Annotated in this window: 412 protein-coding genes, 5 tRNA genes, 1 other RNA gene and 2 pseudogenes (2 of these 420 cut by a window edge); 178 read left to right on the forward strand and 242 right to left on the reverse strand. The window is 69.0% G+C overall.

Annotated features, from left to right (window positions below):
• From xseA to R3I40_RS07140, 3 genes are all read left to right on the forward strand, one after another.
• Positions 1-258, forward strand: partial view of an exodeoxyribonuclease VII large subunit gene (xseA, locus tag R3I40_RS07130; protein WP_285261894.1) — the 3' portion only. Its footprint begins 1038 nt before the window's first position; the window shows 258 of its 1296 coding nt (coding positions 1039-1296); its start codon lies beyond the left edge, outside the window; it ends in the stop codon at positions 256-258.
• Positions 255-521, forward strand: a complete 267-nt coding sequence (locus R3I40_RS07135; protein ID WP_183375471.1) for an exodeoxyribonuclease VII small subunit — start codon at positions 255-257, stop codon at positions 519-521. Before xseA ends, R3I40_RS07135 begins: the two co-directional genes overlap by 4 nt.
• A 137-nt stretch (positions 522-658) precedes the next feature.
• Positions 659-1630, forward strand: a complete 972-nt coding sequence (locus tag R3I40_RS07140; RefSeq protein ID WP_285261893.1) for a diaminopimelate dehydrogenase — start codon at positions 659-661, stop codon at positions 1628-1630.
• Between the two features lie 18 nt (positions 1631-1648).
• Here R3I40_RS07140 and R3I40_RS07145 read toward each other — a convergent pair whose 3' ends face one another.
• Positions 1649-2239 (reverse strand): DUF4245 family protein, encoded by a 591-nt coding sequence (locus R3I40_RS07145; protein ID WP_183375475.1) that lies wholly within the window; start codon positions 2237-2239, stop codon positions 1649-1651.
• Between the two features lie 91 nt (positions 2240-2330).
• Between R3I40_RS07145 and R3I40_RS07150 the strand changes: the two genes are divergently transcribed.
• From R3I40_RS07150 to R3I40_RS07160, 3 genes are all read left to right on the forward strand, one after another.
• Complete coding sequence (locus R3I40_RS07150; RefSeq protein WP_285261892.1) at positions 2331-3362, forward strand: carbohydrate kinase family protein; 1032 nt, start codon at positions 2331-2333, stop codon at positions 3360-3362.
• Positions 3359-4765: a class II fumarate hydratase gene (locus R3I40_RS07155; protein WP_183375479.1), complete on the forward strand. Its 1407-nt coding sequence runs from the start codon at positions 3359-3361 to the stop codon at positions 4763-4765. Before R3I40_RS07150 ends, R3I40_RS07155 begins: the two co-directional genes overlap by 4 nt.
• 225 nt (positions 4766-4990) lie before the next feature.
• The gene (locus R3I40_RS07160; RefSeq protein WP_259923589.1) at positions 4991-5461 is read left to right on the forward strand and encodes a hypothetical protein; all 471 of its coding nucleotides are present in this window, start codon (positions 4991-4993) and stop codon (positions 5459-5461) included.
• A 115-nt stretch (positions 5462-5576) separates the two neighbouring features.
• Here R3I40_RS07160 and R3I40_RS07165 read toward each other — a convergent pair whose 3' ends face one another.
• Both R3I40_RS07165 and uppS read right to left on the reverse strand, forming a co-directional pair.
• Positions 5577-6863 (reverse strand): RNA 5'-3' helicase PhoH2, encoded by a 1287-nt coding sequence (locus R3I40_RS07165; protein ID WP_396349464.1) that lies wholly within the window; start codon positions 6861-6863, stop codon positions 5577-5579.
• A 107-nt stretch (positions 6864-6970) separates the two neighbouring features.
• A complete protein-coding gene (gene uppS / locus R3I40_RS07170) occupies positions 6971-7753 on the reverse strand; it encodes a polyprenyl diphosphate synthase (protein ID WP_259923591.1) in 783 nt (260 codons plus the stop codon).
• A gap of 210 nt (positions 7754-7963) precedes the next feature.
• Between uppS and trhA the strand changes: the two genes are divergently transcribed.
• A complete protein-coding gene (trhA, locus tag R3I40_RS07175) occupies positions 7964-8698 on the forward strand; it encodes a PAQR family membrane homeostasis protein TrhA (RefSeq protein WP_183375494.1) in 735 nt (244 codons plus the stop codon).
• A gap of 19 nt (positions 8699-8717) precedes the next feature.
• Here the strand turns inward: trhA and R3I40_RS07180 are convergent, their stop codons facing one another.
• Both R3I40_RS07180 and mca read right to left on the reverse strand, forming a co-directional pair.
• A complete protein-coding gene (locus R3I40_RS07180) occupies positions 8718-9089 on the reverse strand; it encodes a hypothetical protein (protein ID WP_183375496.1) in 372 nt (123 codons plus the stop codon).
• Positions 9089-9973 carry a mycothiol conjugate amidase Mca gene (gene mca / locus R3I40_RS07185; protein WP_239374017.1) on the reverse strand — a complete coding sequence of 295 codons (885 nt, stop codon included), beginning with the start codon at positions 9971-9973 and terminating at the stop codon, positions 9089-9091. The genes R3I40_RS07180 and mca overlap by 1 nt, the downstream gene beginning before the upstream one ends.
• Before the next feature lie 47 nt (positions 9974-10020).
• Here mca and R3I40_RS07190 point away from each other — a divergent pair, with 47 nt between their 5' ends.
• Together R3I40_RS07190 and greA are read left to right on the forward strand one after the other, a co-directional pair.
• Positions 10021-10431 carry a DUF4307 domain-containing protein gene (locus R3I40_RS07190; protein ID WP_183375498.1) on the forward strand — a complete coding sequence of 137 codons (411 nt, stop codon included), beginning with the start codon at positions 10021-10023 and terminating at the stop codon, positions 10429-10431.
• A gap of 322 nt (positions 10432-10753) precedes the next feature.
• Positions 10754-11257 (forward strand): transcription elongation factor GreA, encoded by a 504-nt coding sequence (gene greA / locus R3I40_RS07195; RefSeq protein WP_285261890.1) that lies wholly within the window; start codon positions 10754-10756, stop codon positions 11255-11257.
• Positions 11258-11339: 82 nt separating this feature from the next.
• Here greA and R3I40_RS07200 read toward each other — a convergent pair whose 3' ends face one another.
• Positions 11340-12614 (reverse strand): AI-2E family transporter, encoded by a 1275-nt coding sequence (locus R3I40_RS07200; protein ID WP_239374014.1) that lies wholly within the window; start codon positions 12612-12614, stop codon positions 11340-11342.
• A gap of 176 nt (positions 12615-12790) precedes the next feature.
• On the opposite strand from R3I40_RS07200, the gene R3I40_RS07205 reads away from it, so the two are divergent.
• Genes R3I40_RS07205 through R3I40_RS07215 form a run of 3 tightly spaced genes read left to right on the forward strand, consistent with a single transcriptional unit; the run spans position 12791 to position 16478 of the window.
• Positions 12791-13936: a glutamate--cysteine ligase gene (locus tag R3I40_RS07205; RefSeq protein WP_239374011.1), complete on the forward strand. Its 1146-nt coding sequence runs from the start codon at positions 12791-12793 to the stop codon at positions 13934-13936.
• 53 nt (positions 13937-13989) lie between these two features.
• Complete coding sequence (locus R3I40_RS07210) at positions 13990-14745, forward strand: ABC transporter ATP-binding protein (RefSeq protein WP_239374008.1); 756 nt, start codon at positions 13990-13992, stop codon at positions 14743-14745.
• A complete protein-coding gene (locus R3I40_RS07215) occupies positions 14730-16478 on the forward strand; it encodes a hypothetical protein (protein WP_239374006.1) in 1749 nt (582 codons plus the stop codon). Before R3I40_RS07210 ends, R3I40_RS07215 begins: the two co-directional genes overlap by 16 nt.
• Before the next feature lie 7 nt (positions 16479-16485).
• Here R3I40_RS07215 and R3I40_RS07220 read toward each other — a convergent pair whose 3' ends face one another.
• From R3I40_RS07220 to glmS, 5 genes are all read right to left on the reverse strand, one after another.
• Complete coding sequence (locus tag R3I40_RS07220) at positions 16486-16953, reverse strand: GNAT family N-acetyltransferase (protein WP_183375505.1); 468 nt, start codon at positions 16951-16953, stop codon at positions 16486-16488.
• Positions 16950-17636, reverse strand: a complete 687-nt coding sequence (gene tsaB / locus R3I40_RS07225) for a tRNA (adenosine(37)-N6)-threonylcarbamoyltransferase complex dimerization subunit type 1 TsaB (protein ID WP_285261889.1) — start codon at positions 17634-17636, stop codon at positions 16950-16952. Before tsaB ends, R3I40_RS07220 begins: the two co-directional genes overlap by 4 nt.
• The gene (gene alr, locus R3I40_RS07230) at positions 17633-19933 is read right to left on the reverse strand and encodes an alanine racemase (RefSeq protein WP_285261888.1); all 2301 of its coding nucleotides are present in this window, start codon (positions 19931-19933) and stop codon (positions 17633-17635) included. Before alr ends, tsaB begins: the two co-directional genes overlap by 4 nt.
• Positions 19926-20357 carry a holo-ACP synthase gene (locus R3I40_RS07235; RefSeq protein ID WP_183375511.1) on the reverse strand — a complete coding sequence of 144 codons (432 nt, stop codon included), beginning with the start codon at positions 20355-20357 and terminating at the stop codon, positions 19926-19928. The genes alr and R3I40_RS07235 overlap by 8 nt, the downstream gene beginning before the upstream one ends.
• 128 nt (positions 20358-20485) lie before the next feature.
• Positions 20486-22354 carry a glutamine--fructose-6-phosphate transaminase (isomerizing) gene (gene glmS, locus R3I40_RS07240; protein WP_239374000.1) on the reverse strand — a complete coding sequence of 623 codons (1869 nt, stop codon included), beginning with the start codon at positions 22352-22354 and terminating at the stop codon, positions 20486-20488.
• A gap of 152 nt (positions 22355-22506) precedes the next feature.
• On the opposite strand from glmS, the gene coaA reads away from it, so the two are divergent.
• Positions 22507-23475, forward strand: coding sequence for a type I pantothenate kinase (coaA, locus tag R3I40_RS07245; protein WP_396349465.1), 969 nt, complete (start codon positions 22507-22509; stop codon positions 23473-23475).
• 59 nt (positions 23476-23534) lie between these two features.
• On the opposite strand, the gene R3I40_RS07250 is transcribed toward coaA, so the two are convergent.
• The 6 genes from R3I40_RS07250 to truA all read right to left on the reverse strand — a co-directional run bounded on the left by R3I40_RS07250 (position 23535) and on the right by truA (position 29140).
• On the reverse strand, positions 23535-23714 hold the full coding sequence (locus R3I40_RS07250) for a hypothetical protein (RefSeq protein WP_183375516.1): 180 nt from the start codon (positions 23712-23714) through the stop codon (positions 23535-23537).
• 112 nt (positions 23715-23826) lie between these two features.
• Positions 23827-25179, reverse strand: a complete 1353-nt coding sequence (gene glmM, locus R3I40_RS07255) for a phosphoglucosamine mutase (protein ID WP_183375518.1) — start codon at positions 25177-25179, stop codon at positions 23827-23829.
• Positions 25180-25449: 270 nt separating this feature from the next.
• Positions 25450-25941: a 30S ribosomal protein S9 gene (gene rpsI / locus R3I40_RS07260; protein ID WP_183375520.1), complete on the reverse strand. Its 492-nt coding sequence runs from the start codon at positions 25939-25941 to the stop codon at positions 25450-25452.
• A 40-nt stretch (positions 25942-25981) separates the two neighbouring features.
• Complete coding sequence (gene rplM / locus R3I40_RS07265; protein ID WP_239373996.1) at positions 25982-26428, reverse strand: 50S ribosomal protein L13; 447 nt, start codon at positions 26426-26428, stop codon at positions 25982-25984.
• Positions 26429-26708: 280 nt separating this feature from the next.
• Complete coding sequence (locus R3I40_RS07270; RefSeq protein ID WP_285261887.1) at positions 26709-28265, reverse strand: FGGY family carbohydrate kinase; 1557 nt, start codon at positions 28263-28265, stop codon at positions 26709-26711.
• Positions 28262-29140 carry a tRNA pseudouridine(38-40) synthase TruA gene (gene truA / locus R3I40_RS07275; protein WP_239373992.1) on the reverse strand — a complete coding sequence of 293 codons (879 nt, stop codon included), beginning with the start codon at positions 29138-29140 and terminating at the stop codon, positions 28262-28264. The genes R3I40_RS07270 and truA overlap by 4 nt, the downstream gene beginning before the upstream one ends.
• A gap of 127 nt (positions 29141-29267) precedes the next feature.
• Between truA and purD the strand changes: the two genes are divergently transcribed.
• The 7 genes and pseudogenes from purD (at position 29268) to pflA (ending at position 36017) form a co-directional block, all read left to right on the forward strand.
• The gene (gene purD, locus R3I40_RS07280) at positions 29268-30554 is read left to right on the forward strand and encodes a phosphoribosylamine--glycine ligase (RefSeq protein WP_317699914.1); all 1287 of its coding nucleotides are present in this window, start codon (positions 29268-29270) and stop codon (positions 30552-30554) included.
• Entirely contained in the window at positions 30551-31456 is a 906-nt protein-coding gene (locus R3I40_RS07285) for a phosphoribosylaminoimidazolesuccinocarboxamide synthase (RefSeq protein WP_285261886.1), read from the forward strand. Before purD ends, R3I40_RS07285 begins: the two co-directional genes overlap by 4 nt.
• An 81-nt stretch (positions 31457-31537) precedes the next feature.
• A complete protein-coding gene (locus tag R3I40_RS07290; protein WP_183375532.1) occupies positions 31538-31870 on the forward strand; it encodes a hypothetical protein in 333 nt (110 codons plus the stop codon).
• A gap of 135 nt (positions 31871-32005) precedes the next feature.
• On the forward strand, positions 32006-32602 hold the full coding sequence (locus R3I40_RS07295) for an HhH-GPD-type base excision DNA repair protein (protein WP_259924146.1): 597 nt from the start codon (positions 32006-32008) through the stop codon (positions 32600-32602).
• A gap of 125 nt (positions 32603-32727) precedes the next feature.
• A complete protein-coding gene (locus R3I40_RS07300) occupies positions 32728-34854 on the forward strand; it encodes a pyruvate formate lyase family protein (RefSeq protein WP_259924147.1) in 2127 nt (708 codons plus the stop codon).
• A gap of 121 nt (positions 34855-34975) precedes the next feature.
• Positions 34976-35158, forward strand: a pseudogene (locus R3I40_RS07305) (glycine radical domain-containing protein); the annotation flags it as partial.
• Between the two features lie 10 nt (positions 35159-35168).
• Positions 35169-36017: a pyruvate formate-lyase-activating protein gene (gene pflA / locus R3I40_RS07310; RefSeq protein WP_285261885.1), complete on the forward strand. Its 849-nt coding sequence runs from the start codon at positions 35169-35171 to the stop codon at positions 36015-36017.
• Between the two features lie 84 nt (positions 36018-36101).
• On the opposite strand, the gene R3I40_RS07315 is transcribed toward pflA, so the two are convergent.
• Positions 36102-37808 carry a metallophosphoesterase gene (locus tag R3I40_RS07315; RefSeq protein ID WP_285261884.1) on the reverse strand — a complete coding sequence of 569 codons (1707 nt, stop codon included), beginning with the start codon at positions 37806-37808 and terminating at the stop codon, positions 36102-36104.
• Between the two features lie 116 nt (positions 37809-37924).
• On the reverse strand, positions 37925-38683 hold the full coding sequence (locus tag R3I40_RS07320) for an MBL fold metallo-hydrolase (protein ID WP_285261883.1): 759 nt from the start codon (positions 38681-38683) through the stop codon (positions 37925-37927).
• Positions 38684-38779: 96 nt separating this feature from the next.
• On the opposite strand from R3I40_RS07320, the gene purS reads away from it, so the two are divergent.
• The 3 genes from purS to R3I40_RS07335 all read left to right on the forward strand — a co-directional run bounded on the left by purS (position 38780) and on the right by R3I40_RS07335 (position 40381).
• Positions 38780-39037, forward strand: a complete 258-nt coding sequence (gene purS, locus R3I40_RS07325) for a phosphoribosylformylglycinamidine synthase subunit PurS (protein ID WP_285261882.1) — start codon at positions 38780-38782, stop codon at positions 39035-39037.
• Positions 39037-39771: a phosphoribosylformylglycinamidine synthase subunit PurQ gene (purQ, locus tag R3I40_RS07330; RefSeq protein WP_183375546.1), complete on the forward strand. Its 735-nt coding sequence runs from the start codon at positions 39037-39039 to the stop codon at positions 39769-39771. The genes purS and purQ overlap by 1 nt, the downstream gene beginning before the upstream one ends.
• 205 nt (positions 39772-39976) lie before the next feature.
• Positions 39977-40381 carry a DoxX family protein gene (locus tag R3I40_RS07335; RefSeq protein ID WP_183375548.1) on the forward strand — a complete coding sequence of 135 codons (405 nt, stop codon included), beginning with the start codon at positions 39977-39979 and terminating at the stop codon, positions 40379-40381.
• 158 nt (positions 40382-40539) lie between these two features.
• Here R3I40_RS07335 and R3I40_RS07340 read toward each other — a convergent pair whose 3' ends face one another.
• The 7 genes from R3I40_RS07340 to R3I40_RS07370 all read right to left on the reverse strand — a co-directional run bounded on the left by R3I40_RS07340 (position 40540) and on the right by R3I40_RS07370 (position 47006).
• Positions 40540-41007, reverse strand: a complete 468-nt coding sequence (locus R3I40_RS07340) for an OsmC family protein (protein ID WP_285262272.1) — start codon at positions 41005-41007, stop codon at positions 40540-40542.
• 223 nt (positions 41008-41230) lie between these two features.
• Complete coding sequence (locus R3I40_RS07345) at positions 41231-42547, reverse strand: class I SAM-dependent methyltransferase (RefSeq protein WP_285262271.1); 1317 nt, start codon at positions 42545-42547, stop codon at positions 41231-41233.
• A 9-nt stretch (positions 42548-42556) separates the two neighbouring features.
• A complete protein-coding gene (locus R3I40_RS07350) occupies positions 42557-43618 on the reverse strand; it encodes a pirin family protein (protein WP_285262270.1) in 1062 nt (353 codons plus the stop codon).
• A gap of 28 nt (positions 43619-43646) precedes the next feature.
• Positions 43647-43850, reverse strand: coding sequence for a sulfurtransferase TusA family protein (locus R3I40_RS11585; protein ID WP_239374072.1), 204 nt, complete (start codon positions 43848-43850; stop codon positions 43647-43649).
• A 160-nt stretch (positions 43851-44010) separates the two neighbouring features.
• Complete coding sequence (locus tag R3I40_RS07360) at positions 44011-45108, reverse strand: YeeE/YedE family protein (RefSeq protein ID WP_183375556.1); 1098 nt, start codon at positions 45106-45108, stop codon at positions 44011-44013.
• Between the two features lie 295 nt (positions 45109-45403).
• Positions 45404-46657 carry a formamidase gene (gene fmdA, locus R3I40_RS07365; protein ID WP_239373960.1) on the reverse strand — a complete coding sequence of 418 codons (1254 nt, stop codon included), beginning with the start codon at positions 46655-46657 and terminating at the stop codon, positions 45404-45406.
• A 61-nt stretch (positions 46658-46718) separates the two neighbouring features.
• Entirely contained in the window at positions 46719-47006 is a 288-nt protein-coding gene (locus R3I40_RS07370) for an FmdB family zinc ribbon protein (protein ID WP_183375560.1), read from the reverse strand.
• 747 nt (positions 47007-47753) lie between these two features.
• Here R3I40_RS07370 and R3I40_RS07375 point away from each other — a divergent pair.
• A complete protein-coding gene (locus R3I40_RS07375; RefSeq protein WP_239373954.1) occupies positions 47754-48071 on the forward strand; it encodes an HNH endonuclease signature motif containing protein in 318 nt (105 codons plus the stop codon).
• Between the two features lie 67 nt (positions 48072-48138).
• Here the strand turns inward: R3I40_RS07375 and R3I40_RS07380 are convergent, their stop codons facing one another.
• From R3I40_RS07380 to R3I40_RS07395, 4 genes are read right to left on the reverse strand one after another with little or no spacing between them, the layout of a single operon-like run.
• Positions 48139-48411, reverse strand: coding sequence for a ribosomal L7/L12 family protein (locus R3I40_RS07380; RefSeq protein ID WP_239373952.1), 273 nt, complete (start codon positions 48409-48411; stop codon positions 48139-48141).
• Between the two features lie 55 nt (positions 48412-48466).
• The gene (locus R3I40_RS07385; RefSeq protein ID WP_285262269.1) at positions 48467-49387 is read right to left on the reverse strand and encodes a MaoC/PaaZ C-terminal domain-containing protein; all 921 of its coding nucleotides are present in this window, start codon (positions 49385-49387) and stop codon (positions 48467-48469) included.
• A gap of 4 nt (positions 49388-49391) precedes the next feature.
• Positions 49392-50729, reverse strand: a complete 1338-nt coding sequence (locus R3I40_RS07390; RefSeq protein WP_285262268.1) for a 3-oxoacyl-ACP reductase — start codon at positions 50727-50729, stop codon at positions 49392-49394.
• A complete protein-coding gene (locus R3I40_RS07395; RefSeq protein ID WP_183375566.1) occupies positions 50729-52054 on the reverse strand; it encodes an acetyl-CoA C-acetyltransferase in 1326 nt (441 codons plus the stop codon). Before R3I40_RS07395 ends, R3I40_RS07390 begins: the two co-directional genes overlap by 1 nt.
• Positions 52055-52101: 47 nt before the next feature.
• On the opposite strand from R3I40_RS07395, the gene R3I40_RS07400 reads away from it, so the two are divergent.
• The 6 genes from R3I40_RS07400 to R3I40_RS07425 all read left to right on the forward strand — a co-directional run bounded on the left by R3I40_RS07400 (position 52102) and on the right by R3I40_RS07425 (position 61904).
• Positions 52102-52719, forward strand: coding sequence for a TetR/AcrR family transcriptional regulator (locus tag R3I40_RS07400; protein ID WP_259923631.1), 618 nt, complete (start codon positions 52102-52104; stop codon positions 52717-52719).
• Positions 52720-52743: 24 nt separating this feature from the next.
• Positions 52744-54837, forward strand: coding sequence for an acyl-CoA dehydrogenase family protein (locus R3I40_RS07405; protein ID WP_285262267.1), 2094 nt, complete (start codon positions 52744-52746; stop codon positions 54835-54837).
• Between the two features lie 119 nt (positions 54838-54956).
• On the forward strand, positions 54957-57245 hold the full coding sequence (purL, locus tag R3I40_RS07410) for a phosphoribosylformylglycinamidine synthase subunit PurL (RefSeq protein ID WP_285262266.1): 2289 nt from the start codon (positions 54957-54959) through the stop codon (positions 57243-57245).
• Positions 57246-57439: 194 nt separating this feature from the next.
• Positions 57440-59437 (forward strand): S-layer homology domain-containing protein, encoded by a 1998-nt coding sequence (locus R3I40_RS07415; RefSeq protein WP_285262265.1) that lies wholly within the window; start codon positions 57440-57442, stop codon positions 59435-59437.
• Between the two features lie 67 nt (positions 59438-59504).
• Complete coding sequence (locus R3I40_RS07420) at positions 59505-61208, forward strand: polysaccharide pyruvyl transferase family protein (protein WP_285262264.1); 1704 nt, start codon at positions 59505-59507, stop codon at positions 61206-61208.
• 63 nt (positions 61209-61271) lie between these two features.
• Positions 61272-61904 (forward strand): glycosyltransferase family protein, encoded by a 633-nt coding sequence (locus R3I40_RS07425; RefSeq protein ID WP_285262263.1) that lies wholly within the window; start codon positions 61272-61274, stop codon positions 61902-61904.
• Between the two features lie 171 nt (positions 61905-62075).
• Here the strand turns inward: R3I40_RS07425 and rplQ are convergent, their stop codons facing one another.
• The 19 genes from rplQ to rplN form a co-directional block, all read right to left on the reverse strand.
• Positions 62076-62567: a 50S ribosomal protein L17 gene (rplQ, locus tag R3I40_RS07430; RefSeq protein ID WP_183375578.1), complete on the reverse strand. Its 492-nt coding sequence runs from the start codon at positions 62565-62567 to the stop codon at positions 62076-62078.
• A 27-nt stretch (positions 62568-62594) separates the two neighbouring features.
• On the reverse strand, positions 62595-63596 hold the full coding sequence (locus R3I40_RS07435) for a DNA-directed RNA polymerase subunit alpha (RefSeq protein WP_183375580.1): 1002 nt from the start codon (positions 63594-63596) through the stop codon (positions 62595-62597).
• A 75-nt stretch (positions 63597-63671) separates the two neighbouring features.
• On the reverse strand, positions 63672-64079 hold the full coding sequence (rpsK, locus tag R3I40_RS07440; RefSeq protein ID WP_183375582.1) for a 30S ribosomal protein S11: 408 nt from the start codon (positions 64077-64079) through the stop codon (positions 63672-63674).
• Between the two features lie 83 nt (positions 64080-64162).
• The gene (gene rpsM, locus R3I40_RS07445; protein ID WP_183375584.1) at positions 64163-64537 is read right to left on the reverse strand and encodes a 30S ribosomal protein S13; all 375 of its coding nucleotides are present in this window, start codon (positions 64535-64537) and stop codon (positions 64163-64165) included.
• Between the two features lie 172 nt (positions 64538-64709).
• Positions 64710-64823 carry a 50S ribosomal protein L36 gene (gene rpmJ / locus R3I40_RS07450; protein ID WP_183375586.1) on the reverse strand — a complete coding sequence of 38 codons (114 nt, stop codon included), beginning with the start codon at positions 64821-64823 and terminating at the stop codon, positions 64710-64712.
• A gap of 15 nt (positions 64824-64838) precedes the next feature.
• Positions 64839-65060, reverse strand: a complete 222-nt coding sequence (infA, locus tag R3I40_RS07455) for a translation initiation factor IF-1 (protein WP_183375588.1) — start codon at positions 65058-65060, stop codon at positions 64839-64841.
• Between the two features lie 233 nt (positions 65061-65293).
• A complete protein-coding gene (gene map / locus R3I40_RS07460) occupies positions 65294-66124 on the reverse strand; it encodes a type I methionyl aminopeptidase (protein WP_183375590.1) in 831 nt (276 codons plus the stop codon).
• A 5-nt stretch (positions 66125-66129) separates the two neighbouring features.
• Positions 66130-66720 carry an adenylate kinase gene (locus R3I40_RS07465; RefSeq protein WP_183375592.1) on the reverse strand — a complete coding sequence of 197 codons (591 nt, stop codon included), beginning with the start codon at positions 66718-66720 and terminating at the stop codon, positions 66130-66132.
• A gap of 1 nt (position 66721) precedes the next feature.
• On the reverse strand, positions 66722-67999 hold the full coding sequence (gene secY, locus R3I40_RS07470) for a preprotein translocase subunit SecY (RefSeq protein ID WP_183375926.1): 1278 nt from the start codon (positions 67997-67999) through the stop codon (positions 66722-66724).
• A 122-nt stretch (positions 68000-68121) separates the two neighbouring features.
• Positions 68122-68574, reverse strand: coding sequence for a 50S ribosomal protein L15 (gene rplO, locus R3I40_RS07475; protein WP_183375594.1), 453 nt, complete (start codon positions 68572-68574; stop codon positions 68122-68124).
• A gap of 3 nt (positions 68575-68577) precedes the next feature.
• Positions 68578-68760: a 50S ribosomal protein L30 gene (rpmD, locus tag R3I40_RS07480; protein ID WP_183375929.1), complete on the reverse strand. Its 183-nt coding sequence runs from the start codon at positions 68758-68760 to the stop codon at positions 68578-68580.
• Positions 68757-69431, reverse strand: coding sequence for a 30S ribosomal protein S5 (rpsE, locus tag R3I40_RS07485; RefSeq protein ID WP_183375596.1), 675 nt, complete (start codon positions 69429-69431; stop codon positions 68757-68759). The genes rpmD and rpsE overlap by 4 nt, the downstream gene beginning before the upstream one ends.
• Positions 69432-69466: 35 nt before the next feature.
• Complete coding sequence (gene rplR, locus R3I40_RS07490) at positions 69467-69853, reverse strand: 50S ribosomal protein L18 (protein ID WP_183375598.1); 387 nt, start codon at positions 69851-69853, stop codon at positions 69467-69469.
• A 2-nt stretch (positions 69854-69855) separates the two neighbouring features.
• Complete coding sequence (gene rplF, locus R3I40_RS07495) at positions 69856-70401, reverse strand: 50S ribosomal protein L6 (protein ID WP_183375600.1); 546 nt, start codon at positions 70399-70401, stop codon at positions 69856-69858.
• A gap of 19 nt (positions 70402-70420) precedes the next feature.
• Positions 70421-70822, reverse strand: coding sequence for a 30S ribosomal protein S8 (gene rpsH, locus R3I40_RS07500; RefSeq protein WP_317699928.1), 402 nt, complete (start codon positions 70820-70822; stop codon positions 70421-70423).
• Positions 70823-70879: 57 nt separating this feature from the next.
• On the reverse strand, positions 70880-71065 hold the full coding sequence (locus tag R3I40_RS07505; protein ID WP_183375611.1) for a type Z 30S ribosomal protein S14: 186 nt from the start codon (positions 71063-71065) through the stop codon (positions 70880-70882).
• A 1-nt stretch (position 71066) separates the two neighbouring features.
• Positions 71067-71636 (reverse strand): 50S ribosomal protein L5, encoded by a 570-nt coding sequence (rplE, locus tag R3I40_RS07510; RefSeq protein ID WP_183375613.1) that lies wholly within the window; start codon positions 71634-71636, stop codon positions 71067-71069.
• Complete coding sequence (gene rplX, locus R3I40_RS07515) at positions 71636-72052, reverse strand: 50S ribosomal protein L24 (protein WP_183375615.1); 417 nt, start codon at positions 72050-72052, stop codon at positions 71636-71638. The genes rplE and rplX overlap by 1 nt, the downstream gene beginning before the upstream one ends.
• Before the next feature lies 1 nt (position 72053).
• Positions 72054-72422: a 50S ribosomal protein L14 gene (gene rplN / locus R3I40_RS07520; RefSeq protein ID WP_183375617.1), complete on the reverse strand. Its 369-nt coding sequence runs from the start codon at positions 72420-72422 to the stop codon at positions 72054-72056.
• 429 nt (positions 72423-72851) lie between these two features.
• On the opposite strand from rplN, the gene R3I40_RS07525 reads away from it, so the two are divergent.
• Complete coding sequence (locus R3I40_RS07525; protein WP_239373933.1) at positions 72852-73139, forward strand: antibiotic biosynthesis monooxygenase family protein; 288 nt, start codon at positions 72852-72854, stop codon at positions 73137-73139.
• Positions 73140-73244: 105 nt separating this feature from the next.
• On the opposite strand, the gene rpsQ is transcribed toward R3I40_RS07525, so the two are convergent.
• The 11 genes from rpsQ to rpsJ are packed head-to-tail and all read right to left on the reverse strand — an operon-like array spanning position 73245 to position 78866.
• Complete coding sequence (gene rpsQ, locus R3I40_RS07530; protein ID WP_183375621.1) at positions 73245-73523, reverse strand: 30S ribosomal protein S17; 279 nt, start codon at positions 73521-73523, stop codon at positions 73245-73247.
• A gap of 20 nt (positions 73524-73543) precedes the next feature.
• Positions 73544-73777 (reverse strand): 50S ribosomal protein L29, encoded by a 234-nt coding sequence (gene rpmC, locus R3I40_RS07535; RefSeq protein ID WP_183375623.1) that lies wholly within the window; start codon positions 73775-73777, stop codon positions 73544-73546.
• Positions 73777-74196 (reverse strand): 50S ribosomal protein L16, encoded by a 420-nt coding sequence (rplP, locus tag R3I40_RS07540; protein ID WP_183375625.1) that lies wholly within the window; start codon positions 74194-74196, stop codon positions 73777-73779. The genes rpmC and rplP overlap by 1 nt, the downstream gene beginning before the upstream one ends.
• 5 nt (positions 74197-74201) lie before the next feature.
• Positions 74202-75026: a 30S ribosomal protein S3 gene (rpsC, locus tag R3I40_RS07545; protein WP_239373930.1), complete on the reverse strand. Its 825-nt coding sequence runs from the start codon at positions 75024-75026 to the stop codon at positions 74202-74204.
• Positions 75026-75391: a 50S ribosomal protein L22 gene (rplV, locus tag R3I40_RS07550; RefSeq protein WP_183375629.1), complete on the reverse strand. Its 366-nt coding sequence runs from the start codon at positions 75389-75391 to the stop codon at positions 75026-75028. The genes rpsC and rplV overlap by 1 nt, the downstream gene beginning before the upstream one ends.
• Before the next feature lie 60 nt (positions 75392-75451).
• Complete coding sequence (rpsS, locus tag R3I40_RS07555; protein WP_183375631.1) at positions 75452-75730, reverse strand: 30S ribosomal protein S19; 279 nt, start codon at positions 75728-75730, stop codon at positions 75452-75454.
• 15 nt (positions 75731-75745) lie between these two features.
• Complete coding sequence (gene rplB / locus R3I40_RS07560) at positions 75746-76582, reverse strand: 50S ribosomal protein L2 (protein WP_183375633.1); 837 nt, start codon at positions 76580-76582, stop codon at positions 75746-75748.
• A gap of 49 nt (positions 76583-76631) precedes the next feature.
• Positions 76632-76934 (reverse strand): 50S ribosomal protein L23, encoded by a 303-nt coding sequence (gene rplW, locus R3I40_RS07565; RefSeq protein ID WP_183375635.1) that lies wholly within the window; start codon positions 76932-76934, stop codon positions 76632-76634.
• A complete protein-coding gene (rplD, locus tag R3I40_RS07570) occupies positions 76931-77857 on the reverse strand; it encodes a 50S ribosomal protein L4, sunset domain variant (RefSeq protein WP_239373928.1) in 927 nt (308 codons plus the stop codon). The genes rplW and rplD overlap by 4 nt, the downstream gene beginning before the upstream one ends.
• A 5-nt stretch (positions 77858-77862) precedes the next feature.
• Positions 77863-78546 carry a 50S ribosomal protein L3 gene (gene rplC, locus R3I40_RS07575; RefSeq protein ID WP_317699929.1) on the reverse strand — a complete coding sequence of 228 codons (684 nt, stop codon included), beginning with the start codon at positions 78544-78546 and terminating at the stop codon, positions 77863-77865.
• 11 nt (positions 78547-78557) lie between these two features.
• Entirely contained in the window at positions 78558-78866 is a 309-nt protein-coding gene (gene rpsJ, locus R3I40_RS07580) for a 30S ribosomal protein S10 (protein WP_183375641.1), read from the reverse strand.
• A gap of 403 nt (positions 78867-79269) precedes the next feature.
• Here rpsJ and R3I40_RS07585 point away from each other — a divergent pair, with 403 nt between their 5' ends.
• On the forward strand, positions 79270-80223 hold the full coding sequence (locus R3I40_RS07585; RefSeq protein WP_239373925.1) for a YflT domain-containing protein: 954 nt from the start codon (positions 79270-79272) through the stop codon (positions 80221-80223).
• A gap of 541 nt (positions 80224-80764) precedes the next feature.
• Here the strand turns inward: R3I40_RS07585 and tuf are convergent.
• The 10 genes from tuf to rplJ form a co-directional block, all read right to left on the reverse strand.
• Positions 80765-81952 carry an elongation factor Tu gene (gene tuf / locus R3I40_RS07590; protein ID WP_317699932.1) on the reverse strand — a complete coding sequence of 396 codons (1188 nt, stop codon included), beginning with the start codon at positions 81950-81952 and terminating at the stop codon, positions 80765-80767.
• Positions 81953-82082: 130 nt separating this feature from the next.
• Positions 82083-84230, reverse strand: coding sequence for an elongation factor G (gene fusA / locus R3I40_RS07595; protein WP_183375647.1), 2148 nt, complete (start codon positions 84228-84230; stop codon positions 82083-82085).
• A 66-nt stretch (positions 84231-84296) separates the two neighbouring features.
• The gene (rpsG, locus tag R3I40_RS07600) at positions 84297-84767 is read right to left on the reverse strand and encodes a 30S ribosomal protein S7 (protein WP_183375649.1); all 471 of its coding nucleotides are present in this window, start codon (positions 84765-84767) and stop codon (positions 84297-84299) included.
• A complete protein-coding gene (rpsL, locus tag R3I40_RS07605; RefSeq protein WP_183375651.1) occupies positions 84767-85141 on the reverse strand; it encodes a 30S ribosomal protein S12 in 375 nt (124 codons plus the stop codon). Before rpsL ends, rpsG begins: the two co-directional genes overlap by 1 nt.
• A gap of 480 nt (positions 85142-85621) precedes the next feature.
• Positions 85622-86902 (reverse strand): resuscitation-promoting factor, encoded by a 1281-nt coding sequence (locus tag R3I40_RS07610; RefSeq protein ID WP_285262262.1) that lies wholly within the window; start codon positions 86900-86902, stop codon positions 85622-85624.
• A 330-nt stretch (positions 86903-87232) separates the two neighbouring features.
• Positions 87233-91120 carry a DNA-directed RNA polymerase subunit beta' gene (locus R3I40_RS07615; protein ID WP_259923621.1) on the reverse strand — a complete coding sequence of 1296 codons (3888 nt, stop codon included), beginning with the start codon at positions 91118-91120 and terminating at the stop codon, positions 87233-87235.
• Between the two features lie 65 nt (positions 91121-91185).
• Entirely contained in the window at positions 91186-94674 is a 3489-nt protein-coding gene (gene rpoB, locus R3I40_RS07620) for a DNA-directed RNA polymerase subunit beta (protein ID WP_183375657.1), read from the reverse strand.
• Positions 94675-95000: 326 nt separating this feature from the next.
• Entirely contained in the window at positions 95001-95885 is an 885-nt protein-coding gene (locus R3I40_RS07625; protein WP_285262261.1) for a hypothetical protein, read from the reverse strand.
• A 302-nt stretch (positions 95886-96187) separates the two neighbouring features.
• Positions 96188-96577 carry a 50S ribosomal protein L7/L12 gene (gene rplL / locus R3I40_RS07630; protein WP_183375661.1) on the reverse strand — a complete coding sequence of 130 codons (390 nt, stop codon included), beginning with the start codon at positions 96575-96577 and terminating at the stop codon, positions 96188-96190.
• 56 nt (positions 96578-96633) lie between these two features.
• On the reverse strand, positions 96634-97152 hold the full coding sequence (gene rplJ / locus R3I40_RS07635) for a 50S ribosomal protein L10 (protein ID WP_183375663.1): 519 nt from the start codon (positions 97150-97152) through the stop codon (positions 96634-96636).
• A gap of 413 nt (positions 97153-97565) precedes the next feature.
• Between rplJ and R3I40_RS07640 the strand changes: the two genes are divergently transcribed.
• Positions 97566-98810, forward strand: coding sequence for an NRAMP family divalent metal transporter (locus R3I40_RS07640; RefSeq protein ID WP_246370825.1), 1245 nt, complete (start codon positions 97566-97568; stop codon positions 98808-98810).
• 14 nt (positions 98811-98824) lie between these two features.
• The gene (locus tag R3I40_RS07645; protein WP_285262260.1) at positions 98825-99715 is read left to right on the forward strand and encodes a putative hydro-lyase; all 891 of its coding nucleotides are present in this window, start codon (positions 98825-98827) and stop codon (positions 99713-99715) included.
• Between the two features lie 42 nt (positions 99716-99757).
• Here R3I40_RS07645 and R3I40_RS07650 read toward each other — a convergent pair whose 3' ends face one another.
• The 10 genes from R3I40_RS07650 to R3I40_RS07695 form a co-directional block, all read right to left on the reverse strand.
• On the reverse strand, positions 99758-100435 hold the full coding sequence (locus R3I40_RS07650; protein ID WP_285262259.1) for a GntR family transcriptional regulator: 678 nt from the start codon (positions 100433-100435) through the stop codon (positions 99758-99760).
• Positions 100432-102195, reverse strand: a complete 1764-nt coding sequence (locus R3I40_RS07655; RefSeq protein WP_285262258.1) for an acetyl/propionyl/methylcrotonyl-CoA carboxylase subunit alpha — start codon at positions 102193-102195, stop codon at positions 100432-100434. Before R3I40_RS07655 ends, R3I40_RS07650 begins: the two co-directional genes overlap by 4 nt.
• Positions 102192-103895: a 5-oxoprolinase subunit B/C family protein gene (locus tag R3I40_RS07660; protein ID WP_285262257.1), complete on the reverse strand. Its 1704-nt coding sequence runs from the start codon at positions 103893-103895 to the stop codon at positions 102192-102194. Before R3I40_RS07660 ends, R3I40_RS07655 begins: the two co-directional genes overlap by 4 nt.
• Positions 103892-104650, reverse strand: a complete 759-nt coding sequence (locus R3I40_RS07665) for a LamB/YcsF family protein (RefSeq protein ID WP_183375673.1) — start codon at positions 104648-104650, stop codon at positions 103892-103894. The genes R3I40_RS07660 and R3I40_RS07665 overlap by 4 nt, the downstream gene beginning before the upstream one ends.
• A gap of 106 nt (positions 104651-104756) precedes the next feature.
• A complete protein-coding gene (locus tag R3I40_RS07670; protein WP_285262256.1) occupies positions 104757-106397 on the reverse strand; it encodes a peptide MFS transporter in 1641 nt (546 codons plus the stop codon).
• 231 nt (positions 106398-106628) lie between these two features.
• Entirely contained in the window at positions 106629-107348 is a 720-nt protein-coding gene (gene rplA, locus R3I40_RS07675) for a 50S ribosomal protein L1 (RefSeq protein WP_259923616.1), read from the reverse strand.
• Positions 107349-107354: 6 nt separating this feature from the next.
• A complete protein-coding gene (rplK, locus tag R3I40_RS07680) occupies positions 107355-107786 on the reverse strand; it encodes a 50S ribosomal protein L11 (RefSeq protein WP_183375678.1) in 432 nt (143 codons plus the stop codon).
• 71 nt (positions 107787-107857) lie between these two features.
• On the reverse strand, positions 107858-108679 hold the full coding sequence (gene nusG / locus R3I40_RS07685) for a transcription termination/antitermination protein NusG (RefSeq protein WP_285262273.1): 822 nt from the start codon (positions 108677-108679) through the stop codon (positions 107858-107860).
• A gap of 55 nt (positions 108680-108734) precedes the next feature.
• Complete coding sequence (gene secE, locus R3I40_RS07690; protein ID WP_183375680.1) at positions 108735-108989, reverse strand: preprotein translocase subunit SecE; 255 nt, start codon at positions 108987-108989, stop codon at positions 108735-108737.
• 50 nt (positions 108990-109039) lie between these two features.
• Positions 109040-109112, reverse strand: a tRNA-Trp gene (locus R3I40_RS07695).
• A 195-nt stretch (positions 109113-109307) separates the two neighbouring features.
• Between R3I40_RS07695 and R3I40_RS07700 the strand changes: the two genes are divergently transcribed.
• Positions 109308-110510: a pyridoxal phosphate-dependent aminotransferase gene (locus R3I40_RS07700; protein WP_285262255.1), complete on the forward strand. Its 1203-nt coding sequence runs from the start codon at positions 109308-109310 to the stop codon at positions 110508-110510.
• Between the two features lie 11 nt (positions 110511-110521).
• A complete protein-coding gene (locus R3I40_RS07705; RefSeq protein WP_239373898.1) occupies positions 110522-111541 on the forward strand; it encodes an adenosine deaminase in 1020 nt (339 codons plus the stop codon).
• Positions 111542-111597: 56 nt separating this feature from the next.
• On the opposite strand, the gene galK is transcribed toward R3I40_RS07705, so the two are convergent.
• Complete coding sequence (gene galK, locus R3I40_RS07710) at positions 111598-112830, reverse strand: galactokinase (RefSeq protein ID WP_183375684.1); 1233 nt, start codon at positions 112828-112830, stop codon at positions 111598-111600.
• Positions 112827-114302, reverse strand: coding sequence for a threonine/serine exporter family protein (locus R3I40_RS07715; protein ID WP_183375686.1), 1476 nt, complete (start codon positions 114300-114302; stop codon positions 112827-112829). The genes galK and R3I40_RS07715 overlap by 4 nt, the downstream gene beginning before the upstream one ends.
• Before the next feature lie 34 nt (positions 114303-114336).
• Between R3I40_RS07715 and R3I40_RS07720 the strand changes: the two genes are divergently transcribed.
• On the forward strand, positions 114337-114936 hold the full coding sequence (locus R3I40_RS07720; protein WP_183375688.1) for a carbonic anhydrase: 600 nt from the start codon (positions 114337-114339) through the stop codon (positions 114934-114936).
• A gap of 50 nt (positions 114937-114986) precedes the next feature.
• On the opposite strand, the gene R3I40_RS07725 is transcribed toward R3I40_RS07720, so the two are convergent.
• Entirely contained in the window at positions 114987-115271 is a 285-nt protein-coding gene (locus tag R3I40_RS07725) for a DUF3017 domain-containing protein (RefSeq protein ID WP_285262254.1), read from the reverse strand.
• A 75-nt stretch (positions 115272-115346) separates the two neighbouring features.
• Between R3I40_RS07725 and aspA the strand changes: the two genes are divergently transcribed.
• The gene (gene aspA / locus R3I40_RS07730) at positions 115347-116792 is read left to right on the forward strand and encodes an aspartate ammonia-lyase (RefSeq protein ID WP_285262253.1); all 1446 of its coding nucleotides are present in this window, start codon (positions 115347-115349) and stop codon (positions 116790-116792) included.
• 248 nt (positions 116793-117040) lie between these two features.
• Here aspA and ppk2 read toward each other — a convergent pair whose 3' ends face one another.
• The 3 genes from ppk2 to purN are packed head-to-tail and all read right to left on the reverse strand — an operon-like array spanning position 117041 to position 120381.
• On the reverse strand, positions 117041-117949 hold the full coding sequence (gene ppk2 / locus R3I40_RS07735; protein ID WP_183375692.1) for a polyphosphate kinase 2: 909 nt from the start codon (positions 117947-117949) through the stop codon (positions 117041-117043).
• A gap of 54 nt (positions 117950-118003) precedes the next feature.
• The gene (gene purH, locus R3I40_RS07740) at positions 118004-119716 is read right to left on the reverse strand and encodes a bifunctional phosphoribosylaminoimidazolecarboxamide formyltransferase/IMP cyclohydrolase (RefSeq protein WP_285262462.1); all 1713 of its coding nucleotides are present in this window, start codon (positions 119714-119716) and stop codon (positions 118004-118006) included.
• A complete protein-coding gene (purN, locus tag R3I40_RS07745; protein WP_239373890.1) occupies positions 119713-120381 on the reverse strand; it encodes a phosphoribosylglycinamide formyltransferase in 669 nt (222 codons plus the stop codon). Before purN ends, purH begins: the two co-directional genes overlap by 4 nt.
• 68 nt (positions 120382-120449) lie before the next feature.
• On the opposite strand from purN, the gene R3I40_RS07750 reads away from it, so the two are divergent.
• Entirely contained in the window at positions 120450-120833 is a 384-nt protein-coding gene (locus R3I40_RS07750; protein WP_183375696.1) for a hypothetical protein, read from the forward strand.
• An 18-nt stretch (positions 120834-120851) separates the two neighbouring features.
• On the opposite strand, the gene R3I40_RS07755 is transcribed toward R3I40_RS07750, so the two are convergent.
• Positions 120852-122138: a cell division protein PerM gene (locus R3I40_RS07755; protein WP_285262461.1), complete on the reverse strand. Its 1287-nt coding sequence runs from the start codon at positions 122136-122138 to the stop codon at positions 120852-120854.
• A 108-nt stretch (positions 122139-122246) separates the two neighbouring features.
• Here R3I40_RS07755 and R3I40_RS07760 point away from each other — a divergent pair, with 108 nt between their 5' ends.
• Positions 122247-123536 carry an isochorismate synthase gene (locus R3I40_RS07760; RefSeq protein WP_285262460.1) on the forward strand — a complete coding sequence of 430 codons (1290 nt, stop codon included), beginning with the start codon at positions 122247-122249 and terminating at the stop codon, positions 123534-123536.
• 337 nt (positions 123537-123873) lie between these two features.
• On the opposite strand, the gene R3I40_RS07765 is transcribed toward R3I40_RS07760, so the two are convergent.
• From R3I40_RS07765 to R3I40_RS07775, 3 genes are all read right to left on the reverse strand, one after another.
• Positions 123874-124998: a S1C family serine protease gene (locus R3I40_RS07765; protein WP_285262459.1), complete on the reverse strand. Its 1125-nt coding sequence runs from the start codon at positions 124996-124998 to the stop codon at positions 123874-123876.
• A gap of 93 nt (positions 124999-125091) precedes the next feature.
• Positions 125092-126840, reverse strand: a complete 1749-nt coding sequence (gene menD, locus R3I40_RS07770; RefSeq protein ID WP_317699935.1) for a 2-succinyl-5-enolpyruvyl-6-hydroxy-3-cyclohexene-1-carboxylic-acid synthase — start codon at positions 126838-126840, stop codon at positions 125092-125094.
• Positions 126841-126848: 8 nt separating this feature from the next.
• On the reverse strand, positions 126849-127811 hold the full coding sequence (locus R3I40_RS07775; RefSeq protein WP_239373880.1) for an o-succinylbenzoate synthase: 963 nt from the start codon (positions 127809-127811) through the stop codon (positions 126849-126851).
• 46 nt (positions 127812-127857) lie between these two features.
• Here R3I40_RS07775 and R3I40_RS07780 point away from each other — a divergent pair, with 46 nt between their 5' ends.
• From R3I40_RS07780 to R3I40_RS07795, 4 genes are read left to right on the forward strand one after another with little or no spacing between them, the layout of a single operon-like run.
• Positions 127858-128202, forward strand: a complete 345-nt coding sequence (locus R3I40_RS07780; protein WP_285262457.1) for an MGMT family protein — start codon at positions 127858-127860, stop codon at positions 128200-128202.
• Positions 128199-129179, forward strand: coding sequence for a 1,4-dihydroxy-2-naphthoyl-CoA synthase (locus R3I40_RS07785; protein WP_239373874.1), 981 nt, complete (start codon positions 128199-128201; stop codon positions 129177-129179). Before R3I40_RS07780 ends, R3I40_RS07785 begins: the two co-directional genes overlap by 4 nt.
• Before the next feature lie 57 nt (positions 129180-129236).
• Positions 129237-130475 carry an AMP-binding protein gene (locus tag R3I40_RS07790; protein ID WP_285262456.1) on the forward strand — a complete coding sequence of 413 codons (1239 nt, stop codon included), beginning with the start codon at positions 129237-129239 and terminating at the stop codon, positions 130473-130475.
• A gap of 9 nt (positions 130476-130484) precedes the next feature.
• Positions 130485-131390, forward strand: a complete 906-nt coding sequence (locus R3I40_RS07795; RefSeq protein ID WP_183375712.1) for a 1,4-dihydroxy-2-naphthoate polyprenyltransferase — start codon at positions 130485-130487, stop codon at positions 131388-131390.
• Between the two features lie 41 nt (positions 131391-131431).
• Here R3I40_RS07795 and R3I40_RS07800 read toward each other — a convergent pair whose 3' ends face one another.
• Entirely contained in the window at positions 131432-131746 is a 315-nt protein-coding gene (locus R3I40_RS07800; protein ID WP_183375714.1) for a DUF4229 domain-containing protein, read from the reverse strand.
• A gap of 299 nt (positions 131747-132045) precedes the next feature.
• Here R3I40_RS07800 and R3I40_RS07805 point away from each other — a divergent pair, with 299 nt between their 5' ends.
• The 3 genes from R3I40_RS07805 (at position 132046) to R3I40_RS07815 (ending at position 135172) form a co-directional block, all read left to right on the forward strand.
• Complete coding sequence (locus tag R3I40_RS07805; protein ID WP_239376595.1) at positions 132046-133560, forward strand: HNH endonuclease; 1515 nt, start codon at positions 132046-132048, stop codon at positions 133558-133560.
• An 81-nt stretch (positions 133561-133641) separates the two neighbouring features.
• Positions 133642-134253, forward strand: coding sequence for a PLD nuclease N-terminal domain-containing protein (locus R3I40_RS07810; protein WP_239376594.1), 612 nt, complete (start codon positions 133642-133644; stop codon positions 134251-134253).
• 28 nt (positions 134254-134281) lie between these two features.
• Positions 134282-135172, forward strand: a complete 891-nt coding sequence (locus tag R3I40_RS07815; RefSeq protein ID WP_239376593.1) for an alpha/beta fold hydrolase — start codon at positions 134282-134284, stop codon at positions 135170-135172.
• Here the strand turns inward: R3I40_RS07815 and R3I40_RS07820 are convergent.
• The 8 genes from R3I40_RS07820 to R3I40_RS07855 all read right to left on the reverse strand — a co-directional run bounded on the left by R3I40_RS07820 (position 135163) and on the right by R3I40_RS07855 (position 142880).
• Positions 135163-135921, reverse strand: coding sequence for a fructosamine kinase family protein (locus R3I40_RS07820; RefSeq protein ID WP_285262455.1), 759 nt, complete (start codon positions 135919-135921; stop codon positions 135163-135165). The genes R3I40_RS07815 and R3I40_RS07820 overlap by 10 nt on opposite strands.
• Positions 135922-135966: 45 nt before the next feature.
• Complete coding sequence (locus R3I40_RS07825; RefSeq protein ID WP_285262454.1) at positions 135967-137457, reverse strand: DEAD/DEAH box helicase; 1491 nt, start codon at positions 137455-137457, stop codon at positions 135967-135969.
• 228 nt (positions 137458-137685) lie between these two features.
• Positions 137686-138624 (reverse strand): c-type cytochrome biogenesis protein CcsB, encoded by a 939-nt coding sequence (ccsB, locus tag R3I40_RS07830; protein WP_239376590.1) that lies wholly within the window; start codon positions 138622-138624, stop codon positions 137686-137688.
• The gene (gene resB / locus R3I40_RS07835; protein WP_285262453.1) at positions 138621-140300 is read right to left on the reverse strand and encodes a cytochrome c biogenesis protein ResB; all 1680 of its coding nucleotides are present in this window, start codon (positions 140298-140300) and stop codon (positions 138621-138623) included. The genes ccsB and resB overlap by 4 nt, the downstream gene beginning before the upstream one ends.
• 13 nt (positions 140301-140313) lie before the next feature.
• Positions 140314-141063, reverse strand: coding sequence for a cytochrome c biogenesis CcdA family protein (locus tag R3I40_RS07840; RefSeq protein WP_375544855.1), 750 nt, complete (start codon positions 141061-141063; stop codon positions 140314-140316).
• 5 nt (positions 141064-141068) lie between these two features.
• On the reverse strand, positions 141069-141650 hold the full coding sequence (locus tag R3I40_RS07845) for a TlpA family protein disulfide reductase (RefSeq protein ID WP_259923595.1): 582 nt from the start codon (positions 141648-141650) through the stop codon (positions 141069-141071).
• Entirely contained in the window at positions 141647-142294 is a 648-nt protein-coding gene (locus tag R3I40_RS07850; RefSeq protein ID WP_183375734.1) for a histidine phosphatase family protein, read from the reverse strand. The genes R3I40_RS07845 and R3I40_RS07850 overlap by 4 nt, the downstream gene beginning before the upstream one ends.
• Before the next feature lie 85 nt (positions 142295-142379).
• Positions 142380-142880 carry a MarR family winged helix-turn-helix transcriptional regulator gene (locus R3I40_RS07855; protein WP_183375736.1) on the reverse strand — a complete coding sequence of 167 codons (501 nt, stop codon included), beginning with the start codon at positions 142878-142880 and terminating at the stop codon, positions 142380-142382.
• A 101-nt stretch (positions 142881-142981) separates the two neighbouring features.
• Here R3I40_RS07855 and R3I40_RS07860 point away from each other — a divergent pair, with 101 nt between their 5' ends.
• Positions 142982-143512, forward strand: a complete 531-nt coding sequence (locus tag R3I40_RS07860) for a YceI family protein (RefSeq protein WP_285262452.1) — start codon at positions 142982-142984, stop codon at positions 143510-143512.
• Positions 143513-143555: 43 nt separating this feature from the next.
• Positions 143556-143855, forward strand: a complete 300-nt coding sequence (locus R3I40_RS07865) for a glutaredoxin family protein (RefSeq protein WP_285262451.1) — start codon at positions 143556-143558, stop codon at positions 143853-143855.
• A gap of 72 nt (positions 143856-143927) precedes the next feature.
• Here R3I40_RS07865 and R3I40_RS07870 read toward each other — a convergent pair whose 3' ends face one another.
• The 4 genes from R3I40_RS07870 to R3I40_RS07885 form a co-directional block, all read right to left on the reverse strand.
• Complete coding sequence (locus tag R3I40_RS07870) at positions 143928-144026, reverse strand: 30S ribosomal protein bS22 (RefSeq protein WP_005504750.1); 99 nt, start codon at positions 144024-144026, stop codon at positions 143928-143930.
• A 142-nt stretch (positions 144027-144168) separates the two neighbouring features.
• Positions 144169-145929 (reverse strand): GTPase, encoded by a 1761-nt coding sequence (locus R3I40_RS07875; protein WP_285261810.1) that lies wholly within the window; start codon positions 145927-145929, stop codon positions 144169-144171.
• Complete coding sequence (locus R3I40_RS07880) at positions 145926-147701, reverse strand: dynamin family protein (RefSeq protein WP_285261809.1); 1776 nt, start codon at positions 147699-147701, stop codon at positions 145926-145928. Before R3I40_RS07880 ends, R3I40_RS07875 begins: the two co-directional genes overlap by 4 nt.
• A 104-nt stretch (positions 147702-147805) precedes the next feature.
• Positions 147806-149035: an acetoin utilization protein AcuC gene (locus tag R3I40_RS07885; RefSeq protein WP_285261808.1), complete on the reverse strand. Its 1230-nt coding sequence runs from the start codon at positions 149033-149035 to the stop codon at positions 147806-147808.
• 106 nt (positions 149036-149141) lie between these two features.
• Between R3I40_RS07885 and R3I40_RS07890 the strand changes: the two genes are divergently transcribed.
• The gene (locus R3I40_RS07890; protein ID WP_183375753.1) at positions 149142-150530 is read left to right on the forward strand and encodes a TrkH family potassium uptake protein; all 1389 of its coding nucleotides are present in this window, start codon (positions 149142-149144) and stop codon (positions 150528-150530) included.
• A gap of 17 nt (positions 150531-150547) precedes the next feature.
• Positions 150548-151213 carry a potassium channel family protein gene (locus R3I40_RS07895; RefSeq protein ID WP_183375755.1) on the forward strand — a complete coding sequence of 222 codons (666 nt, stop codon included), beginning with the start codon at positions 150548-150550 and terminating at the stop codon, positions 151211-151213.
• A 33-nt stretch (positions 151214-151246) separates the two neighbouring features.
• On the opposite strand, the gene proC is transcribed toward R3I40_RS07895, so the two are convergent.
• The 4 genes from proC to R3I40_RS07915 all read right to left on the reverse strand — a co-directional run bounded on the left by proC (position 151247) and on the right by R3I40_RS07915 (position 157875).
• Positions 151247-152059, reverse strand: coding sequence for a pyrroline-5-carboxylate reductase (gene proC, locus R3I40_RS07900; RefSeq protein WP_285261807.1), 813 nt, complete (start codon positions 152057-152059; stop codon positions 151247-151249).
• 64 nt (positions 152060-152123) lie between these two features.
• Positions 152124-152324, reverse strand: coding sequence for a hypothetical protein (locus R3I40_RS07905; RefSeq protein WP_285261806.1), 201 nt, complete (start codon positions 152322-152324; stop codon positions 152124-152126).
• A complete protein-coding gene (locus R3I40_RS07910; protein ID WP_285261811.1) occupies positions 152317-156969 on the reverse strand; it encodes a PDDEXK-like endonuclease domain-containing protein in 4653 nt (1550 codons plus the stop codon). Before R3I40_RS07910 ends, R3I40_RS07905 begins: the two co-directional genes overlap by 8 nt.
• Before the next feature lie 87 nt (positions 156970-157056).
• Complete coding sequence (locus R3I40_RS07915) at positions 157057-157875, reverse strand: DeoR/GlpR family DNA-binding transcription regulator (protein WP_259923787.1); 819 nt, start codon at positions 157873-157875, stop codon at positions 157057-157059.
• A gap of 137 nt (positions 157876-158012) precedes the next feature.
• Here R3I40_RS07915 and R3I40_RS07920 point away from each other — a divergent pair, with 137 nt between their 5' ends.
• The gene (locus R3I40_RS07920) at positions 158013-158207 is read left to right on the forward strand and encodes an antitoxin (protein ID WP_239373605.1); all 195 of its coding nucleotides are present in this window, start codon (positions 158013-158015) and stop codon (positions 158205-158207) included.
• 132 nt (positions 158208-158339) lie between these two features.
• Here the strand turns inward: R3I40_RS07920 and R3I40_RS07925 are convergent, their stop codons facing one another.
• Both R3I40_RS07925 and mobA read right to left on the reverse strand, forming a co-directional pair.
• Positions 158340-159029, reverse strand: a complete 690-nt coding sequence (locus R3I40_RS07925; RefSeq protein WP_285261805.1) for a copper resistance CopC family protein — start codon at positions 159027-159029, stop codon at positions 158340-158342.
• On the reverse strand, positions 159026-159703 hold the full coding sequence (gene mobA, locus R3I40_RS07930) for a molybdenum cofactor guanylyltransferase (protein WP_285261804.1): 678 nt from the start codon (positions 159701-159703) through the stop codon (positions 159026-159028). The genes R3I40_RS07925 and mobA overlap by 4 nt, the downstream gene beginning before the upstream one ends.
• A gap of 164 nt (positions 159704-159867) precedes the next feature.
• Here mobA and R3I40_RS07935 point away from each other — a divergent pair, with 164 nt between their 5' ends.
• The 7 genes from R3I40_RS07935 to R3I40_RS07965 all read left to right on the forward strand — a co-directional run bounded on the left by R3I40_RS07935 (position 159868) and on the right by R3I40_RS07965 (position 168309).
• Positions 159868-160038 carry a hypothetical protein gene (locus R3I40_RS07935; RefSeq protein ID WP_285261803.1) on the forward strand — a complete coding sequence of 57 codons (171 nt, stop codon included), beginning with the start codon at positions 159868-159870 and terminating at the stop codon, positions 160036-160038.
• A 26-nt stretch (positions 160039-160064) separates the two neighbouring features.
• A complete protein-coding gene (locus tag R3I40_RS07940) occupies positions 160065-161141 on the forward strand; it encodes an MFS transporter (RefSeq protein WP_285261802.1) in 1077 nt (358 codons plus the stop codon).
• Between the two features lie 9 nt (positions 161142-161150).
• Positions 161151-164915, forward strand: coding sequence for a nitrate reductase subunit alpha (locus R3I40_RS07945; protein ID WP_259923801.1), 3765 nt, complete (start codon positions 161151-161153; stop codon positions 164913-164915).
• Positions 164915-166585 carry a nitrate reductase subunit beta gene (gene narH, locus R3I40_RS07950; protein ID WP_285261801.1) on the forward strand — a complete coding sequence of 557 codons (1671 nt, stop codon included), beginning with the start codon at positions 164915-164917 and terminating at the stop codon, positions 166583-166585. Before R3I40_RS07945 ends, narH begins: the two co-directional genes overlap by 1 nt.
• Positions 166582-167382, forward strand: coding sequence for a nitrate reductase molybdenum cofactor assembly chaperone (gene narJ, locus R3I40_RS07955; RefSeq protein WP_239373617.1), 801 nt, complete (start codon positions 166582-166584; stop codon positions 167380-167382). Before narH ends, narJ begins: the two co-directional genes overlap by 4 nt.
• Position 167383: 1 nt before the next feature.
• Positions 167384-168100, forward strand: a complete 717-nt coding sequence (gene narI / locus R3I40_RS07960) for a respiratory nitrate reductase subunit gamma (RefSeq protein ID WP_183375777.1) — start codon at positions 167384-167386, stop codon at positions 168098-168100.
• A 136-nt stretch (positions 168101-168236) separates the two neighbouring features.
• Positions 168237-168309, forward strand: a tRNA-Arg gene (locus R3I40_RS07965).
• An 88-nt stretch (positions 168310-168397) separates the two neighbouring features.
• Here the strand turns inward: R3I40_RS07965 and R3I40_RS07970 are convergent.
• From R3I40_RS07970 to sucC, 6 genes are all read right to left on the reverse strand, one after another.
• The gene (locus R3I40_RS07970; protein ID WP_285261800.1) at positions 168398-169150 is read right to left on the reverse strand and encodes an EcsC family protein; all 753 of its coding nucleotides are present in this window, start codon (positions 169148-169150) and stop codon (positions 168398-168400) included.
• 93 nt (positions 169151-169243) lie between these two features.
• Positions 169244-170251, reverse strand: coding sequence for a hypothetical protein (locus tag R3I40_RS07975; protein WP_285261799.1), 1008 nt, complete (start codon positions 170249-170251; stop codon positions 169244-169246).
• Positions 170252-170390: 139 nt separating this feature from the next.
• Entirely contained in the window at positions 170391-171395 is a 1005-nt protein-coding gene (locus tag R3I40_RS07980) for an NlpC/P60 family protein (RefSeq protein ID WP_239373665.1), read from the reverse strand.
• A 226-nt stretch (positions 171396-171621) separates the two neighbouring features.
• Entirely contained in the window at positions 171622-172335 is a 714-nt protein-coding gene (locus R3I40_RS07985; RefSeq protein WP_285261798.1) for a metal-dependent transcriptional regulator, read from the reverse strand.
• 231 nt (positions 172336-172566) lie between these two features.
• Entirely contained in the window at positions 172567-173454 is an 888-nt protein-coding gene (gene sucD, locus R3I40_RS07990; protein ID WP_183375787.1) for a succinate--CoA ligase subunit alpha, read from the reverse strand.
• 18 nt (positions 173455-173472) lie between these two features.
• Positions 173473-174636: an ADP-forming succinate--CoA ligase subunit beta gene (sucC, locus tag R3I40_RS07995; RefSeq protein WP_285261797.1), complete on the reverse strand. Its 1164-nt coding sequence runs from the start codon at positions 174634-174636 to the stop codon at positions 173473-173475.
• A 216-nt stretch (positions 174637-174852) separates the two neighbouring features.
• Here sucC and R3I40_RS08000 point away from each other — a divergent pair, with 216 nt between their 5' ends.
• The 7 genes from R3I40_RS08000 to R3I40_RS08030 all read left to right on the forward strand — a co-directional run bounded on the left by R3I40_RS08000 (position 174853) and on the right by R3I40_RS08030 (position 181889).
• Positions 174853-175116, forward strand: a complete 264-nt coding sequence (locus tag R3I40_RS08000) for a hypothetical protein (RefSeq protein WP_239373671.1) — start codon at positions 174853-174855, stop codon at positions 175114-175116.
• A gap of 69 nt (positions 175117-175185) precedes the next feature.
• On the forward strand, positions 175186-175644 hold the full coding sequence (locus R3I40_RS08005) for a hypothetical protein (RefSeq protein ID WP_239373673.1): 459 nt from the start codon (positions 175186-175188) through the stop codon (positions 175642-175644).
• A 53-nt stretch (positions 175645-175697) separates the two neighbouring features.
• The gene (locus R3I40_RS08010) at positions 175698-178661 is read left to right on the forward strand and encodes a multicopper oxidase domain-containing protein (RefSeq protein WP_239373675.1); all 2964 of its coding nucleotides are present in this window, start codon (positions 175698-175700) and stop codon (positions 178659-178661) included.
• A gap of 19 nt (positions 178662-178680) precedes the next feature.
• Positions 178681-179283: a flavodoxin domain-containing protein gene (locus tag R3I40_RS08015; RefSeq protein WP_285261796.1), complete on the forward strand. Its 603-nt coding sequence runs from the start codon at positions 178681-178683 to the stop codon at positions 179281-179283.
• A gap of 109 nt (positions 179284-179392) precedes the next feature.
• Positions 179393-179635 (forward strand): FeoA family protein, encoded by a 243-nt coding sequence (locus tag R3I40_RS08020; protein ID WP_183375799.1) that lies wholly within the window; start codon positions 179393-179395, stop codon positions 179633-179635.
• The gene (gene feoB / locus R3I40_RS08025) at positions 179635-181605 is read left to right on the forward strand and encodes a ferrous iron transport protein B (RefSeq protein ID WP_285261795.1); all 1971 of its coding nucleotides are present in this window, start codon (positions 179635-179637) and stop codon (positions 181603-181605) included. Before R3I40_RS08020 ends, feoB begins: the two co-directional genes overlap by 1 nt.
• 20 nt (positions 181606-181625) lie before the next feature.
• Positions 181626-181889, forward strand: coding sequence for a FeoC-like transcriptional regulator (locus R3I40_RS08030; protein ID WP_183375803.1), 264 nt, complete (start codon positions 181626-181628; stop codon positions 181887-181889).
• Between the two features lie 64 nt (positions 181890-181953).
• Here R3I40_RS08030 and pntB read toward each other — a convergent pair whose 3' ends face one another.
• The 4 genes from pntB to R3I40_RS08050 form a co-directional block, all read right to left on the reverse strand.
• A complete protein-coding gene (pntB, locus tag R3I40_RS08035; protein WP_285261794.1) occupies positions 181954-183408 on the reverse strand; it encodes a Re/Si-specific NAD(P)(+) transhydrogenase subunit beta in 1455 nt (484 codons plus the stop codon).
• A gap of 2 nt (positions 183409-183410) precedes the next feature.
• Positions 183411-184976: a Re/Si-specific NAD(P)(+) transhydrogenase subunit alpha gene (locus tag R3I40_RS08040; protein WP_183375807.1), complete on the reverse strand. Its 1566-nt coding sequence runs from the start codon at positions 184974-184976 to the stop codon at positions 183411-183413.
• Positions 184977-185082: 106 nt separating this feature from the next.
• Positions 185083-187896 carry an ATP-dependent helicase gene (locus R3I40_RS08045; RefSeq protein ID WP_183375809.1) on the reverse strand — a complete coding sequence of 938 codons (2814 nt, stop codon included), beginning with the start codon at positions 187894-187896 and terminating at the stop codon, positions 185083-185085.
• 1 nt (position 187897) lies between these two features.
• Positions 187898-188239, reverse strand: coding sequence for a hypothetical protein (locus R3I40_RS08050; protein WP_183375811.1), 342 nt, complete (start codon positions 188237-188239; stop codon positions 187898-187900).
• Positions 188240-188307: 68 nt separating this feature from the next.
• Here R3I40_RS08050 and R3I40_RS08055 point away from each other — a divergent pair, with 68 nt between their 5' ends.
• Positions 188308-189333 carry a flippase-like domain-containing protein gene (locus R3I40_RS08055; protein WP_285261793.1) on the forward strand — a complete coding sequence of 342 codons (1026 nt, stop codon included), beginning with the start codon at positions 188308-188310 and terminating at the stop codon, positions 189331-189333.
• A 71-nt stretch (positions 189334-189404) separates the two neighbouring features.
• Here the strand turns inward: R3I40_RS08055 and R3I40_RS08060 are convergent, their stop codons facing one another.
• Positions 189405-189596: a BldC family transcriptional regulator gene (locus R3I40_RS08060; RefSeq protein ID WP_239373686.1), complete on the reverse strand. Its 192-nt coding sequence runs from the start codon at positions 189594-189596 to the stop codon at positions 189405-189407.
• 405 nt (positions 189597-190001) lie between these two features.
• Between R3I40_RS08060 and R3I40_RS08065 the strand changes: the two genes are divergently transcribed.
• On the forward strand, positions 190002-190187 hold the full coding sequence (locus R3I40_RS08065) for a DUF3073 domain-containing protein (protein WP_317699943.1): 186 nt from the start codon (positions 190002-190004) through the stop codon (positions 190185-190187).
• A gap of 152 nt (positions 190188-190339) precedes the next feature.
• Here R3I40_RS08065 and purM read toward each other — a convergent pair whose 3' ends face one another.
• From purM to R3I40_RS08110, 9 genes are all read right to left on the reverse strand, one after another.
• Complete coding sequence (gene purM / locus R3I40_RS08070) at positions 190340-191464, reverse strand: phosphoribosylformylglycinamidine cyclo-ligase (protein WP_239373688.1); 1125 nt, start codon at positions 191462-191464, stop codon at positions 190340-190342.
• Positions 191461-192939 (reverse strand): amidophosphoribosyltransferase, encoded by a 1479-nt coding sequence (purF, locus tag R3I40_RS08075; RefSeq protein WP_285261792.1) that lies wholly within the window; start codon positions 192937-192939, stop codon positions 191461-191463. The genes purM and purF overlap by 4 nt, the downstream gene beginning before the upstream one ends.
• A 37-nt stretch (positions 192940-192976) precedes the next feature.
• A complete protein-coding gene (locus tag R3I40_RS08080) occupies positions 192977-193333 on the reverse strand; it encodes a hypothetical protein (RefSeq protein WP_285261791.1) in 357 nt (118 codons plus the stop codon).
• A gap of 51 nt (positions 193334-193384) precedes the next feature.
• Entirely contained in the window at positions 193385-194248 is an 864-nt protein-coding gene (locus tag R3I40_RS08085) for a copper homeostasis protein CutC (RefSeq protein ID WP_285261790.1), read from the reverse strand.
• The gene (locus R3I40_RS08090; protein WP_183375827.1) at positions 194245-194712 is read right to left on the reverse strand and encodes a sterol carrier family protein; all 468 of its coding nucleotides are present in this window, start codon (positions 194710-194712) and stop codon (positions 194245-194247) included. Before R3I40_RS08090 ends, R3I40_RS08085 begins: the two co-directional genes overlap by 4 nt.
• Positions 194713-196020, reverse strand: a complete 1308-nt coding sequence (locus tag R3I40_RS08095) for an adenylosuccinate synthase (RefSeq protein WP_183375829.1) — start codon at positions 196018-196020, stop codon at positions 194713-194715.
• Positions 196021-196095: 75 nt separating this feature from the next.
• Positions 196096-197175 (reverse strand): hypothetical protein, encoded by a 1080-nt coding sequence (locus tag R3I40_RS08100; RefSeq protein ID WP_285261789.1) that lies wholly within the window; start codon positions 197173-197175, stop codon positions 196096-196098.
• Positions 197172-197609 carry a PadR family transcriptional regulator gene (locus R3I40_RS08105; RefSeq protein ID WP_239373698.1) on the reverse strand — a complete coding sequence of 146 codons (438 nt, stop codon included), beginning with the start codon at positions 197607-197609 and terminating at the stop codon, positions 197172-197174. Before R3I40_RS08105 ends, R3I40_RS08100 begins: the two co-directional genes overlap by 4 nt.
• Positions 197610-197758: 149 nt before the next feature.
• A complete protein-coding gene (locus tag R3I40_RS08110) occupies positions 197759-198247 on the reverse strand; it encodes a DUF3151 domain-containing protein (RefSeq protein WP_183375832.1) in 489 nt (162 codons plus the stop codon).
• 48 nt (positions 198248-198295) lie between these two features.
• Here R3I40_RS08110 and R3I40_RS08115 point away from each other — a divergent pair, with 48 nt between their 5' ends.
• From R3I40_RS08115 to R3I40_RS08135, 5 genes are all read left to right on the forward strand, one after another.
• Positions 198296-199990: a phosphotransferase gene (locus tag R3I40_RS08115; RefSeq protein WP_259923833.1), complete on the forward strand. Its 1695-nt coding sequence runs from the start codon at positions 198296-198298 to the stop codon at positions 199988-199990.
• A 13-nt stretch (positions 199991-200003) separates the two neighbouring features.
• Positions 200004-200447, forward strand: coding sequence for a D-aminoacyl-tRNA deacylase (dtd, locus tag R3I40_RS08120; RefSeq protein ID WP_183375834.1), 444 nt, complete (start codon positions 200004-200006; stop codon positions 200445-200447).
• Between the two features lie 24 nt (positions 200448-200471).
• On the forward strand, positions 200472-201218 hold the full coding sequence (locus R3I40_RS08125; RefSeq protein WP_259923834.1) for a phosphoglyceromutase: 747 nt from the start codon (positions 200472-200474) through the stop codon (positions 201216-201218).
• Positions 201219-201505: 287 nt separating this feature from the next.
• Entirely contained in the window at positions 201506-201757 is a 252-nt protein-coding gene (locus R3I40_RS08130; RefSeq protein ID WP_285261788.1) for a hypothetical protein, read from the forward strand.
• 9 nt (positions 201758-201766) lie between these two features.
• Complete coding sequence (locus tag R3I40_RS08135) at positions 201767-202234, forward strand: hypothetical protein (RefSeq protein ID WP_285261787.1); 468 nt, start codon at positions 201767-201769, stop codon at positions 202232-202234.
• 84 nt (positions 202235-202318) lie between these two features.
• Here R3I40_RS08135 and R3I40_RS08140 read toward each other — a convergent pair whose 3' ends face one another.
• Both R3I40_RS08140 and R3I40_RS08145 read right to left on the reverse strand, forming a co-directional pair.
• A complete protein-coding gene (locus R3I40_RS08140; RefSeq protein ID WP_285261786.1) occupies positions 202319-203236 on the reverse strand; it encodes a DUF2382 domain-containing protein in 918 nt (305 codons plus the stop codon).
• A gap of 390 nt (positions 203237-203626) precedes the next feature.
• Positions 203627-204271 (reverse strand): TetR/AcrR family transcriptional regulator, encoded by a 645-nt coding sequence (locus R3I40_RS08145; RefSeq protein ID WP_285261785.1) that lies wholly within the window; start codon positions 204269-204271, stop codon positions 203627-203629.
• Positions 204272-204402: 131 nt separating this feature from the next.
• Between R3I40_RS08145 and R3I40_RS08150 the strand changes: the two genes are divergently transcribed.
• The gene (locus R3I40_RS08150) at positions 204403-206064 is read left to right on the forward strand and encodes an MDR family MFS transporter (protein WP_239373718.1); all 1662 of its coding nucleotides are present in this window, start codon (positions 204403-204405) and stop codon (positions 206062-206064) included.
• A 160-nt stretch (positions 206065-206224) separates the two neighbouring features.
• On the forward strand, positions 206225-207259 hold the full coding sequence (locus R3I40_RS08155) for a GNAT family N-acetyltransferase (RefSeq protein WP_183375840.1): 1035 nt from the start codon (positions 206225-206227) through the stop codon (positions 207257-207259).
• 112 nt (positions 207260-207371) lie between these two features.
• Here the strand turns inward: R3I40_RS08155 and R3I40_RS08160 are convergent, their stop codons facing one another.
• From R3I40_RS08160 to R3I40_RS08175, 4 genes are all read right to left on the reverse strand, one after another.
• Positions 207372-208301 (reverse strand): DUF559 domain-containing protein, encoded by a 930-nt coding sequence (locus R3I40_RS08160; RefSeq protein WP_239373721.1) that lies wholly within the window; start codon positions 208299-208301, stop codon positions 207372-207374.
• A 286-nt stretch (positions 208302-208587) separates the two neighbouring features.
• Entirely contained in the window at positions 208588-210222 is a 1635-nt protein-coding gene (gene guaA, locus R3I40_RS08165) for a glutamine-hydrolyzing GMP synthase (RefSeq protein ID WP_183375844.1), read from the reverse strand.
• A 1-nt stretch (position 210223) separates the two neighbouring features.
• Positions 210224-210640: a DUF3817 domain-containing protein gene (locus tag R3I40_RS08170; protein WP_183375846.1), complete on the reverse strand. Its 417-nt coding sequence runs from the start codon at positions 210638-210640 to the stop codon at positions 210224-210226.
• Complete coding sequence (locus R3I40_RS08175; protein ID WP_183375848.1) at positions 210627-211595, reverse strand: SURF1 family protein; 969 nt, start codon at positions 211593-211595, stop codon at positions 210627-210629. The genes R3I40_RS08170 and R3I40_RS08175 overlap by 14 nt, the downstream gene beginning before the upstream one ends.
• A 144-nt stretch (positions 211596-211739) precedes the next feature.
• On the opposite strand from R3I40_RS08175, the gene pta reads away from it, so the two are divergent.
• Together pta and R3I40_RS08185 are read left to right on the forward strand one after the other, a co-directional pair.
• Positions 211740-213851, forward strand: a complete 2112-nt coding sequence (gene pta / locus R3I40_RS08180; RefSeq protein WP_285261784.1) for a phosphate acetyltransferase — start codon at positions 211740-211742, stop codon at positions 213849-213851.
• 9 nt (positions 213852-213860) lie between these two features.
• Entirely contained in the window at positions 213861-215072 is a 1212-nt protein-coding gene (locus tag R3I40_RS08185) for an acetate kinase (protein ID WP_285261783.1), read from the forward strand.
• 102 nt (positions 215073-215174) lie between these two features.
• Here R3I40_RS08185 and R3I40_RS08190 read toward each other — a convergent pair whose 3' ends face one another.
• On the reverse strand, positions 215175-216287 hold the full coding sequence (locus tag R3I40_RS08190) for a GuaB3 family IMP dehydrogenase-related protein (protein ID WP_285261782.1): 1113 nt from the start codon (positions 216285-216287) through the stop codon (positions 215175-215177).
• Positions 216288-216422: 135 nt separating this feature from the next.
• Entirely contained in the window at positions 216423-217124 is a 702-nt protein-coding gene (locus R3I40_RS08195; RefSeq protein WP_239373732.1) for an exonuclease domain-containing protein, read from the reverse strand.
• 358 nt (positions 217125-217482) lie between these two features.
• Between R3I40_RS08195 and R3I40_RS08200 the strand changes: the two genes are divergently transcribed.
• Positions 217483-218439 (forward strand): hypothetical protein, encoded by a 957-nt coding sequence (locus tag R3I40_RS08200; protein ID WP_183375858.1) that lies wholly within the window; start codon positions 217483-217485, stop codon positions 218437-218439.
• A gap of 22 nt (positions 218440-218461) precedes the next feature.
• On the opposite strand, the gene R3I40_RS08205 is transcribed toward R3I40_RS08200, so the two are convergent.
• Positions 218462-218641, reverse strand: coding sequence for a hypothetical protein (locus R3I40_RS08205; RefSeq protein ID WP_285261781.1), 180 nt, complete (start codon positions 218639-218641; stop codon positions 218462-218464).
• A gap of 14 nt (positions 218642-218655) precedes the next feature.
• On the opposite strand from R3I40_RS08205, the gene R3I40_RS08210 reads away from it, so the two are divergent.
• Positions 218656-219384, forward strand: a complete 729-nt coding sequence (locus tag R3I40_RS08210) for an SRPBCC domain-containing protein (RefSeq protein ID WP_239373736.1) — start codon at positions 218656-218658, stop codon at positions 219382-219384.
• A gap of 4 nt (positions 219385-219388) precedes the next feature.
• Here R3I40_RS08210 and guaB read toward each other — a convergent pair whose 3' ends face one another.
• The 7 genes from guaB to groES all read right to left on the reverse strand — a co-directional run bounded on the left by guaB (position 219389) and on the right by groES (position 228143).
• Positions 219389-220885 carry an IMP dehydrogenase gene (gene guaB, locus R3I40_RS08215; protein ID WP_259924178.1) on the reverse strand — a complete coding sequence of 499 codons (1497 nt, stop codon included), beginning with the start codon at positions 220883-220885 and terminating at the stop codon, positions 219389-219391.
• 114 nt (positions 220886-220999) lie between these two features.
• The gene (locus tag R3I40_RS08220) at positions 221000-221818 is read right to left on the reverse strand and encodes a hypothetical protein (protein WP_285261780.1); all 819 of its coding nucleotides are present in this window, start codon (positions 221816-221818) and stop codon (positions 221000-221002) included.
• Positions 221815-222837, reverse strand: coding sequence for a pseudouridine synthase (locus R3I40_RS08225; protein ID WP_183375867.1), 1023 nt, complete (start codon positions 222835-222837; stop codon positions 221815-221817). The genes R3I40_RS08220 and R3I40_RS08225 overlap by 4 nt, the downstream gene beginning before the upstream one ends.
• Positions 222838-222855: 18 nt before the next feature.
• Entirely contained in the window at positions 222856-223518 is a 663-nt protein-coding gene (locus R3I40_RS08230; protein WP_183375868.1) for a hypothetical protein, read from the reverse strand.
• A gap of 143 nt (positions 223519-223661) precedes the next feature.
• Positions 223662-225911 (reverse strand): choline BCCT transporter BetT, encoded by a 2250-nt coding sequence (betT, locus tag R3I40_RS08235; protein ID WP_285261779.1) that lies wholly within the window; start codon positions 225909-225911, stop codon positions 223662-223664.
• A 337-nt stretch (positions 225912-226248) separates the two neighbouring features.
• The gene (gene groL, locus R3I40_RS08240) at positions 226249-227838 is read right to left on the reverse strand and encodes a chaperonin GroEL (protein ID WP_285261778.1); all 1590 of its coding nucleotides are present in this window, start codon (positions 227836-227838) and stop codon (positions 226249-226251) included.
• 8 nt (positions 227839-227846) lie between these two features.
• On the reverse strand, positions 227847-228143 hold the full coding sequence (gene groES / locus R3I40_RS08245) for a co-chaperone GroES (protein WP_183375871.1): 297 nt from the start codon (positions 228141-228143) through the stop codon (positions 227847-227849).
• Positions 228144-228575: 432 nt separating this feature from the next.
• On the opposite strand from groES, the gene R3I40_RS08250 reads away from it, so the two are divergent.
• Entirely contained in the window at positions 228576-228770 is a 195-nt protein-coding gene (locus R3I40_RS08250) for a hypothetical protein (RefSeq protein WP_183375872.1), read from the forward strand.
• A gap of 187 nt (positions 228771-228957) precedes the next feature.
• Here R3I40_RS08250 and R3I40_RS08255 read toward each other — a convergent pair whose 3' ends face one another.
• The 6 genes from R3I40_RS08255 to R3I40_RS08280 form a co-directional block, all read right to left on the reverse strand.
• Positions 228958-229815: a metallophosphoesterase family protein gene (locus tag R3I40_RS08255; protein ID WP_285261777.1), complete on the reverse strand. Its 858-nt coding sequence runs from the start codon at positions 229813-229815 to the stop codon at positions 228958-228960.
• A 9-nt stretch (positions 229816-229824) separates the two neighbouring features.
• Positions 229825-230382, reverse strand: coding sequence for a hypothetical protein (locus R3I40_RS08260; protein WP_239373750.1), 558 nt, complete (start codon positions 230380-230382; stop codon positions 229825-229827).
• A 147-nt stretch (positions 230383-230529) separates the two neighbouring features.
• Entirely contained in the window at positions 230530-230901 is a 372-nt protein-coding gene (locus R3I40_RS08265; protein ID WP_375544864.1) for a molybdenum cofactor biosynthesis protein MoaE, read from the reverse strand.
• Positions 230902-231029: 128 nt separating this feature from the next.
• A complete protein-coding gene (locus R3I40_RS08270; protein WP_183375876.1) occupies positions 231030-231515 on the reverse strand; it encodes a MogA/MoaB family molybdenum cofactor biosynthesis protein in 486 nt (161 codons plus the stop codon).
• Entirely contained in the window at positions 231512-232063 is a 552-nt protein-coding gene (gene moaC / locus R3I40_RS08275; RefSeq protein ID WP_183375878.1) for a cyclic pyranopterin monophosphate synthase MoaC, read from the reverse strand. Before moaC ends, R3I40_RS08270 begins: the two co-directional genes overlap by 4 nt.
• On the reverse strand, positions 232060-233391 hold the full coding sequence (locus tag R3I40_RS08280) for a molybdopterin molybdotransferase MoeA (RefSeq protein WP_285261776.1): 1332 nt from the start codon (positions 233389-233391) through the stop codon (positions 232060-232062). The genes moaC and R3I40_RS08280 overlap by 4 nt, the downstream gene beginning before the upstream one ends.
• A gap of 124 nt (positions 233392-233515) precedes the next feature.
• Between R3I40_RS08280 and moaA the strand changes: the two genes are divergently transcribed.
• Positions 233516-234613: a GTP 3',8-cyclase MoaA gene (moaA, locus tag R3I40_RS08285; protein WP_375544863.1), complete on the forward strand. Its 1098-nt coding sequence runs from the start codon at positions 233516-233518 to the stop codon at positions 234611-234613.
• Positions 234614-234615: 2 nt separating this feature from the next.
• Complete coding sequence (locus R3I40_RS08290) at positions 234616-234870, forward strand: MoaD/ThiS family protein (RefSeq protein ID WP_221187236.1); 255 nt, start codon at positions 234616-234618, stop codon at positions 234868-234870.
• Here R3I40_RS08290 and R3I40_RS08295 read toward each other — a convergent pair whose 3' ends face one another.
• A complete protein-coding gene (locus R3I40_RS08295; protein WP_285261775.1) occupies positions 234871-236079 on the reverse strand; it encodes a HesA/MoeB/ThiF family protein in 1209 nt (402 codons plus the stop codon).
• 325 nt (positions 236080-236404) lie between these two features.
• On the opposite strand from R3I40_RS08295, the gene R3I40_RS08300 reads away from it, so the two are divergent.
• The 4 genes from R3I40_RS08300 to R3I40_RS08315 are packed head-to-tail and all read left to right on the forward strand — an operon-like array spanning position 236405 to position 242194.
• The gene (locus tag R3I40_RS08300; RefSeq protein ID WP_183375885.1) at positions 236405-237394 is read left to right on the forward strand and encodes an ABC transporter permease; all 990 of its coding nucleotides are present in this window, start codon (positions 236405-236407) and stop codon (positions 237392-237394) included.
• Between the two features lie 3 nt (positions 237395-237397).
• Positions 237398-238363 carry an ABC transporter permease gene (locus R3I40_RS08305; RefSeq protein WP_183375886.1) on the forward strand — a complete coding sequence of 322 codons (966 nt, stop codon included), beginning with the start codon at positions 237398-237400 and terminating at the stop codon, positions 238361-238363.
• Positions 238356-240455 (forward strand): ABC transporter ATP-binding protein, encoded by a 2100-nt coding sequence (locus tag R3I40_RS08310; protein WP_285261774.1) that lies wholly within the window; start codon positions 238356-238358, stop codon positions 240453-240455. Before R3I40_RS08305 ends, R3I40_RS08310 begins: the two co-directional genes overlap by 8 nt.
• Before the next feature lie 23 nt (positions 240456-240478).
• A complete protein-coding gene (locus R3I40_RS08315; protein WP_285261773.1) occupies positions 240479-242194 on the forward strand; it encodes an ABC transporter family substrate-binding protein in 1716 nt (571 codons plus the stop codon).
• A 96-nt stretch (positions 242195-242290) separates the two neighbouring features.
• Here the strand turns inward: R3I40_RS08315 and R3I40_RS08320 are convergent, their stop codons facing one another.
• From R3I40_RS08320 to R3I40_RS08330, 3 genes are read right to left on the reverse strand one after another with little or no spacing between them, the layout of a single operon-like run.
• Complete coding sequence (locus tag R3I40_RS08320) at positions 242291-242935, reverse strand: hypothetical protein (protein WP_285261772.1); 645 nt, start codon at positions 242933-242935, stop codon at positions 242291-242293.
• A complete protein-coding gene (locus R3I40_RS08325) occupies positions 242925-243215 on the reverse strand; it encodes a DUF6457 domain-containing protein (RefSeq protein ID WP_239373768.1) in 291 nt (96 codons plus the stop codon). The genes R3I40_RS08320 and R3I40_RS08325 overlap by 11 nt, the downstream gene beginning before the upstream one ends.
• Positions 243216-243235: 20 nt before the next feature.
• Positions 243236-244534: a molybdopterin molybdotransferase MoeA gene (locus R3I40_RS08330; protein ID WP_285261771.1), complete on the reverse strand. Its 1299-nt coding sequence runs from the start codon at positions 244532-244534 to the stop codon at positions 243236-243238.
• 68 nt (positions 244535-244602) lie between these two features.
• On the opposite strand from R3I40_RS08330, the gene R3I40_RS08335 reads away from it, so the two are divergent.
• From R3I40_RS08335 to msrA, 12 genes are all read left to right on the forward strand, one after another.
• Positions 244603-245922 (forward strand): ABC transporter substrate-binding protein, encoded by a 1320-nt coding sequence (locus tag R3I40_RS08335; protein WP_239373773.1) that lies wholly within the window; start codon positions 244603-244605, stop codon positions 245920-245922.
• 96 nt (positions 245923-246018) lie between these two features.
• On the forward strand, positions 246019-247338 hold the full coding sequence (locus R3I40_RS08340; RefSeq protein WP_239373775.1) for an ABC transporter substrate-binding protein: 1320 nt from the start codon (positions 246019-246021) through the stop codon (positions 247336-247338).
• Positions 247339-247458: 120 nt separating this feature from the next.
• Entirely contained in the window at positions 247459-248403 is a 945-nt protein-coding gene (locus tag R3I40_RS08345) for a carbohydrate ABC transporter permease (protein WP_239373777.1), read from the forward strand.
• A complete protein-coding gene (locus tag R3I40_RS08350) occupies positions 248400-249332 on the forward strand; it encodes a carbohydrate ABC transporter permease (protein ID WP_183375898.1) in 933 nt (310 codons plus the stop codon). The genes R3I40_RS08345 and R3I40_RS08350 overlap by 4 nt, the downstream gene beginning before the upstream one ends.
• Positions 249333-249352: 20 nt before the next feature.
• Complete coding sequence (locus tag R3I40_RS08355) at positions 249353-250582, forward strand: class I SAM-dependent methyltransferase (protein WP_285261770.1); 1230 nt, start codon at positions 249353-249355, stop codon at positions 250580-250582.
• Complete coding sequence (locus R3I40_RS08360; protein ID WP_239373783.1) at positions 250582-251316, forward strand: DUF4129 domain-containing protein; 735 nt, start codon at positions 250582-250584, stop codon at positions 251314-251316. Before R3I40_RS08355 ends, R3I40_RS08360 begins: the two co-directional genes overlap by 1 nt.
• Positions 251313-251843, forward strand: coding sequence for a hypothetical protein (locus R3I40_RS08365; protein WP_239373785.1), 531 nt, complete (start codon positions 251313-251315; stop codon positions 251841-251843). Before R3I40_RS08360 ends, R3I40_RS08365 begins: the two co-directional genes overlap by 4 nt.
• Positions 251840-252970 carry an AAA family ATPase gene (locus tag R3I40_RS08370; RefSeq protein ID WP_285261769.1) on the forward strand — a complete coding sequence of 377 codons (1131 nt, stop codon included), beginning with the start codon at positions 251840-251842 and terminating at the stop codon, positions 252968-252970. The genes R3I40_RS08365 and R3I40_RS08370 overlap by 4 nt, the downstream gene beginning before the upstream one ends.
• Positions 252967-254217 (forward strand): DUF58 domain-containing protein, encoded by a 1251-nt coding sequence (locus R3I40_RS08375; protein WP_183377112.1) that lies wholly within the window; start codon positions 252967-252969, stop codon positions 254215-254217. The genes R3I40_RS08370 and R3I40_RS08375 overlap by 4 nt, the downstream gene beginning before the upstream one ends.
• The gene (locus R3I40_RS08380) at positions 254214-254789 is read left to right on the forward strand and encodes a hypothetical protein (protein ID WP_259923276.1); all 576 of its coding nucleotides are present in this window, start codon (positions 254214-254216) and stop codon (positions 254787-254789) included. Before R3I40_RS08375 ends, R3I40_RS08380 begins: the two co-directional genes overlap by 4 nt.
• A 224-nt stretch (positions 254790-255013) precedes the next feature.
• On the forward strand, positions 255014-256519 hold the full coding sequence (locus R3I40_RS08385) for an HNH endonuclease signature motif containing protein (RefSeq protein ID WP_285261768.1): 1506 nt from the start codon (positions 255014-255016) through the stop codon (positions 256517-256519).
• Between the two features lie 35 nt (positions 256520-256554).
• Positions 256555-257229 carry a peptide-methionine (S)-S-oxide reductase MsrA gene (gene msrA, locus R3I40_RS08390; protein ID WP_285261767.1) on the forward strand — a complete coding sequence of 225 codons (675 nt, stop codon included), beginning with the start codon at positions 256555-256557 and terminating at the stop codon, positions 257227-257229.
• A 7-nt stretch (positions 257230-257236) separates the two neighbouring features.
• Here msrA and R3I40_RS08395 read toward each other — a convergent pair whose 3' ends face one another.
• Positions 257237-258079, reverse strand: coding sequence for an SDR family NAD(P)-dependent oxidoreductase (locus R3I40_RS08395; protein ID WP_285261766.1), 843 nt, complete (start codon positions 258077-258079; stop codon positions 257237-257239).
• Positions 258080-258263: 184 nt separating this feature from the next.
• Here R3I40_RS08395 and R3I40_RS08400 point away from each other — a divergent pair, with 184 nt between their 5' ends.
• Both R3I40_RS08400 and mgtE read left to right on the forward strand, forming a co-directional pair.
• Positions 258264-259763 (forward strand): MFS transporter, encoded by a 1500-nt coding sequence (locus R3I40_RS08400; protein ID WP_285261765.1) that lies wholly within the window; start codon positions 258264-258266, stop codon positions 259761-259763.
• A gap of 18 nt (positions 259764-259781) precedes the next feature.
• Positions 259782-261128 (forward strand): magnesium transporter, encoded by a 1347-nt coding sequence (gene mgtE / locus R3I40_RS08405; RefSeq protein ID WP_183377107.1) that lies wholly within the window; start codon positions 259782-259784, stop codon positions 261126-261128.
• A gap of 1 nt (position 261129) precedes the next feature.
• On the opposite strand, the gene R3I40_RS08410 is transcribed toward mgtE, so the two are convergent.
• Positions 261130-261888 carry a dienelactone hydrolase family protein gene (locus R3I40_RS08410; RefSeq protein WP_285261764.1) on the reverse strand — a complete coding sequence of 253 codons (759 nt, stop codon included), beginning with the start codon at positions 261886-261888 and terminating at the stop codon, positions 261130-261132.
• Positions 261889-261990: 102 nt separating this feature from the next.
• Here R3I40_RS08410 and R3I40_RS08415 point away from each other — a divergent pair, with 102 nt between their 5' ends.
• The 3 genes from R3I40_RS08415 to R3I40_RS08425 are packed head-to-tail and all read left to right on the forward strand — an operon-like array spanning position 261991 to position 264641.
• On the forward strand, positions 261991-262755 hold the full coding sequence (locus R3I40_RS08415; protein WP_285261763.1) for an ABC transporter ATP-binding protein: 765 nt from the start codon (positions 261991-261993) through the stop codon (positions 262753-262755).
• Positions 262752-263573: an ABC transporter permease gene (locus R3I40_RS08420; protein WP_285261762.1), complete on the forward strand. Its 822-nt coding sequence runs from the start codon at positions 262752-262754 to the stop codon at positions 263571-263573. Before R3I40_RS08415 ends, R3I40_RS08420 begins: the two co-directional genes overlap by 4 nt.
• Before the next feature lie 48 nt (positions 263574-263621).
• Positions 263622-264641, forward strand: a complete 1020-nt coding sequence (locus R3I40_RS08425; protein WP_239373801.1) for an ABC transporter substrate-binding protein — start codon at positions 263622-263624, stop codon at positions 264639-264641.
• Here the strand turns inward: R3I40_RS08425 and R3I40_RS08430 are convergent.
• Positions 264633-265064, reverse strand: coding sequence for an Lrp/AsnC family transcriptional regulator (locus R3I40_RS08430; RefSeq protein WP_239373804.1), 432 nt, complete (start codon positions 265062-265064; stop codon positions 264633-264635). The two genes, R3I40_RS08425 and R3I40_RS08430, sit on opposite strands and share 9 nt — an antisense overlap.
• A gap of 92 nt (positions 265065-265156) precedes the next feature.
• On the opposite strand from R3I40_RS08430, the gene ddaH reads away from it, so the two are divergent.
• From ddaH to R3I40_RS08450, 4 genes are all read left to right on the forward strand, one after another.
• Positions 265157-265963, forward strand: a complete 807-nt coding sequence (ddaH, locus tag R3I40_RS08435; RefSeq protein WP_246371017.1) for a dimethylargininase — start codon at positions 265157-265159, stop codon at positions 265961-265963.
• A 190-nt stretch (positions 265964-266153) separates the two neighbouring features.
• Positions 266154-267008 carry a pyruvate, water dikinase regulatory protein gene (locus R3I40_RS08440; protein WP_183377101.1) on the forward strand — a complete coding sequence of 285 codons (855 nt, stop codon included), beginning with the start codon at positions 266154-266156 and terminating at the stop codon, positions 267006-267008.
• A gap of 31 nt (positions 267009-267039) precedes the next feature.
• Complete coding sequence (gene ppsA / locus R3I40_RS08445) at positions 267040-269421, forward strand: phosphoenolpyruvate synthase (protein ID WP_259923284.1); 2382 nt, start codon at positions 267040-267042, stop codon at positions 269419-269421.
• 207 nt (positions 269422-269628) lie between these two features.
• Complete coding sequence (locus tag R3I40_RS08450; RefSeq protein WP_285261761.1) at positions 269629-271197, forward strand: DUF2079 domain-containing protein; 1569 nt, start codon at positions 269629-269631, stop codon at positions 271195-271197.
• Here R3I40_RS08450 and R3I40_RS08455 read toward each other — a convergent pair.
• From R3I40_RS08455 to thiM, 6 genes are all read right to left on the reverse strand, one after another.
• Positions 271138-272412, reverse strand: coding sequence for an alpha/beta fold hydrolase (locus R3I40_RS08455; protein WP_285261760.1), 1275 nt, complete (start codon positions 272410-272412; stop codon positions 271138-271140). The genes R3I40_RS08450 and R3I40_RS08455 overlap by 60 nt on opposite strands.
• Positions 272413-272416: 4 nt before the next feature.
• Positions 272417-274567, reverse strand: coding sequence for a prolyl oligopeptidase family serine peptidase (locus tag R3I40_RS08460; RefSeq protein ID WP_285261759.1), 2151 nt, complete (start codon positions 274565-274567; stop codon positions 272417-272419).
• A gap of 99 nt (positions 274568-274666) precedes the next feature.
• Entirely contained in the window at positions 274667-275389 is a 723-nt protein-coding gene (locus R3I40_RS08465; RefSeq protein WP_285261758.1) for a TenA family protein, read from the reverse strand.
• The gene (gene thiD, locus R3I40_RS08470) at positions 275386-276231 is read right to left on the reverse strand and encodes a bifunctional hydroxymethylpyrimidine kinase/phosphomethylpyrimidine kinase (protein WP_285261757.1); all 846 of its coding nucleotides are present in this window, start codon (positions 276229-276231) and stop codon (positions 275386-275388) included. The genes R3I40_RS08465 and thiD overlap by 4 nt, the downstream gene beginning before the upstream one ends.
• A gap of 5 nt (positions 276232-276236) precedes the next feature.
• Positions 276237-276944: a thiamine phosphate synthase gene (gene thiE, locus R3I40_RS08475; RefSeq protein ID WP_285261756.1), complete on the reverse strand. Its 708-nt coding sequence runs from the start codon at positions 276942-276944 to the stop codon at positions 276237-276239.
• On the reverse strand, positions 276934-277800 hold the full coding sequence (gene thiM / locus R3I40_RS08480; RefSeq protein ID WP_285261755.1) for a hydroxyethylthiazole kinase: 867 nt from the start codon (positions 277798-277800) through the stop codon (positions 276934-276936). Before thiM ends, thiE begins: the two co-directional genes overlap by 11 nt.
• A 186-nt stretch (positions 277801-277986) precedes the next feature.
• Between thiM and R3I40_RS08485 the strand changes: the two genes are divergently transcribed.
• Positions 277987-278748, forward strand: coding sequence for a hypothetical protein (locus tag R3I40_RS08485; protein WP_183377093.1), 762 nt, complete (start codon positions 277987-277989; stop codon positions 278746-278748).
• A gap of 3 nt (positions 278749-278751) precedes the next feature.
• Here the strand turns inward: R3I40_RS08485 and cls are convergent, their stop codons facing one another.
• From cls to R3I40_RS08515, 6 genes are all read right to left on the reverse strand, one after another.
• Positions 278752-280254 carry a cardiolipin synthase gene (cls, locus tag R3I40_RS08490; RefSeq protein WP_239373824.1) on the reverse strand — a complete coding sequence of 501 codons (1503 nt, stop codon included), beginning with the start codon at positions 280252-280254 and terminating at the stop codon, positions 278752-278754.
• 93 nt (positions 280255-280347) lie between these two features.
• Positions 280348-281217 (reverse strand): Bax inhibitor-1/YccA family protein, encoded by an 870-nt coding sequence (locus tag R3I40_RS08495; RefSeq protein WP_183377092.1) that lies wholly within the window; start codon positions 281215-281217, stop codon positions 280348-280350.
• Between the two features lie 70 nt (positions 281218-281287).
• Complete coding sequence (locus R3I40_RS08500; RefSeq protein ID WP_285261754.1) at positions 281288-282562, reverse strand: MFS transporter; 1275 nt, start codon at positions 282560-282562, stop codon at positions 281288-281290.
• Between the two features lie 5 nt (positions 282563-282567).
• A complete protein-coding gene (locus R3I40_RS08505) occupies positions 282568-283272 on the reverse strand; it encodes a YggS family pyridoxal phosphate-dependent enzyme (RefSeq protein WP_285261753.1) in 705 nt (234 codons plus the stop codon).
• 28 nt (positions 283273-283300) lie between these two features.
• Positions 283301-283374: transfer RNA gene (locus R3I40_RS08510), tRNA-Leu, on the reverse strand.
• Between the two features lie 143 nt (positions 283375-283517).
• A complete protein-coding gene (locus R3I40_RS08515; RefSeq protein ID WP_183377089.1) occupies positions 283518-284711 on the reverse strand; it encodes an RDD family protein in 1194 nt (397 codons plus the stop codon).
• A gap of 80 nt (positions 284712-284791) precedes the next feature.
• Here R3I40_RS08515 and R3I40_RS08520 point away from each other — a divergent pair, with 80 nt between their 5' ends.
• The gene (locus R3I40_RS08520; RefSeq protein ID WP_285261752.1) at positions 284792-286804 is read left to right on the forward strand and encodes a helicase-associated domain-containing protein; all 2013 of its coding nucleotides are present in this window, start codon (positions 284792-284794) and stop codon (positions 286802-286804) included.
• Positions 286805-286814: 10 nt separating this feature from the next.
• Here R3I40_RS08520 and gndA read toward each other — a convergent pair whose 3' ends face one another.
• Positions 286815-288284, reverse strand: coding sequence for an NADP-dependent phosphogluconate dehydrogenase (gene gndA, locus R3I40_RS08525; protein ID WP_239373837.1), 1470 nt, complete (start codon positions 288282-288284; stop codon positions 286815-286817).
• Positions 288285-288495: 211 nt separating this feature from the next.
• Here gndA and R3I40_RS08530 point away from each other — a divergent pair, with 211 nt between their 5' ends.
• The 6 genes from R3I40_RS08530 (at position 288496) to R3I40_RS08555 (ending at position 297389) form a co-directional block, all read left to right on the forward strand.
• Positions 288496-289413, forward strand: coding sequence for a hypothetical protein (locus tag R3I40_RS08530; RefSeq protein WP_285261751.1), 918 nt, complete (start codon positions 288496-288498; stop codon positions 289411-289413).
• Between the two features lie 34 nt (positions 289414-289447).
• Entirely contained in the window at positions 289448-291124 is a 1677-nt protein-coding gene (locus tag R3I40_RS08535; RefSeq protein ID WP_285261750.1) for a DNA repair helicase XPB, read from the forward strand.
• Between the two features lie 81 nt (positions 291125-291205).
• Complete coding sequence (locus tag R3I40_RS08540) at positions 291206-291724, forward strand: LapA family protein (protein WP_259923295.1); 519 nt, start codon at positions 291206-291208, stop codon at positions 291722-291724.
• A gap of 493 nt (positions 291725-292217) precedes the next feature.
• Positions 292218-294929 carry a YPDG domain-containing protein gene (locus tag R3I40_RS08545; protein ID WP_317699946.1) on the forward strand — a complete coding sequence of 904 codons (2712 nt, stop codon included), beginning with the start codon at positions 292218-292220 and terminating at the stop codon, positions 294927-294929.
• Between the two features lie 162 nt (positions 294930-295091).
• Positions 295092-295814: a response regulator transcription factor gene (locus R3I40_RS08550; RefSeq protein WP_183377254.1), complete on the forward strand. Its 723-nt coding sequence runs from the start codon at positions 295092-295094 to the stop codon at positions 295812-295814.
• Positions 295815-295829: 15 nt separating this feature from the next.
• Positions 295830-297389, forward strand: coding sequence for a sensor histidine kinase (locus R3I40_RS08555; protein ID WP_285262230.1), 1560 nt, complete (start codon positions 295830-295832; stop codon positions 297387-297389).
• Between the two features lie 15 nt (positions 297390-297404).
• Here R3I40_RS08555 and R3I40_RS08560 read toward each other — a convergent pair whose 3' ends face one another.
• Positions 297405-297977 (reverse strand): DUF4031 domain-containing protein, encoded by a 573-nt coding sequence (locus R3I40_RS08560; protein ID WP_239373848.1) that lies wholly within the window; start codon positions 297975-297977, stop codon positions 297405-297407.
• Positions 297978-297999: 22 nt separating this feature from the next.
• Complete coding sequence (locus R3I40_RS08565) at positions 298000-298941, reverse strand: ribonuclease H family protein (RefSeq protein ID WP_285262229.1); 942 nt, start codon at positions 298939-298941, stop codon at positions 298000-298002.
• A 19-nt stretch (positions 298942-298960) separates the two neighbouring features.
• Here R3I40_RS08565 and R3I40_RS08570 point away from each other — a divergent pair, with 19 nt between their 5' ends.
• The 3 genes from R3I40_RS08570 to R3I40_RS08580 all read left to right on the forward strand — a co-directional run bounded on the left by R3I40_RS08570 (position 298961) and on the right by R3I40_RS08580 (position 302690).
• Positions 298961-299992, forward strand: a complete 1032-nt coding sequence (locus tag R3I40_RS08570; protein ID WP_396349466.1) for a cation diffusion facilitator family transporter — start codon at positions 298961-298963, stop codon at positions 299990-299992.
• 8 nt (positions 299993-300000) lie between these two features.
• Positions 300001-301002: an LLM class flavin-dependent oxidoreductase gene (locus R3I40_RS08575; RefSeq protein WP_239373852.1), complete on the forward strand. Its 1002-nt coding sequence runs from the start codon at positions 300001-300003 to the stop codon at positions 301000-301002.
• A 119-nt stretch (positions 301003-301121) separates the two neighbouring features.
• Positions 301122-302690 carry an APC family permease gene (locus R3I40_RS08580; RefSeq protein WP_285262228.1) on the forward strand — a complete coding sequence of 523 codons (1569 nt, stop codon included), beginning with the start codon at positions 301122-301124 and terminating at the stop codon, positions 302688-302690.
• A gap of 146 nt (positions 302691-302836) precedes the next feature.
• Here the strand turns inward: R3I40_RS08580 and pdxS are convergent, their stop codons facing one another.
• Entirely contained in the window at positions 302837-303742 is a 906-nt protein-coding gene (gene pdxS / locus R3I40_RS08585; RefSeq protein WP_259923298.1) for a pyridoxal 5'-phosphate synthase lyase subunit PdxS, read from the reverse strand.
• Between the two features lie 94 nt (positions 303743-303836).
• Here pdxS and pdxR point away from each other — a divergent pair, with 94 nt between their 5' ends.
• Complete coding sequence (gene pdxR / locus R3I40_RS08590; RefSeq protein WP_285262227.1) at positions 303837-305417, forward strand: MocR-like pyridoxine biosynthesis transcription factor PdxR; 1581 nt, start codon at positions 303837-303839, stop codon at positions 305415-305417.
• Here the strand turns inward: pdxR and R3I40_RS11590 are convergent.
• Complete coding sequence (locus R3I40_RS11590; protein ID WP_396349467.1) at positions 305402-305497, reverse strand: hypothetical protein; 96 nt, start codon at positions 305495-305497, stop codon at positions 305402-305404. The two genes, pdxR and R3I40_RS11590, sit on opposite strands and share 16 nt — an antisense overlap.
• A 319-nt stretch (positions 305498-305816) precedes the next feature.
• Complete coding sequence (groL, locus tag R3I40_RS08595; RefSeq protein ID WP_183376504.1) at positions 305817-307454, reverse strand: chaperonin GroEL; 1638 nt, start codon at positions 307452-307454, stop codon at positions 305817-305819.
• 403 nt (positions 307455-307857) lie between these two features.
• Here groL (R3I40_RS08595) and R3I40_RS08600 point away from each other — a divergent pair, with 403 nt between their 5' ends.
• On the forward strand, positions 307858-309246 hold the full coding sequence (locus R3I40_RS08600) for a hypothetical protein (RefSeq protein ID WP_285262226.1): 1389 nt from the start codon (positions 307858-307860) through the stop codon (positions 309244-309246).
• Here R3I40_RS08600 and R3I40_RS08605 read toward each other — a convergent pair.
• The 5 genes from R3I40_RS08605 to R3I40_RS08625 form a co-directional block, all read right to left on the reverse strand.
• Entirely contained in the window at positions 309221-310684 is a 1464-nt protein-coding gene (locus tag R3I40_RS08605; protein ID WP_285262225.1) for a serine/threonine-protein kinase, read from the reverse strand. The genes R3I40_RS08600 and R3I40_RS08605 overlap by 26 nt on opposite strands.
• Positions 310685-310733: 49 nt before the next feature.
• Positions 310734-311417, reverse strand: coding sequence for a potassium channel family protein (locus tag R3I40_RS08610; protein ID WP_183376501.1), 684 nt, complete (start codon positions 311415-311417; stop codon positions 310734-310736).
• On the reverse strand, positions 311410-312747 hold the full coding sequence (locus R3I40_RS08615) for a TrkH family potassium uptake protein (protein ID WP_239374922.1): 1338 nt from the start codon (positions 312745-312747) through the stop codon (positions 311410-311412). Before R3I40_RS08615 ends, R3I40_RS08610 begins: the two co-directional genes overlap by 8 nt.
• A 36-nt stretch (positions 312748-312783) precedes the next feature.
• Positions 312784-313341, reverse strand: a complete 558-nt coding sequence (locus tag R3I40_RS08620) for a LytR C-terminal domain-containing protein (protein ID WP_285262224.1) — start codon at positions 313339-313341, stop codon at positions 312784-312786.
• A gap of 76 nt (positions 313342-313417) precedes the next feature.
• The gene (locus R3I40_RS08625) at positions 313418-313663 is read right to left on the reverse strand and encodes a DUF3263 domain-containing protein (RefSeq protein ID WP_285262223.1); all 246 of its coding nucleotides are present in this window, start codon (positions 313661-313663) and stop codon (positions 313418-313420) included.
• An 84-nt stretch (positions 313664-313747) separates the two neighbouring features.
• Between R3I40_RS08625 and R3I40_RS08630 the strand changes: the two genes are divergently transcribed.
• Positions 313748-314476: a uracil-DNA glycosylase gene (locus R3I40_RS08630; RefSeq protein WP_285262222.1), complete on the forward strand. Its 729-nt coding sequence runs from the start codon at positions 313748-313750 to the stop codon at positions 314474-314476.
• A gap of 95 nt (positions 314477-314571) precedes the next feature.
• Positions 314572-315279 (forward strand): TetR/AcrR family transcriptional regulator, encoded by a 708-nt coding sequence (locus R3I40_RS08635; RefSeq protein ID WP_239374916.1) that lies wholly within the window; start codon positions 314572-314574, stop codon positions 315277-315279.
• Here R3I40_RS08635 and R3I40_RS08640 read toward each other — a convergent pair.
• The 4 genes from R3I40_RS08640 to R3I40_RS08655 all read right to left on the reverse strand — a co-directional run bounded on the left by R3I40_RS08640 (position 315264) and on the right by R3I40_RS08655 (position 319498).
• Positions 315264-316181 carry a DNA-methyltransferase gene (locus tag R3I40_RS08640; protein WP_317699948.1) on the reverse strand — a complete coding sequence of 306 codons (918 nt, stop codon included), beginning with the start codon at positions 316179-316181 and terminating at the stop codon, positions 315264-315266. The two genes, R3I40_RS08635 and R3I40_RS08640, sit on opposite strands and share 16 nt — an antisense overlap.
• 177 nt (positions 316182-316358) lie before the next feature.
• Positions 316359-316430: transfer RNA gene (locus R3I40_RS08645), tRNA-Thr, on the reverse strand.
• Between the two features lie 163 nt (positions 316431-316593).
• Positions 316594-317376, reverse strand: coding sequence for a DsbA family protein (locus R3I40_RS08650; protein WP_183376489.1), 783 nt, complete (start codon positions 317374-317376; stop codon positions 316594-316596).
• A 103-nt stretch (positions 317377-317479) separates the two neighbouring features.
• Complete coding sequence (locus tag R3I40_RS08655) at positions 317480-319498, reverse strand: serine/threonine-protein kinase (RefSeq protein ID WP_285262220.1); 2019 nt, start codon at positions 319496-319498, stop codon at positions 317480-317482.
• Between the two features lie 204 nt (positions 319499-319702).
• On the opposite strand from R3I40_RS08655, the gene R3I40_RS08660 reads away from it, so the two are divergent.
• From R3I40_RS08660 to R3I40_RS08670, 3 genes are all read left to right on the forward strand, one after another.
• Positions 319703-319927 (forward strand): heavy-metal-associated domain-containing protein, encoded by a 225-nt coding sequence (locus R3I40_RS08660; RefSeq protein WP_183376485.1) that lies wholly within the window; start codon positions 319703-319705, stop codon positions 319925-319927.
• Positions 319928-320055: 128 nt separating this feature from the next.
• Positions 320056-320739 (forward strand): AIM24 family protein, encoded by a 684-nt coding sequence (locus tag R3I40_RS08665; RefSeq protein WP_183376483.1) that lies wholly within the window; start codon positions 320056-320058, stop codon positions 320737-320739.
• Between the two features lie 289 nt (positions 320740-321028).
• Positions 321029-322537, forward strand: coding sequence for an FAD-dependent oxidoreductase (locus R3I40_RS08670; RefSeq protein ID WP_396349468.1), 1509 nt, complete (start codon positions 321029-321031; stop codon positions 322535-322537).
• Positions 322538-322588: 51 nt separating this feature from the next.
• Here the strand turns inward: R3I40_RS08670 and R3I40_RS08675 are convergent, their stop codons facing one another.
• From R3I40_RS08675 to R3I40_RS08690, 4 genes are all read right to left on the reverse strand, one after another.
• The gene (locus R3I40_RS08675) at positions 322589-323374 is read right to left on the reverse strand and encodes an amino acid ABC transporter ATP-binding protein (RefSeq protein WP_221187287.1); all 786 of its coding nucleotides are present in this window, start codon (positions 323372-323374) and stop codon (positions 322589-322591) included.
• Positions 323371-324165, reverse strand: a complete 795-nt coding sequence (locus R3I40_RS08680) for an amino acid ABC transporter permease (RefSeq protein WP_285262218.1) — start codon at positions 324163-324165, stop codon at positions 323371-323373. The genes R3I40_RS08675 and R3I40_RS08680 overlap by 4 nt, the downstream gene beginning before the upstream one ends.
• A 61-nt stretch (positions 324166-324226) precedes the next feature.
• Positions 324227-325015: a basic amino acid ABC transporter substrate-binding protein gene (locus R3I40_RS08685; RefSeq protein ID WP_285262217.1), complete on the reverse strand. Its 789-nt coding sequence runs from the start codon at positions 325013-325015 to the stop codon at positions 324227-324229.
• A 122-nt stretch (positions 325016-325137) separates the two neighbouring features.
• Complete coding sequence (locus R3I40_RS08690; protein ID WP_285262216.1) at positions 325138-326349, reverse strand: pyridoxal phosphate-dependent aminotransferase; 1212 nt, start codon at positions 326347-326349, stop codon at positions 325138-325140.
• 165 nt (positions 326350-326514) lie between these two features.
• Between R3I40_RS08690 and R3I40_RS08695 the strand changes: the two genes are divergently transcribed.
• Positions 326515-328608 (forward strand): M3 family metallopeptidase, encoded by a 2094-nt coding sequence (locus tag R3I40_RS08695; RefSeq protein WP_285262215.1) that lies wholly within the window; start codon positions 326515-326517, stop codon positions 328606-328608.
• Between the two features lie 368 nt (positions 328609-328976).
• Positions 328977-329810, forward strand: a complete 834-nt coding sequence (locus tag R3I40_RS08700; protein WP_285262214.1) for a putative endonuclease domain-containing protein — start codon at positions 328977-328979, stop codon at positions 329808-329810.
• Positions 329811-329966: 156 nt separating this feature from the next.
• Here the strand turns inward: R3I40_RS08700 and R3I40_RS08705 are convergent, their stop codons facing one another.
• Positions 329967-330620, reverse strand: a complete 654-nt coding sequence (locus R3I40_RS08705; protein ID WP_259923309.1) for a TetR/AcrR family transcriptional regulator — start codon at positions 330618-330620, stop codon at positions 329967-329969.
• A gap of 318 nt (positions 330621-330938) precedes the next feature.
• Here R3I40_RS08705 and R3I40_RS08710 point away from each other — a divergent pair, with 318 nt between their 5' ends.
• From R3I40_RS08710 to betT (R3I40_RS08720), 3 genes are all read left to right on the forward strand, one after another.
• Positions 330939-332525 carry an aldehyde dehydrogenase family protein gene (locus R3I40_RS08710; protein WP_285262213.1) on the forward strand — a complete coding sequence of 529 codons (1587 nt, stop codon included), beginning with the start codon at positions 330939-330941 and terminating at the stop codon, positions 332523-332525.
• A gap of 86 nt (positions 332526-332611) precedes the next feature.
• Positions 332612-334414 carry a choline dehydrogenase gene (betA, locus tag R3I40_RS08715; protein ID WP_183376465.1) on the forward strand — a complete coding sequence of 601 codons (1803 nt, stop codon included), beginning with the start codon at positions 332612-332614 and terminating at the stop codon, positions 334412-334414.
• A 3-nt stretch (positions 334415-334417) separates the two neighbouring features.
• Positions 334418-336463, forward strand: coding sequence for a choline BCCT transporter BetT (betT, locus tag R3I40_RS08720; RefSeq protein WP_285262212.1), 2046 nt, complete (start codon positions 334418-334420; stop codon positions 336461-336463).
• Between the two features lie 25 nt (positions 336464-336488).
• Here betT (R3I40_RS08720) and R3I40_RS08725 read toward each other — a convergent pair whose 3' ends face one another.
• Complete coding sequence (locus R3I40_RS08725; protein WP_285262211.1) at positions 336489-337085, reverse strand: DUF4126 domain-containing protein; 597 nt, start codon at positions 337083-337085, stop codon at positions 336489-336491.
• A 192-nt stretch (positions 337086-337277) separates the two neighbouring features.
• Here R3I40_RS08725 and R3I40_RS08730 point away from each other — a divergent pair, with 192 nt between their 5' ends.
• The 6 genes from R3I40_RS08730 to R3I40_RS08755 all read left to right on the forward strand — a co-directional run bounded on the left by R3I40_RS08730 (position 337278) and on the right by R3I40_RS08755 (position 344189).
• On the forward strand, positions 337278-337913 hold the full coding sequence (locus R3I40_RS08730; RefSeq protein ID WP_183376454.1) for a hypothetical protein: 636 nt from the start codon (positions 337278-337280) through the stop codon (positions 337911-337913).
• 369 nt (positions 337914-338282) lie between these two features.
• Positions 338283-338987, forward strand: coding sequence for a DUF47 domain-containing protein (locus R3I40_RS08735; protein ID WP_183376452.1), 705 nt, complete (start codon positions 338283-338285; stop codon positions 338985-338987).
• Positions 338984-340018 (forward strand): inorganic phosphate transporter, encoded by a 1035-nt coding sequence (locus R3I40_RS08740; RefSeq protein WP_183376450.1) that lies wholly within the window; start codon positions 338984-338986, stop codon positions 340016-340018. The genes R3I40_RS08735 and R3I40_RS08740 overlap by 4 nt, the downstream gene beginning before the upstream one ends.
• 124 nt (positions 340019-340142) lie before the next feature.
• Positions 340143-341093: a hypothetical protein gene (locus R3I40_RS08745; protein WP_285262210.1), complete on the forward strand. Its 951-nt coding sequence runs from the start codon at positions 340143-340145 to the stop codon at positions 341091-341093.
• Positions 341094-341227: 134 nt separating this feature from the next.
• Entirely contained in the window at positions 341228-342865 is a 1638-nt protein-coding gene (pgm, locus tag R3I40_RS08750; RefSeq protein ID WP_239374885.1) for a phosphoglucomutase (alpha-D-glucose-1,6-bisphosphate-dependent), read from the forward strand.
• 505 nt (positions 342866-343370) lie between these two features.
• Positions 343371-344189 carry a hypothetical protein gene (locus R3I40_RS08755; RefSeq protein ID WP_285262209.1) on the forward strand — a complete coding sequence of 273 codons (819 nt, stop codon included), beginning with the start codon at positions 343371-343373 and terminating at the stop codon, positions 344187-344189.
• 33 nt (positions 344190-344222) lie between these two features.
• Here R3I40_RS08755 and R3I40_RS08760 read toward each other — a convergent pair whose 3' ends face one another.
• Positions 344223-344732: an arsenate reductase/protein-tyrosine-phosphatase family protein gene (locus R3I40_RS08760; RefSeq protein ID WP_183376442.1), complete on the reverse strand. Its 510-nt coding sequence runs from the start codon at positions 344730-344732 to the stop codon at positions 344223-344225.
• Positions 344733-344949: 217 nt separating this feature from the next.
• Between R3I40_RS08760 and R3I40_RS08765 the strand changes: the two genes are divergently transcribed.
• From R3I40_RS08765 to R3I40_RS08775, 3 genes are read left to right on the forward strand one after another with little or no spacing between them, the layout of a single operon-like run.
• On the forward strand, positions 344950-345432 hold the full coding sequence (locus R3I40_RS08765; protein WP_183376440.1) for a GNAT family N-acetyltransferase: 483 nt from the start codon (positions 344950-344952) through the stop codon (positions 345430-345432).
• A gap of 37 nt (positions 345433-345469) precedes the next feature.
• Positions 345470-346936 carry an App1 family protein phosphatidate phosphatase gene (locus R3I40_RS08770; RefSeq protein WP_285262208.1) on the forward strand — a complete coding sequence of 489 codons (1467 nt, stop codon included), beginning with the start codon at positions 345470-345472 and terminating at the stop codon, positions 346934-346936.
• The gene (locus R3I40_RS08775; RefSeq protein WP_183376438.1) at positions 346936-347571 is read left to right on the forward strand and encodes a GNAT family N-acetyltransferase; all 636 of its coding nucleotides are present in this window, start codon (positions 346936-346938) and stop codon (positions 347569-347571) included. The genes R3I40_RS08770 and R3I40_RS08775 overlap by 1 nt, the downstream gene beginning before the upstream one ends.
• Here R3I40_RS08775 and R3I40_RS08780 read toward each other — a convergent pair.
• The 4 genes from R3I40_RS08780 to R3I40_RS08795 all read right to left on the reverse strand — a co-directional run bounded on the left by R3I40_RS08780 (position 347552) and on the right by R3I40_RS08795 (position 352128).
• The gene (locus tag R3I40_RS08780) at positions 347552-348364 is read right to left on the reverse strand and encodes an amino acid ABC transporter ATP-binding protein (RefSeq protein ID WP_285262207.1); all 813 of its coding nucleotides are present in this window, start codon (positions 348362-348364) and stop codon (positions 347552-347554) included. The genes R3I40_RS08775 and R3I40_RS08780 overlap by 20 nt on opposite strands.
• Positions 348364-349329 carry an amino acid ABC transporter permease gene (locus R3I40_RS08785; RefSeq protein ID WP_239374873.1) on the reverse strand — a complete coding sequence of 322 codons (966 nt, stop codon included), beginning with the start codon at positions 349327-349329 and terminating at the stop codon, positions 348364-348366. Before R3I40_RS08785 ends, R3I40_RS08780 begins: the two co-directional genes overlap by 1 nt.
• Before the next feature lie 72 nt (positions 349330-349401).
• Positions 349402-350352 carry an ABC transporter substrate-binding protein gene (locus R3I40_RS08790; protein WP_285262206.1) on the reverse strand — a complete coding sequence of 317 codons (951 nt, stop codon included), beginning with the start codon at positions 350350-350352 and terminating at the stop codon, positions 349402-349404.
• Between the two features lie 90 nt (positions 350353-350442).
• A complete protein-coding gene (locus R3I40_RS08795; protein ID WP_285262205.1) occupies positions 350443-352128 on the reverse strand; it encodes an FAD-binding dehydrogenase in 1686 nt (561 codons plus the stop codon).
• Positions 352129-352443: 315 nt separating this feature from the next.
• Between R3I40_RS08795 and R3I40_RS08800 the strand changes: the two genes are divergently transcribed.
• Positions 352444-352875, forward strand: coding sequence for a VOC family protein (locus tag R3I40_RS08800; protein WP_183376434.1), 432 nt, complete (start codon positions 352444-352446; stop codon positions 352873-352875).
• 92 nt (positions 352876-352967) lie between these two features.
• On the forward strand, positions 352968-353360 hold the full coding sequence (locus tag R3I40_RS08805) for a VOC family protein (RefSeq protein ID WP_239374861.1): 393 nt from the start codon (positions 352968-352970) through the stop codon (positions 353358-353360).
• 8 nt (positions 353361-353368) lie between these two features.
• On the opposite strand, the gene R3I40_RS08810 is transcribed toward R3I40_RS08805, so the two are convergent.
• The 3 genes from R3I40_RS08810 to R3I40_RS08820 are packed head-to-tail and all read right to left on the reverse strand — an operon-like array spanning position 353369 to position 358113.
• Positions 353369-354100 carry an MgtC/SapB family protein gene (locus R3I40_RS08810; protein ID WP_239374858.1) on the reverse strand — a complete coding sequence of 244 codons (732 nt, stop codon included), beginning with the start codon at positions 354098-354100 and terminating at the stop codon, positions 353369-353371.
• Positions 354101-354103: 3 nt separating this feature from the next.
• Entirely contained in the window at positions 354104-356293 is a 2190-nt protein-coding gene (locus tag R3I40_RS08815; protein WP_285262204.1) for an ABC transporter ATP-binding protein, read from the reverse strand.
• Positions 356290-358113, reverse strand: coding sequence for an ABC transporter ATP-binding protein (locus tag R3I40_RS08820; RefSeq protein ID WP_285262203.1), 1824 nt, complete (start codon positions 358111-358113; stop codon positions 356290-356292). The genes R3I40_RS08815 and R3I40_RS08820 overlap by 4 nt, the downstream gene beginning before the upstream one ends.
• A 94-nt stretch (positions 358114-358207) precedes the next feature.
• Between R3I40_RS08820 and R3I40_RS08825 the strand changes: the two genes are divergently transcribed.
• Entirely contained in the window at positions 358208-358900 is a 693-nt protein-coding gene (locus R3I40_RS08825; RefSeq protein WP_239374852.1) for a DUF6318 family protein, read from the forward strand.
• Between the two features lie 9 nt (positions 358901-358909).
• On the opposite strand, the gene R3I40_RS08830 is transcribed toward R3I40_RS08825, so the two are convergent.
• Positions 358910-359836 (reverse strand): class I SAM-dependent methyltransferase, encoded by a 927-nt coding sequence (locus R3I40_RS08830; RefSeq protein WP_285262202.1) that lies wholly within the window; start codon positions 359834-359836, stop codon positions 358910-358912.
• 353 nt (positions 359837-360189) lie between these two features.
• On the reverse strand, positions 360190-361083 hold the full coding sequence (locus R3I40_RS08835) for a MurR/RpiR family transcriptional regulator (protein WP_183376428.1): 894 nt from the start codon (positions 361081-361083) through the stop codon (positions 360190-360192).
• A 199-nt stretch (positions 361084-361282) separates the two neighbouring features.
• On the opposite strand from R3I40_RS08835, the gene R3I40_RS08840 reads away from it, so the two are divergent.
• The 5 genes from R3I40_RS08840 to R3I40_RS08860 all read left to right on the forward strand — a co-directional run bounded on the left by R3I40_RS08840 (position 361283) and on the right by R3I40_RS08860 (position 368035).
• Positions 361283-362794, forward strand: a complete 1512-nt coding sequence (locus R3I40_RS08840) for an APC family permease (RefSeq protein ID WP_285262201.1) — start codon at positions 361283-361285, stop codon at positions 362792-362794.
• A 62-nt stretch (positions 362795-362856) separates the two neighbouring features.
• A complete protein-coding gene (locus R3I40_RS08845; protein ID WP_285262200.1) occupies positions 362857-364158 on the forward strand; it encodes a type I glutamate--ammonia ligase in 1302 nt (433 codons plus the stop codon).
• Between the two features lie 243 nt (positions 364159-364401).
• A complete protein-coding gene (locus R3I40_RS08850; RefSeq protein ID WP_239374844.1) occupies positions 364402-365469 on the forward strand; it encodes an amidohydrolase family protein in 1068 nt (355 codons plus the stop codon).
• Positions 365466-366710, forward strand: coding sequence for a M20 metallopeptidase family protein (locus R3I40_RS08855; RefSeq protein ID WP_183376419.1), 1245 nt, complete (start codon positions 365466-365468; stop codon positions 366708-366710). Before R3I40_RS08850 ends, R3I40_RS08855 begins: the two co-directional genes overlap by 4 nt.
• Positions 366707-368035, forward strand: coding sequence for a class-III pyridoxal-phosphate-dependent aminotransferase (locus tag R3I40_RS08860; RefSeq protein WP_285262199.1), 1329 nt, complete (start codon positions 366707-366709; stop codon positions 368033-368035). The genes R3I40_RS08855 and R3I40_RS08860 overlap by 4 nt, the downstream gene beginning before the upstream one ends.
• A 118-nt stretch (positions 368036-368153) precedes the next feature.
• On the opposite strand, the gene R3I40_RS08865 is transcribed toward R3I40_RS08860, so the two are convergent.
• From R3I40_RS08865 to R3I40_RS08885, 5 genes are all read right to left on the reverse strand, one after another.
• The gene (locus tag R3I40_RS08865) at positions 368154-369590 is read right to left on the reverse strand and encodes a hypothetical protein (protein WP_285262198.1); all 1437 of its coding nucleotides are present in this window, start codon (positions 369588-369590) and stop codon (positions 368154-368156) included.
• Positions 369587-370189 carry an ABC transporter ATP-binding protein gene (locus R3I40_RS08870; protein WP_183376413.1) on the reverse strand — a complete coding sequence of 201 codons (603 nt, stop codon included), beginning with the start codon at positions 370187-370189 and terminating at the stop codon, positions 369587-369589. The genes R3I40_RS08865 and R3I40_RS08870 overlap by 4 nt, the downstream gene beginning before the upstream one ends.
• 151 nt (positions 370190-370340) lie before the next feature.
• Positions 370341-370838, reverse strand: a complete 498-nt coding sequence (locus R3I40_RS08875; RefSeq protein WP_183376411.1) for a DUF456 domain-containing protein — start codon at positions 370836-370838, stop codon at positions 370341-370343.
• Positions 370839-371013: 175 nt separating this feature from the next.
• Positions 371014-374058 (reverse strand): AAA family ATPase, encoded by a 3045-nt coding sequence (locus tag R3I40_RS08880; RefSeq protein WP_285262197.1) that lies wholly within the window; start codon positions 374056-374058, stop codon positions 371014-371016.
• Positions 374059-374080: 22 nt separating this feature from the next.
• The gene (locus R3I40_RS08885; protein WP_285262196.1) at positions 374081-375265 is read right to left on the reverse strand and encodes an exonuclease SbcCD subunit D; all 1185 of its coding nucleotides are present in this window, start codon (positions 375263-375265) and stop codon (positions 374081-374083) included.
• 209 nt (positions 375266-375474) lie between these two features.
• Between R3I40_RS08885 and R3I40_RS08890 the strand changes: the two genes are divergently transcribed.
• Complete coding sequence (locus tag R3I40_RS08890; protein WP_259923331.1) at positions 375475-375879, forward strand: VanZ family protein; 405 nt, start codon at positions 375475-375477, stop codon at positions 375877-375879.
• Positions 375880-376057: 178 nt separating this feature from the next.
• Here R3I40_RS08890 and R3I40_RS08895 read toward each other — a convergent pair whose 3' ends face one another.
• A complete protein-coding gene (locus tag R3I40_RS08895; protein ID WP_285262195.1) occupies positions 376058-378475 on the reverse strand; it encodes a 5'-nucleotidase C-terminal domain-containing protein in 2418 nt (805 codons plus the stop codon).
• 341 nt (positions 378476-378816) lie between these two features.
• Here R3I40_RS08895 and R3I40_RS08900 point away from each other — a divergent pair, with 341 nt between their 5' ends.
• The gene (locus tag R3I40_RS08900) at positions 378817-380295 is read left to right on the forward strand and encodes an NAD(P)/FAD-dependent oxidoreductase (protein WP_285262194.1); all 1479 of its coding nucleotides are present in this window, start codon (positions 378817-378819) and stop codon (positions 380293-380295) included.
• Here R3I40_RS08900 and R3I40_RS08905 read toward each other — a convergent pair.
• The 14 genes and pseudogenes from R3I40_RS08905 to R3I40_RS08970 all read right to left on the reverse strand — a co-directional run bounded on the left by R3I40_RS08905 (position 380237) and on the right by R3I40_RS08970 (position 396458).
• Positions 380237-382693, reverse strand: a complete 2457-nt coding sequence (locus R3I40_RS08905; protein ID WP_317699950.1) for a transglutaminase TgpA family protein — start codon at positions 382691-382693, stop codon at positions 380237-380239. The genes R3I40_RS08900 and R3I40_RS08905 overlap by 59 nt on opposite strands.
• Positions 382690-383880: a DUF58 domain-containing protein gene (locus R3I40_RS08910; RefSeq protein ID WP_275436499.1), complete on the reverse strand. Its 1191-nt coding sequence runs from the start codon at positions 383878-383880 to the stop codon at positions 382690-382692. Before R3I40_RS08910 ends, R3I40_RS08905 begins: the two co-directional genes overlap by 4 nt.
• On the reverse strand, positions 383874-384944 hold the full coding sequence (locus R3I40_RS08915) for an AAA family ATPase (protein ID WP_285262481.1): 1071 nt from the start codon (positions 384942-384944) through the stop codon (positions 383874-383876). The genes R3I40_RS08910 and R3I40_RS08915 overlap by 7 nt, the downstream gene beginning before the upstream one ends.
• 86 nt (positions 384945-385030) lie before the next feature.
• Positions 385031-385384, reverse strand: coding sequence for a hypothetical protein (locus R3I40_RS08920; protein ID WP_183376403.1), 354 nt, complete (start codon positions 385382-385384; stop codon positions 385031-385033).
• Between the two features lie 17 nt (positions 385385-385401).
• Positions 385402-385830 carry an ImmA/IrrE family metallo-endopeptidase gene (locus tag R3I40_RS08925; protein ID WP_317699951.1) on the reverse strand — a complete coding sequence of 143 codons (429 nt, stop codon included), beginning with the start codon at positions 385828-385830 and terminating at the stop codon, positions 385402-385404.
• A 221-nt stretch (positions 385831-386051) separates the two neighbouring features.
• A complete protein-coding gene (locus R3I40_RS08930) occupies positions 386052-387563 on the reverse strand; it encodes a sugar nucleotide-binding protein (RefSeq protein WP_285262482.1) in 1512 nt (503 codons plus the stop codon).
• A 40-nt stretch (positions 387564-387603) separates the two neighbouring features.
• Positions 387604-388620, reverse strand: a complete 1017-nt coding sequence (gene rfbB / locus R3I40_RS08935; protein WP_317699952.1) for a dTDP-glucose 4,6-dehydratase — start codon at positions 388618-388620, stop codon at positions 387604-387606.
• Between the two features lie 29 nt (positions 388621-388649).
• Complete coding sequence (gene rfbA, locus R3I40_RS08940; protein WP_285262483.1) at positions 388650-389525, reverse strand: glucose-1-phosphate thymidylyltransferase RfbA; 876 nt, start codon at positions 389523-389525, stop codon at positions 388650-388652.
• 192 nt (positions 389526-389717) lie between these two features.
• The gene (locus R3I40_RS08945) at positions 389718-390362 is read right to left on the reverse strand and encodes a TetR/AcrR family transcriptional regulator (RefSeq protein WP_285262484.1); all 645 of its coding nucleotides are present in this window, start codon (positions 390360-390362) and stop codon (positions 389718-389720) included.
• Positions 390363-390461: 99 nt separating this feature from the next.
• Positions 390462-391523: an aspartate-semialdehyde dehydrogenase gene (locus R3I40_RS08950; protein ID WP_183376393.1), complete on the reverse strand. Its 1062-nt coding sequence runs from the start codon at positions 391521-391523 to the stop codon at positions 390462-390464.
• A pseudogene (locus R3I40_RS08955) lies at positions 391520-392885 on the reverse strand (aspartate kinase). Before R3I40_RS08955 ends, R3I40_RS08950 begins: the two are co-directional and overlap by 4 nt.
• A gap of 184 nt (positions 392886-393069) precedes the next feature.
• A complete protein-coding gene (locus tag R3I40_RS08960) occupies positions 393070-394875 on the reverse strand; it encodes a hypothetical protein (RefSeq protein WP_285262485.1) in 1806 nt (601 codons plus the stop codon).
• An 89-nt stretch (positions 394876-394964) separates the two neighbouring features.
• Positions 394965-395558: a recombination mediator RecR gene (gene recR / locus R3I40_RS08965; RefSeq protein ID WP_183376383.1), complete on the reverse strand. Its 594-nt coding sequence runs from the start codon at positions 395556-395558 to the stop codon at positions 394965-394967.
• Between the two features lie 105 nt (positions 395559-395663).
• Entirely contained in the window at positions 395664-396458 is a 795-nt protein-coding gene (locus tag R3I40_RS08970; protein ID WP_285262486.1) for an LppP/LprE family lipoprotein, read from the reverse strand.
• A gap of 268 nt (positions 396459-396726) precedes the next feature.
• Here R3I40_RS08970 and R3I40_RS08975 point away from each other — a divergent pair, with 268 nt between their 5' ends.
• Entirely contained in the window at positions 396727-397278 is a 552-nt protein-coding gene (locus R3I40_RS08975; protein WP_285262487.1) for a GyrI-like domain-containing protein, read from the forward strand.
• A 45-nt stretch (positions 397279-397323) separates the two neighbouring features.
• Here R3I40_RS08975 and R3I40_RS08980 read toward each other — a convergent pair whose 3' ends face one another.
• From R3I40_RS08980 to R3I40_RS08990, 3 genes are all read right to left on the reverse strand, one after another.
• Positions 397324-400737: a DNA polymerase III subunit gamma and tau gene (locus R3I40_RS08980; protein WP_317699953.1), complete on the reverse strand. Its 3414-nt coding sequence runs from the start codon at positions 400735-400737 to the stop codon at positions 397324-397326.
• A 73-nt stretch (positions 400738-400810) separates the two neighbouring features.
• An RNA gene (ffs, locus tag R3I40_RS08985) (signal recognition particle sRNA small type) lies at positions 400811-400906 on the reverse strand.
• 128 nt (positions 400907-401034) lie between these two features.
• Positions 401035-401889 carry an alpha/beta fold hydrolase gene (locus tag R3I40_RS08990; protein ID WP_183376375.1) on the reverse strand — a complete coding sequence of 285 codons (855 nt, stop codon included), beginning with the start codon at positions 401887-401889 and terminating at the stop codon, positions 401035-401037.
• Between the two features lie 192 nt (positions 401890-402081).
• Between R3I40_RS08990 and R3I40_RS08995 the strand changes: the two genes are divergently transcribed.
• The 6 genes from R3I40_RS08995 to R3I40_RS09020 all read left to right on the forward strand — a co-directional run bounded on the left by R3I40_RS08995 (position 402082) and on the right by R3I40_RS09020 (position 408828).
• Positions 402082-403659, forward strand: coding sequence for an alanine/glycine:cation symporter family protein (locus tag R3I40_RS08995; protein WP_183376373.1), 1578 nt, complete (start codon positions 402082-402084; stop codon positions 403657-403659).
• 192 nt (positions 403660-403851) lie between these two features.
• The gene (locus R3I40_RS09000; protein WP_285262511.1) at positions 403852-405696 is read left to right on the forward strand and encodes a sodium-dependent transporter; all 1845 of its coding nucleotides are present in this window, start codon (positions 403852-403854) and stop codon (positions 405694-405696) included.
• Positions 405693-405932 (forward strand): methionine/alanine import family NSS transporter small subunit, encoded by a 240-nt coding sequence (locus tag R3I40_RS09005; RefSeq protein WP_259923347.1) that lies wholly within the window; start codon positions 405693-405695, stop codon positions 405930-405932. The genes R3I40_RS09000 and R3I40_RS09005 overlap by 4 nt, the downstream gene beginning before the upstream one ends.
• Positions 405933-406124: 192 nt before the next feature.
• Positions 406125-406210, forward strand: a tRNA-Ser gene (locus tag R3I40_RS09010).
• A gap of 780 nt (positions 406211-406990) precedes the next feature.
• Complete coding sequence (locus tag R3I40_RS09015) at positions 406991-407614, forward strand: LemA family protein (RefSeq protein WP_285262512.1); 624 nt, start codon at positions 406991-406993, stop codon at positions 407612-407614.
• Complete coding sequence (locus R3I40_RS09020; RefSeq protein ID WP_285262513.1) at positions 407614-408828, forward strand: DUF3137 domain-containing protein; 1215 nt, start codon at positions 407614-407616, stop codon at positions 408826-408828. Before R3I40_RS09015 ends, R3I40_RS09020 begins: the two co-directional genes overlap by 1 nt.
• 17 nt (positions 408829-408845) lie before the next feature.
• Here R3I40_RS09020 and R3I40_RS09025 read toward each other — a convergent pair whose 3' ends face one another.
• From R3I40_RS09025 to R3I40_RS09040, 4 genes are all read right to left on the reverse strand, one after another.
• Complete coding sequence (locus R3I40_RS09025; protein WP_285262514.1) at positions 408846-409382, reverse strand: type 1 glutamine amidotransferase domain-containing protein; 537 nt, start codon at positions 409380-409382, stop codon at positions 408846-408848.
• A gap of 23 nt (positions 409383-409405) precedes the next feature.
• Entirely contained in the window at positions 409406-410845 is a 1440-nt protein-coding gene (locus R3I40_RS09030; protein WP_285262515.1) for an MBL fold metallo-hydrolase, read from the reverse strand.
• 222 nt (positions 410846-411067) lie between these two features.
• Entirely contained in the window at positions 411068-411670 is a 603-nt protein-coding gene (locus R3I40_RS09035) for an ABC transporter substrate-binding protein (RefSeq protein ID WP_317699954.1), read from the reverse strand.
• Positions 411667-412704 (reverse strand): peptide ABC transporter substrate-binding protein, encoded by a 1038-nt coding sequence (locus tag R3I40_RS09040; RefSeq protein WP_317699955.1) that lies wholly within the window; start codon positions 412702-412704, stop codon positions 411667-411669. The genes R3I40_RS09035 and R3I40_RS09040 overlap by 4 nt, the downstream gene beginning before the upstream one ends.
• Before the next feature lie 212 nt (positions 412705-412916).
• Between R3I40_RS09040 and R3I40_RS09045 the strand changes: the two genes are divergently transcribed.
• Positions 412917-414368: a Na+/H+ antiporter family protein gene (locus tag R3I40_RS09045; RefSeq protein ID WP_285262274.1), complete on the forward strand. Its 1452-nt coding sequence runs from the start codon at positions 412917-412919 to the stop codon at positions 414366-414368.
• Positions 414369-414383: 15 nt separating this feature from the next.
• On the opposite strand, the gene R3I40_RS09050 is transcribed toward R3I40_RS09045, so the two are convergent.
• From R3I40_RS09050 to R3I40_RS09060, 3 genes are all read right to left on the reverse strand, one after another.
• A complete protein-coding gene (locus tag R3I40_RS09050; RefSeq protein ID WP_285262275.1) occupies positions 414384-416390 on the reverse strand; it encodes a hypothetical protein in 2007 nt (668 codons plus the stop codon).
• 217 nt (positions 416391-416607) lie between these two features.
• Positions 416608-417819 (reverse strand): multidrug effflux MFS transporter, encoded by a 1212-nt coding sequence (locus tag R3I40_RS09055; RefSeq protein WP_285262276.1) that lies wholly within the window; start codon positions 417817-417819, stop codon positions 416608-416610.
• Between the two features lie 6 nt (positions 417820-417825).
• Complete coding sequence (locus R3I40_RS09060; protein ID WP_259923640.1) at positions 417826-419751, reverse strand: solute carrier family 23 protein; 1926 nt, start codon at positions 419749-419751, stop codon at positions 417826-417828.
• Between the two features lie 277 nt (positions 419752-420028).
• On the opposite strand from R3I40_RS09060, the gene R3I40_RS09065 reads away from it, so the two are divergent.
• The 3 genes from R3I40_RS09065 (at position 420029) to R3I40_RS09075 (ending at position 423301) form a co-directional block, all read left to right on the forward strand.
• A complete protein-coding gene (locus R3I40_RS09065) occupies positions 420029-421216 on the forward strand; it encodes an LLM class flavin-dependent oxidoreductase (RefSeq protein WP_285262277.1) in 1188 nt (395 codons plus the stop codon).
• An 88-nt stretch (positions 421217-421304) separates the two neighbouring features.
• On the forward strand, positions 421305-422048 hold the full coding sequence (locus tag R3I40_RS09070; protein WP_183376920.1) for a CE1759 family FMN reductase: 744 nt from the start codon (positions 421305-421307) through the stop codon (positions 422046-422048).
• Positions 422049-422260: 212 nt separating this feature from the next.
• A complete protein-coding gene (locus R3I40_RS09075) occupies positions 422261-423301 on the forward strand; it encodes a Sir2 family NAD-dependent protein deacetylase (protein ID WP_285262278.1) in 1041 nt (346 codons plus the stop codon).
• 49 nt (positions 423302-423350) lie between these two features.
• On the opposite strand, the gene R3I40_RS09080 is transcribed toward R3I40_RS09075, so the two are convergent.
• The gene (locus R3I40_RS09080) at positions 423351-426101 is read right to left on the reverse strand and encodes a PIG-L family deacetylase (protein WP_285262279.1); all 2751 of its coding nucleotides are present in this window, start codon (positions 426099-426101) and stop codon (positions 423351-423353) included.
• A 261-nt stretch (positions 426102-426362) separates the two neighbouring features.
• Between R3I40_RS09080 and R3I40_RS09085 the strand changes: the two genes are divergently transcribed.
• The 7 genes from R3I40_RS09085 to R3I40_RS09115 all read left to right on the forward strand — a co-directional run bounded on the left by R3I40_RS09085 (position 426363) and on the right by R3I40_RS09115 (position 437257).
• A complete protein-coding gene (locus tag R3I40_RS09085) occupies positions 426363-427460 on the forward strand; it encodes an ROK family protein (protein WP_285262280.1) in 1098 nt (365 codons plus the stop codon).
• 73 nt (positions 427461-427533) lie between these two features.
• Positions 427534-428601, forward strand: a complete 1068-nt coding sequence (locus R3I40_RS09090; protein ID WP_239376491.1) for an extracellular solute-binding protein — start codon at positions 427534-427536, stop codon at positions 428599-428601.
• Positions 428602-428641: 40 nt separating this feature from the next.
• Positions 428642-429733, forward strand: a complete 1092-nt coding sequence (locus R3I40_RS09095) for an ABC transporter ATP-binding protein (RefSeq protein WP_239376490.1) — start codon at positions 428642-428644, stop codon at positions 429731-429733.
• On the forward strand, positions 429730-431487 hold the full coding sequence (locus R3I40_RS09100) for an ABC transporter permease (RefSeq protein ID WP_239376488.1): 1758 nt from the start codon (positions 429730-429732) through the stop codon (positions 431485-431487). The genes R3I40_RS09095 and R3I40_RS09100 overlap by 4 nt, the downstream gene beginning before the upstream one ends.
• A gap of 11 nt (positions 431488-431498) precedes the next feature.
• Positions 431499-433967 carry a PfkB family carbohydrate kinase gene (locus R3I40_RS09105; protein ID WP_285262281.1) on the forward strand — a complete coding sequence of 823 codons (2469 nt, stop codon included), beginning with the start codon at positions 431499-431501 and terminating at the stop codon, positions 433965-433967.
• Between the two features lie 193 nt (positions 433968-434160).
• On the forward strand, positions 434161-435573 hold the full coding sequence (locus tag R3I40_RS09110; protein WP_285262307.1) for an APC family permease: 1413 nt from the start codon (positions 434161-434163) through the stop codon (positions 435571-435573).
• A gap of 187 nt (positions 435574-435760) precedes the next feature.
• Positions 435761-437257, forward strand: coding sequence for a hypothetical protein (locus tag R3I40_RS09115; protein ID WP_285262282.1), 1497 nt, complete (start codon positions 435761-435763; stop codon positions 437255-437257).
• Positions 437258-437314: 57 nt separating this feature from the next.
• Here the strand turns inward: R3I40_RS09115 and R3I40_RS09120 are convergent, their stop codons facing one another.
• Entirely contained in the window at positions 437315-437812 is a 498-nt protein-coding gene (locus R3I40_RS09120; RefSeq protein WP_183376900.1) for an NUDIX domain-containing protein, read from the reverse strand.
• Positions 437813-438049: 237 nt separating this feature from the next.
• On the opposite strand from R3I40_RS09120, the gene R3I40_RS09125 reads away from it, so the two are divergent.
• Positions 438050-438706, forward strand: coding sequence for a transaldolase family protein (locus tag R3I40_RS09125; protein WP_285262283.1), 657 nt, complete (start codon positions 438050-438052; stop codon positions 438704-438706).
• Positions 438707-438890: 184 nt separating this feature from the next.
• Here the strand turns inward: R3I40_RS09125 and putP are convergent, their stop codons facing one another.
• From putP to xylB, 3 genes are all read right to left on the reverse strand, one after another.
• Positions 438891-440444: a sodium/proline symporter PutP gene (gene putP, locus R3I40_RS09130; protein WP_285262284.1), complete on the reverse strand. Its 1554-nt coding sequence runs from the start codon at positions 440442-440444 to the stop codon at positions 438891-438893.
• Between the two features lie 256 nt (positions 440445-440700).
• Positions 440701-441360, reverse strand: a complete 660-nt coding sequence (locus R3I40_RS09135) for a hypothetical protein (RefSeq protein ID WP_285262285.1) — start codon at positions 441358-441360, stop codon at positions 440701-440703.
• A 32-nt stretch (positions 441361-441392) separates the two neighbouring features.
• Positions 441393-442760 carry a xylulokinase gene (gene xylB, locus R3I40_RS09140; protein ID WP_285262286.1) on the reverse strand — a complete coding sequence of 456 codons (1368 nt, stop codon included), beginning with the start codon at positions 442758-442760 and terminating at the stop codon, positions 441393-441395.
• Between the two features lie 127 nt (positions 442761-442887).
• On the opposite strand from xylB, the gene R3I40_RS09145 reads away from it, so the two are divergent.
• The gene (locus R3I40_RS09145; RefSeq protein WP_285262287.1) at positions 442888-443835 is read left to right on the forward strand and encodes a sugar-binding transcriptional regulator; all 948 of its coding nucleotides are present in this window, start codon (positions 442888-442890) and stop codon (positions 443833-443835) included.
• Between the two features lie 36 nt (positions 443836-443871).
• Here the strand turns inward: R3I40_RS09145 and R3I40_RS09150 are convergent, their stop codons facing one another.
• The 3 genes from R3I40_RS09150 to R3I40_RS09160 are packed head-to-tail and all read right to left on the reverse strand — an operon-like array spanning position 443872 to position 446958.
• On the reverse strand, positions 443872-444618 hold the full coding sequence (locus R3I40_RS09150; protein ID WP_285262288.1) for a GolD/DthD family dehydrogenase: 747 nt from the start codon (positions 444616-444618) through the stop codon (positions 443872-443874).
• On the reverse strand, positions 444611-446152 hold the full coding sequence (locus tag R3I40_RS09155) for a mannitol dehydrogenase family protein (RefSeq protein ID WP_285262289.1): 1542 nt from the start codon (positions 446150-446152) through the stop codon (positions 444611-444613). Before R3I40_RS09155 ends, R3I40_RS09150 begins: the two co-directional genes overlap by 8 nt.
• Positions 446140-446958 carry a triose-phosphate isomerase family protein gene (locus R3I40_RS09160; protein ID WP_317699958.1) on the reverse strand — a complete coding sequence of 273 codons (819 nt, stop codon included), beginning with the start codon at positions 446956-446958 and terminating at the stop codon, positions 446140-446142. The genes R3I40_RS09155 and R3I40_RS09160 overlap by 13 nt, the downstream gene beginning before the upstream one ends.
• Before the next feature lie 207 nt (positions 446959-447165).
• Here R3I40_RS09160 and R3I40_RS09165 point away from each other — a divergent pair, with 207 nt between their 5' ends.
• The 4 genes from R3I40_RS09165 to R3I40_RS09180 all read left to right on the forward strand — a co-directional run bounded on the left by R3I40_RS09165 (position 447166) and on the right by R3I40_RS09180 (position 451947).
• Positions 447166-448251, forward strand: coding sequence for a zinc-binding dehydrogenase (locus R3I40_RS09165; protein ID WP_183376881.1), 1086 nt, complete (start codon positions 447166-447168; stop codon positions 448249-448251).
• Between the two features lie 44 nt (positions 448252-448295).
• The gene (locus R3I40_RS09170; RefSeq protein WP_183376879.1) at positions 448296-449666 is read left to right on the forward strand and encodes an MFS transporter; all 1371 of its coding nucleotides are present in this window, start codon (positions 448296-448298) and stop codon (positions 449664-449666) included.
• Between the two features lie 39 nt (positions 449667-449705).
• Positions 449706-451418, forward strand: coding sequence for a dihydroxyacetone kinase family protein (locus R3I40_RS09175; RefSeq protein ID WP_285262291.1), 1713 nt, complete (start codon positions 449706-449708; stop codon positions 451416-451418).
• A gap of 70 nt (positions 451419-451488) precedes the next feature.
• Positions 451489-451947, forward strand: a complete 459-nt coding sequence (locus R3I40_RS09180) for a ribose-5-phosphate isomerase (RefSeq protein WP_183376875.1) — start codon at positions 451489-451491, stop codon at positions 451945-451947.
• Between the two features lie 60 nt (positions 451948-452007).
• Here the strand turns inward: R3I40_RS09180 and fdhD are convergent, their stop codons facing one another.
• Positions 452008-452976 carry a formate dehydrogenase accessory sulfurtransferase FdhD gene (fdhD, locus tag R3I40_RS09185; protein ID WP_285262292.1) on the reverse strand — a complete coding sequence of 323 codons (969 nt, stop codon included), beginning with the start codon at positions 452974-452976 and terminating at the stop codon, positions 452008-452010.
• 70 nt (positions 452977-453046) lie between these two features.
• Positions 453047-454237, reverse strand: a complete 1191-nt coding sequence (locus tag R3I40_RS09190) for a carbohydrate kinase family protein (protein ID WP_285262293.1) — start codon at positions 454235-454237, stop codon at positions 453047-453049.
• Between the two features lie 181 nt (positions 454238-454418).
• On the opposite strand from R3I40_RS09190, the gene R3I40_RS09195 reads away from it, so the two are divergent.
• A complete protein-coding gene (locus R3I40_RS09195; RefSeq protein WP_285262294.1) occupies positions 454419-455819 on the forward strand; it encodes a family 4 glycosyl hydrolase in 1401 nt (466 codons plus the stop codon).
• A 59-nt stretch (positions 455820-455878) separates the two neighbouring features.
• Here the strand turns inward: R3I40_RS09195 and R3I40_RS09200 are convergent, their stop codons facing one another.
• Positions 455879-456541, reverse strand: coding sequence for an Ltp family lipoprotein (locus R3I40_RS09200; protein WP_285262295.1), 663 nt, complete (start codon positions 456539-456541; stop codon positions 455879-455881).
• Between the two features lie 271 nt (positions 456542-456812).
• Between R3I40_RS09200 and R3I40_RS09205 the strand changes: the two genes are divergently transcribed.
• The 4 genes from R3I40_RS09205 to R3I40_RS09220 form a co-directional block, all read left to right on the forward strand.
• On the forward strand, positions 456813-458264 hold the full coding sequence (locus R3I40_RS09205) for a sugar porter family MFS transporter (RefSeq protein WP_285262296.1): 1452 nt from the start codon (positions 456813-456815) through the stop codon (positions 458262-458264).
• 144 nt (positions 458265-458408) lie between these two features.
• On the forward strand, positions 458409-459359 hold the full coding sequence (locus R3I40_RS09210) for an endonuclease/exonuclease/phosphatase family protein (RefSeq protein ID WP_285262297.1): 951 nt from the start codon (positions 458409-458411) through the stop codon (positions 459357-459359).
• Between the two features lie 165 nt (positions 459360-459524).
• Positions 459525-460898 (forward strand): acyltransferase family protein, encoded by a 1374-nt coding sequence (locus R3I40_RS09215; protein WP_285262298.1) that lies wholly within the window; start codon positions 459525-459527, stop codon positions 460896-460898.
• An 83-nt stretch (positions 460899-460981) separates the two neighbouring features.
• On the forward strand, positions 460982-461373 hold the 5' end (the start) of the coding sequence (locus R3I40_RS09220; protein WP_285262299.1) for an FGGY-family carbohydrate kinase. The gene runs 1159 nt beyond the window's last position; 392 of the gene's 1551 nt are visible here — the first part of the coding sequence; the start codon lies at positions 460982-460984; the stop codon falls past the right edge of the window.

Genomic DNA, 461373 nt, shown 5'->3' on the forward strand with positions numbered 1-461373 from the left:
CTGCAGCGCGCCGGTGACGAGATCACGCACCTGCGGCGGCAGGCGCGGAGCCTGTCACCGCTGGAGACGATGCGGCGCGGCTACGCGGCCGTGCAGCTGAGCGATGGCACCGTCATCACCGACCCCGTCAGCGCCCCCGACGGCACCCGCCTGTCCATCCGCATGGCCGAGGGCCGCATCGGTGCGGTCAGCACCGGCTCTGATGACCGCACGGCACCCGTCGGCCCCACTGATTCACCCGAGGAGGACCCCGCATGAGCACCAGCACCCCCGACGACCCCCAGTCCCCCGAGCTGCCGGAGGACATCCGCGCGCTCGGCTACGAGCAGGCGCGCGACGAACTCGTCGGCATCGTCCAGCGCCTCGAATCCGGGCAGGGCGGGCTGGAGGAGTCCATCGCACTGTGGGAGCGCGGCGAACTGCTGTCCACGCGCTGCCAGCAGTGGCTCGACGGCGCCCGCGAGCGCCTCGACGCCGCCGTGCAGCGCCAGCAGGCGCAGAGCACCGACCAGCAGAACTGACCCGCAGCAGTGCCGACCGGCAGCCGTGTCCGGCCGGCGTCGCCGCTGCGGCAGGGCGCGGCCCGCTCAACGGTGCGCGTCTCACTCCCACCGGGCGCCTTTGGCGAGCGAGTACGGCTGGGGCATAGGCTCGTGCCATGACTGAAACGAAGCGGATCCGCGCCGCCATCGCGGGCTACGGCAATCTCGGACGCAGCGCGGAGAAGCTCATCCGCGCCCAGGATGACATGGACCTGGTGGGCATCTTCTCCCGCCGCAGCTCCCTGGACACCGACACCCCCGTGTTCCCCGCCGATTCCGCGGCCGAGCACACCGACGACATCGACGTGGTGCTTCTGTGCCTGGGATCCGCCACCGACATCCCCGAGCAGGCCACCGGCTGGGCGGAGCTGTTCACCACCGTGGACACCTACGACAACCACGCCGACATCCCCGGCCACCGCGCCCGCATGGACGCCGCGGCACGTGCGAACGGGAACACCGCCATGGTCGGCACGGGCTGGGACCCGGGCCTGTTCTCCGTAAACCGCACCATGGCCGAAGCCCTTTTCCCCAGCGCGCAGCAGAACACCTTCTGGGGCCTCGGCGCCTCCCAGGGCCACTCGGATGCGGTCCGACGGGTGCCGGGTGTGCAGCGCGCCGTGCAGTACACGATCCCGTCGGACGGCGCCCTGCAGGCCGCTCGCCGCGGTGACGGCGCCGACATCACCGCGCACACCGCTCACCGCCGCGAGGTCGTCGCGGTGGCGGAGGAGTCCGAGCAGGAGCGGATCCGCGAGCAGATCGTGTCGATGCCGAACTACTTCGAGCCGTACGAGACCACGGTCGAGTTCGTCAGCACTGAGGAGTTCGAGAAGAGCCATCAGGGCCTTCCGCACGGCGGCCGCGTCATCACCACCGGTGACCTCGGCGGTTCGCTGTCCACGGTGGAGTTCTCCCTGGAGCTGGAGCGCAACCCGGACTTCACCGCGGCCGCGCAGGTCGCCTACGCCCGCGCCGCCGCCCGTATGAACCGCTCGGGCCAGGTCGGTGCGTTCACCGTGCTGGAGGTGGCGCCGTACCTGCTGTCGCCGATTCCGCTGGATGAGCTGATCGCCCGCGACGTCTGAGAGTGCGCCCTCGGCGCGTCACTGCGCGGTTCTCGCCGCCTTCTCGGCGAAGGCGGCCGTGTCCTCCCGGTTCGTTCCCCCGTAGACCACGAAACCGGAGTCGCCGGTGTCGCAGCCGAGGGCGATGCGCTTGTCGTCGCCGTCGAACCATTCGCAGTCGGCGCCGCCGATCTGCTGCTCCTCACCACTGGCTCGGTATTCCCCGCCCATCAGCTGGGTGATCGCGGGCCCGTATTCGGATCCCTGCACGAAGGTCAGCAGTTCGCCGCTCGCTGAGCGCTGCTGCACGGTCCACGTGCCGGACTCACCGGAGCCGCCCTGCCGCGCTTTGATGGGCCGCCACCCCTCCCCCATCTCGGGCTTCGCCACGGGGAACGGGAGTGTCTCCTGGGCGCGGCCGGCGGACTCGGCGATGTTCACGGTGGTGACGGACCCGGCCGACGGCTTCTGCTCATTGTCACGGCCCAGCCCCACCACGGCCACGGCGATGATCGCCACCAGGATGAGGTTCAGGCCCATGGCCCACGCCATGTTCTTGACGGAGGTGTTCTTCTTCGTGGGCAGTTCCCGCTTCTTCGGCGGCGCCTGATCAAGCGATGGGTCGGACATGGCTGACATTGTGACAGCACCACCGGGCGGTGGGCGACTCCGTGCGACCCGCTCCACGAACCGCCGAGCCGGTGAGACAATCACCGGTGTGATGACTGATTCCTCTTCCGACCAGCACCCCGTGCAGATCCTGACCATCGGCGAGGCCCTCACCGACATCGTCCACCGCCCCGGCCAACCCCCCGAGGAGCACCCCGGCGGCTCTCCGATGAACGTGGCGGTCGCGCTGGGGCGCCTCGGCCACGACTCGCACCTGCTCACCCACCTCGGCACCGATGAGCGCGGCAGGCGGATCCGCACCCACCTCGCCGACTCGCGCGTCACGCTCACAGCCGGATCCGTGCAGGAGGGCGCCACCTCCACCGCCCGCGCCGACATCGCAGAGGACGGCGCCGCCGAATACGAGTTCGACCTCGACTGGTCCCCGAACCCCGTCGGCCTCCCCGACTCCCCCGCAGCGGTGCACACCTCCTCCATCGCCGCCACCCGCTCCCCGGGCGCTTCCGTGGTGCGCGAGGAGATCCAGCGCCTCCACCCCCACGCGCTGATCTCCTACGACCCCAACGCCCGCCCCGCCCTCATGGGCGAAGCAGCCGATGTCCGCGGCGTCATCGAAGCGAACGCCGCTCTCGCCGACGTGGTCAAGGCGTCCGACGAGGATCTCCAGTGGCTGTACGGCGCCGGCGAGGAGGAGCGCGCGTGTGCGGCGTTCCTGCAGCGCGGTGCGCTCCTGGCCGTCCTCACCCGCGGGGCCGACGGAGCCACCGCGTTCACCGCTGCCGGTCGCATCGACGTGCCCGGTGCTCCCACCGACGTCGCGGACACCATCGGGGCGGGCGACACCTTCTCCGCCGGCCTGATCGACGGCCTGGTGCGGCTCGGTGTGCTGACTCCGTCGGCCGGCGGCGCTGCCGACGGGGCGGGCGAGGCCGCCCGTGAGCGCCTCACCGCCCTCGGCGCCGAGCAGGTGACGGCCCTTGTCCGGCATGCCGCTCAACTCGCGTCGGTGACGGTGAGCCGCACCGGCGCGAACCCGCCGTGGCTGCACGAGATCGGGGATAGGCTGGATGGGTCGCTCGCCGGCCCCTCCGGCACCAGCACCAGTAAGAAAGTTGAGCAATGACGCAGGCTGACCAGACTGACTACCGCATCGAGCACGACACGATGGGCGAGGTGCGGGTGCCCGCTTCGGCCCTGTACCGCGCGCAGACCCAGCGCGCCGTGGAGAACTTCCCGATCTCCGGCCAGGGGCTCGAAGCCGCCCACATCCACGCCCTCGCCGAGGTGAAGAAGGCCGCGGCCCGCGCCAACGCCGAGCTCGGCACCGTGGACCAGCAGATCGCCGACGCCATCGTCGCCGCGGCCGATGAGGTCATCAGCGGTGAGCACGACGACCAGTTCCCGATCGACGTCTATCAGACCGGCTCCGGCACGTCCTCGAACATGAACATGAACGAGGTGCTGGCGACCCTCGCCTCGAAGGCGTCCGGCCTGGAGGTCCACCCGAACGACCACGTCAACGCCTCCCAGTCCTCCAACGACGTCTTCCCGACGTCCGTGCACGTCGCCGTCACCGCGTCCGTGGTGCGCAACCTGCTGCCCGCGCTCGACCACCTCGCCACCGCGTTCGAGGACAAGGCCGAGAAGTGGAAGTCCGTGGTGAAGGCCGGCCGCACCCACATGATGGATGCGACCCCGGTGACCCTCGGTCAGGAGTTCGGCGGCTATGCCGCTCAGATGCGCTACGGCATCGAGCGCGTCGAAGCGGCTCTGCCGCGCACCGCTGAGGTGCCGCTGGGCGGCACCGCCGTCGGCACCGGCATCAACACCCCGGTCGGCTTCCCGCAGGCCGTCATCAAGCACCTCGGCGGCCAGACCGACCTGCCGCTGACCGAGGCCCGCAACCACTTCGAAGCGCAGTCCGCCCGCGACGGCCTCGTGGAGATGTCCGGTGCGCTGCGCACCATCGCGGTGTCCCTGACGAAGATCAACACTGACCTGCGCTGGATGGGCTCCGGACCGAACACCGGCCTCGGCGAGATCGCCATCCCGGACCTGCAGCCCGGCTCCTCCATCATGCCCGGCAAGGTGAACCCGGTGGTGCCGGAGGCCATGATGATGGTGTGCGCGAAGGTCGTCGGCAACGACGCCGCCGTCGCCTGGGGCGGCAGCCAGGGCGTGTTCGAGCTCAACGTGCAGATCCCCCTCATGGGCACCTGCGTGCTCGAGTCGATCCGCCTGCTCTCCAACGCGATGCGGGTGCTCGCGGACAAGACCGTGGACGGTCTCGTCGCCAACGAGGAGAAGGCCCGCTTCTACGCGGAGGCCAGCCCGTCGATCGTGACGCCGCTGAACAAGCTGATCGGCTACGAGAGCGCCGCGAAGATCGCAAAGCACGCCGTCGCGGAGCGCATCAGCGTCCGCGAGGCCGCCCTCGACCTCGGCTTCGTGGAGCGCGGCGAGCTGACCGAAGAGCAGCTCGATGATGCTCTGGACGTGCTGTCGATGACCGCGCCGAAGGCCTGATAGCCCAGCGCTGGTCACCCGGCGCCGAATCCACCAGCGGCCGCCTGCAGGGATTCTGACGGCGGCCGCTGCGCTGTTCCCGGCAGCGGAGGAGCCCCGTACGCCGCCGCGAAGGACCCGTGCTGCGAGGCTCCGAACCGTGCACGTTCATAGAATCGTGACCTGGGCGGCAGGGCGCTGCCCACCGCGCTGATCCGCGCGGACCGCGTTGGAAGGACTCATCGCATGGCCACCGCAAGCACTCCGTCCCACACCGCCCACCTCGGCGCCGTCGCCGACCGGCAGCCCACCCAGCCCGGCATCGCCCCCTACACCCCCGTGGAGGAGATGGAGTTCGCCGACGGATCCACCGCCCGCTGGGGCGACGGTGACTTCCTGGTCACCCTCGACGTCCTCATCTCCGCCGGCACCGACTCGCAGGCGCTGAGCGACGCTGCGGACCGCATGGATCAGAGGTTCCGCACCCTCACCCAGAACCCGGAGCACCCGGACACAGGCCGTCACGGCCTCGACGGCGGAGCGTCACTGGAATGGACGGAGCACCCGTCGGGCACCGCCCTGGAGGCGAGGATCACCTCCGGCGGCGAGGACGGCCTGGACTCCGCCGAGGCCGCCTACGAGTGGCTGGTGTCCCACTGCGAGGGCCACCCCCTGACCGTCACCTACGGCGAGACCTGGACCCACCGCAAGGGCTGAGCGCCCACCACAGCACCTGGCGAGCCGAGCAGCCGCATCTCATCATCGCGACGAGGTGCGGCTGCTGTGCACGCAGCCGGCGGCTCACCACCGTGATCATGCTCGAGCGCTCCGATCAGGGAGCCGGCTGGTCGAGGACACGGGTGACGAGCTCCGCCACCGGGGAGCGCTCGGAGCGTCGCAGCGTCACGTGTGCGAACAGCTCCTCGCCCTTCAGCGCCTCCACGACCGATGCGATGCCGTCGAAGCGGCCCACCCTGAGGTTGTCGCGCTGGGCGACGTTGTGGGTGAGGACCACGCGGGAGTTCTGACCCACACGGCTCATCATCGACAGCAGCACGCCTCGCTCAAGCGACTGCGCTTCGTCCACGATCACGAACGCGTCGTGGAGGGAGCGGCCGCGGATGTGGGTCAGCGGCAGCACTTCGAGCATGCCGCGGGAGATGACCTCATCCACGACCGAGTCGGACACCATCGAGCCGAGGGTGTCGAACACGGCCTGCGCCCACGGCCCCATCTTCTCGTCCTGGTCGCCGGGGAGGTACCCGAGCTCCTGCCCGCCCACCGGGAACAGGGGGCGGAACACCATGATGCGGCGCTGGGTGCGGCGCTCCATCACGGCTTCGAGGCCGGCGCAGAGGGCGAGGGCGCTCTTGCCGGTGCCGGCACGGCCGCCGAGCGACACGATGGAGACGGCGTCATCCAGCAGCAGGTCCACCGCGATGCGCTGCTCCGCGGAGCGGCCGGTGACGCCGAACAGGGTCTGATCCGGGGGGATGACCCGCATCTGGTTCATGTGGACCACCCGGCCGAGGGCGTTGCCGCGACCGGAGTGGATCTTCAGACCGGTGTGCAGCGGCAGGTCCCGCTTGTCCTCCGGCAGGTCGATCGTTTCGCCGGCCCACAGGCCCTGCATGTCGTCGTCGCTGATGTGGACATCTTCGATGCCGGTGTAGCCGGCGTTGTGGGCGAGCTCCGCGCGGTACTCCTCGGCGCGCAGGCCGGAGGCGCTGGCCTTGATGCGCATCGGGACGTCCTTGGAGACGAGGGTGACCTCGTGCCCTTCGTCGAGGAGGTTCTTGGCGGCGGCGAGGATGCGGGTGTCGTTGTCGGCGAGGCGGAAGCCCGGCGGGAGGCTGGAGGTGTCCTGGTGGTTCAGCTCCACGCGCAGGGTTCCGCCCTCATCGGAGATGGGGACGGCGGTGGCGAGGGACCCGTGCTTCTCGCGGAGGCGGTCCAGCGAGCGCAGCGCCTTGCGGGCGAAGAACCCGAGGTCGGGGTGGTGGCGCTTGGCCTCCAGCTCCGTGATCACAATGATCGGGAGCACGATCTCGTGCTCTGCGAAGCGGTACAGCGCGCCTGGGTCCGAGAGGAGGACTGAGGTGTCCAGAACATAGATCATGCCCTGAGCGTAGGTCGGCGCGAAGGGGCTCCCGGACATGTCCCGGTGGGCGCCGATGAGAGTTCATGGGGGCTTGGGCCCCGGTTAACCGGGGCGGTGGGCCGGGTTCAGGCTCCGTAGCGGCGGTCGCGGCCGGCGAACTCCTCGAGGGCCGCATCCAGGTCCTGCTCGCTGAAGTCCGGCCAGAGCGTCTGGGTGAACACCAGCTCGGTGTGGACGCACTCCCACAGCAGGAACCCGGACAGGCGCTCCTCACCGGAAGTGCGGATGATGAGGTCCGGGTCGGGCTGGCCGGCGGTGTACAGGTGGTCGGCGACGTCCTGTTCGCTCAGGCGCGCGATCGCCTCCATCGGGTCGGCGCCGGCGGCGACGGCATCGCGCAGCGACGTGCGCACGGCGTCGACGATTTCGCGGCGGCCGCCGTACCCGACCGCGAGGTTCACCTGCATGTCCCGGCGGATGTCTGCGCCGTCGATCGCGGCGCCGATCCGCTGGCGGGAGGCGGCGGGGATCAGGCTGAGGTCGCCGATGATGCGGATGCTGAACCCGTCGGCCGCGATGTCCTCCACGGTCGCGGCGATGATCCCGAACAGCGCCTGGAGCTCGTCGGCGGGGCGGTTCGCGTTGTCGGTGGACAGCATCCAGATGGTGCCCAGGGCGATGCCGCGCTCGTCCATCCAGCGCAGCACATCGCTGATGCGGCGGGCGCCCTCCCGGTGGCCATCGGCGGTGGAGAGGCCGCGGCCCTGCGCCCACCGGCGGTTGCCGTCGATGATGACCCCGACGTGCTCGGGCGCGGTGCTCGCAGCCGGCGCTGCCGGCTCCTCGGCGCCGCGGGCGTGCTGCGGTCCAGCCGCTCGGGTGCGGGGCGCGCTGGCGGGTGCTGCCACGGGTCCTCCTGTCGGCGCGTCGGATGGGGTGGGGCCCATTCTTCCCGATCGGGGCGGCCGACGGGTGCCGCTCCCCCATCCGTGCCCCGGGCGTGCACAACATGCTCACAAAAAAAGGGGGGCCGGGGCCGCTGAGCGGACGGGCGTGCACCGCGGACCAGGCGGTGGTCCCCGGCGGCCGGGCGGGGTGCGGTCGGCTAATATGACCACATGGTCACCACACCGCACGAGGGGTCCCACCCCGTTGTTTCGGCGCGCGCCGGAGCGAACCGGGCGCGCGACTTCGCCGCGCAGAAGTTCAGCATCGCCGCGGGTGTGGTGCCGAAGCCGAAGCTGCGCGGCTGGATCCACCTGTTCGCGTTCCCCAGCGCCATGATCGCCGGGCTGATCCTGGTGGCCCTCGGCGGGAGCCTCGCGGCCCGCCTGTCCACTGTGGTGTTCATCGCGACGGCCGGTCTGCTGTTCGGCGTCTCCGCCACGTACCACCGCGGCACCTGGGCGCCGAAGCGGGCCCTGATGCTCAAGCGGTTCGACCACGCGAACATCTTCATGATCATCGCCGGCACGTACACCCCGATCGCGGTGTCACTGCTCAACCGGCATGACGCCACGGTGCTGCTGTCCGTTGCGTGGGCGGGCGCCGCGCTCGGTGTCGCGTTCCGCCTGCTGTGGACCGGTGCGCCGCGCTGGCTGTACGTGCCGGCGTACGTGGCGCTCGGCTGGGTGGCCGTGCTGTACATGCCGCAGCTGCACGCCGGCGGAGGTTGGCCGGTGGTGGGCCTGCTGATCGGCGGCGGCATCGCCTACACGCTCGGTGCGGTGGTCTACGGACTGAAGCGGCCGGACCCGGTGCCGGAGGTGTTCGGCTTCCACGAGATCTTCCACAGCTTCACCGTGATCGGCTTCGTCTGCCACCTCATCGCGGTGTGGATCTCCGTGGTCTGAGCGAAGGCGCTCAGTCGGATCAGGCGCGGTCCTCGGGGCCGTCGGGCAGGTCGACGTCATTCTCCTCGGACCGGAGCTCGGGGCCTTCGCCCTCGTCAGCAGCGCGCGCGGGCTCGGAGCCCTCGGTGGAGCTTGCCTGCGCATCGCGGGCGGCCATGCGCGCCGCCACGTTCTCCCGCGCCGAGGACCGACGGATGCGGCGGCCCATGTCCCACGCCAGCAGCACAAGAGCGCACGCCATGATGAAGAACACGATGAACCCCGGCAGGCCGGGGGTGATGGTGGCGGCGTTCATGTCCTCCGGCGGGACCGTGGAGGACGGCGACGGCGACGGGGTCGAGTCCGCCAGAACGGTGCCGGCGGTGACGAGCAGGCGATCGGCGATCATCATCACGAACGGAGTCCTTCGAACAGGTCGTCTTCCGGAATCGTCACCGGAATGCGGGAGAAGTGCAGGGTGTAGGCCTCCCACGGCCACACGAGGCGGCGCACCTCATTGGAGACCCAGAAGAACATGCCCTCCGGATCCACCTGGGTGGCGTGCGCCAGAAGCGCCCGGTCGCGGTACTCCAGGTAGTCGGAGACGTCCACCTTGGTGGTGATCGGGTTCTGCCGCAGCCCCTTGTACCAGGACAGGCGCTCCTCGTACGGGGAGTCGAGGCCACGCTCCAGGTAGTACTCGTGGAACTCGTTCGCCTCCACCGCCGACATGCTCATGTTGTAGTACAGCTTCGAGATCTCCCACGGCTCGCCGAGCTCCGGCCGATAGGTGGGATCGGCGGCGAGCTCCCACGCCAGGATCGAGATCTTGTGGGTCATGATGTGGTCCGGGTGCGGGTAGTGCCCGTTCTCGTCATACGTGGTGAGCACGTGCGGGCGGCGCTCACGGATCAGCTGCACGAGGGGGCGTGCCGCCTCTTCGGTGCGCAGGAGCGCGAAGCACCCGTCGGGCAGGTCGGGGACGGGGTCCCCTTCGGGCAGGCCGGAGTCCACAAAGCCGAGCCACACGTGGTCGGCGCCGAGAACGTCGCGGGCCGCTTCCATTTCGCGGCGGCGCACGGCCGTGAGGTCCGCGAGCGCGTCGGGGTCATCCGCCATCGCGGGGTTGAGGATGTCTCCGCGTTCGCCGCCGGTGCAGGTGACGATGGTGACGTCCACCCCCTCGTGCACATATTTGGCGACGGCTGCCGCACCCTTGGACGCTTCGTCATCCGGGTGGGCGTGCACGGCCATCATGCGCAGCTTCTCGCGTGCGGGGCGGCTGTCAGCGCTCAATGTCTCTCCTAGCAGCAGAGGTCCTGGTCCCATGACACAATAGCCGCATGCACGCCACCGAGTCCCGTTCCGAACGCCTGGCAGAGCGCTACGGCACGTCTCGCTCCGCTGGCCGCACCCTCGCCGCCCGGATCGGCATCGGGATCCTCGCTCTGGTGTTCCTCGCGACCGTCATCTGGGTGGGTCTGGTGGTCTCCTCCTCATCTCCGGTGAAGGTCACCACCACCGGCTACACCCACGTGTCCGATACGCAGATGCGGGTGAGCTTCGAGCTGAACACGAAGCCCGGCACCGCGGTGCGCTGCAGTGTGGAGGCGCTGAACGGGAACCGCGGCCAGGTGGGCTTCACCTCGGTGGAGGTTCCGCAGCAGAGTGAGCGGGTCTCCCACCATTCGGTGGTGGTGACCACTCAGCAGCCGGCGGTGTCCGGCGTCGTGAAGTCCTGCACTCCCCTCTGATCCGCACCTGCGCGTCCGCGCTGCGCCCGTGCCGGGCCGCGCGCCCGGATCCCTGTCCGCTCGCGGGAGTCCACCCCGTCGGCCGACGGGTTCTGTGACGAGGATCAGGGTCATTCGGACACATGTGCGCTACAATGGTCGTCAACGCGGAAGCGAAACCTCAGGACGCATGCTTCGTCATGTGTCCTTTTTCGTTGGCATGCTGACCGCGATGCCGCGGGCGCACGGCCGCCCTCCCGCCGCACAGATGCGAGGGAGCTGTCGTGGGTGCGCACCGCCACTCAGACTCGACTGTCCATTGAACTGACCCAGGAGAACAACGATGAGCGAGAACCAGCAGGGTGCCTGGCTGACCCAGGACGCCTTCGACCGACTCGAGGCAGAGCTTGCGGAGCTCGAGGGTCCGCGCCGCTCCGAGATCGTGGAGCGCATCTCCGCTGCTCGCGACGAGGGCGACCTCAAGGAGAACGGCGGCTACCACGCCGCCCGTGAGGAGCTCGGCAAGCTGGAGGGCCGCATCGAGGAGCTCACCCACCTGCTGAAGACCGCGGTGGTCGGCGAGACCCCGAAGGATGACGGCGTGGTGGAGCCCGGCATGGTCGTCACCGTGGAGATGGACGGCAAGGAGCGCACCTTCCTGCTCGGCAACCGCGAGATCGCCGACGATGACGAGACCCTGGAGGTGTTCTCCTCCGAGTCGCCGCTCGGTCAGGCCATCTCCGGCTCCAGCGTCGGCCAGAAGATCGACTACACCGCACCGAACGGCAAGTCGATCCCCGTCACGATCGTGCGCTGCAGCCCGTACGATCCGAAGCGCGCCAAGTGACGCACCGATGAACTGACGAGCAGAAGGGCCGCATCCCCACGGATGCGGCCCTTCTGCTCTGTCGGCGGCTGGTTCGCCGGTGTCAGGACTGGTCAGCGGCGTGCACACCGGTCGCCAGGAACTCCTTGTGGCGCCGCTCCAGTTCCCTGTAGTGCTGCTGCGCGGTCTCGTCCACGCCGAGGTCCGGGGCGGGGTCACGGCCGGTGAAGAAGAGGTACAGCGCGTTGATGAACGCCAGGAACGGGATCGCGAACAGGGCGCCCGTGATGCCGGCGATCATCGCGCCGCCCGCGACGCCGAGGAACACGGCCAGGGGGTGGAGCTCCACAGCGTGTCCCATCAGCAGGGGCTGCAGCACGTTGGATTCGAGCTGCTGCACCAGGATCACCACGCCCACCATGATGAGCGCGATGATCGGGCCCTGCAGCACAAGGGCGATGAGGCAGGCGATCGCACCGGAGGCGACCGCACCGACCAGCGGCACGAAGCTGAACAGGAACACGATCAGCCAGATCGGCACCGCATACGGAGTCAGCGGGGCGGAGCTCGGAGCACCGGTGGCGCTGAGCACCAGGTCGATGATCACGAAGCCGAGTGCGATGCCGGTGGCATCCACAGCCGCCACCAGCACCTGGGTGCGCACGTAGGCGCTCAGCGCCTTCCAGCCGCGGCGGAAGCCCTCGTGCACGGTCGGGCGGGACTGTGCCGGGAACAGGCCCACGATCCAGCGCCACACGCTGTGGCCGGAGCTGAGCAGGAAGAACAGGGTGAACAGGGCGATCAGCAGGCCGGTGCCGACATTGCCGACCGTTGCGGCGGTCGCGACCGCACCGTTGACGATGGCGCCGGAGTTGGCCTGCAGCTTGTCCACCAGTTCACGCTGAGCCTCCGACACGGCCCCGCTGTCGATGTTGAGGGTGGTGGTGGCGAAGTCCCACAGCTCGTTGAAGCCCTTGACGGCGGCATCGGAGATGTCCTGCCAGGACGCGACGAGCTGACGGCCCGCCAGCACGAACATGCCGACCACCACGATGATCAGGCTGAGCAGCGCAATGGCGGCCGCGGCGGCGCGCGGAAGGAACGTGTGCTGTGTGAGCATCCGCACCAGGGGGTTCAGCAGGGAGGTGAGGAGGATCGCGACCAGGACGGGGATCACCAGTCCGGACAGCATCCCCATGCCCTTCACGATGAGCCAGAGGCTGGCGACGATGACGATGAACCGCCACGCCCAGGCCCCGGCCCGGCGGATGCCGAGGGGAATCTCACGGGTCTCCTGACCGGCCGCGCCCTGGATCGAGGTGACCGGCTGCGCCAGGCGCTGGACCTGCCGCTGACGCGAACGCTTGGCTGCTTGCATGGAATCATGCTCCTTCATCTGCGGGAGGCCATCCTACCGCTGGGGCCCGTGGTGTCCGGACCCCATCGGCCGCCCACCGCGACGTGCTGACGCGAGGCGGCGCATACGGCGCCACAGGCGATTATGACAGAACGGACACGGCGTCCTCATGAGGGCCGATGATGGACAATGGCACCATGACCATCAACATCGCCCCCTCCCAGCGCTCCACGGTCGGCATCGAATGGGAGATGCTGCTCGTGGATCGGGACTCCGGTGAGTCGCGCCAGTGCGCGCCGTCGCTGCTGCAGTCCGTCCGTGACGTCCACGCGGGCACCTCCGGTGTGGTCGGCGAACTGCTGCAGAACACCGTGGAACTCGTCACCGACGTGTGCAGCACCGTCGCCGAAGCCGGTGAGGACCTCGCCCGCTCCCTGCAGCGCGTCCGCGAAGCGGGCGAACCCCTGCGGGTGGACGTCACCAGCATGGGCGCGCACCCCTACTCGCGGTGGGCCGACCAGATGGTGACCGACGATGCCCGCTACTCCACTCTCGTGGACCGCACCCAGTGGTGGGGCCGGCAGATGACGATCTACGGCGTGCACGTGCACGTCGGCATCGACCACCCGGCGAAGATGCTGCCGATCACCAACGCGCTGCTCACGTACCTCCCCCACCTGCTGTGCCTGTCGGCCTCCTCCCCCTACTGGCAGGGCGAGGAGACCAGCTACGCCTCCAACCGGTCCCTCATGTTCCAGCAGCTGCCGACAGCGGGCCTGCCGCACATGTTCACCGAATGGCCGCAGTACGAGGCGTACATCAACGACATGACCACGATGGGGGTGATCGAGGAGGTCAACGAGATCCGCTGGGACATCCGGCCGGTCGCCGCCTTCGGCACCATCGAAGTGCGGGTCAGCGACGGACTGCCGTCCCTGCAGGAGGTCCTCGCCGTCGCCTCCCTCGTGCAGTGCCTCGTGGACGACTTCAGTGAGCGCCTCGACCGCGGAGAGGAGCTGCCGGTGATGGCGCCGTGGCAGATCGCGGAGAACAAGTGGCGCGCCGCCCGGTACGGGATGGACGCGATCCTCGTGCTCGACCGCAACAACCGCGAAGAGCTGATCACGGACGCCCTGCCGGAGCTGATGGACCGCCTCGCCCCCGTTGCTGAACGCCTGGGGTGCACGCGCGAGTTCGAGGGGCTGAACCGCATCACCGAACTCGGTGCGTCCTATCAGCGACAGCGCAAAGTGGCGCACCAGCGGGGCCTGCCCGCGGTGGTCAAGCACCTCGTGGCCGAGACGGACGCCGGTCATCCGCTCGCACCAGAGCAGACCGCCTGATCTGCGACCTTCGGACGACGGCTCCGCCGGTGGCTGCTTCCTAGACTGAGAGCATGACCGATGCTGCTCTTCAGATGCAGGACCTGCAGAAATCCTTCGCCGGTGTCCCTGTCGTCCACGACCTGTCCCTGTCCATTCCCCGCGGCTCGCTCTACGGGATCGTCGGCCCGAACGGCGCCGGCAAGACCACCGCCCTGTCGATGGCCACGGGTCTGCTGCGGCCCGATGCGGGCACCGCGCTGATCCTCGGCACCGATGTGTGGCAGCAGCCGACGGAGGCGAAGCGCCAGGTGGGCGTCCTCGCGGACGGCCTGCCCGTGTTCGACCGCCTCACCGGCCGCGAACTGCTCACCTACACCGGTCTGATCCGCGGCATCGATCCCGCGACAGTGGAGCAGCGCACCGATTCGCTCCTGGCAACCCTCGGCCTCGCCGATGCCGAGGGCAAACTGATCGTCGACTACTCCGCCGGTATGACGAAGAAGATCCTTCTGGCGAACGCGCTGCTGCACGCGCCGCGCCTGCTGGTGCTGGATGAGCCGCTCGAAGCGGTGGACCCGGTCTCAGCGCAGACGATCCGCTCCGCACTGTCCAGCTATGTCGCCTCCGGCGGCACCGTGGTGATCTCTTCCCACGTGATGGAACTGGTGGAGGGGCTGTGCAGCCACGTCGCCATCATCACCGACGGCGCTGTCCGCACCGCTGGCACCCTCGATGAGGTCCGCGCCGGCGGCACCCTGCAGGAACGCTTCCTCGAACTCGCCGGCGGTCAGGCCTCCCAGGGGGATCTGTCGTGGCTGAACCAGTGACCCCCGCTCCCGCCGAGGGCGGCTCCTCCGCTGCCGTGCACACCGCCGGGCCCGTTCCGCTGCCCGGCGAGGGCGGCGACGCGCCCGCGAACGGGAAGGCGCCGTCGCTGACACCGCTGCTGATGAAGCTGCGGTGGACGATCACGCTGCGCCGCGCCCGCGCCACGCTCGCCGCCACGATCGGCGGCGCGATCGGTGTGCTGTATGCGCTGGGCGCGCTCGCGTTCGGCGGCCCCGCCCTGATCACGTCCGCGTCGGTGTCGGAGATCGGCGGGACGTTCGCGCCGACCGCGGTCGGCATCGGCGCGCTGCTCGTGCTCACCTGGCTGCTCGCGCCGGCCGTGGTCTCCGGCGCTGAGGACGCGCTCTCGCCCGCGAAGTTCGCGATCCTGGGCCGACGCGGCCGCGACCTCCAGCTGCCGATGCTGATCGCATCGCTCATCTCCCCCGCGATCATCCTGACCGCACTGGCGATCGGTGTGCTCGGCGCCGCGCAGACGGTCATGCTGGTGCGGTTCCTCGCGGAGCGGCCCGCCGGTGCGATCAGCGGACTGGTGCTGCTGCTGCCGTCCCTGCTGGCAGGCCTGGCGATCTGCATTCTGCTGCCGCGCGCGATCGACGCGTTCCGCTCCACCCGCCAGTCCAGTCGCCGCAGCCGCGAGCTCGCGGCAGGTCTCGGCATCATCGGCCTCCTGGTGGGGCTGTACGGGTTCTCCCTCATCTCCAACGCGATCGCGGAGAGCCCGTCGGTCATCGACACGATCGTCCACTACGCCCTGCTGGTCCTGGGCGTCATCGCCTGGACCCCGCTGGGGGCGCCGTTCGCGATCCCGATGGACCTGCTGGAGGGCCGGTACGTGGCCGCTGTGGTGCGGATGCTGATCGCCTCGGTGACGATCGCTGTGCTGTGGCTGTGGTGGCGCCGCTCCCTGGAGCAGGCGCTGACGCAGGCGCTGCAGGGCGACAGCGCCGCGAAGTCGGAGAAGGTGACGGCGCTCGTACCGCGGTTCCTGCGCTCCGCGCCGTTCGGAGCATCCGTCGGCCGGTCGCTGAAGTACATGCGCCGCGACGCCCGCTACTCCATGGGCCTGCTGGTCCAGCCGGTGATGGTGGCGTTCATGGTGGGCATGTCGGTGATGTCGAACAATCCGTCGATGGCGATCCTCGCAACCGTGGTGGTGGCGTGGATGGCGGGTCTGCTGATCTACAACGACATCGGGATGGACGGCCCCGCGAACTGGGTGAACATCGTGGCCGGCATCCGCGGCCGCACCACCCTGGCGGCCCGCGCCGGAGTGTCGCTGATGTGGGCGGTTCCGATGCTGATCATCGTGACGGCCGTGATCGGTGTGCTGCACGATCTCGGCGGATACGCGGGTGTTCTGCTGCTGAGCGCGCTGGGCGTTGCCCTGTCGGGGACCGGCATCGGTGTGGCGACGGCCGCGTTCCTTCCGTTCGCGGCGCCGAAGCCCGGCTCGATGAAGAACTCCTCACCGATGGCGGCGTGGCTGCCCACCCTGGTGTCGATGCTGGTGACGTGGCTGCCGATGCTGCCGGCCATGGCGCTGATCGGTGCGAGCTTTGCGTTCGGCCAGTACCTCGCCTGGATCGGTGCCGTGATCGCCCTGGTGCTCGGTGCTGTCACCCTGTGGGCCGGCATCGTGCTCGGCGGGCGTCAGCTGGACCGTCACTGGCCGGAGGTGGCGCAGAAGGTGAAGACCTTCATCGGCTGAGGGGTGCTCAGGCAGTGCGGGGCAGGTCCGCTGCCATGACAATGGCGTCCATGGCGCCGGCCGCGGTCCGGTAGTAGCCGCGGCGCACCCCGAGCTCCTCGTAGCCGGCTTCCCGGTAGAAGGCGCGGGCGCGCTCATTGTCCTCACGGACCTCCAGCAGCATGCGCTCTGCGCCCTCGGACAGCGCGGTCTCCTCCAGGTTCGCCAGCATCGCCTGCCCGATCCCCTGCCCGGGGCGGGTGGTGCCGATGGTGTGCAGGTCCGCGGTGTCGCCGGCGAGCATGATGCCGGCGTAGCCGATGATCTCCTCGCTCTCCGGGTCCACGGCCGCAATGTAGCGGCGGTCGCGGTGGCCGATCTCTTCGGCGAGCATGAAGACGTCCCACGCTTCGTCCGGGAACAGCGCGAGTTCGAGGAACGCGATCGCTTCGATGTCCTCGGGCTCCACAGGGCGCAGCAGCGCCGGGACGCTCATCGCTTCCCGAGCGTGGATTTGCGGCCCGTGGGCTTCGCCGCGTCCGGCTCGCGCAGGTACAGCGGGTCCGTGGAGCCGAGCTCGTCACCGTCGCGCGCCTGCTGGTTCGCGGCGCGGATGAGGAAACCGGCATCAACATGCCGCAGGTCCGCGGTCGGCGGCAGCTGCTCGGCGTACAGGTGGGCGCCGGCGCCGACGAGCGCGTCGCACCCCGTCAGGTCAGCGGCTGCATCGGCGGGTGCGGCGACCGTCGGCCCCAGAGTGCGGTGCACACGCACCTGCTCCCCCGCATGCTCGATGCGGTACGCGGCGGCGTACACCTCGCGCCGGCGGGCGTCCAGGGCCACACCGACGGTCCCCGCGAGGGGATCCTGCTCGGCGGCCTGCAGCGCCAGCGCATCCAGGGAGCACAGGCCCCGCAGGCGCAGCCGCAGGACCGCGGCGATCGACCGGGCCGTCACGAGGCCGACCCGCAGGCCGGTGAACGGGCCGGGCCCGCGGCCCACCACGACCTCGGTGAGGTCGGAGCGGGCGGCTCCGGCATCATCCATCGCCGATTGGATCAGCGGCAGCAGCACTTCGTCATGGTGGCGGGCGCGGTCATCGGTGCGCACAGCGAGGATGCGGTCCCCGTCGGCCACCGCGACCGACACGGCACCGGAGGTGTCGATGCCGAGGATCATGCGCTCGTCTCCTGGTGGTGGTCGCGGACTGTCAGGCCGGCCCCGCGGAACCGGTCGGCGAGGTGCGCGAGGTCGATGTCCTCATAGCGCGGCCCCGTCTGGGTGATGACGATGGTGCGCGGCTCCTCCGGGTCATCGACGTCGCCCGCCGGGTCCGCACCCTCGGCGCGGGTCAGCTGCACACTGCGGTAGGAGTCGGTCAGATGCTCCACCCGGTCGCGGCCCCACTCCACGAGCATGACGGAGTCCTGCAGGTCGGAGTCGAGGTCGAGGTCCTCGATGTCCCAGTCGTCGTCGAGGCGGTAGGCGTCCACGTGGACGAGGCTCGGCCCGTCCCCGAGCGGCGGGTGCACGCGGGAGATGACGAACGTGGGCGAGGCGATGGTGCCGCGCACGTTCATCTGCGATCCGAAGCCCTGCGTGAACGTGGTCTTGCCGGCGCCGAGGGGGCCGTCCAGCACGATCAGGTCACCGGCCTGCGCCTGCTCAGCGAGGATCTGCGCGACTCGGCGGGTCTCCTCGGCCGTGCTGGTGTCGACCTGGACGCTGGTGGCGGTGATGGGGATCTGCGCGGTGTCATCCGCCGGCGAGCCCGCCGCACCGGACGCGTCAGTGCCGGCCGAGGGGGCGGCCGACGGGTCCGTCAGCGTGGACTGGTCCACGATCGTCCACGTCTTCTGCTCCCGCGGTTCCAGTGCGCCGGGCAGGGCGTCGTCGTGGACCGGTGCGGGGCCGGCCTCGTCTGCGATCGGCTCAAGGTTCTCGGTGGGGGGCTCCTGGCCTGTCCGGACGGGGCGCTCCGCGCTGGCTGCAGAGGGGACGGTGACGCGGGTGCCGCCGGTGACCGGCGTCGGCGGGGACTGCACGTAGTCGGCGTCGCTCGAGGCGCCGCCCGGCATCACCGGGGCGGGTGCGGCGTCGGGCGCTGCGGTGGCCCCCGCAGCCGGAGCGTCTCCGACCGCGGTCGGCGCAGGGTCAGCGGGCTCGGTCGGCGCGGCGCCACCCTCAGCGCCGGCCTCAGCGTCAGGGCCGGCAGTCGCGGCGGGGTCAGCGCCCGAGTCGGAGTCACCGGCCGTGGATGAGTCATCTGCGGCGCCGGTGTCCTCGTCCTCGTCGGTCAGGTCGAGGACCACACGGCTCACCCGCGCATTGATCGAGGTCAGCACCTCGTAGGAGATGGTGCCGGCGGCCCTCGCCCAGTCCTCCGCCGTGGGAACGTCCGGGTTCGCGGCCGGGTCACCGAAGACGATCGCCTCATCACCGGCGTGCGCCGTGGAGGAAGGGCCGAGGTCCACCACCATCTGGTCCATGGAGATCCGCCCCACCTGCGGGACCACCTTCATGCCCTCATCGGTGCGGACCGCGACCCAGCCGCGACCGGACGCCGCCCGGTGCAGGCCGTCCCCGTAGCCGATGCTGAGCAGGCCCAGGTCCGTGCTCTCCGCACAGGTGTAGGTGGCGCCGTACCCGGAGGTCTGGCCCGCCTGGACCGTCTTGATCTCCGCCACGCGCGTGGTCAGCGTCATCGCCGGACGCAGGTCCAGGTCCGTCTCCACCGGCGGGTAGCCGTACAGCGCCACGCCCACCCGCGCCATGTCGCAGTGCGTGTCCGGGCGGGTCAGGGCGGCGGCGGAGTTCGCAATGTGGCGCAGCGGGATCGGGCCGACTTCGTCGGCGAGGGCGTCGCACGCCTCTGTGAACACCCGCATCTGCTCATCGATGGAGGGGTCGCCGGGAACGTCAGCGGAATGGAAGTGGCTCATCGCGCCGATCGCATGCAGGTAGTCGCTGCCGCGGATCATCGTCGCCATCTTCGGCAGGTCCTCCGGGAGCACACCGCCGCGGCCCATCCCGGTGTCGATCTTCAGGTGCACACGGGCGCGGCGGTCCGCGGTGCGTCCCGCGTCCGCGACCAGCTCGAGCAGTTCGTAGGAGCCGACGCCGATGTCGATGCCGGCGCTGATCAGCTCCGGCAGCACGTCCAGAGCGGTCGTCGGGTCGAACAGCCAGGTGAGGATCGGAACATCGAACCCGGCGCGGGTCAGCGCGAGCGCGGATCCGGGATGCGCCACCCCGAGCCAGGTGGCGCCGCCGGCGATGGCGGCCTCGGCCGCAGCCATCATGCCGTGGGAGTACCCGTCGGCCTTCACCACCGCCATCAGCGCGGTCTGCTCATCGAGGGCGGAGCGGATCTGCCGGGCGTTGTGCCGGATCGCGTCCTTGGAGATGCGGGCCTTCGGAGGGGCGATACCGGGCTCCTCGGCAAACGGGGCGGGTGACGCTGCGGTCTCAGTCATCGAGTGATTTCCTTCTTTCCGCTGCAACAGATGCCACAGCAAGACGACCGTCATGGCTCAGCGAGAGGTGCAGGGCGCTCACGCCCTCCCGTACGGCGGTGGCCAGCGCGTTGCCGCGCAGAACCAGGTAGGGGCGGTCCGTCGCGGTCTTGCGGACGATGACGTCCTGCCACGAGAGCTCCCCCGGGTTGCCCAGAGCCTTACCGGTCGCTTCCTTCGCGGCGGCGCGGGCCGCCAACGATGCGAGGGACAGTCCGCGCTCTTCGGGCGCGAACAGCCGTTCCTTCAGTCGTGGAGTCCGGGCGAGCATCGCCTCGAACCTGTCGATGTCGACGATGTCCACACCCACCCCGGCGAGCCGGGACTCGGGTTCGGGTTCGAAGGCGAGCTCCTCGCCATCTCGAACGTCGTGGGCCCGTGACATGCCGCCAGTGTAGCCAGCACGGCGTGGGGACGACAGCGGCGCCGCCGGGCACCCGTCGGCTCCGTGGCCGAGGGCACCTCCAGCGGCGCCGGTCGTGAGCACCCCGCAGGGCGCTCAGAAGGGTCGGATCACTCGACGGTGACGGACTTGGCGAGGTTGCGCGGCTGATCCACGTCCAGGCCCTTCGCGGTGGCGAGCTCGCAGGCGAAGATCTGCAGCGGAATGATGGTCAGCAGCGGCGCGAACAGGGTGCGGGTCTGCGGGTAGCGGATCACCACATCCGAGTACGGCAGCACGTCCTCGTCGCCCTCCTCCGCGATCACGAGGGTGCGGGCGCCGCGGGCGCGCACCTCCTGAATGTTGGAGACGACCTTCGAGTGGAGGGAGTCGCGGCCGCGGGGGCTGGGCACCACCACGAACACCGGCTGACCGTCCTCCACCAGGGCGATCGGGCCGTGCTTGAGCTCACCGGCGGCGAAGCCCTCCGCGTGGATGTACGCGATCTCCTTGAGCTTCAGCGCGCCCTCCAGCGCGGTCGGGTAACCGACGTGCCGGCCGAGGAACAGCACGCTGGTGGCATCGACCATGTCGCGGGCGAGCTGCTCCACCTGCTCGGAGCCGTCCAGAACCTGCTGGATCTTCGCGGGGATCTGCTCCAGGTCGTCCAGGACGGCCTGGATCTCGTCGCCGTAGAAGTTGCCGCGCACCTGCGCGAGGTACAGGCCCAGGAGGTAGCAGGCGGAGATCTGCCCCAGGTACGCCTTCGTGGAGGCGACGGCGATCTCCGGGCCCACATGCAGGTAGATCGCAGCATCGGACTCGCGCGGGATGGTGGAGCCGCGGGTGTTGCAGATCGCGACGACCTTCGCGCCCTGCTCCTTCGCGTGCCGCACCGCCATGAGGGTGTCCATGGTTTCGCCGGACTGGGAGATCGCCACCACAAGGGTCTTCGGGCTCACGATCGGGTCGCGGTAGCGGAACTCATGCGCGAGCTCCACCTCCACCGGGATGCGGCACCAGTGCTCGATGGCGTACTTGACGACCTCACCGGCGTTCGCCGCGGTGCCGCAGGCGACCACGATGATCTTGTCGATGCTGCGAAGCGTGGACTCCTCGATGAGCATGTCCTCGAGGGTGAGGCGGCCGTTCTCAAAGCGGCCCACGAGGGTGTCGGCGATGGCCTCGGCCTGCTCGTGGATCTCCTTCGCCATAAAGGAGGCGTAGCCGGACTTCTGGGCTGCTTCGGCGTCCCATTCGATGGTGTAGGTCTTCGGGTCGGCGACGGGCGTGCCGTCGAACTCGATGACGTCGACGCTGTCGGCGGTGACCGTGACGATCTGGTCCTGGCCGATCTCCATCGCCTGCTTCGTGAAGTCCACGAACGCGGCGACATCGGAACCGAGGAAGTTCTCGCCCTCGCCGAGGCCGATCACCAGCGGGGAGTTGCGGCGGGCGGCGACCACGCGGTCCGGGGCGTCCTCGTGGATCGCCAGGAGGGTGAAGGCGCCTTCGAGGCGGCCGACGGTGTTCTTCATCGCCTCGGTGAGGTCACCGGTGGCGGCGTATTCGCGGGCCACGAGGTGGGCGGCGACCTCGGAGTCGGTCTGGGAGGAGAACTCGTAGCCGTCGGCCAGCAGTTCGTCCTTCAGCGGCGCGAAGTTCTCGATGATGCCGTTGTGCACGAGGGCGAGCTCGCCCTTCTTGCCGCCTCGGTGCGGGTGGGCGTTGGCATCCGTCGGCCCGCCGTGGGTGGCCCAGCGGGTGTGCCCGATGGAGACGTTCGAGGGCGTCTGCTCGGAGCCGGCGACCTCCTCCTTCAGGTTCTTGATCTTGCCGGCCTTCTTGAAGACGTCGACCTCGTCCTCACCGAGGACGGCGACACCGGCGGAGTCGTATCCGCGGTACTCCAGCCGGGTGAGACCGGCGAGGACGACGTCGATGGGGCGGCTCGAGGCCTCGGGGCCGACGGGCCCTGCGTATCCAACAATTCCACACATGCCAGAAACGATAGCGGTGCCGCACCTGTGCGCAGCCGGATGGAAGCGGGCGCGTCGGAGTGATAGATCACGGATCGCCCCCGGCCTGCTCGAGCCTGCGGAGCGCTTCGCGCGAGCGTGCAGAAGTGAGCATCCGCCGCGTCCGTGGAACAATGGTGGCTGTGACTGTGCACGACCATGCGAGCCCATCCCTCTCCCCCTTCACGGAGATCGCCCGCGACGACTGGGCCTCCCTGTCCGGTGAGACGCCGCTGCCGCTGACCGCGGACGAGATCGAGACGCTGCGCGGCCTCGGCGACCGGCTCGACATGGACGAGGTCAACAAGGTGTACCGGCCCATCTCCCGCCTGCTCAACCTGCAGGTGCAGAACGCGCAGTCCATGCGGGACGTGCGCAACGAGTTCCTCCATCAGAACGCACGGCGCACCCCGTACATCATCGGGGTCGCCGGCTCCGTCGCCGTCGGCAAGTCCACCACGGCGCGCCTGCTGCGGGAGCTGACGGCGCGCTGGCCGGAGACGCCGCGCGTGCAGCTGGTGACGACCGACGGGTTCCTCTATCCCACCGCGGAGCTGAAGCGCCGCGACATCATGCACCGCAAAGGGTTCCCCGAGTCCTACGACCGCCGCGCGCTGCTGCGGTTCGTCGCGGATGTGAAGAGCGGCCAGGGCGAAGTGCTGGCGCCGGTGTACTCCCACATCAGCTACGACATCCTGCCGGACGAGTTCGTCCGCGTGCAGCGGCCGGATGTGCTGATCGTGGAGGGCCTGAACGTGCTGCAGGCGCCGCGGGTGCGCGCCGACGGCCGGGTCGGCATCGCCGTCTCCGACTACTTCGACTTCTCCGTGTACGTGGACGCCCGCGAGGACGATATCCGCCGCTGGTACATCGAACGCTTCCTGTCGCTGCGCGCGACCGCGTTCGCGAAGGAGGACAGCTACTTCCGCCGCTACGCCGACCTCGGTGACGATGAGGCGCGCGCAACCGCCGCGCACATCTGGGACACGATCAACGGTCCGAACCTGCGGGAGAACGTGCAGCCGTCCCGCGGCCGCGCCGACCTGATCCTGCGCAAGAGCTCGGACCACGAGGTCCGCTCGGTGCTGCTGCGCCGCATCTGATCACCGCAGCCGCCTCGGCGTGCGCGGCGCCGTCCGAAGCGGGCCGACGGCTCCCGGCCTCAGTGGTCGCTGGCCAGCGCCAGCACCCAGAACCCGGCGATGCCGAACAGTGCCGCGGACAGCCCGATGATGCGCAGACGGCGCACCACCTCCGGCGGCAGGCCCAGCAGCCGCGCAGCCGCACTGAGGAGGACGCCGAGGACGGCGATGACGAGGAACGCGATGCGCAGCGGCTGCATGGGGTGAACTCCCGAGTGCTCGAAAAGAAGGGGCAGGGTGCGGGGACAGATGTGTGGGCGGGCCCGAACCGGGCCCGCCCCACGGATGATCGGGTGCGCAGGCCCGTTCGGATCAGAGCGCCAGGCGCTCCTTGACCACGGCGGCGAGCTTCTCGCACACCTCGCTGGCCTGCTCATCGGTCGGGGCCTCGACCATGACGCGCACCACCGGTTCGGTGCCGGACGGGCGCAGCAGAACACGGCCGGTGGTGCCGAGCTGCTTCTCCGCGTCCTTGATCGCGTCCATGACCCCGGCGTCGATGTTGGCGCGGGTCTTGTCCACGCCCTTGACGTTGATCAGCGACTGCGGCATCCGCGTCATCACCGTGGCGAGCTCTGCCGCGGACCTGCCGGAGGTGACGAGGCGCTGCAGCAGGTGCAGGGCGGTGAGCTCGCCGTCACCGGTGGTGGCGTACTCGGTCATGACCACATGGCCGGACTGTTCGCCGCCGAGGCGGTAGCCGGCGAAGTTCATCTCTTCGAGCACGTAGCGGTCGCCGACTGCGGTCTGGGCGAGCTGGATGCCGTGCTCCTGCATGGCGAGCTTCAGGCCGAGGTTGCTCATCACGGTGACCACGAGGGTGTTCTGCGGCAGCTTGCCGCGCTCCTGGAAGTCGACGGCGAGGATCGCCATGATCTGGTCGCCGTCGATGACGGTGCCGTCAGCATCGACGGCGAGGCAGCGGTCGGCGTCGCCGTCGAAGGCGACACCGAGGTCGGCGCCCTTCTCCTTCACGGCGGCCTGCAGCTGCTCCAGGTGGGTGGAGCCGATGTCCTCGTTGATCTGCTTGCCGTCGGTGCGGTCACCGATGACATGCACGGTGGCGCCGGCGGCTTCCAGCACCTTCGGGCCGGTCTCGTAGGCGGCGCCGTTGGCGCAGTCCGCCACCACGGTGACGCCGTCCAGGCGCGAGTCCAGCGTGGACAGCAGATGGTTGACGTAGGCGTCCACGGCGCCGTCGAAGCGGGTGATGGAGCCGACCGCGGTGCCCTGCGGACGCTCCCAGTCCTCCCCCATACGCGCTTCGATGGCGTCCTCGACCTCGTCGGGCAGCTTGGTGCCGCCGCGGGCGAAGAACTTGATGCCGTTGTCCGGATGCGGGTTGTGGGAGGCGGAGACCATCACGCCGAGGTCGGCACCGGTGGACTCCACCAGGTACGCGAGGCCCGGGGTGGGCAGCACACCGGCGTCCTCCACGTCCACGCCGGCGGAGGCGAGGCCGGCGGCGATGGCGGCGGAGATGAAGTCGCCCGACGGCCGCGGGTCGTGCGCGATGATCGCGCGGGGCTTCGTGCCGTCCTCGTGGAATGCGCCGAGCTGGCCGAGCACGTGCGCTGCGGCGACAGCGAGCTCAACCGCGAGCTCCGCGGTGATGTCCTTGTTGGCCAGTCCTCGCACACCGTCGGTGCCGAACAGTCGCGCCATTGTCTCCTCCATCTGGTGGGGCAGTCGTATGCCGTCGCGGCGCCCCGGTGGGGGCGTCGCGTCAGGTCCGGTCCGGGGTGCGGACACGGACGCACTCATCGTAATGGGACGGGCCGGGTCCGCCCTGGGGCCGCCGCCGCGATCCACGGGTCGATGTGGGATATGGCGCGCTCGCCGGGGCGATTGAACACAGAACACCGCCCGCGGAATGCGGACGGTGTTCGTGCTGCAGTCAGGTGCCGGCGGACCGGCACCAGCGGAAGGGCTGGATCAGCGCTTCGAGAACTGCGGAGCCTTGCGGGCCTTCTTGAGACCGGCCTTCTTGCGCTCCGGGACGCGGGCGTCACGGGTCAGGAAGCCGGCCTTCTTGAGGGCCGGGCGGTTGGACTCGGAGTCGACCTCGTTGAGGGCGCGTGCCACGCCGAGGCGCACGGCACCGGCCTGGCCGGAGGGGCCACCGCCGATGACGCGGACGAAGACGTCGAAGCGGCCCTGCAGGTCGAGCAGGGTGAACGGGTCGTTCACTTCCTGCTGGTGCAGCTTGTTCGGGAAGAACTCCTCGAGGCTGCGACCGTTGACGACCCACTCGCCGGAGCCCGGCTTGACGTGGACGCGCGCGATGGCGCGCTTGCGGCGGCCGGTGCCGTAGCCCGGACCGACAGCGGACTTGCCCTCGCCGACGGCGGCGTTGGAGCTCGACTCGGTGGTGTAGTTCGAGGTCTCGCCCTCGAACTCCTCAACTGGGGTGGTTTCTTCTGCCACTGTAAACCTCAGATTTCTTTCAGCGCGCGGGCCAGGGCCGTTACTGCGCGACCTGGTCGGCGACGTTGAACTGAACCGGCTTCTGGGCCTCGTGCGGGTGCTCGGCACCTGCGTAGACCTTCAGCTTCTTGATCTGCTGAGCAGCGAGCTTGTTGCTCGGGAGCATGCCCTTGATCGCCTTCTGGATGGCGCGCTCGGGGTTCTTCTCCAGCAGCTCGCTGTACTTCACGGAGCGGAGGCCACCCGGGTAACCGGTGTGGCGGTACGCGAGCTTGTCCTCGCGCTTGTTGCCGGTCAGGGCAACCTTGTCCGCATTGATGATGATGACGAAGTCGCCTGCATCCACGTGGGGTGCGAAGACCGGCTTGTGCTTGCCGCGGAGCAGCTGGGCAGCCTGGGAAGCGAGCCGGCCGAGGACGACATCAGTTGCGTCGATGACGTACCAGGAACGCTCGACATCGCCGGGCTTCGGGGTGAACGTACGCACTCGTGCCTTCTTCTCTCGTTGGTTGTGCCGCGACGCGGAGCGCCGCTGACACGGTTCGAATGGACCGTGGACACGCTTCCTTTGGTTCAAAGCATGGCCATAGATTGCAGTGCTTGGCCCTCGCGAGCGGGGGCCGGAATGCGTGTGAGGAGCCTTTCGCGCCAAGCGTGAGATCATCGGCAGCGTTGGGCGCGCATTCATGGCACAACAGCAGTCCACTCTACCGGCGCGCTGTTCAGGCGGTCAATGAGGCCCGTTCACTTCCACGACAGGATATGGCTCACATCTCGTCGCTGAGGGCGGCGACTGCGCGGAACAGCTCGAGCTGCCGCGCCCGGAGCACGTCCCACCGGTGATCGCGGCCGGCGGGTGCCGGGATCACGTCGGCGCTCGCCCCGTCGGCCCGCTCCCCCGCAGCGGCGTCGCGGACCGGATCCTCGCGGCGGGCGTCTCCGGCGGCGAGCGCTGCGCCGAGGAGGGCGGCGTCGGCAGCGGTGGCGGGCAGGGCGTCCCGGCCGGTGATCGCGGCGATGAGGCGCATCCAGGGCCGGGAGGCCGCTCCCCCGCCGACGACGGGCAGCAGGGCCGCTTCGGGCGACTGCTCGTCTGCGGCGCCGCTCGGCGGGAGCGCGTTCGCGAGGGCGAGGCCGACGGATTCCAGCACCGCCTGGTACATAGTCACCTGGTCGGTGTCCGGGCGCATGCCGATGATGGCGGCGCCGATGCGGTCGGCGCGCACGGGGAACCGCTCACCGCGCAGGGACGGCAGGGCGAGCAGACCCGACGGCGTGCAGCCGGTGGCATCGAGCCGGGCCTCCAGGAGCGCGTCGGCCTCCTGCGGGGAGGCGCCGCCGAGGAGGGTGCGGCGAGCCCAGGCGGCGGTGTCGCCTGCGGACAGGAGCGCGCCGATGCGGAGGACATGCTGATCCAGCGGCGGGTCGAGGAGCAGGGCGTGTTCGGCCTCCGGCCGTGCCGGTGCGGCGCCGAGCGGCTGGATGCTGGCGACCCAGCCGGACGTGCCGAGCGAGATGTACTCGGTGGGCCCGTCGGAGCCCCCGACGATGCCGAGCGTGGCGGCGGCTGCGTCACCGGGCGCGAGGTGGATCCGCAGACCGGCCGGGACGCCGAAGCGCGACTCCCCCTCGGTCGTGACGCTCCCGATGTCGCCGCCGCCCACGGCGGGCAGCACACCCATCGGCAGGTGCGCGGCGCGGGCGATGGCCTCGCTCCACGTGCGGGTGCGGGCATCGAGCAGACCGGTGGCGCTGGCGGTGGTGATATCGCAGTGGGCGTCGCCGCCGAGCATCCAGGCGAGCAGACCCGCCGGGGAGAAGAACACCCGCCGCACCGCGCCCGTGTCGGTGGCGGGCTCACGGGTGCTCTCCAGGCGCAGCCACTGCGCCGGGTTCGCGGTCGGGCCCTGCAGGTTCCCGGTGATCTCGTCCCAGTCGGGCACGGCGCGGCGGATCTCGTCGGCCTCCGCGGCGGCGCGGGTGTCGCTGTAGAGAACGGCGCGCCCCGTGCACGGGGCTCGATGACCGGCTCTGGCCGGATCCGCGCCGGCCGGGCCGGAGCCTGCAGCGGTCTCCTCCGCGAGCACCAGGGTCTGCATCTGCCCCGTCAGCGCGATCGCTTCGACATCGGACCACGCCGGGTGCGCCAGCAGGTCCGCCACCACCGCGGTGAGGGCGGCGCACCAGTCGTCCGGGTCCTGTTCGGCGGCGCCCGTCCCCGGCGCGTGGGTCGCGTAGGCGCGGCTCGCTGCTGCGAGGACTCGGCCACGATCCACGAGGGCGGCCTTCAGCGCCGTGGTGCCGACGTCGACGGCGAGGATCATGCCGGCCTCACCCACGTGTCGCCGCGCTTGCCGCGGGTCTGCTGGGCCCGCGCGGCGAGCTGGTCATCCTCCGGGTAGCCGACTGACTCCAGCGTCAGTCCGTGCGGCGCGAACATGGGGGCGCTGCCGGCGGCGTCGCGGCGGGGCGTCGCGACGAGGGCCGCCATCCAGGCGGCGTCGGCCCGCCCCTCCCCCACGGCGACGCTCGCACCCACGATGGAGCGGACCATGTGATGACAGAACGCGTCGGCCTCCACCACCGCGACCACCAGTCCCGCATCCGCGAGAGGGTGGCCGGCGCCGTCGGTCAGGGGGACGCGCTCCCACGAGATCGACAGGAGGGTGCGGATGGTGGTGGCGTCCTCGCGGGGGCGGCAGAAGGAGAGGAAGTCGTGTTCACCGATGAGGGCTCGCGCGGCAGCGTCCATCGCCTCCGCGTCCAGGGGGCGCTTGTGGTTCATGACGTCGCGCCGCAGCGGCGAGCGGGTCGCGATCGAATCGGCGATGCGGTACCGGTAGCGGCGGGACAGCGCGGAGAAGCGGGCGTCGAAGTCATCGGAGACGGCGCGGGCGTCCGTCACCACGATGTCGCGGGGCAGCACAGCGGCGAGGCGTTCGCACATGGCGCGGCCGGGGGTGCGGTCGCTGCGGCCCGGCATCCGCGCCCACGCCTCCTCGGGGACGTCGACGTGCAGCACCTGGCCGGTGGCGTGGACGCCGGCGTCGGTGCGGCCGGCGACATGCACCCGCACCTCGTGGCGGAGGATCCGGAACAGCCCCTTCTCCACCTCACCCTGGACGGTGCGCAGGGCCGGTTGGATGCCCCAGCCGCTGAAGTCCGTGCCGTCGTAGGCGAGGTCCAGGCGAATGCGCATCAGCGGGGCGGTCCTTCCGGGCGGAGCAGCGGGCGAGATGGGGCGCGACTGAGACTACCGGAGACCGGTCACAGGCCCCGCCTGCCCGGTGGCCCGACGGGTGCTCCAGCGCGATAGGCTGGCGCCTGTGAAGATTCTGGTTGTTGGTCACGGAGGCCGCGAACACGCGATCGTTCGCCGTCTCTCCCTCGATTCCCCTGCCCCTGAGATCCACGCCGCGCCGGGCAACCCCGGCATCGCCGAGCTCGCCACCGTCCATGACATCGCCGTCACGGACCATCAGGGCATCATCGCCCTTGCCCGCGACCTCGCGATCGACCTCGTGGTCATCGGCCCCGAAGCGCCCCTGGTCAACGGCCTCGCCGATGACCTCACCGCCGCCGGCATCACCGTGTTCGGCCCGTCGCAGGCCGCCGCGCAGCTGGAGGGCTCCAAGGACTTCGCGAAGTCCGTCATGCACCGCGCCGGCGTCCCGACCTCCCGCTCCGTCACCGTCACGAAGCTGCAGGATGTGGAGGCGGCGCTGGATGCGATGAACCCGTCGGGCCGCGTCCCCTACGTGGTGAAGGACGACGGCCTCGCCGCCGGCAAGGGCGTGGTGGTCTCCATCTTCAAGGAGGACGCCCTCGACCATGCCGAGGCGGCCCTGTCCGCACCGGGCGGCCGCGTGGTGATCGAGGAGTTCCTCGACGGCCCCGAACTGTCGGTGTTCTGCATCTCCGACGGCACCACCGTGCGCGCCCTCGCCCCCGCGCAGGACTTCAAGCGCGCCTTCAACTTCGATCAGGGGCCCAACACCGGCGGTATGGGCGCCTACTCCCCGCTGCCGTGGATCGAGACCGAATCTGTGCTGGAGGAGGTCGTGCGCACCGTCGCGCAGCCCACGGTCGATGCCATGCGGGAGGACGGCACGCCGTTCGTCGGCATCCTGTACTGCGGGCTGTCCCGCACGAAGCAGGGCCTGCGCGTCATCGAGTTCAACGCGCGCTTCGGCGACCCGGAGACCCAGGTGGTGCTGGAGCGCCTCGCATCCCCGTTCGCGCCGCTGCTGCTGGCGGCCGCGAAGGGCGAACTGGACCAGGCGGAGCCGCTGCGCTGGCACAACCACGCCGCCGTCACCGTGGTCCTCGCCTCCGAGGGCTACCCGAAGTCCGCCCGCAAGGGCGATGTCATCGGCGGGATCGAGAAGGCGGAGGAGTTCGGCGCCCACATCATCCACGCCGGCACCGCCCTGAACCCCCGCGGCGAGCTCGTGTCCGACGGCGGCCGCGTCCTGTCCGTCGTGGCGGTCGGCGAGTCGCTCGAAGACGCCCGCTCCCGCGCGCAGATGGCGATCAGCCACATCACCCTGCCGGGGTCGCACTTCCGCACCGACATCGCCCAGCGCGCAGCCGCCGGTGAGGTGGAGGCATGAGCGAGGCGCTGCTGGACGCCCCGCGCCTCGACGGCTGGGACCACGCGGTCAGCGGCAAGGTCCGCGAACTGTACGTCCCCGCCGGCGAGTCGCTCAGCACCGCGCGGGAGGTGCTGGTGCTGGCAACGGACCGCATCAGCGCATTCGACTTCTCCCTGCAGCCCGGCATCCCCGACAAGGGCCGCATTCTCACCCGCATGTCCGTGCTGTGGTTCGACCTGCTGAAGGACGTGGTCCCGAACCATGTCATCAGCGCCGAGGACGTCCCGGAGCCGGTGCGCGGCCGGGCCCTGCGCTGCCAGGGGCTCGATATGCTCCCGCTGGAGTGCATCGTGCGCGGCTACCTGACCGGGTCGGGGCTCGCGGACTACCGCGGATCGGGATCCGTCGGCGGGCATGCGCTCCCGGCGGGGCTCGAGGACGGCTCCCGCCTGCCGGAGCCGATCTACACCCCGTCCACGAAGGCGGAGGTCGGCGGACACGACGAGAACATCACGGTCGCGCAAGCACGCGAGCTGGTGGGCGAGGACCTCGGGGCGCAGGCGGAGGAGGCGTCGCTGGAGGTGTACCGCCGGGCCGCTGACTTGGCCCGCGAGCGCGGCATCATCCTCGCGGATACGAAGCTGGAGTTCGGCACCTCGCGGGCCGACGGCTCGCTCGTCCTCGGCGATGAGGTCCTCACCCCGGACTCCTCCCGCTTCTGGGACGCTGACGGGTACCGGGTCGGCCAGGCGCAGCCGAGCTTCGACAAGCAGTTCGTGCGCGACTTCCTGACGAGCGCCGAGTCCGGCTGGGACCGCGCCTCGGGTGAGGAGCCGCCGGTGCTGCCGGAGAGGATCGTGGAGGCCACGCGCGCGAAGTACATCGACGCGCTGGAGCGGCTCACGGGCGAGCGGTTCTGACCGTCCCACACTGATGCGGCCCGGGCCGCTGGTTCATGGCACAATGTCCGCAGATCGTTACGAGGAGGACTCACCCCAATGATGATGGCGCTGATTGTCAACACGCTCGGCCTGTCCCTGATCGGCATCATTATGGCCGCTGCAGGCATCATGCTGCGCCGCTCTGCTGATTCCCACGCCGAGCACCGCCGCGAGCAGAACCTGGCTCTGTCGCCGATGCTGGTGGTGGGCGGTGTCATCACCCTGCTGATGGGGCTGACCTTCCTGTTCCTCGCCGTGTTCATCCACTGGCCGCACCAGTTCCCGTCGATGGCCGGTGCCGTGCTGGCCACCTTGTTCGCGCCGTACCTGGTGCCGCTGCTCTTCGCCTGGCTCGCCCGCGGCCGCGCCGAGAAGGCCGTGTACCCGTACTGAGCGCCGTCGCACACTGACGCTGAAGGCCCCGCTGGCATCCGCCGCGGGGCCTTCGCTCTGCCCGGTCCCCGGCGCCCCCCGCCCGGCGAGAGACCCTCAGCGCTCCGCGGTCGCGCGGTGGTGCACACTGGAGGCATGACCACTTCAGCCTCCTCCGCCCCGGCGCCGCTGCGCATCACCGACGACCGCGACGCCGATTCCCTCCTCACCGAGAACCCGCTCGCCCTGCTCATCGGCATGCTGCTCGACCAGCAGGTCCCGATGGAGACCGCGTTCGCCGGCCCGCTCAAACTGCAGCAGCGCGTCGGTGCCCTCGACGCCGCCACCATCGCGGACCAGGACCCCGAGCAGTTCCTCGCGGCGTTCCGCGAAACCCCCGCGGTGCACCGATTCCCGAAGTCGATGGCGGAGCGTGTGCAGAAGCTGTGCCGTCAGATCATCGAGGACTACGACGGTGACGCCGCCGCGATCTGGACCGACGGCGACCCGGACGGCCGCGAGGTCCTCAAACGGTTGAAGGCCCTGCCCGGCTTCGGTGACCAGAAGGCCCGCATCTTCCTCGCCCTGCTCGGCAAGCAGTACGGCTACACCGGTGAGGGGTGGCGGGAGGCAGCCGGTGACTACGGCGCCGACGGCACCACCCTCAGCGTCGCCGACATCACCTCGCCGGAGTCGCTCATCGCTGTGCGGGAGACGAAGCAGGCGATGAAGAGGGCAGCGAAGAAGAAGTGAAACCGCAGGTCCTCGTCACATCACGTGACGGGGGCCGCCCTGCATGCCGTTGGTCCCACCATCCTCTCGATCCGGCCCCATAGCCTGGTGGTGCACCAGAGAGCAGAGGAAGGGAACCGACTGCGATGACTGCCACTGACAACAAGGCCCCCACCACCGGCCCGTCCGGCTCGGAGGGCACCGCGAGGGCATGGGACGGCTTCACCACCGGTGACTGGACCGAGCAGATCGATGTGCGCGACTTCATCCAGCGCAACTACCGCACCTACGAGGGCGACGCCTCGTTCCTCTCCGGCCCGACCGACAAGACCCTGCGCGTGTGGGACACCCTGGAGAAGGAGTACCTCTCCGAGGAGCGCAAGCGCCGCGTCTACGACGTCGACACCCACACCCCCGCCGACATCGATGCCTTCCCCGCCGGCTACATCAGCGAGGACGACGACGTGGTGGTCGGCCTGCAGACCGATGTGCCCCTCAAGCGCGCCATGATGCCCAACGGCGGTTGGCGCATGGTGGAGACCGCCATCAAGGAGGCCGGCAAGGAGGTGGACGAGGACGTCAAGAAGGTCTTCACGAAGTACCGCAAGACCCATAACGACGGCGTCTTCGACATCTACACCCCGCGCATCCGCGCTGCCCGCTCCAGCCACATCATCACCGGCCTGCCCGACGCCTACGGCCGCGGCCGCATCATTGGCGACTACCGCCGGGTCGCCCTCTACGGCGTGGACCGCCTCATCGAGGACAAGATGCGCGCGAAGGACGCCGTGGCGGACCTCGGCTTCTCCGAGCACTGGGCCCGCTACCGTGAGGAGCACTCCGAGCAGATCAAGGCGCTGAAGAAGCTGATCACCCTCGGCGACCTGTACGGCATCGATGTGCGCCGCCCTGCGGAGAACGCCCACGAGGCCGTGCAGTGGACGTACATGGCGTACCTCGGCGCGGTGAAGAGCCAGGACGGCGCCGCCATGTCCATCGGCCGCCTCTCCCCGTTCTTCGACATCTACTTCGAGCGCGACCTCGCCGCCGGCACCCTCACCGAGGAGCAGGCGCAGGAGATCATCGACCAGTTCGTGATCAAGCTGCGCATCGTGCGGTTCCTGCGCACCATCGACTACGACCAGATCTTCTCCGGTGACCCCTATTGGGCGACCTGGTCCGACGGCGGCTTCTCCTCGGACGGGCGCGCCCAGGTCACGAAGACCTCGTTCCGCCTGCTGCAGACGCTGAGGAACCTCGGCCCGGCCCCGGAGCCGAACATCACGATCTTCTGGGACCCGGAGCTGCCGGCCGGCTACAAGGAGTTCTGCTCGGCGATCTCGATCGAGACGTCCTCGATCCAGTACGAGTCGGATCAGCAGATCCGGGGCCGCTGGGGCGATGACGCCGCGATCGCGTGCTGCGTGTCCCCGATGAAGGTCGGCAAGCAGATGCAGTTCTTCGGCGCCCGCGTCAACGCCGGCAAGGCGCTGCTGTACGCCATCAACGGCGGCCGCGACGAGGTCACCGGCAAGCAGGTCACCGAACCGGGCCTGCACACCCCGATCGAGGGCGACGGACCGCTGGACTTCGACGAGGTGTGGCAGAAGTACGAGCTCATGCTCGACTGGGTGGTCGGCACCTACGTGGAGGCGCTGAACATCATCCACTACGCGCACGACAAGTACGCGTACGAAGCGATCGAGATGGCGCTGCACGATTCGGAGATCATCCGCACGATGGGCTGCGGCATCGCCGGCCTGTCGATCGTGGCGGACTCCCTGTCCGCGATCAAGTACGCGAAGGTCACCCCGATCCGTGACGAGACCGGTCTGATCGTCGACTACCGCACGGAGGGCGACTTCCCCGCGTACGGCAACGACGATGACCGCGCTGACGACATCGCGGCGACGATCGTGCACACCGTGATGCAGAAGATCAACGCGATTCCGATGTACCGCGACGCGATCCCGACCCAGTCGGTCCTGACGATCACGTCCAACGTGGTGTACGGCAAGGCGACGGGCAACTTCCCGTCGGGCCACCGCGCCGGCACCCCGTTCTCCCCGGGCGCGAACCCCGCGAACGGCATGGACACGCACGGCATGGTCGCCTCCATGCTGAGCGTGGGCAAGCTCGACTACAACGACGCGCTGGACGGCATTTCGCTGACCAACACGATCACCCCGCAGGGCCTCGGACGCACCGAGGAGGAGCGGATCACGAACCTGGTCGGCATCCTGGACGCCGGCTTCATCATGGAGGAGGACTGACATGACCACCACCGAGAACAACCGAGCAGCAGCATCCACGACAGGAGACACCGACATGGTCCCCACGTTCGAGGAGCGTCTGGCTTCGATGAAGGCCAACCGCGCGGAGAACAACATGGACTCCGGCCTGTACCACGCGAACATCAACGTCCTGAACAAGGACACCCTCGAGGACGCGATGGAGAACCCGGAGAACTACCCGAACCTCACGGTTCGCGTGTCCGGCTACGCCGTGAACTTCGTGAAGCTCACGCGCGAGCAGCAGCTGGACGTCCTCAACCGCACGTTCCACCAGAACGCCTGAGGCGGAACCGATGAACCAGCCCCACGCAGTGGATCTGCTCACCGGCGCCGAGCGTCGCCTCGGCGCCGGCATCGAAGGACTCGAGGAGACGGTCCTGGACCGCCCTGACCGCCTCGCCTCGATCCGTGCCGGTGAGATCGCAAGCATCCACTCGTGGGAGCTGGTCACCGCGGTGGACGGCCCCGGCACCCGCTTGACCGTCTTCTTCTCCGGCTGCCCGCTGCGCTGCCTGTACTGCCACAACCCGGACACGATGGTGATGCGGGACGGGCAGGACATCTCCCTGGACGAACTGGTGAAGCGGATCCGCCGGTACCGCTCGGTGTTCCGCGCCTCCGGCGGCGGCATCACCCTGTCCGGCGGAGAGGTGCTGATGCAGCCGGCGTTCGCCGCGAACCTGCTGCACGCTGCCCACGAGATGGGCGTGCACACCGCGATCGACACCTCCGGGTTCCTCGGCCGGCATGTCAGTGACCAGATGCTCGAGGACATCGACCTCGTCCTGCTGGATGTGAAGAGCGGCGACGAGGACACCTACAGGACGGTGACGGGCCGCGACCTGCAGCCCACCATCGAGTTCGGTGACCGCCTCGCAGAGGCCGGCACCGAGATCTGGGTGCGGTTCGTGCTCGTACCCGGCCTGACCGATGATCCCGCGAACATCGAGAAGGTCGCGGACATCGCGTCCCGCTGGTCCACGGTGTCCCGGGTGGAGGTGCTGCCGTTCCACCAGATGGGGCAGGACAAGTGGGAGAACCTGGGACTGGCCTACCAGCTGAAGGACACTCCCCCACCCACCAACGAGCAGGTGGAGGCCGCCCGGGAGGTCTTCCGCGCCCGCGGCATCACCACCTACTGATATCAGCACCGCTGAACCGCAGCGGCCCACCGAGCAGATGCTCAGTGGGCCGCTGTTCTGTGAGCGGCAGCGCGGGGCGCCGCCTCAGGCGGCGGTGAAGCCGTCGGCCGAGAACGCGGTGGTGCGGTCCTGGAACTGGATCGGGACGCGGAAGTCGTCCTCCTTGCCGTTGTACCGCTTGGCGGTGTCGTGCTCACTCGCGCCGAAGTCGTCCAGCAGCGGCGAGTAGGTGTCCACGCTCATCTCGCCGCGGTCGAGATCGAACTGGAGGAGGCGGAAGTAGCTCGCACCGAAGCGCAGCTGGCGGTTGATCAGGTAGCCGCCCACATCGGTGATGCCGAGCTCATCAGAGCCGACCGTGTAGAACTGGTAGTCGGCGAGCAGCTCCACCACGTGGTTGCCCGGCTGGCCCACGTTCCGGTTCACCGCGATGTTCACGCCGTGCTCGTGGCCGGAGAGGACCAGTGCCACGTTGGGGTTCTTCTCCACGATGCGGCTGCGGATGACTTCACCGTCGTGCGAGTCGTGGTCGCCGCGCCCGTCGGCCTGCTTCGACGGCTTGTCGTTGGCGTGCGTGGTGATGAAGGCGTTGCGGGTGGGGTACTGCTGGAGGACGCTGTGCGCCCAGTCGGCTTCTTCGTCGGTGACGTCGTAGCCGAGGTTGATGACGATGAAGTCGCGGCCGGAGGCGGTGAACAGGTTGTAGCTGTTCTGGTTGTCGCCCTCCTTCCACGGGTGGTATTCGGCGCTGCGTTCGCGCCAGCCGTCGGTCTGCTCGAGGGCCCTGTAGCGGTCCGGGCCGAAGTGCTCGTTGAACATGGAGTCCGGGCCGGTGTCCTTGCCGCCGCGGTTGTCGTGGTTGCCGGGGATGACGGAGTGGGGAACGCCGGAGTCGTCGGCGATGCGCTCGGCTTCGGAGGCGAAGCGGTACTCGCCTTCGGCGCGGCGGGTGCCGTACGGGCCGGACGGGTCGGTGGGGTGCCAGTTCTCGATGACGTCACCGGTGTGGGCGGCGAAGGCGATCTTGTGCTTGTCCTTGTTCTTCGCGAGCCAGCGGTAGGTGTCCTTGTAGCCGTTCTCCCAGACGCGCCGCTCCTTCGGGCTGGGGCGGCTGGTCGCGCCTTCGGTGATGTACTGCGTGTCGGTGAGGTGCATGATCGAGAAGTCGAAGCCCTCGGTGTTCTCGAACGCGTCGTCGACCGGTTTGTCGAGGTCGTCGGCGAACGGGTCGGTGCCGACGACCATCACGGTGGCGCGGCCGTTCGAGATGGTGCCCGCGGGGGCTGCGGCGGCCAGTTCGGTGTCTCCGTCGGCGCTGCCGCGAGCGGTGTCGAGGACCTCGTAGCGGCCGGTGTCGTGGTTGAGGGCGAGCAGGGTGACGCTGCGGGCGGGGTCAACGGTGCCGCTCCAGGTGAGGGCGTTCCCGTCGGCTGCGGCGAGGTCGGCGCGGATCACCGGCAGGTCGCCGGGCGCGGCGGCGGGGGTGTCGGCGCTGCGGTGATCGCCCGGGGTGAGGGGGTCCTTGACCGCGGTGCGGCCTGCGATCTGCACGTCGGCGGGCAGGCCGCTCTCCTCGTCGAACGCGTCGGCGGGGATGGTGCCGGTGACGGCGTTGGTGACGGGCTTGGTCTTCTTCGAGGCGGCGGCGCCGAGCGTGGGCGCGGTCGGGGCGGCGCCGACGGAGCTGGCCGCAGAGGGCACGGCAGCGGTGCTGGCGGGGACGAGGCCGACGGCGGCGGCCGCTGACAGGGTCAGTGCTGCCGCGCTGATGCGGGTGCGACGGGAGAGCATGGAGGGATGCCTTCTGTGCGGGGTCAGGAACGCCTGCGTGACGCTACAGAAGGGCGTTGACAAGAACCGAACCAGAAGGTTTCCCTCAGGTAACCTCCGGACTGGGGGGGTCGGGCTCAGTCGTCCGGGTCCCCCGTCCACGGGCGCCACTTGTGGCTGGTCTCGCTCACCTTGCGGCCCAGCACGATCACTCCATCCATCGGCCAGTCCCGCACCTCCGTGCCCTCGGGTGCGAGGTTCGTGGCCTGCCGCATGAAGATCTCACGCCCCGCCGGGGAGGCGATCGCGTCATGGACCGGCATGCCGATGGCGGGCTTCACCTCGCGCAGGAAGTCGATGGTCTCCTGCATCTTCGACCACGGTGCGCACACCGGGAAGCTGAGAGCGTCGATGCCGCGCCACTCATCGAGCGGCTCCAGGCTGTCCCCGGTGTGTCCCACGGTGGGGAACCCGTCGGCCTCGAACACGTACCCGACGTTGCCCACGCTGGGGATATCGGGGTGGATGGTGGCGTGCTCGCCGCCCACGGCGCGGATCCTGACCGTCACCTGGCCGCCGAAGCTGGTGCCGACCTGGAACTGCTTCCCGGGTTCCACGCGCCGCATCGAATCGCCGAGGCTTCCGGGGCCGGCCTGCTGGCGCATCTCATCATAGGCGCCGGCTTCGAGGAAGAGATCGGCCGACGGGTTCTGGTCGACCAGCACCTGCAGGTTGTCGAGGGTCACGTGGTCCGGGTGCTGGTGGGAGACGAGCACAGCGGTGATCCCGGTGGTCTGCAGGAGTGCTGGGTCGGCGAGATTGCCGGGGTCCACGATGATCCGGGTCCCGGGGTAGTCCAGCAGCAGCGCGGAGTGCTTGAAATGTGTGACACGCATGAGTCGAACAACTCCCTTCCTGGCAATAGACTAGGAGAGACCGCAGAGAATGATGCGCGGAAACGCCTGTGAGCCGCGCAGAGCAGGGAGAACTGAATGCCACGCGTGATTGTTGACGTGATGCTCAAGCCGGAGATCCTCGATCCCCAGGGGAAGGCTGTCGCCGGTGCGCTTCCCCGTCTGGGCTTCGACGGCATCTCCTCCGTCCGCCAGGGCAAGCGCTTCGAGCTCGAGGTCGACGGCACCGTCGATGAGGCGAAGCTCGCCGAGATCCGCAGCGCAGCCGAGACGCTGCTGTCGAACCCGGTGATCGAGGACGTCGTGTCCGTGCGCCTGGCTGAGGAGACCGCCTGATGCCGAAGATCGGTGTTGTCACCTTCCCGGGCACGCTCGACGACCGCGACGCCCTGCGCGCCGTGAAGCTCGCAGGCGCTGAGCCGGTGGCCCTGTGGCACAACGAGGACGACCTCCACGGCGTGGACGCGATCATCCTCCCCGGCGGCTTCTCCTACGGCGACTACCTGCGCGCCGGCGCCATCTCCCGCTTCGCTCCCGTGATGGAGCGCGTGGTCGATGCCGCGAAGGGCGGGATGCCGGTCCTCGGCATCTGCAACGGCTTCCAGATCCTCACCGAGACGCACCTGCTGCCCGGTTCGATGATCAAGAACGCGCACCGTACCTTCATCTGCCGTGACCAGCCGCTGCGCGTGGAGACCTCCCGCACCGCCTGGACCACGGACTACACGGACGGTGAGGTCATCCGCATCCCGCTGAAGAACCAGGACGGCCAGTACGTGGCCGACCAGCGGACCCTGGACATGCTCGAGGCGGAGAACCGCGTGGTGTTCCGCTACGTGGAGGGCGCGACCCACGGCCCCGCCGGGTTCGAGGAGAATCCGAACGGCTCGGTGAACGCGATCGCGGGCATCACCAACGAATGGGGCAACGTGGTGGGCCTCATGCCACACCCGGAACACGCGGTGGAGGCGGGCTTCGGCCCGGATATGCCCGGTGAGGGCACCCGCTCCGGCACCGACGGCGCCCGCTTCTTCAGCTCCGTGCTGACCTCGCTCGTCGCCGCGAACTGACGACGGCCCGGCCCGGCCCCCGCCGGCCAGCCCGACCGGCAGAGCCCGGTTCCATGCGTTTCAGCGCTCATTCTCGTCGGAATGGGCGCTGAAACGCATTCAACGGGAGTCCGCTCCGCCCCTACCACCCAGCGACAGTGGAGACCGCCTGATTACGATTCGGTATCGTCCAACACTTCGACGATCCGTCTGAAAGGACGTGACCATGAGCAAGCTCCTTCGCGCCATCGGCAGGGCCGGCCTCGCCTCCATGTTCATCAACAACGGCTACAACACGTTCAAGAACGCCGACGCCATGGCCCCCATGGTCGAGGACAAGCTCAAGGCGTGGATGCCGGAGCAGACCCAGCAGTACGGCGCCGCCACCATGGTCCGCGCCAGCTCCGGCACCATGGTTGCGGGCGGCACCGCCCTCGCTCTCGGCATCGTCCCGCGCCTCGCGTCGCTCGCTGTTCTCGGCGCCCTCGTCCCGACCACTCTCGCGGGCCACGCCTTCTGGGAGTCCACGGACAAGGACGAGAAGACTCAGCAGCGTCTGCAGTTCCAGAAGAACCTCGCGATGGCCGGCGGCCTGCTGTTCGTTGCCGCCACCGGCAAGAAGCACCGCTGATACACCAGGCACCGCCGACACTCGAGGCCCGTCTGGCCTCAGCGCTCGCGCAACCGCGCGGCGCACGTGACGAAGCGCCGGCCCGCTCCCCACTCAACGGGGGACGGGCCGGCGCTTCTGTGTTGGCGGCTCGACGGGGGCAGGCCGAGCCGACGGCCTCAGGCGCTGGCGGTGCCCTTGCCCTCACCGGCGGGCGCGACCTCCGCAGCGATCCGCGGGGTGTTGACGAGCGTATCCAGAACCGGGCAGGTCGCTTCGATGAACTCCACGAACTGCTCGATCTCCTCCTGGGTATTGTCCGCGTCGATCCGGAAGCGGCTGGTGATGGCGGAGAAGCCGAGCTTGGCGTCGGGGTTCTTGCCGAGGAAGCCGTCGGGGTCGAGGGTGCCGGTGACGTCGATGGCGACGTCGCGCAGGTTGATGCCCCTAGCCTCGGCATAGGCGCGGGCCACGATCACCTGGCAGGAGCCGAGCGCCGCGAGCAGCAGCTCCACCGGGTTGGCGCCGAGATCGGTGCCGCCGAGTGCAGCAGGTTCATCGATGGTGATGGTGTGCTGCCGTGATGAGGCGCGCACCTGCAGTCCCTCGATGGACTGGGCGGTGGCGGTGAACTGGGTGTCGGCCATGGTCATCTCCTAGCTCTGGGTCAGGCACCGCAGAAGAGGCGTCGCCGCCCGAGGATCATCCCTGCGGGGCACTTCCACTCTGACACGCCGAACACCATCGACCTGAGGTCTGTGGTCCAGTGCGGCCGAGTGTTAACCCGCATGTCAGGTGCCGTCAGTCCGCACCGTGGACTTCACCGACGCGGAGAAGAAGAGGCTCGGGCTCGACTGACCGCGAGCGCGGTCACTTCACGGCGCGCAGCACCGTGAACATGCGGTCGCGGTGCAGTTCGTTCACCGACGCGAACCGCGCCTCCAGCGCCGGCCGGTACCGCAGGTGGGAGTTGTGCACGAACAGCAGTTCACCACTGTCCACCAGCACACGTTGCGCAGCATCCAGCAGGCCCTGCACGAGCGTCATATCGATGCGGGCGCCCTCATGGAACGGCGGGTTGAGCAGCACCAGGTCCATCGAGGCGTCCTCGACCTGCGAGGCGGCATCATCCCAAGTGACGCGGGCGCGGTCACGGTAGCGGGCGAGCGTGGACTCAGCGGAGCGGACTGCGTCGATCTGGTGATCAGTGGCGATGACGTCAAGAGCAGCCGCTCCCCCATCTCTCGCCTTGTCGCCGCGCTTCGCCGCACCAGGGCCGTGCTTCGTCGCAGCGGCGTGCAACAGGCGCAGTGACACCAGGCCGTTGCCGCAGCCGAGGTCCAGCACCCGCGCGGGGGCGGCCCCGTCGGCCCCTCCCCCGTTCTCCGCGCCGGCCGCACGCTCGCTCCGGGCCGTGAGCCAGCGGATCGCCTGGTCAGCGAGAGCGGAGCCGCCGCGGTCGGGCTTCGCACCGGAGAACACACCGCCGATTCCGGTCAGCATGCCGACGCCGAGCACCTCCTGCCGCTGCGCCTCATGCGCCGCCGCACCGGCGATGGGGCCGGTCGCGATGAGGCAGCGGTGCTTGCCCTTGCCGAAGCCTCCGCGGACGTTCTCGAACGCGCCGGCGAGGACGTCGTTCATGGAGCGGGCCATGTGCTTCTGGTTGCCGCCGAGAACAAGCCGGGCCCCGTCGGCCGCGATCGCTGCGGTGCCGCGGGCGAGCAGGTCGAGCTCGGCGAGCGATTTCGGGAGCCGCCCGAGGGCGGTGGTGATGCGGGGGCCGACGGATGCCGGCACCAGCTCGGCCCCACCCGGGAGGTCGGTGTCGAGGCCGACCACGACCACGCGGCCCGCGACCTCCGGCCCCGCCTGGTCGGCTGCGGCGCGCACACGCTGCGCCGCGTCGACGGCGCCGCAGCGGACGATCACCCGCGCCGCGGCCGCGTGCTGGAGAGTGCCGAGGGTGAGAGCGCCGGTGTCGTCACCGAGCACGAGCACATCCCCCGCTGAGGCATCGCCGCTGCTTGCCGGGGCGGCATCGCCATCCGCGGAGTCAGCGGCGTCGCCGAAGGCGTCGTGCAGGATGAGGCGCTCGAGCGCGTCAGGAGCGGTGGCGGCCAAGGCCGGGGCGTCAGCGGAGTCGGCGATGAACGAGTGCGCGGCGGAGCGGGAAGCGTCGGTCATGCCCCGAGACTACGTGCCTCGGCCCTCGCGACGCTCCTGGGGGCGGCGCCCGCGTGACCGCAGACGCCCACCGGGCAGGCGCGGTGCCGGCAGCGGCCGCGGCGTGTTCGGAGGGAACGTCCCGAACAGCAGGTCCCCCTCAGTCGCCGGCCGCGCTGCGTCCGAGTCGGGGTCGAGTGCCTCGCCGTCGGCGCCTTCGAAGCCCATCTCCTGCTGGTAGCGGGCACGGAACTCGGCGATCTCCTCGTGGGAGCGGCCCACGAAGTTCCACCACATCACGATGTCCTCACCGAGCGGTTCCCCGCCGATCAGCAGCACGCGCGCCCCGGCCTCCCCTGCCGTGAGCCGCACCGACTCGGAGCGTTCGGGGACCAGGACGAGGTCGTACCCGTCGGCCTCCACCACGGGACGCTCCCCCGCCCCGACCGTGACGGGCCCTCGGTCCACCACGACCGCGTACTCGTGCCCCGCATCCAGGTGAGCGGTGACCTCGATGTCGGGGTCGAGCGTGATCTCGAGGAAGTCGAGCGGGACGCCCATCTGCAGGTCGCCGCGGGCCGTGACAACCTGGTCACCCGGGCCGGTCACCGAATGCTCGCCGAACCCGGCGCGCAGCGCGAAGGCGTCGGCTTCGATCCGTTCGGTGGAGGCGAGCGCGAACGCCGGGTCGCCGAAGCGCTGGGCATCGGGCTGCGCGAACCACAGCTGCACTCCGTGCAGGGTGGTGGTGTCGTTCGTGGTGAATTCGGAGTGCGTGATGCCGCGACCGGCGGTCATGACATCGACCGCGCCTGGGGTGACCAGAACATGCGAGCCGATCGAGTCGCGGTGCGTGATCGCCCCTTCGAACAGCCAGGAGACCGTCGCGAATCCCGTGTGGGGATGGCGCGCCACCTGCATGCCGCCCGTTGCAAAGACGTCATCCGGGCCGAACTGGTCCACGAAGCACCACGGCCCCACCAGCGAACAGTCGCGGTGGGGCAGGGTGCGCATGACGGTCATGCCGCGGGGCCCTCCGAGGGGGACCTCGCGGCCGCGCAGCACGTGCAGGCGGGAGGTGAGGTCGTCCATGCCGACAGTGTGACCCACCCGACTGGATTCATCCCTTCTGGACGGTGATCGACCAGGTGGCGGCATCCAGCTGACGGAACTCGGTGACGTCGTGGCCGGCGGATGCGGCCCAGGCGGGGATGGAGTCGGTGGCCTGGGTGCAGTCGAAGTCGATCTGCAGACGGTCACCGCGGTCGATCTGTTCGATGGCGCGCTTGGCCTCCACCAGCGGGAACGGGCACACCTGGCCGATGGTGTCGAGGCGGTAGGTGGCGCCCGAGTCGGTCTGCGGCGCCTGCGCTTCGGCGTCCGCGTGGGCGGCCGACGGGTTCTGCGGAACCTGCCGCTCCACGGTGGGGCGGCGCTTGGGAAGCGTAATGAAACCCATGGTCTCGGTCCTTTCTGTCGTTGGGTCAGCTGATGCGTTCGAGCGTCACAGCGGGCTTGTCCGATGCGGCACCGTCGGCCTGCAGGCGGACGGGCTCGGCCCCGACGCGGCGGTGCGTGACGATGAACAGGCGGGAGGCTGCGCCGACGCCGAGGAAGGTGAACATGAATGCGATCCAGCCCTGCCAGGAGAACAGCGCGGTCTCCACCAGGGAGTTGCCGATGGTGCAGCCACCGGCGATGGCCGCGCCTGCACCCATCAGCACACCGCCGATGACCGCGCGCACAGCGGTGCGCGCGTCCGGGGCGCGCAGGCGGAACTCACCGGACGCCTTCGCGGCGATGTAGGACCCGGGGATGAGCCCGAGGACGAACAGCACGCCCCAGTCGAGCGTCGAGACGTCACCGGCGGTGAGCATCTGGACGATCTTCGCCGACGGGGTCGTGATCCCCAGGCCGCCGGGACGGCCAGCCGCCTCCGACAGCGGGAACGCGGCGGCGGCGATGAGGCCCACCACAACAGCGGTCGCCAGCGGCGCCCACGGCTTCTCCAGAAGCAGGTGCGCAAGCCCGGTCCTCTTCGCGGGCAGCCCCACGAAGCTCGGGGCCGGGCGGGACAGCTGACGCGCCACGAGCGCGATCGTGACGATGCTGAGCAGGCCCAGCGGCACCCACACCGGCACACCGAGGGTGCCGTGGATGGTGGTGGCCTGGGTGGAGGTGTCGCGCAGGGAGTCGGTGATCTGCTGACCCGCGCCGAACTTCATCACGGACGCGGTGAAGGCGTAGAGGCCGAGCGCGATCCAGGAGCCGATGAGGCCCTCACCGGAGCGGTAGTAGGTGCCGGTGGCGCACCCGCCGGCGAGGACGATGCCGATGCCGAAGAGGAAGGATCCGGCGGCGACGCCCAGCAGCGCGAGCTTCGGGATCTCCGGGTGGATGATGTCCGCGCCGATGAGGACGTTGACGATGACCGCCTGGATGGTGACGGCGACGAGGAAGGCGGTGAGCCAGCGCAGCGAGCGGCTGAGCCACACGTCGCGGAATGCGCCGGTGACGCAGAACCGGCCGCGTTGGAAGACGAAGCCGAGGACGACGCCGACGGCGAGTCCGGTGAGAAGCATGAGGAGGGCTCCTTGGGGTCGGTGATGAGGATGCCCGCGGCGGGTCGCCGCCGCGGGCCGGACGCCGACACGCTACACAGATTGCTTATGACCCCCATAAGCAGATGTCGGCAGATGGCTCCCGATGACGACTCAGCAAGCGCGACGTCACATCCCGGGACCCCGCGGACGGGCTCTCCCCTGCCCGGCTCCTCCCGGCGCACAGAACAGGGCGGGGCCGGCGGCCTTCGCCGCCGACCCCGCCCTGGGATCACGGTCAACCCGGCCCGTCAGGCCGAGCCGATGTGTTCGCCGATCACTTCACCTCGAACTTCGGCGCGCCGATGCCCGGATCGATCGTCGGGACGTCGCCCGCGGTCGGGCGGATGTCGATGTCGAAGATGTCCAGCGGCAGGTACACGGTCGCGCAGGCGTTCGGGATGTCCACCACGCCGGAGAAGCGGCCCTCGATCGGTGCCGCGCCCAGCAGCAGGTACGCCTGCTCCTTCGACCAGCCGAACGTGGACAGGTACTCGATCGCATGCAGGCACGCCCGCTGGTATGCCAGGTGCGAGTCGAGGTAGCGCTGCTCGCCGTCAAGGGTGACGGACGTGCCGGAGAAGCTCAGCCACTGGCTGTGCTGAGGCGGAGTGTTGCCCGGCATGAAGATCGCGTTCTCCTTCACGCCGTACTTCTCCATACCGCCCGGGATCACATCCACGTGCAGGTCGATGAAGCCGCCCATCTCGATGCCGCCGCAGAAGGTGATCTCACCGTCGCCCTGCGAGAAGTGCAGGTCGCCCACGGAGAAGTTCGCGCCGTCCACGAACACGGGGTAGAACACGCGGGTGCCCTTGGTCAGGTTCTTAATGTCCTGGTTGCCGCCGTTCTCACGCGGCGGTGCGGTGCGCGCACCCTCGGAGGCGACACGGTCGAACTCCTCGCCCTCGAGGCTGCCGAGGACGGCACCGTTCGGCTCCGGCGGGAGCGCCAGGGCCGGAACGCGGTTCGGGTCGGTCGCGATGAGGTCGCCCTCGCGCTTGTTCCACTTCTTCAGCAGCTCGGCCGAGGGCGCGGTGCCCATCAGACCCGGGTGCACAATGCCGGTGAACTTCACGCCCGGCACGTGGCGGGAGGTGCAGGTGCCGCCCTGGAAGTCCCACACGGCCTTGTACGCGTCGGGGAACTGGTCGGTGAGGAAGGAGCCGCCGTTCTTCTTCGCGAAGATGCCGGTGTAGCCCCAGCCCTGGCCGGCGAGCGGACCCTCCTCCTGCGGGATCGGGCCCACGTCGACGATGTCGACGATAAGGAGGTCACCCGGCTTCGCACCCTCGATCCGGAATGGGCCGGACAGGGTGTGCACAGTGTGCAGCGGCGCGGTGGCGATGTCCTCAGCGGAGTCGTCGTTCTTGATGTGGCCGTCGAACCACTCGCGGCAGTCCACGCGGAAGGTGTCGCCGGGCTTGACGGTGACCTGCGCGGGGATGTCGGGGTGCCAGCGGTTGTGGCCGATCTTCTCCTGCTCGGTGAACTTCTTGGACGAATCGAGGGGGAACAGATTCTTCGGCATGGTGGCCTTCCTTTGGGGAGGGGTTGGAATCCGGGGTCTCAGTGCTGGGGCACGGCCCAGGTCACGGCCGGGGCAGCTTCTGGTGCTGCGGGTTCCGAGTGACCGGGGTGGAGCGCTGAGACGGTCCGCTGGGGACGCTCGAGACCACCTGCGGCTGATGCGCGGTGGCCTGCGTGGAGTCCATCAGCTTCATGCGGGTGGGGTCCGCGGTGGAGACCGCGGGGGCGCTGATGCGCCGAGTCGCCTCCCCATCGCAGGCCGGACACGCAATCGATCGAGTCTCCGAGCTGATCGGCAGCAGCTTCTCGGTGAGGTGGCCGCCGTCGCAGCTGAACTCGTACAGGGGCATCGATACTCCTTTGTGACGCGCCTTACTGGTGTCGCCACTATCTCGAAGATGTCTGGGCCCTTCCTGCCGGTTTGCAGCACTCGGCCGTCGCCCCGCCCGGGGCGTGTCCGGGGGAGCAGATTCAGCGCTGGAAATGGGGCTCGGGGCCGGCTGCCTGGCCTGGTCGCGGGGGCGGGCAGACAGAATTCGACGGATGTTCGCTATTCGCGGCGAATACGGAACATCCGTCGAATTCTGTGGCGGGGTGGGCCGGGCTGGGCGGATCACGGACAGTGTCGCTGAGGATTGCGCGCGACAACGAGTCCCCAGCACAGGCAGATGGAGTGAACCTCAGTCAGCCATGGCGCAGTGGCTGCCGCCCGGGCCGGGCACTGCAGGCGGACTCGCTGTTCTTGCTCTCGGCACCGTTTTCGCTACGTCATTTCGTGACCCGATCGCATTCATGCCCTTCGCAGCGCTGAGCGGCGTCGTGGCAGCGCGTCGGCCCGCCTCGCCGCCGGCGGCAGCCGCTCCCATCCCCGCCTGAGGCACTTCGAGAGGAAAGACCGCCGCGGAGGGGGTGTGTCATGACTGCGATCAACGAGAACGTGGACCGGATGCAGCCTGATACGGATGCGCAGCGGGACCGGCTGATCCGGCATCGACTGCTTGTCCGTGCCCGGTGGGAGGCCGACGCGTTCACGCACGCGATTCGGTCCAGCGCGCTGCGGTTCGGCGACGGGGTGGAGACTGGCGGGGCGGCAGGACGTGAAGCAGGCACTGGCGTTGCCGACGGCGCTGAACGGAACAGTGGCCCGCTGCCCTGGCCGCGCACACGCCTGCCAGAAGCCGTTCTGCAATGGCACCCTGCAGCGCACCGGCGTCACTGACCACATCGATCATGTGCGCCCGCACAGCCGGGGCGGCCCTGCGTCAATGGCGAACGGCGCCGCGCTCGACGCGTTCTGCAACCTCAGCAAAGCCGACCGCGACATCGCCGAGCCGCTGCAGGGTGGAACCGGCATCCGATGGCGCTCACGCAGCGGACGCGGGATCATCACCAAACACCGTCGATTCCGCACCTGAGCCGAGAGCTCACGGAATAGATCCGAGTTGGCTCGCCCACGTCCGTGTCGGTTCGGCGCAGACTCGTTCAGATCTGGTCGATCGCCGTCTTCGCCTCGCGCAGTCCTGCACCGGTGCGCAAACGGTACTCTTTGATCGCTTCGATCTTCCGCCCCGCAGCCGCCAGCTCCCGCTCGGACTGAGTCGGTGCGTACGGATCTGTCGGGGGAGACTCCGCAGGCAGCTCCTCACCAAGGATCTCCGTCATCAGCGCGGTGAGGTGATCCACTCGCTGATGCAGGCGCTTCACCTCCGCCTCAAGACGAATCACATCGCCGCTCTTGCCACCGAAGAAACCCATCGCTCACCTTTCGCATCCGCGCAGGCTCAATGCTCGTCCGGACCTCGCCACGGCCTCAGCCGAGGGTCTCGACCGAGCCGCTGAAGTTCTTCCGGGCCGGGCGGTCCTTCCGTGGCGCGCGATAGCCCACGAACTCGGTGCGCCGCTCCGATTCCGCATCATACGCTACCCACACCGTTCCCGGGATCATCACAGGCGCCGCAAACTCCACATCCCACCGCAGCGGCCGTGACAGATCCGGCAGGCACTCGCTGAATGCGCGAGACGCCGTGTACATCCCGTGCGCGATCGCCCGGTTGAAGCCGAACAGCTTCGCCGACAGGGCAGACATGTGGATCGGGTTCGCATCACCGGACACGGCCGCGTACCGGCGGCCGGTGTCCCCATTGAGCTTCCAGCGGGCCGACGGCTTCGGCGGCTGGAACTCCTCACGCTTCGCAGCACGGTCCTCGGAACGGGACCCGTCGGCCGACGCGCCCTCCTCCTGCAGCGCGGCGATCTTCCGTGCCGTCTCCCCGCGGGCCAGATAGGTGGAGACGTCCGTGGCGACGATCTGCCCGTCAGCGGACAGGGTCGAGACCGCTTCGAACGTGGCGCCGCGGCGGTGCGGCTGGATGTTCCGCACGCTGCACTCCACATCCACCGTCTCCCCCACGCGCACCGGGCGATGCTGCAGGATCGAGTTCTTCACGTGCACGAGCCCCAGCAGCGGGAACGGGAACCGCGGATGTGCCATCAGCGACAGCGACACCGGGAACGCGAGCACATGCAGAAGGCCCGGGTGGACGTAGTCGGACGCCGCGGCGCCCACCAGGTGGTCGAACCGGGCGGACTGCTCCGCCCCGACTTTCACTCCCCGGACCCGGTAGCGGCGCTCCGGAAGACTGGTGGCGCGGGGCACCAGCGGTGGGCGGCCGAGCGCGGCCGCCCAGATCGCGGGGAAGCTGGGGACGCTGGAGAGTTCACGGACGCTCATGGGATCACCGTCCCACAAGGTTCTGGCCGCACACCCGCAGCGTCTCCCCGCGGATGCCGCCGGCGGCGGGCGAGAGCAGGAACGCGACCGCCTCGGCCACGTCCTGCGGCAGGCCGCCCTGGTGGAGGGAGTTCAGCAGGCGCGCCACCTCGCGCGTCACCACGGGCATCGTCGCGGTCATCTCCGTTTCGATGAACCCGGGCGCGACCGCGTTCGCCGTGCCGCCGGATTCGGCGAGGTCGCCGGCGAGCGCATCCACGTACGCCATCACACCGGCCTTGGAGGCGGCGTAGTTGGTCTGGCCGCGGTTGCCGGCGATGCCGGAGGTGGAGGCGATGCCCACGTGGCGGTAGTCGGCGCCGAGCGCATCCTCATCCCGCAGGGCGCGGGTGATCGCCAGCTGCGAGCGGAGGTTCACGGCGATGACGGCCTCCCAGCGGTCCTGCGTCATGTTCGCGAACAGTTTGTCGCGGGTGATGCCGGCGTTGTGGACCACTCCGTCGATCGGGCTCCCGTCGGCAGCGGCGATGAGGGCGGCGGCGGTGCGCTCCTGGGTGACGTCCGCGAGGACGGGGCGACCACCGAGTTCGGTGGCGAGGCGGGAGAGCTCGGTGCCGGCGTTCATCATGTCGACCAGGATGAGGTCGGCGCCGTCAGCCGCGAGGATGCGGGCGATCGCTTCGCCGATGCCGCGGGCGGCGCCGGTGACCACGATGGTGCGGCCGGCCAGCGGCTGAGTCCAGTCGGCGGGGGCGGTGCCGGTGTCGGCATCGATCCGCAGCAGCTGCCCGTCCACGAAAGCGGAGCGGGCCGAGAGGAAGAACCGCAGGGCGTGCTCCACGCTGACGGTGCTGAGCGGGACCTCGGGCGCGACCTGGATGCCGTTGGCGGTGGCGCCGCGGCGCACCTCGTGACCGAGCGAGCGCAGCAGGCCCTCGACGGCGCCCCGGGCGGAGTCGACCACGGGGTCGGCGCCGTCGGGGGTGCGGGAGACGGTGATGATGCGGCCGCCGGGCTGCAGCTTCTTCACGGCGGCGCGGGCCTGCTGGATGAGGCCCGCGATGTCCTCGGGGCGGCGCAGGTCGTCGAGGACGAGCAGGAGGGAGCCGACGCTGCCGGTGTCGTCGGCGCGGCGGCGCACATCCGCGCCCCAGTCGAGCAGGCGGGCGGCGATGTCGTCAGCGCCGGTCGAGTCGCCGAGGACGACGGCGGGGCTGAGGACGAGCTCGTCGCGGTCTGCGCGGCGGGGCAGGTGGGCGGGCCTGGGCAGGCCGAGCTGCTTCGCCAGCAGACCGCCGACGGGGCTCTTCACGAACGAGCCGTACAGGTTGGGGGCGGCCATCACTTGTCCTCCTGTCCGACGGGCTCGGCCTGCAGCAGGCACACCACGCCCTGCCCGGAGGCGGCGCACACGCTGATGACGCCGCGCTGGGTGCGGCCGGTGTCGTCCGCTGCGGTGCGGAGCATGGTGGCCAGCGACGCGACGATGCGGCCGCCTGTGGCGGCGAAAGGGTGCCCGGCGGCCAGCGACGAGCCCTTCACGTTGAGCTTCTCGCGCGGGACCGTGCCGAGCACGTCGTCGAAGCCGAGGCGGTCCACCATGTACTCGCGCGACTCCCATGCCTTCAGGGTGGACAGGACGGTGCCGGCGAACGCCTCGTGGATCTCGAAGAAGTCGATGTCGTCGATGGTGAGGCCGTTGTCGGCGAGCAGTCGCGGCATCGCCTCCACCGGGGCCATGAGGAGGCCCTCGTCGCCGTGGACGTAGTCGGTGGCGGCGGCGCGGAAGTCGACGACCTCCGCGAGCGGGGTCAGGCCCCTGGCGGCGGCCCATTCCTCGGTGCCGACGAGGACCGCGGAGGCGCCGTCGGACAGGCCCGTGGAGTTGCCGGCCGTCATGGTGGCCTGCTCCTTGCCGAAGACGGTCTTCAGCCCGGCGAGCTTCTCCACGGTGGTGTCGGGGCGGAGGAATTCGTCCCGGCCGCAGCCGCGGTAGCCGGTCATGAGGGTGTCGAAGAAGCCCTCCTCGTAAGCGGCGGCGAGGTTCCTGTGGCTGGCCGCGGCGAGCTCATCCTGCTCCTCGCGGGTGATGCCCCATTCGCGGGTGGTGATCGCCTGGTGCTCACCCATGGACAGGCCCGTGCGCGGCTCACTGTTGCGCGGGGCGAGGGGGGCGAAGTCTGACGGGCGCAGGGAGCCCACGAGGCTGAGGCGCTGGCCTGCCGTCTTCGCGCGGGAGAGGGTGTGGAGCTTGCGGCGCAGGGAGTCGGACACTTCGATGGGGGCATCGGAGGCGGAGTCGACGCCGCCGGCGATGCCGGAGTCGATCTGGCCGAGACGGATCTTCGCGGTGACGAAGTTGAGGGTCTCGAGGCCCGTGGCGCAGGCCTTCTGCATGTCGATCGCCGGGGTGTGGGGGTCCAGTGCGGTGCCGAGGACGCTTTCGCGGGTGAGGTTGAAGTCCGCTGCTCGTTTGAGGACGGCGCCGCCGGCGACTTCGCCGATGCGTTCGTTCTGGAGGGAGTACCGGGCGATGAGGCCGTCGAGGGCGGCGGTCATCATGTCGCGGTTGGAGACGCCGCGGTAGGCGCCACCGATCTTGCCGAAGGGGATGCGGTTGCCGCCGAGGACGTGCACGCGGCGCGGGGCGTTCTGAGGAGCTGTCACAATGACCTCTTTACATAGTACTGCCAGTACTTGATACTCTAGGTTTCGTGAACACGAACGCGCAAGCCCCTCAGCCCGACGGCCGCTCCACCCGGTGGGCCCGCCACCGCGAACAGCGCCGCTCCGAGCTGCTGGCAGTCGCCCGCACCGAGATCCATCGCCAGGGCCCCTCCCTCACCATGGAGGACATCGCCGTCGCCTCTGGAACCTCGAAGTCCATCGTCTACCGCTACTTCAAGGACAAGGCCGAACTGCAGCGCGCCCTCGGCGTGCAGATCCTCAACGAGATGGTCCAGCAGCTCACCCGCGTCCTGCGCGCCACGAACGATGAGCACCCGTCGGCCGAGACCTCCATCCGCGCCATGACCACCTCGTTCGTGCACACCGCCGCCACCTCCCGCAACCTCTACGAGTTCGTGGTGCAGCCCAGTGCCGGGCTCAACCACTTCCTCACCTCTGTGGGCCGCCTCGTAGCCGCCTCCCTTCCCCAGTCGATCGACGCCCAGACCCGCACCCTGTGGGCCAGCGGCGCCGTCAGCTTCGTCCAGGGCGTCACCAGCCAGTGGATCCGCGCCCGCGAGGGCGATGCCCTGTTCGAGAAGACCCCCGATGACATCGCCGACCACCTCGTGACGTGGCTGCTCGCCGGCCCGCCCACCGAGTGACACACACGCACTGAAAGGACCGCCATGCCGATCACTGACAGCATCAGGGCGCTCACCGCTGAGCAACCCGAGACCACCGCCCCCGTCGCCCCTCCCTACAGCGACGAACCGCTGCAGGTGGACGTCCCCCTGCTCACCGACCTCCTGCTCGGCACCTACGCCGACTCGCGCCGCCTCGCCCGCGAGCGCATGAAGGACGAGCGCCTCCACGACCACCTCGACCAGACCGTCGCCCAGCACCGCGAGCGCGTCCTTGAGCAGCTGCACCTCATGGCGGAGATGGGGGTCGCAGACAACATGGTCCCCACCACTCTCGGCGGCCCCAACAAGCAGGGGGACAACGTCGCCCAGTTCGAGGAGATCGTGGTCGGCTCCCCGTCCCTGCAGATCAAGTCCGGTGTGCAGTTCGGCCTGTTCACCTCCGCCATCGTTCAGCTCGGCAGCGAAGAGCACCATCGCCGCTGGGTGCCGGACGCCATGGCGATGCGCCTGCCCGGCGCGTTCGCCATGACCGAGATCGGCCACGGCTCCAACGTCCAGGCCCTCGCCACCACCGCCACGTTCGATCCCGAGACCGACGAGTTCGTCATCAACACCCCGTTCCGGGCCGCGTGGAAGGACTACCTCGGCAACGCCGCCTGCCACGCCCGCGCCGCCACCGTGTTCGCCCGCCTCATCACCCGCGGCGTGGACCACGGGGTGCACTGCTTCTTCGTGCCCGTGCGGGACGAGAACGGCGAGCTGCTGCCCGGCATCCGGTCCGAGGACGATGGCCCGAAGGGCGGCCTCAACGGCATCGACAACGGCCGCTTTGCGTTCGAGAACGTCCGCATCCCCCGCACCAACCTGCTGAACCGCTACGGCGATGTGGACGCCGACGGGGTCTACACCTCCCCCATCGAATCCCCCGGACGCCGGTTCTTCACCATGCTCGGCACCCTCGTGCAGGGCCGCGTGTCACTGGACGGCTCCGCTCTGCGCGCCACCCAGCTGGCGCTGACCATCGCCATCACCTACGCCTCGCAGCGCCGCCAGTTCACCTCCGCGGACCCCAACCGCGAGACGGTGCTGATGGACTACCAGTCCCACCTCAACCGGCTGCTGCCGGCGCTGGCGGAGACCTACGCCGGGCAGTTCGCGCACGACGAGCTGCTGCGCGCCTACGACGACGTGTTCTCCGGCGAGGGCGACACTCCCGAGGCCCGCGAGGACTTGGAGACCCTCGCCGCCACGCTGAAGCCGACGTCGACCCGGCTCGCCCTGGACACCATCCAGGAATGCCGCGAAGCGTGCGGCGGTCAGGGGTTCCTGGCGGAGAACCGCCTCGTCGGCCTGCACGCCGACCTCGACGTCTACGCCACCTTCGAAGGCGACAACACGGTGCTGCTGCAGCTGGTCGCGAAGCGTCTGCTCGCTGACTACTCCTCGGAGATGAAGAGCATCGACCGCGCCGGCATCGGCCGGTTCATCGCCGGTCGCGCCGAAGCCCTCTCCAAGCGCCACACCCCGTGGAACCGCCTGGTGCAGACCGCGCAGGACGCCGGCAGTGCGAAGCGCGCCGCCCTGTCGATGCGCGACCCCCAGTTCCAGGAGTCGATGCTGGCGGCCCGCGCGAAGTCCACCGTGGAGGAGGTGGCGCTGGCGCTGCGTCCCGCCGCGAAGATGAGCCCGCAGGAGGCGGCCGCCCTGGTGAACCGCCACCAGGTGGAGATGCTGGAGGCGGCGAAGGCGCACGCGGACCTGGTGCGCTGGACCGCGTTCACCACCGCCATCAACGACATCGAGGACCAGCAGACCCAGCACGTCATGTTCCGCCTGCGGGACCTGTTCGCCCTCACCCGCATCGAAGCGAACCTGTCGTGGTACCTGCTGAACGGGCACATCTCCCTGCAGCGCGGCCGCACCCTGCGCGGGTACATCAACCGCCTGCTGTGGAAGCTGCGCCCGGTGGCGCTGGACCTCGTGGCGGCGTTCGATCTGGCGCCCGAGCATGTGCGCGCCCCGATCGCGCTCGGCGCGGAGCGGGAGCGCCAGGATGAGGCGGAGGAGCACTACCGACAGCAGCGCGCCAGCCGGAACGCACCGGTGAGCGAGAAGTCCCTGCACCAGGCGCGCTGAAGCGCCCCGCACCCGAGGGCTCGGCGGGGCTGCGCCCATGGGTAGGATGGGGCTGGGTCGGCTGCGGGCCGCACCCAGCCCCGTTTTCTATGCGCTCGAGCCAAAGGACACTTCCGTCAATGCCTGACATCGACACCGTCGAGAACGCTGCCGCCACCCCTGATGAGCAGCAGCCCTGGGCCGACCTCGGTCTGAAGGGGGATGAGTACCAGAAGATCCGCGAGATCCTGGGCCGCCGCCCCACGAACGCCGAGCTCGCCATGTACTCGGTCATGTGGTCGGAGCACTGCTCGTACAAGTCCTCCCGCAGACACCTCTCCCAGTTCGGCGAGAAGTCCACGGAGGCGATGAAGAAGAACCTCCTGGTCGGGATCGGTCAGAACGCCGGCGTGGTCGACATCGGCGACGGCTGGGCCGTCACCTTCAAGGTCGAGTCCCACAACCACCCGAGCTTCGTGGAGCCGTACCAGGGCGCCGCAACGGGTGTGGGCGGCATCGTCCGCGACATCATCTCCATGGGTGCGCGCCCCGTCGCGGTGATGGACCAGCTGCGCTTCGGCGCCATCGACCACCCGGACACCGCCCGCGTGGTGGAGGGCGTGGTGGCCGGTGTGGGCGGCTACGGCAACTCCCTCGGCCTGCCGAACATCGGCGGCGAGACCGTGTTCGATCCCTGCTACCAGGACAACCCGCTCGTCAATGCGCTCGCCATCGGCGTGATGCGCCACGAGGACATCCACCTCGCCAACGCAGAGGGCGTGGGCAACAAGGTGGTCCTGTTCGGTGCCCGCACCGGCGGTGACGGCATCGGCGGCGCCTCCATCCTCGCCTCCGAGTCCTTCGATGACGAGGGTCCCGCGAAGCGCCCCTCTGTGCAGGTGGGCGACCCCTTCATGGAGAAGCTGCTGATCGAAGCATGCCTGGAGATGTACCGCGAGGAGGTCGTCGAGGGCATCCAGGACCTCGGCGCCGCCGGCATCTCCTGCGCCACCAGCGAACTCGCCTCCAACGGCGACTCCGGCATGCACGTGGACCTCGACACGGTCCTGCTGCGCGATCCGTCCCTCACCGCCGGCGAGATCCTCATGAGCGAATCGCAGGAGCGGATGATGGCGGTGGTCTCCCCCGAGAAGCTCGACCGCTTCCTGGAGATCGCCGACAAGTGGGGTGTGGAGTCCGCTGTCATCGGTGAGGTCACCGGCGATGGCCGCCTCACCATCGACCACGGCGGCCAGCGCATCGTCGATGTGGACCCGAAGACGGTCGCGCACGACTCCCCCGTCTACGACCGCCCGTACGCCCGTCCCTCCTGGCAGGACGCGCTGGAGGCCGACGCCGCTGAGAAGCTGCCGCGTCCGGCGGATGCCGCCGCTCTGGTGGAGCAGCTGTGGACCGTGACCACGTCCCCGAATCTGGCCTCGACCCACTGGGTCACCGATCAGTACGACCGCTACGTGGGCGGCAACACCGCCCTGGCGATGCCGGACGACGCCGGCGTGCTGCGCGTGGATGAGGAGACGGGCCGCGGCATCGCGCTCTCGACCGACGCGAACGGCCGCTACGCCATGCTGAACCCGTACACCGGTGCGCAGCTGTCGCTGGTGGAGGCGTACCGCAACGTCGCCACCACCGGTGCGCAGCCGATGGCGGTCACGGACTGCCTGAACTTCGGCTCCCCGGAGGACCCGGACCGCATGTGGCAGCTGGTGGAGGCCATCACGGGCCTGGCCGACGGGTGCCGGACCCTGGAGGTCCCCGTCACCGGCGGCAACGTGTCCCTCTACAACTCCACCGGTGAGCCCGGCACCATCGACTCCGCGATCCACCCGACCCCGGTGGTCGGCATCCTCGGCGTGTTCGATGATGTTGCGCGCCGCACGCCGTCGGGCTGGAAGGACGAGGGCCTGGCGATCTACCTGCTCGGCTCCACCGCTGAGGAGCTGTCCGGGTCGGCCTGGGCCGGCGCCGTGCACGACCACCTGGGCGGCCAGCCGCCGAAGGTCGACTTCGACGCGGAGCGCGAGCTCGCCGAGATCCTCGTGTCCTGCTCCCGCGACGGCCTCATCGACGCCGCGCACGACCTCTCCCAGGGCGGCCTGTTCCAGGCTCTGGTGGAGTCCTGCTCCCGCTTCGGCACCGGTGCCCGCATCGTGCTGGACGAGCTGAAGGAGCGCTACGGCCTCGACGATCTGACCGCGCTGCTGTCGGAGTCGCAGGCCCGCGCGATCGTGACGCTGCCGCGCAGCGAAGAGGTCCGCTTCACCGACATGGTGACGGCGCGGAAGTTCCCGGCCGTGCGCATCGGTGTGACCGATGGCGATGCCCTCGACATCCAGGGTGTGGGGTCCTTCCCGATCGCTGAGCTGCGCGAGAAGCGTGAGGCGGTGCTGCCGAAGCACTTCGGCTGATCCCATCGGCCACCACCCCGAGGGGTTCGACGATCAACTACCGCAGGGGCGGCAGCCGGGCGACCGGTCTGCCGCCCCTGATGTGCAGTACGGGCTTTCTCTCACACCGCGTGGAACCCCAAGTTACCGGCCTAGCACTTTCGATGGATCCGATATACGTTCGTAATGTTCGCGTTTCCCACCCGAGGACCATCATGTCTCTCCTTCCCCGCCGCTCCCTGATCCGCACCGGTGCCGCTCTCCCCTTCGGAGCAGCCGCCGTCCCCGCTGCGTCCGCCGCCCTCCCCGCAGCCGATGGCACCCAGGGCGACTCGGGCACCACCATCACCGATGAGGACCTGGCGACACCGGAGTCCGCGAAGAACGCGTCCTCCGCCGCTGACGACGACGCTCCCGGACGCTCCGTCGCCGGCACCGCGACGATGGCCGCCGCCACCTGGACCGGGGAGGACCCGGACACGGTGGAGGTGTCCGCTCGGGCCGCTGACGGCACCTGGTGCCCGTGGCGCCGCCTCGAACTGCTCACCGACATGGGGGCGAAGGCCACCGACCCGTCCTGGTTCGGTCCCTCCACAGCGGTGCGCTTCCGCGCCGCGCGCGACGGTCAGGACGTCACCGCTGAGCTGACGGCGCACCTGATCGAGACCTCGGAGGACCCGTCGGACCACGAACGCGTGGGCAATGGGCCCAGCGGCGGCGGCACCGGCCTCACCGGCACCGTCCCGGCGACCAAGGTGCTCGCCACCGCGGCGCCCGCGATGTTCACCCGCGCCGAATGGGGCGCGAACGAGTCCTGGGCGCGCAACTCGAGCGCCGACAGCGAACTGAAGTCCGTGGTGGTGCACCACACCGCCGGCTCCAACAGCTATTCGCGCGCTGATTCGATGCAGATCATGCGCGGCATCTACAGCTACCATACGCGCACGCTCGGTTGGGCGGACGTCGGCTACAACGTGCTGGTCGACAAGTACGGCCAGATCTTCGAGGGCCGCCGCGGCGGGATCCACCGCAACATCCGCGGCGCCCACGCGCTCGGTTTCAACCACAGCACGTTCGGCATCTCGATCATGGGCGACTACGAGGTCGCGTCGGCTCCGTCGGCCGGCATCGACGCCCTCGCGCGGGTGGCGGGCTGGAAGCTCGGCTCCGCGTTCATCGCCGACGTGCGCGGCACCTCGGTGCACCAGCCCCGCAACACCGATTCGCCTGCCGTGCGGTACAAGAGCCCCGTGTCGCTGCCGCGCATCTTCGGCCACCGCGACGTCAACTACACCTCCTGCCCCGGCAAGAACGTGTACTCGAAGTTCGAGAACCTGCGCACCCTCGCCCAGCGCTACCGCGACGCCCACCCGACCGGGCACTACCTCGCGTTCCACCGGAACGGAGGCTTCACGCGCTTCGGCACCGTCACCCACGCCCAGCGGCTGGAGGGCTCCTACCACGTCACCCGCGCCACTCGCGGCCTCGTGGTCACCGCCGGACAGTCCACCGTGGCGCACCAGAGCCCGTACGCCGCTTCTTGGACCCCCGAGTGGGGCCAGCCGCTGGAGTCCAAGACGAGCGGGCCGCAGCGCTTCGCGAACGGTATCGCCGACAAGGTGAACGGCAAGGTCGTGTTCACCGCCGGCGGCCCCGGGCAGACCTTCAAGGACGTGCCGCGCTCGCACATGTTCTCCACCGAGATCGAAGCGCTGGCGAACAAGGGCATTCTGCGGGGCTGGCCGGACGGCACGTACCGCCCGTCCGTCGCGGTCAACCGCGACGCCATCATCGCGTTCATGTACCGCGTCGCCGGCTCCCCCGCTTACACCCCGCCGGCCCGCTCCCCGTTCGTGGACGTCCCGACGAACTCGCAGTTCTACCGTGAGATCTCCTGGGCGTACGCGACAGGCCTCTCCACCGGCTGGACCACCCGCCGGGGCCGCGAGTTCCGTCCCCTGCAGCCGGTGAACCGCGATGCGATCGCCGCGTTCCTGTTCCGTTCCAGCGGCGATCCACTGCCCGTGGCGAAGACCGCCCCGTTCCGGGACGTGCCCCGCACCTCGCAGTTCGCCCGTGAGATCACGTGGATGAAGAGCGCGGACATCTCCACCGGCTGGCCGGACGGTACGTTCCGCCCGCTCGTCGCGACGAACCGAGCAGACATGGCCGCGTTCATCTATCGTCTGATGAAGAGGCAGGGCAAGCTCTGATCCCGTCGACCGCCGCGGTCAGGACGGTGCCCTGCCGACGCCGTCGACGCTGAAGAGAGTGTGAAGCATGAGAGTCGCCCTGCTGTGCGATGTGGACCAGACCGTCTACCACGTGGGCGATGAAGCGATCGCGTCCGCTGAACGGGAGCAGCTGGAGCGCCGTGGCTTCACTGTGGTCCCGGTGTCGCGGCACGAGAAGTACGGCCCCGGCGGCACCGCCCCCGCGGACGCGATCGACGCACTCACCTTCCCGCACGATCCGCAGGACCGTGAACGGTACGCCGAGGAGATCCAGCAGGTCCTCGGCGGCAGCGATGCCGCTCTGCCGGCCGAGGACAAGCTGTTCCGCATCCGCGAGCAGCTGCGCGGCGTGGACGCCCTCGTCATCGGCGGCGGCGGCAACCTGAACTCCCGGTTCGGGTGGCTGCTGCTGGAGCGGTGGGCGATGGGTCTGCTGGCGCACAGCCTCGGCCTGCCGGTCGTGGTCGCGGGCCAGACCCTCGGCCCTGACCTCACGGCGGCCGACCGTGCCCGCCTGCGCGATCTCTTCGCCATCGCGCGAGTGGTGGCGGTCCGCGATGAGGCGAGCGCCGCGCTCGCCCGCTGCGTGGGGCCGACGGGTTCCGCCGCGTCAGCAGTGCTGTGCAGCAGCGACGATGCGGCCGCGCCGATCCTCGACCAGCGCATCACCGGCCCCGCTGACGGCGCGCACGGGGCCGGTACCGAGGGCCGAGCGGGCACTGACGACCGGACGGGCACCGTCCGCGGCCGCACCCTCTCGGTGACGCTCGGGTCGGCGGCTCCGTTCGATGAGGACGAGTACGTCACCGCCCTCGCCGGCATCATCGACCGGGCCGCGACGGCACTGGACGCGACAGTCGAATTCGTACCGCACATGGCGGATCAGGACGACCCCGATTCCGGCGACTGCCGAATCAATGCGCTGGTTGCGGCGCGTCTGGATGCCCCGCACCGGCTCGCCCCGATCGAACTGGCGGCGGCGTCCGCTGCCCGCACCTGCGCGGCCGACGCAGTCCTCACCACCCGGTTCCATCCCCTGGTCTTCGCGCTGGCCTCGGCCACACCCGTGCTGCCGATCCACCTGGACCGGTACGGCCGCGTCCGCATGGACGGCGCCCTCACCAATGCCGGGGCCGACCAGCGCAGCCTGAGCCTGGAGCACCTGCTCGCCGATCCGGCGGCTGTCGACGCCGCGATCGCCGATCTCGCCCACTGCGCCGACGCGCCCGACGCCAGCGGCCCGTCGCACGGCGCAGCCGCGCTTGAGGCGATCACCGGCACCTGGGACGCCATCGCGGACGCCCTGCAGGGCCGGGACCCGTCGGCCCCCTCCCCCAGCGGCGACGCCCCTGCAGCAACAGACACCGGCGACCGTTCCGCCACCGCGGCCGCAGCCGGTACCCGCGCCCACTCCCCTGCCACCGCCGCGTCCGGTGAATCAGCTGGGACCACCGGCGAACCGGCACAGACCGCGATCATTCTGCGCACCAAGGACCGGCCCCTGCTCCTGGACCGCGGCATCCAGGACATCCTCGGGCAGACCGTCACCGACTGGCACCTCGTCATCGTCAACGACGGCGGCGACACCGACGACCTGACCGCCGTGGTCGACCGCTACCGGGACGAACTGGGCGAGCGCATCACCGTTCTCCACAATGAGCAGTCGCGCGGCATGGAAGCCGCCACGAACCAGGGCCTGGCCGCCACCCGCAGCGAATTCGTCGCCGTCCACGACGATGACGACGTCTAGCACCCGCGCTTCCTCGCCCGCACCACACGCTTCCTCGCCGACACCGACGACGCCGCTGTCTCCGTGCGCACGCACATCGTGCTGGAGCGCCTCGCCGGTGAGGAGCCCGGCGTGTACGTCCCCTACGAGACGTTCCCGGTCTGGCCGGAGATGCACAGCATCACCCTCGCGCACTTCATCCGCATCAATCGGATGGTACCGATCTCCCTGCTGTACCGCCGCAGCGTCCACGACACCATCGGGCTGTTCAACGAATCGCTCCCGGTGATCGGCGACTACGAGTTCCATCTGCGGCTCCTGCAGTCGATGACGGTCGGATTCCTGGACGAACCGCTCGCGTTCTGGCATCAGCGGCCCGGCTCCACCGGCGCCTCCAGCAACTCTATGGTGGCGGGCCTGCGCGACCACCACCGCTTCGACGCACTGCTGCGAGACCAGTACTTCACCACCTGGGTGGAGAAGAACGGGCTCGGACTGCCGATGTTCATCACCGCGGCGCTGCGGGAGGAGGCCGACGGGCTCCACCGCGAACTCGCCGACACCCGCCGTGAGCTGGCCGACATGCGCCACCAGGTCGATGCGATGGCCCACCAGCTCGAGGTCATCGAGCACGGGGTGCTCAACGGCGGCACCATCAACTTCGTGAAGCGCACCGGCCGGCGTGTTCTGCGGCGCCTGCCCGGCCGGGGGCGCTGACGCAACCGCAACCGCCACGGCCGCCGCTGTCGCTGTGGCGGGCGCGGGCCGCGCCGTGAACGCTGCCGCCGCCCCCGCGTGCGGGCATGACGAAGGGCCGCTGGGAATCAACCCAGCGGCCCTTTCCTTCGTGATCCGAAGCGGATCAGACCTCAGTCGCGATCCAGAGGATCAGTCCTCGGTCTTCTCCTCGGCGGCTGCCTCGGTGGTCTCCGGGGCCTCGTCGGCCTTCGCAGCGTCGTCAGCCTTCGCGGACTGCTTGGCAGCGCCCTCAGCCTCCTTCACCACGGACTCCTTGGCGGAGTACGGCTCGTCGACCAGCTCGATCAGCGCCATCGGGGCGTTGTCGCCCTTGCGCGGACCGATCTTGGTGATGCGGGTGTAGCCGCCCGGACGCTCAGCGAACTTCGGGGCGATCTCGGTGAAGAGCTCGTGGACGACCGACTTGTCGAGCACGGAGCGCATGACGCGGCGGCGTGCAGCAAGGTCATCCTTCTTCGCGATGGTGATGAGGCGCTCGGCCACCGGCTGCAGGCGCTTCGCCTTGGTCTCGGTGGTCTTGATGGCGCCGTGCTCGAACAGAGCGGTGGCCAGGCCGGCCAGCATCGCCTTCTCGTGAGCGGCGGAACCGCCGAGACGAGCTCCCTTCGTGGGTGCAGGCATTGTTGTTCTCCTTGGAAGTGTGAAGTGTCAGAACTGGTCGCCGAAGTCGCCGTCGCCGTAGGACTCGAGCACAGTCGACGGGTCGAAGCCCGCCGGCGAATCCTTCAGGCTCAGGCCGAGCTCAGCGAGCTTCGCCTTCACCTCGTCGATGGACTTCTGACCGAAGTTGCGGATGTCCAGCAGGTCCGCCTCGCTGCGGGAGGTGAGCTCACCGACGGTGTGCACGCCCTCGCGCATGAGGCAGTTGTAGGAGCGGACCGTGAGGTTGAGGTCGTTGATCGGCAGAGCCAGATCAGCTTCCATCGCCTGGTCGGTCGGGGACGGACCGATCTCGATGCCCTCAGCCTCCTCGTTCAGCTCCTGGGCGAGGCCGAAGAGCTCCACGAGGGTCTTGCCGGCCGAAGCGATGGCATCGCGCGGGGCGATGGCCGGCTTCGTCTCGACATCGATGATCAGACGGTCGAAGTCCGTGCGCTGCTCGACACGGGTCGCCTCAACCTTGTAGGTCACCTTGAGGACCGGCGAGTAGATCGAGTCGACCGGGATGCGGCCGATCTCGCCCTCGACGCCCTTGTTCTGCTGGGCGGACACGTAGCCGCGCCCGCGCTCGACGATCAGTTCGATCTCGAGACGACCCTTGTCGTTGAGAGTTGCGATGTGCAGATCCGGGTTGTGGATCTCCACGCCGGCCGGCGGGGTGATGTCACCAGCGGTGACGGTGCCCTCGCCCTCCTTGCGCAGGTACATCACAACAGGCTCGTCGTTCTCGGAGGAGACGACCAGGTTCTTGATGTTGAGGATGAGCTCGGTGACATCCTCCTTCACACCCGGAACCGTGGAGAACTCGTGGAGAACGCCGTCGATGCGGATCGACGTCACCGCTGCGCCCGGGATGGACGACAGCAGCGTGCGACGCAGCGAGTTGCCGAGGGTGTAGCCGAAACCCGGCTCCAGCGGCTCGATGACGAACCGGGAGCGATTGTCCGAGACTGTCTCCTCGGTCAGCGTGGGGCGCTGTGCAATGAGCACGTTGTGTCCTTTCTGCGAACGTCCGCTATATGACGTTCAGGTGGCGGTATGACACGGAGATGGACGGGGGACAGATCAGTTGCGGCGACGCTTCGGCGGACGAACGCCGTTGTGCGCCTGCGGGGTGACGTCCTGGATCGAGCCGACCTCGAGGCCGACAGCGGTCAGGGAGCGGATCGCGGTCTCACGACCGGAGCCGGGGCCCTTGACGAAGACGTCGACCTTCTTCAGGCCGTGCTCCTGGGCGCGGCGGGCAGCGGCCTCAGCAGCCATCTGCGCGGCGTACGGGGTGGACTTGCGCGAGCCCTTGAAGCCGACCTGGCCGGCGGAGGCCCACGAGATCACGGAGCCGGCGGGGTCCGTGATCGACACGATGGTGTTGTTGAAGGTGCTCTTGATGTGCGCCTGGCCGGCGACGACGTTCTTGTTCGCCTTGCGACGCGGCTTGCGGGCCGCGGCAGTGGCGCGGGACTTGGTAGCCATGTGGCTGAACTCCTTGGGATTCGTGAAGGTGATCGGAGCGACCGGACCTGACGGTCGATCGCGGCGCAGCTTCGGCTAGTGCCTCAGCGCGCCTTCTTCTTGCCGGCGACGGTGCGCTTCGGGCCCTTGCGGGTGCGAGCGTTCGTCTTGGTCTTCTGGCCGTGGACGGGCAGGCCACGACGGTGACGAAGGCCCTGGTAGGAGCCGATCTCCACCTTGCGGCGGATGTCCGCTGCGACCTCACGGCGGAGGTCACCTTCGATCTGGAAGTTCTCTTCGATGTAGTCGCGCAGCTTCACGAGGTCCTCATCGGACACCTCGCGCACGCGCTGGTCGCCGTCCACACCGGTGGCGGCGAGGGCTTCGACGGCACGGGAACGACCCACGCCGAAAATGTACGTCAAGGCGACTTCCAGGCGCTTTTCGCGCGGGAGGTCAACGCCAACGAGACGTGCCATTGTGCAGTTCTCCTATTTTTCTCGGAGGCCTGAGTCATCATCTCGCCCATACTCGTTCGAGCGCCGCAGCCTCCGCACCGCGGGTCACCGCCTGATCGGCGGTCGATGATGCCTCTTCAATTGTTGGTGCGGGGATGATCCCGCGGGGTGTCGCGGCAGGCCGCGGGCCGGATCAGCCCTGGCGCTGCTTGTGACGGGGGTTCTTGCAGATCACCATGACGACGGAGTGGCGACGAATCACCTTGCAGTCGTCACAGATCGGCTTGACACTCGGGTGAACCTTCATGCTGTCCTCACTGGCTTACTTGTAGCGGTAGACGATGCGACCCTTCTCAAGGTCGTACGGGCTCAGCTCCACCACGACCCGATCCTCGGGAAGGATGCGGATGTAGTGCTGGCGCATCTTGCCGGAGATGTGGGCGAGGACCTTGTGGCCGTTGTCCAGCTCGACACGGAAACGCGCGTTCGCGAGTGCCTCCGTGACAACACCTTCGACCTCGATCACTCCGTCTTTCTTCGCCATAACCTCACGTACTCTCTACCCGTTCACGGGCATCGATTGCAGGCGCGTCGTCTACGCCGGTTGTTCAAGGGTGCAGAACACACCCAATCGTCTACCTTACACGGGCTGGAGAAGGCTGATAAGAGCGGGATCGCGTGTGGTCGCTCACCTCACGCACCCGTCGGCCGACGGGTTCCGCCGCCCTGGATGCCGGCCCCTCCCCCGCCGGTCCCGGCGCATCGGCGGGGCGGGCGTCAGAGAACGGGTTCGGCGGCGATCTCCACGCCGCGGGCGCCGAGCTGCTCGCGGCCCCCGTCGGCGGCGGTGAGTACGAAGATGCCGTCCTCGAGGATGGCGAACGCGTGCTCCACGTGCGCGGCGACCGCGCCGGAGAGGGTGACCACGGTCCAGTCGTCGTCGAGGATCTCGCAGTCAGCGCTGCCGATGGTGAGCATCGGCTCCACGCACATCGCCATGCCTGGCTTCAGCTTCGGGTGGCGGCCGCGGGTGCGGAAGTTCATGACGTCCGGCGGCTGGTGCATCGCGGACCCGATGCCGTGCCCGCCGAAGTCCTCCAGGTGCTGGAACCTCTCCCCCACTGCGGCGAGCACGGAGTCCTCCACGGCTGCGCCGATGTCGTCGACCGTGCGGCCAGTGGCGGCGGCGGCGATGCCGTCCCACATGGCCGCTTCGGCGACGTCGATCAGCCGGCGGTGCTCCGGGTCCTTCGCGGTACCCGCGATGTGGGTGCGGGCGGCATCGGAGTGCCAGCCGTTGATGATGCAGCCGGCGTCCACGGACACGAGGTCGCCGTCGTTGATGACGCGGTCACCGGGGATGCCGTGCACGATCTCCTCGTTGACGCTGACGCAGATGGTGGCGGGGAAGCCCTGGTAGCCGAGGAAGTTGGGGGTCCCGCCGCCGTCGGCGATGACCTCGGCGGCGATGCGGTCGAGGTCGCCGGTGGTCATCCCGGGCTGCAGCGACCGCTGGATCTCGTCATGGAGGCGGTCGACAAGAAGCCCGGCAGCTCGCATGTGCGCGAACTGCTCGGGCGTCTTGTATTCGATGCGGCTGCGGGCCATACCCGTCAGCGGTTCACACCGAGGGTCCGGAGGATGTCCGCCGAGACCTCGTCGATCTGCTGCATGCCGTCGATGCGGCGCACGAGGCCGCGCTCGTCGTACACGGAGATCAGCGGGGCGGTCTGCTCGCCGTACACGTCGATGCGGCGGCGGATGGTCTCCTCGTTGTCGTCGGAGCGGCCCTGCTCCTTGCCGCGCTGCACCAGGCGGTCCACGACGGCGTCGGTGTCGACCTCGAGCAGGATGACGGCGTCGAGCTCCCGACCGGAGTCCTTCAGCATGCCGTCCAGGGCGGTGACCTGGTCGGCGGTGCGGGGGTAACCGTCGAGCAGGAAGCCAGTGGCGGTGTCGTCCTGGGCGAGGCGGTCCTTGACCATGGAGTTGGTGACCTCGTCGGGCACGTATTCGCCCTTGTCCATGTAGGACTTGGCGAGGACGCCGAGCTCGGTCTCCTGCGAGACGTTGGCGCGGAAGATGTCACCGGTGGAGATCGCCGGGATGTTCAGCGCCTCGGCGATGCGGGCGGCCTGCGTGCCCTTGCCGGCGCCGGGGGCGCCGATGATGAGCAGGCGGGTGGCGGTGGGGGTCTGAGTCATGTCAGAGGATCCCTTCGTAATGGTGCTGATGGAGCTTGGCGGAGATCTGCTTCACCGTGTCGAGGCCGACGCCGATGATGATCAGCAGGGAGACGCCGCCGAACGGGAAGTTCTGATCCGCGCCGAGGAACGCGAGGGCGAGGATCGGGATGAGCGCGAGCACGCCCAGGTAGACGGCACCCACGGAGAGCACGCGGTTGATGACGTACTGCAGGTAGCGTTCGGTCGGCTTGCCGGCGCGGATGCCGGGAATGAAGCCGCCGTACTTCTTCATGTTGTCGGCGATCTCCTCCGGGTTGAAGGTGATGGACACGTAGAAGAACGCGAAGAACACCACCATCAGGAAGAACGTCACGGAGTACACCCAGCTGAAGCCGTTGCCCTGGGTGAGGTTCGTCTGAATCCACTGCACCCAGCCGTCGTTGGGGTTGCCGAACGTGGTGGCCAGCTGCGGCAGCGCCAGCAGCGACGACGCGAAGATCACGGGGATCACGCCGGCCTGGTTCACCTTGATCGGAATGTAGGTGGAGCTGCCGCCGATGAGACGACGACCCACCTGGCGCTTCGCGTACTGCACGGGGATGCGGCGCTGGGACTGCTCCACATAGATGATCAGAACGCACAGCACCAGGCCCACCAGGAACACGAGACCGAAGATCAGCCAGCCCTGGAGCTTGAGGATCTGGCCCAGCGAGCCGGGGAAGCCGGCGGCGATGGAGGTGAAGATGAGCAGGGACATGCCGTTGCCGACGCCCTTCTCCGTCATCAGCTCACCGAACCACATGATGACGATGGTGCCGGCGGTCATGGTGAGGATCATCAGCGACAGCATCAGGGCGGACTGGTCCGGCACGAGCGGCAGGGTGCAGCCCTGGAAGAACTGGCCGGAGCGCACGAGCGTGATGATGGTGGTGGACTGCAGCACGGCGAGGCCCACGGTGAGGTAGCGGGTGTACTGCGTCAGCTGCGCCTGACCGGACTGGCCCTCTTTGTGCAGCTCCTCGAACCGGGGGATCACCACGCGCAGCAGCTGCACGATGATCGAGGCGGTGATGTAGGGCATGACGCCGAGCGCGAAGATCGACATCTGCAGCAGTGCGCCGCCGGAGAACATGTTGACGATGCCGAGCACGCCCCCGCCGCCGGCCATCGACTGGTCGATGCAGGCGTTCACGTTGCGGTAGTCGAAACCGGGGGTCGGGATGAAGACGCCGAGCCGGTAGATCGCGATCAGTGCGAGGACGAAAAGGATCTTGTTGCGCAGCTCAGGCGTGCGCATGGCACGAATGACGGGGTTGGACACCCGGTTCCTCCTTCTGGTGCCAGATGAAAAGAGGCATCGCGGCTCAGAATAGGTGAGCCGCGATGCCTCGTCAAAATGCTTGACCGGCGATGCCGGGATCAGGCAACGGTCGCGCTGCCGCCGGCGGCGACGAGCTTCTCCTCGGCGGATGCCGAGAACTTCTGCGCGGTGACGTCCAGCTTGACGCTGATGTCGCCGGTGCCGAGGACCTTGACGGGCTGGTTCTTGCGAACAGCCTTCTTCGCCACGAGGTCATCGACCGTCACGGTGCCGCCCTCAGGGAACAGAGCCTGGAGGGTGTCCAGGTTCACGACCTGGTAGGTCACCTTGAACGGGTTCTTGAAGCCGCGAAGCTTCGGCAGACGACGGTGCATCGGGGTCTGACCGCCCTCGAAGCCTGCGGGCACCTGGTAGCGGGCCTTGGTGCCCTTGGTGCCGCGGCCGGCGGTCTTGCCCTTGGATGCCTCACCGCGACCCACACGGGTCTTTGCGGTCTTCGACCCGGGGGCCGGGCGAAGGTCGTGCAGCTTGAGCGGGTTGTTGTCAGGCATAAATCAGTCCACCTCTTCAACCGTCACGAGGTGACGGACGGCATTGACCATGCCGCGGATCTCGGGGCGGTCTTCCTTCACCACAACGTCGCCGATGCGCTTGAGGCCGAGGCCGCGCACGGTTTCACGCTGAGCGCGGTTGCCGCCGATTGTCGACTTGATCTGAGTCACTTTGAGCTGCATCAGGCACCGACCTTCTCTTCACGTGCGGCACGAGCCTCGGCACGGCCTTCGGCCTGTGCGCGGAGCAGGTAGCCGGGAGCGACGTCCTCGAGGGGCAGGCCGCGGCGTGCTGCCACTGCCTCGGGCTCCTCGAGCTGCTGGAGAGCCGCGATGGTGGCGCGAACGATGTTCAGGGCGTTCGCGGAACCGAGCGACTTGCTCAGCACGTCGTGCACGCCAGCGCACTCGAGGACTGCACGCACCGGACCGCCGGCGATCACACCGGTACCCGGGGCTGCCGGGCGCAGGAAGACCACGCCGGCCGCGTCCTCACCCTGCACGGGGTGAACGATGGTGCCCTTGATGCGCGGGACGCGGAAGAAGTTCTTCTTCGCCTCCTCAACGCCCTTGGAGATGGCCGCGGGAACTTCCTTGGCCTTACCGTAGCCGACGCCGACGGTGCCGTCGCCATCGCCCACCACAACGAGTGCGGTGAAGGCGAAGCGGCGGCCGCCCTTGACGACCTTCGAGACGCGGTTGATGCTCACCACGCGCTCGAGGAATGCGGACTTCTCCTCCTGGCGGCCGCCGCGGTTGTCGCGACGCCCGCCCTGACGGTCGTTGCGACCGCCCTTCTGCTTGTCGTCCCTCCGGCCGGAGGCGGCGGGACCGTTGTTCTGCTGCTCAGCAGTCATGTGAATCCTCTTCTCGTCCTGGTTCCGGGGGTTGGTCACAGAGTCAGTCCGGCTTCGCGGGCGCCGTCGGCGACGGCGGCCACTCGGCCGTGGTACTTGTTGCCGCCGCGGTCGAAGACCACGGACTCAACGCCGGCTGCCTTGGCGCGCTCGCCGACCAGCAGGCCGACCTTCTTCGCCTTCTCCGTCTTGGTGACGGAGTCGCCGCGCAGGTCAGCTTCCATGGTGGAGGCGGACGCGAGGGTGTGGCCCTTGGCGTCGTCGATGACCTGAACGAACACGTGACGCGCGGAGCGGGTCACGACGAGGCGGGGACGCTCGGCGCTGCCGATGATGCGGCGGCGCAGGCGCAGGTGACGGCGGCCGCGTGCGCGGACCCGGCTCTTGCGGTCACCACGAGTGTGCTTCTCAGCGAAACCCATAATCACTTACCAGCCTTTCCGGCCTTGCGGATGACGGTCTCATCCGCGTAGCGGATGCCCTTGCCCTTGTACGGCTCGGGGGCCCGGAGCTTGCGGATCTTAGCCGCCTGCTCGCCGACCATCTGCTTGTCGTAGCCCGACACGGAGAACTTGTTCGGGCTCTCCACAGCGAAGGTGATGCCCTTGGGCGGCTTCACCAGGATCGTGTGGGAGTAGCCGAGGCTGAACTCGAGGTCGGAGCCCTTGGCGATGACGCGGTAACCGGTGCCGACGATCTCGAGCTTCTTCTCGTAGCCGTCGGTCACACCGACCACCATGTTGTTGATGAGCGTGCGTGCCAGGCCGTGCAGAGCGCGGGTCTCGCGCTCCTCATCGGGACGGCTCACCATGATGGCGCCGTCCTCGTCGCGACGCTCAACGGTCAGCGGTGCGGGAACCGTGTACTCGAGCTCGCCCTTCGGGCCGGCGATCTGAACGCGCTGGCCGTCGATGGTCACACCGGTGACAGCAGCGGGCACGGGAATGGGACGAAGTCCAATACGGGACATGTTCCGGTCTCCTTTCCGATTACCAGACGTAGGCGAGGACTTCCCCACCCACGCCCTTCTGTGCTGCCTGCTTGTCGGTGAGGAGGCCGGAGGACGTGGACAGGATGGCCACGCCCAGGCCGCCGAGGACCTTGGGCAGGTTGGTGGACTTCGCGTAGACCCGCAGGCCCGGCTTGGAGATGCGGCGCACACCGGAGATCGCACGCTCGCGTGCGACGTGGTTGTACTTGAGGGTGATGACGAGGTTCTTGCCGACCTTCGCCTCCTCCTCGCGCCAGTCGTTGATGTAGCCCTCGGTCTTGAGGATCTCCGCGATGCGGGCCTTCAAGTTCGAGTACGGCATGGTGACGTCGTTGTGGAACGCGCCGGAGGCGTTCCGCACACGAGTCAGCATGTCCGCAATGGGATCAGTCATTGTCATGTCGAATGCTTCTTTCTCACCGTGGTTTCCCTCTTCAGGGACCTGTGGCGATAGTCCTTACCAGCTGCTCTTCGTCACGCCGGGGAGCTCACCGCGGTGGGCGAGCTCGCGCAGGCAGACTCGGCAGATTCCGAACTTGCGGTACACGGAGCGCGGACGTCCGCAGCGACGGCACCGGGTGTAAGCGCGAACCTGGAACTTCGGCTTGCGCTGCTGCTTGTTCTTGAGCGCTGTCTTCGCCATCTCACTTCTCCTTGAACGGGAAGCCGAGCGCCTTGAGCAGCGCGCGTCCCTCTTCGTCGGTCTTCGCGGTGGTCACAATCGTGATGTCCATGCCGCGAACGCGGTCGATCTGGTCCTGATCGATCTCGTGGAACATGACCTGCTCCGAGAGACCGAAGGTGTAGTTGCCGGCACCGTCGAACTGCTTCGGCGACATGCCACGGAAGTCGCGGATGCGGGGCAGGGCAGTGGAGATGAGGCGGTCGAGGAACTCCCACATGCGGTTGCCGCGCAGAGTCACATGAGCGCCGATCGGCATGCCCTCGCGCAGCTTGAACTGTGCGATGGACTTGCGTGCGCGGGTGACCTGCGGCTTCTGGCCGGTGATGAGGGTGAGGTCCTTGATGGCGCCGTCGATGACCTTGGAGTCACGAGCGGCGTCGCCCACGCCCATGTTCACGACGACCTTGGTCAGGCCGGGGATGAGCATGGGGTTCGCGTACTCGAACTGCTCCTGCATCGAGGACTTGACCTCGTTGCGGTACTGGTCCTTCAGGCGCGGGCTGGGGACGGTCTGGGTCGTCTCAGTCATCAGATGTCCTTCCCGGTGCGCTTCGAGATGCGGACGCGCATCGTCTTGGTGCGGCCGTTCTCGAGCTCAACCGTCTCTTCGCGGAAGCCCACGCGAGTCGGCTTGTTGTCCTCGGGATCCACGATGGCCACGTTGGACACGTGGATCGGGGCCTCGACCTGCTCGATGCCACCGGCCTGGCCGTTCATGCCGGGCTTGTTGTGGCGGGTGATGCGGTTGACGCCCTCCACGATCACGCGCTGCGTGTCGGGGAAGACTTCGAGGACGCGGCCCTGCTTGCCCTTGTCACCCGGGGTGAGTTCGGACTTGCCCTTGTCGGCGCGGGTCTTGTTGCGGGCTGCGATGCGGTCTGCGTCGCTGGTGCGCCCGGAGATGACCTGCACGAGGTCACCCTTCTTGATCTTCATACTTGCCATGTCACAGCACCTCCGGTGCCAGCGAGATGATCTTCATGAACCGCTTGTCACGCAGCTCGCGGCCCACGGGGCCGAAGATGCGGGTGCCGCGCGGCTCGCCGTCGGTCTTGAGGATGACGGCTGCATTCTCGTCGAAGCGGATGTACGAACCGTCGGCACGGCGGGTCTCCTTCGTGGTGCGAACCACGACGGCCTTCACAACATCGCCCTTCTTGACGTTGCCGCCCGGGATGGCGTCCTTGACGGTCGCCACGATCTTGTCGCCAATGCCGGCGTAACGGCGACCGGAGCCACCGAGAACACGGATGCAGAGGATCTCCTTCGCACCAGTGTTGTCGGCGATCTTCAGTCGCGACTCCTGCTGAATCACTAACGTTCTCCTTGCGTCTCGCCGGTTCTCTTGCCGTCTGCCCCCGTGGGGGCCGGCAGCTGTCGAGCCTTGCGGAACGGATATCGGACAATTGCCTCCGCGCGGGCATAAAAAACCCCTCTGTCGGACTCAGGGGCTCTCCCAATGAGGGGAACCCAAGGTCTCCGACGAGGTTCGCGTACCGCGAGCGGAGCGTGGGCCGAGGCCCACAGCAACTGCTCTAGTCTACGCGGACCCGCCGCGGATGGGAACAGCTCGGGCTCGCCTGAGCGTGTGTGGTTGGTTACGCGCAGCACTTTTCCAGGGGGCCTCGAGTGGACGCTCCCCCGTCGGCTGGACGGTCCTCTTCGGGCGGGCGCCTACGCTGGGCTCATCCGGCCGTCAGCACCCGTCGGCCGACGGATCCCCACCTGCCAGGAGGCTCACCCGATGACCGTCGTCAAGATCAATCAGCTGTCCGTTCCCGTCGACCGCGGCGCCGACCTCGAAGCGAAGTTCGCCGCACGCCGGAAGTCCGTGGACTCCGAGCCCGGCTTCGAAGGCTTTGAGCTGCTGCGGCCCGCTGAGGAGGGCCAGCCGTACTTCGTCGTCACCCGCTGGGCCGACGACGCCTCCTTCGACGCGTGGGCCGCGAAGAGGCAGCCGCGCGCGGAGGGCACGACGGTGTCGAAGGCGGAGGGTCTCCTCAGCTTCGAAGTGGTCGACCTCGACGGCTGACGCTGCCGAGCTCGACCGCACGGCGCCGCCTCTCCCCCACCGAACGACGAAACGGCCGGCATCCCCCGAAGGGAATGCCGGCCGTTTCCGTGAGAGATCAGCGCATCACTTGGCGCGCTCGATGATCTCCACCAGACGCCAGCGCTTGGAGGCGCTCAGCGGGCGGGTCTCCATGATGCGGACACGGTCGCCGATGCCGGCGGTGTTCTCCTCATCGTGGGCCTTGAACTTCTTGTGCTTCTTCATGACCTTGCCGTAGAGGGAGTGCTTCACGCGCTCCTCCACCTCGACAACGATGGTCTTGTCCATCTTGTCGGAGACAACGAGGCCACGGAGCTGCTTGCGGTCGTTCCGCTCGTCAGCAGCCTGTGCGTTTTCGTTCATCGTCTTTCCTCGTTCTTCGATCACTCGGCCGAGCCCGGAGCCTGGCGGATGCCAAGCTCGCGCTCGCGCAGGATCGTGTAGATCCGTGCGATGTCTTTCTTGACCGAACGCAGGCGGGAGTGGGACTCCAGCTGCTGCGTGACGGACTGGAACCGAAGCTTGAACAGTTCATCCTTGGCCTTCGCGAGCTCCTCCAGGAGCTTCGCATCGTCCATCTTGTTCAGTTCGTCGGCAGTGAGCTTTGCGGCAGCCATCAGATGTCGTCACCCTCTCGACTGAGAACTCGGCACTTCATGGGGAGCTTGTGCATCGCCAGGCGCAGTGCCTCACGAGCAACCTCGTCGGAGACGCCGGCGACCTCGAACATGATGCGGCCGGGCTTGACGTTGGCGACCCAGAACTCCACCGAACCCTTACCGGAGCCCATGCGGACTTCGGCAGGCTTCTTGGTCAGCGGACGGTCCGGGAAGATGGTGATGTACACCTTGCCGCCACGCTTCATGTAGCGGGTCATTGCGATACGAGCAGCCTCGATCTGACGGTTGGTGATGTAGGCCGGCTCGAGAGCCTGAAGGCCGTAATCACCGAACGCGAGGTCGTAGCCGCCCTTGGCGAGACCACGACGGCTCGGGTGATGCTGCTTGCGGTGCTTGGTCCTACGCGGAATCAGCATTGGACTCAGGCCTCCGTTCCATTGTCACTGGGAGCGCTCGCTGCAGCGTTCTCGGCCTGGGGGGCCCGATCCTGCTGCTGACCGCGCTCACGGCGAGCGGCGTTCCGCTCGTTGCGACGACCACGCGGACGGTCGGCACGGCCGCCGCGACCCGCACGAGGCGCCTGAGCGGCCTGCTGCGCGAGCTCCTTGTCGGTGAGGTCGCCCTTGTAGATCCAGACCTTCACGCCGATGCGGCCGAAGGCGGTGCGCGCCTCGAAGAAGCCGTAGTCGATGTTCGCACGGAGGGTGTGCAGGGGCACACGGCCTTCGCGGTAGAACTCGCTGCGGCTCATCTCGGCGCCGCCGAGGCGGCCGGAGACGGCGACGCGGATGCCCTTGGCGCCGGCGCGCTGCGCGGACTGGATGCCCTTGCGCATTGCGCGGCGGAAGGACACGCGGCTCGCGAGCTGCTCAGCGATGTTCTGAGCGACGAGCTGTGCGTCGGCCTCGGGGTTCTTGACCTCGAGGATGTTGAGCTGGATCTGCTTGCCGGTCAGCTTCTCAAGCTTTCCGCGCAGACGCTCGGCCTCTGCACCACGGCGACCGATGACGATGCCGGGACGTGCGGTGTGGAGGTCGATGCGGACACGATCTCGGGTGCGCTCGATCTCGACCTTGGAGACGCCTGCTCGCTCGAGATCCTCGGTGAGCATCTCGCGAATACGGACGTCCTCCATCACGTAGTCGCTGTAGCGCTGACCTTCCTTGGTGGAGTCAGCGAACCAGCGGCTGGTGTGATCGGTCGTGATGCCGAGGCGGAACCCGTTCGGATTGACCTTCTGGCCCACTAGCGGGTCTCCTTCTTCTTCGCGGGAGCGACCGCCACGGTGATGTGGCTGGTGCGCTTCTTGATCTGGAATGCACGACCCTGAGCGCGGGGCTGGAACCGCTTCATGGTCGGGCCTTCGTCGACGTATGCAGCGGAGACGACGAGCTCGCGCTCATCGAAGCGCTCCCCTGCCTGGTCGGCCTTCACGCGGGCGTTGGCAATCGCGGACTGCAGGAGCTTCAGTACGGGCTTGGATGCTGCCTGCGGCGCGAACCGCAGGATCTCCAGTGCCTCGACGGTGCTCTTGCCACGGATGAGGTCAACGACGCGCCGGGCCTTCATGGGCGAAATACGGATGAACCGCACCTGCGCCTTGGCTTCCATTGCTGTCCTGCTTTCTTTCGAAACTGTGGGTGTCATCGATTCTGAACATCACTGAGGAGCTCAGCGACGACCCTTCCTGTCATCCTTGTCGTGGCTGCGGAACGTGCGCGTGGGAGCGAACTCTCCGAGCTTGTGGCCGACCATCGACTCCGTGACGAAGACCGTCACGTGCTTGCGACCGTCGTGCACAGCGAAGGTGTGGCCGAGGAAGTCCGGCGTGATGACCGAACGACGCGACCAGGTCTTGATGACGTTCTTGGTGCCCTTCTCGTTCTGAGCGTCCACCTTCTTCTGAAGGTGGTCGTCGATGAAAGGACCCTTGGCGATACTGCGTGGCATATCTGGATCTCCCTATCAGCGCTTCTTGCCGGTGCGGCGGCGGCGCACGATGAGCTTGTCGCTCGGCTTGTTCGGACGGCGGGTGCGGCCCTCGGGCTTGCCCCAGGGCGAGACCGGGTGACGACCACCGGAGGTCTTGCCCTCACCGCCGCCGTGGGGGTGATCCACCGGGTTCATGACGACACCGCGCACGTGGGGACGACGTCCCTTCCAGCGCATACGGCCTGCCTTGCCCCAGTTGATGTTGACCTGCTCGGCGTTGCCGACCTCGCCGATGGTGGCGCGGCAGTCAGCGAGAACGTTGCGGATCTCGCCGGACGGCATGCGCAGCTGAGCGAAGCGGCCCTCCTTCGCCACGAGCTGCACGGACGAGCCGGCGGAGCGGGCGATCTTCGCACCGCCGCCGGGGCGCAGTTCGATGGCGTGCACAACGGTGCCCACGGGGATGTTGCGCAGCGGGAGGTTGTTGCCGGGCTTGATGTCGGCCTTCGGGCCGTTCTCCACCCAGTCGCCCTGGCGCAGCTTCGCCGGAGCGAGGATGTAGCGCTTCTCGCCGTCTGCGTAGTGCAGCAGGGCGATGCGGGCGGTGCGGTTCGGGTCGTACTCGATGTGCGCGACCTTCGCGTTCACGCCGTCCTTGTCGGCGCGACGGAAGTCGATCACACGGTACGCACGCTTGTGGCCGCCGCCGCGGAAGCGCGACGTGATGCGACCGTTGCTGTTGCGACCACCGGTCTTGTGCAGCGGACGAACCAGCGACTTCTCCGGGACACTACGAGTGATCTCGACGAAGTCGGCGACGCTCGAGCCGCGACGGCCCGGCGTGGTCGGCTTGTGCTTACGAATTCCCATGATGGGGTTTCCTCAGATTCTCTCGTGAATCTTCGTCGTCTCGATCGCCTCAGGCGACCGAGCCTCCGAAGATGTCGATGGATCCGTCCTTCAGCGTGACGATGGCGCGCTTGGTGTCGTTGCGCTTGCCCATGCCGTAGCGCGTGCGACGCGCCTTGCCTTCACGGTTGATGGTGTTGACCGAGGCGACCTTGACGTCGAAGATCTCCTCGACGGCGATCTTGATCTCGGTCTTGTTGGCGTTGCGGTCGACGAGGAAGGTGTACTTGCCTTCGGCCATCTGACCGTAGCTCTTCTCGGAAACGACGGGCGCGAGCAGAATGTCGCGCGGGTCCTTGTTGATCGCGGTCACTTCGCGTCCTCCTCAGCGGACCGAACGGCGTTCACGAAGCCGGCAGCCTGAGCGGCTTCCTCGCTTGCGAACCACACTTCGGCCTTGGTGCGGCCGTACCACGGCGACTGCTCGGTGTGGTACTTCATCGAGTCCTTGTTGCCCTTGATGGTGTAGCCCTCGGGTGCGGAGCCGTCGGCCAGCGCAGCAGCGGAGCCCTCACCGAACGGCGCCTCAGCAACCTCGGCGGACTCAGCAGCAGGCGCAGCCTGAGCGGAGACCGACGCGGCGGCCTTGGACTTCGAGGCGGTCAGCATGGCAGCGGCCACGAAGTCCTCGAGAGCACCGGAGGTGAAGACGACGTCGTCGGAGAGCATGACATCGTAGGTGTTGAGCTGGTCCGCGAACAGGACGTGGGAGTCCTTCAGGTTGCGGCTGCTCAGAGCGCCGATCGTGTCGCCGCGGCGCACCACCAGCAGGAGGTGCTTGCGGTCGGAGATGGCGGACAGGGTCTTCACAACTGCCTTGGTCGACGGGGTGTCGCCCTCGAGCAGTGCGGTGACCACGTGGACGCGGCCGCAGCGTGCGCGATCCGAGAGGGCACCGCGCAGTGCGGCGGCCTTCATCTTCTTCGGGGTGCGCTGGCTGTAGTCGCGCGGGGTCGGGCCGTGGACGATGCCACCGCCGGTCCACTGAGGAGCGCGGATCGAGCCCTGACGAGCGCGACCGGTGCCCTTCTGCTTCCACGGCTTGCGGCCGCCGCCGGCGACCTCGCCGCGGGTCTTGGCCTTGTGGGTGCCCTGGCGTGCAGCGTTGCGCTGCGCCGTGACGACCTGGTGGATCAGTGCGACGTTCGTCTGAACGTCGAAGATCGCGGCGGGCAGCTCAGCGGTGCCAGCCTTCTTGCCTGCGGGGTCGAGAACATCGACAGTCAGGTTCGCCATGGTTCTCAGGCCTCCTTCTTCGCCGAAGTCTTCGATGCGGAGCGGACCAGGACGATGCCGCCCTTGGGGCCGGGGATGGCGCCCTTGACGAGCACGAGGCCCTTCTCTGCATCCACCGCGTGAACGGTGAGGTTCTGCACGCTGGTGCGGTCGCCGCCCATGCGTCCGGCCATCTTCTGGCCCTTGAAAACACAACCCGGGGTCGATGCGCCGCCGATGGAGCCCGGCTTGCGGTGGTTGCGGTGCTGGCCGTGGGTGGCCGACACGCCTGCGAAGCCGTGGCGCTTCATGACGCCAGCGGTGCCCTTGCCCTTGGAGGTGCCGACGACGTCGACCTTCTGGCCGGCTTCGAAGACCGAGGCGTCGATCTCCTGGCCGAGCGAGAAGTCAGCGGCGTCGGAAGTGCGCAGCTCGACGAGGTGACGGCGCGGGGTGACGCCGGCCTTCTCGAAGTGGCCCTTCAGGGGCTTGGTGACCTTGCGGGGGTCGATCGCGCCGTAGGCGATCTGAACAGCGTCGTAGCCGTCGGTCTCGACGGAGCGCACCTGCGTGACAACGCACGGACCAGCCTGCACAACGGTCACGGGAACGAGAACGCCGTTCTCATCCCAGACCTGGGTCATGCCGAGCTTGGTGCCGAGCACGCCGGAGACGTTGGCTGCGCGCTGCCCTGTCAGTTCGTTACTCATGTTCCGATACCTCAGAGCTTGATCTCGATGTTGACGTCCGCCGGCAGGTCGAGGCGCATCAGCGAGTCCACAGCCTTCGGCGTGGGATCGACGATGTCGATGAGGCGCTTGTGCGTGCGCATCTCGAACTGCTCACGGGAGTCCTTGTACTTGTGCGGCGACCGAACAACAACAAAGACGTTCTTCTCGGTCGGCAGCGGCACCGGGCCCACAACCGTTGCACCAGCGCGGGTGACAGTATCGACAATCTTGCGTGCCGAGCTGTCAATCACCTCGTGGTCATACGACTTGAGCCGGATGCGGATCTTCTGTCCCGCCATAGCTTTGGTCTGACTCTCTCTCTTCATAACCGCGTTGACATGGTCAGGGACCCACCCGACACCCGCGGTCGGGTGTGTCGAGTGTGCCGCGGGCATCGAAACGCCGTGGGCAGATCCCATTGCACCTACGACTGGTCCCTCGACCGATGCGCACTCAGGGTCAAGACCGCACTGTTCGCATCCTCGGGCTGAGCCTCATCCGGTGATCATTCCCCAGAGACGGGAATGGAACCGGGCATGTCGACTCGCGCAGGCAACTCATCCATTCAACCATCATGCGAACGGCCCGCCAAGGGGTTCGCACTAAGGAGCAGGTCACATCACACCGCGGGCGCCGTCGGCTCGCCCTGCGCCCTGAGCGGACACCCAAGGCGCCGACGGGTGCTCCCTATACCCTGGGGCCATGACTCAGCATCCCAGCAGCCAGGGCCAGATGGCCGCATCCAGCCGACTCATGCAGAGCGCCTTCCGCCTCGAGTTCCCGCAGTCCCTCGGGATGGTGCGGGACTATGTGGAGGTGCAGCGGATGGTGGATGCCCTCGCCGATGAGGACTTCCCCGTACAGCACACCCTGATCGTCGGCACGGACCTGAAGCTCGTGGAGCGCGTGACCGGCCGACAGACATGGGGCAGGGTCATCATGGGAGGCATTCTCTCGGGCCTGTGGATGGGCACGTTCATCGGCCTGCTGTTCGGCCTGTTCACCAGCAACTGGCTGTCCATGCTCGGCACGTCGGTGCTGATGGGCATCGTGTTCTTCACGGTGTGGGCGATCATCCGGCATGCCTCGAACCGGGGCCAGCGCGATTTCACCTCGATGGTGTCGACGATTCCCATGCAGTACGAACTGCTGGTGGAGCATCGCCACTTCGCTGACGCCCGACGCATCCTCATGGAGAAGGGCATCGCGCTCGGCTATGGCGCATTCGGCACCGGCGACTCGGCGCCGATCAGCCCGGAGATGCACAACCGGTACGGCCAGCCCTCCTCCGGTCGCTCGCGTCAGTCAGGAGACCCGGCGCAGTCCTCACACTCCCCTCACTTGGCGCACTCGCCGTCCGGTGCAGCGCACCAGCCGCGCCACCGCGCCCCGCACCCGGACGATTCCGCGCCGGTCTCAGCCGGCGGTTCAACCGCAGCCGCGCCGGACGGGCAGACCCACGATCCGCGCTTCGGCACCGACGATGACGCGCCGCGCCGTCCCAGCTTCGGACTGCCCGCGCAGCCCGGACGGCACGCCGCATCAGGCAACGCAGCAGACGGCGCTGCGCCCGCACCCGGAGACTCGAATCGCGGCGCAGCCTCCGCATCCGGCGCCGACGGGTCCCCGTCGGGTGAGGATCCCCGCTCGCGCTGACCTCCCCCGCTGACTCCCCGAGCCGGCATCTGCTCTGCTCGGCTCAGCACCATGAGGCCCCCACCACCCGGTGGGGGCCTCATCGTCATCCAGGACCCGAGCGTGCTCCCGTCGGCTACCGGAATGGGTACGAGTGCGCTGCTCCGAGCTCGCATGCGAGGGCCGCAGCTCAGACAGTAAGCGGTCAGCAGGGCGCCGCTCGTACGCCGCCCTCGGCGCGCCGCCGGCCGCCGCACACACTCGGCGGAGGCCGCACGCACGACTCGGCGGGTGCGGCACCGATCCGTTGACGTATGCGCGCATCGATCGCCTTCCCCCCGAATACGACGACGATTCGTCCCGGCGGGTGCGGCAGGCGCACGGGGCTGCCAGCCCCTTAGTCCCGGGGCTGCCGGCACCGCGGTCGCGGGGACCCGGCACCGGCGCCACAGCGCCGACGGTACAGAGCTCCGGCCGCGAATCGGGCATGAAGAAGCGGCCCCGGGAACGAATCCCGGGGCCGCCGCTATGCGTCAATCAGACGCTGAGTCTCTCAGGAGAATCAGGCGTTGATCTTGGTGACACGGCCGGAGCCCACGGTGCGGCCACCCTCACGGATAGCGAAGCCGAGGCCCTCTTCCATGGCGATCGGCTGGATGAGCTCGACCGACATCTCGGTGTTGTCGCCCGGCATGACCATCTCGGTGCCCTCGGGCAGCTCGATGACGCCGGTGACGTCCGTGGTACGGAAGTAGAACTGCGGACGGTAGTTCGAGTAGAACGGGTTGTGACGGCCGCCCTCGTCCTTGGACAGGATGTAGACCTGAGCCTCGAACTTGGTGTGCGGGGTGATGGAGCCCGGCACGCAGACGACCTGGCCGCGCTCGACGTCCTCACGCTTGGTGCCGCGCAGGAGCAGACCACAGTTCTCGCCGGCCCATGCCTCGTCCATCTGCTTGTGGAACATCTCGATACCGGTGACGGTGGTCTTCTGCGGCTCGCGAATGCCGAGGATCTCGACCTCGGAGTTGATGGCGAGCTTGCCGCGGTCGACCTTACCGGTCACCACGGTGCCACAACCGGTGATGGTGAAGACGTCCTCGATCGGCATGAGGAACGGCTTGTCCATGTCGCGCTCCGGCTCCGGGATGTACTCATCGACGGAAGCCATGAGGTCCTGCACGGACTTGACCCACTTCTCATCGCCCTCGATGGCCTTGAGAGCGGAGACCTGGTGGACCGGTGCGTCCTCATCGAAGCCCTGCGAACCGAGCAGCTCGCGGACCTCCATCTCGACGAGCTCCAGGATCTCCTCGTCGTCGACCATGTCGCACTTGTTCAGCGCAACGATCAGAGCCGGCACGCCCACCTGGCGGGCGAGGAGCACGTGCTCACGGGTCTGAGCCATCGGGCCGTCGGTGCCGGCGACCACAAGGATGGCGCCGTCCATCTGAGCAGCACCGGTGATCATGTTCTTCACGTAGTCGGCGTGTCCGGGGGCGTCGACGTGAGCGTAGTGGCGCTTCTCGGTCTCGTACTCGATGTGCGAGACGTTGATGGTGATGCCGCGCTGCTTCTCTTCGGGAGCGTTGTCGATCTGGTCGTAGTCACGGCTCTCGTTGAGGTCCGGGTACTGGTCGTGCAGCACCTTGGAGATGGCAGCGGTGAGCGTGGTCTTGCCGTGGTCGACGTGACCGATGGTGCCGATGTTGACGTGCGGCTTCTTGCGCTCGAACTTGGCCTTAGCCATAGTGATGTCCTCCTAGGACGTTGTTGGTTGTTCTGTTGAACGGTGGGTGGGGCCCGCCGCAGCGGGCCCCGACCGAATGTGATCCGGACACCGACATGCAGACAGAAGTCTACGTGTCAGAGATGGAAGCTCATTCGCCCCTGGTCTTCGCGATGATCTCCTCGGCGATGCTGCCGGGGACCTCCGCGTAGTTGTCGAACTGCATGGTGTACATTGCGCGACCCTGCGTGAAGGAACGCAGGTCACCGATGTAACCGAACATCTCCGACAGCGGAACGAGAGCACGGACGATCTTGACCCCGCTCGCGTCCTCCATCGACGAAACCTGACCACGACGCTTGTTCAGGTCGCCGATGACGTCGCCCATGTACTCCTCAGGAGTACGGACCTCGACGTCCATGATCGGCTCGAGCAGAATCGGCTGGGCCTTCTTGAGGGCCTCGCGCGTTGCCATGGAGCCTGCGATCTTGAACGCCATCTCCGAGGAGTCCACGTCATGGTAGGCACCGTCGATGAGGGTTGCCTTGACGTTGACCACCGGGTAGCCGGCGAGGACGCCGGACTCGAGGGCGCTCTGGATGCCCGCGTCCACGCTCGGGATGTATTCGCGCGGGATGCGGCCACCGGTCACCTGGTTGTCGAACTCGTAGAACACGCCGTCCTCGGCGTCCACGAGCGGCTCGAAGGTGATCTGGACCTTACCGAACTGGCCGGAGCCGCCGGTCTGCTTCTTGTGCGTGTAGTCGAACTTCTCGACAGTGCGCTTGATGGACTCGCGGTACGCGACCTGCGGGGAGCCCACGTTGGCCTCGACCTTGAACTCGCGGCGCATACGGTCCACGAGCACATCGAGCTGCAGCTCGCCCATGCCGCGGATGACCGTCTGGCCGGTCTCCTCGTCCAGCTCGACCTGGAAGGTCGGGTCCTCCTTGGCGAGGCGCTGAATAGCAACGCCCAGCTTCTCCTGGTCGCCCTTGGTCTTCGGCTCGATGGCCATCGAGATCACGGGCTCCGGGAAGGACATGGACTCCAGCACGATCGGGTTCGACGGATCGCACAGGGTGTCACCGGTGGTGGTGTCCTTCAGGCCGATGAACGCGTAGATGTGGCCGGCGAAGGCCTCCTCGACCGGGTTCTCCTGGTTCGAGTGCATCTGGAAGAGCTTGCCCACGCGCTCCTTCTTGCCGGTGGTGGCGTTCAGGACCTGATCGCCCTGCTTCACCTGGCCGGAGTAGACGCGCACATAGGTGAGCGAGCCGAAGAACGGGTGCGCAGCGACCTTGAAGGACAGCGCTGCGAACGGCTCGTTCCAGTCGGCCTTGCGCTCGATCTCCTTGGACTCGTCCTTCGGGTCGTGACCGATCATCGCGGGGACGTCCAGCGGGGACGGAAGGTAGTCGACCACAGCATTCAGAACCGGCTGCACACCCTTGTTCTTGAATGCGGAGCCGCAGAAGACCGGGTACGCCTCGGAGTTGATCGTCAGCTGGCGGATGCCGGCCTTGATCTCCTCGATGGTGAGGTCGCCCTCTTCGAGGTACTTCTCCATGAGCTCCTCGGAGCTCTCGGCGACGTCCTCGACGAGCTTGGCACGGTACTCATCGACCGTGTCCTTCAGCTCAGCGGGGATCTCGATCTCCTTCTGGTACTGACCGAAGGCGTCGTCCCCCTTCTTCTTGCCGAGCTCCGGTGCGTCCTCTTCGAAGACGTCCGGCCACTCGTAGGCCTTCATCTCGACGAGGTCGATGACGCCGCGGAAGTCCGCCTCGGCACCGATCGGAACCTGCATGATGATGGGCTTCGCCTTCAGACGGTCGACGATCGTCTTCACGGTGAAGAAGAAGTCGGCCCCCATCTTGTCCATCTTGTTGACGAAGCAGATGCGCGGGACATCGTACTTGTCAGCCTGACGCCACACGGTCTCCGACTGGGGCTCCACGCCCTCCTTGCCGTCGAAGACAGCGACGGCACCGTCGAGGACGCGGAGCGAACGCTCCACCTCAACGGTGAAGTCGACGTGCCCGGGGGTGTCGATGATGTTGATCTGGCTGTCGTGCCAGTAGCAGGTCGTCGCGGCAGACGTGATCGTGATGCCGCGCTCCTTCTCCTGCTCCATCCAGTCCATGGTGCCGGCGCCGTCGTGGGTCTCGCCCATCTTGTAGTTGACGCCGGTGTAGTAAAGGATGCGCTCGGTCGTGGTGGTCTTACCGGCATCGATGTGGGCCATGATGCCGATGTTGCGGACCTTGCTGAGGTCACTGAGCACTGCAAGTGCCACGGGCTGCTGCCTTTCTGGCTAGGGGGCGACTTCTTCTCGTCCCCGCTGCCAATTCTTCGGTGTGAATTACCAGCGGTAGTGAGCGAACGCCTTGTTGGCCTCCGCCATCTTGTGAGTGTCCTCGCGACGCTTCACTGCGGCGCCCAGGCCGTTGTTGGCATCGAGGATCTCGTTCATGAGGCGCTCGGTCATGGTGTTCTCGCGGCGGGCGCGGGAGTAGCCCACGAGCCAGCGCAGAGCCAGGGTGGTCGAGCGGCCGGCGCGGACCTCGACGGGCACCTGGTAGGTGGCACCGCCGACGCGACGGGAGCGGACCTCGAGCGACGGGCGGATGTTGTCGAGAGCCTTCTTCAGGGTCACGACGGGATCCTGGCCGTTCTTCTCGCGGCAGCCTTCGAGAGCGTCGTAGACGATCTTCTCGGCGACGGTCTTCTTGCCGTCGAGGAGGACCTTGTTGATCAGCTGAGTGACCAGCGGGGAGCCGTAGACGGGGTCAACGGCGAGCTGGCGCTTGGGAGCTGCACCTTTGCGTGGCATTACTTCTTCTCCTTCTTCGCACCGTAGCGGGAGCGCGCCTGCTGGCGGCCCTTCACTGCCTGGGTGTCCAGGGCACCGCGGACGATCTTGTAGCGAACGCCCGGGAGGTCCTTCACACGGCCGCCGCGGACGAGCACAATGGAGTGCTCCTGCAGGTTGTGGCCGACGCCCGGAATGTAGGCGGTGACTTCGATGCCGGAGGAGAGGCGGACACGCGCAATCTTGCGCAGCGCCGAGTTCGGCTTCTTCGGGGTGGTGGTGTACACACGGGTGCAGACGCCGCGGCGCTGGGGCGAGCCCTTGAGCGCGGGAGTCGACGATGCCGCCGACTTGTCCTGGCGACCCTTGCGCACCAACTGCTGAATGGTAGGCACTGGTTCTCTTTCCTATCGCTTCCCGCCCTGTTCGGGCGGTCAGATCAACTTCTTTCGGATGCTCGCACGTGCGTGCGCCACCCGGGCGACCCGGAGCTCTCCGGCCCGCACAGCGGACGGATCCGCTGGTGTCCCGGCTACCGTGACGCCCGCCTTCGGCCTGCGAACAGGCACGAGTCGGGTCGCACAGAGGGCAACCATGACACAGTTTGTCAGTTTACCGACGGCCATCACGGCCGGTCAAAGGTCTTCCCTCGTTCTGTTGCACATCACATTGCACCCCGAACGGGACCGCGGACGGCCGGCACCCGTCGGGCGCATTCCGGCCGCCCCCTCAGCCGCAGGACCCCGCGGGGTGCACGAAGCCCCGCCGCCCTCCGAAGAGGAGCCGACGGGGCCGTGCGTTCACTGATATGAAGGATGTGCCGCGGCCCCGAATTCAGGGCGTGCGGGGTGCTGCCGCAGCAGCGGACCGAATGCTCAGCGCAGGCCGAGCTTCGCGGTGCAGGCCGGCCATGCGCCCCAGCCCTGCCTGGCCTGGACCTTCTTGGCGATGTCGATCTGCTGCTCGCGGGTGGCGAGGTTGGCGGTCGGGGCGTACTTGTCGCCGCCGTAGGCCAGCCACGTGCCGCGGTTGAACTGCAGGCCGCCGTAGTAGCCGTTGCCGGTGCTGATGGACCAGTTGCCGCCGGACTCGCACTGGGCCAGCTTGTCCCAGGTAGAGCCGTTGGAGACCGACGGAGCCTTCGGAGACTTCTTCGGCGCCTTCGACTTCTTCGGCGCCTCCGACTTCTTCGGCGCCTCCGACTTCTTCGGCGCCTTCGACTTCTTCGGTGCCGGCTCGGAGGAGCGCGACGGGCTCGGGGACGCCTTCTTCTCCGCCTTCTGGGTCGGCTTCGGAGCCTGAGTCGGCTGCGGCGCCGGGGCCTTCTTGGTGCCGACGACGACGACCTCGTCCACCGGCTCCTTGGTCACCGTCGAGGAGACCTCCTTGGTCTCGGTGACCTTGCCGTCCACGGTGACCTCCTGGATCACGGTGGTGCGCGCACCCTTCTCACCCTTGGTGACGACCTTCTTCTGGCCCTCGGGCAGCGAATCGTCCTTGCGGGTGATGGTCTTGAAGTCGATGGCTTCGACCTTCTCGGTCGTGCCGGAGCGGTGGCGCTCGATGGTGATGACCATGCCGTCGGTCAGGGGGGTGTCGCGGCCCGGCGTGATGGTGTCGGCGTCGGTGACGGAGTCGGAGAAGTACTTCTTCAGAGCGGCGTCGACGGTCGGCTCCGTGGTGCCCTCAGCGGTCCACGAGCCGTTCTGGCCCACGAATGTGACGTCCTTCGGGGTGGTGACGGTGATCTCCATGCCATCGGTGAGCTTCTCGGAGGGCGCCGGGCTGATGACGGCTCCGTCGGCCTTGACCTCGGCGGTGTTCAGAGCAGCCTCCACGGTCTCACCCTCGGTGAGCACGGTGCGGGGCTTGCCGTCGACCACCACGGTCGCCTCGGTGCGGTCGACCACGGTGATGGTGTCGCCGGAGCTGACGCTGGAGTCCAGAGCCGGGCTGACACGGTCCGTGTCCTTCACGTCGAGGCCCTGCTTCTCCAGGATCTTGTCGACATCCGTCTCGTAGGTGCGGATGGTGGTCTGCTGACCGTAGTGGTCCACAGTGACTTCGTTGGAGAGGGCGAATGCGGCGGTGCCGCCACCGCCGGCGAGCAGAACGCCCGCGACGGCGGAGATGATGATGGGGGACTTCTTCTTCACGACACATCCTCAGGTCTGATCGGTGAACATCCCCTATCCTCTGCACCCCTGCCGCGGAGCACGAGGGACATGGTCGCTTCTTAGATGCGGCCAGGCGGACTCTTTACCCAAGGTTGACGGTTCGTGTAACTGCGGCCATAGGGGCCATGTGGCCCAGGCGACCGTGCCGCGGCCAGCACCCAGCGGCGGCGTCCAGCGGCGGCCCGCTGCCGGACGGTGGTGCGCCAGGATGAACGAGAGCGGCCACTCCCCCACCATGGTGGTTGAGCGGCCGCTCTCGTCCCGACCCCGCCGGCTCAGAGGGCCGACGGGTGCGAGGATCGCATCGGATCAGATCGTGTTCGTGCGGAACGGATCACCGAAGTCGAGGTCGTCCAGGTTCAGCGAGGAGCCGGAGCCGTTGTAGTCGCCGAAGCCGAAGTCGTCCAGGCCGGGGACCTGGTACATCGAGGCCTTCGCCTCCTCGGTCGGCTCAACATCGAAGCTGCGGAACCGCGGCAGGCCGGTGCCGGCCGGGATGAGCTTACCGATGATGACGTTCTCCTTGAGGCCCATCAGCTGGTCGCTCTTCTGGTTGAGAGCAGCCTCGGTGAGCACGCGGGTCGTCTCCTGGAACGATGCCGCGGACAGCCATGACTCGGTCGCCAGCGACGCCTTGGTGATGCCCATGAGCTCCGGACGTCCGGCTGCGGGCTCGCCGCCCTCAGCCACCACGCGACGGTTCTCGGCGACGAACGCAGCGGATTCCACGAGGTCGCCCGGCAGCAGGTTCGTGTCACCGGAGGAGACGATCGTGTTGCGACGCAGCATCTGGCGCACGATGACCTCGATGTGCTTGGCGTGGATGTCCACACCCTGCGACACGTACACCTTCTGAACCTCGTCCACGAGGTGCTTCTGCACGGCGCGGGGACCGAGGATGCGCAGCACCTGCTTCGGGTCGACCGAGCCCTGGGAGAGCTGCTGGCCGGCCTCGATGTGGTCGCCGTCGAAGACGAGCATCGACACGCGCTTGGACAGGGTGTAGCTGACGGGCTCGGAACCGTCGTCCGGGGTGACAGTGAGCTTGCGCTGCTTGTCCGTCTCCTCGATGCTGACGCGGCCGGCGACCTCGGTGATCGGCGCGAAGCCGGCCGGGGTGCGTGCCTCGAACAGCTCCTGCACACGGGGAAGACCGTGCGTGATGTCGCCGCCGGAGGACGCGACACCACCGGAGTGGAAGGTCCGCATGGTCAGCTGCGTGCCGGGCTCACCGATCGACTGTGCGGCGATGATGCCGACGGCCTCGCCGATGTCGACGATCTGGCCGGTGGCCAGGGAGCGGCCGTAGCACATGGCGCAGGTGCCGACAGCGGAGTCACAGGTGAGCACGGAGCGGACCTTGACCTCGGTGACACCGGCGGCGACCAGCTTCTCGATGAGGACGTCGCCCACATCGGCGCCGGCTGCGGCGAGCTCGGTGCCGTCCTCCGCGAGGACCGGCTGCGCGAGGGAGCGGCCGTAGGCGGTGATCTCCACGTTCTCGGCCGGGACGACGACGCCGCCCTCCTCCACACCGATCGGCATGGTGAAGCCCTTGGTGGAGCCGCAGTCGTGCTCGCGGACGATGACGTCCTGCGAGACGTCGACCAGACGACGGGTCAGGTAGCCGGACTGGGCGGTCTTCAGAGCCGTATCCGCCAGGCCCTTACGGGAGCCGTGCGAGGCGATGAAGTACTCCAGCACCGACAGGCCCTCTCGGTAGTTCGAGAGGATCGGACGCGGGATGATCTCGCCCTTCGGGTTGTTCACCAGGCCGCGCATACCGGCGATCTGACGGATCTGCATCCAGTTGCCTCGTGCGCCCGAGTCCACCATGCGGTAGATCGAGTTGTCGCGCTCGAAGTTGGCGCGCATCGCGGCGTCCACCTCGTTGGTGGCTTCGGTCCAGATGTCGATCAGTTCGGAGTTGCGCTCCGCCTCGGACACGAGGCCGAGGTCGCGGTTCTCATCGACCTGGGCGGCCTTCGCCTCGTACTTGGCGATGATCTCCGCCTTGTTCGGCGGGGCGACCACGTCGGCCAGACCGAACGACACACCGGAGAAGGTCGACCAGTGGAAGCCGTAGGACTTCAGCGCATCCAGCGATGCGGAGACCTGCACCTTCTCGTAGCGCTCGGCCAGGGCGTTGACGATCGTGCCGAGGCGCTTCTTGCCCACCTGGCCCTGCACGAACGGGAAGTCCAGAGGCAGGGTCTCGTTGAAGTACACGGTGCCGAGGGTGGTGGTCAGGCGGATCGGGTCGCCCTCGCTCCAGCCCTCCGGCGCCTCCCAATCGGTCGGCGCGACGATGTCCTCGAAGCGGATGGTGATCGGGGCGTTGATGTGCAGCTCACCGGCGTCGAACGCCATGATCGCTTCGGCGACGGAGCCGAAGGTGCGACCGGCGCCGAGCGCGTCCTCGTTGACCGTGGTCAGGTGGTACAGACCGATGATCATGTCCTGCGCCGGCATGGTGACCGGGCGGCCGTCCGACGGCTTGAGGATGTTGTTCGAGGACAGCATGAGGATGCGGGCCTCGGCCTGCGCCTCCGCGGAGAGCGGCAGGTGCACAGCCATCTGGTCACCGTCGAAGTCAGCGTTGAACGCTGCACAGACCAGCGGGTGCAGGTGGATGGCCTTGCCCTCCACGAGCACCGGCTCGAACGCCTGGATGCCGAGGCGGTGCAGGGTGGGTGCACGGTTCAGCAGCACCGGGTGCTCGGTGATGACCTCTTCGAGGACATCCCACACCTCGGGGCGTGCGCGCTCCACCATGCGCTTGGCGGCCTTGACGTTCTGAGCGTGGCCGAGGTCGACCAGGCGCTTCATCACGAACGGCTTGAACAGCTCCAGCGCCATGCCCTTCGGCAGGCCGCACTGGTGCAGGTTCAGCTCCGGACCGTTCACAATGACGGAACGACCGGAGTAGTCCACGCGCTTGCCCAGCAGGTTCGCACGGAAGCGGCCCTGCTTGCCCTTGAGCATGTCGGACAGCGACTTCAGCGGACGGTTGCCCGGACCGGTGACCGGGCGGCCGCGGCGTCCGTTGTCGAACAGGGAGTCCACGGACTCCTGCAGCATCCGCTTCTCGTTGTTCACGATGATCTCGGGCGCACCAAGGTCCATCAGGCGCTTGAGGCGGTTGTTGCGGTTGATGACGCGACGGTACAGGTCGTTGAGGTCGGAGGTCGCGAAGCGGCCGCCGTCCAGCTGCACCATCGGGCGCAGGTCCGGCGGGATCACCGGGATCGCCTCGAGGACCATGCCTGCGGGCTGGTTGGAGGTCGACAGGAAGGAGGAGACGACCTTCAGGCGCTTCAGGGCGCGCGCCTTGCGTTGGCCCTTGCCGTTGGCGATGGTGTCGCGCAGCGTCGCGGCTTCGGCCTCGAGGTCGAAGTCCTGCAGACGCTTCTGGAGCGCACCGGCGCCCATGCCGCCCTCGAAGTACGTGCCGTAGCGCAGCTTCATGGCGCGGTACAGCTGCTCATCGCCCTCGAGGTCGGCGACCTTGAGGTTCTTGAAGCGGTCCCAGATCGCCTCGATGCGGGCGATCTCGGTGTCGTACTTCTTGCGGATCTGCGCCTGCTCGCGCTCGGAGGAGTCGCGGACCTTGCGCTTGGCGTCGGCCTTGGCACCCTCCTCCTCGAGCTGGGCGAGGTCCTTCTCGGCGGCGAGGGCGCGGTCGTTGATCGCGGCGTCGCGCTCGGAGGCGAGCTCCTTGATCTCGAGGTCATGGCGCTGCTGCAGCTCCGGCATGTCCTCGTGGCGAGCGTCCTCGTCCACCTCGGTGATCATGTACGCCGCGAAGTAGATGACCTTCTCGAGGTCCTTCGGGGCGAGGTCCAGCAGGTAGCCGAGGCGGCTCGGGACGCCCTTGAAGTACCAGATGTGGGTGACCGGGGCGGCGAGTTCGATGTGGCCCATGCGCTCACGGCGCACGGCCGACTTCGTCACCTCGACGCCGCAGCGTTCGCAGACGATCCCCTTGAAGCGGACGCGCTTGTACTTGCCGCAGTAGCACTCCCAGTCCCGGGTGGGACCGAAGATGCGCTCGCAGAAGAGGCCGTCCATCTCGGGCTTGAGGGTTCGGTAGTTGATGGTCTCTGGCTTCTTGACTTCGCCATGGGACCACGAACGGATCTCATCGGCCGTTGCGAGGCCGATTCGCAGCTCGTCAAAGTGGTTGACGTCGAGCACGTGTGTCCTTCTCTCGTTCGAAAAAAGCAGGTGAAAGTTGGATGGGTCGGGGTGTCTGAGCGGGCTCAGAGTTCCTCGACGGTGCCGACGCCCTCATGGGGACGGCGGGACAGGTCGATGCCGAGCTCCTCCGCGGCGCGGAAGACCTCCTCGTCATCCTCCGGGACCTCGACGCTGTTGCCGTCCGAGGACAGCACTTCGACGTTGAGGCAGAGCGACTGCATCTCCTTGAGGAGCACGCGGAAGGACTCCGGGATGCCCGGCTCGGGGATGTTGTCACCCTTGACGATGGCCTCGTAGACCTTCACACGTCCGTTGATGTCATCCGACTTGATGGTCAGCAGCTCCTGCAGGGCGTGAGCGGCGCCGTAGGCCTCCAGGGCCCACACCTCCATCTCACCGAAGCGCTGGCCGCCGAACTGCGCCTTACCGCCCAGCGGCTGCTGGGTGATCATCGAGTACGGGCCGGTCGAGCGTGCGTGGAGCTTGTCGTCCACCAGGTGGTGCAGCTTCAGGATGTACATGTAGCCGACCGAGACGGGGTCCGGGAACGGCTCACCGGAGCGGCCGTCGAACAGGCGGGCCTTGCCGTCGTTGCCGACGACGTGGTCGCCGTCGCGGTTCGGCGAGTGCGCCTCGATCAGGCTGTTGACCTCGGGAGCGGTGAGTCCGTCGAACACGGGCACGGCCACCGGGGTGCCGGGCTCGCCCTTGTGGGACGCGACCGGCAGCTCCTTGGCGTGCTCGGACTCGGGGTCGAGCTCCCAACCGGACTTGGCGACCCAGCCGAGGTGGGTCTCCATCACCTGGCCGATGTTCATACGGCCGGGCACGCCCATCGGGTTGAGGATGATGTCCACGGGGGTGCCGTCCTCGAGGAACGGCATGTCCTCCACGGGCAGGATCTTCGCGATGACGCCCTTGTTGCCGTGACGGCCGGCGAGCTTGTCGCCGTCGGTGATCTTGCGCTTCTGCGCAATGTACACGCGGACCATCTCGTTGACGCCGGTGGGCAGGATGTCGGAGTCCTCGTCCTCATTGAACACGCGGACGCCGATGACCGTGCCGGACTCGCCGTGCGGGACGCGCAGGGAGGTGTCGCGGACCTCGCGGGCCTTCTCACCGAAGATGGCGCGCAGCAGGCGCTCCTCCGGGGTCAGCTCGGTCTCACCCTTCGGGGTCACCTTGCCGACGAGGATGTCGCCCGGCTGCACTTCTGCGCCGATGCGGATGATGCCGCGCTCGTCGAGGTCGGCGAGGACGTCCTCGCCGACGTTCGGGATGTCGCGGGTGATCTCTTCCTTGCCGAGCTTGGTGTCGCGGGCGTCGACCTCGTGCTCCTCGATGTGGATCGAGGTGAGGACGTCGTCCTGGACCAGGCGCGAGGACAGGATGATGCCGTCCTCGTAGTTGTGGCCCTGCCAGGACATGAACGCCACGAGCAGGTTCTTGCCGAGCGCGAGCTCACCGGAGTCGGTGGAGGGGCCGTCGGCCAGAATGGAGCCGGCTTCGACACGGTCGCCCTCGTCGAACAGCACGCGCTGGTTGTAGCAGTTGCCGGCGTTGGAGCGCTCGAACTTGTTCACGCGGTAGGACTGCGAGGTGCCGTCGTCCGCGAGGACCTTGATGAAGTCGGCGGACAGTTCGTCGATGACACCGGCCTTCTCAGCGACGATGACGTCACCGGCGTCGACAGCGGCGCGGCGCTCCATGCCGGTGCCGACCAGCGGCATCTCGGTGCGCAGCAGCGGCACGGCCTGACGCTGCATGTTCGAGCCCATGAGGGCGCGGTTGGCGTCGTCGTGCTCAAGGAACGGAATCATGGCGGTCGCGACCGACACCATCTGACGTGCGGACACGTCCATGTAGTCGACGTCCGACGGGGCCACGAGGTCCGGCTCGCCGCCGGCGAGGCGCACCAGCACGGCTTCCTCGAGGAAGCGTCCGTCCTCATCGATCTTGGCGTTGGCCTGCGCGATGATGTGGCGGTCCTCGTCATCGGCGGTCAGGTAGACGACGTCGTCGGTGACGACACCGTCGACGACCTTGCGGTACGGGGTCTCCACGAAGCCGAACGGGTTGATGCGCGCGAAGGTGGCGAGCGAGCCGATCAGGCCGATGTTGGGGCCTTCCGGGGTCTCGATCGGGCACATGCGGCCGTAGTGGGACGGGTGGACGTCGCGCACTTCCATGCCTGCGCGGTCACGGGACAGACCGCCCGGGCCCAGCGCCGAGAGGCGGCGCTTGTGGGTGAGGCCCGACAGCGGGTTGTTCTGGTCCATGAACTGCGACAGCTGGGAGGTTCCGAAGAACTCCTTGATCGCAGCGGTGACCGGGCGGATGTTGATCAGGGTCAGCGGCGTGATCGCCTCGACGTCCTGCGTGGTCATGCGCTCACGGACGACGCGCTCCATGCGGGACAGGCCGGTGCGGACCTGGTTCTGGATCAGTTCGCCGACCGCGCGGATGCGGCGGTTGCCGAAGTGGTCGATGTCGTCGGTCTCCACGCGCACCGTGCGGCCGCCTTCGGCGGTGAACTCGGTGAGGCCCGCGTGCAGGGCGACGATGTACTTGATGGTGGTGACGATGTCCTCAACGTTGAGAACGCTCTCGGAGAGGCTGACCTCCAGGCCGAGCTTCTTGCCGATCTTGTAGCGGCCGACCTTCGCGAGGTCGTAGCGCTTCTCGTTGAAGAACATGTTGTTGAGCATCGTCTCGCCCGCATCGCGGCTGGGCGGCTCGCCCGGGCGCTGCTTGCGGTAGATGTCCATGAGCGCTTCGTCCTGCGAGGAGATCCTGTCCTTCTCCAGGGTGGAGCGGATCGACTCGAACTCGCCGAACTCCTCGAGGATCTCAGCCTTGGACATGCCGAGGGCCTGCAGGAGGGTGGTGACGGACTGCTTGCGCTTGCGGTCGATGCGGACGCCGACCTGGTCGCGCTTGTCGACCTCGAACTCGAGCCATGCGCCGCGGCTCGGGATGATCTTCGCGTTGAAGATGTGCTTGTCGCTGGTCTTGTCGATGGACTCCTCGAAGTACACGCCCGGGGAGCGGACCAGCTGGGAGACGACGACGCGCTCGGTGCCGTTGATGATGAACGTACCCTTGTCGGTCATGAGCGGGAAGTCGCCCATGAAGACCGTCTGGGTCTTGATCTCATCGGTCTCGTGGTTCATGAACTCCGCAGTGACGTACAGCGGTGCGGAGTAGGTGAGGTCCTTGTCCTTGCACTCCTCGACCGTGTAGGTCGGGGCCTCGAAGGAGTGGTTGCGGAAGGACAGCGACATGTTGCCGGCGATGTCCTCGATGGGGGAGATCTCTTCGAAGATGTCCGCGAGACCGGAGGTCTGGGGGACGTCTTCGCGACCGGCGGCGGCCGCTGCGGCGGCGCGCTCCTCCCAGTTCTCGTTGCCGAGAAGCCAGTCGAACGAGCTGGTCTGCAGACTCAGAAGGTCAGGTACTTCAATGGGGTCGCCGAGCTTTGCGAACGTCACGCGAGGCGACTGCGTCAGCTGGGCTGTGGTCTTCTTCAGATCGGTGCTCGAGGCAGCCAAGGGTGATCCTTCCACGGGCCGAGGATGAATGGGCGCCGCTGCTGTGACCGCACCCACCTTCTCGACCAACCCCGCTATATGAGTCGAATTCTGAAAATGGGCGCGCTGATCACTGGGCGCAAAGAACCAGCATAAGCCGCGCCCGATACCCCGTAAAGGGGCCCCGCGGAAAATGTGACGGCCGTTATCCCTGACACACTCGCTCCTGCGCGCCCCGCAGCCGGTGCGGCTGGCGCCCGGGGCGCCGCTGGGAGGACGACGGCTTCCGCGGCTCGGCAGAGCGAAGCGGCGGGCCCCGTGGGCGCCGCCGCTTCCGGAACGGGAGGTCAGCCGTTCATATGCTCCTCGAGCGCACTCGCGTACTTCAGCGCAGAGGCCTCATCGAGGTTGATGGCGAGGATGTAGCCGTGCTCGGTGCCCTTGTCCACGCCGGACATGAGCATGGTGAGCTTCTGCTCGCCGAGGGTCATGGTGGTGAAGGACGTGTTGGGGTTGTTCCCGAGCTGTTTGACGGTGGCCTTCGCCGCGCCGCCCTGGCCGGACATCTCCTCCGTGCATGCGGCGGCGACTTCCTTCAGGGGGTCGAACAGTGTGGTGTCCTCGTTGGTGGTGGCGAGTGCGGAGACCACGTTCGGCTCATCGGTTGCGCCGTCGACGGCCTCAGCACTGAAGTCACCGTCGTAGTTGACGACGACGAGGCCCGTGGCGTCCTGCTTGGAGTTGTTGACTCCGTCGATCGCCGCCTGGCATGCGGGCGGGATGTCGACGCCGTCGAGGGTGTAGGTCATGGTGAAGTCGAGAGGCTGGTCTGGGCCGGGGGAGCTCTGCTCCTGGACTGAGGCCTTCACGTTCGTGCCGATGCCGATGTCCTCGGCCATCATCGCGCCGTCGGGGCCGCCGGAGGAGTCGTCGGACGGGCTCGCATCATCGGACGGGCTCGCATCATCGGACGGTGTCGCGTCGTCGCTCGGGGCGGCGTCATCCGACGGGCTCTGGTCGCCCGCGGGGGTGGATCCGTCAACCTCGTCGCTCGCTGTCTCACTGGGCTTCGCGGTGGGGTCCGGCTCGCTGCCGAAGCCGCTGATCGCACCGCAGCCGGTGAACAGCAGCGCGGAGGCGGCGAGCGCGGTGGCGGCGGTGACGCTGCGGCGCACCGTGCGGGTGCGGCCAGCGCGGGTGCGTCCGGGACGGGTGAGGACTGAGCGGGTCATGGGATCTCCTGGTGGTCGGGCCCGTCGGCGACACTGCAGACAGCGGCCCGGGGCTGAGCGATTGAGCCCATCATCTCCCAGCGCATCCCTCGCCGCCACCGGAACGAGCGGGTACCCGTGCCCTGGAGACCTCTCCCCCGCCGGCCGCACACGCTGCGGCCCGACGGATGCCGTCGCGCTCCGATGCCGCCCATACAGGAACCGCCCGCCTCCTCATGGGAGACGGGCGGTTCCGTCACGAGCATCGGGCGCTGTTCGTGCCCGGTCGGCTCGGGGTCAGGCTGCGCTTCTCAGCGCGGAGGTCACTTGACCTCGACAGCGGCGCCTGCGCCCTCGAGCTGCTCCTTGGCCTTGTCGGCGGCGTCCTGGTCGACACCCTCGAGGACCGGCTTCGGTGCGCCGTCGACGAGCTCCTTGGCCTCCTTGAGGCCGAGGCCGGTGAGGGCACGGACTTCCTTGATCACGGCGATCTTGGCGGAGCCGGCGGAGCTGAGGATGACGTCGAACTCGGTCTTCTCCTCAGCGGCGCCACCGGCGTCGCCGCCTGCAGCGCCACCGGCTGCAGCGACGGCCACGGGAGCGGCGGCCTCAACGTCGAAGACCTCCTCGAACTCCTTAACGAACTCGGAGAGCTCGATGAGGGTCATTTCCTTGAAAGCTTCGATGAGCTCGTCCTTGGTGAGCTTAGCCATGGGGCTTAGTCCTTCCTAAGTTGGGGTGGTGCGCGCAGCACCGTTTCGTCAGAGTGTCAGGCGTCTTCGTTCTTGGCACGCAGAGCGTCGACGGTACGGGCGGTCTTCGTGAGCGGCGCGTTGAAGACTGCCGCGGCCTTGGACATGGATGCCTTGAGGGCACCGGCCGCCTTGGCCAGAAGAACCTCGCGGGACTCCAGGTCTGCGAGCTTCTTGACATCGTCAGCCGTGAGGGCGGAGCCCTCGAAGTAGCCGGACTTGACGATCAGCTGTGGGTTTTCCTTGGCAAAGTCACGCATGGCCTTTGCCGGCTCGACCGGCTCGCCCTTGATGAAGGCGATAGCGGTCGGGCCATTGAGCTCGCCGTGGAAAGCATCGACTCCTGCTTCCTTGGCGGCGATCTCAGCCAGCGTGTTCTTCACCACGGCGTAGGTGGTATCAGCACCGAGCGAACGGCGCAGCGTCTGCAGCTGCCCCACGCTCAGGCCGCGGTACTCGGTCAGGATCGCTGCGCTGGACTCGCGGAACAGATCCGCGACCTCAGCAACAGCTGCTGCCTTGTCAGGCCTCGCCATGGCCCTCCTTCCAGAGGTTGTGCTGCCGGCCTTGAAGGATTCGTGTCCCGCAGCATGAGAAAAGCCCCGACGCAGGCGTCGAGGCTCATCGCCCACTGGAGTCCAGCCCCGGTGTGCGGAAGAATCGTCACCTGCGCAGGCCGTTCCTCAGTGCGACTGGGAAGCCTTCGGTCGATCCTGATGGCAGGACCGACGACCGGCGGTCTTCGGTAGCTGTCACACTACCCGATCCCGCCGCCTTCTCCCACCCTGATGTGGCGCGGATCAAATGCGACCCGGCAGCCCGCCGGGACGACCCGGGGAGGCGACGGCCCGTGGGCACCGCTTGAGCGGATTGTTCAACAACTGCTAGTGTCGTGCGACTACGCGACCCAGTGTGACCCCTCTCACCCCTCCAACGGAACGGACGGTCCATGTCCAGCACTCCCTCCCAGACCGACGCAGCCGCCCACAGCAGCGACGACCGCACAGCCCGCCGCGGCCGCCGGACAGCGCTCCTCGGCGCCATGTTCCTCATGGCCACCAGCGCCATCGGTCCCGGCTTCATCACCCAGACCACCGTGTTCACGGCGCAGCTCGGCGCCGCGTTCGCCTTCGCGATCCTCGTCTCGATCCTGATCGACATCGCCGTCCAGCTGAACGTGTGGAAGATCCTCGGCATCTCCGGCCTGCGCGCCCAGGAGCTCTGCAACCGGGTCCTGCCCGGCGCCGGCTGGGTGCTCGCCGCCCTCGTCTTCATCGGCGGCGCGGTGTTCAACATCGGCAACATCGCCGGCACCGGCCTCGGCCTCAACGCCATGCTGGGCCTCGACCCGACCATCGGCGGCGGCGTCTCCGCCGTCCTCGCCATCCTCATCTTCCTGTCCAAGCGGGCCGGGCTCGCCCTGGACCGCATCGTGGTCATCCTCGGCGCCGTGATGATCCTGCTGATGATCTACGTGGCAGTTGTGTCCGCTCCCCCGGTCGGTGAGGCGCTGAAGAACACCGTACTGCCGGAGCAGGTCGACTTCCTCATCATCTCCACTCTCATCGGCGGCACCGTCGGCGGCTACATCACCTACTCCGGTGCCCACCGCATGATCGACTCCGGCGTCACCGGCCCCGAATCGGATCGGGAGATCACCCGCAGCTCGGTGGTCGGCATCCTCGTCACCTGCGTGATGCGGGTGCTGCTGTTCCTTGCGATCTTCGGCGTGGTCGCCGGTGGTGTCGCGCTCGCCGGTGACAACATGGCCGCCGACGCGTTCCAGGCCGCGGCCGGGCAGATCGGCCTGCGCCTGTTCGGCGTGGTGCTGTGGAGCGCCGCCCTCACGTCCGTGATCGGCGCGTCCTTCACCTCCATCTCCTTCATCACCACCCAGGCCACCGCGGCGCGCACCCGCAACCTGATGACGGTCGCGTTCATCGCGGTGTGCGGCATCCTGTTCGTGGTGCTCGGCCAGGCCCCGCAGGCACTGCTGATCTTCGCGGGCGCGTTCAACGCCCTGATCCTGCCGTTCGGCCTCGCGATCCTGCTGTACGCCGGGTGGCGCCGCCGCGACCTGCTGCACGGCTACCGCTACCCCGCCTGGCTGCTGCTGCTCGGTGTCCTCGCCTGGCTGGTGTCCCTCGGCCTCGCCTGGACCTCGCTCGCGAAGATCCCCGGCATCTTCGCCTGAGAAGGAGGCCAGCCATGCGCGCAGAATCCGTCGGCCCCGCGGACCGCGACGCGCAGCCCGCCGCCGCGCCGGATGCGTCGGCCCCCGCGCAAGCGGCCGGACCTGCTTCCGACTCCCCCGGCGGCGACTGGGCGGACCTGTCACCGGCCGATGCGCGTTCGCGCTTCCGCGTCGGCGAGGTGCGCCCCACCTCCGGGATCGCCGACGCCTTCGCGCAGGCCAACCTGATCGCGGTCCCACAGGAGCTCGCCTTCGACGTCCTTTTGTTCGCGCAGCGCAACCCCAAGCCCTGTCCCGTTCTCGGCGTGCTGGAGCCCGGGCAGGTCACCAGCGATCTGCTCGCCGGCGGGGACATCCGCACGGACATCCCGCGCTACCGCGTCTTCGAGAACGGGGTGGAGGTCGCGCGGCCGACGGATGCCACCGACTATTGGCGCGAGGACCTGGTGGCGTTCCTCGTGGGCTGCTCGTTCACGTTCGAACGGGCCCTGCTGGAGGGCGGGATCGCGCTCGCGCACCAGGACCAGGGCGTGAACGTGCCGATGTTCCGCACCACGCGCCGCTGCGCATCAGGGGGCCGGATCGGCGGGCCGCTGGTGGTGTCCATGCGGCCCATCCCCGCCTCCCAGGTGGCCGACGCGGTCCGCATCACCTCCCGCTACCCCGCCGTGCACGGCGCCCCGGTGCATGTGGGCTCGCCGTCGGAGCTGGGAATCGCCGACCTGTCCCGACCCGATTTCGGTGACCCGGTGGACATCCCCGCCGGGCACATCCCCGTGTTCTGGGCCTGCGGGGTCACGCCGCAGGCAGCGGTGATGGAATCGCGGCCGTCGTTCGCGATCGCGCACGACCCGGGGCACATGCTGATCACGGACGCCCGCGACAGCGACTACCTCGTGCCCTGACCGCGGCTGCTGGGCGCCGCACGGGCGCGTGGCCCGCGCGCCTTAGCGGCGGGGTGCCTGAGCGCCGTAGCCGAGGAAGTCGAGGACCTCGGTGCGCGCATCCACGAGGTAGCGGCGCAGCTCCTCCGCGGCGTCTCGGCGGCGTCCCTGCATCACCATCGCCCACAGCTCGGCGTTGCGGTGCACATAGTTCGCGTGGAACGTGGGGCTGTGGTCCTTGCACAGGAACATCAGCCGCATCCGCGCCAGCAGCTGATCCATCGCCCCCATCACGATGGTGGACCCGGTCATCTGCACCAGACCGTCGTGGAACAGCTGGTTCTGGTCGCCCACATCGTGCATGCGCCCCTCGCCCAGCGCCTCCTGTGCGGCGGCGAGGACGCTCTCCTGCCGGGCGGCCAGCTGATCCGTGACCTCACCCCACAGGACGGCGCTGGGCTCCACCGCGAGCCGCGCTTCGTAGATCTCCCGCACGTCCGCTTGGTCCGGCCGGGCGACGCACACGCCCCGGTGCGGCCGCCGATCGATCAGGTTCTCCTGCGCGAGAGTCGCGAACGCCTCCCGCAGCGTATTGCGGGAGATGCCGAGCTCCGCCGCCACCGCCACCTCGGACAGCTTCGATCCGGGCAGGAGCCGGCCCGCGGAGATCTGGGCGCGCAGCGACGCGGCCGCCCGGCTCGAGGCCGAGCGGGTGTCACGGTGGGGCGGGCGAGCGGTCATGCGATCCTCGCGATCTCCTGACCGCGCGTCAGCGCTTCCCCGTCGCTGATGTCGGCGCGGGTGAGGCGTCCGGCGCGGTGCGCGCGCACCGTCGTCTCCATCTTCATCGCCTCCATCACGAGCACGGCGTCGCCGTCCTCGACCTCGGCGCCGTCCTCCACGGACCAGGACACGACGGTGCCGGACATCGGTGCGGTCAGCTGCGACTCATCGCGCTCCTGGGACCCGTCGGCCCCCTCGCCGCCGGCGGCGCAGCCATCGGCACCACCAGCGCCGCCCTGACCGCCCCCGCCGCTGAGCAGGGCGCGGTGCAGATCCGCGGGCAGACCGAGCTGCACGGCCCGGCCGTCGATGTCGATCATCACGGTGGTGCGGGTGCGCTCCGGCGCGGCCACGTACGGCGAGGTCTCCAAGTCCGGCGCGAACTCCGACTCGATCCAGGTGGTGAACACGCCGAAGCGATCAGCGGCGGTGTAGGCGGGGTGGTCCATGACCGCGCGGTGGAACGGCACCACGGTGGGCAGGCCCTCGATCCGCAGTTCCGCAAGAGCGGTGCGGGCTCGCCGGATCGCCTGCTGCCGGTCCTCACCCCACACGATCAGCTTCGCCAGCAGGGAGTCGTACTCCGCGGGGACGGTGAAGCCACTGCGCACACCGGTGTCCACGCGGACCCCGGGACCCGTCGGCGCCTCGAACACCTCCACCAGGCCGGGGGTGGGCACGAAGCCGAGTGCAGGATCCTCCGCGTTCAGCCGGAACTCGAACGCGTGGCCCGACGGCTGCGGGTCCTCACTGACGCTGAGCCGCTCGCCCGCCGCGATGCGCAGCTGCTCGCGCACCAGGTCCACCCCGCTGGTCGCCTCGGTGACGGGATGCTCCACCTGCAGGCGGGTGTTCACTTCGAGGAAGGAGATGACACCGTCCTCGGAGACGAGGTACTCCACCGTGCCGGCGCCGACGTACCCGGCCTCACGGGCGATCGCGCGGGCCGAATCGTGGATGCGCATCCGCTGCTCATCGGTGAGGAACGGCGCCGGGGCCTCCTCCACGAGCTTCTGGTGGCGGCGCTGCAGGGAGCAGTCGCGAGTGCCGATGACTGCGACGCTGCCGTGGGTGTCGGCGAGCAGCTGCGCCTCCACATGGCGGGGCCGGTCGAGGAACCGCTCCACGAAGCATTCGCCGCGGCCGAACGCGGCGGTCGCCTCGCGGGTCGCGGAGAGGAAAGCATCCTCCACCTCATCCATGGTGCGGGCGATGCGCATGCCGCGGCCGCCGCCGCCGAACGCCGCCTTGATCGCGATCGGCAGGCCGTGCTCCTCGGCGAACTCGCGCACCTGAGCGGCGTCCTTCGCGGGCCCGTCGGTGCCAGGCACGAGGGGCGCACCGACGCGCACGGCGACCTCGCGGGCGGCGACCTTGTCACCGAGCGTGGCGATGACGTCGGCGCTGGGCCCGATCCAGGTGAGGCCGGCGTCGACCACGGCGCGGGCGAAGTCGGCGTTCTCCGACAGGAACCCGTAGCCGGGGTGGACCGCGTCGGCGCCGGAGCGGCGGGCGATCTCGAGGATCTTCTCCTGGTCGAGGTAGGTCTCGGCGGGGGCGGAGCCGTTCAGCGCGTAGGCCTCGTCGGCGAGGGTCGTGTGCATCGCGTCGGCGTCCGGGTCTGAGAACACGGTGATCGAAGTGAGGCCTGAGTCGGAGCAGGCGCGGATGATGCGGACCGCGATCTCGCCTCGGTTGGCGATCAGGACCTTCTTCATGCGTTCTCTCCTACGGGTCGAGGGGAGTCTGCGAGCTCGAAGCGCACATGCGCTCCGGGCGGGAGCTGTCCGGCCAGCGGCAGGTCCTCCGGCACTACGACGGCGATCACGGGGTAGCCGCCGGTCACGGGATGGTCGGAGAGGAACAGCACGGGCACGCCCGAGTGCGGCACCTGGAGGGAACCGGTGACAGCGCCTTCGCTGGCGAGTTCGCCGTCGCGGGCGCGAGTGAGGCCGCCGCCGGCGGGTTCGTCGAAGCGGACGCCGACGCGGTTCGACTGGTTCGACACCACCCAGGTGCGGGAGGTCAGCTCCTGCATCGCCTCGGGGGTGAACCAGTCGTCGCGCGGGCCGGGCAGGATCCGCAGCACCGCCGTGTCGTCCCGCGGGGGCAGCGACACCGCCGGCTCGGCCCGGTCCTCCGGGTCGGGCAGGACCGGCAGCGACCCGGTGGTGGGGGCGCTGACGGCGGGGACTTCGGGGGCGCCGACGTGTCCGCCGCGGCGGTGCACGGCGAGGACGTCCCCGGCGGCGAGGGGCTCGGGGCCGATGCCGGAGATGATGTCGCGGGAGGCGGAGCCGAGCACCACGGGCACGTCGAAGCCGCCGCGGACCGCGACGTAGGTGCGCAGTCCCGTGGTCGGCATGTCGATGCGGAGGGTCTCCCCGTCGTACAGGGGGATCGCGGACCAGCGCACTGCGGTGCGCGTCCCGTTCGGCCCGTCGATGCGGAGGGGGCCGGCGGCGCCGGTGACGGAGACGACGTGGTGGCCGCGGGCGGTCAGCGCGAAGCCGTCCAGGAGCGCTTCGACGACGGCGCAGCGGGCGTCGTTCCCGACGAGGCGGTTCGCCTGGCGGGCGGACGCGCGGTCCACCGCACCGGAGGCGACGACGCCGAGGTCGCCGTGCCCGGGCCGCCCCATGTCCTGCATGAGTGCCTGCATCCCCGGGTCGGTGACTTCCAGGGCGTAGTCGGCGTCGGGCCGGCTGGCGGTGACGGGGCGCTGCGGGACCGCCGGGAGCTGCGAGGGGTCCGCGGCGGGCTCGTCCTGGTGGGCTGCCGACGGGTCCTGCACACGGATCTGTTCGGTGACGGCGCGGTAGCGGACCGTGTCACCAGGACGGATCAGCGACGGCTCCTCCCGGCCGAGGTCCCACAGGACCGCGTCGGTGTGTCCGATCAGCTGCCAGCCGCCCGGCGACTTCTGTGGGTACACCGCGGAGAACGCCCCGGCGAGGGCCACCGACCCTGCGGGCACGGCGGGGCGCGGGGAGGTGCGGCGCGGCACCTGCAGGGGGTCACCGTCGGCCGCCAGGTAGACGAAACCGGGGGCGAAGCCGCCGAACGCGGCGGTCCACTCGGCGCCCGTGTGGGCGGCGATGACCCCGTCGGCTCCGAGGCCGGTGAGCTCCCCGACCTCCCGGAGGTCCTCCCCACTGTAGACCACGTCGATGTCGATGATCCGGCCCGCGACGGCCGCCCGTTCATCGAGCTGCAGCTGCTGGAGCGCGTCGGCCCCCTCTGCGGCGCGGGGCGCGGACTCGAACTCCACCAGCACGGTCTCGGCGGCAGCGAGCACCTGCACCTGGCCCGGCAGCGGATGCTGGGACAGGTGGGCGTGCAGGCGCATCACCTCGGGCAGGTCCGTGCACTCCACGAGGAACGCACGGGCACCGGCCCAGCGCAGCGGGCGGCTCATGCGAACGCCTCGATCCGGATGCCGGCGGCTTCCAGCCCGGCGCGGACCTGCCCGGCCATGGCGGCGGCGCCGGGGGTGTCGCCGTGCAGGCAGATGCTGTCGGCAGCGATGCGGATGTCGGTGCCGTCGATGGCAGTGAGGGTGCCGGTCCGCACGAGCCGCACCATGCGCTCGGTGACGGCGTCGCCGTCATGCAGAACCGCACCCGCTTCCCGGCGGGACACCAGGGTCCCCTCCGGGGTGTAGGCGCGGTCGGCGAACGCTTCGGCGACGCCGCGCAGCCCAGCGGCCTCCGCCTTCTGCAGGGCGATCGAGCCCGGCAGGAGCAGCAGAGCGAGATCGGGGCTGAACGCGCGGACGGCGTCCACCACCGCCTGCGCGTGCTGCTCATGGTGGACGATCGTGTTGTAGAGGGCGCCGTGCGGCTTCACGTAGCGGACTTCGCCGCCTTCGCGGCGGGCCACGGCGTCGAGGGCGCCGAGCTGGTAGAGGACGTCGTCGGCCAGTTCGGTGGGTGAGCAGTCCAGGAAGCGGCGCCCGAAGCCGACGAGGTCGCGGTAGGCGACATGCGCGCCGATGGTCGCACCGGCTGCGACCGCGCTGCGGCAGGTGGCGGCCATGACGCTGGGGTCGCCGGCGTGGAAGCCGCAGGCGATGTTGGCGCTGGAGACGGCGGCGAGCACGGCGGCGTCATCGCCCATTGTCCAGCTGCCGAAGGATTCACCGACGTCACTGTTGAGATCGATGACGCTCACGGGGGGACCTCCGAGGGATCGTGCGTTCGCGGAGCGGGGGCATCCGCGAATTGTTCAACGATCCTACGGCATCACGGTCCTCCCCGTGAGGCGGACCACGTGGCGGTCAGGCGACGTCGGCGGGCTCGCTGCCCTGCTCAGCCCTCTCCATGGAGGCCTTGCCTTCGCGCTCACGCTGGTCGATGTCGTCCATCTTCGACTGCACCCACGGTGCGATCACGAACATGCCGACGCTCACCACGAGCGTCACCACACCGAGCATCGTGTAGAAGACGCCGTCGCCCACGCCGCTGGCCATCTGGATGACCACCGAGGTCAGGCCCATGCCCACCGCCGGGGCCAGCAGCCACAGCGTCATCGTCTGCGACGCGAAGTAGCGCGGCGCCAGCTTCGTCGTGACGGAGAGACCCACCGGGTTCATGAACAGCTCCGCGACGGTCTGCACGAAGAACACGGCGGCGAGGAACCAGAACGGCGCGAGCGCGGCGCCTCCCGGCCAGGTGCTGAAGCCGTAGCCCATCATCAGCGCGGACACACCGATGATGACCAGGGATATCGCGAACTTGGCGGCCGTGTTCGGGAAGCGTCCGGCACGGCGGGTGAACAGCCAGCCGAGGACCGGTGCGAGCAGCAGCACGAACAGCGGGTTGAACGACTGGTACATCGCCGGCGCCAGCTCGAACAGGCCGAACACGCTGCGGTCCGTGTTGTCCAGCGCGAAGGTGGCCATCTTGCCGGCCGCCTGCTCGAAGATCACCACGAACAGCACGTTGCCCACCCACAGGGGCGTGAACGCGCTGAGGTGCGACCGCTCCTGCGCCGTGACGCGGGGGCTGCGGAACATGGTGAGGAAGTAGCCGAGCGCGGTCACGAAGGCGAAGATGAACAGGGACCAGGAGATCGCACCGACCAGCGGGTCCTCGGAGTCGGCGAACACCACGAGGGAGAAGAACGCGACGAGGCCACCGGCGAGGGCCGCGATTCCGAGTCCCAGCAGGGCCATCTTCTTTCCCTCGCCCGGCTGCAGCGGGTTCGGGATGGTGAACGCGAATTCGCCGAGGCGGCGGCGGCCGTAGAAGAACGCGATGAGGGCGAACGCCATTCCGACCGCGGCGGCCATGAAGGCGATGTGGTAGCCGAACATGCCGCGGAGGAAGGAGATCAGCAGCGGCGCTACGAGGGAGCCCACGTTGATCGACATGTAGAAGTACTGGAACCCCTGGTCGCGGCGCGGGTCGTTCTTGTCGTACAGGCCTCCCACCACGGTCGACAGGTTCGGCTTGATGAAGCCGGTGCCGATGGCGATGAGGATCAGACCGACCCACGAGGTGGGGACGCTGGGGATGGCGAGGACCACGTGGCCCGCCATGATGACGGAGCCGCCCACGAGGGTGGACATCCAGGGGCCGAGGACGCGGTCGGCGACGATGCCGCCGGGGATCGTCATGAGCAGCACCGCGGCGCCGTAGGCGGAGACGACCACCTGGCCGGCGGTGGTGGACAGTCCCAGGCCATGGTTGGCGAGGGTGTCGGTGAGGAAGTACAGGAGGATGGCGCGCATCCCGAACCAGGAGAAGCGCTCCCACATCTCGACCTGCAGCATCCACGGCAGGCCGCCGGGGTGGCCGATGAACGAGCGGTCGTTCACGGACGGACCGGTGCGCAGTCCCTCGGGGACGTACGCGGCGCGGCGGGAGATGGTCTCCTCGCCGATTGCCGTGCCTGCTTCGTTGCGGGCAGTGGACATGGAGGGTGTCCTTTCCGAGCGGGCCGACACGGGGTGTGCGTCGGTTCTGAGTGGAGGGTCGTCGCGGCCGGGTGGGCCGCGCTTCGAGTGAATCATGCGCCGCCGCTGGCCGACGGGGTCAGGAGTCCCGATGGCGCGGACTGTGCCCGCCCTCACAGCGGGGCGACTGCGATACGGACGAGCCCCGCCCTGCATCTGCAGAGCGGGGCTCGTGTGAGAGGACGAGGGGGCTCAGGCCTCCGAGGTCTCCTCGGTGAGGTTGCGGGTGCGGTTGACGTCGATCGCGATACCCGGGCCCATGGTGGTGGACATGGTGATCTTCGAGATGTAGCGGCCCTTCGCGCTGGCCGGCTTGAGTCGCAGGATCTCCTCGAGCGCTGCCACGTAGTTCTCGATCAGCTGGGTGTCGGTGAACGACGCCTTGCCGATGATGAAGTGCAGGTTCGAGGCGCGGTCCACGCGGAACTCGATCTTGCCGCCCTTGATGTCCTCCACAGCCTTGGCGGTGTCCATCGTGACCGTGCCGGTCTTCGGGTTCGGCATGAGGCCGCGGGGGCCGAGCACGCGGCCGAGTCGGCCGACCTTGCCCATGAGGTTCGGGGTGGCCACAGCGGCGTCGAAGTCGGTCCAGCCGCCGGCGACCTTCTCGATGAGCTCGTCGTCGCCGACCTCATCGGCGCCTGCTGCGCGTGCAGCCTCGGCCTGGGGGCCGGTGGCGAACACGATCACGCGGGCGGTCTTGCCGGTGCCGTGGGGCAGGTTGACGGTGCCGCGCACCATCTGGTCCGCCTTGCGGGGGTCGACGCCGAGGCGCATGGCGACCTCGACGGCGGCGTCGAACTTGGTGACGGAGGTCTTCTGGGCGAGGCGCACAGCGTCGAGCGGAGCGTAGAACTGCTCGCGGTCGATCTTGGCGACTGCGTCCTGGTAAGCCTTGGAACGGTTAGCCATCGTGTATCAGCCCTCCACCGTGATGCCCATGGAACGCGCGGTTCCGGCCACGATCTTCGCGGCTGCATCGATATCGTTTGCGGTGAGATCCGGCATCTTCGTCTCCGCGATCTCCTTGACCTGCGCCATGGTCAGCTTGCCGACCTTGTCGGTGTGCGGCACAGCCGAGCCCTTGTCGAGGCCAGCGGCCTTCAGGATCAGCTTCGCTGCCGGCGGGGTCTTGGTGATGAACGTGAACGAGCGGTCCTCGTACACGGTGATCTCAACGGGGATGACGTTGCCGCGCTGGGACTCGGTGGCAGCGTTGTACGCCTTGGTGAACTCAACGATGTTCACACCGGCGGCACCGAGGGCGGGGCCGATCGGCGGCGCAGGCGTGGCCTGGCCGGCCTGGATCTGGAGCTTGATGACGCTCGAGACCTTCTTCTTGGGAGCCATTGCTCTTCCTTACTGTGTTGTGGTTCGGGCGGAGTCCGCCAGGACCCCTCCCACGTACGACTCGCGGTGGATCAGATCTTGGCGACCTGGTCGAACGCGAGCTCGACCGGGGTTTCGCGTCCGAAGATGGACACGAAGACCCGGAGCTTCTGGTTGGTCGAATCGATCTCCGAGATGGTGGCGGGCATCGTCTCGAACGGACCGTCCATGACGGTCACCGACTCACCGACGCTGAACGCCGGAACAGCGGCGCTCTTGGACGCCTTCGCACTCGAGGACTTCTTCTTCTCCGGCAGGTTCACCGACGGAGCCAGCATCGAGTAGATCTCATCGAACGACAGCGGAACAGGATCCGTGGCGTTTCCCACGAATCCGGTGACGCCGGGAGTGTCGCGGACCACGCGCCAGGACGCTTCGGTGAAGTCCATGCGCACCAGGACGTATCCGGGCATGCGCACGCGGCGGACGATCTTCTTCTGACCGTTCTTGACCTCCGCGGCGTCCTCCATCGGGACCTCGATCTGGAAGATGAACTCCTCCATGTCCTGGGTCTCGATACGAGTGGTCAGCTGCGTCTTCACGCGGTTCTCGTGACCGGAGTAGGAGTGCACGACGTACCACTCACCCGGGGCACTGCGCAGATGGCGCTTGAGCGCCACGGTGGGGTCCTCGACAGTGGACTCGGAGTCGGCATCGAGAACAGCCGGGGCATCGTCCTCGTCGGCAGCGACCCCGTCAGAGACGTCTGCGGAGACCTCGTCGACGGAGGCCTCGTCGACTGCGGGCACGTCAGCAGCCTCGTCGACTGCGGGCTGCTCGGCGGCGGTGTCCTCAGCGGCGGCCTGCTCCAGAGCGCTCTCGTCGGCGCCGGTGAGGGCGTCGTCGGTGGTCATGTCATCGGACACGGATGAACCAACTTCCTTTGCTATCGGTGAGTTCGCGGCTGCGTCAGCCCACGAAGACAAGACGGCTGAGCGCGGCGAACGCGAAGTCCAGGCCGAAGATCAGCGCGATCATGACGACCACGAAGAGGACCACGATCACTGAGTAGGAAGCGAGTTCGCGACCCGTGGGGGTGACCACCTTGCGCATCTCCGCGAAGACTTCGCGGATGAAGGTCAGCAGCGCCGTGATCGGGTTCCTGCTGCGAACGGGTTCGTTCTCGAAGTCGCCCCGCGTGCGGTCCGTCTCCAGTTGTGACATAGAAACCTCGGTCCGTCGTGGGTCTGTGTGCATCGTGAGGCGGATAGTAGCAGGGCAGACAGGATTCGAACCTGCAACCGACGGTTTTGGAGACCGTTGCGCTACCAATTGCGCCACTGCCCTGTGTCCGGACGTATCCGAACGCGGCCACCGCGTGAGTGACCGCCATCGATCATACGCACATCCGGGGCCCCGGGGCGAATCCTTCGGCCGAGTGTGAGCAAGCATGCAGGATTCCCCAGCTGCATGCGGGGTGCTCTGGAACAATGACAGAGCCCTCATCTGTGCCCCGTGACCACCGGAAAGGTGCTGACCTCCATGACTGCTCCCTCTCGCCGTCTCTCCCAGCGCATCGGCTCCATCGCCGAGTCCGCCACCCTCGCCGTGGATGCGAAGGCCAAGGCGCTGAAGGCCGCCGGCCAGCCCGTCATCGGGTTCGGCGCCGGGGAGCCCGACTTCCCCACCCCGCCGCACATCGTGGAGGCGGCGAAGGAAGCCGTTATGGACCCGAAGAACCACCGCTACTCCCCCGCCGCCGGTCTGCCGGAGCTGCGCGAGGCCGTCGCCGAGGCCGCGAAGACGTACAGCGGCGTGGAGGCGGACGCCTCCCAGGTGCTCATCACCAACGGCGGCAAGCAGGCCGTCTACCAGGCGTTCGCCGCACTGATCGACCCGGGCGACGAAGTCATCGTCCCCGCCCCGTTCTGGACCTCCTACCCGGAGGGCATCCGCCTCGCCGGCGGCACCCCCGTCAGCGTCTTCTCCGGCGCCGACCAGGACTACCTGCCGACGGCTGCGCAACTGGAGTCGGTCCGCACCGACCGCACGAAGGCCGTGCTGATCTGCTCGCCGTCGAACCCGACGGGGTCCGTGCTGAGCCGCGCCCAGATGGAGGAGATCGGCCGCTGGGCGCTGGAGAACGGCCTGTGGGTCATCACCGATGAGATCTACCAGCACCTCACCTACGAGGGCACCGAGTTCACCTCCGTGCTGCAGGCCGTGCCGGAGCTCGCGGATCAGACCGTTGTCCTCAACGGCGTCGCCAAGACGTTCGCGATGACGGGCTGGCGGGTGGGCTGGATGATCGCCCCGAAGGACATCCTGACCGGCGCCGCCAACATGCAGAGCCACCTCACCTCGAACGTCAACAACATTGCGCAGCGCGCTGCGCTGGCTGCTCTGACGGGCCCGATGGACAGCGTGGAGGACATGAAGACGGCCTTCGCCCGTCGGCGCACCACCATCCTCGACATGCTCAGTGAGATCGACGGATTCTCCGTGCCCCGTCCCACCGGCGCGTTCTACGCGTTCCCCGAGGTCAGCGGGGTGCTGGGACGCACCATCGGCGGGCAGAAGGTGGAGACCTCCACCGACCTCGCCACGGTGATCCTCGACCAGGCGAAGGTCGCCGCCGTTCCCGGTGAGGCGTTCGATGCGCCCGGGCACCTGCGCTTCAGCTACGCCCTCAGCGATGCCGATCTCACCGAAGGCATCGAGCGCGTGCAGAAGCTCCTCGCCTGAAGGGCGGACCCGTGGAGGCGGTCCGGGACCTGAGGGCGCTGCCGAAGGCGCATCTGCACCTGCACTTCACCGGGTCGATGCGGCAGGACACCCTGCTGGAGCTCGCCGAGGAGCAGCGTCTGCGTCTGCCGTCGCAGCTGCAGACGGGCCAGGCGCTGCGGGTGGAGCCGAGCGCCCGGGGCTGGTTCCGCTTCCAGCGGTTCTACGACACGGCGCGGCGCGTGGTGAACTCCGAGGAGATCATGCGCCGCCTGCTGCGCGAAGCGGCGATCGATGACCGCGCGGAGGGGTCGGTCCGCCTCGAACTGCAGATCGACCCCACCAGCTACGCCCCGTTCGCGGGCGGTCTCACACCCGCGCTCGAGCTGATCCTCGACGAAGCGGAGGCGATCGAGCAGGAGGAGGGCATCTCGCTGGGCATCGTGGTGGCGGCCTCCCGCATGCGGCACCCGTTGGAGGCGCGCACCCTCGCCCGCCTCGCCGCCCGGAACGCGGGTCGGGTGATCGGGTTCGGCCTGTCGAATGATGAGCGCCGCGGTGACACGCGCGAGTTCGCGCCCGCGTTCCGCATCGCCCGGGATGCCGGTCTCGCCGCGGTTCCGCACGGCGGCGAACTGCTCGGCCCCGGCCACATCACCGAGGTGCTCGACTCCCTGCGGCCCACCCGGTTGGGCCACGGGGTGCGGGCTGCGGAGGACCCGCGCCTGGTGGAGCGCCTGGTGGCCGACGGGATCGCCTTCGAGATCTGCCCCGCCTCGAATGTGGCTCTCGGGGTCTACTCCGAATCCGGGGACGTGCCCGTGCGCACCCTTCTGGAGGCTGGTGCCACGATCGCGCTCGGCGCTGATGACCCGCTGCTGTTCGGCTCCCGCCTGCTGGAGCAGTACGAGAAGGCGCGCGAGCACGGCTTCAGCGATGCTGAACTCGCTCGGCTCGCCGAGGGCTCCATCATGGCCTCAACGATGAGCGATGAGGCGAAGCAGCAGCACCTCGCCGGCGTTCAGCGCTGGCTGGAGACCGAGCCGTCCTGATCCAGCCCGGCTCTCCAGCCCGGCTGACCGGGACCGCGCCTCGGGGCCCGGTCCTCTCAGATGTCTCGGCCGGCCCCGGTCGACGGCTGCGCCGCGAACGCCACCGGTGCGGTGAAGCCGTGCTCCGCAAACGCCGTCGCCACCGCCGCAGCGGTCGCCTCCATCTGATCCGCATCCACGAGCGCGATGATGCTGCCGCCGAAGCCGCCGCCGGTCATGCGGGCACCATGCGCGCCAGCATCGCGCGCCGCTCCCACCGCGACATCCAGTTCCGGGACCGTCACCTCGAAGTCGTCCCGCAGCGAGTCGTGCGAGGCGTTCATCAGTTCACCGAGGCGGCGCAGGTTCTCCCCCACTCCCCCGTCGGCGAGCAGGTCGGCGAACTCCCGCACCCGGCAGATCTCCGTCACAACATGGCGGGCGCGCCGACGGATCACGTCATCCTCCAGCGCATCCAGCTGATCGCGGACGCCGTCGGCCCCCGCATCGGCGACCTCGCGCAGCGTCGCCGCGCCGAGCGCCTCGGCCGCCGACTCAGTCTGGCCGCGCCGCTCCGCGTACTCCCCTCCGATCAGCGAATGCTCCGCGCGGGTGTCGACGATCAGCAGACCGAGCCCGTGCTCCGACAGGTCCCACGGCTCCAGCTCCACGGCGCCGTCCGCGCAGTCCAGCAGCAGGGCGTGGCCCTGCGCCGCTCGCACAGACGCCGACTGGTCCAGCCCGCCCGTTGCTGCGCCGACGAACTCGTTCTCCGCGCGGATGCACGCAGCGATCCGTTCCTGCTGCGTGGTGCCCAGGCCGAGCAGCTCCTCCAGCGCCTGCGCCACGGAGCATTCGAGCGCGGCCGACGAACTGAGCCCCGCCCCCAACGGCACCTGGCCGTCCACCAGGATCGCCAGGCCCAGCTCTCCGCTGCGCAGCTGCGGATGGGCGTCGGCGAGCGCCCAGATCACGCCGGCGGCATAGCCAGCCCACACGGGCACGGCACCCGGCGCCAGGTCCGCGAGCGCAACGTCCACGGCATCGTCCGGCATCTGCCGGGACCGCAGCTGCAGACGGCCCGTTTCGGTGACGCGGACGGCGGCGAAGCAGCGGTGGCCGATCGCCATCGGCAGGCAGAGCCCGTCCTGGTAGTCGACGTGCTCACCGATGATGGTGACGCGCCCCGGGGCGGAGAAGACTCCGTCGGCCTCGGTGCCGAACGCGTCGGCGAAGGCCCGGCCAGCGGCGCGGGCCGCCTCGGCTCGGTCGGGGGCGCGGTGCAGGCGGGTCGTCGACGTCTCGGTCACGGATTCTCCTCATCGGTGCTGCCGAGCACGAGACGGCTGAGCACGCTCTGGCTCTCCGTGGTCGCTTCCGGCTCGGTGGGGTCGGCTTCGCCCGGTTCCAGACGGACCACGGGAATCGCCAGAGTGTAGTTCGTGGCCTTCGCGGCGGCGGTGCGGGAGTTCAGGACCCGTCGGCGCCTCGCCGTGCTGAACGGTGCGGACATCACCGGGATCCAGGTGGTGGACGCCGCCTGCAGGCCCAGCAGCAGGCGTGCCATCAGCAGCTGCCCGAACACCACGCCCGCGCTGATCGCGACCGCGACCGACACCGCGGTGAACAGGGACAGCGCGCCCGCCTGCGGGTCGTCGCCGAGCGCGAGGAGGCCGCGGTAGATGATGGAGCCCGGCACCAGCGGCAGCACCCCGACGATCACCATCGACACGGCGGGAGTGCGCAGACGCTGAGCCCCTATCACGGCGAAGCAGCCGACCAGCAGTGCCGTCACCCCGACGTTCCAGGGCTGCTCCAGGCCGACGGTGCGCAGCGCGAAGCTCACCACCGACGACATCGTCGCCAGCAGGGTCGACACCGCGATCACGCGCCGCGGCGACTGCACACCGATCGAACTTCCCAGGCCCATCACCGCACCGGCGACAAGCACCACGATCACGGACGCGAGCGTGCTCGGCAGGGACGAACTGACGGAGATGTCCACCCCCACCCAGGTGGAGAACATCAGACCGGCGCGCACGCCGATCACCACGCCGATCGTCAGCATGATGGTCTGCAGGATCCGCGCCGAGGCCGTGATGTACCAGCCGGTGATCGCGTCCTGCATCGCGCCGATGGAGGTCAGGCCCGCCAGCAGCAGGATGATGCAGGCGATCACCACGATGGAGGCGTTCACGCTTGGGTCGATGACGTACGCGAGGATCGCCGCCATCACCGACAGGAAACCGCCGATGACCTGCGCGAAGAACATGGGGATGCCGCGGCGGGCGAGTGCGCCGAGCAGGTTGTAGATGATGCCGGCGGTGATCGCCGCGAACAGCATCACCATGGTGCCGGCACCGAAGCCGACCGCGGCGGCGCCGCTCATGATCGCCCAGCCCGCGGTCGTCAGCGCGTTGGAGTAGCGCTTCGGGGCGGAGCGGGTGCGCTCAGCCGCGGTGATCGCTTCGGCGAGGGCGAGTTCGCCGTGGATGTAGTCGGAGGTGATCTTCTCCGCCTCGTCCAGCTTGGAGAAGTCCATGTCCGCGTCTGCGACTGCGCGGATGCGGGTGAACGGGGTAGATTCCTCGTCGGGCAGGTAGCTGACGCTCAGTTCGTTGAACGTGACCTGCACAGAGACGTTCCGGATGCCGGAGGACGCAGTGATGCGCAGCATCGTGGCGGTGACTTCGGATGCGGCCGCGCCACTGGCCAGCATGATCTCGCCGATCCTCATAGCGAGGTCGAAGACATCATGCAGTCTCGACAGGGAAGTGCTCACCGACCGATGATCCCACACCACAAGGAGACTTTTCATGCCCGCTCCCGCGCGCACCCCGGCCGACGCCCTGGACAAGCTTCTGCGCGGCAATCGCCGCTTCGCGGACAACGCCGCCCTGCACCCGCGGCAGCACGCCGACCACCGCTCCATCCTCACGGAATCGCAGGAGCCGTTCGCGTGCGTAGTGGGCTGCTCGGACTCCCGCGCCAGTGTGGAGCTGCTGTTCGACCAGGGCTTCGGCGACCTGTTCGTGATCCGCAACGCCGGGCATGTGGCGGGCCGTTCCGTCCGCGCCTCCATCGAGTTCGCGGTGGACGTCCTGGGCGTCCAGATCGTATTCGTGCTCGGCCACGAGAACTGCGGCGCCGTCAAGGCCACCATCGCCGCGATCCGCGACGGTGAGCAGCTGCCCGGCTCCATGCCGGTCCTGGTGGAGCGCCTGCGCACGCACATCAGCGACCCGGACGACCCGCGCCCCATCCGCCACCACGTGGCCGGCACCCTCGCGGACCTGCCGCAGGAGTCGGAGATCGTGCGCCGCGCTGTGGAGGAGGGCCGCATCGCCCTGGCCGGCGGCGTGTACCAGTTGGACTCCGGTCTGGTGGAGCTGGTGGAGGCGCCCGACGGAGTCTGACCCCGTCGGCCGGGCGAGCATTCCTCCGCCCTCGCCGCGCAGGCGGGCCGTCAGAGGTTCGGGCTGGACGACAGCAGCAGCAGACCGCCGGCGAGGACGAGGAGGATCACGGTGTCGATCACGCGCCGACGGATTACGAGCCCGCCGAGGCGCCGCGCCGGCACCACCAGCCGCACCACCGCGAGGCAGAGCAGCAGGCCCGCGAGCGCGAAGCCACCGGTGGAGACGTCCACCAGCAGGGCGATCAGCACCGTGGCCAGCAGGCCGATGAGAGCGAGGATCAGTGCCCGCTGGCGCACCATGGCGGCCCTCAGGGTGTACGGCGACTGATTCACGCTCCCATGGTAGACGGACGCGCTACCCTGGTGGATGTCAGCGTTGACACCACCTGAAAAGGACAATCGAAGAATATGACTGAGGTTCGCACCGAACACGATCTGCTCGGTGATCGCGACGTCCCCGCCTCCGCCTACTACGGGGTGCAGACCCTGCGGGCGCAGGAGAACTTCCACATCACGGACGTGCCCCTGAAGCACTTCCCCCCACTGGTCGAAGCCCTCGCGTACGTGAAGCATGCGGCGGCCCGCGCCAACCAGGAGCTCGGCATCCTCGACGATGAGAAGGCCGACGCCATCGGCGCCGCCTGCGAGGAGATCGTGAACGGCCAGCTCCACGACCATTTCGTGGTGGACATGATCCAGGGCGGGGCCGGCACCTCCACCAATATGAACGCGAACGAGGTCATCGCCAACCGGGCCCTGGAGATCCTCGGCCACGAGAAGGGCCAGTACGAGCACCTCCACCCCAACAACGACGTCAACCTCGGGCAGTCCACGAACGACGTCTACCCGACCGCCCTGCGCCTGGCGATCCTGCTGTCCTTCCCGGAGCTCACGGCCGCGATGGAGAACCTCATCGAGTCGCTGAAGGCGAAGGGCGAGGAGTACAAGGACATCCTCAAGATGGGCCGCACCCAGATGCAGGACGCCGTCCCGATGACCGTGGGGCAGGAGTTCACCGCCTGGGCCACCACCATCGCCGAGGACGTCCAGCGCCTCACCCGCACCGCGCGCCTCTTCCACGAGATGAACATGGGCGCCACCGCCATCGGCACGGGCATCACCACCGACCCGCGCTACGCGAACCTGGTGGCGAAGAAGCTCACCGAACTGACCGGCATCGAGTTCGTCACCGCGGTCGACCTCGTGGAGGCGACCTCCGACACCGGCGCGTTCGTCACATTCTCCGGCATCCTCAAGCGCGTCGCCGTGAAGACCTCGAAGATCTGCAACGATCTGCGCCTGCTGTCCTCCGGTCCCCGCGCCGGCTTCAACGAGATCAACCTGCCCGCTGTGCAGCCCGGCTCCTCCGTCATGCCCGGCAAGGTCAACCCGGTGATCCCGGAGGTCGTCAACCAGGTCGCGTACCAGGTCATCGGCAACGACATGACGGTGACGATGGCGGCGGAGGGCGGCCAGCTGCAGCTCAACGCGTTCGAGCCGGTCATCGCGTACAACATCCTCAACTCCACCCGCATGATGACCCGCGCGATGGACACCCTGTCCGAGCGCTGCATCAAGGGCATCACGGTGAACGAGGACGTGCTGGGCGACCATATCCGCCGCTCCATCGGCGTCATCACGGCCCTCGTGCCAGTGATCGGCTACGCCGCGTCCACGGAGATTGCGGCGGAGGCGCTGAAGAGCGGCCGCGGCGTGGCCGAGCTCGTCATCGAGCGGGGCCTGCTGGACGAGGCGCACCTGCGCCACATCCTCGCGCCCGAGCGCATGACGAAGCCGTACCGCGCCACCGGCAAGACCGACATCATGCCGGTCATCACCGACGCTGACCTCTAGCTCTGAGCCTCAGCGCCTGCTGAGCGCAGCACCGGCTGCCGGCTGAGCGCGATGGGCGAGAACAGTGAAGCGGCGCGGATGCCCCATCGGGGTGTCCGCGCCGCTTCTGTCTGCGATCGGCGATCCGTCTGCGCATTCGGGGATCTTCGCGCCGCTTTCCCCGCATACGTCGACCGATCGTCGCTGGCGGCGGGGGCTGCGGGGCGCGAGGCGGGCCGACGGGTCAGCGCGGCGCGCTCAGCGCACCGTCACTCGTCGGCGACTTCGTGCTTGCCGCGCATCACCAGCAGCGGGTCCGGAGTGCCGACCACGGCATGGTCCTTGCCCTCGTATTCGAACTGCGAGAGGAAATAGCGCATCGCGTTGAGGCGGGCGCGCTTCTTGTCGTTGGAGCGGATGATGATCCACGGCGCGTACTTCTTGTCCGTGCGGCGGAACATCTCCTCCTTCGCTTCGCCGTACTGCTCCCAGCGGTCCAGGGACTCCAGGTCCATCGGCGACAGCTTCCACTGGCGCACCGGGTCCAGCTGACGGATCGCGAAGCGGGTCCGCTGCTCCTTCTGCGACACCGAGAACCAGAACTTCGTGACATGGATGCCGGCATCCACCAGCATCCGCTCGAACTGCGGAGCCTGGTCCATGAAGCGGTGGTACTCGTCATCGGTGCAGAAGCCCATCACGCGCTCCACACCGGCGCGGTTGTACCAGGAGCGGTCGAACATGACGAGCTCACCATCGGTGGGCAGGTGCTGCACGTAGCGCTGGAAGTACCACTGGCCGCGTTCGCGGTCGCTGGGCTTGTTGAGCGCCACCACGCGCGCCATGCGCGGGTTGAGGTGCTCGGTGAACCGCTTGATGGTGCCGCCCTTGCCGGCGGCGTCGCGGCCCTCGAAGATGATGATGGCCTTCTGGCCCTCATCCTCCATCCAGTACTGCAGCTTGAGCAGCTCCACCTGCAGGCGGTACTTCTCCAGCTCATAGGCGTCGCGCTCCATGCGCTCGTCGTACGGGTAGCCCTCCTGCCACGTGTAGACGGGGTTGCCCTGCGGGTCGATCAGGTCCGGGTCCGGGGACTCTCCGCCCTGGACGGAGTACCCCTCTTCACGGAGGTGCTCGATGAATTCGCGGAGGTTCTGGTTCGTGGGGACGTCCTTCATTGACTGGCTCCTTCGTTGGGCGGCGGGGCGGGCACCGGGCGGTGCCCGGGTGGGTCAGTGGGCGAAGTGGCGGGTGCCGGTCACGTACATGGTGACGCCGGCCTTCGTGCAGGCGTCGATGACCTCCTGGTCGCGCACGGACCCACCGGGCTGCACGATGGCGGTGATGCCGGCATCGATGAGCTGCTGGGGCCCGTCGGCGAACGGGAAGAACGCGTCGGATGCGCAGACGGATCCGCGGGCGCGCTCCTCCCCGTCGGCGAGCGTGTTGGCGCGCTCCACAGCGAGGCGGCAGGAGTCCACACGGTTCACCTGGCCCATGCCGATGCCGACAGCGCCGCCGTCCTTCGCCAGCAGGATGGCGTTGGACTTCGGGGCGCGCACGGCCCGCCACGCGAAGGCGAGGTCGGCGAGGGTGGCGTCATCGGCGGCGTCGCCGGCGACGAGCTGCCAGGACGCCGGATCGTCGCCGTCGGCCTGGAAGCGGTCCTTCTCCTGGACGAGGGTGCCGCCCCAGATGTCGCGGGTCTCCCCCAGTTCGCCGTTCTGGCCGTCGATCTCCAGCAGGCGGATGTTCTTCTTGCGCGTCAGGATCTCGAGCGCACCGTCCTCGTAGCCGGGTGCGACCAGCACTTCGGTGAACACCTCGGCGACCTGGTTCGCCATCGCCACCGTGACGGGGCGGTTCGCGGCGATGACGCCGCCGAACGCGGACACGGGGTCGGTGGCGTGCGCCTTCCGGTGGGCGATCGCGATGTCCTCACCGTCGTCGGCGACGGCCACTCCGCACGGGTTGTTGTGCTTGATGACGGCGACGGCGGGCTGGTCGAAGTCGAAGGCGGCGCGGATGGCGGCATCGGCGTCGACGTAGTTGTTGTAGCTCATCTCCTTGCCGTGCAGCACCTCGGCGGAGGCGAGGCTGCCGTCCTCACCGGCGGTGTCGAGCAGGGCGCGCTGGTGCGGGTTCTCGCCGTAGCGCAGCGTCCGCATGCCGATCTCCTCCATCTGCTCGGCGGGCATGTCGAAGATGCTGACCTCCTCGACCTCCCCGTCGAGGGCGTCGTCGTGGCCGTCGGCGCAGCAGTCGCAGTCCTCACCGTCGGAGTCCGGGGCGTAGCGCTCGGAGATGGTGGCGAGGTCGAGTTCGGTGCCGGCGAGTTCGTCGCCGAGGTCGGCGAGCTGCTGCTGGGTCCAGTCGTCGATGGCGGCGTCGTACATCGCGATGCGGGCGAAGGCGACGGCGCTGAGGGCGTACCGTTCGGCGCGGGTGAAGCCGCCGCGGCCGGCGGCATCGGCGGCGAGGGCGTAGTCCTTCTGCTCCACGACCACGGCGCAGGTGGAGAAGTTCTTCGCGGCGGAGCGGACCATGGCGGGGCCGCCGATGTCGATCTTCTCGATGATCTCCTCGAAGGCGCCGCCGTCGGCGACGGTCTGCTCGAACGGGTACAGGTTGACCACGACGAGGTCGAACGGGGCGATGCCGTGCTCCTGCAGCGCCGCCTCGTGGGATTCCTTGGTGCGGTCGGCGAGGAGGCCGCCGTGCACGGTGGGGTGCAGGGTCTTGACGCGGCCGTCGAGGATTTCGGGGAACCCGGTGACGTCGGCGACGTCGGTGACGGGGAGGCCGGCGTCCCGGATGGTCTGGGCGGTGGATCCGGTGGAGACGATCTCGGTGCCGGCTCCGTGGAGGGCTCGGGCGAGGTCCTCCAGGCCGGTCTTGTCGAAGACGGAGATGAGGGCGCGCTTGATCGCTCGCTGGGTGGTCACTTCTGCTGTGTTCCTGTCTGCTTCGAGGGTGCGAGGGTGGTGGTCGGTGGGCCGACGGGTGCTGCCTGCAGGAGGTCGCGGATGACATCGACGATCATCACGCGCTCCACCTCCTTGATCCTTTCATGGAGGGTGTCCTCGGTGTCGCCCGGTTCGATGAGCACGGGCCGCTGGTCGAGGATGCGGCCGGTGTCGATGCCGGCGTCGACCTCGATGACGGTGGCGCCGGTGACCTTGACGCCGTAGGCGAGGGCGTCGCGGACGCCGTGGGCGCCGGGGAACGACGGCAGCAGCGCGGGGTGGGTGTTGATGATGCGGCCGCCGAAGCGCTCCAGCATGGGGGCGCCGAGCAGGCGCATGAACCCAGCGAGGACGATGAGGTCCGGTGCGTGGCTGGCGACCTCGTCGGCGAGGGCGCGGTCCCAGGCGGCGCGGTCCTCATGGTCGGCGAGGCGCACGACCGCGGTGGGGATGGAGCGGCTGCGGGCGTGGTCGAGACCGGCGGCGTCGACGTCGGCGATGACGGCGACGACCTGGGCACCGGTGAGGGTCCTCTGCTCGATCGCGGCGAGCACCGCGGCGAGGTTGGATCCGGTGCCGGAGATCAGCACAACGAGGCGAGCGGGACCGGCGGGACTGGCGGAGGCGGTGTTCTCGTGGGGCACACCCCCAGCGTAGTCGACCCGTGCGGGGTGGTTGGGGGTCCTCCGTCTCGGGCACAATGGGGTGCGTGATGGATGAGAAGAACCTGCGTGACTACACCCGATGGACCACTCGAGCACTGCTCTGCTTCGCGGTGGCGTGGGCGCTGTCCCTGGTCCCGCTGCCGTTCTCGCTCCTCTCGGGCGTGGTGGCGATTGCGGCGATCGTGATGCTGGTGCGGTCGATCATGGCGGGGCTGCGCACTGAGCGCCGTGCCCGGGCCGTCATCATGGGTGCGCTCGGCATCCTCGCGTCACTGCTGCTGGTGGCGATGGCGGGTCTGTCCGCGATCTTCTACCAGCCGATGCACGCGATCCAGCAGTGTCAGGAGAACGCGATCACGGAGCAGGCGCGCGCCGCCTGCAAGGACTCCGCGCAGGACGAGGTCATCGACTGGCTGCGCGGCGGTCGCTGAGCTGCGCTCTGCTGCGCGTCAGTCCTCGTCGGTGCGCTCAGACGCATCCACGCGGTCCCGCAGACGCTGCGTCGCATCCGCGGTGCGCTGCCCCAGCCCCATCAGCTCCCACACGGCGACCGAGCCGGCGCCGAGGACGATGATCCCCAGCAGCGGCAGCGCGAGCGAGCTGAGCTTCGGGCCGAGCTCACTGAGCTGATCCGCGCCGATCGCACCGCCGGAGAACGCCGCCAGCAGCATCAGCGCGCAGAACAGTCCGCCGACGAACCCGCCCCAGATCACGGCGATCTCGCGGCCGTCCAGGGGCGGCTCATCAGCAAGCGGCCGGGTCTCGCGCGCCAGCAGAACAGCACCCATCCCCACCGCGATCACCGGCAGGATCATCAGCGCGAGCATCCAGCGGGGGAACACACCGGGCTGCGGCAGCGCCGCCAGCACCGGCAGCACCGGCAGCACACCGACGGTCGCGCCGCCGAGGGAGATGCCGGTGCCGATGCCGGTCAGGACGGTGCCGCCGAGCAGCACCACCATCGCCCACACGATCAGGCTCGGCAGCACCAGCAGCTGCGCGAGGATCAGGACTGCCCCGCCGAACGGTCCGGGCTTGAGGCTGGTGAACATCTCCATCACGGACGGGAAGGCGACAGCGAGCATGACCGTGGTGAGCAGGGCGCCGAGGCCGAGCAGCAGCAGGACGGTCGCGCCGATGGCACGGATGATGGCGTCGAACGGGTGCGGGATGAGGGCGAGCATCCCGACGGCGGGAATGCCTCCGTCGGCCGGCCGCTTCAGGCTCGCCATCGTGCCCACCGCGCCCGCGACCAGGGACAGCACCAGGGCGGCGAGGGTGGTGGGGATGGTGGTGACGCGGACGTCTGCGCTGGTGATGAGCATCATCGTCACCATGGTCGCGACGGTGTACGCGGCGGCGAACGCGCCGATGATCACGCCGAGGCCGGCGATGGCGCCCGGGTGGAGGCCGCCGTCGGCCCGCGTGAACTCGATGAGGCGGGCGCGGCTGCGCATCGTGAACGCGAGCACTGCGAAGAACACCACGGTGAGGCCGACGGGTGAGATCGTGACCGGCCCCGTCATCCCCGTCACGGTCAGGTGGATCGCGCCGCCGTTGCCGAGGGCGAAGAACGACAGCGCCACCATGATCGCGTCCAGCAGGCTCAGCGAGGTGCGGGAGTCGGCGGTGTGGGCGGCGATGGCGGGCACGATCACGGTCGCGGCGTTGACCGCGAACGCGATGAGACCGGCGATGATCCCGGCTGCGGCCGGGGATGACGGTCTGCGAATCACTGGCTTACCTCTTCCGGCCTGCTCGACGGCATAATGGTGATCATCATGGCCACCCTAGTGAACCGCCCGGGGACCGCTGGCTCAGATGCATCCGCGTCCCGGCTCAGTGTGACGACTCTCCGCCTCGACGGCCCTGTGGACCTCGCCCAGCATATTCCAGCGGACCCCTCCGGCCTGTTCCTCCACCGCGGCGACGGCCTGCTCGCCCGCGGCGAGGCCCTCGTCCTCACCGCCACCGGCGAGGACCGCTTCACGGACCTCTCCCAGGCGTTTCAGCAGGTCAGTGCCGCCGCCACGGTCGATGACGCCGCCGGTGTGCGCGGCAGCGGACTCCTCGCCCTCGGCTCCTTCTCCTACTACGCCGCCTCCGAGCGGCCCTCCCGCCTCGTGATCCCCCGCGCCGTCCTCGGACAGGCCGACGGGTGCGCCTTCCTCACCCTCATCACCGCCGATGGCGAGGATCCAGTGCGCGGCCTCGGCGCAGCGGATGGCCGGGACCCGTCGGCCCTGCTCGCGGAGCTCTTCCCCACCGCTGACGCCGAGGCGAGCGCAGCCGATGCGCCGGCACCGCCCGTGCCGCACATCGAGGTGGCCAGCGCCCACACCCCCGCCGAGTATCAGGCGCTGATCAGCCGCGCCGTGGACGAGATCCGCGCCGGCGGTGCCGAGAAGCTCGTCATCTCCGAACGCCTCGACGCGCGGTCCAGTGACCCCGTCTCCATCCCTGCGCTCGCCCGCCGCCTCGCCGCGATGTATCCCATGACGTGGGTGTTCCGCGTGGGCGATGTCATCGGCGCATCCCCCGAGATGCTGGTGGAGACCGAAGGCTCCCGCCTCTTCTCCCGCGTCCTCGCCGGCACCCGGCCCGTCGCCGACGGCGGGGAGCTCACCGCCGAGGACCGCGACGCCTTCTTCCACGACCCGAAGGAGCGCGCCGAACACGAGTACGCGATCCGCTCCGTCACCGGCCCGCTCGAAGCCGTCACCGAATGGATCTCCGCCCCCGCGGAACCGTTCGTGCTGCGCCTGCCCGGCCTGGAGCACCTCGCCTCCGACGTCTCCGCGAAGCTGCGGCCCGGCCTGACGAGCGTGGACGTGGCCGGTCTGCTGCACCCGTCGGCCGCCGTCAGCGGCATGCCCCGCGCCGACGCCGACCGCATCAACCGGACCATCGAGGAGCAGGACCGCGGCGGGTACGCCGCCCCCGTCGGGTGGATGAGCGGGCGCGGCGACGGCCAGTGGGCGATCGCGTTGCGGATGGCGCACCTCGACCCCGAGGACCCGCACTACCTGGTCCTGCAGGCCGGCGGCGGCATCGTCGAAGCGTCCGATCCGCTGACCGAGCACGCCGAGGCGCTCGCGAAGACCCGCCCTATGATGCGCGCCCTGCGCGGCTGAACGACTCGCCGACGGCCCCGACGCCACGGCATCCCCACGGGGTTCTCCCAGGGATCATCGGGCTCCCCCACCTGGCGGCGTGGACCGCCCCCGTGGTCGCACTGCTGGTCATCGTCAGCCTCATCGCCCTGAACATTCCGAGCGTGAAGAACTTCGGTGAGCTCGAGTTCTGGTTCGCGATGAGCTCCGCGAACTCCGGGACCTACTCCACGTCCCGCATGATCTTCGGCCTCGCCACCCCGTTCTGGTTCCTGCTGGTCGCGATCGGCTGGATCGTGCTGCGCCGAAGCCCGCACCACATGGAGCCGAAGCGCCTGCACCCCGAAGGGCGTCCGTGTCACATGCTGCCGAGTGTGACGCGGACGTCCTTCTTCTCATCCCCGCGGATCAGCGTGATGGTGTGCTCGCTGCCGGGCTGCAGACCCCGCACGATCGCGGTGAGGCCGCTGGCGGAGCCGACGGGGATCTGATCCACCGCGATGATCACATCACCCCGGCGGATCCCGGCCTTCTGCGCCGCTCCGCTGCCGGTGATGTCCTTGACCTCGGCGCCCCTGTAAGTGGCGTCGGCCCCACCGGTGGCGGAGTCCTGCGCCGTCACCCCCAGCAGGGCGTGCTTCACGTCCTGGCCAGCGATGATCTGCTCGGCGATCATCGTGACCGTGTTCGACGGGATGGCGAACCCGAGCCCGATCGACCCAGCGCTGCGCTCATCGGTCGCGTTCGATGCGATCGACGAGTTGATCCCGATGACCTCACCGTTGGCGTTGACGAGGGGGCCGCCGGAGTTGCCGGGGTTGATGGATGCATCGGTCTGCACGGCGGAGATGAAGGTGGCGTCGGACCCGTCGGCCTTCTCCCCCATCGTGGTGACGGGGCGGTTCAGTGCGGAGATGATGCCGGTGGTGGCGGTGTTCGCCAGCCCCAGCGGCGTGCCGACCGCCATCACGTCCTGCCCGACCTTGAGCTGATCGGAGTCGCTGAACACCGCTGGCTTCAGATCCTTCGGCGCCTGCTCCAGAGCGATGACGGCGACGTCCGTAGTCGGGTCGGCGCCGACGGGCTTCGCGGAGAACGTGCGGCCGTCCGCCAGGGTCACGGCGATCTGCCTCGCGCCCGCGACCACGTGGTCGTTGGTGACGATGCGGCCCTCCCCGTCCAGGATGATGCCGGTGCCCTCGGCGCTGCCCTCCTCCGACTTCACCTGGATGGACACCGTGGAGGGGCCGATCTGGTCGATGGTCTGCGACCAGCGGGCCGACGGGTCATCCCCGCCCTTTCCGTTGCCGGGGTTCGGCGGGGCGCTCGGCGCTGCGGTGGTGATGGCGGGCCCGCTGCGGTCCCCGGAATCGCTGAGCTCGTTGATCGCGGTGCTGCCGGCGATGGAGATGCCGGAGGCGACGAGCATGCCGGTGGCGACCAGTGCGAGCGTGCCGCACCAGCCGGGTGATCGAGGGGCCATCCGAGTTCCTGTTCTGGTCATGTCCGTCGCCGCTGCGCCGCGCCGACGGGGCTGGAGTTCCGCCATTGTTCCAGAGCCCTCCTGAGGACGCGATCAGCCCCGCTGGGCTGTGGATGACTGCACGACCAGCACCCGTCGGCCCCGCGTCTGCTCCCCCAGCGCCTCCGGAAGATCCTCCGCTGTGACAGTGCGGGCATCGACGCCGAGGGCGCGGGCCGCAGCGGCGAGGTCCGTGCCGTGCGGGGTGGTGAAGAAGCGGTCGAAGAGGCCGCGGTCGGCACCGGCGTGCTCGAGGCCGCCGAAGATGCGGCCGCCGCCGTCGTCCACGATGACGATGTCCAGATCCGGCTGTTCCTCGGTGGGACCGATGACGAGCCCGGTCAGGTTGTGGATCGCGGACACGTCCCCCAGCAGCACGCGGGTGCGTCCCCGCTCGCCGCGGTGGGCGCGGGCGAGGGCGATGCCGCTGGCCATCGACATCGTGCCGTCGATGCCGGCGAGACCGCGATTGGCGATGATGCGGGCGCGGGTGGGGCCGCCGTGCTGTTCGAGGTCGCGGATGAGCGCGCTCGCACCGAGGATGAGGACGTCGCCGTCGCGGGCCTCGTTCCAGACCGCGAGCGCGGCGCGGGTCTGCCAGGTGGTCGTGTCGCTGGTGGGGACGCCGGCCCAGGCCCGGGCGTACTCGCCGCCGGTGGTGCTTCCGGCGGCGTCCGCGTCGCCGGTGAGGCGGGAGGCCGACGGGTCCACCCGCGCGAGAACGCGGGCGGCGCGATGGGTGGGGTCCACCCAGTCGATGGTGGGTGAGACGACCGTGATGTCCACGTCGTCAGCTCCCAGGAGGCTGCGCAGGACCGGGCGGGACAGCGTCGGGTGGCCGAAGACGACCGCTGCGTCGGGCCGCAGCGGGTGCGCATCCTCGGCGAACACGGTCGCCAGCTGCTCCGGGGTGATGAGGGTCGGGCCCGGGCGGCGCGCGCTGCTGGACGGCTCAGCGGCGATCGGCAGGTCGAGGTGCTCGGCGAGGGCGGCAGCGTCGGCGCCGGTGGCCTCATCGGCGTCACCGGCCACGACGACGGTGCGCATCGGCAGGCTCAGCGGGACGCCGGGTGCCCGCTGCGCGTCGCGGCGGGCGCCGAGTCTGATCGCGCGCGAGGGCGCCAGCGCATCCTCGCCGCCCGGCCCGGGCGCTGCAGACTCGGGCGCGGTCTGCGGGGTGAGAGGGTCGCGGAAGGACAGGTTGAGGTGCACGGGCGCTCCGAGGTCGGTCCCGGGCGCTCCTCCCTCGAGCGCGGTCGCGGCAGCGCGCGCCGCGGTGGACGCCCAGGTGCGCAGCTCCATCCCGCTCGCCCGGTCCGCGGCCGGTGCGGGAAGGTCCGCACTGAGCGCCGTGAACGGCTCGAACATCCCCACCTGGTGGGTGGTCTGGTTGGCGCCCGTTCCGCGCAGCTCTGCCGGCCGGTCAGCGGTCAGCGCAACCAGGGGGACATGCGAATGGTGCGCCTCCATCATCGCGGCCAGCAAGTGCGCCGTCGCGGTGCCGGACGTGGTGGCGACGGCGGCGAAGGACCCGTCGGCCCGCCCGGCGCGGGAGATGCCGAGCGCGGTGAACGCGGCCGACCGCTCATCGAGGCGCACGTGGCACCGCAGGCCGAGCGCGTGCGCGGCGTACACGATCGGGGCGGACCGCGACCCGGGCGCCACCACGAGGTCGCTCATGCCGGCGGCCCGCAGCGCTTCCAGCAGGGCACGCGCGCACTCGACGGCCCCGGACCCGCTCGCGGGGATCACCGCGGTGCCGAGCTCGGGGCGTGCGGGCGGCACGGGCTGGGCGTCGGTCACGGCGGGGATCAGGACGCGTAGTGGCTCAGGCGCTCCATCCAGCGCTCACGCACATCCTCCGGCGCTTTCACGACCTCCAGGCCCAGCTCGTCGATGTCCTGGCGGAACGAGGTGAGGCGGCCGTTGCCGGAGATGAGCGGGTCGGCGACCACGTCGGTGGCGAGCAGGCGCGCCGTCCCCAGGCCGCACGCATACGGCAGCTCCGGCAGGGACGTGGCCAGCGCCAGCCCCATTGCGATGCCGACCGACGACTCCAGCGCGCTGGAGACGACGACAGGGACATCGGCGTCCTCAGCGATCTGCAGGCAGCGGGTGATGCCGCCCATCGGCTGCACCTTGAGGATCATGATGTCGGCGGCGTCCTTGCGGATCACTTCGAGGGGGTCATCGGCGAGCCGCACCGACTCGTCCGCCGCGATCGGCACATCAACGCGGGAACGGATCCAGGCCATGTCGGCGATCGTGCGGCCCGGCTGCTCGACGTATTCGAGGCCGCCGGCGGCGCGGTCGAGCTGCCCGATGCGCTTCACCGCTTCGGACTTCGCCCACCCGGCGTTGGCGTCGATCCGGATCTTCGCCTCCGGGCCGAGGGCATCGCGCACTGCCTCCAGGCGCGCCTGGTCCTCCTTGTGGGTGGAACCGGACTCCGCCACCTTCACCTTCGCCGTCGCCGACCCGAAGGAGCGGGCGATGCGGTGCGCCTCGTCGGGCCCCACGGCGGGGACGGTCGCGTTGATCTCGACATCGGAGCGCTCCATGCGGGGGAACTCCCGGGTGGCGGATTCCATCGCCGCCTCGAACCAGGGGCGCGACTGCTCAGCGTCGTAGTCCCAGAACGGGGAGAACTCCGACCAGCCCGCCTCGCCGTGCAGGAGGACGCCTTCGCGCACATCCAGCCCGCGGAATCGGGTGGTGAGGGGGATGCGGTAGACCTCGATCCGGTCGATGCCGTCGAACATAGTTGTGGCCATGCCTCCAGAGTAGTCTGTCTGAGTGGATCCTGAGACCAGAGCAGAGATGATTCTGAGACTAACGGAAACGCTCGCTGAGCGCGAAGCGGTCACCTACGGCGACCTGGGGGAAGTCACCGGTCTCGGCCCCCGTGAGGTGGGGCGGATCATGGCGCAGTACGGCAACGCCGTCCCCTGGTGGCGCGTCACCAACGCCCGCGGCGAGCTCCCACCCCACCTCCTGGAGCGCGCCCGGCAGCTGTGGGCGGCAGAGGGCATGCCCGTCACGGCCGACGGATGCCGCCTCCGCCTCGGCGCCGTGCGCGTCCCGCTCCCGGACCTGGCGGCGCGGTTCGCCCCCGCCGGCCGCGACCTCGCCGAGCAGGACCCACCTTCTACAGTGGAGCCATGACCACTGATGGAGCCACCCCCACCGCACTCCCCCGCCGCGTCTCCGACACGTTCGATCCCGAGCGCTGGCGCGACATCCCCGAGGCCGAACTCGGCGGCCCCGCGTTCACCGACATCACGTACCACCGCGCCGTCGCCCGCGACAGCGGCGCCGTCCGCGACCTGAACGCCGTGCGCATCGCGTTCGACCGCCCTGAGGTCCGCAACGCGTTCCGCCCCCACACCGTGGATGAGCTGTTCCGCGCCTTCGACCACGCCCGCCTCGACCCGACGGTCGGCGTCATCATCCTCACCGGCAACGGACCCGCCCCGAAGGACGGCGTGTGGGCGTTCTGCTCCGGCGGCGACCAGCGGATCCGCGGCCGCTCCGGCTACCAGTACGCCGACGGGGACACCGCCGACACGGTCCGCGCCGGCGGCGCCGGCCGCCTCCACATCCTCGAAGTGCAGCGCCTGATCCGCACCATGGGCAAGGTCGTCATCGCCGCGGTCAACGGCTGGGCCGCCGGCGGCGGGCACTCCCTGCACGTGGTGGCCGACATGTCCATCGCCTCCCGCCAGCACGCCCGGTTCAAGCAGACCGATGCGAACGTGGGCAGCTTCGACGGCGGCTACGGCTCCGCGTACCTCGCCAAGCAGGTCGGGCAGAAGCGCGCCCGGGAGATCTTCTTCCTCGCCGAGGAGTACTCCGCTGACGACGCCTACGACTGGGGCGCCGTGAACCGCGTGGTCGACCACGAGGACCTCGAGGACGAGGCGCTGCGGATGGCCGCGGTCATCGCCACGAAGTCGCCGCAGGCGATCCGGATGCTGAAGTTCGCGTTCAACCTCACCGATGACGGACTGATGGGTCAGCAGGTGTTCGCCGGTGAGGCGACTCGTCTCGCGTACACCACCGACGAAGCGGTCGAGGGCCGCGACGCCTTCCTGGAGAAGCGCGACCCTGACTGGTCGTCGTTCCCCCACCCGCAGGGCTGACCTCCCCCCCACCCGCGGGGCTGACCCGTCGGCCCTGATCCCCGCTGAAAGGACTGCATGCGCCTGCTCGCCCCCGGCCCGTTCACCGGCACCCGCGACTCCTTCTCCCGCTACGTGGACGCCCTCACCGGCATGTCCGACGGCGCCACCCTCGTGTGGCTCGCCCCGTTCGCACCACCGCAGTCGATCGGAGCCCAGTACGCCCTCGTGCTGCCGACCTCCGGCTCCACCGGCGCCCCGAAGGCCGTCGCCCACACCCTGTCGACGCTGCGGGCCTCGCAGACCGCGACCGCTGAGGCGCTCGGCGGGCACGGGGCGTGGCTGCCGTTCCTGCCGCCCACCCACATCGCGGGCGTGCAGGTGGTCGCGCGGGCGCTGCGCACCGCGGAGGAGCGGGGCCTCACCGACCCGCACGGCGCACTGGGACCGCTGCCGGACCTGGGAGCGTCGTTCACCGCGCGCGCGGTGCTGGAGGCGATGGAGCAGTGGGTCGCACCCGACGGCCCCCTGTTCACGTCCTTCGTGCCGACCCAGCTGGAGCGTCTGCTGCGCGACCCGGACCGGGCTGTTCTTGAGCAGCTGCGGCGGTTCTCGGCGATCCTCGTGGGCGGCGCCGCCACCCCGGCGGCCCTGCTGCGACAGGGGCGGGACCTCGGACTTCGCCTCGTCACGACGTACGGGTCGTCGGAGACCGCCGGCGGTTGCGTGTACAGCGCCCGCCCCCTGCCGGGTGTGGACCTGTCCCTCGATGATGAGGGCCGCCTCGTCATCACCGCGCCGTGCGTGGCCCGCGGCTATCTCTCCGACGAGGGTGAGCTCAGCGCCTTCGAATCGGTGCCCTCCACTGCGGGCGGCGCCGCCGGGGTGCGCCGCTTCGTCACCAGCGATCTCGCGGATCTGGGGGCCGACGGGACCCTCTCCATCCGCGGCCGCGCCGACCACGTCATCATCACCGGTGGCGCCAAGGTCAACCCGGTGGAGGTGGAGCAGGCGATCTGTCAGCACCCGTCGGCCGCGGCGGCGCTCGTGACGAGCGTGCCGGACGACGAGTGGGGGCAGAAGGTCGTCGCGCTGGTGGTCCCCGCCGAACCGGCACACCCTGGCGGCGCAGATGTGGAACGGCCTGGCCCGGAGCTCCTGCGGGAAACGGTGCCGGACGCGGTGCGCGCCGCAAGGCTGGGCTCTGCGAGCGTCCCCAAGATCACCCTTGTCGTGGACGACCTCCCGATGCTGGCCCCCGGTAAGGTGGATCGGGTTCGCGCCGCGGATCTCGCCCGGCGCCTCATCCGCGAGTAAGGAGCGCCTGTGGCATCGGTGAGCCAGTGGATCGAAGGGGCTCGCCCCCGCACTCTTCCCGCGGCGTTCGCGCCGGTGGCAGCGGGTGTGGGCCTGTCGATCCACCATGCGGGCTTCCTCGGCGCCACCACTGCTGTGCGCGGCCTCCTCGCCCTCGGTCTCGCGCTCGCCCTCCAGGTGGGGGTGAACTACGCGAACGACTACTCGGACGGCATCCGCGGCACTGACGAGGACCGCGTGGGGCCGTTCCGCCTCACCGGGTCCGGAGCGGCGCCGGCATCAACGGTGAAGCGAGCCGCGTTCCTCAGCTTCGGCATCGGCGGCCTGTTCGGACTCGTGCTCGTCGCACTGGCCGGCGCGTGGTGGATGCTGCTGGTCGGCGTGGCCTGCGTTCTGGCGGCATGGTTCTACACCGGCGGGAAGAGGCCGTACGGCTACCTCGGCTTCGGTGAAGTCATGGTGTTCATCTTCTTCGGCCTGGTCGCCGTGATGGGCACCAGCTATCTGATCACCGGCCGCACCAGCTGGGAGGATGTGCTGGTCGCTGCAGCGATCGGCCTGCTCGCCTGCGCCGTCATGCTGACGAACAACCTGCGCGACATTCCCACCGATGAGGTCGCCGGCAAGCGCACGCTCGCTGTACGACTCGGCGATGCCCGCACTCGGCGACTGTTCGCGGCGACACTCCTCGTGCCGTTCCTCCTGGTCATCCCGTACACGATCGTGAACATCGGTGTGGTGATCACCCTGATCGCGGTGGTTCTGACCGTGCACCCGCTTCGCCTGGTTGTCGCTGAGCACGCCACTGGGCGCAGTCTGATCCCCGTTCTCGGTGCGGCGGGCAAGTTGGAGGCGGCGGTCGGCCTGCTGCTGCTGATCGGGCCGATCCTCACGCTCGTACTCAGCCTGCGCTGATCAGCGCTCGCATTCAGCCTGAGGCGAGCAGGCCAGGATCCTCAGCGGTCTCCGGCCGACTCCCGGGCGTCCATGACGGCGTCCTCGGCTTCGGCGTCTTCGTCGGCAACAGAACGGCGGCCCGCAGCCCTCTTCTTCTCCGCCTTCGCTCGGCGCTCAGCGCCCCGGCGCTGCATCTCTTCGGTCACCTGCTGGCGCTGCTTACCCAGCAGGAGGATCGACACCAGCATGGCGATGACCGCGGCCAGGATCCCGGTCCAGATCCACGGAACCGACGGCATCAGAACCGCGAGCAGGAACCAGGCAACGGCGAAGACCGCTAGCCGGAGCAGAGAGAACAGAAGAATCGAACGCATGCCCTCCAGGCTAGCGCCGCCTCCGGCAGTCCCGCGCGGGCCCGTGACGGGTCCCTCTCGGCCACCTGGTCGCGGAACGATTCCCACTGACAGCCATCCGCACCCCCTCACTGCCTTCGAACACCTGTTGCACTAATGCTTGACGTCGATCATAGATCGGGATAGCATCGAACGCAAAACCTCCGTGACACCCCTCCTCTCTCTTCATCACGGAGCGTCGGGTCAGCGCACCCTCGCGCACCCGGCGGGTTCACCAGCGCTGGCTCCTGCCCGCGCTCGCACCGACGAGAGGAGAGCTCATGACACCCCGCAGCACGGACAGCGCCGACGACCGTCCGAACCGGCGCGAGCCGCGAGCTCCCCGTCCGGTGCAGCGCCGAGACGACACCGTCGGCGTCACCGAATTCGCCGCCCTGCCCGACACCGACCGTGCAGCCCGCGACCGAGCCCACGCCCTGTCAGCCCTCACTCGTGCTGCCGCCGAGCACGCCGCACGCGAGTACAGGCTGCTGGCCCCGCTGCATCTCGACGACACCAGCACAGAAGCGAATCTCCTCGTCGCCGCGCAGAACGAACTCATCGCATCCGTCGGCCTGCACACCACCAACGACCGCGCCACCCGGCGGATCCAGGACGCCCACCGCGCCGTCACCGCGCTGCCGACGACCCTCTCCCGGCTCGAACGCGGGGAGATCACCGCCGACCAGTTCTCCCTCCTGCTGCACCGGACCCGCCATCGGTCACCGGAGATCCTCCGCCGCGGCGATGATCTCCTGGCCGAGTGGGACTTCACGGCCGACCCCGCCGATCTCGACCACGGCATGCGCCGACTCGCCGTCTACCTGCGGGAACTCGAACGCGCCGTGGACGAAGCCCCGCCGCCCATGCGGGACGCCCGCCTTCTGCCGCCCGATCCTGAGCACCCGGGTGCTCTCTCGATGATCATCACCGGCCCGGCGCCCACCATGATCGACATGGCGGACAGGCTGGACCGAACCGCCCGCGCCGCACAGCTGCAGCAGAAGCACGCATTGGAGCGGGGTGAGGACGTCCCGTTCGACCCCGACGGGATCGCCGCGCTCAAACAGAGGCCGCTGTCCGTCAGCGCGCTGCGCAGCATCCTCATCACCAGCGCCGAATTCACGAATGACGGTCTCCGCATCCCCGAACCCCGCTTCCAGATGTTCGTCCAGGTTCCGGCGCTCACCCTCCTCGGGAAGAGCGACCTGCCCGGCACCATCAACGGGGACCACGTCATTCCGGCGGACATGGCGCGTGACCTCGCCGGTCGCAGCAGCATCTGGCTGCGGATCCTGCAGGACGAAGCCACCGGGGCGATCCTGCCGGTCCCCGCGACCCGGTACCGCCCCACGCCGCAGATGCTGCAGCACCTGCGTCTGCGCAACCGCATGTGCGCAGCGCCCGGGTGCACACGCCGAACCAACGGGGCCCGCATCGAAGCCGACCACATCGTCGAGTTCAACCACCGCGATCCCCACAGCGGCGGTCGAACCGAGATGGAGAACCTCCACCTGCTCTGCACGCGCCACCATCAGGTGAAGACAGCGAAAGCGGTGGACCCGGTTCGGATCCACGGCCCGAAGCCGGGCCGATCAACCGGTCGGACCCGGTGGACGATCGCCGACAGGCTCGTCGCCGACAGGACCGACGCCGATGACCTCATCGCAGCATCCGAGTACGCCTTCGTTCGCTCCGCCTGGGCGCATCACGCCCGCCGACACGGGCTCGACGGGTCCGGTGGAGAGGACCCGCCGCCCACATCCGGAGCAGATCCAGGTCCCCCGCCGTTCTGATGACCAGGCCGGCAGCGCGAGCCTGCCCCTGCACTGCGCGGGCCCGCCCCTGCACTGCGCGGGCCCGCCTAGACTGTCTGCATGCTGCGGCCGCTCATCATCATCGTCACCATCGCCCTGGCCATCTACGCCCTCGCGGACTGTGTGCAGTCCGAAGAGCGCGAAGTGAAGGTCATGCCGAAGCTCGTGTGGGCCATGTTCATCGTGCTCATCCCCTGGGTCGGCCCCATCACGTGGTTCCTCGCCGGCAAGGAGGGCCGCGCCCTCACCGGCACCGGCACCAGCAACGGCGGGAACGGCCCAGGGCGGCAGAACCTGTCGGCGCTCGGCTGGGGAAATCGGCGCCGTCAACGCGCACGCACCGGCCCCCTCGCGCCGGACGACGATCCCGAATTCCTCGCCAAGCTCGACCGGGAGATCCGCGCCGAACGCCGCCGACGCATCGAAGAACAGCATCGCGCGGCGAAACAGGCGGAACTCGAGCGTCGCCAACAGGAACGCGGCGGCTCCACTGCCGCGGAGCGGAGCCCAGGAGATCCGCAGGCACGAGGTCCGCAGGCGCGAGGTCCGCACACCGACGGCCCCAGGGCAGGCGATACCCCCGAGACCGGGTCAACCGGCGATACCCCCGAGACCGGGTCAACCGGCGATACCCCCGAGACCGGGTCGACGGGCGACGATCCGACTCATTGAGGACTCCCCGCCCGGATAGGGTGATGCCATGAACGACAACGAGAAGCCGCAGGTCGCCGCGGTCGAGATCGGAGACGGCGACGGGGCCCCCGTCGTGTTCATCCACGGGTTGTTCGGCCGCGGCCGCAACTTCAGCAGCATCGCCAAAGGCATGCAGCCCGGCTTCCGCTGCCACCTCATCGACCTGCCCAACCACGGCATGTCCGCCTGGACCGAGGATTTTTCCTATACCAGCACCGCCGACATCGTCGCCGAGCACCTGCGGGACGGCATCGCGGCCGGCGGCCCCGTCGACATCGTCGGCCACTCCATGGGCGGCAAAGTCGCCATGCTGATCGCCCTGCGACACCCTGACCTCGTGCGCCGCCTCGTCGTGGTCGACATCGCACCCGTCGGCGACGGCGGCCCGAACGGCGACTCCCCCTCCGGCCGCGGCGACTTCGAGCACCTCCTCGACACGCTCGCGCGCCTCGACCTCGACTCGCTCACCGGCCGCACCGACGCCGACCGCCGACTCGCCGCGGACGTACCCGACGCGTCTGTCCGCGCATTCCTCCTGCAGAACCTCAGCCGCACTCACCGCGCCGGATCCCACAAGGACAGCCCCACCGGCGACGGCTTCCACTGGCAGCCGAACTTCCCGCTCCTGCACCGCGCCATCGACCAGATCAAGGACTGGCCCGCAAACGAGATCGATGGCTCATCCTTCACCGGCCCGGTTCTATGGATCGCCGGCGCTGACTCCGACTACATCCGCCCCGAGGACCTGCCGGTCATGCGAGCCCTGTTCCCCTCCGTGCTGCAGGTGACGATCAAGAACGCCCGCCACTGGGTGCACGCCGACCAGCCCGACGCATTCATCAGCGCACTGCGCACCTTCCTGCGCGCTGACCAGAAGACGGCCGCAGCTCAGGTGTAGCGGGAGGCGACCCGGCGGGTCTGCTCCCGATACGGCCCGCCGAACAGCACCACATGCAGCATCAGCAGGTGCAGCTGGTGCAGCCCCACCCGGTCCTGCCACCCGTCGGCCAGCGGTGAGACGCTCTCATACCCGGCGATGATCTCCTCCAGGTGCGGCGCGCCGAACAGGTGCAGCGCCGCCAGGTCATCCTCCCGGTGTCCGCCGTGTGCCGCCGGGTCGATCAGAACACCGCCGCGCGGCGTCCACAGAACATTGCCGGCCCACAGGTCGCCGTGGATCCGGGCTGGCGGGGCGTCGTCACTGAACTCGCCGGCGCGCAGACGAGAACACACCGCGTCGATCTCGGGAATGCGGGCGTGCTCGTTGAGGGGTGCGAGTCGCGCATCGGCGAACATCGCACCCCAGTGGTCGAAGTCGCCCGGCGCCGCCAGATCCAGTCGAATCTGCTCCCCAGCGGGTCCCTGCAGCCCGAACCCGTGATCGTCGTCCCAGCTCGGCGGGCCGACACCGAACCCGTCGGCCCCCGCTCCGTGCGTGCGCGCGAGCGCCGCCCCGAACTGCCGCGCCTGCTCGGCCGGCGGGTGCCCGTCCTCCAGGCGCTCCAGGATCAGCGCGTCGTCGCGGATGTCGAGGACCGGGACCACGGGGGCGCCGCCGTCGGCCTCGGCGAGCCAGCGCAGCCCTGCCGCCTCCCAGCGGTGCGCACGCGACTCCCCCGGTTTACGGAACTCCTGCGGACTGTTCACGGTGGGCCTCCTTCACCGGCCGACGGTTGCTGTGCTGGATGCGGGTCAGCGGGAGCGCCGGCCGCCGCCGGCGGAGAACGACGCGAGACCGCCCGAACGTGCGGGCTGCGCACCGGAGCGGGCGGGCTGGGTGCCGGAACGGGACGACTGGGCGCTCTGTTGGCGGGTGCCGGCGGAACCAGCAGGGCCGCGGCCCCGTCGGCCCCGCGAGCGACCACGGCCGCCCTGCCCGCCGCCGCGGGCATCGCCGCCGCGGGAGGAGCCGGAACGGCCCTGACCGGAGCACGACGCACGGGACCGGCCCTGGCCGCCGCGCTGCTGGCCGCCCTGCTCCGCGAGATGCGGCTGCGCCTGCTTCTCCGCCTCAGCGCGGGTGAGGAACGTGCGCTCACCCGGTGCGAGGGCCCGCAGCGCCTCATCGTCCGCCGATGACCGGGCGGCGGTGATCTTCGCCGCGCGCATCAGCGAACGCACCTCTCCGCGCTGCTCCGGCGTCGCGATCGTCACCACGGTGCCGGCCTGACCAGCACGCGCCGTGCGGCCGGAACGGTGCAGATATGCCTTGTGCTCCGCCGGCGGATCCGAATGGACCACCAGTGCCACATCGTCCACGTGAATGCCGCGGGCGGCGATATCGGTCGCCACCAGGGTCTCCACCCGGCCGGAATGGAACGCCTCCATGTTGCGGGTGCGGGCGTTCTGGCCCAGGTTGCCGTGCAGGTCAACCGCCGGCACCCCCATCGCCAGCAGCTTCTTCGCGAGCTTCTTCGCGCCGTGCTTCGTGCGGGTGAACACGATCGTCTTGCCCGGCGCCGCCGCGAGGTCCGCCACCACGCGGACCTTGTCGCCGCCGTCGACCTCCAGCACATGGTGCTCCATGGCGGCCACCGGCGAATGCGCCGAATCCGCTTCGTGCACCACCGGCTGGTGGAGGTAGCGCTTCACCAGCACATCGATGCCGTTGTCGAGGGTGGCGGAGAACAGCATCCGCTGGCCCCGCTGCGGGACCCGGTCCAGGATCCGCTTCACCATCGGCAGGAAGCCCATATCGGCCATGTGGTCCGCTTCGTCGAGCACGGTGATCTCCACCCCGCCGAGGTCCACAGCGCCCTGACCCATCAGGTCGAGCAGGCGGCCTGGGCAGGCGATGAGGACGTCCACGCCGTCGGCGAGGGCCCGCACCTGCGGGTTCTGGCCCACGCCGCCGAACACCGTCACCCAGTTCAGACCAACGGCGCGGCCCAGCGGTTCGAACGATTCGGCGATCTGGCTGGCGAGCTCACGGGTGGGCGCGAGGATCAGCGCCCGGGGGCGCTTCGAGGTGCGTCGGGTCTCGCTCCGCAGCAGGCGGGTCGCCGTCGGCAGGAGGAATGCGAAGGTCTTGCCGGAGCCGGTGCGGCCACGGCCGAGGACATCGCGGCCTTCGAGGGAATCCGGCAGCGTCGCCGCCTGGATCGGAGTCGGAGTGGTGATGCCGCGCGTACGAAGAGCAGCGGCGAACGGCTGGGGAACACCCAGCGAAACGAAGTCAGACAAAGAAGAGGCCTATCGGGTCGGTGTCCTGCACGGAGCACACGGGCTGTCCGCCGGGCGGCGGAGCGGCGGGACTCGATCACCAGGGCCGCGGCAGCATCGGAGGCTGCGGGCGAGCGCAGACGACTGCGCCGGTGGGTCGCGCCGAGAGGCCGCAGCAGAACAGGGCGGGCCTCACTCACCCCACGGTAGTGCACGTGCAGGTCCGCACCCGAAGGGCGGAGCCGTTCATCACAGACCGGAGTACGAGTGCAGGCCGTTGATCACCGTGTTCACCACGGTGAAGTTGAAGATGACGCAGACGAACCCGACCAGGGAGAACCAGGCTGCGCGGTTGCCGCGGAAGCCCTGGGTGGCGCGGGCGTGCAGGTAGGCGGCGTACACCACCCAGATGATGAACGTCCACACTTCCTTCGGGTCCCAGCCCCAGTACCGGCCCCACGCGTACTTCGCCCAGATCGCACCGGCGATCAGGGTGAACGTCCACAGCACGAAGCCGATCGCGTTGATCTGGAAGCTCAGCTGCTCCAGCGTCTTCGCCGACGGCAGGCGCGCCAGCAGACCCCTCGACTCAGCCTCTCCACCGTGCTTCTCCTCCCAGCGGGCCCGCACCAGCTGCAGCACCGATGTGACCGCACCGAGGGTGAACAGGGCGCAGGAGAGAATGGCGACGAACACGTGGATCACCAGCCAGTACGAGTTCTGCAGCGAAGGCGTCAGGTGCGCGGCCGGCAGGTACCAGGCGGTCTGCGCCACCATCATCAGCAGCAGCATCGGCCCGTACAGGAATGCGCCCAGGTGCCGCAGGTCGCGGTTGCGCAGGCAGATCAGCAGGAACATCACGGTGACCGCGGCGGAGCCGGTCATCGAGAACTCGTACATGTTGCCCCACGGGACGCGGCCCGTGGCGATGCCGCGCATCACCACACCCGCCACGTGGATGATGCCGCCCACCACCGTGACGGTCATGGCGAACTTCAGCGCCGTCATCGCTCCCGCTTCGTCCGCGGTGGGGCGCGGGCCCTCGCCGCCGGATTCGAGGCGGGCATCGCTGCGCACCTGGGTGCCGCGCACCGCGTCCACCGTGAAGGCGATGAAGCCCAGCACGTAGATCGCGATGGCGGTGACCAGCGCGAGGGTGGAGAACTGCGCGAGCTGCTCGTTGATCACTCGTCTGCTTCCTTCCTGCCCGTGACCTCAGCCACGAGCTCCTGCACATCCTGCTGCAGGCGGTAGTCTTCGCTGCGCGCCAGGCCGGCGGCCTCCAGGCGCAGACCTTCACTGGTCTCGGCGACGCGCACGAAGATGCGTCGACGCGGAATGAACAGGGACGCCACCAGCCCCACGATCGAGGCGAGCGCCATCGCGAGGGTGAAGCCCTCCCACGGGTCGCGCTTCACATCGAACGCGGCGAAGCGCTTCACATCGGTGAACTCGATCGTGGTGCCGTCCGGCAGCTTCGTCGTTTCACCGGGCCCCAGCCGGATCAGCATCGGGGAGCCGTCGGCCTTCGTCACCGGGTCGAGCTTCTGGACATCGATCTGGAACACGTTCTGCGGAACTCCGCCGTCCAGGCCGAGGTCGCCGGTGTGGACGGTGAGGGCGATCTCCGGGTTCACCAGGCCCGCGTACTCCGAGTGGGGGCCCTTGTCGTCGATCACCATCGTGGGGGCGAAGATGCCCACCACCGCCATCTGCTTCGGTCGAGCATCCGGCATCTTCAGCACCAGCTGCGAGGTGTAGTGCAGGCCCTGCGGGACCGTGATGACGGGGCCGTCCGCGATGACGCGGCCCTTCGGGTCCGTGACGGTGAGCACGGGGGCGTAGCCGTTGCCGAGCAGGTAGATGCCGGAGCCGCCGAGGTTCAGCGGCTGGTTGACGCGCACAGTCTTCGTGAACTCCGGCTGGTCCGGGTCGGACGCGGTGACATCCGCCTCGAACTTGGTGGGCTTGCCGAACTCGCGGGGGTTGTCCGTGTCGGTGTTGAACTCGGCGCGGAACTCATCGAGCGTGAAGCGGAACGGCGGCAGGCTCGTCTCATCGAACCAGGGGCCCGCCTCGAACGAGTCGTAGCGGGTGAGGGAGTTGGCGAACCCCTCCCCCTCGACCACGGTCACCTGGCCGCGGTAGCTGGTGAGGTGGCCCATCGCCACACCGATCAGGACGCCCAGCAGTGCGACGTGGAACAGGAGGTTGCCGGCTTCGCGCAGGTAGCCGCGTTCGGAGGAGACGGCGAAGCCGCGCTCGTCCTCGGTGGTGCGGATGCGGTAGCGCGAACGGCGCAGGCGCTGGGCGAAGCGGTCGCGCAGGTCGGCGGCGCTCGTGGGGCTGCCGTCAGCGCTGGGTGCGTCGGCGCTCGTGGCGGCGGGGAGGGCCGACGGGTCCAGGGTGACGTCCGTGTAGCCGGTGAACCGCGTGAGGCGCCGCGGTGTCACGGGCGGCTTCGCCACCACCTGTCGGAGGTACACCTGCAGGCGGGGGATCACGCAGCCGATCAGGGAGACGAACAGCAGCAGGTAGATCGCGGAGAACCAGACGGAGCCGAAGACATCGAACATGCCGAGCTTGTCGAGGATTTCGGCGGTCTTCCCATGCTCCTGCAGGTACTGCTCCGTGAGGCCGGGGTTGACGGAGCGCTGCGGGTAGAGGCTGCCGGGGACCGCGGCGATCGCCAGCAGCATCAGCAGGATCAGCGCGGTCTGCATGCTGGTCAGCTGACGCCACAGGAAGCGCAGCCAGCCCATCAGCCCGAGGGAGGGCAGGGTGGGCCGCTTCTTCGGGCCTGACGCGGCGGACTCCGGCGCTGCGGAATCCGGCGCGGCCGGTTCAGGTGCGGCGGTGCTCATGCTCGTCCCCTCCTCAGATCACAGTCTCGAACGTGCCGGTCATGACGGACAGCTGATCCATCCACCTCGCCCATTGGCCCGTCAGCAGAAGGGTGCCGATGATGATGAGGATGACGCCGCCGATCGTGGTGATCGCCCGGCGATGCCGCTTCAGCCAGGAGGACACGCCGATAGCCTTGTCGAACAGGATCGCGAACAGCACGAACGGCAGACCCAGGCCCAGCGAATACGCGAGGGCGAGGATCGCGCCGCGCTCCGCGGACGCCCCGTCGAGCGCGAGGGACGTGACGGCGGCGAACGTGGGGCCGATGCACGGCGTCCACGAGAAGCCGAAGACCATCCCCATCAGGGGCGCGCCGAGCAGACCCGCGTCCGGCCGCTTCGAGATGCGCTTCTCCCCCGACAGCGACGCCGGGAACAGGCCGATGAACAGCAGGCCCATGAGGATCACGATGACGCCGGCGATGCGGTTGATCCACGTGGTGTGCGCCTGCAGCTGGTAGCCGAGGGCGCCGACGAAGCCGCCGATCACCATGAACACGACCGTGAAACCGGCGATGAACAGCAGCGCTCCGGCCACCATGCGGCCCCGTCGGCCGCCCTGCTCCCGCTGACCCGCGAGCCCCGAGACGTACCCCAGATAGCCGGGGACCACGGGGAACACGCACGGCGACAGGAACGCGACGATGCCGGCGAGCGCCGCCACGGCCACCGCGAGGACGAGGGAGCCGGACAGGATCGTGGACTGGAACGCTTCGCGCAGGCCGCTCATTCGCTGAGCACCCGATCGATCATGGCGCGCAGGATGCTGGGGTCGGCGATGCCGGAGATGCGGGCGGCGACCCGGCCCTCGTCATCGAGGACGAGGGTGGAGGGCACCGCGTTCGGCGACACCTGGCCGCGGAGCTTGTACATGATCTGCGCGTCGAGGTCGGGGACCGACGGGTACGGAATCGCGAAGTTCTCCTCGAACGCCTTGGCGGTGCCCGCGCCGTCGCGGACGTTGATGCCGAGCATGTGGATCTTCTCGCCGTAGTCGCCGGCGATCGCCTTGAGGTCGGGCGCTTCCTTGCGGCAGGGGGCGCAGGAGGCATACCAGACGTTGAGGACCACCGGCTTCCCGCGCCAGTCAGCAAGGGCGATGTCCGTGCCGTCGTAGGCGGTGGCGGTGAAGTCGACCGCATCGCCGCGGTCCGCCGGGTCGATCTCCGTGGTGACGCCGTCACCGGCGACGAAGCCGGTGTCGTAGCGGGAGTTCGTGTCGGTTCCACAGGCAGCGAAGACAGCGGTGGTGGTCAGCGCGCCGAGTGCGCCGACCAGGTGGCGGCGCGACAGGTGCGGGTTGGTCATGTGAGCTTTCCTCCAGTGGCATCGACGGCACCACTGTAGAGCTCGGCTGCGGGTTCGGCGTACTCAACGTGATCGAGATGGTCTCCGCGGAACACCAGGGACGTCACGGAGCACAGCCCGCACTGGCGCCGGCGCGGATCGTGGAACAGGGGCCGGCCTTCGGCGGCGAGGCGCGTCACCCAGATCGGCAGCTGGTGCAGCACCAGCACTGCCTCGTGGCCCTCGTTGGTGTTCTTCGCATCCCGCACGGCTGCGCGCACCCGCGCGACCTGCTCGCGGTACGGCTCGCCCCAGGAGGGGGTGAAGGGGTTGCGGAAGTGCGGCCAGTGGCGGGGGTTGGTGAGCCGACCTTCGCCGTGGCCCACCCGCAGGCCCTCGAAGTGGTTGGTGGATTCGATGATGCGGTCATCGGTGCCGACGCCCAGGCCGTGGCGCTGTGCGATCGGCGCGGCGGTCTGCTGGGCACGCAGCAGCGGGGAGGCGGTCACAGCCGTGATGTCACGGCTGGCGAGGTGGTTGGCGACCAGTTCCGCCATCTTCTCGCCGCGCTCGCTCAGCCGGTAGCCGGGCAGGCGTCCATAGAGGATCCTGTCCGGGTTGTGCACTTCGCCGTGCCGGACGAGGTGGATGACCGTGTCGACCATGCTGCCGCGGCTCCTTCTTTCCCGATGGATGACTGCCCCACGGTAGCAATCCCGGCCGGGCCGGTCCCGTCGGGGCCGACGGGGGCTACTCGGGTGTGGCGGCGATCTCGGCGCGTTCGTCCTCGGTGAGGAGGGCGGACAGGAGGGAGCCGAGGCGGACCATGCCGTCGGTGCCGAGGGGGTCGACGAGCTGGGCGCGGACGCTCGCCACGTGCACCGGTGCGGCGCGCTCGAGCAGGGCCCGCCCGTCGGCGGTGAGGAGCGCTTCGCGGCCGCGCCCATCGGAGGCGCAGCGCTGACGCTCCACCAGGCCCCGCTTCTCCAGGCGGGTCACCGTGTGGGTGAGGCGGGAGCGGGAGTGGACCACATGATCGGCGAGCTCCGACATGCGGGCGTGGCCGCCGGGCGCCTCGGACAGGCGCACGAGGATCTCGTACTCGGCGAGGGTGAGGGACACCTCGGGGTCCTGCTCGAGCGCCTGCGAGAGCGCTTCGCGCAGGCGGGTGGTGGTGTAGAGGAACACCCGCCAGGCGCGCTGCTCCTCAGGGGAGAGCCAGCGGGGCTCATTACCGTTCGTTGGTGCCATGAGTCACACTTCCTTTGCGATCGCGACGGCTCTCCGGATAGTTTAAGTTTCAATAAACCGGAGCGCAAGGCCCCGATTCCGAACTCTTCGAAGGAGACGCAATGACCACCGATCTCACCACCGGCACCTGGACCCTCGACGCCGCTCACTCCGCGGCCAGCTTCACGGTCCGTCACGCCGGCATCTCCCGAGTCCGCGGCCAGTTCGACTCCATCGACGGCTCCATGGTCGTGGGCGACGGCAAGGACGACGTGAAGTACACCGCCACCCTGCAGGTCGACTCCATCAACACCGGCAACGCCGACCGCGACAACCACCTGAAGTCCGGCGACTTCTTCGACGCCGAGAAGAACCCGACCATCACCTTCACCTCCACCGAGGTCAAGGGCGACAAGCTCGCCGGCGAGCTCACCATCATGGGCATCACCAAGCCGGTCGAACTGGACTACGAGTTCGGCGGCGTGGTCACCGACCCGTTCGGCACCAAGCGCGCCGGCGTCGCCGCTGAGACCACCGTCTCCCGTAAGGAGTTCGGCCTGACCTGGAACGCCGCCCTCGAAGCCGGCGGCGTGATGGTCTCGGACAACGTCCGCATCACCATCGAGGCCGAGTTCGTGGCCCCGACCGCCTGATCCGTCCCCCTCCGGCCGACGACGGCTGCGGTAGCGTGAGGCCATGACCTCCGCACGCATCACCATCCTCGACCGGCCCGGCTGCCACCTCTGCGTGGAGGCCTCCGCCGTGGTCCACCGTGTCGCCGACGAGCTCGGCGAGGCGGTGGACCATCGCAATATCGATGAGGACGACGACCTCAAGCGCCGCTGGTCACTGGAGATCCCGGTGATCATGGTGGACGGCGAGGTCGTCGCCGTGTACCGCGTCACCGAGCAGGAGCTGCGCCGGGCGCTGAAGAAGAAGCGCCGCCGACCCCTCATCGGGTTCCCCAGCGGCTTCGGCCGCCGCGGACCGCGCTGACCAGAAGCCCAGAACACAGCAGCGGGCGCCCCGATCAGATATCGGGGCGCCCGCTGCTTGCGTGATGGTCGATCACTTCTTGTTGCGACGCTGGTGGCGCGTCTTCCGAAGAAGCTTGCGGTGCTTCTTCTTCGACATGCGCTTGCGACGCTTCTTGATGACGGAACCCATAGTGACCTCATTTCACGATGACGAATAGCGGTTCGCTTGAACACAGACGTTGCATTATTTTACACGCCGGCAACGCGCAGGAGGCCAGGCGGTGGCGTGGTGAGACCGCTCACGACCCTCCCCGGGACGGCCGGAGGGCGGGTCACGCTCGCGCGAGCGTGCTCAGCGCCCCCTCCACGGATCGAGCGCGGTCCAGCTCCTCCTGAGCGGCGTCGGCCACTGTGTCGTCGATCGCCGAGGCGATCGATGTGCGCAGGCGGCGCCGCGCCGCCGACCGCAGGGACCCAGCCCGTACCCGCGCCAGCAGCGTGGAGAGCACCGCCAGCACGATGCCGAGGCCGAGCCCGAGGATGATCATCGCCGTTGGCACCGGCAGAGGGAAGCCCAGGCCCTGCACCATCGGCAGCTCCGGCTGCGGGATCCCGAAGAACCCCAGCGCCGACAGGCCCAGCAGCCAGCCCAGGCCCGCGAGGGCGACCAGCAGCGCCAGCCACTGGATGATGTTGAGCGGCAGCCACCACCAGGAGCGCCCCGTCCCCGGCAGCTGCGTGTGTGTCAGCACATAGTCGAGGCCGTCGGGCAGATGCTCCGCCTCCGCATCGACCACGTCGCGCAGTCGGGCGGGCCACGGCGCGGGCGCATCACCGGCGGTGACCTCCGCGAACCTGTCGGCGCCGCGGGTGATGACGGCGCGGGAGCCCGGCGCATCCAGGGACAGGGAGCTGCGGGAGACGAACTCCGGCTGCCCCTCCCCCGCGGCGGACCCGTCGGCCCCTCCGGCGGTCACAGCCCTGCCGTGGCGGGACGCGGGCGCGAAGCCGAGGCGCATCCGGGCGAGCGGGTCGGGGCGGAAGCTCCGCAGCCAGCGCGTTCCCGGCCAGCCCGTGCTCCGGGAGGCGCGGTGGATGTAGGAGTCGCCGACAGCGCGGGCGATCGCATCGACCTGGGCGGCGCGGGAGCAGGCGTCGACGAGGCCGTCGTGCGCCTCAGTCGGCACCGTGTCCGGCAGGCCCGGGACGCGGAAGTCCTGATGCTTCGTGCGGCCACCGGTGACCGCGCTGCGCAGCGCGGACCGCTTCGGCGCCTCCGGCTGGGATGCGCCGAGCATCGGCCCGACCCGTGCCGCGGTGGCCTGGAAGTCAGCGGTGAGGCGCTGGGCGATCGCCTCCTTCTGCTTCGCAACCCGCGACGCCGCCTGCAGCAGCTCTCGCACGCCCTCACCGGTGCGGGCCGAGGTGGCGAGCACCTCAGCGCCGGGGAGCCCGTCGGCCCCCAGCAGCTCGGCGAAGGACTGCACAACAGCGTCGCGATCGCGGTCGCGGACGCGGTCGATCTGGTTGATGACACTGAGGGTGACGGCGCGGTGCGACGCGAAGCGGGCGATGAACTCCTGGTGCATCACTCGGTCGGCGTACTTCTCCGGGTCGCTCACCCACACCACGACGTCGACGAGGTCGGCGAGGCGCTCAGCGACAGCTCGGTTCGCGGCCTGGACGGAGTCGAAGTCGGGCATGTCCACGAGGATCACCCGGGGATCGGCGCCGTCGGGGCTGACGATGTGCCGCTCACTCACCTCCAGCCAGTCGAGCAGGCGGTGCGCCTCATCCTCCAGCTCGGGCGACGTGCGGTTCTCCACGATTGCGGCGACCGGCTGTGCGGTGGTGGGCCGGCGCACCGCGACGCGGGAGACCTCCTCACCCGCGAGCGCGTTGAAGAGGGTGGACTTGCCGGAGCCGGTGGCACCGAACAGGCCCACCACGGTGTGCTCGGCGGACAGGCCGACGCGTTCGCGCACGCGTGCGTCCAGGGCTGTGAGCTCGCCGGTGGCGGCGTCGTCCAGCAGGGGTCCGCCCGCGGTCCGCAGATCCTCCAGGGCGCGGAGGCGGTCGCTGATCGTCGTCATCGATCGCCCCCGTCGGATGTCTGTGCGGTACCGGAGCGGAGCTGGGCGGTGAGGTCGCGCAGCTGGGCGGCGTCGGCGCGCAGAACCTCCTCGCCGACGGGGATCGGGTGCTCTGCCAGGACATGTGCGAAGTCAGCGGCCTGCGCGTCCACCAGGGCGTTGAGGCGGTCGTCGAGCTGCTGCCGGGCGACCCGGGCGAGGCGGCGCACCGCCTCATCCCCGAAGATCGACTCCAGCAGCTTCTGGCCGACGACTGCGGTGGTGGCGCCGGCGCCGACTTCGAGCCCGGTGGGGATGAACGCGGTGGAGGCGAACACCACCACCATCAGCGCAATGCCGACGACGTTCACACCCAGCGACAGGATCCGCGCCTTCTGCCGGCGGTCCTGCCCCTCCCGGGACACGAGATCGAGGACATCGCGCTGCCAGGATCGGACCTGGTCCTCCACCTGCCGACGGAACCGCTCGTCGACCGCGAGCAGCTGACGCTCCAGCCCCGGCTCGGACTGCAGGACCGAGGTGCCCGCCTCGTGCGAGCCCCACTGACGGACCGTGCGGGTGCGGGCGTTGGCGCATTCATCGATCACCACGGAGACCAGGCCCGTCTCGATCGCGCTCTGCGCATCCACCACGGGTTTCGCGGTGCCCGTCAGCGCGTTCGTGATGCGGTCGCGCATGCGGGACACCCAGCCCTGCACGCCCTTGAAGAACTCACCGGTGCCGACCACGTCCTGCCAGCGGGCAAGCACTTCACCGCGCAGCAGGGCGCCGTCGCGGGTGACCTCTGCGATCGCTTCGGCGGCGGTGTCGAACTCGGAGCGGACGATTCCCGCGAGGCGGTCCTGTTCGCTCTGCTGCTCACCGACGTGCTCCGCGACCTGCTCGAGGGCGTCGGCGGCATTGGTGAGCGCGCCCGCCAGGGTGCGGCGGGCGATGGCGGCCCGCTGGCCGGAGTCCCCGGCGAGGGACAGGATCCATGAGCGCAGAGCATCCACTTCGGGGCCGCGGATGAGGCCGTCGTCCGTCAGCGGTGCCTCGTGGATGCGGAACACGGTCGCCGCGTCGACTCCGCGCTCCGCCATCATCTCCTGCAGGTGCCCGCCGAGCTCCTCGGCGACGCCCGGCTGGTTCGGGATGCGGTTCATGACGAGGGAGACGGTGATGTCGCGTGCCGCGGCCTGCGACAGGACGTCCCAGGGGACCGCGTCGGCGTAGCGGTGGGCGGTGGTGACGAAGATCCACAGGTCTGCGGCGCGCAGCAGCTGCCCGGCGAGCTCACGGTTCTCCGCGGCGACCGAGTCGATGTCCGGGGCGTCGAGGACGGCGATGCCGGTGGGGATGGTGTCGTCGGCGACGAGGTTGAGGCCGGCGGCGGACTGCGAGCCGGGCACCTCGTCGGCGGCGGAACGGCGGGTCACGCGCGGCAGGTTCGGCAGGATGCGGGGGCCTTCGAACCAGGCGGCGTCCGTCGGATTGTGGAGGAGCACCGGCTGGCGGGTGGTGGGGCGGATCGCGCCTGAGCGGGTCACCTCGTGCCCCACGAGGGAGTTGACGAGGGTGGACTTACCGGCACCGGTGGAGCCGCCGACGACGGCCAGCAGCGGCGCGTCGAGGGAGGCGATGCGCGGTTCGATGTGGTCGGCGAGCTGGTCGCGCAGGTGGCGGGCGGTGCGCTCAGCGGCGCTGGACCCGCGGATGTCGAAGGGGATCCGCAGGTCGGCGAGGTGAGCGCGCGCCGCTTCGGTGACGGTGCGCGTGGGTGTCTCGGTCATAACACAACAGTAACGGTCGGCACCTGCGCGGCCGTCCGGCGGGGCCGGCGGTGCGGCTCAGGGCGCGGGGCGGGCGGTGCACCTCACGCCGTGGGACCGACGGATCAGTCGTACAGCGGGTCCAGGCCCCATTCGGGGAAATGCACGCGCCGCACCGACTGCACCAGGCGGTCCACCGGATGCTCCGGGTTGAACCCTGCGCTCCACGGCCTGAACACCGGCTCGGACCCATCGCCCATCGTGGTGAAGGCCCGCGGCGGCACCGCACCGGTGCGGTGCGCCCCGTCCCACATCCGCTGCAGCTCTTCCTCGGGGATCGGCGCATCGGCATCGATGTCGGCGTCCACCACGACCGCCACCAGGTGGGTCCACGAGCGCGGCACCACGTCCGCCACCGAGTACCCGCCGCCGCCGAGCGCCAGCCAGCGGCCGCCCGCCGCGATCGTTGCGAGGTCCCTGCACATCAGCATCGCTGCGCGCTGCGCTTCGATCGTCAGGTCCATGTCGGCCAGCGGATCGATGCTGTGGGAGTCGGCCCCGTGCTGGGTGACCAGCAGGGTGGGGCGAATCGCACGGATCAGGGGGTCGATCGCGCCGTCGATCGCGCGCAGCCAGTCCTCCGGGCGCGTCCCCGCCGGCATCGGAATGTTGATCGCCGTGCCGGGGGCGGCCGGCCCGCCGCTGTCCTGGATGAACCCCGTGCCGGGGTAGAGGGTGTCGCCGCTCTGGTGAATGGAGATCGTGGTGACGCGCGGGTCGTTCCAGAAGATCTGCTCCACCCCGTCGCCGTGGTGGACATCCAGATCGAGGTAGACGATGCGCTCCTCCCCCGCCGCGAGCGCCGCCGCGATGGCGGCCGCGGCATCGTTGAACACGCAGAACCCACCGGCGAAACCGGACTTCGCGTGGTGCATTCCTCCGGAGAAGCTGACGGCGCGCTCGCAGCGGCCCTCCAGGATCTCGGTAACCGCGGCGATGCTGCCTCCCACGAGCCGGGCCGAGGCCTCGTCCATGCCGGGGAAGATCGGCACCTCGGGGGTGGCGAGCCCCCACCGGTTCAGGTGCGTGCGCTCCTCAGCCGACGGGTTCAGCCCCGCAGCGGACGCATCCCGCACCGCCTGGACGAACACGGGGTCGTGGATCGTCTCCAGGACGGACCCGTCGGCCACCGGCGCGGAGATCAGGCGCACCCGCGGAAGGTCGAAGAGCCCGAACGACCGTGCGAGCGCGGCAGTGAGCTCGAGCCGAACGGGGTCCATGGGGTGCGCGGGGCCGAAGTCGTAGGCGCACAGCGCGTCATCCCAGACAACGGCTGTTTCGCCTGGTCTCGTCATGGTTACGAGGGTAGCGCAGGGCGCGTACAATCGCCGGCGACGTCCCCTGGACGTCCTGACCGGTCCGGGCCCGGCCGGTCACATCCAATGGGTCGGGAGCACACGCATGCAGAAAGCCGCGAAGAGTCGCGGGTCGAAGAGCGCGCTGGGACGGATCGTCCAGAACGCCGCGCGGACCCGCACCTCGCCTGCGCGCCTGGCGATGATCGCCTTCCTCGGCATCATCGGCCTGGTGACGCTGCTGCTGTGGCTGCCGATCTCCAACGCCGACGGGACCTCCCCGCCGCTGATCGACGCTCTGTTCACCGCCGTGTCCGCCGTGTGCGTGACGGGCCTGACCACCCTGGACATGGCGCACCAGTGGAGCCTGTTCGGCAACATCGTCATCATGGCGGCGATGAAGGTGGGCGGCTTCGGCGTGCTCACCGTGGCGTCCCTCCTCGGCCTGTCCGTGATGCGGGAGATGGGCCTCGCGCAGCGCATCGTAACGGCCCGCGAGACGAAGGCGCAGCAGCTGGACCAGGTGGGCGGGGTGCTGAAGACCATCGTCATCACCTCCACGGCCCTGGAGACCCTGACGTTCCTGTCGCTGGCCCCGTTCTTCCTGTCCCGCGGCGCGTCCGTCCCCACCGCCCTGTTCGACGCCCTCTACTACGGCATCTCCTCCTTCAACAACGTCGGCTTCGTGCACGAAGCCGAAGGCACCCTGCAGTACGTGGGCGAGCCCGCTTTCGTGCTGCCGGTCGCCGCCGCCGTGTTCACCGGGTCCCTCGGCTTCCCCGTGATCCTCGTGCTGTTCCGCCACTGGAACCACCCCGCGAAGTGGACGCTGCACGCGAAGATGACGATCGCGGGATCCACACTGCTTCTGCTGCTCGCCATTGTTTCGATCACCGCCCTTGAGTGGACGAACCCGGACACCTTCGGCGGCCTGCCGCTGAAGGATCGCATGCTGGCCGCGCTGTTCACCGGCGTGATGCCGCGCTCCGGCGGCCTGTCCGTGATCGACGTGGGCGCGATGCACCCCGAGTCGTGGGTGGTGCAGGACCTGCTGATGTTCATCGGCGGCGGCTCCGGCTCCACCGCCGGCGGCATCAAGGTGACCACGTTCGCGATCCTGATGCTCGCGATCATCGCGGAGGTCCGCGGTGACCGCGATGTGGAGGCGTTCGGCCGCCGCATCCCGGAGGACACGATCCGTCAGGCGATCGGCGTGCTCGCCATCTCCGTCATGGTCATCTTCTTCGCCACCCTGGTGATGCTGCGCCTCACCCCGTACGGGCTGGACCAGGTGCTGTTCGAGGTGCTGTCCGCGTACGGCACGGTCGGCCTGTCCACCGGCATCACAGCGGACCTGTCCACTCCGGCGAAGGCCGCGATCGTCACCTGTATGCTCGTGGGCCGACTGGGTCCCGTGACCGTCGGCGCCGCCCTGGCGATGCGCACGCGTCCGAGGATCATCCGCCTGCCCGAGGAGCGGCCGATCATCGGCTGACACATCAGAGGAGACCTATGCCCGACAATCGCAGAGGCGACGGCGTCCTCGTCGTCGGCCTGGGCCGCTTCGGCGCGTCCATCGCCCTGACGCTGGAGAAGCTCGGCACGAACGTGCTCGCGATCGACTCCCGGCCCGACCTGGTGCAGGAGTACTCCGGCCGCCTCACCCACGTCGTCGAAGCCGACGGCACGAACATGGACGCCCTCCACCAGGTCGGCGCCGCCGGGTTCGACGTCGCCGTGGTCGGTGTGGGCACGAGCGTGGAGGCGAGTGTGCTGATCACCGCGAACCTCGTGGACCTCGCCGGCCCGATCATCTGGGCGAAGGCGATCTCCGCTTCGCACGGCAAGATCCTGGAGCGGATCGGAGCCCACCACGTGGTGTTCCCGGAGAAGGACGCCGGTCAGCGGGTGGCGCACCTGGTGAACGGCCACCTCCTGGACTACATCGAGTTCGACGACGACTGGGCGATCGTGAAGATGCGGCCGCCGCGGGAGATCCAGGGCTTCACCCTCGCCGAATCGGACATCCGCTCGAAGTACGGCGTGACCGTGGTGGGTGTGAAGTCACCGGGGCGCGACTTCACGTACGCGGCACCGACAACCAAGGTGGCGGTGCATGACACGCTGATCGTGTCGGGCCACACGGACCTGATCGAACGGTTCGCGAACCGGCCCTGAGCGCCGGCGCCCGTCGGCCCCGAACAGGCCGGATCAGCCCTCCTCCATGTGGCGCGACCAGTCGGCGGCGGCGCGCATCGCCTTCGCCAGGCCCACGCGCACCCCGGCCTCTTCGAGCGCGGCGACACCGCGCACCGTGGTGCCGCCGGGGCTGGAGACCCGGTAGCGCGCCTCGGCGGGGCTGAGGCCCTGCTCCTGCAGCAGCTTCGCAGACCCCGCCATGGTCGCGATGACCATCTCGGCGGCCTGGTCGCGGGTGAGGCCCTGCATGACGCCCTCGTCGATCATCGCTTCGGCGACGTAGAACATGAACGCGGGCGCGGACCCGGCCGCGCCGATCACCTGGTGGACCTTGTCCTCCGGGACCCGCACCACGTCGGCGGACGCGGAGAACAGCTCCTCGACCGTCGCGGTCTCCTCGTCGGTGACGGCGTCGGCGGGCATCACGGCGACGACGCCGGAGCCGACGGCGACCGGGGTGTTCGGCATGGTGCGGATGATCTTCTCGTGCCCGCCGAGGTGCTCGCGCAGCGTGTCGATGGTGGCGCCGGCCGCGAGGGACACCACGAGGGTGTCCGCGCTGAGGTGCTCGGCGAGCTTCGGCAGCTGGGCGGCGAGCTGGTACGGCTTGATGCCGAGGATGATGATGTCGGCCTCGCGCACGGCGTCCTCGAGCGAGTCGGCGGGCGTGAGGTCGTACTCCTTCGCGGCGCGCTCGGTGGATTCCGGGCGGGAGTTCATGACGTGGACGTTCTGCGCGTCGATGCCGGAGCGGCGGATCGCGGTGGCGACGGCGCCGCCCATGCTGCCGGCGCCGAGCATGAAGATGGTGGGCTGCTTCGTCACGGTTCTCCTCCTGGTGGCCGGGCGTGCGCCCGGGTCGGGTGCGGTGCGGATCGAACGGGGGCGGTCAGCGCCCCCAGTGCGGCGGGACGTCCTGCCGGAGGCGGTCGTCGTTGCTGTCCACGGCCGCGTCGTCCTCGGTGCGGTTGGGCACGATGCGCGGGCCGCCGCGGCGTACGGGCTGCTCCATCGGCTTCCCGGTGACCGACGAGATCACAACGCGGCCCGGGCGCGACTCGCCGAGCGTGGGTGAGCGCCGATCAGTCATGGCTCTCCTGGTAGCGGCGGATCGCGGAGGACACGGACACATCCAGCAGCAGGGAGCGCTGCTCGAAGCCGAGGAACTCCCGCACTTCGGCGGCGAGCTGCTCGGTGAGGCGGGCACGTCCGTCACTGGAGATGTAGGCGACGACCGCGTCGAAGTCCTCCGCGCCGTAGAACGACAGCGGGTGGCCTGCCGGCACCTTGGGGCGCGGGAGGCGATGGCGGGTGGTGCCGGCGCGTGCCACCGGCTCCTGGAGGCGCTCCATCCAGAACGCGTGCGCCCGCTCCACCGTGCGCGTGACGCGGTCCGCTTCGCCTTCGGGGTCGATGAACAGGGCCCACGACCAGACGCGCTCCACGACCCAGCCCGCGGCTTCGAGGCGTTCGGTGCGAAGCCGGTCGCGTTCGCGCTGGTCAGCGGTGGTGGCGTAGCGGGCTCCGTCGGTCTCCACCGCCACGAGGAGGCGGCCCGGCAGGTCCCGGTGGCCGACGGCGAGTTCGATGCGGTCGTGGGAGAGGCCGTAGTCGAGCTCGGTGTGGAGGCCGCGCTCCTGCAGACGGTCCGCGAGGTCGGCCACGAGGGCGTCGATGTGGGAGTCGCCGCCCTCGGCGAAGCGGATCGCCGGCGTGGCGTCGGCGGTGGCGTCGTCCTCGGACACCTCAAGGGTGGGCTCTGGCAGGGGCGCGACGTCGGCGGCGGAGTGGCCGACGGGTTCCGACGCGTCCGCGGATTCACCGGCATCCTCAGCGCACTCGGTGGCTTCCTGCTCGGTAGGGTCGGGGGCTCCGTCGGCTTGCTGCTCCTCGGCTGCCTGCTCGGCGGACTCGGAGACTCCGTCGGCCTGCTGCTCGTCAGCTGCCTGCTCGGTGGGCTCGGGGGCGGCGGCTGCCTGCTCGGCGGGGTCGGGCGTGCCGTCGTCCTCGCCGAGGACCGCGGCGTCGAAGCCTGCTTCGAGGAAGCGCAGCAGATCGAAGAGGTCGCGCGCCCCCTCCGTCGTGAGGCGGTCCGGGTCGAAGTCCGCGGAGGCCAGGGAGCTGACCACGACGGTGCGCAGGCGCGATCGGGTCAGCAGGCTGACCAGGACCTTGCGGCCGTGCGGGCCGGACAGCGGCCCAAAGGAGTGGAACAGGCGGCCGTGCGGGGTGAGGCCGAAGCCGAGGGAGACGATGATGTCGTCGCGCTCCACCGCGGTCGCACCGATCGCGGGCGTCACCACGAACGCCTCCGGCACGTTCGGCTGGAAGAAGTCCCGCAGCTCCGGCATCCGGCTCACCGTCGACATGATCCGGTCCATCACGCGCTTCGCGTGCTCCGCCGTCACCGTCACCACCGCGAGCGAACGCTCCGGTGACATGCGGGCATGCTGCACCACCAGGTCAGTGATGCGGCGCAGCTCGGCTTCGGTCGACTCCACGTAGGCGGTGTCCGCGGCGACGGGGCCGCGGCCGTCCTCCACGTGGATGAACAGGTCATCGTCCGGCGGCAGGGGGCTCGGGACCGCGAGCTGGTGGGCGTCCAGTTCATCGGGGCGGCCGGCTCGGGTCACACGGGACACGAAGCGGCGCACACCACCGGTCGCGGGGTGCTGGTCCCGGCGGATCCGCACGATCGGGGCAAGGGCCCGCAGGTCGTCCAGCAGCAGGTTGTTCGCCATCGGCAGCGCCCCCGGCTCCAGCTCCTCCGCCTCCGGCTGCAGCGGCGGCTCCCCCGCGTACTCGTACGCATCACCGATGACCACGGCGCGGTCGGCGCGGGTCAGGGCGGGGACCGCAGCAGCGGTGGGCAGGCGGGCGCCGTCGGCCACAATGACGACATCGAAGTGGACGCCCGACGGGATCAGCTGCGGCACCATGTACGGCGACACCAGCCAGAGGGGGCGGGCGCGGAACATGATCTGCTCGTACTTCGCGACCACGTCCTTCACGCTCGTGGTGCCCGGGTTGTTCAGCTCCACGATCGCGGCGCGGGACGTGTCCCGGTAGCGCTTCATCGTCTCCACGAGGATGCGGTCGGCCTGCTCCCGCACCCGGTACTGCTGCGCGGCGAGGAACTGCGCATCCAGGCGGCGGTAGCGCTCCGCGATCTGCGACAGGTCCGTGCCCGTGTGCTCACTGAGCAGCGGTTCCTTCGCCGCGATGAACTCGAACACGCTGGACCACCAGGCGAGGTCGAGCTCCGCAGCGACGTTCTCCTCCTCGAGTTCGCGGGCGCGCAGATCCGCCACAAGGCGGCCCAGGCCCTCGAAGTCGAGCTCGCGCAGAATCGTGGTCTGCTCCGGCAGGTCCTCCAGCGCCTGCTTGTCCTCCACCAGTTCCCGGATCTGCGCCTGGATGTCGGTGATCGGACGGCGGCCGAACTCGGTGCCGGCGCGGGTTCCGGCGAGCAGCACCTCCAGCTCATCCAGGGCGCGCTCACAGCGGTCCACCACCGCGGTCAGGTCATCCAGATCCGCGGGTACCACAGGCTGGGAATCGGGGGCTGTCGAATGGGTGCGCCAGTCGTGGGCCACCCCGCGCACCCCGGTGAGCGCTTCGTGCAGCTCCTGCGGGGTCGCCGAGTCCTTCGCATACCCGGCGGCCTCCTGCCGCAGGGCGCGGCGCTGCCGCATCCCCTGCTTGATGCCGTGCGCCTGACGGAACTTCTTGTCGCCCGTCGCGGCGATGAGGGCATCCAGATCGGAGAGGAACACCTGGGCGTCGAACCGGGTCGTCACGGTGCGCACCCGTTCCAGGACGCGGATCTGCGTGCGCAGCGCATCGATCGATTCGGCGGGCTCGAGGTGAGCCTGCTTCGTCATCTCCCGGCTGCGGCGGATCAGCTCCGGCAGGTGCTCGTCATCGAGCGCCTCAGCGAGCTCCAGGGCTCGGTCCGCCTGCGTGCGCGTGGTGATGTGGGCACCGGCCCACGGCGTGACATCGGCCCCCAGGTAGAGGGCGCGGGTGGCGGCGGCACGCTCCAGCAGCTCGCGGTACTCATCGGGCCGCTCCCCCACTCGGCGGGCCACATCGGCCGGCAGGCGCACCTGCGTGCGCGGTGCGGGGTCACGGCGCAGCAGGCCTGAGAGCGCGTTGATCGCATCGTGCGCGGAGGCGCCCCAGGGCTCCTGGCGGCGGTGCATCGCCGTCAGATGCTCACGCAGCGACTCCGCCGCCTCCACGAGCGCCGGGTCCTCCTCCATCGAGACCGGCGGCACGAACGAGTTCGCCTTCGCCAGCGACACCAGCAGCGACTCCACCGTGGTGCGCTGCAGCTGCGGGTCCGGGCTGAGGTCCAGCAGCAGATCGCCGAGCCCGGCGGCGGCGACCGCCTCCGCGAGGTCCGCGAGGTGGCTGGAGCGCTGCGAGACCACCAGCACCCGCTTCTGCTGCGCGGCGAGCTCCGCCATCAGGTTCACGATCGTGGAGGTCGCCGGTGCGCCCGGCGCCGTCTCCACCACGAGGCAGTCGGTGTCCTCGATGGCGGACAGGGCGCGGGCCTCGTCCGGGTCGACGATCGCAATCGGCGCGGAGGAGGCGTCGGCCTCCTGGTCACCGGTGCCGGCTCGCTTCTCCCCCTCCGGGGAGAGCGCTTCGCGGGCCTCCGGGTCCCCGGCGAGCGCCGCGATCAGGTCGTTGTCCGCGAGGTCCTCCGACGGGGTGTCGAAGTCCTCCAGCATGGACACCGAGGAGTCGATGAGGCTGCCGACGACGAGGGCGTGGGAGACCCGGAAGTTCAGCAGCGGTTCGCCGAGGCTGCGGAACGCGTCGATCACCGGGCTCGGATCGAAGCCGTGAATGGACGCGGTGAGGTCCAGCAGGGACCGAGCGTCGAGGATCACACCGGCTTCGCGCATGGCCTTCAGCAGCACCGGGTTCAGCTCCACCGCGGCGTCGAGGTCGAGGTCGATGTCCTCGCGGGCGTTGCCCCGCAGGAACAGGTTGATGGGGCGCAGCATGATCGGCGCGTGGATCGCGCTGCCGCCGTCCGACGGCAGCCAGGACGCCTCACCGATGCCGAGGTAGCAGGTGGTCAGTCCCCGTTCCTCCGCGAACGACTGCGCGATCTCCCGCAGCGCACGCGCATGGCGGCGCGCCGTCGCGAGCGAGCCGGGTTCGCGCACGAGGCTGGACAGGCGGGTGGCGCCGCGGGCGGCGAACAGGTGCGCCAGACCCTGCGGGTGGGAGTTGGTCAGGTCGAGGTACTCGGGGCCGCCGCGCAGGTCCAGGAGGAAGCCGCGCCCGTCGGCGAGGTCGGACATGGTCAGGCGCCAGCGGTCCAGGGCGCGCTCCACGCGGTCCTCGCGGGTCACCTCATCGACCTGCACCGGCAGCAGGCCCGCGAGGCGGGGGACGTCCCCGGTGAAGTGCTGGATGTCATCCACGCTGGACGTGCCGGTGTCGGCGATCTCAGCGGCCGGGACGGCGGATGCGCCGGCCTGCCGTTCGCGTTCGCGTTGGGCGGCGTGCCGCTCAGCGAGAGTGCTGGGGGCGGCGTCCGCTTCCGCCGCCGGGGAGGAGGCGCTGGCGGGGGCGTCGGCGGGGCCGGTGGCGGCGCTGTCGGCGGAACCGGTGCCGCCGCGGGCAGAGGCGGCCGACGGCTCCGCTGCCTTCGTGGGCTCCTCGCCCTCAGCACCGGCAGCGTTCTTCTTCGATCGACCGAAAATCCACATCACAACTCCAGAGTATCGCCTCATCAGGTCCGATCCGGGTTCCGCCGTTCACCCTCCGCAGGGGCGGGGCACCGAACCCGACGGGAGTCACACGGCGTGCAGGCGCACGTGACGCTCAGCGCAGGCCTCCCGCAGCTGAGTCGGCACTTCCCCGGTGACGATGAGGTCGGTGAGGGCCGAGAGAGGGCAGATCCCCGCGAGCGCCCGCTTGCCGATCTTGTCGCCGGTCGCGAGGCCCACCACGCGACGGGAGTGGGAGATCATCGTGCGGGTGACGCCCGCTTCGGCGTCGGAGTCGCAGGTGATGCCGGCATCGACATCGACCCCGATGACGCCCACGAACATGATGTCCAGCCACAGGTCCCGCATGGTGTACTGCGCCAGCGGGCCGGTCAGCTCGAACGATCGCGGCTCCGCCACACCGCCGAGCACCACCGTGCGCACTGCCGGACGCAGCACCGTCTCCATCGCAATGTTGAGGGCGGCGCACACCACGGTCAGGCCGGGGACGGAGCCGCCGGTGTCGAGGTCGGAGCGGGCGACGATGCGGCGGGCCGAGGCCGTGGTGGTGCGGCCCCCGTTGAAGCCGACGATGCTGCCGGGCTGCACCATGGCGGCCGCGGCGGCAGCGATGCGCTCGCGCTGATCACCGGCGCCGTCGCCGCGCGGAGAGGCGGCGAGGTTGTAGGCGATGTCCACGGCCACGAGGCCACCGTGGACGCGGCGCGCGAGCTGCGCCTTCTCCATGTCGACGAAGTCGCGCCGCACAGTGGACTCGCTGATGCCGAGCTGCGCGGCGACGTCGGCGACGGACAGTCGCTTGGTCTGCGCGAGCTGTCCGAGGACGAAGTCCCAGCGGGAGGACTTGTCGTGACCGACGGGTGGCACGTGACGATCGCTGCTCATTTCCACGCCTCGATTATGACCGAATGCGCAGACTGGGACACAGGCTGTTCACATGTGCTCAAATCGCCCCGAGCTCATGACGGACCTGTGATCTCGAACGGAGACGGCATGTAGCGTGGGGGTCGCCAATGTTCCCGATGGAAAGGACACCCACCATGGGCTTCGACGACGCACTCAACAAGGGCAAGCAGGCACTCGACGGCCACAGCGACAAGGTCGACGGCGCCATCGACAAGGCTTCGCAGAAGGCTCAGGATGCCGCCCCTGACCAGGCCGACGGCGCGATCCAGAACGCTGCCGACAAGGCCAAGGACTCCCTCCGCAACAACTGAGGCGAATACGCCTCCCACAGCGGGACAGCTCCCGCACAGAAGAAGGACCGGCAGCCCCGCGGGGCTGCCGGTCCTTCGCTTCTCCTCCGTGGCCGCACGCGGCTCGGAGGCATCGCCCACGAGGCGCTCTGGTCAGGCCTGCGAGCCAGGACGCTGGTCGTCGCCGGCGGCAGAGCCGCGATCCGGGTTCTTGTCCTTGCGGGTCACCAGCACCACGATTCCGACGATCAGCGCCGCAGCCACAACAACAGCGGCGGCGATGAGCGACTTGCCGATGCCGCCATCGTCACCGTCCGTCCCCTCATCGGCTTCGGAAGCGGCCGGTGTGGAGCTGGAGGCATCCGCCGGCTGGGACGACGGCGAGGCAGACGCTGCCGGGGCGGATCCCTCACCGCCGCTGTCCGATGCGGCGGCCCCGCCCTCGGTGACGGTGAAGGTGGTGGTGCCCTCGATGGGGTGGCCGTCCGAGGAGACGACCCGCCAGTCGACGGTCACCGGGCCGGCGGCGGGTGCCTCAGAGAAGTCCGCGGTGACCGACGTGCCGTCGATCGTCGGCGCGCCGTCGAACAGGACGGTGCCGACGGAGTCCTTCACCACAACGCGGGCAGACAGGTCCAGCGGCTCCGCGGAATAGGTGAGCGTGATGCTGTCGGCGGTCGCAACGGACTCGCCGTCCGCCGGCGAACTGCCGGTGAGGCTGTCATGGGCCAGGGCAGCCGGTGCTGCGAACAGGGCGGCGACGAGCGCCAGCGCGGCCGAGGCCGCGGCGGCCAGCAGGAGACGCAGCCGGTTCTGCTCGGCCCGTCGGGGTGCGATGGTCATGGGGTCGTCCTTTCCACGGCGATGCGGGCGCGCTGCAGGTCCTCCGCGGTGTCCACATCCGAGACCGCATCATCGACCCCATCCAAGGCCGGTCGGATCGTCAGGCGCGCCGGTGCCAGCTGTCCGTACAGCCGGCGCAGGCTCAGCCCCATCCAATCACCGCCATTCCCGCGGACCTCGTTCAGCGTGGTGCGCAGCACGCCCAGCGGCCACGCGGCGCACAGGAACTGCAGATGGCCCGAGGAGTCTTCGATGCCGCGCACAGCAGTGCTGTCAGCCGGGGCGGACCCGTCGGCCCCCTCCCCCAGGACGTGCTGCAGCAGCTCAGCGCTGAGGGTCGGCATATCACCGCCGAGCACCAGCACATCCGCCTCACCGCCCAGATCCGACAGCTCATCGACCGCGGCCGCCAGACCCGCCACGGGACCGCTGAAGCGCGGCTCCTCCAGAGTGCGGATCGTCTCCACCCCGTCGATCGTGAACGGCGCCGCGCGCAGATCGGACCCGTCGGCCCCCACCACCACGATGCGGCAGGGCAGCCCGAGGGCCGCGATGGCCGCCCCCGCGACTCGGGCACGCATCGACAGGCCGTTGATCGACAGCTGCGGCTTGTCGATTCCGCCGAGGCGGGAGCCCTGTCCGCCGGCAATGATGATCGCAGCGCGTGAAACCATGGAAGCACCCTCGATGAAGTCGGATCGTCACCCAAGACGATATCGGCACGATATCGGCCGACCTCGGGAAACACGTCCTCAGGACAATCGTCCTGTCCACCCGATACCCCTATGATTAGAGTCATCGGGAACCCTCGAATCGGCTGCACCGAAAGGAGCACGCAGTGACCGCGTCCCCATCCCTCCGCCCTTCCGGTTCCACCGCCACCCCCCTCGACGAGCATGCCCGTGACCGCACGTTCATGCTGCTGATGGCCACCGTCGGCTTCGCCATCAACTTCTGGGCCTGGGCCCTCCTCTCCCCCTCGCCGCGACCGTCATCAAGAAGGGCCTGACGACCGACGCCGCTCTGCTCGTCGCCGTGCCCGTTCTCGTCGGCTCCATCGGCCGCATCCCCATCGGCGCCCTCACCGACCGCTTCGGCGGCCGCCTGATGTTCCCGCTCATCTCCGTCGTCACCGTCGTCCCGGTGCTGTTCCTCGGATTCTTCGGGTTCACCAGCTACATCGCGCTCCTGGTCGGCGGCTTCTTCCTCGGCATCGCCGGCACCACCTTCGCCATCGGCGTTCCGTACGTGAACTCCTGGTACCCGCCGAAGAGCCGCGGCACCGCCCTCGGCATCTACGGCATGGGCATGGGCGGCACCGCCGTCTCCGCCTTCACCACCGTGCGCATCTTCCAGGGCCTCGGCGAGAAGGCGCCGTTCCTCATCGCCGCCACCGCCCTGCTCATCTACGCGGTGCTTGCCTACCTGCTGATGCGCAACGCCCCCGGCTGGAAGCCGAAGACCGGCTCCATGATCGCCAACACCCTCGGCACCACCAAGCTGCTCGTCACCTGGCAGGCCTGCTTCCTGTACGCCCTCAGCTTCGGCGGCTACGTCGCTTTCTCCGTGTACCTGCCGACCTTCCTCATCAACGCCTACGGCCTCGGCGCCGAGGACGCCGCCCTCCGCATGGGCGGGTTCGTCATCATCACCGTGTTCATGCGCGCCGTCGGCGGTCAGCTGTCCGACCGCTTCGGCCCCGTCCGCACCCTCGTGGTCGCCAACACCATCGTGGCGGTCATGGCACTGATCGTCGCCGCCACCGGCGAACTCACCCTGGTGGGAACCTTCGCCTTCCTCGTCATGGCGATGGCGCTGGGCACCGGCACCGGCGCAGTGTTCGGCCTCGTCGGCCAGGCTGCGGACCCCGCCCAGGTCGGGTCGGTCACCGGCTTCGTCGGCGCCGCCGGCGGCCTCGGCGGCTTCGTCCCGCCCCTCCTGCTGGGCTCCCTGTGGAACTCCACCGGCTCCTACGCCATCGGCCTGATCCTGCTCGCCCTCACCGCCCTCGTCGCGGTCGGCGTGGCGATCTGGACCGGCCGCACCGGGCGCGCCGCTGCTGACTCCCCGGCTGCGGATGCTGCGCCCGCCCCGACAACCAAGGAACAGTGAGGTCCGACAATGACGACGACTGACCCGAAGCCCCAGGTCGACTCCTCGCTGATGAACTCCCTCATCAGCAAGCGCCGCCTGCTCTCCCCCACCTCGCGCGTCTCCGACGACAAGCGCGAGATCCACCACCGCGGCGGCCGTCAGGGCGACTCGTTCTACCGCGACCGCTGGAGCCACGACAAGGTGGTGCGCTCCACCCACGGCGTGAACTGCACCGGCTCGTGCTCCTGGCAGATCTACGTCAAGGACGGGATCATCACCTGGGAGGCCCAGCAGACCGACTACCCCTCCACCGGTCCCGACCGCGCCGAGTACGAGCCGCGCGGCTGCCCCCGCGGCGCCGCCTTCTCCTGGTACACCTACTCCCCCACGCGCGTGCGCTACCCCTACATCCGCGCCGCCCTGCTCACCATGTACCGCGAAGCGAAGGAGCAGGTGGGCGGCGACCCCGTCCTCGCCTGGGAGTCCATCGTGGAGGACCCGGACAAGTCCGCCGCGTACAAGAAGGCCCGCGGGCACGGCGGCCTGGTCCGCGCCACGTGGGAGGAGGCCGTGGAGATGATCGCCGCGGCGTACGTCTCCACCACGAAGAACTACGGCCCCGACCGCACCGCCGGGTTCACCCCGATCCCGGCGATGTCCATCGTGTCGTTCGCCTCCGGCGCCCGCTTCCACCAGCTGATCGGCGGCGCCATGCTGTCCTTCTACGACTGGTACGCGGACCTGCCCGTCGCCTCCCCGCAGATGTTCGGCGACCAGACCGACGTCCCCGAATCCGGCGACTGGTGGGACGCCGGCTACCTCATCATGTGGGGCTCCAACGTGCCGCTGACCCGCACCCCGGACGCCCACTGGATGGTGGAGGCCCGCTACCGCGGCCAGAAGGTCATCGCGGTCTCCCCCGACTACGCCGACAACGTGAAGTTCGCCGACGAATGGGTCGCGCCCCAGCCCGGCACCGACGGCGCCCTCGCCCTCGCCATGGGCCACGTGATCCTCCGCGAGTTCTACGAGAACCCCGACGGCAGCGCCCGCCCCGAATACTTCGACAACTACGCGAAGACCTACACCGACCTGCCGTTCCTCGTGCAGCTGGAGGAGCGCGCCGACGGCACCGTGGTGCCCGGCAAGTTCCTCACGGCCTCCGACCTCACCGCGGAGATCACCGACGAGTTCGGCACCGAGCACGACCAGTTCAAGCCCGTGCTGATCGACGGCAACACCGGCCGGCCGATGGTCCCCCAGGGCACGCTCGGCCACCGCTTCAGCGAGGACGGCAAGGGCCGCTGGAACCTGGACCTGCAGGGCGCTGACCCGCAGCTCTCCCTCCACAGCCGCGGCGAGGGCGTGCAGGAGATCCTCCTGCCCCGCTTCGACGCCGTCTCCACCCCCGCCGAGGACGAAGCGCACAACGCGCACTCCGCGCCGGGCACGATGCGCCGCGGTGTGCCGACCACGCAGGTCAACGGCCACACCGTCACCACGGTGTACGACCTCCTGCTCGCCTCCTACGGCATCAGCCGCGACGGCCTGCCCGGCACCTGGCCGACGGGCTACGACGACCCCAGCGAGGTCGGCACCCCCGCCTGGCAGGAGCGCATCACCGGTGTGCCCGCCGCACAGGTGCAGCGCATCGGCCGCGAATACGCGCAGAACGCCGTGGAGTCCCGCGGCCGCTCCATGATCATCATGGGCGCCGGCGCGAACCACTGGTTCCACTCGGACACCATCTACCGCACGTTCCTCACCCTCACCACCCTCACCGGCGGCCAGGGCGTCAATGGCGGCGGCTGGGCGCACTACGTGGGCCAGGAGAAGGTCCGCCCCATCACGGGCTGGCTGCACCTCGCCAACGCCCTGGACTGGTCGCGGCCGCCGCGCCACCAGACCCAGACCTCGTACTGGTTCATGCACACCGACCAGTGGCGCTACGACCAGATGACCGCGGACGCGTTCACCGCCGCCACCGCCGACGGGCGCCTCAAGGGCATGACCAACGCGGACGTGGTCGCGATGGCGCAGCGTCTCGGGTGGATGCCGCACTTCCCGCAGTTCGACCAGAACCCGCTCGCGCTCACCCAGGCCGCCGATGCCGAGGGCCGCAGCGTGCAGGACTTCATCATCGAGCACCTGAAGACCGGGAAGCTGAAGTTCGCCGCGGAGGACCCGGACGCGCACAACAACCATCCGCGCATCCTGTCGCTGTGGCGGGCGAACCTCCTCGGCTCCTCCGCCAAGGGCACCGAGTACTTCATCAAGCATCTGCTCGGCACGAAGAACGACGTGCGCGCCGAGGAGACCCCGGAGCATCTGCGCCCCCGCGACGTGGTGTGGCGCGAGAAGGCCCCGGAGGGCAAGCTGGACCTGCTGCTGTCCCTGGACTTCCGCATGACCAGCTCCACCCTGTTCTCCGACGTGGTGCTGCCGGCCGCGACCTGGTACGAGAAGAGCGACCTGTCCACCACGGACATGCACCCGTTCGTCCACTCGTTCAACCCGGCGATCGCCCCGCCGTGGCAGGCCCGCAACGACTGGGACACGTGGAAGGAGATCGCGAAGAAGTTCTCCGAACTGGCCCGCAATCACCTCGGCAAGCAGCGCGACGTGGTGGCGCTGACCCTGCAGCACGACTCCACCGACGCCCTCGCCTACCCCCACGGCGTGGTCCGCGACTGGAAGCACGACGAGGGCGTGGAGCCGATCCCCGGCATCACCATGCCGAAGCTCGTCGAGGTGGAGCGCGACTACCGCGAGATCTACGACAAGTTCGTGGCGCTCGGCCCCCTGGCGGAGAAGCTCGGCTTCACCACGAAGGGCATCACCTTCGATGTGAAGCGCGAAGTCGAGTACCTCGGCAAGAAGAACGGCCTCATCAAGGAGGGCCCGGCCAAGGGCCGCCCGTCCCTGGAGACCGATGTGCGGGCCGCGGAGATGGTGCTGGCGTTCTCCGGCACCACCAACGGCCACCTCGCCACCCAGGGATTCCGCACACTGGAGAAGCGCACCGGCACCCAGCTGCACGACCTCTCCGCGGAAGCGGAGGGCAAGCAGATCACGTTCGCGGACACCAAGGCCGCGCCGGTGCCGGTGATCACCTCGCCGGAGTGGTCCGGCTCGGAGTCCGGCGGCCGCCGCTACTCCTGCTTCACCATCAACACGGAGCGGCTGAAGCCGTGGCACACCCTGACGGGCCGCCAGCACTTCTACCTCGACCACGACTGGATGAGGGAGATGGGCGAGAACCTGCCCGTGTACCGCCCACCGCTGGACATGAACGCCCTGTTCAACGAGGGCGAGATCGGCTCCACGAACGAACTCGGCCTCGCAGTGCGGTACCTGACGCCGCACAACAAGTGGTCGATCCACTCGGAGTACCAGGACAACCTGTTCATGCTGTCGCTCTCGCGCGGCGGCCAGTCGATCTGGATGAGCGCGGAGGACGCCGCCAAGGCCGGCATCCGCGACAACGACTGGGTGGAGGCAGTGAACCGCAACGGGGTGGTGGCGGCGCGGGCGGTCGTCTCGCACCGCATGCCGGAGGGCACGGTGTACATGCACCACGCCCAGGATCGCGTGGTGAACGTGCCGCTGACCGAGACCAGCGGGAAGCGCGGCGGCATCCACAACTCGCTCACCCGCATCATGATCAAACCCACCCATATGGTCGGCGGGTACGCCCAGCAGACCTTCGCCTTCAACTACCTGGGGCCCACCGGCAACAACCGTGATGAGGTCACCCGCATCCGCAAGCGCACTACGGAGGTGACGTACTGATGCGCATCATGGCTCAGATGTCGATGGTGATGAACCTCGACAAGTGCATCGGCTGCCACACCTGCTCGGTCACCTGCAAGCAGGCATGGACGAACCGATCCGGCACCGAATACGTCTGGTTCAACAACGTGGAGACCCGGCCCGGGCAGGGCTATCCGCGCCGCTACGAGGATCAGGAGAAGTGGAAGGGCGGCTGGGTCCTGGACCGCAAGGGCCGCCTGAAGCTGAAGGCCGGCGGCAAGTTCCGCAAGCTCGCGCAGATCTTCTCCAACCCGATCATGCCGAGCATCGAGGACTACTACGAGCCGTGGACCTACGACTACTCGAACCTGCTGGATGCTCCGGCGCAGGAGCACATCCCGGTGGCGAAGCCGAAGTCGCTGCTGACCGGTGAGGACATGTCGATCGAATGGTCGGCGAACTGGGACGACGACCTCGGCGGCTCCACGGAGCACCTCCACGAGGACCCGATCCTGGAGCGCATCCAGACGGAGGTGAAGGCCGAGTTCGAGAAGACCTTCATGTTCTACCTGCCGCGCATCTGTGAGCACTGCCTGAACCCGTCGTGCGTGGCGTCCTGCCCCTCGGGCGCGATGTACAAGCGCGAAGAGGACGGCATCGTCCTGGTGGACCAGGACCAGTGCCGCGGTTGGCGCATGTGCATCTCCGGCTGCCCCTACAAGAAGGTGTACTTCAACCACCGGACGGGCAAGGCCGAGAAATGTCATTTCTGCTACCCGCGCATGGAACAGGGCATCCCGACGGTGTGCTCGGAGACCTGCGTGGGCCGCCTGCGCTACCTCGGCCTCGTGTTCTACGACGCCGACCGCGTCACCGAAGCGGCGTCCACCCCGAACGAGAAGGACCTGTACGAGGCGCAGCGCTCCCTGATCCTCGACCCGAACGACCCGGCCGTGGTGCAGGCCGCCCGCGAGGCGGACATCCCGGAGGACTGGATCCTCGCCGCGCAGCGCTCCCCCATCTACCGGCTCATCAACGAGTGGAAGGTGGCGCTGCCGCTGCACCCGGAGTACCGCACCATGCCGATGGTCTGGTACATCCCGCCGCTGAGCCCCGTCGTCGACGAGGTCGCGAAGACCGGTGAGGACGCGGAGAACCAGCGCAACCTGTTCGCCGCGATCGAGCAGCTGCGCATCCCTATGGACTACCTGGCGGAGCTGTTCACCGCCGGGGACGTCTCCGTGGTGGACGGTGTGCTGCGCAAGCTCGCCGCGATGCGCTCCTACATGCGGGACATCTCCATGGGCCGGGAGGGCCAGGAGGAGATCGCGGCATCCGTCGGCATGACAGGGCAGGAGATCCGCGAAATGTACCGCCTGCTGGCGATCGCGAAGTACGAGGAGCGGTACGTGATCCCGCCCGCGCACTACAGCGACGCGCACTCCCTCGAGGGCATCTCCACCGACTGCTCGCTGAACACGGACGGCGGGCCCGGCATGGGCGGCCCGTCCTCGATCTTCGGTGAGGATTCGGGGGCCGACGGCCTCACCCCCGTCGGTGTGGAGAACTTCAACATTCTGAAGAACCGCGCCCAGATGGACCGCGTGCCGCCGGTGGAGCCGGGCCGCATCAACCTGTTGAACTGGGACGGCAAGGGCACGCCCGACGGGCTCTTCCCCTCCGACAGCAGCGGGACTGATCGATCATGAGCATCCTGAAGCGACTGGCGGGCCGGGCCGTTCCCGGCCTCGCCGCCTCCCCCATCGACGGGGACGCGAAGCAGGTGGCGTGGGCGATCGGCTCGCACCTGATGGCGTACCCCGATGGGGAGATCGTGGAGCGGCTGCCGCTGCTGCGGGACGCCTGCTCCCTGCTGCCGGAGCCGTACGGCTCGGAGGTGGCAGCAGTTGTGGACCGGATGCTCGCCGAGTCCCGCACCGATGACCTCGCGGCCCTGCAGCAGGAGTACGTGGCGACGTTCGACACCCGTCGGCGCGGCTGCCTGTTCCTGACGTACTTCGGCAGCGGCGACACCCGCCGCCGGGGGATGGCGCTGCTGGAGATCAAGCAGACCATGCGCGAATCCGGGGTGGAGCTCGCCGCGGACCGCGAGGACGAACTGCCCGACCACCTGTGCGTCGTGCTGGAGTTCGCCGGCACCGTCGACGCGGAGGCCGGTGAGCGGATCCTGCTGGACAACCGCGCCGGCATCGAACTGCTGCGCACTCACCTGCAGGAGATCGACTCCCCATGGGCGCCGGTGATCCGGATGGTCTGCGCCACCATGCCTGCCCTCAATGACGACGACCGCACCGCGATCGCAAAGCTTGCTGAACAGGGCCCCGCTCAGGAATCCGTCGGCCTCTCCGGCTACGGCACGGACGCGGACTACATGGCGAGCCCGCCCACGAACGCGCCTGTCGCCTTCACCGCCCCGTCGGGCCCGGTCCCCCTGCCGACCCCACGTATCCGACCGACCCAGCCGTCCAGCGCTCGAAGGAGCTGACATGCGTGACGTGACGATCCTCGACACCCTTCTCTGGGTTGTCTTCCCCTATGTGTGCATGGCGTTCTTCGTGCTCGGGCACATCTGGCGCTACCGCTACGACCAGTTCGGCTGGACCACCCGGTCGAGCCAGATGTACGAGGACCGGATCCTGCGGTGGGCATCGCCCATGTTCCACTTCGGCATCCTGTTCGTCGCCATCGGCCACTTCGGCGGCCTGGTGATCCCGAAGTCCTGGACGCAGGCGATCGGCATCAGCGACCACGTGTACCACCTGCTGGCGATCACCCTCGGCACCGTGGCGGGCGTGTGCACACTCGTGGGTCTGCTGCTGCTGATCTGGCGCCGACGCTCCAACAAGCGCCTCATGGGCGCGACCACGCTGATGGACAAATTCATGTTCCTGATGCTCGCGGTCGTGGCCGGCCTCGGCGTGTGGGCGACCATCGCGAACAACGTGTTCGGCTCCTACGACTACCGCTCCACCATCTCCGTGTGGTTCCGGCAGATCTGGACGCTGCGCCCCGACGCAGCGATGATGGTGGACGTGCCGCTGACGTTCCAGCTGCACGCCCTGGTCGCCATCACCCTGTTCGCGGTGTGGCCGTTCACGCGCCTCGTGCACGTGTTCTCGGTGCCCGTGGGCTACCTGGGCCGCCCGTACATCGTGTACCGCTCGCGGGATGACAAGCGCGTCGCCTCGAAGGCCGGCTGGTGATCTGCACCGTCTGATTGGGTGCGCCCCGCGCATCCCGCTACACTGAACGGGTCCGAGCCGCGGCTCTTCTGCCGCAGGAGCGGACCCGTTCCGTTCAGCATCCGTCGGCCTTCCGGCCGGGTTCGCTCGGCGATCAGCCCCCGTAGCTCAGGGGATAGAGCACGGCTCTCCTAAAGCCGGTGTCGGACGTTCGAATCGTCTCGGGGGCACACATAGGACCCCAGGTCAGCGCCTTCTTCAGGCGCCGACCTGGGGTCCAGTCATCACCGCGGCGATTTCGCGCCGCGGCCGTTCGCGTCAGCGCTTCTTCTGCGCCTTCGCCGCCGCCTTCAGCTCCTTGCGGGACAGCGGCGGGAACGTCGCCTTCGCCGTCTGCGCGATCTTCTTCAGCGCGCGGCGGTCCGCCCACGCACCGAGGACGCCACCAGCGCCGGGGATCGCCTTGCCGAACAGGCGGGCGGAGCGCAGGCTGAAGCGGCGCACAGCGCGGGCGCCGATCGCCTTGGTGATGCGGGAGACGTCCGACTGCGGCAGGCGCTTCGCCACCTGGCGGCTCGCCGCGCCGGCGACCGGGCCGAGTCCGACGGAGCCGAGCAGGTCCCCCGATTCCTCCCCGACAAGGGCGGCGAGGATACGGGTGCGGATCTCCTGGTCGTTGATGTCGTAACCGCGCACGCTCGCGATCGCGGCGGTCATGCGGGTGGCGATGACGTAGAACTCGAGCACGTTTGCGGGCAGCATCACCGGCAGGGTGATGGCGCCGCCGAGACCGGTGACGAAGCCGCCGACGGTGGCGCGACGTCGGTGGCTCGCGATGATCTTCTTGACGGCGCGTTCGGTGGAGCGGCGGCGCTTCGCTCGCTTGGCAACGGTCTTTGCAGACGCGAAGGTGGCCTTGCCGTCGATGCCGATGTCGCGGAAGGTGTTGACGAGGCTTTCGAGCGCCCCCGCGTCCTTACCGGTGCGGGCTTCCTTCATCGCCTTCTTGGCGTCGTCGGTCGCGGTCTTGTCTGTGCGCAGGAAGGAGAGGACCCCCATGACTGCTCCCATCTCCCCGTCAGGGGCGTGCGTTCGAAGATGCCAGTGTAACCAGTTGATAACAATCGGACCTGGGCGGGGCCGCGCACCCGTCGGCTGCTGGTGTCAGCGACCCGGCGCGCAGCTGCCGCCCTCGGGGGCGCAGCTGCCGCCTCCCCCGCCGCCAGCGCTGCCGGGGCGGCCGACGGGTGCCGGCGCCGCAGCGTGCCCAGCCGCCGGGCCGGGCCAGCTCTGGCCTCGAGCCCCGCTCCCACTGCTGGTGGGGCCACGGCCCGTGCCGGTGCGGTTGCGGTGATCGCGGGCGGCCCGCATCGCCATCAGCACGATGCCGATGAGCGCGCTGACCGCCGCCAGGGCGATGCCGAGGCTCACGCCGTGGGGCAGGTCCTTGATCGCCTTCTCTTCGAACGCCGTCACGATCTGGCCGACGAACGGGGCCCTGTCGATCACGTTCGGCACCAGCGCGGGGAGGTTCGTCACCGTGAACCACATGAGCGCCGTGAACACGGCGGCGAAGATGCCGTACATGATGAGCGACGCTCCGCGATGGGTGGCGGTCAGCAGCATCAGCGCCAGGCCCACGAGGGCGATGGCGCCGAGAGCTGCGCGGTTCTCGGTGAGCAGGAGGATCCACTGCATCCATCCCGCATCGAACGAGGCAATGGTGGGCTGCAGGGTGCTGGGGCGCGGCACCGGCACCGGCAGGACGTCCTCGATCGGGCCGACGATCGAATCGTACGCCGGCATCAGGTCCGGCTTCACCTCGACCCTGCCGCCCTGCACCATCGACTCATGCAGGTCGCGCATGGTCTGGTCCCAGATCTGCTGGTACTCCCGTGTGCCGGTGACGGTCTTGACGCCCTTCGCGATCAGGGCATCGACCTGCCCCTTCAGGAATTCGGGGACGTCCACGAGGCTGTGGATCTGGTCGACCGCCGGGGCGGTGAGGTCCTGGCGGGTCTGCGGGGTGTCAGCGATCGGTCGGGTGACGGTGAGGAACCCGCCGCGGTCCACGATGTTGTCCTGCAGCCAGGTGGCGGGCACGAGCAGGAGTGCCGCCGCAAGGGAGACGATCCCCGCGAGCACGCTGATGAGGTTCCGGAGCAGAAGCATGGGTCTCACAGTAGTCGGGCCGGGTGCAGGCAATGCGAGAACCCCACCGGCCCGACGGGGCTACGGTGGGGTTCTCGCTGAGCGGCGGCGTGGTCAGCGCCGGAATCCGCTCGTCACAGTGTCGAAGAGGCGACTGGAATCAGCCGACGCGGTAGTAGCTCCAGTTGGCGTTCCAGAGCTTGCGCTCGGTGGTGAGCTTGCCGGAGCGGCCGGCGTCCACGATCTTGCCGTTGCCGGCGTAGATGCCGACGTGGCCCGGGGTGTAGACGAGGTCGCCGGGGCGGGCCTCGGAAGCGGAGATGCGCTTGGCGCCGGCCACCTGGCCAGCAGCCGAGTGCGGAAGGTGGATGCCGTGCTGGGCGTAGACCCAGGAGGTGAAGCCGGAGCAGTCCCAGCCGGACGGGGTGGAACCGGCCCACACGTACGGGGTGCCGATGCCGCTGCGGGCGGTGGCGAGAATGGAGCTGCCGCGCCCTGCGTTGGAGGGAGCAGAGGAGCGCTTGCTGCTGCGCTCGGAGCGCTGGTCGTCGCCGTTGCCGCGACGCTCGCTGCTGCGCTCGCGATCGTTGGTGCGCTCGCGGTTGCTGCTGCGGTTGTTCTCGCGCTCCTGGTTGCGCTCGCGGTTGTTGCTGCGGTTGTTCTCGCGCTCCTGGTTGCGCTCGCGGTTGTTGCTGCGGTTGTTCTCGCTCTCCTGGTTGCGCTCGCGGTTGTTGCTGCGCTCGCGGTTGTTGCTGCGGTTGTTCTCGCGCTCCTGGTTGCGCTCCTCGCGCTGCTGGGCCTCGCGGCGCTCCTGACGCTCCTGGCGCTCGGCACGCTCCTGGGCCTCGCGCCGCTCAGCCTCGCGGCGCTCCTGCTCACGCTGGGCGTCGGTCTTCTCGTCGGTCTTGACCTCGACCTTGTCCTGCTTCACGATCGCGCCGTAGGCCCCCTCGGCCTTGTCGCCCTCCGCGAGAGCGACCGGGATGGTCACGGTGGAGGGAGCGGTGGACGCACCGGCGTTGTTGCCGGTCTCGGAGGAACCGTTGGCCATGGCGGCCGAAGCGGAACCGGAGACGACGAAGCCGGCAGCGAGCATCACGCCGGCGGTCTTACGACCGATCGGTGCGGACAGGATGCCGCGCGGGGTGCCGCGGTGAGTGGGCATGGAGCGAGGAGCCACAGGAGACCTTCCGGATCGTTCGCGGGCCGGCGCCCATCAGGGCTGCGAGGCGGTCCGCGGAGTTCTTGAGCACTGTTGTTTCGGAACGGATTCCGACCCGGGTCGCCCCGGGAACCGACATCCAACCTACGGAAGGCGGGGACTGTTCCCCACTGGACCAGACGAACCTCTACCTGGGTTTTGACAGACCTTTACCCTCGTGGAAGGGGCCTTACCTTTGGGTCACGCAGATGTGGCCGGCATCACTGGGGGTCAGGGTGATCTCCCGGCCCGACGGCCCCGTCATCACCAGCGAATCCGCATCCGAGGCGACCGTGACTCGCGCCCCGGGAACGATCCCGCAGTCCTTCAGATCCCGCAGGAATTCGACGTCCGACTGGATGACCTCACCGATGGCGTCGACCGTCAGCTCCACCTCGCCGCCCTCCGGCAGCTCCACCTGCACGAGGCGCTGAACACCGTCGCCGAGCCGGCGACCGCCATGGGGGCCGGACCCGTCGGCCGTCACCCCCAGCGCGCCCAGGCCCGGGATGGGGTTGCCGTACGGGTCGGCGTACGGCGGCGTGAGCATGGCGGCGATCTTGCGCTCCACGTCTTCGCTCATCACGTGCTCCCAGCGGCAGGCTTCGTCGTGCACGAGCTCGTACTCGAGGCCGAGGACGTCCATCAGGTGGCGTTCGGCGAGTCGGTGCTTGCGCATGACCGCACCGGCGATCCCGCGGCCCTCCTCGGTCAGGTGGATGACGCGGGAGTCATCGAGGTACAGCAGGCCGTCGCGCTCCATCCGACCGACCGTCTGCGACACCGTGGGGCCGGACTGTCCGAGCCGTTCGGCGATGCGGGCGCGCATCGGCGTGATGCCGAGCTCCAGCAGCTCGAACACTGTCTTCAGGTACATCTCGGTGGTATCGATCAGATCGCTCACGGCGCGCCCTCCCTTTCAGCTGGTCACACTGTATCGGGTTGGGCGGCGCGTCGGCGGGAGAGCAGCGTGGCCACCACGGGAAGCGCTCTGGAAGCCGACGGTCGGCCGGGGCGCCGGGAACGGCGAACGCCGCCCTGCCCACCGGGTGCGGTGGAGAGGACGGCGTCCGACGGGTGCTGCCGCGACCAGAGCCCAGCCCATCGGGGCGCGGCCGGATGCGGCGGTGAGGGCTCAGAGGCCCTTGATGATCTCGCGCATCAGCTCAGCGGTTTCGGTGGGGGTCTTGCCGACCTTCACACCAGCGGCCTCCAGGGCCGCCTTCTTCGCCTCCGCGGTGCCGGAGGAGCCGGACACGATGGCGCCGGCGTGGCCCATGGTCTTGCCCTCCGGGGCGGTGAAGCCCGCAACGTAGCCGACGACCGGCTTCGTCATGTTCGCCTTGATGTAGTCGGCTGCGCGCTCCTCGGCGTCGCCCCCGATCTCACCGATCATGACGACCGCGGCGGTCTCCGGGTCGTTCTCGAATGCTTCGAGGGCGTCGATGTGGGTGGTGCCGATGATCGGGTCGCCGCCGATGCCGATGGCGGTGGTGAACCCGATGTCGCTGAGCTCGTACATCATCTGGTAGGTCAGCGTGCCGGACTTCGACACCAGGCCGAGCTTGCCGGGACCGGTGATGTTCGAGGGGATGATGCCGGCGTTGGACTGTCCCGGGGAGATGATGCCGGGGCAGTTCGGGCCGATGAGGCGCGTGGTGCCCTTGTCCTTCGCGTAGTTGAAGAACTCGGCGGCGTCCTTCGCGGGGATGCCCTCGGTGATGACGATGGCGAGCTCGATGCCGGCGTCAACGGCCTCGATGACCGCGTCCTTCGCGAACTTCGGCGGCACGAAGAGGACGGACACGGTGGCGCCGGTCTCCTTCATGGCGTCGGCGACGGAACCGAACACGGGCACGGAGCGGCCGCCGTCGAACTCGACGCTCTGGCCGGCCTTGCGGGGGTTGACACCGCCGACGACCTGGGTGCCGGAGTCGAGCATCCGCTGCGAGTGCTTCATGCCCTCGGAACCGGTCATGCCCTGAACGATGACCTTGCTGTTCTTGTCAAGAAAAATCGACATGCTTCTTCAGGCTCTCTTTCAGTTCGCAGCGAGTTCGGCTGCCTTGGCGGCGCCGCCGTCCATGGTGTCGGCCAGGGTGACGAGGGGGTGGTTCGCCTCGGTGAGGATGGCGCGGCCCTCATCGACCTTGTTGCCGTCGAGGCGGACCACGAGCGGCTTGGTGGCGTTCTCGCCCAGCTTGCTGAGCGCGCCGACGATGCCCTCGGCGACCTTGTCGCAGGCGGTGATGCCGCCGAACACGTTGACGAACACGGACTTCACCTGGTCATCTCCGAGGATGACGTCCAGGCCGTTGGCCATGACCTCAGCGGAGGCGCCGCCGCCGATGTCCAGGAAGTTCGCCGGCTTCACGCCGTGCTCCTCCCCCGCGTAGGCGACGACGTCCAGGGTGGACATGACCAGGCCGGCGCCGTTGCCGATGATGCCGACTTCGCCGTCGAGCTTGACGTAGTTGAGGTCCATGGCCTTCGCCTTGGCCTCCAGCGGGTCCTCGGTCTTGGTGTCGACCAGGGCGGCGTGGTCCTCGTGGCGGAAGTCGGCGTTCTCGTCGATGGTGACCTTGCCGTCGAGGGCGAGGATGTCGCCGTCAGCGGTCTTGACCAGCGGGTTCACCTCGACCAGGGTGGCGTCCTCGTCGCGGTACACGGCCCACAGCTTCTGCAGAACCGGGGCGATCTTCTCGCCGGTCTCGGCATCGAAGCCGGCGGCGTCCACGATCTCCTTCGCCTTCGCGTCGTCGATGCCGACGTTCGGGTCCACGGCGATGCGGGCGAGGGCCTCGGGGCGCTCCACGGCGAGCTGCTCGATCTCCATGCCGCCCTCCTTGGAGCACATGGCGAGGTAGGTGCGGTTCGCGCGGTCCAGCAGCAGGGAGAAGTAGTACTCCTCGGCGATGTCCGCACCGGCCGCGATCATGACGCGGTGCACGGTGTGGCCCTTGATGTCCATGCCGAGGATCTGCTCGGCGTACTGCTCGGCTTCGTCCAGCGACTTCGCCACCTTCACGCCGCCGGCCTTGCCGCGACCGCCGGTCTTCACCTGTGCCTTGACGACCACAACGGGGGTGCCGATCCTCTCGGCTGCTTCACGGGCGCTGGCAGGATCCTCGGCGACGGCGCCGGGCAGCACGGGGACTCCGTGCTTCTCGAAGATGTCGCGCGCCTGGTATTCGAACAGGTCCACGGAGATAACGTCCTCTCGTCTTGACGTGGGCGGGTGACCCTCGTTGGTCAGCGTGCCGCCTGCGTTCGGGCATAACTGTATCGCGCGCCACCGTCGTCCCACTCCTGCTTGCCGGGCAGCGGACGGGGCAGTCTCCGGCAGGGATCCGAACACCCGGGCACGGCGGTGCCGCGGTCCAGGGCGATGGGGTCCAGGGCGATGCGGCATCATGGGGGCATGTTCTTCTACTCCGGCAGCTCGCGCCGCGGCGGATGCGGCTCGAGCCTGCTGTTCCCGCTGGGCGTGGTGCTCGCACTGTTCCTGGTCCTGCGCCTGGTGGGTGTGCGCAGCACGTTCTCCTCCCTGATCCTGTCGCTTGTGCTGACGGTGGTCCTCAATGTGGGGCTGAACGCGCTGATGAACCGCCGCAGCCGTCGGCCGGGACCGCCCCGCCGCGGCGTGGACGACCAGCGCGGCACCGACATCCGCTTCCGCGACTGACCGCTGCCCACCACCGGGGGCCGGCCGACGCGCCCCCGCCATCCACCCGTTCCTGACCGAGGAGGCTCCGTGGCCGACTGGAAGACCTACGCGAAGGCTGCGCAGCGCACTGCACAGAAGCAGGCGCCCGCCGCAAAGGAGTCGCTGCGCCGCGGGGTGGACGACGCCCGTCTGCACGCCCGCGCCGCCGCCCGCACCGCCGACAAGTCCACCCGGGCCTCCCGCGCGAACGCCCGCCGCACCGCTGCCGCCACCGCGGTCGCCGCACAGAACCACTACCGCCGCGCCAACGTGGGCACCCGGCTGAAGAACGGGGTGCGCGATGCCCTGCTGATGGCACTGGCCGTGTTCGTGCTGTGGGCCGTGATCTCCCGCGTGGCGCCGATCCCGTGGCAGGCCGTGGTGATCGTGGCGCTCGCCCTCGTGGTGGTGCGCATGGGCTGGACCCTCTTCACGATCTGGAAGCCGGAGGAGGAGCCGATCGAGGAGGAGACGGACGCGCAGCGGTCTCGCGGCCGTCGCCGATGACCGGGACCTGAGCCCTCCCCTGCCCGCGTGACCGCGCGTAGCCTGAGGCCACTATGGCTTCAGCGCGCGTCCCCTCCCTCGGCTCCCCGCCCAGCTCTCCCGGCGCCCGACCGAAGCGCCGCGCCTCGTGGCATCGACAGGCCTCGAGGCCGATCATCTGGTGGATGGCGGCGCTGCTGATCTCCGTCGGGGTCCACCCGGTCATCCCGCAGTACCGGTGGCTGCTGGTGCACATGGTGACGCTGGGCCTCGTCACCACCTCGATCATGCTGTGGGGCCAGCACTTCACCGAGGCGCTCCTGAAGACCCGCCTGGCGGAGGAGTCCCGACCCACCCAGGTGCGGCGCCTGTGGATCCATACCGGGATGATCGCCGTGACGATGATCGGCATGGTCGCCGATCTGCCGGTCGTGACCGTGCTCGGCGCGGTCGGGGTGAGCGCCACCGTGCTGTGGTGGGCGGGCTTCCTCATCCAGCAGATCCGGGCCGCGGTCGCGCCCCGGTTCGCGTTCGTCATCCGCACCTACGCCACCGCCGCGATGCTGCTGCCGATCGGGGCGGCTCTCGGCGCGGTCCTCGCGTTCTCCCCCGGTGAGCCGTGGCAGGGCCGGGTGCTGCTCGCGCACCAGCTGGTGAACATCCTCGGCTTCCTCGGCCTGACTGCGTGCGCCACCCTGTTCACCCTGTGGCCCACGATCCTGCGCACCCGGATGCGGCTCGAGCGGGCGCAGCGCACCTCCGCGATGCTGATCGTGATGCTGGTCGGACTGCTGATCGCGGTCGGCGGCGCGCTGATGAACAACGTGCTGATGGGTGCGGCGGGGCTCGTGCTGTACGTGATCGGGTTCCTGGTGATCGCATCCGAGCTGGCGCGCCTGGCGGTGCAGTCGGCACGGCAGAAGCATGCGGCGGAGGTGCCGCTGTTCCCGGCGCTGTCGATGGGTGCGGGCATCGTCTGGTTCGCCGGGACGCTGGTGGCGCTGCTGGTGATGTGGATCAGTCACACGGGCGCCCCCGTGGGCGAAGCAGCCGCCTCCCCGTTGAACTTCTCGCTGCTGGCGTCCACGGTGAAGGCGCTGACGGTGCCGTTCGTGGTCGGCTTCGGCCTGCAGCTGCTGCTGGGAGCTATGAGCTTCCTGATGCCCACCATCATGGGCGGCGGGCCGCGCGCGGTGCAGGCGGGCCTGGCGGAGATGAGCCGCCTCGCCGTGTTCCGGGTGGTGGCGCTGAACCTGGCCATCGCCCTGTTCGCGCTGTCGGAGTCCGACGCGCTTCTCCCCCGCGCCCTGTTCCTCGGCCTGACGTTCGGCACGGGAGCACCGGAGCAGTTCGGGTCCGTCTCGCGGATCCTCGTGTCGCTGCTGGCACTGCTGGTGCTCGCTTCGTTCATCGTGCTGATGAAGCGGATGGTGCGGGTGAGTGTCCGCGAGCGCCTCCAGCAGCGCGCAGACCTCGGGATGCCCGCAGCGCCGCCGACGCAGACGGGGCAGCTGGCTCAGGCGGGGCGGCCGGCGGAGGCAGTGCGGCTGGCGGAAGCGGGGCGGCCGACGGAGGCTGCACGCCCGACGGATTCCGCCGCGACGAACCTGAACCGCCGCCACCTGACGGGCGCGGTGCTCGCCGTGGCGAGCGTGCTGGGGCTGTCGGCGATGGGCCGGGCCGCCGACCCGGCCGCCACCGGAAGCGCAGCAAGCGGGTCGGGCAGCTCCCCGGGCGCGGGCACCGGCGATGGGACGGCTGCGGTGCTCCCGACGGGCCGGACCACCTCCGTCACGGTCCGTGCGAAGGACACGATGCGGTTCGACCCGGACCGCATCACCGTGCCCGCGGGCGATGAGCTCGTCATCACCGTCATCAACGACGACCCCACCCAGATCCACGACCTCGTCCTCGACACCGGCGCCGCGTCCGGCCGCATCAGCGCCGGGCAGAGGGCCACCCTGAAGGCCGGTGTGATCGACCGGAGCATCACCGGTTGGTGCTCGATCGTGGGCCACCGGTCCATGGGGATGGAGCTGCAGATCGTCGCCGACGGCGCACCGAGCGGCACCGAGAGCAGCAGTGACTCCCGCACCGAAGGACACAGTCACCACGGCGCCGAGCCGGGCGATGCCGGAGCCGATCCGCTGGCCCGAGTCACCGCCGACTTCGGTGAGGTCCCATCGGTCACGGCCCGGGACCCGCGGATGCCGGAACCCGTCGGCCCCGCCCTGGAGATCACCGCCGGTGAGAAGGAGCTCGAGATCGCGCCCGGTGTCATGATGCAGGCGATGCCGTTCAACGGCACCGTGATGGGGCCGGTGATCCGCGCCGACCTCGGTCAGGAGATCGCCGTCACCGTGACGAACCGCGGCGCCATGGAGCACTCCATGGACTTCCACGCCGGCACCGTCTCCCCCAGCGTCTACATGCAGGGGATCAAGCCGGGGGCCTCCCTCCACTACCCACTGACCACGGACCACGCGGGGATATGGCTGTACCACTGCTCCACCATGCCGATGACCCACCACCTGTCCGGCGGCATGTTCGGCGCCGTCATCGTGCCGCCGCGCGGGATCGCAGCCGCGGACCGCGAATACGTCCTCGTCCAGTCCGACCACTACCTCTCCCCCACCGAGAAGTCCGGCACGGGCGCACACGCCATCAGCGCGGACAAGATCCACGCCGAGCGGCCCGATTTCACCGTGTTCAACGGCCACGCCACCCAGTACGTGCATGAGCCGCTCACCGCGAAGGTCGGCGAACGCATCCGCATCTGGGTGCTCGCCGCCGGCCCCACCCGCAGCCTGTCGTTCCATGTGGTCGGCGCCGTGTTCGACACCGTGTTCAAGGAGGGCGAGTACCTGTTGCGGCCCGACAACCCGAACGGCGGCGGCGCGCAGGCGCTTGACCTCTCCTCAGCCCAGGGCGGGTTCGTGGAGATGGTGTTCCGTGAGCCCGGCACCTACACCGCCGTCAACCACGCGTTCGCCGACATGGAGCGCGGAGCCCGCGCCCTCATCACCGTCACCCAGTGACCGCACCGAAGGAGCCCCCATGACCCCCAGCAGAAGCGCAGACCGAGGCGACGACCGCAGCGTCGCGATCCTGTTCGCCTCCTGCTACGGCCACACCCGCCGCTACGCCGACTGGCTGACCGAGCAGCTGCAGGCGACGGGCTGCACCGTCCGACTGATCGACGCCGGTGCCGCAGAGGACCCCGTCGGCCTCCTCGCCGGTGCGGAGGGCATCCTCGACGTCATCATCGGCCTCGGCGGCAACTACGGCGGCAGCGTGCAGGGGATGGGCGCCTTCGCCGACGCTGTGCGCGCCCGCCCCGACGCGCGCGCCCTGTTCGCCACCGTCGCGTGGGCGTCGCCGACCCAGACCGAGACGATCCGGAAGCTGCACGAGAAGGCGATCCCGGCCGATATCGCCCCGCGCGCCACCGCGTTCCACCTGCGCGGCGGCATCGACCATCCGCGCCTGTCGCTGAAGCACCGCACCAAAATGCTCGCGCTGAAGACCTATCTGATGTCCAAGCCGGAGTCGGCTCGCACCGAGGACGATCGTGAAACGCTGCAGTTCTGGGGGCAGACGAAGGACTTCACCGACCCGGCGGCTCTGGAGCCGATCGTGGCAGCGGCGCTCGCGGAGTGAGGACGTCAGTCCCGGATCACATCGATGGTCACCTCGGGTTTCGGGATTCTGCTCCTTTGAGGTTGCGCAGAGCCTTGCTCAGCGGGTGAGGGGAGCCTAACCTCAGGCCATGACCGATTCGACTCTGCTGAGCGCACCCCTCTTCTGCGAGCTCGTCCTCGCCGCGGCCCACCCCGATCCCGGGCTGCGTCTGCGCCTGGGTGAGATGGGGCTGCGGCCCGGGTCGCGTCTGCGGGTCGTGCAGAGAACAGTCGGCGGCGGCCGCGTCATCGAAGTCGCGTCCACCCGCATCGCGCTGGACCGGCGCACCTGCCGCGCCCTCGCGGCCGCTGAATCCGCCCACGCCGCCTGATGGCCCGCGTCTCCCCCGCCGCTCCGTCCTGCCACGGCGAATCCTCCACCCGCACCGCCCCGGCGCTCTCACCGGTGGTGGCGTTCGTCGGCGCCCCGAACGTCGGCAAATCCACCCTGTTCAACACCCTCACCGGGTCGAAGCGCACCATGGGCAACTGGCCCGGCACCTCAGTGGAGATCGGCCGCGGCGCCTGGCCCACCACGCGCGGCCCCTTCGATGCGATCGACTTCCCCGGCGCCTACTCCCTGGACCCGCAGTCCCCCGATGAGGAGCTCACCCGTGACCTGCTGATCGACGCCCCGATCCAGGAGCGGCCCGACGCTGTCCTCGTCGTCGCCGACGCCACCGCCCTCACCCGCTCCCTCTACATCGCCGCCCAGGTGCGCGAGCACCCCTACCCGGTGGTGGTCGCGCTGACGATGCTGGATGTGGCGCGCCGCCGCGGCATCCGCGTGGACACCACCGCCCTGGAGAAGCACCTGGGCTGCGCCGTCGTCGCGATCGACCCCCGCAAGGGCACCGGGCTCGACGAGCTGGAGGACGCCGTCGGCCGCGCCCTCGAGCACGCCGACCAGGCAGCGCCGCGCGAGCGGGACCTGCCCACCGGAGAGGCCGACGAGTTCGCCCTCGCCGACGAGCGCTTCGCGTGGATCGACGCCGCGGTCGAGGCCTCCACGGTGCGCGCCGCGAACGCGCCGGTCGCGCTCACCTCCCGCATCGATTCGGTCGCCCTCCACCCGATCCTCGGCCCGCTGCTGTTCCTCGCGGTCATGTGGGGCGTGTTCGAACTGACCACCACGATCGCCGCGCCGCTGCAGGACGGGCTGGATCAGCTCGTCTCCGGCCCCGTCTCCGACGGCGCGCGCTGGCTGCTCGCAGCGCTGCACATCGACCACCCAGTGGTGACCGGGTTCCTCGTGGACGGCCTCATCGCCGGCGTGGGCGCCCTGTTGACGTTCGTGCCGCTGATGGCGATCATGTTCCTGCTGCTCGCGCTGCTGGAGGACTCCGGGTACATGGCCCGCGCCGCTGTCGTCTCCGACCGCGCCATGCGCGCCATCGGCCTGCCCGGCAAAGCGTTCCTGCCGCTGCTGGTCGGCTTCGGCTGCAACGTGCCCGCGATCGCCGCGACCCGCGTGCTGCCGGACGCGAAGCAGCGCATCCTCACCAGCCTGCTGATCCCGTTCACGTCCTGCTCCGCGCGGCTGACGGTGTACGTCATGCTCGCCTCCACGTTCTTCCCCGACCGCGCCGGCACCGTCGTGTTCGCGATGTACGTCATCTCGGTGGCGCTCGTGATCGTGGTGGGTCTGCTGCTGCGCACCACCCTGTGGCGCACCATGGGGTCCAGCCCCCTCGTGCTGGACCTGCCGCCGTACCAGGCGCCGGTGCCGCGCATCATCGCCTCGGTGACGTGGGTGAAGCTGCGGGCGTTCCTGCAGACCGCCGCCGGCATCATCGTGACGTGCGTGACCCTCGTGTTCCTGCTCCAGGCCACCCCGGCTCCAGGGGCCGACGGCCGCTTCGGCACCGTGGCTCCGCAGGATTCGCTGTACGCCGCGAGCGCCGAGGTGATCACCCCGGTGTTCGCCCCGGCCGGGTTCGATGACTGGCGCACCAGCGGCGCCCTCGTCACCGGCTTCGTGGCGAAGGAAGCGGTGATCTCCAGCTGGGCGCAGACCTACGCGCTGGAGGACCCGTCGGCCCAGGACGCTGAGCAGCAGGGCCGCAGCCAGCTCGGCCGCGCCATCCACCACACGTTCGAGACCACCAGCGGTGGGCACACCACGGCCGCGATCTGGGCGTTCATGATCTTCACCCTCGCCTACACCCCGTGCGTGGCGACCCTCGCGGCGCAGAAGCGGGAGATCGGCTGGGGCTGGACCCTGTTCGGCATCGCCCTGCAGCTTTCGATCGCGTGGGCACTGGCCGTCACGGTGTTCCAGATCCTGTCGCGGGTGCTGTGATGGCCGCGGTCCGGCTCAGTATGCCCCGCACTCGCCGCGGCAGCGCCGCCGGGGGCCGACGGGGCCCGCTGTCCCTCGTCGCTGACGCCGTCGACGCCGGCGCCGGGACAGCGGAGGCCGTGCAGCGGATGACCGGTCTGGACGCCGGCACCGTCGACGCCGCCCTCGGCCACCTGGAGCGCATGGGCCGGGTGGACCGGACCCTGTCGCAGGCGAGCTGCCCGACGGGCGGCTGCCGCACCTGCCCCCTGTCCGAACAGGGCTGCGGGGCGCCGCTCACCTGAGTCGACGCCCCGCAGGGGGTGCTGGCCCGTCAGCGCCGGGATGCCCGCGCCCGAACGGCCCGGGTCACAGTGCCGCGCTGATGGCCTCCACGGAGTCCTTCGCGTCACCGAGCAGCATGTCCGAGTTCTCGTTGAAGAACAGGGGGTTCTGCATGCCCGCGTATCCGGCGCCCATGGACCGTTTGAACACGATGACCTTCTTCGCGTCCCACACCTTCAGCACCGGCATGCCGGCGATCGGCGACCCGGGCTCTTCGGCGATCGGGTTGACGGTGTCGTTCGCGCCGATCACGAGGACGGTGTCGACGGAGTCGAAGTCGTCGTTGATGTCGTCCATTTCGTGGACGATGTCGTAGGGGACCTTCGCTTCGGCGAGCAGCACGTTCATGTGGCCGGGCAGGCGGCCCGCCACCGGGTGGATGCCGAAGGTGACGTCCACGCCGCGTTCGCGCAGCTTCTTGGTGAGCGACGCGACCGGGTACTGCGCCTGCGCCACCGCCATGCCGTAGCCGGGGGTGATGACCACGTGTTCGGATCCGGCGAGCAGCTGCGCGACCTCCGCGGCGGTGGTTTCGGTGTGGGCACCGTAGTCGCGGTCGGCGCCGGAGGCGGCACCGCCGTCGGAGCCGAAGCCGCCGAGGATCACGGAGATGAACGACCGGTTCATCGCCTTGCACATGATGTACGACAGGTACGCACCGGAGGAGCCGACGAGGGCGCCGACGATGATCAGCAGTTCATTGCCGAGCATGAAGCCGGCCGCTGCGGCCGCCCAGCCGGAGTACGAGTTCAGCATGGAGACGACCACCGGCATATCACCGCCGCCGATCGCGGCGACCATGTGGAAGCCGAGCCACAGCGCGATGACGAGCATCAGCATCAGCGAGATCCAGGCGAGCACGCCGGTTCCGCCGGTGGCGACGAACACGACCCCGAGCACGAGGGTGAGGATCAGCGCCGCGAGGTTCAGCAGGTGGCGGCCGGGCAGCACCAGGGGCGCGCCCTTCATCTTCGCGGACAGCTTCAGGTACGCCACGATCGAGCCGGTGAGGGTGATCGCGCCGATGAAGATGCCGAGGAACACTTCGGCGAGGTGGAAGCGGGCGAGGTCGGCTGTGACGCCGTGCGGGTGCAGGAACGAGTTCAGGCCGATGAGGACGGCGGCTGCACCCACGAATGAGTGCAGCATCGCGATCAGCTGCGGCATCCCGGTCATCTCGACCTTCTTCGCCATCGGCAGTCCGATGGCGGCGCCGATGCCCATGGCGAGGGCGATGAGCATGAAGGTGACGAGGGGGCCGTGGAAGTTCGCCGGGTCCACGTGGGACTGCACGAGGGCGCGGGCGATGGTGGCGACCAGGGCGATGACCATGCCGATGGCGCCGAAGGTGTTGCCGCGCTGCGCGGTGGTCTGCTTCGACAGGCCGGCGAGCGCGAGGATGAACAGGATCGCGGAGGCGAGGTACGCAAGGTTGGTGAGCCGTCCGGTCCACTCGATGAGCTGCAGGGTGGTGTCCATGCTCAGGCCTCCGTTCGGAACATGGCGAGCATGCGGTGGGTGACCGCGAAGCCGCCGAAGATGTTGATGGATGCCACGACGATCGCGAGGAAGGCGAGGATCGTGACGGCGATGTTCGAGGACCCGACCTGGAGGATCGCACCGACCAGGACGATGCCGGAGACGGCGTTGGTCTCACTCATCAGCGGCGTGTGCAGGGAGTGCGTGACCGCGGTGATGACGTAGAAGCCGACGACCACGGCGAGCAGCAGCACCATGTAGTCCTGCGCGACCGCGAGCGGGGAGGCGAGCACGAGCGCGGCGCCGAGGATGCCGGCGGCACTCATCCAGAGGCGCTGCAGGGTGCGCTTGCGGGACGCTTCGGCGGCGAGGGCCTGCTCGTCCACGGGTTCCGGTTCGGGGGTGGGCGCCGTGACCGGCGCGGCGGACACGGTCACCGGGGGCGGTGGCCAGAGGACGTCGGCGGGGCCGACGGGTTCCGGGCGCGCCTGGGTGACGGTGATGGAGCGGACGATCTCGTCCTCGAGGTCGAGGGTGAGCTGCCCGTCCTTGCCGGGGGTGGTGAGGGCGAGGAGGTTCACCAGGTTCTGGCCGTACAGCTGGGAGGACTGGCCGGGCAGGCGGCTGGCGAGGTCGGTGTAGCCGATGATGTGGACGCCGCCGTCGGTGGTGTGGATTTCGCCGGGCCGGGTGAGTTCGCAGTTGCCGCCGTTGGCTGCGGCCATGTCGACGATGACGGAGCCGGGCTTCATGGCGGCGACATCGGCTGCGGTCAGCAGGATGGGCGCGGTGCGTCCGGGGATGTTGGCGGTGGTGATGACGATGTCGGCCTGCGTGGACTGTTCGGCGTAGAGCTTCGCGGCGGCGCGGGCCTGGTCCTCGGTCATCTCCTTCGCGTACCCGTCGGCTGATTTCTCGGTGGCGGCGGGGATGGCGACGAATTCGGCGCCCATGGATTCGACCTGTTCGGCGGTTTCGGGCCGGAGGTCGGTGGCTTTGACGATGGCGCCCATGGAGTTGGCGGTGCCGATGGCTGCGAGGCCGGCGACACCGGCGCCGATGACGTACACGGTGGCGGGCGGCATCTGGCCGGCGGCGGTGATCTGGCCGGTGAAGAGGCGGCCGAAGCGGGAGGCTGCTTCGACGACGGCGCGGTATCCGGCGATGTTGGCCATGGAGCTGAGGACGTCCATCGACTGGGCGCGGGAGATGCGCGGGACGGCGTCGACGGCGAGGCCGGTGATGTTGCGTTCGGCGAGCAGGTCGATCAGTTCGGGGCTGCGGCCGGGCGCCATGCGGGTGATGAGGGTGGATCCGGGCGCCATGGCGGTGATGCGGTCACCGCGGGGTGCGTCGAGGGCGAGGACGATGTCGCTGGTCCAGACGTCGTCGCCGACGATGTGGGCGCCTGCGTCGGTGTAGGCGGTGTCGGGGAAGGCGGCGGGGACGCCGGCTCTGGTCTGGACGGCGACCTCGTAGCCGAGGCCGATGAGTTTCTTGACGGTGGCGGGGGTGGCGGCGACGAGTGTGCCGCCTTCCGCCGCTTCGTTGGGGACGCCGATTCGCACGCATCTGCTCCTTTTCTCAGCGGGGGCGGCCGGAGGGGTGGCCGCTCCCCCAGAGTAGGGGCGGTGCGGCGCCCCGTTTGAGGCACAAGGTCCCCCGCTGGGAGTGTCAGAGCTTCGTGATGGGGGCGTATCGCAGCAGCAGGCGCTTGGTGCCGTGCGGGTCGCGGAACTGCACGGTGACCTGGGTCTTCTCGCCCTGGCCGGTGACCTCGGAGACGGTGCCCATGCCGAAGGAGTCGTGGGTGACGCGGTCGCCGACAGCGAGCGCGGGCAGCTCGCTGGCCTTCTTCGCCGCCCGCCCGGTTCCGAACGAGGGGCGGGACACGCTGCGGCGCCCTCCGCCGACGCCGACGCCGGTGACGGAGGGGCCGCGCTTCGCCCCTGCGGAGCCGTAGCCGGATCCCGTGCTGCCCGTGCTGTCCCAGTCGTCGCTCCAGGAGGAGCCGCCCCAGCCGCCGCTGAAGCCGCCGGTGGTGGAGCCGGCGCGGACCACGTCGAGGAGGTCCTCGGGCACTTCGTCGAGGAAGCGGGAGGCGGGGAAGAACTGGGGCTGGCCCCAGGCGGCGCGCATCTGGGCGCGGGTGATGAACAGCCGCTCGCGTGCACGAGTGATGCCGACGTAGGCGAGGCGGCGCTCCTCCTCCAGTTCGGTGGGGTCGTGGAGGGTGCGGGAGTGCGGGAAGGTGCCGTCCTCCATGCCGGTGAGGAAGACGACGGGGAACTCGAGTCCCTTCGCGGTGTGCAGCGTCATGAGGGTGACGAACTGGTCCTCACCGTCGGGGATCTGGTCGGCGTCGGCGACCAGTGACACCTTCTCGAGGAACTGTTCGACCATGCCGCCCGCCGGGTCGTCCGGCCCGGCGGTCGTGCCGTCCGCATCGGTGCCGGCACCCGCCGCGCCCTCGCCTCCGGTGCCGTCGCCCGCGGTGCCGGTGTCGTCGTCGCCGTCGAATTCGGAGGCGGCGGCTTCGGCGGCGGCCTGGTCGGCTTCGAACTCGCCGGCCACGGCGATCAGTTCGGCGAGGTTCTCCAGGCGGGACTCGTCCTGCGGGTCGGTGGAGGAGCGCAGGGCGTCGTCGTACCCGGAGTCGGCGAGGATCGATTCGAGGAGGTCGGCGGGCCCCTCCCCCTGCGCGAGCTTGTCCCGCAGCCCCGCCATCATGGCCGTGAACTTCCGGATGGCGGAGAGGGAGCGGGTGGCGATGCCGGGGGCTTCGTCGGCCCGGTCGAGGGCTTCGCTGAACGCGATGCGCTCCTGTTCGGCGAAGGCGAGGACGGCGCCTTCGGCGCGGTCGCCGATGCCGCGCTTGGGGACGTTGAGGATGCGGCGGAGGTTGATCTCGTCGGCCGGGTTGGACAGGACCCGCAGGTAGGCGATGGCGTCCTTGATTTCGCGGCGCTCGTAGAAGCGGGTGCCGCCGATGACCTTGTACGGCAGGCCGACGCGCATCAGCTGATCCTCGAGGGCGCGGGACTGGGCGTTGGCGCGGTAGAAGATCGCGATGTCGCCGGCCTTGCGGCCGTCGTCGATGAGGGAGTCGATCTGGCGGGTGATGTAGCGGGCTTCGGCGGCTTCGTCATCGGCGACGTACACGGTGATCTTGGGGCCGTCGCCCTGGTCGGTCCACAGGCGCTTGGCGCGGCGGCCGGTGTTCTCGCTGATCACGGAGTTCGCGGCGGAGAGGATGGTCTGCGTGGACCGATAGTTCTGCTCCAGCACGATGGTGCGCGCGGTCGGGAAGTCCTCTTCGAACTCGATGATGTTCCGGATGGTGGCGCCGCGGAACGCATAGATGGACTGATCGGAGTCGCCCACCACGGTGAGGTCGGCGTGCGGGTCATCGCCCACGAGCTGTCGCACCAGTTCGTACTGGGCGTGGTTGGTGTCCTGGTATTCGTCCACCATGACGTGGCGGAAGCGCCGGCGGTAGTTGTCGCGCACTCCCGGGTTGTCGCGCAGAACCGCGACGGTGAGGCCGATCAGGTCATCGAAGTCGACCGCGTTCGCCAGGCGGAGGCGCTCGGTGTAGGTGGTGTAGATCGAGGCGATGGTGCGGTCGAACTCGTTGCGGGAGTCCTTCGCCTCCTCCGCGAACTGTTCGGCGGTGATCAGCTCGTTCTTCAGCGAGGAGATCTTGTTCGCGAACGGGCGCGGCGGCATCTTCTTGGAGTCCAGGCCCATGTCCTTGGCGATGTTCGTGATCAGGCGCAGGGAGTCCTGCGAGTCATAGATCGTGAACGTGGACTTCAGACCCGCGGCCTGTGCTTCGCGGCGCAGGATCCGCACGCAGGCGGAGTGGAACGTGGACACCCACATGGACCGGCCGGCCGGGCCGATCAGCGCCTCCACGCGCTCCTTCATCTCGGCGGCGGCCTTGTTGGTGAAGGTGATCGCGAGGATCTCCCCGGGCAGGGCGGTGCCGGTGCGCAGCAGGTGCGCAATGCGCCGGGTGAGGACGCGGGTCTTGCCGGAGCCGGCGCCGGCCACGATCAGCAGCGGGGACCCGCGGTGCTCCACGGCCAGGCGCTGCGGCTCGTTGAGACCGGCCACGATCTCCTCGACAGCGCCCGCATCGGCGGCACCCCAGGCGGGCGCACCTCGGTGCAGCTGCCGCTCCGGAACGTCATCGGGAATCGGCGCGATATCGATCTCGGGCGGCATCACCGGATCGCCTTCGGGCGGGAACGCCTCGTCCGGAGGGAGATCGGAGTCCGACGGCGCTTCGCTGAAGCCCCAGTGCTCGCTCTCCGGCGGAAACGCGTCCTCCGGCGGGAACGAGTCCTCCTCCGGAGCGAACGAGTCACCCGCGGAGGCAGGGGCATCCGACGGGGTCTCGGGGTTGTCCCGATCCCCGTCGGCCTTCACCCCTTCCAGGCGGCGGAAGGATTCGGGCAGCGAGAAGTCGTCGAACAGCGACATGTCAGAGGAACGCGACGCCGAGGATCATGTTGATCACGAGGCCCACCGGGATGGCGAACCAGAGGGCGCTGCTGGTGTTCTCACGCTGCTTGATGGCGATGAACGCGGCAACGGCCACGAGGACCGCGATCAGCAGCTTGATGCCGAGGATCATGTGGTCCACCTGCATGCCGGCCATGACCGCGGTGACCATGGCGAGAGCGCCGAACACGGCGGCGCCGGCGGAGGCGTGCGCCATGCCCGGGTTGGGCTGGCGGGTCTTCGCCGCGGCGACCCAGATGCCGAACGCGGCGGCCCAGCAGATGACGTGGAGCAGAACGAGAATGGTGGTGACTGTAGCCATGGCTCCCACTGTACTGAGGGGGTGCGACATTTAAAGTCTCGGGTGCGGCGCGTGCAAGAATGACCACGATGACTGAGCCCGATGTCACTGCTCGACCCCCGCTGTGGAGGGTCGTCGTCGCCGTGCTGTCCCTCGCGCTGACGGCGCTGATCGTGCTCGTCCTGATCCCCCGCGCCGCGCGCTCCGGCTGGCCCGAGATCCTGTCGTCCCTGACCTCCACCAGCCCTCTGTGGGTGGGCGCGCTGCTGGTGGTGGCGGCTCTGGCGGCTCTGATCGACACCGCAGGGTTCTGCCGATGCTTCCCCGGCGTCGCGTTCGGGCCGGCGCTGCGCACGAACACGGCCGCCGGCGCTCTGTCCGCTGTGGTGCCGCTGGGCTCGACCCTGGCGGTGACGCTGATCGTCACCCGCATGCGCACCGCGGGCCTGCGCCGCTCGGTGATTGCGGCGGGCACCGCGGTGGCCTCCGCCGCGGACATCCTCACCTCGATCGCGCTGCCCGTGATCGGTGCGGCACTGCTCGCGACCTCCGCCCGCATCACCGGCGGCACGGCCGCGGCCCTCGCCGTCGGGGCGGTGCTGGGGCTGGTCCTGCTGGCCGCGGTGGGCGCACTGGCTGTGAACCGACGGGTCGTCGCGGCGCTGCTGAAGCGCGCCCAGGGCATTGAACAGGGCTTCTCCGAGGGGTTCGGGCGCAGCTCCGTGGACTTCACGGCCGACGGGGCCGCGATGCACGATGAGTCCCTGCGGATCGCCCGCGCCGGCGGCGGCGCCGCGGTGTGGCTGCCGCTGCTGGCCCGCATCCTGCAGGCGGCGGCGTTCGCGGCGCTGTGCACGAGTGCGTTCGGTCTGGACGTGACGGTGCTGGAGGCCGCGGCGGTGTTCGCTCTGGGCCGTCTGCTGACCCTCGTGCCGCTGACCCCGAGCGGACTCGGCGTGGTGGAGACCGGCATGACCGGGGTCCTCGTGGCCCTGGGTACCGACGCCTCCGGGGCCGCCGCGGCGGTCCTGCTGATGACGATCACGCAGACGCTGTTCCCGGCGGCTGTCGGCGCTCTGCTGCTGCCGACGGGTGCGGGCCCTGCCCGCGAATGACGAAGCCGCACAGCAGATCATCCGATGGTGATCCGTGTGCGGCTTCGATGACGGCGCGTTCAGCGCGCGGTTCAGCCGGCCTGGTCGCGCAGCAGAGCTTCCACCTCGCCGCGGCGGTAGCGCCGGTGACCACCGAGCGTGCGAATGGCCGACAGCTTGCCGGCCTGCGCCCACCGCGTGACAGTCTTGGGATCAACGCGGAACAGCTTCGCCACCTCTGATGGGGTCAGCAGTCCGTCCACGCCCTCCTGGGTATGCGGCATGGCTCAGCACCTCCGTTATTGTGTGGGTCGTTCACCACGGGGGGATGGGAACGAGCCGAACCATGGGTCGCACGGTCCGACATGTCCAACTCTAGGACACCGTGGAAGGCGCCTGACCATTGGTTTTGTCTCAGTTCTATCGTAAACCCAGGTCAGAACTGAAAATTTTTCTTTGCGAAGATGCCGTGAAGGCGATTCCGTAACTAAACCGTGATCGGAGGCCCCCGGATCGGATGACGCAGCTCACACAATGGCGCCCTGGTGATCGGCGATCGTCCGGCTGACTCCCAGCTTCCTGTCACGGTGATTACGCGTATCCAGGTACCACGGGGTACCCTTGGTGAGTGTAACTATCAATTCCCGGGGGCAGCAGCCCGATTCGTCGACGCACAGGGGGTCTTACCTATGGGTTGTGGCCGTCAGAAAGCCAAGCAGGCCAAGATTGCTCGGGACCTCAAGTACTACAGCCCGGAAACCGACTTCTCCGCGCTGCAGCGCGAGCTGTCCGGTCAGCAGTCCCAGTCGTCATGGAGTGATGACGACGATGACGAGTATCCCGAACAGTGGGCTGAGAAGTACTCCGACGAGTGAGCGCACAGCCACTCGACGATGACGCAGTCACCGAACCAGGTGCTGACGGGCGGATGGGAATCCGCCCGTCATCGTCTTAAGCACCCACTCGCTGCGGCGCCGCACCCTCACCGAGGCGGGTGCAGCCGCCGTCACCGCCGAGGGGCTGGCCGTCACTGGGAGGCGTAGTCCCCGGTGATCAGCACCGCTCCCCCGTCGACGCCCTTCGCGCCCTGGGTGAGTGAATCGCTCTCGGTGGAGGTGCCGGGCAGGTCGGATGCGGCCATGACCTCACCGACCACGCGGGAGCCGACACCGAGGCGCTGCAGGCAGGCGAGGGCGTCATCAGCAGCGTCAGCGGAGACGACGGCGACCATGCCGAGGCCCATGTTGAGGGTCGCTTCCAGGTCCAGCAGCGGCACCCGGCCCCACGCCTGCACCTGGTGGAACACCGGGGCGGGCGCCCAGCTGGAGCGGTCGATCCGCACCGAGAGGTCCGTCGGGATCACGCGCGCCACGTTCGCCGCGAGGCCACCGCCGGTGATGTGGCTGAGGGCGTGCAGCTTCTCGCAGCCGAGCTCGGCGAGCAGCGCAAGCATGTCCGCGGAGTAGATGCGGGTGGGCTCCAGCAGCTCCTCACCGAGGGTGCGGCCGAAGTCGTCGATGTGGTCCTCGAACTTCTTCCCGGCGCTGGCGACGACGGCGCGGACCAGGGAGTAGCCGTTGGAGTGGAGACCGGAGGCGTCCATGCCGATGACCACGTCACCGGCCTGGACCCGGTCGGCGCTGAGCATCTGGTCGGCTTCGACCACACCGACGGCGGCGCCGGCGACGTCGTAGTCGTCCTCGGCCATCACACCGGGGTGCTCGGCGGTTTCGCCGCCCACCAGCGGGGTCTGGGCGAGCTGGCAGCCTTCGGCGACGCCGCGGACGATGTCGGCGATCTTCTCGGGGACCACTTTTCCGCAGGCGATGTAGTCGGTCATCGCCAGGGGCTTGGCGCCGGAGACGACGATGTCGTCCACGACCATGGCGACGAGGTCGCGGCCGATGGTGTCGTGGATGTCGAGGCCCTGGGCGATGGCGAGCTTGGTGCCGACCCCGTCGGTCGAGGAGGCAAGGAGGGGGCGGCGGTAGTCCTTGAGCTCGCTGACGTCCACCAGGCCGGCGAAGCCGCCGACGCCGCCGAGGACGGTGTCGCCGTGGGTCTTGGCGATGGCGCTCTTCATGAGCTCAACGGCGCGGTCGCCCGCGTGGATGTCGACGCCGGCGCTGGCGTAGGTGACGCTGTCGTTCATGATCCGGTCTCTGCCTCCGTGATGTCGAGCTGCTCGCGGTCGGTGGAGAGCGCCTCGGGCAGCGGGATGGGATAGTCACCGGTGAAGCATGCGGAGCACAGGGTCTCGCGCGGCTGTTCGGTGGCGGCGATCATGCCGTCGTAGCTGATGTAGCCGAGGGAGTCGGCGCCGATGGAGCGGGCGATGTCCTCGGTGTCGAGTCCGTTGGCGATCAGTTCGGCACGGGACGCGAAGTCGATGCCGTAGTAGCAGGGCCAGCGCACGGGCGGCGCGGAGATCCGCACGTGCACCTCGGTGGCGCCGGCCTCGCGCAGCATGCGCACCACGGCGCGCTGGGTGTTGCCGCGCACGATGGAGTCGTCGATGACCACGAGGCGCTTGCCGTCGATCATCTCCTTCAGCGGGTTGAGCTTGAGGCGGATGCCGAGCTGGCGGAGCGTCTGCGTGGGCTGGATGAAGGTGCGGCCCACGTAGGCGTTCTTCACCATGCCCTGGCCGTAGGGGATGCCGGACTCCTGCGCGTAGCCGATAGCCGCGGGGGTGCCGGACTCCGGGGTGGGGATGACGAGGTCCGCATCGACCTTGTGCTCGCGGGCGAGCTGGCGGCCCATTTCGATGCGGGATTCGTTGACGGAGCGGCCGGCGATGCGGGTGTCGGGGCGGGCGAGGTACACGTATTCGAACACGCACCCCTTGGGCTTCGGCTCCATCACCTGTTCGCTGTGCAGGCCCTGCGCGTTGATCCAGATCATTTCGCCGGGGCGCACTTCGCGCACGAAGCTGGCGCCGACGATGTCCAGCGCTGCCGTTTCGGAGGCGACGACCCAGCCGCGCTCGAGGCGCCCGAGGACGAGCGGCCGCACACCCTGGGGGTCGCGGCAGGCGAACAGGGAGTCCTCGGTCATCATCACGAAGCAGTAGGCGCCGCGGATCATCGGCATGACTTCGCGGATCGCCTGATGCATCGTGCCGGGGCGGTTGAGCAGGGCGGTGACGACGGCGGTGTCGGTGGTGTTGCCCTTGGAGATCTCTCCGATGGCCTTGGCGCCGGCCTGGTGCTCTTCGAGCAGGCGGACCAGTTCGCCGGTGTTGACGAGGTTGCCGTTGTGGGCGAGGGCGACCGTGCCGTTCGGGCGGGGCCCGAGGGTGGGCTGGGCGTTGACCCATTCGGAAGCGCCGGTGGTGGCGTAGCGGGTGTGGCCGATCGCAATATGGCCGGTGAGGGACTTCAGGGTGCCGTCGTCGAACACTTGGGAGACGAGCCCCATGTCCTTGTAGACGAGGATCTGCTCACCGGTGGAGGTGGCGATTCCTGCTGACTCCTGGCCTCGGTGCTGCAGGGCGTAGAGACCGAAGTAGGTCAGAGTCGAGACGTCCTCGCCGGGGGCGAATACTCCGAAGACCCCGCATTCGTCCTGGGGGCGCCGATCACCGGGCAGAAGGTCGTGCGAGAGCTGTCCATCACCGCGTTTCACCCATCCATTATGCATGACGGGCGCACGCGGTGGTCATTCAGGGCCGACGGGTGCCGGCCCTGCGGGGTTCGGCGCTGCCGCGCTGGGTGCGCTTGTCCATGATCATGTCGATGATGACGGCGACGAGGGCGAGGGCGCCGCCGATGAACAGGGCGCCGTTGAGCACGCCGAGCATCAGGGTGTTGAGGGAGTCCACGCGGGCGATGAGTCCCCAGACGAGGCCGACGAGGGCGCCGATGAGCAGGGCGATGACCACGGCGCCGCCGAGGTTGAGGCGGCGGCCGCGGCGCACGAGGATGACGTCGCCGCCGTGGTCGATCGTGCCGTCCTCGGCGGTGTGGGGCTGCTGCTCGGTGGGGCGGTTGTCGGGGGTGTCAGCGGCGTGGGAGTTCATGGATCCTTCTTCTGTCTGATGGTGGACGCTCAGCAGCTGTGGCTGCGGCACTCAGAGGTCGAGCAGGTCGGCGATGGCGCGCACCTGCGCGGGGTCGGTCAGGGTGGTGGGCGCGGTTGCGCTGCGTCCGTCGGCCTTCAGCAGTGCGCGCAGCGCTGCCGGCACGTCGGTCAGTTCCTGTGGTTCGGTGCCGCGGGCGGACAGGTGCACGGCGGGCACTCCGGTGGCCTGCAGCAGGTCGCGGGTGGTTGCGGCGCGGATGCCGGCGCCGGCCTGGATGTCGATCAGGTCCTCGGCCTGCTCCACCATGGCGCGCAGGCAGTCGGCCCCGTCGGGGGCGCGGTCGGCGCCGCCGGAGGTGAGGATGCGGTGGAAGCCGGCAGCGAACAGGTCGGTGACGGCGGCGATGCGGGCCGCGTCCGTGAGGCGGTCGATGGCGCGGTGGCAGGTGAGCTGCAGGCTGCGGCCCTGGGCCTGTGCTTCGGCGAGCGCCGCGTCGCGCCAGATGGCGAGGGCGTCCATGTCGAGCGCCGGCTCGGCACTGCCGGTGAGGGCGCCGATGACGATGCCGTGCGCCCCGGCCCGGACCGCCTCAACGGCCTGGGCGCGCATCTGCTCGATCTCGTCGGCGCTGTAGACGAACGAGCCGGGCCGCGAGCGCACGAGCACGTGCACGCCGAAGAGGGGCCGGGCGTCGCGGGAGGCGACCAGGTCGTCGGCGAGGGCGACAGCGGCGCGGGTCAGGTCGATCGGCGGGGTGAGCCCGTCGGCCTCCAGGTCCACGCAGAGCTCCACGCGGTCGGCGCCGCCGTGGGCGGCGACCACGAGGCCGGGCAGGTCCTGGACGGCGATCTCCAACTGCACGCGGGCGCGCTCGGGCGTGTGGTCGAGGGCATCGGCGAGCGGGTCGGTCATCGGGGCCCCTCCCCCGCCGCGTCGGCGGCGCCGGCATCGGTGCGGCCTGCGTCGGCGGCGCCGGTGTCAGCAGCGTGGGCGCGGGCGGTGCGGCGGGCGATCGGGACGGGCAGGACGTCGGCGAGGTTCGAGCGCTCACCGGATGCGGTGATGCCCCCGCCGGGCGCGCATCCGTCGGCCCAGGACAGCTCCCCGGTGGCGAGGCGCAGCCAGGTCTCGGCAGGCATCTCCACCACGGCCGGCGGGGTGCCGCGGGTGTGGGTGGTGCCGGCGATCAGCTGGACGGCGCCGAACGGCGGGACGCGCAGCTCGACCGACCGGCCGGGGTGCTCCTCGGCGAGGACCTGCAGGGTGAAGCGGACCGCGGTGGCGCGATCGGTGCGGGTCGCATTCTCGCGCTCGGTCAGCCAGCTGCGCAGGGCGGCTGTGCCGGTGTCGATGGGGATGGGGCGAGGGGGTGCCACTCAGCTCCCTTCGCCGACGGGTTCCGGCAGCAGCGGGTGCACCTGGATGGTGGCTTCGCGGCCGGGCCCCACACCGATGGCGGAGATGCGGCAGCCGGCGAGCTCTTCGAGGCGCTTGACGTAGTTCTGCGCGTTCTGGGGCAGGTCCTCGAAGGTGAGGGCGCCGGTGATGTCCTCAGTCCAGCCCGGCATCGTCTCGTACACGGGCTGGGCGTGGTGGAACTCAGTCTGGGTCATCGGCATGTCGTGGTGGACCTCCCCGTCGACCTCGTAGCCGATGCACAGGGGGATCTCCTCGATGCCGGTGAGGACGTCGAGCTTGGTGAGGACGATGTCGGTGAAGCCGTTGATGCGGACGGCGTGGCGGATCATGAGGGAGTCGTACCAGCCGCAGCGGCGGGGGCGACCGGTGTTGACGCCCACCTCACCGCCGGTGGTCTGAAGGAACTCACCCCACTCATCGAACAGTTCAGTGGGGAACGGGCCGGCGCCCACGCGGGTGGTGTACGCCTTGACGATGCCGATGACGCGGTCCACGCGGGTGGGGCCCACTCCGGAGCCGACGCAGGCGCCGCCGGAGGTCGGGTTCGAGGACGTCACGAACGGGTAGGTGCCGTGGTCGACGTCCAGGTACGTGGCCTGGCCGCCCTCCATCAGCACCACCTCGCCCTTGTCGAGGGCGTCGTTGAGCATGATGGTGGTGTCCACGACCATGGGACGCAGGCGCTCGGCGTAGCTCAGCAGCTGCTCGGTGATCTCATCGGCGTCCACCGCGCGGCGGTTGAACAGCTTCACCAGCAGTTCGTTCTTCTGGTGAAGGGCGCCTTCGACCTTCTGGCGGAGGATCGAGGCGTCGAACAGGTCCTGCACGCGGATGCCGAGGCGCCCCACTTTGTCCATGTAGGTGGGGCCGATGCCGCGGCCGGTGGTGCCGATGGCGCGCTTGCCGAGGAACCGTTCGCTGACCTTGTCGATGGTCTGGTGGTAGGGCGCCACGATGTGGGCGTTGGCGCTGATGCGCAGGCGGGAGGTGTCCACGCCGCGGGACTGGAGGGCGTCGATCTCCTCGAAGAGCGCTTCGAGGTTGACCACCACGCCGTTGCCGATGACGGGGGTGGCGTTCTCGGAGAGGATGCCGGCGGGCAGGAGCTTCAGCTCGAACTTCTCACCGCCCACCACCACGGTGTGGCCGGCGTTGTTGCCGCCGTTGGGTTTGACGACGTAGTCGACGCGCTCACCGAGCAGGTCGGTGGCCTTGCCCTTTCCTTCGTCGCCCCACTGGGCTCCGACGATCACAATGGCGGGCATGAGAACTCCTAACGCACACACGAAACGGCGGGGCCGACCGCTGCACGTGCACCGGCACTGTGCTGCGAGCCCCGCTCACTCCTGCAGTCTACCGGTCGCTCCCTTGTCCTTTCCCTCACGAGCCTCCCGACGGTGACGGATCTGCTCCCCGACGCCCAGCACCACCAGCAGCACCCACAGTCCGATGAAGCCCCACTCCCCCACCGACGGGGAACCGTCGCTGAACGCCGTGGAGATGAGGACCCCGCCGATGCCGAGCAGCGCGATGAACCGGATCAGGGATGTGCGCCGCTTCGCGAGGCCGGGCTCTTCGATCAGACGCTGCGCGTAGCCCTCCGGACTGCCGAACTCCTCCTGCATCGATGCCCCGGTCTCGGCAACGTGGGTGCGGGCCTCCGCGAGCGCCTGCGTGCGCTGCGCCTCCCGCACGGAGCGGCGCCGGCGGGCAGCGGCGAGGAAGCGCTTCTCCCAATCGGCATCGCTGAGGGGGCCGACGGGCGCCGCTGCCGCGGATCGGCTCTCCGGCGCAGGGATGAGGGTGAGCACAACGGCGGAGACCACCGCGGTGAGCAGGGCGTATCCGGCGACCAGCGCCAGGCCCCAGAAAGTGGAGGCCTCACCGAAGCCGATGTTGCCGAACGCGGCGGCCAGGGCGATGAGACTCGCGCCTGCGAGGCCCAGCACCACGCAGACCGCGCCCGCGATCAGCATCCCGGCCCTCGCTTCGATCCGTTCGTACACGGCGATGAGGATGAGCATGAGCACGGACAGCAGGAAGGGGAACAGCACCGACATCAGGGAGTGCTGCATGCGCAGTCCGTCCTGGATCAGCTCCACCACGAAGAAGAGGACGGACAGCACGGTCGCACCGGCGGGGACGCCGATGAGGAAGGTGCGCAGGTCCACGGTGGGGCCGGCTTCGAACACGGGGGCGGCGTCCTCCCGCCACTGCGCTGCTTGGGCGTCCGCCCACTCGTCGGGATCGCCGAGGGCGTCGTCAGCGCTCTGGCCGGAGCCGTTGATGTCGCGCAGGGCTCGCTGAATCGCCGCGTCAGCGGCATCAGCGTCCGCTTCGTGGCGCATGACGAGGGCGAATTCGGCGCGTGCGGCCCACCCGGCGCCCTCGGGGCTGCGGTCGTCGCCACTGGTGCTCATGAGTCCTCTCCTTCGTGCTGATCGCTGTCCTGCCCTGTGCTGTGCGGGGCGATGGCGGATCGGACCGCGGTCCAGGCGGCGCGCTCATCGGCGAGCCGGTCGCGGCCTGCCGCGGTGATGGCGTACTGCTTGCGGCCGGGGCCGGCGTCGCCGTCGACCCAGGTGGCGGTGATGCACCCGTCGGCCTCCAGGCGGGCGAGGACGGGGTAGAGCGAACCGCCCTTCGGCTTGCCGAGACCCCGCTCGTCCAGCCGCAGCGCGAGGGCGTACCCGTGGAGGTCCTCGGCGGTGAGGCACGCGAGGATCGCGGTGGGCATGACGGCGCGCGCCCAGGCCTGCGGGACCACGGGGGGCACCGCGGCGCCCGGTGCGGCAGGGGCTGCGGGAGCTGCGGGCTCTGCTGCCCGCTTCGAGGGGCGGACGGATTCGTTCACCCACTCAGTATGAAACCTATCTAGATAGGAACGCAACCATCATGGCCCGGCATCCGTCGGCCCGCCGGGACGACGAACGGCCGCCCACCCCACAGGGTGAACGGCCGTCGGCACAGGGTCAGGCGGCAGGGACGCCGCGCAGGCAGCGGTCAGGAGCAGCAGGCGCCGCCGCAGCAGCCGCCCTCCGCAGGAGCCACCAGGCTCGGGTCGCAGTCACGGATGAAGTCGTTGATGCGGGCCACTTCATCGTCCTCACCGATCATCTCGGCGGCGCGGCCGAGGATCACCAGGCACTGCAGGAACCCGCGGTTCGGGGCATGGTCCGCCGGCACCGGGCCCTGCCCCCGCCACCCAGCGCGGCGCAGCGCATCGAGCCCACGATGGTAGCCCACCCGGGCGAAGGCGTAGGCGGCGACCACATCACCGTCGAGCATCGACTCGTCCGCCAGCATCGCCCACGCGAGCGATGACGTGGGGTGCTCCGCCGCAATGGCGCGCAGGTCACGGCCCTCACCGAACGCCTGCGACACGGCCTCATCGGGGCCGTCCTCGGGCAGCAGAGTGGGCTCGGGGCCGAGCAGATTGCCGCCCAGCTCCGGCTTCGGTGCGGACAGCTTCAGGTCATTGTCAGAACTCATGCCCGCCATCGTAGGCGGCACGGATGAAAGCCTGCCAGAATAGCCCCCATGGTTCTCTCTCTGGACGGTTCGGAACTGCTGACGAGTCCCCAAGCCGGCAGCGTTCTGGAGGCGGCCGTCACCAACGCCGGCGGCATCCTCGACTCCTGGTCCCTCGACCAGGTGGACCACCGACCCTCCCGCTCCACCAAGGCCCTGTTCCGCACCCGCGTGCGCTGGCCGAAGCTCGACGGCCCCGACGCCGAACCCCGCGACGAACTGTTCGGCGTCGCTGCCCACATCGGCGAAGCGGAGAAGAACGTCCTCAGCCCCGAGCAGTCCCTCGTCATGACCGACGGCGACATGAACGTCCGCGTCTGGCGCTACCCGCACGACCCGTGGCTGCCCGCCCTCCAGCACGTCTGCTACCCCGACGTACTGCATCGCACCCTCATCGACCTCGGCATCCCCACCGGATACGCCCCAGGCACCCCCATCCCCGTGGAGGTCGTCTCCTACCGGCCCGGCCGCCGCGCCGTCCTCAAGGCCGCGCTCGCGGACCGCACCGTGTACCTCAAGGTGATGCAGCCGCACACCTCCGGCGAAGTGGTCGCCCAGCACAACGAGCTGCTGCGCGCCGGCGTCCCGGTCCCGCAGGTCCTCGCCCACCGCTCCGGTCTCGTGGTCCTCGCCGAACTGCCCGGCACCGTCCTCGCGCAGGCCCTCGTGGAGGACGGCCCCGAGGCCTGCTCTGCGGAGGACCTCATCGCCCTGCTCGACCGGTTCCCCTCGCACATGTTCGCCGGCACCCACCGCCCGGCCTGGACCGAGTCCGCCGGCTTCTACGCCGGTGTGGTCGCCAGCTCGATGCCGCAGCTGCAGGACCGCCTCGACGTGCTCGTGCACCGCATCACCACGGGCCTGGCGCGCGTTGAGTCCCGCATCGGGCAGCAGCCCACCGATGTGGTCCACGGCGACTTCTACGAAGCGCAGGTGTTCGTGGACCGCGGCCGCGTGGTCGGCGTCCTGGACATCGACACCATCGGCCCCGGCCGCCGCGCGGACGACCTCGCCTGCATGTTCGCCCACATCTCCGTGCTCGCCGACTACGCGAACCTCAAGCGCATCCCGCTGGACGTGCACGAGCGCGTCGCCGGGGTGATCCGCCAGTGGTATCCGGTGTTCGCGCGCCGCGTGGACCCGCAGGAACTGGCGCTGCGCGCCGCCGGCGTGGTGCTGTCGCTGGCCACCGGCCCGCACCGCCAGCAGGAGCGCGACTGGGAGGTCGCCACCGAAGCGATGGTGCGCGTGGCGGAGACCTGGGTGGAGGTCTCCGAACAGGGCCGCCGCTACACCGGCCCCATGCCGGGAGGTCTCATCATCGACCCCTCCACCGCCGTCCCACCGGTCGAACCACCCGCGGAGCTCGAATCGGAGGTGCTGTCCTCCGGTGCGCCGACCACCGACACCCGGCAGGCGATGGACGAGGGCGTGCAGGAATCGGCGGACGGGCAGGGCCCGTCGGCCGCGGACTTCCACCACGACCCCACAATCCCGATGGCGCCGGTCCCCCAGCCCAGCGCGATGGAGATCCACCTCGCGGCCACCGCCAACCGCGCCGACGAACAGGACGAGCACTCTCTGTGGCGGCGCCCCACACTGTCCCCGCCGACGCCGGTCAGGGCGCCGTGGAACCGCCGACGGGTGCCACAGCCGTCCCACCTGCCGAACCCCACCACGTTCGACCAGCACCGCCAGGGCTGAGGAAGGACCACCGATGCGCGCAGTTCTGCAGCGAGTGAGCTCCGCGTCCGTCGCCGTGCTCGACGACGACACCGGAGAGCGCCGCGACCACTCCCGGATCGACTCCGAAGGCCTGCTGGTCCTGCTCGGCGTCACCCATGACGACGGCGAGGAGCAGGTGCAGACCATTGCCCGGAAGATCGCGGAGCTGCGGATCCTCTCCGGTGAGAAGTCCGCGACCGATCTGGACGCCCCGATCCTGGTGGTCTCACAGTTCACCCTGTACGCGGACGTCCGCAAGGGCCGCCGGCCGTCGTGGAACCAGGCGGCGCCCGGCCCGGTCGCCGAGCCGCTGGTGGCGCGGGTGGTCGAGGAGCTTCGCTCCCGGGGCCTCACCGTGGCGGAGGGCGAGTTCGGGGCACATATGCAGGTGTCCCTGGTGAACGACGGACCGGTGACGATCCTCGTGGAGGCTTGAGGGTGCGCCGGTAGACTGCGGGGCATGACCCACACATTGATTCTGCTCCGCCACGGCCAGAGCGACTGGAACGAGAAGAACCTGTTCACCGGTTGGGTGGACGTGCCCCTCACCGCCCAGGGTGAGAAGGAGGCCGTCAACGGCGGCCGCCTCATCAAGGAGGCCGGCCTGCTCCCGGACGTTGTGCACACCTCCCTGCTGCGCCGCGCCATCTCCACCGCGAACCTGGCGCTCAATGAGGCCGACCGCCACTGGATCCCCGTGAAGCGCGACTGGCGCCTCAACGAGCGCCACTACGGCGCCCTACAGGGCCTGGACAAGGCGGAGACGCTGGAGAAGTACGGCGAGGAGCAGTTCATGGCATGGCGCCGCTCCTTCGACACTCCCCCGCCGAACATCGAAGCGGACAGCGAGTTCGCGCAGGACAACGACCCCCGCTACCAGGGCCTCGGTGACGAGATGCCTCACGCGGAGGCGCTCAAGCAGGTCATCGACCGCTTCCTGCCGTATTGGGAGTCCAGCATCAAGCCGGACCTCGCCGACGGGAAGACCGTGCTGGTCGCCGCGCACGGCAACTCCCTGCGCGCCCTCGTGAAGTACCTGGACGGCATCTCCGATGAGGACATCGCCGGCCTCAACATCCCCACCGGCCAGCCGCTGGTGTACACGCTGGATGAGGACTTCCGGCCGACGGTCCGCGGCGGCGAGTACCTCGACGCCGAAGCCGCCCGAAAGGCCGCCGAAGCGGTCGCGAACCAGGGGCGCAAGTGACCGCATGACCGTCCCGCCGGGAACGGTGGGGCGAGTCCGACGGACGTCCTGCAACGGAGGGCCCGTGCTGCTGCGGCAGTGCGGGCCCTCCTCGCGCCTGGAGCCCACGGGGGTCTCCTTCGACCGAACTCAAAACCTTCATGCGATCGTCCTGCCCCTCTGACCTGGGGTTCTGCTCTGCTGACCACCGAGCGCCCGACCACCAAGGCGGGTAACCTTCTTTTCCGGTCGGTCGGTGAATATGGTGAGGGCGTTGCACCGCACCACCATTCCCGCCAGGAGGCACCATGTCCACACCCCCGACCACTGAGCCACGAATCCGCCGCCGGGCACTCATGCGAGGTGCGGCGTGGGCCAGCCCCGTCGTCGCCGTCGCGACTGCCGCGCCGGCATATGCCAGAAGCGGCGCCCAGCCCAGGTACGACCTGTCCACCTCCTGGTCGAGCATGTACAGCTACACCTGGGACAACTACGGCAATTGCTGTGCCACCCAGCTGCGGTACTCCAACATGGTCAACAACGAGAACACGGCCGCGTAAGGCTTCTCCGTGTTCAACCGGAGAATGGTCATCGACGGCACGGAGACCACCGACCTCTCCCCCACCGTGGACGCCACCGCAACGAACGTGACCACTATCCTGTACTACCCGTTCGGCATGGTGAACACCTCGGCACAGAACAATGGGGTGACCATCGACTCCCGGGACGCCCCCTACTGGCGATTCACCGACCTGAGGGCCGTGACCCTGTCAGACGGGCGCCGCTACAGCGCCTTCACCTTCTCCTGGCGCGGCACCGCCACGCAGAAGACGGTGACCGCAAACGAAGGCCAGCGGGTTCCCAGCTGGGCGACCACCAGTCTGCGCGTGCACTTCAGCCCCAGCAACCGCTACTGCCCCGGAAGCTCGGTCACCTGGTGGGTCGCACACACCGGCACGTTCACAACGACCAACGGCTGGTCCGCCACTGTCACCGCCAATCCGCAGAGACAGGTCATGAAGCTCGGCAGCTGGTGATTCCCCGACCACACGAAGCGCCCCACCGGACTTCCCGTCCGGTGGGGCGCTTCTTCATGTGCGCTCAGGGGCGCGTCAGTGCCATCAGATGTCGCGCTTGCCGTCGTTGTTCAGGTCGCGCTTGTCGCCCGCGACGTCGCCGCGCTGCTCGCCGGTCTCGAGGTCGACCTCTTCGTGAGCAACGGTGGTGTTGACGGTCTCGGTGTCCTCAACGGTCTTGGTGCCGAGGCGGACCTTTTCGGTCTCCACGGTCTCCTTGGAGACGACCGGGCGCTCCTCGTGGAGGGTCACGGTGACATCCTCGTCGGTGCCGCCGCCGATGGTGCCGCCGGTCTTGCCGCTGCCGGGCTCGCGCTCGAGGACGACCTCTTCGCGACGAACCGGGACTTCGACCTGCTCGGTCTCCTCGACCACGTACTTGCGCAGGCGTGCCTGGCCGGTCTCCTTGCGCTCGGTGCCGACCTCAGCGCGCTCGGCGTGCAGGGTGACACCGTCGGCGTCGTCGACGTCGGTGCGGTCACGGTCAGCGACATCGCGACGGTCCTGGTCAGCAGCATCGCGACGGTCATGGTCAGCCGCATCGCGGCGGTCGAGGTCGTTGTCGCGGCGGTCGTGGCCGAGGCCGCCGGCGACACCGGCTTCGCGATCGAGGTCGTTGTCGCGGCGACCGCCCTGGCCGGCAGCGCCGTGACCGGCGACGCCGTAGTAGCGGTAGAGCTCTTCCTCTTCCTTGTGGTCGATCTTGCCGTCGTCCTCCACGTTCGGAGCATCCTTGATGAAGGACTTCTCGTAGGGAACGGTGATGACGCCGTTGTCGAACTTGGCGTCAGCCAGCGGAATGAAGGTCTCCTTGCTGCCGAAGAGACCCAGGTTGACGGTCACCCACGACGGCTCCTGTGAACCATCGGTGAGGTACAGCTGGCCGACCTTGCCCAGCTTGTCGCCGGTGGAGTCGACGACCTCGGCGCTCTGCAGTTCGTTGATGTTGCCCTTGAAAGTCATGAGGATTCCTTCCCTCGGTAATCGTAGCGGCCCGGCGACGATCGGTGCGACACCGCGGCCCAGCACCAACCGGCGCTTCCGAAAAAGAATGTACACACCGCTTCCTGATCACGACCTGGAATCTTTCAGGGTCGAACGCGCTTTCCTGTAGGAATTGTTACGTACGCATGAATTATGCATACTCCACGGTCGAGCACACTCAGACTGCACCTAGGCCCGGCAAAGCCCCAGGCAGGAAGACCTTTTCGCGCGATCCTTCCGAGCAGCTGCAACCACTCACACATAGTCACGTTTACACAACAAGTGGGTCAACGGAACATGAACAGTCGGCTACAACATTATCACGGGACTATCACGGTGCATTCTGCGCACCATTGTTGCGAAGACGGCTCAGGCGCGCTCCTGAATGATGGCGGCGCGCACCGCTTCGATCGACTCCAGCGCTTCTGCGACCGAGACGTTCTGGCGCATAGCGGTGACGAACGCCGCCCGGATCGACGCGAACGCGTACAGGACCACCAGAGCTGCTCGCTGCCACGCTTCGTCATCACCCAGGTCAGGCGACTGCTCCAGCAGTCGCTCATGCATGATCTGGATGAGCTCCCACTGGACCTCATTGGCGGCATCCATGGAGAGATGACCGAGCGCGGGCTCGCGCTTGAGCACCGCGCGGCGCATCTCCTGCAGCTCCGGATCGTTCGGTGCCGTGTCGATATACGCACGGCTGAGCACGATCATGGAGTCCTCGGGAGCCTCGTCGCCCGGGCGCTCCCGCAGCAGCGTGCCGAGGTGGGCGATGCGGTGCGGGTCGTGCCCGAGGATCGCCTGTTCCTTCGTGTGCCAGTAGTTGAAGAAGGTGCGCGGGGACACCCCTGCCCGATCGGCGATCTGCTCCACGGTGATGCAGGTGCTGCCGTGCTCGGAGGTGAGCTCAAGGGCGGCGCGGTGCATCGCTGCGCGCGCCTGCTCCTTCTTCCGCTCCCGCAGGCTCGGGGCGGGGCGACATCCGTCGACCGACGGGTTCTGGGCGTCCATTTGGTCAGTGTCACACAAGGCCTGCACACAGTGCAATTGTGCAGTGACTGCAATAACCGTAGGGTTGGAGGCGTTCGGATCGCACGTTCACTCAGACCCTCCGCCGATCCCCCCCTAACAGAAGGACTTCGATGAACGCACCTATGGACAGGGGCGCCGTCACCGGCAGCGCCGTCCGCGCGAGCGGCACCATCAGCGGCACCACCACCTCGGACATGCCGGCGCTGACCCCCGAACAGATCGAACACGCCCCGGCGCCCGTGGAGTTCACCGGCCTGGACCGCAGCGGCAAGCTCATCTTCGCCGGCCTCATGCTCGGCATGTTCGTGGCGTCGATCTCCCAGACCATCGTGGGCCCCGCCCTCCCCCGGATCGTCGCTGAGCTGCACGGCATGGAGCACTACTCGTGGATCGCGACCTCCGCCATGCTGGCGAGCGCGGTCGCGGTGCCGATCGTCGGCAAATTCTCGGATATCTTCGGCCGCCGCGCCTTCTACATCGGGGGGCTCGTAGTGTTCCTGCTGGGCTCGATCCTCGCCGGCGCATCCCAGAACTTCTGGTTCCTCGTCTTCGCGCGCGCCGTGCAGGGCATCGGCATGGGCACCCTCATGCCGCTGTCGCAGACGATCATCGGCGACATCATCCCGCCGCGCCAGCGCGGCAAGTACCAGGGCCTGATGGGCGCCACCTTCGGCATCTCCTCCATCGCCGGCCCACTGCTCGGCGGCGTCATCACCGACGCCCTCGGCTGGCGCTGGCTGTTCTACATGACGCTGCCACTCGGCGCTCTCGCCCTCTGGTTCATCATCCGCTACATGCACCTCGACCACCGCGGTGACCGCTCCCCCATCGACTACTGGGGCATGGCGACCCTGATTCCAGGCCTCGTACTCGCCCTGCTCGCCACCTCCTGGGGCGGCTCGCAGCATCCGTGGACCAGCCCCGTCATCCTCGGCATGTACGCCGCGGCTGCGGCCCTGCTGATCGTGTTCGTCCTCATCGAGCTGCGCGTGCCCTCCCCGCTGATCCCGCTGAGGATCCTCGCGAACCGGGTGGTGGCGGTGTCGATCCTGGCGAGCTTCGCGATCGCTGTCGCCATGTTCGGCGCCATCATCTACATCCCCGTGTTCGCGCAGGCATCCCTCGGGGTGTCCGCCACGGAGTCCGGCGCCATCCTCATTCCGCTGAACATCGCCCTGGTGCTGTCCTCCATCGTGATGGGCCTCGTGATCACGAAGATCGGCCGCTACAAGATGATCCTCATCGGCGGCGCGGCAACCATGCTCGTCGGCTACATCCTGCTGACCCTGCTGGACCACCAGTCGTCCTCGTGGGCCCTGACCGGCGCGATGAGCGTGATCGGGATCGGACTGGGCATGTCGATGCAGACCTACATGCTGGTGGTGCAGAACGCGGTCGCGCAGACGGACCTCGGCGTGGCGACCTCGTCGGTGCAGTTCTTCCGCAATGTCGGATCCACGGTCGGCATCGCCGTGCTCGGCTCCGTCCTCGCCGCGAACACCGAACCGTCGATTCAGAAGCGGATCGCGGAGCTGCCCGCACCGCTGAAGGAGAAGCTCGCCGAATCCGGTGGTGTGCCCGCCGGCGGCGAATCCAACGCCGTGCTGGACCCGGGGGCGCTGTCCCACATGCCGGCGCCGCTGGTGGAGGCCATCCAGGCCGGCATGGGCGATGCAATGCACTCCGTGTTCATGGCTGCCGTCCCGTTCGCGGTGCTGGCACTGATCCTGTCGCTGTTCGTCAAGCAGCTGCCGCTGCGCACCCACAACTGACGCCAGCTCAGCGGCGCCGGAACGGGGCCGACGGGGTCCGTGGTGGCAGCGGGCTGAGCCGGGGTGACCGACCGGGTCGTCGGACACCGCTGCCCGAATTCGGTCCCGGCCGACCGCCCTCCCGGACTGCCCGGGCACCCTTCTCGGTACCCTGGAGACCATGACCAACGCTGCACCGGCCATCACTGTCCGACCGATCGATCCTGACACCGCCGGCACTGACGCCGCCCGCGAGGCCTGCGCCCGCGTCGCACGACTGAGCGCCGGCTCGCACACCATCGACGTCACCGAGAGCCTCAACAAGTTCGAATCCCGCCACCACACGATGTTCGTGTACGCCGGCGATGCCCCGGAGGTCGCGGACGAAGCGTCGATCCAGGCGGGACCGGACCCCGTCGGCTGGGCGATCGCGCAGGACCGCGCGGCCGGTCGCATCAACGCGGTGTGGGCCATCGATCCGACGCACCCGTCGGCCGACGCGGTCGCCGACGTCATGGTGCAGTGGCTGATGCAGACCGCCGGGGAGATCTCCGCGGAGCGCGGCCTCGCCGAGTCGATGCTGGTGGCGGAGGTCGAGGCTGAGCACGCGGTGCGCATGGCAGCACTGGAGCGCGCGGGGTTCGAGAAGGTCCGCACCTGGCTGACCATGCAGATCCCGCTGAGCCCCGCTGCGACCACCGAGTCCGAGCGGGACGACCCGCGCTACGCCGCCACGAACACCGCCGATTCGGGCGACCTCGTGATCCGCACGGTCGAGTCGCAGGAGGACAAGGAGGAGCTGCACCGGGTCCTCGAGCTCGCGTTCCGCGATCACTTCAACTACTACCGGGAGACGTTCGAGGAGTTCGAGGAGCGGGTCGAGATGCTCGCCGGCCACGCATGGGACCTCGATTTCGTTGCGGAGCACCCGGAGCGCGGCATCGTCGGCGCCCTCATCACGGGATCCTCGGCCGACGGGACCACGGCGCACGCCGAATACCTCGGGGTCAGCGGGGACGCGCGCGGCCTCGGCGCCGCTTCCAGCCTGCTGACCGTGTTCCAGGAGACGTACCGCGCCGCCGGGTTCACCACCGCAGAGCTGCAGGTCGATGCCGACTCCCCCACCGGCGCCGACAAGCTGTACCGCAAGCTCGGCTACACCCCGACCGCGCAGCAGTTCACCTACCACCATCCCGTGTCAGCGCCGCAGGGCTGAGGGCGGCGGCCCCCTTTCCGCGTTGCATGCGTTTCAGCGCGCTCGATCGTGAACGAGTGCGCTGAAACGCATGGAACCGGGGTCGCCCGGCGCCGGGCCCCTGACGGGCCGGTCACGCCGCTTCGAGCGCGCGTCGCACCAGCGCCACCGCCGGGCTGTTCGCGAGTGCCGCTCGGACCTGGTCGTCGGACGCATGCAACCGCGGCGCAGGCAGGTGATCTCGGAACAGACGCAGCACCGTGAAACCGAGCGCCTGCAGGTCCAGCGCCCGATCCTGATCATGGACTGCACGGTCGCTGGTGAAGTGCGGCTGCCCGTCGTACGCCACGAGCAGCCGAGCGTGTCGCCACAGAAAATCCGGTTGGAACAGCCACCGGCCGCCTGCCCCTCTCAGGACCGGGTTCAGCTCCGGCTCATCCAGCCTGCCGAAGTGGCAACCGAGCCGGCACCGCGTCTCCTGGGGCGAGTCCGACCCGACCCGCGTCAACGCCAGCGCCGACCGCGCAGCGGCGATCCCATGCTGGCGTACTCGGGACTCCACTGCGGCACGCAGATCCTCCACGGACGCATACGGCAGCGCCCGACGCTCCAGTCCCCGCCGCGGATGCCGAACCAGATGATCCGCAATGACGACCCGCGCATCCAGCGGAAGCATGGGACAGAGATCCAGCCACGTGTCCACCCGGGACGCCAGCACCACCCGGCCCGACACGAACGCGGTCCCGATGTCCACACGGCGATGGCTCCATGACACGAGACCGCTGTCCCGCCGGCGCGTGCCCGCCGGCGCGTTCAGGTGGATCGGCTGGCCGACCTGCCAGGTCTGCAGCTCCCGCGGCAGCGGCAACCGGTGAATGCGCGCCGCCGTCGGTCCCGTGATCGCCGCTCCCGGGTAGTGCTCGACCACCGCACTCGCGAGCATCGATTCGGTGACCTCGATGTCGCGGTGCGCATAGAAGCCGCATCCGAGTGACCGCAGGTCCACGGCCTTCACCCGGTGGGGGCCGAGGCCGTGCGCCTCGGCATCGGACCGGTGGAACACGCGGTGGGCGAGGGTGGGCGGCAGCGGGGGCAGAGCGGATCGACATGTCCACAGCCTCGCCGGTCCCCGGCGGCCGGCCGACGGGCTCCGCGGATGTGGGGACGGCTGGGGGTGTGGACAAACGGCGCCAGCACAATGGGCCGGCGGCACGGTTAATGCGTTTCAGCGCCCTCGATCGGAATCAAGAGCGCTGAAACGCATGGAACCGGGGCCGGGCTGGCGGTGCCGGGCCAGCGGGACCGGGGCCGGACCCCGGGAAAGCCCGGACCGGAGTCGGGTTAGCGACTCACTCCCACTCGATGGTGCCCGGCGGCTTGCTGGTGATGTCGAGGGTGACGCGGTTGATCTCGCGGACCTCATTGGTGATGCGGTTGGAGATGCGGGACAGGACGTCGTACGGGACCTTCGCCCAGTCCGCCGTCATCGCATCCTCACTGGTGACGGGCCGCAGGACCACCGGGTGGCCGTAGGTACGGTGATCACCCTGCACACCCACCGATCGGACATCCGCCAGCAGCACCACGGGGCACTGCCAGATGGACCGGTCCAGGCCGGCGGCGGTGAGTTCGGCGCGCACGATCGCGTCGGCCTCGCGGAGAACGTCCAGGCGCTCCTTCGTGACCTCGCCGATGATGCGGATCCCCAGTCCCGGCCCCGGGAACGGCTGGCGGTGCACGATCTCATCCGGCAGGCCCAGCTCCGTGCCCACGGCGCGGACCTCGTCCTTGAACAGGGCGCGCAGCGGCTCCACCAGCTCGAACTGAAGGTCATCGGGCAGGCCGCCCACATTGTGGTGGCTCTTGATGTTGGAGGTGCCGTCGCCGCCGCCGGACTCCACCACATCCGGGTAGAGGGTGCCCTGCACGAGGAACGCCTTCGCTTCGGCGTGGGCGTCGTCACCGGTGCCGGCCACCACGCCCTGCTCGCGGAGGATGTCCTCCTGCGCCTGCTCGAACACGCGGATGAATTCGCGGCCGATGGTCTTGCGCTTCTCCTCCGGGTCGGTGATGCCCGCGAGCGCGGTCAGGAAGCGCTCCTCAGCATCCACCATGACGAGCTTCGCGCCGCCGGTGGAGGCGCCGAACGCCTTCTCGATCTCCTCGGACTCGTTCTTGCGCATCAGGCCGTGGTTCACGTACACGCAAGTGAGGCGCTCACCGATGGCGCGCTGCACAAGGGCCGCCGCCACGGCGGAGTCGACGCCGCCGGACAGGCCGCAGATCGCGGAGCCGTCACCGATCTGTTCGCGGATCAGCTCCACCTGCTCCTCGATGACGCTGCGGGTGGTCCATTCGGGTTCGATGCCGGCGCCGCGCACCAGGAAGTTCTCGATGATCTCCTGCCCGCGGTCGCTGTGCCCCACTTCGGGGTGCCACTGCACACCGAACAGGCGGCGCTGCGCGTCCTCGAACGCGGCGACCGGGGAGCCGGCGGACTCAGCGATGACGGTGAACCCGTCGGGTGCTTCGTGGACGGAGTCGCCGTGGCTCATCCACACGTTCTGGTCGAGGTCCTGGCCGGCGAGGAGCACGGAGTCGCCGTCCACGCTGGTGAGGCGGGTGGCGCCGTATTCGCGGACACCGGTCTCGGCGACGCGGCCGCCGAGCGCATCGGCCATCGCCTGGAAGCCGTAGCAGAGGCCCAGCACGGGGATGCCGGCCTCGAGGATGGCGGGGTCGAGCCGGGGTGCGCCGTCGGCGTACACGCTGGAGGGGCCGCCGGAGAGGATCAGGGCGCGGGGGTTCTTCGCGAGGATCTCCTGGGCGGGCATCGAGTTGGGGACGACCTCGGAGTAGACGTTCGCCTCGCGGACCCGGCGCGCGATCAGCTGCGCGTACTGGGCCCCGAAGTCGAGCACGAGGACGGGGTTCTGAGCCGTCTGGCTGGCGGGTGCTGCGTCTGTCTGGTTCACGGTACTCATCCTATCGCTTCGCGGAGCGCTCACTGTCGCCGAGGGTGGGGCGTTCGCGCAGCTCCGTCTCGACCTTCTGGCTGGTCCACTTCTCACCGAAGAACGACAGCACCGGGACCACGCCGAACAGCATGAGCAGCAGGAGCCGGCCGATCTGCCAGCGCATCTTCAGCCACAGGTCGAAGCACAGCACCACGTACAGCATGTAGATGAGGCCGTGGATCGGGCTCCAGGTCTTCGAGATCGACTCCCACAGCTGCACATCCGACGCGCTCGCGTCAGCCCCGCCGAACACGAGGTAGCGGAAGATCATGATGACCACGAGGATCAGCAGGGCGACGCCCTCCACGATCGACGCCACTTTGAAGCGCGCGAGCGAAGTGCGGACCTGGGTCTCATCGAGCGGACGGGGTTCAGTCACCGGCATTGTCCTTTTCTTGGCGAGGGGTGGTGGGCTCGGTCCCGCCGAGCATCGCCTCCAGCTCCTCGCGGCGCGCGGCGCGCTCATCGAGGTACTGGGTGCGCACGGAGCGGTACCAGATGTAGAGGAAGAAGAGACCGAACGCGACCCACTGCAGCATGTACGACACATTCTGCAGATCCAGTCCCTCCCGGAACTGGCTGCGGGCCGCCGGCAGGGTGCGCAGATCCTTCGGCTGCGCAGCACCGGCCTTCTGGTTGTGGTCGGCGGCCTCGTCGGTCACCGCGAGGTAGCCGCCGGCCATGGGGCCGCCCCACTCGTTCACCAGCAGCGGGGTGGAGATCTCGGCGAGGACCCCGTCGCGCACGAACCCGTCGGCCGCCGCTTCGGACGCCTCCAGGCGGCCGACGAACGTGACGGTGCCCTCCGGCGCAGGGGTCACGTCAACGGCGGCGGGGTCGAGGGTGCGCGGATCAATGGGCTGCGGGACAGCATCTCCACCGGTCTCCTGCTCCTGCCCGCCGACGCCGTCGCCGACGTGCGAGCCGGCCTCACCGCCGGTGGCGGGGGCGGTGCCGTCGATGCTGTCCTGCGGGATCCAGCCGCGCGCGATCGGGATGTGCGTGCCGGCGAGCGGACCGTCGGTGACCTCGAAGTCGGTGACGATGACGGCGGCGTCCTCGCCGTCGAGGAAGCGGTTGGGGACGATCACTTCGCGCTGCGGGTCGAACCGGCCGGTGACGGTGATGAGGCGCCCCTGGTCGGCGTTCGTCACCACGTCCCCGTCCTGGAGGACCTCCTCGAGGCCGACGGGTGCCGCCGCCTGCACCTGTTCGGACGTGTCGCGGGCCCGGTTCGCGCGGTCCCACTGCCAGTTCGCCAGCAGGCCGCACACAATGGTCGCAACGACCATCAGGGCGAGCAGCCCCAGGAAGCGGGGCCGAAGAGCGACACGGAGCATGCCAGCCATGCTACTGCCGAGCCGCCGGGACGTGCCGCTCCCCCGGCCCGGCCTGAGCCGCCCCTCACACGGCACCGCCGGGCAGCGCCGCCCACCTCACAGCAGGGGACGTTCCGCCCAGCTCGCGGCGGCGCGGCCCCGCCTATGCTGGATGCCGTGAGTCACTGCGTCTACATTGCATCGCCCGAAGGCAGAACCGGGAAGTCGTCCGTCGCTCTCGGTCTGCTCGAAGCCCTCATCCCCACCTCGGAGAGCGTGGGCGTGTTCCGCCCCGTCTCCAAGAAGAGCAGCGAACCCGACCACGCGGTGGAGCTGCTGACCGGCCATCCCGCCGTGGACCAGACCTACGAGGACGCGCTCGGCGTGGACTACGACCTCGTGTTCTCCGACCCCGCCGCCGCGCAGTCCCGCGTGCTGCAGCGCGCCCAGGAGCTGCAGGAGCGCTTCACCACCCTGGTGATCCTCGGCTCCGACTACGACGAGGTCGCCAACCCCGTTGAGCTGCAGTTCAACGCCACCGCCGCCGCGAACCTCGGCGCCTCCGTGGTGCTCGTGGTCTCCGGGCTGGACCGCACCGCGGAGGAGGTCGCGACCGTCGCGGCGCTGTCGGTCCAGGAGTTCGACTCCCACCATGCGCAGCCCGTCGCCGTCATCGCGAACCGCTGCAGCCAGGACCGCCTCGCCGACGTCCGCACCGCCCTGCGCGCCCGCGTGCCGGAGGGCATCGCCGTGGGGGCGCTGCCGGAGAGCCCCATCATCATGGCGCCGACGGTCGCCGGTCTGCGCGACGCGATCGACGGCCAGCTGATCCAGGGCGCCCACGAATGGCTGTCCCGCCCCAGCCTCGGCAACGTGGTCGCCGCGATGAGCCTGCCGAACGTGCTGCGCCGCCTCACCGAGAACTGCACGGTCATCGCCCCCGGTGACCGGTACGACCTGCTGCCGGGTCTGCTGCTCGCTCAGCAGTCCGGCACGTTCCCGTCGCTGTCCTCCATCGTCCTCACCGGCGGCTACGACCTGCCCGACGAGGTCAAGCGCCTCACCGAGGGTGTGCAGCAGGACCTGCCGATCCTCTCCACCGAACTGTCCACGTTCGATGCCGCGATCCGCGTGGCCGGCGCATCCGGCCGCCTTACGGCGAACTCGCCGCAGAAGCTGGATGCGGCGCGGCGCAACGTGTCGGAGAACCTCGACCTGGACGAGCTGCTCGGCGTCATCGACGTCGCCAAGTCCGACGTGGTCACCCCCATGATGTTCCAGTTCGAACTGTTCGCCCGCGCCCGCGGCGCGAAGAAGACCATCGTGCTGCCCGAAGGCGATGAGCCGCGCATCCTCGCCGCCGCTGAGGCGATCCTCGCCCGCGGAGTCGCGAACCTCATCCTCATCGGGGACGAGAACTCCATCCGCTCCACCGCATCGCAGCTCGGCCACGACATCTCCGAAGCCCGCATCATCTCCCCCACCGACCCCGAGCTGGTGGAGAGGTTCGCCGAGGAGTACGCGCGGCTTCGGGCCCACAAGGGCGTCACCGTGGACCAGGCCCGCGAGAAGGTGCAGGACGTCTCCTACTTCGGCACGATGCTCGTCCACATGGGACTCGCCGACGGCATGGTGTCCGGGTCCGTGAACTCCACGGCGCACACCATCCGCCCCTCCTTCGAGATCATCCGGACCCGCCCGGACGCGAAGATCGTCTCCTCCGTATTCCTCATGGCACTGGAGGACAGAGTCCTCGTCTACGGCGACTGCGCCGTCAACCCGGACCCGTCGGCGGAGCAGCTCGCCGACATCGCCGCCCAGTCCGCCGCCACCGCCCAGCAGTTCGGGGTGGAGCCTCGCGTGGCGATGCTGTCCTACTCCACCGGTTCGTCCGGGTCCGGCGCCGATGTGGACAAGGTGCGCGAAGCCACCCGCATCGTCCACGAGAACCACCCGGACCTGAACGTGGAGGGCCCGATCCAGTACGACGCCGCTGTGGACGCGTCCGTCGCGAAGACGAAGCTGCCGGACTCCGCCGTGGCGGGTCGTGCCACCGTGTTCGTGTTCCCCGATCTCAACACCGGCAACAACACGTACAAGGCGGTGCAGCGCTCCGCCGGCGCCGTCGCGATCGGCCCGATCCTGCAGGGCCTGAACAAGCCGGTCAACGACCTCTCCCGCGGCGCCCTCGTCGAGGACATCATCAACACTGTCGTGATCACCGCGATCCAGGCCCAGGCCGATGCCCCGGCGGCACCCGTCGGCGACCAGAAGTAAGGACTCCCCATGACCTCGACCATCCTCGTGATCAACTCCGGCTCCTCCTCGATCAAGTTCGAGCTGGTGGACCCCGTCTCCGAGCACACCACCGCAGTGGGCATCGTGGAGCGGGTCGGGCAGCGCAACGGCACCGCCCGCATCGAGGCCGACGGCCGCACGGAGACCTATGAGGGGCCCGTCCCGAACCACGTGGCGGGCATGGAGGTCATCCAGAACCTGTTCGCGAAGATGGGTGTGGAGCTGAACGAGTCGACGGTCCGCGCCGTCGGCCACCGGGTGGTGCAGGGCGGCGCCCAGTTCGCCGAACCCACCCTGATCGACGATGAGGTCCGCGGCGCGATCTACGCGCTCGGCGCACTCGCCCCGCTGCACAACTACCCCGCGGTGGACGGCATCGACGGCGCGAAGGCGCTGCTGCCGTCCATTCCGCACGTGGCCGTGTTCGACACCGCTTTCTTCACCGCCCTGCCGGACTCAGCTGCGACCTACGCGCTCAACAAGGAGGTCGCCGAGGAGCACCGGATCCGCCGCTACGGGGCGCACGGCACCAGTCACCGCTTCATCTCTGAGCGCGTCCCGCAGTTCCTGCGCGAGCAGGGCCGGCTGGAGGGGGCCGACGGGCCCCTGCGTCAGATCGTTCTGCACCTGGGCAACGGCGCGTCCGCGTCGGCCGTGGTCGACGGCGCCCCGGTGGACACCTCCATGGGGCTGACCCCGCTGGAGGGCCTGGTGATGGGCACCCGCTCCGGCGACGTCGACGCCAGTGTGTACGTGCATCTGCATCGCCGCGCCGGCATGTCCCCCACCGAGGTGGACACCCTGCTCAACAAGAAGTCCGGCCTGGTCGGTATGCTCGGCTACTCCGATTTCCGCGACCTCGAGGCCGCTCTCGACGCCGGTGACGAGGACGCGCAGCGGGCGTTCGCCGTGTGGGCGCACCGGGTGCGCAAGTATGTGGGGTCGTACGCGTTCGTGATGGGCGGGGTGGACATCATCGCGTTCACCGCCGGCATCGGGGAGAACGCTGATTTCGCCCGCGCTGAGGCGCTGAAGGGCCTGGAGGCGTTCGGCATCGAGGTGGATCCGCAGCGCAATGCGGGCCGGGTGAAGGAGCCGCGGATCATCTCCACGGATGACTCCGCCGTCACCGTGGTGGTGTACCCGACGAACGAGGAGCTCGCGATCGCGCAGCAGACCCTCAGCCTCGTGGAGGGCTGAGCGCCGCAGCGGGGCGCAGCCCGGCCCCGCGGCGGCGACGATCCGTCGACGCATTCGGGGACGTCCGAGCTCGGATTCCCGAATGCGCAGACGGATCGCGTCTCAGGCGCTGGTGACGACCTCGACGCGCTGGAAGTCCTTCAGCTCCGTGTAGCCGGTCGTCGCCATCGCGTGCCGCAGCGCCCCCATGAGATTGGTGGTGCCGTCGGCCTCCAGACCGGGACCGAAGAGGATCTGCTCCAGGGGCGCCACGCGGCCCACCTCCACGCGGTGACCGCGCGGCAGGGTGGGGTGGTGCGCTTCGCTGCCCCAGTGGAATCCGCCGCCGGGGGCGTCCGTGGCGCGGGCGAGGGCGGCGCCGACCATGAGGCCGTCGGCCCCGCAGGCGAGTGCCTTGACGAGGTCGCCGGAGCGGCCGAGGCCGCCGTCGGCGATGACGTGGACGTAGCGGCCGCCGGACTCGTCCATGTAGTCGCGGCGCGCAGCGGCGACGTCCGCCACCGCAGTGGCGAGGGGCACGGAGATGCCGAGGGTCTCCCACGTGGTCTGGGAGGCGCCGCCGCCGAAGCCGACGAGGACGCCGGCCGCGCCGGTGCGCATCAGGTGCAGGGCCGCGGAGTAGGTGGCGCAGCCGCCAACGATGACGGGGACGTCGAGTTCGTAGATGAAGCGCTTGAGGTTCAGCGGTTCGCGGTTGCCGGAGACGTGCTCGGCGCTGACCGTGGTGCCGCGGATGAAGAAGAGGTCCACGCCGGCGTCCACCACGTGCTTCCAGTACTCCTGGGTGCGCTGCGGGGACAGGGAGCCGGCGGCGACGACGCCGGCGTCGCGCAGCTGCTGGATGCGTTCGCGGATCAGCTCCGGCTGGATGGGGGCGGAGTAGATCTCGCGCATGCGGCGGGTGACATCCGCGCGGTCGAGTTCGGCGATCTCCCTCAGCAGGGAGGTGGGGTCCTGGTAGCGGGTCCAGAGGCCTTCGAGGTCGAGGACGCCGAGGCCGCCGAACCTGCCGAGCTGGATTGCGGTGTCCGGGCTTATCACCGAGTCCATCGGTGCGGCGAACAGGGGGATGTCGAAGTTGTAGGCGTCGACCTGCCAGGACAGGGAGACGTCTTCGGGGTCGCGGGTGCGGCGGCTGGGGACGACCGCGACCTCATCGAGGCTGTAGGTGCGGCGCCCGCGCTTGTTCCGGCCGATTTCGATTTCGTTGAGCACGGCCCCATCCTATCCGGGGCCCCTGGGCTCCCGGGCAGGACGGCGGCACCGGCGCGGCGGCCGACGGGTGCGCACGGCGGCGCGGGCGGGCCGAGGAGTGGGCCGGGGCTGGCCGACGGGTGCGCGGAGCGCGGCTCAGAGGGGCCAGGTGGTGGACGCGTCCGGGGTCTTCCCCTTCTTCTTCAGGAACTCGTTGAAGTTCTCCGCCCACGCGCGGTGCAGTTCGATCTGCTTCTTGTGCAGCTCCGGCAGCTCCGTGCCGCCCACCTCCGGGAACTTCTCCGCCATGGCGCGCAGAACGTCCAGGGTCATCGAGACATCGACATCGGCGGTGTGCATAGTGCCGTCGGGCTGGACGCCGTAGTGCTCCATCACCGCGGACAGGGTGCGCTTGCCCTTGCGGAAGCGGTCGAGGCCGCGGTCCAGCACGAGAGGGTCGATGACGGGCGCGATGTCGTGGCCGAGCCGGTCCGCGAGGGTGGGCAGGTCGTGGCGGGTGAGCTCGGCTTCGATGATGCGCAGGTCGAAGCTGCCGTTGAACGCGACGATCGGGGTGCCCTGCTGCAGCGCCTCGGTCAGGCGCGCGGCGATCTCTTCGAGAGCGGGACGACTGGGCACGCCGTACTGCTGGGCGTGAGCGGTGGAGATGCCGTGGACGCGGGCGGCGGCTTCGGGGATCTCCACACCGGGGTCGATCAGCCAGGTGGCGACCGTTTCGCCGGCGCGGCCGGGCCCGGTGGAGAACACGAGGGCGGCGGTGACGATGCGGTCGGTGTCCGTGTTGGTGCCTGTGGTCTCGGTGTCGAAGCCGAGGAGGGGCCCGTTGATCCAGCTCATGGCCCCAGCCTACGCCGGCGGGTTCGGGGGCGGCGCGCCGCTGGGGAGGAGTGGCGGTGTGGACGGGCCGACGGGGCCGGGAAAAGCGAATGGCCCACCGACCCCCCGATCGATGGACCATCGCGCTCTCCTCCGCATGTGTTCGGCAGGAACGCAGTGCTGAGGAAATCTGTGTGCCGCAGCGGCCTCGTCACGGGGCCGCTCTGTGCGACTTCCACAAGTGTAGAATTCCGGTGTTCACCGTTTCCGCCCCCTGTGTGAACACCCGCGGCGCCCAGCGTGAACACCTCCACTGCGACTGTGAAAAGTCCGATTCCTCCGCAGTCCTTCGCCCGGTGAGCGTGGCACACTGTGACACGTGAACGACACCTCTGCGGGCGAGGAACACCGCCCGACAAGCGGGCCCGCCCCGTCCGGGCCGCGCCCGCCCGAGCCCAGTTCGTTCTCCACGGCCCTGCGGACGGCGATCACCCGTCGGCGACTCTCCCTGCGCGCCCTCCAGCAGCAGCTCGCGGCGCGCGGCCACTCCGTCAGCGTCGCCGCGCTCAGCATGTGGCAGAGCGGCTCCCGCTCCCCCGAACATCCCGGCTCCATCGCCGCACTGCCGGCCCTGGAGGAGATCCTCGGTCTGGACACCGGCGCCCTCTCCAACGAACTGGTCCACCCGCGCTTCCCCGGCCGGCCCATGCGCTTCCTCACCCTCGATGAGGATCTACCGCAGCGCGAAGTCCTCGAACGGATGATGCGGGAACTGGGCTTCACCGACCCGACGGACCAGCCGCACGAGATGTCCGTGGTGGAGCGGGCCGTCCTGGACAGCGCCCAGGAGCAGCTGCGGATCGACATCCACCTGATCGTGCGGGCACTGAAGGCAGGGCCGTGCATGATGCCGTCGATCCACATGTTCGCCGAGGATGAGCCGGTGATCCGCCCGGAGATCATCCCCGTAGGCGGCTGCCGCATCGGCGAGGCGATCGACTGGCCGCAGCAGCGGGTGTTCGGCGCCCAGGTGATCATCGACGACGACCTGCACCCCGGCGATCTCGCCTCCTGCCATTTCCGCGTGATCCTGTCGACCCCACCGCACCAGGTGCCCGAAGTGCTCTACTCGGTGGCGCGGCGCGCGAAGCAGGTGCTGCTGGAAGTGCAATTCGAAGAGCACGACTGGCCGGACCAGGTGGAGCAGCTGCGCGGCGAGAAGGACACGGACGTGCAGGTGCGGCCGGCGATGGTGAACGCCTCGATGCGGGCGCGCACCTTCGCCACCGATTACGGGCCGGGCATGGTGGGCCTGCGGTGGAGGTGGCCGGACTAGACCGGCCGACGGGTGCCGACCGTCAGATCCGCGCCGTGTGCTCCTGCAGCGACTCAGCGGTGACGGGCTGACCGATGCGGATGCAGATGATGGCGGCGCCCGCCATCATCGCGAGGTCCGTGCAGATGACGCCGGCACCCTTGCATTCGGGGCAGGCGCACAGCAGTGCGCGGCGATGGGCCGGTGCGGCGGGGTGACTCATGAGACACTGAGGCCATGCCCAGCAACGAGCTCCTGAACGCTCTGGACCATGTCGACGACGCCGCCCGCACCGTCTCCATCGAGCCTGCCCCCGCGACCAGCCGCGCCGCTCACCGTGCCGCCGTCCTCCTGGAGACCACGATCCACGCCCCGGCCGGAGCCGTCTGGGACGCGATCTCCACTTTCCAGCAGCTGAACCGCTGGTTCGGCCGCGTCCTGCCGTCTGAGAGGACGGCCGACGGCTACGTCATCCCCGGCAGCGCCTGGGGCGCGGTCCTCGCACGGATCCCGGAGCAGCACCTGCGGATGTCGTGGAACTTCGACGACCGCACGAGCATCGTGGACCTGGACCTCACTCCCCCGTTCGACGACTCGCACGGCCGCGGCGCCTGCGACCTATCCCTGTCGCACAGTTCCGAGCTGTCCGATGAGGACTGGCAGAGCTTCGGTGTGATCGGTGTGGGCGTCGCGTGGGACCTGACGCTGCTGCGCCTGAAGCAGTACCTGCAGCAGGGCATCGTCGAGATCGAGAAGGGCGCGTTCAGCCGGCCCGCCGAGTCCGTCCGGGCGGAGCTGGACGCGTGGACGCAGAGCCGTGAAGCCCACGAGTTCATGCGCAGCTGCGCGGCCCGCTGGGCGACGGCCACGCTCACCGCCGGCACCCCCGCGCCGGTGGTGGATGCTCAGCTGCGCGGCTGCGAAGAGGCCCTCTTCGGGCACCTGGAGGACCCCTCCGGCAGCTGACCGCTCACGCCGTGTAGTTCGGCGCCTCCATGATCGCGGCCATGTGGTGCGGGTGCGATTCCTTCAGCCCGGCCGGGGTGATGCGGACGAACTTCCCACGCTCCTTCAGCTCGTCGATGGTGTGGGCACCCACGTAGAACATCGACTGGTGCAGGCCGCCGGTGAGCTGGTGGATCACACCGCCGAGCGCACCCTTGTACGCCACGCGGCCCTCAATGCCTTCGGGGACGATCTTGTCGTCGGTGTCCACGTCGGCTTGGAAATAGCGGTCCTTGGAGAAGGACTGCTTGCCGCGGGACGCCATCGCGCCCAGCGATCCCATACCGCGGTAGGACTTGAACTGCTTGCCGTTGACGAGCACCACCTCGCCCGGGGACTCCTTCGTGCCGGCGAGGAGGGAGCCGAGCATGACGGTGTCGGCGCCGGCCACGAGGGCCTTGGCGATGTCACCGGAGTACTGGAGGCCGCCGTCGCCGATGAGGGGAACACCGGCGGGCCTGCACGCCTTGGATGCTTCGTAGATCGCGGTGACCTGCGGAACGCCCACACCGGCGACCACGCGGGTGGTGCAGATGGAGCCCGGGCCCACGCCGACCTTGACGCCGTCAGCGCCTGCGTCGACCAGCGCCTGCGCGCCCTCGCGGGTGGCGACGTTGCCGCCGATCACCTGGACGTCCCGGAAGTAGGAGTCCTTCTTGATGGTCTGGATCATCTCGCGGGCGAGGCGGGCGTGGCCGTTCGCGGTGTCGACCACGAGGACGTCCACACCGGCGTCGCGCAGCGCACCGGCGCGCTCCAGCGAGTCGCCGAAGAAGCCGACGCCGGCGCCGACGAGCAGGCGGCCCTGCCCGTCCTTCGACGCATTCGGGAACTGCTCGGACTTCACGAAGTCCTTCACGGTGATCAGGCCGGTGAGCTTGCCGGAGGGGTCGACCAGCGGGAGGCGCTCGCGCTTGTTGCGGCGCAGCATCGCGGTGGCGTCCTCGCTGGAGACGTCGCTGGGGGCGGTGAACACGTCGGTGGTCATGACGTCGCGCACCTTGGTGGTCTTCCATTCGGCGACGGGGATGAACCGCAGGTCGCGGTTGGTGCAGATGCCCAGCAGCATGTCCTGCTCATCGACCACGGGCAGGCCGGAGACGCGGAATTCGCCGCAGCGGGCGTCGAAGTCGTCGAGGGTGGCGTCGGGGCTGATGGTGACGGGGTTGGTGATGCGCCCGGTCTGAGTGCGCTTGACGAGGTCCACCTGGTGGGCCTGGTCGTCGATGGAGAGGTTGCGGTGTAGGATGCCGATGCCGCCGTGGCGGGCCATTGCGATCGCCATGCGCGCCTCGGTCACCGTGTCCATAGCGGCGGAGGCCAGCGGAATCCGCAGCGAGATCTCCCGGGTGAGGCGGGCGGTGGTGTCCGCATCCGACGGGATCACATCCGTCTCGCCGGGCAGCAGAAGAACATCGTCGTACGTCAGGCCAACAAAGCCGAAGGGATCTGCACTCGTCATGCACCTATGGTACCGGCCCTGAGCAGGCGCAGCAGGCGTGCGTGACGTGATCCATCGGGCATCCGGGGTGCTGCGGTCCGCTCCCCCGGGCGCACGGGGAGGCACGGGGCGCCGTCAGCCTCGGGGCTCTCGGCGGGCGGTGCGGTCTGCGCCGCGGCCAATGGTGCGACCGGCGCTGCGGCGGGCGTCGTCCAGCGCTGCTTCGAAGGCCGACGGGTCCTGCCATTCCGGCCGCCACCCCATGCCGAGGGAGCGCGCCATCGCCCGGTTGTCGCGGGTGCGGGAGGCGCGCAGCAGCGCCGCCATCTCCTGCGCGCGTGGGCCCGGGACGGGGCCGACGGAGGCCGCCGCGGCGAGGGCCCGGATGCCGTCGAACGAGGCGTCGTCCCAGCCGGAGAACGGCACCGTGATGCGCGCCGGTTCGGCCGCGGCGTCGGCCGGGCGGTACCAGATGTCGGTGCTTCCCTGGCGGCGCGGATCGGCATCGATCCGCAGGATCTGCTCCAGCGGAACCCGCTGCCCACGCGCGAACGGCCCGGGCCGGAGGGACACCGTGCCGGAGGCCGGGGCGAATCGGGCGTGGGGGTTGGTCAGGGCGAGCACCGCGAGCGCCAGGAGGGCCGTCACGGCCCAGGTGACTGCCCAGGCGGCGGCGAATTCGATCAGCTGTGCTGCCCAGAACGGCAGGTGGGCGCTGAGCTCCCAGCTGAGCGTGCGGATGCCGGGCGCGAATGCCGCGACCATGGTGCTGAGCGGTACGGCGAGCAGCGGCAGGCCCATCGAGGCGGCGGGGCGCCAGTGCGCGAGCACGGTGGGTCCGAGGATGATGCGGCCGGACGCGTCAGTCCGGGCGCGCACTGCATCAGGACGAGAGCGCGGGGCGTTCGTGCTGGGGCGCGACGCGTCAGAGCGCGGGTCCGGTGCGGTCGTCATCGCGGTGCCTCCGTGAGCCGGGTCGGGGTGGTGAAGGACCGCTCCTCCCCCGTGAGCGGGTCGGTGAAGGCCAGATGCACCGCCTGCAGCTGCAGGTCGATCCCGCCGGTGTCGCGGCGCTGCCGCTGTCCGGTGACCGGGTCGGGGGCGGGCTGCGGGTAGAGCTCGTCGCCGAGGATCGGCAGGCCCACATGCGTGCAGTGCAGACGCAGCTGGTGGGTGCGGCCCGTGTGCGGCACCAGGTCCAACAGGAACCGCGCGGCCCCGCCCTCGCCGGCACCGGGCGCCGCGCTCTCCCATCGGTCCACGAGGCGCATCGTGGAGTGCGCGGCCCGGCCGCCTGCATCCGAATGCGCCCAGATGTCGCCGTGGTCCTTGCGGATCGCTTCGCGCACATCCACCGCCTCCCCGGCGAGGAGGCGCTCGCGTGCGTGCCCGTGCGCGCCCGCATCCCAGCAGACCGCGCGGTACCGCTTCGTCACCCGGCCCGCCTCCGCGAACATCTGCTGGTAGGCGCCGCGCTCGGCGCGCACCTTCGACAGCGCCAGCAGGCCTGCCGTCTGCTTGTCGAGCCGGTGCAGCGGCGACAGCTCCTGGATCCCGTGCCGTACCCGCAGCCGCACCAGCGCGGAGCGCAGCACATGCTCTCCCCGCGGGATCGACGCAACGCCGGCGGGCTTGTCCACCACCAGCAGGTGCTCATCCTCGAACACCACCGGGATGTCGACCTCGTCCACCGGTTCGGGTGCGATCTCGCGGTGGAAGAAGATCTCCGAGGCGCGGGTGACGGCATCCGTCGGCCGGTAGGGGGCGCCGGAGCGGTCCACCACGTCCCCGCGCGCGAACCGCTCCCCCAGGTCCTGAGCCTCAGCGGAGACCAGCGCGGGGAAGCGGGCGGTGAGGACATCGCGGACGCTGCGGCCCGCCTCGTCGGCCGACGGCACCACCCGCACCGCATCCAGGCCGTGCCGCTGGGGCAGGGGTGAGGGGAGGCGGCGCGCCAGGCGGCGCCTGCTCATGACTCGGTCACCGGGCGATCACAGACCCCAGATCACGAACGTCAGCACATTGTGCGCCACGTAGAACAGCGCCGCCATCCCCAGCAGAACGTTCGGAAAGCGGTCCACGATCTTCAACGATCCGGGCAGCATGCGGTGCAGCTCAGCGGAGGTGATCTGCTCGACCCGCTCCACCCGCACCTGCGCGGCGGCAGCGGCATCCAGCATCTGCTCCTGGTTGGCGCCGCCGTACAGGCGGCCGGAGATGTTCGCGATGCGGCGGATGCCGGTCGCCATCACGATCACGGCGTCGTGCGCGTCCGGGGCGCCGTCCACCGCTTCGGCGGGGGCGCGGCGCACAATATCGGTGAACGCCCACACCGCGGAGACGTCCTCCCAGTCGATGCGGCGCGGCCAGCGCAGCAGGCCCCGCACCCGGATCCCACGGGAGTCCACCAGCACCGACTGCGTGGTCGCGCGGATCAGGTAGAACAGCGCGATGACCAGCATGCCCAGCCACACGAGCGCGGGAGCGGAGAACCACAGGTCGTGGAAGAGCCGCTCATCGCGCCACAGCTTCTGGCCGAGGAAGCTGATCACCACCAGGAAGTCCAGCACGATGACGAACACGAGAGCAGCGGCGAGGAACGCTGCGCGGGCGGAACGAGTCGGTCGCAGACGGATCTGGCCCTCTTTCCTCACCCTGATCCCTCCTCGTCTCTCACAGGTCACCCGGCATCGGCGGAAGCGCCATCCAGCAGTGATGGGGCCCCGCCCATCCTACGTGGACGGGTGGGGCCCCAGTCGCGAAACGCCGCGGAACGGACCGGCAGGTCAGAGAAGGATCAGACCGCTGCTGCCCCGTCCGCCGGGGGCGTCAGCACCGTGGACGCCTCGGTCGCACTCGCGTGCTGCAGGAACATCAGGTGGCCCTCGTAGTGGTCGAGGACGTCATCGATGATCTGCTGCGTGCTCAGCCCGTACACGTCGTACCCCTCGGACCCGGTCTGGGTGAACACTTCGAGGCGGTAATAGTGCTCCTCCTGGCTCTGCCGGCCGCCGAACGTCGGCACCGGCCGTTGCACGGCCGCCACCTGGTAGTGGAAGCTGCGGTCGTCCTGCATCGTCACCACGAGGGTGCGGGAGGTGACCGCCGCGGAATCGACGGATCCCGCCGTCGACCCGGTCGCGGTGGCGAGCTCAGCGGTCAGGCCGTGGCGACGGAACTCCGCGGCCACCTCGTCCAGAGCGGGCTCCACGGTGGAGTCCACGAACTTCCGCACGGTCTGCTTCGACGGGTAGGCGCGCATGGACGCCAGCCGCTGACGCCACGACCTCTCCGGCTCCCGACCGCCCGGCGCGCTGGACCGGGGAGTGCGCGGCAGGGCACCGCCCTCCCGCGCGGCCCGCTCCATCGCCAGCGCCTTCGAGAACGATGCCATCACCAGCCACGCGATGATCGTCACCGGCAGCGCGAAGATCAGCGTCGCGTACTCCATCGTGGTGACGCCGCCGGCCAGCAGCATCGCGCAGGTCAGCAGCGCAGTCAGCAGCGACCAGAGCACGCGCAGCCACTTGGCGCCGTCCTCCGACGGATCCGGAATGGTGGAGGAGAAGTTCGACATCACCATCGCGCCGGAGTTCGCGGACGTCAGGTAGAACAGCAGACCCGAAATGGTCGCCAGGATGATGAGGATCGTGGCGCCGGGGAACATCTCCAGCAGCGCGTACCAGCCGCGCTCCGGGAACTCCATCGCCAGCTGCGCGAACTTCTCATTGCCGCTGAGCACCTCGAAGATCGCGGAGTTGCCGAACAGGGACACGATCACGAAGTCGCACAGCACCGGCACGGTGATCGCCGCGATGACGAACTCGCGCAGGGTGCGGCCGCGGGAGATGCGCGCCAGGAACAGGCCCACGAACGGGCCCCATGCCAGCCAGAACGCCCAGAAGAACAGCGTCCACTTGCCCATCCAGGCGGAGCCGCCGTCCTCGTACACCATGGTCTGCATGAGTCGCTGCGGGGTGGTCCACAGGAAGCGGCCCACGTTCTCCACGAAGCCGTTGAGCAGGAACGAGGTGTGGCCGAAGACCAGGATGTACAGCATCATCGCGCCGGCGCTCCAGAGGTTGAGCTCGGACACGATGCGGATGCCCTTGTCCACACCGGAACGGGTGGCGGCCACGGTCAGCACCACCGCCACGATCACCAGCGAGACCTGCAGGCCGATCCCGTCGGACAGGCCGGGGATGAGGGTGGCGATGCCGGTGGACAGCAGCACCACGCCGATACCCATCGAGGTGGCCACGCCCATCACGGTGCCGACCAGGGCGAAGATGTCGATGACGTCGCCGGCGACACCGCGGATGCGCTTGCCGAACAGGGGGTAGAGGGCCGCGCGGATGGACAGGGGCATGCCCCAGCGGTACGCGAAGTACCCCATGGCCATGCCGAGCAGGGAGTACATGGACCAGCCGACGATGCCGTAGTGGAACATCGTCCACACCACGGCTTCGCGCAGCGCCTCCAGCGAGCGGGGCGCCTCGTTGACGGGCTCGACGTACTGCGTGATGGGGCCGGTCACCGAGTAGAAGAGCATGTCGATGCCGACACCGGCGGCGAACAGCATCGCCACCCAGGTGAAGAGCTTGTACTCGGGGCGGGAGTGGTCGGGCCCGATGCGGACCGAGCCCTCCTTCGACACGGCCACCTTGATCACGAAGCCGATGACGACGGTGACGGTGAGGACGTAGAACCAGCCGACGTTCTCCGCGATCCAGTCGACGATCGCCGCCATGGTGTTCTGCGCGTTGTCCGGCAGGAAGATCGCCCACAGGCTGAACGCCAGGATCACGGCGGAGGACACCCCGAACACGAGGCGGTTCAGGCGGGGACCGGACTCGGCGAGGTCGGTGGGGCCGCGGTGCTGCAGCTCCTCCTGGTCGCGGGGCGGGCGCTCGGCGTCCCGGCGGGCGAGGCGGGCCTCGCGCTCGGGGTTCCGACGGGTGCCGCCGTAGGACTCACGCTCGATGACGTGGGGGTCGTTCTCGGGCGGCACCGCAGCGTCGTGGTCCTCGGGATCTGTGCTTCTCATTCGACTCCTGACTTCAGCGCCGCGAGGAGGGGCCGCAGCGCAATCGGTCACTGCTGGCGCGCGGGTGCGCAGCCGTCTCAGGTCGGGCGCCCGTGCGCCTTCCGGGACGGCGGCGCAGTGGTGGGGCGCGGTGGTGAGTCGGTGGGCGCACTGAAGCGCGGACCGGCTCCCACGGTCAGCAGTGAGGGGGTTGGTTTACTGGGGGCGGCGCGTCGTCGCTGCTCGCCCGATGACTGACCCAGGCTACAGAAGGACCGAACCCCCGGCATCTTCTGCCGGGGGTTCGGATAGGGGTCTCACACGAGCGCCTCAGGCGCCTGTGCAGCGGGGGCGGAGATCAGTCCTCGTCCTCGTCCTCGCGCTTGTCGACCACGAGGGTCTCGGTGGTGAGCACGAGACCGGCGATGGAGGCCGCATTGCGCAGGGCGTTGCGGGTCACCTTCACCGGGTCGATGATGCCGGCTGCCGCCAGATCCTCGTACTCTTCGGTGGCGGCGTTCAGGCCGGTGCCGATCGGCGCCTGCTTGACCTTCTCCACCACGACGTAGCCTTCGAGGCCGGCGTTCTCGGCGATCCAGCGCAGCGGCTCCACAACGGCCTTGGCGACAGCGCGCACGCCGACTGCTTCATCGCCTTCGAGGCCGAGGTCGTCCTCGAGCACGGTGGCTGCCTGCACGATGGCGGAGCCGCCGCCGGAGACGATGCCCTCTTCGATCGCTGCGCGGGTGGCCGCAACAGCATCCTCGATGCGCATCTTCTTCTCTTTGAGCTCCACCTCGGTGTGAGCGCCGACCTTGATGACGGACACGCCGCCGGACAGCTTCGCGAGGCGCTCCTGCAGCTTCTCGCGGTCCCAGTCGGAGTCGGTGTTCTGGATCTCCGACTTGATCTGGGCGACGCGGTCGGCCACGGCCTCGTCATCGCCGGCGCCGCCGACGATGGTGGTGGCGTCCTTGGTGATGACGACGCGCGAGGCGGTGCCGAGATCAGCCAGGGTGGCGGTCTTCAGGTCCAGACCGAGGTCCGGGGTGATGACCTGCGCACCGGTGAGGGTGGCGATGTCCTGCATCATGGCCTTGCGGCGGTCGCCGAAGGCCGGGGCCTTCACGGCGGCGCCCTTGAAGGAGCCGCGCAGCTTGGAGACCACGAGGGTGGCGAGGGCTTCGCCCTCGACGTCCTCGGAGATGATGAACAGCGGCTTGCCGGTCTCGACGACCTTCTCCAGCAGCGGCAGGAGGTCCTGCACGTTGGAGATCTTGCCCTGGTTGATCAGGACGTAGGCGTCCTCGAGGACGACTTCCTGGCGGTCCGCATCGGTGACGAAGTGCGGGGAGATGAAGCCCTTGTCGAACTGCATGCCCTCGGTGAAGTCCAGCTCCAGCGCCGTGGTGGAGGACTCCTCCACGGTGATGACGCCGTCCTTGCCGACCTTCTCGAACGCTTCGGCGAGCAGCTCGCCGATCTCGCGGTCCTGGGAGGACACGGCGGCCACGCTCGCGATCTGGTCCTTCGAGGAGATCTCGATGGCGTTCTCAGCGAGGCGGTCGGAGAGCGCCTGGACGGCCTTCTCCATGCCGCGCTTGAGGCCGGCCGGGGCAGCGCCGGAGGCCACGTTGCGCAGGCCCTCGTGGACGAGCGCCTGGGCGAGGACCGTTGCGGTGGTGGTGCCGTCACCGGCGACGTCGTTGGTCTTGGTGGCGACCTCCTTGGCGAGCTGAGCGCCGAGATCCTCGAACGGGTCCTCGAGCTCCACCTCGCGGGCGATGGTCACGCCGTCGTTGGTGATGGTGGGGGCGCCCCACTTCTTGTCGAGGACGACGTTGCGGCCCTTGGGGCCGAGGGTCACCTTGACGGTGTCGGCGAGGCGGTCGACGCCGCGCTCGAGCGCGCGGCGTGCGTCCTCGTCGTAGATGATGTCTTTAGCCATGGATGGAATCAGCCTTCGATGATTGCGAGGATGTCACGCTGGCTCAGAACGAGGTACTCCTCGGAGCCGTACTTGAGCTCGGTGCCGCCGTACTTGGAGAACACGACCTTGTCGCCGAGCTTGACGTCCATGGGGACGCGCTGGCCCTTGTCGTCGAAGCGGCCCTCGCCGACGGCGACGACCTCGCCCTCCTGGGGCTTCTCCTTCGCGGTGTCCGGAATGATCAGGCCCGATGCAGTGACCTGCTCGGCTTCGAGCGGCTTGACGACGACACGGTCCTCGAGGGGCTTAATGGAGACCGACATGCGACCTCTCTCCTTTGACTCTTGATGATCAGAGATCAGCGGATCCATCGGTGGGGCGGTCGTCGTCGCGGTGCCGACCGGCCCGAATCCACTGGCTGGCACTCTCCGGCGGAGACTGCCAATGCGGTCAGCCTAGTGGCGGCATTGGCACTCATGCAACACGAGTGCCAACTGCGCCCGCACCCGTTCGCCAACGGTGAACCGACTGCCCCTGCGAGATGCTCAGCACTCCCGACCTGCGCTCCGGCAGGGCCCGAATGGGGACCCTGGTCCCACCCGGGGAGACTCGTTTCATAGAGCTGCGCCACAGACGGGGATCACAGGGTTCTGCGGCTCACAATTCGCTTGGGGCGGGCGACTCGGCCTCTTTAGAATGGAGTCACAAGCTTTGGCAGAGGCCGATGGGGAATCGGCGAGGAAGGGGCATTCGTTATGCAGAACGCAGCAGCATCCACCAAGTCCGCTCGCTGGACCGAGCGCTTCTTCGGCAACCTGAGCCGCAAGATGGTCGGCCAGGACGTGGAGCGCGGCAGCGTGGTCCCCGGTTCGCGCCACAACTCGAACGTCGCGGCCATCGCCCACAGCCACACCGCACAGGGCGTCACCGCTCTCGGCATCGGTCGCTGAGCCGCCCTCCCCGTCAGTACGCTGCAGCGCCACCTGGTTGACCCAGGTGGCGTTCTTCATGCCCGAAGCCCGGCCGAACGAATCCGCCGCACCGACTATTCGCCGCAGAGATTCTTCCCATTCATCATTCATTCATCTGAGTGAACAGATCTTCGCTGCGGGAATGCGAACCGTGTGGTTCGGGAATTCACTTCCGGCCCGCTGCTTCCACGATCCGGGTGATCGTGTCGGCATCGAACGAGTAGACCGGCTCGGTCACCTCGCCGGTGTCCCCTGCGTTCGGCCAGTGGAACGACTGAATGCGGCACCCGTCGGCCCCAACATCCACGAGGCTGGCGCCGCTGAGGCCGAGCGCGACCTCCTTCTCCCCCGCCTCGCCGGCGAGCGCGGCCGACGGATCCGTGACGTTGACGATGCCCGGCGCCACGTGCACCGGCACGCTCCCCAGCCGGCCGCTGGTCGCGGCGTGCAGATGGCCGGAGAGGATCAGGTCCACGCGGCCCTCCAGCAGCTCGCGCAGCTCGTCCAGGCCGTCGAGGCTGAGCGCCTGGAACAGTCGGGAGGTGACGGGGAAGGGCGGGTGGTGCAGCACGGCGATGGTCGGCCCGTCGACGCTCTCGGTGAGGATCGCTGCGACCTCCTCCCGCTGCTCGGCGCCCACGTGGCCGTATCCCGCGCGCGGAACTGAGGTGTCCAGAGTGATGATGCGGCCGTCGCCGACCCGTTGGCAGCGCACCGTGGGCAGCCCCGTCGCGGCATTCCAGCCCGCGGGCACATCGTGGTTGCCCATCGCGATGGTGTGCTCGGCGCCGTGGGCGCGGGCGAAGTCGCCGATCACGCGCTCGAGGTGGCGGTAGGAGTCCTCGGAGCCGTCATCGGAGGCATCACCGGAGTGGACGACCGCATCGAGCGGGCCGATGTCCGCGAGCCTGGTCAGAACGCCGTCGAGGGCGGCGCGGGCGTCGATCCGCCCCTGGTGGAGGACCGGTCCTCCACTGGGGTCCGCCGCGCTGATGTGCGTGTCGGTGAGGTGCAGGATGCGCATGGGCCCAGACTATCGACGCTGCGCGAGGCGCGCGCGGCGCCTCAACGGGTCAGCACCGTCCAGCAGGCTGGTGAGGGACACCAGCACCGGCAGCAGTCCGAGCAGCCACAGGGCGACCCCCATGAGCCGGCGCTGCGGGAACGGGACGGTGAGAAGTCGGCTGCGCCGATGCTCCGTGGGATCTGTGCTGCTTCCGGTCTCAGTTCCCGGCGGGGCGCCGAGGCCCAGGGGCGCCCCTGCCCGTGCGCGCTCGGGTTCGGGAGCGGGCGCGTCGTCGGTCTCGGTGCGGCCGGACTCGGACCGCAGCGCGTACAGCATGAAGCCCACCATGCCCAGGAGAACCGGTGCGGACGAGGGGATCTCCAGGTCCTCGCGGATCCGGGTCGGGATGCGCCTGATGATCCGCGTGATGCGGCGGATCTCGCCGATGCGGGCACGGGCGGGCCGGCGGCGCAGCCGCTGCTCGTCCGCCATTCGTCGCAGGTCCTGTTCGATCGCGGCTCCGTCGGCCCCGCGCCAGGCCTCCCTGGTGCGCCAGCGCTCGAGGTCCGCGAGCAGGCGCTTCACCCCGCGCTCGGAGAGGCCGACGACCGCCAGGCGGATGCGGTGGGCCTCGAGTGCGTCGAGGACGGCTCGGGCGAGCGGCAGGCTGCTCAGCTGCTCGGGGGCACGTCCATCGCGAACAGGACCCCGCGGACGTGGTCGAGGTTCAGATCAGCCAAGGGCCGCGACCCATTCCTGGGTGCCGTCGTCGAAGTGCTGCTCCTTCCAGATCGGAAGCCGCGCCTTCACCTCGTCGACGAGCACGTCGCACGCCTCGAACGCGCGCTTGCGGTGCGGGGCGGCGACGGCGCAGGCGAGCGCGCAGTCGCCGATGCTGAGGGGGCCGTAGCGGTGCGCCGCCGCGATGATGACGTCCGGGAACCGCCCGGTGACGTCCGCCAGCACCTCGTCCATCACCTGCTGGGCCGACGGGTGCGCCGTGTAAGCCAGGCGCTGAACCCCGCGGCCCTCGTCGTGGTTGCGGACCACGCCGTCGAACGTGACCACGGCGCCGCAGCGCTCATCCGCGACGAGCCGCGCCATCTCCTGCACGCTCACGGCCTCCTCGGTGACGAGGGCGAGGCGCATGCGGTGCTCAACGGGTCCGAGGCTGGGGTCGCGCGGATCCTGCGGCCGGACCATGTCCTCGGGCAGCACGGAGGAGTCGCTGCTCATTCGTGGCCGCCTCCGTCGCGCTGCTCCATCAGGTGGGCGAGCATCGGCTCCAGCACCACCATGCCGTCGCGCACGCCCCCGCGGGAACCGGGCAGGTTGACGATGAGGGTGCGGCCGTTGAGGCCGGCCAGACCGCGGCTGATGGCGGCGAGCGGCGTGTTATCCAGGCCGCGGTGGCGGATCGCTTCGGGGATGCCGGGCAGCTGCCGCTCCAGGTAGGGGGCGGTCTGCTCCGGGGTGACGTCGCTGGGGCTGATGCCGGTGCCGCCGGAGGTGATGATGACGTCGGCGCCGGCCTGCAGGGCGCGGCCGATCTGCTCGCCGACCTCGGGGCCGTCGGGCACGATGACGCGCTCGGGCACCGTCCAGCCGAGGGCGGTGAGCCAGTCGGTGAGGATGGGGCCGGTGCGGTCCTCGTAGGTGCCGTCGGCGGCGCGGGTGGAGGCGATGATGACCTGCGCGGTGAAGGGGTGGTCGGTCATGGTCGGGGGGTCTCCTCGTTCTCGGGGGTGCGGGACCAGTCGCCGCTCTTGCCGCCGGATTTGGCGAGGACGCGGGTCTGCTGGATCACGGCGAGGTGGTCCACGGCTTTGATCATGTCGAACAGGGTGACGGCGGCGATGCTGGCGGCGGTCAGCGCCTCCATCTCGACCCCGGTGCGGCCGGTGGTGCGCACCTGCGCGGTGACGGTGATCGCGTCCGTGCCGGTGGGCGCGAAGTCCACGCTGACCTTCGTGATCGGCAGCGGGTGGCACAGGGGCACGAGCTCACTGGTCCGCTTCGCCGCCATGATCCCCGCAACGCGGGCCACGCTCAGCGCCTCCCCCTTCGGGAGGTCACCGGTCATGATCTTCTCGATGACGTCGGCGCGGGTGACGAGAGTGGCTTCAGCGGTCGCTTCGCGGGTGGTGACGGACTTGTCGGTGACGTCGACCATGTGGCTGGATCCGTCGGCCCGCACGTGCGAGAGGCCGCCGGCGCCCGCGGCGGGGTCGCCGGCTGCTCGGGTGTCACTGTTGTCGCTGGTCATGTCAGCACCATCACCTCGAAGGAGTCGCGGTCGTGGATCGTGGTCGTGTCCGCTGGGATGATCACCAGGGCATCGGCGAGGGCGAGGGCGCCCAGCAGGTGGGATCCGGGCCCGCCGACGAGCCGGACGGTCGAATCGGTCTGGATGCGGCCGCGGCGGATCTGGGTGCGTCCCGGCGGGGAGGCCTCATCCTCTCCGGTCTGGGTGCGCACCTCCAAACGCACACGCGGCCGGGCGGACGCGCCGACGGCCTGACGCACGAACATCTCCAGGCTGACCAGCGCGGAGACGGGGTTGCCGGGCAGTGCGATCCACGCGACCTCCTCCCCGCTGGAGCGGGTGAACACGCCGAGCCCCTGCGGGCCGCCGGGCTGCATGGCGACGGTGTGGAACGCCAGCCGCAGCGGGGAGCCCTCCAATCGGGCGGCCTGCCGGATCGGCTCCACAGCGCCGGCGCTGACGCCGCCGGAGGAGACGATCAGCTGCGCGCCGGTCTCCCGCAGCGCCATGGTGACGGTGTCGATCAGGGCGCGCGGGTCGTCGCCCACGCGCACGCAGCGGACAGCGTCCACCCCCATCTCGCGCAGTGCCGTGACGAGGGCGGGGCCGTTGGCGTCGCGCACCTGCCCGGCGTCCTCCCCCAGTTCGGCGCCGGTGGAGACGACAACGGCGCGCAGGCGCTCGGTCACCTCCACGCTCTGCAGGCCGACGGAGGCCAGGTGTCCGATGAGCCGCGGCGTCAGCACCGTGCCGGCGCGGGCGGCGACATCCCCCGCTTCCGTGTCGGAGCCGGCCCGGCGGATGAACCGGCCGACCTCCCGGTGCTGCGGGCCGAGGGTGATCGTGATGGCCTCGGCGCCGATGCCGCTGGCGTCGCCGGTGCGGTGGTCGTTGAGGCCTCCGTCGGCTCCCGTGTCCTCGGGGCGGAGTGCGGCGATCTGCGCGAATCGGCCGAGGTCCGTCTCCTCCACGGGGACGATCGCGTCGCACCCCTCGGGGGTCGCGGCGCCGGTCATGATGGCGCGCGCCGTGTGGGGGTCGAGCACTCCGGGGTCATGGCCGGCGGGGATGATCGGGCCGAGCTTGAGGGTGAGGGGCTGCCCGTCGGCTGTGGAGCGGGTGCTGTCGGTGGAGATCGCGAAGCCGTCCATGGCGGAGTTGTCCCGCGCGGGGATCGCGATGGGTGAACGCACATCGGCGGCGAGGCGGCGACTGGTCGCATCCAGGAGGTTGACCGTCTCCACCGGGGCCAGATCGCGCGGGGCGATGCGGGCGATGAGGTCGCGCACCGCCTGCTGATGCTCATCGATCCGAGTGGGGGCGGACATCGTGACCTCCTCGTGGTGTGAGCCGGGATGACCGTCCCTTCAGGTTATCGCGGACCACCAGTAGGCTGGTGGGACCTCGGGGCCCGACGCGCTCCGAGCCGATCGAGAAGAGGTGAATGCGCTGATGGCAGTCTCCCTCGGCATGCCGAGGCCGCGATCGGTGGATCCGACCACCACGGACCTCTCCACTGATGGCCGCCCGAACGTCCCGGGGCTCATCGACCGATTCGGCCGCACCGCGAACGACCTCCGGGTCTCCCTCACCGACTTCTGCAATCTCCGCTGCACCTACTGCATGCCGGAGATGGGCATGGAGTTCCTGAAGAAGAACCAGCTGATGAGCGTGGATGAGATCGTGCGACTCGTCCGCATCGGCGTGGAGCACCTCGGCGTGGACCAGGTGCGCTTCACCGGCGGAGAGCCGCTCACCCGCCCCGATCTCGCGGAGATCATCGCGGGGGTCGCCGCGCTCGAGCCGCGCCCCAACATTGCGCTGACCACCAACGCCATCGGTCTGGACATCCGCGCCCAGGAGCTGGTGGATGCGGGCCTGGACCGCATCAACGTGTCCCTGGACTCCGTGGTCTCCGAGACGTTCGAGGCGATGAGCCGCCGCCCCCTGCTGCACCGCGTCCTGGCGGGGCTGGAGGGCGCGCAGGCTGCGGGCCTGGACCCGATCAAGGTGAACGCCGTCCTGCAGCCCGGTGTGAACGACCATGAAGCGCCGGACCTGCTGCAGTGGTGCCTGGACCGCGGCTTCGAACTGCGGATCATCGAGTACATGCCGATCGACGGCGGCAAGGCCTGGAACCGCACGTCCATGATCACTGCGGCCGATGTGCACGCGATCCTCTCAGGCCGCTTCCTGCTGACCCCGACTGCTGAACCGCGCGGCAGCGCCCCCGCGGAGACCTTCCAGGTGCGCCTGCGCGAGGCGGGCCCGGACTCCGAGGTGCTCGGCACCGTCGGTGTGATCGCCTCGGTCACGCAGCCGTTCTGCGCCGCCTGCACCCGCACGCGGCTCACGGCCGAGGGCCGGGTGCGCACCTGCCTGTTCTCCCATGAGGAGACGGACCTGCTGGATCTCATGCGCGGCGGCGGCAGCGATGAGGACATCGCTGACCGGTGGCGGGCCGCCCAGTGGGGCAAGCAGGCCGGTCACGGAATGAACCGGCCCGACTTCGTGCAGCCCGACCGCCCCATGTCCGCAATCGGAGGATGAGAATGTCTGAGAATCCGTCGGTCGATGTCCGCTTCTTCGCCGGCGCCGCCCACGCCTTCGGCACGCAGCAGCGCACCGTGCAGGCCGACACGTTCGGTGCTCTGCTGGCGGCGCTGCGCTCGGATGCGAGCGAGGATGCGCGCACGGTTCTGTCGCGCAGCAGCTTTCTGCTGAACTCCGCCGCCTGCTCGGATGAGTCGGCGGCGCTGAGCGCCGGTGACCGGGTGGACGTTCTGCCCCCGTTCGCCGGCGGCTGATCAGCTGGCGCCGGCCGCGTAGCCGCCGGCCATGTCCGCAACCTCGATGCCGAGCTGGGCGAGCTGCGCCTGCGTCTTCGCGCTGCGGCCGCCGGCCTGGCAGTGGATGATCGCGCCGCTGAGCTCCTGCGGATCCGAGAAGGGGCCGACGGGTGCCCCCTCGCCTGTGCGCGCGAACTCCAGCAGTCGTCCCATCGGAATGTGGATCGAGCCGGGCAGCATCCCGCCGGCGACCTCATCCGCCTCGCGGATGTCGATGAGAGTGCGCTCCCCCGCCGCCGCTGCGGCCAGGGCCTCCTGAGGGGTGAGGATCTCTGCGTGCATGGTTCCGTCGGCCTCCTTGGTGGTCGGTTCGGTGAGGTTCGGTGCGGTCGTGGTGCCGCGCTCCACGGGGGCGAAGCCGCAGGTGAGGGCCAGGTCCTCGACCTCGGTGACGGCCTCGCGGCCCGGGGTGCGGCGCAGCGGCAGGTAGTCCCATTCGCCGCGCAGCGCATCGAAGATGCCGACGCGCCCGAGCAGCGGCTCACCCACGCCGCTGAGGACCTTGACCGCTTCCATCGCCATGGACGTGCCGATCACGCCGACCACGGTGCCGATGACCCCCGCTTCGGAGCAGGAGGGGATCTCTCCCGGTTTCGGAGGATTCGGGTGCATATCGCGGTAGGTTATGCCGCGACCTGAATCGCTATAGAACACCGACAGCTGTCCGTGGAACCCCAGGATCGACCCCCATACGAGGGGGAGGTTGAGGATCTCGCAGGCGTCAGAGACGAGGTAGCGGGTGGGGAAGTTGTCGGTGCCGTCGAGCACCAGGTGATGGCCGGCGAGCTGCTCGAGGACGGTGTCCGCGCGCAGGGAGTCCGGCACGGCCGTGATCTCCACCGCGGAGTTCAGGGCAGAAACCGCGCGCACTGCCGATTCCACCTTCGGGCGCCCGACCGATTGTTCGGTGTGGAGGATCTGCCGCTGCAGGTTGGACTCGTCCACCACGTCCGGGTCGAACACCGTGATCCGGCCGACCCCGGCGGCCGCGAGGTACTGCAGGATCGGAGATCCGAGCCCTCCGGCACCCACCACCGCGACCCGCGCCCCGAGGAGCCGGCTCTGTCCGGGCTCACCGAACTCGGGCAGCAGGAGGTGGCGGGAGTAGCGCCGCGCCTCCTGGGCACTGAGGGGTTCGGGTCGGCGAGGAGCGGGGTCTGCATTCATATTCATCATCCTGCCACCGGATGACGAACGGGCAAATATAACAAGTCGGTAACGCCCGTGATCTAGGCAACGAGTGCCCCCTCTCACATGAGGTAAGGTTCATCGAGAGCTGGCCCACAGTCCCCGTCTTTCAGCGATGAAAGAGCAGGTCAACTCACCTTCGCCGCCACCGGCGCACCCCACGCACCATGGCCGGCCGGATCCGACGCCGAGCGCCCGCTGACCCAGCGGACGCTGACCCGAGAGGAGCATGCATGTCCTGCACAGCCCAGCCCCTCCCGGCGGCATCGAAGACGTCCCCTACTGTCCGAATCGGAGACCTTCCGTGATCAAATACCTCCTCAGGAGGCTCGTCAATTACCTGATCCTCACGGTGATTGCGACCCTCTTCGCGTACATCGCGGCCTCGTCGTTCTTCTTCCCTCGGCGGAAGTACCTGACGTCCAGCGAGCCGATCCCCGAAGCATCGGTGGACGCGATCCTCGACCGCGTCAACATGAACGACAAGACCCCCGTGCTGGAGCGCACCTGGCGGTGGATCACCGACGTGTTCACCAAGCCGTGGATCCAGAAGCTCAACGAGGACCTCAACGGCGACTGGGTCATGCATCAGCTCGGCCTGCGCGCCGGCGTCTCCCTGCAGCTGCTGTTCGCCGGTGTCCTCATCGGGGCGATCCTCGGCGTCACCCTCGGCGTGTGGGGCGCGGTCCGCCAGTACAAGGCGAGCGACCAGATCGTCTCCTACGCCTCGTTCGTGCTGATCTCCACCCCGACCTTCGTGCTCGGTCTGCTGCTGATGGTGCTCACCACCTGGCTGAACAACTCCCTCGGCTTCCAGCTGATCCGCTTCACCGGCGCCTACACGCCCGGGGTCGAGGACGGACTACCGAAGCTGCTGGACCGGTTGAACCACATGATCCTGCCGACCATCGTGCTGATCCTGTTCTCCGCCGCCGGCTACTCCCGCTACATGCGGTCGGTCATGCTCGATGTCCTCGGCTCGGACTTCATCCGCACCGCGCGTGCGAAGGGCGCCACCCGCAACCACGCCCTCATCAAGCACGGCGTGCGCGTGGCACTGATCCCGATGTCCACCTACTTCGCCTACGCCTTCGGCACCCTGGTGGCCGGCTCGGCGTTCCTGGAGATCATCTTCTCCTGGGCCGGCATGGGCCAGTACGGCATCAACGCGGTGCAGGTCTCCGACGTCAACGCCCTCACCGGCAACGTGTGCTTCACCGCCGTCATCATCCTGTTCTCTTCCATGCTGTCGGAGATCCTCTACGCAGCGCTCGACCCGAGAGTGAGGGTCTGACCCATGTCAACGAACAACCCCGCACCTCCTGCAGACACCGCCCCGGACCTCCCCCAGGACCTGGAGCCCACCGCACCCCTCTCGGATGAGGCGACCGACAAGAAGCGCGAGCGCCCGATCTCCCGCTCGCAGCTGGTCTGGCGCCGCCTCAAGCGCAAGCCGAACTTCTGGATCGGCGGCGTCGTGATCGCCGGCATCGCCCTGTTCGCTGCGTTCGGCGGCATGATCAACGTGTACGAGCTCAATGAGCAGGACATCTACAACTTCAACTCCCCGCCCTCCAGCCAGCACTGGTTCGGCACCGATTCGATCGGCGTGGACCTGTACGTCTCGCTCGTGCACGCCCTGCGCAAGTCCCTGCTGATCGGCTTCCTCGCGGCCCCGCTGGCCACCCTCATCGCCGCGTTCTTCGGCTCGCTCGCCGGCTACCTCGGCGGCTGGGTTGAGATGCTGATGAACTGGCTCGTGAACCTGCTGCTCGTGCTGCCGGTGTTCTACGTCCTGATGATCGTCTCGCCGATGCTCGCCTCGCAGTCCTGGCTGATCCTCGTGGTCGCGATCGGCGCGTTCGGCTGGATGATCATGGCGCAGATCGTGAAGAACCAGACCAAGTCGCTGAAGGACCGCGAGTACGTCAAGGCCGCGCGCTACATGGGCGTGGGCACGTTCACCATCCTGCACCGCCACATCATCCCGAACGTGGCTTCGCTGCTGATCGTGGACGCCGCCATCGGCGTCAGCGGCGCCGTCCTCTCTGAGACCGCCCTGTCCTTCTTCGGCCTCGGCATCCAGCCGCCTGACATCTCCCTCGGCGTGCTCATCGCCCAGGGCCAGAACGCGGCCATCACGCGCCCGTGGCTGTTCCTGTTCCCCGCCGCTTTCCTCGTCGCCCTGCTGACCGCCGTGAACCTCGTCGGCGATGCGCTGCGCGACGCCATCGACCCCACCAGTGAGGTGAACCGTGCCTGAGCCCCTGCTCCGCGTTCAAGACCTGTCGGTCTCCTTCCCCAACCAGAACGGGCTCGTCCGCGCCGTCCGCGGCGTCAACTACGAAGTCCACGAGGGCGAGTTCCTCGGCATCGTGGGCGAGTCCGGGTCGGGTAAGTCCGTCTCCTCGATGGCAGTGATGGGCCTGCTGCCCTCCAGCGCCCAGATCGAGGGCAGCATCACCTACCGCGGTGAATCGCTGCTCCACAAGAGCGATCGCGAGCTCTCCGACCTGCGCGGCCGCGAGATCTCGATGATCTTCCAGGACCCGCTGTCGGCTCTGACGCCGGTGTACACCATCGGTCAGCAGATCGAAGAGGCGCTGACGCTCCACAACAAGAACGTCTCCGCCGATGCGCTGCACAAGCGCGCGGTCGAACTGCTGAAGATCGTCGGCATCCCCGGCGCGGAGCGCCGCGTCAAGGCGTTTCCTCACGAGTTCTCCGGCGGCATGCGTCAGCGCGCCATGATCGCCATCGCCATGGCGAACGACCCGCAGCTGATCATCGCCGATGAGCCCACCACCGCTCTGGACGTCACCATCCAGGCGCAGATCCTCGAGGTGCTGCAGAAGGCGAAGGAGGTGACCGACGCTGCCGTCGTCCTCATCACCCACGACCTCGGCGTGGTCGCCGGCAACGTGGACCGCGTGGCCGTCATGTACGCCGGCAAGCTCGTGGAGAAGGGCGATGTGGACGAGGTCTTCGCCCAGCCGCGCATGCCGTACACGATGGGCCTGCTGCGCTCGGTGCCGAACATGCTGACCGCCGGCAAGGAACGCCTCGTTCCCCTCGAAGGCCGCCCGCCGAGCCCGGCCTCGCTGCCGAAGGGCTGCCCCTTCGCTGATCGCTGTCCGGCCGCGATCGACATCTGCTGTCAGGAGGAGCCCGAACTGCTCGGCTTCGAGGACGTGCCCGGCCGCACCGCCGCCTGCCACCGCGCCGGCGAGATCGCCGCCGGCACCCTCACCAGCGCTGACATCTTCCCGCGCCCCGAGTACGTGCCCCACGCGATCGAGGACTCCGATGCCCTCGCCCCGATTGTGGAGGCCGAAGGCCTCGTGCGCCACTTCCCGCTGATGAAGGGCTCGGTGTTCCGTCGCCAGGTCGGCGCTGTGAAGGCCGTGGACGGTGTGGACTTCGAGATCCGCCCCGGCCAGACCCTCGGCCTCGTGGGCGAGTCCGGTTCCGGCAAGTCCACCACCGCCCTGGAGATCATGGAGCTGGTGAAGCCGCAGGCCGGCCGCCTCGTGGTCGACGGCACGGACGTCTCCACGCTCACCGCGAAGCAGCGTCTGGCGATGCGCCGGCACGTCCAGATCGTGTTCCAGGACCCGATGGCGGCGCTGGACCCGCGCATGCCGGTCGGCGAACTGATCGCCGAGCCGCTGACCGTGCAGGGCGTGCCGAAGGCTGAGCGCCACCGCAAGGTGCGCGAACTGCTGGAGCGCGTGGGCCTGTACGCCTCGATGGCGGACCGCTACCCGCACGAGTTCTCCGGTGGTCAGCGTCAGCGCATCGGCATCGCCCGTGCTCTGATCACCGAGCCGAAGCTGCTCGTGCTGGACGAACCCGTGTCCGCTCTGGACGTGTCCGTCCAGGCCGGTGTCATCAACCTGCTGGAGGACCTGCGCGACGAGCTCGGCCTCAGCTACCTGTTCGTGGCCCATGACCTCGCGATCGTCCGGGAGATCTCGGACTACATCGCGGTGATGTACCTGGGCCGCATCGTCGAATACGGTCCGGTGAAGGACGTGTTCGAGCACCCCAAGCACCCGTATACGCGGGCCCTGATGTCGGCCGTGCCGGTCCCCGACCCGGCAACGGAGCGGTCGCGTCAGCGCATTCTTCTCCAAGGGGACCTGCCGAGCCCCACGGAGACGATCACCGGCTGCAACTTCGCATCCCGGTGCCCCCTTCGACCGCTGCTCAGCGACGAGCAGCAGTCCCGGTGCCGGACGGACGACCCCGCCGGGGTCCCCCACGGCGCATCGCGAGTGGCGTGCCACTACGCCGATGAGATCTCACGTCTCGACAACGTGGACACATCCAATCTCGTCACTGGTGCCCAGTGACGTTCTAAGGAAGAGAGAACACCATGAAGATTTCGACGAACCGTCGTCTGTTCCTCCAGGGAACCGCTGTCACCGGCGTGGCCGCAGCCGTTGCGGGCTGCTCGCAGAAGACCTCCGAGCAGCAGGCTGAGGAAGCGAAGAAGGACAACGAGAAGAAGGCCAAGGAGCAGGCCGAGCTGCCCTCCACCGCGTGGGAGAAAGTCGAGTACGCCGACGTCAAGGACGGCGGCTCCCTCAGCATGGCGATCTCCCAGATCCCCGCGAACTGGAACAACTCCCACCCGGACGGCAACGAGGTCTCGCTGACCACGATCATGGGCCCGCTCGGCGACAACAACGGCATCGCGGTCCTCGAGGACGGCAAGCTGGAGTTCCGTCCCGAGTACATCGAATCCGCCGAGATCACCAGCGAGGACCCGCAGATCGTCACGGTGAAGTACAACAAGGACGCAAAGTGGGACGACGGCAAGCCCGTCACCACCAAGGACTACGCGGCGTACGCGAAGGCGATGTCCGGCAAGGACGAGGCCTACACCGTCACCTCCACCCAGGGCTGGGAGCTCATCAAAGAGGTCCGTCCGAAGGGTGACTTCGAGATGGAGGTGGAGTTCGAGAGCTCCTTCCCCGACTGGATGGCCTTCCTCTACCCGGGCATGCAGGAAGAGGTCGCCAAGGACCCGAAGAAGTGGAACGAGGGCCACATCAGCGAGCCCATGCCGGGCAAGGGACCGTTCAAGATCGCAAACCTCGACAAGAACGGCGGCGTGGTCACCCTTGAGCGCAACGACAAGTGGTGGGGTGAGAAGGCGAAGCTCGACAAGATCATCTTCCGCGTTGTGACCCAGCAGAACGCCCCGCAGGCGTTCGCCAACGGCGAGATCGACATGATCGACATCGCTGACGGCGACACCTACGGCCAGGCCAAGGGCCGCAAGGACGCCGACATCCAGAAGTCCAACGGTCTGACCTGGACCCACCTGACCATCAACACCAAGTCCGCCGAGGGTGCGCTGGGTGACGTCAAGGTGCGCGAGGCGATGTTCAAGGCCATTAACCGCGACGCCGTCGGCCGCGCCGTGGTCGGTCCGCTGGACGCCCCGGTGGTCCTGGCGAACAACTACATCTTCATGCCGGGCCAGGAGGGCTACGAGGACTCCTTCGGCGGATCCCTCGACGCCCCTGATGCCGCTGCTGCGGAGAAGGTGCTCCAGGACGCCGGCTACAAGAAGAACGGCAAGGTCTACGAGAAGGACGGCAAGAAGCTGGCCTTCGAGATCGTGATCCCGGCCGAGACGAAGTCCAACTCGGACCGCGCCTCGCAGGTGATGAAGGACCTCAACGCGATCGGCTTCGAGGTCAAGCTGAAGACCGTTCCGCCGGACGCGTACTTCTCCGAGTACATCCTCAAGGGCTCCTTCTCCGCTGTGACGTTCTCGTGGGTGGGCAGCTACCTGCCGCAGCTCGGCGGCATCAACCTGTTCCTCCCCGGCTCGGCGCAGAACTACTCCGGCTACGAGGATCCGGCTCTGAAGGACATCGCGAAGAAGGTCCAGACCGAGCTCGACCCGCAGAAGCGCATCGACGCCTCCAATGAGTTCTCCAAGAAGCTCGCCGAAGGCTACGCGGTGCTCCCGTTCTACGCCACCCCGATCGTGGTCGGCGTGAAGAAGGGCCTGGTCAACATCGGTGCCGCGCAGTTCGAATCCACCGACTGGACCAAGGTCGGCTTCAAGGCCTGATGCCCGTCTCCAGCTGACGCGCTGACGATCAGAGCGGCCCCGCATCCGTCACGGATGCGGGGCCGCTCCTCGCTATATCAGCGCCTGCAGGCCGATCTACACCAGCGCCTGCAGGGCGATCAGGCCGACGGAGGCCGCCAGCACCGCAATGCTGATGCCGTTCAGCCGCACCTGCATCGCCCCGGTCAGCTCACCGTCCACCAGATGATGGTCCTGGTAGCCGTCCACCCGCTCCTTCAGCGGCCACGCCGCCGACGCCTTCTGCTCCGCCAGCAGCTGCGCACTGGACGTCTGCCCCATCGGCGCGGTCGGCGGCTTCTTCGAGGACGTCCGCGAGAAGGCGTCCAGCAGGCCCTGCTTCCGGATCGCCGGGGCGCTCCACGCCGTCACCGTCCGGTTCTCGCCGCGGGCATCCACCGCATCGATCTTCAGCATCGACCCGATCCGCACTCGATCCACCGCGCTGTACGGGATCCGGTAGGTGTGCAGAATGTTCCGCACCTCCATGCGGTCGGTGAACACACGCACGCCCGGCAGGATCATCACCACCACCAGCAGCGCCGCGATCAGCAGCATCACCGGGCCGAAGCGTCGGAGCCCGTCGGCCGCCCCCACCGCGAGGACGGCGTTGCCCACGAGGATGATCACCAGCGCCAGCGCAACCACGCCGATCCACAGGCTGGAGCGCGCCCGCAGCGTCTCCAGCGGCCGGTCAGTGGTTCCGCTCGGCTCAGCGGTCATCAGCGGGGTGCTCGTCCATGCGGGCGCGGACTGCGGCGCGGACCGTGTCCGCGGCGTCCTGCCAGGAGGCGGCGCGGCCGGTGCCCACGAGGTAGCCGATCAGCAGCGACGCGATCGGTCCGGCGGGGCGCACAATGCCGTGCGCGGTGACACCGGTGACGCCGAGGATGCGGTCCCGGGCGTCGTCGTCGATCGCCGGCATGCCGTCCACCTCCGCCGTGAGCGAGTCGATGAACGCCTGCAGCTCCGCCATCGTGGCGGGGTCGTCGCGTCGAGCCATAGTTCTTCCCTCCGGATCCGTCATTTCCCGGTCAGCAGGGGAATCACGAGGACCTCGTCGGTGCCCTGCAGACCGGTCACCATCATCGCATCAGCGGTGGCGTACGGCAGCAGGCGCCGGCCGGGAACCTCCCGGACCACAACGGCGCCCTCGCGGTGCTCCATCACGGCGGGCTTCACCTCCGCGCCGCGGCGACGGGGCGTGCGCGGCCCGTGCCCGGTGTTCGCCTCCTCCGCTTGTTCGGCGGGGACCATGATGTCCGAGGGGACCGTTTCGAACAGGGGCCGGATGAACAGGTGGAACCCGACGATCGCGCCGACGGGTGTGCCCGGCAGGTGCACCATCGGCACCCCCTGGTACGTGCCGACGCCCTGCGGTCCGCCGGGGCGCATCGCCAGGTGCTCGAATCGGGACGCACCCGCCGCTGGGGAGTCCGTGCCGGCGGCGAACGCGGCCTTGACGACGTCGTACGCGCCGGAGCCGACGCCGCCGGTGGTGATGATGAGGTCGCTGTCCGCGGCGCGGCGGGCCACGGCGGCGATCAGGGCGGCCGGCTCATCGCTGATGTGCTCCACGCTCGAACGGACACCGAAGTGCCGCAGGGACGCCGCGAGCGCCGGCCCGTTCGACTCCAGGACCTCACCGCTGTCACCCGCGTCCGCGGAGTGCGCGGAGACCAGTTCGTCTCCGGTCATGATGATCGCGACGCGGCGCGGCTGCTCGACCGTGACCTCGCTGGTGCCGGCGGCGAGCGCGACCGCGATCAGGGTGGGGGTGAGGCGGCGCCCGGCCTCGGCGAGTTCGGCGCCGAGCGGGATCTCCTCTCCGATGTCGCGGATGTGGCGGCCCGGGGTGAAGGTGGCCGGTTCGGCGGCGGCGTCGGGGTGGATGGTGATGGAGGCGGGTGCGTCACCGGTCTGCTCAGCGTCGGTGTGCTCGACGGGGACGACGATGTCGAAGCCGTCGGGGACGCGGGCGCCGGTCATGATCCTCAGGGCCGACGGTTGCTCATCGAGCGTGGAGTGGTCCAGGTCGAGTCGGTCCCCGTCGGCGGTGAGAATGTCGCCAGTGACGCCGGCGGGGATGTCGCCGATGACGCGGTAGGTGCGGTGCGGGGCGTCGATGCTGCGGATCGCGAAGCCGTCCATCGCGCTCTGCGGGAACTGGGGCGCAGGCCGGGCGGCGAGCAGGGGTGCGGCGAGGACCAGCCCGCCGGCCTCGACGGTGGGGAGGGTTCGGGTGCGCGCATCGGGCAGCTGCGCGACCTGCTGGACGACGGCGCGCCACTGCACGGGGCCGAGGGACGAGTGGATGGGCATGGGGCCACTGTATCCGGGTGGGCTACAGTGATGCGCACCACATCCGGCTCCGATGAGAGGACGCTCCGATGAGCACCTGGACCTCCCCCAGTCGCCGCACCATGATGGCGAGCACCGCTGCCGCCCTCGCCGCCGGTGCCGTCGCCGCCTGCGGTTCCAAAGGCTCCGGCGATGGCTCCGATCCGGGCGAGCCCGCGAAGGCGGACTTCAGCGAGCGGGGCCCCATCACCCTCGCGAAGGGAAAGGACACCACCGGGCATCTGCGCAGCCAGGTGGAGGCGTGGAACAAGGAGCACCCGGACGAAGAGGTGACATTCCTGGAACTGTCCGAAAGCGCCGACGAGCAGCGTGTGCAGCTCGTCAACAACGCTCGCTCGAAGTCCGACGCGTACACGGTCCTCGGCATGGACGTGGTGTGGATGGCGGAGTTCGCCGCCAACAAGTGGGTGGTGGAGCTGCCGAAGGACCGCTTCCCCTTCGACGACATGGTCCCGTCCACCGTCACCACCGCCACCTACTTCGACCGCCTCTACGGCGTGCCGTGGGCATCGAACGCGGAGCTGCTGTTCTACCGCAAGGACCTGCTGGAGAAGGCAGGTGCTGACAGCGCCCCCACCTCGGTGGAGGAGATGTTCGAGATCGCCGAGGCCATCACCGGCAAGGAGGAGTCAGTCTTCGGGTTCGGCTCCCAGTTCGCGAAGTACGAGGGGCTGACAGTGCAGATCACCGGCCTGATCGCCTCCGCCGGCGGTGTGCTCTTCGACGACGAGGGAACACCCCACGCCGACTCCCCCGAAGCGATCCGCGCCATGACCGAGCTGCGGTCGGCGTTCGATTCCGGAGTCATCCCGAAGGAGGCGCTCACCTACAAGGAGGAGGAGTCCCGCCAGGCGTTTCAGGACGGCCGGCTGGTGTTCATGCAGAACTGGCCGTACATCTGGGAACTGGTGAACAAGACGGACGGATCCTCGAAGGTCACCGGAAAGGTGGGCCTCGTGCCGCTGCCGGGCATCGGCGGGAAGAAGGGCGCCTCCACTCTCGGCGGTCTCAACTGGTCGATCTCCGCGTTTGCCGGCAATCACGGCACAGCCGCGGACTTCATCTCCTACCTGGTGAAGGAGGAGTCGCAGAAGGAGTTCGCAATGGCGACCGCGCAGGCACCGACCCTCACCTCCCTGTACGAGGACAAGGATCTGATCAACAGGTACGCGTTCTGGACGGCACTGAAGGAGGGCATCGACGCAGGCGTCTCGCGTCCGCCGACCGTGCGCTACGCAGAGGTGACGCAGGCGATCCAGGAGTCGGCGTACCGCATCATCTCGGGCGAGGCCGAGGTGGAGCCGGAGATGAAGGCACTGCAGAAGGCGCTGGTGAAGCTCGCGCCCTGATCCAGCGGGCGAAAGGCTCCGGATGCAGCAGATCACACGTATTACAGTATGGTCACAGAGGCGCTGTTCGGCGCCTGGATTCAAGGAGGAACCCCAATGTCATCTGGCTTCACCCCTTCCCGCCGCGGTGTGCTCGCCGCTGGCACTGCCGGCGCAGCAGCTCTCGGTCTCGCTGCCTGCGGAGGCGACAAGTCCTCCTCCGGCGGCGCCGAGCCCGCCCAGGGCAATTTCGACGAGCGCGGCCCCATCACCTTCGCGACCGGCAAGGACACCTCCGGCAAGCTGAAGGAGTTCCTCGAGAAGTGGAACTCCCAGCACCCCGACGAGAAGGTCACCCTCTCGGAGCTGCCGGAGTCCGCCGATGAGCAGCGCGCCCAGTTCATCAACAACGCGCAGGCGAAGTCCGATGCCTTCACCGTGCTCGGCCTCGACGTGGTGTGGACCGCCGAGTTCGCCGCCCAGCAGTGGGTGGTGGAGCTGCCGGAGGACAAGTTCCCGCTGAAGGAGCTCATCCCCGCCACCGTGGAGACCGGCAGGTACTTCAAGAAGCTCTACGCCGTCCCGTTCACCACCAACGCCGAGCTCCTCTTCTACCGCAAGGACCTCCTGTCCGCCGCCGGCACCGAAGAGGCGCCGAAGTCCTTCGAGGAGATGTACCAGCTGATCGACGAGATCAGGAGGTCCCCCGACGGCAAGGACACCCTCGGCTTCGGCTCCCAGTACTCCAAGTACGAGGGCCTGACCGTGCAGCTGACCGGCCTGGCGAAGTCCGCCGGCGGCGCCCTGTTCGACGACCAGGGCAAGCCCACCGTCAACACCCCCGACGTGATCGCCGGTGTGCAGGCAGTCCGCGACGGCTTCGACTCCAAGCACATTCCGAAGGAGGCCCTCACCTACAAGGAGGAGGAGTCCCGCCAGGCGTTCCAGGACGGCAAACTCGCGTTCCTGCAGAACTGGCCGTACGTGTGGGAGCTCGCCCAGAACGAGGACGGCTCCTCCTCGGTGAACGGCAAGATCGACGTCGCCCCGATCCCCGGCGTCGGCGACAAGCCCGGATCCTCCACCCTCGGCGGACTCAACTACGCCATCTCCGCGTTCGGCAAGAACCAGGGCACGGCGGTGGACTTCATCGCCTTCATGGCCGCCGAAGAGCAGCAGAAGGAGTGGGCGATCGCGACCGCTCAGGCCCCGGCGTCGGCCGCGGTCTACGAGGACGAGGAAGTGCTGAAGAAGTTCCCGTTCTTCCCGACCCTGAAGGAAGCGATCGACGGCGGCACGCCGCGCCCGCAGGTCGTGAAGTACGGGGATGTCACCCAGGCGATCCAGGAGGCCGGCTACGCCGTGTTCTCCGGTGAGAAGGAAGCGAAGGCCGCGATGGACGAGCTGCAGAAGCAGCTCGAATCCCTCGAGTCCTGACCGTGACGGAGGGCGGGGACGCCGGCAGAGCGGCCGGCACCCCGCCCTCCTCGCCCCTCCCCCGATGAAAGAAGGCCCGATGTGGCTGTGAAGTCCCGTCTGTTCGGGGCGGAGAGCAGAATGGCGTACCTGCTCCTCCTGCCCACCCTGATCCTGCTCGCCGTTGTGGTGGGCTTCCCGCTGGTGCTGTCGATCTGGCAGTCGTTCTTCCGCGCCGACGACGGCGTGGACCCCGAGACCGGCCTGCTGCAGCAGGGCGACACCTTCGTGGGCCTGCAGAACTACGCCGACGCGTTCACCTCCTCCGGCGCCGGAGCCGGCTTCTGGAACGCGTTCTGGAACACCACCCTGTTCACCGTGGTGGGCGTCAGCATCGAGACGGTGCTCGGCGTAGCGATGGCCCTGATCATGGCCCGCGCCCTGCGCGCCACCGGCCTGATCCGCGCCTCCATTCTCATCCCCTGGGCCATCCCCACCGTGGTGTCCGCCCTCATGTGGCAGCTGATCTTCGATGCGAACGGCATCGCGAACCGCCTGCTGAACTACCAGATCCTGTGGACCACAGAGGGCTGGCAGGCGAAGGCCGCGGTCCTCATCGCGGACATCTGGAAGACCGCGCCCTACATCGGCCTGCTCACCCTCGCGGGCCTGCAGACCATCGACGAGCAGGTGTACGAGGCCGCGAAGGTGGACGGCGCCGGACGCTGGCGCACCTTCTGGTCGATCACCCTGCCGCTGATCCGTCCCGTCCTCGTGGTCGCGGTCCTGTTCCGCCTGCTGGACGCGATGCGCATGTTCGACCTGCCCTACGTGCTGCTCGGCAAGCTCCGCAGCGGCCAGACCCTGTCGATGCTCGCGCAGGACGCCGCCACGAAGACCGACTACGGCATGGCATCGGCGTATTCGATGGTGCTGTTCTGCTACATCTGCCTGGTGGCGTTCCTGTTCATCAGGCTGCTCGGCGCCGATGTCCTCGGCGAGTCGTCCACCCGCACGAAGAAGAAGCGCGCGAAGGGCTCGAAGCCGAAGCGCCTCGTCACCACCAGTGAAGGGAGCATGGCATGAGCACCGCCGCTTCGACCGCGTCCGCGCAGAACCCGTCGGCCTCCTCCGGCCGCCCCGCCGCCCCCGCCCGACCCGAGAAGCGCAAGGGCGAGCGCGGCGCGAAGATCATCGTGGGCCTCGGAATCGCGTTCATCCTCATCTACTGCCTCGCGCCGTTCTACTGGATGACCGTCTCGGCGCTGCGCCTGCCCACGCAGGGCCGCTCCACCGACCTCATCCCCAACCCCGTCTCCTTCGAGAACTTCCGCGCCGTGTTCGACCCGTCGAACAACTTCATTCGGGCGCTGCTGAACTCCCTGGTGGTCGCCGGCGGCACCACCATCCTCGTGCTGATCCTCGGCATCGCCGGTGCGTACGCACTGGCGCGGCTGGAGTTCTGGGGCAAGGTGCTGGTGATGTTCGCGATCGTCGCCACGTCGATGTTCCCCGTGATCACGCTCGTGGTGCCGCTGCTGAAGATGTTCTCCGGCGGTTTCGACTGGTTCCCGTTCAACTGGATCAACACGTACCAGGCGATGATCGTGCCCACGATGAGCTTCGCGCTGCCGCTGGCGGTGTGGAACCTCAACGCGTTCTTCCGCCAACTGCCGGTGGAGCTGGAACAGGCCGCGATGGTGGACGGCACCACCCGCATGGGAGCGTTCTTCCGCGTCATCCTGCCGCTGAGCGCCCCCGGCGTGTTCACCACCGCGATCATCACGTTCATCGCGGCGTGGAACGAGTTCCTCATCGCCCTGACGATGGTGAACTCCCCGGAGATGACCACCGCGAACGTGGCGATCTCGAAGTTCACCGGCTCCTCGCAGTTCGACACCCCGTACGGCACGAAGATGGCGGCGGGTCTGATCGTGACGGTGCCGCTGATCGTGATGGTGCTGGTGTTCCAGCGCCGCATCGTGGGCGGTCTGAGCGCCGGTTCGCTGAAGTGAGGCGCCGCTAGACTGCGGGTATGTCCGCTCTCGCCCCCGTCCTCACGCCCGAGGGGTTCGCCCTGCTGAACTCCCTGCCCGCCTACGACGAGTCCCGCGTCCTGCAGCTCGGCGAGGCGCTGCGGCGGGACGGACACAGCGCGGAGACGGTGGCCGCGGTGATGACGCAGTCGCGTCTGCGGGCGAAGGCGCACGAGAAGTTCGGCGAGTTCGCGGACCAGATGCTGTTCACCCCGGACGGCCTGGAGCAGGCCACCCGCCTGCCGATCGCGGCCCACCACGCGCAGAGGTTCCGCGACGCCGGCATCGAGAGCGTCGCGGACCTCGGCTGCGGCATCGGCGGGGACACCCTCGCGAAGGCCGGCCTCGGGCTCGAGGTGATCGGCGTGGAGAAGGACGAGGAGACCGCCGCGGTCGCTACCGCGAACCTGCGCCTGTTCCCCACCGCCCGCATCGAACTGGGCGACCTGACGGCGTTCGACCCCGCGCGGGTGCAGGGCCTCTGGTTCGACCCGGCGCGCCGGGCCGGCCGCGCCCGCCTCCACGATCCGGAGCAGGCGCTTCCGCCGCTGTCCACCATCCTCGACTTCGCTCGCCGCATCCCCGCGACCGCGGCGAAGCTGGCGCCCGCGATCGACCACGCCCACCTGCCGACGGGCTCCGAAACACAGTGGATCTCCTGGCGGGGCCAGGTGCTGGAGGCGGTGCTGCATCTGGGGCCGCTCGCCCGTGAGGGCGTGGCCCGCTCCGCGCTGCTGTTCACGGGGGCCGGAGGGTCCCAGGTGCACCGGCTCGATCCGGACTCCGTCAGCCCCTCCCCCGACAGCCCCCACGCCGCGGACGACCCCGACCTCTCCGCCGACGGGGTCCGCGACCACCTGTACGAGCCGGACGGCGCCGTGATCCGCGCGGGCCTGATCGGTACCCTCGCCCGCCGGCTCGATGCGGACCTGATCGACGAGTCCATCGCCTACCTGACGGCGGATGAGCGGGTGGATTCGCCGTTCGCGCAGGGGTACGCGGTCGAGGACGTCTTCGATTTTTCGATGAAAGCCCTGCAGGCCCACCTGCGCTCTCATAGGATCGGCACGGTGGAGTTCAAGAAGCGCGGAACGGCCGTGGAGCCGGAGGAGCTGCGCCGCCGTCTGAAGCCGGCGCGCTTCGGCGACGAGTCCGCGACCGTGATCCTCACGCGGGTCGCCGGGAAGCAGTCCGTCATCATCGCCCACCCTCATCGGGATGTGCCGTGATGGGCGGTCGCCGCATCCGCATCGCCCCGCTGCTGTGGGCGGCCGGCCTCGTCGCACTGATCGCGGCGTCCCTGCACGCCCGCATGTCGCCGATCGCGGTGCTGCCGGACGGCATGGTCGCGCAGCGCCCCGTCTTCGCCGACAACCCGCCGCCGCCCCCACCGCTGCAGGAGGGGGAGCCGGAGTGGTACCAGGATGAGATCGAACCGCTGCGATCCGTTCTCGACCAGGTGCTCACGGTGCTGCTGTGGGCTGTGATCGTCGCGGCGGCGCTCGCTCTGCTGTGGCTGGTCGTGGCCCTGGTGCGCCGGGCGGTCCGCAGCGCCCGCGCGGTCCGGCCGGACGCCGGCGCGATCGACACCACCAGCCTGATCAGCCAGGACGACGCGGCCGCCACCCTGTCCCGCGCCCGCTCCCGCCTGGTGGCGGAGGGCACAGCCGCTGAGGCGATCATCGCGGCGTGGCGGGAGCTGGAGCGCGCCGCGGAGGACCACGGGCACCGCCGTCTCGCCTCCGACACACCCTCCGACCACATGCGGCGGGCCCTGCGGCACCTGCCGCTGAACGCGTCGGACGTGGACGAATTCGCCGACCTGTTCCGCCAGGCGATGTTCTCCCCGCACCCCCTCGGGGAGGTGCACCGTGCCCGGGCGGTGCAGCTGCTCGACTCCCTGCTCGCGGACCTCGACTCCGCCCCCGCCGTCTCCCCCAGCAGCCGAGGCGGTGCCCGATGACCCGCACCGCCGCCCGCTGGCTCCTCATCGCCCTGACCATCGCCGTCCTCGCGGCGCTCGGCACCGCTGCGCTCGCTGCAGCGGCGAACCTGCGCATCAACATGCTGTTCCTGGTGGTGGCGGCGGTGGCGTGCGCGGTCCTCGCTCTCTGGCTGCGGCAGGGCATCCGCCGCGCCCACCTCACCCTGTTCCCCATCCGCCACCCGGAGGTGGACGAGCTGCGCCCCGACGGGTACGACCCGCGCGTGCGCCGCATCAACGAACTGTTCTCCGGCGGCCTCACCGGGTCGTCCTACAACACGCGGGCCCTGCACGACATGGCGTCCTCGCTCGTGGCCGGCGCCGAGGCGCAGGCGGAATCCGTCGGCCGCCGCCTGGAGATCCCACCCGCACTCGCCTCCGCCGCTTCCCGCGGCGCGCCCGACCTCGAGGCGCTCGTAGACGACGCGAACGCCCTCACCGACCAGCTGCTGGCCGCACCGCCGCGGCCAGCGGACCCGACCAGCCCCGCCAGGAGCCACCGATGACCCAGCACTCCCCCGTCCAGCCCCTGCCGGTCGCCGACGCGTCCCGCCTCGCGACCCGCATCCTCGATGAACTGGAGCGCGCCGTCGTCGGCAAGCGCCGCGCCCTCGAGCAGGTCCTCACCGGGATCCTCGCCGGCGGCCACGTCCTCATCGAGGACCTGCCCGGCCTGGGGAAGACTCTGACGGCACGGTCGTTCGCGCAGGCGCTGGGCCTGCCGTTCAGCCGGGCGCAGTTCACCCCGGACCTGCTGCCCTCGGACCTGACGGGCTCGGAGGTGTTCTCGCAGGCCACGGGCACGTTCGAGTTCCGGCAGGGCCCGATCTTCACCGGACTGCTGCTCGCGGACGAGATCAACCGCACCCCGCCGAAGACGCAGGCGGCGCTGCTGGAGGCGATGCAGGAGCACCAGGTGACGGTTGAGGGCACCACGCATCAGCTGCCGGAGCCGTTCCATGTGCTCGCCACCGCGAACCCGGTGGAGACGGAGGGCACGTACCCGCTTCCGGAGGCGCAGCTGGACCGGTTCCTGCTGCGGCTCGCGTTCGGCTACCCCAGTGTGGATGACGAGTGGGGGATCCTGGAGCGCCGTCTGGGCCGACGCCAGGAGGGGCAGAGCGTGGACCGGGTGCTCGCGGACGGCGAGCTGCTGGGCATGCAGGCCGCGGTGGAGACGGTGCACGTGTCGGAGGCGATCGGCCGATACGCGGTGGAGATCGTGCAGGCGACCCGGTCACATTCGTCAGTGGCGATGGGCGCCTCGCCGCGCGGGTCGCTCGCGTTCATCACGACGGCGCGGGCGTGGGCGCTGATCCGGGGCCGCGACTACGTGATCCCGGAGGACATCAAGAATCTGGCGCACCCGGTGCTGGGCCACCGCATCCTGATCCGTCCGGAGCTGTGGCTGCAGAACATCTCGACCGATTCGGTCGTCGATGATGTGCTCGCGTCAGTGCCCGCTCCGTCGGCCGACGGAGCCCTCCCGGCCGATGAGCCCGCGCAGCCCACCACCGACCTCCGCCCCGCCGACGGCGCCCGCTCTGTTGAGGGCGCAGACCCCGTCGGCCGCACTCCAGTGGGCCGCACCCCGGTTGGCCGCACCTCGGTGGAGCCCCGGGACCAGGCGTGAAGCTCACCGCCACCCCCGCCCACACGCGCGCGCTCGGCGGTGCTCTCCTGCTGTGCCTGCTGGCGGTTGCGTACGGCCGCCTCGACGCGCTGATCGTGGCGCTGCCGCTGATCGCGTACATCGCGCTCGCCGCCGCTCTGCGCCCCCGCACCGCTGACGCCGCCCACGAAACCCCGCCAGCAGTCGCCCACGTGTCCGCTCAGCGCGTCCTCGAGGACGACCCCGTGACGGTGGAAGTGTCCACGACTGCGCCCCACACGCTGCTGAGCGTCGGCATGCCGGCGCAGGCCGCGCTGCGCATGACTCCGCGCAACGGCCTCATCACCGGCGCCGGCGCCACCCGCCTGCAGCTGCTGCCACTGAGCTGGGGCCGGTACGACATGGGTCCGCTCGTGGTGCAGCACGCGGACATCCTCGGCGCGCGCCGCGTCGCCGAAGCGGTGTCCCCGCCGACGATCAGCGTCTCCCCTGGTGACGCCGCCGGTGCCGGGCAGCGCCGACTGAACCGCGTGCTCGGCATCTCCGGGCCCCACCTGTCGGCGACGAAGGGCGACGGCATCGATCTTGCGTCCGTCCGCGCGTTCCGCACCGGCGACCGCGTCAACCGCGTCAACTGGCGCGTGACCTCCCGCACCGGCGAGATCCACGTCAACGAGATGTTCACCGAGCGCGACACCGATGTCCTGCTCATCACCGACACCGACCGCGACGTCCACGCCCTCGCCTCCGCGTTCGCCGACCGCACCGGCTCCAGCCTCGACCTGACGGTCCGTGCGGTCGCCGCGCTCGCCTCCCGCTACATCGGGCTCGGCGACCGTGTCCGCGTCCACGACTTCGGCAGCCGCATCGCTTCGATCCCCGCCGGCACCGGGCCGGGGCATCTGCGCCGCATCGTGGACCAGCTCGCTCGCGCGGACCGGATGAGCGACCCGATCCGTCGGCTCACCCCGCTCGGCCATGTCCGCAGCGGCACCCTCACCTTCGTGATGTCGCCGCTGCTGACCGACGAGGTCGCCGCCGAGATCGGCCGGCTCCGAGCCGCCGGCGCGGACGTGCACGTGATCGACACGATGCCGGCGGCCATCACCGGCCTCGCCTCCCGGGCGGCCCGCGACGACGTCCCCGCCAGCCATCGCTCCTGGGCGACCGCGTGGGGCATGCGCGTGGCCGAACGCAAGGTCCTGATCGCACAGCTGATCTCGCAGGGCGTCCCGGTGGCGCCGTGGCAGGGAGGTGACGGCCGATGAAGGGCCGGTTGAGCCGCCTCACCGATTCCATTGTGGCGATGAGCCGCTCGCAGGCGCTGCTGCGCCTCGCCGGGTTCCTCGCCGGTGCGGGACTGCTGTTCTCCCTGATCGGTGTGGCCCCGGAGGAGGGCCAGTTCGGCACCGGAGTGGTCACCCTCGGCGTTGTCGGCACCGGGCTGGCGCTGCTGATCATCCAGACTCTCTTCCCCGATTCCGATATGGGGCTGGTGATCCTACTGATCGCGATCGGGGCGCTGGGGGCGAACCCGCCTGTCAGTCTGCTGCACGCGTGCGTGCTGGCGGTGCTGATCGCGGTGGCGCACCTGTCCTGGGCATGGGCGGGGCTGACCCCGGCGCACGGTGTGCTGGCGCGCTCGGCCCGCAGGCCGATGCTTCTCGCGGGCGCGGCGGTGGTGGGGATCTCGCTCGCGCTGGGTCTCGTGGTCGCAGTGGTCAGCGGCGCGCTGGGAACTCTTGCGCTGCCGGCTGCTCTGCTCGGCGACGGTCTGATCGCGCTCGCTGCGCTGGCTGTTCTCACCGCGGCGGTGCTGCTGATGCCGCTGGAGGACTGAACGGCACGGGTCACCGACGCCTCCCTGTTCGAACACATGCGATCGACCCCCTTGACTTCTCGAACGACTGTTCGATACAGTAGCAGATAGAACACATGGATGCCCCTCTCTCCCTCGGCATCCGCACCGATCGGCGTCACGGCCGGCGCACCCGTCCCTCATGGGGCCCCGACTCGTGTGACGCCCGAGCCGCGCACGTGCGCACGCCGTGGAGAGGGGGAGGAATGTCCGCCGAACGCATCGCTGATGAGCCCGAGAAGCCGAAGCGCCCGCGCCGCCAGCCCCGGGGCCCGCGCCGCACCACGCCGATGGAGCAGCAGCTCGCCCGCGAGCGCGTCCTCTCCCCCACTGCAGCGTCCGCCTCGACGACCCCGCTCACGGAGACCGACTTCGCGGCTCTGAGCGCTGTGCGGGAGCGGACCGTCGCACGCGCTCGCGAAGCAGCCGCGGACTACCGCCTCCTCGCCCGCCTGCACGTGGAGCAGGACGGCGGTGACGAGGCCCGCCTCGCCGCCGAACTCGCCGAGATCCGCGTGGGCATTGCCCTGAACTGCTCCATCATCCGCGCCGGTCGCGCCCTCGAGGGTGCGCACCGCGCCGCCACCTGCCTCCCGGGCGCGCTGGCCCGCCTGGAGCGCGGCGAGCTCACCGCCGCACAGTTCGACTACCTGCTGTTCTCCACCCGGGCTGTCTCCGCGGAGACCCTCGCCCTCGCCGACCCGCTCATCGCCGAGTGGGAGTTCGATGGCGAGCCCGAGAAGGTGGACAAGGCGATCCGCGAGCTCGCGGCCTACCTCCGCGAACTCGATGAGGACACCCCGCCGGCGCCGGTGCAGGACGTCCGGCTGCTGCCGCCGTCGCCGGACAAGCCCGGCACCATGACCGTGCAGGTGGACGGCTCAGTCCCCGAGATGGTGTCCATGATCAAGCGCCTCGACCGCGCTGCCGAGGATGTCCAGCGCGCACAGGCCGCCGCACTCGAGTCCGGTGACCGGATCCCGCTCGACATCGACGGCGAGGTCGCCGAATCCGGTATCCCGATGCCGCGCGCGATGATCCGGTCCCTGCTGATGTCCCGCGCCGAGTTCAGTCTCGACGGCGCCGAGGCCACGACCCCGCGCTTCCAGCTGTTCGTGCAGGTCCCGGCGCTGAGTCTGCTCGGCCAGTCCCACGTGGGCGGAATGATCGACGGGATCCACCCCATCCCCGTGGCGATGGCCCGCGATCTCGCAGGGCGTTCGGCGACCTGGATGCGGATCCTCACCGATCCCGCATCAGGCGCGATCCTGCCGTTGAAGGCGGATCGCTACAAGCCGTCCACCGAGATGCTGCGCCACCTGCGGATGCGGCACGTCCTCTGCGCCGCCCCGGGATGCACCCGGAGGACTGCGCAGCGCTCCGAAGCCGACCACATCGAGGAGTTCGACCACCACTCCCCGGCCGACGGGGGCCGCACCGACCTGGAGAACCTTCACCTGCTGTGCCGCCGGCACCACCAGGTGAAGACGGCGAAGCTGATCGACCCGAAGCGGACGCGTCCGCCGCGGCCCGGACGCTCACCCGGTGCAACAGAATGGACCATCGGCACCGACCGGACCGCCGTCACCGCCACGGATGACGTCGACCTGCTCAGCGCCCACGACGCCCGCGTCTGGCTGGCCGCGTGGCGGCGCAGCCACCCCGATGACGCTGACGACCCCGGCTGTTCGCCCTCAGCGGTGGACCCTTGACGCACCCACGGGGCATGGTCGGTAGGTTGGGGCGCATGTGGCAGATCATGGATCTCATCAACGCGCACAAGAAGGTCATGGTGTCCGCCGAGGATGCCCTGCCCGGTCGCGACTCCTACCCGTACGAGCTCGCGCGCGAGCACGTCGTGCTGTCCACCGACATGCTCGGCGCCGACGCCCCGGGCGATGCCGAGGAGATCATCCTCGCCGGCGGATGCTTCTGGGGAATCGAACGCGTCGCCTGGCAGATCGACGGCGTGCACTCCACCGCCGCCGGGTACGCCGGCGGGCACACCCCGCACCCCACCTACGAGGAGGTGTGCAGCGCCCGCACCGGTCACACCGAAGCGGTGATCGTCCGCTACACCGGCGGCGACGCCACGCTGAAGCGCATCCTCGAACAGTTCTGGCAGCAGCACGATCCCACCACTGAGAATCGGCAGGGCAACGACGTCGGCACCGAATACCGGTCCGCGATCTACTGGACGAACCCCGCCCAGGAGCAGACCGTGCGCGCCTCCCTCACCATCTACCAGCAGGCGCTCACCGCTGCGGGCGCGGGGAGGATCACCACGGAGCTGTCAGCGCTCACGGACACCGGCGCCGGCGAGTTCTTCTACGCTGAACCGGTCCACCAGCAGTACCTGGCGAAGAACCCGCTCGGCTACTGCAACCACGGGTTCAACGGGGTCGCCTGCGCGCTCGCCTGAGCGCGCCTCAGCGCACCCGCTTGTGCCCCGTGACGCGGAACAGCCACTCGAACGGCGCCGGCACCGCTGCCGCGACGGGCGCGAACAGTGACCAGCGCCATGGCGCGAACGAGTCGCGGCCGGGCCGGGTGCGGACGGCGCGCAGCGTCGTCTCCGCCACCTCCTCCGGCGTCATGGTGCCGACCAGCCCCTCCACCTTCGGCACCCGGTCCACGGAGTCGGGGTTGGCGTCGAAGTAGTCGGAGTGGACGCGCGTGGGCGTCAGCGACCCCACCCGCACACCCGTGCCGTGCAGGTCCTGCCGCAGCGCCGCGGTGAAGCCGCGGATCGCCCCGCGGGCGGCGGCGTAGCCGACGGCGCCCGGCCACGCCGTGATGGCGACCGGTGAGTTGATCTGGAACACCACGCCGCGGCCGCGCGCGATCATCGGTTCGATGAGTCCGCGGGTCATGTGGAACGCCGCGAAGTACGGCAGGTCCATCTGGGCGTGCGCCTCCTCCGCGCTGGTCTCCTCAATGGAGAGGAAGCGGCCGGCGCCGGCGTTGTTGATGAGGACATCGGGGGTGCCGTGGTCGTGGAGGATGGCGCGGCACACGTCGGCGGTGGCGCCGGCGTCGGCGAGGTCCACCGCGTAGGAGTCGACGTCGCCGGAGCGGCCGGTGTCGCGGCCGATCTCGGCGACGAGGGTGTCGAGGCGGTCGGCGCGGCGGGCCAGGAGGACCACGCGAGCGCCCTCGGCGGCGAAGCGTCGGGCGATCGCCTCCCCGATGCCGGCGGAGGCACCGGTGACGACGACGAGGGGGCGGTACGGCAGAGTGCGCGAGGAATGGCGCGGGGCAGTGGTGGTCATGCCTCCAGCGTAGGGGCCGACGGGTGCCGAACCGTGGGATGGGTGGTCCACATCATGAACGAGGTGGAGATCACACCAGGGTCTCCCTAGCGTAGACGCGCACGCCGCCGGGAGAGTCCCGCCGCGGCGGGCCGCGGAAGGACCAGCTATGTCAGCCGTTCCCAACAGAGACCACCGACCCGGGATGAAGCGACGCCGATACTCCCGCCTCGCCCCGGACCATCACACGGACCCCGCCGCAGTCAGGAGGGCCACCGCCGCCTCCGCACTCGGCAACGCCACCGAATGGTACGACTACGGCGTCTACGCCGTGGCCACCAGCTACATCGCCGCCCACTTCTTCGAACCGTTCGAGAACGCCCGCCTGCTCACCCTCGCCACATTCGCGATCTCCTTCCTCGCCCGCCCCATCGGCGGCCTGGTCTGGGGACCGCTCGGCGACCGGCTCGGCCGCAAGAAGGTGCTGGCGCTGACGATCATCATGATGTCGCTGGCGACCGTCGCGATCGGCCTGATGCCCGCGTACGACACCATCGGCATCTGGGCCCCGATCGGGCTCGTGCTGCTGCGGCTCATCCAGGGGTTCTCCACCGGCGGTGAGTACGGCGGCGCCGCCACCTTCATGTCGGAGTACGCGCCGGACAACCGCCGCGGCTTCTTCGGCTCGTTCCTCGAGTTCGGCACACTCGGCGGCTTCGCTCTCGGCACCGCCATCATGCTCGGACTCGAAACGTTCACCACCCCGGAGTTCATGTCCTCCTGGGGCTGGCGCCTGCCGTTCCTGGTAGCGGCGCCGCTGGGCTTCATCGGCCTGTATCTGCGGACCAAGCTGGACGAATCGCCCGTGTTCGAGGAGGCGCAGGAGGCCCCTGCCGCGGACGGCCCCGCGCAGGACGCCCCCGGTCTCTTCGCCCTCATCGGCCGCCACTGGCGCGCCATGCTCGTGATGACGGGCCTGGTCACCGCGCTGAACATCGTCAACTACACCCTGCTGGCGTACATGCCGACCTACCTGGAGCAGCAGATCAACCTGCCGGCGCAGGAGGGCCTGCTGATCGTGCTGGTCGGTGAGGTGCTGATGATGGCGTGCATTCCGTTCGCGGGCGCCGCCTCGGACCGGTTCGGCCGCAAACGCTCCTGGTACTTCTCCATGGGCGGGCTCGCGCTGCTGGCGGTGCCGATGTTCTACCTGATGGGGCAGAGCTTCATCCTCGCCATGGTGGGCTTCGCCGTGCTGGGCCTGCTGTACATCCCGCAGCTCGCGACCATCACCGCGACCTTCCCCGCCATGTTCCCCACGAAGGCGCGGTTCGCCGGGTTCGCCATCACCTACAACGTCGCCACGTCCCTGTTCGGCGGCACCGCGGCGTACGTCAACGACTTCGCCATCGCGGAGACCGGCAACCTGCTGGTGCCGGCGTTCTACATGGTGCTGGCCTGCGTGGTGGGCCTGGTGGCGGTGTTCTTCATGCCGGAGACGGCGGGCGCGTCGCTGCGCGGTGACGATGTCCCGGGCTCCGTCGGCTCCGCTGTGGCGGCCGGCTCCCCCGCCGAGCGCGCCCTGGAGCTGGAGAACCAGCCGGACCAGCGCACCATGACCGCCGAGCAGAAGGCAGTGGTGGTGGACGATGTGACCGCCGCGATCGTGGAGGACGGCTCGGACCCGTACTGGCGCGACCACTAGGGCCATTAGGATCGGGCCGTGGCCACGGACATCCTCACCTGCACCGATCGCATCAGCCGCGCTGTCGCAGCCGACGACCTCGCTGAAGTCTCCGCCCTCACCGATCCGCTGTCGCCGGCGGAGGTGACGCGGGTCCTCGAGCGCCTCCCGCCGAAGACGCGGGCGGTGACGTTCCGGCTGCTGCGGAAGGACCGCGCGTCGATCGTGTTCGATTCGCTGGACCCGGCGCTGCGCGCGGAGATCGTGACCGGGATGCGCAGCACCGATGTCACGCAGCTGTTCGAGGAACTCGACCCGGACGACCGCGTGTGGCTGCTGGAGGAGATGCCGGCCTCGGTCGCGACCAAGCTGCTGCACGGCCTCTCCCCCGAAGAGCGCCGCGTCACCGACGCGATCCTCGGGTATGCGCCGGGCACCGCGGGGCGCCGCATGAGCCCGGAGTTCGTGTCCACGCACCCGGAGCTGACGGTTGCGCAGACCATGCTGCGGATCACCGCGCGGCTCCAGGACGCGGAGACGGTGTATCTGCTGCCCGTGCTCGATGACGGCCGACGGGTGCAGGGCGTCGTCTCGATGCGGGCCCTGCTGGGTGCGCCGTCGGACACCCTGATCGGTGAGCTGATGCGGGAGGCGATCACGGTGCCGGCGGGCCTCGATGAGGAGTCGGCAGCGCGGCGCATCGCCACGCAGGGCATCCTCGCGGCGCCCGTGGTGGACCTGGAGAACCGCGTGGTCGGCATCATGACGCTCGATGATGCGGCCCGCATTGTGGAGCGCGCGGAGGATGAGGACACGGCCCGTCAGGGCGGCACGGAGCCGCTGGACCGACCGTACCTGTCCACCCCGATCCGGGCCCTGGTGCGCACCCGCATCGTGTGGCTGCTGGTGCTGGCGGTCGGCGCGACGCTGACGGTGCAGGTGCTGGAGGTGTTCGAGTCCACGATCGAGCAGGTGACGGTGCTGGCGCTGTTCGTGCCGCTGCTGATCGGCATCGGCGGCAACATGGGCAATCAGGCCGCCACCACGGTGACGCGCGCCCTCGCCCTGGACGATGTGGAGCCGCGTGACGTTCTGCGGGTGTTCTCCCGTGAGCTGCGCACCGGCCTGCTGCTGGGCGTGCTGCTCGGCGCCCTCGGGTTCGTCATCGCGGGCCTGTTCTACAGCACGATGATCGGCCTGGTGATCGGCCTGACCCTAGTGGCGCTGTGCTCGGTGGCGGCGTCCGTCGGCGGTGTCATGCCGATCATTGCGCGGGCGCTGAAGGTGGACCCGGCGGTGTTCTCCAACCCGTTCATCTCCACCTTCGTGGACGCCTCCGGCCTCGTCATCTACTTCGTGATCGCGAAGGTCGTGCTGGGGCTGTAGGTCAGAGGGGCAGCCGACGGGTGAGGAACTCCAGCATCTGCCACCACGCGTCACGGGACGCCTGCTCGTGGTGGAACATCGGGTGCGGGTTGTCGAAGGCATGCCCGGCGCCCTCATGCAGGTGGAATTCGACCTGGTCGCGGATCCCGTCGGCGGTGACGGCCTCCCGGATGCGCTCCACCTGGTCGAGGGGGATGAAGGTGTCGGCCGTGCCGAACACGTGCAGGCTGGGGATGTCGACCTCGGCGGCGAGGTCCAGCAGGTCCGGCAGCGCGGAGCCGTAGAACGCGATCAGGGCGGCGGGGGCGGCGCCGTCGCGCGCGGACTGGGCGGCGACGTTGAACGCGAGTCCGCCCCCGTAGCAGAAGCCCATCACGGCGACCTCGTCATGGCGGACTCCGTCGGTGCCGCGCAGCGCGTGGAAGGTGTGGACGCCGTCGGCTACGGCGCGTCCCCAGTCGAGCTCACCGGTGCGCTCCATCGCCTCCGGCAGAGCGGCCTCCATGCCGATGCTCTCGTCGATCGCGGTGATCGGCGGGTCGAGCCGGGCGAACAGCTGCGGCACGAGCACGGCGTACCCGGCGGCGGCGAGGTCCGAGGCGCGGTCGAGGACGTACTCGGACAGGCCGAAGATCTCCTGCAGCAGCACGATGCCGGGGGCGTCACCGGTCCCGTCGGGGCGGAAGAGGCGACCGGGCAGGGCCTCGATATCGGTGGGGATCTCGACGGCTTCGACGGTGACGGAGCGGCGCTGGGACATGCGGTTATGGTACCGATGCGCGCCTGAGCGGGCGGACGTCTACGATGACAGCATTCCCTCCTCATCCTGTCCGCCCCACTGCACCCTCTGCGAGATCGATCGATGCCCGAAGCCCCAGCTGTCCGCACCACCGAGTTGTCCAAGGCGTTCGTGTCCGGACCGACCACCACGTGGGCGGTGGAGGACGTCTCCATCGACCTGGAGCCCGGGTCGTTCACCTGCATCGTCGGTCCCTCCGGTGGCGGAAAGTCGACGCTGCTGCGCCTCGTCGGCGGCCTGGAGGAGGCGACCACCGGGACGGTGGAGACGATGCCGTCGGCCTTCGTGTTCCAGGAGCACGGAGTGTTCCCGTGGATGACGGTGCGGGACAACGTCGCGTTCGGCCTGAAGATGGCCGGGATGCCGAAGGCGGAGCGGCGCCGCATCGCCGACGACTGGATCCAGCGGGTGCGGCTCGAGCAGTTCGCCACCGCCTACCCGCACCAGCTGTCCGGCGGGATGCGGCAGCGCGTCGCCATCGCGCGCGCGTTCGCGACCGGGTCCCCGCTGCTGCTGATGGATGAGCCGCTCGGCGCGCTCGACGCCCAGACCCGCATGCTGATGCAGGAGGAGCTGCTGGCCCTGTGGGAGGCGGAGCGCACCACCGTCCTCATGGTCACGCACGACATCGACGAAGCGATCCTGCTCAGCGACCGGATCCTCGTGATGTCGGCCCGCCCGGGGCGGGTGAAGGAGGACCTCGCGGTGCCGTTCGAGCGGCCCCGCCGCCATGACATCGAACGCTCCCCGGAGTACACCGAGATGCGTTCGCACATCTGGGAGTCGCTGCGTGACGACGCCCTCGCCGCGGAAGGAGCCGACCGATGAGCATCACACGCCGTGACCGCACCGAGGCGGCCGTCCGGGCCCAGCGGACGAAGGAGGCGCGCCTGCGCCGACGGGACCTGGCCCTCGCGGTCGCGAGCCCCGTCCTCCTGCTCGTCCTGTGGGAGGTGTGCGCCCGCGCCCTCATCATCGACCCGCGGTTCTTCCCCGCCCCGACCCGGATCCTGCAGACCGGCATCGAGATGGCCGCCAGCGGCGAGCTGTGGTCGCACGCCGGGCCGACGCTCGCGCGTCTGCTGGTCGGCGGCGGTCTCGGCGCGGTCGCCGGTGTGGTGGTCGGCCTGCTGATGGGCTCCTCACGCGCACTGAACGCCGCCCTCGGTCCCCTGTTCGCGGCGCTGTACCCGCTGCCGAAGATTGCGATCTTTCCGATCCTGCTGATGATCTTCGGCCCCACGGAGGTGCCGAAGCTGCTGGCCGTGTTCATCACGACGTTCTTCATCCTTCAGATCAACACGGTCTCTGGTGTGTGGGCGATCGACCCGAAGCTGCACGAAGCGGGGCGCGCCTACGGCGCCCGCGGGTTCAACCGATTCCGCCACGTGATCCTGCCGGGCGCGCTGCCGTTCGTGTTCTCCGGTCTGCGCACCGCGACCGGCACCGCCGTGGTGGTGATCACCGCGGTGGAGTTCACCGGTGCGTCCACCACCGGTCTCGGCTATCTGATCTGGAACTCCTGGCAGCTGTTCATCCCGGAGAAGCTGTACGTGGGGCTGGTGGTGATCGGCGTGATCGGCGCCGCCCTCACCTTCGTCATCACCCGCTCCGAAACACTGCTGCTGCCCTGGCGCCGCCGCTGACCCGCCCCGCATCCACCTGCTGACCCGCTCTGAAAGGCCCCACCTGCCATGACTGCTCTGTCCCGCCGCTCTCTGCTCACCGCCACCGCCGCCGGCACCGCTGCCGCCGCCCTCGCCGCCTGCGGCCCCGCCGTCACCGGCAAGGGGAAGGGGGCCGACGGGTCCTCCACGATCCGCGTGGGGCACCTGCCGTCGTCCCTGTTCGCGCCCCTGTACGTAGCGGATGCGACGAAGAAGTTCGCCGACGCCGGCCTCACCCTCGAGCTGGTGCCGCTGAAGTCCGGCCAGGACGGTGTGCCGATGCTCGCGAACAACCAGCTGGACGTCATGTGCGCCGGGTTCTCCGCCGGCATGTTCAACGCCCTGCACTCAGGCGTGAAGTTCACCGTGGCCGGATCCATGGGCATCTCCCCCGGCGACATCGAGAACTCCCCCACCGCCCTGGAGGTGTCGCAGAAGCTGCTGGACTCCGGTGAGGTGAAGGACGTCAAGGACCTCAAGGGCCGCAAGATCGGTGTGGCCGGCGGGCCCGGCGCCACCGGCGGCTACCTGCTCGCGGCGATGCTGAAGGAGGCGGGCCTGACCCTGAACGACGTCGAGGCCGTCAACCTCGCCACCCCGGACCAGCAGCCGGCGCTGGAGAACGGCTCGATCGATGCGGCGACCCCGTCGGCCCCCTTCTCCTCGGCGATGGAGGAGGCCGGCATCGCCTCCCCCATCGCTGTTCCGGCGAAGGGCGTCACCGGCACCGGCGTGATGTTCTCCGAGGACTTCGCGGCCGGCGACACGGCGCAGAAGTTCTTCACCGCACTGACCGAGGGGGCGCAGCAGCTCTCGGCCGACGGCCCCCAGACCGACGAGGTGTACCAGATCCTCGCGGACGCCACCGGCCAGAAGATCGAGGTGTTGAAGGCCTCCCCGATGTACACCTACCTGCCGAACCTGGCGCCGCAGCCGGAGCAGCTGGAGGCGATGCAGGCGGTGTGGATGGAGGCGAAGCAGGTGTCCTACAGCGAGCCGCTCAAGGTCGCCGACTTCGTGGACGAGAAGTTCTCCGCCTCAGCGTGATTCGATGACGCGCGAGAGGATGACGGCGCTGCGGGTGTGGTCCACGCTCGGGAGGTCGCGGACCTTCTCCAGCGCCGTCTCCAGGTCGCTGACGCTGCGGGCGCGGAGTGTGACGAGGGCATCCGCCTCGCCGGTGACGGTGGATGCTTCCACCACCTCCGGCACCTGAGAGAGGGCGCGGGCAAGGGCCTGAGGCGGGACGGTGCCGCGGCAGAACAGCTCCACCACTGCTTCGGTGGTGGTGGCGCTGCGTTCGGACCTGAGGGTGATGGTGAAGCCGGTGATGATGCCGCGTTCCACCAGGCGGTCCACGCGGCGCTTCGCGGCCGAGGCGGAGAGGCCGACGGCGTCACCGAGGTCGGCGTAGCCGATGCGGGAGTTGGCCTTGAGCTCACCGATCACACGAGCATCGATCTGATCCATGCGCATGATCGTAGCGCCGATGCCCGAAAAGACGCTCGGAACGTGCGTCGGATACGGAACAATTGCGCGCGGCCGCTGTCACAATGTGTCCTATGACAACAATCCTCATGTGCCGCCCCACCCACTTCGACGTCAGCTACCAGATCAACCCCTGGATGGACCCGAGCGCGGGAGCGAAGGCGGAGATCGCCGTCGCCGAATGGCAGAAGCTGTACGAGAAGTACCTCGAGCTCGGCTACGACATCGAGCTGATCGACCAGGTCGAGGGTCTGCCGGACATGGTGTACGCCGCCAACGGCGGGTTCACCCTCGACGGCAAGGCCTACGGAGCGAAGTTCGCCTTCCCCGAGCGCGTGGACGAGGGCCCCGCCTACATGGACTGGTTCGACGCCCACGGCTTCGAGGTCTTCGAGCCGAAGTACGTCAACGAGGGCGAAGGCGACATGCTGATGGCCGGCGAGACGATCCTCGCCGGCTGGGGCCTGCGCTCCACCATCGAATCCCATGACGAACTGCGCCGGATCTTCGACCGCGAGGTGCTGTCGCTGCGTCTGGTGGACCCGCGCTTCTACCACCTCGACACCGCCCTCACCGTGCTGGAGGGCGCCGAGGGGCAGGACGGGCCGAACGTCGCGTTCCTGCGGGAGGCGTTCGATGAGCCGTCCCTGAAGCTCCTTGATCAGCGCTTCCCGGACGCGATCCACGCCAGCGCCGCCGACGCCGAGGTGCTCGGCCTCAACATGTTCGGCACCGGCGGCGACCTCGTGGTCTCCGACCGCCTCACCGACCTGGACCGTCAGCTGGAGGACGCCGGCTACCGCACCCACGCCGTGGGCCTGCCGGAGCTGCTGAAGGGCGGCGGCTCCATCAAGTGCTGCACCCTGCTGCTGCGCCGCTGATCCCGTCGGCCCGCACCCGGCCCGCCCTGCTGGACGATTGCGCACTCAATCGGTCACGCACGGGCGGGTCGGCCGTGTCCGGTGTGATGCTCGCGTAACCAGCGGCCCGTTCTCCGGGTCCATGCACCCAAAGGCGGTATGTTCAAGGCACCCCCGCCGCAATGACGCGCACCCTGAGGAGCACCGCACCATGTCCACCGACACCCCAGGCGCCGGCCCCGAAGCCGACAAGCGCCGCATCCCGGTGTTCTTCCTGTCCGACTCCACCGGCCTCACCGCCGAAGCGATGGGCAACGCCCTGCTGGTGCAGTTCCCCGACCTGAAGTTCGACCGCACCACCATCCCCTTCATCTCCAACCCGGAGGAAGCGCACCAGATCGTCCAGGAGATCGACGACCTGGTTGAGGCCGGGGAGGGTCCACTGGTGTTCTCCACCGCCGTGGACCGCGACATCCGCAGCCAGCTGGTGGAGTGCCGCGCCCCCATCATCGACCTGTTCGAGACGCACATGGAGAAGGTGGAGAACGCCCTCGGCGTGTGCTCCTCCTCCCTGCGGTCCCAGCTGCACGGTGTGGGCAACATGGACTCCTACTACCGACGGATGCAGGCGATCGAGTTCGCGATCGAGCACGACGACGGCCAGTCCCTGCGCGCCCTGGAGAAGGCCGACGTCATCCTGGTGGCCCCGTCGCGCTGCGGCAAGACCCCGACCTCCATGTTCCTCGCCCTCCAGCACGGGCTGTTCGTCGCGAACTATCCGCTGGTCGATGAGGACTTCGAGACCGATCACCTGCCGCGTCCGCTGAAGGACCTCGGCCCGAAGCTGTTCGGTCTCATCTCCTCCCCCGAGCGCCTCGCCGCCGTGCGCGAAGAGCGCCGCCAGGGCTCCCGATATGCTTCGCTGCAGCAGGTCAACTTCGAGCTCTCCTCCGCGCGGCGACTGTTCCAGAAGAACAACATCCCCGTGGTAGATTCCTCGGCAAAATCCGTGGAGGAGATGTCCGCCATCATCCTGCAGCGGCTTGCGCACAGGACCCACCACTGAGAGCACCAAGAAAGACGAAGGAGTCATTTCTATGACGAACACCAACGTGCGCTGGTTCAGCGAACTCGGCATGTCGGACGTCGACCAGGTGGGCGGCAAGAACGCCTCCCTCGGCGAAATGGTGAAGAACCTCGCCGACCTCGGCGTGAACGTGCCCAACGGCTTCGCCACCACCGCGGACGCCTACCGCCGCTTCCTCGAAGAGACCGGCCTGGCCGGCCAGATCGACGAGCTCCTCGACGGCCTCGACACCGAGAACACCCGCCAGCTCACCGAACGCGGCGCCAAGATCCGCGACGCGATCATCACCCAGGACTTCCCGAAGGACCTCGAAGAGGACATCCGCACCGCCTACGACGAGCTCGCCGCGGGTTCCGGCGAGGAGGCGTCCTTCGCGGTGCGCTCCTCCGCCACCGCTGAGGACCTGCCCGACGCCTCCTTCGCCGGCCAGCAGGAGACCTTCCTCAACGTCCGCGGCATCGACGCGGTCCTCACCGCCATCCGCGAGGTGTTCGCCTCCCTCTACAACGACCGCGCCATCGCCTACCGCGTCCACCACGGCTTCGAGCACACCGACGTGCTCCTGTCCGCTGGTGTGCAGAAGATGGTCCGCTCCGACATCGGCGCCTCCGGCGTCATGTTCACCATGGACACGGAGTCCGGCTTCGACGACGCCGTGTTCATCACCTCCGCGTACGGCCTCGGTGAGGGCGTGGTGCAGGGCGCTGTGAACCCCGACGAGTTCTACGTCTACAAGCCGGCGCTCGAAGCGGGCCGCCCCGCGGTGCTGAAGCGCTCCGTCGGCGCGAAGGCGACCAAGATGATCTACACCGACGACGCCACGGTCGGGAAGACCACCGAGTTCGTCGACGTCGACAAGGCGGAGCGCCCGAAGCTGTCCCTCACCGACGCCGAGGTGGAGCAGCTCGCCCGCCACGCCGTCACCATTGAGAAGCACTACAAGCGCCCGATGGACATCGAGTGGGGCAAGGACGGGGCCGACGGCGGCCTCTACGTGCTGCAGGCCCGCCCGGAGACCGTGCAGTCCCGCGCCAAGGGCGGCGCCATCCAGCGCTTCAAGCTGAAGGACTCCGGCGAGGTGCTCGTCGAGGGCCGCGCCATCGGCCAGAAGATCGGCGCCGGCAAGGTCGCGATCCTCAACTCCATCGACGAGATGCACGACTTCGAGCCCGGCCAGGTGCTCGTGGCGGACATGACCGACCCCGACTGGGAGCCGATCATGAAGCGCGCCTCCGCGATCGTCACCAACCGCGGCGGCCGCACCTGCCACGCGGCCATCATCGCCCGTGAGCTCGGCATCCCCGCCGTGGTCGGCACCGGCTCCGCCACCAGCGACCTGAAGGTCGGCGACGAGGTCACCGTCAGCGCCGCCGAGGGCGACACCGGCTACGTGTACAAGGGCATGCTGGACTTCGACGTCACCGAGACGTCCCTGGACGCAATGCCGGAGATCCCCACGAAGATCATGATGAACGTGGGCACCCCGGAGCAGGCGTTCTCCTTCTCCCGCATCCCCAACGCCGGTGTGGGCCTGGCCCGCCTGGAGTTCATCATTAACCGCCAGATCGGCATCCACCCGCGCGCCCTGCTGGAGTTCGACTCCCTGCCCGCGGACCTGAAGAAGCAGGTGGGCGGCCTCATCGAGGCGTACGACACCCCGCGCGACTTCTTCGTGCAGCGCGTCGCTGAGGGCGTCTCCACGATCGCGGCGGCGTTCGCGCCGAACCCCGTGATCGTGCGCATGAGCGACTTCAAGTCCAACGAGTACGCGAACCTCATCGCCGGCCCGCGCTACGAGCCGCACGAGGAGAACCCGATGCTGGGCTACCGCGGCGCCTCCCGCTACCTGTCGGAGGACTTCGCGGAGTGCTTCAAGATGGAGTGCGACGCCATCAAGTACGTGCGCGACGAAATGGGCCTGACCAACGTCAAGGTCATGATCCCGTTCGTCCGCACCCCCGAGGAGGCGAAGGCAGTCACCGACCTGCTCGCCGAGAACGGCCTGAAGCGCGGCGACAACGGCCTCGAGGTCATCATGATGTGCGAGGTCCCCTCGAACGCTGTGGTGCCGGAACTGTTCCTCGAGCACTTCGACGGCTACTCGATCGGCTCCAACGACATGACGCAGCTGACCCTCGGCCTCGACCGCGACTCCGGTCTCGTGGCCGACGCGTTCGACGAGCGCAACGCGGCCGTGAAGTTCATGCTGGAGCGCGCCATCCGCGCCTGCCGCGACGCCGGCAAGTACGTGGGCATCTGCGGCCAGGGCCCGTCGGACCACCCGGATCTCGCCGAGTGGCTGATGGAGCAGGGCATCGAGACGATGTCGCTGAACCCGGACACCGTGGTGGACACCTGGGTGGCGCTGTCGAAGGTCGGCAAGAAGGGCTGATCGCCCGCATCTGAACCGCGCAGCCGACCCTGCGCCTCAATGGGCCGCATCCTCCGGGGTGCGGCCCATTCGCATGCCCGGACGGCCCGAGAAGTCCCGCTGCGATGCCGAAACGACGATTCGCCCACAGGACCCCCTATCCACCCGGCGAAGCCCGTGCCAGAATGTCACGAAATGGTTGACTCTCCGCACTCTCACAGGTCCTCTGTGCGTCCGGCCGCCGCCCGCGACCGCCTCCTGGCGATGCTCCCCGCTCTGCTCGCCGCCCTGGCCTACACGGCCCTGTCGGTCCAGCAGTGGAGACGATTCGACTTCCCCAGCTGGGACCTCGGCATCTTCTCCTCCCTCGCGTCCGCCTACGCCCGCGGGTCCGCCCCGATCGTGCCGATCAAGGGTGATGACTTCAACCTCCTCGGCGACCACTTCCACCCGATCCTCGTGCTGCTCGGGCCGGTGTGGGCGCTGTTCCCTTCACCACTCACGCTGATGGTTCTGCAGGCCCTGCTGCTGGCCGCCAGCGCCGTCCCCCTCACCCGCCTCGCGATCGACCGGCTCGGCCGCACGATCGGCCTGATGGCGGGTTTCGTGTACGTGTTCTCCTTCGGGCTGCAGTCCGCGCACATCGTGCAGTTCCACGAGATCGCGTTCGCGGTGCCGCTGCTCGCCCTCTCCCTCACCGCATACCTCCGCCACCGGATGATGACCGCCGCGATCTGGGCGGGCCTGCTGGTGTTCGTGAAGGAGGACCTCGGCCTCACCGTCACGATTCTCGGGCTCATCATCGCGGTGCGAGCCCTCATGGACGCACGCGAGCTGCAGGAGCGGTCCGCTGAAGCGGGCCGGCGCGCCAACACCGTCAAGCAGCTCGCCCTCAGCTTCGGCTCGGACGCGGACATCGCCGCCCGCCGCGACTTCACCATCGGCGCCGGCCTGACCCTATGGGGCGTCTTCTGGTTCCTGCTGTCCACGCTGCTGATCCTGCCGGCGCTGAACCCGCAGGGGCAGTTCGACTACACCGACAACATCGGCAGTGCCCTGGACGTGTTCGGGCCCCCGATCAAGTGGGCCACCGTCGGCCTGCTGATCCTCGCCACCGGGGTGGTGGGGCTGCGCTCCCCGCTGGTGCTGCTGGCGCTGCCCACCCTGGCGTGGCGGATGACCGGGAACGTGGAGCACTACTGGGGCTGGACGTGGCACTACAGCGCCGTGCTGATGCCGATCGCGTTCGCCGCCCTGCTGGACGCGCTGCCGAAAATCGCGCGGTTCGCGGACCGCCTGCGCTCCTCCTCCCCCGCGTGGGCGCATCGCATCCCCCGGTGGGTCCTGCAGCCCAGGGCGGCGGCGTTCCCCCTGGGGCTCGCGGCCCTCGCCACGGTCATCACGGGCGCAGCCGGTCCCACCATGCCGGTGCTGCAGCTCGCGGAGCCCGACCGGTGGTCCGTCAGTGAGCAGGCGCAGCAGGCGCGCGAAGCGATGGCGGCTCTGCCGCCGGGCACACAGGTCGCCTCGGACATCTCCACGCTCGCGCCGCTGACCGTGGACCACCAGGTGCAGTGGCTGCACGGCCCGAACCAGCGCGCCCCGTACTGCGCCCTGGTGGACCAGTGGGTGCTGAACCAGTCCCCCGCCCAGCAGCAGGTGTGGCTGGAGGACCGCTGGAACACCGTCTTCGAGCAGCGGTTCAGCAATGACCGCTACTCAGTGTGGTGCCAGCAGTCAGCTCCTCAGGGGTGGGAGCGGCCCGCGCCTGCGTCCCGCCCACAGTCTGACCGGTGAGTGCCGCTCCGCCAGCAGCGCAGCGGTGATGCCGCGGGCGATCAGCTCGTTGACGGGGATGCGCTTGAGGCTGCTGGTGTCCTTCTCGAGGAACGGGTCGATGGCGCCGGCGGCGGTCCACATCGCCGCCATCAGCGCGAGCTGTGCATGGGAGTCCAGCAGGCTGTGCCCGAGGCCCGGAACGGACAGGAACCGGGCACCGGGGATCTGTTCGGCGGCGAGGCGGGACCGGGAGGCGGGGATCATCAGGTCCCGCTCCCCGGTGATGACGAGCGTGGGGGCGGTGATCGCGGTGCGCTCCCGTTCGAGGTCGAACGCCTCCCCCGCGAACGGCTCGTACTCCTTCGCGCGCAGCGCGGTGAGGGCCAGCGGGTCCAGGGGCTGCCCGTCGGCGAGGTGGCCGAAGCCGAGTTCGGTGGAGGCGATGCGGTCCACGAGGTCGCGCTCCAGCACGAACGGGGTGGACGGCAGCGCTTCGGTCGCCGCGAGCGCCTGGTACACGGACGTCCAGGTGAGGCGGCCGCGGCCGAGCACGAGGAGGTCCACGATGTCGCGCACGGAGCTGAGGCCGCCGTACTGGTGGACGGCGGCAATGACGGGCCCGGACTCCTCGACCGGGATGGTGCCGTCCTCGACGAGGCGGCGGATCACGCGGGCGACGGATTCGGTGCGGACGTTCTCCCCGTACCAGAACAGGGAGCGCAGGGCGTGCTGCTGGGCGGCTTCGTCGGCCACGGAGGTGAACGGGGAGTCCAGCACGAGGGAGTGCACCCGGTCGGGGTGGGCAAGGGCGAAGCGCTGCGCGAGGTAGCCGCCGTAGCTGGTGCCGTACAGGACGGCCTTCTCGATGCGGGCGTGGTCGAGCACGGCGAGCATGTCCTCGAGGACGGCGTTCACCCGCATCGCGTCCGGGGGAAGGTCGGTGCCGCGGGCGTCGGAGCGGGACATGCCGACTCCGCGGTGCTCCATCATGAGGATGTCCATGCCCTTGGAGGCGCCGAGGCGGCGCACCAGTTCGTAGGGGAACACGGAGGCCACGCCCGGGCCGCCGGGCAGGATCATGATCGGCGGGTAGTCGGATTCGTAGCCGGCGCGGACGTACCGCAGGGGGAACAGGTGGTCGCGGTCGTCGTCGACGGCGTCGCGGTACACCGTCATCACGTCGTTGCGGCTGGAGAGCCATTCGTCGGCACTGGCGCGGTCCTGAGCGTCCATGGCCTCAGCTCTTCCTGCTGGTCCCGATGGTCTCCCACAGGAACGTGTACATGAGGGCGTTCATGCGGGCGGTCTGGTCGGAGGTGGAGGCGCCGCCGTGCCCGCCCTCCACGTTCTCCCAGTAGCGCACGGGGGCGCCGAGGGATTCGAGGGCGGCGGTGAACTTGCGGGCGTGCCCCGGGTGGACGCGGTCGTCACGGGTGGAGGTCAGCACGAACGTCTCCGGGTAGTCCACGTCCTCGGAGAGCAGGTGGTACGGGGAGAAGGTGCGGATGAACTCCCAGTCGTCGGTGTCGGGATCGCCGTATTCGGCCATCCAAGATGCGCCGGCCAGCAGGTGGCTGTAGCGCTTCATGTCCAGCAGCGGCACCTGGATGACGACGGCGCCGAAGAGCTCGGGGTACTGGGTGAGCATGTTGCCGGTGAGGAGGCCGCCGTTGGAGCCGCCGCGGACGGCGAGCTGGTCACTGGTGGTGACGCCGCGGTCGATGAGATCGCGGGCCACCGCGGCGAAGTCCTCGTAGGCGCGGTGGCGTTTCTCCTGCAGGGCGGCGCGGTGCCAGGCGGGCCCGTATTCGCCGCCGCCGCGGATGTTCGCGACCACGTACGTGCCGCCGCGCTGCAGCCAGGCGCGGCCGACGGCGGCGGCGTAGCCGGGGGTCATGGAGATCTCGAAGCCGCCGTAGCCGTACAGCAGGGTGGGCGTCGGGGCGGGGCCGACGGGTGCCTCGCCGTCCTCGGGGTCCGCATCGTCCGCGGCGGAGACCTCGAAGTAGGGGATGCGGGTGCCGTCCTCGGAGGTGGCGAAGTGCTGGGTCACCTGGAGCCCGTCGGCCTCGAAGCGAGCAGGCGTGGACTTGATGACTTCAAGGTCGCCGGGCCCCTCCCCTGTGGGCACGCCGGCGAGGTCGGCGAGCATGAGGGTGGTGGGGGTGATGAAGTCCTCGACCGTGACCCAGATGTCGTCGGAGACGTCGGAGTCGACGGCGGCGACGCTGATGGTGCCGCTGAGCTCGTTGAAGAGGTCTTCGCGGACCCAGGCGCCGTCCTCGTCGCGGTGGAGCACTTCGAGGCGGTGCTGCACGTCTTCGAGGATGGTGAGGATGAGGCAGCTGCGGGTCATGGTCAGGCCCTGCAGGGAGGAGGTGGCGGTCGGGGTGAACAGCGCGGTGGGGGTGAAGTCGCCGCGCAGGACGTCATCGGCGGGAGCCACCAGGAGGGAGCCCGACGGGTGCACCTCATCGCCCACTTCCCAGTCGGAGCGGAGGTCGAACACGGCGATGTCGCGCCAGGCGGAGAAGGTGGCATCGTCCGGTTTGTCGATGGCGCTGAGGCGCGGCGGCGCTTCGGTGCGGTCCACCGCGTAGGTGGTGTTGGAGTAGAAGGCGTGCATGGTGACCGCCCAGTCCCGTTCGTAGCCGGGTGTGGAGTCGTGGACGGCGGCGACGACCATGTCCGTGGGGTCGGCTTCGTGCACGAGCGCGGCGTCCTCGAGCGCCTGGCCGCGCTGCAGGAGCCGCACCTGGCGGGGGTAGCCGGAGGTGGTCATGGTGTCCTCACCGAAGTCGGTGGAGACCCAGACGGTGTCCTCGTCGATCCAGGACATGGAGCCCTTCGCGGCGGGGCGGTGGAACGGCTTCTCGGACTCCGGCACGAAGGCGCGGGTGACGAGGTCGAACTCGCGGGTCTCGTCGGCGTCGCTGCCGCCGTCGGAGAGGGAGATGAGGGCGCGGCGCCACGGCTCACCGTCGGCGGGGCGCAGCAGCTGGGCGCCGTGGAACACCCAGGTGCGGTCCTCCTCGGCGCTGAGGGCGTCGAGGTCGAGGAGGACCTCCCACTCGGGGTCGTCGCTGCGGAACTGCTCGAGGGTGGTGCGCCGCCACAGGCCGCGCTCGTGGTCGGCGTCGGTCCAGAAGTTGTAGAGGTGCTCGCCGCGCTTCACCACGGCGGGGATGCGGTCGGCGGCGTCGAGGATGTCGCGGATCTCGCCGTGCAGCTGCGCGGTGAGGGGGTTCTGGTCGAGCCCGGCTTCGGTAGCGCGGCTGCGGTCGGTGACCCAGGCGAGGGCGTCCTCACCGGTGACGTCTTCGAGCCACAGGTGCGGATCCTCGGTGCCGTCGGCGGAGGGCAGGGCGGGGCGGTTCGGGGCTGTCATGGCTGCTCCTTGGTGGTGCCGGTGCGGTGATCGGCGAATCGGGTGATGTCGCGGCCGGCGTCGGTCGCCTCCACGGAGTGCGTCCCCGTCGGCACGGTCTCAGACGACACGGCGGATGTCCTCGCCGCCCATCGGCGCCTCCCAGAACAGTTCCTCCAGGCGGGTGGCGCGGCGGAACGCCTCCATCGCGTCGTCGCGTTCAGCGGCGGTGGCTTCGGTGAGGGCGCGCTCCACGATCGCGATGGCCTGCCCGGTGATGGACTGGAACCCTTCGTCGCCGTAGGCGTGCGCCCAGGTTGCGTAGGGGTGGTCGGCGCCGGATTCCTTCACCACGGCGGCGGTGGCGGCGAGGCGGCGGCCGGCGTCGGCGAAGATCCAGTAGCAGGGAAGCACCGAGGTGGCCGCCACCGGATACGGATCGGTCGCGGCGGAGGCGACCAGGTACGAGCCGTACGCGAACGTGGGCAGGGCCTTCTGGACGTTCGTGAGGTCGAACTGCTGCAGCGTCCGATCGGTGGAGAGCGCCTTGTGCATCTCCTTCTCCTCGGCGATGGCGCCGACCGCGGACTTCGCCCAGAACCGCATCTCCTCGGCGATGGGAGCACGGGCGGCGATCAGCAGCATGGCGCGCTGGTAGTCGTCGAGGTAGTGGGTGTCCTGGCCGATGTAGTACGCGAACTTCTCGGGGTCGAGGGTCCCGTCGGCCAGCTGGGTGAGGAACGGCAGCTGTTCGATGCGGGCGCGGATGTCCGCGGTCTGCTCCCACATGCGGGCCGTGTGCTCCCCGGCGGGCTGCAGATGCTCGGTCGTCTCGGTGGTCACAGGCGATCGCTCCCGACGGTGATGAGGTGGTTGGTGGGACCGTGCCCGGTCTCGGGCTTCTTCGAGATCTCCCAGTCGATGGCGTGCTCGATGGCGGAGGCGAGGAATTCGCGGGCGGAGGCCATGACGGTCAGGTCGTCGCCGTGCTCGGTGGCGGCGAGTCGAGCGAACTGGGCAGCGATGGCACTGGAGAGGGTGCAGCCGGTGCCGTGGGTGTTGCGGGTGTCGAACATGACGCCGCGCAGCAGCTCGGTGCCGTGCTCGTGGACGAACACGTCGACCACTTCGGAGCCGCGCAGGTGGCCGCCCTTGACGAGGACGGTGCGGGCGCCGAGGCCGCGCAGGGCCTCGCCCTGGGTGTGCATCTCCTCCGCGGAGGTCGCCGGGTTCTGCTCCAGCAGGAACGCCGCTTCGGGGATGTTGGGGGTGACCACGTCGGCGAGCGGCAGCAGGCGGGTGGCGAGGACGCGAGCGGCCTCCTCGTCGAGCAGCAAGTCGCCGGAGGTGGCGACCATGACGGGGTCCAGCACGATCGTGCCGAAGTCCTCGCGGCGCGCTTCGATGACGTCGGCGACGGCGCTGGCGACATCGGCGTTGGCGAGCATGCCGATCTTGGTGGAGTCGATGATGACGTCGTCGAGGAGGGTGGTGAGCTGCTCCTTGACGAAGTCGGCGGGCGGGATGTGGACGCCGGTGACGCCGTCGGTGTTCTGGGCGGTGAGCGCGGTGATCACCGCGGTGCCGTACACGCCGAGGGCGGAGAAGGTCTTGAGGTCGGCTTGGATGCCGGCACCGCCGGAGGGGTCGCTGCCGGCGATGGTGAGGGCGATGGGCGGGCGCATAGGTGTCACTCCAGGGGTTGGTTCATCACGAATTCACGGCGGACGAAGGTGGCGGCGAGGGCGGGGTCGTCGGACCCGGCGATGGCGGAGACCACGCAGGCGCCGTCCACCCCGGTGGCGGCGACGTCGGCGGCGGTGCGGGCGGTGACCCCGCCGATCGCGACGGCCTTCAGCCCGGCCTCGTGGGCGCGGGCCGCGAGCGCGGCGAGGCCGTCGGTGCCGAGCGGAACGTCGGCGTCGGTCTTGGTGGGGGTCGCCCAGACGGGGCCGAGGCCCACCACGTCGCAGTGGCCGGCGGCGATCGCCGCCTCCAGGTGCTCGCGGCGGGAGCAGGACACGCCGATCATGGCGGCGGGGCCGACGGCCTCACGGACCGCGGCGGGGTCCTCATCGCCCTGGCCGACGTGCACGTTCAGGCCGAGCTCCGCGGCGATGCCGACGCGGTCGTTGACGAACACGTCGATGCGGCGGCCCACCTCCTCGCCCTTCTCACGGGCGGCCGCGGCGACAGCTGCGGCGAGGTCGCGGAAGGCGGCGTCGTCGAGGTGCTTGTCGCGCACCTGGATGACGTGCGCGCCGCCGTCGATGGCGTCGCGCACCTGCTGCACGACCTGGTCGGGGCCGCCGGCGAGGGCGGTGTCGGTGATGAAGTAGAGCGCCCAGTCGGCACTGGCGGCCCGCTCGCGGGAGGGGCGGCGCTGCTCAGAGCTCACTGACGCTCACCTCGTCGATGAGGGCGGCGGCGTCCAGGGAGGAGAGGGCGTCCATCCAGCCGACGGCGAAGGAGCCGGGCTGCTGGTGGGTGCGGCCGGCGATGCGGCCGGCGGCGGAGCTGTGGGCGTGGGCGGCGCCGACGGCCGCCGCCCACAGGCGGGCGCTGGGCCCCTCGCCGGCGACGGAGGCGAGGTAGGCGGCGACGAGGGCGCCGAGCGCGCAGCCGGTGCCGATGACGCGAGGCATCAGGTCGCTGCCGGAGTCGATGGCGAGGGTGCGGACCTCGCCGGTGCTGGCCCCGTCGGCCTCCTCGACCCACACGATGATGTCGCGGGCGCCGGAGACGGCGACCACGGCGCCCGTGCGGCGGGCGAGTTCAGCGGCGGCGGGGATCGCATCCTCACTGGAGTCCACGGAGTCGACACCGCGGCCGCCTTCCCCCATGCCGGCGAGCGCGGCGATCTCGGAGGCGTTGCCGCGGATGGCGGTGGGGCCGAGCTCCAGGAGGTCGGCGGCGAGGCCGGTGCGGACGGGGAGGAAGCCGACGGCGACCGGGTCGAGCACCCAGGGCACGCCGGCGTCGTTCGCGGCGCGGGCGGCGATCGGCATGGACTGCACCTGGTGCGGGGCGATGGTGCCGGTGTTGATGAGGACGCCCCCGGCGACGCCGGCGAACACTCCCGCCTCCTCCGGGTGGTCCACCATGGCGGGAGCGGCTCCGGCAGCGAGCAGCGCGTTCGCGGTGACGGTCTGCACGACCGTGTTGGTGAGGCAGTGGACGAGCGGGGCCGCCTGACGCATCGGGTCGAGGCGGGCTGACAGGTCCTGGGCGGCGAGGTGCTGGCTGGTGGGCATGGCGGTGGGCTGCGGTGCCTTTCACGGGGTGCGGACGCGGTCTCGGGCGCGGCTCGCCCGCGCTCCGTCCACACTACCCGGGGCGGTGCCCGTTGACTGGGTGTTCCGACGGGTGGGTCTGCCCGCCCCGCCGGCCCCGCTGTCATGGCAGAATCAGGACGAACCGATCGTCGATGAGGGGACACCATGAGCTCAACCGCCCGCCCGCAACCGCTGCTGGTCGGCGGTATCGCCTTCGCCATCGCCGCGGTCCTCGTCCTGACCATCGGCGGCCTCATCCTCGGCTTCTCCGGCCGGCCCGACCCGTCGCCGACGGCGTCGCCCACCTCCCCGTCGGCATCGCCGTCTTCGAGCGCTCCCCCGCCGACGACGGGCGAGGTGACCGCCCTGTACTGCTACCTGCGCAACGATTCGAACCCGAAGGTATCGCAGTCCGGCACGCTGTCCAGCCAGGACAGCACCGCAACCGTGCCGAGCGACTGGGGCGGCGCGTTCGATAGGAGTCTGATGCGCCCGCGCGGCCCGTTCATGGGGAGCATCAGCTACCGCGCCGGGTACGGCAAGCACAAGCAGTGGCCGTCGTTCGTGCAGCTCGGGCAGACCGCCTGGCAGCCCGGCATCGACTACCCCGGTGATGAGCAGGCCGCGGAACGCATGGTGGACTGCATGATCGCCTCCTCCCTGCCGCTGGACGACTATGCGCGCGGGCACTCGGTCACGGACCGCGCCACGGAGCCGGTCAGCCTCAACGGGGCCGACGGGTTCCGCTCCACCGCCACCATTGAGCTCACCGACTCCGACACGGGCGATCCGGTGACGCTGACGGTGGTGTCCACGGTGCTGAAGGGATCGAAGAAGAGCTACACGCTGCTGACCGTGGCGAACACGGCGGACAAGGACTCGGTGGCGGCCATGGAGCAGGCGCAGAAGACCTTCACGGCGAAGTGACGCTCACACCACGGCGGATGCGAGGCGGCAGATGTTGTCGATGACCTTGACCGCCCAGGAGCGGGACTCCCATTCCTCGACGGTGAGCTGACGGGAGTTCTGCCGGTACTCGTCCTCCACTGCGCGCAGCTTCGTGAGGAAGCCGTTGTCCCCCACCATCATGGAGGACTCCATCTGCAGCGAGAACGAGCGGATGTCCATGTTGGAGGAGCCGATCACGGCGACCGATTCGTCCACGGACACGTGCTTGGCGTGCAGGATGTACGGCTTGCGGTACATCCAGATCGTCACTCCCGCCTCCAGCAGCGCCGAATAGTAGGAGCGCTGGGCGTGGAACACGAGGAACTGGTCCCCGATCTCGGAGACGAACAGTTCGATCTCGACACCGCGGCGCGCCGCCACGATGAGGGCCTGCAGCATCGTCTCGTCCGGCACGAAGTACGGGGAGACAGCGACGATCTTCCGCTCCGCGTTGTAGAAGAGGTGGTTGAACAGCATCAGGTTGTTCTCGGCGACATAGCCGGGACCGGACGGCACCACCTGGCATTCGTAGGTGCCGCATTCGTCGTCGATCCCGCCGGGGGGCATCAGCTCCGCCTCTGTGATCTGCTCACTGGCTTCGTAGAACCAGTCGGTGGCGAACAGGATGTTGATCTCCGCCACGATCGGTCCGCGGAAGCGCACCATGGTCTCCTGCCATTTGAGGCCGCGCCGGATGTTGCCGCGCTTGTTGTAGTGGCGGGCGATCATGTTCTGCGACCCCATCCAGCCGATGCGGCCGTCCACCACCACGAGCTTGCGGTGGTTGCGCAGGTCGGGGCGCTGCAGGGCGCCGTCGCGGAACGGACGGATCGGCATCATCGAGTAGTTCTCGATATCGTGGTCCCGGAAGAAGCGCTTCATCCTCCGGTAATGGGTGAAGTGAGTGACGGTTCCCCAGAAGTCGTAGAGGGCGCGCACGCGGACGCCGCGGGCACGGGCACGGGCGAGGGCGGCGATGAAGTCCTCGGTGACGTGATCGAGCACCATGATGTAGAAGAGCACGTGCACGGTGTCCTCGGCCCTGTCGATGTCCGCGGTCATGCGGCGGATCGACTCCTCGTAGTCGATCTCGAGGTCGGCGTCGTTGCCGCTGGTGAGGGGGAACGCGCCGAGTTCGCGGTTGAGGTCCACGGCGGACTGCAGCCAGGACGGCTGCTCCGGGTCGATGTGGGCGTCGGGGATGTCCTCGGCGCGTGCGCGGGCGAGGCGATTGAGGATCTTCTGCTTCGCGCGGCGCTTGCGCGGCAGCTGGGCGCGGCCCAGCAGCAGGAAGAGGGGGAAGCCCAGCATGGGGAACACCATGATGGTCATCAGCCAGGCCATGGCGGAGCCGGGGCGTCGGTTGCGCGGAACCACGATCAGCGCGGTGACGCGCAGGGCGGCGTCGATGATCAGCAGGATGACCGGGAGCGCATCGATCAGCCAGGTGACGGCCGGCTTCACGGCGGCGATCAGTTCGTTCACGGCGCGGGGCCTCTCAGCTCATGAGGACAGGGAACGGGGCCCGACGCACTGGCGCGCATCGGACCCCGTCGGCCGGCCTCCAATGGGGGATGGTCAGTCCCTGAGGATCGACAGAAGGCGGAGGATCTCCATGTACATCCACACCACGGTGAGGGCGAGGCCGAGGGCCACGCGCCACGCGATGGAGCGCTCTGCACCGTTGTTGACGGCGATCTGGGCGGCCTCCAGGTCCAGCACCAGGCTGTAGGAGGCGAGCAGCACGGCGAACGCGCCGACCGCGAGCCCGAGCCACGAGAAGTCACCGTAGCGCAGGTTGGTCTGGGTGAAGATGATCAGAGCCAGGTTCACCAGGCTGAAGATCATGTACGCGCCCAACGCCACGAAGAAGATCTTCGTGAGCTTCGGGCTCGAGCGCAGCTTGCCCATGCGGAACAGCACGAGGATGGAGGCGACCACGGCGAGGGTGGCCAGGACCGCCTGGAAGACGATGCCGGGGTAGATCATCTCGAAGGTGGAGCTGATGCCGCCGAGCAGCAGGCCTTCGAACACGGCGTACGCCATGGTGAGCGGGGCGCTGCCGCGGCGCTTGAAGGAGCCCCAGATGCCGAAGATCAGGGAGCCGATGAGGCCGATGATGGTGGCGATGAACAGCAGGCCGCGCACAGCCATCTCGGCATCTTCCCCGGCGACGGCGCCGACGACCGCCGGGATCGCCATCACGACGGCGGCGATCAGCATGATGGTGCCGAGGGTGGCGGTCAGGGCGTTCATGATGTCGCGGTAGCTGACGCGGCCGGTGTCGTGTCCGGTCGCGGCGGGCTGCATGAACATCTGGTTGAGCTGCTCCGGCGAGCCCTGCTGGGGCTGGCCGAAGGCCTGGTTGTACTGGGGCGCGGGGGCGTACTGCCCGCCGCCTTCGCGGAAGGCGGGATCCTTGCCGAACAGGATGTTCTTACCTGCCATGGTGAGGGAATCCAATCTGACGTGGGACGGATGATGGACTGAGTGTATCGAAGGGGGGACGACTCGAGCGTCAGACTACGGTCGGTGCTGCGGCCGGTTTGATGGGCCGCGAGGGGGACACGTCCCCATGCGGCCTCCGTCGGCGGTCGAGGGTGAGGCCGAGCGCGGTGATCGCCCAGCCGAACACGCCGAGCCCCGCCGCCAGGATGATCGGGGCGCGGAAGCCGAACCCGGCCGCCACCACGATGCCGCCCGCGGCGACTCCGAGTGAGTTCGCAATGTTGAACGCACCGTGGTGCAGAGCCGCCCCCAGCGTCACCGACTCCCCCGCGGAATCCATCAGCCACGCCTGCAGGCTCGGGTGGATGCAGGCGTTCAGCCCCATCAGTACCACGATGCCGACTGCGAGCCCGACCGGGAAGGACGCCAGCGGGATCAGCAGGAACAGGGACGCCACGAAGAAGGGGAACACCAGCAGCGGGGAGCGGCGGAACGACCAGTCGGCGAGGTGACCGCCCACGATGTTGCCGATCGTCATGCCGAGGCCCGCGCAGGCGAGGATGAGCGGGACGTGGGCCGGCTGCATGCCCGCGACCGAGGTGGAGATGTCCGCGATGTAGCCGAACACGGCGAACATCGACAGGAAGCCGACGGAGTCGATCACCAGCACCATCCACAGACGCTTGGAGCGGAAGGCGGAGAGCTCATCGCGGATGCTGCGGCCGCGCGGCGGGGCCTGCGGCGGCAGCGCGATCAGCAGCAGCACCACGGTGAGGGCGAAGATGCCCGCGACCAGCTGGTAGGCGGTGCGCCAGCCGAGGGACTGACCGAACGCGGTCAGCAGGGGAACACCAGCGAGGTTCGCCACCGTCAGGCCGGACAGGGCGAGCGCGATGCCCTTGCCCTGGTTGCCGGGTCCCATCACATCGGCGGCGAGCAGGGCCGCGACGCCGAAGAATGCGCCGTGCGGCAGGCCGGCGAGGAAGCGCGCGATGACGGTCAGTTCGAACGTGGGCATGCTCGCGGAGAGCAGGGTGCCGAAGAGCAGGCCGATGCCGAGGCCGATGATGAGCTTCGGCCGGGACATCGTCACGCTGAGCAGGGACAGCACCGGAGCGCCGATCACCACACCGGCGGCGTAGGCGCTGACCGCGATGCCGGCCTTCGCGGTGGCGGCGTCGGGGTTCTGGGCGTAGAAGGGGGCCAGGAGGCTGCGGGCGATGTCCGGCAGCAGGCCCATGGAGATGAACTCACTGGTGCCGATGCCGAACCCGCCGATGGCGATGGCGAACAGCGCGAAGCGGCGTCCGGCGGGGGTGAGGGTCGCGTAGGAGCGCGGCGGCATCGCCGTCACTTCGTGTAGTTGCGCTCGCCGAACACGGCGGAGCCCACGCGGATGATGGTGGCGCCCTCTTCGACGGCCTGCTCGAGATCATGGGTCATGCCCATGGAGAGCTCGCGCACGGCGCCGTCGGCGAGGTCCTCGCGCAGGATCCGCAGGTCCCGCAGGGAACGGCGGACTTCGTCCTCGTCACCGGTGTGGGAGCCGATGGTCATCAGGCCCTCCACGGTGAGGGTGCCGCCATCGCGGCAGCGGTCGATCGCGTCCTTCAGCACGGCGGCATCGGGCGCGAAGCCGGCCTTGGTGTCCTCACCGGAAGTGTTGACCTGCAGCAGGATGCGCTGGGTGACGCCGTCGTTGTCGGCGCGGCGCTCGAGTGCGTCGATGAGGCCGGGGCGATCAACGGAGTGGATGAGGTCGGCGAAGCGGACGACGTCGCGCGCCTTGTTGGTCTGGAGGCGGCCGATGAAGTGGCGGGTGAGGCCGAGGTCCTCGAGGTCGACGTGCTTGGCGATCTCCTGGGCGCGGTTCTCCCCCACACCCACTCGCACGCCGCGCTCGGAGAAGATCTCGACAGCCGCGCGGATCTCATCAGCGGTGCGGGTCTTCGTGGCCAGGACGATGGCGATGTCCTCGGCGCTGCGGCCGGCGCGCTGCGCGGCCTGGGCGATGCGGTCGAGGACCTGATCGATGGAGTCGGCGAGTTCGCTCATGACGGGGCTCTCCTTCACGTGTGACGAGTACCCCCACTGGGGTTCGAACCCAGACTGTGAAGATTTTAAGTCTCCTGCCTCTGCCAGTTGGGCTATGGGGGCCGGCGGCCCCGCCATCCTATGGGCGCCCCGTGCTGTTGTGGAGGTGGGAGCGGCCGCGCGGAGACGCATTCGTCACTGCGCGGACCACCCGGCGGCGCAGCAGAGCGCCGGCGAGCATGTCGGCGATACGCCGGCCATCCCCCTCAGTCGGTACGGACCACGCGGATGCCGAGCACCCGGTCGATGACGGAGCGCTGCAGACCCTCCGGGTCGAACAGCGCGGTGATGGGGATGATCAGCAGCAGCGGCGGCATCACGATCGGCAGCAGGAACCCCAGCGACAGGACGAGCCCGGCGAGGATCAGCAGCGTCGCCGCCGCCACCGGCAGGATCGCGCGGGCGAAGGACAGCACGAGGCCGATCGCGTCCCCGTCGGCCCGCTTCACCACCTGCAGCTTCATGATGCGCTTGCCGGGAGTGCGGCCGGTCCCGGCGTGCAGAACAATGTCGTACAGCGCCCACACGACGGCGGTGAGCAGCAGGACCCCGGCGGACATAACGAGGAAGGCGACGAGCGAGTCCCACCCCGCCCACGGATCGTTCGGGTCCGGCGGGGGCGAATTCTCCGCCTGCACCCACAGGGCCCCGACCATGATCACCACGGCGACTGCGGTCGGCACGAGTCGAAGCGCGATGTCGATGACGCGGGCGAGGAATCGGCGGCCCAGCAGCGCGCGGGATTCAGGGCGGGTGGTCGCCGCCCACCGAGTCGGCAGTCCCACGGCGGGAGGCGCCTCAGCCACCGGGGTCCCGCGCGGTACCACCACGGTGCCGGCGAGGATGTCCCCGAGCTGCCGGCGGGACCGGGCAGCGACACCGAGGCCGGCCAGAGCGGCCGCGAGCGCGGGCCCCAGCAGCAGCGCCGGCGCCACGAACAGCAGGAACGGTGAGGGCCGCACAGCGTAGTAGAGGATCAGGGCGGCGAGGATCATCGCCCAACTCACCACGGCGAACAGAACCATCGGCGCTTCGCGCAGCACTGAGCGCCACCAGGGGCAGCGGGAACCGTCGGCTGCACGGACCTCGAGGCGGGCGATGCGCTTGCCAGCGGTGGTGCCGGTCAGCGCGGTGAGGATCGGCAGGATGACCACTGCGAACAGGGCGGTCAGGGGCGCACCGAGGACCACCCCAGCCAGGACAAGATCCACCCAGGTGCGGGGCCCGGAACTCGGGTCGTCCATCGCCGGCCCAGGTGCGATCAGCACCAGCCCCAGCAGCAGTGCCGCACCGACACCGATCACGGCGAGGATCGCGGTATCGATAGCGCGGGCGGCGGCGCGCGGCAGCGGACCGGCGGCGGCGCCGGGTTGGTCGGTGTGGGTGGGGCTCGGGTTCATGGCCTCAGCAGACCACACTGCGGCACGGAAGGGAATGGCCGCTGGGGGTGGAGGAGTGCCCTGTTCCGTATCCTGGCCGCATGCTGCCCACTCTCGCCGATGCCCTGCGGTCCTTCACCGACGATGACCTGCTCGAACTGTTCACCTCCCGCGATGACCTGACGGCGCAGCTGCCGCAGTCCCTGTCCCAGTTGGCGGCGCGCTCCTCCACGAAGGTGAGCGTGCGGCGCGCCCTGGACGGCCTGCACCGCCCGGCCCTGCAGCTGCTGCAGACCCTCGCTGTTCTTCCGCCACCGGTCACACTGGAGGCCGCGGCGCGGGCGCTGGGCTGTACGGCCGGCGAGGTGGGGCCGGTGATGGAGGGACTGCGGGTGCGTGCGCTCGTCATCAAGGGGGCCAACGGGTTCCGCCCCATCCGCACGGTCCTGGAACTCCTGCCGGAGAAGTCCGGTCTGGCACCCGGCGTGGTGCAGGCAGCCCAGCGGGGGCAGCGGATCGTGGCGGACTTCTGTCCGCAGCCGCCTCCCCTGCCGGACGCGACCGCTGAGCGCTTCCCCGGAGGCCGCGCGGCGCAGGCGGCGCAGCACGCCCTGGAGATGACCTCGCTGGTGGCAGGAATCGCCCGATGGGACGGCCTGCCGGGCGTGCTGCGCCGCGGTGGCGTCGCGCAGCGGGACCACCGACGGTTCGCCGCTGACGCCGGCGCAGCGCCCGAGGTGTGGTCCACCGCCATGCATGCGGCATGGTCGCTGGGACTCCTCGCGCACGACGGCGAGGACTGGCAGGCAACCGCGGAGCTCGCCGCGCACCTCGAGGCGGACGACGCCGACCAGTGGGCGCTCCTGGTGGACGCGTGGCTCTCGAGTTCACACATCCCGTCCCTCGCGGGCGAACCGGTGGACCCCTCCCCCACCGGGTCCGGTTCCCGGGCGGGCGGGCCGCGGGCGGCGCTGTCGGATGAGACGCGCCGCGCCGGTGCCCGCGAGCGCAGGCGCCTGCTTCTGCAGCACATTGCGGCCCAGGCGCGCGAGCGGGACGTGCGCGCATCGACGGACGCGGTCATGCACCTCGCCGCCTGGCTGTTCCCGCTCGTGCCGGCGCCGGGCGTGCAGCAGGAAGCGCGGTTCGCCCTCGCGGAAGCCGAGGCGTGGGGTCTGCTCGCCGACGGTGTGCCGACGGCGCTGCTCGAGTCGGTCCTCTCGGGAGAGCGGGCCGCGGAGGCGCTGCGGGCCCTGCTGCCGCCGCAGGTGGATCAGGTGATCCTCGACTCCGATATGACGATCACCGTGCCGGGCCGTCCCACGGCCGCGGTCCAGCGCCTGCTGGAGTGGGCGGAGAGCGACGGTCGCGGGCCCGCCGCCACGGGCCGCTTCACGCCGTCGTCCATCGCCGCCGCTCTGCGCACCGGCACCAGTGCCGACCACATGCTCCACGCGCTGCGCGACCGCGCGATCACCCCGGTGCCGCAGGCCCTGGAGTTCCTCATCACCGACGAAGCCCGAAAAGTGGGCCGCATCGAGGTGCGCTCCGCCCAGTCCGTCCTCACCGGTGAGGAGGCGCACCTGGACCGTCTGTTCGCCTCCGATGAGGCATCCATGCTGGGGCTCGTGCGCCTCGCGCCGACTGCTGCCCTCGCGACCGTTCGCCCCGCTCTCGCGGCGGATCTGGCGCGCCGCGCCGGCATGGTCGCCACCGGTGACACGGACGCGTCCGCTCCGCACCCGCGCAGTGCGCGCCGCGCCTCAGCACCGGCGGCGGGCCGTCCCGCTGTCCCCGCGGCCATGCTGATCAGCGCCGGGGAGGGGACTCAGGGGCCGACGGATCCCTCCCTGCGGCTGGAGCCCGCGGAGGCGGTGCGGCGGATCCGGGCCGCGGAGGAGAACCCGTCGGCCTCCCGCCACGGGGTGTCCGACCGCATCCGGGCGGCGATCGCCGACGGGGGCGAGCTGCGGCTCGGCATCGTCGACGGCCGCGGCGGCATCGTCGAGAAGCGGGCCCGTCCGCTGTCCCTGAACGCGGGCCGCCTGACAGCACGCGACGCGGCGGACGGAACGGAGTTCACCGTCCTCGTCCACCGCGTCACACTCGGCTGACCGGGCGGGGTCAGTCGCTGATCTTCGTCTCCGTGCGGTCCCCGGTCCACTCCACGTGGAAGGACCCGTCGGCATCCACGCGGCGGTAGGTGTGCGCGCCGAAGAAGTCGCGCTGCGCCTGCACGAGCGCTGCCGGGAGGCGTTCGGAGCGGACCGCGTCGTAGTACGACAGGGTCGAGGTGAACACCGGCACCGGGAAGCCGTTCGCTGCGGCGTACGCGACGACGCGGCGCCACGCCGGGATGCAGGAGGCGATCTCACCGCGGAAGTACTCGTCCGCCAGCAGCAGGTGGAGGTCGGGGTTGCGCTTGTACGCCTCGGTGATGTGATTGAGGAAGCGGGCGCGGATGATGCAGCCGCCGCGCCAGATCTTCGCCATGTCGCCGAGGTTGATGTCCCACTCGTAGTGCTCGGCACCGGCCGCGATCTCATCGAAGCCCTGCGAGTAGGACACGAGCTTCGCGGCGTACAGCGCCTTCTGCAGGTCCTCGATGAACTGCTGACGGTCGCGGTCCTCCACGGTCTGGTCCTGGGTTTCGGCGGGCAGCACACCGATCGCGGCTTCGCGCTGCTTCACGGAGCCGGAGGTGGAGCGGGCGAAGGTCGCCTCCGCAATGCCGGTGACCGGAACGCCGAAGTCCAGGGCGGTCTGCACAGTCCAGGCGCCGGTGCCCTTCTGGGCGGCGCGGTCCTGCACGATGTCCACGAACGGCTTGCCGGTGACGTTGTCCTTGTGCTTCAGCACCTCAGCGGTGATCTCGATGAGGAAGGACTCCAGTTCGCCCTTGTTCCACTCCTCGAAGACCTCACCGATCTCGGGGGCGCTCATGCCGAGGGCCTTGTTCATCATGTCGTACGCCTCGGAGATGACCTGCATATCGGCGTATTCGATGCCATTGTGCACCATCTTCACGAAGTGGCCGGCACCGTCGGCCCCCACGTGGGTGCAGCAGGGGTCGCCGTCGACCTGCGCGGCGATCTTCTCGAACATCGGCCCCACCCGCTTGTACGACTCGACGGGGCCGCCGGGCATGATCGAGGGGCCGTTGAGGGCGCCCTCTTCACCGCCGGAGACGCCGGCGCCGACGAAGTGGAGGCCGCGCTCGCGGAGGTCGGCTTCGCGGCGGCGGGTGTCGGTGAACAGGGCGTTGCCGCAGTCCACGATGATGTCGCCCTCGTCCATGCGGGAGGCGAGCTCCTCGATGACGGCGTCGGTGGCTGCGCCGGCCTGCACCATGATGATCGCCACGCGCGGCTTCTGCAGGGAGGCCACGAAGTCGTCCATCGACTCCGAGGGGAGGAACTGGCCGTCCTCGCTGTGGTTCTCGATGACCTTCTCGGTGCGCCCCACGGACCGGTTGTGGATGGCGACCTTGAAGCCGTTGCGGGCGAGGTTGCGGGCGAGGTTCGAGCCCATCACCGCCATCCCGGTGACGCCGATATCGGCGGAGTTCGCGGGTGCCGGGTCGAAAGTGGCCATGGACGACTTCTCCTTCATAGGGGGTGGGGAGGCGCGTCGACGCGCTGCGCCGTCCAGTCTAGAAGACCGCCGCTTCGGTCCCTGGGGCCGAAGGGTACCCGGACCCGTCGGTGCGGCTTTCGGCCCGGTCCGTGCCACACTTCTCATGTGGAGCGCGCGCCCACGCGGGTGCGCGCGGCCCCTCATCACATCCCAGAACAGAAGGACACGCATGACGTCGCCGACCGACGACTCCCGCTCCACCTCCTCCGCCAACGGCGCCCCCGAGTGGGGCCAGTACCCGTCGGCCCCGCAGCAGCAGGGCGCTGCGCCCTCCTGGGCGGCCGACGGCGGCTCCTCCGCCCCGTCCGCTCCGTTCAGCGCCCCGCAGTCGGCGCCGCAGCCGGCCGCCGGCCCCTCAACCGGCCCCTCGGGCTACGGCACCGCCCCGATGAGCAGTTCCGATGACCTCGGTGCGAAGATCAGCCGCACGTTCTCCTGGATGGCGGATGCCTTCGGCCGCAACTGGGTGGCGTTCATCGTGCCGTCTCTGGTGTATTCGATCATTCCGGTCATCGGCGGCGTCATCCTGCTCTTCGGGATGGGCCTCGCGGGCGCCGTGTCGGCCGGCGCCTCCAGCTCCGACTCCGGCGGCGCGGTGTTCGGTGTCACCATGATCGTGTCCATGCTCGTGTTCATGGTGGCGATGTTCGCGGTTTCAGCGCTGTGGATGTCCGGCATGGCGAACGTGGCTGCGATGTCCGCACGCGGGGAGAAGGCGTCGGTCGCTCAGGGATTCGTGGGCACCCGCCTGCTCCTGCCCATCCTGCTGACCCTCGTGCTCGGCATGGTGTCCTGGATCATCCCGGTGATCGGCCCGATCGCCGTGGCTGTGCTGACCACGTTCGTGCTGCCGTTGGTGGCGCTGGAGGGTCTGTCCACCGGTGAGGCGTTCAGTCGCTCCGCGTCGCTGGTGATCGCGAACCTGGGCCTGGTGATCCTCGTGACCCTGATCCTGACGGTGGCGATGTCGATTCTGGCGTGGCTGATCCTGCCGGCGCTGGCGTCGGTCATCGCCGGTGTGCTGCTGCAGTTCGGTCTGTACGTGGTGGCGGTGGGCCGCGACCGTGAGGCACCCCGCCTCAGTTGATCGTTCTGGGGTGCACTCCTTCTAGACTGGCCGGGTGACTGCCACCGGCGCCCTGATCGTCCAGCCCGATAGGAGCATCCTGCTCGATGTCGGGCATCCGTCGGCCGATGAGGCCCGCGCGGCGATCGCGCCGTTCGCGGAGCTGGAGCGCACCCCCGAACACATCCACACCTATCGCCTCACGGATCTGGGGCTGTGGAACGCGCGCGCCGCGGGCTTCGACGCCGCCACGGTGGTCGATTCGCTCGCGGCGCATGCTCGCTTCCCGGTGGCGCACACGCTGCTGGAGAGCATTGCGGACACGATGGACCGCTACGGGCGGCTGCGCCTGCAGTCCTCGCCCATCCACGGGCTCATCCTGGAGGCCGCCGATCCCGAGTCGATGCAGAAGGTGCTGCGGTCGAAGCGCACCGATGGGATGCTCGGCGAACGCATCGATGACACCACCGTGGTGGTGCACCCCAGTGCCCGCGGCTCCCTGAAGCAGGCGCTGGTGCGGATCGGCCTGCCGGCGGAGGACTTCGCCGGGTTCATCGACGGCGAAGCCCACCCGATCGCGCTGACGGCGTCGGCTGAGCAGGGGGCCGACGGAGCCTCCGCGTGGCAGCTGCGGGACTATCAGCAGGAGGCGGTCGACGCGTTCGAGTCCGGCGGCTCGGGTGTGGTGGTCCTCCCGTGCGGTTCGGGGAAGACCGTGGTGGGCGCCGCCTCGATGGCGCGCACGGGCCGCACCACGCTGATCCTCGTGACGAACACGGTCTCGGCGCACCAGTGGAAGCGGGAGCTGCTGCGCCGCACCACGCTGAGAGAGGATGAGATCGGCGAGTATTCGGGACGGCGCAAGCAGATCCGTCCGGTCACGATCGCCACCTATCAGGTGCTGACGGCGAAGCGGAAGGGCGTGATGCCGCACCTGGAGCTGATGAGCGCCCGCGACTGGGGCCTGGTGCTGTACGACGAAGTGCATCTGCTGCCGGCGCCGGTGTTCCGTGTGACGGCGGACCTGCAGGCGCGTCGGCGGCTCGGGCTGACGGCGACTCTGGTGCGGGAGGACGGCCGGGAGTCCGACGTGTTCTCCCTGATCGGCCCGAAGCGGTTCGATGCGCCGTGGAAACGGCTCGAGTCGCAGGGATGGATCGCTCCTGCCGAGATGGTCGAGGTGCGGGTGGATATGCCTGCCGCGGATCTGCGGGTGCTGCGGTCCGAGGAGCCGGCGGTGCGGCATCGGATGGCTGCGGTGCATGCTGCGAAGGTGCCGGTGGTGCAGCGGATCGTGGATCGACATGCGGGAGAGCCGCTGCTGGTGATCGGGCAGTACGTGGATCAGTTGGAGGAGATCGCAGAGGCGATCGGTGCGCCGGTGATGACGGGCAGGACCGCACCTGCTCGCCGCGAGGAGCTGTTCGCACAGTTCCGGTCGGGTGAGGTCCCCCGCCTGGTGGTGTCGAAGATTGCGAACTTCTCGGTGGACCTGCCGGACGCGTCGGTAGCGGTGCAGGTCTCGGGAGCCTTCGGGTCGCGCCAGGAGGAGGCGCAGCGGCTGGGGAGGCTGCTGCGGCCGAAGCCCGACGGGCGGCGGGCGCACTTCTACTCCCTGGTCATGCGGGACACCGGCGAGGAGGAGTTCGCTCGTCATCGTCAGCGGTTCCTCTCCGAGCAGGGGTATGCGTACCGGATAGTTGATCATTCCGAGATAGAGGAGTCCGGCTGATCTAAGCTGGATGAGTCCGGCACGGAGGTCGCCTCTCTGCGCGCCTTCCCCCCTCCGACCCCTTCTGCGAGGTGCACTCTGATGTCCCGACCTGACGACGCCCGTTCCCAGTACGACCACGACGGCGCCATTGCCCGCGGTGAGGTTCACGCGCAGAACCGGACCGCGCCTGCGGCTGAGTCCGTCTCCGATCAGCCCGGCCACGCGGCCGGAGAGCCCCGCCCAGGCCGCGAGCCGGAAGTGCGCCAGGACAGCCCCGCGCGCCGGACACCCGATCCTGCCGCATTCGAGGCCGTTGAGGACACCCGCAACCCGCAGATGGCAGCGCGCCTGATCATCGGCCTGGCCGTGGGCGGAATCATTCTGGCGGCCCTGCTCGCCTTCGTCGTCCAGAACCCTGATGCCCAGTCCTTCGCGTTCCTGAGCTGGCACTTCACGCTCGCCAGCGGGGTCGCCATGCTGCTGGCGGCCGTGCTCGGCGGCCTGATCGTGGCGGCGATTGCGAGCATCCTCATGGCGCAGCAGGCGTGGCGCCTGCGCAAGATGCGCAAGTCGAACGAGCGGATGCGCTCGGCAATGCGCGAGGCCCAGCGGCTGTGAGCTGACCACCGCATCCACCAGACCAGAAGGCCTCCCCCGGCATGGGGGCGGCCCTCTGCATGTCGTGAAGGACGACAGTGGGTCGATGAGGTGCACAATGCCGGGTTTCCCCGTTTGTCCCAGCGTCCGGACAGTAACTATGAACACATGGGTCGACGGTACCCGGGCCCGGAAGATCGTCACAAACGCACAACATCCGACTTCGGTCCTCACCCTGACACTGTTATCACGCGCAAGTCTCAAACTTTTCGCACTGACCAACCGGGACAATGGTCCCCTCGCCGGCTGTTCGCCTGGTTACCACCTGGAAGCGTAGGGCTTAACCGACCGATCGCCCTGGTGACGAGGTCACGGTTTGGCTACCTTCGGTCTCGACGGGGCCTCCCTGTGTGATTCGGCGCATGCTCCCTTCGAAGAAGATGGAGTTTTCATGGTTTTTGACGCTTTCCGTAACCGGAGTGCCAACGCCGCGACTGCAGGTCGTACTCCCCTGATGCGACGTGCAGTTGCCGCAGCCGGCACTACTGCTCTCCTCGTGGGCACTTTCGGCGCAACCGCAACAGTTTCGGTTGCTGCACCGACCAGCCAGCAGGCCGCGGCTCTCGCACCGGCCGCCGCGCCGACTGACCAGCCCGGCAGCTCTCAGGCCAACGCCATCCCGGCCGACGCGCTCGCCAACGGCTACATCAAGAACGAAACCGATATGACGAACGCGAAGAACACCCTGTCGGGTCGTGCGTTCATCTCGGACAGGGGCACCCCGGCGACCACCGGGAACGAGCTCTCGGCTGTTCCGGAGGGCACCGAGGTCTACCTGCAGTGGATCGACAAGGACGGCGCCGTCTCCCCGTGGTACTCCGCGAAGACTTCGAACTCTCTGCCCGGCGATGACAGCGGCCAGGCCGGCAACGGCTCCTACGCGTTCGACCTGCGTAAGGGCTGGACCGACGCGAAGGGCAAGAAGCACACGTACAACGCCACCGACGGCCAGTACTACAAGCTGGTGATCCCGGACAGCACCAACCCGGCCACCGGCAACACCATCACCATGATGCGCCAGGCCGGCGGTTTCTTCCCCGGCTCGTTCGTCAACTCGGTGACCCACAGCAACCTGGGTCAGTTCCCGCTGATCGGCACGAACATGCAGCGCACCGGCGTCTTCATGACGGAGCAGGGCGGCACCTACATGCACCGCCCGCAGGCCGAGTGGATCACGGACTCCAAGGGTCCACTCTCGGCCCCTTGGACCGACTTGCAGGCAAAGAACTCGGTGTCCGGTCAGGTGTGGCTGGAGACCGGTGACGGTGACTACGCCAACTCGGCGACCGGCCCGAACAACAACACCAAGGATCCCGAGGCCGCTGGCTACACGGTTGTGATGTCGTCGCTGACCTCCGAGGGCGCTCAGGCCTACAAGGCTCAGGTGGAGTCCCTCGACAAGTCCCAGCGCGCCGCTGCCGCGGCCAAGCTGCTGAAGGCCCACCCGGAGTACATCTCCGCGACTGTGCAGGGCAAGACCAACGATCAGGGTCGCTACACGCTGCGCTTCCCGGACGGCAAGCTGAACGACCAGTACCTGTACATGCAGGTCTTCGATAAGCAGGGCGAGCTCGTCAACGGCTACTCCGGCTACACCTCCCCCGAGTTCCGCAAGCCGAATGCCAACGTGTCGTTCACCCCGCAGGCGGCCCCGGCACAGAACCTCGTGGCGAGGCCGATGTGGTACAACGTCAACTACGCCATCGTGGCTCGGACTGACGTTGACCTGCAGATCACCAACTACGACGTGACGGAGAACCCGGCTCGCCCGGGTGACACCGCCGAGCTCGACTTCACCGGTGTCATGCCGCCGCTCGCTTCCAAGATCGAGTGGGTTGACTCCAACGGCAAGATCGTCAAGACCTGCGACCCGGTGACCTCCGAGGCTGAGGCTGAGGCCTGCACCTTCCAGGTGCCCGCCGATGCTCCGGACGGCATGGTGTACACCGCTCGCCTCGTCTCCGGCGGCAACATCATCGCGGGCGACTCCTTCATCGTCGATCTGACTCCCATCACCGACAACCTGACCCCGGCCTACGAGGACACCACGGTCGAGGAGGGCAAGGGCGGCACCGTGCCGACCCCGACCTACACCGATGCCGATGGCAACCCGGCCACCGCACCTGAGGGCACCAAGTACGAGCCGAACGGCGACCTGCCCGACGGCTTCACCGTGAACGAGGACGGTTCCATCACCATCGACCCGTCCGTCCCGGCCGGTGACTACACCATCCCGGTGCTCGTCACCTACCCGGACGGCTCCACGGACACCGTCGATGCCAAGGTCACCGTGACCGAGGCTCCGGCTGAGAAGCCGGACTGGAACGATGACAAGGGCAAGCCGGGCGAGACCGTGACCATCCCGAACGAGGGTGGCGAGGTTCCGGACGGCTCCACCGTTGAGACCGACGGCCCCGGCAAGGGCCGCATCGATGACGAGGGCAACCTCGTTGTCGACATCAACGATGACGCCAAGCCCGGTGACAAGATCACCGTCGTGGTCAAGGACAAGGACGGCAACGTGATCGACGAGATCACGGTCACCGTCGGCGAAAAGCCCGCCGACAAGCCGGACTGGAACGACGACAAGGGCAACCCGGGCGACACCGTGACCATCCCGAACGAGGGTGGCCCGGTTCCGGACGGCACCACCGTTGAGACCGAAGGCCCCGGCAAGGGCCGCATCGATGACGAGGGCAACCTCGTTGTCGACATCAACGATGACGCCAAGCCCGGTGACAAGATCACCGTCGTGGTCAAGGACAAGGACGGCAACGTCATCGACACCATCACCGTCACCGTCGGCGAAAAGCCGGGTAACGGTGGAGATGGTGGCGACGGCGGCGACGGTGGAGACGGCGGCGACGGCGGCAACGGCGGCAACGGCGGAGACGGCGGCAACGGCGGCTCCGGTGGTAACGGCGGAGACGGCGGCAACGGTGGCGACGGCGGTAACGGCGGCACCACCCAGCCGGGCAACGGCGGCTCCGGTACGCCGGGCAACGGCGGCAGCAATGCCCCGAGCCAGGGCCAGGACCAGAGCCACGCTCCGAGCGGCGACCTGGCACGCACCGGTGCCCAGGTCGGCGGCCTCCTCGCGGCAGCTGCAGCGTTCGTCGCTGCGGGTACCGCCATGGTGACCCGCCGCCGCAAGGGCGACCGCTGATCCCAGCAGTGACAGCCGGTCACTGACCGGTTGACCAACAAGCGGGGCGCAGATCCACAGGGTCTGCGCCCCGCTTCGTCATGCCCGTCCATACCCCCACGCAGCCCGTATCTCACAGAGTGCATTCAGGCCCTTCTCACTTTGACGGCTCAGTATGGATTCATGACCACTGAGGCTGAACACGACTACGAGGCCAAGCTCCTCGTCGTCGACGACGAACCGAACATCCGCGACCTGCTCGCCACGTCCCTCCGCTTCGCGGGCTTCGACGTCCACGCCGCGTCCAACGGCTCCGAAGCCGTCCGCATCGCCACCGAAGAGGAACCGGACCTGATCGTCCTGGACGTCATGCTCCCGGACATGGACGGCTTCACCGTCACCCGCCGCCTTCGCGACAAGGGCCACCACTTCCCCATCCTGTTCCTCACCGCCCGCGATGAGACCAAGGACAAGGTCGCCGGCCTCACCGTCGGCGGCGACGACTACGTCACCAAGCCCTTCAGCCTGGAAGAGGTCGTGGCCCGCATTCGCGCCGTGCTGCGCCGCACCCACCTCGGTGTGTCCGAACCGTCCGAGAGCGCACTCGTCGTCGGCGACCTCCGGCTCGACGAGGACTCCCACGAAGTCACCCGCGCCGACTCCCCCATCGACCTCTCCCCCACCGAGTTCAAGCTCCTGCGCTACCTCATGCTGAACGCCGGCCGAGTCGTCTCCAAAGCGCAGATCCTCGACCACGTCTGGGACTACGACTGGTCCGGCGAAGTCGGCATCGTCGAGTCCTACATCTCCTACCTGCGCCGCAAGATCGACGTGGTGGGCGAACCCATGATCCACACCAAGCGAGGCATCGGATACGTTCTGCGTCCCGCAGACCCCCGTTCCTGACGTACGCTGACCCCCATGAAGCTCGGCACCATCCGCCCGGGTCAGCGCAGCAAGCGACCCGTGTCCCTCTGGACACGGGTCGTTACACTCATCGCGTCCGTCCTCGTCCTCGGCACTCTCGTCACCGGATCCCTGTCCCTGTTCCTGCTGAACCGGACCCTGATCCAATCCATCGACGAGGACCTGCGGCGCAGCGTCGGCCCCACCGTCTCCCTCGCCACCGCCACCATCAACGACCAGAACGCGGACCCGAACGAACTCGCATACGCGCCCGTCGACTTCGTGGTCGAGTTCCGCTCCGCCGACGGCGACCAGCAGCAGAAAGTGGTGCGCAACCGCACCAACCAGAACGCCGACATCCGCTTCCCACACCTCAGCCGTGACGAAGTGCAGGCGCTGAACCGAGAACCGTTCACCGTGCTCGACAGTGAGCAGCAGCGGTGGCGAGTGCTCGCCATCGCCTCCGACCAGCCCGACGGATACTCCGCGTTCGTCGCGCTGCCGATGGTGTCCGTGGACTCCACCATGAACGAAATGGCGCTGATCATCGTGCTGGTCGGCACCTCCGTGGTCCTGACCGGTGTGGGCATCGGCGGGTGGGTGTCGCACCGTGCACTGGAGCCGCTGCGGGACGTGGAGTCCACAGCACGCGAAATCGCCGCCGGCAGCCTGTCGCGCCGCGTGCCCGTCTCCACCACCAGCCAGGAAGTGCACACCCTCGCCGTGGTGCTGAACGAAATGCTGGTGCGCCTCGAAGGATCGTTCCAGGCGCAGGCGAAGTCCGAATCGAAGGCGATCTCCTCCGAATCGAAGATGCGGCGGTTCGTGGGCGATGCCTCCCATGAGCTGCGCACCCCGCTGGCGGCAATCCGCGGCTTCGGCGAGCTGTACCGCATGGGCGCCCTGCGCTCCGATGACGACGTCGCCTCCGCCATGAAGCGGATCGAAGACGAAGCGCAGCGCATGGGCTCCCTCGTGGAGAATCTGCTGCGCCTCGCCCGCCTCGACGAACAGCAGACGTTCGACCTGCTGCCGATGGACATCACTCCGCTCATCCACGACGCCACCCAGGACCTCCGCGCCCTCGACCCCACCCGCGACGTCCAGATCACCGACCTCACCGGGGCGCCCCTCGACATTGAGGAGATCCAACCGACGGGTGTCCTCGGTGACGAAGCCGGGCTGCGCCAGGTGATCCTCAACCTCGTAGGCAACACGAACCGCCACACCCCCAAGGGCACCCCCGTGGAGATCGCCCTCGGCCACAACCGCAAAGGCAATGTGCTGCTGGAGGTCCGCGACCACGGTGACGGGATCCCGCAGGAGGCCCGCGAGCGCGTCTTCGAACGGTTCTTCCGCACCGACGAGTCACGCCAGCGGCAGTCCGAGCAGGGCGGCGGCGCCGGCCTCGGCCTTGCGATCGCAGCGACGATCATGGAGCACCACCACGGCATGATCTCCATCCACCAGACCGACGGCGGCGGCGCCACGTTCCGTGTCGAGATCCCGTCGGCCGACCTCGACGACGACGGCGCCTCTCCCGCCGACAGCGGCGACTCCACCGGGTCCGCCTGACCCGGCACGGGCGGGTCACTGATCAGGCCAGTCGACCGCCTGCCCGATGAACCGGTCCCGTCCCCGTGTTCGGGCGAGCTCATTCAAACGAGCGAGGAGTGCGTGTGCGGCGCGGCGGCCCGCGTCATCATGCGCCTGGATCCGCGGTGATGCGAGCGCGCTGCTGCCCTCATCGCGGGTGAGGCGGAACGCCCCCGCGAGAGCGGGCATCGGGTCCACATGGCCGCGCATGCCCCAGATGAAGTCCCGCGGCACCCGGTCACCCGTGCCCGCATCGAGGCCGAGCGCCGCGGCATCGGCGAGGGTGCGCTCGCGCCTCGCACCCGCGCGCGCATGAGCGGGGACGCGCAGCCCCGAATCGATGAGGCGGCGCGTCAGCTCCCGCGAATCCACGAAGCGCACCCCGGTCTGCTCCAGGCGGTCGCGGGCATCGACCGGCCAGTCGTAGTGGTCGAGGTCGAACGACCGCGGGAACAGGCCGGCACGCTCCGCTGCGTCATGCAGTTCGTCCAGGGACGCGTCGGAGACGAGATGGCCCCACCAGGTGCCGTGCTTCGGCCAGCGGGGAGTGTCCGCGAACACTGCCATGGTGCGGTCCCGTCGGCCCCGGTCAGCCCAGCGGCGCCAACTGGTGCAGGCGCAGCGTGGGTTCGCCGTCGCCGCTGCTCTCCCACACCGCGGTGCCTCGCATGGCCGTGCCGCCGGTGGCGGTGACCTCGAAGGTGAGGAGGGTGGCGGTGCCGACCTGCTCCTCGATGACGTCGGTGATGGTCGGGTCGGTGCCGAGGGTGTCGGTGAGGTGCGCGTCCCAGGCGTCGGCGGTGAGGACGCTGCCGTCCGTACCCAGCAGGATCGCGGCCGGGTGCACGGCGGCGACGCGCTGCCCGGCGCTGCGCGGAGTGACCAGCATGCGCTGAGCGCCGCGGACATCCACCGTGGTGAAGCAGGCGTCCGCGGGGGCGTCGGGGTCGTCGGTGAACGCTGAGAACAGGTCAGCAGGAGCGGCATCCGTCGGCCCGCCGGCGGGGGCGGCCGACGGATGCGGAGCGCCGACGGGCGCAGCGGTTGCGGTGGGCACTGCGCTGGGCAGGCCCGGGCCCTCCTTCACGGCGGTGCGCTTCTGGATCGCGGTGGCGGCGCCGTTCGCGCGGGCATCCGCCGCTTCGTTCAGGCGGTGCCCCGAATGTCCCTTCACCCACTCGAACTGCACATCGCGGCCCTGCATCGCGGCGTCGAGGGCGCGCATGATCTCCACGTTCTTCACCGGTTTGCCGTCGGCCTTCTTCCAGCCCTTCCGCTTCCAGCCCGGCATCCACGTCGTGATCGAATCGATCACGTACTTCGAATCGCACAGCACCCGCAGCGGCTCCTCAGCGCGGCCCGCATCCGCGGTCGCCTCCAGCAGGCGCAGCACCGCTGTCAGCTCACCGATGTTGTTCGTGCCGTGGTCGATGCCGCCCGCCGCCCAGGCGGAGTCGTCGATGTACCAGGCCCATCCGGTGGGTCCGGGGTTGCCGAGTGCGGATCCGTCCGCCGCCGCGATGATGCTCATAGCTTCCTACAATAGCCACGTGACAACCCCAAGCACCCCACCAGAATCCACCGCCCCCGCCGAACCGGCGCCCAGCCGCGGAAGCGTGGACCTCACCCGGTACGCGTGGCTGGCGATCTTCGCCGCCATCGCCACCATCGCGCTGAAGGCCGCGGCGTGGGCGATGACCGGATCCGTCGGCCTGCTGTCCGACGCCGCCGAATCCGGCGTCAACCTCGTCGCCGCCGTGCTCGCACTCGTGGCGCTGCGGGTCGCCGCCCAGGGAGCCACCCAGCGGTTCCTGTACGGCCGCGCCAAAGCCGAATACTTCTCCGCCGCCGCCGAGGGCGCCATGATCTTCGTGGCCGCCGCCGTGATCCTCGTGATGAGCGCGGACCGCTTCATCCATCCGCGGCCACTGGAGCACGTCGGCATCGGCCTGCTGGTGCTGGTCGCCGCCTCCGTCCTCAACGGTGTGGTCGCCGTGGTGCTGATGCGCGCCGGTCGCCGCCACCGCTCCATCACTCTCGTCGCCGACGGCAAGCACCTGCTGACCGACGTCTGGACCTCCGTCGGCGTCCTCGTGGGAGTGGGGCTGGTCGCCGTCACCGGCTGGCACCGGCTCGACGCCGTCATCGCGTTCCTCGTGGGCGTCAACATCATCGTCACCGGCATCTCGCTGATGAGCGAATCGATCTCCGGACTCCTCGACAAGGCGCTCGACGACGAGGACAACGACGCCATCACCCGGATCCTGCGCTCGCACACCTCCCGCGACGTCACCTTCCACGGCCTGAAGACCCGCGAAGCCGGCCAGGAGAAGCACATGAACGTGCACATCCAGGTGCCCGACACCTGGACCGTGAAGCGCGCCCACACCTACGCGCACGAACTGGATGAGGAACTGATGCGCGCCGTGCCCGGCCTGCACGCCGAGCTGCACGTGGAGCCGATCTCCGACCCCGCCAGCTACGATGACATCCCGAGCGCCGAGATCCCCATCTACCCGGACTCGAGCATCGGCCGCACCAGCCCCGACCGACACCGGCAGGACACCCCGCCGGCACAGTGAGGAGACCCGTGGTCACCCGCCCCGCCCTGTCCGTGCTCGACCTCGTCCCCGTCGCCGACGGGTCCACCATGCGCGAGGCCATCGACATCTCCATGCAGGCCGCCCAGCAGGCCGACGACCAGGGGTACGAGCGCTACTGGTTCGCCGAACACCACAACACGCAGAACCTCGCCTCCAACGCCACCGCCCTGCTCATCTCCCGCGCCGCAGAGCGCACCGAGCGGATCCGGGTGGGCTCCGGCGGCATCATGCTGCCGAACCACGCGCCGCTGGCCGTGGCCGAACAGTTCGGCACCCTCATCCAGTTCCACGGGGACCGCATCGACCTCGGGCTCGGCCGCGCTCCCGGCACCGACCCGATGACCGCGCAGCTGCTCGCCCGCACCAGCGCCCAGCCCGAAGCGTTCATGAGCGGCATCGCCGACATCCAGGCGTGGTCCGGGCCGCGCACCACCGCGAACTCCCGGATCGGCGCGTATGTCGCCGAAGGCACCCACATCCCGATGTGGGTGCTCGGCTCCTCCATGAACGGCGCCGCCATGGCCGCCCAGCTGGGCCTGCCGTTCTCCGTGGCGTCCCACTTCGCGCCGTTCCAGTTCCAGCAGGCGCTCGACCTCTACCGCCGCGAATTCGACCCCACCGCCGCCACCGCCCAGATCGAGCAGCCCCGCACCATGGTCGGCGTCAACGTGGTCGTGTGCGACACCGACGACGAGGCACAGTTCCAGTTCTCCGTGCTGCAGCAGATGTTCGCCGGCATCATCAAGGGAGCGCGCGGGCCGCTGCCCCGCCCCGCCCGGATCGAGGACGTGCTCGAGCCGCACATCCTCGACTCGGTGAACCAGTCCCTGTCCATCTCGGCAGTGGGCTCCCCCTCGACCGTGGTCGCGAAGCTGGAGGAGCTGGCCGCCGTCACGGGGGCCGACGAGTTCATCACCGTGTCCTACTTCCACGACCCGCAGAAGCGGTTCGACTCCCAGCGGATGCTCGCCGAGGCGTGGCACGGGTGAACCCGTCGGCCGCCCTCACCGGCCGCTCTCGGGCCGCTTCGGGTTTGAATCGGGCGCGGCACCTGACTAACCTGGCGAATCACAGTCATGTGTCCCCGATCACAGGAAGCTGATTCGTTGTGAGTTCCGCCGCCCCCACCCCCTCCGCACAGCACCGGACGGGAGGCGGAAGCACCCCAAGCAGCGAACCGCCCACCGTCACCGGCGGCTTCGACCCCAATGAGAAGGCCGTCCTCAAACGCGAGTTCAAACCCCAATGGGTGTTCGCCATCGCCCTCGGCTCCGCCATCGGCTGGGGCTCCTTCATCCTCCCCGTGGACTGGCTGAAGGACGGCGGCACCGCCGGCGCCCTCATCGGCATGGCCACCGGCGCCGTCCTCATCAGCATCATCGCCCTGTCGTACGGGATCGTCATCAAGAAGTTCCCCGTCACCGGAGGCGAACTCGCGTACTCCTATGTCGCGATGGGCCGCAGGCACTCATTCGTGGCCGGCTGGTTCCTCACCCTCGGCTACATCTCCATCGTGGCGCTCAACGCCTCCGCGCTCGCCCTCGTGGTCCGCAATGTCGCCCCCTCCCTCATGGAGCAGGGCAGACTGTGGGAGGTCGCCGGGTGGCCGATCTACCTGCCGGAGGTCGCCGTCTCCATCACCGCGCTGCTCGTGTTCACGTTCTTCAACGCCCGCGGCACCGCCCTGTCCGGCCGCGTCCAGTACATCGCCTGCATCGTCATGCTCGCGTGCGTGAGCCTGCTGCTGCTCCTCTCCGTCATCGCCTACATCCGCAAGCCCGTACCGCTGTTCCACGCCTTCCCCAGCGACACCGCGCCCTGGGCGGCGATCATGCTGATGGTCGCGATCGCCCCGTTCGCGTTCGTCGGCTTCGACAACGTCCCCCAGCTCGCCGGCGAGTTCGACTTCTCCCCCTCCAAGGCGCTGAAGCTGATCCTGTTCGCCATCGGCGCCGCCGCCTTCATCTACCTGGCGATGCTGATGGCCGCATCCATCGCGATCAGCGAAGCCGGGCACACCTTCGAAGGGCACTCCTGGGCCACGGCCGATGCGATCCGGGTCGCCATCGGACCCGTCGGCCCCGTGCTCATGGTGATCGGTGTGACGATGGGCGTGATCACCGGGCTCAACGGGTTCATGTTGTCCGCCTCCCGCGTGCTGCTCGCCATGGCGGACGCCCGCATGGTGCCCGGCCAGCTCGGCTACATCTCCCACCGCGCCGGCACCCCGGTGGTGGCGCTCCTGTTCGTGCTCGCGTTCTGCGTGGTCACCCCGTTCTTCGGCCGTGAAGCCCTCAATTGGGTGGTGGACATGACCTCCGCCGGGGTTTCGGTCGCCTACTTCTACACCTGCCTGTGCGCCTTCAAGGCGATGCGGAGGACGGCCGCTGAGGTGCGCGACGGGGTCGTCCTCACCGAACCGCGCACCAGCCCCGGCTGGATCGCGTTCAAGTCCGGTGTGGCTGTGCTCGGCTGCGTGCTGTCGGTGGTGTTCCTCGCGCTGCTGTTCATCCCCGGCTCCCCCGGGCAGCTCGATACGCCGCCGCTGATCGCGCTGGCGATCTGGATTGCGATCGGGTTCGTGTTCTATCTGTCCCGCCGCAGGGCGCTGAACGCCACAACCGAGGAGGAGATGGACCGGCTCGTGCTCGGCGAGCACGCCCACGCGAAGCTCTGAGCGGCGGGGCCGCACGGCGGGGCGGCGATTCGTTGCCCTTTTCGGGATTATCTGCGCGAAAAACCCCGAATGCGCACATCAATCGCGCTCCACGGCCATGAGACAGGGCGCGCCCCGCAGCCGCTACAGGGCGCGCCCCGCTGCCGTCACCATCCCCGCTCAGCGAGTCGGTGCGGCACCGGCAGGTCCGCCACGTTGATGCCGACCATCGCATCGCCCAGACCGCGGGAGACGTCCGCGATCACGGCCGGGTCCTCGAAGTTCTCCACCGCCCGCACCACGGCCTTCGCGCGCTGCTCGGGGTTGCCGGACTTGAAGATGCCGGAGCCCACGAACACGCCGTCGGCACCGAGCTGACGCATCATGGCCGCGTCGGCCGGGGTGGCAACGCCACCGGCGGTGAACAGCGGCACGGGGAGGCGGCCGTTGTCTGCAACGTACTCGACCAGCGCGATCGGCGCCTGCAGTTCCTTCGCGGCGACGAACAGCTCCTCGCGGTTCGCGGCGGCGGTGGCGCGCAGCTGCGCGATCTCGTGGAGGATGCGGCGGATGTGGCGGGTCGCCTCGGACACGTCACCGGTGCCGGCCTCGCCCTTGGAGCGGATCATGGCCGCGCCCTCGGCGATGCGGCGCAGCGCCTCTCCGAGGTTGGTGGCGCCGCACACGAACGGGACGTCGAACGCGCGCTTGTCGATGTGGTGCTCGTAGTCGGCGGGGCTGAGCACCTCGGACTCGTCCACGTAGTCGGCGCCGAGCTGCTGCAGGACCTGGGCCTCAACGAAGTGGCCGATGCGGGCCTTCGCCATGACGGGGATGTCGACTGCTTCGATGATGGAGTCGATGAGGTCCGGGTCGGACATGCGGGCCACGCCGCCCTGTGCGCGGATGTCCGCGGGGACGCGCTCGAGGGCCATGACGGCAACGGCGCCGGCGTCGGCGGCGATGCGGGCCTGGTCAGCGGTGACCACGTCCATGATGACGCCGCCCATCAGCTTCTCGTTGGTGGCGCGGGTCGTCTCGGACAGGGTGATGATCTGGTTCTTCTCGGTCATGCCGACCAGTCTCATCCGCCCACTGGTCCGAAACCAGATCCAGCATCCGTGGATCCGAGTGGACCAGTGGGCGCGGCGGCGGCATCATTCTGGTATGGCCGAACGCTCCACCGCTGACCTCGCCCTCACCCTCACCCGCGCGGGCCGTACTCCCCTGCCCGTCCAGGTGGCCGACGGGATCCGCGCCCTCATCATGTCCGGCGCCCTCGCCCCGGGCGACGCTCTGCCCTCCACGCGGTTCCTCGCGCAGCGCCTCAGCGTGTCCCGCGGAACGATCGTGGCGGCGTTCGACCAGCTCATCAGCGAAGGCGCCCTGCTCGCCTCCCAGGGCCGGCCCACCACGGTGCATCCGTCGCTGCCGGCGCACCTGCTGCAGCAGGTCAGCGCCGCGGCGCCGGACCCCACCGCGGCCAGCACCCGTCGGCCGGCCTCCCCCGGAGCCTCCACCGCCGCCGCGCCCGGCCGTCCCGACCCTGTCCCCGCCCCCGCACCCGCATCGGCACCGGCGGTGGATCTGCGCCCTGGCCTGCCGCGCACCACGCGGATCGGCGGCGCCGCCTGGCGGTCCGCGTGGCGCCGCGCCGCTGCCGCACCCGAGGCCGAAACCGGCGGCCTCACCGGACTGCCCGACCTGCGGGCCGGTATCGCCGAACACCTCCGACTCATGCGCGGGCTCCCCACGGACCCGGCCGCCCTGCTCGTCACCGCCGGCTCCCGCGACGGGCTCGAACTGATCCTGCACGCCCTCGCCGCGACCCGCGGCACCCTCAGCATCGGCGTGGAGACACCCGGTTACCCGGGCCTGCGGCGCGTCCCGCAGGTGCTCGGGCACCGGATCGTGCCGCTGGGCGTGGACGGCAACGGTCTGCGCGTGGATGCGCTGCCCACCGGGGCCGCCGCGCCCGACGCCGTCATCGTCACCCCCAGCCACCAGTACCCGCTCGGCGGTTCCCTCAGCCTCGACCGCCGCCTCGCCCTCCTCGAGTGGGCGCGCAACGAGGACGCCCTCATCATTGAGGACGACTTCAACTCCGAGCTGCGCTACACCGGCGCACCGCTGCCGCCGCTGTCCGCGATCGACCCGCATGGCCGCACCGTCCTGCTCGGCACGTTCTCGCGGCTGCTCAGCCCGGACCTCGCGGTCGGCTTCGTGCGGCCCACGGGTGCTGCACTTCTCGCCGAGCTGCGCGATGTCCGCGAGGTGCTGGGCATGCGCGTCTCGGCGACGACGCAGCACGCGGTGGCGCATCTGCTGGCGGATGGGACGGTGCGCCGGCACACCCGGACGGAGCGGCTGCGGCTGGGCCGACGGCGGGAGGCACTGCTCGCTGCGATGCTCGACGTTCCGGGGGTGCGGGTGCTGCCGATGCACGGCGGCAGCGACGCGGTGATCCGGTTCGACACCGCCGGCAGCCACCGCGGCCGCGCCGGCGCCGACCCGGAGGCGCGGGCGGTGGCGGCGTGCGCCGACGCGGGCATCACGGTGGGGCGCCTGTCGGCGGCGTGGGGCGCCGAGTCGCAGGCGGCACCCGTCGACCCCTCCCCAGCCGCTGCTGTGGGCGGCGTGGGCGGTGCGGGGATCGTTCTCGGGCTCGCCCGGCCGGCCGACGGGGCCTTCAGCGCGATGCTGCCGCGGCTCGCGTCAGCACTGGCGACCGTTCACCACACCCGATGACAGTGAAAAGGGGCGGTGAGGCTGACCGCGACCGCCCCGAGCAGGACCGGCCCGGCCGGCAGCTCCATGAGCTTCTTCATCGCGCCGTCCATGCCACCGGCGCTATCCGCAGACCAATCGCTCTCGAGGCGGGCGGGCGCGCGGGGAGGGTGGGCGCGCGGGGAGGGTGCGCGCTCGACGGGGCGGCGCGGCCGTCGGCGTATAGAAGCAGCCTGTTCGGTATAGCGGCCTGGTGTGCCGCTATACGCCGATGCTCGCCCAAACGAAACCGCCCGGCCCACCCCGTAAAGGGGCAGAACCGGGCGGTTCCCGTGGCTCAGTCGGCCGGCACGAGCCGCGAGGCGAACGCCGAGGCGAGCGCCGACCGGTCGGGCTGAGCGGTGAGTGACCCCGAGGGGATCACATCATGCCGCCCATGCCTCCCATGCCGTCCATGCCGCCGGCGGCAGCGGCCGGATCGACCTTCTCCGGCTTGTCCGCGACCACGGCTTCGGTGGTGAGGAACAGGCCGGCGATGGAGGCGGCGTTCTGCAGAGCGGAACGGGTCACCTTCACCGGGTCGAGAACGCCTGCAGCGATGAGGTTCTCGTACTCGCCGGTTGCAGCGTTCAGGCCCTCGCCCACGGGCAGGCCCTTGACCTTCTCCGCCACAACGCCGCCCTCGAGGCCGGCGTTGACGGCGATCTGCTTCAGCGGTGCCTCAACACCGACCTGGACGATCTTCGCGCCGGTCGCCTCGTCGCCCTGGAGGTCCAGGGTCTCGAAGGCTTCCTTGCCGGCCTGCAGAAGGGCCACGCCGCCACCGGCGACGATGCCCTCTTCGACAGCGGCCTTGGCGTTGCGCACGGCGTCCTCGATGCGGTGCTTGCGCTCGTTGAGCTCCACCTCGGTGGCTGCGCCCGCCTTGATGACGGCGACGCCGCCGGCGAGCTTCGCGAGGCGCTCCTGCAGCTTCTCGCGGTCGTAGTCCGAGTCGGAGTTCTCGATCTCAGCCCGGATCTGGTTGACGCGACCGGAGATCTGGTCGGCGTCGCCGGCGCCCTCAACGATGGTGGTCTCGTCCTTGGTGACGACAACCTTGCGGGCACGACCGAGGGAGTCGAGGTCCGCACCCTCGAGGGTGAGGCCGACCTCCTCGGAGATGACGGTGCCGCCGGTGAGGGTGGCCATGTCCTGCAGCATCGCCTTGCGGCGATCGCCGAAGCCCGGTGCCTTCACAGCGACGGACTTGAACACGCCGCGCAGCTTGTTCACCACGAGGGCCGGGAGGGCTTCGCCGTCCACGTCCTCAGCGATGATCAGCAGCGGCTTGCCGGACTGGATGACCTTGTCCAGGATCGGCAGCAGGTCCTTCATGTTGGAGACCTTGCCGGAGGTGAGCAGGATGTACGGGTCCTCCAGGACCGCCTCCTGACGCTCGGCGTCGGTCACGAAGTAGGGCGAGATGAAGCCCTTGTCGAAGCGCATGCCCTCGGTGAGCTCGAGCTCCAGACCGGTGGTGTTGGAGTCCTCAACGGTGATGACGCCTTCCTTGCCGACCTTGTCGAGCGCTTCGGCGATGAGCTCGCCGATGGCCGGGTCAGCAGCGGAGATGGCGGCGGTGTTGGAGATCTGCTCCTTGGACTCGATCTCCACGGCCTGGCCCACGAGCTTCTCGGTGACCGCGGTGACGGCCTTGTCGATGCCGCGCTTCAGAGCGATCGGGTTGGCGCCGGCGGCCACGTTGCGCAGGCCCTCGCGGACGAGTGCCTGGGCGAGGACGGTGGCGGTGGTGGTGCCGTCACCGGCGACGTCGTCGGTCTTCTTCGCGACTTCCTTGACGAGCTCCGCGCCGATCTTCTCGTACGGATCCTCGAGTTCGATTTCCTTCGCGATGGACACGCCGTCGTTCGTGATGGTCGGGGCGCCCCAGGACTTCTCCAGGACGACGTTGCGTCCCTTCGGGCCCAGGGTGACCTTCACGGCGTCTGCGAGCTGGTTCATGCCCGACTCGAGACCGCGGCGAGCTTCCTCGTCAAAGGCGATGAGCTTTGCCATGTGGAAATTCTCCCGTGTTCTGTTCTGGTTCCGGAGCGATGCCCGCGACGGACGATGGCGCCCGGGGCGTTCTGGTCACGCTCGGGCGGCATCTCACCGCTGCCGGATCTCCTGCCGACGGGTGCAGCGCCCCCGGTTCCACCCGGCGGATCCTGTCACTCGTTCGGCATGAGTGCCAGGCCATCATAAGCACTCGCACGCTGAGAGTGCTAATGCTTCCCGGGGGCCTCCTCTGCGCTGTCAGCGGACACGCCGATCCGCGGGGCGCGCACGGGCCGACGGGGCGCCAGCGCAGGGCTGCGTGCGGCACCCGTCGGACTTCTCCCCACCGTCCCAACGCGACACGGCGGGGTGATCAGTGGCACCCTGAGAGGGCACACTTCCGAGCCACTGAGGAGCGCCCATGTCGCAGCCCGGTTTCCGTCGGCCGCCCATCACCCGTCGGCCTGCCGCTGCGCTGACCGCCGCCCTCGTCCTGGCGACCGCCTCCGCGCTGCCCGCCGCTGCCGCGCCGACCACGGCGCCCCGCTCCGCCTCTGCGCCCAGCGCACCGGCTGCACGCTCCGCGAAGGACGCACCCGCCGCGGACGACCGCGGGTATGAGGCCGACGGCTCCCCCATCTCCGGTGGGTCCTCGTTCGCCGGCGCGCCCTCGGTCGAGCCCGGCCGGTACCTCGACTCCTTCACCGCCGGGAAGGACCAGGGCTGGGGCACCATGAAGGAGACGAAGCACTACCGGGTCACGCTGAAGAAGGGTGAGCGCCTCATTGTGACCGGCGCGCTCGTGCCGACCCCCAGCCCGAAGGCGACGCCGACGACCTCGGACAGTGTGAAGTCCACGATCGAACTGACCGACGGGCACGGCAACGACTGCGCGAAGTGGACGAGCAACGGGTTCAGCTTCCCCAACATCGCGGATGCACCCCAGCGCGCCACTGCTGTCTCGACCGTTGCCGGCACCGGTGAGGACGGTGAGTGCGAACCCGGTGAGTTCGTCGCGAAGGTGACGCGCGAAGGCAACCTCAAGCAGTCCGAGACGATGCCGATGGAGCTGGTGTTCGCCGTCGAGGCACCCGCGCCGAGCCCGATGCCGCCCGAACCGGAGTGGGACGACGAGCCGGCCGTTCCCGCACCCACGGCCGGGTCCGCGAAGGACGACGTCACAGCGCTGGGCCGCTCCCGCAACAGCGCCCCGATCCTGAAGCCCGGCTCCTACGTGATCGAACTGCGGCCCGGTGAGACACGGATCGCCGGCGTGGACGTGAACGAGGGGCAGCGCCTGTCCTGGTCGATCTCGCCGCTTGACGCCGGCGAGGTCGAGGGAACGTGGAAACAGGCCGAGGTGATGATCCTGAATCCGCTCGGTCAGGAGGTGTACGACCCGGACGAGAACGCGTCCACCACGGTCAACCTCGATTCCAGCACCGGCGACTACCTGGGCAGCGCGATGCCCACCCCGGTCACGCTCGGCAACCAGAGGACGGATGCGGACAAGGAGCAGGCCTCGAACTGGTTGGGCGGCACCCACACCCTGCAGCTCAGCACGAAGGCCGACGCGTCGGACGAACCGGACACGACGAAGCCGCGCCGCGTGGTCCTCACCCTCGCGGTGGACGGCACCGCCGGTGAGAACGCGGACGTGGACTACGGGAAGACCCGCGCCGAACAGGAGCAGGCGGTCAGCCGGGCGACATGGCTGCGCCGTGGCCTGTTCGTCGGCGCGGGCGTCCTCGGTCTGGTCGCCGTCGGGTCGGGCATCACGGCGTTCACTGCGCTGCGCCGACGCTCCTGACCGGTGCCGCCTGCACGGCGAGCGCGTCGTTCGCGGCGTCGCCGGGGTTCATCGTCAGCCCCACCACCAGCATCGTGATGGCCCCAGCGAGGGCGAGCACCGCCGCGAGTGCCAGCGCGATGCCGAGCCCGAGACGGCGCGGCCCGCGCGGCGCGGCAGTGATGGGGGCGAACCCTGCTCCGGCGACGGGGCTGAAGGCCGGCGCGGGAGTGGCGGCCGGGGCGGCAGTGGATCCGAGGCCGAGCCGGGCGTCGGTCTGATCGACCGGGAGAACCGGCGTGCGGGTGCGGCCCGCGCTGTCGTCGACGATCTGCGTGGCGCCCGTCGGACTGTTCAGGACCGTCGGGCTGTCCGCGGCTGTCGGACTGCTCTGGGCCGTCGGAGCGTCCTGCTGGCGCGCACGCGCCGCCTGCGCGGCCGCCGCAGCGCCGAGCGCCTCTGCGCGGTTGCCGCCCGCCGCGCCTCCACCGGGCGCGGACTCGATGGCGGAGGGGGCCGTCGGCGCGCTGGGCTGCGCCGAGGTGGCGCCCGTCGGCTGCGCGGCCCGGGACTGCACGGTGGTGTCGTCCGCCGCGGGTGAGCCCACCTGCACGACAGCCCCGGTCGCGGTGCGGGCCTGCGCGGCCAGCTCCGGCGGCATCGGCGGGATCGCGTCCCGCACCTGCGCGGCCGACGGGCGCCGCAGCGGATCCGGGTCCAGCATCGCCATGATCAGCGCGGCCTGCTCGCTGCTCGCCCCCGCGGGCCGCATGATGGACCCGACGTGATGGCTCAGGGCGTCGAACGACGTCTGCGCCGAGTTCGGGATGCGCTGGCGCGGCGCCAGACAGTCCAGCGCGACCGACGCCGCCGCCCACACATCGACCGCGGCGGAGAACGCGCCCTCCGTCACCTGTTCCGGCGCCATGAACCCGGGGGTGCCGTTGACGAACCCGGTCGCGGTGAAGCGGTGGTCGTCGTTCTGCAGGGCGATGCCGAAGTCAGCGAGCCGCACCTCTGGCAGGCCGGAGCACGGCGCGGTGAACAGGATGTTCGCGGGCTTCACGTCGCGGTGGATCCAGCCGGCGGCGTGGATCGCGGCCAGGGCGTCGCACAGCTGGCGCAGCAGCGCGAACGTCAGATCGGGGCTGAGGGCACCGTTGGTGGCGAGGACATCGGACAGGGTGCCGCCGCGCGCCAGCGGCATCAGGATCGCAACCGCGTCATCCTCGGCGACCCACGAGTAGGGCGCGATGACGTGCGGGTGCGCGGCGAGCGCGTGGTTGCGCACCGACTGTTCGCGGACGAAGCGGAGGATGTTGGCGCTGTCGCGCTGCTGCAGCACCTTCGCGGCGCAGTCGCGGTCGCGTTTGAGGTCCCGGGCTCGCCACACCCACCCGCTGGCGCCCTGCGCGACGGGCTCAAGCAGTTCAACGCGGCCCGCGATCACTTCAGCCATAGGCCACCAGTGTAGGGGTCCGGCGGGCGCTGCGGCATCCGTCGGCCCCTCAGGTCAGAGTCGCGAACCGCTCCAGGTCGCGTTCGCTGCCCATCACGAGGATGGTGTCGCGCGCGGCGAACGTGGAGGTGTGGGTGACGTTCTCCCACCGGTCGGAGTTCAGCGGGAGGCGCGCCACCACGGTCACGCCGTAGGTCTTCTCCAGGCGCGCTTCGGGTGCGGAGCGCTCCAGCAGCATGTCCGGCGCCGCCATCGTCACCGCGGCGGCCCCGGCGCCGAGGGACATCCAGTCGCGGGCGAGGGACACCATGCGGTGGGCGGAGCGGCGCCCCATGTCGCGGGCAGGGTGCACGATGTGCTCCACCCCGAGCTGCTGCAGGATCACCTCGTGCTGGTCGGTCGCGGCCTTCACCCACAGCTGCCCGGTCGCCATCTGCAGCAGGTGGGAGGTGACGAGGATGTTCGCCCCCAGGTCACCGGAGGTCGCGACCACGACCAGGTCGAAGTCGTCCGCGCCAACCTGCTCCAGCAGTTCGGGGTTGGTGAAGTCGCCGACGATGACGCGGCTGAGGGTGTCGCTGAGCGCGTCCACGCGCGCGGGCGCCTGGTCCACGGCGAGGACGGAGACGCCGAGGGCCTTCAGCTCTCGGCACACCGCTTCGCCGTAGCGGCCGAGGCCGAGGACGAGGGCGGTGGAGATGCGGATGGAGTCGGTGCGGGGTGCTTTAGCCAATGATCGGCCTTTCTTCGGGTGAGGTGTACGCGAGGGGCCGGGCGCGCAGCGCGAGCGCGGTGCCGAGCGTCACGGGGCCCACGCGGCCCAGGAACATCAGCACGATGAGGACGATGCGGCTGGTGGTGGACAGATCCGCGGTGATGCCGGTGGACAGGCCCGTGGTGGAGATCGCGGAGATCACCTCGTACAGCACCCGGTCCAGTTCCACCGGCTCCAGCAGCAGGATCAGGCCCGTGCCCACCACCACGGCGAGGCCGTACAGGCCCATCACGGTCACGACCTGGCGGATCACGGCCGACGGGATCGCCCGGTGGAACGCGCGCACGCCCGTGTCACCGCGCAGCTCCGACAGGATGACGATCAGCACCACCGCCGCGGAGGTCACCTTCAGGCCGCCACCGGTGCCGGCGGGGCCGGCGCCGATGAACATGAGGATGTCGGTGCCGAACCAGGTCTCCGGGTGCATCTGGGAGATGTCCAGGGCGTTGAATCCGGCGGTGCGGGACGTAGTGGACTGGAAGAACGAGGCCAGCACCTTCTGCGCCGGGTTCATCGGGCCGAGCGTGGCGGGATTGGACCATTCGGGCACCAGCACGGCGAGGGTGCCTCCGAACAGCAGCACGGGCGTGCCGATCAGCATCAGTTTGGAGTTCAGGGTGAGGATGCGGTGGGGCCTCAGGCGGCGCAGCACCTCCAGGATCACGGGGTACCCGATGCCGCCGAGGATGATGGCGCCGGCGATGGGCAGCAGCACGAACGGGTCGGTGCCGAAGTCGATGAGGGATGAGGAGCGCAGCCCGAACCCGGCGTTGTTGAACGCGGACACGGCGTGGAAGACGCCGTACCAGGCGGACTTCCCCCACCCCATCTCGTAGTGGGTGTGCATGCGCAGCGTGAGAAGGACCGCGACCGCGCCTTCCACGGCGATGGTGACCAGGGCGATCATCCGCAGTGTGGAGCGGACGTGGCTGCCGGCACCGGAAGCGGTGGCCGTATCGAACACCTGGCGGTCGCGGATGCCGACGTGCCGGGCGGTCAGCAGCGCCAGCATCGTCACGAGGATCATGACGCCGAGGCCGCCGATCTGCATGAGGCACAGCAGGACGATCTGCCCGCCCACGGTCCACTGCTCGTCCGTGTTGAGGGTGACCAGGCCGGTCACGCAGAGGGCGGAGGTGGCGGTGAACAGGGCGTCGATGAACGGCGGGGGCTCCCCTTTGGAGGAGAACGGCATCATCAGCAGCGTGGTGCCGAGGGCGAGGACGCCCGCTGTGGCGAGGGCGATCAGCGCCGCGGGGCGCTGCAGAGCGGTGAGGGTGGCGCGCATGGTTAACCTCCGCTGGGGCGGGGAATCAGTCCCGGGTCACGGCTCGGTGACGACAGCGACGACGAGCGGGGTCTGGTAGTCCTCGGACTTCACCGGGTCACCGGCGCCGACGTCGGCGGCGAGGGCCTTCGCGGCGGGCAGGTCGGCGTCGTCGCGGTAGAAGACGGTCGTCTCATCCATCTTCTTGCCGTTGCCGGAGGTGACGTTCTCCCAGCCCTTCTCGCGCAGCACTTCGGTCCACTGGCCGGCGAGGCCGTTGGTCTTCGAGGCGTTGTTGACGCGCACCTTGATGGTGCGGTCCACGCTCTGCTCCTCCTCCGTGGGGTCGGCCGATGCTTCGTCGCTGGGGGCGGCCGATGCGGTGGTCTGCGGGGCGGGGTCCGGGGAGCGGGTGTAGGTGTCCTTCTCCCCGGTGAACTGACTGATCAGCAGCAGGGCACAGATCAGGGCGAGGACGGCGATCGCCGCGATCACGATGTAGTTCAAGTTGGACTTCCAGAACGGTTCATCGGCGCGGTGCGAGCCGCGCAGGGGCGCGTTCGCTGCTTCCCGGTCGAATTCGTCTGCCGGGTAGGGGTAATCAGTCTCTGCCACGGTCCTACACTAACGCGAACCACGCCTGATCGCGGGTGAGGCGACGCTCCGTGTTACCGGCGCCGCTCCCGAAGCTCTACCGGCGCCGCTCCCGCAGTCGGTTGATGAGTCCCGGTGCGTACGCCAGGGCCGCCGGGTCGTCGAGCAGCCGGTTGAGCCGCACGTGGTACTGGATGCTGGTCAGGCCGAGCTCGTCGCGGATCCGCTTCTCCTTTGCGCCAACGGATCGGAAGGTGCGCGATTCGAGGTCGATCAGGGCGCGCGCGTCGTCGGACAGCCCGGTGGGCTCGCCGGACTCGGTGGGGTCGGGGGCGTCGGTCATGCGCAGCAGTCTAGGGGCCGACGGATGCAGAACCCGTCGGCCGCCCCCGGCTGGCCGACCAGCCGGCCCCGCTAGCCTGACGGCATGCCTGACCACGAACCCCAGCCGCCCACTCAGCCCGCCGCCGGTGCATCGCCCGGCTCGAAGCCGCTGAGGGAGATCATCGACCCCGACTGGGCCCGCGCCCTCGCGGACGTCGAACCCGTCGTGCACCGCATGGGTGACTTCCTGCGCGCCGAGCAGGCCGCCGGGCGCGGCTTCCTCCCCGCCGGGGACGCGATCCTGCGAGCCTTCACCACGCCGATGCCACAGGTGCGGGTGCTGATCGTGGGACAGGACCCCTACCCCACCCCCGGCCACCCGATCGGGCTGAGCTTCGCGGTCAACCCCGACGTGCGGCCGATCCCGCGGTCGCTCGTGAACATCTATCAGGAGCTGCGGGACGACCTCGGCGTCCCCACTCCCGACCACGGCGACCTCAGCGCCTGGCAGGACCAGGGCGTGCTCCTGCTCAACCGGTGCCTCACCGTGCAGCCCGGCGCACCCGCCAGTCACCGCGGGAAGGGATGGGAGGAGGTCACCGATGCGGCGATCCGCGCGCTCGTAGCCCGCGAGGAGCCCCTGGTGGCGATTCTGTGGGGGCGCGACGCCCGCTCACTGAAGCCGCTGCTGGGCGACACGCCGACTGTTGAGTCCGCGCACCCGTCACCGCTGTCGGCGCGGCGCGGATTCTTCGGGTCCCGGCCGTTCTCCACCGCGAACCGTCTGCTGCAGGAGCAGGGCGCGCACCCCATCGACTGGGCACTCTCCTGACCGAGCAGCCACGTGGTGGCCCCAGTCAGGGTCCGGGCCGGGAACAGTGATAGTAATGAGCCCACTGACCACCACCGCCGCCGAAGGAGACGCCGATGACGCAGCCGCGTCCGCATGATGAGGCACTGCGAGCCGACCTCGTCGCCGCCGCCACTGTCCGCCTCGCCGACCGGGGACCGGACGCGCTGTCGCTGCGGGAGGTCTCCGCCGCGTGCGGCACCTCCACCACCGCCATCTACGCCCTGTTCGGCGGAAAAGTGCAGCTCATCGATGCCGTCATCGACGAAGGCTGGGAGCGCCTCACCACCGCCCTGACCAGCATCGACTTCGACCCCCACCCGCAGCGTCGACTGCGGGACCTCGGCGTGGCCTACCGCTGCTGGTCCCGCGACAACCGCGAACTGTACGCCGCCATGTTCACCCGCGACAGCGGCACCGACGGGGCCCCGCTGCCCGCTGTCTCCGCCGGCATCCGCAAGGCCACCGTCCCGTTCCACCAGGCGTCCTACGCCGCCATCCTCGGCACCGAGCTCACCCCCGACTCCCCCTCCAGCATCGACGACGCGGAGCAGCAGGAGCTCATCTGCAACGTCGTCACCGCGATGTGGGTCAGCCTGCACGGCTGGATGAGCTTCACCGGGCTCCGCCTCGTGGACCCCAGCGACGTCTCGTTCGAGGAGTTCATCCCGCAGCTCGTGGACGCCGCCGTGAAGTCCGGGCAGGAGCTGTACAACCCGGAGAGCGGACAGCAGCGCCACCCGTGGGCCGCCGCAGGCGCTCGCAGCCCCTACACGCCCGACTGACGCCCCTGCCGATCCGCCGACCGGAACTCCACCTCGACCTCCGGATGCCGGCGGCTGAACCGCTCACGCATCACCTCGATCGCCTGCGGGTTCTCATCCACGAGGACGAACCGCCGCCCCAGCTGCGCCGCGGCCGCGCCCGTGGTGCCCGAGCCGGCGAAGAAGTCCAGCACCCAGTCGCCCTCCCGGCTGGACGCCTGCACGATCCGGCGCAGCACCCCCTCCGGCTTCTGCGTGGCGTACCCCGTCTTCTCCCGGCCCGTGGGCGAGACGATCGTGTGCCACCACACGTCTGTGGGGAGCTTGCCGCGTGCCGCCTTCTCCGGCGTCACCAGCCCCGGCGCCATATACGGCTCGCGGTCCACATCCTCGGAGTTGAAGGAGTAGGCCGACGGGTTCTTCACGTACACCAGGATCGTGTTGTGCTTGGCGGGCCAGCGCCGCTTCGTGCGGGCGCCGTAGTCGTACGCCCAGATGATCTCGTTGAGGAAGCAGTCGCGGCCGAACAGAACATCGAGCAGAACCTTCGCATAGTGCGCTTCCCGGTAGTCGAGGTGCAGGTAAAGGGTGCCGGTGTCGGTGAGGATGCGGCGGGCGTGCTCGAGGCGAGGTTCGAGGAAGTCCCAGAAGTCGGCGAAGGTGTCGCTGTAGCCGTAGAGGGTGCCCTTGACGGTGTCGTAGCTCTGCCCCTTGAACCCGACGCGTGAGCCCGCCGTGCCGGGGGCTGATCGGGTGGTGGTGATCGACTGCCGCTGCTGCCGCCGGCCCGTGTTGAACGGCGGGTCGATGTAGATCAGCTGGAACGATTCGTCCGGCAGGGTGCGCAGAACCTCGAGGTTGTCGGCGCTGACCACCGTGTTCGGGGCGTCCGGGTGCCAGAAGTCGGGAGTCGGGGCGGGCATGGGACCAACCCTATCCGCGGGCCCCGCGGGACACCGATCCATCGTCCTATTCAGGGCTTTTCGCGATAACTTTCCCGATTCCGCAGACCGATCGGCGGCACCGGAGGTGGCGAGGGCGCGCGAGGCGGGGCGGGGCAGCAGAACGCCCCGCCGGGTGGGCCGACGGGGCGGTGGGAGAGCTGGAGACGGGAATCGAACCCGCAACCACCTGTTTACAAGACAGGTGCGCTACCGTTGCGCCACTCCAGCGGGGATGGATCGGCCAGCGCGGCCGGCCGAACATCGCGCCTCAGTGTAGCCGATCGCGACCCCGCCCCCAGCACCCAGCGGGGCACTGCATGGGCGGGGTCACGAGACGGATCCGACCCTCAATCGCTGGCGATCGGGGCGCGCTGGAACCCGTCGGCTGCGATCACTCCTTGGGGGCGTCCGCGCCCTGGACCGCCTTCTTCAGCTCACCGGGCTGAGTCCAGTTGCCCTGCCATTCCTCACCGTTGATGAACACGGCCGGGGTGGCGCGGGACAGGTCCTTGCCTGCGGGCTCGGCGTACTTCGAAGCCCAGCCCTGGTACTTGTTGGAGGAGATGCACTGCTGCGTCTCCTTGGAGGCGCCGGCGTCCTTGGCGTACTTCACCATCTGCTGGTTCGTGAGGCCGGGGCCGGTCTCCTCGGGCTGGTTCTTGAACAGTTCGAGCTGGAACTTCATGAAGAGGTCCGGAGACTCCTCATAGGTGCAGACAGCGGCGCCGGCAGCGCGGCTGGAGTAGAAGTCTGCGGAGGCGCCGTCGAGGCCGGTGCGCACGTTGTAGCGCAGCGTCACCTCGCCGTTCTTCGCCAGCTCGTTGAGGTCCTCGCCGTTGATCTTCTCGAACTCGCCGCAGAACGGGCAGTTGAAGTCGAGGACAATATCGACCTTCGGCGCGGAGCCGGGCTCAGCACCCACCACGAGAGCGGGGTCCTTCGGATCCAGCTTGGTGGTCTCGATGACCTTCGCGCGAGGATCATCCTTGCCCGCGGTGGCCTTCCAAATGCCGTAGCCGATGCCGCCGGCGAGCAGCAGGGCCAGGATCGTGACCACGGCGATGACGGCTCGGCGGATGTTCCGCTGGCGCTTCAGCTCGGCTTGGCGCTGCTTGCGCAGACGCTCCCGCTGGGCATCGCGGCTGGTGGCCTGTCCGCTGGCACGTGACGACATTCGAACTCCTCGACGATGTGGGGCTGGTGGGGCCTACCGTGTCATTAAAGCCTGGTGGGGCGGCGGCCTCCTAGTCCTTCGGGCGGACGTCACGGTCCGGCGGTCAGCGCCGCCAGAAGGCGAGGGTGTCGAACGTCGGCATGCCGGTGAACGGGAAGTAGTCGATGGTGCCGCCGCGCGCCAGGACGGTGACGCCCACGGCGATCAGCAGCGCCAGCAGCAGGAACGCCATGATCATCGTCCAGAGTCCGTCGGGCGCGGCCGCATCGACCACGCGGTGGGCGCCGTTGCGGGTGAGGCGGCTGGACAGACCGATCCAGCACAGCAGGATCGTGAAGCCGACGATCCCCGCGCCGTACCAGGACAGAGGCAGGTGCGCATGGAAGCCGTAGAAGGCGACCGCGTCGATCGCGAGCACGAAGACCAGCCCGAGGATGAACGGGAACATCGCCAGCAGTACCGATTCGAGCAGGGCGACGGCGAACCTGGGCAGCGCGAACATCACGGCGCCCGCTCCCCCGCTGCGGCCGCTGCGGGCACGGGCCCGTTCGCCGGACTCCCAGGTGCGCTGCCACGTGCGGGCCAAGGCGCTGACCAGCAGGAAGACGATGATGGCGGTGAAGGGGGCGATGGCGCCGAGCGCTGTCATCAGCACAATGCCGAGCCACACGAGCCACGGCCGGCGGGGCGGCAGCATCGGGGGGTACACGCCCGGGGCGGCCGACGGGTTCGGGTAGCGCTGCAGGTCGTAGCCCTGCTGCAGGTGGTCGGGCGTGACCATGGGCCGGTTCTGCGGCGGTGCGTACGCCGGGGCCGGCGCCACCTGCTGAGCCGGTTGCACCTGCTGGAACTGGGACTGCTGGGCGTAGGGCTGCTGGACCTGGGCCTGCTGGGCGTAGGGCTGCTGCTGGTGGTGGATCGGCTGGGTCGGAACGGGGCCGCCGTGGGGCACCCCGCCGTTCGCACCGTACGGCGCGCTGGGCGATTCGAGCGGCACCACCGGCAGGGCCTTCGTGGGGTGCTGTTCGTGGCCGTAGGCAGGCAGCACCTCGGTGCGGGGCGCCTCGTCAACCACCTCGCCAGCGTCATCGGCGGCCGCATCGCCTGCCGAGTCGTCGAGAGCGTCGAGCCGCGCCGTGGCCATCGGATCCGCGGCGGGCTCGTCCCGACGCTGGGGCCGCTCACCGGTCGGATGCACGGGCCGCGCATCGCGCGAGCCGGCAGCGCCGAGCGCGGAGCTGCCGCCCGTCGCGGGGGCATCCACCGCGGTCGCCGGATCGAGGTCGAGGCGGGCAAGGCGGTGGATCAGATCCTCCGGATCGGGGCGGTCCTGCACGCGGGGCTGCAGGGCGTCCCGCAGCCAGTCAGCGAGCTGAGCGGGCAGACCGTCCACGTCGACCTCGCCGCGCTCTGCGCGCAGAAAAACCACATCGGGGCGGCCGGAGCCGAACGGGTCGCGGCCGGTCGCGGCGAATGCGATCAGGCCCGCCCACGCCCACCAGTCCACTTCGGGGCCGGTCTCGTTGGTGCGGACCACTTCTGGGTCGAGGTAGGCGGCGGTGCCCATCATGAGGCCGGTGGAGGTGAGGCGGGAGTCCTCCCTCGCCTGCGCGATGCCGAAGTCGATGATGACGGGGTCGATGCAGGACCCGTCGGCCGAGAACTCCGTGAGCTCGGAGGGGCGGGCGCCGCGGATCATGATGTTCGAGGGCTTGAGGTCGCGGTGGATGATGCCGGCGGCGTGGATCTCCTGAAGCGCCTCGCCGAGCACCACGCCGATCTCACGGACGACTTCGAGGTGGAGCGCGCCGTGGCGGCGCACCGCCTCGTCCAGGGTGGGTCCGGGGATGAACTCGGTGACGATGAAGGCGCCGTCGCCGTCGAGTTCGGCGTCCAGGGGGCGGGCGATCTGGTCAGAGCTGACCCGCTGCAGGGCCGCGACCTCGCGGCGGAGGCGTGTGCGGGCGTTCTCGTCGCTCGCCACCTCGGGGCGCAGCAGCTTGAGGGCGACATCGTTACCGGCGCCGTCTTCGGCGAGGTACACGATGCCCATGCCGCCGGACCCGATCTTGCGGAGGATCGTGTACCCGGATTCGCTGAGCGCTGAGGAAGATGGCGACATGCCCTCCATGCTAGCCAGCAGGTGCCTACCGGCCCCCCATCCTCGGGTATGGAGAATTCCCCATGGCCTCATCCGCTGGTCGTCAACACCGAGGGCGCCTCCTTGCCGACGCCGCACAGCCCGCGGCTCTGTGCGAGCTGAACACCCCCATACCCCTGAGGGGTATACGATGGGTGCGTTGCTGTTCCCAACCGAGGAGGATCCATGACCACCCAGACCTACGCCGTCACCGGCCTCACCTGCGGCCACTGCGCCGCCGCCATCACCGACGAGGTCAGCGAGATCACCGGCGTCAGCAACGTGAACGTCGACCTGAACGTCGGCGGCGAATCGACCCTCACGTTCGACGCCGCTGAGCCCGTCTCCGCCGACGCTCTTCGCGAGGCCATCGGCGAAGCCGGCGACGCCTACACCCTCATCGCCGACTGACGACTCCGCACCGCCGGCCCCGCCTGTGGCGCCGGTGGGGACCGCTCCCCCTCGTTCCCCGTCGATCATGCAGGCGGGATCCATTAGCGTGATCCACGACTCCCCGCCCCTCGACCTGAAGGAATGCGATGCGATCAGCAATCTTCGACCAGAAGAACCAAGAGATCCAGACCAACGAACGCTGGGCCCTCCAGTCCGACCGCCTGCTGCGCTGCGCCCTCGGCCCGCAGTCCCCTGAGATCATCGCGCGCGCCGGCGCCATGGTCGCGTACCAGGGCCAGATGGACTTCGCCTACCAGGGCTCCGGCGGCGGCATGAAGCTGCTGAAGAAGATGGCCACCGGCGAAGGCGCCAACATCATGCGCGTGCGCGGCCAGGGCGAGGTGTTCTTCGCCAACCAGGCCGAGCACGTGTTCCTCATCCAGCTCGAGGGCGACGCCATCACCCTCAACACCAAGAGCCTGCTTGCGTTCGACTCCTCCATCGAGTGGGACATCCGCTCCCTCGGCAGCGCCGGCGCCGGCTTCTTCGCCGGCGGGTTCTTCAACCTCTTCCTGCAGGGCCAGGGCATGGTCGCCGTCACCTCCGACGGCCCTCCGCTCCTGCTCGACTGCTCCCAGCAGCCCACCTACGTGGATCCGCAGGCCGCCGTGTGCTGGTCGGCGAACCTCACCCCGCAGGTGAAGAACGACTTCAAGATGGGCTCCCTCATCGGCCGCGGCTCCGGCGAATCGTTCCAGCTCGGCTTCCACGGCCCCGGCTTCGTGGTCGTGCAGCCGTCTGAGGGCGCACCCGTCGTCACCACCAGCTGACGGCGCACAGACTCTCTCCCTCCGTCCACCCGTCGGGTCCGCTGGCACCGGGCCCGGTGGAGCAAGGGGCGTCGCTCGCGCGGCGCCCCTTCGGTCTGCCCAGAATCTGTCGGCCTGCGCGGGGAGGTTGTGTGAAGTCCTGCCGACGGGGCCCGCTTTTCATTGGGCAGTGCCCGCCCGAGCGATACAGTTAACGCAACTGCGGCCTTGTCAAAACTCGTCGCGCCCCGTGGACGCCCCTCGCGCCCCGCCGCGCACACCACAACAGGCCCACCACCCTGCGCAACCGATGAGGAAGTCAGTGACCGAAACCTTTGAGACCACCCCGTTCCGCCTCGCCGTGATCGGCGCCGGCCCCGCTGGCGTGTACGCCGCCGAAACGCTCATGCGCAGCGAACAGGTGACCAGCGGCCGCCTCGCCGTCGAGGTCGATCTGTTCGACGCCCTGCCCGCACCGTTCGGCCTCATCCGCTACGGCGTCGCCCCCGACCACCCGCGCATCAAGGGGATCATCCGCGCCCTCCACCGCATCCTCGGTCGCGGCGACATGCGCTTCTTCGGCAACGTGGTCTTCGGTCGCGACATCACCCTCGAGGACCTCCGCGAGCACTACGACGGCGTCGTGTTCTCCACCGGCGCCCTCAAGGACGCCCAGCTGAACATCCCCGGCATCGACCTCGACGGCTCCTACGGCGCCGCCGACTTCGTCGCCTGGTACGACGGCAACCCCGACTACCCGCGCACCTGGCCGCTCGACCACGAATCCGTCGGCGTCATCGGCAACGGCAACGTGGCCCTCGACGTGGCCCGCATGCTCTCCAAGAGCGGCGACGAACTCCTCAAGACCGAAATCCCCGCCAACGTGTACCTCGGCAAGCAGGATTCGAAGATCACCGACGTCCACGTGTTCGGCCGCCGCGGCCCCGCCCAGACCAAGTTCACCCCGCTGGAGGCGCGCGAACTCGCCCACCCGAAGGGCGTGCAGGTCGTCATGGACCCGCGCGACATGGAGCAGATCACCGACGCCGAGTGGGAGAAGATCCGCGCCGACAAGCGCACGGACCAGATCGTCCGCACCTTCGAGGGCTGGCTGGCCGACCAGCAGAAGCGCGAAGAGAGCGGCGAACAGCCGACGGATGCCCACGGCGGCGAGGTCAAGGTCCGCCTGCACATGCACTTCTGGCACCGCCCCGTTGAGGTCCTCGGCTCCGGCGAGAAGGACGAGGACGGCCAGCCCACCGGCCACGTCACCGGGATGCGCTTCGAGCGCACCGCGTTCGACGAGCATGAGCAGCTGATCGGCACCGGCGAGTACGTGGACTACGAACTCGGCCAGGTGTACCGCGCTGTCGGCTACTTCGGCTCCGAACTCGCCGACGTCCCCTACAACGCCGACCGCGGCGTCATCCACAACACCGGCGGCCGCGTCACCGACGCTGAGGGTGCTGTGCAGTCCGGCCTGTACGCGAACGGGTGGATCAAGCGCGGACCCGTCGGCCTCATCGGCGCCACCAAGTCCGACGCCCTCGAGACCGTCACCCACATGCTGGAGGACATCGAGTCCGGCGCCCTCACCCCGTGCGCCGACCGCTCCGCTGAATCCGTGGTGCGGATGCTCGAGGACCGCGGTATCGAGTACACCGACTGGGACGGCTGGATGCAGCTGCACGACCACGAGGTCGCGCTCGGCGCCGCCGAACAGGACGCCGACGGCAACGCCCGCCCGTCCGTGAAGGTCGTGGACCGCGACGAGATGGTCCGGGTGTCCCGCGAGAAGAAGGCCGACGCCAGCGCCTGATCCCGACCCGGCGCTGCCGCCGCTGTTTCCCGCAGCGGGCCGGCCGGACCGTCAGAGCACGCGGGAGAGGAAGTCCTTCGTCCGCTTGTGCTGCGGATCGGCCAGCACGGTCGCGGGGTCGCCCTCCTCAACGATGACCCCGTCGGCCATGAAGACCAGCTTGTCGCCCACCTCGCGGGCGAAGCCCATCTCGTGCGTCACCACCATCATGGTCATGCCCTCGGCGGCGAGCTCCCGCATCACCCCGAGAACATCGCCGACGAGCTCCGGGTCGAGCGCGGAGGTCGGCTCGTCGAACAGCATCATGTCCGGCTCCATCGAGAGCGCCCGCGCAATCGCGACGCGCTGCTGCTGACCACCGGACAGCTGGCTCGGCATCGCCTGGCCGCGCTCCCCCAGACCCACACGGTCCAGGTTCGCCTGCGCGACCTTGCGCGCGTCTTCCTTGGAGCGGCCCAGTACCTTCCGCTGCGCCAGGACCAGGTTCTCCATCACGTCCAGGTGGCTGAACAGGTTGAAGCCCTGGAACACCATGCCGATGCGGGAGCGGACACGGTCCAACTCCGTCTCCGGGTCGGTGATGTCGATGCCCTCGATGAGGACCTGGCCGCTCGTCGGCTCCTCCAGGCGGTTCACGCAGCGCAGCAGCGTGGACTTGCCGGACCCGGACGGGCCGATCACGCACACCACCTGTCCGTGGTCCACATGGAAGTCGATGCCGGTGAGCACCTTCTTGTCACCGAACGACTTGTGCAGGCCCCGCACCTCGATCGCCGGCGCAACGGGGTCCATCTCCTGCGTGGGATGCAGGGGCTTGTGGGTGTTCGTGCGGCTCATCGGGATCCGCCTCGCTTCCTCTCCATGCGCGACACGATGCGGGTCAGCGGCAGTGTGATGGCCAGGTAGAACACGGCGGCCATCGTCAGGGACGTGGCGGTGCCGGCGGTGGGGCCGGAGCTCATCATGTCGCGGGCGAAGATGGTGAGCTCCTTCTCGCTCGCGGCGATGCCGATCACGAACAGCAGGGACGTGTCCTTGATCAGGATGACCAGCTCGTTCGTCAGCGGCGGCAGCACGATCCGCAGCGCCTGCGGCAGCGTCACCTGCACCATCGTCTGCGCCGGGGACATGCCCAGGGAGCGGGCCGCTTCGATCTGGCCCGGCGGGACCGCTTCGATGCCGGCGCGCAGCGTCTCCGCGAGGTACGCGGCGGCCACCATCATCAGGGCGAGCAGGCCCGCGCCGACGGGACCGCCGGGGGCGCGCCACCCGAACGCGATCGGCACACCGAACGCCATGAACAGGATGACGATCAGGGCGGGCAGACCGCGGAACAGCTCGATGTAGGCGGTGGCGAGCCAGCGGAACGGCGCCACCGGTGCGAGCTTCATCAGCACCAGGACGAGGGCGAGGACGAACCCGCCGGTGAAGGAGATGATCGTGTAGAGGATCGTGTTCTTCGCGCCGATCAGCAGCATGGTGGGCCAGGTTTCGGCGATGCCGTCGAGCAGGAAGAAGTTGTCGGCGATGGCGGGCCAGTCGGCGAGTGCGATCGCGGCGATGACGAGGAGAATGAACAGGGCGTAGAGCGACCAGTGGATCGCCCGCCTGCGTTGGGTACGGGTCACGGGATGGCTTTCGTCAAGGGGGAAGAGGAGCGGGCCGCCGATTCAGCGGCCCGCGCCCGGATCATTTGTCGGTGGAGAAGTACTTGTCGTAGAGCTTGTCGTAGGAGCCGTCTTCGCGCATGGCCTTGAGCTCCTTGTTGAACTCCTCGATCAGCTTGTCGTTGCCCTTCTTCGCTGCGAATCCGTACTGCTCACCCGTGTCGTACTCCTCCACGATGGCGAACTTGCCGTCCTTGGTGTGGGGGATGTTGACGGGGAGGTCCTGGAGGACGGCGTCGACCTGGCCGGCCTGGATGGCCTGCCACAGTTCGGCGTCACCGGGGAAGCTCTTCAGCTCGGCGCCGTCGAGGTTCTCCTTGGCGTAGATCTCGCCGGTGGAGCCGGTCTGAATGCCGACGGTCTTGCCCTTGAGGTCATCCTTGGTCTTGATGTCGGAGCCCTCGGCGACGAGCAGGGACTGCTTGGAGTCGTAGTAGCCGTCGGTGAACAGGAGGTTCTTCTTGCGGTCCTCGGTGATGGTCATGGCGGAGGCGCCGAGGTCGCATTCACCGGAGTTGAGGGCGAGACCGGACTGCAGGGAGTCGAACGCGGTGTCCTTGTAGACGTACTTGAGGCCCATCTTCTTGGCGACCTGTTCGGTGATCTCCACATCGAAGCCGGTGTAGCCGCTGGGGGCGCTCTTGTCCTCCATTTCGAAGGGCTCGTACGGGGCTTCGCCGCAGACGGTCAGGGTGCCGTCCTGGACGAGGTCGATGCCGTCGGGGTTGTCACCGCCGCCTCCGCTGCCGCCACAGGCGGTGAGCAGGAGAGCCGAAGCGGCGGTCAGGGATGCAAGGGTGCGAATCTTCATGCCCCGAAGAGTACAGCGGAAGTGGCCTCCGCCACAGTCCGACCCGTCGACTTCTGGGTGACCCAAGCCCTACTGATCACATTTGCGTCCGACTTCTCGGACTCGAGGGCCGACAGGTGCCGTCAGCGGCGGATGCCGGCGAGGAAGTCGCCGATGCGGTCCAGCGCGTTCGTGATCGTGTCCGCATCCGGCAGCGTCACCAGACGGAAGTGGTCAGGGCGCGGATAGTTGAAGCCCGTTCCCTGGGTGACGAGGATCTTCTTCTCCCGCAGCAGCGCGTACGCGAGCTGCTCGTCATCCTCCACGGGGTACTGCTCGAGGTCCAGACGCGGGAACATGTACAGCGCCCCGGCCGGCTTGTTCACGCTCACTCCGGGGATCTCCATCAGGCCCTCGTAGGCGACATCGCGCTGCTCGCGGAGGCGACCGCCGGGCAGCACCAGGTCGTCGATGGTCTGGTACCCGCCGAGCGCGGTCGCGATCACATGCTGCGCGGGGACGTTCGCGCACAGTCGCATGTTGGAGAGGATCGTGAGGCCCTCGATGAAGTCGGCGGCGTGGTCCTTCGGGCCGTACAGCATCATCCAGCCGGCGCGGAAGCCGGCCACCCGGTACGCCTTGGACAGGCCGTTGAAGGTGATGGTGAGCAGGTCCGGGGCGATGGACGCCATGGTGTGGTGCTCGGCGTCGTCGTAGAGGATCTTGTCGTAGATCTCATCGGACAGGATCAGCAGGTCGTGCTCGCGGGCGACCTCCGCGATCTGCTCGAGGCGCTCCTTCGGGTACACCGCGCCGGTGGGGTTGTTCGGGTTGATCACCACGATCGCCTTCGTGCGGTCGGTGACCTTGGCGGCGATGTCCTCCACGTTCGGGAACCAGGAGTCGTCCTCGTCGAGCTCGTAGTGGACGGCCTTCCCGCCGGCGAGGGTGACCGAGGCGGTCCACAGGGGGTAGTCCGGCATCGGCACGAGGACCTCGTCGCCGTTGTCCACGAGCGCCTGCGCGAGCAGCTGGATCAGTTCGCTGACGCCGTTGCCGAGGTACACGTCCTCGATGGAGACGTCCGACAGGCCCTGCTTCTGGTAGTACTGAGCGACCGCACGGCGGGCCGACGGGATCCCCTTCGACTCGCTGTACCCCTGCGCGGTGGGCAGCTGCTTGATGAAGTCGACCAGGATCTCATCCGGCGCTTCGAACCCGAACGGGGCGGGATTGCCGATGTTGAGCTTGAGGATGCGGTGGCCCTCCGCCTCCATCCGCGCCGCCTCTTCGAGCACGGGACCGCGCACATCGTAGGAGACGTTCCGGAGCTTCGAGGACTGCTTGAGCATCATCGCCCCAGTGTAAGCGTCGGGGGCCGACGGATTCCTCGGCGCCCGTCGGCCCCTACCCCGCGGTACCCGCCGCGCCCTCGCCGCCCCCCGGCCGGCCGATCCGCCGACGGTCACGACTTGGTCAAAGGCCCCACGGGCCCGCACCCATCTCTATAGCCTGGGCCCATGACTGAGAACCCCACCGCCGCGAACCCGTTCGCCGAGCCGTCCACGCTCCCCTACAACCTCCCCGACTTCTCCGCCATCCGCGACGAGCACTACCTGCCCGCCGTCCAGGAGGGCGTGGCGGAGGCCCGCGCGGCGTTCGCCCGCATCGCCGACGCCACCGACGAGCCCACCTTCGAGAACACGGTGGAGGTGCTGATCTCGCCATCGGCGATGCTGGAGCGCGCCGCCATCACCTACTTCAACATCGCCGGTTCCGACGGCACCGAGGAGCGCCTCGCCGTGGAGGGAGACATCGTCTCCGCCCTCACCGAACTCGACAACGACATGGTCCTCAACCCGGCGGTCTTCCGCCGCCTCGATGACCTGCACTCCCGCCGCGACCAGCTCGACCTCACCGCCGAACAGCTGCGGATCCTGGAGAAGCTGCACCTGCGCTTCACCCTGAGCGGCGCCGCCCTCAGCGACGAGGACCGCGCCGAACTCGCCGACCTCAACATGCGGATCGCGGACGCCCAGACCCGCTTCAGCCAGCAGGTCACCGAGGACATGAACGACGGCGGCGTGCTCATCCACGCCGAGGAGGAGCTCGCCGGCCTCTCCCAGCAGCAGAAGGACGCCGCCCGTGCCGACGCCCAGGCGGCCGGGCACGATGAGGGCTGGATGCTCACCCTGCAGTTCCCCACCATGCAGCCGCTGCTCGCGGACCTGGAGAACCGTGAGGTCCGCGAAATGCTGCACGTCGCGTCCGTGGAGCGCGGCGATTCGAACTGGCAGCTCGCCGCTGAGATCGCGGCGATGCGCGCGAAGAAGGCCGCGATGCTCGGCTTCGAGGACTTCGCCTCCCTCGCCGTCGCGGACCGCACCGCCCGCACCCCCGAGGCCGTGGAGGGCCTGTTCGAGAAGACGGTCGCGCCGGCGATGAGGAACGCCGACCGCGAAGCGGCGAAGATCGCCGACCGCGCGAAGCAGGACGGCATCGACGAGCTCAAGCCGTGGGACTGGTCGTACTACTCCGATCTCATCTCCACCGAGGAGTTCGCGGTGGACCCGGAGGAGCTGCGCCCCTACTTCACCCTCGACCGGGTCCTGGAGGACGGCGTGTTCTACGCCGCGCACATGGTGTACGGCATATCCTTCCGCGAGCGCGAGGACCTCGTCGGCTACCACCCGGAGGTGCGGATCTGGGAGGTCTTCTCAGCCGATGGGGAGGGCATCGGCCTGTTCCTCGGCGACTTCTTCACCCGCCCCACCAAGCGCGGCGGCGCCTGGATGAACCCCCTGGTCAACCAGTCGAAGAAGAGCGGCACGAGCCCCGTCATCGTCAACAACCTCAACATCGTTCCCCCGGCTGAGGGCGCCCCCGCGTACGTCACGCAGGACAACGTCCGCACGCTCTTCCACGAGTTCGGGCACGCCCTGCACGGCCTCCTCTCGGACGTGGACTACGCGGAGGTGTCCGGCACGTCGGTGGAGCGGGACATCGTGGAGTACCCGTCGCAGGTCAACGAGATGTGGATCTACCACCCGGCGATCCTGCCGAACTACGCCCGCCACATCGACACGGGACAGGTGGTGCCGCAGGAGCTGATCGACAAGATGCAGGCCGCGGAACAGTGGGGCGAGGGCTTCGGCACCGTGGAGTACCTGCGCGCCGCCGTGCTCGACTGGCGCTGGCACCGCTTGCCGGCGTCGCGGGATGCGCAGCCGGTCGAGGACCCGGTCGCGTTCGAGAACGACGCGCTGACCGATGCGGGGCTGATGCATCCGCTGGTGGAGTCGCGCTACCGCACCAGCTACCTCAACCATTCGTTCTCCGGCGGCTACGAGTCGGGGTACTACTCGTACCTGTGGGCAGAGGTCTTCGATGCGGACACGGTCGCCTGGTACGGCGAGAACGGCGCCGGGGCCGACGGGGCCCGCGGTGACGACGACGCTGACACGCAGCTGGAGGCGATCCGTCGCTGCGGTGACGCGTTCGGTCGCCACATCCTTGCGATCGGCGGCAGCGCTCCGATCCCGGAGGCGTTCCGTGCGATGACGGGTCGTGAGGCGCGGATCGAGCCGCTGCTGAAGCGCCGCGGCCTCGCCTGAGCCGCCCAAGCACCGATCCGTCTGCACGTTCGGGATTTTTCCGCCGATCTTTCCCGAAACTGCAGACGGATCGGGCCCCGGCGTGGGAGCCGCGCCTAGCGCCGACCACTTGTCCCCAATCACCCCGCGCCGGTTCACCTGCGCGGGAGGGGAGGTAACGCTGGGGCGCATGGTTCGAGACGATTCTCCGCAGCGCCTTCGGCATGGCGTATTCCTCGTGGGTGAGGCGCTCGCCCTGGGGGTGAGCCGCGACCGCCTGCGGTGCAATGACTTTCAACGGGTGGGTCGCGGACTCTACGCATGGTCGCGCACGCAGATCAGTGAATATCTCCTGGATGCGGCGCTGTGTCGGCAGTATCCCGGGGGCCGTGGTGTCGCACGATTCGGCAGGGCGTCTGTGGGGCATGCCGATGGAGCACAGCCGGGACGCGTGGCGGCCGGGGATGCCGATCCATCTGATGGCGCCGCCGGGGCGACGCATGCGCAGCACCGAGCTGATCACGTGGCACTACGGAGGTCTGGATGATGATGATGTGGTGCACGTCGATGGGACCCGCGGATACGGCGGCTGGGTGCCGAACGACGAGAAGCACCGCTATATCCTTCGGGTGACGTCTCGGTCGCGCACCTGGTTCGATCTGACGCGCTCACTGCCACTGGACTGGGCGGTGGCGCAGGCAGATCATCTGCTGCGCATCCCGCGCGAGCAGTTCGAGCGGCGGACCCGGCCCTATGCCACTCGGGAGTCCCTCGAGCATCTGCTGCGGCGGTGCCGGGGCCGCGCGGGGGCGAAACGCGGCCGGAAGATCCTGTCCTTCGCTCGGGTCGGTGCAGACTCACCAGCGGAGACGCGCTGCCGGCTCGCCTTCCGGTTCGGCAGGCTGCCGGAACCGGAGCTGAACGCTCGGCACCTTGCCGACGATGGGTCAGTGGTGGCGCAGACCGATTTCACGTTCCGTAAGTTCGGCGTCGTCGTGGAGTACGACGGTGCGGTGCACTTCGAGGGGGATGCGGCTCAGCGGGGGCAGCGTCGGACGATCCGCCTGCGCGGGCTCGGGCTGATCGATCTCCACCTGTTCCGCGATGATCTGCCGCGGCCGATCCCCGGGGAGAGCGATGAGAGCGTGATGCGTCGGCTCGCCACGTGCCCGGCGGTGACGGTCGTGGCGGAGGAGCTGCGGCGGCAGGGATGGCGGCGCTGAGTGGCCCGTTCTCCGCGGTACCGAGCACCCTCTCTTCGCAGCGATGCTTCGCGCTCCGCCGCGGCACGTTCGATCCGTCTGCGCATGCGGGATTTCCCAGTCGAATATCCCCGAAAGGGACGAAGGATCGTCCACCACGCGGCGAGCGGTCGCGGCCTAGCGCGACGACTGCGCGCCGTGGGCTGAACCGAAGGCGCGCACCAGGGTTCGAGCTGTCCGCTCCCCCGCGGTGAGGGCTACCTCGTATTCGCGGCGGAGCATCAGCGCCAGCGACCCGAGGTACACCACGACCAGCTGTTCGCTGAGTTGCCGCGCGGCTTCGGTGTCGTGGCCGACGAGCGGCAGCGCGTGCTCGTACGTGCGGTCGTAGAGCATGGCGGTCTCCTCGTCGAGGACGGCCTGGAGTTCAGGCGTCGGATCGTCGATGGAGGCGGCGGTGCCGCTGAATGCGCACCATCGTTCGGTGAGCCGCACCCGCTGGTAGGTGCGGGTCGCGCTCCAGAGGCAGAGGAGGCGCTCTTCGTCGTCGGCGGCGTCGGCGATGGCGGCGGTCCATTCCTCGCGCCAGACGTCGAGCCGACGCTTCAGCGCCGCGACCAGCAGGCCCTCTTTGTTGCCGAAATGGGTGTAGAGGCTCGGCGGGGAGGCGCCGGCGTGCTTGAGGATGCGGTCCACGGGGGCCGACGGGACCCCGTCGACGAACAGGACCGCGTCGGCTGCGTCGAGGAGGCGTTCGCGGACGGGTTTGGCGGTGCGCGTGCGGCCCTCGGCGGGGTCTGGGGACTGCTGCGTCGATCGAGTGGCGGCCACAGGTCCTCCTTGGGGTGGGCGGCCGACGGTGTCGAGGCAACTGTACGCCGTCCAGGCCGCAGGTCGGTCCAAGGGTGGGGCGCCGCTGGGTCACAGACCTCACACCTATAACGCACATTATTGCCGGCAGGTATAGCGAGCGTTATCGTGCTGTCGATGACGCTTCCGCAGCGACCCGTGACCACCGACCGCTCCGACCCGCGCCGATTCGCCCAGCACCCCCTCTGACCACTGCCCCGTCGGCCCGCGCCTCCACCAGCCCACGCACGATCGTCCGCCGCCATCCCCATCGCCCCGCCATCGACGAAGGAGAACGCCTTGGCCCTCACCCCGACATCCCATGACCACCGCACCACCGCCGACGGCGCCCCCGCCAGCCTCTTCATCGCCGGCCAGTGGCTGCCCGCCGCCTCCGGCGCCACCCGGGACATCACCTGCCCCGCCGACGGCCGCCATGTGCTCACCGTGTCCGAAGCCGACCCGGCCGACACCGAGAAGGCGATCGCCGCCGCCCGCCGCACTTTCGACGACACCGACTGGCAGTTCGTCCCCTTCCAGGAGAAGGCGCAGATCCTGAACCGCCTCGCCGACCTCCTCGAACGCGACCGCCGCGAGGTGGCGCGCATGGAGGCGGAGGACACCGGCAAGCGCTACGTGGAGTCGCTGGGCGACATGGACGACATCGTCGGCGTGTTCCGCCATTTCGCGCAGATCGCCGGGCAGGAATCCGGCCGCACCATCGACACCGGTGACCCCACGATCTCCTCGCGCACCGTCACCGAAGCGGTCGGCGTGTGCGCCCTGATCACCCCGTGGAACTTCCCGCTGCTGCAGACCGCGTGGAAGATCGCGCCCGCAATCGCGGCCGGCAACACGTTCGTCCTCAAGCCCGCTGAGCTGACCCCGCAGTCGGCGATGTGGCTGATGGACGCGCTGAAGGAAGCGGGCCTGCCCGACGGGGTCGGCAACCTCATCACCGGCCGGGGCGCCCACGCGGGTGCGCCGCTGTCCACCCACGAGGACATCGACCTCGTCTCCTTCACCGGCGGTGTGGAGACGGGGCGCCTGCTGATGGCCAACGCGGCGACGACCGTGAAGAAGGTGGCGCTGGAACTGGGCGGGAAGAACCCGAACATCATCTTCGCCGACGCCGATCTCGATGCCGCCATCGACAACGCCCTCACCGCGATCTTCCTCGACTCCGGCCAGGTGTGCTCCGCCGGATCCCGCCTCATCGTCGAGGAGTCCGTGCACGATCAGGTGGTGGAGGAGCTGGTGCGCCGCACCAAGAACATCCAGCTGGGCGGCATCTATGACGAGAACGCCGAAACCGGTGCGCTCATCAGCGAGGAGCACCTGCAGAAGGTCGCCGCGTTCGTGGACAGCGCCGTGGCGGAGGGCGCGACCCTGCTCGTCGGCGGGCAGCGCGCCACCGGCACGCAGGGCTCGACCGACCTCGCGAAGGGCTGCTTCTACCTGCCCACCGCCCTGGATGACTGCACCACCGAGATGGCCGCCGTGCAGGAGGAGTCCTTCGGCCCCATCGTCACCATCGAGACGTTCACCGGCGACAGCGACGAGGAGAAGGAGAAGGCGGCGCTGCGCATCGCCAACGACACGATCTACGGGCTCGCCGGCGCTGTCTGGACGAAGAACGCCGGCCGCGCCGAGCGGGTCGCGAAGCGTCTGCGCCACGGCACGGTCTGGATCAACGACTTCCACCCGTACGTCCCGCAGGCCGAGTGGGGCGGCTTCAAGCAGTCCGGCTTCGGCCGCGAACTCGGCCGCGTGGGCCTGGAGGAGTACCAGGAGATCAAGCACATCTGGCACAACACCTCCCCCGCCCGCGCGAACTGGTTCGCCGACGGCGACACCCCGTCCGTCATGCCGAACACCAGCTGCTGACCTGTCAGGGCCGACGGACGCCCCGAACCCGTCGCCCCCCTGCCCTTCGCGCCGACCCGGCGCCCCCACGACTGAAGGAGACCCGCATGTCCAACCGCACCCACTACGACTACGTGATCGTCGGCGGCGGATCCGCCGGATCCGTCCTCGCCAACCGGCTCTCCGCCGACCCCGAGACCAGCGTGCTCGTCCTCGAAGCGGGCCGCCGCGACTTCGTGTTCGACCCGTTCGTGCACATGCCCGCCGCGCTCATGTACCCCTCGGGCAACCCCCTGTACGACTGGCGGTACCAGACCGACCCCGAACCCCATATGGGCGGCCGCCGCGTCTCCCACACCCGCGGCAAGGTCCTCGGAGGCTCCTCCTCCATCAACGGCATGATCTTCCAGCGCGGCAACCCCGGCGACTACGAGAAGTGGGCCGAGAACGAGGGCATGGAGCACTGGGACTTCGCCCACTGCCTGCCGTACTTCAAGCGCATGGAGACCACCCGCGCCGGCGCCGATGCGTGGCGCGGCGGCTCCGGCCCCCTCATCCTCGAACGCGGCCCCGCCGACAGCCCGCTCTTCCAGGCGTTCTTCGAAGCCACCCAGCAGGCCGGCTACGCGCCGACGGATGACGTCAACGGCTACCGCCAGGAGGGCTTCGCCAAGTTCGACCGCAACGTCAACAACGGCCGCCGCTGGTCCGCCTCCCGCGCCTACCTGTGGCCGATCCGGGGCCGCAGGAACCTCGACATCACCACGCTCGCGTTCGTCACCGACCTGATCTGGCAGGGCAACCGCGTCACCGGCGTCCAGTACACCCGCGGCCGCTCCAGTCACACGGTCACCGCCGGTGAGGTGATCCTGTGCGGCGGCGCGTTCAACACCCCGCAGCTGCTGGAGCTCGCCGGAGTCGGCGACCCGGAGGTGCTGAAGAAGGCCGGCGTCACGCCCCGCATCGACCTGCCCGGTGTGGGTGAGAACCTGCAGGACCACCTCGAGGTGTACCTGCAGCACGCCTCCACCCAGCCGGTGTCGATGATGCCGGCGCTGGAGAAGTGGCGCGCCCCGTTCATCGGCGCCGACTGGCTGTTCAACCGCCAGGGCCCCGCCGCCACCAACCACTTCGAGGCCGGCGGCTTCATCCGCACGAACGATGAGGTCAAGTACCCGAACCTGATGTTCCACTTCCTGCCGCTCGCGGTCCGCTACGACGGCTCCGGCGGCGGTCACGACCACGGCTACCAGGTGCACATCGGCCCCATGAACTCCGATGTGCGCGGCCGCCTCCACATCACCAGCAGCGACCCGCGCCAGCACCCGTCGATCCTGTTCAACTACCTCTCCACCGAGAACGACCGCCGCGAATGGGTCGAGGTGATCCGCGCGGCGCGGCACATCCTGTCGCAGCCCGCGTTCGATGCCTTCAGCGGCGGCGAGATCTCCCCGGGACCGGACGTGGAGACGGACGAGGAGATCATCGACTGGGTGGCGCGCGACGCCGAAACCGCACTGCACCCCTCGTGCTCCGCGAAGATGGGCGTGGACGACATGGCCGTGGTGGACCCGCACTCCATGAAGGTGCACGGCACCGAGGGTCTGCGCGTGGTGGATGCGTCCGTGTTCCCGTCGGTCACCAACGGCAACATCTATGCTCCCGTCATGATGGTTGCAGAGAAGGCCGCCGACGCGATCGCCGGCAATACGATGCTCACCCCCGAGAACCCTCCGGTGTACCGCGCGAACGCCGGGATGCCCCTCTACCCGGAGGGCGACCCCCGCAACGACGCCTGGAACGCGAAGGACGGTGTGCCGACCGCGCTCGAGGCGATGGCCGCACAGGACTTCGACGGACTCGCCCGCCGCGGCTTCGCCAACACCGGTGCCGGCGCTGAGGAGCGCTGAGCCATGGCCCGCACCTACACCTCTGACCTTCCGGTGGTGAACGAACCGCGCCCGAAATGGCTCGTGTTCGGAGTCGCCGCCGTGTTCACCGTGGTGGTGTCCGGGTGGGCGCTGCTCGCCCCCGCCAACGCCGAGGGCGTCCTCGGCGCCGCGGTCGAAGTGATCGGCGACTGGGTGGGCTGGGCGTACATCGCGCTGGCCACCGCGGTCCTCGCGTTCGTCATCTACCTGGCGATCCGCTTCGGCCGGGTCCGCCTCGGCCAGGACACCGACCGGCCGGAGTTCTCCACGTTCGCGTGGGCGTCCATGCTGTTCGCCGCCGGCATCGGCACCGACGTCATGTTCTTCGCCGTCGCCGAGCCCGCCACCCAGTTCCTGAGCCCGCCCAGCGGCGAGCCGGGGACCGTGCAGGCGGCGCGCGAAGCGGTCGTGTGGCCGCTGTTCCACTACGGCGTCACCGGCTGGGGCATGTACGCGCTGATGGGCATCGCGCTCGGCTACTTCGCGCACCGCCGCGGCCTCCCGCTCGCGGTCCGCTCCGCCCTCTACCCTTTGGTGGGCCGACGGATCCACGGCGCAGTCGGCCACGCCGCCGACATCGCGACGGTGCTGGGCACCATCTTCGGCGTCGCCACCTCGCTCGGCATCGGCGTGGTGATGCTGAACGTGGGCCTCGGGGTCCTGTTCGGGTTCGAACAGGGGGTGCCGGTGCAGGTGGGCCTGGTGGTCCTCGCGGTCGCGATGGCGACGATCTCGGCGACGACCGGTGTGGACAAGGGCATCCGCATCCTGTCGCAGCTGAACGTGGCGCTGGCGCTCGTCCTCGCCGGCTGGGTGCTGGTCACCGGCCACACCACGTACCTGCTGCGCGCCGCGGTGATGAACGTGGGCGACTTCGTGTCCATGTTCCCCGGCCTCACCCTCAACACGATGGCGTACGACTACGACGCCCTCTGGATGAACTCCTGGACCCTGTTCTTCTGGGCCTGGTGGGTGGCGTGGGCGAGCTTCGTCGGCATGTTCCTCGCACGCATCTCCCGCGGCCGCACCATCCGCCAGTTCGTGATCGGCACCCTGCTGATCCCGTTCTCCTACATCCTCATGTGGGTGACGGTGTTCGGCAACGCCACCATCAAGCGCATCACCGACGGCGACACCGCGTTCGGTCAGGCCGCCGCCGATTCACCCGAGTCCGGGTTCTTCGAACTGCTCAGCCAGGTGCCGCTGGCACCGGCCGTGATCGCAGTGGCGACGTTCGTGGGTCTGCTGTTCTACGTCACCAGTGCCGACTCCGGCGCCCTGGTGATGGCGAACCTGTGCTCCGAGCTTCCCCACGCGGAGGCGGACGCGAAGCCGTGGCTGCGGATCTTCTGGGCCGCGGCCACCGGCGTCATCACGATCGCGATGCTGATCGTCGGCGGCATCACCGCGCTGCAGTACGCGACCGTGGTGATGGGTGTGCCGTTCGCGATCGTCATGGTGCTGGTGATGCTGGGCCTGCACCGGGCGCTCAGCGAGGAGGAGCGCACCAGCCTCGCCTACCAGCGCTCCGTGCGCGGAGCGGTGGTCGGGCGCATCGCTGCGCAGGACCGCAACAGCACGGGCGGGTCCTGGAAGCGCCGCCTGGCGCGGCAGTTCGGGTCCGTCTCCCAGCGCCAAGCCGAAGCCGAGCTCTCCGCCCGGGTCATCCCCGCCATGGAGGAGGTCCGCGGCGAGCTCCAGGGCCACGGCGTGGACGTCGCGATCAACCATGAGGAGATCCGCCTGGAGTCCGTGGTCAAGGCCGTCACCCTGCTGGTGCCGGCGGCGGAGGAGGGCTATGAGCACTTCGAATACCGGGTGCAGATCCGTGAGATGCGCGCACCGACCTACGGCCGCGGCATGATCGAAGCGGATGACACCACCTACGAGGTGGAGACACTGGTGCCCGGTGGCGGTGTCTACAACGTCATGGGGTGGAGCGAGGAGGACATCGCGCACGACATCCTCAATCACTTCACCTGGTGGTCCGGCACGTTCATCAAGCCGGAGGCCGACGTCCAGGCCTGACCCTGCGGCCGCGAGGCGCGCACCGTCAGCGCATGCGCGCTTCGGCGGTGCGCGCCGCGGGGGCTTCGCTGCCGCGGAAGCGTTCGCGGATCCGTCGGGCGGTGCGGAACAGCAGGAACGCACCCGCGATCGCCCCGATGATCACGATGACCGCGACCGCGCCGGCGAGGATCGGCAGCAGGACCGCGAGGAGGGCGAGAACCACAGCGGCGATGTCCTCACCGGTGCTGACCAGTACGTTCGACACCGGCTCCGGGGAGGCGTTGACGACGGCGCGGGTGCCGGCCTTCGCGGCGTGGACGCTCAGCGCGGAGAACGCGCCGACGGCCGCGAGGACAACGGCGTTGGCGGTGTCGGTCTCCCCGCCCAGCAGGAAGCCGATCGCGCCGCCGGCGATGGGGCGCACCACGGTGTGGATGGCGTCCCACACGGAGTCGAGGAACGCGACCTTGTCGGCGAGGAAGTCCACCACGAGCAGGATCCCGGTGATGACGAGGACATCAGTGCGGCCCATGACGTCCGGGACCACGCCGACCTGGAAGAACCGGTCGGCGATGCCGAGCATGAACAGCATCAGGTAGGGGCGGATACCGCTGACGGCACCGGAGCTGAGGGTCATCATCAGCGCTTCCATGGCGCCTCGCTTTCGTCGTGGAGCGATTCGCGTTCAGTGTAGCCACGCGGTGGGAGGGGCGCGGGGCCGGGCCGACGGGGTCCGCCCTCCCCGGAGGACCGACGGGCTCCGCCGTTCGACGCCAGCCGACGGGGCCCGCCGGCCCTAGTGAGCCCGGGCCCCGGGGCGTAGTGTGGCGGCATGGCACAGTTCCGCAGACCCGCATCGCTCACCCCCGCCCAGCAGGAACAGATCGAGGGCGGCACGGATCCCGCTCTGAAGGACCAGATCGCGCACGATTCGGCGGCTGCTCTGCTGCGCGAAACCCGCGGCACCGTGGACCCGTCGGCCGTGGAGCGGATCCTCCGCCTCGCCGAGAGCGAAGGCCTGGACGACATGGCGGCGCTGTGGTCGGGCGCGCCGGCGGTGTCACTGCCGGGTGCGCTGTGGCGGCTGTACGTGCTGCACACGTGGGTGCAGCAGCAGACGGCGGAGGTGCGGCGGCGCTACCAGATCGGGACGCAGTCCGCTCCGGGGCTGCGCTACCGCTCCGGCATCGCGAACCCGCCGGACCTGGACGATATGCGCCGCACTCTGGACGAGATCCTGCGCGGCGCGTTCACCGGCGACCTGTCGATGGCGCTGCTGCGGGCCTCCGCGGTCGCGATGCTCTCGGCCTACGGAACAGCGCACCTCGCGGACGCACCGGGCTCCGGGGCCGACGACCCCTCAGCCGACGGCGCGGGCCGCATCACGATGCAGGCGGACCGTCTGCACCGTCTGGGCGAGGACCTGGAGGCGGCCGGCCGGGCAGCGGCCGGCGGCTCCCTCTTCTGAGCAGAGACCACGTTTTCCGTTGACGTCACGGCCGGTCATCTGACCATCACCTGAACGTTACCGACATGTAACTCCACTGCCCGCCCAAGAAATCCTCTGACCTGGCACAACGCCGTTGCGCAGAATTGGGACCGGGCTGGGCCCACGCGATGGGCCTGTTGTACAGTGGAATCGCGTCGGGTCGCGGCAGCCCCGGGCTCCAACCTCTGCCGCTTCGAGCGGCCTTCGCGCCGACAGGCGCTCCCGGCCCGACGCGTCAACGTCATCCTCCCCGACCGCCGATCACTCCGCCGAGCCCCGCCATCGCGCGTGCACCACGAAGCAGTGGCCGGCGGCGCCGCATCGCCCCGACTGCAGACTGGACATTCCATGCGTCTGTTCGCGCCGAAGCACCAGAAATCGATCTACGACCTCTTCGGCGATCTCTCCCAGATCCTCGTGGTCAGCAGCGAGGCCCTGTCGCGGGCGTTCGGTGAGGCCCCCTCGGAGCGGCCCGCCCTGATCCGACCGATCGAGAAGGGCGCCGCGGACGCCGCGAAGGTGACCCGCCGCATCGCGAACATCCTCGCGGTCTCCCTCATCACTCCGTTCGAAGCGGAGGTCCTGCACGAGCTGTCGCACCGGATGTCGAACGTGGCGGCGCAGATCCATCGCACCGCAGACCTGACCGTGCGCCTCGGCATGGGGTCGCTGCCGCCGCGCCTGCTCGATGCGGCGACGGTGCTGGAGCGCGCCGCCGGGCACACCGTGGAGGCCACCTGGGAGATGTCCGATGTGGCGGCGCTGTCCACGTTCTACGACGAGATGCGCCGCATGGACACCCACGTGCAGGAGCTGCTGCGCCGTGCCCTGACTGATCTGCTGCGCCCCTCGCCGCCGGAGAACGAACAGGCGGGGGCCCGTGCCGCGCAGGGCGCCCCGAACGTGGGCAGCGTGTCGACATCCACCATGGAAACACCGGACCTGTTGGGGGTTCTGCGCACGCGGGAGATCATTGCGGCGATGGAGGAGATCGCTCACGCCCACCAGGCAGTGGCCCAGACCGTCGACCTGCTGAGGGTGAAGGATTCGTGACCCTCGGCATGCTCGGGGTCGTCATTGCGAGTGCGCTCGCGATGGCGTGGATGAACGGCTTCCACGACGCCCCGAACGCCATGTCCACCACGATCGTCACGAAGAACCTTCCGGAGCACACCGCTCTGCGGATCGCCGCGGTCCTCAACGGCCTCGGCGCGGTTCTCGGGGTCGCATTCCTCATCACCGTGGACACCACGCTGGTGTCGATAGCCGGCCTGCCCGCGTTCATGGAGAACGCGGGCCCGCACTTCGGGCTGGTACTGGCTTCGGCAGTGCTGGTGTCGATCCTGTGGAACGTGATCACGTGGCTGGCGGGGATCCCGTCGTCGTCCTGGCATGCGATCTTCGGCGGCCTGCTCGGCGCCATGGTCGCCACCGGCCATCGCAGCGTTGATGCACTGGCGGTGGCGCTCTTCGTGGCGCCTCTGCTGCTCGCACCGGTGATGGGCATGGCCCTGTCCTTCGCGCTGACGCACGTCCTCGCGTCCTTCACCAGCCGGGAGATCGGCCGCACCCGCCATCTGCGACTGCTGCAGACCCTGTCAGCGTCGACCGTGGCGCTGGGCCACGGCATCAACAACGGCCGCCTGCCGATGGGGATCATCCTGGTGGCGCTGGCGGCGCACGGCGGCACCCCGATCGATCATGTGGTGGCAGACGGGGAGATGCGCGTCCCGCTGCTGGTGATGGTGGCGGTGCCGTTGTTCCTCGCCCTGGGAACGCTGGCCGGAGCCAAGCGCATCATCCGCACACTGGGGCGGCGCCTGACTGACCTGTCGACCCCGCAGGGGCTGGCAGCGGAGACGTCCACGGCGCTCGTACTGTACGTGGTGGCGTTCGGTATGCAGGTGCCGGTGTCGAGTTCGCAGACCATCACGTCGTCGATCGCGGGAAGTGCGATGGCGGTGTCGAGGCGCCAGGTGAACTGGGGCCTGTTCATGCGGATTGCGGCGTTCTGGGTGCTGACCCCCGGGTTCTGCTTCCTGGCGGCGCTGCTGGGGGCCGGCCTGGTGGCACCGTTGGTCTGAACCAGCGGACCGCTCACCCTACTTTCGGAGGACGGCCGGCGCCGTCGGCATCACCTAGACTCGCGGTGTTCGCGCGGCCGGTGAGCGGCCTGCGCATCCCGTTCCGCTGTCTGAGGAGAAGCCCATGTCCAGCAACCAGTTCGGCCCCCAGGACGACGAGTCCCGCCGTCCTTCCTTCGGCCTGCCCGGCCCGTCCCAGCCGTCGGCGAACGGTGGTGAGCCGGACTTCTCCGGGTCGGCATCGCACCCGTCGGCCTCCGGTGAGGGGTTCGACGGTTTCTCCGGCTCGATGGATCACCAGTTCGGCCAGTCGTCCGCGTCCCAGTTCGGGTCCTCGGCGCCGGCGAGCGGCGCCGGGTCGTCGGCCCACGGCTTCGGCCAGTCGTCCGCCTCGCAGTTCGGACAGAACTCCACCTCGCCGTTCGGCCAGTACGCTCCGGCGCACCCCGACCACCGCATGGGCCCGACCGGCCTGCCGACGGGCGGCCCGGGCGGCCCGCGCAAGAAGCAGAAGCCGGTGGGCATCATCCTGACGATCATCGGCGGTGTGCTGACGCTGGCGAGCATCGCCATGTTCATCGTGTCGCTCGTGATGTTCGGCAACTCGATCGGCTCCATAGCGGACCAGTTCGCCGGTGACACGGTGAACGGCTCGGCCGTGTCCGGCGGCGAGAGCTCCTACACGGTCACAACCGACGGCATGGCTGTGGTGATGCCGGCGGTGGCCACCAAGGACCTCTCCACCGCATCCTGCACCGCTGTTGACCAGGACGGGAACGATATCGCCCCGCAGACCGATTCGAACACGGAGACGATCGGCGAGGTCGGCGGCGTGGAGTACTCCACCGCGAAGCAGGCGTTCTTCTCCGTGGACGGGTCCTCCATGACGGTCACCTGCTCCGGCGTCACGGAGCCGATCATGGTGATCGGCCCGGTGGGCATCGGCTCGTTCATGGGGGCCGGTGGCCTCCTGCTCGGTGCGATCGGTGTGGGCCTGCTGGGTGTGGGCCTGCTGATCGCCGGCATCATCGTGATGATCGTGCGCGCCGCCGGCCGCTCGAAGGCCGCTGCCTGATCACAGCATCCGTCGGCCCGATCGGGTTCCCTGCTCGGGGACCGGGCCGGGCCGTCTCATACCGTGCACCCTGCTCACCGTCGGGCGTCGGCGGTGGGTACCGTAGGGAGCACTGACGTTCTAGGGAGAGTGGAATGCATCCTCGCGCCGGCAGGGTCGCCGAAGCAGGCGACCTCATCGATGTCGAAGCCCTCATCGACGCCTACTTCGACCAGCACCCCGACCCGGAGAACCCCGATCAGCGGGTCGCCTTCGGAACCTCCGGGCATCGCGGAAGTTCGTTCGATACGGCCTTCAACGAGGACCACATCGCCGCGACCACACAGGCGATCGTGGAGTACCGCGCCCAGCAGGGCATCCGCGGCCCGGTGTACGTGGGTCGAGATACGCACGCCCTCAGCCAGCCGGCGTTCGATACGGCTCTGGAGGTGCTGGGCGGCAACGGTGTGACCGCGCTGATCGATGCGCTCGGCACCTACACCCCCACCCCTGCGGTGTCGCACGCGATTCTCACCCACAACCGCGGCAAGGGTGCGAGCGATCCTTCGAGGGCCGACGGGATCGTCATCACCCCGAGCCACAACCCTCCGCGGGACGGCGGCTTCAAGTACAACCCTCCGCACGGCGGCCCCGCGGACACGGATGCCACCAGCTGGATCCAGGACCGCGCCAATGAGCTCATCGCGGGCGGTCTGAAGGACGTGAAGCGGATGCAGCGTGCGCAGGCGCTGCACACAGCGCAGAAGCACGACTACCTGTTCCACTATGTGCAGGACCTGCCGAACGTGGTGGACATCGAGGCGATCCGCCGTGCTGGGGTGCGGATCGGCGCGGATCCGCTGGGCGGCGCCGCGGTGGACTACTGGGCGCAGATCGCGGAGATGCACGATCTGGATCTGACGGTGGTGAACCCGCAGGTGGATCCGCAGTGGGGCTTCATGACCCTGGATGCGGACGGCATCATCCGGATGGACTGCTCCAGCCCGCAGGCGATGGCGTCGCTGCTGGAGAAGAAGGACCAGTTCGACATCGCCACCGGCAACGACGCCGATTCGGATCGGCACGGCATCGTCACCCCGGACGGCGGGCTGATGAACCCGAACCACTACCTGGCGGTGTCGATCGACTATCTGTTCTCGAACCGACCGGACTGGCCGGCGGAGGCGGCGATCGGGAAGACCCTGGTGTCCAGCTCGCTGATCGACCGGGTGGGCGGCCGCCTGGGCCGTCAGGTGCGGGAGACTCCGGTGGGCTTCAAATGGTTCGTGCCCGGGCTGCTGGAAGCGTCCGTCGGCTTCGGCGGTGAGGAGAGCGCGGGCGCGTCGTTCCTGCGGCGCGACGGCTCCGTGTGGACCACCGACAAGGACGGGATCATCATGGCGCTGCTGGCGTCGGAGATCACCGCGGTGACGGGCAGGAACCCGCATCAGCACTACCTGGGGCTCGTTCAGGAGTTCGGTGAGACGGCCTACGGTCGCCTGTCGGCGCCGGCGGACCGCGAAGCGAAGGCGAAGCTGAAGAAGCTGTCGCCGGATGACGTGACCGCGACCGAGGTGGCGGGTGAGCCGGTGGAGACGGTGCTGACTGAGGCTCCGGCGGGCGGCCCGATCGGCGGCGTGAAGGTGCTGACCGAGTCGGCGTGGTTCGCTGCGCGCCCGTCGGGCACGGAGGACATCTACAAGATCTACGCCGAGTCGTTCCGCGGCGAGGAGCACCTGCAGCAGGTGCAGGCCGCGGCGCAGGACGTGGTGGATCGGGCGCTGAAGGGCTGACCGGAGGGGCCGACGGGTGCCGCCGGTGGCGGTGTCCTGAGGCACGGTCGAGACCATCACCCCGTGACATGTCCGAGCCCAGCCCCTAGGCTGGAGCGGTAGAGCAGTCGTCCACGATCGGTGCGTTCCGCGCGCGAAGGGGGTTCGTATGAACCACGATGCTGCGCGTCACCGCACCCGAAAAGCGGCCCTGCACGTGTCTGTGTCCGCTGCGGCGCTGGGCGCCCTGGTCGTGCCCACCACAGCCTCTGCAGAGGCTCCTGGGCCTGCAGAGCACCGGCCCGCTGCCGCAGTGGAGGCATCGTTGAACCGCTCGACTGCGCTGGACGGTCCCACTGTGAGCGGGAAGATCAGCGATTCTGGGGACTCTGACCGCGGGCGGAACAACGAGAAGCGTCCAGGAACGAGCGCACCGGAGACGCCACAGCCTACGGAAACCCCGACGCCGTCCACTTCCGACTCAACGGCCGGCGAGGAACCGACCTCGATCCCGTGGATCGACCTGGTGCCCGCGGAGCCCATCGAGTCGCCGTCGCCGACTCCGACTCCTCCGGATGAGCAGACCAGCCCGGACAGCGACCCGGTGGAGAGCCCGACGCCCACTCCGAGCCCGTCGGATCCCACGACCACGCCGACGCCCACGCCGAGCCCGTCCGACCCGACCGACAAGCCGACTGAGACGCCGACGAAGCCCGCCCCGTCGGACCCCACCGAAAAGCCGAGCGAAAAGCCGACCGACAAGCCCACCGAGTCCCCGACGGACAAGCCGACTGAGAAGCCGACGAAGCCCGCCCCGGAGAAGACGCCCACGGCGGAGCCGCAGCCGGAGACGCCGACTCGGAATCCGAAGCAGAAGCCGGAGGAGGCGCGGCCGGAGCGTCAGCCCCGCGATCAGGGGGACGCGGTGAAGCCGAGCCCGGAGCGCACTCTGTCTGCGCAGGAGCGGGAGCAGCAGGCCCGTCAGCGCGCCGCTGAAGAGCAGGCACCGGCGGCCCGCAGCGGAGAGTTCCAGCGCAATCAGGACGACTCCCAGGCGGGCGCCGCCGCGGGTGACGGCGGTCCGGGCCAGCCCCCAGCCGCGCCGCAGGAGCCCGCAGAGGCTGAGGCGCCGCGCCCCGATACGACCGCCGATATCGCACCGTCGGAGGTGGTGGCGGTGCCGAGCACCGATGAGGGCAATGCCTTCGACCGGTTGATCAACTCCTGGGCCACCCAGAAGAACGGGTTCGGTCAGGTGCGCGTGATCATGCTGTCCACCGTGGGTCTGGGCTTCCTCGTCTCCGGCACCACGGCCTATATGACGCTGCGGGCACGCCGCAAGTAGCACAGGCTCCGCACCCGGGGCGGTGCGGGATGCTCAGTCGAGGCGGCTGCGGATCGCGTCCAGCAGCGACGGCACAGCGCGCTCCAGGCGCGCCACCATCTCATCGAACGCCGGATCATCCTCGTACCACGGGTCCGGCACGTCCAGGTCACTGCCGGTGGCGCCCTCCGGCATCGCCGGATCGAACGCTCCCCACATCCGAACCTCGGTGCCTGCGCACAGCTCCGGCGCCGCCTCCACCTGCCGCTGCAGGGTTTCGCGATGGTTCAGGGTCATCGCCAGCACCAGATCCCACTGGGCGAGCTCATTGACGTGCACCGTTCGCGCCGCGTGCAGGTCCGCGCGGTGACCGGCCCGCTGAAGAGCCGCGGCGGTCCGATCATCCATCGGCATGCCCTCGGCCTCCCAGGTGGTGCCGGCGGACCCGACCTCGACACTGTCGGACAGCCCTGCCTCATCGACCGCGGCTGCGAGCACGGCGGCAGCGGCCGGCGACCGGCACACGTTCGCCGTGCACACGGTGAGGACCCGGAACCTGTTCATCCGGTCATTGTTCCAGACGCCCCGCCGCCGCGCGACGCCCCAAGTCCCGGCGGTGTTGCCTCGGCGTCCCTCCCCGGTCGACCCGGCGCCGTCCGGTGTTCACGGAGTCGATGCCCAAAAGAGACCCTGCCGGCCCTGGAACTCCTGGTGCTCGCGGACTTCTCCCGTACACTGGCTGGGATACGAGAGACCAGCACGAACACCAGGAAGGCCGCCCATGCCGGAGATCATTCACGCCCAGGACACCGACTGGCCGCGGGTCCGCGAGATCCGACTGCGCGCTCTCAGCGCCGACCCCTACGCCTTCGGCCAGTCCTGGGAGACCGAATCCGCCTACCCCGACTCGGTGTGGCAGGAGCGCGTCGCCGAATCGGCATGGTTCCTCGCCCTCGAAGAGGGTGACCCGATCGGCGTTGTCACCACCCGCCACGAAGCGGACTCCCCCGAGGAGGAGCGCGAACTGCAGGCTATGTGGGTGCAGGCCGACTTCCGCAAGTCCGGTGTCGCCCGTGAGCTCGCCGACTCCGTGTTCGAGTGGGCTGCGAACGACGGCGCCTCGGTGGTGACGCTGTACGTGTCGCCGTCGAACCCGGCGGTGAAGATGTACGAGGCACTCGGCTTCACCGACACCGGTGACCGCTGGACCGTCTCGGAGGACGACCCGAAGTCCGCGTGGATCAAGATGGCCCGCCCCCTCTGATCCGTCTGCCTGAGAGAACGCCGCCCCGACCATCACGATGACGCCCACCCCTGTTCCCGCTGACGGCGCCGGTGAGGTCCGCCCCTTCTGGGCCGCCCGCCTGGAGGACGCGAAGAACCGCGTGGTCGGTCGTGTGCTCGATCGCGCCGGGTTCGAACCGCGCCTGCAGCCGTACGACGGCTACGGGTCCCTCACACAGGTGCGGATCCTCGGGAAGGTCCTGTACGGCCGCGCCGGCACCGGCGCCGACCACCACGACCAACCGGTGCAGGACATGCGCGGTCTCGCGGTGCGCGGCTTCCGCAACTTCCTCGGCCAGCCGATGGCGCACCACGCGGTCGAGATCGATCTGCCGACGGTGTCCGGCGTGGAGACGGTCACCGTCGTGGCGGACCGCTCCGGCATCATCGACGCCACCCTCCCCGCCGAACTGGAGCCGGGCATCCACGAGATCCGGATGCGGTCGGCGCACCCGTCGGCTGCCCCGAAGGGCTCCCACCAGACGCAGCGTCCCGCCCTGCGGGACAACACCGTCACCACCACCATCACGGTGATCGACGACTCCCAGCAGCGCCTCGGCGTGGTCTCCGACATCGACGACACCGTCATGGTGACGCTGCTGCCGCGCCCTCTGCTCGCCGCCTGGAACGCGTTCGTGGTGCAGCAGACCGCGCGCCGCGTGGTGCCCGGCATGCCGGTGCTGTACCAGCTGCTGCGCCGCACCTATTCGATCTCGCAGGGCGATGACCGCGGCCCCGGTGCCGGGTCCGTGCCCGGCATCGGCGCGACCACGCCCGGCACCCGCCTGCCGTTCGTGTATCTGTCCACCGGGGCGTGGAACGTGGCACCGGTGCTGGCGCGCTTCCTGTTCAAGAACGGCTACCCGGTGGGCCCGCTGCTGCTGACCGACTGGGGCCCCACCAACACCGGGTTCTTCCGCTCCGGTTCGCAGCACAAGCGCCGCTCCCTGGCGTCCCTCGCCGAGATGTTCCCGACCATGCAGTGGATCCTCATCGGTGACGACGGCCAGCACGACCCCGAGACGTATTCCCACTTCGTGGCGACCCACCCGGACCACGTGAAGGCCGTGCTGATCCGCGAACTGTCCACCGACCAGCACCAGCTCGCCGAGGGCGGGCGGCACCCGCTGCGCGCCGTCGGTGCCGCGGGCCGTTCACTGCTGTCGCTCATCCCGAAGCTGCCGCACCCCTCGGCGATGCGCACCCAGATCCGCGACGACGCCCAGGACGGCGCCGATCATGCCGATGATCAGCAGCGCGCAGAGGACCACCACACCCTGCACGGCACCAGTGAGGTGGCGGCCGAGGCCCGCGCCGCAGAGGACGCCGGTGATGGCCGCTCCCCCGACGCCCAGCCCACCGACGAGGCCCGCGGCGTCCTCGCTGAGCGCCGGATCCCGTGGATCAGCTCCGCGACCGGGTTCGGTCTGGTGACGCGCCTGCGCGACCGGGGTCTGCTGCCGGACGGCAGGACGGAGAAGTGATGGCGGGGACCGCCGGCGCGGGCGAGCAGCCCCGCGGCCGCATCGTGCCCGCCGAGGTGAGCGACGCCGACGCCATCGCCTCGATGGTGGTGCGCGCCTATCGGCTGCAGCTCGAGGGCTCCTGGACCACCGAGCAGGGCCTCGTGGAGGGCGACCGCACCAACGCCGAGGAGGTCCGTGCCCTCATCGCCGATCCCACCATGCGCCTGCTCCTGGCGCGCGGCTACCGCTGGCGGGCCGGCGAGGAGGCCCGCGCCGACGGGGCCGCGGCCGAATCCGCGACGACCGGCGCGAGGGCGGATTCGATCGACGGCTGCATCATGCTGGAGATGCACCCCGGCCACGACATGCCGGAGCTCGGCCTGTTCGCGGTGGACCCGTCGGCCCAGGGGCACGGCATCGGCCGCGCCCTCGTCGCCGCCCTGGAGGACGAGGCCCGCCGACGCGGCTTCCCCGGCGTGGTGCTGAACATCCTCGACCACCGGCCCGAACTGCAGGCCTGGTACGAGCGGCTCGGCTTCACCGCCACCGGGAAGCGCACGGCGTTCCCGCCCGCCCTCGGCGCGAACCGCCCCCTCGTGGACGGCCTGCACTTCAACGAGATGGCGAAGCGGTTCACAGAACCGACTGGATGAAGTCCTTCAGCCGCTCTGAGCGCGGAGCGTCGATCAGCTGACGCGCCGGCCCCTGCTCCACGATCTGACCGTCGTCCATGAACACGAGCGAATCGGCGACCTCGCGGGCGAACCCGATCTCGTGCGTCACCACGATCATCGTCAGGCCCTGCTGCGCGAGGTCCTTCAGCACCTGCAGCACCTCCGCCACCAGCTCCGGATCCAGCGCCGAGGTGGGCTCATCGAACAGCATCACCTCCGGCTCCATCGCCAGCGCACGCGCAATCGCCACCCGCTGCTGCTGACCACCGGACAGCTCGCTCGGGTAATGATCGGCCCGCTCAGCCAGGCCCACACGAGCCAAGAGGTCGCGGGCCTGCGCCTGCGCCTGGGCCTTCGGCATGCCCTTCACGTGCACCGGCGCCTCCATCACGTTCTGCAGGGCAGTGCGGTGCGGGAACAGGTCGAAGCGCTGGAACACCATGCCGATGCGGGAGCGCTGCGCGTCGATCTCCTTCGGCTTCAGACGCCGCAGGCGCCCGTCGGCCAGCGGCTGCTCACGGTAGCCCTGCAGCACGCCGTCCACGTAGACGGCGCCGGCCGTGGGGATCTCCAACTGGTTGACGCACCGCAGAAGGGTGGACTTGCCGGAGCCGGACGGGCCGATCAGGACGGTCACCTCGCCCTCGCGGACCGTCAGGTCGCAGCCCTTGAGGACATGCAGGGAGCCGAACTCCTTGTGGACGCCGCGCAGCTCCACCAGGGGGCGCTGCTGCGGCTCGGACGCAGCGGGGGTGTTGGGATTCTCAGTCATCACAGCTCCACCTGGGGCAGGGGGTCCTTCGGGGTCGTTTTCGCGCGGTTGATGTTCTTCTGCCGCGAGCGGGAGGGGGCACGGTCATCGAAGCCGCGGCCGAAGTACCGCTCCAGGTAGAACTGGCCCACCATCAGCACACTGGTGACCGCGAGGTACCAGAGGGCCGCCACGATCAGCAGCGGGATCGGCTTGAACAGCATGGTGGAGATCGAGTTCGAGGCGAACGTCAGGTCCAGGGTGAACGGCACCGCCAGCACCAGTGAGGTGGTCTTCAGCATGCCGATCGTCTCGTTGCCGAGCGGCGGGATGATCACCCGCATCGCCTGCGGCACGATGATGCGCCGCAGGATCAGCGAGTTCGACATCCCCAGCGCCTTCGACGCCTCGGTCTGCCCCCGGTTCACCGACCCCAGGCCCGCGCGGACGATCTCCGCGAGGTACGCGCCTTCGTTCAGGCCGAGGCCGAGGACGGCGGCGAGGAACCCGGTGAAGTAGTCGCGGGTGGAGAACGAGAACAGCTCCGGCCCGAACGGCACACCCACCGCGATCTTCGGCACGATCACCGTGAACAGGCCCCAGAACACCAGCTGCGTGTACACGGGGGTGCCGCGGAACACAAAGATGTACACCCAGCTCACCAGGCGCAGCACCGGGTTATCGGAGCGGCGCATGACCGCGGCGATCAGCGCCACCACGGTGCCCAGCAGCATCGAGGTGAACGTCAGCAGCAGCGTCCAGCCCACGCCCTGGATGATCTTCACATCCAGGATGTACTGCACCACGATGCCCCATTCGAACACGGGGTTGGTGATGAGGAAGTTGATCAGTCCGGCGGCGATCAGTGCGACGATCACCGCCGCGATCCAGGTGCCGGGGCGGGCTGCTTCGCGGGCGCGGATACGGCCGGGGATCGCGTCGGCGGTCCCGGCGCGATCAGCGGGCGCCTGCTCGGGGGTGGTCATGCGGTGGTCACTTCCAGTCGGTGGCGGGTCGGGAGGCTGCGGGCCGGTGGTGCGGCCCCGGGCGGTGCATAGTCATCCGGCGTCTGCGGGGTTGATCTCGGCGGTGTCGATCATGCCGGACTCCGTGCCCCACGCCTGCATGATGCGCAGCATGTGCCCGGAGTCGATGAGGTGCTGCACGGCGGCTCGTACCGCTTCGGCGAACTCCGGCTCCGACTTCGCCACGGCGATCCCGTTCAGCGCCGACTCCTGAATGTCCCCGATCTGCTCCAGGGTGCCGCGGGAGCGGGCGATGGCGTAGGAGGTGACGGGGGAATCGGCGATGAAGATGTCCGCCTTCTTCCCGGCCACGTTGGTGACCGCGTCGTTGTTGGACTCGTAGGCGAGGATGCGGAGCCCGTCGGCGCCGGCATCGCGGCACTCCTGGTCCGCGGCGCGCACCAGCTCCTCCTGGTACGTGCCCACCTGGACGGCGGGGGTGGTGCCGCACAGGGCCGACGGATCAATGCGGTAGGGGTTGCCGGTCGCGACCGCGTAGGAGATGCCGGCTTCGAAGTAGGAGATCATGCTGACGGCGGCGAGGCGCTCGGCGTTGATCGTGAAGCCGGACATGCCGAGGTCGTACTTCGACCCGATCGCGGGGATGATCTGGGCGAACACGGCGTTGTCGGTGCGGGTTCCCATGCCGAGGACTCGGCCGATGGCGTTGAAGACGTCGATGTCGTAGCCGACGGGTTCACCGTTGGAGAGGAACTCACCGGGCGCGTAGTTCGCGGCGCAGCCGTTGACGAGGGTCCCCTTGGAGCGGATGTGCTCCGGAACGAGGGCCGCGATCTCGGGGACCTCGGCGATGGGGCTGAGGTCCACCTCGGGAACGGCGTTGGTCTCCTTCGCGAGGGTGACGGAGGCGGTGGTGCAGCCGGTGACGGCCCCGGCGGCGGGCAGGCCGACGGCGGCGCCGATCAGGCCGCGCATGAGGGCGCGGCGCGATGGGGACGCACCGGTGATGGTGGGGTGGGGCACCGCTTCTCTCCTGCCGACATCGCCACATAGTCATTCACTTGGTGGCATAGTTTTTCGTTGCGTCGGCAGTCTATGCAGTACGCGCCCCGATCAGGCGATGTCGCGGGCCGCAGAGCGACCGGATTCACGTCCGCTGAACAGGCACCCGCCCAGGAACGTCCCCTCGAGCGCATTCAGTCCGTGCATGCCGCCACCGCCGAACCCGCTCGCCTCGCCGGCGGCGTAGAGCCCGCTGATCACGGCCCCGTCGGCCCCCAGCACGCGCCCGCCCAGATCGGTCTCCAGACCTCCGAGGGTCTTGCGCAGCAGGGTGTGCAGGCGGATCGCGATCAGTGGACCGGCCGACGCATCCAGCAGACGGTGCGGGGACGCGGTGCGCACGAGCCGATCCCCCAGGAATCGTCGCGCACCCCGGATCGCCACCACCTGCGGATCCTTCGCATACGGATTCACCATCTGGTTGTCACGCTCATGAACCGCGGCGGTGATCGCAGCGCGGTCCAGGGGCCCGTCGCTCAGCGGCTCCATGAGATCCATCAGCTCCTCCAGGCCGGTGGCCTGCACGAAGTCCTCCCCGCGGTCGAGGAACGCCTGCACCGGGTCGGGTGCGCCGGGCCTGATGCGCTGGGCGACCTTCGCCCAGGACTTTCCGGTGATGTCCGGGTTCTGTTCGCTGCCGGACAGTGCGATCTCCTTCTCCGCAATGGCGCGGGTCATGATGAACCAGGAGTGCTCACCGCCCCGCTCGCGCAGCTGGCGCAGCGTGGCAAGGGTGTCGAAGCCGGGGTAGGCGGGCGCGTCGAGCCGGTGGCCGGTGTGGTCGAGCCAGAGGGCGCTGGGGCCGGGCAGGATGCGGATGCCGTGGCCGGGCCAGATCGGGTTCCAGTTGCGGACCCCCTCGGTGTAGTGCCACATCCGCTGCTTGTTGATCCAGTGCGCGCCGGCGGCCTCCGCGACCTGCAGGCCGGAGCCGTCCACGTAGGCGGGCACGCCGATCACGGGGTCACGGGGCATGTCTGCGAGGTCCGCGGGCCACATGGCGCGCACCAGGTCCGGGTTTCCGCCGATGCCGCCGGTGGCGAGGACGACCGCGTCCGCGCGGGCGGTGAACTCGCCGATGACCTCGCGGGTGCTGGCCGCGCCGCGGCGGGAGCGGTCGGCCGCGAGGACGGACCCGGCTGCGCCGAGGACCCGTCGGCCGGAGACCTCCAGGTGCTCCACGCGGTGCCGGTGGGCGAAGCGGATGCGGCCGGCCTCCCGGTGCTGGCGGACGCGCCGTTCGAACGGCTCTACGATGCCCTCGCCGGTGCCCCAGGTGATGTGGAAGCGGGGCACGGAGTTGCCGTGGCCGGAAGCGGAGGTGCCGCCGCGCTCCGCCCACCCGACCACGGGGAAGATGCGGTGGCCCATCTGGCGCAGCCAGGCGCGCTTCTCGCCGTGCGCGAAGTGCAGGTACGCCTCGGCCCACTGCCGAGGACGGACATCATGCGTCGCGGCGGAGAACTGCGCGGACCCCATCCAGTCCTGGTGGGCGAGCTCCGGGCTGTCGCGCACGCCGAGGCGCCGCTGTTCGGGAGTGTCGATCATGAACAGGCCGCCGAAGGACCAGAACGCCTGCCCGCCGAGGTCCTGCTCGCCCTCCTGGTCGAGGAGGACCACGCTGCGGCCGGCATCGGCGAGCTCAGCGGCGGCGGCGAGGCCGGCGAGGCCATGGCCAATGACCAGGGCGTCGGCGGTGAGCTCGCGCAGCGGGGCTGTGGCTGGGCGGTGGGGCACGGTGCTCTCCTGTCAACGGGGCGGGCGGCGCAGGAGGCCGGCGCGGGCCGACGGCGCGCCCAATCGGGACTTTGGTCGCGATCTGAAGGCCGCACATGGCCTGAGCAGGCGATTTCGCCGACTGATCGGTGCGAAGCGCTCGACACGACCGCCCCGCCGGTGTGGGATGGGTGACACAGATTATCGTCGATCTCGCCCCACAGCGTGAATGGCGTCCCCGATTTCGGACATTGCGGTCGAATGAGGGGGTACGGGCGGTCGGCTCTGCCAGGATCGACACAACGCCCATCGATCCGCTTCTGAAGCGAGAGCACCATGAACAGTACGCACCCCGGCACAGCGCGCAACGCCCATAACCGTGTCACGCGGTTCATCCTGCTCGCTGACGAGCCACGGATCCTCGCCGATTTCTACGCCCGAGTGTTCGGCTGGACCTTCGAGGACTGGTCCGAGTACTCGACCGTTCCCTGTCTCGGTGTGCGCACCGGCAGCGGCACCTCCGGGGTCGACGGAGTCCTCATCCCCCGGCACGACCTGTTCAAGACCCAGTCCGAGCCCGAAGACGCCATCGACTTCTCGCACCTGATGATCGCTGTGGAGAGCATTCAGGAGACGATGCGCATCGCAATCCGAAACGGGGCCGTCCCCGATGGGGACCTGGTCGACGTGGAACCGTTCCCGCGGGGCCAGCGCCTGCGCGACCCGGACGGCAACGGTCTCATCCTGGTTGAGGGAGCGGACCTGTGATGACCCACTATCTGCCGTGCTCCGAGCACGCCTCGCACACCTGTGAATGCCCTCCCCGGCCCGCTCCCAGGCCGAACAGCTCCATCAACCGCGTGGCCCGCTTCCACCTCTCCGCACACGATCTCGACCGGCTCAGCGCGTTCTACACCGCCCTGTTCAACTGGCGTTTCGAGGACTGGACGGAGTGGTACGGCAGCCCCCTCTACGGCATCACCACCGGCCCCGGCTCCCCCGGGATCGACGGCGTCGCCCAGCAGCGCCCCGCCCGCGCCATGACGCAGCAGCCGTACAACCGGCATAAGGGGTGGAACTTCCCGCAGTTCGTGATCGGGGTGCACGACCTCGACGCCGCCTCCGACGCCGTCACCCGCCACGGCGGCGAACTGGTGGGCGGTGTGGTCCACCTGGCGCTGTGCAGCCGTGGCCAGCGGTTCTTCGACACCGAAGGCAACCTGCTCGCCCTCGCCGAAGGCGACCTCCTCTGAGCTGACGCTCAGTCGGCTTCGTCGTCGTCGCGGTTGCCCTCGGAGTCGGTGCCGATGCTGACCTGCAGCACCCCATCCACTTCCATCAGCGGCGCCATCAGGTGCTGCTGCGGCCGCTGGCCGTGGAACTGGATGTCCATGTCGATGCGCCGACCGTTCGGATCATCGATGCGGCGCGAGCAGATGATGGAGGAGGAGAACCCCATGTCGGTCGCCGTGGCGAGCACATCCCGCAGAACGCCCTCACCGTCGCGGTAGGAGACGAACAGCTGGCGCTTCCGGTCCGGGTCCGGGATCCGCTTCACAATCGGCGCGACCACGAACAGGGTGAACAGGTGCAGGAACGTCACCACGGCGGCGAGGCTGAGCATGCCGGCGCCGCACGCCATGCCGACCGCGGCGGACACCCACACGGTCGCGGCGGTGGTCAGGCCGCGCACCACGTTGCGGCCCTTGAAGATCACGCCGGCGCCGAGGAAGCCGATGCCGGACACGATCTGCGCTGAGATGCGCGACGGGTCCAGCGTCACATCATTGCCCAGCACCATCGCGAAGCCGTACGCGGAGATCAGCGTGAACGCGCACGAGCCCATTCCCACCAGCACGTTCGTGCGGTAGCCCGCCGCCTTCTGCCGCACCTGCCGTTCAATGCCGATCAGGGAGCAGAAGAAGAACGAGGCCAGCACCAGCTGCACCTCGATGAGGCTGGTGCTGTTGGTGAATCCGACCAGTGACTGCACGGCTCAGTCCCCTTCCGGTGCGCGGCCCGGACCGGCTCCGGGCGTCGGGGTCCCACCGGCCGACGGGTCCTCGACGCTGCCGGGCACCGCGGCCGCGGCGGTGTCACCGGCCGGCCCGTGGTCGGGCTCCTCGGCGGCCTCCTGCTCGTCGAGGTCAACGGCGGGCGCTTCGAACTGCGAGCGGTGCAGCTGTGAGTATGCCCCACCGGCGGCCATCAGGGAGTCGTGGTCGCCCTGCTCCACGATGTTACCGTGCTCCATCACCAGGATCAGGTCCGCGTCGCGGATCGTCGAGAGCCGGTGCGCGATCACGAACGCGGTGCGCCCCGACCGCAGACGGCTCATCGCCTCCTGCACCAGGACCTCCGTGCGCGTGTCCACGCTCGAGGTGGCTTCGTCGAGGATCAGCAGCTCGGGCTCTGCGAGGAACGCCCTCGCGATCGTCAGCAGCTGCTTCTCCCCCGCAGAGACGGTGGTTCCCTCATCCTCCAGGACGGAGTGGTACCCGCCGGGCATCTGCATGATGAACTCGTGCGCGCACGCCGCCTTCGCCGCGGCCTCTACCTCGGCGTCGGTCGCATCCAGGCGGCCGTAGCGGATGTTCTCCCGCACGGTGCCGCCGAACAGCCACGTGTCCTGCAGGACCATCGCGGTGCGCGAGCGCAGGTCCGCGCGGGTCAGGGCGCGGGTGTCCACGCCGTCCAACAGGATCCGGCCCGCATCCACTTCGTAGAACCGCATCAGGAGGTTCACGAGCGTCGTCTTGCCGGCACCCGTCGGCCCCACGATTGCGACCGTGGTGCCCGGCTCCGCCGTCAGCGACAGGTCCGTGATCAGCGGGCGGTCCTTCGCGTACGAGAACGCAACATGCTGGAACTCGACCCGGCCGCGGCCCACCTGGTCGGCGGGGGCAGTGTCGGCGTCCAGGGCGGTGACCGCAGTGGAGCCCGTCGGCCCCTCCCCCGCCTCGGCGCCGGTGGCCGACGGGGCAGGCGCAGCCGGCGCGGACACCGCAGCGCGGGCAGCGAGTTCGGCGGTGGCGGCGTCGCTGATCTCATCGGGCTCGTCGAGCAGGTCGAACACGCGCTCCGCGGAGGCGACACCGGACTGCAGCATCGTCGCCATCGACGCCAGCTGGCTCAGCGGCTGCGTGAACTGCCGCGAGTACTGGATGAACGCCTGCACATCACCGAGGGTGAGCTGGCCGCTCACAACGCGCAGACCGCCCACCACAGCGACGGCGACATAGGACAGGTTCCCCGCGAACATCATCAGCGGCATGATCAGCGACGACACGAACTGGGCGCCGAAGCTGGCGCGGAACAGCTCCGCGTTCTCCCGCTCGAACTCGTCGGCGATCTGCTTCTCCCGGCCGAACACGGACACCACGTCATGGCCGGAGAACGCCTCCTCCACCTCGCCGTTGACCTTGCCGGTCGCATCCCACTGCTCAGCGAACAGCTTCTGGGCGCGCTTGCCCACCACCGCGGTGATCACACCGGCCAGCGGGATCACGATCATCGCGATCAGAGTCAGCAGCGGGGAGATCCACAGCATCATCGCGATCGTGCCGATCACCGTCAGCAGGCTCGTGACGATGCCGCCGATGGTCTGGATGAGGGTCTGCTGGATGTTGTCGATGTCGTTGGTGACGCGCGAGAGCACATCACCGCGCGAGGTGCGGTCGAAGTACGACAGCGGCAGCGAGTGGATCTTCTCCTCCGTCTGCCGGCGCAGGCGCTTCACCACGCGCAGCGCCACCCGCACCAGGAGGATGCCCTGCAGCCAGTTCAGCACCGCGGACACCGCATACAGGGCCGTCACCAGGCCGAGCACCGCCCACAGAGCGGAGAAGTCGATGCCGTGGCCCGGGTTCAGCTCCATGCCGCCGAGCATGTCCGCGAACTTCTCGTTGCCCGCGGCGCGGGCCTGCTCGATCACCTGCTGCTTCGTGGTGCCCGGCGGCAGGTGCTTGGAGATCACACCGGAGAAGATGATGTCCGTGGCGCGGCCGAGGATCTTCGGGCCCACCACCGCGAGCGCGACCGACGCGACCGCGGTGATGATCGCGGCGATCAGCATGGGGCGCTCCGACCGCATCTGTCCGAGCAGCCGCTTCGCCGAGGGGAAGAAGTTCTTCGACTTCTGGCCCGGGCGCAGGCCCCGCGTCGTGTCCTTCTCGTCGGCGCTCATGCGCGCACCTCTTCGCTCTCGCCTGCGCCGTCGATCCCGCCCTGGGATTCGACGATCTCTCGGTATGTGGCGCTGTCGGCCATGAGCTCCTCGTGGGTGCCGCGGCCCACCACTTCGCCGTGGTCCAGCACCAGGATGAGGTCCGCGTCCACGATGGTGGAGACGCGCTGCGCCACGATCACCACCAGCGCGTCCCGCGTCTCCGGTTCGAGGGCCGCCCGCAGGCGCGCATCCGTGCTCAGGTCCAGCGCGGAGAACGAGTCGTCGAACAGGTAGATCGGGGGCCGGCCCACCAGCGCCCGCGCGATCGACAGGCGCTGCCGCTGCCCACCGGACACGTTCGTGCCGCCCTGGGAGATCGGCGAGTCCAGCTGCTGCGGCATCGCCGCCACGAAGTCCCGAGCCTGCGCCACGGTGAGCGCATGCCAGATGTCCTCGTCGGTTGTGCCGTCGCGGCCGAAGCCGACGGTGGAGCGCACAGTCCCGGAGAACAGGTACGGGCGCTGCGGGACGTACCCGAAGGCGCGGTCCATCATCGCGGGGTCGGCGCGGCGAACATCCACGCCGTTGATGCGGACGGCGCCGGAGGTGACGTCGAACGCGCGGGTGATGGCGCCGAGCAGGGTGCTCTTGCCGGCGCCGGTGCCGCCGATGATCGCGACCGTCTGTCCGCCGTGGGCGGTGAAGGAGACGCGGTTCAGCACGGGGCGGTCGGCGCCGTCGAAGGTGTAGGAGACGTCGTCGAACTCGAGGGTGACCCGGTCCGCGGGGCGGGCCCCGTCGGCGGGGCCGGATCCGTCGGCCTGGCGGGTCCCGTCGGCCGGGTCGAGGGGGCGTTCGATCTCGTCGGCCGACGGCGGATGCACGGCCGGTTCGGTGTGCAGCACCTCCGTGATGCGCTCCGCGGACACCATCGCCCGCGGAATCATCATCGTCATGAAGGTCGCCATCATCACCGCGATGAGGATCTGGATCAGGTACGCGATGAACGCGGTGATCGACCCGATCTGCATCTCCCCGCGGTCCACGGGGCCGGCCGCCGCCGCCAGCACCACCACGGAGGAGAACGACAGCAGGAACATGATGGTCGGCTGGATCAGCACCATCAGGTTGCCCACCTGCTTGTTCACCCGGTCATAGCGGAGGTTCGCTTCCTCGAACCGGGAGCGCTCATAGTCCTCGCGGACGAATGCGCGCAGCGGGCGGATGCCCGTGATCTGTTCGCGCAGCACGAGGTTGATCTCGTCGATCCGCTCCTGCATCTGCCGGAACAGCGGCACGCTCTTCCACACGATGCCGCCGATCACGACCAGCATCACCGGCACCATCACCGCGATCAGCCACGCGAGCCCGGGCTCCTGGTTCAGCGCCAGCACCACGCCGCCGATGCCGGTGATCGGGGCCTGCACGATGAAGTTCAGGCCGAAGAACACGAGCATCTGCACCTGCTGCGCATCGTTCGTGGACCGCGTGATCAGCGACGCCGTGGAGAAGGAGCCCATCTCACGGCGGGAGAACCCCTGCACCCGGTGGAACACCGCGGAGCGCAGGTCCCGGCCCACGCTCATGCCGACGCGGGCGGCGCACCAATTGGCCGCCACCATCGCGAGGATGTTCACCACCGTGACGGCCAGCATCCAGCCGCCGAGGCGCCAAATGGTGGGGACATCGCCCTGGGCGATGCCGTCGTCGATGATGTCCGCGTTGATCGTGGGCAGGTACAGGGCCGCCAGCACAGCGACCAGCTGCAGGACGATGACGGCGATGACGAAGGAGAGGTACAGACGGGCGTGCGCTGCGATGAGTCGGACGAGCGTCATGACGCTGATTCTATTCTGTGCACCGCGATACTGTACGCCCCCGGCAGCGGAACCCGGGCTCCTGTCCTGCTCCTGCGGGCGCTACTGTGGTGCAGTGAGCAAATCAGCCCAGCGCCTCGTGATCCTGATCTGCGCCCTCGCCCTCGTGGTGCCGGTGGGCCTCGTCGGCTTCTCCAACCTGAACGGCGGCGCGGACCCGTCGGGCGAGCAGAACCCGTCGGCCCCCGCTGACCCGAGCGGCTCCGGCCAGGGCGGGCGGGCCGGCCAGCAGGACCCCAGTGCCGACCCGAACGCCGGCCGGAAGAAGGTCGACCCGGCGTCCCAGCCGAAGCCGACCGCCACGAAGAAGCCCGCCGCGCCCGCCGCCATGTCGCAGCCCACCGACGCCGGCGCCCTCGCCACCACCGACTACCTCTTCGCCGCCTATCCGCCGATGATCGCCACCGGCGACGTCTCCCAGTGGGGCGAGATCATCGCCCCCGAATGCAAGGAATGCGGCGCCTTCATGCAGAACTCCGCGCAGCTGCACCAGGCGGGCGGCTGGGTTGTGGGCGGCGACATCACCCTCACCGACCCGAAGGCCGAAGTGAAGAAAGCCGACGGGGACCCCACCGCCTCCCACACCGCGACGGTCACATCGCCGTTCACGGAGAAGAAGTCCATCCTCATCGACGACCCGCAGTACGAGGGCCACGTGAACCCCGGCTCGAAGGGCGAGGTCACGGTGTCGCTGAAGTACTCCACCGAGAAGAAGGCCTGGAAGGTCACCGGCATCGCGCTGAAGTGACCCGGCGGGTCAGGCGCGGCGGTACAGGAACAGGTCCGTGCGGTACGGAATGCCGACCATGGAGCCGGGTTCGTGGCCCAGGTGGTCGTGGATGTACCAGTCGAGGTTGCTGAGCACCCGCGCCCGGCGCTCCTCCCCCGCCGTCGCCGTATAGCTGCGGGTCAGAGCGAGCCGGATCATCTCGTCGGTGCTGCGCGGATCCTCCCAGGTGATGACGTGCTGGCCCGTCAGTGTGAGCCCCGGGCCGACCTCGGGGCGGAAGCCCTCGCGCAGGATGTCCCCGGCGTGCATGATCCGGGAGTAGCGGTGCACCCACGGGATCGTCACGTCGAGGGTGTTCCAGATCAGGCCGAGCGTGCCGCCGGCCGCGAGGATCCGCAGGACCTCCCCGGTCGCTTCGGCCGAGTCGAACCAGTGCCATGCCTGCGCGGCGACCACGAGATCGGCGGACGCGTCCGGCAGGCCCGTGGCCTCGGCTGGGGCGGTGACGCGGGTGAGGGCGGGACGGTCAGAGTGGGCCGGGGAGGCGGGGCCGGGTGCCGGGTCGGAGATGAGCTCAAGCATCGCCGCGCTCGGATCCACCGCCGTCACGGACCAGCCGCGGTTCAGGAGGGCGGTGGTGAGTTTGCCGGTGCCGGCGCCGAGGTCGACCGCGCGCTTTGCGGGGTCCAGGGCTGGGCCGGCGGCTCGGGAAGGGTCTGGGGCGGCGGCCGGGCTCGGGCTCAGCGCCGGGCTTTCAGCGGCTCGGGAAGAGTCTGGGGCGGTGGCGTCGAGGAGGTCGAGGGCCGCGTCCGGATAGCCGGGGCGCAGCGCATCGTAGGCGGCGCCCTGCGTCAGGTACGCCTCGGCGAGTTCGCGTTTGCGGGCATCGGTGAGCTTCGGTGCGGCGCGGCGGGAGATCGGCGGGGCAGGCCTCGGTGACTCACGCTCAGACATGCCAACAGTATTCCGCATGCCAGGGTCGTCCGCGCCCGCGCCCCCCGGCCCAGGGGATGCCCGGTTCCTGCCCTCCCGTCCCGGCCCAGGGGGTGCCCGGTTCCTGCTCTCCCGTCCCGGCCGAAGGGGCGGGCGAGAGGCGCGAAGCTGGCGAGAGAAGAGCGGCCGTGCACTTTCCGACCGAAAAACCCCTGCAGCGCGGGATTCAGCGCGTTGGAGGGCGATTATGGTCGGAAAGTGCACACGGTCCGTGGCCCGGGCACCGTGACCCGCCCAGGGCAAGGTCAGGAAGGAGGGGGCCGGAACGAAAAGAGGACCCCACGGGGCCGGGATCAGCGCGGGGCGTGGGGAGGTCACGCGAGATGGGAGCGGAGCTGTTCAACCCTCTGCAGACGTTCCAGGCCATACTTTCCGCGCGCCTCCACCACCAGCTCACAGACGCCTTCTACCAGTGCCAACATCGGCACCAAGGTATCGGAAGGCCCAGCAGCCTTTACTGACGCCGTCAACAGCCGCTCTGCAAAAGCGGAGATCGGCGACAACCACGGATCCGTCAGGAGAACCACCGTGATCCCTTGTCCATGGGCCGCCTCGGCAAGCTTGGCAAGTTCAGGGTCGTAACGACGAACATCCGCAACGACGAGGACTCCCCGATCAGCAGCGTCCGCCATCTCCGTTGACGACAGAATCACATGAGGCTCCAGCACCCGAGCGTTCCTCCGCACTGGCGCCAATTGGGCAATCAGCGTTCGTGTCACCGCACCTGAATACGCACCCCCCACGGCGAGCAGGGGCCGTCCCTCGTCCGCCAACAGGCCAACAACGGCTTCGAGCTCAGCCGGATCATTGTCCGCAAAGGTGCTGGTTATGCCCGTCAAGTAGGCATCTCGCGCATGGTCAAAAGTGGTCCGCTCGCCCCCTCGAGCTTCAGCCTGCGAGAGGTTGGACTGGTTCTTCACTGCCAATTCCTCGCGCAACGCGCGCTGCAAACTGCGAAAACCGTCGAAGCCGAGGTGACGAGCAAAGCGGACCACTGTCGGAGCGGACACCTTCGCGTGAGCTGCCAAACTCGCCACCGTGTCCAACCCCAACGTTGGGTACGCGGCAAGCAGCGCGCGAGCGATGCTGCGCTCTGACGGCGTCAGATCCGGCATCACGCTCCGGATATGTTCAGCAACGCTACGGGTGCTGCTTCCGGCGGCGCCGTCCTCGCTGGCACCCGTCATAGCGCCGTCACTTGCGCCCATTCGCTTCTCCTCCTGCCTGCACAACGTGCCTTCGAGGGTACCGGTCCCGTCCCCGCATCCCCGCCGACCAGACTCCGAAATATTCATGACACCACTAGCCATCGTCCGGCACTTTATGTAACCTACATTACACTCACGAACGCGGACCCCATCGGCAGGGCAGTCATCGCCCCCGCCGTCCATCGGAAAGGCCCTCACCATGTCCGAATCCGTCAGCGCTCACCGAGAGCGTCCAACAACCCGAACAACTGCGCCTCATGCATCATCGGTAAGTCCCCAGACGTCAGAAACAGGCAAGGAAGGCCAACTCTCCACACGCCGAAAGCTCTCTCTGCTCGAGGTCTCCGCCATCTCCATCGGCTTCATGGGGCCGGTCATGGCTATGAGCCTCAACGGAATCGGAGTCTCGGGTCTTGTGGGCAAAGGTGTCCCCTTCACGTTCGTGGTGTCCTTCATCGGAACACTGCTCGTCGCCTATGCATTCATTCGGCTCACTCGCTACGTCACCCATGCCGGCTCCGTGTACGCACTCGCAGGAGTCACCCTTGGACCACGTGCTGGGTTCTTCGGCGGCTTCGCCCTGCTCGGCACATACCTGTTCTTCGCCGCCTGCATCGCCGGCGCATGTGCGGTTTTCTTCGAGGCCATGCTGTCCGAGCTCGGCCTGCATCTTCCTGCCGGAGCCTGGATCGTCGTCCCGATCATCGTCGCGGTGTTCGTGGCACTGCTCAACATCCGCGAATCCGCAGTGACTGCCCGCACACTGTTGGCTATCGGGTTCGTCGGCATCATTGCAATGCTCATTCTCTCCGTGGTGATTGTGACGCGTGTCGGTTCCGGAAGTGCTCCGGTCACAACCGGCGTCGATCTGTCCACCTTGTTGCCCGGAAGTGCTTCCCTCACCGCGGTCATGACAGCGTCCGTATTCGGCTTTCTGTCCTGGGCGGGCTTTGAGTCCGGCACCTCGCTCGCAGAAGAGACGAACGACCCCAAACGAACCGTGCCCAAGGCCCTACTGCTGGCTGTGGTGATCGCCGGTGCGATCTACACGTTCGTCATGTTCGCCCAGACAATCGGCTATGGCACTGATGCAACCGGAATCGAGAAGTTCTCCGGCGCAGCCTCCACGCTCACTGAGCTCTCCGCGACCTACATCGGCTCGTGGTACGCCGTCCTCATCAGCGTCATCGCTTTCTTCGTTGCATTCGCATCGCTGCTGTCATCCACCGCTGCGGCCTCAAGGCTGCTGTTCGCTCTCGCCCGTGACGGCTTCGGGCCCACCGTATTCGCCCGCACAAACGCCCGGACCGGGGTCCCCACGATCGCCGTGCTGTCCGTCGTCGTCCTCACCGTCGTCCTCGCGGCCGCACTTGCAGCCATCGGAGCCACCGCGGTGGATGTCTACTACTGGTACGCCACCATCGCCACTCTGTGCATGGTTGTTGCATATGCCATGACGTCGGTCGGCATCATCAAGTACGCCATCACCTCAGGAACTCGCATCCCCGCATGGGAGGTCATCGTCCCCGTACTTGGCCTCGCATTCCTTGTGTGGGTCTACGCGGTTCAGATCATCGGCCAAGAGGCCCCATACACATGGTTCCCTTGGATCGCCGGTGCCTGGTGCCTCTTCGGCCTCATCATTGTCATCGCCCAGCCGCGTCTCGCTGATCGCATCGGTGAGCGCCTCACCCAGGAGGATCTCGAATGAACCCCGCACACCACACCCCGGCCGACGGTCTGAACACCCCCGGTGGAGCACTCGCCCCCGAGGTGCGCCCCCGCCCCGGCGAACTCGTATTCCTCGCTGTCAGCGACCTATCCGGCATCACCAAGGGGCGCGCTGTCAGAGCCGAAGACTTCGATGAGACATCGTCCGTGGGATGGGTACCGGCCAACCTCGGCATCGGGCCCCTCGGCGAGATCGTCCACGGACTGCCCTACGGTTCTACTGGCGACTGCCGCCTTCGTCCCGACTACGCCTCAGCCGTCCGGATCACCGACATCCCCGGCCAGGAGCCTCACACCCTCGTCTTCACCGACATCGTTGAAACTGACGGATCGCCGTGGGCCGGAGACTCCCGCACGTTCCTGCGTGACACGGTGAAGATGCTCGAGGACGAATTCGGGTTGACCGTCACCGCCGCGTTCGAGCACGAATTCACGGACCTGGGGGATGATTCCCCCACCCATCCGTTCTCCCTCGCCGCGCACCGATCACTCGAACCCATCGGTTCTCAGATCATGAACGCGCTCGACAAAATGGGTGCGGAACCGGAGAACTGGCTACCGGAGTACGCCCCCCATCAGTTCGAAGTGACCGTCCGCCCAACGGATGCGGTCTCTGCAGCTGATCGTGCCGTGCTCGTCCGAGACACCGTTGGTGCCGTTTTTGCCGGCCACCACCGCGATGTCACCTTCTCCCCTCTGCCTAAAGCAGGTGCAGGCGGCTCCGGGGTTCACGTGCACTTCGGTCTCACCACGCTCGATGGCGACCCGGTTGTCTACGACCCCTCCCGCCCCGGCCGTGTGTCGGAAAAGGCCGCCAAGTTCGCGGCAGGAATCCTTCACCATGCACCCGGCATGACTGCCATCTTCGCGCCCCTGGTGATCTCCGGTGAGCGGCTCCGCCCGGATAACTGGTCCACGGCTCGGGCGTTCATGGGGCTGCAGAACCGCGAAGCGCTGCTGCGCATCACGCCTACGAATGAAATGGAAGGCCGGGACCCCGCGCCCCAACTGCACTTCGAATTCCGAGGCGGCGACATCGGCGCCAACCCCTACCTGTTGCTCGGGTCGATCCTCCGCGCAGGAATCGCTGGTCTGCGTGAGGACATGGATCCCGCACAGGTCGTGCAGGGAGATCTGGACCTCGAAGGGGAGCACAAGGATCTGCCGCAGCTGCCTGAAGATCTGCCGGAGGCACTCGCTGCGTTTCAGGCCGACGAAGAGGTGTCTTCATGGTTCGCCCCAGAACTCGTGCAGACCTACCTGGCGATCAAGGAGCATGAGATCGAGACGTTCAAGGACAAGTCCATGGAAGAGCGCTGCAAGCGGTACGCCGAAATCTTCTGACTCCACATAACTGGCGGTGGCACGGCTTCTCGCCCGGTGGTCGCCCCGTATCCCAACCATCTGAAAGGAGCGTTCTCCATGACACCCTCTGCGCTGAGGCACAGGACGTCCGCCTCCGAATGGATCGGCTCGATTCCTCTAGTCGACCATCACTGCCACGGAATCCTTGCTACACCAGCGAACCGCAGTCGGTTCGAGGACCTGATCACAGAGTCGGACGGCCACGCGCCGCGGGGAACAACCATGTTCGACACCCAGCTTGGGTTCGCCATCCGTCGCCACTGCGCGCCACTGCTCGACGCTGAACCCTTCTGCTCACCCGACGAATACATTGAGGCGCGGTCCGCTCTGTCTGCCGACGAAGTTGGTCGACGGCTGCTGCGCCCGTCCGGATTCGAGACCCTGTTGATCGAGACCGGCCACCGAGGGGACGAGATCCTCGGTCCAGCACACATGGGCGCGACAGCGAACGCGGGCTACGCCGAGGTTGTTCGCCTGGAGGTGCTCGCCGAAGAGCTGGTCGAAGCCGGTGTGCATCCCAGCGGGTTCGTCGACGAGTATGCGCGAGTCTTGGACGAACGCCTGCGCACAGCGGTTGGAGCGAAGACGATCGCTGCATATCGGACCGGGTTGGACTTCGACCCATCGCGTCCCACCCATGCTGACGTTGCACGCGCCGTTGGCGCATGGATCGATCGAATCAGCAATTACCCCGGGTCGATTCGCCTCGAGGACCCTGTCATCATCCGACACCTGATTTGGAGCGCGATTGATCGTGCTGTACCGATCCAGTTCCACGTTGGGTACGGCGACCCCGATGTGGATCTTCATCGCTGCAACCCTCTGCTGCTCACCGACCTGCTGCGCGCCACCCGCGGGTCCGGTTCGGACATTCTGCTTCTGCACTGCTACCCATTTCATCGAGAAGCCGGCTACCTGGCCCACTGCTTTGAACACGTGTATTGCGACGTCGGCCTGGCCATCAATTACACCGGTTCCCAATCCGCACAGATCATCGCCGAATCATTGGAGCTCACTCCGTTCCACAAGGCGCTGTTCTCGTCGGATGCCTGGGGAGCAGCGGAGTTGTATCACCTCGGCGCGCTCCTGTTCCGCCGCGGGCTGGCTGAGGCACTCGACGACTGGGCACGCCGAGATCAGTGGCCGATCGCCGAACAGCAAAGAGTGGCCCAGATGATCTCACGGGACAACGCCCGTCGCGTTTACAGGCTCGATCAGCTCCCAAGCGCGACGCTCCCATCCTCAACAGCCCACCCCTCGACCCCCTCAACTCACGGAGCATCGGATTGACCTCGACAGACAGCCCCGCCGATTCAACACGAACCACGCTCACCAGGATCGCTGGCGAGTTACGTTCCCGTCTGGACGAACAGCTCTCTGACGCAGCTGCCCTGCGCCGGCGCATCCATTCCGACCCCCGCATTTCCGGCATGGAATACGACACTCGCGACATCCTCGTTTCGGAGCTCGCGGGGATCCTCCAATTCGACGAAGTCGCATCCGCTGGAGCGATAGGCCGGATCGGCCCTGACGGCCCCGCGGTCGGAATCCGCGCTGAGCTCGATGCGCTCCCGGTCCACGAAAGCACCGGCGTCGAATTCGCTGCCAGCAACGGCGCCATGCATGCATGCGGCCATGACGTTCATCAAGCCGCCCTTGTCGCACTCATCCGTGCTGCAGCGCAGGTGGATCTGCCCGTCGCGATCGGTGCTGTCCTGCAGCCGAGAGAGGAGACATATCCTTCTGGTGCATTGGACATCGTCGAAGAAAAAGCTCTGGAGAAGATCAATGTCACCCACATGATCGCTGCTCACGTTCACCCAGGAGTTCCGGCGGGCACCATCGCGGTGGGCGCGGGTTACATCAACGCAGCCGCAGATGAGATCAACATCGTCCTCAGGGGTCGTGGCGGGCACGGCGCCTACCCTCACACCGCGGCCGACCCGGTGACCGCGATCGCCCAGCTCGCGATCGGACTGCCAGAAGCTGTCCGCAGAACTGTTGATCCGATGTCGCCAGCTCTTCTGAGCGTAGGCACTCTCCGCGCTGGCGACAGCGCGGCTAACGTTCTTCCCTCAGAGGCGTACCTGCGCGCCACAATGCGCACCACGTCGAACGAGCAGCGCATCGACCTGTTCGAAGCCGTCCGGCAGATGGCCGAAGGCACCGCTGCCGCCTATGGACTATCGGCGGATATCAGCCGTGATTCTGGTGAACCGGTCCTGACAAACCATAAGGAGCTCGCAGAAGGGGCCGAAGCCTGGTTGGGAGCGATGGGTCATGACATTGCGGAGCCGATGCGGTCACTCGGTGCTGACGACTTCTCCTACTTCTGCTCAGTGATGCCGTCTCTGATGACCTTCGTCGGGGTGGAAGTCGAGGGGTGCTCTCCCGCGCCGTCGCTGCACGATCCTCGATTTCTCCCCACGGAGAGGGCGATCAAAGACGTCGCTCATGCCATGCTGGCCGGTTATCTCGCTGGCGCCGAGCGCATTCTGAACGAGCAGGTGGACGAGGAGATCAACAGATGACGACGACTGCACACAACGGCTCCGCGGCAGGAGACCTGGCCGCACGTGACGCCGATGTCATCGCGGGAGTTGAGAAGCTGCGCTTCTTCCCCTTGACGATTGCCGGCGGAAACGGCAGTGAGGTCACCGACGCTGACGGGCGCACGCTTCTTGATTTCTCTGCCGCGTGGACAGCTGTCGGCCTGGGGCACGGAAACGCGGCGGTCGCCGATGCGGTCAGAGATGCGCTGGCCAGCGGGTGCAGCGCCTCCATCCTGTCCGCCACACACGAACGTGCAGTGCTCCTCGCGGAGCGACTGCTGCAGATGATTCCTGGAAAGCCAGACCGACGCGTCTACCTTGGGCATGCAGGGACAGACGCGAATGATGTCGCACTGCGGGGGTGCCGCCGTGCGACCGGGCGCCAAGGGGTGATCGCCTTTTCCAACGGCTATCACGGCGGACTCGGCCTTGCACAAGGGGTCTCAGGCATACATGTCGAATCCGGCGGAGCCGATGCCGCTGCCGATTCTGTGCTTCTGACGTACCCGTCGGCCGCGCTCACCGACTCGGAGGCACGCACGCACATCGATCAGATTAGGCGCCATCTGCAGACCCAGACCATCGCCGCAGTGATCGTGGAGCCGATCCAATCCGATGGTGGAATCATCATGCCGCACCCTGAGTTCCTGCCCGCGCTTCGGCAGATGTGCACAGAAACTGGAACGCTCCTAGTGTGTGACGAGGTCAAAGCCGGTCTTGGGCGGACTGGCCGCCTGTTGGCCATCGAGCACAACGGTGTCCAGCCTGATGTGGTGACGCTCGGCAAAGCTCTCGGCGCCGGCCTCCCGTTGTCAGCGGTGGTCGGGCCCGCATCTGTTCTTGATGAACCCGCGGCTTCCGCGTTGATGACCACCACCGGTAACGGTGCATCATGTGCCGCCGGGTTGGTGGTCCTGGATGAACTGGACGACGGCTCGATCATCGACAACGCAGCCGCGATGGGTGAAGTACTGACCGCCCTGATCAATCAACTGCGCGCCAGCGACCGCCCAGGTGCACGGCTCATCGACGAGGTCCGGGGCCGAGGATTGATGCAGGGCCTCCAACTGTTGCCAAACGGCACCGATGATGCTCTGACGACCTCCGCAAAGGCGGCGTTTCGCGCATTTGAGCTTGGACTCGTCGTCTATCCCGTCGGTGATGGTGCCCTCGAGCTCACACCGCCGCTGACTATCTCACGGGGCGAGTGTGTTCGCGGCATGGAACTGCTCGCGCAGGCGCTGGACGATGTCGCTGAGGGGGCGGTGAGCGACGCCGACATCGCTCCTTACGCCGGTTGGTGAGGTCGGTTCGACCTGCGCCATCGGGCCCCAATACCGACCCCGGTTGGAAGCGTTTCAGCGCTCTTGATCGCCGGAATGCGCGCGAGGACGCATGCAACGGCGAGGCGGCGGTGTGCGGTCAGTGCTGGTTCTTCGTCAGCACGTCCGCGAACAGGGTCAGGGCGATCACCGCGGCGATGGCCCCGGCGATCAGCGCCACGGCGTCCAGCCCGAGCAGCGCCGCACCGAGCAGTGCCAGCGGCGCCACCCAGCCCGCGGTGACCCGCTGGATCAGGTAGATCGGCACCGGCCCCAGCTCGGGCGAGTTGATCGTGGTGAGCACACCGTTGACCTGGTCGGACAGCGCCCGCGTCGGCCCCACCAGGCCGTGCGTCACCGCCGCGGCCGCAACCGCGGCGAACACCAGCACCGGCCACGGCTGCCCGCCCTGCACCAGGTGCACCACGGCAGCTGCGGCGAACGGCACCAGGGCCGTCACCGCGAGTCCCGCGAGCGTCAGCCAGGCCGCCCCGGGCGCAGCTGCAGCGAACACGGACCGCAGCGGCACCGACACCACCAGATCACCGAGGATCGAGGCGAGGCTCAGCGCGGTCAGCAGGGCCGCCACCGCCCCGATCGCGAGCGTGCCCGCGGCCGGTGTGAACGCGGTGGCGCTGATGGCGACCAGAACTGCGATCCCACTGGTGGCGGCAGTGCGTCGGCCAGCGCGGGCGAGCACGGTCACGAACAGCCGCGCCGACGGGTGCAGACGGCGCATCATCCCCGGCGCGAGGGCCCGTCGGCGCGCGGCCGGGCGGGTCAGCTCACCGTGCGTCCGCACCGCACCGACATCCATCGACACGGCAGCGGACCCGGCCGCGGTGACGATCCCGTCGGCCCGCAGCAGTTCCCACCGCGGAATCAGCTCGAAAGAACCGGCCCGCGCCCGGGACCGCACAACCGCGCCCGCGAGCACGATCGCGGCAACCCCGGCGGCGGTGATGAGCGATGCGCCGACGGTGCCGGAGAAGCGGAAGGCGACCAGCAGTGTGACAGCGCCGGCCACGAGCGCGGCGGGCAGTGTGCGGACGGCGGGGAGGAGCCGGCTGCGCTGGGCTCGGGCCAACAGCGGCGGCACCAGCAGAGATGCGGTCGCGAGGATGCCGGTGATCGCGGGCAGCAGCGGCCCCGGCAGCAGGGGCCCGAGCGCGGTGATGAGACCGGACGCGAGAGCCGCACTGAGCATGAGCAGGACGCCGGCGAGGATGCCGAGGGTGGCGGCGCGCCGTCGGGGCCCACCGGTCAGCATCAGTTCCGCTGCCGATGCGGAGAAGGGACCCACCGCGCCGGTCACCGCGAGGATCAGCGCGACCATCAGTGCCGTCACTGCGACCACGAGGACGGTGAGCGGGTCTGCGTGCGGGAGGAGCCCAGCCCGCAGCTGCGGGCTGAGCGATGTGAGCGCACCGATCCACACACCGAGGCCGACGGCTGCGGCGAGCACCCCCATCCAGACGGCGGACAGCACCTCACCGGTGGTGTGGTGGGGTGTGACGCGGGCGATGGGGTCGGTCATGACAGGTGGAGTTCGGCGGCGCCGAGGCGGTCGATCAGCTGCTGCGAATGGGTGGCGAGGATGATGACGGCGCCGGGGGCGATGGCGCGGAGGATGTCCGCAGTGCGCTCCTGGTAGTCGACGTCGAGGCGCTGCTCGGGTTCGTCGAGGATCAGCACCGACCAGGGGCGGACGAGCGCGGTGGCGAGGGCGGACCGCTGCCGCTGCCCGGAGGAGAAGGTGTGCGGGTGGCGGTCGGCGAGGTCGGCGAGGTCGAGGGTGTGGATGGCGTCGTCGGCGCTCATGAGGGATCCGTCGGTTTCGAGGATCCGCAGGTGGTCGCCGAGGGTGAGTTCGCGCATCCACGCGGAGCCGTCGAGGACGGCGAACACGTCGCGGCGGTGGGCGCGGGAGTTGGCGGTGAGGTCGGCGCCGTCGAGCAGGATGGTGCCGGAGTCCAGCGGCTGGTGGCCGGCGAGGCCGCGCAGGAGGGTGGATTTGCCGCTGCCGTTCGCGCCGGTGACGGCGATGATGTCGCCCGGGTCGGCGGTGAGGTCGAGGCCCTGAATGACGGGGTCGGTGTCGCCGTAGCCGATGGTGAGGTCAGTGGCGGTCAGCATGCGGTCCACTGTATGGAGCCCGGCGGGCCGACGGGCACCGACATTGGTCGACTCACCGATCCCGGGCCGGCGTTGCATGCGTTTCAGCGCTCTTGATCGCCGGGATGGGCGCTGAAACGCACGGAACCGCGCGGAGGTGCCGCGGGGCGGGTCAGGCGAAGAAGTGGTAGCCGGAGACGAGGATGAAGATGGTGGCGCTGATGAGCGCGCAGCCGACTTCGAGGAGAATCCCGATACCGAGCGCCTTCAGCGCGGTGAGGGTGGAGCGGACGGCTTCGTTGGCATCCTTGCGGCGCGCGTACTCGGTTCCGAACAGGGCGAGGATGAACCCGAGGATCAGGCCGGGGCCGGGGATCACGAAGAACCCGACCAGGCCACCGACGATGGCGAGTGCCACCGCCCACCCGGGGGTCTCCTGCCGCTTCAGCTGCCGACCGGTGAGGACATAGCTGCAGGTCATGCCGACGAGCGACAGCAGAGTGATGACTGCGAACGCGACCCAGGCACCGGTGCCGCCGATGACGATCGCCCAGATGAGAGTGCCGATGATGATCGTGATGGAGCCGGGCAGGACCGGCACGATGATGCCGGTGATGCCGACCGCGAATGCGAGTGCGGCGATGACGGTGACGAGGATGTCCGAACCCATGAGGGCCTTTCGGTCGGCGGGTGGTGCTGGGCGGCGGGCAGTCGACGGGGGCTCCGTCCGGCCGGTGTCAGTGTAGCGAGCGGCGAGGTGCAGTGGGGCGCAACGGCTTGGCAATGCGGAATGCGACGGAGCGCGACCGACTGCGGCGGGGTGCTGGGGGCGCTCGGCAGAGTGGTTACACGGTGATGTCGAGGGTGGAGGTGCCGTCGGAGCGTCGGCGCACGTGGATCTTCTCCGGGATCTGCTGCTTCAGCTCCGCCACGTGCGAGACGATGCCGACCGTCCGTCCCGCGTTCCCCAGCGCCCGGATCTCCGCGATCACCGAATCGAGCTTCTCCGGGTCCAGTGAGCCGAAGCCCTCGTCGATGAACAGAGTGTTCATCTGCACCCCGCCGGACTCGGCGGTGACGATATCGGCGAGTCCGAGCGCGAGCGCGAGCGAGACGAAGAACGTTTCGCCGCCGGAGAGGGAGGCGGGGCTGCGACGCTGGTCGGTGCGGCGGTCCACGACCTCCAGGTCCAGGCCGATCTTCTTCGTTCCCCCAGCAGCCGGCTCCCCCAGCTCCAGTTCGAGATCGGTGCCGGACAGGACCGAGAGTCGTGCGTTCGCGGCATCGACCACGGCTTCGAACCGTTTGATCACCACATACGTGGACAGGGGCAGCCGGGCGGAGCTGCCGCTGCCGCCGGTGATGACCTCTGCGAGCGCCCGCTTCTCCTCCGCCGTCGCTGACGTGTCGCGATGCTTCTGCGCAGCCTGTTCCAGGGACGTGAGCGCTGCTGCGGTGGCGGTGGCGGCGCGCTCCGCAAGGGACAGCTGCCGCTGCTTCTCTTCCAGCGCAGCGCGGGCCGCGGCCTGCTGCTCCCGGGCGGCGGTGACGGCGCACTCAGCGTCCTCGAGGGACGTCTCGGCGAGGGTAAGGGCGGCGACGGCCTCATCGGCGAGGAGGTCGGTCAGCTTCGCCTGGGCGGTGGCGCGCTGAGTCTGCACCTGTCGGTGCTGGGCGCGGGTCTCCTCACTGATGCGGGCGGCGGTGACGTCCTCTTCGCTGGTGAAGCCAGCGGTCTGCATCTCGTCGGTGACGGTCTCGGCGGCGGTGAGCCACCGCTGGCGGGCGTCCTGCGCGGCGCGCAGTCGCTTCCCTGCCTCGGCCGCGGTCTTGGCCCGGTTGCTGAGGCGGGTGCGGCGTTCTGCGACGGTGTCGGCGTCGGCGCGGGCCTCGGCAACAGCCGCCTGGTCGCGCTGGATGGCGTGCGCGGTCTCCTCCACGCGGGTGCGGGCCGCGGACAGCGCGGTCTCCGCCTGGTGTGCGGCGGTGGTGAGGCGCTGGGTCTCCTCATCGAACGCGGCGAGGCTGTTCTCCAGGTCCGCGTGGCGCTGCTCAGCGGTGCGGACGTCGGCGAGTTTCTGCTCGGCGGCGGCGACTTCAGCGGCTGCGGTCTCCACGGACCGCTCCCCTGCCGCGGTGTGCGCGGCGGCTCGGGTGGATTCGAGGGCCGCCTTCTTCTCGTTGAGGTCGCTGAGGCGCTTCTCCGCGACGCTTCGGGCGCCCTCCGCCTCCTCGATCTGCTCATCGGTGACGAAGGGCTGGTCGCTGGTGGCGGGGCTGGGATGCTCGGCGGCGCCGCACACGGGGCAGGGATCACCGTCAGTCAGGCTGGTGGCGAGCTCAGCGGCCATGGAGTCGATCCGCTGCTGGCGCAGGGCCCGCTCCGTCTCCACGGCCTGCGCCGCCGCGGTGTGGGCGTCCCTGATCGGGCCGGCGAGCTGCTGGATCTTCTCGGCGGTGGCGGCGGCGAGGCGCGCTGATTCCTGCCGCTCCTGCGAGGTCTCGAGGGTGGCCTGGGCGCCGGCGAGGTCGCGAGACTGCTCGGCGGCTTCCTTCACACGGTCGGCCAGGTCATCTCGATGGGTGGGCCGCTGCTGGAGTGCCGCCTTCTGCTCGGTGAGGCGGGCTTCGGTGGTGGTCACGGCGTCGCGCTGCTCCTCCAGGTCGGTGAGCCTCTTGGGCAGGCCGGTCTCCAGCTGGGCGACGGTGGCGAGCTCCGCGGCAGCGGCGGCAGCGGTCGATGCGGTGGTGTCGTGGTGGGCGATGAGGTCCGGCCACTGCTGCGGCGTCTCCTGGTCGTCCTTGGGGAGGGCGAGGCGGGTCGCGTCGGCGTCGCGTTCGGCGCGGGCGCGGGCCTGCAGGGCGTAGAACGGTCGCTCGGCGCGCTCGTGCGCGGCGAGCTGCCGGGCGGCGAGGTCACTGGCCTCACGAGTCCGCTCGAGGTGCGCGGCGATTCCGTCGGCCTCCTGCCGGCCCTGCACGGCCTGCAGGTGCCGGGTTGCGGCCTCGGTCGCCTTCTCGGCGGTGGTGACGCCGGTGCGGGCCTTCTCGGTGCGAGCCGCCGCGTCCTCGTGGGCGGTGCGGGCCGCGGCGGTGGCTGCGGCGGCGTCGGTGAGGACGGTGGTGAGGCCGCCGGGTGCGGTGAGTTCCTGGTGGGCCTCGGCGCGGGTGTCGGCATCAGCACTGGAGGCTTCGAGGAATCGTTCCAGCGCCTGCGCGAGGGCCTGCTGGGAGGCTTCGGCAGCGGCACGGGCGTCGCGCCGCAGGTCGATGAACTGCTTCTCGATGGTGGTGAACAGGCGGGTGCCGAACACCTTCTCCAACACGTCCTTGCGGTCCTCCGACTTCGCGCGGAGGAACCGCGCGAACTCCCCCTGCGGCAGCACTACGGTCTGCGTGAACTGTTCATGGGTGAGGCCGACGATCCGGTTGATCTCAGCCCCCACCTCGTCGATCCGCACCGACACGGGCTGCACCGCCCCAGCGGACTCCTCACCGGCGATGGCGGCGCGGAACGCGTCCTCCGAGGTGTACCGGAACAGCTTCGCGGTGGCGTTCTGCTGGGTGAGGCCGTCGCCGCGGCGCTTGGGCCGCAGGTAGCGCGGTGTGCGGGTGATGCGGAACAGGCCGCTGGTGGTCTCGAAGAACAGGTCCACCGCACTGGGCTCATCGGCCCCGGCGAAGTGGGAGCGCAGCCGTTCCTGGCTGGAGGCTTCACCGGCGACCTGGCCGTAGAGGCCGAACACGACGGCGTCGATGATGCTGGACTTCCCGGACCCCGTGGGCCCCTCGAGGAGGAACAGGCCGGAGGCGCCGAGGGCGGTGAAGTCGATGCGGTGCTCGCCCCGGAACGGGCCGATGCCGGTGAAGGTCATGTGGTGCAGGCGCATGATGGGTGCTCCGTCCTCCGGTTCAGGCGCGGGCGCGCTGACTGTTCTCGTCATGGGCGGCGCGGGCGTCCCGCACCGCCTGTTCGATCAGCTCCACCTGTGCATGGGTCGGCTTCGCGCCGGCGAGCTGCTGGTAGAACTCCCCCACCACCGCGACCGGGTCCATCGCTTCGGACACCACCGGTGCCGTGGACCGGTCCCGATGGACGGTGGAGACGAACTCGCAGCCCAGCATGTGGGGGAAGGCGCGCCGCAGTTTCTCCTGCATGTGCGGTGGCCGTGTCGTCTCCTGCACCGTCGCGAACACCCAGTCGTCGCCGTGCTCGCCCGCCTGTGCGAGGACCGTGTCGAGGTCCCCGGTGAGCTCGATGAGCCGCCGAGGCACCGGGGTTGGGACCGGGGTGACGTCAACGGCCCCGTCGGCCCCCATGTCCACGATCAGCACGGCCTTGCGGTGGTTCTTCTCCGAAAACGAGAACGGCAGCGGGGAGCCGGAATACCAGGCGGCGGGCCGCTGGTCGGGAATGTGCCCGGCCATGTTCTGGCAGCCGTGCAGGTGCCCGAGGGCCACATAGTCGACCCCGGCGAACACGGACCCGGTCACACTGTCCACCCCGCCGATCGTGAGGTCCCGCTCCGAATCAGAGCCCTCACCGCCGGAGACGAACGTGTGCGCCAGCACCACGGACCGCGCACCGCCGTGCTGCTGAACGGTGCGCCGCACCCGGTCCATCGCCTCCCGCGTCACCGACTCGTGACTGCGCGCGAGGGGCTGCTCCCCCTCAGCAGCGAAAGCGAACCGCACGATATCGGGATCCAGGTACGGCAGGCCGAAGAACAGCACCTCCCCGTGCTCATCGGCGACCGTGACCGGCCGCTCCACCCCGCCCGTCTCGGACAGGATGTGCACACCGCGGCCCATCAGCTTCGCCCCGAACCCGAGCCGCGCCGCCGAATCGTGGTTGCCAGGCGTCAGGATCACCGTGGTGATGTCCGCCAGGCGCGTGAGGGTGTCGTTGAGGAGGTCGACGGAGGCGACCGGTGGGATGGAGCGGTCGTACACGTCACCGGCGATGGCGACGACATCCACCTTCTCGCGCTCCACCAGGTCCACCAGGAAGTCATGGAATGTGCGCTGATGCTCGTGCAGGTCCTCCCCGTGCAGAGTGCGCCCGAGGTGCCAGTCCGAGGTGTGCAGGATCTTCATGGCTCCCACCCTAAAGAGGGGGTGCGACATTTAAAGTCGACCCTCCCGAACTCACCGCCGCGTCCGGCGGTGACGAGAGAGGATCTGCTGTGCACAGGACACGATTGACCCGGCCTTTTTGGTGCGTGCGCGGCTAGAATCGGCGGTTCTGTCGTGTCCTGTGCACGCGCCCCGCCCCGCCGCACCTGCCCCGCACTGGAGGAGTTCTGATGCCTGCTGCTCACCGCTTGATCGCCGCGCGGGTCCTTCTCGTGGCGGTGGTGCTGCTGCTGAACTCCACGTTCTACTGGCCGAAGCTCACGCCGGAGGCGGAGGCGGCAGGGGCGCTGATTCCGCACGCGGACAAGCTGGTGCACACAGGGATCTTCGCGCTGACGGTGTGGACGGTGCTGCATCTGCTGGCGCCGCGGCCGGCGGCGAGGTTCGCCGTGGCCGCGATCGGCGCGCACGCGTTCGTGATCGAAGCGGTGCAGTCGCTGATGCCGCTGCGGTCGTTCGATCTCGCGGACATCGTGGCGGACCTGGTGGGCGTCGCGGCCGGGGCCGCGGTGTGGGCCCTCCTTCGGCGGCGGGGCGCGGCGGGCCGACGGGTACCGGAACGCACCGGGCGCTGACCAGCGACAACGGCGGGCCGACGGGTGCGGACGCGGCAGGAACGCTGACCACCCCGCGGACGCGCCGTGGACGGCGAGAAGCGCCGCGGCCTCCTGAACGGATCAGGGGGACCGCGGCGCTTCGCGCTGCTGGACCGGCCGGGTCAGTTGCGACCGAGAAGGTCTGCCGGCGGCCGAATCAGTCGCGGCTGAAGAAGCGGCGCGACAGGATCACCGCGCCCACACCGACGGCGATGAGCACACCGCCCACGGTGAGGTACGGGGCGATCTCCGCACCGGTGCGGGGCAGCTGGTCCGTGTCGGAGGGCCAGGTGTCGGCCTCGGACTCGGTGGCGCTGACCGTCGGCTTCGGGGTCACGTCGGTCTGGAATCCGTCGGCCACGGGGCGGGCGGACGGCTTCGGTGCGGGTTTAATCGGCTTCGGGGCGAAGGCCTGACCGCCGTCGCCGTCGCCGTCCTCGCCCTGGTCGCCGTCACCGGGAGCGGGGGTCTCCTCGCCCGGCTGGTCGCCGTCGCCGGGCTGCTCGCCCTCACCGGGAGCCTCGCACCCGGAGCCGTCGCCGCCTTCGATCGTCACCGGGTAGGCGACCTCGGTGCCGGTGTCCGGCACCGCCGTCACCAGGGCGTCCACGTTGCCGGAGGCGGAGCACTCCGGGGCGTGCACGGAGACGTCGGCGAACCATTCGCCGGTCTCCTCATCCTGCTGGTAGGGGGCGCGGAACTCCTGCCCGTCGATCGTGATGATCGCTTCGGTGATCTGCGGGGCACCGAGCGACGTGGAGTGCAGGTTGGTGACGCGCACGGTCCACGGATCGTCCTTGCTGCCCGTCGGCACGGCGCCGTCCTCGCCCTTCAGCACCTGGAAGCCGATGCCGCGCTGCGAGAAGTCGGGCGCGATGTCCTTGTGGGCACGCAGGTAGCCGATCCAGGCGTCACGGTCGACCATGCCGGAGTCCGTGTTGTTGGCGCCCTCAGCGAAGACGGTGAAGTTGTCGCCGCCCTCAGCGAGGAAGCTCTGCACCGCCACCGTGTAGGTCGCGTTCTCGTCGATCGGCTTGCCGTCCAGGGTGACCGAGGTGATGCGCTCACCCTTCGGCGCGGACGCATCGAAGGTGTACTCGAGGTTCTTGGAGAGGCCCAGCTGGAGGTAGTCGCGGCTCTCACCCTCCGGCTGCCACTGCTGCTCCAGCATCGTGTACAGCTGCGCGCCCGTGAGCTCCACCGTGTTGACGTTGTTGGCGAACGGAGTGACGTCGTTCGCTTCGCGGAAGGTGACGACCCCGTCGCGCTCCTTCCGAGCGGACTGCGCGAACAGGAGGTCGGCGCGGACCGAGCCGGGCAGCATCACACCGATGTCGGCGGTGGGGCCGGCGGACTCGTCCTGCTGGGTCGCCCACACGAGCGCATCAGCATTCAGGTTGGAGAGCGCCGAGGAGGCGGAGCGGTCGTCGCCCTTCTCCTGCGTCTGGCCGGCCTTCAGGGACCACACACCGTCGCGGTACTCCGCGCGCTCCGCGTTGAACGCGGTGGTGATGTCGCCCTGGATGGAGCCGACGGGCTTCTCACCCTCGACCTTCGCGAACGCCTCAGCGTCCTCGATGATCCGGTTCGCCTTCACGAAGCGGGGGAACTGGGCGCAGTCCTCGCCCTCGGCGGCTCCCTTGGTGGAGATGAGGTGGGCGGAGCCCTTCTTCACGCTGTAGGACCCGTCGGCCTGCTCCGTGAGGGTGACGGCGCCGAGGTTCGCGCCGTAGGAGCCGGTCTGGATGATCGGGCGCATGCCGTCGCCGCCGGGGGTGGGGGCGTCGAACGCGTAGGACTTGTGGGTGTGGGCGGTGAAGATGGCGTCGACCTCGGGCGAGGTCCCGTTCATGATGGCTTCCAGGCTCTTGGTGAGCGGATCCGGCTGCACGCCGTCACCGGCGGCGTCCTTCCCGCCGCCCTCGTGGTAGCTCGCCACGATCATGTCGTACTGCTCGCCGGAGTCCTTCAGCTCCTGAACGGCCGTGTTCACTTCCTCGATCGGGTCGGTGAACTGCACGTTCTTGATGCCGCCCGGGGAGACGAGGGTGGCGGTGGACTGGGTGACGGCGCCGATCACGGCGACCTTCTTGCCGTCCTCCGTGGTGACGATGGTGTAGGCCGGCAGGAGACGCTCGCCGGTGCTCTTGTCACGCACGTTGGCGCCGAGGTGCTCGAAGTCGGCGCGGTCGCTGACGCGGCCGGTGAGGTCGTCGATGCCCTGATCGAACTCGTGGTTGCCGGCGGCGGTGACCGGCAGCTCCAGCGCATTCAGGTAGTCGATGGTGGGGATGTCCTGGGCGATGAAGGAGGTGAACTCCGAGGCGCCGATGTTGTCACCGGCGGAGAGGAGCAGGGAGTCGCCGTCCTTGGCGCGCTCCTTCTCGATGGTGCAGGCCAGGTCCGCGCCGGACTTGGAGAGACGGCCGTGGAAGTCGTTGATGCCGTAGAGGGTGACCTCATCGCCCTCGGCGGCGAGGGCGCCGCTCATCGGGCTGAGGAGCCCGGCGGCGAGGGTGAGCGCCGCGATGGTGCTCAGACGGCGGGATGCTGCGGGACGCGCGTGGTCAGACATGTCGGTGTCCTTGGAGGGGTGCGTGCACGGGGCGAAAGGGGGATATGAGGGGAAGACTCGCATCCATCCAACACCCGTCAAGCACCCCCTGTCTCCCTTTCCTGAGAATCCACTGGATCTGGTCATATGGCGGACACCCGCTGTTCACACTGGGTGTGACGCAGTCGCAGCCGAGTCCGCCACTGGGCCCGCCGGGTGAGTTGGTGAGGACCTAGGGCCCTACTACTATCGAGAGGAGAGCCGACGGGGCCCGCCCCACCCGGGCGATGCCCACGCATGTGCAGCCGGGCGAGACACTCCCCTGCCGCCGCGGCGCCGACACTTCGCTGCGAAGGAGAACCATGGACCGCGCCAAGAGAAGCTTCCGCCGACGCACCAAACCCGCAACCAACGGCCGCAACTGGCCCCATGTCGTGATCGTCGGCGGTGGATTCGCCGGCGCGAACGCCGTCCTCGGGCTGCGCAAGGCGCGGGTGCGCGTCACCCTCATCGACCAGAACGTCTACAAGACCTTCCAGCCGCTCCTCTACCAGGTCGCCACCGCCGGTCTGAACCCGGGCGACGTCACCATGTTCCTGCGCGGCCTCCAGCTGAAGGTGCCGAACATGCGGTTCCGCCAGGGCCGTGTCCGCGCGGTCGACACCGAGCAGCAGACCGTCACCCTCCACGACCGCCAGAAGATCTCCTACGACTACCTGGTCCTCGCCAACGGCGCCACCGTCAACTTCTTCAACACCCCCGGTGCTGAGGAGTTCGCGATGCCGATGTACACCCGCAGCCAGGCCATCGACATCCGCGACCGCATCTTCGCCGAACTGGAGCGCGCCTCCCAGCTGTCGGAGACCGGCACGAACGACAAGCTGCACATCTCCGTGGTGGGCGGCGGCGCCACCGGTGTGGAGATCGCCGGTGCGCTCGCGGACTTCCGCCAGCAGGAGCTGGATGTGCTCTACCCGGAGATGGACCCGGGCACGCTGCAGATCACGCTGATCCAGCGCGGCAAGGCCCTGATCAAGGACTTCAACGAGAACCTGCAGGAGTACGCGGCCGATGAGCTGCTCAAGCGCAAGGTGGAGCTGCTGCTGGGCCGCGGCGTGAAGTCGGTCGGCTACGACTCGCTGACGCTGCAGGACGACACCGTCATCGAATCGGACATCACGATCTGGGCCGTCGGTGTGGGCGCCGATGACGAGATCAACCGGTGGGGCGTGCCCCGCCGCGACAACGGCCGCATCGAGGTGGACGACACCCTGCGGGTGAAGGGCTTCCGGAACATCTTCGCGATCGGTGACGTGGCTGCGCAGGATGAGGCCCTGCCGATGCTGGCGCAGCCGGCGATGCAGTCCGGCAAGCATGTGGCCTCGCTGATCAGCGCGGAGGTCGATGGGAAGCCGGCCGATGCGCCGTTCGCGTACCGGGATCTGGGCACGATGGCGACGATCGGTCGTCATGCCGCGATCACGCAGCTGCCGTTCGAGAAGGCGCCGGACCTGACGGGCTCCATCGGCTGGTGGGCGTGGATGGGTGTGCACGTGATGAACCTGCTGGGCGCCCGCAACCGCCGCGCCGTCTCCACGAACCTGATCTCGCTGTACGCGGGGATGGGCACCACGTTCAGTCAGCCGAACCCGGTGATCGGCGAGGTCGATTCGAACCGGGCGCGCAAGGAGTTCGCGAAGCACTCCTCGAAGCGCCGCTTCGGCTTCAGCGCCGGCAAGCCGTTCTCGTACCGGGAGGGCTCCCGCCGTGAACGCGGTGAGCTCACCGCTGACCACCCGTCGCACCGGGCGAACCCGGAGGACGGCCGCGGCCTCGCCTGAGGTCCGTCTCGATCTGATCGGAGAGCTCGCGGATCCGCTGCGCATCGTCGCGGCGGGTCCGCGCTTCTCTGTGCCCGTACAGTGCCGGCATGACGAGCTCGGCGAGCTCGCCGAGGGCGGCCGACGGGTTCTCGGAATCCTCCCGGTTCCGCAGGTCTGACGCGAGGCGCTGCAGCGCCCGGTCCGGGTCCGCGGCGCTGTCCCAGACGGCGCCGTGCTGTGCCGCGAAACGGCGGGCTTCGGCGAGGGCGAGCACCGCAGCGACCTCGTCGGGGGTGTCTGAGGCGAGGGCTCGGTCCCAGGCGCGGTTGCGCTCACGCTGTGCACGGACCCGTCGGCGGCGGCGCCCCCAGAGGACTGCGGCGAGAGCGGTGGCGGCAGCGGCGATGGCCACGGCGGTCATGAGCAGGGCTCGGTCGGCACCCGTCGGCTCGCCCCGGCGGCCCTCCCCCGTGCCCGCGGTCGCGCCGGTGGTGGCGCTGGTGGGCGTGGTGGCAGCGTCGGTCGTGGTGGGCTCGGCCGACGGCGGCGTCGACGCGCTGGTGCTGGGGGCCGGTGTGGGGGTGGCCGCGCCCTGGCCGGCCTCGGGTTCGGTGCTGAGGCTCTCGAGGGGTTCGATGCCGACGCCGCCGGCGGGTGGGGTGGGTTCGAAGCGGACCCAGCCGTAGTCCTCGCCGAACCACACTTCGGGCCAGGCGTGAGCATTGCGGTTGGTGACCTCCCAGTGGTCGCCCCTCTTCGTGCCGCCGGTGTAGCCGACGACGACGCGGGTGGGGTGCCCCTCGGCGTTCATCATCAGCGCGAAGGCGGCGGCGAACTGTTCGCAGTAGCCGGTGCGGTCCTCGAGGAAGCTGGTGAGGGGGTCAGCACCGGGCGGGGTGACGGTGTCCAGGGAGTAGGTGTAGCCGGTGTGGAAGTGCTGCTCGAACGCCCGCGCGGTCTCGAACGGGGTGGTGGCGCCGGATTCGGCGCGGACCTTCTCCGCGAGCGCAGTGACCTGCGGGTTGGGGGCGATCTGGACCGCGACGGGTGGGGCGACGCGGTGGATGTCGTCGTCGGTGACGGCGGCGAGGTCCTCGGCGGTGGGCTGCCCGGCGACCGTCGTGACGCGGTAGGTGAGGTCGGTGAGGTCGCTGGTGGCGCCGTCGGAGGCGGTGGCTTCGTCGACATCACGGGGCAGGACGGCGTCGACCCCGGCCTGCGGGTCGAGGCGGACGGGCCGCAGAGGGGTGGGGACGCGGTCGCTGCGCAGCTGGTGGAGAGTCACGGTGTAGGTGGCGAGACCGTCGCGTGGGGTGTCGGACCGGTCGGGGTAGATGAGCTGCGGGTCGCGGACGGGGATGTCGTCCGGGGAGGTGAACTCTTCTCCGTCCCAGCGGGTGAGGGTGTGGACCCGCAGGTAGTCGCCGTCCGAAGCCGGCCCGGACACGGTGTAGGTGAGGACGGTGTGCTCCTTCTGGTCGGTGAGGGAGCGGCGCACGGAGATGGAATCGGTGGCGGCGAGGCCGGGCAGGCCGGGTCCGCCGGAGGCGCGGGCGAGCCGCTCCAGGCTGAGGGGGTGGCTGGGGCGGATGCCGAGGCTGCCGCGGTCGGCGGCGAGCGGTGCGGCGGCCAGCGCGAGCGCGATCACGAGGGCGGCGACGACGGCGGGCACCGCGCGGGCGGCGGCGCTGGTGGGGCGGGGGCCGACGGGTGCCGGGCCGGCAACGGCCCCGCCGTCAGGCGCTGCGCCGACGGGTGCTGCGCCGATGGGTGCCGGGCGGGTGAGCGGGTCGGCGGCGAGGATGACGAGGGCGCCGGCGGCGGGGGCGATGAGCAGGCTGAACGGCGGGTCCGGGATGTGCAGAGCGGGCACGAGCCCGAGGGTCAGCGGGACGATGGAGGCGCCGAGGGCGCGGCGCATGTCCATCAGCACGATCTCGGCGATGAGCGTCACGAGCCCGACCACGAGGATGGCGAGCGCCACCAGGTGCGGGGACAGTGCCACCGGCGGCACCTCGGCGGACAGCTGCTGCCCTGCCGTCCGGAACACGCCGATGATCGCCTCCTTCCACGCGCCGGGATCGACGAGGCCGGAGGGGCCGATGCCGGCGCGGTGCATCCAGGTGCCGACGGCGATCAGAAGCAGAAGGATCTGCGCCGGCGGGGTGAAGCGGCGCAGGCGCGGCACGGCGCGGCCCACCACACCGACAGCGATGAGGCCGGCGGCGACCGTGCCGATCAGCGGCATCGGGTGCTGGAACAGCTGAGCCAGCGGCAGGACGGCGAGCATCAGCGTGAGCCACAGCAGGGCGGCCCGCACGGACTCGCGGACCAGGGCGCGGGCGGTGGTGGTGCGGCCGGCCCGGCGCGGCGCTGTGGGGCGGGCGGCGGGACGGCGACGCGCGGGAATGCTCATGCGCCGACCTCGCGGACAGCGGTCGTGGTGACGACCGTCGACGCGGCGGCGGAAGCGGCGGCAGAGGCAGGGGCGGCCGCGTGCGCGGCGATCGAGCCTGCGGCGGGGCCGACGGAGACCCCCGGCGACGGGTGCGGAGCCAGCAGCGTTCGCGCAGCATCGGCGATGCGCGCGGTCTGGTGGGCGGCGTCGGCGCCGTCGGTGGGCAGGATGACGAGAGTGCGGATCTTCCTGGAGGCGGTGCTGCGGGTGATCGCGTCGGCGCGGGCTGCGCCGGTCTCCGCGTCGGGCGCGGCGGTGATGACGATCAGCAGCGCTTCCCGGTCAGCGGTCACGGGCGGGATCGCTGCTGCAGGCGCGCCGGTGATCGGTGCACTGCTCTCCCCCGGCATCTCGATGATGCGCGCGTGTGCGCCGTCGGTGCGCAGGGCCCGCTCGAGGGACGCGGCGGCGTCCATCACCTGCTCCGACTGCTCGGCCCGCTCCGCCTGCTCGGTCTGCTCGCCTTCGGTGGCGGGGCCCGGCGTGGAGTCGACGGCGGGACCGGCGGTGTCGGCGAGGATCACCACGCGGGCGGATTCGGGCTGTTCCTCTTCTCGGCTCATCAGCGTCCCGGCGCGGGCAGTGGCCTTCCAGTGGATGCGGCGGATGTCGTCCCCCGGCTCCGACGGCCGCGGCAGCGGCGACGCATCACCGCGGCCGGTGCGGACCGAGGCGGTGGAGTCCCCGTCGGCCCCGGTGCCGGAGGTGAGTCGGCCGAGGGCCAGGAGGCGCGGCGTCACGGTGATGGCGGCGCCGTCGTCCACGGTGCGGCGGGCGCGGGTGAGGCCGAGCGGGTCCACAGCCTGCAGCACGATCACGGGCAGCTCGTGGTGGCCGCGGCGATGGAACCGCTGGACAGTGCTGATGCCGGCGGTGGTGGCGGTGCCGACGAGGCCGGTGAGCCAGCGGGGACGCACCGCGGCGTCGATGGTGACGGCCTCGCCGCGCTGGATCGGCAGCGGTGTGCGGACCGTGCGGGTGGCGTTGGCGACGCGCACCACGACCTGGGTGAGGACGGCGCAGGCGACGAACGCCGCGAGCATGACAGCGGCGAAGGTCCAGGCGGTGGAGACTGCGGTGATGATGCCGCCGATCCAGAGCGCGGCGGCGATGATGAGCCAGCCGGCGCCGCGCTTCGTCAGCATTCCGGCGCCGACGCCCCACGGCCCGCAGCGGCGGCCCGTTCGACCGGGGCGCCGACGGATGCAGAACCCGCATGGGTGCCGGCGACGGGGACGGTACCGGTGATGTCGGCGAGGATGTCGGCGGCGCGGGCATGGTCCACGGTGCCCGACGGCGCCAGGTGCAGCCGGTGCGCCCACACCTCGGTGAGGTTCGCCCGGACGTCCTGCGGCGTGACGTAGGTGCGGCCATCGCAGGCGGCGGTGGCCTTCGCGGCGCGCACCAGGTGGACGGCAGCGCGCGGGGAGGCTCCCATGATGATCTCGCTGTGGCGGCGGGTGGCGTCCGCGAGCGCGACCACGTACCCGAGGAGCGCCTCGGAGGTGTGGACACGGCACACCAGGGCGAGCGCACGAGCGATGTCGGCGGTGGTGGCGATGGGCCGGACGCGCTGCAGGGGGCTGTCGGCGCGGGGGCCGCTGGTGGTCTGGGTGCGCAGCATGCGCAGTTCGCTGCCCGGGTCGGGGTAGCCGAGGGACAGGCGCATGAGGAAGCGGTCGCGCTGGGCTTCGGGGAGGTCGAACGTGCCGGCCATCTCCACGGGGTTGGCGGTGGCCATCACCATGAACGGGTCGTCGAGGCGGTGGGTGGTGCCGTCCACGGTGACGGCGTGCTCCTCCATCGCTTCGAGGAGCGCGGACTGGGTCTTGGCGGAGGCGCGGTTGATCTCGTCGGCCAGGAGGATGTGGGTGAACACGGCGCCGGGGCGGAACTCGAAGTCGCGGGTGGCCTGGTTGAAGATGCTGGCGCCGGTGATGTCCCCGGGCAGGAGGTCGGGGGTGAACTGAAGGCGCTGGGCGGTGGCGTCGAGCGCGGTGGCGAGCGCCCGGGCGAGCATGGTCTTGCCGACTCCGGGGACGTCTTCGATGAGCACGTGTCCGGCGGCCAGCAGACAGTGGATGATGGAGCGGACGGCGGCGTGCTTGCCTTCGATGACCTTCTCCACCTCGCCTGTGAGGTCGGTGGTGAGGGTGTGCACCCAGGCGGCGTCCGCCTCGCTCAGCGGGGCGTGATCGGCAGTGTCCACGGCGGCTCCTTCACTGGGTGCGGTGCCGCTGAGTCTACCCGCGCGTTGCGACGGGTGAGCCGTGAATCGGTGAGCCCGGCGCCCAGCTATTTCCGTACAATTCGGCGGTCCGGGTCACCGAAGAGCCCACGGGCGAGGACCGCCGCAAGAACGAAGCTCTGGATCGAGTTTGCGGACACGAATACGGCAGCCACCGTGTGATGGACATCGAGGAAGCCGCGCCCTAGGAGCGCCACGAACGCCACAACGCTCACCAGCGACAGCCCAATGGTCCCGAGAACGAACCAGAAAAGGATCTTGCGCTGGGTATTGGCAATGCGCTCACGCATCGCCAGCTCCGCTGTCAGGTCGACACCGCTGGTCATAGGATCGACGGGAGCCTGCTCAAGTACATCGACCTTTTCGGCGAAATGTCCGTGCGTGTCTTCGCCTTTGCTCATATCCCCCTCCGCGTCCTTCAGTCCGCCAAACTCACCGATGTCGGGACAATTCCTGTCTTCGCCAAACTCTCGAGTCGCTTGGCGACGGCAGCCCTGGAGACTCCGAACGTTTCGGCCATGTGTTGGTTTGACAAACCACGGGCAGACATGGACAGGATTTCGCTCTGCGGCATGAGAAGAGCACCCGCGAACTCATCGGCGAAGAACTCATGCAGGTCATACTTCTGCCCGCGCGCCTCTGTGAAGGAGTAGTCACGGTCATGCGCCACCCGGTCACGCTCGACGATGTGGCCGATTTCGTGGGCCCAGGTGAAGCGTCTCCGAGGCGCGGACTCATCGCTGTTGAGCGCGATGATGGGCTGCTTGTCGCGTTCCTTCGAGACGAGTCCAGACAAGCCCGCGCCCATCGACGTCTCGTACTTGGAGGCGCTGACGGCGAGGGTCATTACGTCAAGGCTCACTGGAAGGTTGCCGTCCCAGTGATCGTCGAGAAGTCGCTGTGCTTCTCGGCGAGCCGACTCATAAACGAGCATCTCTTCCCCCTTGACCTATGGCTCAGTGCCTGTCCACTGTCGCCAGACTACCCACCCCCACGCAGTAGAACAAGCGTTCCAGTTCAGAATGTGGGTAAGTGATGGCGTGAGGCAGGGTGAGCCCGTCGAGCCCCTCAGCCCTGCAGGTACTGGGCGAGCGCCGCCCACTGGTCCCGGGGCTCGAAGCCGCTCGCTTCGAGCCGGCTGAGGTCGAACACGGAGTTCAGGGGGCGCGGCGCCGCGCCCGGTTTCGAGGCGAAGTACTCGGTCGTGCTCGTCCCGGACACCCGGGCGGGATCGTGGCCGGTCAGCTCGAACACGCGGCGCGCCACCTCGCACCAGGTGGCGCTCTTCCCGCCGCAGGACACGTTGTACGTCCCGTACTCGGCGCCGGTTTCCAGCAGGTGGTCGATGGCGCGGACGATCTCCGTGGTGAACGTGAGGCGGCCGTTCTGGTCATCCACCACCGACGGATCCACGCCCTTCTCAGCGAGGGACGCCATGGTGCGCACGAAGTTCGCGCCGTCGCCCACCACCCACGAGGTGCGCAGCAGGTAGTGGCGCTCGGTCGCGCTGACGGCGGCGTCACCAGCGGCCTTCGACTGCCCGTACACCCCCAGGGGGCCGACGGGGTCGTCCTCACTGATGAGCTCGGCGGAGCCGTCGAACACGTAGTCGGTGGAGACGTGCACGAGCACTCCCCCGGCGCGGTCCACTGCGGCGGCGAGCTCCGCGACCCCGCGGGCGTTGACGGCCCACGCGGCTGCCCGGCCGTCCGGGGTCTCGGCGGTGTCCACCGCGGTGTAGGCGGCGGCGTTGACCACCACGGAGAAGGGGGTGAAGTCGAAGGCGCGGATCGCGTCGACGTCGGCGAGGTCGAGCTCGTCGCGGGTGACGAAGCGGACGTCACGGCGGGCCCCGTCCGCCCCCTCGGCGGCCCGGCGACCACCGGCCCATGTCTCGCGCAGTGCCCGGCCGAGCTGGCCGTTCGCGCCGATGACGAGCACGGACCCGTCGGCCCCTCCCCCATCGGGCCCACCGCCCTGCCCGCCGACGGGTGCGCCGGGGGCAGCCGGGGCGTCGGGGCCGCTGGGCCGCATGGGGGTGACGTCGCCGAGCATCGGGTGGGCGCGGTCCTTCTCGGACAGCTCCGCGTCCTTCAGCGGAATCGGCCAGTCGATCGCGGCGGTCTCGTCAGCGAGGTTGAGGAAGGTGTACTCCGTCTGCGCCTGTTCGGACCAGTGGTCGTTGACGAGGTAGGTGTAGGCGGCGGGCGCTTCGAGGGTCTGAAAGGAGTTGCCGACCCCGGCGGGCACGAACACCGCCACATTGGGGGTGATCTCCTGGGTGTGGACGGCACCGAAGCTGTCGCCCTCTCGCAGGTCCACCCAGGCGCCGAACACGCGGCCGGTCGCCACCGAGATGAACTTGTCCCACGGTTCGGCGTGGATGCCGCGGGTGACGCCCACCTCCTGGTTGAAGGAGATGTTGTTCTGCACCGGCCCGAAGTCGGGCAGGCCGAGCGCGGTCATCTTCTCGCGCTGCCAGTTCTCCTTGAACCAGCCGCGGGCGTCGCCGTGGACGGGCAGGTCGAGCACGAGCAGGCCGGGGATGGGGGTGGTGTGCACGCTCAGCGGTTTCGCCACGGCGTCTCCTTCTCGTCGATTGCGGGCTGAGGACCGGGGGTCACTGACCGGTGCGGGCGTACTTCGCTTCGGTGGCGGCCTTCGCGCCGCGCCACCACGCCTCGTTCTCGCGGTACCAGGTGATCGTGTCCTTCAGGCCCTGTTCGAAGTCCTCGAACTGGGGCGTCCAGCCGAGCTCATCGCGCAGGCGGGTGGCGTCGATGGCGTAGCGGAGGTTGTGGCCGGCGCGGTCGGGGACGTGGTCGAAGTCGTCCTCCGCTCGGCCCATGAGGCGCAGGATCATGCGGATGACCTCGAGGTTGTTCTTCTCGCCGTCGGCGCCGATCAGGTAGGTTTCGCCGATCTCGCCCTTGTCGAGGATGGTGAGGACGGCGCTGGAGTGGTCATCGGCGTGGATCCAGTCGCGCACGTTGAGGCCGGCGCCGTAGAGACGGGGGCGGATCCCGTCGATCAGGTTGGTGATCTGGCGGGGGATGAACTTCTCGATGTGCTGGCGGGGCCCGTAGTTGTTAGAGCAGTTGGAGATGGTGGCGCGCACCCCGAAGGACCGCACCCACGCGCGCACCAGCAGGTCCGAGCCGGCCTTCGTGGCGGAGTACGGGCTGGACGGGTTGTACGGGGTAGTCGGGGTGAACTTCTCCGGGTCGTCGAGCTCGAGGTCGCCGTACACCTCGTCGGTGGAGATGTGGTGGAAGCGCAGGTCGTGCTGCCGCGCGGCTTCCAGCAGGGTGTACGTGCCGGTGATATTGGTGTGCAGGAACGGGGAGGGGTCCTGCAGGGAGTTGTCGTTGTGGGACTCGGCGGCGTAGTGGACGATCGCATCGTCCTCGCCGGTGAGGCGGGCGGCGAGGCGGCCGACGGTGTCCGCATCGGCGATGTCCCCCTCCACGAACTCGACCCGGCCCTCCGGCAGCCCGGTGAGGTTGTCGCGGCTGCCGGCGTAGGTCAGCTTGTCCAGCACGATGACGCGGTCATCGGTGTTCTCGGCGACGTAGTGGACGAAGTTGGAGCCGATGAATCCGGCGCCGCCGGTGACGAGGAGAGTGCGAGGAGCCATGCCGCTATCGTGCCATGCCGACCATATGGTCAGCTGAAGCGTTCGCGCTCCAGCACATCCAGAAGGTAACGGCCGTACCCGGACTTCACGAGGGGTTCGGCGCGCTCGCGCAGACCGTCGTCGTCGATGTAGCCCATGCGCCAGGCGACCTCTTCGGGGGCGCCGATGGAGAGGCCCTGGCGCTTCTGCACGGTGCGGATGAACTCGCCGGCGGCGGCGAGGTCGTCGAACGTTCCGGTGTCGAGCCAGGCGGTGCCGCGGGTGAGGACCTCCACGTGCAGGGCGTCGTCCTCGAGGTAGAGGCGGTTGAGGTCGGTGATCTCCAGTTCCCCGCGGGCCGACGGCTTCAGGCTCTTGGCGCGGTCCACCACGGTGGAGTCGTAGAAGTACAAGCCCGGCACCGCCAGGTTCGACTTCGGCTGGCGCGGCTTCTCCTCCAGGGACACTGCCTTGCCGTCGGAGTTCATTTCGACCACGCCGTACGCGGTGGGGTCACTCACCCAGTAGCCGAACACGGCGGCGCCGTCCACGTCCGAGTAGCGGCGCAGCTGGGTGCCCATGCCCTGGCCGTAGAACAGGTTGTCGCCGAGGATCAGCGCCGCACCTTCACCCTGCAGGAAGTCCTCGCCGAGGATGAAGGCCTGGGCGAGCCCGTCGGGTGAGGGCTGGGTGACATACTGCAGCGTGATGCCGAAGCGGGACCCGTCGCCGAGGAGGCGCTGGAACGCGGCCTGGTCCTCGGGGGTGGTGATGATGAGGATGTCGCTGATGCCCGCGAGCATGAGGGTGGTCAGCGGGTAGTAGATCATCGGTTTGTCGTACACCGGCATGAGCTGCTTGGAGACGCCGATGGTGAGCGGGTGAAGGCGTGAGCCGGTGCCCCCGGCCAGGATGATTCCGCGCATGCGACCAGCCTACCGCGTGGCAGGTGAAATCGTGCGGATTCCTCATCTGAGCCTGCTCTTCCAGGGCGGCACGCGCTCACGCGACAGCGGAATAACCGCAGCACATCGGGCGCCGGAGCTTCAGGCTCAGCGCAGGCGAGCCTGCCCCTGATTCACCGTTGTCGGCAGCGTCCCTGGCCGAACTCGAATGGGTCAGTCCTGCTCACGCAGGCGAGGCATCAGCATGCGCAGGCATTGGCCGAGGTCATCGTCATAGAGCTGGTCGCCGGTGAGGCGCTCGCGCAGGAACGCTCCCATCCAGTTCACCACGAGCATGCGGGCGGCGAAGTCCGGTGTGACGCCGTCGGCGAGGTCGCCGCGGGACTGCACGTATCGGAAGTAGTCGGCGACGATCGACTCCACCTGGGCGCGCAGCTCCAGCAGGGGCTCACGGCCCGGGTGCTCTTCGTCCACGATCTCCGCCATGAGGACGGAGACGAGGGTGGCTTCGACCGTCACGGAGGACTGCCACGCCTTGATCTCCTCGAAGGAGTTGCAGTTGCAGAAGTCCTTCACAACCTGCAGGTACCCCTGGCCGGCGCGGTCGATGACCGCCAGCAGCAGGGACTCCTTGTGCGGGAAGTGGTGCAGCATGCCCGGGTGGGAGATGCCCACGCGCTCGGAGATGTCCCGCAGTGACGTGCCGCGGTATCCGTAGACCGCGAACAGGGCGGTGGCTTCGGTCAGGATCAGTTCACGGGTCTGTTCGCCGCGGGCCTTGGTCAGGTTGACGCGCGGACGCGCCTGTTCGCGGCGGCGGGTGCGCATCGGCGCCCGGGTGGTGCTCGGCGTGGACATGGGATACCTCCAGTGGGTGGTGGGAGAGGTGAATCCGCTGTGCCCAGTCAGGGGTATGACAGGCCCTGAAGAGTCGGATTCGGACATGCGCAGTGTCGGTCAGAATTTCGTATTGATGACGTGCTCGGCAATCTGAATGGCATTCAGCGCCGCCCCCTTGCGCAGATTGTCTGCGGCAACGAAGAGGACGAGCCCCTGGTTATTGGGGACTGCCTGGTCCTGCCTCACTCGTCCTACGAATGTACCATCCCGACCGGTAGCCTGTCGAGGACCCGGCAGATCGGTCAGTGACACGCCCTCTGCACCTTCAAGAACAGCGGTTGCGTCCTCCGGGGTGATGGGTGCAGAGAACTCTGCATGGACCGATAGTGCATGCCCGGTAACAACTGGAATGCGCACACAGGTGCCGGAAACGCGAAGATCCGGAATACCCAGAATCTTGCGCGACTCATTGCGGAGCTTCTGCTCCTCATCGGTCTCCAGAGAACCGTCGTCCATCAGATTTCCGGCCAGCGCCACCGCATTGAACGCAATGGGTGCTGCGTACACCTGCGGGGCCGGTTCGGAATCGACCTTGCCGTCCGTGACCAGAGCGGGGATGTCGCTCGCGAGGGTCTGGACCTGACTGGTGAGCTCCTGCACCCCGGCGAGGCCGGACCCGGACACGGCCTGGTAGGTCGCGATGGTCAGGCGCTCCAGCCCGGCCTTCTCGTGGAGGGCCTTCAGGGCGGGGATCGCCGCCATGGTGGTGCAGTTCGGGTTCGCGATGATGCCCTTCGGGGCGGTGAGTGCGAGCTCGGCGTTCGCTTCGGCCACGATGAGGGGGACCTCGTCGTCGCTGCGGAACGCGGAGGAGTTGTCGATGACGATCGCGCCGGCCGCGGCGAAGCGGGGTGCGTGCTTCTTCGAGGCGGCGCCGCCGGCGCTGAACAGGGCGATGTCCACCGCGTTGTCACCGGTGATGTCCGCGGTCTCGACGTCCTCCACCGTGTACTCCTCGCCGCGCACGGTCAGGGTGGTGCCGGCGGAGCGGGCAGAAGAGAACAGGCGCAGGTGCGAGAACGGCACCTCGCGCTGCTCGATCAGGGACAGCATCACCTCGCCGACCTGGCCGGTCGCGCCGACCACGGCGATGACGGGTGCTGAAGAAGTGGTGGTCATCGTCCGGTTCCTCCGTACACAACTGCTTCGTCCTGGTCCGAGTCGAGCCCGAACGCGGTGTGGATGACGCGGACCGCGTCGTGCATGCGGTCAACGTCGGTCACCACCGAGATGCGGATCTCGGAGGTGGAGATCATGTCGATGTTGATGCCCGCGTCGCCGAGGGCGCGGAACAGCGAGGCAGAGACTCCGGGGCTGGACTTCATGCCGGCGCCGATGAGGGACACCTTCGCGATCTGGTCGGTGTACACCAGAGTCTGGTAGCCGATCTCGTCCTTGACGGCGCGCAGCGCTTCGATCGCCTTCTTCGAATCCGCTTCCGGCAGCGTGAAGGACACGGCGACGGTGCCGTCCACGGTGGAGACGTTCTGGACGATCATGTCGACGTTCGCGCCGGTGTTCGCCACGGTCTCGAAGATCAGCGCGGACTTGCCGGGGACGTCCGGCACCTCCACCAGGGTGATCTTGCCTTCGCTGTCGTCGTGGGCGACCCCGGAGATGATCGGGGCCTCATGGCCAGGTTGGGTCGTGTAGGACACGGACTGTTCTCCTCGATCTGGTCGTTCAGTGGGCGGCGGCGGCCTGCTGCTTACGGGTGATGATCGGGTCCACGGGGAAGTCGCGGTCCGAGTCATCGCAGATGATGGTGCCGATCTTCCCGCTGTAGCTGGAGCGCACGTGCAGCGGCACGCCGAAGCGGCGCGCGTACTCCACGCAGCGCAGCATCAGGATCTTGGCGCCGCTGGCGGCCATCTCCAGCATCTCCTCGGCGGAGAGCTCGGGGATGCGGCGGGCGGTGGGGACGATGCGGGGGTCGGCGGTGAAGACGCCGTCCACGTCGGAGTAGATCTCGCAGACGTCGGCGCCGAGGGCGGCGGCGAGCGCGACCGCGGTGGTGTCGGAGCCGCCGCGGCCGAGGGTGGTGATCTCCTTGGCGCTGTGGGAGACGCCCTGGAAGCCGGCGACGATGGCGACATGGCCCTGGTCGAGGGCGCTGCGGATGCGGCCGGGGGTGACGTCGATGATGCGGGCGGAGCCGTGGGAGTCGTCGGTGATGACACCGGCCTGGGACCCGGTGTAGGCGTGGGCGGAGATGCCGAGGTTGTTCAGCGCCATGGACAGCACGGCCATGGAGATGCGCTCGCCGGCGGTCAGCAGCATGTCGAGTTCGCGCGGCGGCGGGGTGGGGGTGACCTCTTCGGCGAGGTCGATGAGCTCATCGGTGGTGTCGCCCATGGCGGAGACCACGACGACCACTTCATGACCGGCCTTGGAGTACTTGGCGATCCTCGCAGCGACTCGCTTGATCGCGGTGGCGTCCTCTACGGACGACCCGCCGTACTTCTGGACCACGAGGGCCATGCGCCTGCTCCTTCGACGTTGCGGTGACTACCGAGGTGAAAACTTTCAGTTAGCCCTCGGTAGATCTTGGCACGCTCTGCGCCCACAGCCCAACAAGTGTGTCCAATTCCTGCCAATTGGACGGTCACCTAAGGCAGGTGCGGCATCCGTCGGGTGGCCGACATCCGTCGGCCGGGATGGGGACCTACCAGCGCTCCACCCGCCGGCCCGCTCCCCCGGCGCGTCGCTCACCGGCGCGGCCCGCACGCCCCGCGAGGCGACCGATCAGCCGGCGCGCACGCTCCCCCGTCGCGCCGACGCCGCGGTCACGCAGCACATCCACCCCCGCGGGGATGCCGTTGCGGTCCGAGGTGGCCTCCGCGCGGTGCCGCAGGATCGGGCGGGCGGCTGCGGCGGACCGGCCGAAGTCGGGCAGGCGCACGGTGCTCTGCTTCTGCACCGGGGCGCCGTGGCGGATGCGCGCCGCGGGCAGCATCTCGTCCACACGGGTCCTCACCTGCTCCGCGCCCTGCCGCACGGCATCCTGCGCGGGAGCGGGCACGTGAGGGGCCGACGGCATCTGCTGCTCCTCGGCCCGGGCCGCCTTCTGGATCCGGCGCTCCTCCTGCGCGAGAGCACGGCGGACCATCGTGCGGTGCTCCGCGTCCTGCACGTCCAGCCGCTGCGCCCACTGGGTGCGGGTCCCCGTCGGCGGCACGATCGCGGTGAAGTCCACCGGGCGGCGCGCATACCAGTGGGCCGGGCCCACCAGCACCGTCACCGCCTGCCGATGCAGCACGATCCCCATCGCGATGAACGCGAGCAGCGCCAGCGGCACCATGACCACCGGCTGCGTGAGCAGCGCATCGAGCGTCGCCCGGCCCGACCACCCCAACGGGCCGCGCAGCACCAGCAGCGCCACCAGGAGCGCCCCGCCGAGGCCGACGGATGCCGCCGCAGCGATCCACGACGCCGCGAACCGGTTCGGCAGCAGCCGCAGCAGGCCCGCATACGCCGCCGTGCTCGCTGCGACCCACCCGGCGAGCGACACAGCGGCCAGCAGGACGAGCGGCAGCGGGTAGCCGACCAGGTCGGAGGAGGAGTCGTACCCGGCGGCGATGATCCACAGCAGCGGCTCCTCCATCATCAGCATCAGCGGGAACACCACGAGCGCGGCCACCCACGCACCCCGGATCACCGCTTCGAGCGCGCGAAGCGGCATCTGTGGACCGATGTGCAGATCCACGTGGGCGAGGTCCGCGGCGAGGACATGAGCGGCGCGGGGGTCATCGACACCGAGGATCGCGCGCGCCCGGTCCGAGCGCGCCGCGTCCGTCAGGGCGACTGTGCGCAGCGCCCCCACGCTCTGGATCCCCAGCAGCCTCGGCACCGGCACGGCGGCGCGCAGCAGGCCGTACGCGCAGGAGCCCGCCACCACCATCCACATCAGCAGGAACGGCCGGTGGGCCGCAAAGTAGTCCCAGCCGGCGTCGCCGAGCCTGCCCGGCACGAGCAGCAGGAACGGCACGGTCAGCAGCAGCGGCGCCAGCACAACGGCCGCGATCCGTCCCGCCACAGCCTGCTGGAACGCTGCCTCGGTGCCGTACGCGCGGGGCCGGACCCGCGCCGCCAGCAGCAGACCCGCCGGCACCATGACCGCAGAGACCACCGCTCCGAGAGCGGCGAGCCCTCCCGCCAGCAGCACGGTGGTGACGAAGCCGGAGGGGAATGTGCCCGAGCCGGTGTGATCGCGGGTGATGGTGCCGATGGCGGCGGTGCCGGCGAACACGCCGCCGAACCCGGCAAGGAGCGACCCCACGATGAACAGCGGCCAGACGAACGCGCCGAGCAGAGCGGCGGTGACGTAGAGGCCGACGGGTGCCTGCCTGACGAACGCCCGAGGCGATTCGGCGAGGATCTCACTGGGCAGGTCGATGTGCCGACTCTCGGGGCGCAGCGGCGCGAGTCGGCCGGGGGCCTCGGTGGGGTGGGGTGTCGGCATCGTGTCCATGCTTCGACACTACGCAGATCATGCGCGGCGCGGCATGGGTCCCGGTGGGGAGTTCGGCCCCGCGGACCGTTCAGCTCGGCCGGGAAGGCTCAGATCGAGCGGCGGCCGAGGAAGGCGCGGCCGAGCGTCATCTCGTCGGCGTAGTCGAGGTCTCCGCCCACCGGCAGCCCGGAAGCGAGGCGCGTGACCTTCACATCCTGCGCGCCGAGCATGCGCGCCAGGTACGAGGAGGTCGCTTCGCCTTCGATGTTGGGGTCGAGCGCGAGGATGACCTCGTCGGTCTCGCCCTTTGCGATGCGCTGCATGAGCTCGGAGATGCGCAGGTCGTCGGGACCGACACCGCCGATCGGGTCGATGGCGCCGCCGAGCACGTGGTAGCGGCCGCGGAATTCGCGCAGGCGTTCGATCGCGAACACGTCCTTGGACTCTTCGACCACGCAGATGATGTCGTTGGAGCGCCGGGCATCGGAGCAGATGCGACAGATCTCGGTCTCGGAGATGCCACCGCAGATCTCGCAGAAGCGGACCTTCTCCTTCACCTCGATGAGGACATCGGCGAGGCGGCGCACGCTCTCCTCGTCGCGGTCGAGCAGGTGGAAAGCAATGCGCTGCGCTGACTTGGGGCCGATGCCGGGCAGCGTCCCGAGCTCATCGACCAGATCCTGAACCACACCTTCGAACACGCGCCCCACTCTACCGGGGTGGGTGGGGCCCCGGGAGGCTGGCGGCCGGGCAGGCGGGCGGCCACAGGCTAGTGGCCGGGCAGCCAGGCAAGCAGGCGGGCGGGCTCACTTGTACGGGACTTCGCCGGAGAAGTCGATCTTGTTCGTGGCGTCGTTCCACGTGTACGTGGAGACGTAGTCCCTGCCGTCCTCTTCCATGTACGTGACGGTGATGGACGACGGGCTGTTCCGGTCGATCCGGTACCATCCGGTCTGCGCCTTGCCGGTGGTGGTGCCGATGTACGTGCCCTTGTGGAACAGCATGATCTGCGAGGCCGCGAACTCGGCGTCAGCGTCCGACGCGAGCGTCGCATAGGACAGCGGCAGGTTCGGATCGTACCCGTGGGAATTCGTCAGCCACCCTTGGAAGGATCCGTTTTCGGGCTGCTTCACCTTGCTGAACCCACGCTTCACTTCGGCGGGCGCGCCGTCGAGGCCGTCAGCGGCCGGGCCGTTCCCAGCAGGGCCGGGGTCCGGATTGTTGGTGGATGGCTGCTGCGCGGGCTGCTGCGCGGGGGCGCTCTGGTTGTTCTGCGCCTTCGGCTTCGGCGCTGCGGAGGACGGCGCAGCCGTCGGCGACGGTGCGGCGCTGGTGCTCTCCGCCGGGGTGGCCGACGGGGTCGCGCTTGCCGATTCGCTCGCGGTCCCACTGGGCGACGCGCTGTCGTCCGCGGTGGGCGACTCGCTGGGCGATGCGCTCGGCGAGCTGTCCTGGGCCGCCGTCTCCTTGCCGGTGAAGGTCGGAGAGGCGTCAGGATCGGACCCGCTGAACTGGTCGATCATGCCGCAACCGGCGATCAGAGCAGCCGACGCGACCGCGGCGGTGGCGGCGGCAACAGCGCGAATGGACCGAGTGGTCACAGATGTGCGGAATGTTCGATTCGTCCCCATGGCTGAACCGTACCCGGCACCGAGTCTCCGGGGGGCCATTTCGTTATCTTTTCATGACCGGTTCCACCGGGCGTGACCAAAGCTCCGGATGTGTCGGCCCGTCGGCGCGTCTGCCCCTCTCGGTGACGGGGCAAGGGAGGGCGCCTGCCGGGGTTCAGGTGACACCCGAATCCGTCGGTCCTGCGCCGATAGTGTGGTGCGCAACTGCGGCGCGCCCGCGCCCCATGGAAGGAAGCTCATGCCCCAGCCCCCCGCACCGTTCGAGTCGGTGACCGTGCTCGCTCCCGAAGCGGAGCCGATCGCCGTGGTGAAGCAGACCGGTCTCGCGTTCGCTGACCTGCCCGCTCTGATGGATGCCGTGTTCACGCACCTCATGCCGACGCTCGCCGCCCAGGGTGTGGAGCTCGTCGGCGCACCCCTGTCCTATTACACGCGCCTGGAGCCGTCGGGCATCGACGTGCAGGTCGGGTTTCCGATCGCTGAGGAGTCGACCGCGGCGCTGTCGGAGCCTCTGCAGCTGGCGGACACGGAGTACACCGTGGAGCTCTCGCACTTGCCGGAGTCGCGGGTCGCGGCGCACACCTACATGGGTGGGTACGACGGCCTCGGCGGGGCATGGCAGTCGTTCCTCGGGCAGGTGGCGGAGCGCGGCCTGGTGCCGACGAAGCACTTCTGGGAGGTCTACGTCACCGAGCCTACGGCCGACGGGGACCCGGCGCTGAACCGCACAGACCTCTTCATTGCGCTGGACAACGACGAGGACGGCGAACCGGACGACCTCGTCGCCTGACCCGCTCGTGAGCTCAGACATCGGCTGCGCCACCGGGCGCGGTGGTCAGTAGGCGTCGGTGTTCTGCGTCTCGTCGATGACTTCGAGGACTTCGCCGCCGAGGACCTGTTCCACGATGTCGCGGCCGGGGCGACGTGACGTGGAGGGACCGGTGGCGTCGGCGTCGTCGCGGGACGCGCCGCCGAACGGGTCGTCGTCGATCGGGGCGGCGGCGCTGCTGACCGACGGGTTCCCCGCACCAGCGGTGCCGGGGCCGCGGCCGCGGGCGTTCGCGAGGTTCTGTCGGGCGGCGGCGCGAGCGAGGTCGGCGCCGGACAGCGGGCGGCCCTGCTGGCCGGCGGCGGGGCCCACCTGCGTGGCGGCCGGAGCCGAGCTAGGACCGGAGGTCGAGCCGGGCGCAGAGGGCGGCTCGGCTGCGGGCGGCTGCGCAACAACGGCATCGCCCCAGGAGGCGGGTTCGGGCGAGGCAGCACCGGTGCCGGCGGAGGTGTCGCCGAAGGGAGCGGGGCCAGGGTCGGCGGCGGGGCTTGCGGGGCCCGCTGGGGGCGCGTCCTGTGCGTCGGCATCGGCCTGCGCTCCGGCATCGTCGGATCCGATCACGAGTGTCGCCGACGGGGCGAAGTCCGCTCCGTACGCCTCGCGCATGGCGGCGACGAGTTCGCCCTGGCCGTGGGTGCGCGGCTCGTCCTCCCCCGGCTGCGGCGGGAGGCTCACTGGGTCGATCGCTGCGGGCTTCGCCGGGGCCGGGCGCTCATCTGCGCCTCGTGATGCGGGCGCCTGCGCGGCATTCTGCTGCGCGGCAGCGGAGGCGCCTCGCTCGGAGTGGGCGGCGTAGCCGTCGTCGGCGGGGAAGTCGTCGTGGTAGGGGTCGAACGGGGGCTCCTCGTCGATGAAGGAGTCCTCACCGGCTGACCCCTGGGGCGCCGGCGGCGCCGACGGGGCGGGAGTCGACTGGGCAGACGCGTTCGCAGTGGGGGCAACGGACTCATGATCCGCGGCTCGTGGCGACGGGGATGCGTCGCCGGCTGCGTCGCCCCACTGTGCGGGTGCAGCAGAGGGTGCCGACGGGGCGGCGGACTGCACTGGTGCTGGCTCTGCCGCCTTCGCTGGCACTGACGCCTGCTGCGGAGGCGCTGCCTCGCTCGGCGGGCGGTTGACCACGACGTCACCCCAGCCACCATCATCGCCCGCCTGCGGAGATGCCGACTGCGCCCCACCGCTACTCGTCGTGTTCTGCGAGCCCGGTCCAGTGCCAGCGGCACCCGTCGGCCCGCCGCCCTGCCCCTGCGGTCCGCGACCAGCCTGCTGCCCGCCCCGGTGCATTCCACCCTGGTTCGGGCCACCCTGCCCCTGCGGGCCGCCGGCTGCGGGCCCGCCGCTCGGGTCGCTAGCCGCCGGGCCGCCCGCCGCCGGGCGTCCGGCACTACCCGATGGGGGCATCTCTCCCCCGGCCGTGGCCTCCACGGTCACGTCGAGGTGGGTGATCTTCTTGACCGCTTCGGCCATGTTCTGCTGGGCGGTGCCGCGGTAGAACGCTGCCACCAGGCCGGTGGAGCGGAACGCGAGGACGAGCTGAGTGCCGTCGAACGAATGCACGGTGCCGTTCTGCGCGATCAGCGCCCAGGACGGCCGACGGATCGACTGCAGCTGGTCCATGATCGCCGACCAATGCTGCTCGATGCGCTCCGCCCCGCCGGGTGCAGAGCCGCCCTCGGCGGGAGGCTGCGCGGCACTCGGCTGCTGCGCCGCCTGCTGGGCAGCGCTCGGCTGCACGGCGCTGGCCTGAACAGCACTGGGCTGCACGGCGCTGGCCTGGCGAGCGCTCGGCTGGGATGTGCTCTGCTCGGCAGGGCGCTGACCGTTCGCGCCGGTCGATGCGGCCTGCTGGCCGCCGCCCTGGCTGTTCTGCTGCGCCGGCGCGGACTGGCCGCTCGACGGGGAGATCGCCTGAGCCCCTCCCCCGCCGGGCTGAGCGACAGGTCCCCAATCATCAGCATCCGCGGCCGGGGCGGGCGCCGCGGACTGGCCAGGCGCCGCGGAGGGGGCGGAAGGTGCGGGCGCCGCGGACTGGGCAGGCAGGGCTGACCGGGCGGGCGCCTGCTGGCTCTCGGCCGGCGCCTGCGGCGGCGCGCCGCCGCCCGGCATCTGCTGCTCCGCCTGCGCCCGACGGTTCCGCGACGCCTCCGCCTGCGCACGCGCCACCTGCATCGCACGCTCCCGTGCCGACCCGCCGGAGCCGGCACCCGTCGGCCCCTGCGAGCCACCCGCCGCACCGGCACCGCCAGCGCGACCGGCCGCGGACCCGCCCGCAGCGACCCCCGTCAGCCCCTGAGCATGACCCGCCTGCGGCGCCGCCTGACCGCGCAGCATCAGCTTCGCCGCCAGCAGCTCCAGGTGCAGCCGCGGCGCCGTAGCCCCCGACATCGCATCCAGCGCCGCCGAGACGATCTCCGCGCAGTCCGTCAGCTCCCGCGGCTGGAACCGCTGCGCCTGCTCCATCAGCGCCTCCAGCTGGTCCACCGGCACATCCGGCAGCAGCTCCGCCGCATGGTCCGGCGCCGCCGTCAGCACGATCAGGTCGCGGAAGCGTGCCAACAGGTCCTCCACGAACCCGCGCGGCTCATGGCCCGAGCCGATCACCTCATCGATCGCCGTGAACAGTGCGTTCGCATCCGTCTCAGCGATCGCGAGGGTCGCCCGGTTCATCAGCTCGATATCGGTGAAGCCGAGCAGCGCCGCCGTCAGCTCCACATCGAGGCCGCGCTCATCCGAGCCCGCCATCAGCTGGTCCAGCACCGACAGAGTGTCGCGGGCACTGCCGCCGCCCGCGCGGATCACAAGGGACAGCACACCCTCGCCCACCGGCACGTTCTCCTGCCGGCAGATCTCCTCCAGGTACGGCAGCAGGACCTGCGGCGGGATCAGCCGGAACGGGTAGTGGTGGGTGCGCGACCGGATCGTGCCGATGACCTTGTCCGGCTCCGTTGTCGCGAAGATGAACTTCACATGCTCCGGCGGTTCCTCCACCAGCTTCAGCAGCGCGTTGAACCCCGCCGAGGTGACCATGTGGGCCTCGTCGATGATGAACACTTTGAACCGGTCCCGCACCGGCGCGAACGAGGCGCGTTCGCGCAGTTCGCGCGCATCGTCCACACCACCGTGGCTGGCGGCGTCGATCTCCACCACGTCGAGGCTGCCGGCGCCGTCCCGGGCCAGGTCACGGCACGAATCGCAGGTGCCGCAGGGAGTGTCCGTGGGGCCCTCCGCGCAGTTCAGACAGCGCGCCAGGATCCTGGCTGAGGTGGTCTTGCCGCAGCCGCGCGGCCCGGAGAAGAGGTAGGCATGGCCGACGCGGTTCGCGCGCAGCGCGCGGCGCAGCGGTTCGGTCACATGGTCCTGGCCGATGACCTCGGCGAAGGATTCCGGACGGAGACGACGATACAGAGCAGTAGTAGCCACCGCTCCAGCGTAGTTCAGGGCCGGGCCCGCGCCGCCCGGGTTGTGGATCACCGGCAGGACCAGCCGGTGGGTACGAAACGACCCCTCATGCACCTGCCAGAGCTCTCCTGCCCTTGCTGCCGTCAAGCCCTGGGGGATTCAGAAAGATGACACCGCATGAGGGGTCGCTCCCACTGTACACAGTGAGGGCCCTCCAGTCGAAAGGAGCGCGGCGCAGTTCACGCGCCGCGGCCCATGCCGCTGGCGGTCGCGCCGCTGCCCGTTCTGCCGGGGATCGCGCCGCTCAGGCCGGCGAGGTCAGCGCAGGTGCTCCGCCAGGAACGGATCCACCACGGCGAAGAAGCCCTCCGGCTGGTCTTGGCGGACCCCATGACCGGCGTTCGGAACCTCCGCCACCTCGACCAGCTCATTGCCGATCACTTCGAGCTCGCGGCGCTGGTCCGCGCCCACGAGGACCTCACTGGTATCCGAGGTGATGACCATCGTGGGGACCTTCAGCGCAGCGGCGACGTCCTGCCACGGCGTGGACGGCGCCACCTGGCCGAGCCGCACCAGCTCCGGGTCGGTCCGCATCCACGACAGCACCGACACGACCGCATCCTCCGGGGCGCGCTGCGGCCGCTGCTCGAACAGCTCCTTCACCACGGCGCCCGGATCCCTCCGCGCACGCACGAGGTCATCCGACGCGCCGCGCGGGCCCCGCTCGCGGTACCCGTCGGCCTGCTCCTCGGTCAGCCAGGCGGGGTCCTCCAGGACGGCGCACGCGACCTTCTCGGGGCCGACGCGGACGGCGACCTCGGCCATGACGGCGCCGCCCATGGAGTGGCCGATCAGGCCGACGGGGCCGTGGGATGCGGCGATCTCCTCCACCAGGTCGATCATCGTGTCGACCGCGGCGTCGGGTGCCGCAGCGCGCTTGAGGTCGTCGGCGCTGAAGCGGGGGGACGAGCCGTGGCCGAGCAGGTCGACCGTGATCACGCGGTAGCCGGCGGCGGCGAGGTGAACGGTCTGGCCGTGGAGGGCGGCGGAGCTGCCGGTGACGCCGTGGACCGTGACGAGGGTGGGACCCGCCGCGGGCCCGGTGACGGTGTAGGAGAGGCGTCGATCAGAGCTGAGGAGGCCGACGGAGGCCGCGGAGCGAGTGGTGTCCATGCGGCGGATTGTCCCAACGCGCCCTTGGGGAGCGATCACGAACCGATAACGAATAGGTAACACTTACCCATGGCCGACAATCCTGGCTGGACGCAGATTGTTGAACAGGGCACACTAGCCGGGATCCCTATGGGGTGACCCAAGCCACAACGGAGTCTTGGCTCGCACCCCCTTCTCCTCGGAGGACACTCAATGGAACCACTCATCTCCTGGTTGAACGACGTCATCTGGTCGGACTACCTGGTCTACCTGTGCCTGCTCGCAGGCCTCTACTTCACCATCCGGACCCTGTTCCTGCAGGTGCTGCACCTGCCGGACATGTTCACCTCGATGGCCCGCGGCGCGAAGTCGCCCGACGGCATCTCCTCGTTCCAGTCCCTGATGCTGTCACTGGCCGGCCGAGTCGGCATGGGCAACATCGGCGGCGTGGCCACCGCCATCGCCTTCGGCGGCCCCGGTGCCGTGTTCTGGATGTGGGCCGTGGCCTTCCTCGGCTCCGCCACCTCGTTCGTGGAATCCACCCTCGGCCAGATCTACAAGGAGAAGGACCAGGACACCGGTGAGTACCGCGGCGGCCCCGCCTACTTCATCGAGAAGTCCTTCGCCCACACCAAAGCCAGCGGCATCTTCAAGGTGTACGCGATCGTCTTCGCGATCATCACCATCCTCGCCATGAGCTTCTTCCTTCCGGGCGTGCAGGCCAACGGCGTCTCCCAGGCCGTCGACCAGGCCTGGGGCATCAGCCCGTGGATCTCCGCGATCGTCCTGGCAGGCGTCCTCGCCGCCATCGTGTTCGGCGGCATCAAGCGCATCGCCACCTTCGCCGGCATGGCCGTGCCGTTCATGGCCGTCCTCTACATCCTCGCCGCGATCATCGTCATGATCGTGAACTTCCAGCAGATCCCCGAGGTCTTCGGGCTCATCTTCCGCTCCGCCTTCGACGCCGAGGCTGCGTTCTCCGGGATGATCGGCGCCGCCATCGCCTGGGGCGTGAAGCGCGGTATCTACTCGAACGAGGCCGGTCAGGGCACCGGCCCGCACGCCGCTGCAGCCTCCGAGGTGTCCCACCCGGCGAAGCAGGGCTTCGTGCAGTCCTTCGCGGTCTACGTGGACACCCTGTTCGTGTGCTCCGCGACGGCGTTCATGATCATCTCCACCGGTGCGTACAACGTGTACCGCGACGAATCGATCGAGGGCGCCGTGGTGCACAACGGCAAGAACATGCCGATCGACCAGGAGCCCGGCCCCGCCTACGTGCAGTCCGGTCTGGACAGCCTGGCGCCCGGCTTCGGCCCCACCTTCGTGGCCATCGCCATCGCCCTGTTCTGCTTCACCACCGTGCTCGCCTACTACTACATGGCGGAGACCAACTTCACCTACATGAACCGGTACGTGAAGAACCCCGCTGTGCGCCGCGGCATCATCTGGTTCCTGCGCATCCTGATCTGCATCTCCGTCATCTACGGCGCAGTCTCCACCTCGGGCGCAGCCTGGGCCCTCGGCGACATCGGCGTGGGCAGCATGGCCTGGCTGAACATCGTCGCAGTGCTCATCATGCAGGGCCCGGCACTCAAGGCACTGAAGGACTACCGCGCCCAGAAGAAGGCCGGCAAGCTGTTCGAGGACATCACCTTCGACCCGCGCGCCCTCGGCATCGCCGGTGCGACCTTCTGGGAGAACCGCATCGACGGCATCACCGACCGCGAAACCGTCGGCCACGAAGCCGTCGGCCAGCAGACCGGCTCCACCGCGGTCGACGACCGCCGCTGACGGCCCGCACACCAGCTCCGCTCGGAGCATCGAAGCGCCCGGCTCACTGCCCCCGCAGTGGACCGGGCGCTTCACTTTCCCCGTCGGCCACCAACCCGCCCCCGTCGGCCGCCCACCATGTGAACACTCTGGTCTCGAACCGGCGGGTTGCGCATACTTATTCCTCTGATCAGCAATCCACAGAAGGCAGACATGGCACGTCCATCCACCCCAGCCCCCACGGAGGCAGCCGACCGCGGCGCCTTCTCGGGCCGCACCGCGTTCATCTTCGCGGCCATCGGCTCGGCAGTGGGCCTCGGCAACATCTGGCGCTTCCCCTACACCGCCTACGACAACGGCGGCGGCGCGTTCATGATCCCCTACCTGATCGCCCTGCTCACCGCCGGCATCCCCCTGCTGTTCGTGGACTACGCCATCGGCCACCGCTGGCGCGGCTCCGCACCGCTGGCGTGGCGCCGCATGAACCGTCGCGCAGAAGCAGTCGGCTGGTGGCAGGTGCTCATCTGCGTGGTCATCGGTGCGTACTACGCAGCGATCCTCGCCTGGTCGCTCTGGTACACCCTGTTCTCCTTCACCAAGAAGTGGGGCTCGGACCCCGCCGCGTTCTTCGGCGAGTTCACCCAGGCCGACGCCCCTGAGACCGCCTCCATCACCTGGGACTTCGTCCCGGCGCTGCTCGGCGGCATTCTGCTCGTGTGGATTCTGGTCGCCGTGGTCCTCGCGCTCGGCGTGCACAAGGGCATCGCGCGCTCCTCCGCAGTGTTCATCCCCCTGCTGATCGTCATGTTCATCGTGCTGGTGATCCGCGCCGTCACCCTGAAGGGCGCCGAGGTGGGCCTCAACCAGCTGTTCCAGCCGGACTGGAGCGAGCTGACCAACGGCAGCGTCTGGGTCGCCGCCTACGGACAGATCTTCTTCTCCCTGTCCGTCGCGTTCGGCATCATGCTCACCTACGCCTCCTACCTGAAGAAGAAGACCGACCTGACCGGGTCCGGTCTCGTGGTGGGCTTCGCCAACTCCGGCTTCGAACTGCTCGCCGGCATCGGCGTGTTCGCCGCGCTCGGCTTCATGGCGACCGCCACCGGCCAGGGCGTCAACGACGTCGCCGCCGCCGGTGTGGGCCTGGCGTTCATCGCCTTCCCCGCGATCATCAATGAAGCACCCATGGGTGAGCTGGTGGGAGTGCTGTTCTTCGGCTCCCTCGTGCTGGCCGGCTTCACCTCCCTCATCTCGATCATCGAAGTGGTCGTCGCGGCAGTGCAGGACAAGCTCGGCCTCGGGCGCCTGAGCGGCACACTCGCCGTGGTGCTCCCGATGTCCGTGATCTCCGTGCTGCTGTTCTCCACCACCTCCGGCCTGAACCTGCTGGACGTGACGGACAAGTTCATCAACTCCTTCGGCATCGTCACCGCCGCACTGGTGGGCACCTTCCTGGTCGCCTTCGTGCTGAGGGCCCTGCCCACCCTGCGCGACCACCTGAACATGTACGGGACGTTCCGCGTGGGCAACTTCTGGCTGATCACAGTGGCGGCCGTGGCGCCGCTGATCCTGCTGAGCACCCTGTGGCTGGATGCCAGCGACATCCTGAAGAACGGGTACAACGGGATGCCCAGCTCGTTCGTCAACACGTTCGGCTGGGGCATGGCCGGCGCTGTCGTGGTGGTGGCAGTGCTGCTGAGCCTGCTGCCGTGGTCCGCGCGCTCCAACGCGCACCGTCTGGACTCCGACGGCGACCCCATCGCCGATCCCGCGATCCCCGACACCCGCCTTGAGGCGCCGCACGGCCACCGCTACCCGCAGGAGCTGCGCGCCGATGTCGCCGCAGTGCGGCAGGCGGACCCGGTGGACGTCCCCGCCGGTGCGGTGATCGCCGGATCGCATGCCCAGCCGGACAAGGTGGGCCCCGGTGGGATCGCCGTGGAGGCCGAAGGTGAGTCCTCGGCCGCTGACCTCGGCACCGGCCAGACCCATCGGGCCCCGCACCCCGGCACTGATGCCGACATCACCGACACTGCCGCGAAGGGAGACGCCCGATGAGCACCGGAGCCATTGTTCTGCTCGTTCTGTCCATGGTCCTGCTCTGGGGCGGCCTCGGCCTCGCCGTGCTGAACCTGATCCGCAACGAGGACTACTCCGCTGATCGGCACAACCCCGACACGGCTGATGCGCCTGCCGACCGTTCTCAGTCCCGCGGCGGTGCGGACTCCGTCGGGCGCGACCAGGAGGCCGACGGGCACACAGCGTTCAACGGTTCCCACGCCGCCGACCGGTGACGGCTGGCCGTGACTGCTGACCGCTGACCATTGCGGCCGGCCGCTCACCGGTGACCAGACGCCGCTCACCGCGCACTGCACGCCACGAGTGTGACCTTCGCCCCCGCAAGGGGGCTGAGGATGCAGGCAACGGGAGCGTCCGCTAGGATGGAAGCCACTGCTCGCGAGCACATGTGTTCGCGGACAGCTCGAGGAGGATTCGCATAGCGGCCTAGTGCGCACGCCTGGAACGCGTGTTGGGTTAATAGCCCTCGGGGGTTCAAATCCCCCATCCTCCGCCGAGCAGAAGAGCCCCGATCTCACGATCGGGGCTCTTCTCGTTTCCACGCCGAACGGCTCTGCCGTTCCCGCGCCGGAGCTGCAGCACCCAGCACGCCTCACGGACAGATTCCGCGACGAAACCGCCTCTCAGTGGCATCTGACTGCCCGAACGGCCGATTCTGTCGCGGTTCTTGTTCGGCCAGGCCCAACACGACCGAGCCCATCGAGCCGCGGCGTGCACTTTCCGACCAAAATTCCACCGATCCGGCCATTTTCGCGGCCGAACGGGCAATCTGCTCCAACTTTTGTACGGCGCTGCACCAATGCCAACGGCCCCGCCGGTGACCTGCACTTCGTAGCCCACGGCGACGGTGGTCTGGGTCTTGCCGGTGTACACGGAGATCGCTTCGGAGTCCGACGGGGCGAGAGCGCCGACGGGTGCGAGTTCGCCGACGGCGGCTGTGCTGTCAGCGGAGTCAGCGACCGCAGGAGAGTCTGCGCCGAGGCCGAGTGCGAGGACGGCACCAAGAGCGGCGACGGTTTTCGTCACGCAACGGGTGCGGCGTGCGGTTCCGGTAGCCGGAGATTCGTATTCCCATTCGGGGGAGATCCGCGCGCCGAACCCCGCATACGACGACGGATCGCCCGGGGCGAATCCGTCGGACTCCCCCTTCGACCGCACAACCTGGTAACTTCACATCCAGTACTCACTGCGGCGCCGACCCGAGCGGCCGCGGCCACCATCACCGCGGCGCCCCGTCGAAGCAGCACGAGCTCCGCCGAACAGAGGAGACCGTATGGCATCGATATCCGGAATCGTCGCGATAGTCGTCGCGATAGTCGTCGCGATAGTCGTGGTGGGGGTGCTGGCACTCGTCGCGCTCACAGTGCTGGGGCTCGCGATCTGGGTGATCGTGGTGCGCAACGGCCTCGTCGCGAAGCGCACCCGCGCTGAGGAAGCACTGCACGGCATCGACGTTGCCCTCGAAGCCCGCTTCGACCAGATCACCGCCCAGAAGAACGTGGTGACCGGAGCGGTCCGAAAAGAAGTGGACCTCATCATGGGCGCCACGGCGATGCGGACGGGCCGCCCCGTCGGCGACCTCAGCGTGACAGAAAAAGCCCAGCTCACCGACGCGATGCAGAAAGCGGAACGGGTCATGCTGACCGCCGAGGCGTACCCGAGCATGAACTCGCTGGAGAACGTGCAGCTGCTGCAGCGCACCATCAACGAAGCGGAGGAGCGTCTGCAGGCGTCACGCCGGCTCTACAACGCGCAGGCCACCGAGTTCAACGTGTCCCGGCAGATGTTCCCGCAGAATATTGTTGCCCGCGTGCTCAGCCTGCCGCTCATGGACCTGTTCGAGGTGAGCGCAGAGACGAAGAGAGATCCGGTCGATTTGGAAGGATTCCTCGGCTGATGGCGGCGAACCACGACCTCACGATCCCGCCGTTCGAGCAGATCTGGGCGCGCATGAACGTGGACGAAGCGGCCGTCCGCGCAGACACGAAGGACCTCCGGTTCGAAGGCGGCGCCGGCGCCGTCCTCAAGATCGGCATGTGCCTCGGCGTGATCGGGTTCTTCCTCGGTGTCCTCGCCTACTTCGTATCCAACACTCTCGGCATCCTCATCATTCTGCCGAGCGTCGCGATCATGGGCGTCTCGGTGTTCGTCGGCCTGAAGCGCGCGGGCGCGGCGAGTGACACGTTCACGGAATCCGTCGGAGCCCCGTTGATGCGGCAGCTGCTCGACGGCATGGCCAGCCACGACACTGTCAGCGGCGACGCCTCCCCCATGCAGGCCGCGTACACTCCGCGCGGTGAAGTGCCGCGGCCGCTCCTCGCCGCCTCCGGCCTCGTCTACGACACGCGCATGGTGCAGGAGGATGTGGTCACCGGCCGCCTCGGCGCCACCGACTTCGTCCTTGCGGACCTGAAGTGGCGCTCCGCCATCACCCCGGAGGAACGCGCCCGGGAGAATTCGGAGCCGTCTGAGCGCCAGTGGCGGGAATGGCGTTCGGTCGCGCGAAAGCGCCTCAACGACACGGGCCTACGCGTCACCCGCTCCATGGTGCAGGCCGAAGCCGAAACCATGTACTGGCGATCCCGCCGCCGCAGCGCCCTCGAACAGAAACTCGCCGACGCGCTCGACGCGAGGATGCGCGAAGCGCACCGGCTCGGTCCCTCCCTCGTGTTCTTCTCCGCCGACTTCCACAAGCACTTCACCTCCGAAACGTACTTCCTGCCGCGCAAGCGCGTGCGCGGGCTCGAAGCGATGGAGAAGCGGGAGGCCGACGGGGCGGGGCTTGAACCGATGCGGCTGGTCGGCACGCAGATGCCCGACGGTGTGGACGGCTGGACCAGCGACCAGGCGGAGGCGCGCTATCTGGTGACACCGCAGCTCATCGAGGCGCTGAACGCTTTCGTGGCCGAGGCGGGGTCTGATGCGGTCGCGGTGTCGTTCACCGACAACCGGATGAACATCGCCGTAGGTGTGGACACGGACCGGTTCAGCCTCGACCCGACGAACGGAGACATCCGCGCCGCGGCCGAGCAGATCTACCGGGACATGGTGCGGTTCCTGCGGCTCGTGCAGGACTTCGACCTGAACACGAGGATCTGGACGAAGGACTGAGCGGCGCGGCGTCGGCGTCAGGCGCCGAGGGCCTTGAGGATCTCGCGGTTGAACGCCTCGAGGTCGCCCGGGCTGCGGGAGGTGATGAGGTTGCCGTCCACCACGACCTCACTGTCCTCCCAGGCCGCACCGGCGTTGACCAGGTCCACCTTCGTGGAGGCGAAGCTGGTGAGACGGCGGCCGCGGGCGAGGTCCGCCTGAGCGAGGATCCACGGGGCGTGGCAGATCGCCGCGACCGGCTTGTCCGCTTCGAAGAATGCCTTCACGAGCGCGACGGCGTCCTCGTCGAGGCGGAGCGCGTCGGCGTTGAGGGTGCCGCCGGGCAGCACCAGCATGTCGTAGTCATCCGCGTTCGCCTCGCCGACGGGCACATCCACATCGAAGGTGTGGGCATGTTCCCAATCGCCTTCCATGCCCTGGAGGGTCCCCTCGGAGGGCGACACGATCACGGTGGTGGCGCCGGCGTCGTCGAGGGCCTTGCGGGGGCTGGTGAGCTCGATCTGCTCCACCCCGCGGGTGAGGAGGAATGCGACCTTCTTATCGGTGACAGTCATCGACGTTCTCCTTTCGATGGGTTTCAGGGAGCGCTCGTGAGCTGGGGCTTCTCAGCTCGGCGCTCCGCGGTGGCCTCACAATAGCGGGCGAATCCGCCCGTCAGCTCAACAACGTCCAGCCCGGCCCGGCGCAGCACGCTCGCCGCCACCGCACTGCGCACCCCCGATTGGCAGAACACCACGATCCGGCCCTGCCGCAGCTCGCACCGGTCCCACAGCACCCGGCCCGCGCTCAGCTGCTGCGCCCCCGGGATGGTTCCGCGCGCGAACTCCGCCTTCTGCCGCACATCCAGCAGCATGTCGTGCCCGAACCCGTCCAGCTCCTCGGGGCCGACGGATGCCGGGGAGTACAGCTCGATGCCGTCGAGACAGCGGATGAACCCGACCACTCGATCGATGCCGACCCGCACCAGGTGGTCCGCCATCCGCTGCGCCTTCTCCTCACTGGCGGCGAGCAGGATGATGCCCGCGGAGTCGGTCTCCGGGTCCACCGCCCAGGCGCCGAAGCTGGCGAGCCTGCGGGGCGCCGGGATGGTGAGGGACCCGTCGGCCACCCCCTCGGCGATGTCGTCGAGGCCGCGCGCATCGATGAGGACGTGGGACCCGTCGGCCAGTGCCGCCTGCGCCGCCCCGCCGGAGAACTCCGCGAGCCCGGGCCGCTCCCCCAGGATCGCGGGGCCCTGACGGTTCTGGCGCTTCATGCGGGAGAAGTAGGCGTGCGCGTCGGGCTGGCCGTTCAGCAGCTGGTCGGTGAAGCCCTCGAGGTCACCCATCCGCACGTACGGAACCCACCAGGCGAACTCGCGCTCGTAGCCGACGGTAGTCGTGGGAACCGCGCTCATCGCCTTGCCGCACGCGGACCCGGCGCCGTGCGCGGGCAGCACCTGCACGTAGTCCTCCAGCGGCAGGAAGTGCTCACGCAGCGAATCGAAGAGCTGCCGCGCGCCCTCGTAGCGGGTGTCGGTGCCGCCGGCGACCTCATCGAGCAGGTCGGGACGGCCGAGGTCGCCGACGAACACGAAGTCACCGGTGAAGGCGTAGCCGACCTCGCCGACACCGTCCACGTCGGTGGTGCGGGATCCGTCGGCCACGAGGAACATGAGGTGCTCGGGGGTGTGGCCGGGCGTGTGCACCGCTTCGATCGTGAGGGAGCCGATCTGGATGTCGTCGCCGCTGTGGAGGAGGGTGGCGTCGTACCCGTAGGCCCAGTCGGTGCCGCCCTCCCCGGAGAGGAAGATGCGGGCGCCGGTGGCGGCGGCGAGTTCGCGGGTGCCGGAGAGGTAGTCGGCGTGGATGTGGGTCTCGGTCACGGCGGTGATGCGCACGCCGAGGGCGTCGGCGCGGTCGAGGTAGACCTGGATGTCGCGGCGAGGGTCGATGACGATCGCTTCGCCGGCGGCGGGGCAGCCGACGAGGTAGCTCACCTGTGAGAGGTCATCGTCGCCGAAGCGTTCGAGGATCATGGCGCGGCTTCCTTCCTGCGGTGACCTGTGGTTTCACCGAGGGTAGGCGGCGCGGGTGACCGGGCGTTGGCGTGAGGATTGGCGGCAGGGATGGACGCGGTGACGATCCGGTGGCCGCGCGGGGAACTTCGTCCCCGCGCACAGCGAAGCGGGCCCCTCACCGCATGGGTGAGGGGCCCGCTTCTCAGATGGGGTGACCCGGTGCCGGGCCGCCCGGAGGGATCACTCCTTGGTGATCTCGTAGTAGATCGGGGTGGTGTCCCAGGCGTACTTGACGTCCTTGACGACGTTCGAGAAGCCGCCGAGGCTGTTCTGGTACCACAGCGGGATGGCGGGCAGATCCTCCATCAGCAGGGCCTGGGCTTCCTTGAACTTCGCGAGCGCGCCCTCGGTGTCGGTGGCGGACAGGCCGTCGGCGAGGAGCTTGTCGAACTCGGGGTTCTTGTAGTCGGCGTCGTTCGAGCCCTTGCCGTCGGCCGCAGCGGAGCTGTAGATCGGGCCGAGGAAGTTGAACATCGACGGGTAGTCCGCCTGCCAGCCGGAGCGGAACGCGCCGGGCATCTTGCGGTTGGTGATCTGCTCACGGAACTTGCCGAACTCGGGGAACGGCTTCGGGGTCGCCTTGACGCCGAGCGCCTCCTTCACGGAGTTGCACACGGCCTCCACCCAGTCCTTGTGGGGACCGTCGGAGTTGTAGCCGAGGGTGAACTCGCCCTCGAACTTCTGCATGGCCTCGGCCTTGTCCCACAGCTCCTTGGCCTTCGCCTTGTCGTACTGGAGGACCTCGGCGCCCTTGATGTCGGTGGCACCGCCGCCCTCGATCACAGGAGCGACGAAGTCGGTCGCCGGGGTGCGGGAGTCGAAGACAGGTTCTTGCAGATCGACTCGCGGTTGATGGCGCGGGAGATCGCCTGGCGGCGCAGCTTGCCCGCTTCTCCCTGGTAGTTCTTGTCCGTCGGGGAGAAGGTGATCGACTGGAACACCGCACCCGGTGCGTTGACCGATCGCTCACCGAGCTCGTCCTGGAAGGTGGACAGGCGGCTCGGCGGGATGGTGTCGGTGACGTCAACGGCGTCCGAGAGGAGGTCGTTGTACATCGTGTCGTCTTCGAGGTAGATGCGGTAGGTGATGCCGCCGTTCTTGGCCTTGCGGGGACCGTTGTAGTGCTCGTTGGGCACGGTGACGATCTCCTGGTCGTGGGACCAGGTCTCCAGCTTGTACGGGCCGGAGGAGATCGGCTTCTCGCCGAACGCCTTCATGTCCTTGAACGCGGAGGGCGGCATCGGCATGTACGCGGAGTAGCCGAGGCGCTGAGCGAAGTCGGACTGCGGGGCCACCAGGGTCACGGTGAAGGTGGTGTCGTCCTCGACCTTGAGGCCCTTCATCTCCTTGATGGTGCTGCCCTCTTCGGCGACCTCGGCGAAGCCCTCGATCGGGTCGAAGAAGGACTGCAGGAGCTGGCCGTTGGCGGCCGCGGCACCGTAGTTCCAGGAGTCCACGAAGTCCTGCGCCTTGATGACGGACCCGTCGGAGTACTTCTGGTCGGCCTTGAGCTTGACGGTCCAGACCTTGGAGTCATCGGACTCGACGGACTCGGCGAGGTCGGGCTCAGCGGAGCCGTCCTCCTTGTAGTACATGAGGCCGGAGAAGATCGACTGGATCACGCGACCGCCGCCGGTCTCGTTGGTGTTGGTGGGAACGAGGGCGTTCTGCGGCTCGGTGCCGTTCACGATGACGGCTGCACCGCCGCCGCCGCCGGAGCCGCTGCCGCTCTTGTTGTCGCCGCCGCAGGCTGCAAGGGCGCCGAGGCCGACGAATGCGACGGAGCCGGCGAGGAGTGATCGACGTGAGAGATCCATGTTCTTCTTTCCTTCGGGGAACAAGGGAGCGAGTGTGAACGCACCATCGCGTGCACCACATCACAATGATTGGTGACAGCGTAGCCGGATGGCGTGCACTGCGCCACTTCAAGGGCCCCGGGGCCCGGTGACCTCCCGGAACACCGGCACGGGCGGCGCCCACCAGGCGGTCTGACACGCAGCGGCGGCATGCTTCGGCCTAGTGTTTCGGGGTGCTGAATGCTGTTCTCCTCGCTGTGATCGTGATGCTCGTGCTGTCCCTGGCGCGCGTGCACGTGGTCCTTGCCCTGTTCATCGGCGCCGTCGTCGGCGGTCTCGTGGCCGGTCTCGGCCTGGACGCCACGATGGTGGCCTTCCAAGAAGGCCTGGCCGGCGGCGCCCAGATCGCGCTCGCGTACGCCCTGCTGGGCGCGTTCGCGATGGCGGTGGCGAGTTCGGGCCTGCCGGACGCGCTGGCGGCGTGGATCGTCGGCCGCCTCGGCGGGGCATCCGATTCCGCGCAGCAGGGCGCCGTCACGGCCGTGCGGTGGGCGCTGGTGGCGGGCGTGCTGGCGATGTCGGTGATGAGCCAGAACCTGATCCCGGTGCACATCGCGTTCATTCCGCTGCTGATCCCGCCGTTGCTGGTGGTGATGAACCGTCTGCGCCTGGATCGCCGCGCCATCGCCTGCACCCTCACGTTCGGCCTGGTCACCACCTATATGCTGCTGCCCGTCGGCTTCGGATCGATCTACCTGAACGACATCCTGCTCGGCAACATCGAAAAGGCGGGCATGCCGGTCGGCTCCGTCAACGTAATGGCGGCGATGGGCATCCCCGCGGCTGGGATGGCGGCGGGTCTGCTGGTGGCGCTGCTGGTGAGCTACCGCCGCCCGCGGATGTACGCGGATGTGGCGGTTGGGGCGGCCGACGCGCGCCCGAATCCGTCGGCCCCCGAACCTGACGACGCCGGCGAGGCAGCCGATGCCGCGAGCAGCCCAGCAGCAGCGGCCAGGCGCGCCGACGAGGGCCCCAGCGCTGGCCGCCAGCGCTTCTCCATGGTGATGAGCCTGGTGGCGGTCGCCGCCTGCTTCGCGATCCAGCTGGTGCTGACCGCTCTCGAATCGGAGGCGAACCCGCTGCTGGTGGGCGCGCTGGTGGGCCTCGCGCTGATGCTGGGCACGGGCGCGGTGCCGTGGCGGCGCGCGGATGACGTGTTCACCGGCGGGATGCGGATGATGGCGCTGATCGGGTTCATCATGATCGCCGCGCAGGGCTTCGCCGCGGTGATGACCGCGACCGGCCAGGTGGAGCCGCTGGTGAAGTCCGCCGCTGAGCTCGTGGGCGACAATCGGGGCGCGGCAGCGCTGGCGATGCTGGTGGTGGGCCTGGTGGTGACGCTCGGCATCGGGTCGTCGTTCTCGACCCTGCCGATCATCGCGACGATCTATGTGCCGCTGTGCGCGTCCCTTGGGTTCTCCCCGGCGGCGACCGTCGCACTGATCGGCACGGCCGGGGCGCTGGGTGATGCGGGCTCACCGGCATCGGATTCGACGCTCGGGCCGACCGCCGGTCTCAACGCCGACGGGCAGCACGACCACATACGCGACTCGGTGATCCCGACGTTCCTGCACTTCAACCTGCCGCTGCTGGCCGCCGGCTGGATCGCCGCGATGGTCCTCTGACGCGGCTGCGCGGGGTCAGCTGCGCGGCGCGCGCGGCGGGGTCGGCGCGGACATCACCGAGGTGTGACTGCCCGGGCCGAAGCCCTGCTGCGCCGGCGGCTGCACGGGCGGCTGCGCCGGCGGCTGAGCAGGAGGCTGCGCCGGGTACTGCCCGGTGTGCGGGGAGGGCGGGGCCGACGGCGCTGACATGCCTGACTGCGCGGGCGGTGCCGCGTGAGAACCCGTCGGCCCCTGCACCCCCGCCGCCGCCATCGGCGCGCCGGCGAACTGCGCCCCGTTCGGCGCGGGGTGCGGCGCGGCCTGCGCGGAGCGACGCTTCGCCCGGCGCACCAGCGCGATGATCGCGAACACGATCGCGAGGGCGAACACCAGCAGCACGATCAGTGCGATCACGCCCACCCAGTTGCGGGACTCCGCCTCACCGGTGACGGAGGGCGCGCTGGAGGTCGCCTCGGTGGTGGTGATGGAGACGCTGCTGCCCTTCGCGGAGGTCTTCCCCTTCGGGTCGGAGGACACGGTGCCGGGCTGGGCCTCGTACCCGTCGGGCAGCTTCACGGTCCACGTGCTGGCCGCCGGCGGGTTCTCACTGAGCTGGCGAGGTGCGGCGAAGGATGTGTGGAAGCGGCTGGTGGTGGTGAACATCGACTCGCCGGACTTCGTGATGGTGCCGGTGCCGTAGGGCCCGTCGGCGCCGATGTACTCGCCCACATCCCCCGCCAGCTGCTCAGCGGTGCCGCTGAACGTCATCGTGTAGGTGACGGTGTCGCCGTCCTCAGTGCGCTTCGGGTCCGCTGCGCGGCTGTCGCCCTTGACCCAGGCGGCGATGTCCTTGCCCATCTTCGCGTCGTCCTCCTTGGAGAACGTGTACGCGTAGGCGACCTCGCCGCCACCGACCTCACCGATTGTGGTGGTGGCGCGGAAGTCCTGCACCAGCACCATGTGCGAGTACGTCACGGTGGACTTGCCCGTGTCCGAATCGACGCCGCTCTCGGTCAGGTGCTCCCAGCCCTCCGGCACGTCGTGCTCCGCACGGATGACACCGGAGTCCGTGCAGATCGTGGAGCAGGTCAGGGTGTCGGTGACGTAGGTGGTGGACCGCAGGGGGTTCTCGGAGTCCGGCTCAGTGGTGACCTCGAGGGAGGTGCCGGAGGTGTTCAGGGCGGTGTCGGTCTGCGCGGAGATCGCCTGCGCATCACCCTCGGGAAGGGTGAGCACCCACTGGGTGTCGCCGTTGTCGTCCGTGGACTTCTCGGCCTTGCCGCCGTCCGGAGTGACCGAGTCGATCCACGCGTCATAGTCCTTGGGGCTGCGGGCGTAGGAATCCGCGGGCAGAGTGTAGGTGATGGTGCGGGTGAGGGCGTCGCCGCTGCCGATGCCGCCGGTCTTCACCGCGATGGCCGTGAAGCCGTACTGGGAGGCCTCGCCGGCGTCGATCGGTTCGAACTGGTCGGTGATCTCATCCTGGCCCGGCAGCGCAACGGTGACCTCGCCGGAGCCGGAGAAGTCGGATGCGCTGACGGTGTCGGAGCCGAGCTTCGCCTCAAGGGCGTTGGCCGTCCAAGCGAGCAGGTCGGCGGAGGTGAAGTTCTCGTCGATGCGGGCGCCTTCGGCGAACGGCTTCTTCGGCAGGGTCAGTGTCACGGATGCCTGCTTGTCCACGCCGCCGGCGTCCAGCAGCTTCTGCGCCTTCGCTTCGTAGTCGGCGGGGTCGGTGAAGGTGATCTCGAAGTTGTAGACAGTGGCCCCGTCGGCCCCCGAGGACATGCCGTGGTAGGTGATCTCACCGGGCACGTTCGCCTTGATGGTCTCATCGATGACGCCGGCGCCGCCGGGGATGGACTCCATGTCGCTCTGCGTGATGACGAGGGAGATGACGCGGGAGCCAGCGCCCTTGTCGTCGATGGTGAGCTTGGTGTTGAGGGTGGGGCCGCACGCCGCCAGCACCAGCATCATCACCGCTGCGATCGCCATCATCATCAGCGCGCGCGGCATGCGCAGCCGCTGCACCATCGTGGTGTCCATTCCAGCTCTCCCCTCAGCGCCCGGCAGTGCGCGCAACACGGTCCTGGCCGCATGATACGGGAGTTGAGGGACCGACGGGGGCCGCCCGGGCGAACTGGGACGAATCGGACGGGGCCGGGTGGGGCGTGCGGGCACGGGCGGGGCCCGGCTGGTCAGGCGGCCGACGGGTTCCGCTTCAGCATCCGCTTCCCCTCTTCCAGACGGTCCTGGCGACGGACTACGCCGACGCGCGCTCGAAGCGCCCCGCGACCACGAACAGGATCAGGCTGATGATGCCGCCCACGAAGATGCCGATCGCGGCCGGCAGCGCCGACCCCTCCCCCGCCAGGCCCACCACCGGGGCGGCGAGGGACGCAGCGCAGGCGAAGCCCAGGCCGATCATCGCCGATGCCGTGCCCGCCATATCAGTCGCTTCGCGGGACGCCATCGCCGCGCCGTTGCCGAAGATGAAGCCCTGCGGCGCCACCGTCAAGAAGAACGCCGGGAACACCACCCACGCCGGTGTGCCGAGCAGCAGCACCCCGATGAGCAGGAATGCTCCCGCCGCGATCACCACGGGGATCGCCCACCGCATCAGGGACCGCGGACTGCGGGTCTGGGTGAGCCGCGCGGAGGTGAAGCTCGCCAGCATCATGCCCGTCGCATTCACCGCGAACGAGATCGAATAGACGGTGGAGGAGAACCCGAGCAGGTTCTGCACCACGAAGCTGGAGGCGGACACGTACGCCATCAGCGCGAACGCGCTGAACGCGTTCACCAGCAGGTAGGAGGTGAACGCGGGCCGGCGCAGCAGCCGCGCCACATTCCGTGCGAAGGTGCGGAAGCCGCCGGGCTGACGGTCCTGCCTCGGCAGCGATTCGGGGATCCGCAGCACCAGGGCGATCAGGGACAGGGCGGTGGCGGTGGCGATCACGATGAACACCTCCCGCCACGACCCCACGATCAGGATCACCCCGCCGATCAGTGGCGCGATGATCGGGGCGATGCCGACCATGCCCTGCAGGAGGTTCATGGAGCGGAACAGTTCCGGCCCGCGCGCCAGATCGATGAGGATGGCGCGCGAGAGCACCATCCCGAACCCGCCGCCCATGCCCTGCATGACGCGGAAGATCAGCAGCCAGCCGATGCTGGGGGCGAGAGCGCAGCCGATGGAGCCCACCAGGCACAGCAGCGTCCCGGAGATCAGCGGCACCCGTCGGCCCAGGCGGTCGCTGAGGGGGCCCGCCACCACCTGGCCGGCGGCCGCACCGGCGAAGAACGCCGTCAGCGTGAGCTGCACGTGGGCGGCGCGGGCGGTGAGGTCCGCGGCGACCTCGGGGAACGCCGGGATGTACATGTCGGTGGCGAGCGGACCGATGGCGGCGAGCGCCGTCAGGATGGTGATGGTGAGGGCGCCCAGGTGGGCGCTCTTCGCGCGGGTTGCCGGCATGACTCCTCAGTGCAGCTGTTCGAACTTGCGGTGCCAGGCCGAGGCGATCGGGTTGGCGTCCGCCATCATGATGCCGAAGCGGTCGTTGGCGATCTCCACGACCTCCGCGAGCGCGACCACGCGCTCCTGTTCGCGGGAGTTCTCCAGCCGACGGATGCCGGAGGTGATGATCTGCTGGCGGGAGTCCATCCGGCCCAGGCATGCCACGAACGGGAGGTCGAACTTCTCGCGGTAGGCGTCGGCGAGCTCCTGCAGCTGCTGCTGTTCGGCATCGTCCATGTTCTCCAGGGCGAGGGAGCCGGCGACCTTCGCGATCTCCTCTGCGCGGGTGTCGTCGGCCAGGAGGAGTTCGGCCATGTCGGGGTAGTCCTCGATGAGGGCGATCTGCTTCTCGTGGGGTGCGGTGAGGACCGCTTCCTGGATCGCTTCGCGCAGGTCCTGGACGGAGGAGAAGGGGCCGCGCTGGGCGGCGGCCTCCAGCGGCCAGGTCTCGTTGTTGAACAGGGGTGCGAGGGCGGTGGCGAACTCGGCGGTGTCCATCGCGGAGATCTCCTCCATGGTGAGGCGGGACCCGTCGGCCCCCACCGCAACATCCGGGCCGGCCTGGCGGCCCACGTGGAAGAACAGGAGGTTCAGCACGATCGCGCAGATGGAGCCGACTGTGACGCCGGAGGCGAACAGCACCTGCAGGGAGGAGGGCACGAGCTCCGCGATGGCGGGTTTGAACGTGACGAGCAGGGCGAGGCCGAGCGAGATGGTGACCACCACGGCGTTGCGGTTGTCCCGCAGGTCCACGGAGGCGAGGGTCTGGATGCCCACCAGTGCCACGTTCGCGAACAGGGCGAGGGAGGCGGCGCCGAGGACGGGCCCCGGGATGGAGGCGACCACTGCTCCGGCCTTCGGCAGCACGCCGAGGATGATCATGATGACGCCGGCGCCGGCCACCACCCAGCGGGAGCGGACGCCGGTGAGGCGCACCAGCCCCACGTTCTGCGCGAAGCAGGTGTAGGGGAAGGAGTTGAGGACGCCGCCGAGGGTGGTGGAGAGCCCGTCGGCGCGGATGGCGGCGCGGATGTGGCCGCGGGTGATGCGCTTGCCGACGATCTCCCCGGCCGCGAACACGTCACCGGTGGTCTCCACCATGGTGATCAGCATGACCACGATCATGGAGATGGCGCCGGTGAGGGTGAAGGCGGGCAGGCCGAAGTAGAACGGGGTGGTGACGCCCACCCAGTCGGCTGTGCCGACCTCCGCGAAGGACGCGTCGCCCAGGGCGAGGGCGGTGGCGGTGCCGATGATCAGGCCGATGAGGATGGCGATGGTGCCGAGGAATCCGCGGAAGAACCGCTGGGCGGCCACGATGACGGCGAGGGTCAGGGCGGCGTAGAGGACGTCGCTGCTGGCGGGCGTGCCGTCGGCCCAGGAGGTGATGTCGTTCGCGGAGACGGCGAGCAGGGTGATGCCCATGCAGGTGAGGACGGTGCCGATCACCACCGGCGGGAAGAAGCGGATGAGCCGCGCGAAGTAGGGGGCGGCGAAGAACGTGAACAGGCCCGCGATGATGACGGAGCCGTAGATGAACGGCAGGGCCGCGGCGCCGCCCTGCCCGCCGGTGGTGGCCAGGCCGATGGCGATGATCGGGGAGATCGCGGTGGTGGTGACGCCCTGGATGATCGGCAGACGCACCCCGATCCTCCAGAAGCCGACGGACTGGATGAGGGTGGCGATGCCGCAGGTGAACAGGTCCGCGTTGATCAGGTGGATGGTCTGCGCGGGCGTGAGGTCGAGGCCGCCGGCGATCAGCAGCGGCACCACGACGGCGCCGGCGTAGAACGCGGCCACGTGCTGAATGGACAGGACGCTGAGGCGCGGCAGCGGCGGCACCTGGTCCACGGGGTGGATGCGGGGCGCGGCGGCGGGAGCTGAGGACATGGTCCCCATGCTATTGCGGGGCCGACGGGTGCCGGGAACCGATGTGAGGCCGGCCCCGTCGGCCTGCGCCTGTGCGGGTGCCGCGGCACCCGTCGGCATGACCCCGGGCTGGCGGCTGAGCGCGTCGGCCTGGATCGTGCGCGCAGGCGGCGCGGGAATGATGGGGGCGCCGTGAGCGGGGTCTCCCGGGCATTGACCCGTCAGCAAAAGTAGTTTTATGTTCAACTACATGAGTTCGCCGGGCCGCCGCCCGGCCCGCCACCCGAGGAGGCGCCCCATGCAGTTCGGAATCTTCACCATCGCCGACATCACCCCTGATCCCACCACCGGCCGGGTCCCCACGGAGAAGCAGCGCCTCGACCAGATCGTGCGCATGGGCCGGCTCGCCGAGGAGGTGGGTCTGGACGTCTTCGCCATCGGCGAGCACCACAACCCGCCGTTCGTGACCTCCTCCCCCACCACCACGCTCGCCACCATCGGCGCGCAGACCACGAACATCATCCTGTCCACCGCGACCACCCTGATCACCACCAACGATCCGGTGAAGATCGCGGAGGACTACGCGATGCTGCAGCACCTGACCGACGGCCGCGTGGACCTCGTGATGGGCCGCGGCAACACCGGCCCCGTCTACCCGTGGTTCGGCCAGGACATCCGCAGGGGCGTGGAGCTCGCGGTCGAGAACTACGCGCTGCTGCACGAACTGTGGCGCAACGACGTGGTGGACTGGCAGGGACAGTTCCGCACCCCGCTGCAGCAGTTCACCTCCACGCCGCGCCCGCTCGACGGCGTCCCCCCGTTCGTGTGGCACGGGTCGATCCGGTCCCCGCAGATCGCCGAGCAGGCCGCCTACTACGGCGACGGCTTCCTCCACAACAACATCTTCTGGCCCATCAGCCACACGAAGCAGATGGTGCAGCTGTACCGCGAGCGCTACGAGCACTACGGCCACGGCAAGGCGCACCAGGCGATCGTCGGCCTCGGTGGTCAGGCGTTCATGCGCCCCAACTCGCAGGACGCCGTCAACGAGTTCCGCCCCTTCTTCGACAACGCCCCCGTATACGGCGGCGGCCCGTCCCTGGAGGACTTCACCGCGCAGACCCCGCTCACCGTGGGCTCACCCGAGCAGGTGGTGGAGCGCTACCTGTCCATGGCGGACCATGTGGGCGACTACCAGCGCCAGATGTTCCTCATGGACCACGCCGGCCTGCCGGAGAAGACTGTCATGGAGCAGATCGAACTGCTCGGCACGACGGTGGTGCCGGTGCTGCGCGAGGAGTTCGCGAAGCGCCGCCCCGCCGACGTTCCCGACGCCCCCACGCACGCGGCCCGTGTGAAGGCCGCTGCTGAGGCGCGCGGCGCCGAGTTCGACTCCTCGTACCGCTTCGAGACCGGGGACAATTGGACCGGCCTCACCGCGGAGGCGCGCAGGGCTGAGGCCGAGCGCGGCCGGCTGAACGACTGATCCCGTCGGCCGGCCTTCCCGCTGGGCGGACCGCCCGCGCCCCGCTCCCGACCCCGCATTCGCATGTGACCATCCGAGGAGGCACTCCATGACACGCACTCTGACCATCGCCGTGGTGCAGGCGGGCCTGTCCACGCCCTCATCCACGTCCCGGCTCGCCGACGTCCTGCAGACCGCTCTCGAGACCGAGGCCCGTTCGCGTGCGCTCGAGCCCGAGGTGACGCGGATCGACCTGCGGTCCATTGCGGTCGGGATCATGGAGGCGACGATCTCGCCGGTGAAGCCCGCCGCTGTGCAGCGCGCGCTGGATGCCGTGAGCTCCGCGGACGTCATCATTGCGGTGACGCCCACGTTCAACGCGTCGTTCTCGGGGCTGTTCAAGTCGTTCTTCGACCTAGTGAAGCCGAAGGCCCTGGCCGGTGTCCCGGTGATGCTGGGCGCGACCGGCGGCACCGCCCGCCACTCCCTCATCACCGACACGGCGATGCGGCCCCTGTTCTCCTACCTGCGCGCAATGCCGGTGCCGACCGCGATCTTCGCCGCGAGCGCCGACTTCGCCTCCGCAGACGACTCCCTCGCTGCGCGTGCTCGCACCGCCGCGGAGGAGGCGATCGTTCTGCTCGGTGTGGACGCCCCGCCGGCCGACGGGGCCGCCGACCCCAGTGGTGCCGGCGCTGGTGACGGCGCCGACGACAGCGCTGCTGACGGCGCTGAGGGTTCGTCTCAGAAGCCGGGCCGCGGGATCTCGGCAGCTGCGGGCCGCACGTCCGCTGCCGACGACTTCACCGACTTCGTCCCGTTCGGCGACCTGCTGAAGCAGATGAAGAAGTAGGCTCACTCCCCCGGGCCGCCGACCAGGGACAGCCAGCCCCCGGACCGCCGTGCCGGCCGGTTCCGTGCGTTTCAGCGCTCATTTCCTCGAACAAGAGCGCTGAAACGCATTCAATGGGTGCCGGGCAGGGCCTGGGGACTCGGGTCGGGGCCGGCCAAGACCGGCCGAGACCGGCCGCGACCGATATGCCGCACCGCGGTAGGTTGGGGCGCATGAGGATCCCGCCCGCTGGCCACGCCGGTTCCTGGTTCGCGACCGCGAGCACAACCCACTCCGCCTTCGGCCCGGATGACGCCCCCGCCCCGTCGGTCGCGCCCGCAGCGCCCCGCACCGGTCGCGGCCTTCCGCGCATGCCGGCGTGGGGCCCCATGGACAGCGCCGAGTACGGCCGCACCTCCCCGCCAGAGGAGATCGAACGCGCCGTTCGCGTGCTCGCCGCGAACGGTCCCGTCGTGGTGCTGACCGGCGCCGGTATGTCCACCGATTCGGGCCTGCCCGACTACCGCGGGCGCACCGCCACGGCCCGCCAGCCGATGACGATCCACGAGTTCACCGGCTCGGACCTGTCGCGCCGCCGATACTGGGCGCGCTCCACCGTGGGCTGGCGGCAGTTCCTGCAGGCGCGACCGAATCAGGGGCACCGCCTCCTCGCCGCGATCCAGGCCGTGTCCTCCCCGTTCCCGATCAGTGCCGTCATCACCCAGAACGTGGACGGCCTGCACGAAGCCGCCGGCACGAAGCGGGTGATCCCGCTGCACGGGCAGCTGTCCCTCGTGACATGCCTCGGCTGCGGGCACCTGTCCTCCCGGCCGCTGCTGCACGAACGGATGCTGCTGCTGAACCCGGACTACGCCGCCCGGATCGACGCCCTCGCCGACCAGGTCGCCCAGGCACCCGACGGCGACGCCGACGTGGACCGCACCCACGACTTCCGCTACCCCCTCTGCGGCATCTGCGGCGGCATGCTGAAACCGGACGTCGTGTTCTTCGGCGAAGCGGCCCACCCGCAGGTGGTCCGCGACTGCTACGCCGCGGTCGAGGAGGCGGGCAGTGTGCTCGTGCTCGGCTCCAGCCTCACGGTGCAGTCGGGTCTGCGGTTCGTGCGCGCCGCAGTGAAGGCGGGCAGGCCGGTCGTGGTGGTGAACGACGGCCCCACGCGGGCCGACGGAGTCGCTGCCGTGCGGATCGCGGGCCGCATCACCGATGTGCTTCAGCTGTGGTGCGGCGCTGAAAAGACAAAGACCGACGGGTAGCGAGAACGCCTCGATGACCCGTCGGTCCTTGACAGCCGGAAATGTGAAATCAGGATACTGAGCTGACTGCGGCGGCCACTCGCCCTTCGCTGTCGATGTAGCTCACCAGCAGCTTGTAGTCGCCGCTATCAGGTTTCTCCTCTGTTGGAAGAGAAATGGTCAGCTTGCCGTTCTTCACCTTCTGCTTCACGCTGCCAGCCACAGATTCGCCATCCCACAGGAATGCCCGAACCTCACCAGCGGAAGGGGTCCGAACCTTTGCAACCAGCCTCTTCCCGCGCCACTTGGCTGAGTCGACACGCAGATCACCCCGAGCCGGTGCGGCTCCGCCAAGCGGTACACCGTCTGCGGCGGATTGGATGATCGACTGGGGCGACTCTATGGAGAGGGCCGCCGTCCTTGGGAGGATGGGGTCCTTCGGGTTCGAACCGCCATCGGACAGCCCCTCAACTCGAAGCAACCCCCACCGCCACGGATCAGCTCGCATTCCGGGGAACGTCGACCACCCCACCCGGTCCTGAGCTGTTTTGTCCTGGGTGTCAGAATCGTTGATCACCACGTTGAAGCCCATATGTTCGGGGTCGATCGCGTCAGGCAGCACGACAAATGGAATCTTCACTTCGAGGCCATACCCGGTGTATTCCTCCTCTGTCCCAGCCATGACCACTGCGACCTCCATCCCAGGCGCAGTCTCGCTGGCTTCACCTTGATGGTTGTCACGATCGCGCCCGACACCAGGGGCTCCAGTCATACTCCCCATCGACGGCATAATGCCTGCGATGAACGTGTGAGCTGTATTCGGCGCAGTCCCTCGTGGATCCACGTAGATCTCGACCGAGTCAGTTCGACGCTGCCGCTTGTTGTCCTCTGGAGGCAGGATGGTTCCGCGCACGTCGTCCTGGACTGATACGAAAACATACAGATTCTCGCCGTCGTGGCTGATCCGAGAGGTACCGCTGATGGTTTCCGTCGTTCCCCCCATCGGCGTCCCCTGCCACACAGTGTCGACAGGGAGGTCTTCGCCGGGGAAGACGGCAGGGTCCAGAACACCTGTCAGCGCCTTGGGCGGTTCGACCTTTGGAACCACCGACGTCGGGACCAGATTCATGACGGTATTGCGCACGGCCACAGCTCCAGCGGATTCCGTAAGGATCGGAACCGGCCAGCTGCCACCGTTCTCGGCGCGGTTGCCGAACGGGATACTTGTATCGACGTTCTCAAACCACACCGAGAAAGACTCGCGGCCACGCGGCTCGATCGAAGATATGTCCACCATGTCAGGTTCCACACTGAAGCCTGCCGGGACCTGAACACTCACTCGTCCACGCTGCTCGCGGGACGAAAAACTCTCGACTACGATCTCCTCCTCATCGCGCCACCCCTGTGGCACCGAAAACAGCTCGGGAACGAGGGCATCGAGGTGCCGCATTCCAATGGACTTCGTCCACTCCCGGAAGTCAGCGATCTCCTCAAGTGGCGCAATGCTGGCCTCCAACGCCCCTGCTCGCCGAACAGGGGCGAAGCACTTGCCTGCTGTTCCATCCGGGAGGGCGAGCTCCGCCCAAATCTGCCCGGTCTCGCCACTCTCGCCATCCGAGGCGACGACCGTCAATGCCAGGTCGACACTTTCCCCAGCGCTCAGACTGGGCATGGCCAGCTCCGCAGGATCGGCCTTCCAGCCTTTGGGCACGACCACACTGACCGGGGCCGCCGGCACGTCGCCTTCCGGAGGTGCCGTGACACGAACGGCCACCTTGCGGGCTTCACCGGCGACGAATTCATACGTCTCCGGTTTCACTTCCAGGAGAAGGCCCAGAGGCAAACCTCCCTCGGACTGTGTCACGGCGCCCTCCAGAGCTGCAGCATCGCCGCTACGAGGATCTGACAGTGGAGACTTGGAGTGGATGACGGTCAGCCAGTTCACCCGGATTTCGGCCGGGTCGCTCGGGGACGGCGGTCGAAGGTGCCACCCCTGGGTGACATAGTCATGGACCGAGTCGTCCCGCACTGCGGACCAGCGGCGGTTTTCCCGTTCGCTGAAGGTCCCGTCCCAAGTTCCAAAGACAACATCTGCGTCGACCGTCGGGCCGTACCCTCTTTTCACTGCATCAGCACCGGTGGCCCCCTCGCCGTTCGCACCTACGCGGAGGATCCGTCGAGGCGTCCAAGGAGCGAACCCTTCGTCAACATGCTCAGGGAAGACTGAGGGGTCACCCGCCTTCAAATAGGCTTCAACGGCGTACATTGCCGCCTGCTGATGATTGCCGTGGTTCCCTTCCACAGCTGACGGGTTCATGGTCAGGATGATCTCCGGCCGAGTTGCACGAATCACTCGGATGATCCGGCCCAGCAGCGCATCTCCGCCCCAGACCTCTCGAGACAGCGGCGCACTTGCGGTGTAGTAGAAATCCACCTCATCGAGATTGAAGACGTGTCGTACCCCAGCCCGTCCCACCGCCGTACGCTCTTCGGCCTCACGGAGACGCCCCAGAGGTGGGCCCTCTTCCAGCCCGACTGCATTGCCCCCTCCTTCACCGCGCGTAATGGTGATGACTCCGGCTTCGACTCCGTGGTATTCGTTCCATTGACCGAGTGTGGCCAGGGAACCGTTCTCGTCATCAGGGTGGGCTCCGATGAAGAGGACGTTGAGCTTCACAGAGTCGGGATCCTGTGCGTGCGCGCTAGCGAGAGCGTGTTCCGCCGGCGTCATGAGCGCGCCGCCAAGACCGATCGTGCCGACCGCCTGCAGTACACCTCTTCGACTCATCGCCAGGCTCCGGGTCGCGGCTGTCTTCGTCATATCAGTACCTCCATCCACCCCGTCGACTGTGACGGGATACATACTTCATACGCCGCAGTAAGCGACGAAGCAAGAGGATCGGTCCACAAGCCTTGCTCCTCGTCAAGACGAAAACCCATGATCCACTGGACTGCGCCCAACATCCGGGGTTGAAGGAGAGGTCTTGCGCGCCCACTTTCTTTCGCGTATAAAGTATCTATGTCAACGGAGACTCCGGTCACATTACAACCGGCACAGATGACGGAGGGACTCACTGCGGCAGTGAGCACCCTCCTGACCTGCGGCGCGCTGTCTCGCACTGAACTCGCGGAGATCACCGGCTACTCCCAGTCATCCATGACGACACCGATCAAGACACTGCTCGGCAACGGCTACGTCCAGGAGATCGGCCAAGCGAATTCAACAGGCGGGCGTCCCCGTACGCTGCTTCAGTTCAGGCGCTCTGCGGTTCGTCTCACGGTCATCGGCATCCAGTCCGGAGACATCGTGGTGCGCCAAGTGGACCTTGACCAGCAGATCTATGCCCAGATCCGCCGCCCCCTCGACCTCGGGGACCCCGGACAATCGCTCATCGCAGCCATCGAAACCCTCCACTCCGTGACCACCGAACCGTCGCGCTGCGTCGTTCTGTCGCTCCCGGGAGTGGTGTCCGAAGAGGGGTACATTGCGCTCGCACCCGAGCTGGGAGACGCGGACCAAGCCACGCTCGCTGAACGCCTTCGATCCGCTCTGCGCATCGCCGTGATCATTGAGAACGATGTCAACCTCGTAGCTCTTGGAGAGTGCGGGCGCTTCGACGGCGACGCCGCGCTCATCTATGTGGGCGGCGGCATCGGCGGAGCACTCCTGGTGGACGGCAAGATCCACGTAGGGGCAACCCGTTCAGCCGGAGAGATCGGATTTCTTCCCTGGCGTTCGTCCAAACTGAGCGGGGAGGTGGGGCAGCTTGAGTCGGAATTCTCAATTCCCCGCCTGACCCGAGGGGCACGCGAGCTGGGTATCGATACCGAAGAGCATCGCCTCCTCGAGGATCTGATGACCTCCGAGAACGATGCCGCGAAGGGCCTTCTCTCCGGCGCACTTGATGCATGGGCCTATGCCTCCGCGGTGTACGTCTGCGTGGCGAACCCTCACACCGTGGTCCTTGCCGGTGCTCTCCCTCGCCTCGACAAGCCGCACAGATCAAAACTCAAATCTCGCATTCGACGGCTCTGTCCAAGCGACGTCGACATTCGATTCGCCCAGCATGGAGAGGATGCCCTGGTCCGCGGCGCCATCAGTTGCATGGAGACCCGCCCCCAGCTGCTCCTAGAAGCAAGCGACCCTCCGCACTCCGAGAGTCCGAAAAGCGGCCCTTGAGGACTTGTCCTTCTCAGAACTCCAACAAGTGCAGCCGACGTGACAATGCAGTCACCCCAGAAAGGAGAGATCAATGATCTCACGACGCAACCTCATCCGAGGCACCATCCTCGCCACCGCTTCCACAGCCGTTGTCTCGGCATGCGGACTCGGCGGAACCTCCTCCAGCTCCGGGAAGGGAGATGATGCCGGCAAGCCCACGGCGTTCACGATCTACACCGCCCGCGACAAGTCGCTTGCGGAATCAGTCGTCGCCGACTTCGAAAAGGCCAATCCGGACTGGGAGGGCATGGCCACCATACTCACCCTGGGCGCACAGGAGGCCCTGGAGCGCGTGCGGGCCGAACAGGCGAATCCGCAGGGCGATATCTGGTGGGGCGGCACCCGGCAGCAGCTCAGTGCTGCCGCAGCCGATGGCGTGCTCGCTCCAGCTCCTCAGGACGTCATCGACGCCGTTCCCGAAGCTTCCCGAGATAAGGACGGACTGTGGGTCGGCGAGATGAAGCTTGCCGAACTCTTCATGATCAACACCGATGTCATGTCAAAGGACAAGGCACCGAAGGACTGGGACGACCTGCTCGGAGCTGACATGAAGGACAGCCTCATCATTCGAGACGTGGAGGCGTCCGGCACCATGAGGTCCATCTACTGCGCCATGATCGACCGCGCCGATCCGGACGCTCCCGAAGCCGGGTACGAATGGCTCAAGAAGCTCGATGCCAACACTAAGGCCTACGCCGCCAACCCCACCGACCTCTACCAGCGTCTGAGTCGACAGGAGGCCCCGCTCTCCCTGTGGAATCTCCAAGACATCATGCTGCAGCACTACGGGGACTTCTCGATGCTCGACGCGGTTGTTCCTGCGTCTGGCGCCCCGATGCTCGTCGACGGTCTCGCCAAGATCAAGGACGGTCCCGGTGGGGCAGGAGCAGACAAGTTCATCAGCTTCCTCATGAGCGAGGACGAGCAGAAGAAGCTCGCCGAAGAGCAGTACCAGATCCCGACGGTGGAGCTCAGCGATGAACCGAAGTGGCTCGCCGACCTGGGCCTGAAGGAGATGGAAGTGGACTGGGACCGCATCGCCGAGAACGAATCCGACTGGATCGGCTATTGGGCCCAGAACATCAAAGGCAAGGGCTGAGGTCCCTCTGCCCACCCTTTGACCGCACCGAAGGAGCACCATGACCAGCGTCAGCCTCACCGACATCACCAAGGACTATGGCAGCGGGATTCCCTCTGTCAGTTCCCTCAGCATCGACATCGCCGATGGAGAGTTCTTCACTCTCCTCGGCCCGTCGGGCTGCGGGAAGTCCACGACTCTGCGAATGATCGCTGGGTTCATCTCTCCCAGTTCAGGCCAGATCCGTTTCGGTGATCGCGATGTCACGCGTGTGGCTCCGCACAAACGCGACACCGGCATGGTGTTCCAAAACTACGCCCTATTCCCCCACATGAATGTTGCCGCCAACGTCGGCTACGGCTTGACCACGCGGCGCATTCGGGGAGAGGAGAAGCGGCGGCGAGTCGCTGAGGCATTGGAAGTCGTCGGCCTCAGCGACTACGCCGACCGCGGCATCGGTCAGCTGTCCGGCGGGCAGCAGCAGCGGGTGGCGCTGGCACGCGCACTGGTCATTGATCCGTCAGTACTGCTGCTCGATGAGCCTCTCTCCAACCTGGATGCGAAACTCCGTGAGGAGACGCGCGGACATATCCGACGCATCCAACAGGAGTCCGCTACCACCAGCGTCTATGTGACGCACGACCAAGCTGAAGCGATGGCGATGTCCGACCGCATCGCCGTGCTGAAGGACGGCGTCCTCCATCAGGTCGCCCAACCGCGTGAGATCTACCGGTGCCCCGCCACTGCTTTTGTGGCTCGGTTCATCGGCCGCTCGAATGTCCTAGGCGGCACTGTGGAGGACGTCGATGACCGGTACTGCACGATCCGGCTCGACAGCGGCGCAGTCATCTACGCGCCCCGAACCGCCAGGACCTCCGGGGATGCCCCGACATCCGGAGAGAAAATCGCCGTTTCGCTGCGCCCAGAGTCCCTTTCGGTCGCTCTGGTCGACAGCTCGACTTCTCCGGCCGCTGGTTCCATTCGTGCGCGCGTAACGTCAGTGGAGTTCACGGGGGCCACCTGCCTTGTGATGACGCAGGTCGGAGAAGACGAGGTCCTTGCATCCGTTCCCGATTCCGACAGTCTGCCGCAGCCTGGCGACGACGTTGACCTGACTCCGTCCGCCGAGAAAATCTGGATGGTGAAACCGTGACGGCATTGAAAGGGAATCGGACCCGCCTGCAGACCAGCACGTCGTCGGACAGGTTCGTTTACGTCCTGGCCATTCCCCTGGCCTTCATCCTGCTTGTCTACATCGTTGTCCCGATGATTGCGACGCTGCTGACGTCATTCCAGAGCGGAGGCGACGTCTATCGGGACTTCACCTCAGGCACGTCGAAGTCGGCCCTCATCCTCTCGGTTCTCATTTCGCTGGGCTCCGTTGTGACCAGCGGGATCGTCGGGACATGTCTGGCGGTCCTGCTGACCCGCTTCCGGTTCCCGGGCAGAGGGATCCTCAAGATCGTCGCCCTCGTTCCGTTGGGACTCCCGCCTCTTATCGGGGCACTGTCGTTCTACTACCTGTACGGGTCATCCGGAATCTTCCCCCGAGCCGTATCAAGCCTCACCGGCCTTCCAGCCCACGCGTTTGCGTTCGACGGCATCGCCGGCGTCATGTTGGTGCACACGCTGACGATGTACCCCTACTTCTATCTGTCAGTGTCCGCGGGCCTCGCTGGGAGTGACGCTTCACTCGAGGAAGCCGCGATGAACCTCGGTTCCTCTCGTGCTCGGATGTGGCGCACTATCGTTCTGCCGATGTTGACACCGGCCCTCGTCTCCGGAGCGCTGCTGACCTTCATGGTCTCCATGGCCTCATTCACCGCGCCGCAGTTCTACAACGTCAACACATTGACGATGCGCATCGTGGCCGCGAAGACGTCCGGAAACTACGAACTCGCGGCCGCACAGTCAACCGTGCTCTCGATCGTCTCGATCCTTTTCCTGCTGACCATGCGCTGGTACCAGAACCAACGATCGACACGGAGCCTCTCCAAGGGCACCCCGCAAGTCGCCACACCGCTCACCGGCGCCTGGGCGCGTGTCGCGGCAGGAATGTGCTCACTGCTGATCGTCCTGACCCTGGCGGCTCCGGCCGCCACGATTGTCCTGCTGTCCTTCACTGTCGACGGAACCTGGACGACCCAGATCCTTCCTCCGCAGTACACGCTGCAGAACTTCGTCGATATCGCCTCGAACCCGCGCAGCCTCCGTCCGATATTGGTATCCAGCCAGATGTCGTTGCTGGCAATGCTGGCCTCGATCCTGATCGGCGTTCTGACCGCGTGGGTGGTGGCCCGTTGGCGCGGACGCGGAGCCAGCGTCCTTGATCTGATGATCATGCTCCCGTGGGCACTGCCGGGAACGGTCGTCGGCATCAATATCGTGACGGCCTTCGCTTCGCCCACGCCGTTCAACCTTGGACAGGTTCTAGTCGGGTCCCTGTGGATCCTTCCCGTTGCGTACTTCATCCGTTTCGTCCCCCTCGTATTCCGGAACGCCGCAGCGTCGATCGCGCAGATCGACCCTTCCGTCGAAGAGGCCGCCCAGAATCTCGGGGCGACTCCCTGGCGCACCCTGCGCACTGTCACCCTTCCCCTGATGGCGCGAGGGGTGATAGCCGGCGCCCTGCTTGCATTCATCCAGGGGTTCGGTGAATACGTAGCGTCGGTCGTGATCTACCCGGCGAGGTTCACACCGCTGTCGGTCGAGATCTACAACCGGCAGTATGCGAACGAATTGGGTTCAGCCTTCGCCTACGGCGCACTGCAGATGGCAGTGATTCTCATCGTCCTGATCATCTCCGAGGTTGTTCAGAACCCGCGGCCGCACCGCGATAAGCGATGGCGGAACATGCGCCATGTCAAGCCGTCCCGAATGGCGGCGATCGCACCGAAGACAGTCTGAAAGGTTCAGTGGTGACCAGTACAAACCATTCCGCGCCCCTTCGAGACCGCGGTGATCTGAGCATCTATTGGGACAACCACCTGCGGGTCGCCTTTGAAGAGGCGGCACCTCATGACCTGCCCGCAATGGTCGAAGCATCGATTGCACATATCGTGATGCTTGGCGAGACGGAGGCTCTCCCCTCCGATCGCGCGAGCCGGCTCATCCGCGGCCTGCTTCGGCTCTGGGAATCCTGGGCGCCCACCAGCTCGGATTGGCGTCCACGTGTCCGCAGCTTTCCTTTCGACGGCGCCGTTGAAGATCCTTACTACTTCTTGGAGTCTGAGCTAGCGGCGGCCTGCGACATGGCGACCGCAGACCTGGATGTGCAGCTCGCTCGTAGCCGCAATGATTTGGACGCGGGAGTGTTCCGAATGGTTCTGCGTCGCGGCGTGCTCGATATCGCCGACATTCTGCTGCGGGCAGTCCAGGAGCTCAGCGACGCTGCCGAACGGAACCTGTCGTCACTGATCATCGGGCACACCCACCGTCGTCCCGCCCAGCCGACCACCATCGCCCATGTGCTGAGCGGAGCCGCAGAGGCCCTGTTGTCCCAGGCGGATGAGCTGCTGTCCGTCTACGACGAGCTCAACGTTTCTCCGCTCACGTCAGCCGCCTTCGCAGGTACTGACATCGCAGTCGACAGCCGGAGAATCAGCGATCTGCTGGGCTTCGATCGCCCATTCACATCCTCGTACGAAGCCGTGGCGGGAGCCGAGCACTTCATGCGCGTGGCCGCGATCCAGGCCAGAATCAGTGCAACCGGCGCTCGGTGGGCTCGCGTGGTGCAGGAATGGATGAACCTCGGGTGGATTGAGACGCCCGGAAGCTTCAGTCAGGGCTCCTCGATCATGCCGCAGAAGCAGAATCCTGTTGTGCTGGAGCACATGGTGTCGATGGCCGGCGCCGCGAACGGCGACCTGGTGAGTGTCTATTCGACCATCGCCGCGGGATGGTACGAAGACTCGAACAACGCCACCACTGATGTGCAGAAGCACCTGTGGGCATCAGTGGAACGGACAGTCAGGTTCCTTCGCCTGTTCGCCGGTGTCGTCCGCGAGATCAGACCGCTTCGACTCCCGTCCAGCGCACAGATCGTGTCCTCCGGCGCTACGACGACGGCAGTGGCCGAAGCCCTTGCAGTCCACGGTGTCCCATGGCGAGCAGCCCATGACGTAGTCGGCGCCCTCTTCCGCGCCGGTGAACCCGCGACCTGGCACTCTCAACAAGTGGAGGCCGCCCTGCGGAGCGCAAGTATTGAGGACTCGGACGGCACGCTCGCATCCATTGTGATGTCCTCGGGCAATGAACCAGAGAAGATCCTTGCCCGGGATCAGGACGGCAGCCCTGGCGAAGCCGCACAGAAGCGGACCATCGACGGCGTGCGTCAACGTTGTCGGGAGCTTCAGCAGTCATTCGAGGATCGGCGCCAGCACATTGACGATGCCCGCTGCGACTTGATGGCCCTTGCACGCGAGCGCGGAGGACGAGCTCCACGGACTCGGATCAGCGTCATCGGTAATCTGAACCCTGACGTGGTGATTCATGGTCGCGCTGACTTTCCGGCCCCCGGAGAGGAAGAGGTCGTCCCGGAGATCGACCTGAGGATCGGCGGGTCCGCCGCCAACACGGCGCTGCGTTCGGCTCAGCTCGGCGTGCCCACAACACTCACAGCCCCCGTCGGTTCTGATCCAGGTGCTGATCTGCTTCGCGGCTTGGCGCAGGAGGAGGGACTGGAGCTCAACCTCGTCACTGTGAATGGTTGCACCCCCATCACTGTTGCCGCCGAAGCAGCACATCGGGATCGGTCGTTCATCTCGTCGCTCGGTGCCCTCGCGGAGTTCGGTCCTGAAGACGTCGACGATCAGGCTCTGAGCGCCGGTTGCCTGCTCCTCAGCGGCTATTTCCTCCTGCCTCACCTCCAGGGGAAGCGGCTGGCTGCGTTGCTCGAGCGAGCTCAGCAGCTCGGGGCCATTACGGCGCTGGACATGGGCCATCCGGCTGGTGGATGGTCGGAGAGGCATCGTGTAGGCCTGTTCGAACACGTCTTCCCCCACCTCGACATCCTGTTGCCCAATGAATCCGAAGTCCTCGGTCTCACCGGTGCGGCGACGGCTCGTAATGCCCTGGATCGTTTCGCCGACGCTCACCCCATGGTCATCACGAAGATGGGAGAGCAAGGCGCGTTGGTTCAGTCGGGGCCGAGAGGACAGCGACGCGTCACGGCGGTTCCTGCTCCCAGAGTCAGTCCGGTGGACACCGTCGGCGCGGGGGATGCGTTCAACGCCGTGTTCCTCACCGAATTCATGCGGCACAAGGACCCAGAAGAGGCAGCACGCACCGCCGTTTCGACGACTTCACGAGCGATTTCTCTGCCCTCATCGCTCCGGGACGATGTGTTCCGTAAGCACCGCACGGGCAGAGGCGACGACTCGGTCTGACGAGCGGCCGGTTCCAACCGCGTCGGCAACCGACAACACTGGCACAGACCGGCACCCCCGAGCGGCCGTGTGCTGGCACAATGGGCCCCATCCCTGCAGTGACGTGGGCCTCCTCTCCGCGTAACTGCACCGGCCGACGGCAGCACCCGTCGGCCTCCTCCCCCGCCCCGCGAAGGAGTCCCCCGTGTCCTCGATGAAGAAGACCCTCGGCCTGCCGTCCCTGATCGCGCTCGGCGTGGCGGGCGTGGTCGGGTCCAGCTGGATCTACACGTCCTCTACGTTCTTCGCCGACGTCGGCGCCGGCGGCATGATCCTCGGCCTGCTGGTCGGCGCCGCGCTCGCTGCCTGCGTGGCCCTCGCCTACGGTGAGCTGACCAGCGTGATCCCCCGCGCCGGCGGCGAAGTGGTGTGGTCCACCGCCGCCCTCGGGTACCGCGCGGGCTTCGCCACCGGCTGGTTCCACATCGGCGCGTACATCGCGTCCCTGTCCTTCTACGTCACTGCGTTCGGCACCCTGCTCAGCAAGTATCTGCCGGTGTTCGAGTCGATGCCGCTGTACTCCGTGAACGGGGAGGCGGTCACGCTGCCGGTGCTGGCGGTGGGGATCGCGCTGGCGCTGATCGTGTTCGCCCTGAACTGGTTCGGGGTGGGGCTCGGTGCGCAGCTGCAGGTGGCGCTGTTCGTGATCATGCTGCTGATCGGTGCGGCGCTCGCCGTGACTGCGGTGTTCGCCGGTTCGCCCTCGAACCTGTGGCCGGCGTGGTCGGCGGGCCAGGCGCCGCTGGCGTCGACTGCGCGGATGGTGGTCCCCGGCATCACGTACGTGGTCGGGTTCTCCCTGGTGGCGGTGCTGGCGGAGGAGTCGAGCCTGTCGCCGCGCCGCGTGGGCCGCGCCGTGGTGCTGACCGTCGCCATCGCCGCGCTGTTCTACACCACCGTGCTGCTGGCGACCGCGACCGTGGTGCCGTGGGAGGACGTCGCCGCCATGGACCTCGGCACGATCGATGCGTTCACCACGGCCGGCTTCCCGCTGCTCGGGTTCGGCGCGTTCCTCATCGCTGTGCTGGGCCTGGTCACCAGCTTCATCGGCCTGTTCGTCGCCTCCTCCCGCGTGGTGCTCGCGCTCGCGCGCGCCCGCATGCTGCCGGGCTCCCTCGCCGAGGTGCACGCCGGCTCCGGTGTTCCCCGCAATGCGCTGCTGTTCGTCCTGGTCATCACGATCGTGCTGGGCCTGCTGGGGCCGGGCGCCATCATCTGGTTCCTCGATGCGGGCGGCGTGTTCCTCGGGATCGTGTGGCTGCTGGTGGTGGTCGCGAAGTACCGCCTGCCGAGGCGGTTCCCGAACGCGCAGTACGCGTACCGGGCGCGGCCCGCGTTCCTGCCGGCGATCGGTGCAGTCGGTGCAGTGCTCGTGATCCTGTTCGCGCTGATCCCGGGCACGGGCCTGACACTGCAGTGGCCGGCGGAGCACATCATCCTCGCCGGTTGGGCGCTGCTCGGTGCTCTGATCTACACCCTCACCGACCGGCCCCAGGGCGCGGACAGGGACGAGGCGCTGGATGAGCTGCTCGGCGCGGAGGCGTCAGCGGCGCTGCGGGGGCAGTGAAGCACGCCTCCAACTACCGGCGGTCATCGTCACCGCACAACGCGGCAATCGAAAACGGGCATACCCGCACACAATCGACGCGTGCGGCATAGCATAGGGACATCCCCCGCGCCCGCATCGAACACCGGCTGAGCAGTCCTGCATCCGTGCTCGCGGCCGGGCGCGCTACTGCTCCCCGGAAGTCGCCATGCCCGCACCGCTCACCGCCCGCCTCACCACACTCACTGGCCGCGCACGCACCGTTGCGCTCGCAGTCCTCCTCACCGTCGCCCTCGCCGGCTGCGATGACCTCACCTTCGGCAGCCCCGATGCACCCGCCTCGCCCCCGTCGGGCTCCTCCCCGGGGTCCGGCGGCGGCTCTGATGGCGGAGGGGCCGACGGATCCCCGGCGTCCGCCGAGCCTGCGCGCCCCGCGAGTTCGATGGATCTGACAGACGCGCAGAAGGCGAAGCTCCCGTCGGCCGAGACGATCATGAACAGCACGCTGGATGTTCCGGGCGCCTGCGCTGCCTGGACCAATGCGCCCGAGGGCGATCTCAGTGCCGCGTCCATGAAGTTCGCGGGCAACGAGCCGGTGTCGATGGCGTTCACTGACGGGTACTCGAAGCCGATGTCATCCGGCCGTACCGTCTATGTGGATCCCGAGGTGGTGCAGCCGATCCTGTTCGAGGGGGAACCCGCCGTCCTCGTGCAGCTGTCCTGCCGCTCGAGCGGGCATGACGCTGCTGTCACCCTCCCCGTGTACAGCGCAGATCTGACGTACATCGGCGAAGCGAACCGACTCAGCTCCGAGTTCTACGACACGGTCCGCAGGGCCGCCGGCGAGGACACTGTTCATGAGCTGTCCTACGCCGAGAACATCAGCATCGACGGCAGCACCCTCTCATTCACGATCCCGCACGCGTACGGCTACGCCGATTACGAGATGTGCGAGTCAGCTGAGGAACGCTGCGACAAGGCCCATGAGCTGAAGGTCAGCTACACCCTGAAGAAGGGCGAGTTCGCGCTCGAAGGCGCCGAGGACGTCTCCCCGAATGCACCCTCCGGGACGTACGGCATCTGGACTGAGGACAAGGTCCGCAACGCCACCCTGCCGGTGGGCGCCGAGTGCGGCTCATTCGGCTACTACTACCAGGCTGACCAGGACGGCAAGGCTCCGAAGCCGGAGCGCACAGCGTGGGGCGAGAAGTACTACGAACTCACGTTCGTGGACGGCGAGGCGAAGAACCCGGACCCGGACCAGCACGTGGGCGGGGCGATGGTCAGCGTGGACAAGGTGCACCGCGTGGAGAAGGACGGCAAGGGGTACATCCTGGCCGAGCTGTCCTGCACCGCCGGCGGCACCGGGTACTGGCGATCGATCTCCGTGTTCTCCGCGGACGGCGAGTTCCTCGGTTCGGCGGGCTCGACCGACGGCCCGAACTACCAGGCCGCGATCGAGAAGGACCCGCAGGTGGACTATGCGGAGATGCGCGGCAGCGAAGTCACCTCGTTCGACGGCTCCGTCATCACCATCCACGCCGTGGACATCCGCACGGTGAAGGACCCGTCGGACGCTCCCCACGCCTACATGGGCACCGGCACCGCGGACATCGAACTGACGATCACGCCGGGCAAGGGCCTGGTGATCACCGGCCTGACGGTGGAGGCGCCGGACCCGGAGGACAGCGACGCCAACGGGTGAGGCTCTCGGCGCGAGCGCGGGCAGGCGCGGGCCCAGGCGCGCGGGCGGCCGCGCCGATCAGTACCCGCGGCCGTCCTGGCCGATGAGCGCGGGCTCCGCCTTCCCGTCGAGGACGTCGAGGGCGTAGAGGGTTCGCCGGCCTCCCCAGTCGGACAGCAGATGCGCGTCTTCGCGGTCGATGAGGCGCCAGTCATCGAGCTCGGATTCCTGCAGGCGGATCGTCGCCTCGAGCTCCGCGGCGGGCATGACGCCGGCGTCGAAGATGAAATGGACGCCCATGGTGGAGCCCTGGGCGATGTGCGACGGCACCCAGTTCGCCACGAGCATGCGGCCCGCCGTCACCGTCAGGCCGATCTCCTCCAGCACTTCGCGCTCCGCGGCGATGCGGGCGTCCTCACCGCCGTCGACCCCGCCGCCGGGCAACAGCCAGTGGTCGCGGTAGTTCGGCTTCTCGATCACGAACCGGCCATGCTCATCACGGAGGATCACGGAGCCGGACGCGTGGATGGACGGCAGCTGCTGGTAGAAGTACGGGTCGGGCAGGAGCTCGTTCATGCCCCCACGATAGCCAGCGCGCCTGCCCCGCCCCTCCACCGCCGGCCCCGTCGGCCCGCCTCCTTCCCTCCCCGCCGGCCACCGCCCCCGTCGGCCCCCCAGCCCGGCAGGGCGCATGCGGAACTCCCCGGTGCCGACGGGTCCCGCCGACTAGCATGGGAAGCGCCCTCGCGGCCGCCCGCACCCGGGCGCCGACCGCGCACACCCAACCACCCTGCTCACACGCAAGGAGACCAGGTGCTCTTCATCAACTCCGCTCGCCCCGGTGACCTCGACGACCTCATGCAGTACGGCCTGTTCAACGGCGTCACCACGAACCCGCAGGCGCTGCGCGCGGCCGGACTGTCCCAGCGCGACATCCCCGCCCTCTACGACCACGCGAACCGCCTCGGCGCGCAGACGTTCTTCGCGCAGGCAGTGGGCGGCACGCACGGCGAGCTGCGCTCCAGCGCTGAGGAGATCCTGGAGCTCGGCCTGAACGCGAGTGTGAAGATCCCCGCCACGCCCGACGGGCTCCGGGTCGTCAACGACCTCCAGGGCGCCGGTGAGCGCATCCTTCTCACGGCCGTGTACCACCCGGCGCAGGGCGTGCTGGCGCATGAGCTCGGGCTCGGCTGGATCGCGCCGTACGTCGGCAAGCTGAACGACCTCGGCGTGGACGGTGTCGCCGCCGCGATCGAACTGCACCGCATCCTGACGGCGCGCGAATCGGAGACGAAGGTTCTGGCGGCGTCGATCCGCAGCCTGGACCAGATGTCGGCGCTGTTCGCGGCGGGGATCCCGGCGGCCACGCTGGGGCCGGAGTTCGCGCACCAGCTGCTCGCCAATGAGCATTCGATCGCGACCTCGCATCAGCACCTCGAGGATGCCTGGGCGCACGACGCGATGAACTGACCGCGCCGCCGCGGCGCTGCCCCGCTGCGGCATTGCCCCCACCGCCCCGCCCCGCACACAGCAGAAGCGGCCCGCCTGACTCAGCGTCAGACGGGCCGCTTCTCAGCGCTCAGGGTGCAGCGCTCTGTTCTCAGCACTCACAGCCGTGCCCCGCACGGGGCCCGATCCGTGGGGCAGCGAGCGGTCACACCGCGGTGGAGTCCTCCACTGCGGCGCGCTCGGTGGTGGCGGTCTCCATGTGGCGGAAGCCGGCGAGGGCTTCGCGACCCGGAGCCTTGGTCAGCAGGGACACGACGACCGCAACGATGAGGCACAGCAGGAAGCCGGGCACGATCTCGTACAGCGGCTCCGACAGTGCGCCCCACAGGTTGGCGATGCCGTTCGTGGTCTGCTCCGCGCCGATGGCCTGGCTGCTCTTGCCCCACACGAAGGACACCACGGCGCCGGTCACCATGCCGGCGAGGGCACCGATGTTGGTCAGTCGCTTCCAGTAGAGGGAGAGCAGCACGATCGGGCCGAAGGCGGCACCGAAGCCGGCCCAGGCGAACGCCACGAGGCCGAGGATGGTGGACTCGGGGTCGCGGGCGATGAAGGCGCCGATGATGGCGACCACGAGCACGCCGATGCGGCCGAGCCACAGCTTCGCGCTCGCCGACAGCTTCACGCCGGTGCCCACGAGGTCCTCCACCAGGGCGGAGGAGGTGACCACGAGCTGCGAGGAGATGGTGGACATGATGGCTGCCAGGACGGCGGCGAGGACGATGCCGGCCAGCAGCGGGTGCATCATGATCTGGGCGAGGTCCAGCACCACGTTCTCCGGGTCGGAGAGGCTCATGTCCGGGTTCTGCTGGAAGTAGGCGATGCCGGCCATCGCGGTGGCGATGACGCCGAGCACACACAGGACCATCCAGCCGACACCGATGACGGTGCCCATGCGGGCGTCCTTGGAGGAGCGCAGCGCCATGAAGCGGATGATGATGTGCGGCTGGCCGAAGTAGCCGAGGCCCCACGCCGCGGAGGAGATGACGCCGATGACGGTGGCGCCGGTGACGAGGGAGCCGAAGTCCGGGTTCACCTGACCGACCGATTCGAACATCGCGCCGGGGCCGCCGACTGCGCCGATGGCGAGGGTCGGCACGATGAGGAGGGCGGCGAGCATGATCAGGCCCTGCACCATGTCAGTGTAGGTGGCGCCGAGGAAGCCGCCGAACATCGTGTACAGCAGGGTGATGCCGGCAACGAGGAGCATGCCGATCCAGTATTCGCCGCCGAAGGCGGAGACGAAGAACTTGCCGCCGGCTGCCATGCCGGAGGACACGTAGAAGGTGAAGAACACCAGGATGACGAGGCCGGAGGCGACGCGCAGGAGACGGGTCGTGTCGCCGAGGCGGTTGTCGAAGTAGCTGGGGATGGTGATGGAATCGCCGGCGACTTCGGTGAAGCGCCGCAGACGTGGGGCCACGAAGATCCAGTTGAGGGCGGCACCGGTGGTCAGACCGATCGCCATCCACCCTTCGACGAGGCCCGACATGTACAGCGCACCGGGCAGACCCATCATCAGCCAGCCGGACATGTCGGAGGCGCCGGCGGAGAGCGCGGCGGTGAAGGGGCTGAGGCTGCGGCCGCCGAGCATGTAGTCGTCGCCGCTTCGGGTCTTCCTGAAGGCGTAGAACCCGATGCCGATCATCGCGAGGAAGTACAATCCCACCGCGATGAGTTTGAACGTGAGGTCAGACACGAAGTCTCCTCTCGATTGGGGAGCGGGCCGTCTCGGCCCTCGTGAACGCATGTGACCCTATCGTGAAGACCGCCGCGCTTGTGCCGTGGGCCATTCGTGGGGAGCTTCGTCCCGTCCATGTGTCTCACATGCCGGAAGTCCGCAGGTCAGGGGCGGTGCGAGGGCGGGCATGACTCCGGGCACAGTGGACCGGGCTGCGTGGGTGATGGACCGCGGCGACGGGCCGACGGGTGCCGGCCCGCCGCCGGGCTCAGGGTCAGTGGGCGGGTCCCGTCGGCCCGTGGTGGCCGGCGCGGTCGGCGCGCTTCTGCTCGTCGGCGGCCTGGAACCACGCGTTCGAGCGCGGCAGGAACAGCAGGGCCAGCAGCACGAGCGTCAGCAGGGTGGTGAAGACCCCGGTGCCGGTCGCCGCCCCGGCCACGATCGGGTCGGTCTCCGTCGAGGAGGGGGTGGCGTCCATGATGATGCTGAACAGGGTGGTGGCGAGAAGCAGCCAGCGCGCCCAGTTCTGCTGTTCGCGGATCTTCAGCAGGGCGATCACGGAGACCACGCTGAGCAGAAGGGCCAGCGCGATGATCACAATGCCGACCAGCAGAAAGCCGATGCCGGCAGGGCCAGCGGCACCGATCGCCGGGAGGCCGAGGAGGAGAGCCGGCACGCCGATCAGCATGACCAGCGCGGCAATGACGAGCCCGATGATCAGCAGGATCAGGTTGGTGACGTAGCTGATCGCGGCCTCCGTCGGCATGTGGCGGACGGCGAAGAGCTTCCCGAACCAGCCCGGCTCGGGGAGGAATTCGCGCAGGCTGCGCGGCAGGACGGGGAAGGTGAGACGGTAGCCGGAGAAGTCGAACGCGGACGACGGCTGGTCGGCAGGCTGCTGGTTCGGCTGGGTGGGCGGCGGCTGGGCGGTCATGAGGAGCTCCTTTGCGCGGGCAGAGTCTCAGCTCATCCTCGCACTTTTCGGTAGTGTTCGAGGACTTCTGGCGCATGGTCAGCTTCCATCAGAGCGAGTGCCGGCCCTTGCCACACGGGCGGCTCCTGGGCGCCGGACAGCGCCCAGGCCGCCTGCCGCGCTGCGCCCAGCGCAACGTACTCTGCGGTCGCCGGCACGTGAATCGGCAATCCGAAGACCATCGGAGCCAGTTCCCGAACAGCGGCAGACTTCGACCCGCCGCCGATCAGAAGCAGACGATCGGCACTGCGTCCCGCCGCTGCTTCAACGAAGGAGACGGCATCCGCAAGGGAGCACAGCAGCCCCTCCACAACGGCGCGGGCAATGTCCTCACGGCGATGCTGACGGGTCAGTCCGTGCAGAGTGCCCGTCGCCGTCGGGCGGTTCGGTGCACGTTCACCGTCCAGATAAGGCACGAAGACCGCCCCGCGTGCACCAGGGACGGACCGCAGTGCAAGCTCGGACAGCTGGTCGTAATCGACTCCGAGCATCATGCATCCGAAGTCGAGAATCCGGGAGGCGTTCAGCGTGCAGGCGAGCGGCAGCCACCGTCCAGTCGCATCTGCGAAGCCGTTGACCGCACCGGTTTCGTCCCGTGCAACACTATCGGCGCGCATCGCCGCCACCCCCGACGTCCCGACGGAGACCGACATGTCGCCCTCAGCGAGCCCAAGGCCCAGTGCTGCCGCCATGTTGTCGCCGGTGCCGGGGGCGATCACAGCTCCGGTCGACGTCTCCCCCACGACCGCATTGGGGCGGTGCGCGATCGTTGGGCGGGCGAAGTCATGCCCGAGCGCCTGCACCGCCAACCGCTCATCCCAGCCGTCCTTTTCGGGCGAGAAGTATCCCGTTCCCGACGCATCACCACGATCAGTGAACCAGCCTCCGGCTGCGTCCAAGTGGTGATTCAGCCAGTCATGAGGCAGTACCACGCGGGCGATGCGGGAGGCGTTCTCCGGCTCGTTATCGCGCACCCACCGAAGCTTGGTGCTCGTGATCGAGGCGACGTGCACCGATCCGGTTGCTCGGACTGCAGCAGCGGGCCCACCCAATTCAGAGACGATGTCGTCGGCTGCACCGGCGCTGCGAGTGTCGTTCCACAGCAGGGCGTCGCGCACTGGTGCCCCCTGCGCATCCAGTGCGACCATTCCATGCTGCTGGCCGCCGACGGCGACAGCATCCGCCCTGGGCAGCAGCGGGCCGATGACATCGTCCATGACAGCCGACCAGACCCGAGGATCGACCTCCGTGGAATCCGGATGGGCTCCACGGCGCTCCTCGATGACGTGACCGCTGTCCGCGTCCACCAGGAGGGCCTTGGTGGACTGGGTCGATGAATCAATGCCGAGAACGAGTGCCATGACGGGCCTTTCTGAGACTGCGACTCCACAGTATCGATCGGGTGGTGGTGATCTTGCGGTCGCCGTGGATCCGCCTACACTGAGGCGACGGCAGGGGGCCGCTCTGCGGCATGGTGGAAGGGGAACAGTGCTCGAAACGCGGTACGACCTGCGGGCTCTGCTGCGAGCCGCAACGCTCTACTACGAGCACTCCCTCACCCAAGCGGACATCGCGAAGGACATGGGAGTCTCCCGTCCCCTGATCTCGAAGTACCTCGCTGAGGCGCGGCGCATCGGCCTGGTCCGCATCGAGATCGTGGACCCGTTCGCCAGCGACAAGGCGCCGCTCGAACTGAAGCTCGCCGCCGTACTCGGCCTCGCGCACGTCCGCATCTTCATGGGTGAGGACAGCGATCTGGAAATGCGGGGCCTCGCCGGTGAGCTCGCCGCGGAGCTGCGTGAACTGGCGCTGCCTCCGGAGTCGGTTGTGCTGCTGTCCAGTGGGCAGACCATGTACTCCGTGGTGCTCACTGACCTGTTCCCGAAGCTGCCCGGAGTGACGCTCGTTCCCTCGGTCGGCGGACAGCGGGAGATGGAGCCCTGGTTCCAGACCAATGAGATCGTCGGCATGATGGCGCGCCGGACCGGCGCCACCGCGGTGCCCATCCACGCTCCGGCGATGCCGAGCCGTTCCCTCATGCGCACCCTTCTCAAGGAACCGGACTTCCAGGAGGTGCAGGCGCTGTGGGGCCGGGCAGATGCGGCGCTCCTCGCCATCGGCGCGCCGCTGCGCGCTCGTGATTCGGTCACGAGCGTCATCCCCGTGGAGAATCCCATGTTCGATCACGCGGTCGGTGATGTGAGCCTGAACTTCTTCGATCATGAGGGCCGCATCCTCGAGTTCCCCGGCAGTGACCATCTCGTCCGCACCGATGCCGAGACGCTTCGCCGCATCCCGAAGCGCATCGGCATCGCTCGAGGCGAGATCAAGGCGACCTCGATCCTCGCAGCCGCGCGCAACGGCCTGATCAGCAGTCTGATCACAGATGCCCGGACTGCTCGCGCGGTGATCGATGTGGCGGGTGACGATGCCTGACCGCACGGCGGGGTCGGATCGTGCTGAGCACGCGTCTCACACGATGGTGTTGCCGCCGTCGAGCAGCATATTGGTGCCTGTCACCATCGCAGCGTCCTTCCCGGCCAGATAGGCCACCATCGCCGCCACTTCCTCCGGCTGTCCGAATCGGCCCACAGGGATCGCGGCCCGGGCTCGTTCGCCCTTCTCCCCGGCCCATGCCTTCTTCCCCAACGGTGTCTCGATCACGGTCGGAGAGACGGCATTGACGGTGACGCCGCTGCGTGCCCACTCCGCGGCCAGCACCTTCACCAGGCTCACGATCGCGCCCTTGGACGCCGCGTAGGCCGCGTGGGAGTCCAGCGCGATCACCGCGGCCTGGCTCGCCATGCAGATGATGCGACCGTAGCCGGCTTCGGTCATTACGCGCCCCGCGGCCTGAGCCATATAGAACGAAGCGTCCAGGTTCACGCGCATGGTCGTCGCCCACCTGTCTGGGGTGACGTCGAGAGCGCGGTCCAAGATCGCCACACCAGCGGAATTCACGAGGACATGCGGTGTACCCATCTCGGTGACGACCTGGTCGACGACCTCGGTCGCGGCTGCCGGATCGGAGAGGTCCTTCTGGATTCCGGTGTGTCCGGCTCCAGGCAGGGAATTCGCCGCTTCCTCCACGGTGGAGGCGAGGTCGATCAGCGCGAGACGTGCGCCGCGAGCTGCGAAATGCTCCGCGATCGCGAGGCCGATACCACTGGCACCACCGGTGACGATGACGATCTGGTCGGCGAAGGTGTGGTCAGTCATTCTTCGGGTCCTCCTTGGCTTTGTCCCGCGCAAGGATCGCGCGCAGGGTTCGAGATGCACCGATCTGGTGCAGGGAGCGTAGGGTCTCGAGATAGGGCTCGGTGAAGCGCGGCTCGTCGGCCAGGCCGGCGAAGAAGTCCGGCTCCCGCAGGAACGCTAGTTCATCAGCGCCCAGCTGCGCCTGCGCATTCGCACGAACCCGTGACTCGGCGTTGTCGATGATCCTGATGGGCTGTCCGTTCTCGTCGGTGCCCTCGGCGTATCGCGCCCAGCTCGCGACGATGGCAGCCGACAGTTTCACCTGCCCGCCGCCGCGCAGGTTGTCCAGGATGACGGGAACAAGCCACTTGGGGATCCGATCAGAAGATTCCGCACAGAGCCGCGGCACTGTGTCTTTGACGGATGCATTGGTGAAGCGACGCAGAAGCTCCTGGGCGTAGACCTCCACATCGGTGTCCGGCAGTGCATCGAGGGTGGGCATGGCTTCCTCACGCATGTACCGCAGCAGGAAGTCGGCGATCAGCGGATCCGAGACGGCCTGATCCACCAGGTGGTAGCCAGCGAGGTAGCCGAAGTAGCAGAGCCCCTGATGGGAGGCGTTGAGCATACGAAGTTTGAGCTTCTCGTATGGGGTGACGTCATCCACCACCTGAACTCCCACGTGCTCGTAGGCCGGGCGGGGGCCGGTGAAACAGTCCTCGAGAACCCATTGGAGAAAATGCTCGGTGACGACGGGCCACTGGTCGTCGTACCCGAACCGATCCCTCACGTAGGCGACGTCGTCTTCGGTAGTGGCCGGGGTAATGCGGTCGACCATGGAGTTGGGGAAGGCGACGTTCGCACTGATCCATGCCCCGAGCTCCTCGTCCACAGCAGTTGCGTGGGCGGTGAACATCGCCTTTGCCAGATCGCCGTTGCCCTGAATGTTGTCACAACTCATCACCGTGAACGGGTCGACGCCGGCTGCACGACGCATTCGCAGCGCTTCGACAATCAGACCGAACACGGTCGATGGCTCGTGCGGATTCTCAATATCGGCCGCAACCGCGGGCTGCGCCAAGTCATATTCGCCAGTGACCTGATTGAAGTTGTAACCGCCCTCGGTGACGGTGAGGGAGACGATTCGAGTGGATGGATCGGCGAGCTTGCCAAGGGCTGCGCGGAGGTCCTCCGGCACCCAGATGTAGTCGATGATTGAGCCGATGATGCGAACGGCTTCAGTGCCGTCCGGGTAGCGGGTCAGCAGGGTGTAAAGGTAGTCCTGGTCGCGCAGAACATCGCGCATTCGACGATCTCCGGGCATCACACCCATACCGCAGATCGCGAAGTCCCGAGCTTCGCCGCGCTTGAGCAGGTCATCGAGGTACACGGCCTGATGGGCTCGATGGAATCCGCCGACTCCGAAGTGGACGATTCCGGCTTTCAGCCCTAAGCGGTCATAGTCGGGACCCGTGATCGTGCGCGACGGGGTCGCGGCGGTTCCCTCAGTGACGATCTCCGGCAGATTCTCAGTACACAGTCTCATCGTTGACATCCTTTTTCGAGAGAGGGTGTGGTCGGGTCGTTCGCACCCGGTGAGGGCATGGGAACATCTGTGGGGTCCAGGGTGGGTGTTCGTCGGCGGCCGACGGATTCCTGCGCGATAGCGAGAACCTCGAGGAATGCGGAGGCATCCAGAGCACTGCGGCCGATGAACAGCCCATCAATGCCGGGGATGCCGAGCAGGTCACGAGCGTTGGACGTGTTGACAGAGCCGCCGTAGATGACGGCAGCAACGCGCTCTCCTAGCGCACTGCGGAGCTCGCTGATCTGATCGGCGAGCTCGTTAACCGAGGGTTCGCGGCCCTGTTCACCGATCGCCCAGATCGGCTCATAGGCGATCACAACGCGTGACTGCTGTTTCGGACTGAGTCCGGCAAGAGCAGATTCCGCCTGATCGGTGATGACCACTCCAGAACGGCCCGAGCGCTGGGCAGCAGAGTCTTCTCCGATGCACACGAGCGGTATCAGCCGGTGGCGAAGTGCAGCAGCGGTTTTGAGGCGGATCTGTTCGTCGGTCTCGCCGAGGGCGCGCCGCTCGGAGTGTCCGATTTCGACGATGGAGGCTCCGGCGTCTGCGGCTTGCAGTGGGGAGATCTCGCCGGTGAATGCCCCGCAGTCCTCCCAGTGAGCGTTCTGAACGCCGAGGACGACCGGCGAGTCGGTGAGTTCCTCTCGGACGGCATGCAGCGCTGTCACCGGTGGGATCACGAACGGCGTGAGACCTGAGAAGTCCGCATTGCGCAGGCCCGCAGCGAGCGTCATCGCCCAGGTCCGGGCGTCGGCGATGGTCTTGTTCATCTTCCAACTCGTGCCGATCAGCACCCGGCTCTCCCTTCGTCGGCGAGTAGCGGAACTCTCTGCTCAGAAGTCAACCACAGCCCGAGCGCGCAGTCGTAACATTTGTTATGGACAAGTGTCACCTGCTCGCTACTATGAATCCGGACACCGACGTTCCACCGCAGCCGGGACTGCGGCTGGCATCTGACATCAAAGGAGATCCACGAGATGACCACACCGGAAACGATGAAGGCCGTCGTCATGCACGGCCCTGAGGACTACCGCCTCGAGGAGATCGCGGTCCCCACGCCGGCAACCGATGAGCTTCTGATCAAGGTGGAGGCCACTGGTGTTTGCGCATCGGACCTGAAGTGCTACCACGGAGCAGCGAAGTTCTGGGGCGATGAGAACCGCGACCGTTGGGTGAGCAACGGTGTGACTCCCGGCCATGAGATCGCCGGCACCGTGATCGAAGGATCGGACGAAGCGCTGAGCCACCACCAGGTGAAGGTCGGCGACCGAATCGTGATCGAGCAGATCGTCCCCTGCGAGGAGTGCATGTACTGCCAGCGCGGCTGGTACTGGATGTGCGGTCCCCACGACATGCTGGGCTTTCGCGCCCATAACGGCGGCATGGCCGAATACATGATCGTGCCTCCCAACGCACGCCCTCACGTCATCGACTCCTCCATCCCCCCTCACCACGCTGCTTTCGCCGAGCCGCTGTCCTGCTCCCTGCACGCGGTGGAGCGGGCGAACCTGACCTTCGACGACGTTGTGGTCATCGCCGGTGCCGGACCGATCGGCCTCGGAGCGATCATCGGCGCTGCCCACAAGAGTCCCAAGCAGGTCATCGCACTCGACTTCGACAACGCCAAGCTCGAACTGGCGAAGAAGTGCGGGGCGGACCTCACCCTCAACCCGGGCGAGGTCGATGTGGTGGCAAAGATCAAGGAGCTCACCGGCGGCTACGGCGCCGATGTCTACATCGAGTGCACGGGCCACCCGTCGGCTGTGGGGCAGGGGCTCAACCTGCTGCGCAAGCTCGGTACCTACGTGGAGTACTCGGTCTTCGGCGAAGACGTGTCGGTGGACTGGTCGATCATCTCCGACGACAAGGAACTCGACGTCCTCGGTGCCCATCTCGGCCCGAACTGCTGGCCGCAGGCGATCAAGATCATCGAATCCGGCGTGCTGCCGCTTGATGAGATCTGCACCCACCAGTACGGCCTCGACGACGTGCAGACGGCCCTCGATCAGGTGGCGGACTCCGCCGGTGCCTCGATCAAGGTCTCGATCGTCCCCGGGCTCTGACGAGCCGCTTCCTCCCTTCTGACACGTCGACAGAAAGCTCCCTCATGACCGCAACACCAGTCCACCAGGAGACCTTCCTGGACCGAGTGGGGATCCCCCGCGTCCTCGCCCTCGGCTTCCTGGGCGTCCTGATCTTCATGACCGGCAACGGCATCGAGACCAGCTTCGTCTCCCCTCATATCGCTGAAGCATTCGGCAATCGCAGCCACATCGAGCTGGCCGCCGCCATCGTCACTTCGTACAGCCTGGCCACCCTGGTCGGCTCCTACCTGGCGGGTGTTCTCGCGGATCTGTGGGGGCCTCGCCGGGTCATGCTGCTCGGCACCGTGATCTGGGTGGTGTTCGAACTCGGGTTCCTGGGCAGTCTGCACCTCGCATCTGGGGCGCTGACGTTCCTGACCTACTTCTTCCGCGGGTTCGGCTTCCCCCTCTTCGCATTCGCGTTCCTCGTGTGGATCAACGCGGTGGTGGACAAGCGCCGCAACGGCGCCGCTGTGGGGTGGTTCTACGTGATGTTCACCGGCGGCATGCCCACGATCGGTTCGCTGGTGGCGATCCTGATGATCCCGTCGTTCGGCGGCGGCTACGCCGGCGAGACCTGGACCATGTTCGCCTCCACCTTCGTCGTGCTGGCAGGCTTTGCGCTCGCCTATTGGGGCGTGCGCGAACCGCATGGAGACATGCGTCTGGCTCCGGAGGGCACAGGCGCGGCCAAGGTTCTGTTCTCCGGGATCTCCCTCGCGTTCCATGACCGCCCGGTGTTCCTGTCCTTCTGGGTCCGGATCATCAACACCGCCCCGCAGTTCGGCATGCTGATCATCCTGCCGAACGTGATCGCCGACCAGCTCGGATGGGGGCAGTCCCGCTGGCTGCTCATGACCTCCATCGCGTTCGGGTCCAACGTTCTGTTCAACGCCTTCTTCGGGTGGGTGGGCGACCGTTTCGGCTGGGTGAAGACTGTCCGTTGGTTCGGTGTGCTCGGCTCGGCGATCGGCCTGCTGGCCTGGTGGTACGTCCCGCACATGGTGGAGCCCGGTACCACCAGCGGCTACGTCCTCTCGGTCCTGGCCAGCTGCCTTTTCGGCATCATGCTCGCCGGCTTCGTGCCGCTCGGCGCCATCATGCCGGCTCAGGCACCGGAGCACACCGGTGCGGCGATGGCGCTGTACACCACTGCTGCGGGCGGAGCCACGTTCCTCGGCGCTGCCGTTGTCGCCGTAGTCCTCCCCTTCGGAGGCAATGTCGGAGTTGTGTGGGCGTTCGTCCTGCTGTATTGCGCATCGTTCGTCATGACGTACTTCCTCGGTGTTGATCAGGAAGCCGCCATCGCCCGCCGCGATGCCGAGTTCGCTGCTGAAGCGGAGGCTGAGGCGGCCGGTGAGGATCCGATCGCGGCCCGCCAGCAACTCTCCTGATTCGTTCTTCCATCTGCTCGCCTTCAAGGAGGCCATCCGTTGACCTACGTCGTTCAAGAACCCAAAGAGTTTCCCCTGGACGCAGTGACCGGTCTGGTCGCTGCCCATCCCGCCGAACTTCTCCAGGTCCATGGCGGTGTCGTCCGCCGCCATCAGACCCCGAAGGGCCAGCCGGCCCTGGTGATCGGTGGTGGAAGCGGACACTATCCGGCGTTTGCAGGCTGGGTGGGGCCGGGCCTCGGCCACGGTGCGCCGTGCGGCAACATCTTTGCCTCGCCTTCCAGCGAGCAGGTGTTCTCAGTCGCGAAGAATGCTGAGAACGGCGGAGGAGTCATCCTCGGTTTCGGCAACTACGCGGGCGACGTCCTCCACTTCGGTGTGGCTGCGGAGCAGCTGCGCGCCGAAGGCATCGACGTCCGCATTGTGAAGGTGTCGGATGACATTGCCTCCAACTCGCCGGAGAATCATCGTGACCGGCGGGGCATCGCCGGTGACCTGGTGGTGTTCAAGGCGGTCGGCGCAGCGATCCAGCGCGGCGCCGATATCGACGAAGCGGAGCGGATCGCCACCAAGGCGAACGACGCAACACGCTCCCTGGGCGTTGCATTCGATGGATGCACCCTTCCCGGCGCGGCCGATGCACTGTTCCATGTTCCAGAGGGACGCATGGCGATCGGTCTCGGCATCCACGGAGAACCGGGCATCGACGAGATCGAACGCCCCGATGCGAAGACCCTTGCCCGCATCCTCGTCGACGGAGCGACCAAGGAAATGCCTGAGGGGGGCGACGGCCGAAAGCGCGTCGCGGTTCTGCTGAACGGCCTCGGCCGAGTGAAGTACGAGGAACTGTTCGTTCTGTGGCGCTTCGTCAGCGAACTGCTGGCCGAGCGGGGCTTCGATGTGGTTCGCCCGGAGGTCGGCGAGCATGTCACCAGCCTGGACATGGCCGGGCTCTCCCTCACCCTGATGCATCTGGACGACGAGCTGGAGCAGCTGTGGCTGGATCCCGTCGACACTCCGGCTCTCCGTCGCGGCGGCGCAGTCGAGGGCCCCCTGGGCGAAGCGCGTGAGGAGGTCTTCCAGGTCGGAGAGCAAGTGATCCCTGAGGCATCGGAGGACTCCCGGGCGAGCGCTGGCCGTGTCGTCGACGTGCTCGACGCGCTCCAGGACCTGCTGGAGGACAAGGAGGAGGAGCTCGGCCGCATGGATGCGATCGCCGGCGACGGCGACCACGGCAGCGGCATGGTGATCGGCATTCGAGCCGCAGCAGCCGGTGCTCGGCGAGCGCGGGAACAGGGTGCCGGCGCGCGAACCGTTCTCGTGCAGGCAGGAGCTCGGTGGTCGGCTGATGGTGGAGGCACATCCGGCGCCTTGTGGGGAGCTTTCCTCACTGCTGCGGGGCGCCGGTTCTCCGACACCGAACCGATCACGGACGAGTTGATCGCACCGGCTCTTCTCGCTGGTGTGACCGCGGTGCGGGAGCTCGGCGGCGCTGAGCCCGGCGACAAGACGATGGTGGACGCCATGGTGCCGTTCGCATCGGCCCTCGAGGCGAAGCCGACCCCGGCGGGGGCTGCCATCACGGCGGCTGCGGAGGACGCCGCCTCCGCGGCCGAGGCCACGGCATCGATCACGGCGTCTCTGGGACGTGCCCGCTTCCTCAACGAGCGGTCGATCGGCACCCCGGATCCGGGCGCCGTTTCGTTTTCGATGATGGCTGCTCTGCTCGGCAGCCTCCTCAGCTCGAACTGACAGCTGGCTTCGGACCAGCAGCCCACAATCAACGATTTCGCGTATCAGGCGCGAGGAAAAGGAGACCACCATGGCACTGACACTCGTCATCGGCGGAGACAACGCCGGGGTTGACTACAAGAGCGCACTCAAAGCCCAGCTGGAGAAGGATCCGCGTGTAGCCCGCGTGATTGATGTGGGCGTGGACTCTGCGGACGACGGCACGTTCTACCCGAACATTGCGACTGCCGCTGCGGAGAAGGTCGCTGCGGGAGAAGCGGATCGCGCGCTCCTCTTCTGCGGCACCGGGCTGGGGGTCGCGATCGCTGCGAACAAGGTGAAGGGAGTGCGCGCCGTGACGGCTCATGACGTCTACTCGGTGCAGCGCTCTGTCCTGTCCAACAATGCACAGGTGCTCACGATGGGCCAGCGCGTGATCGGCCTGGAGCTCGCTCGCGAACTCGTCAACCAGTGGCTCGAGCTCACGTTTGATGAGACGTCGGCGTCGGCGGAGAAGGTGGACGCCATCACCCAGTATGAGAACTCCTGATCTCACCTGACATTGGGGACGGGGCACAGGCGCGGACCTGTGCCCCGTCCCCATTCTTCGTCAGCTCGCAGTCCCCTCCAGATCGATGCGCTGCGCACCGGTGTAGACGTTGAAGCGGCCGTTGTCCTCGTCGCGGCCGGCGCGGACGAACCCGGCGAGGGTCATGCCGAACCGTTCGGCCGTGTCGATCGCGAGGGAGGACGGTGCGGACACGCACGCCACGAACGAGATCCCGGCCATCGCGGCCTTCTGCACGATCTCGAACGACGCCCGAGAGGACACCAGCAGCACCCGGTTGCGGATCGGCATCTGCGAGTTCAGCAGGGACCAGCCGATGACCTTGTCGACCGCGTTGTGGCGCCCCACGTCCTCGCGGAGGACTTCGGCGGTGCCGTCGGGGGTGATGAGGGCAGCGGCGTGGACACCGCCGGTGCGCTGGAAGACCTTCTGCCCGTCGGAGAGCTGCGCCTGGGCGCGCAGCAGGTCCGCGGGCTTCACGGTGAAGTCGTCGGTGATGGAGTAGCGGGTCCTGTGGACCACGTCGTCGATGCTGATGGAGCCGCAGACGCCGCAGGCGCTGGAGGTGATGAAGGTCTTCTGCACCACGGGGAGGATGGTGCGCCCGTCGGCCCCCATCGGGGAGTCCGCTCCCCCACCGGCCGCAGTGGTGTCGGGGTGGCCGACGGGGCCGTGCCCACCCCGCGTCATCACGCCCGGTGCGGTGGTGAAGTCCATGACGTTGTACGTGTTGCGCTCGAAACCGGATTCGTCCTCCACCACGGCGCCGTCGCAGTAGCGGGCTTCCAGGATGTCCTCGCGGTGCTGGATGTACCCCTCGGCGTGGAGGAAGCCGTGGATGAGCTCGACATCGTGCCCGGGGGTGCGCATGGTCAGGGACAGCTTCTGGCCGTTGAGGCGGATGTCCAGGGGCTCTTCCACCGCGACCGTGTCCGGCTTCTCCGAGTGGTAGAGCTGGCCGTCCCGCAGCCGCACCGTCATCATGCGGCGGTTCGATGTCACGCGTCCCATGCTCACCAGGGTAGCCGCGCCGGCGCCGCTCAGGGCCCGGTCGGGCCGGGATTCTGCGGAGGGCTGAGAGTCAGTCGCGGTCCACGCGGATCCGCTCCGTTGGCATCGAATCCTCGTTCGCGCCCGACGGCGACACCTGGTGGTGGGTGCGGAACGTCGCCTCCGCCCGGTGCACCGCCCGCGTCTCGTGCCGCGGCACGAGGCCGTCGAGGAACGCGAACTTCTCGGCGACATAGGCCGCTTCCAGGTCCCCGTCGGCGGAGGATTCGGCGAGCGTGCGCCACCAGTCGGTGAGGTCCGCCCAGCCGGGTGCCGCGAGCGCCCCACCGTGCCGCTGGACCGCGATTCCGGAGCAGAGGGACGCGAAGCGGAGGCGCTGCATGAGCGGCCAGCCGGCGAGGTCGCCGAGGACGCTCGCGGCGGCGAACACGTCGCCGGCGCCCGTCGGGTCCACCGCCGGGACGGACAGGGCGGGGCAGTAGGCCTCCTCCCCGGTGTGGCCGTCGATGGCGTAGACGCCGCGGGCGCCGTCGGTGACGATGGCGAGCCCCACCTTCTCGGACAGTGCCCGCGCCGCGGCCGACGGGGACTCGGTCCGGGTGTACGCCATCGCCTCCACGGAGTTCGGTGTGAACGCGTAGCAGTGCTCCAGGGGGTCGAGGTCCTTCACGTCCCATGCGCCGGTGGAGTCGAAGCCGATGTCCGCCCACACCTTCGTTCCGCGCGCGGCGAGCTGCTCCCACCAGTGGTGCTCCCCGGCGAGGTCCACGAGGGCGGCTTTGGCGGATGGGGCGGCGAGGATCTGGGTGTCGAGCGATTCGGGCAGGTGGTGGCCGTGGGTGACCATGGCGCGGTCGTCATCGGTGGAGATGGCGACGGTGATGGGGCTGTGGAAGTCCGCGAACCGCTTCGAGGCGGACAGGTCGATGCCCTCCTGGTCGGCGAGGACGTCCCACATCCAGTCGGCCATGGCGTCGTCGCCGAAACCGGCGGCGAGGCCCGTGCGCAGTCCGAGGCGGGCGGCGGCGGTGGCGAGGTTGGCGATGCCGCCGGGGCTGGAGCCGAGGCCTTCGCTCCACAGCTCCTCCCCCGGGTTCGGCATCCGGGACAGCCCGGAGAACACGAGGTCGTAGAACACGGTGCCGGACAGGATCACGTCCAGGGGGCGGTCGTCCGCGCTGCGGGTAGACGCGAGGGGGTCCCAGTTCCAGCAGGTGTCGCAGCGGCCGTCCGCTGACGGGGCGGGGGTGGAGTCGTTCACGATGTCCTCCTCTGTGGGGGCGGGGTGCGGGGGCGGTGCGTCCGCGCGGGCCGCAGAGCGGGGTCTGTGCGTGCCATTGTCCCACCCCCGTTGATACTGGTCCCCGGTGGTAGCGTGAATGGCGTTCCCTGGGGTGCCCGTGCGTGGGGTGCCCGCGGCCGATCCGGGAGGTCCACGCCCTATGAAGCTCACGATCCTCGGCGGCGGCGGTTTCCGCGTCCCGCTGGTGTACCAGGCGCTCGCCGCGGATGACCTCATCTCCGAGCTCGTCCTCTTCGACTCCTCTCCTGACCGCCTCGGCGTGATCGACTCCGTGCTGCGCGGCCTGGATCTGGCCCTGCCGTTCACCTCCACCACGGACCTCGATGAGGCGCTTCACGGTGCGGATTTCGTGTTCGCCGCCATCCGCGTGGGCGGCGCGGCGGGCCGCATCGTCGATGAGCGCGTGGCGCTGAACCTCGGCCTGCTGGGGCAGGAGACGATCGGCGCGGGCGGCCTCTCCTACGCGCTGCGCACTATCCCGGTGATGAGGCATATCGCTGAGCGGATCGCTGAGCTGGCGCCGGGCGCGTGGACGATCAACTTCACGAACCCGGCCGGCATCGTCACGGAGGCGATGCGCGGCGTGCTCGGGGACCGCGTGGTGGGGATCTGCGATACCCCGATCGGTCTGGTCCGACGGGTGCAGCGGGTGGCCGAGGCCGCGGGCCTGGGGGGGCCGACGGGTGCCGCGCAGGGCGTCGGCGCGATCGACTATGTGGGGCTGAACCATCTGGGATGGCTGCGAGGCCTGGAGGTGGGCGGGCGCGATGTTCTGCCCGCGATTCTGGAGCGCGATGACCTGCTCGATGAGATCGAGGAGGCTCGCACGGTTGGCTTCGACTGGGTGCGGGCGCATCAGGTTCTGCCGAACGAGTACCTGTTCTACTACCTGTTCCATGAGGACGCGGTCCGGTCGATCACGGAGGCCCCGGCGACGCGCGGAGAGTTCCTCCTGGAACAGCAGGGCGAGTTCTACCGCACAGCGGAGGCCGCGGCGCAGGCCGGAAACAGCGGCCATGCGGGGGCGGAGCGCGCCGCGGAGGTGTGGGCGTCGGCCCTGCGGGAGCGAGAGGCGACCTATATGGCTGAGGCCCGTGACGAGGGTGAGGAGCGCCGCGAGGAGGACGTGGCCGGCGGCGGCTACCAGGAAGTGGCGCTGCGGCTGATGGCGGCGATTGCGCGGAACCGGCCGGAGCGGATGATCCTCGATGTCGGGAACGCGCCGACGGGGTCCGACGAGCGCCTGGTGCCGCAGCTGCCGGACGATGTGGTGCTGGAGGTGCCGTGCGTGGTGGATGGCTCGGGGGTGCATCCGGAGCCGCTCCGCTCACCCGTGGCGCTGGACCAACTGGGGTTGATGGCGCGGCAACGCGCGGCGGAGCGCCGCATTATGCGTGCTGCGCTGACCGGGTCGAAGCGAGATGCGTGGCTGGGGTTCAGTGAGCACCCGCTGATTGAGTCCCCGCAGCTGGGCCGGAAGCTGCTCGACGGCTACCTCGCGGAGCACGCGGTGCTGCGGAAGATCCTGACGGAGGACTGATCCCGCCGTAAACGCCGGAGGGCCGCGGCATTATCCGCGGCCCTCCGTGCCTCACTTCGTCACTTGTCGAGCTGATCGACTCCGTACTTCGCCTCTTCGGGGGTGTACTTGCCGTCGTATTCGGAGACGAGCAGTTCGTAGATCGCGTCCCGGGACATGGCGAGTTCGTCCTGGTAGATCTTCGCCTCCTTCGCGGCGTTCTCCTTCCAGTCAGCGTCGATGTTGTCGATCGCGTACTGAGCCGCTTCCTTCGAGAATTTGTCGGCATGCTCCGACGTCAGCTGGTCGAACAGCGCCTGCTTCGACATCGGCATGACGTCGAGATAGTTCTGGGCGCTCCTCAGTGCGTTCCTATGCTCAACAGGAACGTCATCCTGCTTCTTCTCGGCGGGCTTTTCTGCCGGCTTAGACTCGGCCTTCTTTTCTGGCTGAGAAGGCGCAGCAGAGCTGGTCTCCTTCTCGGCAGGCTTCGCCTCTTCCGGTGTCGCCGAAGCCTCCGGGGCGGCCGACTGTGTCGTCGAGGGGCTTTCCGCCGGGCTCCCGCCGCCGAACACAAGTGCCGAACACCCGGCGATCAAGCCACCAAACAGCAGGATCCCACAGCAACTGCCGCCAAGGATCAGGGGAAGCTTACTCTTCTTCGGCTGCTCTGCCGGAACAAATGCTCCGCTCGGCTGCCCGGGTGGGACAGGGGGCTGCGAAGGGCTAACGGGGTGGCTCATTGGCGCGCTCCTGCGTAAAAAAGGAAAGGGAGAGGCGTTCCGCGCCTCTCCACGATTATACGTCCACGAAACTGCTGTTTCGACCACGTTTTGTGGACGATGAGGACGGACGGCTTCAAAACGCGTGACCCCGTCGGCCAGTAGCACCCGTCGGCCTCGACCACCGGCCGCGCCCGCCCCACCGACTACCCTTGATCCGTTGTCCCGTCAGCGCACCTGACCCAATGGAGGGCGAGTGCGCGGCCCTCACGGTTCAAGGAGTCCCTCCGCGATGTCCTCCAGCGCTTCCGCGCGCCGCCTTCCACCCCTGACGTCCGGCCCGCACGAAAAGCGGCTCGGCCTCGTCGCCCTCGTCGCCACATTCGGCGGCCTCCTCTTCGGCTACGACACCGGCGTCATCAACGGTGCCCTCCTCCCCCTCAGCGAGGAACTCGGCCTGACCGCGGTCACCGAGGGCGCCGTCACCTCCTCCCTCGTGTTCGGAGCGGCTGCCGGAGCATTCCTGGGCGGGCGGATCTCCGACGCCGTCGGCCGCCGTACCACCATCCTGGGTCTGGCAGTGCTCCTGATCGCGGGCGCCCTCACCTGCTCCGCCGCGCCCGGCCTCGCAGTCCTCCTCGCCGGCCGCATCATCCTCGGCCTCGCCGTCGGCGGCGCCTCCACCGTGGTACCCGTGTTCCTCGCGGAAATGGCCCCGTACGAAGTCCGCAGCTCCTACTCCGGCCGCAACGAACTGATGATCGTGCTCGGTCAGCTCGCCGCATTCGCCGTCAACGCCGCCCTCGGCACCGCCCTCGGGCACCTCGACTGGGTGTGGCGGGTGATGCTCGCCGTCGCCGCCGTCCCCGCAATCGTCCTGTTCCTGGGCATGCTGCGGATGCCGGAGTCCCCGCGCTGGCTGATCAGCCGCGGACGCGACGACGACGCTGTCCGCGTCCTGGAAACCATCCGCCCCCGCGAGCGCGCACACGCCGAAGCAGCGGACATCCGCGCCACCCTCGAGCGCGAACGCGCCGATGCCCGCCGCATCACCACCCGGACCGTCCTCCGCCGGCCGTGGTTCTGGCGGATCCTGCTGGTCGGCATCGGTGTGGCGTCCTTCCAGCAGCTCACCGGCATCAACTCCGTCCTCTACTACGGGCAGATCATCCTCACCGAATCCGGGTTCGGTGAGCAGGCGGCGCTGGTGGCGAACCTCGGCCCCGGCATCATCGGCGTGATCGGGGCGTTCATCGCCCTGTGGATGATGGAGAAGATCTCCCGCCGCACCACCTTCGTCACCGGATACACGCTCGTTGCCGTCAGCCACACCCTCATCGCCGTGTTCTCCTCCGTCCTCGCCGAGGACAATCCGGCGCGGCCGTTCATCATGCTCGGCCTGATCGTCCTGTTCGTCGGGTCGATGCAGACGTTCCTCAACGTCATCACCTGGGTGTGGCTGTCCGAAGCGTTCCCGCTGCGGGTGCGCGCCTTCGGCATGGGGATCTCCGCGCTCTGCGGCTGGCTCACCAACGGCCTGATCGCTCTCACCTTCCCCACGCTGCTTTCCGCCGTCGGCCTCACCACCCTGTTCGCCGGCTTCGCCGTCATCAACGCGATCGCCGCGATCGTACTGCTGAAGAACCTGCCGGACACCCGCGGCCGCTCCCTCGAAGACGTGGCGATCGGGGTGGTGGAGCAGACGATCTATCCCGGCTCCCCGGTGACGCAGCCCACGCACTGAACCGGGCGTTTCCGGGCACGAGTTTGCGGCCGCCCCACGGCCGGGTGACGGCTGGTGGAACACCTCCTGACACAGCCACGGGCGGGGCCGACGGGTGCTGGAGAGTGGATGGGTCCCTCCCCCGATTCCCGAAGGAGTCCCCTCATGTCCCAGCCTCTCGCCCGACGCTCCATGATCGTCGGCGTTGGAACCGCTGCCGCCACCGCGTTCGGTGCCGCCGCCACGACGGGCGCCCTCGCCGCACCCGCACCGGCGCGCGGCCGCGCCCTCATCGGCCGCGGGAAGAAGCACCAGCTGCACGTGATGACGTTCAACGTCCGTCTCGAGCGCGCGAATGACACGAAGCCGGGCGAGGCCGACCACTGGCCGGACCGCCGGCCCGCCCTGATCGAACTGCTGAAGCGCGAACAGCCAACCATCCTCGGTGTGCAGGAGGCGAAGTACGGTCAGCTGTCCGCCGTGGAGGAGGCGCTGCCGCGGCACCGCATGATCGGCTACGGCCGCAAGGGCGGCTCCAAGGACGAGTACTCGGCGATCTTCTACGACTCCTCCCGCCTTGAGGTGCTCGCCTGGGACCAGTTCTGGCTGTCCGACACCCCGACCGTGATCGGCTCCGCCACCTGGGGCAACACCGTCACCCGCATTGTGGTGCACGCCCGCTTGCGCGATCTCGCCACCGGCGCGGAGTTCGCCATGATCAACACGCACTTCGACCACGAGAGCGAAACGGCGCGCATCAAGAGCGCCCAGGCGATGATCGACCTGTTCCAGGGCGGCCAGCTCGACGGCCTGCCCACCCTCGTCACCGGCGACTTCAACTCCCACGCTGAGGACTCCGGCGCCTACACCACCCTCGTGACCGACGGCCCCACCGAGGACACCTGGCTCACCGCCCAGCAGCAGCTCACCCCCGCCTACGGCACCTTCCCGAACTACAAGGAACCCGTGGACGGCGGCCCCCGCATCGACTGGGTCCTCGCCACACCCGACATCACTGTGCGCGCGGCCGCCATCAACACGAGCCGTGCGAAGGACGGCCGCTGGCCGTCGGACCACGTGCCGGTGCAGGCCCTCGTGGAGCTGCCGCGCGCCTGACCCTCGCTGCACCCGCGCCCGAGCGCTCCTCGGGCGCATGCGCAAGCGCTCGCAGCGTGCACATCGGGTGCGGGCGGGTGGAACGGACCGCTTCTGCCCACCCGCACTCGCCCACATCCGGCCCCGTCGGCCCCGTCGGCCCCGCTCGGCTCCTAGAGTGGATCCATGACCCCGCCGACCCCCTCCCCCGCGTCCGCCTCCGAGCCCGCACCCGCGCGCCTGACCCGCGCCGAGAAGATCGACGCCGCCACCCCCGCGAACCGCAACCGCGTGGTGGACCTGCTGCGCGCCCTCGCGATCACGGTGGTGGTGCTGGGGCACTGGACGATCATCGCGGTGGATGCCGACGGCGGTCTCCAGCCCCACGGGGTGCTCGACGGTGCCCGCTGGACCCACCCGCTGACCTGGGTGTTCCAGGTGATGCCGATCTTCTTCCTCGTGGGCGGCTACTCCAACGCCCTGTCGTGGCGCTCCGCGCGGCGCAAGGACACCACGTATGTGTCCTGGCTGCGTGCCCGTCTGCGGCGGCTCGGCATCCCCCTCGTCCCCGTCCTCATCACGTGGCTGGTGATCTGCGCGGTCGCGCTCGCCGCCGGCGCCGATGCGGAAACGGTGCGCCTCGCCTCGCAGATGGCGCTGATCCCCACCTGGTTCCTCGCCTCCTACCTGCTGGTGATCATGGTGGCGCCGCCGCTGCTGGTGGTGTGGGAGCGCATCGGCTGGTGGTCCGTGCTCATCGGCATCGCCCTCGCCGGTGCGGTCGACTTCGCCTCCATCGCCCTGCAGCTGCCGGTGGTGGGCTTCGCGAACTACCTGCTGGTGTGGGCGGCGTTCCACCAGATCGGCTTCGCCTGGCTGGACGGCCGCCTCACCGGTGCGGGCCGACGGGTCCTGCTCGCGACCATCGGCGCCGCCGGTCTCGCGGTGCTCGTGGGCCTCGGCCCCTACCCGGTCTCGATGATCACCGCGGGCGGGGACGCGATCTCCAACTCCAACCCCACCCGCGTCACCATGGCGTTCCTCGGCCTGCTGCAGGCGGGGCTCGTGCTCCTGCTCGAGAAGCCGCTCGCGCAGCTGATGACGCGGCCGCGGCTGTGGATGGCCGCCGTGGTGGTGAACATGCGGATCATGTCGTGGTTCCTGTGGCACCTGACGGCGATGGTCGGCACCGCCCACCTCCTGCTCGCCCTCGCTGGCCGCTTCCCGGCACTGCGGGTGCTGCTGCCCGAGCCGCTCAGCGGCCCCTGGTGGGCGAGCCGTCCCCTCTGGTGCCTCACCCTGATCGGTGTGACACTGCTGTTCGTCGCCGTGATGGGCAGGTTCGAGACTGTCCCCGCGGACGAGCGGCCATCACCACCGGTGTGGCAGCCGATCCTGGCAGCAGTGCTGACGGTGGCGGGCCTGGCCGTGCTGGCATCCGTCGGCATGGTCACCACCACCGGGCACGGCCTCGGCGCCCTCGCCTGGTGGTGGGCGGCGCTGCCGATCATCGGCATCGCCGGCTGCGGCATCATCGACTGGGGCCGCGGCCGCCGCTGACCGCACTGGCGGCGCGGCCGCGACCTGCGCCAGACTGGGCACCCACCGGCCCACTGCCCTGCCCCCCGACGAAAGGTGACCTGATGACGCGCTCCCCCGCTGTCTCCCGCACAGCCCCGGTGGTGTTCGGCATCGACATCGGCACCAGCAGCACCAAGGGCGTCCTCGTCACCCCGACCGGTGAGATCATCGCCCAGGCCGTCCGCGAGCACGAGGTGCAGCGGCCCGCCCCCGGGCACGTCGAGATGGACGCGGAGACCTGGTGGCAGGAGCTGCGGGACATCGCCGCCGAACTCATCGACCCCCAGGCGGATGACGTGCTCGCCGTCGGAGTCTCCGGCATGGGGCCCTGCACTGTTCTCGCGGACGCCAACGGCGCCCCGACCCGCCCCGCGATCCTCTACGGCGTGGACACCCGCTCCACCGACCAGATCGCCGCGCTGAACGACCGGTTCGGCAGCGACGAGATCCTCCG

Origin of the sequence: Helcobacillus massiliensis (assembly GCF_033106145.1) — a bacterium.
Classification (GTDB): domain Bacteria; phylum Actinomycetota; class Actinomycetes; order Actinomycetales; family Dermabacteraceae; genus Helcobacillus; species Helcobacillus massiliensis.

Excerpts from the sequence above, each read along its gene's own strand:
- pta (WP_285261784.1), top strand. The coding sequence starts at position 211,740 with ATGCTGGATGCCGTGAGTCACTGCGTCTACATTGCATCGCCCGAAGGC.
- feoB (WP_285261795.1), top strand. The coding sequence starts at position 179,635 with ATGGCCCGCGTCTCCCCCGCCGCTCCGTCCTGCCACGGCGAATCCTCC.
- R3I40_RS08835 (WP_183376428.1), bottom strand. The coding sequence starts at position 361,083 with ATGGGCGCAAGTGACGGCGCTATGACGGGTGCCAGCGAGGACGGCGCC.
- R3I40_RS07190 (WP_183375498.1), top strand. The coding sequence starts at position 10,021 with ATGCACGCCACCGAGTCCCGTTCCGAACGCCTGGCAGAGCGCTACGGC.
- R3I40_RS09115 (WP_285262282.1), top strand. The coding sequence starts at position 435,761 with ATGCCCGCACCGCTCACCGCCCGCCTCACCACACTCACTGGCCGCGCA.
- rplQ (WP_183375578.1), bottom strand. The coding sequence starts at position 62,567 with ATGCCTGCACCCACGAAGGGAGCTCGTCTCGGCGGTTCCGCCGCTCAC.
- rpsG (WP_183375649.1), bottom strand. The coding sequence starts at position 84,767 with ATGCCACGCAAAGGTGCAGCTCCCAAGCGCCAGCTCGCCGTTGACCCC.
- R3I40_RS07200 (WP_239374014.1), bottom strand. The coding sequence starts at position 12,614 with ATGCAAGCAGCCAAGCGTTCGCGTCAGCGGCAGGTCCAGCGCCTGGCG.
- R3I40_RS08685 (WP_285262217.1), bottom strand. The coding sequence starts at position 325,015 with ATGAAGATTCGCACCCTTGCATCCCTGACCGCCGCTTCGGCTCTCCTG.
- betT (WP_285262212.1), top strand. The coding sequence starts at position 334,418 with ATGGCCCGCACCTACACCTCTGACCTTCCGGTGGTGAACGAACCGCGC.
- R3I40_RS09155 (WP_285262289.1), bottom strand. The coding sequence starts at position 446,152 with ATGTCAACGATGAGACTGTGTACTGAGAATCTGCCGGAGATCGTCACT.
- R3I40_RS08990 (WP_183376375.1), bottom strand. The coding sequence starts at position 401,889 with ATGGACACCACTCGCTCCGCGGCCTCCGTCGGCCTCCTCAGCTCTGAT.
- rplA (WP_259923616.1), bottom strand. The coding sequence starts at position 107,348 with ATGGCTAACCGTTCCAAGGCTTACCAGGACGCAGTCGCCAAGATCGAC.
- gndA (WP_239373837.1), bottom strand. The coding sequence starts at position 288,284 with ATGGCCACTTTCGACCCGGCACCCGCGAACTCCGCCGATATCGGCGTC.
- R3I40_RS07390 (WP_285262268.1), bottom strand. The coding sequence starts at position 50,729 with ATGGCCGCCCCCAACCTGTACGGCTCGTTCGTGAAGAGCCCCGTCGGC.
- narH (WP_285261801.1), top strand. The coding sequence starts at position 164,915 with ATGCGCATCATGGCTCAGATGTCGATGGTGATGAACCTCGACAAGTGC.
- rpsE (WP_183375596.1), bottom strand. The coding sequence starts at position 69,431 with ATGACTGCTGAGCAGCAGAACAACGGTCCCGCCGCCTCCGGCCGGAGG.
- R3I40_RS07720 (WP_183375688.1), top strand. The coding sequence starts at position 114,337 with ATGCCCGCTCCCGCGCGCACCCCGGCCGACGCCCTGGACAAGCTTCTG.
- R3I40_RS07250 (WP_183375516.1), bottom strand. The coding sequence starts at position 23,714 with ATGCAGCCGCTGCGCATCGCGTTCCTCGTCATCGCCGTCCTCGGCGTC.
- R3I40_RS08365 (WP_239373785.1), top strand. The coding sequence starts at position 251,313 with ATGACCCGCACCGCCGCCCGCTGGCTCCTCATCGCCCTGACCATCGCC.
- R3I40_RS08545 (WP_317699946.1), top strand. The coding sequence starts at position 292,218 with ATGCGACGTGCAGTTGCCGCAGCCGGCACTACTGCTCTCCTCGTGGGC.
- R3I40_RS08515 (WP_183377089.1), bottom strand. The coding sequence starts at position 284,711 with ATGAACCCGAGCCCCACCCACACCGACCAACCCGGCGCCGCCGCCGGT.
- R3I40_RS09070 (WP_183376920.1), top strand. The coding sequence starts at position 421,305 with ATGACACGCACTCTGACCATCGCCGTGGTGCAGGCGGGCCTGTCCACG.
- tuf (WP_317699932.1), bottom strand. The coding sequence starts at position 81,952 with ATGGCTAAGGCCAAGTTCGAGCGCAAGAAGCCGCACGTCAACATCGGC.
- rplV (WP_183375629.1), bottom strand. The coding sequence starts at position 75,391 with ATGGAAGCCAAGGCGCAGGTGCGGTTCATCCGTATTTCGCCCATGAAG.
- R3I40_RS08660 (WP_183376485.1), top strand. The coding sequence starts at position 319,703 with ATGACCACCCAGACCTACGCCGTCACCGGCCTCACCTGCGGCCACTGC.
- R3I40_RS09200 (WP_285262295.1), bottom strand. The coding sequence starts at position 456,541 with ATGAGCCACCCCGTTAGCCCTTCGCAGCCCCCTGTCCCACCCGGGCAG.
- R3I40_RS08785 (WP_239374873.1), bottom strand. The coding sequence starts at position 349,329 with ATGACCACCCCCGAGCAGGCGCCCGCTGATCGCGCCGGGACCGCCGAC.
- R3I40_RS07650 (WP_285262259.1), bottom strand. The coding sequence starts at position 100,435 with ATGACCGCTCGCCCGCCCCACCGTGACACCCGCTCGGCCTCGAGCCGG.
- R3I40_RS08530 (WP_285261751.1), top strand. The coding sequence starts at position 288,496 with ATGACGTCGCCGACCGACGACTCCCGCTCCACCTCCTCCGCCAACGGC.
- purS (WP_285261882.1), top strand. The coding sequence starts at position 38,780 with ATGCCACGCGTGATTGTTGACGTGATGCTCAAGCCGGAGATCCTCGAT.
- R3I40_RS09180 (WP_183376875.1), top strand. The coding sequence starts at position 451,489 with ATGGCACTGACACTCGTCATCGGCGGAGACAACGCCGGGGTTGACTAC.
- R3I40_RS08800 (WP_183376434.1), top strand. The coding sequence starts at position 352,444 with ATGAACAGTACGCACCCCGGCACAGCGCGCAACGCCCATAACCGTGTC.
- R3I40_RS08175 (WP_183375848.1), bottom strand. The coding sequence starts at position 211,595 with ATGCTCCGTGTCGCTCTTCGGCCCCGCTTCCTGGGGCTGCTCGCCCTG.
- R3I40_RS09195 (WP_285262294.1), top strand. The coding sequence starts at position 454,419 with ATGAAGCTCACGATCCTCGGCGGCGGCGGTTTCCGCGTCCCGCTGGTG.
- R3I40_RS08145 (WP_285261785.1), bottom strand. The coding sequence starts at position 204,271 with ATGGACGCCCAGAACCCGTCGGTCGACGGATGTCGCCCCGCCCCGAGC.
- R3I40_RS07150 (WP_285261892.1), top strand. The coding sequence starts at position 2,331 with ATGACTGATTCCTCTTCCGACCAGCACCCCGTGCAGATCCTGACCATC.
- R3I40_RS08360 (WP_239373783.1), top strand. The coding sequence starts at position 250,582 with ATGGGCGGTCGCCGCATCCGCATCGCCCCGCTGCTGTGGGCGGCCGGC.
- R3I40_RS09025 (WP_285262514.1), bottom strand. The coding sequence starts at position 409,382 with ATGACTGTCACCGATAAGAAGGTCGCATTCCTCCTCACCCGCGGGGTG.
- R3I40_RS08295 (WP_285261775.1), bottom strand. The coding sequence starts at position 236,079 with ATGAATGCAGACCCCGCTCCTCGCCGACCCGAACCCCTCAGTGCCCAG.
- rplJ (WP_183375663.1), bottom strand. The coding sequence starts at position 97,152 with ATGGCGAGGCCTGACAAGGCAGCAGCTGTTGCTGAGGTCGCGGATCTG.
- R3I40_RS07815 (WP_239376593.1), top strand. The coding sequence starts at position 134,282 with ATGAACGACAACGAGAAGCCGCAGGTCGCCGCGGTCGAGATCGGAGAC.
- R3I40_RS08735 (WP_183376452.1), top strand. The coding sequence starts at position 338,283 with ATGCGTCTGTTCGCGCCGAAGCACCAGAAATCGATCTACGACCTCTTC.
- R3I40_RS07910 (WP_285261811.1), bottom strand. The coding sequence starts at position 156,969 with ATGTGGATTTTCGGTCGATCGAAGAAGAACGCTGCCGGTGCTGAGGGC.
- moaA (WP_375544863.1), top strand. The coding sequence starts at position 233,516 with ATGGCAGTCTCCCTCGGCATGCCGAGGCCGCGATCGGTGGATCCGACC.
- R3I40_RS08865 (WP_285262198.1), bottom strand. The coding sequence starts at position 369,590 with ATGACCGACCCCATCGCCCGCGTCACACCCCACCACACCACCGGTGAG.
- R3I40_RS08850 (WP_239374844.1), top strand. The coding sequence starts at position 364,402 with ATGTTCGACACCCAGCTTGGGTTCGCCATCCGTCGCCACTGCGCGCCA.
- R3I40_RS09060 (WP_259923640.1), bottom strand. The coding sequence starts at position 419,751 with ATGTCCTCAGCTCCCGCCGCCGCGCCCCGCATCCACCCCGTGGACCAG.
- R3I40_RS08385 (WP_285261768.1), top strand. The coding sequence starts at position 255,014 with ATGTCCGCCGAACGCATCGCTGATGAGCCCGAGAAGCCGAAGCGCCCG.
- R3I40_RS07855 (WP_183375736.1), bottom strand. The coding sequence starts at position 142,880 with ATGGCACCAACGAACGGTAATGAGCCCCGCTGGCTCTCCCCTGAGGAG.
- R3I40_RS08370 (WP_285261769.1), top strand. The coding sequence starts at position 251,840 with ATGACCCAGCACTCCCCCGTCCAGCCCCTGCCGGTCGCCGACGCGTCC.
- R3I40_RS09110 (WP_285262307.1), top strand. The coding sequence starts at position 434,161 with ATGAAGAAGACCCTCGGCCTGCCGTCCCTGATCGCGCTCGGCGTGGCG.
- R3I40_RS09075 (WP_285262278.1), top strand. The coding sequence starts at position 422,261 with ATGAGGATCCCGCCCGCTGGCCACGCCGGTTCCTGGTTCGCGACCGCG.
- rplD (WP_239373928.1), bottom strand. The coding sequence starts at position 77,857 with ATGGCGAACCTGACTGTCGATGTTCTCGACCCCGCAGGCAAGAAGGCT.
- R3I40_RS07880 (WP_285261809.1), bottom strand. The coding sequence starts at position 147,701 with ATGACCGAGACACCCACGCGCACCGTCACCGAAGCGGCGCGCGCTCAC.
- R3I40_RS07845 (WP_259923595.1), bottom strand. The coding sequence starts at position 141,650 with ATGACCAACCCGCACCTGTCGCGCCGCCACCTGGTCGGCGCACTCGGC.
- R3I40_RS08045 (WP_183375809.1), bottom strand. The coding sequence starts at position 187,896 with ATGTCGCTGTTCGACGACTTCTCGCTGCCCGAATCCTTCCGCCGCCTG.
- map (WP_183375590.1), bottom strand. The coding sequence starts at position 66,124 with ATGGCCCGCAGCCGCATCGAATACAAGACGCCCGAGCAGTTCGCGCAC.
- R3I40_RS08255 (WP_285261777.1), bottom strand. The coding sequence starts at position 229,815 with ATGCGCATCCTGCACCTCACCGACACGCACATCAGCGCGGCGGACCCC.
- R3I40_RS07320 (WP_285261883.1), bottom strand. The coding sequence starts at position 38,683 with ATGCGTGTCACACATTTCAAGCACTCCGCGCTGCTGCTGGACTACCCC.
- R3I40_RS07335 (WP_183375548.1), top strand. The coding sequence starts at position 39,977 with ATGAGCAAGCTCCTTCGCGCCATCGGCAGGGCCGGCCTCGCCTCCATG.
- R3I40_RS07165 (WP_396349464.1), bottom strand. The coding sequence starts at position 6,863 with ATGATCTATGTTCTGGACACCTCAGTCCTCCTCTCGGACCCAGGCGCG.
- R3I40_RS07810 (WP_239376594.1), top strand. The coding sequence starts at position 133,642 with ATGCTGCGGCCGCTCATCATCATCGTCACCATCGCCCTGGCCATCTAC.
- R3I40_RS08655 (WP_285262220.1), bottom strand. The coding sequence starts at position 319,498 with ATGTCGCCATCTTCCTCAGCGCTCAGCGAATCCGGGTACACGATCCTC.
- R3I40_RS09090 (WP_239376491.1), top strand. The coding sequence starts at position 427,534 with ATGATCTCACGACGCAACCTCATCCGAGGCACCATCCTCGCCACCGCT.
- R3I40_RS08830 (WP_285262202.1), bottom strand. The coding sequence starts at position 359,836 with ATGTCTGAGCGTGAGTCACCGAGGCCTGCCCCGCCGATCTCCCGCCGC.
- thiD (WP_285261757.1), bottom strand. The coding sequence starts at position 276,231 with ATGCGCCCGCCCATCGCCCTCACCATCGCCGGCAGCGACCCCTCCGGC.
- rplX (WP_183375615.1), bottom strand. The coding sequence starts at position 72,052 with ATGGCAAGTATGAAGATCAAGAAGGGTGACCTCGTGCAGGTCATCTCC.
- R3I40_RS08900 (WP_285262194.1), top strand. The coding sequence starts at position 378,817 with ATGGACCGCGCCAAGAGAAGCTTCCGCCGACGCACCAAACCCGCAACC.
- pdxR (WP_285262227.1), top strand. The coding sequence starts at position 303,837 with ATGGCCGAACGCTCCACCGCTGACCTCGCCCTCACCCTCACCCGCGCG.
- R3I40_RS07180 (WP_183375496.1), bottom strand. The coding sequence starts at position 9,089 with ATGATGATCGCCGATCGCCTGCTCGTCACCGCCGGCACCGTTCTGGCG.
- R3I40_RS08250 (WP_183375872.1), top strand. The coding sequence starts at position 228,576 with ATGCAGAACGCAGCAGCATCCACCAAGTCCGCTCGCTGGACCGAGCGC.
- R3I40_RS07920 (WP_239373605.1), top strand. The coding sequence starts at position 158,013 with ATGGAAAGGACACCCACCATGGGCTTCGACGACGCACTCAACAAGGGC.
- R3I40_RS07860 (WP_285262452.1), top strand. The coding sequence starts at position 142,982 with ATGACCACCGATCTCACCACCGGCACCTGGACCCTCGACGCCGCTCAC.
- pgm (WP_239374885.1), top strand. The coding sequence starts at position 341,228 with ATGCATCCTCGCGCCGGCAGGGTCGCCGAAGCAGGCGACCTCATCGAT.
- R3I40_RS07370 (WP_183375560.1), bottom strand. The coding sequence starts at position 47,006 with ATGCCCCTGTACGAGTTCAGCTGCGACGGCGGCCACCTCACCGAGAAG.
- xylB (WP_285262286.1), bottom strand. The coding sequence starts at position 442,760 with ATGGCACTCGTTCTCGGCATTGATTCATCGACCCAGTCCACCAAGGCC.
- R3I40_RS07270 (WP_285261887.1), bottom strand. The coding sequence starts at position 28,265 with ATGATCCTCGCCGTCGACGTCGGCACCACGGCGCTGAAGGCCGCCCTC.
- pflA (WP_285261885.1), top strand. The coding sequence starts at position 35,169 with ATGAACCAGCCCCACGCAGTGGATCTGCTCACCGGCGCCGAGCGTCGC.
- R3I40_RS08920 (WP_183376403.1), bottom strand. The coding sequence starts at position 385,384 with ATGAGCAAAGGCGAAGACACGCACGGACATTTCGCCGAAAAGGTCGAT.
- R3I40_RS08815 (WP_285262204.1), bottom strand. The coding sequence starts at position 356,293 with ATGAGCGCCGACGAGAAGGACACGACGCGGGGCCTGCGCCCGGGCCAG.
- R3I40_RS08875 (WP_183376411.1), bottom strand. The coding sequence starts at position 370,838 with ATGGGTTCGGACATCCTCGTCACCGTCATCGCCGCACTCGCATTCGCG.
- R3I40_RS08995 (WP_183376373.1), top strand. The coding sequence starts at position 402,082 with ATGGAACCACTCATCTCCTGGTTGAACGACGTCATCTGGTCGGACTAC.
- R3I40_RS07350 (WP_285262270.1), bottom strand. The coding sequence starts at position 43,618 with ATGGACGACCTCACCTCCCGCCTGCACGTGCTGCGCGGCCGCGAGGTC.
- R3I40_RS07135 (WP_183375471.1), top strand. The coding sequence starts at position 255 with ATGAGCACCAGCACCCCCGACGACCCCCAGTCCCCCGAGCTGCCGGAG.
- resB (WP_285262453.1), bottom strand. The coding sequence starts at position 140,300 with ATGAGCACCGCCGCACCTGAACCGGCCGCGCCGGATTCCGCAGCGCCG.
- R3I40_RS08100 (WP_285261789.1), bottom strand. The coding sequence starts at position 197,175 with ATGAGCACCAGTGGCGACGACCGCAGCCCCGAGGGCGCCGGGTGGGCC.
- nusG (WP_285262273.1), bottom strand. The coding sequence starts at position 108,679 with ATGACCACCGACGACGCCCTCACCGGCGCCGACGAGAGCGCTCTGGAG.
- thiM (WP_285261755.1), bottom strand. The coding sequence starts at position 277,800 with ATGCCCACCAGCCAGCACCTCGCCGCCCAGGACCTGTCAGCCCGCCTC.
- R3I40_RS08560 (WP_239373848.1), bottom strand. The coding sequence starts at position 297,977 with ATGGCAGTGTTCGCGGACACTCCCCGCTGGCCGAAGCACGGCACCTGG.
- R3I40_RS08185 (WP_285261783.1), top strand. The coding sequence starts at position 213,861 with ATGACCTCGACCATCCTCGTGATCAACTCCGGCTCCTCCTCGATCAAG.
- R3I40_RS08770 (WP_285262208.1), top strand. The coding sequence starts at position 345,470 with ATGACGCCCACCCCTGTTCCCGCTGACGGCGCCGGTGAGGTCCGCCCC.
- R3I40_RS08495 (WP_183377092.1), bottom strand. The coding sequence starts at position 281,217 with ATGGCAGGTAAGAACATCCTGTTCGGCAAGGATCCCGCCTTCCGCGAA.
- R3I40_RS09050 (WP_285262275.1), bottom strand. The coding sequence starts at position 416,390 with ATGGACACCACGATGGTGCAGCGGCTGCGCATGCCGCGCGCGCTGATG.
- R3I40_RS07585 (WP_239373925.1), top strand. The coding sequence starts at position 79,270 with ATGACTCAGCATCCCAGCAGCCAGGGCCAGATGGCCGCATCCAGCCGA.
- R3I40_RS07145 (WP_183375475.1), bottom strand. The coding sequence starts at position 2,239 with ATGTCCGACCCATCGCTTGATCAGGCGCCGCCGAAGAAGCGGGAACTG.
- R3I40_RS07345 (WP_285262271.1), bottom strand. The coding sequence starts at position 42,547 with ATGACCGACGCTTCCCGCTCCGCCGCGCACTCGTTCATCGCCGACTCC.
- R3I40_RS08060 (WP_239373686.1), bottom strand. The coding sequence starts at position 189,596 with ATGCCGCATACCCAGGAGGGCGTGGACGGACTGCTGACCCCATCAGAG.
- R3I40_RS07805 (WP_239376595.1), top strand. The coding sequence starts at position 132,046 with ATGACACCCCGCAGCACGGACAGCGCCGACGACCGTCCGAACCGGCGC.
- R3I40_RS07285 (WP_285261886.1), top strand. The coding sequence starts at position 30,551 with ATGAGCGAGGCGCTGCTGGACGCCCCGCGCCTCGACGGCTGGGACCAC.
- R3I40_RS07415 (WP_285262265.1), top strand. The coding sequence starts at position 57,440 with ATGTCTCTCCTTCCCCGCCGCTCCCTGATCCGCACCGGTGCCGCTCTC.
- rplR (WP_183375598.1), bottom strand. The coding sequence starts at position 69,853 with ATGGGTTTCGCTGAGAAGCACACTCGTGGTGACCGCAAGAGCCGGGTC.
- R3I40_RS08220 (WP_285261780.1), bottom strand. The coding sequence starts at position 221,818 with ATGACGACCGCACCGGACCCGCGCTCTGACGCGTCGCGCCCCAGCACG.
- R3I40_RS08010 (WP_239373675.1), top strand. The coding sequence starts at position 175,698 with ATGGCTTCAGCGCGCGTCCCCTCCCTCGGCTCCCCGCCCAGCTCTCCC.
- R3I40_RS08775 (WP_183376438.1), top strand. The coding sequence starts at position 346,936 with ATGGCGGGGACCGCCGGCGCGGGCGAGCAGCCCCGCGGCCGCATCGTG.
- R3I40_RS08880 (WP_285262197.1), bottom strand. The coding sequence starts at position 374,058 with ATGCGCCTGCACCACATGACCTTCACCGGCATCGGCCCGTTCCGGGGC.
- R3I40_RS07945 (WP_259923801.1), top strand. The coding sequence starts at position 161,151 with ATGACGACGACTGACCCGAAGCCCCAGGTCGACTCCTCGCTGATGAAC.
- R3I40_RS07850 (WP_183375734.1), bottom strand. The coding sequence starts at position 142,294 with ATGGTCGACACGGTCATCCACCTCGTCCGGCACGGCGAAGTGCACAAC.
- R3I40_RS08605 (WP_285262225.1), bottom strand. The coding sequence starts at position 310,684 with ATGGCTGAAGTGATCGCGGGCCGCGTTGAACTGCTTGAGCCCGTCGCG.
- rplF (WP_183375600.1), bottom strand. The coding sequence starts at position 70,401 with ATGTCCCGTATTGGACTTCGTCCCATTCCCGTGCCCGCTGCTGTCACC.
- R3I40_RS07980 (WP_239373665.1), bottom strand. The coding sequence starts at position 171,395 with ATGCCCACTCACCGCGGCACCCCGCGCGGCATCCTGTCCGCACCGATC.
- R3I40_RS07975 (WP_285261799.1), bottom strand. The coding sequence starts at position 170,251 with ATGCTTCTGCTCCGGAACCTCATCAGCGTGCTCGCGGGGATCGTCTCC.
- R3I40_RS08290 (WP_221187236.1), top strand. The coding sequence starts at position 234,616 with ATGTCTGAGAATCCGTCGGTCGATGTCCGCTTCTTCGCCGGCGCCGCC.
- R3I40_RS08115 (WP_259923833.1), top strand. The coding sequence starts at position 198,296 with ATGGTTCTCTCTCTGGACGGTTCGGAACTGCTGACGAGTCCCCAAGCC.
- R3I40_RS07865 (WP_285262451.1), top strand. The coding sequence starts at position 143,556 with ATGACCTCCGCACGCATCACCATCCTCGACCGGCCCGGCTGCCACCTC.
- rfbA (WP_285262483.1), bottom strand. The coding sequence starts at position 389,525 with ATGCGCGGAATCATCCTGGCCGGGGGCACCGGCTCACGCCTTCACCCG.
- R3I40_RS08950 (WP_183376393.1), bottom strand. The coding sequence starts at position 391,523 with ATGACCACCACTTCTTCAGCACCCGTCATCGCCGTGGTCGGCGCGACC.
- aspA (WP_285262253.1), top strand. The coding sequence starts at position 115,347 with ATGACTGAGGTTCGCACCGAACACGATCTGCTCGGTGATCGCGACGTC.
- R3I40_RS08225 (WP_183375867.1), bottom strand. The coding sequence starts at position 222,837 with ATGAGCAGGCGCCGCCTGGCGCGCCGCCTCCCCTCACCCCTGCCCCAG.
- R3I40_RS08125 (WP_259923834.1), top strand. The coding sequence starts at position 200,472 with ATGACCCACACATTGATTCTGCTCCGCCACGGCCAGAGCGACTGGAAC.
- R3I40_RS09040 (WP_317699955.1), bottom strand. The coding sequence starts at position 412,704 with ATGGATCTCTCACGTCGATCACTCCTCGCCGGCTCCGTCGCATTCGTC.
- tsaB (WP_285261889.1), bottom strand. The coding sequence starts at position 17,636 with ATGATCCTCGGCATCGACACCTCCGGTGCCGTGTCGGTCGCGGTGGCC.
- R3I40_RS07905 (WP_285261806.1), bottom strand. The coding sequence starts at position 152,324 with ATGACTGATCGGCGCTCACCCACGCTCGGCGAGTCGCGCCCGGGCCGC.
- R3I40_RS09165 (WP_183376881.1), top strand. The coding sequence starts at position 447,166 with ATGACCACACCGGAAACGATGAAGGCCGTCGTCATGCACGGCCCTGAG.
- ppsA (WP_259923284.1), top strand. The coding sequence starts at position 267,040 with ATGACGAACACCAACGTGCGCTGGTTCAGCGAACTCGGCATGTCGGAC.
- R3I40_RS09210 (WP_285262297.1), top strand. The coding sequence starts at position 458,409 with ATGTCCCAGCCTCTCGCCCGACGCTCCATGATCGTCGGCGTTGGAACC.
- R3I40_RS07235 (WP_183375511.1), bottom strand. The coding sequence starts at position 20,357 with ATGTCACGGGCCCACGACGTTCGAGATGGCGAGGAGCTCGCCTTCGAA.
- R3I40_RS08020 (WP_183375799.1), top strand. The coding sequence starts at position 179,393 with ATGACCGATTCGACTCTGCTGAGCGCACCCCTCTTCTGCGAGCTCGTC.
- guaB (WP_259924178.1), bottom strand. The coding sequence starts at position 220,885 with ATGACGAGTGCAGATCCCTTCGGCTTTGTTGGCCTGACGTACGACGAT.
- R3I40_RS09080 (WP_285262279.1), bottom strand. The coding sequence starts at position 426,101 with ATGACGAAGACAGCCGCGACCCGGAGCCTGGCGATGAGTCGAAGAGGT.
- betA (WP_183376465.1), top strand. The coding sequence starts at position 332,612 with ATGTCCAACCGCACCCACTACGACTACGTGATCGTCGGCGGCGGATCC.
- R3I40_RS08440 (WP_183377101.1), top strand. The coding sequence starts at position 266,154 with ATGTCCACCGACACCCCAGGCGCCGGCCCCGAAGCCGACAAGCGCCGC.
- R3I40_RS08760 (WP_183376442.1), bottom strand. The coding sequence starts at position 344,732 with ATGAACAGGTTCCGGGTCCTCACCGTGTGCACGGCGAACGTGTGCCGG.
- R3I40_RS09135 (WP_285262285.1), bottom strand. The coding sequence starts at position 441,360 with ATGACCGCCCAGCCGCCGCCCACCCAGCCGAACCAGCAGCCTGCCGAC.
- R3I40_RS08400 (WP_285261765.1), top strand. The coding sequence starts at position 258,264 with ATGAAGCGACGCCGATACTCCCGCCTCGCCCCGGACCATCACACGGAC.
- msrA (WP_285261767.1), top strand. The coding sequence starts at position 256,555 with ATGTGGCAGATCATGGATCTCATCAACGCGCACAAGAAGGTCATGGTG.
- R3I40_RS07890 (WP_183375753.1), top strand. The coding sequence starts at position 149,142 with ATGCAGAAAGCCGCGAAGAGTCGCGGGTCGAAGAGCGCGCTGGGACGG.
- truA (WP_239373992.1), bottom strand. The coding sequence starts at position 29,140 with ATGCGCATTCGCCTGGACCTCGCCTACGACGGCACGGACTTCAGCGGC.
- R3I40_RS07915 (WP_259923787.1), bottom strand. The coding sequence starts at position 157,875 with ATGAGCAGCGATCGTCACGTGCCACCCGTCGGTCACGACAAGTCCTCC.
- R3I40_RS09150 (WP_285262288.1), bottom strand. The coding sequence starts at position 444,618 with ATGACTGACCACACCTTCGCCGACCAGATCGTCATCGTCACCGGTGGT.
- rpsK (WP_183375582.1), bottom strand. The coding sequence starts at position 64,079 with ATGGCTACCAAGTCCCGCGCCACTGCCGCGGCCCGCAAGCCGCGTCGC.
- R3I40_RS08885 (WP_285262196.1), bottom strand. The coding sequence starts at position 375,265 with ATGAAGATCCTGCACACCTCGGACTGGCACCTCGGGCGCACTCTGCAC.
- R3I40_RS07765 (WP_285262459.1), bottom strand. The coding sequence starts at position 124,998 with ATGGCCCCTCGATCACCCGGCTGGTGCGGCACGCTCGCACTGGTCGCC.
- R3I40_RS08925 (WP_317699951.1), bottom strand. The coding sequence starts at position 385,830 with ATGACCCTCGCCGTCAGCGCCTCCAAGTACGAGACGTCGATGGGCGCG.
- R3I40_RS07315 (WP_285261884.1), bottom strand. The coding sequence starts at position 37,808 with ATGCTCTCCCGTCGCACCCGCATCAGCGCGGCAGCACTGACCCTGTCA.
- rfbB (WP_317699952.1), bottom strand. The coding sequence starts at position 388,620 with ATGGCTCCTCGCACTCTCCTCGTCACCGGCGGCGCCGGATTCATCGGC.
- R3I40_RS07885 (WP_285261808.1), bottom strand. The coding sequence starts at position 149,035 with ATGACGAGACCAGGCGAAACAGCCGTTGTCTGGGATGACGCGCTGTGC.
- groL (WP_183376504.1), bottom strand. The coding sequence starts at position 307,454 with ATGGCAAAGCTCATCGCCTTTGACGAGGAAGCTCGCCGCGGTCTCGAG.
- R3I40_RS07295 (WP_259924146.1), top strand. The coding sequence starts at position 32,006 with ATGACCACTTCAGCCTCCTCCGCCCCGGCGCCGCTGCGCATCACCGAC.
- R3I40_RS09020 (WP_285262513.1), top strand. The coding sequence starts at position 407,614 with ATGGCGGCGAACCACGACCTCACGATCCCGCCGTTCGAGCAGATCTGG.
- R3I40_RS08000 (WP_239373671.1), top strand. The coding sequence starts at position 174,853 with ATGTTCTTCTACTCCGGCAGCTCGCGCCGCGGCGGATGCGGCTCGAGC.
- R3I40_RS08960 (WP_285262485.1), bottom strand. The coding sequence starts at position 394,875 with ATGGACACGATGCCGACACCCCACCCCACCGAGGCCCCCGGCCGACTC.
- R3I40_RS09160 (WP_317699958.1), bottom strand. The coding sequence starts at position 446,958 with ATGAACAAGACCATCGCCGACGCCCGGACCTGGGCGATGACGCTCGCT.
- rpmJ (WP_183375586.1), bottom strand. The coding sequence starts at position 64,823 with ATGAAGGTTCACCCGAGTGTCAAGCCGATCTGTGACGACTGCAAGGTG.
- R3I40_RS08625 (WP_285262223.1), bottom strand. The coding sequence starts at position 313,663 with ATGACCGACGCCCCCGACCCCACCGAGTCCGGCGAGCCCACCGGGCTG.
- R3I40_RS07290 (WP_183375532.1), top strand. The coding sequence starts at position 31,538 with ATGATGGCGCTGATTGTCAACACGCTCGGCCTGTCCCTGATCGGCATC.
- R3I40_RS08780 (WP_285262207.1), bottom strand. The coding sequence starts at position 348,364 with ATGACTGAGAATCCCAACACCCCCGCTGCGTCCGAGCCGCAGCAGCGC.
- fmdA (WP_239373960.1), bottom strand. The coding sequence starts at position 46,657 with ATGCCGAAGAATCTGTTCCCCCTCGATTCGTCCAAGAAGTTCACCGAG.
- R3I40_RS08600 (WP_285262226.1), top strand. The coding sequence starts at position 307,858 with ATGTCGCAGCCCGGTTTCCGTCGGCCGCCCATCACCCGTCGGCCTGCC.
- R3I40_RS08690 (WP_285262216.1), bottom strand. The coding sequence starts at position 326,349 with ATGATGCTCAAGCAGTCCTCGAAGCTCCGGAACGTCTCCTACGATGTG.
- betT (WP_285261779.1), bottom strand. The coding sequence starts at position 225,911 with ATGAGAAGCACAGATCCCGAGGACCACGACGCTGCGGTGCCGCCCGAG.
- greA (WP_285261890.1), top strand. The coding sequence starts at position 10,754 with ATGAGCGAGAACCAGCAGGGTGCCTGGCTGACCCAGGACGCCTTCGAC.
- narI (WP_183375777.1), top strand. The coding sequence starts at position 167,384 with ATGCGTGACGTGACGATCCTCGACACCCTTCTCTGGGTTGTCTTCCCC.
- R3I40_RS08050 (WP_183375811.1), bottom strand. The coding sequence starts at position 188,239 with ATGGCTACAGTCACCACCATTCTCGTTCTGCTCCACGTCATCTGCTGG.
- R3I40_RS08460 (WP_285261759.1), bottom strand. The coding sequence starts at position 274,567 with ATGACAGCCCCGAACCGCCCCGCCCTGCCCTCCGCCGACGGCACCGAG.
- secY (WP_183375926.1), bottom strand. The coding sequence starts at position 67,999 with ATGCGCACGCCTGAGCTGCGCAACAAGATCCTTTTCGTCCTCGCACTG.
- narJ (WP_239373617.1), top strand. The coding sequence starts at position 166,582 with ATGAGCATCCTGAAGCGACTGGCGGGCCGGGCCGTTCCCGGCCTCGCC.
- R3I40_RS08015 (WP_285261796.1), top strand. The coding sequence starts at position 178,681 with ATGACCCCCAGCAGAAGCGCAGACCGAGGCGACGACCGCAGCGTCGCG.
- R3I40_RS08205 (WP_285261781.1), bottom strand. The coding sequence starts at position 218,641 with ATGAGTCACCCCGCCGCACCGGCCCATCGCCGCGCACTGCTGTGCGCC.
- R3I40_RS08030 (WP_183375803.1), top strand. The coding sequence starts at position 181,626 with ATGCCCCGCACTCGCCGCGGCAGCGCCGCCGGGGGCCGACGGGGCCCG.
- R3I40_RS07220 (WP_183375505.1), bottom strand. The coding sequence starts at position 16,953 with ATGAGCGTCCCGGCGCTGCTGCGCCCTGTGGAGCCCGAGGACATCGAA.
- guaA (WP_183375844.1), bottom strand. The coding sequence starts at position 210,222 with ATGAGTACCGTGAACCAGACAGACGCAGCACCCGCCAGCCAGACGGCT.
- R3I40_RS08485 (WP_183377093.1), top strand. The coding sequence starts at position 277,987 with ATGAGCTCAACCGCCCGCCCGCAACCGCTGCTGGTCGGCGGTATCGCC.
- R3I40_RS07790 (WP_285262456.1), top strand. The coding sequence starts at position 129,237 with ATGCGCCTGCTCGCCCCCGGCCCGTTCACCGGCACCCGCGACTCCTTC.
- ppk2 (WP_183375692.1), bottom strand. The coding sequence starts at position 117,949 with ATGAAGGACGTCCCCACGAACCAGAACCTCCGCGAATTCATCGAGCAC.
- R3I40_RS08155 (WP_183375840.1), top strand. The coding sequence starts at position 206,225 with ATGACCAACGCTGCACCGGCCATCACTGTCCGACCGATCGATCCTGAC.
- R3I40_RS08410 (WP_285261764.1), bottom strand. The coding sequence starts at position 261,888 with ATGTCCCAGCGCCGCTCCGTCACCGTCGAAGCCGTCGAGATCCCCACC.
- R3I40_RS07160 (WP_259923589.1), top strand. The coding sequence starts at position 4,991 with ATGGCCACCGCAAGCACTCCGTCCCACACCGCCCACCTCGGCGCCGTC.
- R3I40_RS07750 (WP_183375696.1), top strand. The coding sequence starts at position 120,450 with ATGGATGAGAAGAACCTGCGTGACTACACCCGATGGACCACTCGAGCA.
- rpsH (WP_317699928.1), bottom strand. The coding sequence starts at position 70,822 with ATGACAATGACTGATCCCATTGCGGACATGCTGACTCGTGTGCGGAAC.
- R3I40_RS08670 (WP_396349468.1), top strand. The coding sequence starts at position 321,029 with ATGAGGAAGTCAGTGACCGAAACCTTTGAGACCACCCCGTTCCGCCTC.
- rpsM (WP_183375584.1), bottom strand. The coding sequence starts at position 64,537 with ATGGCACGTCTCGTTGGCGTTGACCTCCCGCGCGAAAAGCGCCTGGAA.
- R3I40_RS07360 (WP_183375556.1), bottom strand. The coding sequence starts at position 45,108 with ATGCTTCTCACCGGACTCGCCGTCGGCGTCGTCCTCGGCTTCGTCTTC.
- groL (WP_285261778.1), bottom strand. The coding sequence starts at position 227,838 with ATGGCTAAAGACATCATCTACGACGAGGACGCACGCCGCGCGCTCGAG.
- R3I40_RS09205 (WP_285262296.1), top strand. The coding sequence starts at position 456,813 with ATGTCCTCCAGCGCTTCCGCGCGCCGCCTTCCACCCCTGACGTCCGGC.
- R3I40_RS08910 (WP_275436499.1), bottom strand. The coding sequence starts at position 383,880 with ATGCTGACGAAGCGCGGCGCCGGCTGGCTCATCATCGCCGCCGCGCTC.
- R3I40_RS07775 (WP_239373880.1), bottom strand. The coding sequence starts at position 127,811 with ATGGCCACAACTATGTTCGACGGCATCGACCGGATCGAGGTCTACCGC.
- R3I40_RS09005 (WP_259923347.1), top strand. The coding sequence starts at position 405,693 with ATGAGCACCGGAGCCATTGTTCTGCTCGTTCTGTCCATGGTCCTGCTC.
- R3I40_RS08555 (WP_285262230.1), top strand. The coding sequence starts at position 295,830 with ATGAAGCTCGGCACCATCCGCCCGGGTCAGCGCAGCAAGCGACCCGTG.
- moaC (WP_183375878.1), bottom strand. The coding sequence starts at position 232,063 with ATGACCAGCGACAACAGTGACACCCGAGCAGCCGGCGACCCCGCCGCG.
- R3I40_RS08765 (WP_183376440.1), top strand. The coding sequence starts at position 344,950 with ATGCCGGAGATCATTCACGCCCAGGACACCGACTGGCCGCGGGTCCGC.
- R3I40_RS08340 (WP_239373775.1), top strand. The coding sequence starts at position 246,019 with ATGTCATCTGGCTTCACCCCTTCCCGCCGCGGTGTGCTCGCCGCTGGC.
- R3I40_RS08945 (WP_285262484.1), bottom strand. The coding sequence starts at position 390,362 with ATGTCCACGCCGAGCACCACCCGGGCGCCGATGCGCACCCGCCGCCGC.
- R3I40_RS07405 (WP_285262267.1), top strand. The coding sequence starts at position 52,744 with ATGCCGATCACTGACAGCATCAGGGCGCTCACCGCTGAGCAACCCGAG.
- purM (WP_239373688.1), bottom strand. The coding sequence starts at position 191,464 with ATGAACGACAGCGTCACCTACGCCAGCGCCGGCGTCGACATCCACGCG.
- R3I40_RS08065 (WP_317699943.1), top strand. The coding sequence starts at position 190,002 with ATGGGTTGTGGCCGTCAGAAAGCCAAGCAGGCCAAGATTGCTCGGGAC.
- purL (WP_285262266.1), top strand. The coding sequence starts at position 54,957 with ATGCCTGACATCGACACCGTCGAGAACGCTGCCGCCACCCCTGATGAG.
- R3I40_RS07800 (WP_183375714.1), bottom strand. The coding sequence starts at position 131,746 with ATGCGTTCGATTCTTCTGTTCTCTCTGCTCCGGCTAGCGGTCTTCGCC.
- R3I40_RS08335 (WP_239373773.1), top strand. The coding sequence starts at position 244,603 with ATGAGCACCTGGACCTCCCCCAGTCGCCGCACCATGATGGCGAGCACC.
- R3I40_RS07780 (WP_285262457.1), top strand. The coding sequence starts at position 127,858 with ATGATTCTGAGACTAACGGAAACGCTCGCTGAGCGCGAAGCGGTCACC.
- R3I40_RS08350 (WP_183375898.1), top strand. The coding sequence starts at position 248,400 with ATGAGCACCGCCGCTTCGACCGCGTCCGCGCAGAACCCGTCGGCCTCC.
- R3I40_RS07420 (WP_285262264.1), top strand. The coding sequence starts at position 59,505 with ATGAGAGTCGCCCTGCTGTGCGATGTGGACCAGACCGTCTACCACGTG.
- alr (WP_285261888.1), bottom strand. The coding sequence starts at position 19,933 with ATGACTGAGACCGCAGCGTCACCCGCCCCGTTTGCCGAGGAGCCCGGT.
- R3I40_RS07785 (WP_239373874.1), top strand. The coding sequence starts at position 128,199 with ATGACCACTGATGGAGCCACCCCCACCGCACTCCCCCGCCGCGTCTCC.
- R3I40_RS08315 (WP_285261773.1), top strand. The coding sequence starts at position 240,479 with ATGAAGATTTCGACGAACCGTCGTCTGTTCCTCCAGGGAACCGCTGTC.
- R3I40_RS08725 (WP_285262211.1), bottom strand. The coding sequence starts at position 337,085 with ATGATGACCCTCAGCTCCGGTGCCGTCAGCGGTATCCGCCCCTACCTG.
- rplO (WP_183375594.1), bottom strand. The coding sequence starts at position 68,574 with ATGCCTGACAACAACCCGCTCAAGCTGCACGACCTTCGCCCGGCCCCC.
- R3I40_RS08540 (WP_259923295.1), top strand. The coding sequence starts at position 291,206 with ATGTCCCGACCTGACGACGCCCGTTCCCAGTACGACCACGACGGCGCC.
- R3I40_RS07155 (WP_183375479.1), top strand. The coding sequence starts at position 3,359 with ATGACGCAGGCTGACCAGACTGACTACCGCATCGAGCACGACACGATG.
- R3I40_RS07385 (WP_285262269.1), bottom strand. The coding sequence starts at position 49,387 with ATGAGCGTCCGTGAACTCTCCAGCGTCCCCAGCTTCCCCGCGATCTGG.
- R3I40_RS08415 (WP_285261763.1), top strand. The coding sequence starts at position 261,991 with ATGCCCGAAGCCCCAGCTGTCCGCACCACCGAGTTGTCCAAGGCGTTC.
- R3I40_RS09065 (WP_285262277.1), top strand. The coding sequence starts at position 420,029 with ATGCAGTTCGGAATCTTCACCATCGCCGACATCACCCCTGATCCCACC.
- R3I40_RS08055 (WP_285261793.1), top strand. The coding sequence starts at position 188,308 with ATGACTGAGCCCGATGTCACTGCTCGACCCCCGCTGTGGAGGGTCGTC.
- rplB (WP_183375633.1), bottom strand. The coding sequence starts at position 76,582 with ATGGGAATTCGTAAGCACAAGCCGACCACGCCGGGCCGTCGCGGCTCG.
- rpsJ (WP_183375641.1), bottom strand. The coding sequence starts at position 78,866 with ATGGCGGGACAGAAGATCCGCATCCGGCTCAAGTCGTATGACCACGAG.
- rplP (WP_183375625.1), bottom strand. The coding sequence starts at position 74,196 with ATGCTGATTCCGCGTAGGACCAAGCACCGCAAGCAGCATCACCCGAGC.
- R3I40_RS07380 (WP_239373952.1), bottom strand. The coding sequence starts at position 48,411 with ATGGGTTTCTTCGGTGGCAAGAGCGGCGATGTGATTCGTCTTGAGGCG.
- rplL (WP_183375661.1), bottom strand. The coding sequence starts at position 96,577 with ATGGCTAAGCTCACCAAGGACGAGCTCATCGAAGCTTTCAAGGAAATG.
- R3I40_RS07645 (WP_285262260.1), top strand. The coding sequence starts at position 98,825 with ATGCGCGCAGAATCCGTCGGCCCCGCGGACCGCGACGCGCAGCCCGCC.
- R3I40_RS07210 (WP_239374008.1), top strand. The coding sequence starts at position 13,990 with ATGACCGATGCTGCTCTTCAGATGCAGGACCTGCAGAAATCCTTCGCC.
- R3I40_RS08325 (WP_239373768.1), bottom strand. The coding sequence starts at position 243,215 with ATGGCTCGACGCGACGACCCCGCCACGATGGCGGAGCTGCAGGCGTTC.
- R3I40_RS08095 (WP_183375829.1), bottom strand. The coding sequence starts at position 196,020 with ATGCCCGCCATTGTGATCGTCGGAGCCCAGTGGGGCGACGAAGGAAAG.
- R3I40_RS09015 (WP_285262512.1), top strand. The coding sequence starts at position 406,991 with ATGGCATCGATATCCGGAATCGTCGCGATAGTCGTCGCGATAGTCGTC.
- R3I40_RS07895 (WP_183375755.1), top strand. The coding sequence starts at position 150,548 with ATGCCCGACAATCGCAGAGGCGACGGCGTCCTCGTCGTCGGCCTGGGC.
- coaA (WP_396349465.1), top strand. The coding sequence starts at position 22,507 with ATGGTGGCTGTGACTGTGCACGACCATGCGAGCCCATCCCTCTCCCCC.
- R3I40_RS11590 (WP_396349467.1), bottom strand. The coding sequence starts at position 305,497 with ATGAAGAAGCTCATGGAGCTGCCGGCCGGGCCGGTCCTGCTCGGGGCG.
- R3I40_RS08110 (WP_183375832.1), bottom strand. The coding sequence starts at position 198,247 with ATGAGTTCTGACAATGACCTGAAGCTGTCCGCACCGAAGCCGGAGCTG.
- R3I40_RS08870 (WP_183376413.1), bottom strand. The coding sequence starts at position 370,189 with ATGCTGACCGCCACTGACCTCACCATCGGCTACGGCGACACCGACCCC.
- R3I40_RS08330 (WP_285261771.1), bottom strand. The coding sequence starts at position 244,534 with ATGCCCATCCACTCGTCCCTCGGCCCCGTGCAGTGGCGCGCCGTCGTC.
- R3I40_RS08905 (WP_317699950.1), bottom strand. The coding sequence starts at position 382,693 with ATGAGCATTCCCGCGCGTCGCCGTCCCGCCGCCCGCCCCACAGCGCCG.
- R3I40_RS07660 (WP_285262257.1), bottom strand. The coding sequence starts at position 103,895 with ATGAGCCGCCCGCTGCGCTGGGCCGGTGCCCGTGCGTTCCTCGTGGAG.
- R3I40_RS09120 (WP_183376900.1), bottom strand. The coding sequence starts at position 437,812 with ATGAACGAGCTCCTGCCCGACCCGTACTTCTACCAGCAGCTGCCGTCC.
- R3I40_RS08380 (WP_259923276.1), top strand. The coding sequence starts at position 254,214 with ATGAAGGGCCGGTTGAGCCGCCTCACCGATTCCATTGTGGCGATGAGC.
- R3I40_RS08640 (WP_317699948.1), bottom strand. The coding sequence starts at position 316,181 with ATGCCCGCCCCGACTCCCGACTTCTGGCACCCGGACGCCCCGAACACG.
- rplC (WP_317699929.1), bottom strand. The coding sequence starts at position 78,546 with ATGAGTAACGAACTGACAGGGCAGCGCGCAGCCAACGTCTCCGGCGTG.
- rplK (WP_183375678.1), bottom strand. The coding sequence starts at position 107,786 with ATGGCTCCCAAGAAGAAGGTCTCGAGCGTCATCAAGCTCCAGATCCAG.
- pntB (WP_285261794.1), bottom strand. The coding sequence starts at position 183,408 with ATGGACACCACCCTGCAGCTCATCGAGTGGACCGGACGGCTCACCAAC.
- R3I40_RS07700 (WP_285262255.1), top strand. The coding sequence starts at position 109,308 with ATGACTGCTCCCTCTCGCCGTCTCTCCCAGCGCATCGGCTCCATCGCC.
- R3I40_RS07870 (WP_005504750.1), bottom strand. The coding sequence starts at position 144,026 with ATGGGTTCCGTCATCAAGAAGCGTCGCAAGCGCATGTCGAAGAAGAAG.
- R3I40_RS08675 (WP_221187287.1), bottom strand. The coding sequence starts at position 323,374 with ATGAGCCGCACGAACACCCACAAGCCCCTGCATCCCACGCAGGAGATG.
- R3I40_RS07205 (WP_239374011.1), top strand. The coding sequence starts at position 12,791 with ATGACCATCAACATCGCCCCCTCCCAGCGCTCCACGGTCGGCATCGAA.
- R3I40_RS08840 (WP_285262201.1), top strand. The coding sequence starts at position 361,283 with ATGTCCGAATCCGTCAGCGCTCACCGAGAGCGTCCAACAACCCGAACA.
- R3I40_RS08395 (WP_285261766.1), bottom strand. The coding sequence starts at position 258,079 with ATGACCACCACTGCCCCGCGCCATTCCTCGCGCACTCTGCCGTACCGC.
- R3I40_RS08150 (WP_239373718.1), top strand. The coding sequence starts at position 204,403 with ATGAACGCACCTATGGACAGGGGCGCCGTCACCGGCAGCGCCGTCCGC.
- R3I40_RS08085 (WP_285261790.1), bottom strand. The coding sequence starts at position 194,248 with ATGACCGACCCGCTCGCCGATGCCCTCGACCACACGCCCGAGCGCGCC.
- R3I40_RS09055 (WP_285262276.1), bottom strand. The coding sequence starts at position 417,819 with ATGCCGGCAACCCGCGCGAAGAGCGCCCACCTGGGCGCCCTCACCATC.
- glmM (WP_183375518.1), bottom strand. The coding sequence starts at position 25,179 with ATGGCGCGACTGTTCGGCACCGACGGTGTGCGAGGACTGGCCAACAAG.
- R3I40_RS08615 (WP_239374922.1), bottom strand. The coding sequence starts at position 312,747 with ATGCGCGCCACCCTCACCGCTCTGCAGCGCCCCGCGGCGCTGATCGCC.
- R3I40_RS08745 (WP_285262210.1), top strand. The coding sequence starts at position 340,143 with ATGTCCAGCAACCAGTTCGGCCCCCAGGACGACGAGTCCCGCCGTCCT.
- R3I40_RS07640 (WP_246370825.1), top strand. The coding sequence starts at position 97,566 with ATGTCCAGCACTCCCTCCCAGACCGACGCAGCCGCCCACAGCAGCGAC.
- R3I40_RS08550 (WP_183377254.1), top strand. The coding sequence starts at position 295,092 with ATGACCACTGAGGCTGAACACGACTACGAGGCCAAGCTCCTCGTCGTC.
- R3I40_RS07625 (WP_285262261.1), bottom strand. The coding sequence starts at position 95,885 with ATGACCCGCTCAGTCCTCACCCGTCCCGGACGCACCCGCGCTGGCCGC.
- R3I40_RS09215 (WP_285262298.1), top strand. The coding sequence starts at position 459,525 with ATGACCCCGCCGACCCCCTCCCCCGCGTCCGCCTCCGAGCCCGCACCC.
- R3I40_RS08455 (WP_285261760.1), bottom strand. The coding sequence starts at position 272,412 with ATGGACGCTCAGGACCGCGCCAGTGCCGACGAATGGCTCTCCAGCCGC.
- mobA (WP_285261804.1), bottom strand. The coding sequence starts at position 159,703 with ATGGTTTCACGCGCTGCGATCATCATTGCCGGCGGACAGGGCTCCCGC.
- R3I40_RS08565 (WP_285262229.1), bottom strand. The coding sequence starts at position 298,941 with ATGAGCATCATCGCGGCGGCGGACGGATCCGCACTCGGCAACCCCGGA.
- trhA (WP_183375494.1), top strand. The coding sequence starts at position 7,964 with ATGGTCACCACACCGCACGAGGGGTCCCACCCCGTTGTTTCGGCGCGC.
- R3I40_RS07505 (WP_183375611.1), bottom strand. The coding sequence starts at position 71,065 with ATGGCGAAGACAGCGCTCAAGAACAAGCAGCAGCGCAAGCCGAAGTTC.
- rpsS (WP_183375631.1), bottom strand. The coding sequence starts at position 75,730 with ATGCCACGCAGTATCGCCAAGGGTCCTTTCATCGACGACCACCTTCAG.
- R3I40_RS07140 (WP_285261893.1), top strand. The coding sequence starts at position 659 with ATGACTGAAACGAAGCGGATCCGCGCCGCCATCGCGGGCTACGGCAAT.
- sucD (WP_183375787.1), bottom strand. The coding sequence starts at position 173,454 with ATGTCGATTTTTCTTGACAAGAACAGCAAGGTCATCGTTCAGGGCATG.
- R3I40_RS08170 (WP_183375846.1), bottom strand. The coding sequence starts at position 210,640 with ATGCCGGTGACTGAACCCCGTCCGCTCGATGAGACCCAGGTCCGCACT.
- R3I40_RS07875 (WP_285261810.1), bottom strand. The coding sequence starts at position 145,929 with ATGACGACGATCAGCGACCGCCTCCGCGCCCTGGAGGATCTGCGGACC.
- R3I40_RS08695 (WP_285262215.1), top strand. The coding sequence starts at position 326,515 with ATGACTGAGAACCCCACCGCCGCGAACCCGTTCGCCGAGCCGTCCACG.
- R3I40_RS08080 (WP_285261791.1), bottom strand. The coding sequence starts at position 193,333 with ATGAACTCCCACGCCGCTGACACCCCCGACAACCGCCCCACCGAGCAG.
- R3I40_RS07300 (WP_259924147.1), top strand. The coding sequence starts at position 32,728 with ATGACTGCCACTGACAACAAGGCCCCCACCACCGGCCCGTCCGGCTCG.
- R3I40_RS08320 (WP_285261772.1), bottom strand. The coding sequence starts at position 242,935 with ATGACCGCTGAGCCGAGCGGAACCACTGACCGGCCGCTGGAGACGCTG.
- fdhD (WP_285262292.1), bottom strand. The coding sequence starts at position 452,976 with ATGGGACGCGTGACATCGAACCGCCGCATGATGACGGTGCGGCTGCGG.
- R3I40_RS08820 (WP_285262203.1), bottom strand. The coding sequence starts at position 358,113 with ATGACGCTCGTCCGACTCATCGCAGCGCACGCCCGTCTGTACCTCTCC.
- glmS (WP_239374000.1), bottom strand. The coding sequence starts at position 22,354 with ATGTGTGGAATTGTTGGATACGCAGGGCCCGTCGGCCCCGAGGCCTCG.
- R3I40_RS08520 (WP_285261752.1), top strand. The coding sequence starts at position 284,792 with ATGCTGCCCACTCTCGCCGATGCCCTGCGGTCCTTCACCGACGATGAC.
- secE (WP_183375680.1), bottom strand. The coding sequence starts at position 108,989 with ATGTCACAACTGGAGACGGACCGCACGCGGGGCGACTTCGAGAACGAA.
- rpmC (WP_183375623.1), bottom strand. The coding sequence starts at position 73,777 with ATGGCTGCCGCAAAGCTCACTGCCGACGAACTGAACAAGATGGACGAT.
- R3I40_RS09030 (WP_285262515.1), bottom strand. The coding sequence starts at position 410,845 with ATGATCCTCGAACGCTTCGGCGACGATGACCTCTCACAGGTGAGCTAC.
- R3I40_RS08265 (WP_375544864.1), bottom strand. The coding sequence starts at position 230,901 with ATGGCGCGGCTCGTCGCGGATGAGCGCTGCGGCGCCGTGGTCACGTTC.
- R3I40_RS08140 (WP_285261786.1), bottom strand. The coding sequence starts at position 203,236 with ATGACTTTCAAGGGCAACATCAACGAACTGCAGAGCGCCGAGGTCGTC.
- R3I40_RS07970 (WP_285261800.1), bottom strand. The coding sequence starts at position 169,150 with ATGGGAGCAGTCATGGGGGTCCTCTCCTTCCTGCGCACAGACAAGACC.
- R3I40_RS09170 (WP_183376879.1), top strand. The coding sequence starts at position 448,296 with ATGACCGCAACACCAGTCCACCAGGAGACCTTCCTGGACCGAGTGGGG.
- R3I40_RS07465 (WP_183375592.1), bottom strand. The coding sequence starts at position 66,720 with ATGACTCAGACCCCCACCGCCACCCGCCTGCTCATCATCGGCGCCCCC.
- R3I40_RS09000 (WP_285262511.1), top strand. The coding sequence starts at position 403,852 with ATGGCACGTCCATCCACCCCAGCCCCCACGGAGGCAGCCGACCGCGGC.
- R3I40_RS08210 (WP_239373736.1), top strand. The coding sequence starts at position 218,656 with ATGCCCAGCAACGAGCTCCTGAACGCTCTGGACCATGTCGACGACGCC.
- R3I40_RS07925 (WP_285261805.1), bottom strand. The coding sequence starts at position 159,029 with ATGACCATCGCACCCCGACGGGCCGAGCAGAACCGGCTGCGTCTCCTG.
- R3I40_RS08345 (WP_239373777.1), top strand. The coding sequence starts at position 247,459 with ATGGCGTACCTGCTCCTCCTGCCCACCCTGATCCTGCTCGCCGTTGTG.
- R3I40_RS08355 (WP_285261770.1), top strand. The coding sequence starts at position 249,353 with ATGTCCGCTCTCGCCCCCGTCCTCACGCCCGAGGGGTTCGCCCTGCTG.
- R3I40_RS08505 (WP_285261753.1), bottom strand. The coding sequence starts at position 283,272 with ATGAGCGAACTCGCCGACTCCATCGATCAGGTCCTCGACCGCATCGCC.
- rpsQ (WP_183375621.1), bottom strand. The coding sequence starts at position 73,523 with ATGAACGAAAACGCACAGGCTGCTGACGAGCGGAACGACCGCAAGCAG.
- R3I40_RS08500 (WP_285261754.1), bottom strand. The coding sequence starts at position 282,562 with ATGCCGCCGCGCTCCTACGCGACCCTCACCCCCGCCGGACGCCGCTTC.
- R3I40_RS08975 (WP_285262487.1), top strand. The coding sequence starts at position 396,727 with ATGCCCCAGCCCCCCGCACCGTTCGAGTCGGTGACCGTGCTCGCTCCC.
- R3I40_RS08860 (WP_285262199.1), top strand. The coding sequence starts at position 366,707 with ATGACGACGACTGCACACAACGGCTCCGCGGCAGGAGACCTGGCCGCA.
- R3I40_RS08425 (WP_239373801.1), top strand. The coding sequence starts at position 263,622 with ATGACTGCTCTGTCCCGCCGCTCTCTGCTCACCGCCACCGCCGCCGGC.
- dtd (WP_183375834.1), top strand. The coding sequence starts at position 200,004 with ATGCGCGCAGTTCTGCAGCGAGTGAGCTCCGCGTCCGTCGCCGTGCTC.
- R3I40_RS08420 (WP_285261762.1), top strand. The coding sequence starts at position 262,752 with ATGAGCATCACACGCCGTGACCGCACCGAGGCGGCCGTCCGGGCCCAG.
- R3I40_RS08130 (WP_285261788.1), top strand. The coding sequence starts at position 201,506 with ATGTCCACACCCCCGACCACTGAGCCACGAATCCGCCGCCGGGCACTC.
- R3I40_RS08890 (WP_259923331.1), top strand. The coding sequence starts at position 375,475 with ATGCCTGCTGCTCACCGCTTGATCGCCGCGCGGGTCCTTCTCGTGGCG.
- R3I40_RS09095 (WP_239376490.1), top strand. The coding sequence starts at position 428,642 with ATGACCAGCGTCAGCCTCACCGACATCACCAAGGACTATGGCAGCGGG.
- rplE (WP_183375613.1), bottom strand. The coding sequence starts at position 71,636 with ATGACTGAGACGACCCAGACCGTCCCCAGCCCGCGCCTGAAGGACCAG.
- R3I40_RS08630 (WP_285262222.1), top strand. The coding sequence starts at position 313,748 with ATGCCTGACCACGAACCCCAGCCGCCCACTCAGCCCGCCGCCGGTGCA.
- purQ (WP_183375546.1), top strand. The coding sequence starts at position 39,037 with ATGCCGAAGATCGGTGTTGTCACCTTCCCGGGCACGCTCGACGACCGC.
- R3I40_RS08665 (WP_183376483.1), top strand. The coding sequence starts at position 320,056 with ATGCGATCAGCAATCTTCGACCAGAAGAACCAAGAGATCCAGACCAAC.
- R3I40_RS08635 (WP_239374916.1), top strand. The coding sequence starts at position 314,572 with ATGACGCAGCCGCGTCCGCATGATGAGGCACTGCGAGCCGACCTCGTC.
- R3I40_RS08650 (WP_183376489.1), bottom strand. The coding sequence starts at position 317,376 with ATGTCGTCACGTGCCAGCGGACAGGCCACCAGCCGCGATGCCCAGCGG.
- R3I40_RS08270 (WP_183375876.1), bottom strand. The coding sequence starts at position 231,515 with ATGACCGACCACCCCTTCACCGCGCAGGTCATCATCGCCTCCACCCGC.
- ddaH (WP_246371017.1), top strand. The coding sequence starts at position 265,157 with ATGACAACAATCCTCATGTGCCGCCCCACCCACTTCGACGTCAGCTAC.
- R3I40_RS07340 (WP_285262272.1), bottom strand. The coding sequence starts at position 41,007 with ATGGCCGACACCCAGTTCACCGCCACCGCCCAGTCCATCGAGGGACTG.
- R3I40_RS08280 (WP_285261776.1), bottom strand. The coding sequence starts at position 233,391 with ATGTCCGCCCCCACTCGGATCGATGAGCATCAGCAGGCGGTGCGCGAC.
- R3I40_RS07525 (WP_239373933.1), top strand. The coding sequence starts at position 72,852 with ATGACCGTCGTCAAGATCAATCAGCTGTCCGTTCCCGTCGACCGCGGC.
- R3I40_RS08430 (WP_239373804.1), bottom strand. The coding sequence starts at position 265,064 with ATGGATCAGATCGATGCTCGTGTGATCGGTGAGCTCAAGGCCAACTCC.
- R3I40_RS08895 (WP_285262195.1), bottom strand. The coding sequence starts at position 378,475 with ATGTCTGACCACGCGCGTCCCGCAGCATCCCGCCGTCTGAGCACCATC.
- R3I40_RS08730 (WP_183376454.1), top strand. The coding sequence starts at position 337,278 with ATGGCACAGTTCCGCAGACCCGCATCGCTCACCCCCGCCCAGCAGGAA.
- infA (WP_183375588.1), bottom strand. The coding sequence starts at position 65,060 with ATGGCGAAGAAAGACGGAGTGATCGAGGTCGAAGGTGTTGTCACGGAG.
- R3I40_RS08195 (WP_239373732.1), bottom strand. The coding sequence starts at position 217,124 with ATGAGCTGGATCAACGGGCCCCTCCTCGGCTTCGACACCGAGACCACA.
- pdxS (WP_259923298.1), bottom strand. The coding sequence starts at position 303,742 with ATGACCGAGAAGAACCAGATCATCACCCTGTCCGAGACGACCCGCGCC.
- R3I40_RS07670 (WP_285262256.1), bottom strand. The coding sequence starts at position 106,397 with ATGTCCACTGCCCGCAACGAAGCAGGCACGGCAATCGGCGAGGAGACC.
- R3I40_RS07655 (WP_285262258.1), bottom strand. The coding sequence starts at position 102,195 with ATGAAGAAGGTCCTGATCGCCAACCGAGGCGAGATCGCGGTCCGCATC.
- R3I40_RS08305 (WP_183375886.1), top strand. The coding sequence starts at position 237,398 with ATGTCAACGAACAACCCCGCACCTCCTGCAGACACCGCCCCGGACCTC.
- groES (WP_183375871.1), bottom strand. The coding sequence starts at position 228,143 with ATGTCGGTCTCCATTAAGCCCCTCGAGGACCGTGTCGTCGTCAAGCCG.